The following is a 461,373-nucleotide window of genomic DNA, read 5'->3' as shown; positions in this document are numbered from 1 at the left end:
CTTCCAGCACCGGGCAGGCGTCAGTCCATATACATCAACTTCACGTCTTCGCATGGACCTGTGTTTTTGATAAACAGTCGCTTCCCTCTATTCTCTGCGACCCCACAACCCACCACCAGCGCAAAGACTGGTTTAAGTCGTGTGGTCCCCCTTCTTCCGAAGTTACGGGGGCATTTTGCCGAGTTCCTTAACCACAGTTCACCCGAACGCCTTAGTATTTTCAACCTGACCACCTGTGTCGGTTTAGGGTACGGGCCATACATCCACATCGCTAGAGGCTTTTCTCGACAGTACTAGATCACCAACTTCACCCCAATTGGGCTACGCATCACGCCTCAGGTTATACGGTGTGCGGATTTGCCTACACACCACCTCACACGCTTACACCAACAATCCACTAAGCGGCATGGCTACTACACTGTGTCACCCCATTGCTTGAACCACACTTCAGGCCCCACGACATCAACAACCACCCCACTCAAAGAGTGGGCTAATCGTATCCGCGGTGGTTAGTATCAGTGCTTTATCATGGGCGCGGACATACGGGTACCAGAATATCAACTGGTTGTCCATCGACTACGCCTGTCGGCCTCGCCTTAGGTCCCGACTCACCCTGGGAAGACGAACTTGACCCAGGAACCCTTAGTCATCCGGCGGGAAGGATTCTCACCTTCCAATTCGTTACTCATGCCTGCATTCTCACTCGCACACACTCCACGCCTCCTTACGGTAACGCTTCCACACATGCACGACGCTCCCCTACCCAATACAAAAAAGTATTGCCGCGGCTTCGGCGGTGTGCTTGAGCCCCACTACATTGTCGGCGCAGGACCACTCGACCAGTGAGCTATTACGCACTCTTTCAAGGATGGCTGCTTCTAAGCCAACCTCCTGGCTGTCTTCGCGATCCCACATCCTTTTCCACTTAGCACACCCTTAGGGGCCTTAACCGGCGATCTGGGCTGTTTCCCTCTCGACTATGAAGCTTATCCCCCACAGTCTCACTGCCGCACAACACAATTGATGGCATTCGGAGTTTGGCTGACATTGCTAAGATTGTAGTCCCGCTCAACCAACCAGTAGCTCTACCTCCACCAAGCTAATGCGACGCTGCACCTAAATGCATTTCGGGGAGAACCAGCTATCACGGAGTTTGATTGGCCTTTCACCCCTACCCACAGCTCATCCCCGCAGTTTTCAACCTACGTGGGTTCGCGCCTCCACAACCTCTTACAATTGCTTCACACTGGCCATGGGTAGATCACCCCGCTTCGGGTCCAGGACATGCCACTAAAACACCCCATTAGGATTCGGTTTCCCTACGGCTACCCCACACGGGTTAACCTCGCGACATGCCGCTGACTCGCAGGCTCATTCTTCAAAAGGCACGCCATCACACTATAAAAAGTGCTCTGACGGATTGTAAGCACATGGTTTCAGGAACTATTTCACTCCCCTCCCGGGGTACTTTTCACCATTCCCTCACGGTACTCATACACTATCGGTCACACTAAGTATTTAGGCTTACCGGGTGGTCCCGGCAGATTCACAGCAGATTCCACGAGCCCGCTGCTACTCGGGCAACCCAACAACCTATGCATTGAAGCCTTCAACTACGGGACTATCACCCTCTTTGGCGGGCGTTTCCACACCACTTCACCTAACAACAACACACAAGCAAACCAGTGGTAGCTGATTCACATTGGGGCCCACAACACCGCACACACAACCCCTACCAAGTATCACATGCACACGGTTTAGCCTCATCCACGTTCGTTCGCCACTACTAGCAGAATCATATTTTATTTTCTCCTCCTACGGGTACTGAGATGTTTCACTTCCCCGCGTAAACCCCCACAACAGCTATGAATTCACTGAAGGGTAACACCCCATAACAGGTGCCAGGTTTCCCCATTCGGACATCCTCGGATCAACGCTTTATTGACAACTCCCCGAGGCTTAACGCAGCCTTACACGTCCTTCATCGGCTCAGCATGCCAAGGCATCCACCATGCGCCCTCAATAACGAACACACAACCAACACACAACACAACAAACGCTGCCTGCATGTTGGCGTGAACTACACAAAACACAAAAGAACAGAAATCACACAAACCATGACACCCACCACCAACAAAAAAGATGGCAAGCACATGGTTTAATGCTCGCGTCCACTATACAGTTCTCACACAACACCCCACACCAAACCAACAACCATGCATACTGCATCACGACTGCTAAGCCACGTGTGGGTTACAACCAGGGGATAATGCCCCAGACACCCAACAATGCACCAAGTACCTTTAAAACCGTGTTAGTCAATTAACCATCTGGTCAACAATCATTCTGGTTAAGGTGTATCTCCACCCGATTAAACAATCGGTGGCAGCAAAACTTTTGTTTACTCAACCACCAAGCACATGAGAAATACTCACGTGCTTACAACACCAACTGGTGTCTTATTTTAATGCTCCTTAGAAAGGAGGTGATCCACCCGCACCTTCCGGTACGGGTACCTTGTTACGACTTCGTCCCAATCGCCGATCCCACCTTAGACAGCTCCCTAACAAGTTTGAGCCACTGGCTTCGGGTGTTACCAACTTTCATGACGTGACGGGCGGTGTGTACAAGGCCCGGGAACGTATTCACCGCAGCATTGCTGATCTACGATTACTAGCGACTCCGACTTCATGGGGTCGAGTTGCAGACCCCAATCCGAACTAAGACCGGCTTTCAGCGATTCGCTCCACCTCACAGTGTCGCTGCGCGTTGTACCGACCATTGTAGCATGTGTGAAGCCCTGGACATAAGGGGCATGATGATTTGACGTCATCCCCACCTTCCTCCGAGTTAACCCCGGCAGTCTCTCATGAGTCCCCAACCAAATGCTGGCAACATAAGACAAGGGTTGCGCTCGTTGCGGGACTTAACCCAACATCTCACGACACGAGCTGACGACAACCATGCACCACCTGTACACCAACCACAAGGGAAACTACATCTCTGCAGCGATCTGGTGTATGTCAAGCCCAGGTAAGGTTCTTCGCGTTGCATCGAATTAATCCACATGCTCCGCCGCTTGTGCGGGCCCCCGTCAATTCCTTTGAGTTTTAGCCTTGCGGCCGTACTCCCCAGGCGGGGCGCTTAATGCGTTAGCTACGGCACAGAAGACGTGGAAGCCCCCTACACCTAGCGCCCACCGTTTACAGCATGGACTACCAGGGTATCTAATCCTGTTCGCTACCCATGCTTTCGCTCCTCAGCGTCAGTAACTGCCCAGAGACCTGCCTTCGCCATCGGTGTTCCTCCTGATATCTGCGCATTTCACCGCTACACCAGGAATTCCAGTCTCCCCTACAGCACTCAAGTTATGCCCGTATCGCCTGCACGCCCGGAGTTAAGCCCCGGAATTTCACAGACGACGCGACAAACCACCTACGAGCTCTTTACGCCCAGTAATTCCGGACAACGCTCGCACCCTACGTATTACCGCGGCTGCTGGCACGTAGTTAGCCGGTGCTTCTTATACAGGTACCGTCACTTGCGCTTCGTCCCTGTCGAAAGGAGTTTACAACCCGAAGGCCGTCATCCCCCACGCGGCGTCGCTGCATCAGGCTTCCGCCCATTGTGCAATATTCCCCACTGCTGCCTCCCGTAGGAGTCTGGGCCGTATCTCAGTCCCAATGTGGCCGTACACCCTCTCAGGCCGGCTACCCGTCGACGCCTTGGTAGGCCATTACCCCACCAACAAGCTGATAGGCCGCGAGCTCATCTTGCACCGAAAAAACTTTCCAACCACCACACTAAAGACGGTTCCTATCCGGTATTAGACCCAGTTTCCCAAGCTTATCCCAGAGTGCAAGGCAGATCACCCACGTGTTACTCACCCGTTCGCCACTCGAGTACCCCTGCAAGCAGGGGCCTTTCCGTTCGACTTGCATGTGTTAAGCACGCCGCCAGCGTTCGTCCTGAGCCAGGATCAAACTCTCCACAAAAAGGCCGTGAAAAGCCCAAACCTAACAAACAGACAAACCAACACAAACAACACCACCAAAGCAGCATCGCCTGAACTGGCACATCCAAAAATTACATAAAGAAAAAAACTTCAACCAACCCCCAACCCGACGGGGCACAAAAAAGGAGGCTGGCCGTTAGAAGATTTAAATCAATACGCCCAAACAACTTACTGTTATTTACAATGACGCCGCTTGAAAAAGCGCCATCCGGCATACACCAACCGCAACACACATACAATGCATCACGGCCAAAAAGATAAAATCAACCAACACAAAAAAGTACATTGGCACACTATTGAGTTCTCACACATCATCACCACACAGTCATACGGACCATCGTCAGATGAAACGCAGTACTGCGAGTAAAGAAAATCTTTGTTCGTCAGGGCCTGTTTTCCTACCGCCACTCTCCAAGAACTTCCGTTCCTGTGGGGCGCTGTCGGTCGCGCTGACTCATATAAGGTTACACACGGCCTCAATAAAACACAAATGTGCACTTCACTCAAGGTTTTAGCCCTTCAGGAAGTGCACAAAGACAACCTTTTTACACAGACATTGGATGGCGCTCAGTGTGCCCCAAACCAGCCCATGAGGCCCGGGCTAAACACGTTGGTCTTTTTAGCCATCCGGGGATACACGGCAACCCACACGACGTAGATGATTGCCATTCCTGTGAGCGCCCACCCCATCGCAACGCTGGGATTGATAAGCCACGCTATGAACAGTACGGCGATTGCTCCCGCTAGCGCAGTTGTGTAAAGCCACGTCAGTTTGTCGGTAATGGCGAAAGCTAAAAGTAGTGACGTTGTAGCAAGACACACGATGGTGAAGCCGGCTGGATTGCCGGTCCACATCATCGCTACCAGATCGGCCACGAGCGATAGGAGCACGGGGATTGCCGTGCACAGCACAGTGGCCTTGGCCCAAGCACCGCGCGGCAGCCCAAAGGCCACTGCATCTTTGAGTGAGCTGCGGATTGAATCAGCAACTAGCGGCAGGACAATCAACGTAACAATGACACCCACGATGCCCACGCCGGCATCCCACAGCTTGATCACCACGATGGTTATCGCCATTGCGATGGCTACACCAATCGCAGCCCACATCCACGCGCGAACTTGAGGGCGCAACACAATCTGGGAGACCGGGGACGCTGAGAACCAGCCCGTCGAAGAATCACCATCGCTGCCTACGATGAGGGAGCTCGCGGTCATGCGCGATGGCTCGACGCGCTTGGCCATGCAGAATATCCACGCTGCCGTTGGCGCGATGAGAGTCCACCACGGAAAAACCCACGGTGCACTGGCAACAATGAGCAAAAGCGTCAGGGAAGCATTGATTCGTCGGTGCCCATTCCACACCTGGGTGCTCAACCCAAAGGTCAGATAACGCGTGAAATCAGGCTGCGAAAGGTAAACCATAAGGACCATAAAAAGTGAGTAACCGATGGCCCAACCTTGCCCACGGCCCATTCCCAGCACCGGAAGGATGACAATCCACAAAGCGTAGAAGAAGCTGTTCCAGCTCAGCGCCATATGCCTATAGAGCTTCATCATGCCTCCCCTAATGCCAGAACTGCCTGTTCGAGGGATACCTCGGTGGCACGTAGCCCCATTTCCTGGGCCATGTCGAAGACGTTGGTGGTGTGGTTGGGGCGGGCGTCGACAAGCGCGCGGTCTGCCATGGTGGAGGTTTCGCGCTCGAGTACCGGGAGCTGCAGGCGCCCCAGCGCACGATCGAGGGTTTCGGCAGAGCCAGTGAGCTGGACGACGCCCTCAATGAACTCATCGATGGGACCAGACAGAGGGTTCTCCCCCATCAGCGCCACGGTATCGAGCAAACCAGACAGTTCGTTGAGGTGATGGGTGGAGACAATAATGGTGCGCCCGTGCTCCTCGCGCAGGACGTCATAGAAAACCTCCCGCTTGGCGGCGTCAAGGCCGAGGTAGGGTTCGTCGAGAAGCATGTACGGCACCCCCGAGGCCACCGCAACGATGAAGCTTGCCGCCGACTTCTGACCGCGTGAAAGGCCCGAGTAGTTCTTCATCGGAAGCTCGAAGCGCTCGACCAGTTCCTCAGCGCGCGCTGTGCTCCACGTGGGCCAGCGCAGGCTTGCCACGGTGAAGATCTTCTTCACGTTCCAGCCTTCCGGCAGAGGGTTGTCGATTCCCATGAGGACAACCTTGTTGAGGACTTTTTCATTGTCGTAGGGCTTGTCGCCGTCGACTTTGATGCCAGAGCCACCCAATTGCCCGGCAATTTTGCGCAGCAGGGTGGTCTTGCCAATGCCGTTGGGGCCGACGAGGCCGTGAGTGAGGCCGTCGTCGAAGGTGAAGTGCGGGGTAGAAATCATGAGTAGAGTCCTCGACTTTCTGCAACAAGGTCGATGAGGTCATGGAGTTGCTGGCGGGTATAGCCCAGGTGCACGGCTTCGTCGATAAGCGGGGCTGCGTATTCAGCCGCAAAGTCTTGGCGACGCCGCGCCCGGATAAGGTCTGCGGCACCAGAGGTGACGAACATGCCGATACCTCGGCGTTTTTCGAGGATTCCGAGATCCACGAGGAGGGTCAGGCCCTTGCGGGCGGTGGCGGGGTTGATGCTGTGGAAGGCGGCGAGCTCATTCGTGGACGGTGCCTGGGCGCCCTCGGCGAGAGTGCCCTCAATGATGGCGTCCTCGATGAGTACCGCTATCTGACGAAAGAGTGGCTGCGCGGAGTTATCCATGCAGTCCCCCTAGTTGGTTGGTTACTCATGCAACTAACCATATAACCTGCTCCGTAACCTCCGCAAGACTTGCGGCAAACACGTTTATTACCTGGGAATTTCCCCAAGGTTATCGACGTTTTGTGACTAATGGGGCACACTGGATAACACCAGCCTTAAGCTGGAGACCTCACGAAAGTGACCATAGAAAAATTAGTTAGAAACGATAGAACGGAATTTAGGAGCCATGCTTGAACGAACACTTGTCTTCGTTGACACCTCATACCTACTTGCCAGCTTTTATAACTCTTGGGAGACCGGCGCTCGGGCCCAGCTAGAAATCGATTTACCGGAGGTTGTCAGCTCCCTGGGTTCCATGATTGAAAACCAGGTGGGCAACCGAATTCACCGCCAATACTGGTACGACGGCATTCCTGATACCGGCCCCCACCGCTACCAGCGCGCGCTGCGCGTGTGCGACGGCGTGCAACTGCGCACTGGCCAGCTCATCGAGTGGGGCGAGCGCCGCACACAAAAGGCTGTGGATACCCGCCTCGTCGCAGACATGATCGTCGCCGCAATGAAAGGCCACGTCACCGACTTTGTGCTCGTCTCCGGCGATGCGGACATGATTCCGGGCGTCCAAGAGGCCGTCAATAACGGCGTGCGCGTGCACCTCTACGGATTCGGATGGGATTCCATGTCCTCCGCTCTGCGTCATGCGTGCGACTCCACGACCATCTTGGATCCACGCGAAGACTTCGCCGACGCAATGGAGCTCGAGGTCCTCGAAGGACCCTTGCCACCAACAATCCGCGAGCCGCGTGACGGTGACGAGGATTCCGAATCAGACGCAGTTCTGGGCGCCGAGACCTCTGGCCAGTCCTCTTCCCCCGAAGGCTCTTCCGACGAGTCGCCTGCACAGCCCTCTCCGCAGCTTGCCGAGGACGATGACGACTGCGACGAGCCCACGGAAGCCCAGGCCGCCTTCCCCTCAGCTCCGAAGCCGGGACCGATTACCCCGTCAGCTGTGGCCCCTGCAGCACCGGATGCTGCAACCGCAAAGGCTCCACAGACTTCATCGTCCGACGATGACTCTGCCGACAACACCGCAGCCCCGAAACCGGCCGCGCCGAAGCCGTCAATGATGGCTCCGCGCCGCAAGCTGCGCTCGAAGTACGTTCCGCTCCCCGAAGAAGTATGGAGTTCCGCTGGCTTCCAGTCGCCCTTCGACGTGGGCCAGCAATATGCTTCCTGGTGGTTCGACAATGCCGCCAGCTCCGAACAGCGCGACCAAGCCCACCTGCTATCCGGCGGTGGCCTGCCCCCAGAAATTGATCGACCGCTCCTGCAGTTCGCCTGCGAGACGCTGCACGAATACACGCTGACCGAAACCCAGCGCGTGAACCTGCGAGACGGATTCCATTCCGGCATCCGCGGCGTGCTCATCAACATCCGCCGCCAAGACGGCTAGCGCACGAAGCGACCTCAAACCTCACAAGTAAAGGGACCTTTCACAAGGTCCCTTTACTTCATCTCTGATTCCTCTCGGAGCCTGCGCTACTTGGCGTCGCCGCCTTCAGCGTCCTCGGCGGTCTCGGCCGTCCCAGCTGCGTCGGCATCAGTGGTGCCTGCCTCGAGGGCGTCGGCAGCCGTGTCAGCAGAACCTGACTCCAGCTCCTTGTTCTTAGCCATCTCAGCGCGAATCTCCTCAAGACGAGAGGATGCGGCCATGTCGTGACCTGCGGCCGCAATCTCCTGGATGCGGTCACCACCGGTGGCGCGGTGCAGCTCTTGGGCACCGAGAGCATCAGCGTAGCGCTTCTCAATCTTGGCGCGAACACCATCCAGAGTCGGAGTGGAGCCATCCGGCGTCAGCTCGTTCATGGAGTCGAGCGCCTCGGCATTCTTTTCCTGCATCGCGGCCTGATCAGCCTGAGAGAGAAGCTGGTCTACCTGCGCCAGCTGCTCCTTAAGGCGTGCCTCCGACTGCTGCTGCTGAGCCTTTGCCTGCTCAGCAGCCTTGGTGGCCGCCTCATGCTGGGCCTTGAGGCCTTCAAGCTCCTTCTCCACGGCTACGAGCTGGCTGGCTACAACTTCAGCTGCTTGGTTGTACTCGGAGGCCGTCTGCGGATCCTCAGCCTTCTCCGCCATCTCTAGTGCCCGGCGCGTCTGATCCTGGTAGTCTTTTTGGGACTCCACCAGGCGGTTAAGCTGCATCTCCAGCTGGGACTTGCGCCCAATAATTTCCGCGGCATGCTCAGAAATCTGGCGGTGCTGCTCCTTTGCCCCCTCCACTGCTTGCTGGATCTGGACCTTTGGGTCAGCATTCTCATCAATCTTCTGATCGAAGGATGCCATCACATACTTCCAGCCCTTGCTGAATGGATTAGCCATCGCGCGTACTCCTTCATGCTTCCTGCAGCAGTGCTCCCTGCCGCGGTTATAGTGCGGTTATATTGTCAGTCGATATTGTTTATGTAGCGCCCAATAAAAAGGCGCTTTCCTGCGAGTGTAGCGATACTCACAGAAAAGCGCGCGTTGTGAACGGCGAGATTTTACTCAGCCTGCTCGCCCTGTTCCTTCTCTACCTGGGCGCGAACCTCATCCATGTCGAGGGCCTTCACCTGGGTGATGAGATCCTCCAGGGCTGCTGGCGGCAAGGCGCCCGCTTCACGGAAAACCATGATGCCGTCGCGGAAGACCATGAGGGTCGGGATGGACTGAATCTGCAGCTTAGCTGCAAATTCCTGATTGGCCTCGGTATCAAGCTTGGCGAAGGTAGCGTCTGGGTGCTCCTCGGAGGCCTTTTCAAAGATCGGGCCGAAGCGCTTGCAGGGGCCACACCATTCCGCCCAAGCGTCGACAAGCGTAATGCCCTCACCTTCGATGAGCTGCTTGAAGCTCTCCTCAGTAATATCAATCGTTGCCATTGGTCATTCTCCCTATCAGTTCGGGTTCATTCTTAGGTTCTTTCCCACTCAACGGTACACAACCTAGTTCTATTCCTTGCATATATACCCTAGGGGGGTATATCCTCGGGGATGAACCATCACGAGTAGAAGGGACAACAGCTTATGGCCACCAAGAACTACACCGTTACCGGCATGACCTGCGGACACTGCGAAATGTCCGTCAAGGAAGAGATCGGCGAGATCGCCGGCGTTACTGAGGTCACCGCTGACCACGCGACTGGCGCAGTCAGCGTCAGCGGCGAAGGCTTCACCGATGAGCAGGTTGCTGCCGCTATTGCAGAAGCCGGCTACGAGCTGGCCTAAGCACTATGACTGACGTCCTCCAGCCCCACGGCCCCCTTGCCCACCTCGACCTTGGCGTCACCGGGATGACGTGCACCTCGTGCTCCTCCCGGGTCGAACGCAAGCTCAACAAGGTGGAGGGAGTTGAAGCCACGGTCAATTTCGCCACGGAATCTGCCTCCGTGAGCTATGACCCGACCACGACCACCCCGTCTGATCTCATTGAGATCGTCGAAGGCGCTGGCTATGGTGCCTTCACCGTGGGCGGCGAGGACGAGGAGGAATCCACCTCCATCACAACAGAATCCGCGCGCGATGCCGAAGCTGCCGACCTACTGCAGCGCACGCTCGTCTCCGGCGCGCTTTCGCTTCCGCTCATGGTGCTGTCCATGGTCCCAGCCTTGCAGTTCCAGCATTGGCAGTGGGCGTGTCTAGTCCTGGCGACCATCGTTTATATCTTCGGTGGCGCTCCCTTCCATCGGGCCACGTGGGCGAACCTGAAGCACGGTGCCGCCACGATGGACACGCTCATCACCTTGGGCACCACTGCGGCCTACGCGTGGTCACTCTACGCGCTGTTTTTGGGCAATGCCGGAATGCCCGGCATGACCATGCACATGACGCTGCGCTCCAACGACGCCCAGATGGACCACATCTATCTCGAGTCCGTCGGCATGGTCATCACCTTCCTCCTGCTGGGACGGTGGTTTGAGGTGAAGGCCAAGGGGCGTTCCTCCGAGGCGCTGACCAAGCTCCTCACCATGGGTGCAAAGGACGCGACCGTTCTGCGCGGTGAAACCGAAAGCCGAATCCCTGCGTCCGACCTGCGCGTAGGCGACATCATTGTGGTCCGTCCGGGGGAAAAGATTGCCACCGATGGCGTCGTCACCGCCGGCCACTCCGCTGTGGATGAGTCACTACTCACCGGCGAATCCCTTCCGGTCGAGGTCTCCCCCGGCAGCCGCGTTACCGGTGCAACGATCAACGCCTCCGGCCGCCTCGAGGTGCGCGCTACCCGTGTCGGATCCGACACCGTTCTAGCTCAGATGGGCAAACTCGTCACCGACGCCCAGGCTTCAAAGGCTCCTATCCAGCGCCTTGCAGATCGCATCGCGGGAGTCTTCGTGCCCATCGTCATCGCTATCGCACTGCTTACTCTCATCGCGCACCTCGTCGTCGGTGGCGTGGCTCCAGCGTTCGTCGCCGCCGTTGCGGTCCTCATCATTGCGTGCCCGTGCGCCATGGGCTTGGCGACGCCCACCGCGATCCTCGTCGGCACCGGGCGCGGCGCCGAACTGGGAATCCTGATCAAGGGCCCGGAAATCCTGGAATCCACCCGACAGATCGACACCATCGTCCTCGACAAGACTGGCACCATCACCGAAGGCCAGATGTCCGTGACGACGGTGACGCCCGCTGACTCGCCAACTGCCGGCGCCCACACCAAGGATGAGCTCCTGCGCCTGGCCGCAGCCGTCGAAAAGGGCTCCAAGCACCCGATCGCCCGCGCCATTGTCGCCGCGTACGATGGGGAGCTACCCGCCACGGACGCTTTTGAAGAACTGCCCGGCCAAGGCATTGAAGCGACGATCGACGGCTCCCGGATTCGCGTAGGCCGCCCACCGGCCGGCTACCAGGGCACGGGCACGCAGGTCGGCGTCTACGTCGACGGCACGCTCGCTGGCACCATCGAGCTCCACGATCGCATCAAGGATTCCTCCACGTCCGCCATTACTCGCCTCAAGGAGCTGGGCCTCGAGCCCTACCTCCTCACTGGTGATAACACCAGTGCTGCCCAGGCCGTCGCACGCGAGGTAGGCATCGCAGTATCAGACGTCCAAGCAGAGGTCATGCCTGAGGACAAGGTGGATGCCGTCAAGCGCCTACAGGCCGAAGGGAAGGTCGTGGCCATGGTGGGCGATGGCGTCAACGACGCCGCAGCCCTGGCCCAAGCGGATCTAGGTATCGCCATGGGCGCTGGTGCCGACGTAGCCATCGAGGCCTCCGACATCACCGTGATGAACAACGACTTAGGCTCGGTGGCCGATTCTGTGCGCTTGGCTCGGCAGACACTGCGCATCATCAAGGGCAATCTCTTCTGGGCCTTCGCCTATAATATTATTCTCATTCCGGTCGCCGCCTTTGGCCTGCTCAACCCCTTGCTCGCGGGCCTGGCCATGGCCTTTAGCTCGGTATTCGTCGTCACGAACTCTCTTCGCCTGAGAAGGTTCGCACCTGCGGAGTAATCTAACTATGCATGAATCGTCTTGATCATCATGCAGTCTCTCGCACTGAGCGGCTTGACCGTCTCCCCGTCACTTCCAAACACAAACGCCTTCTTATCGGCTCTGGCATCGGCTGGGCTCTCGATGCCATGGATGTCGGCCTCATTTCCTTCATCATGGCCGCCCTTGCCGTGCACTGGGGTATTACGCCTACTGAGTCCTCATGGCTGGCCTCCGTTGGTTTCATTGGTATGGCGCTGGGCGCGACCTTCGGTGGCCTACTGGCCGACAAGTTTGGCCGCCGCCACATCTTCGCCCTGACGTTGCTTGTCTACGGCCTCGCCACAGGCGCGTCTGCTCTAGCGACGGGGCTAGTAGCGCTCCTTATCCTGCGCTTCTTTATCGGACTCGGCCTCGGCGCCGAACTTCCCGTCGCCTCAACACTCATTTCCGAGTTTGCCCCGCTCAAGGTCCGCGGACGCCTCGTCGTCTTACTCGAGGCCTTCTGGGCAGTAGGTTGGATCCTGGCGGCTGTCATCGGAACGTTCGTCGTGGGGGCGTCGCAAAGCGGCTGGCGCTGGGCACTCGCCCTCGGCATGGTGCCGGCGGCCTACGCCCTCGTCGTCCGCTTGAAACTACCTGAATCTGTGCGCTTCCTTGAAACTCAGGGACGCCACGAAGAAGCCGAGAAGGTCGTCGCCTCCTTCGAGTCGGAGGTTGATGATGCAGATATTGACCGCAGCACCCCTGCGCCTACCTATTCCGAAGAAGACATCACCGCCACCAGCATCTGGTCACAGAGCCTGCGCGGACGCACACTGGCGCTGTGGACTATCTGGTTCTGCGTCAACTTGTCTTACTACGGCGCCTTCATCTGGATTCCATCTCTGCTTGTTGCTGACGGCTTCTCCCTGGTGAAATCCTTCAGCTTCACGCTCATCATCACTCTGGCACAGCTGCCCGGCTACGCCGCGGCTGCCTGGCTCATTGAGGTATGGGGACGCCGCAGCACGCTGGCTACCTTCCTCGTGGGCTCCGCGTTGTCCGCGGGTCTCTACGGCTTTGCCGGCAGCGAGGCCATGATCATTCTGGCCGGCTGCCTGCTGTCCTTCTTCAACTTGGGCGCATGGGGCGCGCTCTACGCAATCGGCCCAGAACTCTACCCCACCGCACTGCGTGGGCGCGGCACCGGTGCGGCCGCCGGTTTCGGCCGGCTCGCCTCTATCCTCGCCCCGCTCATTGTCCCACCTCTTATTGCTACGGCCGGCGCCGGCTGGCTCTTCGTGCTCTTCGCCGCGGCCTTCGCCATAGCGGCACTCGCAGCGCTCAGCCTCCCCGAGTTAAAAGGCACGGCCCTTGCTCAATAAAGTATCCCTTGCCGCATGGATTGCGGTGATGGTCGCGCTCACCACACTCAAGCCCTTTTATCAGATTGGCTACCTGTGGAAGCCGGAGAACCAGCGCGTCCGCGATCTGCGGCTGGTTCCCCTAGATGAATTCTCCGGCGGCACATGGTTTGGCCCGCTCTTTGAGTACGCGGGCAACACCGCCTTCTTCATCCCCTTTGGCATGCTGGTCTTTGCCCTGTGCCGGTCGATATCTAAGACTGCTACGTGGGGCTTCGCGCTGAGCCTGGCGCTTGAAATTACGCAGTACGCCTTCGCGCTCGGGCGCACGGATATTGATGATCTCATCTTTAATACCCTGGGCGCACTCATCGGAGCGACCTGTGCCCGCCTCTGTGGCGAGCGTTTCTTCCCGCTGTGGCGATGGCTAGCACTAGCCGCAGCTGCGGTTTTCTTGGTATTAGTTATTCTCGGCCCACGGTTGGGTGACCCCAACGCGGTGGTGGACCTATAGCCCCGGGGCCGTGCTTTCGTCTCCTCCTTAGCCGTGCGCCATATTGACGAACTTGGAGTAGTGCAGCTGGTGGGCCACCTTGACCGTGTCAATCGGACCACCACGGTGCTTGGCCAAAATAATGTCCGCTTCGCCCGCGCGGGGATCATCGCGGTCCTGCGAGTCCGGACGGTAGAGCAACATAACCATATCGGCATCCTGCTCTAGCGAACCGGACTCACGCAGGTCTGCCAGCTGCGGCTTTTTATCCGTACGGGATTCCGGCCCACGGTTGAGCTGCGAAATGGCAATCAGCGGAACTTCAAGTTCCTTGGCCAATAGCTTGAGCTGACGCGAGAATTCCGACACCTCTTGCTGACGAGACTCCACCTTCTTGCCCGAGGACATCAGCTGCATATAGTCCAGAACAATCAGGTCGAGGCCATGTTGCTGCTTAAGGCGGCGAGCCTTGGAACGAATCTCCATCATGGTGAGGTTCGGGGAATCATCAATGAACAATGGCGCATCCTGGATGCGATTCAGCGTGTCATCGATCTTGGCCCAGTCCTCCGTGGAGACGCGCCCACCGCGCATATCGGAGAGCTTGACCTCCGCCTCCGCTGAGAGAAGGCGCATCACAATCTCAGAGGCAGACATCTCCAGTGAGAACACCACCGAGGTTTTGTTGTGCTGCAAGGATGCCGAGCGCATGAAGTCCATGGCCAACGTGGATTTACCCACGCCCGGACGTGCAGCCACGATGATCATCTGTCCAGCGCGCAATCCGTTGGTGAGGTTATCAAGGTCAATAAACCCTGTGGGAACTCCAGATTCCACGCCATTTTGCTGCAGGGCTGCCAACTCATCAATCGTGGGATCAATGAGGTCCGTCAGCGCACGATAATCCTCTGTTGTCTTCTTCTGCGCTACCGCGAAGACTTCCTGCTGGGCGCGGTCCAGCACCGATTCGATCTCGAGGTCTTCAGAACCCTCGAAGCCCAACTGGACCACACGCGTTCCAGCGTCGACAAGCTTGCGCAGCACTGCCTTCTCCGCAACGATCTCCGCGTAGTAGCGAGCGTTAGCAGCCGTTGGCACCGTGGCCAGCAAGGTATGGAGGTACGGGGCACCGCCGACACGCTCCAAGTTGTTGTAGCGGTCCAGGCGGGAGGCCACAATCACGGCATCGATATCCGTACCTGCGGCATACAGGTCAATCATGGCCTGGTAAATGAGCGTGTGGGCCGGGTAGTAGAAGTCCTCTGGTTCGAGCTCCTCGATGACTTCCATGACCGTGTTGGGGCTCAGGAGCATCGCTCCGAGCACGCCCTGCTCTGCTTCGCGGTCCGCAGGAGGCTGGCGGAATTCTCCGTAGCGCTGTGGCTCCTCCGGGCGTGAGCGATCACGCCGAAAAGAGCGGCGCGGCTCCTCCTCCGACGGCTCCGGCGGAAGCGGTACAGAGTCGTCATCAAAACTAGCGCTAGTCATTGTCATCAGCCCCCGGGGTGCTCGTTAAATCTACAAATTCAGCGCGCTGATTCTCCACTCTTGCTTGCTCAGCACGAGGGATACGCGCGGAGTACACAACAGTCTAGTCGAGGTCCCCGACACTCCCCCTTGGGCATAACTTCCAGATTTATCCACAAACGGCTGTGGAATTACCAGCTCAGCACACCGAACTGTTGCGAAGCCCAAGGTCACGGCTGTGGATAACTTCCCAAGCCCGTGACCTGCACATATAATAACTGCAGGTCAAAGTAGGTTTTCAGCAGTGTGAAAATCTGCACAAAACCAGTGGAAAAGTAAGACTATAAGCCCGAAATCCCCGCTACCAGCAGGTTAACAGACCTGCCTGCACGTAAACTCACCGTAAACAGCCAACCAAGTTATCCACAGGTTTCCGGAGTTATCCACATTTGTCCACAACCCCCTAGCTAAGGTGCGCAGACAGGAAAGCGGACAAGAAAACAGCCCACAGGCCGTGCCTCCTCCACCACCTCACATAGTGGGAGAAGCACGGCCTGTGGGCTTTGCTGTTGTCAGTGGGTCTGACCTGCGTCCACTCGCCACGCCTCACACGTGGGATGGACGGAGGAGACCGTCGTGCGCCTTAAGTCTTAGGCAGCGACGACCGAGAAGTTCACCTTGCCGATGACGTCAGCGTGCAGCTTCAGCTCGACTTGGTAGTTGCCGGTCTTCTTGACCAGGCCCTTAGGAAGCACAACGATGCGCTTGTCCAGCTTCGGGCCGCCAGCGGCGGCAACGGCGTTCACGATGTCCTCAGCGGACACGGAGCCGAAGAGCTTGCCGGACTCGGAGGTCTTCACAGAGACGGTAACGTCCTTGAGCTCCTCCAGCTGGGTACGGATCTCGCGTGCATGATCCAGGTCGCGGATCGCACGAGCATCCTGGGCACGCTTGATGCCCTCGATCTGCTTTTCAGCGCCGCGGGTGGCAACAATAGCCAGGCCACGCGGAAGCAGGTAGTTACGTCCGTAGCCGTCCTTAACCTCTACAATTTCGCCGGGGGCGCCGAGGTTCTCAACGGCAGCGGTGAGGATCAGCTTCATGATCCCTGCCTTTCAATTGAGTTAAATGAATACTTGCGTGACAGTCTTAGAACGGGGGTTCTGCATCCGCACCACCAAAGCTTCCTGCCTGGGGTGCCGAATTCCACGGGTCGTTACTCGGAGAAGATTGCTGCTGGGACTGCTGCGGGGCAGAAGACTGGGACTGGTTTCCGGAGAAACCACCCTGGTTGTTTCCACCGCCGTAGTTGCCGCCACCTTGCTGCTGGCCGCCGCCGTAGTTGCCACCATTTCCGCCGTTAGCGGACTTGCGGGTGACTTGTGCGGAAGCGTAGCGCAGGGACGGTCCCACCTCATCGACCTCAATCTCGAAGACAGTGCGGTTGTCGCCCTCACGGGTCTGGTAGGACCGCTGGCGCAGACGGCCAGTGACAATAACGCGCATGCCCTTGGTCAGGGTCTCCGCAACGTTCTCTGCGGCTTGGCGCCACACGTTGCAGGTGAGGAACATGGCCTCGCCGTCCTCCCACTGAGAAGTCTGCTGGTTATAGCGACGTGGGGTGGAGGCAACGCGGAAGTTTGCTACTGCGGCACCCGACGGGGTGAAGCGCAGTTCCGGGTCAGCAACAATATTGCCGACAACCGTAATGTTGGTATCTCCCTGAGCCATGTCTTTACTCCTTAAATATCGGTTACGCGGATTCGTGTAGAAATGCTCGAAACCCAGTATCCGTTATTTGCTGTCGGTGCGCAGAACCTTGGTACGCAGAATGGAGTCGTTCAGGTTCAGACGACGATCGAGCTCGAGAACCGAGTGGGACTCGCACTCCAGGTTAACGACGGCGTAGATGCCCTCTTCCTTCTTGTTGATCGGGTAGGCAAGACGGCGCTTGCCCCACACGTCAACCTTGTCGACTTTGCCGCCATCCTTGCGGATTGCTTCGAGGAACTTATCCAGGGACGGGGTTACGGTGCGCTCATCCTGATTGGGATCCAGAATGATCATGACTTCGTAGTGACGCACGGACCTCATCACCTCCTATGGTCTAGTAATTGGTATCGGCCATATCACCTTTGCGGATATGGCAGGAGGGTCTGTTGCGTCAAGCAACCCCCACACAGTACCGCACTGACCGGCGGAAAAGAAATCACTCGCTCGGTCTTACATACCGTTGGTCGTTGCCGCAAAGAAAATAGCGGTACTCGCCGGGATGACAGTGAGGAAAAGGAGAGCCAACAACCCGAGGACGAGAGGCCACGTCCGGTTCTCAGATCGCTGGAATAGGTAGTAGGCCGTGGTTACGCACAAGAAGCCCAAAACGATAGACACTATGCCCACGATCGTGATGATCATTTCCTAAATCCTCCAGCGAGGGGATCGCGTCCGCCATGGGCCGCACGGACTTTGTCCTCGGACTTGCCCCACATTTGGCGGATGACCAGCACGCCAATGGCAATGATGAAGGCATCGCGCGTGATAACTGCCAGATCCAGCATCTCGTGCGGCAGGGCCTTGTTTTCTGAGCCGAGCATGTGCCACATGAGGATGGGCCATACGAGGGCGTCGGCAAGCGCCCAGCTCAGAATGAGGCGCCACCGCGGCAAAGCCAACACTGCCGGTACCACGAGCCACAGAGAATACTGCGGCGACCACACCTTGTTGAAGATGAGGAAAGCCATGATGATGAGGTAGACCAGCTCCGCAACGCGCGGCGTACGCGGCGCCTTCAAGCCCAAGAGGGCGATGCCTGCACAGCACAGCAAGAACGCCACCAAGGAGAAAGTGTTGAGGAATTCCGGCGAAAAGCTGAGGTCCGTCGTGCGGTTGATCAGCGCATAGATCGTGGTCCACTCAGCACCGCGCTCCTGGTTAAGGCGGAAAAATTCGCGCCATGCCTCCGGATACATCACCGCCACCGGGAGGTTGACCACGACCCACGTGACAATGGTGGAGAGGAACATTGTGATGAACGGCGCCCACCGCTTGTTGCGGATGGCCAGGACCAAGAAGGCGCCGAGGATGAACAGCGGCCACAACTTGAATGCCGTGCCCAGTCCAATAAGAACACCGGCCAGCAGGTTCTTGCGTTTCGTCACTGCAAGGAGAGCGCCCACCATAAACGCGACGGAGGGGATGTCCCAGTTCGTAAAAGCGTGAATAACAACGAGGGGGCTAGCCGCGACGAGAATAGTGTCCCACGCGCGGTTTCCGGTGAGCTGGAAAACCATAACGATGACGCCCACCCAGATGAGAGCCATCACCAAGGCAGTAAGGCCGAAGTACCAGCTGACCTCCGCCATACCGGTCCACTCCACCGCTGCATAGGTGTTGCGCGCCAGCCACCCGACGGCCCCTTGGAAAAGGCCAGCAAGCACGGGGTACTCCATGTAGCGGGTGAGGTCACCTTCGACCCAGGAGTAGGCGTAGGGAAAGCCCGGCTCGTCAAGACCGCGTCCGCCGTACAGCGGGACGATGTCGTTGTAGCAGAAAGAGGTGTACTGGCGGTTGCCATCCCAGTTAAGGCTGATGGTTCCATCGTCACCCCGGCGGCTGCCAGCACACGTGGCCTTGCTCAGAAAACCGAAAGCCAGGAAGGTCCACGCCAAGGTGATGATGACGCGTAGCGGCGTCCACCACCCAGCATTACCGGAGCGGGCAAAGCGGCCTGTGCGCCCACCCAGGGCGTCGACCGCACTCAGCGCTAGCGGTTCGGAGGAGAGGGGTACAAGCTGTTGAGTTTTCTGCTGACTCACCGGGGGATCTGTCTCCTACTGACCAAGAAGTTGATTAAGTCCGTCGTCGATCAATTCATCAATCGACGGGGAATCCGGTTGGGCGGGTTGTTCCGGCTGAGCAGGCTGTTCAGGCGGTGCTGGGGCATCGCCCCCACCTCCGTCGTGGTTCTCACCGTCGTGGTTCTCACCATCATGGCTTTCGCTGTCTTGGCCTTCATCGCCGTTCTCGGTGGCCTCCTCGGGGGCCGCTGGGGCCTCCTGCCAGGTCTGGGTCTGGCTCGGGTCGTAGGTATAGCCAGAACCCCAGCTGCCGACGCCGTAGTTGATGGGATAAGCCTGCGGGAAGGCCTGCTGCTCGACGTCAGCAAGCGAGGTGTCCAAGATGGACTTCCAGATCTTCGTCGGCGAGTTGGAGCCGTACATGATGCCGCCCCACTGATTAAAGATTGCGGAGGTGTTGTCGGCCGTGCCTACCCACACTGCTGTAGCCAGCTGCGGCGTGGAACCGACCATCCACGCATCCTTGTTCTGGCCCGTATCGCCCAGCTGCGTCGTACCAGTCTTGGAGGCAGATGGGCGTCCGCCAGCTAGCGCACCATTGGACCATGCGGCAATTGGCTGCATCGCGGAGATCACGTTGTTGGCCACGTTGGCGGAGACACGGCGTTCACCGCCGTCGGTCGGGTTCTCGTAGAGGACTTCGCCGGCAGCGTTTTCTACCTTTTCCACGAAGTGCGGCTGATGCCATATGCCTTGGTTGGTCAAGGTGGCCATTGCCGTCGCTATATCGAGCGGACGCGACTGGTACTGGCCCAGCACGATGCCCTCGTACGGGGTTCCACCATTTTCAGTGAGGGTCTTTTCAATCCCCGGAAGACTGCGCGGCACGCCCAACGCATGCGCCATATCCGCGGTGTCCTGCGTCTTGTTTTCCAAGTCATCCTGGAGGCGCAGGAAGGACGTGTTATAAGAATTCTTCATTGCCTCAGCGATGGAGCAGCTACCGCAGCCGGCACCCACGTCGTTGGTCACGAGCTGCGATCCAGGCAGCTGGTAGGGCGCCGAGGAGTAATAAGTATTGAGATCGATGCCCTGCTGGAGCGCTGCGGCCAGGGTCATAATCTTGAAGGTTGAACCTGTCTGCAGCGGGGAATTGGCATAATCCCAGCCGCCAGAATCATCGCCGCCATAGTAGCCGCGCACGGCACCCGTAGCCGGGTCAATGGTGACCGCCGCTGCACGTGCATCTTCCTGCAGCACTCCCAGCTCTGCATGAGCAGCATCCGTCGACGCATTCTGGACGGTCATATCAATGGTTGTCGTCACCTTCAGGCCACCAGTGGCCAGCTGATCCTCAGTGATGCCCACACGGGACAGCTCATCGATGACCTGGTTCTTGATGTGGCCATAAGCGCCTGGCGCTTCGGTGTAGGCGGAATACTCAGACGGATCACGAGTTTCCGGGAAGACCAACTGATCGCGTTCAGCCTGATCCAGGTCACCCATCTCCACGAGGCCATCCATGACGTAGTCCCAACGAGCATGAGAACGTTCCTCATCTACCCACGGATCAAGGACAGACGGTGACTGGATAACGCCCGCGAGCAGCGCGCCTTCTTCCTTCGTGAGGTCCTTAGCGTCCTTATTAAAGTACGCGTTGGACGCTGCCTCAATGCCATAGGCGTTGCGGCCGAAGTAGACGGTATTGAGGTAAGCGTTAAGGATTTCCTCCTTGGACCACTCATTGGTCATCTTCACGGAGTAGATGAGCTCACGAATCTTGCGGACATAAGAGTATTCGTCACCTACCAGCGTGTTCTTCACATACTGCTGAGTAATGGTGGAGCCACCACCGGCGCTGCTATCGCCGGTGAGCTTGCCCAACACGGCACGGCCCAGGCCGGTAAAGGAGAAGCCAGAGTTGGTCCAGAACTCGCGGTCTTCCGCAGCCAGAACCGAGTCCTCAACATAGTCTGGAATCTCTTCCAAGGTGACTTGGCGGCGGTTGCCTTCTGGCGGCACGAGCTTAGCCAACTGCGATTCACCATCGCGGGCAACGATGGTGGAAATCTGGCTGGGCTGCAACTCTTTGGAGTCGGGGACGTCGTACTGCGTATAGGCGTAGCCAAAAAGAGCCGCAGGCACGGCCACGATCACGAGCAGGACAACGAGCACAACCCATGGCCACCTGCGCTTGCGGCGGCGTCCGTCGTCGGAGCTCTTCTTCCTGTGGCCACCTGGCTTTCGCCGAGACGTTTCCTTTTCGGTCACTGATCCGTGTCCTCATCAATCCTGTACAGAAACTGTAAATACATGCAGCTTACCGGCGTGAACTGGGAAGCCAAAACTACCCTAAAGCATAGACCGTGGCGGCCCGAAGAAGATGATTCCAACGGCACGCCGGACATACCTCCACCGCATGGACCGTAAACTCCAGCCCCTCGGCCACCAGATCCGCAATCTCCTGCTCGCTGCGTGCACTTCCTGCACGGCGCCCCAGGGAATCGCCATATACCCAGCGTGTGAGGCGCAAGTCGTGCTCGCAGATGGGGCAGGACTTATGCATATCGACGCCATGGTGCTCCGCCGCGGCGCGAAGGAGGAAATCGGCGTCGCAGAGCTCGTCACGGCTCATCCGGCCCGCACGATAATCGCGCAGATGCTGGGCGCGTTCCCACTCATAGGAGACCTCGTTGCGATAAGCCACTGTTACGGTTGCTTTCGCCGACACCTGAATACCTCCTTACTAAAACTCATCCTTACCAATACTCATCGCTGGCTACGACGCCGCATCTACCCGATACATTTTAGTAGGGGCTGCGACAACAATCTACGGGCCTACTCCCATAGAAGACTGGGAAGGTGTAAGCGATTCACGCTGCAAAACTAAACTTTTCAGCAAGCTAACTACCATTAGGGCACATAACTCGCTAAACTTACTTTCCATGAGTGAAGAAAATATCGAATCCCCCGTACCGTACGAGGACGCCCTTGATGTTGCCCGCCAGATTCAGCCCGCGCTCAACAAACTTATGTTGATTTTCCAGCGCACCACGGAGGGCACCTCCCTGACCACCTCCCAGGTGTCCATCATGAACCAACTCCGCCTGCGCGGCCCTTCCCGCGTGAGCACCATCGCCCAGGCAGAGCTGATCCGTATGCCCACCGCATCTAATGCCCTGTACCAATTGGAACGCCATGGTTTTGTGGAGCGTCACCGTGACGAGAAGGATCGCCGCGGTGTTCTCGTTGCCCTTACCCAGCTGGGCGAGTCCGAGCTGACCATCGTCTCTCGCCAGCGTGCAGCCGCTTTGGCGGAGATTCTGCGATGGCTGGAGCCGGAGGATATCAAGGATGCCGACGCCCTCGTGAACCTGATCTCCAAGCTGGCGGATGTCTACCGCCCCATCATGGAAGGAAAATAGACCTTAGAGGAGGCCTTATGCAGATTTTATTTTAAGGCCGGAGGGGTCGATAATGGAATAAACAACCCCGACACGTGTACTGAATGGTTAAGAAATCTTCACGCCCCTCTCCGGGGCTCGTAGCATCAGAGGACTCGCTCCCTCCGGTCCGCATCCTCGTATCGTGGAGCCCCAATTCCGCCGGCACGGAGGCTATTGACTTTGCCGCGTGGATCGCGCGCACCACGCCTACGCAGATCCGCGTCGTGTCCACCATCTCGCAACCGCTAACGGTCACCTCCTTAAGCAAGCTCAGCGGTTCCTATAAGAAGTGGTTCAAGAAGGAACGCGCTGCCTGCGAAGAGGCTGTCCGTGACGCCTTGAGTGCAGCGGGCGTGCACAAATCCCAGTGGGATAAGGACGTGTCTGTACTCGTCGCCGGCCCCTCCCGCCCACAGCTCTTGGAGGAGATGGCCCAAGAGTTCGATGCCCATGTCATCTTGTTGGGTGCCAATCAGTCCGCGCCGAAGGGCCGATTCTTCTCCGGCTCCACGGCGGATGCCCTCCTGCACTATTCTCCGCTTCCTGTCGGCTTGAGCCCGCGCAGCATTAAGCTCTCCAAGCACGGGGTCACGCGCATCAACTTCGCGTTTACCGACCGCGGCGCCGATGACGACCCAGCACTCCTCCGCGCTGCATACATGGCCCACCGCACCGGGTTACCTCTGCGGGTTCTGGCGTTTTCACCGGAGGGGCTTATCGACGTCCCTCTGGACTACTCCCCTACTTTCCCCAGTGACGCCCCCAATTGGCGCGAGTACTCGCTCTCCCTCTTGGACCGCGCCCACGATTTTATTGCGGACGCCTTCCCGGATCTTGAGGTCACCACGGCCATCGGCAACGGCAATGGCTGGTCCGGCGCAGTGGACTCACTCAAGTGGAAGAAGGGCGACCTTCTCTGCTTGGGCTCAGCGCCCATGGGCCCCTTCGCCCGCGTCTTCATAGGAAGTACCGCGACCGAGCTTCTTCCACACGTGGGTGTGCCTGTACTGGTGTGCCCGACGGGCCCGGGTCCTGAGTCTTAGTTCACGCGTTAAACTGCACATCATGGCAGCTGAGCATCCTGAAAACGACCTGACGTCGGACGCGGACTACGCTAACCTGCGCCGTCCTGAGCCGCAGAGCTTCGACGAGCTTGCCGACGCCCCCGATCCTCTCACCATAGCCAAAGCCAACCGCCGCTCTTCGCGCCAAGCGCTCTGGTTCATGGTGGCTATCCTTCTAGGCTCGGCACTGTACGCACTGCTCCTCGCTGGCATTTTCAAGCTCGCTGGCCCCGACACCAACTGCCACCCGGCGGTCTATGCCTCATGGTTGTGCACGAAGACTCAGCGAACCATTTTCGCGACCACGACGATGATCATCCCCTTCGCGGGCATGATCGGCTGCGCCGTCATCATGGTGCGCAAGCTCAAGGCGTATCTGCGCTGGCGCGGGTGGATGGCCATTTTCTGGGTCATGGCCGGCAACTTCATGCTCTGGGGCATTAACGATATTCAGATTCTCCTAGCCCCGGAACTCTAGCCCCTCCCCGCGCTTTTAGCTCTGCTTCTGGGCAGTCGCTTCCTCCTTGGCGACCTCCGCGCAATCCTCGCGCCCACAATGCTGCGTCTCTGTGTGCTGGATGCAGTCATCACAGATGAGCACCTGTTGACGGCACGTGTCCTCGTTGATGCAGTTGTGGAAGGTATTGGTGCCCTTGCCACAGTGCACGCAGTGGCCCAGCTGGATAAAGCCCGGATCCTCAATCCCCTGGCCAAACTCGTGGTGCATACGCTTATCGAAGACATACATCGAGCCTTCCCACAAGCCATCGTTGCCGTACTTTTCGCCGTAGCGCACGATGCCACCGTCAATTTGGTAGACCTCGTTGAAGCCACGATTCTTCATCAGCGACGACAAGATTTCGCAGCGAATGCCACCGGTGCAGTAGGAAACGACCGGCTTATCCTTCATCCAGTCATACTTACCGGATTCCAGCTCAGCGATGAAATCGTGCGTGGTCTTCACGTCGGGGACAACGGCATTTTTGAACTTGCCGATTTCCGCCTCCATGGCGTTGCGGCCATCAAAAAAGACGACCTCCTCGCCGCGCTCCTCGACGAGCTTGTTGACTTCCTCCGGCTTCAGGTGCACGCCACCGCCGACCACACCATTCTCATCCACCTTGAGCTCACCCGGCGCGCCAAAGGCCACGATCTCATCGCGGACCTTGACTGAGAGACGCGGGAAGTCATCCGCGCCACCCTCCGACCACTTGAACTCCATCTTCTTGAAACCCGGATACTCGCGAGTCTCGCGCACGTAGCGCTTACAGGCATCCATGTCACCGCCGACGGTGCCGTTGATGCCGTGCTCCGAGATGAGGATTCGGCCCTTAAGCCCGAGCTTCTCGCACAGGGAGCGCTGCCACAACATAATCGCGGTGGGGTCCTCGATGGGAGTAAAGCAGTAGTAGAGGAGAATCTTGCCAATAGTCACGCCCGCAAGTCTAGGCCTGCTGCGAAGTAAAACCCCAATTTTCAGGGGCTAACGCGGCAATCACCTTTAGCCCAAAGCCCCAGACCTGGAACCCGAAACTCCCTGGTGGGTGGTGGGGCGTTGCAAAGCGCTAGGCGACGCCCACCTGCACCTTTCGGGTTCCAGGTCTGGGGAATTACCTACCGAGGAGACGCCCCCATCCAATGTTCGTGAGAATTTTAACGCTTCTGGTAGAGAGCACTCTTGCGGGCAAAGACCGGATCGGAGGTCACGAGCACCCCGAGGTTGCGGAAGATACCTTCATCCACAGACCCCAGGATGGTGGTGGTGTGGACGTCGCAGCCCTGCAGTTCCTTCAATGCATCGAGGGCGCGGCGCGCATTCTCGTCTTTAGCAGCAGAAACAGACAGGGCGATGAGCACCTCATCGGTGTGCAGGCGCGGGTTTTTCGAGCCCAAGTGCTTGGTCTTCAAAGTCTGAATCGGCTCGATGGACTCCGGTGAGAGCAAGTGCAGGTCATCGTCGATGCCGGCCAGGTGCTTCAGCGCATTGAGCAGGGTAGCCGCCGAGCACCCCAGCAGAGGGGAGGTGCGGCCGGTGATGATGGTGCCGTCGTGAAGCTGCAGCGCCGATGCGGGACCTTCGGTCTCCTCTGCCTTCGTGCGGGCCGGCTCCACCACGGGGCGGTCGGTGGCCTTGATGCCGGCCTTCGCCATAATCACAGCCGCGCGCTCGGACTGCGTATTGTCGAGTCCGTTGCGGGCCTCCTCCACCAGGGTCTTGAAGTAACGGCGGATGATCTCCTGCCGGGAGGCCTCGCGGCACACCTCGTCATCAGTGATGCAGAAGCCCACCATGTTCACGCCCATGTCCGTCGGGGACTGGTAGGGAACAGTTCCAGTGAGGCGCTCCAACAGGGACTTGAGCAGCGGAAAGGCTTCCACGTCACGGTTGTAGTTCACCGTGGACTCACCGTGGGCAGAGAGGTGGAAGTGGTCAATGACGTTGGCATCGTTGAGGTCCACCGTGGCGGCCTCGTATGCCAGGTTCACCGGGTGATCCAGCGGAAGGTTCCAAATAGGGAAGGTCTCAAACTTGGCGTAACCTGCCTGAACCCCGCGGAGGTTCTCGTGGTACACCTGCGACAATGCCGTGGCCAACTTACCGGATCCCGGGCCCGGCGCGGTCACCACGACGAGGTCACGGGACGTCTCCACATAGTCGTTCTTGCCCAGACCCTCGTCGGAGACAATGAGATCAATGTTGGAAGGGTAGCCGGGGATGATGCGGTGGCGCGCCACCGTCAGGCCTAGGCGCTCCAAGCGCTCGATGAAGGCCTCCGCCTGACTATTTCCTTCCTCCAACTGGGTCATGACGATGTTGTTGACCAGGAAGCCACGGTCCCTGAAAACATCGACAAGCCGCAGCACATCATCTTCATAGAGGATGCCCAGGTCACCGCGCATCTTCTGGCGCTCAATGTCCTTGGCGTTGATGCACACGAGGATCTCTACGTCATCCTTGATGCGCTCCAACATCGCAATCTTGTTATCCGGCGTGAAGCCGGGCAGCACGCGGGAGGCATGCATGTCATCAAAAAGCTTGCCACCCATCTCGAGGTAGAGCTTCCCGCCGATTTCTTTGCGCCGAGCGTTAATGTGCTCCGACTGCAGTTCAATGTATTTTTCACGGTCAAAACCGAGTGCGCGCCCCATAATATTTAGGCCCTTCCGTTCAACGGGTAGTACCCGGAAAGTCTACAGCAGCACAGCCCCCGCGTAGACTTCCTGACATGCCTGAGGGACACGTCATTCACCGTCTTGCCCGCACACTCAATGCGGACTTCCGCGATGCACCACTCGCCGTAAGCAGCCCCCAAGGCAGGTTTGCTACGGAGGCCGCGCTTGTCGACGCCTCCCCACTCACCCTCGCCGAAGCCTTTGGCAAGCACCTCTTCCTCCACTTCGATGCCGAAGATCCACGCCACGTCATCTACATCCATTTGGGTCTCATCGGTTCCCTACGCTTCGAGCCCTCTGCTGATGTGTGGGGCCAGATTCGACTGCGCCTTGACAACGGCACAACGGCCGCCAACCTGCGCGGCCCGCAGTTCTGCACGCTCATCACGGAGGAGGAATACCAGGCCAAGGTGGCGAAGGTGGGCCAGGATCCGCTGCGTGAGGATGCTGACCCCGATGCCCTGTGGGCCCGGGTACATGCCTCACGCCGCAGTATCGGCGCGATGCTCATGGACCAAGGCCTCTTCGCTGGTGTAGGAAATATTTACCGCGCCGAGACCCTCTTCCGCCAGGAACTTTCCCCCTTCATCCCCGGCAACCAGCTCGACCGCGCGGAGTTCGATGCAATCTGGTCTGACTTAGTGGAACTCATGGACTACGGCGTGGAGCACGGTCGCATCGATACGGTCCGCGAAGCCCATACCCCGGAGGCCATGGGCCGCGAGCCGCGCAAGGATGACCACGGCGGCGAGGTCTACGTCTACCGTCGCGCCGGGCAGCCCTGCCATGTCTGCGGCACGGAGATACAGGAGAAGGTCATGCAGGGCCGCAACCTCTTCTGGTGCCCTACCTGCCAGGGCTAGACTCGTAGGGTATGCGCCCTGCTTATACCGTTGCCACTGTTCGTGCTGCTGAAGAGCAGCTTCTAGCCCAGCAATCGGAGCCGGATCAGCTCATGAAACTTGCGGCCGCAGCGGTGGCGGAAGCTGCCACCTCGATGCTGGCTGCTCACCCCGGCGCGGTTGTCATTCTCGCTGGGCCGGGCGGCAATGGCGGCGATGGACTCTTTGCCGGCGCGCTCTTGGCCGAGCGTGGTATCACCGTCCATGCCCTAGTCCCCGAGAAGCACCACGAGGCAGCACTGGAGGCCTTCCTCGCCGCGGGTGGCACGGTCCTTCCTCCTATGTCCGCGCTGCCGACAGGCACCGCACTGCTTATCGACGCTATCGCGGGCCTCGGTTCCGCCCGCGGCCTGACCGGCGCCGCGCTGTCGCTCTACCGCGAGGCCACTGCTACCAGCGTGCCCGTTGTCGCCGTCGATATGCCCACAGGTGTTGATGCCGATACCGGCGTTGTCGCCGCGGATGCTGTCGAGGCCAATGTCACCGTCACGTTTGGCTCACCGCGACTGGGCCACGCGTTGGCCGCTGAATGTGGGCAGGTGGTGGTCTCCGACCTCTTCTTACCCGGCGCGCCTTCCTTCGCTGAGGCCCTCGCTGAGCTGGATAATCCTGCCGCATTCATCGCCCATGAACCCACCGTTCCGACGCCCTGGGAGTGGACCGCTGGCGAGCTCGAGCTCCCGGGTGGTCGCGCCACGCGCCCTTGGCCCGTCGGCTGCACCGGGCCCATTATCGATCCCACACCCGGAGCGCGCTCCGATAAGTATTCCGGTGGCGTCGTAGCCCTGGCCGCCGGCAGCGACACCTATCCCGGCGCGGGCATCCTCTGCGCCACCGCGGCGGTGCGGGCCACGCCGTCGATGGTGCGCTTCATCGGCAATAACACCATCACGTCTCTGCTCCCTGAGCTGGTCTGTCACCCGGATGTTTCCTCCGCTGGCCGCGCCCAAGCCTGGGTCGTGGGTCCCGGCCGCGGTACCGATGCCGCCGCTGCTGCGGAGCTACGCAAGGTGCTTGCACAGAAACTCCCTACCGTCCTCGACGCCGATGCCCTTACCCTCCTAGCCCAGAACACCTCGCTGCGCCAGCTCGTCACCGATCATCCGCTGACCATCCTCACCCCGCACGAAGGCGAATTCACCCGCCTCTACGAGGCCACCTTCGGCTCTGCTCCCGATGCGACTACCGGCTGGAGCCGCGCCCTCCGCGAGCTAGCCGAGGAACTGAACAGCATCATCCTGCTCAAAGGCCGCCTCACCCGCGTCACCGCTCCAGGCCAGCCGCAGTACTCCTTCAATTCCGGCCATTCCTATGCCGCGACTCCCGGCTCCGGCGACGTGCTCTCCGGGATCCTCGGCGCGGTCATCGCCCAGCTTTCCGCCACCGCTTCCTCCCCGTCCCCCACCGAAATCATCACCGAAGTTCTCCACGCCGGGGCCATCCACGCGCACGCGGCAGCCATCGCGGCCGAGACTCCCGACGGCTTCGCCCCCTGTTCTGCCTCCCAGATCGCCGCAGCCATCCCACAGGCCATTGCCCGGCTCCTCAACGCGGAGCGCTAGCTCCGCTACTAAGTACGTTTCGATCAAATAGCACCCCAAAAATCCGAAGATCTGGGGCCTTATTTGATCGATCCGTACCTGGCCGCCGCCGTCTTGGTACGTTTTCGCAACGAAGCCCTAGAATTCCGCGATTTGCGGGCCACTATTTACGAAAACGTACAGTGGCCCGGCGCAGGATCCCGGACGCAGTACCGACGGACTTGCGCATAAGCCCGCGTGGCCCCACGGCCACGGTTCCGCGACGCAGCGAGGTGTTTTCCCACGGCCACGTCATTCCGGCCCAGGCAGCCATGACGGCAAGGGTTTCCACCACGATGTAGCCGGGCCATGGGCCGAATAGATTGATGATGGACGGGCTGCCCGGCGCGTGGTTGAGGAAGCCATAGTTACCGTCTGTCTTGGCGTTGACCGTCATCGCGATGGCCATCCAGATGGGCGTGACCTTCACGGCAAAACGGTAGCCCTTCCACGTCGGCCGATAGCCCAAGCCAAAGGTCAGGCCCAGCGGTACGGCGAGCGCCACGATGTGGAAGAACCAGTAGGTGCTAAAACGCAGCCAGCGCGGGGCAAAGTAGTAGATGACATCCGGGGTGATGATGGCCTGCGGGTTAAGGATGATGCCCCAGAAATACGTCAGGGTGAGGGCATGCTCGTTGCCGGTAATAAGGCCGAGCGCCAAGATGGGACGCAGCACGTCACAAAGGTGCAAGGGGAGGGACTCCCGGATATCGAATTGGGAGGGGTCCAGAGAAATAACTGTCCATGCGGTGCCAAGGACCAAAAGGACCCAGCCGACCATCTGGCGAATGAACTTTTCACGGCTTGTGCCTTTAACGCGGCGAGCGCCGACGATGAAGACACCGCAGGCAGCGATGGTAATCGTCAACATGAGCGCATGCAGCGGGGTCCATTGCTGCATGCGCTCATAGTCGGTAGGGGTTACCCGTGGGCGGCGAGGTCGAAGCATATCGGAGTACTAATGTACTCCGCCTTCAGCACTTGTGGGCACTAAGAAGAAAATTAGTTCCTTGTATCAATTAAGGTCTAGGCCGCCACGTCGGAGTAAGCAGAGACGTGTCCGTCCTTGACTTCCAGGACACGGTCGGCGTAGTCAAGCAGGCTACGGTCGTGGGTGATGAACAGGGTAGCGGTGCGAAAGTCCTCGGTGACACCGCGCAGAAGCTTGGCAATCTCGCGCGAAAGCTTAGAGTCAAGAGCGGAGGTGGGCTCATCCGCCAGCAACACGGAAGGCTGGCCCATAAGAGCGCGGGCAATGTTGACGCGCTGGCGCTGACCACCAGACAGCTGGTTCATACGGCGGTTACCAAAGTCCTCAAGGCCCACGAAGCTCAAGAGCTCATCGGCACGGTCCTGGCGTGGCTTTCGGCCTTCCATGTGGTCGATGATGAGTAGTTGCTCACGCGCGGTCAGAGATGCAATGAGGTTGGCCTGCTGGAAGATGAGGCCGCGGGAGCCGTGCATTTCAACGGTTCCGGAGTCCGGCTCGATGAGGCCGGCGGCGACAGAGAGCAAAGTGGACTTGCCGGAACCAGACTCGCCGATGACGGCGGTGAGCTCACCGGGCTTCACGTCCAGGCTCACGCCATCGAGGGCGGTGACGCGGGACTCGCCGTCGGGGTAGGTCACCACGATGTCGCGAAGGGACAGAGCAGGAGTAGCAGTGGTAGTCATTAGGCGTTGCCTCCTAGGGCGTCGAGCGGGTTGATCTTTGCCACGCGGCGGGTGGCGAGGAAGGCACCAGCGATGCCAAGCAGCCAGATGCCGAGTGCGGGAACGATGACCGTCATTACAGAAACCTCGAAGGGCACGGTGCCCTGTGCGGCGAGGCCCAGCAGCCAGCCAACAAGTGCGCCAATACCCACGCCGGCAGCCAGGATGATGGCCGCCTGGGCAATAGCGTCCTTGAGCAAGTACGTCACGCTGGCACCAAGAGCGCGGAGGATGGACAGGTCACGGGTGCGCTGGATGGTCCAGATGCTCAGGAAGGCGATAGTGACAAGCGCGGAAATGCCGTAGAGGAAAGCCTGCATGGTGAGCAGGGAACCGCGCTCCGAGCTGTAAGCCGGCAGGCCAGACAGGGCCTTAGCCATCGAGACGGAGCTATCAGTCGGTTCCGCGCTCAACAGGGCAACACCCACCATGTCCTCGCGGGCGTGGGAGACCTTCTGCCAGGTGGCGGTGTCTACCCATACGACCGGGGAGTGGGAGTAGTACTCATCCGGCACCGCGCCGCGCACGTCCAGATCCACGCCACCGAGCGTGGCCTGGGAAGGCGCGTTCATCTCCTCGTCGATAGATTCGCTCAGAACCATGCCGCGATCCGGGATGAGGGTGTCCGTACCGGGGATCTCAGTACCAGCCGGCAGACCGAAGACAGCTACGCCGCCCTGTCCGTCAAGCTTGGTCTGGGTAGCGCCCAGCGGGATAGCACCAGCGGTGACGTCTTCAGCGAAGATTTCTGATTCCGTAAAGGACGGGTCCTCGGTAGAAAACGTCACGTTCGGGGTGTTTTCACCGAGCGCCTCCAGGGCGGACGTATTTTGCTTGGACAGGCCTTGGGTCAGGCCGGACAGCATAACGAGCAACAACGTAATTAGAGCCACGACGCCGCCGATCAGGAAGAAACGACCACGGGCGGTGACTATCTCTCTCAATGCAAGGAACATAGTATTCATACTGCTCACGCGCGAAGAGAAAGTAATCGGGTACCTAGTTGAACCTTCACTCAACCAGTTGGTTGATTCGGCCTCAACCGCTGAGGCGATAAGCTGGTTCGGCGTGATGATGCGAAACAGCCTGTGGACCGTTGGCCTCCACGTCATGTTTGGATTCCTGCTGGTCTTCGGCGTACTCCGCGCCTGGGCCGATAACCGGCTCGATGCCCGAGTCCTCGGGCTCTCGATTGCCCTCGCCGTGGTCTACGCCGGCTTCGTGGCCTACGCTGCCCGCAAGCCCGCCAAGCCCGTACCCACCACGCTGTGGCTCGCTGCGCTCTGCCTGCTGTGGATCGGCCTCATGGTGCATGCCCAAGACTTCATGTGGATGGAATTTCCGCTGGTCTTCGTCTTTGTCCATGCCCTCCCCTTCTGGCCTGGCATCCTCGCCAGCGTTGTACTGTGGGCCATCGCCGCCTTCATCCCCGCCTGGCTGCACCCCCAAGCATGGACGGCGGCCGCGGCGATCGGCCCCTTCATCGGCACCTGCTTCGCCGTGGCCGTCTACCACGCTGCCCGCAAGATTCAAGCGGAGGCGGTGCACCACGCGGCTGTGGCCAAGCAACTGCGTGAAACACAGGAGGAACTGGCCGCCACCGAGCACCAAGCAGGCCGCCTCGAAGAACGCGAGCGGCTCTCCCGGGAGATTCATGACACCGTGGCCCAAGGTTTATCCTCCATCGTGCTGCTCAGCCGCGCTGCGAAGAACAGCACGGACCCGGAGGAGACCACCGCACAGCTCGAACTCATTGAGAAGGTGGCCAAGGACAACCTCGCGGAAGCTCGTCGCTTCGTCAAAGAACTCGCCGCCCCAACCTCCTCCATCGATGAAGGTCTGCGCGCCCTCGTGGACGAACTCCAAGCACAGGCGAAGGGTCTGGGGTTACGCACACGCTTTAGTCTCAAGTTAACCGGCCGCGGCGAGGTGCCTACCGAGCTCCACCACGTCATTCTGCGTTCCGCGCGCGAGGGCCTAACCAACGTGATGAAACATGCCGACGCCGACCGCGCAGTGGTCACGCTGGGCGCTTTCACAGATGAGATCACCTTGGACGTGGTCGACGATGGCCACGGCATCGACGGCCCACAAGGCTTCGGCCTGACCGGCTTGGAGCAGCGTGTTCGCAGCGTCGGTGGCTCCGTCCAGGTAGAATCCTCACCGGCCGGCACCGCGCTCGCGGTGCGACTCCCAACAGGAAGCAGCCGCAATGGTTAACGTGATGCTCATCGATGATCACCCCGTGGTCCGCGCCGGGCTGCGCGCCATTCTCAACACGTTCCACGACATTGATGTGGTGCTGGAAGGCTCTGACGGTTCGGCAGTAGAGAAGCTGCTGCTTGACGACGTCCCCCCCGATCGACGTCGTCGTCTGCGACATCCAGATGCCGGATGTCGATGGCATTGCCGCCACCCGGCGCGTGCGTGAACTCAACGGACCGCCGGTCTTGATCCTCACCACGTACGACACGCAAGCCGACATCCTCGCCGCAGTGGAGGCCGGGGCGATGGGCTACCTGTTGAAAGACGCTCCTGAGGAAGCCCTGCACACAGCCGTGCTCGATACCGCCGCCGGAAAGCGCACCCTAGCCCCCGAGGTCACCAACCTCCTGGCGGAGCGCCTAGCCCAGCCGGAGACGGCACTCTCCGCCCGTGAGCTGGAGATTCTTCAGGCACTGTCCACCGGCCAGTCCAATAAGCAGATTGCGCAGGAGCTGTTTATTTCTGAGGCCACTGTGAAGACTCACCTGATCCACGTCTATCAAAAGCTCGGAGTGGAGACCCGTACCGCTGCGGTGTCCGCTGCCCGCGAGCGCAAACTCATTTAAGCCAATGCATACCTACGATTGCATCGTCGTCGGTGGTGGCCAATCCGGCCTCGCCACCGGCTACTACTTGCGCAAAAAGAAGCTCGACTTTCTCATCCTCGACGCCAACCCCTCCCCCGGCGGTGCCTGGCAGCACGTGTGGGACTCACTGACGCTGTTTAGCGATGCCGAGTCCTCCACTCTTCCCGGCTGGCCCATGCCGCACTACCCCGGGTTTCCGCCGGCAACCCATGTGGTCGACTACCTCACTCGTTACGAAGAGCGCTATGACCTGCCCGTTCGGCATGGCGTCGAGGTCACCGCCGTGCTTGACGACGCCCCCTTCTTCCGCCTTTCCACCACCCACGGGGAGTTCCGCGCCCGCACCGTCGTGGCCGCCACCGGCACGTGGTCCGCGCCCTTTATCCCCTTTTATCCCGGCGCATTTGCGGGCTGCCAATGGCACACGGCGAACTACCCCGGCCCCGCGCCGTTTCTCCCCGACGCACAGCACGATGCGGGGCGTGTCGCCGTCGTGGGCGCAGGCAACTCAGGTGCCCAAATCGCCGCCGAGCTTGCCCTGGAAGGCGTGGACACCACGTGGTTTACCACGCATCCGCCGCGGTGGATGCCGGATGACGTGGATGGCCGCGTGCTCTTTAGCCGCAACCGGCAGCGCATGCTCGCCTTAGCAAAAGGGGAGCCTGATCCCGGATCGGAGTCGGAGCTCGGCGATATCGTCATGGTTCCGCCCGTCCTCAAGGCCCGGGATAGCGGGCTGTTGGACGCTACCCCGATGTTCGATTCCCTCGATGAACTCACCGAGCAGGGCTTTAGTGATCTCATCTGGGCCACCGGTTTTAGGCCTGCCCTGCGCCCCTTTACCGGACTCCTAGCAGAAGGAAAACCCACGGTGGAAGGTTTCTTCCCCGTGGGCTACGGCTCGTGGACTGGTCCTGGTTCGGCCACGATTACCGGTGTCTCTCCATATGCTCGGCAGGTCGCGGCTGACGTTACTGAACGCGTTCGGCTCACGCCGAACGCATAAGTTAGGAAATGCCTAGTTCAGCAGCATGGCTCCACTGAGTGCCACCGCCGCCAGAGCTAGGAGAAAGCCAAGGCGTTGCAGGTTCTTCATTCGTGCCTCACGGCTCAGCCGCGCCATAAGAAGTGCCCCCAGAACACTGCCCACGGTGTTGTAAAGGACATCATCAATATCGCTAAAGCCTAGGCAGAAGACGTACTGGGCAGTTTCAATCCCCAGGCTCACCATGAGACCTGCCAGTAGTGCTCCGCCGAGACCCCAGCGAATCCGGCGCAGAGAGCGCCCCACCACGTACACGGCCGCACCGAAGGGCATAAAAAGAAGGATGTTGCCAAAGAGATCGCTCCACGCTCCATACCACACCGAGGCCGTCTCAAAACCGCCAAAGAGGTGCAGGTTCACCTTGCGTACCGCATGCGCAGAGCCATCCACGACTCCCGGGATCTCCATGAAGGGCTTGCCCAGCGTGGCCAGCCCGACGGTGACAAGGGCGAGAAGGGTGACGAGGAGGGCGTCGCGAAGCACATGCCGGTACGGATCCGGCACGGACGCAAGCCGGTTTCGAGTGTGGCGAAGCTCTGTGGTGCTCATGAAGGACACTGTAAGAGGAAAAGCTGACAAGTTCCTAGTGCATTCGCTGCCAAGAGGCTGCTTCACAGTGTCGGTAGGATAGTGCGCATGAGCACACTACTTGTCACCCGCACCGAGTCCGGCGTTTCCCAGACTTTCCAGGACGAGCAGGTTCTGGCAGAAGGGGACACGCTGGTCAATGTTCAGTATTCCTCCCTCAACTACAAAGACGCCATGGCTTTGGAGGGCGATAAGGGCGTCATGCGCATCGACCCACTCGTGCCCGGCATTGACGTCGTAGGCACCGTGGAAGAAACCACGGATGAGCGTTTGAAACCGGGCCAGCTCGTCGCAGCCTTCGGCGACGGCCTGGGCGAGTTCCGCCACGGTGGCTACACCACTCAGCAGCGCGTCAACGGTGAGGCCACCATCCCCGTTCCGGAGCGCTTCAGTGCCCACGATGCTGCTGCCATCGGCACCGCCGGCTACACCGCGGCTATCTGTGTGAACCAGCTGCGCACGCACGGCACCACGGAAGGTCACGTCCTCGTCACCGGTGCTACGGGCGGCGTGGGCTCCATCGCCGTGCAGTTGCTCAAATCTGCCGGCTACGAGGTCACCGCGGTAACTGGCCGCGTGGACTCCCAATCGGAGTACCTCACCCGGCTGGGTGCGGATCACATTCTGGACCGCGCTGCGCTCTCGGAAACTGGGCGCCCGCTGCAGAAAGCACTGTACGACGGCGCCATCGACACCGCCGGCTCTACTGTTCTAGCTAACGTTCTGGCGCAGGTGCGCTGGGGCGGTGTGGTCGCAGCCACCGGCATGGCGGCCGGCCCTGATCTACCGGCTTCGGTGCTGCCGTTCATCCTGCGCGGTATCGTGCTGGCGGGTGGCAACTCCGTCGACGCTCCGCGCGCGGTGCGTGAGGCTGCCTGGCAGCTTCTCGACGATCACCTGGACCTCGATCTGCTGCACTCCATTACGGAAACCGTGCCGCTCGACGCCGTCGCCGCGGCCGCCAAGGAGCTGCGTGCCGGCACCCGCCACGGGCGCACAGTGGTGGAAATTTAACTGCGCTGATGAACGCGATGTGACAGGGCTTCGTCATCCGTACCGGGGGCGGAGCCCAGCTCGCCCGTAGTGTCATCGTCAGTGCGGGCCAGCCAGATGGAGGACACCACCAGTCCACCCCAGATGACGACGACGAAGAGGATAAAGAGCAGGATTGCGCTGGTAGTCATTGTCATTCTCCTTTCCTACTAGGTGTTATTTCTGGCCGGAGACGGGCACGGCATTGTGTCCGGGCGCGGCTGCGGTCTCTGTGCTCACTTCTGCCGCGGTACCGGCTGCCAGCGGGTTCGGGGTGCCTGCGGGGCGGCCGCCAACTGGGACGCCGTAATCCGAGGTCTCCATCCCGTCGAGGTACTTGTCGCCGCGGAAAGCTACGAGTGGCATGAGCAGACTTCCCAACAGGATGAGGCCGAGGGCTGCCCACCCAAAGAGCCCAATCTGGATAGAGGCATAGCCCTCATAACCTTCGCGCGCGATGGTGAGGATTTCGTTGACAAGGAAGTAGACCAGAAGCAGCGGCGTAGCCACGAAAGTGAGAATCTGCCAGAAGCCACCAACCTTGAACTGGGACACGGCGTTGAGGTGCTGCTGGATTTCACGGCGACGGCCGGTAATCCAGCCCACCACAATCAGCGCGCAGATAGAGCCAAAGACGATACCCAGGTTATTGGTGAACTTATCCATGATGTCCAGCGTGACCAGCCCGGAAGACGTGGAGAACAGGAAGCAGGACAGAACCGCCATGACGCTGCCGACGGAAATCGCGGATACCCGGCGTGACACATCGAATTTATCGGCCACTGCGGAAACCACGACCTCCATGATGGAAATCAACGAGGTCACGCCGGCCAAGAACAGTGAGCCAAAGAAGAGGACACCGAAGAATCCGCCCCACGGCATTAGGTTGATGATGGTCGGGAAGGCGATGAACGCCAAGCCGATACCGGAGGAGGCCACCTCATCCACGGCCACGCCCTGCTGCGCTGCCATGTAGCCCAAGGTGGCAAAGACACCAATTCCAGCGAGGACCTCGAAGGAGGAGTTCGCAAAGGCGGTAACCAAGCCGGTGTTCGTGAGGTTGGTACGCGGCTTGAGGTAAGACGCGTAGGTGATCATGATGCCGAAGCCGATGGACAGTGAGAAGAAAATCTGGCCGTAGGCCGCAATCCACACTGAGGGGTTGCTCAGTACGGACCAGTCCGGAGTAAAGAAGGCACTCAGGCCAACCGTGGCGCCTTCCAAGAAGAATGCGCGCACCACGAGGATGATGAACATAACCGCGAGAACCGGCAAGAAGATCGACGTCAGTTTGCCAATTCCCTCGTTAATGCTCGTGGCCAACGTCGCAATGCAGATGATCCACACGAGGATCATGACGATGAGGATGGAGGGAACCACGTCGCCGGAATAAGTGGCCTCTGGGTCTGCTTGGAGGAAATCACTCATGAAGTAGGTGGCAGGATCGTCACCCCACGCCTGCTTTACCGACTTCACGGTGTACAACGCCGCCCAGGCAATGATGGCGGCGTAGTAGATGGCAATGAAGAAGTTCACTCCGACCTTGAACCAGCCAACGCCTTCCCAGCTTTTACCAATGCGGCGGAAGGCCAGCGGTGCTGAACCACGGAAGCGGTGGCCAATGGCTAGGTCAAACCAGAGAATCGGAATACCCGCGGTCAGCAGCGCCACCATGTACGGGATGAGGAAGGCACCACCACCGTTGTCATAAGCAACGTAGGGGAAGCGCCAAATATTACCCAGGCCCACAGCGGAGCCAATAGCAGCCATAAGGAAGACGAAGCGGGTGTTAAACGTATCGCGCGTTGACGTAGTTTTTGTCGTGGTTGTTGAGGACATGAGAGCACCTTCTTGTAGAGCACATCCCGCCCGCATGAGCCTGAAAGAGGAACCTTCAGCATCCACATGCGGACGAGTATTAGCGAGGAGTTTATACTACCTGCCGACCAATAGGTACCGTTTTTTGAGAATTGTGTCTCATTTTTTACCCCCTAGGCTTCACATCACTCACTCACTAAAACCGCCGAAACCCCTCGGCACCCAGCCTTGCCTTTCGGAACAACGAGTCCTGAAAGAAAACCGAGCGATGAGGGGTATCGAGCCTGAGAAGTTCAGAGTGCGACTAGACGTGCAGGTCGCGGTCCTGAATCCCCTTGGGGACAGTGAGCACGCCGATGAGGGAGACGATCGAAATAGCGACACCGTAGGCAGCGATGGCCATGGAGGTCTCAAACTTGGTATAAAGCATCTCCGCAATCATCGGGGCGAAGGCACCACCGATAATGGAGCCGAAGGCATAGCCGATGGACACGCCCGACAGACGCACTTTCACTGGAAACATCTCCGCATACATCGCTGATTGCGGGCCGTAGCTCGCGCCCAAGATGACGCCCAGCAAGAACACAGCTGCGCCGAACAGATGTACGTTGCCTGAATCGACCGCTAGGAATACTGGGGTGATGTACAACGCTAGGACGACATAACCACCAATGAAGGTCGTGCGGCGTCCAACCTTGTCGGACAGGTGGCCGAAGTACAACGTTCCAAAGAACCAGCCAATCGACGCAACGAGGGCTACCGCAAGAGCTTGCGGGCGTGTATAGCCCACCACCTTCGTTCCATAGGCGGTGAAGTAGGCGATAACGAAATAACCAATAGCGTTGTTAGCTGCAAAGATGACCGCGCACTTGATGACGGTTCCTAGGTGCCCCTTGAACAGGACCGCGAGCGGTGCGGTGGACTTTTCCTTAAGCTCCTCCATTTCCGCGAAGGCCGACGACTCCTCTACCGCTCGACGAATGAGGTAGCCGAGGAGAATAAGCACGAGAGAGGACAAGAACGGAATGCGCCAACCCCATGCAAGGAACTGTTCCGGGGTCAAAACGGTGGAGAGCACCAGCATGAAGATGGTGGCAAGGAACATTCCGAGAGGCACGCCTACCTGGGGGAACGCTCCAAATAGTCCGCGCTTCCCTGCGGGTGCATGCTCTACCGACAGCATCGCTGCACCTCCCCATTCACCACCAGCGGAGAGCCCTTGGAGGACACGCAGCACTACCAGCAAGATAGGTGCAGCCATTCCGATGGATGCGTAAGTGGGCAGCACACCCATCAGCATGGTGGCTAGGCCCATGCCAACCAGCGTGACCACGAGGACCGGCTTGCGGCCTAGCCTGTCACCCAAGTGACCGGCCAAGATTGCACCAAGAGGTCGAAACAGGAACGAAATGCCCAGCGAAGCCCAGGAAATGATCTGCGCCAACGAGGCGCTTTCATTGGAGACCGGATCGAAGTACTGGGTGGCAAAGATCAGGCCGGCGGCCTGGGCATAGATGAAGAAGTCGAACCACTCAATAGTGGTACCGACCATCGAGCCAGCGAGCACGCGCTTGTGCTCTGTGGTAATTCCCGGCCCTTGGGCAGGCTGTTGGGTGACTGGTGCAGACATAGTGGGATTCTTTTCTCTATGGGTGCAGAAGCACAGTGGATACGGTTAAGCCAGTGAATGAAGGAGTCATGTGGTGAACTAGGCGTGCCCGAAGAGCCGAGAACGGACTACTTATCGCGGTTGTCGACGATCCTCTTCGCCTTACCTTCACCGCAATCAACATGATCAGTGATTTCCACGCCAACGGTGATGCCGATGCGTTCCTTGATCTGTTTCTTCAGCCACGCGGCAGAAGCGTCGATCTGATCGGGGGTCGCCTCCGAGGAGTGCTCAACCACCAGGGTGAGATGGTCCATGCGGCCGCGCTTGCTCAGCACGCATTGATAGCGCGGGCGAAGCAAGCGGTCCTCGGTGATGATCTCCTCGAACTGCGACGGGAAACAGTTCACGCCGCGCAGGATAATCATGTCGTCGTTACGAGCGGAGATACGGTCGATGCGGCGCATCGAACGCGCGGTACCCGGGAGCAAGCGGGTAATGTCGTGGGTGCGGTAGCGGATGATCGGGAAGGCCTCCTTAGTCAGGGAGGAGATGACCAACTCGCCGTACTCTCCATCCGGAACAGGCTGCATGGTCTCCGAATCAATAATCTCCGGGTAGAAGTGATCCTCCCAGACAGTCAGGCCATCCTTGGTCTCCACACACTCCTGAGCCACACCCGGCCCCATCACTTCAGAGAGGCCGTAAATATCGGTTGCGGTGATACCAAAACCTTCCTCAAGCTCACGGCGCATTCCCTCACTCCACGGCTCGGCGCCAAAGACACCAGCGCGCAGGGAGGACTCACGCGGGTCCAAACCTTCCTTGCGCATTCGGTCAAGAAGGTTAAGCACGTAAGACGGGGTGCCCAAAATCGCGTCCGGCTGGAAATCCTGCATGATCTGAATCTGGCGCTCCGTTTGACCGCCGGAGGTCGGAATTGCGGTGGCCCCTAAGGCCTCGACACCATAGTGGGCACCGAGGCCGCCAGTGAACAAGCCGTAACCAAACGTAATCTGAACCTTGTCGCTCTTACGCAAGTCTCCTGCCCGCAGCGAACGCGCCACGAGCTCTGCCCAAATGCGCACGTCATTTTCGGTATAGCCCACAACTGTCGGACGGCCAGTGGTGCCGGAGGATGCATGGATGCGGGAAACCTGGTTCTGCCCTACAGCAAACATCCCGAAGGGGTACTCCGCACGGAGAGTTTCTTTGTCCATAAACGGGAACAGAGCAAAGTCCGAAAGCTCCTTGAAGTCATCCGGGTGGACGCCCTTTTCATCAAATGCACGGCGGTAGTGAGGGACGTTGTAGTACGCGTGGCGCAACTCGTTCTTCGCGCGCGCAGTTTGCAGCGCGATGATTTCGTCGCGGGAAGCGTACTCGATCCCCATCTGAGGGCCATGGTGGTCAGAGAAAATGTCAAACGTTGCGGTCACGTTATTTGCCTTTCATTTCGGGGAGAGGGGTACCACACCCATTGAGCTCCCTCGAAAGTGCTGCAAGAAGTTGGTTAGCAGGTACAACACGCGCGTCGCGCGTTACTTACTTACCGTTCGGTTGGGTAAGCCTTGTGACGTACACTACAGACTGCAGCGGTGATAGACAACACATTTTGGCCAAGTTTTTGAAGAGCGCCACATTAGCGCAGGTCGTGGCAGTTTCTTAGGCGAAATAAGGCTCCACCCCAGAAAACCACAACGCCGAACCGGTTTATATGGTTAGGGCTACTCCATTGTCATTGCCTGCGGGGCCAAACCGCCAAAAACGACGCTTTCAAAGGTGGCAGCCAATTCATCGGCATCAAGCCGCCCCTCCGGCTCATACCAATCGGACGTCGAGTTAATCATTCCGAAAATCATGCGGGTCAGCAGCGAGGCATCAACGTCGGAACGGATGGCTCCCTCCTCCTGAGCTGCTGCAACCAGCGGAATTACAGAACGCGTCAGAATGCGACGACGCTCGAGAGCGGAACGCTCCACCTCGGAGTTACCCCGCAAGCGGAGCAGAAGTGCTACAGACTTCGGATCGGAACACAACACTTCGATCGAGCCACGCAACAGCCCTCGCACTTTTTCTCCCGCCGACACATCGGCTTCAGCCATCTCTTCTGTAACCGCCTCAAGGCGGCTCAACGCCTGCACCACCGTGAGTTCCAAAATCTCTTCCTTTGAAGAGATGTGGTGGTACAAAGCAGATTTGGAAATCCCTAATTCGCTCGCCACGTTGTCCATCGACGTGGCGTCGTATCCGCGAGCGGTAAAAACGCGAACAGCTGCACGAATGACATCTTCACGGGAGTAGCCGGGGCGGCCACGGGCCGCGCCCCGAGCGATGGATTTCTCTTTATTCACGCAGTCCATTCAAGCAGAGTGCACTTCGTACCGTTAGACTAGTGAGTCACCACACCCCTTGTTTGCTCCCTCGGTGGCATTGCGGAAGGCCCCTCCCAAGGAGAGTTTCCCCATGAGCACCGAACATCCCATCCTTGCCCCCGGCGTCGCCGAAGGCCCCGAATTTACCCACGTGCGAACCATGTTCGATGGTGACCGCGCTACCGCCGAGATTGGTGCGACGATTACCGCGCTAGACGTCGGCACGTGCGAAGGACACTTCACCATCCGCCCAGAAATGTGCAATGGGCACGGCACAGCGCAGGGCGGCTACCTGTATATGTTCGCCGATTCCATTTTCGCCGGCGCCTGCAATTCAGGCGGCGATCTGGCCGTGGCCGCGCACAACTCGATTCACTACATTGCACCAGCCTTCGAAGGGGACGTCGTTGACGGCGTTGGAATTACCCGTCAAACCTGGGGCCGCAACGGCGTCGTCGATGTCACCCTCAGTATCAAGGGAAATCCCATCGCCGAATTCCGCGGCACATTTCGCGTCCTTCCTGCCAAGCCACAAAACCGCAAAAAATAACGCGCAGCCACAGGGCTAGGAGCGAACGCGCAGAAATAGGGCGCAGATCACAAACACGGTTGACATAGCTCACACCTGCGCCATATACTGACCAACCAGTCAGTAAGTATTACCGAGCCGACACTGAGCAGAGAGGCAACGTTTCCTCCCATGACCACATCAGAGAACACACTCGCAGCCGTCCCAGCCGCGGATGAAGCACAAGCACAGCAGTGCTTCGACGAGCTCATCGCCGAAGACTCCCGCATCGAACCCACCGACTGGATGCCGGCTGCCTATCGCAAGACCTTGACGCGCCAGATTTCCCAGCACGCGCACTCCGAGATCATCGGCATGCAGCCGGAGGCCAACTGGATTAGCCGCGCTCCTTCGCTCAAGCGCAAGGCCATCCTCATGGCCAAGGTGCAGGATGAGGCCGGTCACGGTCTCTACCTCTACTCCGCTGCGGAGACCTTGGGAACGCCGCGCGATGAGCTGGTACAACAGCTTCTCGACGGCACCGCCAAGTACTCCTCCATCTTCAACTACCCGGCGCGCACGTGGGCCGACATCGGCGCCATCGGTTGGCTGGTGGATGGCGCCGCCATCTGTAACCAGGTTCCGCTCTGCCGCGCCTCCTATGCTCCGTACGGCCGCGCCATGGTGCGCATCTGTAAGGAAGAATCCTTCCACCAGCGCCAAGGCTGGGAGATCCTCTACGAGCTGTCCCACGGAACACCAGAGCAGAAGCAGATGGCGCAGGAAGCTATCAACCGTTTCTACGGCCCAGCACTGCAGATGTTCGGCCCGCCGGATGATGACTCCCCCAACTCCAAGCAGTCCATGGCATGGAACATCAAGCGCTTCTCCAACGACGAGCTGCGCCAGCGCTTCGTGGACATGATTGTTCCGCAGGCCGAGGTCCTTGGCCTGCACTTCGAGGACCCGGACCTGAAGTGGAACGAAGAGCGCGGCCACTATGACTTTGGCGAGCTCGACTGGTCCGAGTTCAAGGCCGTCATCAAGGGCGAAGGCCCCTGCAACGTGCAGAGGATGCAGCGTCGTCGCCAAGCGCATGCCGACGGCGCGTGGGTGCGTGAGGCTGCCGCAGCCTACGCCGAGAAGCATGACGCAGCTGATACCTCGCTCATCGCTTAACGCCTAAGCACACTGCCCCACCAGCTTCAAGACTTTAAGGAAGATTCCATGTCCAGCTCTAACTGGCCCATGTGGGAGGTCTTTGTACGTTCCTCCCGCGGCCTCTCCCACGTCCACGCCGGCTCGCTGCACGCACCGGATGCCACGATGGCCCTGCGCAACGCCCGCGACCTCTACACCCGCCGCAACGAAGGAACCTCCGTGTGGGTTGTGCCTAGCGAGGCCATTGCCTCCTCCGACCCCGACTCCAAGGGCGGATTCTTCGAATCCCCGCAGGGCAAGAGCTACCGACACGCCACGTACTACGACAAGTCGGAAGGAGTGCCGCACCTGTGACCGGATTTGCAGCCGCCGATTCTGCGACCAAGCAATCGCAAGGCAACGGCATCACCGCAGAAGACATCGCCGCCTCCGGCGCAGTCGCGCCCGAGGACACTGCTCGTTATGCACTCATGTTGGGCGATGATGCTCTCATCTTGGCCCAGCGCCTGGGCTGGTGGATTTCGCGGGCACCAGAGATGGAGGAGGATATCGCCCTAGGCAATATCGCCCTCGACCTCATCGGGCACGCCCGCTTCCTACTGACCTATGCCGGCACCGCGTGGGGCAAAACCGAGGATGACTTGGCCTATTTCCGCAACGAGGAGGAGTTCCGCTCCGCCCGCCTGGTCGAACAGGAAAACGGCGACTTCGGCTACACCATCGCCCGCCAGTTGCTCTTTTCCTATTACCAATACGGGCTCTACACCGCCCTGCTGGAGTCCAAGGATGAGACGCTAGCAGCTATCGCTGCCAAAGCCCTCAAGGAAGTTGAGTACCACGTCGACCACGCCAACCAGTGGATCCTACGTCTCGGCCTCGGCACCGAAGAGTCCCACCACCGAATCACGGAGGGCCTGATGTACATGTGGCCCTACCTCGACGAGCTCTTCGAGGACCTCCCGCTCCACGAGAAGCTGGCGGCAGAAGGCATCGCCGTCTTGCCGTCGAGCCTGCGCGCGCAGTTCGATGAGCGCATCACCTACGTCCTCGACAAGGCAGGTCTGGCCATCCCGGACGTCAAGCAGGCCCGCTCCGGGCAACGCACCGGGCGCTTTTCCGAGCACCGTGGCTTCATCCTCGCGGAGATGCAGTCCCTAGCTCGCCAGCACCCAGGCGCAACCTGGTAAAGAACAGGAAAGGACCAAGGTTTCATCGTGTCCATCACTGATAAATCTCACCCGCTGCGTCCCTCGCAGCCTGACGACGCCCTCGTGTGGGACGTCGCCGCCGAGGTGCCCGATCCGGAAATCCCCGTCATTTCCATCGCCGACCTTGGGATTCTTCGGGATGCACGCCTAGAGGGCGATACTGCGGTGGTCACGATTACCCCGACCTATTCCGGCTGCCCCGCCATGGAGCACATCACGACAGACATCACCACAGCGTTGACCGAGGCCGGTTACGCGAAGGTGCGTGTCGACCTCGTGCTCCACCCTGCGTGGAACACCGACTGGATGACGGAAACCGGCCGACGAAACCTCAAAGACTATGGCATTGCGCCTCCCAGCGGTACAACCCGGGCCACGCCGGAGGGTCCCATCCCTCTCACACTCGAGCCGCCACCTGCCATCGAATGCCCCCACTGCGGCTCGCGCCGCACACGTAAACTTGCCCAATTCGGTTCCACCTCCTGCAAAGCCCTCTACAACTGCCAGGACTGCTTGGAGCCCTTCGATTACTTCAAGGTGCACTAATGACCACGACCCCGTCTGCCCCCGCAAAGAAGAAGGCCACGTTCAACACCCTGACCGTGTCCGAGGTGCGCGCCCTGACTGAGGACTCAGTGGAGGTTTCCTTCGCTATCCCTCCGGAACTCCAAGACGACTATGACTACATCCCCGGCCAGTACGTTGCCCTGCGGGCGATCATCGACGGCCAGGAAGTCCGCCGCTCCTATTCCATTTGCGATGTACCTCGCGACGGCATTCTGCGCGTCGCTATCAAGCGCGACCGCGGTGGCGTGTTCTCCACGTGGGCCAACGACACTCTGCAGCCCGGCGACACCATGGACGTGATGAACCCGCAGGGTGCGTTCACCTCGAAGACCCATCTGACCGGTCTCAACAATCCTGAGGCTGTGCGCGAAGAACTCGAGAAGCTAGAGAATCCCCACCTCGTAGCGATCGCCGCGGGATCCGGAATCACGCCGATCATGGCCATCGCGCAGACCGTGCTCCACACCTCCCCAGACACCACATTCGAGCTCATCTTTGCCAATAAGGGCGGCGGCGACGTCATGTTCGCCGAGGAGATCGGTGACCTCAAGGACAAGTTCCCCACGCGCTTTGCCGTGCACCACGTCCTCTCCCGCGAGCAGCGCGTCAACCCGCTATTTTCCGGGCGCATCGACGCTGAGAAACTTCAGACCCTGCTGGATAACGTGGTGCGCACCGACAACGTCGACGAATGGTTCCTCTGCGGCCCCTTTGAGCTGGTGCAGCTGGTGCGCGACGAGCTGGCCAGCCGCGAGGTAGGTGAGAAGGACGTGCGCTACGAGCTGTTCACCACCGGCAAGCCCTCCGGAGACCAGAACCAGGCTGGACGCCACGTCGAGGTGGATCCGGAAGGCGATAACATCACCATCAATTTCCAGCTCGATGGCCTCTCCGGCTCCGTTGAGTCTCCGGTTTCTGCCAACGAATCCCTGCTCAACGCGGCCCTGCGCGTGCGCTCTGACGTCCCCTTTGCCTGCGCTGGCGGTGTATGCGGCACCTGCCGCGCCAAGCTGGTCGAGGGCGAAGTCGACATGGCAGAGAACTACGCGTTGGAGACCGACGAGGTCAAGGCTGGCTATATCCTCACCTGCCAGTCGCGCCCCACAACACCGAACATCGTCCTCGACTTCGACGCCTAGGAGAAATACCCATGATTGACCTGCACCACGACGCCGAAGCCGGAGTCGTTGAGCTCGTACTCAACAACCCGAAGGCCCTGAACTCTCTTGCGGAGGAAGACCTCGCCGAGCTCTCCCGCTCCCTCGATGAGGCCGCGGCCCTCAGCCCCCGCGCGCTCATCCTGCGCGGCGAAGGCAAGGGTTTCTGCGCCGGCCGCAACATCAAGGGACTCAATCCGCGTGAGGACGATGCCACCGCATACCTCGCGGACGTTGTCACCCCCGTGCTCAAGAAGATCGATACTTTCCCTGCGCCTACCTTCGCCTCCGTGCACGGCCCGTGCCTCGGCGTGGGTCTCGGCCTCGCCTTGGCGTGCGATGTCGTGTACGTCGCCGAGGATGCCAAGTTCGGCTCCCCGTTTGCCAACCTGGGCGCCACCCTCGATTCGGGCGGCCACTCCCTCTTCGTCGAGCGTCTAGGAACGCACCGCGCGATGGACCTCGTCATCACCGGCGAGCTCATCTCTGGAGCGGAGGCGGTACGCGCGGGGCTCTTCTCTCGTGCGGTGCCGGCGAAGGAGCTGCTGGAGTTTACCCGGGGCGTCGCCCAGCGCGCAGCCCACGGCGCTACTCAGGCATTCCTCACCAGCCGCACGCTGGTCCAGGATATCCGCGATAACGGCACCGGACTGTGGGCCAGCGTCGATGCCGAGAACATCGCCCAAGGAAAACTCTGCGATACCGAGGACTATTACGAAGGCTTCGCAGCCTTCAACGAGAAGCGCCCACCGGTCTTCCGCGGACGCTAAAACCTCAAGACCTTCCACAACACACATCAGCTAACCCACCACAGCTAAGGAATCACATGACTGCATACCTGGTATCCGGCTTCCGCACCCCCGTGGGCCGCTACGGCGGCGCACTGTCCTCGGTTCGCCCAGATGATCTCATGGCCACCGCCATCAAGAAGACGGTGGATGAGGCTGGGCTCGACCCCTCCGCGGTGGATGAAGTCATCATCGGCAACGCCAACGGCGCGGGTGAAGAAAACCGCAACGTCGCCCGCATGTCCTGGCTGCTCGCTGGGTTCCCGGACACCGTTCCAGGCATTACGGTCAACCGCCTGTGTGCTTCGGGCATGTCCTCGATTGCCCTGGCCACCGCCTTCGTAGAATCCGGCCAAGCGGATGTTGTCATCGCCGGTGGCGTCGAATCCATGTCCCGTGCCCCCTGGGTCATGGAGAAGCCAAACAAGCCTTTTGCCAAGCCAGGACAGGTTTTTGATACCTCCATTGGCTGGCGCTTTGCCAACCCGAAGTTCGCGGAGCAGGAGAAGATGACCTACTCCATGCCGGAGACCGCCGAGGAAGTGGCCAACGTCTTCGGTATTAGCCGTGAGGACGCCGATGCCTTCGCCGTGCGTTCCCAGGAGCACGCGCTTGCCGCCATCGAAGCCGGAAAGTTTGCCAGGGAAATCGTGCCCGTCGAGGTCACCGACCGCAAGGGCAATGTCACAGTGGTCGACACCGATGAGGGCCCCCGCCCGGGCACCACGATGGAAGTCCTGGCCAAGCTGCGCCCGGTGACCTCTCTGGGTGACGTCACCACGGCGGGCAACGCCTCCTCGCTTAATGACGGCGCCTCCTGCGTCATTGTCGCCTCCGAGGAGGCCCTCAAGAAGCACAACCTGACCGCACGCGCCCGCGTGGTAGCCAACTCTGCGCGCGGTGTGCGCCCAGAGATCATGGGCACCGGCCCTATCCCGGCGACCCGCGATGTGCTGGAGCGCGCCGGCTGGGAGCTGGATAGCGTGGATGCCATCGAACTCAACGAAGCTTTTGCCTCCCAGTCCATCGCTTGCATCCGCGAGCTGGGCTTGGACGAGGACAAGGTCAACACCTGGGGCGGCGCCATTGCGCTGGGTCACCCGCTGGGTTCCTCTGGCTCCCGCATCACCTTGACCCTGCTCAACCGCTTAGAAACGGACGGTCTGAGTCGCGGCATCGCCACCATGTGCGTGGGCGTAGGCCAAGGCACCGCGATTGCGATTGAGAGGGTCTAAATGACGACTGCCATTGAGATTTCAACGCGCGGCGAGAACGACGAGATTGTCGTCGCCAAGCTCAACCGCCCCGCCGTCCGCAATGCCATCGATGAGCAGATGGTGAGAGAGTTCCACGAACTCTGCGCGCAGCTCGAGTCCGCTCCCCGCATCCTCATTATCACCGGCTGCACCGTGGACACCGCGAAGGGCCCCTGCGGGATCTTCGCCTCTGGGGCGGACATCGCGCAGCTTCGTGAGCGCCGCCGCGAGGATGCCCTGCGTGGCATAAACTCTGGCATTTTCCACCGCATCGCTTCTCTTCCTTCCCCCGTCATCGCGGCAGTGGATGGCTACGCTCTCGGTGGCGGATTGGAGTTGGCGCTGGCCGCGGACTTCCGGGTTGCCACTCCTTTTGCCAAATTTGGCCAGCCGGAGGCCGGCCTGGGTATCGCCGCCGCCGCGGGGGCCACGTGGCGCCTCAAGGAGTGCGTGGGTACCCCGTTAGCGAAGGAGATTCTGCTGGCCGGACGCATCCTCAACGGCGAAGAAGCCCTGACCAACCACCTGGTCAGCGAGCTGCACGAACCGGACGCGCTTGTCGACGGTGCCCTCGCCCTCGCCTCCCGGATTGCTCAGCAGGACCCGCTGGCCGTGCGCTTGACCAAGCAGCTCATCTCTATGCCTGATGCGGCGCACCCGGCAGTAGACAACATCGCCCAAGCGGTGCTCTTTGAGTCCCCCGCCAAGTTTGAGCGGATGCAGGCCTTCCTGGACCGCAAGAAATAAACCTTCCACTCACAAGGAGATTCAACTCATGTCCCCAGTACTGCAGGTTCCTGCCAAGGTTGGCGTGCTCGGTGGAGGCCGGATGGGCGCGGGCATCGCCCACGCCTTCCTAGCCTCCGGCGCGTCCGTGACCGTGGTGGATATCAGCGAGGATGCCGTTGCCGCCGCTCGCGAGCGCGTGCACAAGGCCATCCGCGGCTCCCTCGACCGCGGGGCGGAAGGCACCTTCGAATCCTGGGATGAGCGGCTCAGCTTTTCCACCGCCGCCTCCGCCTTTGCTGGTTTCGACCTCGTGGTTGAGGCAGTTCCGGAATCAATGGATCTCAAGGTAGCCGCCTTCCGGGATATCGCCGATGCGGCCCCTCAGGCCGTCGTCGCCACGAATACCTCCTCGCTGTCGGTATCGCAGCTGGCGGAAAGCATCCCCAACGACGTCATTGGCCTGCACTTCTTCAACCCGGTCCCAGCTTCCAAGCTGGTGGAAGTGGTGGTTGCCGAGTCCACGCCGGAGGCGCTCGTAAACACCGCCAAGGGCTGGGTCGAGGGCCTGGGTAAGACCGCAGTGGTGGTCAAGGACGCCCCTGGCTTCGCTTCCTCCCGCCTGGGCGTAGCCATTGCGCTTGAGGCCATCCGCATGGTGGAGGAAGGCGTGGCCTCGCCGCGCGATATCGACAATGCCATGGTGCTGGGCTACAAATTCCCCATCGGCCCGCTGGAGCTGACCGATATCGTGGGTCTGGATGTGCGCCTCGGCATCGCTGAATACCTCGAATCCCAGCTAGGTGAGCGCTTTAGCCCACCGCAGCTCATGCGCGACATGGTCGCCCGCGGGGAGCTGGGCCGCAAGTCCGGCAAAGGCTTCTACGACTATTCCGAGTAACCGTGCTCTTCTCTGCCTGGCTCTGGCGCCACAAAGCGATAACCCAAGCCGGGCTCTGTGAGCAGAAAACGTGGGTGGGCGGGGTCATCCTCCAACTTGCGCCTCAACTGGGAGGTGTAAATGCGGAGGTAGTGCCCCTGCCCCTCAAAGCCGGGACCCCAGATCTCAGAGAGCAGGTCCTCCTTGCGCACCAAGCCACCGTGGGCGCGAAGTAGCGTGGTGAGCACGCCCCACTCGGTGGGTGTCAGATGCAGCGGCTCGCCACCTTTGGTGATGGAATGGTGCGGAACGTCAATCACGATATCCCCGGCGCGAACCACAGCGATCTCAGTGCGCCTCACCGGACTCTGTGGGCTACCATGCCGCAACGCCACTCGCACACGGGCTAGAAGCTCCTCCATAGAGAAGGGCTTGGTCACGTAGTCGTCCGCGCCGCGGTCGAGAGCTGCGGCGCTAAACAGCGGATCGGAGCGCGCCGTCAGGATGATGACCGGTACCGCAGACCACCCGCGGATTCCTTCCAACACGACGGTGCCATCCATATCCGGCAGCCCCATGTCCAAAATCACAACGTCTGGCTGCTGCTGCGACACCACCTGTAGTCCCTCTGCGCCTGTACGCGCCTGGTGAACCTCGTAGCCACGAGCCTTGAAGTTGATACTCAGCGTGTTAAGCAGGCGGGGGTCATCGTCCACAATGGCGATGCTGGTCTTTTTCGTCGTCATTTTTGTTCTCCTCCCGCGACGGGAAACCGCAATATAAAGGTTGCGCCCGGGGTGGCAGCCACCTCGATGCTACCGCCCATGGCCTCTACAAAGCCTTGGACAACAGAAAGGCCAAGGCCTACACCGTTGTCGTTGCTGGTATCACCCAAACGCTGAAACGCTTGGAACAGTTCCTTCTGCTTCTCCGGTGGGATGCCCGGGCCCTCATCGACAACGATCAGTTCTACCTGTTCGGTGGTGGTCTGGGCGCTCAAGGTAACGTCGCCGGTTGGAGCATAGCGCAAGGAGTTATCGAAGAGATTGGCCAAGACGCGCTCCATGAGCGCCGTATCCGCGCAGCACGTAACTCCACGCACGCTAGGGTCAAGGTGAATGCGCCCAATTTGCTCTCGGGAATGCCCGAAGGCACAGGAAGCAATGGCACGATTAGCCACTTCGGCTACGTCGACGATGTCTCGGCGGGCGGTTATGGCGCCGGCTGTGAGCCGGGAGTAATCCAGCAAGTTGGTTACCAATCCGGTAAGCTCCTCGATGCTCGCCGCAGTTTCTGCCAAAAGCATGTCCTGGTCTTCGGGAGTGAATTCAATGTCAGCGTTGCGCAACGAGGACACCGCCAACTTGGCCGTGGCCAGCGGGGTACGCAGGTCGTGGCTCACACTAGACAGCAGCGCTCGGCGCAACTCGTCAGCAGCGGCTATCGCATCTGCGCGCGCGGCCTCAGCAGAGAGCTTTTCGCGGCGAACAATGCCTGCGAGATAGCCCGCTACCACGGTGACCAGACCTCGGTCACGAGCAGACAATGCCGGGCCCTCGAGACGCAGCTGAACCGTGCCATCTGCGCTCGCAACAACGGTGTCCACTTCCTGTTCATGGCGCACTTTTTCGGGAATATGAAGGTGTTTCGAGGTGCGTTCGGGGGTAGCTGCGCGCCACGTGGCAAGAACGTCACCGTTTTCATCCAGCAGCTCTGCTCTACGACAATTAAAAGCCTCCCCCACCTTGCGCATCACGGCATCTTTAGGGGAAGAATCCGCGCGGCGATTCAAGGCGGCGCGGGAAAACACCGTGAGTAGCTCGGCATCGCGCGCAGCAATAGCCGCGTTCGCACGCTCAATCTTGGCGCGGCGCACGAGGATGCCGACGGCCAGCGCAATAGCCACCATGACTACGGCGATCACGGCGTTAGCGGGATCAGCAATATCGAAGGTATGGATCGGTTCGGTGAAGAACCAGTTGACCGCTAGGCCGGAAGCCACTGCCACCACTACGGCCGGCCACAGGCCTCCCAGCAAACTGACAAGCAGGATGAGTGCAAAGTAGAACGCGGAACAAGTACCTGTTCCCAAATCCTGGCCGTCCGCCTGCACCAACAGCGCAGTGAGCCCGACGAAAGCTAACGCTGAGCTAAGCCACGCGATGGCACGCTGCGGGAAGGGGCGGAAAGGATGCAGCATCCGTGTGAGCGGAAGTGGTTTTTCCGGGGGAAGGTTGACTATGTGGCAGTCAATCGAGCCGGATTCACGCAGCACCGTTTCCGCTACCGTACCGTGCCAGTGCACGCCGAAACGACGCCGCGGCGAGACCCCCACTACGAGCTGGGTGGCGTTGACACTCCGGGCAAAATTAAGCAGGGCTTCTGGGACGCTGTCCCCGGTAACCTGGTGCAGTCGTGCGCCCACATCCTGGGCTAAGGACTGCAGCCGGGCGAGCTGTTGCGCTGATCCCCCCACCGAGGAGGAACGAGAGGTGAAGGAATCACCGAAAACAACGTGGACCACGTGCAATTCCGCCGAGGATTTTGTCGCGATGCGCCGTCCGCGGCGGATAAGAGTCTCAGCATGGGCAACGTTTTGGATGGCCACAACCACCCGCTCACGCGCTTCCCACGTTTCGGTGATTTTCTGATCCGAGCGATAAGTGATGAGTGCCTCATCAACCTGATCCGCTAGCCACAGCAGTGCCAACTCGCGCAGCGCGGTGAGATTTCCCACGCGGAAGTAGTTGTTGAGTGCAGGCTCAATGCGTGCCTCGCGGTACACGTGGCCGTCGCTCAGACGGGTGCGCAACAGCTGTGGGGAAACGTCAACAAGCTCGATCTCATCGGCAGCACGTACTACCTCGTCCGGCACCGTTTCCTGCGGCGCGATGCCCGTGATCTGCTTGATAACGTCATTGAGACTCTCCAGATGCTGGATATTGAGAGTCGACATGACGTCAATTCCGGCGTCCAGGATCTGCTCAATGTCTTCCCACCGCTTCTCGTGAACCTCGCCGCGCGGATTAGAGTGCGCGAACTCATCGACGAGAACGATCTCCGGGTGCCGCTGGATAACCGCCGCGGTGTCCATTTCACCCGCGGAAATGCCCTCGACAGCGCGCCTCGGAACAATCTCCAGACCCTCGCACAGGGCCTTGGTGTACGCGCGCCCGTGGTCTTCCACGACCCCAACGACAACGTCGCGGCCTTGGTCGACCAGCGTGTGCGCTTCACTGAGCATGGCGCAGGTTTTGCCCGCGCCGGGAGCGGCGCCCAACAGAATCTTCAGGGTACCGCGTTTGACCCGCGTCGGGGGTGTCGTCGGTTCGGTCAACATTGCTTCATCTTATGAGCTGATCTTTATGAGCAGGGGGTAGGCGTGGGCAATGCAATGTTGAGTGTGGTCACATTTACCGTGTCCTCGCCCAAGAAACCCAGGCTGGCATGCTCAGTATTGTCTGCAATCAGCTTCTTCACGTCTTCGACGCTCATACCCTGTTCTCGGGCCACACGCGGAGCCTGCAGCTCCGCGTACTCAGGACTGATGCCGGAATCCACGCCGGAACCGGAGCCGGTAACGGCATCGGCAGGCACGTGTTCCACTGATACGCCTTCGCGCTGAGCAATCTCCTCTCGGCGTTCCCGGATGGCCTTCTCTAGCTCCGTACTTGATGTGCCGTAGTTACTCATACCTTCCGCGCGGGCGAAGAAGTAGGGGCCATCTTCCAAGCCATCCTGAATCTGAGTGGAACCGACCAGGCATTCACCCTGGTAGATAAGGTTTCCATCGGCAGATTTCGGGGTGATGCGAGATATTCCCCACACCGCGGCCGGATAGATCATGCCCAGCGCGACGACGCATAAGAGCACGGCGACGAATCCGGCGATGAGATTACGCAGATAAACACGCATTATTGCTTCCTTTTTCTTTGCAGGTTTTCTTTATAGGCCTGGAAGGAGGGAGACGACATGGTCGATAACCCAGATGCCGATGAAGGGGGTAATAACACCGCCGAGACCCCAGATGCCGAGGTTTCGACGCAACAGTGAGGACGCAGAGGCGGGCTTGTAGGACACACCCTTGAGCGCCAATGGGATGAGCGCGACGATGATGAGCGCGTTGAAGACAACTGCGGAAACAATGGCGGACTCAGGGGAATGCAGGTGCATGACGTTGAGGCGCTCCAAGTGCGGCAACTGCGTGGAGAAGAGCGCCGGCAGGATGGCAAAGTACTTCGCCAGGTCATTGGCCAAGGAGAAGGTAGTCAACGCGCCGCGGGTGATAAGCAGCTGCTTGCCAATTCGAACGACATCGATGAGCTTTGTCGGGTCAGAATCCAAGTCCACCATGTTGGCAGCTTCCTTCGCCGCGGAGGTACCAGTGTTCATGGCCACGCCCACGTCCGCCTGGGCCAGCGCCGGGGCGTCGTTAGTACCGTCACCGGTCATGGCCACCATGCGGCCTTGTGCTTGCTCCTCACGGATGCGGGCGAGCTTGTCCTCCGGAGTAGCTTCGGCGATGTAATCATCGACGCCGGCTTCCTTGGCAATGGCGGCTGCGGTCAGCGGGTTGTCACCGGTCACCATGATGGTCTTGATACCCATCTGACGCAGTTCAGCGAAGCGCTCGGCCATGCCGGGTTTGACGACGTCACTCAGTTGCACCACCGCAATAACCGTGCGGCTGCCATCGGATTCTTCCACGGCGACAGGCAGCGGGGTGCCACCGTCTTGTGCAATTCGGGTTACGGAATCCTCGATCTCTTGCGGCCAGGTGCCACCTGCTTCAGTAACCCACTTGCGTACGGCATCGCCAGCGCCCTTGCGCAGCTTGCGGTGAGCCAGGTCAAGGCCGGACATCCTCGTCGACGCGCTGAATGGAACGACCTCCGCACTCCGCGCTTCTGCATCTCCTTCGCTGGACAGAGAGTAGTTTTCAGTCAGCCAGGCCACAATGGAACGGCCTTCTGGGGTTTCATCCGCTAGGGAGGAAATGCGAGCAATCGCTGCAGCCTCGCGCTCGTCAACGCCCGAAGCCACAATCAGGCCGGTGGCCTGGCGGTTTCCGTAAGTGATGGTGCCCGTCTTGTCCATGAGGAGCGTGGCGACGTCACCAGCCGCCTCCACCGCACGGCCGGAGGTGGCCAGAACGTTGTGACGAACGAGGCGGTTCATACCGGCGATACCAACTGCCGAAAGTAGGGCGGCAATGGTGGTAGGGATTAGGCAGACCAACAGAGCGATAAGGGATAGTGGCGAAAGCTCCGCGCCGGTGAATAGACCCATCGGGGCAAGCGCAGTGACGGCGACGAGGAAGAGGATGGTCAGCGTGGAGAGCAGGATGCTCAGCGCAATCTCGTTCGGAGTCTTGCGGCGTTCCGCGCCCTCCACCAAGGCGATCATGGTGTCAACGAAGGTGGAGCCCGGTTCGGAGGTGATTTTGACCTTGATGGAATCAGAGAGCACCACGGTGCCGCCGGTCACGGCACAGCGGTCACCGCCGGCCTCGCGTACCACAGGGGCCGACTCACCAGTAATAGCCGATTCATCCACGGTGGCAGCACCTTCGATGACGTCACCGTCACCCGGGATGGTCTCCCCTGCTTCTACACGCACGATGGCACCCTTGGTCAGCTCGGACGCGGGGACCACTTCAATGCCAGAGTCAGTAATGAGATTGGCAGTTGCATCATCGCGCACAGAGCGCAGACTGTCTGCTTGGGCCTTGCCACGGCCTTCGGCATATGCCTCGGCGAAGGCGGCAAAGGCAATGGTGAACCACAGCCATACCGTCACGACCCATCCGTAAAAGCTGGGGTTGAGGATGGACCACACAGTGGTCAGTGCCGCGCCTACCCACACCACGAACATCACGGGGTTGCGTGCTTGGGCGAGCGGGGACATTTTGCTCGGCAGCGTTTTCAGCGCCGCAGCCGCGAGGCCACTGCTCTTCTCCGGAGCGTTGCGGTGAGGAGTCTTATCCGGCTCAGCGGTGATGGTTTGGGTTGTCATGATAGTGCCTCCGAAATGGGACCCAGGGTGAGGACAGGGAAGAAAGTGAGCGCTGCAACCAGCAGGATTACTCCGATAGTCAACAGCGAGAAGGTAATGCCGGAGGTGGGTAAGCTGCCTGCAGTGGTGGCCTGGCGCTTCTGTCCTGCCAGGCTTCCGGCTAGGTAAAGGGCGAAGACGATGGGCAGGAAGCGGCCCAACAGCATGGCCAAGCCCAAAGTGATCTGCCACCAGGGCTCAGTCACCGTCAGTCCAGCAAAAGCAGAACCGTTGTTATTCGCCGCCGAGGTAAAGGCGTAGAGAACTTCCGACAGACTGTGGGCATTATCAGCCGTGCCCGGCGCACCGAAGTTGGTCGCTGAAGCTTCCACGAGTTTGCGCTGCGCCACGGAAGCGCCGACGCCCACGAGGACCAGAACCGGCATGGTGAGGATGTACAAGCTAACCGCTGAAATTTCCTTGCGGCCAATCTTGTTGCCCATAAATTCCGGTGTGCGGCCCACTAGGAGGCCACCGATGAACACAGCGAGGATGGCCACAACCAACAGGCCATAGAGGCCAGTACCCACACCGCCCGGCGCGATTTCACCCAGCAGCATGTTGAGGATGAGCAGACCACCGCCCAGTGGCGAATAGCTATCGTGCATCGAATCCACCGCACCCGTCGAGGTACCCGTGGTAGACACGGCGAACAGTGCTGAGGCATCAATGCCTAGCCGCTGTTCGATACCTTCCATGTTGGCGCCTGCCAACTGAGACGCACCGCCGACAAGGGTGTGCTGTGCCCAAGTCACCAGAACAACCATCACGGTCCACAAACCACCAGCCACGCTGAGCAGCGTCCACGCGTGCTTCTGCGACTTGAGCATCACACCATACGTGCGAATCATGCAGAAAGAGATGACAAGCAGGGAGAAGATCTCCACCAAGTTGGTAAAGCCGGTCGGGTTCTCAAACGGGTGCGCAGAGTTGGCACCGAAGATGCCACCGCCGTTGGTGCCCAGGAGCTTAATGGCTTCCTGGCTGGCCACGGGAGCACGGGAAATATCTACACCGGACTCCGTAACCAGGTTCGAGCCAAAGGTTTGCATGGTTCCGCCGAGGACGAGCACGGTGGAGATGAATAGCGACAGGGGAAGCAGGATGCGGACGAGGCCGCGGGTGAGGTCCACCCAGAAGTTGCCGATGAGGTGCTGACCATTCTCGGTTGCCAACGTATCGCGGCTATAACCCAAGTGACCGATGCCGCGGATCAAGGCGACAGCAACACACATGCCCACTGCGGCTGAGGCGAAGTTTTGCACGGTCAGGCCCAGCATCTGCGAAGCGTTCGTCAGAGTGTCTTCACCGGAATAGGACTGCCAGTTGGTGTTGGAGGTAAAGGAAGCCGCGGTGTTGAAGGCCATCCACGGCTCCACGGCTTCCTCGCGGGGGTTTCCAAAACTTGGCAACACCGCTTGGAGCCGCTGCACTGCGTAAAGGACGAGGACTGAAGCCAGGCTGAAGCCCAGCAGAGCGCGAGCGTAGTTCTTAGCGTTATGGCCCCGGTTAGGGTCAATACGCAAAATTCTGTACACAAGGCGCTCCACGGCCCAGTCTTTTTCAGAGGTATATGTGCGGGCCATCCAATTGCCCAGCGGCACGTACGCCGCCGCTAGAAGTGCAAGGAGGGCAAGATACTGCGGCGCCACCGCCGCAATGCTAGCGATCATGCGAAACGCTCCGGGTCAATAAGGGAAATGATGAGATAAGCCACGAGCGCGACAACAATGATGAGCCCGAAGACTGCTGTGATGGTGTTCATGTTCTACGCGTCTCCGTCCATAAACTCGTTGATGGAGGAAGGACCGCTGAACGCAAGGACCACGATCACAATGACCAGAATGTCCAACATGTGGGAGAGACCCCCTTGGGTGAAAGCGATACTAGGTGTGCCCGGTGCCCCAAAGCACCAAGCGCCGGTGCATAGTGCACCTGCCGAGCAATGACGTTAGGCCCGTTCTCCCTGGGACCTACCGGTTATTTGCGGCTTCTTTACGCCTCTCTACCCCGATTTTTACGCTTTATTTACAGCCACCTTTACCCCCGCCTACTTAGGGTCAACGAGCGCGTTCGTAATGCGCGCCGTACACAGCCTCCTCCCCTCGTCATCTGTAATGACGATCTCGTGGGAGCACAGCGTCTTGCCCAGCTTGATGGCGGTGGCCGTCGCCATCACCAGATCCGAGCGCCCGGAAGCGTGGTGCGTCGCGTTGATGTCCACGCCGACGGCGACCTTGCCCAAAGTTGAAGCGTGAATCACTGCCGCCCAGCTACCGACAGCCTCAGCTAGACACGCCATGGCTCCGCCGTGGAGCAGACCGAAAGACTGGGTATTTCCCTCAACCGGCATGGTGGCAACCACGCGCTGAGCCGACTCTTCGAGGATTTCGACACCCATCTTCTTATCCAGCTCACCCAACTGAATCTTCCATACCTCTGCGGCCATGCAATTCTCCTTACGTGCTCCTAGAAATGTGACGCAGACTATACTAGCCTGTATTTACTGACCAACCGTTCGGCAACTAATGGAAAGGCTAATCTTTTCGCTATGACTGAAGCCCTCGTCCCCAGCTACCTCTCCGGCCAGTGGCTCACCCCGGACAATCCCTCGCGCGTTGCTGACGTGCACGACGCCTCCACCGGTGACGTCGTCGCCAGGGTTAGCGCCGAAGGCCTCGACATCGCCGGCGCCATCGATTACGCACGCAACACCGGGCGCGAAGGGCTGCAAAAGCTCACCTTCCACGAGCGCGCCCTCAAGCTCAAAGAACTGGCTATCTACCTTCAGGATCACCGCGAAGAGCTCTACGAATTGGCCAACAAGGCCGGCGCCAACAAGCGCGATAACTTCGTCGATATCGACGGCGGTATCTCCACCATGTTCACCTTCTCCTCAAAGGGCCGCCGCGAGATGCCCAACTCCACCGTCATGCCGGATGGTGAGGCAGAGGTCTTTTCCAAGGACGGCTCCTTCATTGGCCGCCACATCTACACCTCTATCCCTGGCGTAGCAGTACAGATCAACGCCTTCAACTTCCCCGTCTGGGGCATGCTGGAGAAGTTCGCCCCGGCCTTCATCGCGGGCGTGCCTTCCATTGTGAAGCCCGCTACGCCGACCGGCTACATCACCGCGGCTTGCGTGCGCCTCATGATTGATTCCGGGATCCTGCCGGAAGGCAGCCTGCAGCTCATCTCCGGCTCCGCCCGCGACCTACTGGATCACCTGGACTACCGCGACCACGTGGCCTTTACTGGCTCTGCCGATACTGCGAATACTCTGCGCGCACACCGCAACGTCATCGAGGGCGGTATCCAGTTCAGCGCGGAGGCCGACTCCCTCAATGCCGCCATCTTGGGTACCGATGTCACCGCAGATTCCCCGGAGTTCGACGCATTCGTCAAGGCAGTCTTCGGCGAGATGACCTCGAAGGCGGGCCAGAAGTGTACCGCCATCCGCCGCGCTATCGTTCCGCATGCGCTTGTCGACGCCACCATTGAAGCCCTCAGCGCACGCCTTAGCGACAAGGTCGTGGTGGGCGATCCGCGCGATGCCTCCGCCACCATGGGCCCGCTGGTCTCTGCGGATCAGAAAGCGGACGTCGCAGAGGCCGTTGAAAAGCTTAAGGCAGGCGGCGGCGAGGTAGTCTACGGCGACGAGGAGGCCGAAGGAGCTTTCTTTAACCCCACCATCCTGCGCTTTACCGATAACCGCGCTCCAGCCGTGCACGACACCGAGGCTTTCGGCCCCGTCGTCTCCTTCCTGAGCTATGACTCCCCCGCTGAGGCCGTCGAGCTCGCCGCCCTAGGCTCTGGTTCGCTGGTCGCCTCCGTGATTACCCACGACCCGCAGCTAGCCCGCGAGTACGCTCTGGGCATCGCCGCCCACCACGGCCGCCTGCACTTCCTTGACCGTGACGACGCGAAAACCTCCACCGGTCACGGCTCTCCCCTTCCGCACTTGGTCCACGGCGGCCCAGGTCGTGCCGGTGGCGGCGAAGAGCTGGGTGGCGTGCGCGGCATCCTGCACTACATGCAACGCACCGCCATCCAGGGAACCCCGGACCACCTCACCGCAATCACAGGCCAGTGGCACCGCGGCGCCGCTGTGCAGCGCGTGACCCGCGCCGACGTGGAGAATGGCCAAGGCACCCACCCCTTCCGTAAAGACCTGGCCACGCTGCAGATTGGTGACCAGTTCGCCTCCGATCTGCGCCACGTCTCCCTCGAGGAAATCCTCGAGTTCGCAGAGAAAACCGGCGATACCTTCTACGCCCACACCGACGAGGAAGCCGCCACAGCTAACCCCTTCTTCCCGCGCCGCGTCGCACACGGTTACCTGCTGGTTTCCTGGGCAGCTGGGCTCTTCGCGGAGCCGGCACCGGGCCCGGTCTTGGCCAACTATGGCCTGGAGAACCTGCGCTTCATCACGCCGGTGACCTATGACGATTCCATCCGCGTGGAGCTGACCGCCAAGCGCATCACCCCGCGCGTGACCGATGACTACGGTGAGGTCTGCTGGGACGCCGTCCTCTATAACCAGGAGGATGAGATTGTGGCGACCTACGACGTTCTGACCCTCGTGGAGAAAGTCAACACGACTTACGCCTAGGTCTCGACCTCGATCTCTCGCTAATCATTTGCGAGATAAGTCACACACTCGGGATAAGTTTCTTTTATCATTACTGTCATGAAAGAAACTACCCCAGACACTAACACCGTCATCATCGTGGGCACCGGCCTCGCCGGCATGGTCGCCGGCTACGAGGCCCTCAAAGGTGGCAAGCACGTCATCTTCCTTGAACAAGAAAACCGCAATAACCTCGGCGGCCAGGCCTTTTGGTCGCTGGGCGGCCTGTTTTATGTCAATTCCCCTGAACAATCCATGATGCGGGTCAAGGACTCCGAAGAGTTGGCGTGGCGGGACTGGACCAACTCAGCCGATTATGACCCAGTGACCGAGGAGGACCGTCACGACTATTGGGGTGAGAAATGGGGACGCGAATACGTGCGCTTCGCCGCCAATGAAAAGCGCTCCTATCTCAAAGGCCTAGGCCTCAACGTCCTGCCCACCATCGGATGGGCAGAGCGCGGCTCTGGTGACGCGTCCGGTCACGGTAACTCCGTGCCGCGCTTCCACCTCACCTGGGGCACGGGCCCCGAGGTTGTTCGAGTATTTCGCGAGCCACTCCTACGTGCTGAGGAGAAAGGCCAGGTGGAATTCCATTTCCGTCATCGCGTCGATGAGCTCGTCGTCGAGAACGACGGGGCAGGCAGTCCGCGTGTGGTGGGCGTGCGCGGCAGCGTCCTCTCCCCCACCAATCAGGTACGTGGCGAGGCCAGCCCGAGGGACGTCGTCAAGCACTTTGAACTGCGCGGCTCCGCCGTGGTGATTGCCACCGGCGGCATCGGCGGCAACCTGGAGAAGGTACGCCAGATGTGGCCCACCGAGCGGTGGGGTAAGTGCCCGAAAGAGCTAGTCACGGGTGTGCCGGCGCATGTCGACGGCCGCGGTATCGACATCGCCCAGAACGCTGGCGCCTCCGTGGTCAATACCGACCGTATGTGGGCTTATACCGAGGGCATGACCAACTGGGATCCCATCTGGCCTGGCCACGGTATTCGCATCATCCCGGGTCCGTCGGCGCTGTGGCTCGACGCCGAAGGTAATCGCCTGCCCACCAACCTCTTCCCCGGCACCGATAACCTGGCCGCGCTCGCCCACATCGGCCGGACCGGCCACGGCTATTCCTGGTTCGTGCTCAACAAGGCCATTGTGGACAAGGAATTCATCTTCTCCGGCTCGGAGCAGAACCCAGATCTGACGGATAAGGAGTTCAAGAAGCTCGCCGGCAAGTTGGGCCCCGGCACGCACGTAGCGGTCAAAGCTTTCATGGACAACGGCATTGACTGGGTTGTGGAAGACACCCTAGAGGATCTCGTCGCCGGCATGAACCGCCTTACGCCGAAGGGATCCCCCACCATTGAGGAGGCCCACCTAAGAAAAGTCCTGGAAGACCGCGATTCCCAACTGGATAATCCTTTTAGCAAGGATGCCCAAGTCAACTACATCCGCGTTGCGCGCGGCTTCTTGGGTGACAAGCTCATTCGCGTCGCTCCCCCGCACCGCATCCTCGATGAATCCAAAGGCCCATTCATTGCGGTGCGCCTGACGTTCCTTACCCGCAAGACTCTGGGCGGATTGGAAACCAACCTGGATGGCCAATGCCTCAACGCAGACGGCTCGGTGCTTCCTGGTTTATACGCCTGCGGCGAGGCCTCCGGCTTTGGTGGCGGTGGCATGCACGGAAAGAACGCACTGGAAGGAACCTTCCTCGGCGGGTGCATCCATTCCGGCAAGCGCGTGGGCGAAGCCCTAGCGCAGAGCTAGCTAAGAGCCAACCAAGAGTTCACCCAGCGCCATTGCCCATACTCCCCTACCGTAGAGACCATGAACCTCGCTAGAAACGTCCGCATCGTCGTGGAGAATCCTTACTTCACGGTCACTCGCTTCGTCGCCACGCCCGCTGAACTCACCGTGGGCGAGATGATCATCATCGTGCACGCAGCTCTCGGCCTCGAACCGTCGAGCCCCGGCCAGCTCATGGTGCGCGAGGATGAAGAGCCCATCGATATCTTCCCCATCATCGACTCGGACTTCTACGATTCCTTCGGCGATGACGTCCACTACCACCCCTCTGAGGGCGATTGGTGCATCACCATCAGCATCGCGGACACCTCCCGAGTCGTCATGGGGCTGCCCGCGCTGATCTCCGGCGAAGGCCCCGACCTAGTCACTGAGTTAGGTTCCCCGCAGGCGATGTTCAGCGTCATGCTCGACGTTCAAGCCTCCATGGCTTACATGGGCGTCCCGCCACAGGACATGGAGCGCATCTTCAGGATCTTTCCCAATTACACCCTTGAACAGGTCAATCAACGACTGACAACGTGCTATCACCCGGCAATCGCGCAGCGCTTGGCGACGATGGGCACGGAAGCCGCCAACCTTGAAGGAGGAACCCAATCCTCACTCAGCTCCGAGCTCCCCTTTGATCCGTTCAGCGCTCATCCGTGGGATGACTTCTCAGATGACGTTGATGACTTAGGCTTCCCCACTGAGCTCCTCGAGCAATGGCGCGAGGAAGTTTATGAGGCCTACCCAGAGCTGAGCCCGGATTTTGCGCTTCCGGAGCTATCTGAGGACACCGTCCAAATGATTGGTCAGCGTGTGCGCGAATACTTGGATGTCATCCGCGACTTTCCACGCCTCACCGGCGCTGGATTCCTCAAACAAGCTGCAGTTCAGCGCTTGAAGGACTGGCTGCCGAAGCCTAACGCCCATGAAACCGTCAAGCGTGAGGACTACCACCAGACGCTGTTGAATCTGCGAGAGTTCTTCCTCAGCCTGGATTGGGTTACGTGTACCACCTCGACCATTCGCGTCACTGAGCTTGGTGAAAGGGCTGCCCGCGATCCGGACTTTGCAACGCAGCTCATTCTTGGAGCCATTCCCTATTCCTACTCCCCTCCGAGTGGCGCTCCGCAGCTGGGCTTAGACCTCGTGCATCTGCTGCGCGGCGACATACCGACTCAACTGGACTGGGACCCTATCCTCATCATCTCGCGTGACCTGTTCTTCGCGCTGGGCATTCTTACCCATGACACCCACCTGGCCACTATCAAGCCAGGTCACGAAGGTTTTGTGGCCGCTGTACTCGCGTCTTTGCGCGACGACCTCAACCAAGAACTCGACTAGCACCACCACGCGCTGTGGAGCGCGTGGCTAGGCCTGCGGCCCCTCACCAGGGCCCTGATTCTGGCTGTGACCTTGGGGTGTAGCGCGTTCTTCCTGTGGTTTCGCAGGAGTTGAGCGCACGCGCCGCACCGCAATCACCAGCAAGACAAGACCGCTGAGCAAGAACGCCAGGGCCCGGAAAATACCGGACAATGCAGCCAGGTCGAAGAAGGTCAGCTTCAGCGTTGCCACGATGGCAAGGAGAATACCCAGGCCAGTAAACCCTTCGTGGTGCTTGATGAGCAAGCGCGCGGCGATGAGCATCCAGGCAACGGACACCACCACGTGGCTGGCAAACCACGGGGAGGAACCCCAGGCGTCACCGGTAATGAGTCCGCCCAGGCCGGTAATTGTTCCAACCACTGCAACCATACTGAGGCCCAGCGCAAACACTGTCGCAGACGCAACGTACACGCGATTGTTAGCGAGCCCATGGATCTGAGACCTGCGCAACCACGTTGCAATCAATGCCAGACCCAGCAGCACTGCGGAAGCAAACATTGTCGGTTCTTCACGGAACGCCTGCGGGACGGCAATGCTCGACAAGAACAAGGGAAAGACTAAGATCACCACGCCTACTACCCACGCTGCTTGCAGAGCACCATGCTTTAAGTAGGGCAGCAGAAGCACCAGCGCGATGTAAAACACTGCCGTGAGAACAACCGCAACCCACAAGCGCACATCGGACATGCCACCGCTTGCCCCATGTTCACTATCGGAAAAGTTGGCGAGCTGGGTGGCCTTATACGCGAGCGCAAAGGCAACAGGGAACACTCCAAGCGCAATGCGTCCTTGTAGTTGGCCCCACGCTACCGCAGCGATGGCGGCAAAAGCGGCAACCAGAATCCACGCGGGAATCTCAAAGTTCACTCGCACAAGGCAGAGCCCCAACAGCAGTGCTGGCACAAGCAAGCCAGCTGTGTAGTCACCGAAAGCCCTACGGCTAGTGGGGAAGTGGACTGCAAGGCCTACGAGTAGTACAGCGGATGCACCCAATACCGCGTTGGCCACGATATGCATATCGGAAGCCTTACCCATGATCAGGTTGGCCACGACCAGCAGCAGTGCAATAGCGCCGGTACCACGCAAAGTATCGTTCCTGCGCCACGCTGAGTAACCCAACACCATCAGCGGCATGAGCAGCACGGGCAAAGCACCAACACCGGTATTGGCAATCAGAATGCTGGATACCAGGGCCATACCGATGGCAAACCACATTATGGTCAGCTTATGGAAGCCCTCGGGCTTGTAGTGGACAGAGGCCATGTACGCGGCAAAAAGCATGGTCATGATAATTGCGCCGAGCCACGCTGGCCACCATCCCAGCCAAGTCACCACCAACAAGGAAGTAACGAGTGCTGAGTACAGCGATGTCGCCAGCAGAGCAGTAGTACCTGCTTCTGGCGCCTTGCCACGGAATTTCCACGCTGCACCGCCTAGCGCTAGGGAGACCACATAGGCCAGGATCACTCGTCCAAGCGGACCAAGCAGCCCTGCCTGAATGGCCATGCCCACGAGGAAGGCGACACCAATCAGGGTGATGACCGTTCCGGCGATAGCCACAACCCCAATGAGTGTCTTTTCTTGGTCTTCTGGATTACGTGGCTTTTTAGGAACCCAGGGCTGCGCTGGCGGTCGCTGCGGACCACCGTGCGGGGGCAGGGCACCGTTGGGTCCATGCTGCGGCGGGAACTGCGGCACAGGTTGTCCTTGCGGTCCCCGCGGTGGCTGTGCTCCTTGGTGTGGCCGTGGCATTGCTTGTTGAGGAACGCCTTGAGCCTGTTGCGGCCGCTGCTGCGGAGGCTGTTGAGGTTGCTGTCGCGGGCGCTGCACCTGCTGCGCACTCGGTCCTGCCTGCTGGCGGGGCATAGGCCGCTGAGGGCCAGACTCCGGAGGACGCGGCTGACCGCGATCGGGCGACTGCGGCTGGTGCTGCTGTTGCGGATGCAGCTGCAGCGGGTGCTGCTGCGGTGCGCTGGGGATTCGTGCAGGCGGAGGCTGCAGTGGCGCCTGCGCTGCCGCAGCCTGAGCCCGGGCCTGTTCTTGCTGGGCCAGCCACCGGCGGGATTCACGAAGCCCGCGCTCTAGTGCGTCCAGTCGGCGGCGAAACTCTTCAAATGCTGGATCCTGCTCCATGCCTATTGCTTACCTTTGTTTTCAGTAAGCAGCCACGCAACCGACAGCTTTGTTACCTAGTTGAAACCAAATAGTGCCCCGGCTGCCATACGCATAGCCCTAGACCTGAAACCTGTGACCTGCCGGTCGGCGCCGCCTGGCGGAACGTGGATGCTGGCTTTACTTCACCACGAGGTTGACCATGCGGCCTGGGACGTAAATCTCCTTGACCACGTTCTTGCCTGCGGTGAGCTCGGCGATGCGCTCATCTGCCTTGGCGACGCCCACGACGGTGTCTTGGTCGGCGTCGGCAGGCACCATGACGCGAGCCTTGACCTTGCCGTTGATCTGCACCGGAACCTCGACCTCATCGTCGACGAGGTACTTCTCATCGAACTCTGGGAAGGCTTGGTAGGTGATGGTCTCCTCGTGGCCGAAGCGCTTCCACAGCTCCTCCGCAATGTGCGGAGCAACAGGGGAGACCAGCTGGGCCAAGGGCTCCACCGCGGCGCGCGGAGCGCCCTTCGGGTAGGCCTTGGTCAGGTAGTTCACGTACTCGATGAGTTTGGCCACCACGGTGTTCAGGCGCAGGTTCTCGTAATCGTCACGCACACCAGCGATGGTGCGGTTGAGCTGCTTCAGGTCATCGTCGGAAAGCTCCGCATCCGTCGTGCACAGCTCGCCGGAGTTCTCGTCGATAGCCAGGCGCCACAGACGCTGCAGGAAACGCTGCGCACCGACGACGTCCTTGGTTGCCCACGGGCGCGAGGTATCCAGCGGGCCCATCGACATCTCATAAACACGCAGGGTATCGGCACCATAGTCGCGGCAAATGTCATCCGGGGCCACGGAGTTCTTGAGGGACTTGCCCATCTTGCCGTACTCCTGGTTGACCTTTTCATCCCCGTAGTAGAACGCGCCATCGCGTTCTTCTACCTCGGCGGCCGGGACGTAGACGCCGCGGGAATCCGTGTAGGCATAAGCCTGGATGTAGCCCTGGTTGTACAGGCGGCGGTAGGGCTCCTTGGAGCTCACGTAGCCCAAGTCGAAGAGGACCTTGTGCCAGAAACGGGCGTAGAGCAGGTGCAACACGGCGTGCTCAACACCACCGACGTAGAGGTCAACGCCGCCCGGGTCGTTGGCACCGTGCTCATCTGGGCGGGGGCCCGTCCAGTAGCGCTCGTTCTCGATATCGCAGAAGATTTCATCATTCGTCGGATCGATGTAGCGCAGCTGGTACCAGGAAGAACCTGCCCACTGCGGCATGACGTTGGTGTCGCGGTAATACGTCTTGGGGCCATCCCCGAGACCCAGGTCCAGCTCCACCTCAACCCACTCGCGGGCCTTGGCCAGCGGCGGCTGCGGGGAGGAATCGGCATCATCCGGGTCAAAGGACACCGGCTTGTAGTCTTCTACCTCCGGCAGCTCGATGGGCAGCATCGACTCCGGCAGCGGGTAGGCCTGGCCGGCCTCGTCGTAGACGATAGGGAAGGGCTCGCCCCAGTAGCGCTGACGGGCAAACAGCCAGTCACGCAGCTTGTACTGGATCTTCTCGCGGCCTACTCCCTGCTCCTCCAGCCACGGGATGATCGCGGCGATGGCCTCATCCTTGGACATGCCGTTGATGTCCAGGGAATCGTTGGCGGAGTTCACCGCCTTGCCGGACTCCGTGTACGCCGCTTCGACGATGTCGCCACCAGAAACGACCTCCGTAATGGGCAGGCCGAAGACGGTAGCGAACTCGTAGTCACGCGTATCGTGCGCCGGAACCGCCATGATGGCACCGGTGCCGTAGCCGGTCAGGACGTAATCCGCGATAAAGATCGGAACCTGCTTGCCGTTGACCGGGTTGGTGGCATAGGTGCCCAGGAAGACACCGGTCTTTTCCTTGTTCTCCTGGCGCTCCAGGTCGGACTTCGCGGCAATAGAAGCGCGGTAGGCCTCTACGGCCTCCTTCGGATCATCGTGTCCGAAGGTCCAGCGCTCATCCACATCATCCTCGTACGGGATGGGGGAGAGGAGGGCGTCGACAAGCTCGTGCTCCGGCGCCAGCACCACGTACTCCGCGCCGAAGAGGGTATCCGGGCGAGTGGTGAAGACGTCGATGTCATAGCCCTCGGCGTGGAAGCTGACCTCCGCACCACGGGAGCGGCCAATCCAGTTGCGCTGCATGGACTTGACCTTCTCCGGCCAATCCAGAAGCTCCAGGTCATCAAGCAGACGGTCGGAGTAGGCGGTAATACGCATCATCCACTGCGACAGGTTCTTGCGGAAGACCGGGAAGTTGCCGCGCTCGGACTTACCCTCCGCGGTCACCTCCTCGTTGGCCAGCACGGTGCCTAGGCCCGGGCACCAGTTCACGGTGGAGTTGGACAGGTAAACCAGACGGAACTCGTCGAGCGCCTTACGCTGTTCTTCCTTCGTCAGATCCGCGTAGTAGCGGCCGTCCTTCGTCGTGCGCTTGCCCACCTCGAGCTCCTTGATGAGCTCAGACATTGGGCGCGCCTTCTGCTGCTCCTCATCGAACCAGGAGTTGTAAATCTGCAGGAAGATCCACTGCGTCCACTTATAGAACTCCGGGTCAGTCGAGGCCACCGAGCGGCGTGGATCGTGGCCCAGACCCAGCAAACCCAGCTGGCGGCGCATATTCTCGATATTCGCCTCCGTCGTAGTGCGCGGGTGCGTACCCGTCTGGATAGCGTACTGCTCTGCCGGCAGGCCGAAGGCGTCGTAGCCCAGCGTGTGCAGGACGTTCTTGCCCAGCATGCGGTTATAACGGGCAAAGGTATCAGTAGCGATGTAGCCCAGCGGGTGGCCCACGTGCAGACCCGCACCAGACGGGTAGGGGAACATATCCTGGACGTTCAGTTTCTCCGCGGGAAGTTCCTTACCGTCCTCCGCGAGCGGCCCAACTGGGTTCGGCGCGTTGAACGTACCGTTATCCTTCCAGTACTGCTGCCAGGCACTTTCAATCTGCGCGGCGAGCTCCGGCGTGTAGCGGTGGGTGGTGTTATCGCTCGGGTTAGTCATGGTTAGACAGTGTAGTCACCCCACGGACATCTCCCCAGTTAGACCCAGCTGAGCCGCATTCTGCTCCGGAACGCGGCCACGTGACTGACGACACCCCCTTGTTCCCACTAGGCGGCGCCATTAAAATCACCATTGTTCTACTGTTCTACATTTGGCGAACAGATAATCAGGAAGGGCGATTAGAGCGATGACCAGCATTTCTTTGCGCGAACTCAATCAGCGTTCTGGCCACATAGTGCGCGAAGTCGCCGCTACAGGCCAAAGCGTGGTCATCACTGACCGCAATCGTCCCATTGCTCGCGTTGTTCCTATTTCATCTCTCGATAGCCCTGTGGAGCAGTTAGTAGCTGCCGGAATCTTGAGCCACAACCCGGAGCCATACTCCCAGCCAGGCAGAACAGACTATCTGCCTTCCGGAACAGACGTTGTATCGCTACTGGACAGGGAAGACCGCTTGTGATGATCTATGTCGATACTTCGGCACTAGCGAAATTGGCCTTGCCCGAGCGCGAAAGCTCCGAAGCCGCCGCACTTCTTCAAGGCCAGCAACTGTTTTCTTCTGCACTCATTGACATCGAGCTATCCAAAGTGTGGCAGCGCAGTGGCCTCACCGGTACCGGCTACCGACAGTTCACGGAGGCAGTCTCCAAGGTTGGCATCAGCGATGAGGTCATTCACCGAGCGTGCTCTCTGACCGGAGTTCGCTCCCTAGATGCTATCCACCTTGCGAGCGCCTGCCTCCTCCGTGACGCTGGCCTCGCGCTAGCCTTTTTCACCTATGACAAGCAGCTCCACGCTGCTGCCCGGTCTCAAGGATTTACTGTCCTTCCCTCAGCCAGTGACGGCCACCAATGACGGTCGTAGAGGTTTCTCTAGGCCTTCTTCACCACAGCAGGCTTGAGCTTCATCGCACCGAAGCCGTCAATCTTGCAGTCAATGTTGTGGTCTTCCTGGCCGGTGCCGGCATCAAAGTTCAGGCGAATGCCGCGCACCTTGGTGCCGGACTTCAGTGGCTGCTGCGCGCCTTTGACCTTGAGGGTCTTGGTGATGGTGACCGTGTCGCCGTCGGCAAGCGCGTTGCCCACTGAATCCACGATGGTGAGGGCGGCTGCCTCCGCGGCCGAGTCGCTGGCAACAGTGTTGGCGGAGAACTCATGCGCGCACTCCGGGCAGACGATGAGCGGCGGCATCTCGTAGGTGTACTCGGAGGAGCATTCAGGGCAGGGCGGCAAAGTTGCGGCTGAGGTATCAGGCATAGGAGATAGTTTAGCCTGCACAGTACGACGAGATGATATTGCTCTCATTCTTTTGATTGATACCCGGGTGGGGTATAGGCTTATGGCACGCCCAATCGGATTCATTCGAAAGAACTATGAAACGCTTTATTTCTCTCGCTGCCGCGTGTGCCGCAGCCATCACCCTGTCCTCTTGCTCTACTGACAGCCCCGTACCGAGTGAAGCCTCGAAGAGCGATGCTGCCGCCACCGAGGTCCAGCAAGTTCCGGTCGAGGACATCCTGGCCGAGTTCGACCTCGAGGGCCTGGATGGCCAGGAAATCGTGGACAAGCTGGATCGCCAGTCCAAGGACGAGCGCAATAGCGATCTCCTCGCATCCGTGCGCCCGAACGAGTTGATCCTCGCTACTGAACAGGGCCAGGCCTCCCTGCCGCTGCCGGAGGACAAGTTCTACCTCTCTATTGCGCCGTACCTCTCCCGTACGCACGACTGCTTCAACCACTCCCTGACCACCTGCACTGGTGAGCTCGGCAAGGAAGACATCCACGTCACCATCACGGATGATGAAGGAAACGAGCTGGTCAACGAAGACACCACGACCTTTGACAACGGTTTCATTGGCTACTGGCTGCCCGCCGATAAGAAGGGCACCATCACCATCAAGCAGGACGGCAAGACCGGTGAGGTCCCCCTCGACACCTCCGAGGAGGGCGCAACCTGCATCACCACCCTGCAGATGACCTAATTTGCTCATTCACACGCCACGGTGAATCCCACCTCCTGGGGTTCACCGTTTGTCGTTTTATGGTGTCCACGCAGTGCTTGCCGACGTCAACGGTGTTCTGGGCAAGTCCCCATACGGCCGCTCCCTGAAGAACATCTCTGAGCAGGCTGTCTCCCACGGTAAGCCCGCTGGTGTCGTCAGCTCTGTTCCGTTCAGCCACGCCACCCCGGCTGCATTCGCGGCACACAACAAGAACCGCAATAACTACACCGAGATCGCAGAGGAGATGGTCGGCTCCGATCTCTCCGTCATCATGGGCGCTGGCCACCCAGAGTTCGATAACAATGCCCAGAAGGTCGATGCGCCGAACTACAAGTACATCTCCGAGGAGTCCTTCAACTCCCTGTGCGATGGTTCCGCTGGTTGGGAGTTCGCCGAGAACACCGCTGACTTTGAGAAGTGGGCCGAGGGCAACGTTGAGGCCAACAAGAAGCACTTCGGTCTCGCGCCGGTTGCCTCCACCCTGCAGCAGGGCCGCGACGGCAACCCGGATGCCGCTGAGCCGGGCACCGACCCAAAGAATGACGTCGTTGACCTGCCGACCATGACCAAGGGTGCTCTCAACGCCCTGGGCCAGAACGACAAGGGCTTCTCCGTCATGATTGAGGGCGGCGCCATCGACTGGTCCGGCCACGCCAACCAGACCGGTCGCGATATCGAGGAAACCCAGGACTTCAACAAGGCTGTCGACGCCGCCATCGCCTGGGTTGAGGAGAACTCCAGCTGGGATGAGACCCTACTCATCGTCACCGCTGACCACGAGACCGGCTACCTTTCCGGCAAGGAGGAGACCGAATCCTGGAACCCGCAGACCGGTGAGAAGGAGACCAGCTCCGCCGTCGGCGCCGGCTTCTTGGGCGCAGGCGTCGTGGCTGCCCTACTCGGCGCCATCGCCGCGTTCCTGCAGTCTGTCGGCGTGGTCAAGGTTGACTTCTCCGCTCTGCAGAAGATGTTCCGCTAAGCACTACAGCACTATGCACTAAAGGATGCGCTAAGCATTCAGCCCCCCACGTAGGCCCTCCGCACTCGTAGCGGAGGGCCTTTGCCAATCACACACTACGGGGGCTGATTCTACTGGGAGGACTCCATTAGGCAGTCATACAGAAAATCCATCAAAACTGTGGCATCGTCGGCCCGGAAAAGTTCATCAAGTGCAAGGTTGAACTCCAGCCTCCGCGCGTGGGGGATATTCAATGCGCTGTATCCATGACTCAGCAAGAGGCCTGACGCTACAAGCCGTGCGGTTCGCTTGTTTCCATCGAAATAAAACTGGCTACGCGTGGCAGAGCAGAAATAGGCCAATGCTTGCTCGACGGGGTTCCCACATGCGTGAAGGGAGACCAGTGTCGATAGCCTCATCCCTTACTAGGACAGCATGGAGTACGTCACTGGTGGCTTTATGAACCGGACATTCCTCTCTGATGACTCCTTGGAGTTTAGTTTCAATGAAAGCTAAAGCCGTATACCCAATATTCCAACAACTTCTCATCAACGAGGATACGCTTGAATTTCCGAAAAGAGAGTTGCTGACAAACCCCATTTCGCGGAACTGTGCAGGACTTACAGTCGATGTCTAAAGTGTCTAACTATGTTGTTCCACCCAACATCGAGACAGATTTAGTTAAGGTGAATGCAACAATTTAGCCGACGCTGGAATCCAGCTAGTAACTTCTATCTTTTTCAACTTCGCCAGCAAACTGATGTTCATTCCGCCTGTGGATCGAACAATGGTGGTTAGGTAAAAACTCTTAGCTTAATTAGTGCATTTGCGAATAGAGACAGGATATGACGATGCCCAAAGATTATCTCTCCGAGGAAATTTCAATTTGTCTAGGTAAGTTCTTTTTCGCTGGCATAGGTCCTTCCCATGGAGAGATAACAACTTGTTTCTTAGACTTAGGCCTGCAACATGCAGATCCTTATGACCCTTCCTCTGGCACCCCGAATAAGGAACAGCGAATTCTTCAGCTATGTCGTGAGGTCAGAACAGGAAATTTAGTAGATGCTAAGACGGTTCTAGCGCGCGTTCTCACCATGCTTAGGGCACATGGAGTTTTCCGGCTTCACCAAGAGAAGTATCAGCTTCAGATCTCAAATTTGGCTGCTGCTTTGGAACGGGAAAACCTTGTCCTGACTGACCAAGGCTATGTAAGAAGCGACTTCGAGATTGATTTGGAAACTGGCGGCAGAGAAGCTCTCGAGGAACATCTGCATCGTCTGTCAACAAATAGCGAGGACCCCGGAGTACTTTTAGGAGTCGCAAAAGAGCTACTTGAATCGTCTTGTAAGTTTGTGCTTGAAGAAAGCGGAATGTTGCCTGGCCGTAAGGCCGACTTCGACGAGCTAGTTGCATTGACCTTTGAGCGGTTGAATCTCCTGCCGGTGGATGTAGACATTAGTCAACCTGGCGGAAAGCAGATTCGCGCAATTTATCAATCAGCTAGAACCGCCGCCCTTCAGATAAATGAGCTACGCAATCTACAGGGAACTGGACATGGTCGGACTCTTCCTACTGGCGTTACTGTTCAAGCTGGAAGATTTGTCGTTAGAGAAGCGGCACATGTAACAGAGCTAATCCTGACGAGTCATGACCGTATGCGAGGGCGGATTCAATAAAATCAATACAATACGTCAGATTTTGATACTACGTTCGCGATGGAGAATACAGTGGCACAGCGACCCAGGATGGTCAACCCCGAAGGATTCGGTGGAAGAGCCTGGTTGACAGTTGAAGAATGGGAGACATATCGGCGGCGAGCAGCAGTGCGCTACCCCCAAAAGCTGCGAGCCGAAGTTATTAAGCGAGACGGGGAAACATGCTGCATTTGTGGCTCAGTTAATGGAAAGCCAATACAACTTGCGCACCACGTTCCATTCAAAATGGGCCTAATTGACTTCGGTCTTACCCCTGAATGGCTTGACAGTATCGATAATCTTCGACTCGCTCATCAAGGTTCGTGTAACGATCTCGCGGAATGTAAGTCTGAAGAAGTTCCTCAATTGCTGGTTTCACTAGGATTGAATCTCAAGGATAGTCCGGTGGTGCGCTCTGGGGCCGCCACCCTCGAACAAGTTGATGGTGACAATACCGTGGAGTTCAAGTTCAATGTGTAGCTAGGCCTCGGGGTTACCCACACAGAACTCGTTGCCCTCTGGGTCCTGCATGACAGTCCACACCAATCCCGGTGCTTCGTGGGTGTCTAGTTCGGCAGCGCCCAGGCCCTTGAGGCGCTCTACTAAGTATTCGCGCTCCGACCCGCCAACATCGATATGCATGCGGTTCTTGCCAGGTGTGGGATCCTCAACGCGCTGAAACCCTAGCGCCGGGGCGGAATCAACCATCACGAAATCGCCGTAATCCGCGGCGATTTCACAGCCAGTTGCAGCCGACCAGAACTCGGCGAGCCTAGACGGATCGTGGCAGTCGAAGGTAATTTGGCGGATCGCGAGATTGGCATCATTCATAGTCTCCATTGTGGGGATGGGATCTGACATTTGCAATGCCCTGGCGAGCGTATGAAGTTGCATCCGGTAAAAGCGCCGGGTATTGGAGCTATTCGTGACTAGTCGAGCAGGGCGCGGTACTGCTTGCGCGCCTTCATGGAGTGAATGATCGTTTCTGTGCCGTCATCCCAGATGAGTACGACGATCTCGAGTAGTCTCATGGAGCCGTCGAATCCGAGGCGTAGTTCCCTTCGAGGATGTTCCTCGTCGAGTGGGGTTTGAACACACAGCCTGAAGTCGCGGCAGTAACTAAGTCGTCTGGCTTGATGCCATGTTTCGTGGCGCTCCGGCGTACGTCCATTTCTAAATGGCATTCTTTAACGCTTCGCAGATTGCCTGAGACCGTGACCATCCGTTTGCGCCCGCATACTTGTCGAGGTCTGATATCTCGCTGGGGAAAGCCGAATGGAGATAACCTTCGCAGTATCTTCGTTTCGAGGTTTCCTTCCTCGTCGACAAAGTGTCTCTACGTCGTAGCCTTGCTCGACTTCGGTTACCCACACATCGATTTGCTCTTCGCTGACTGGTTTCCCGTGGCGGCAAACGGTCAGACTTCTTGTTGACCACGCAGTTGCATCAGCATGAGAGGACGGGAGCTATGGTCGCTGGCGTCTACCGCATTCTAGCCCTGACGCGGTTCGTGATCTGCGACTTGGCAAACAACTCATCAGTAGGGCTGTTTATGTCGATGAGAAAAGTCCTTGATAACGAGTTCGGCTACCAAGAATGGAATGCGAAGAGGCGATTGTAACCTTCTATCAATCCTGGGAGTGGCAGTGTGTGATCGACATCGAATGGACACTGAACCGGGTGCCCTCCAATTCTCCAAGTCCACCGCTTCGCATTTTTTGCATTTCGCTCCATTCTGGAGTGGCCAAGCGGAGAGTTTAGCCTTCGAGAAAAAGCTTGCTGACAACACACCGCTAGTGCTGATGTACTGCGGTCAGATTAACATTCAAAAGGCGCCGCCGAACCAGTACGCCTAATGAGCGTTCTATCTCAAAGTGATCATCAACCGAGACGAGGTGATTTACTCCCACAGTAAAGAAATTGCGACGTGAATCGCTCCGCCCTGCGGGTCAGACTGCCCCGCGACGCACGCCAGACTCACGCACGACCACATCCAACACCACGCAAAACTCGCGTCGACCAACTTCGTATGGCCAGAGCACTCCTTCCAAGCGCCAAAAAGCGTTCCCAGTCTATGTCCCTCCGATGTAGTTTTCTGCGCACACATCAATGGCAAGCTGATGCGGTGATACGTAGTGTATTCCTGCTTCATTCGTTGCGCCGGTGAGCTCTTCACCAGCGACAGGCACGAGGGTGATTCCTCCGGATACAGGCTCAGCACTCGAGTGAATCCGAGTGGGCAACGAGGGCACTATGTCTGCCGGATTTGTGCACCAAATCAACGTCGACCGAGGCTTTTCTCCTCCCCTGGCGCTTTGCGCCGGGCTGCGTTGAGCTGCAAAAGCACCCGACATCGCCCATGGTTGCTCATTCGCATCAACCGCTGAGGCAAGCGTTATGGGATTCGCCGGTAGAAAATGAAGAGCCCCGTGGCGGCCATAGGGATTGGACGCCCATGCGCCCCGTTCTATGAGCGTCTGATAGTCACCGTCTTCGCCCGGAGCATCGCCCCATTGCACGAAGCGGTCAATCCACCTTTTAACGTCTGGTTCTTCGCTGCTGAGCTCCCCCAGGAGAACTCGGACGGCTGTCGCGGCGGCGGCGTCACTCATGCGATGCACCGATACGGAAACCTCATACCCAAGCACGCGCATTACCTTGTCCAACCCTGCCAAACTCGGTTGAGCTGCCCCACGCAACCACAGATTGAGCGTATTTCGCGATACTCCCGAGCGCCGCGAGATTTCACTAAGGCTCAGCGGGCTTTTCTTGAGGAGTTGTAGTGGGTCCATAGCCCCCCACTATAGCCATTTGTCCTATGCTTAGGACACCTGTCCTACTTCTAGGACAGTTAAGCCCTCTACCAGCCACATGGCAACCGCACCCCGCTGTGTCCTATGATGAGGAAAATGAGCGCGGAGATTTATTCACTTCCAACTACGCCCCTGGTAGCCAGCGAGTACATCGAGCAGGGCCCCCGGCTGTCCCTGCGTCGCGGCAGCAATATTCTCACGCTTCAGCTGCCCGCCACCTTCCCGGAAGCAGAACTTACCGATCCCCGCTGGGTCGTCCAATCGCATTTCATTGATCGTCCGCACACGCTGCGTGAATTCGCCACCGATGAGCCGCTTGAAGTAGGCATTCCCGGCCCCTTTACTCGCATCATTGTGACTCTGCGCGACGGCGAGGAGGAGCTCATCGAGCCCACCACCTTCACGGGCATTACGGAGGACGCTCCTTTCATCGTCTACGACCGCACGACGCTCATCGCGCCGCAGGGCACGCTCGAGGCCGCTGAGCCGCTCGGCATCTGGGCCGGCTGGGAAGTGGGCTCGCTGCCGGAGCAGGTTAGGGTGCCGCAGAGGGAACCGGTGGACGTCGCCAAGCACAGCGATTTTGAGTGGGACTTTGGCGTGGCCATCCTGCCCAACGCCCGGGGACTTGATAACGAGCCGATTTTTACTCAATCCCCGCGCGTGCACCTCATCGCGGAAGGTGAGTGGCGCCTCGACCTCACCTACGCACCCCTCGGCGGTGAGCAGGAGGAGATTTCGGAGCAGACCTTTGAGCCAGGAATCGCCGAACCTTTCCCCAGTGATCTCTACGAAGACCCCTGGGTAGGGCGCTACAAGGTCTCCTTGTACCGCGACGACGAACTCGTTGATGTCCGCTTTATCTCCCTCGCCGAGGGCCTCCACATGCGCGCGAGCAACGAGGGCCCGCGCGGCATGGATTTCCGCATCATCGATGCTCTCGGCGCGCATTCCGCGTTTAGTTACACGCTGGCCTCTCCGCCGAAGAAGCCCATAGCGCTGGAGAAGGGCCTGCGCACCTTTGAGGAGACCGAGGTCTCGCGCCGCGAGGTCGTGGCCAGTGATGCCGGGTACGAGCTCGAGTTCGACGTCTGGCCCGAGGCCCTGTTTAGCCGCGTCAAGCGCATTGGCTTAGAGCCCACGGAACACTCCGACAAACCGGTTATTTTTGCAGGGCAGCTCGATCAGGACGATATGTTTACCGTCCATTCGCCGCGCCCGTTGCCGCTGGCGAAGTTCGTCACCATTGACGGTCGCCAGAAGATCAAGGAGCTGGCCCGCACCTCGAAGACCACGCAGGCGGTCACGAACCTCGCCGTTCCGAATGCTGCGTTGGCCAATGCCGTGCGCAAGCAGCCTTCTGCGGAGCTTTTCCTCATGTGGTCTACGTTGACCTACGAGGACTACCTGGATTCCCTGCCGGAAGAGGAGCGCACTGCTCACGAGGCCCGCAGCTTGGAGCGCCGCATTGTGGAATACGAAGCTTCGGCTTCGACCAGCCTCATCTATGCTGCCTTGGCCACGGTGCGCAAGACCCCGTTGGTCAGCCGTGGTCTGCTCGGTGATGGGGAAGTGATCATCGAGCAGAACGTGGATCCACAGGTAGATTTGGTGGGCTGGGCATGGCCTTTGGCCAACCCCACTGTTTCCCCTACCCAGCTCACTCCGACAGAGAATGGTTTCGAGCTGTCTGCCGACCTCCTCGAACAGGGCTCGCTGCTTGTCGACGTCCGCGAGCTCAACCCCACCTCGAACCTCACCGCCCCCGCCCGGCCATCGAGTGCATCCATCGTCGTGACCCCGGAGGGTGCCGAACCGGCCCGCGCTTCCAAAGACTGGACACCGGAGGAGCTGTGGGGCGCCTTCCGCGCGCTGCACGTGCTGTCTCAGCGCAGCCCGAACCCGAAGCTGCAGGCGATGTTCGACGACATCATCGACCGCCTGCGCGCCAACCCGGAGGCAGCGCTCCACGCCCTCGCGCGTACCGGCGTCAGCGTGAACCAGCAGGCTCGCTCCATGGCACGCACCCGCCTGTTCCACTCGCCGCTCGAATCCGACATAGAGAAGAGCGCTGACAGCTACTTGGATCTTCTCCTCGATCCTTCCGCCAGCGAGAATGCCGAGCTCACTGCCGTGCGGGACAGCGGCGCGGATGGTCTGACTCGCCCGATGCTGCTCAACGCGGCAACGGTTCACAGCCCAACCCCGAATGTTGATGACCTCATGGGGGAGGCCGCTCGCGTCGCTGCCCTCCGCGAATGCTTTGCCAACAACGGCGCCCTCGATGCGCTGGGCACCATCGAGCACCTGCGCAAGGACGCCACTGCACTCGCGTCGGTGGTGCAGAATGCCGGCGTGGACATGTCGATTAGCCACACCCTCGTGGCCTTGGGCGCCTTTGCCAGCGGAAATACCGCAGACGAGCTCAATGCTGCTGCTTGGATGCCTTATATCTCCTATGCCTTCGCCTTGGCTTCCCGCGCCGCGGCGAACGACATCATCATGGAAAGCCCCCTGCTCAAGGACGATATGCCTATGCTTGCCGACGTCCTCCCCCTCGCCCCCCGCCTCTTCTTCTACGACCTCGTGACCGCGGAGGCCCTTTTCCATAATCGCGACGTGTAACCGCGTGAGGTGTGCCACAATGGGTGAGCATGAAGGTTATCTCCACGAACGTCGCTGTCCGCCGCCCGGAGCCGCACGGGCGGCACGAGTACACGGGCATCGATAAGCAGCCGCGCCCTTTCCTGGATCTAGAGGTTCCCGGGCCCAACTATGGTGACGGCTCCGGCGTGGTGGGGGATTCGATTGGTGACCACGCCCACCACGGCGGTGCCGAGAAGGCCGTCTACGCTTATGCCCGTGAGGAGCTCGATCACTGGGAGGGTGCGCTCAACCGTGTACTGCGTGATGGCTACTTCGGGGAGAACCTCACCACTGAGGGCATCTCCTGGCCGAATATGTTCATCAACCAGCGGATTCAGGTGGGGGAGTGCGTCCTCGAGGTCTCCATCCCGCGCACACCTTGCGCCACCTTCTCCGGCTGGATGGACGAGCCGGGCTGGCTCAAGTCCTTCACAGAGCGCGGCGATTGCGGTGCGTACCTGCGCATTATCGAGCCTGGCCGCATCAATCCAGGCGATGAGATCACGCTTATCGGCTGCCCCGACCATGACATCACCATGGGCATGGCCTTCGCGGCCAAGATGGGGGACAAGGAGCTGGCCCGACGCGTCGTGGACGCCGGCTGCCTCGCTGCCGTCCACCACGAGCAGCTGGTTAAGAGCCTGCAATCCCGCGGTTAGCTAGCCATTCATAGGTTGTCGCTTGTGAGCCGCGCGTACCATCCATACGCACGAATCGTGCCTTCACCAGTGACTTCAGCGCATATCGGACCTGCGCTCGAGTGAGGTTTGTGGCTGTTTCTATTTCACCAATGGACAGGGGTTGTGCCGCCGCACTCAGCGCCTCCGCTACGCGCGGGGCGTTGACTCCTAGGCCATCCACGTTTGCTGGTGCGTCCACTCGTCGTTGCGATTCGATGCGGGATTCCTCCTTGCGTAGTGGCCCCCAGGTACGGGCTTCCCCACGCGTGTCCGGCCGCCACATCTTCACCGTAAATTGCACACCGGAATCTATCAGGTCAGGCTCCGGCAGTCCTTGCTCTCGCGCGGCATCCAACATGAGCTGCACGCCGCCGCCTTCGCCCTCAATGACAAAAGAGCCATCGTCTGCTTTGAGATATCGGCACAGTCTATAGAGACGCTGGTTAATCTCCTGTCGTGCCAGATCTCTCGACTTCAGCTGCTCTACCGTCAGATCCCGCAGGCCACCTGGGCTGGAGATGACCATCTTGTCCGGTAGCAAGCGGACATCAATCGATTTACCCGCACCCAACGTATTTGGCCCAAGATCACGGTGCACCAGTGCATTCGCCACGGCCTCTCGAATGGCCGAAAGGGGAAGTTCAGGAACTTCCACCATTGATCCATCCTCTCGATATCGCCGTACGGCGGCTAAACGTTGCCTTACCCATCCCATTACCGAGTTCAACAGCACCGGAACGGGCCCCTCAAAGGTCTCCAACCCCAACACTCGCCCGTGCTTCGAACCATTCGGTAGCCTTTGCGCCACCGTTACTGCTAAGGAGGGAAAATGTCCTTGAGGATAGAAACCCAGCGCATACAGGCCAGCAAGCGTCAGCTCTCCAGTCGCGGTCGTCACCGCTAGTGCCCGTAAGACGTCCTCATCTTGAGTAAGTCCCGAAAGTCGCCGATTCTTTCTCCGCGCCTGAACCAAGAAATCTTGCACCAAGTCGCTATCTAGGTCTGCAAGGCTCGTGCCCTCCACAATCGTCGTGTCATAGGACACTGCCTCTTCGGCATGCAGCTTCGCTACGTCCATCATGCGTAGCTCGGAGGCACTCATACGATAATCCCCATCAGCCATTCGAAGATACGCTTCTCCCCTGTAGATAGCAGGCTTGTCAATGATCGGAAGACCCGTAACCTCCGCAATCACGACATGCGTGCCATCTATTGCCACACTGTCGGTATGCACTGTGACTGGGGGAGTGATGGCATGACGCGCCTGCGAGGCCAGAGCAGCCTCTATCTCCGAAGGATTCTCAATGCCAGTGACAATGAAGCCTTCTTTCTCATTGACACCGAGAATGATAAGACCGCCACTCGGCATGTTTGCGAACGCGCACAATGTCTGCGGTAGAGAGTCCGGAATGCCCCCTTGAGCGGTTTTGACCTCGACTGTTGTTGAATCACCGCCGCGCAACTCAAGCTCAGCCAATAGCTCTCTCAGCTGATTCTCGGACCAATTGTTCACGATGAATACCCGCCCTCAATATTAACAATGACGGCTCAATGCTAACTTCATTCCCGTTCAATGACAAGATTTCTCATTGATTTTCCCATTGAGGTGTCATTGACGTTCTCGTTGAGGCCGAATTATGACCCTGAAACCCCGCATGTTTAAGAGTTATCTAGCGCCCAAACCCCAATGAGTGGTTGGATAAGAGTTATCCAACCACTCATTTACTGTTTGACGAATGGATAACCTCTAGCAGACGACATCCTCAACCTGCTCGACCTCGCAGACCGCCAGCTCGCCAGCAGCCGCTTCGACACAAGGATCTCACCACCTACCGGGCACGAAGTTCCACGGGCACAGTCTTAGAACTTGCGGATACGCTCAGCGTCAGCCATGAGGTTCTGCGTGAGCTTCTCCGCTTGAAGGCCACTCAAGTCGCAGCTGTCGAAGCGGGCCAGCCAATCAGCGCGAATGGCGGAGGAGTCGAACCAGGTTGCGCGCTCAGCCTCAATATCTTCGATGCCGCTTAAGGTGCGGCCGTCGCGGGTGCGGATCTCGAGGTCGTCGACAAGCGGTGCAATCGCTTGAAGTCCTGGGACGATGGCCTTAAAGCCCGACGTATGGGAAACCTCGTTAGTCCAGCGCGGGTAGCGGCTCACGCGCTGCGCCTCCAGATAGCGCTGGACCACGCCCAGCCTAGAGACCTCCTGCGCTACCGCCAGGCCCACGACCTTCACGCGAAAACCCGCAGACCGAAACTTGGCTATCTCACCCGCGATGAATTCCGGATTGGACAGTGTGTTCTCAATGATGAGGGAGTGCCCGTGCTGCCGGCCATACTCAATGAGCGAAGACATCCAAAAGGGGACCGGACCATTGGTAAGCACGTCCATGCGCAGGGGGTCGCGCTCCATGATCTCGTCGAGGGCCGGGTGCAGCTTCCGAATCTCATCGGAGTCAAGAACTGCATGACCATTCTTTACAGATTCAATAGCCGTTGATTTGCCTGACGCTGGCTGCCCCGCCACATAAATGACTTCTGGAGCAGACGTGCTGTGAGCATTCGATCGGCCGAAGTAGCTGGCTTGCAGAGTCTTTAGCCGTTGCTCCATAACCTGCGGATCAACGGGGAAGTCAGCGGCGGAAAGCATAAGCTATGCCGCTTTATGCTCGGAGGAGAGGGCTTCAAGCCGCTGCGCAAAGAGAGCCGCAGCGGCGCGGATGGCTTCAATGTCGGTTGAATCAACACCACTGACCATGTCCTCTACCAGCCAATTCTGACGAATCCACCATTGTGATTCAACATCGTTGCCTGCTTCAGCGGCCCTAGTGAGGTAGGCAGCTCTCAGCGAGGACGCAACCTCCTTCATGGCGTCGAAGGCTGCGTACTCGATCTCCGGGACTTTGGCGGTGCTCATGGCGCTAAGAATAGCAGCGCCAGGCCGGTTTTAGCCGTTGATGATCTGCGGGTAGGCCAGGCCCTTGAGACCCTCGGTGCCGAACTCCACGCCGTAGCCGGAGGACTTGATACCGCCGAAAGGCACGCGCGGATCCACCGCACCGTGGCTGTTGATCCAGGTGGTGCCAGCCTCCAGCTGTGCGGCAACTTCCAGAGCGCGCTCGCGGTTGGAGGACCACACGGAGGAGCCCAGACCCACATCGAGCTTATTGGCCTGCTCAATGGCCCAGTCGAGGTCCGTGTACTTCACAATCGGCAGTGCGGGACCGAACTGCTCCTCCACGACCAGCGGGTTATCCGGGTCGATGTCCGCCACCAGGGTGGTGGGGTAGAAGTAGCCCGGCGCGTCGTAGTCTGGGTCACCGCCCAGCAGAACACGGGCGCCGGAATCCTTGGCGGCATTGACGAGCTTGTCGACGATGTCGAACTGCTGCTTGTTCTGCAGCGGGCCGAGCACGTTTTCTTCCTCCAGGCCCACGCCCATCGGGGAGGCCTTGGCTACCTCGATGAGGGCTTCACAGACGGCGTCGTACAGCGACTCCGGCACGTACACGCGCTTCATCGCCGCACAGGTCTGGCCGGTGTTGATAAACGCGCCCCAGAAGAGGTCGCCGGCGATCTCCTTCGGGTCGGCGTCATCCAGCACGATGCCCGCGTCATTGCCACCGAGCTCCAGCGTAAGGCGGGTGAGGTTATCGGCGCTAGCCTCCACAATCTTCTTGCCGGTGGCGGTAGAACCGGTGAACATAATCTTGTCGACGCCCTCGTGGGTGGTCAGCGCCGCGCCAACCTCACCGGCACCAGTGACGACCTGCAGGATACCCTCCGGCAGAACGGAGTTGATGACCTCGATCAGCCCCAGTACGGACAACGGGGTGTACTCCGAGGGCTTGACGACGATCGCGTTACCCATTCGCAGCGCCGGTGCAATCTGCCAGACGGTAATCATCATCGGCCAGTTCCACGGACCAATAGCACCGACGACGCCGAGCGGGCGGTAGTTGACGGTGGCGGTGATGTCATCATCCACGGCGGTGTAGTTCGGGTGTTCAAAGGAAGCAGTAGCATTCAGCCAACCGGAGCAGGCACCGACCTCGAAACGGGCGTTCGGCCCGTTGAGCGGCTTGCCCTGCTCACGGGAGAGCAGCTCAACCAGCGCTTCCGCGTTGGCTTCCACAGCCGCAGCTACCTTGGTGAGAAGCTCACAACGTTCTTCGTCGCTAAGCTTGGCAAAGTCCTTCTGCGCTGCACGTGCAGTCTCCACCGCGGCGTTGAGGTCCTCCACAGAGCCTTCCGGCACGCGGCCGACAACCTCACCAGTTGCCGGGTTGAGGATTTCGCGTCCGTTCTCGTCCGTAATCGCGTTGAGCAGGTCAGCATAGGTAGCGAACTGAGTCATGAGATCTCCTTCTAAGGTGGTCAACAGCTTAGAACCCAAAGAAACTAAGCCAAGAGAAACTTCTTTTAGCTATGTTACCTGCGACACACTGAACCAGTTGACTATGCGCGCACACAATTTGTCCAAAAATGTGCCAGCTCTCACGATATGGTTCCACTTATGTCTGCTTCAGCTGTTGAGCATTTCGATATCGCGTCATGGCGCACCGCGTCATCCGGGTCTTTTGGCCAACTCGACGTGGACACCGAAGACCCTGCCACTTTTCACGCCACGCTGCGTTCAACGAAGGTAGGGGATATTTCTCTCTTCGACATGCGCACTTCCCCGCACACCGTGAATCGCTACAAAATAGCCGCCAACGAGGCCCCCTTTTGTAAGCTCAGCTTGCAAATCACCGGTTCCTCAACCATGAGCCAAGACGGGCGGACGTGTGAACTGCACCCAGGGGACCTAGCTCTGTACGTGACCCAGCGGCCCTACACGCTGCGCTATCCGGAAGATCAGAACACACTCATTGTGCACTTCCCGCAGAGCTTTCTCGACATTTCACCAGCGCAGATCCAACGCCTTACCGCGAACCCAATCTCCCGCTCACACGGCCTGGGCGCGGTAGCCGTCCCCCTCTTTGAGCAACTGGCAAAGAACCTCGATCTGCTCAAGGGACCCCACGCCACGGCCTTGGTCCGCTCCGCGCTCACCATGTTGGTGTCGGTTTTAGCCTCCGATGTGGCCGATGAGCCCTCAGCCGGCACGCTACTGTTCAACCAGGCCACCGCCTACATCGAACAGCACTTGAGCGACCCGGACTTAGGCCCCAACACCATCGCCCAAGCACTGTTCGTATCGGTACGCCATCTCCACGCCAAGTTCTCCGAACAGGGCCTCTCCGTGAGCAGCTACATCAGAACGAGGCGCCTAGAGCACATCCGCAGAGAGCTCGTGGACCCGCGGCACTCCGAGGAATCAATCAGCCACATCAGCGCCCGCTATGGCCTGCACGATCCCTCGCATCTCTCACGCATCTTCAAGGCGGAGTACCGCAAGTCACCGAGTGCGTACCGGGCTCACACGCAACCATTCGAAACTCCTTAAAGGACGACCTAATGCTTGATTACCCTCCGTCGATAAATCTCGCAGAATGGCGCCAGTTTTTGAGCGCCAAATTTTCTTCAATAAGAACAGCTGAAACAAAAGACTCCGATTTCCAGGCATCTTTCCTCGAATCAAACATCGGAAGCATACAAATCTACGGAATCCAATCTAACCCACATACTCTAGAAAGATCGCCGCAGCTTATCAGCCCTGAGAGCCCTCACGACGTCAAGTTCTATTTGCAGCTATCTGGCACAACAATTATTGAACAAGGAAAGCGGACTACGGCTTTAAAACCCGGTCAGCTCACTCTCTTTGTGACTTACCTTCCCTATACGATTCGCTTTCCTACCGCACAGCAAGGCCTTCTAGTGAAGGCCCCCGCCAGTATCCTCTCTCACCCGGAAAGCGTGATCGAGTCACTTGCTCTAACAATTTTGGACAGAGAAAAGGGAATTGGTTCAGTACTCTTACCGAGTTTCAGCCTTCTTGGAAATTGTCTTGAAGAAAATCGCAACACCGTACAGGCCGTCGAGTGTCTGCTCGAAGCAGTCATTTATGCCCTAATCGGAGCTCAACAGGCCGATCACCCACTAACCCATGACAGTACGTTTGAGAAAGCTACGGACTTCATAGACCGCCACCTCAGCGATCCTAGTCTCAATGCTGAAAGTGTAGCCAAGGCAATGTACATTTCTTTAAGAAGCCTTCAAAAACACTTTGCAGATCATCAACTCACCGTCACCAAATACGTCAAGTCTAGGCGCGTTCACTTAATCCGCAGAGATTTGGCCAACCCAGCTTTGAGCGATCTCTCAATCAGAGAGATCGCTCAAGCGCATGGATTGGTCCAGCCAAGTCACATATCTAGAGCTTTCAAAGAAGAATTTGGAATCAGCCCTAGAGCCTTCCGCTCTCACGCAGCTGATTAATAACCCGCCGCGCAGTGATGATCCCAGATTGAATTGCTCCATCCACAATCACCCCACGCCAACCGGGTGCAAAATCAGCTCCTGCAAAATGGATATCGGATTCGGAATCAATAAAATGGCTCCATCCATCTATGAACTGCCCCTTGCGTAGAGTTGCCCAAACTTGTTGAGTCCACTTATTGTTGCGCGGGGGTATCTAGTAACACCGTGGTGACTATCCAGTAACGGGATGGTGAGTATCGAGTAACACTTTGGGAGAAGATTCTTCTGACCGCGTGACAAAAGGGCTCGCGGCATAATCAGAGGAGTCCGATCGTGACTGATTACCGGGCCGTGATGGATCTTGTCTTACAAGGCTGGTCCGTCCGTCAAATCTGCTCGACTGTGCGTTGCTCGCATACCACAGTTCAAAAGGCCCGCCAGGCAATGGCGGCACACCAGATCGCAACCGATGAACAACTCGCCGGTATCACCGACGAAGAAATGGCCACATGGTTTGTTGATGGTCGAAGTCTTGCCCAAGGAGATTTCGTGCCCATCGACTTCGACGCGGTGGCTAAAGCACGCACCGGCCGAAACAAAGTCACTCTCCAAGTCTTGTGGGGTCGCTACACCACCCAACCTGCTCGTCCGTCTCAGCGTTACTACAGCTACGAGCGGTTCCGCCAGCTTGTCGCCGAACACGTTGATGCCACAGGACTTACCGCACGCATTACGCATATCCCGGCACACACTATGCAAGTCGACTGGGCCGGTACCACGATGCGGCTGTTTGACCCGATTGATGCCCGGGGTACAAAAGTCAGTATTTTCGTGGCGTCACTGCCATATTCGGGAATGCTGTTTGCCTGTGCTTGCCCGAACCAGCGGCAAGCGGCGTGGCTGTGGGCACATATCCAAGCGTTTGAATACTTCGGTGGCGTTGCTGAAGTCATTGTGCCTGATAATGCTTCGACAGCGTCACACGCAATTGGTGCTGCTGACCGCAACCGGCAGGTTAATTCCACCTACGAGGAATTCCTCGAGCATTACAACACTGCCGCGCTGCCTGCTCGTGCTCGGCGTCCGAAGGACAAGGCGAACGTGGAAGCGGCTGTCAAGATCATCACCCAAAAAGTCATCCATACCCTCCACGGGCATCAATGCGTTGGGCTTGATGAACTCAATGCACGCATCCGCAGCCTAGTTGACGATATCAATGACGCGGTCCCGTTTCGTGGCACCTACACCAGCAGAAGAATGCTCTTTAATGAGTTTGAACGTGATGTGCTTGGCCAACTTCCCACAACACCGTGGCAGCATACCGAATGGAAACGTGCGAAAGTCGCCCCCAACTTCCACATCACCGTCAATACTGCTCACTATTCGGTGCCCTACCAGCTCGTCGGCCGGACTGTCGATGTACGTATCACTGGCAACGAAGTTACTGTCTTTGACGCTGGGCAGCGTGTTGCCACCCACCGGCTTGCCCAAGCCCGGGGGATCTATGTCACTGACGTGGATCATATTCCTGCCAACATGGCTGATACCACAGGGCTGTGGACCAGTGACTACTTCTACCGTGAAGCGGCCAAGATCGGGCCAGCGACCCAGAAAGTCATCGCAGAACTCATCAGCGCAAAGGCAATCCCTGCCCAGGCGTATCAGTCGTGTCGAAACGTACTAAATATGGGCAAGCACGCCAACAAGGCGATTTTGGAACAAGCCTGTGCCCGCTTGATCGCACCTGATGGCGCAAGGAGGGCCGTGTCGTATACCGCGGTGAAAAACATGATGGCTGCGGTACGCAAAGACCAATCCACCCGCCCGACAGGCCATGATCTTGCGCCAACAACACCGCCTGAAACACCACCAGCAGTTCACGCACGTGATACCCGCGGCGCGTATCTGGGTGGGTCTGCCCAGTTCAGCATGGAAAACCTTAGGAAGAAAGGACCTTCGAAGTCATGACACAGCCACAACCAGCATCAGCATCAGCACGCTTTCTAGATGAATCGGTCCTGCCGATCTTTACCGATCTGCGAATGACGGCCTTCGGGCGAACCGTGATTGATATTGCCGCAGATCCTGTCTTCGACTCGTGGAGTTTTTCCGACAAGGTGCTCTACGCACTCGATAAAGAAGTCGCGGCCAAGCGTGAGAGACGAGTCAACAAATTACTCAAAGCATCCCGATCGCCAAATCTCGATGCATGTATCGAAGACATCACCTACGCGCCCAGCCGCAACCTCAACAAAGAGCAAATCACCAGACTCGCTCACTGCCAATGGTGTCAAAAAGCGCAAAGCATTGTCATCCTCGGCAAATCATCCGTCGGCAAAACCTACCTGGCCCAAGCACTGCTTACCGCCGCGTGCAGAAACGACTACTCCGCCCGTTTCTTCCGCACAGACACACTAGCCAACCAGCTAATGGTGCTACGCCATAATGACACAGCACGCATGGAGTTTCTTCAAGACCTGCACCTGGCAGACGTCCTCGTTCTTGACGACTTCCTAACAACCCCGATTGATGCTGCCACAGCACACCAGCTGCTCAATATTCTTGCCGAACGCGAACACCGGGGATCAACGATCGTGACCTCCCAGTTCACGCCCGATGAGTGGTACAAATCCATCCCGGACGCTGTCATCGCCGAGTCAATCCTGAATCGACTCGTCGTTGGCGCTGAGATCATCACACTGGAAGGACCCAACATGCGCCTAGAAGCCAACGCAGAATAGTTGCTCATAGTCAACGCCCGGGTGTTACTCAATACTCACCCGGGCGTTACTGCTTGCTCACCACGGCGTTACTAAATCCGTGGTCCTAACACACTTATCTTTCACCCAATCGTGACCCGTTGAATCGACAACTTCGACGCCTAATTCCCATGTATCCATGATTCGTTGAGCGTCCTCGACGCTATTAAGATCAACCTTGGTGTGGTCAGCACCAAATCCAACGAGAACTGTTGTTCCGTCGTCCATAAAGTACTCAGACCTGATTAACGACATTGGATAGTCTGCCCCAGCATAAGCAATTATTTTGTGATGGCCTTTAATTTTTATCCAAATCTTCGCGCCAGTTGAGTTCCACTTATCGCCGATAACGCGCTGCTGATCTTTACTGAGCGGTGGGTCGAACTCTATGTTTGTAAGCGCACCAAGCGGAACGGTGCTGATCACCTTGCTCGCTTCTTTGACTTCTCCAGTTTCAAGCGTGACTCGCACCCCTGAAGCAGTTTGCTCCACTTTCGCTACCGGAGACCACAGGTGCACTGAGCACCTCAAGTCGTTTCGAATGCTCTCGTAAAGACCTCGCATTCCATTATCGAGCTTAAACCTGAGGTTAATTTCATCGACCAATTTATGGCTATGGTCAGAAAGCGCTGCCCACTGTTTTGCCATTAGCGAAGAGCCCGTTCGCGGATCTCCGATGTATGCAGCCGACCAGAACCCTTCGACCATGTCTTGAATCTCTTGATCTACTCCTTCCTCATTAACGATGTCCATAACTGACTTTTGATCGAATTGCTTAAATGCTTCGACGTCTTGTGGGTCCGCACCATACTCATCTCGCAGGATTGCAAGCGGGTCGTGAGGGTTGGGGAAATACTTATCCGAGCCTTCGTAGATTACGTCTAGTGCAGGCATCATTTTTTCATCGGCTTCCCTTTCTGTAGCCCTGCGAACTTTGCCCTGAGTGACCCAGTAGGCGTCGTTATCGACTGGACTTGTGTGGATTCCTTGGTTATACCTCGTAATCTCTCCCCACATGTACGGCTGAAACCAATGAACCCATGTCGCACCCATTTCCAACGGGAGCCCCATTCGATCGTCCGTCCAAGCTCTTCCACCAATTCGGTCGCGTGCTTCGATAACTTCACAGTTCACACCTGCAGTTTGAAGTTCACGTGCTGCTACCAAGCCAGAGAATCCAGCGCCGATAACAATCACTTTGGAAGAATCCATCATCAATCCTCTCTGTCAGGGGGCACGGTATGTGATCCATACCGCTATGGGTTCTTATGGTGACATAGCTCTCCCGTAAAAACTTGACTAATAACGCCGACAACTTAGCGTTAAACGATCTTCGTCCAAGCCAAATGAGCCTCGCGTTGACAGAGAACAATCCGGTTTAACGCTCAATCCGCCGAATGAGAGCGACGATGGCTGTAAACTTCAAAAGTCCCCTTCCTGTGGGAAAGACCTTTCGTTAACTTGTCTGTTTGTGCCAATTAGGCCTTTACCGAGAAGCTCTCAGGGGAGTATCCCGCTAGCCCCATCGGGAGCAAGCAACGCAGTTGCGCGGTTTTGGCGCTTTCTATAGTTGAAAAGTCACCAAGTCCATCCGGACACAACGTCGAGTGCTCGAGCCCGAAAGCCCTTTAGGTCAAAGTACATAATCCTTCTCTGTCAACCGCGCACTCAGACATCGTCCACGCCGGTCCTATTTACTTGAGATTTCCGCAGCTAAAAGGCAGCCGCCGTGTCGTACGAATCGGCTCTAGTAGCGTTCCTCCACTTAAAACCGCCACGAGGGCTTCACCTCAATAGGAATGTCGCGGCCTTCTCAGCGACCATGATAGAGGGCGCATTAGTATTTCCCGTCGGTACAAGTGGCATTACAGAAGCATCGGCGATTCGAATCCCCTCGAGCCCGTAGACCTTTAGGGTGCGCGGATCTACCACGGCCATAGCGTCAATGCCCATCTTGCATGTGCCAACTTGGTGGTGGTACGTAATAGCGGTGCTACGAACGTAAGCCTCAAGATCATCATCGGATACAACTGGGCCCGGGTAGACCTCCTCAGGGCCCCATTCGGCCAATGCTGGCTGGCGGCCGACTTCACGGCACTGCTTCACCGAAGCTACCAATGCATCGACATCCGCCTGCACCGATAAAGCGCCGAAATCAATAGCAATAGGATCTGATGGATTTGGCCCCGTCAGGGTCAGCTCACCGCGACTGGCGGGCCTAACTATGCCACCCATTAGCGTGAAGCCGTTTTCTGGCCCCTCCATGCCCTCGTTGTACATAGGGATCGAGAAATAAAGCGGTTGAGTATCCGGGACGGCAGCGTCAGGACGCGACCTAGAAAACACGTGTACCTCGGCTGGCAGAACTTCCGGGATCGGTACTTCCTTTTTCGTTGTAGTGAATATAACGGGGGAGAGTAGGTGATCATGGAGATTCTTGCCTACGCCAGGGAGATCATGAGTCGATGGAATCCCCAACGCCTCGAGTTCTTCTGCCGGCCCAATACCGGAGCGCAAGAGGATTTCCGGCGAATTCAACGCTCCTGCGCATAGAATCGTCTCATCAGCACGAAGCTCCTGAAGCTCACCGGAAACTGCGGCAGTAACGCCAAGGATGGCACCGTCTTCGACGACTAGACCGTGGACATGCGCGCTTGTAATGATGGTTAGATTAGGGGCATTCTCGACCGGCTTCAGGTACGCGTGCCAGGTGTTGAAGCGGTTTCCATTGCGAACGTTCGCCTGAATCTTGCCCACACCTTCCACGTCACCGGAGTTGTAGTCCTTGTTGAGTGGAATACCCGCCTCCTGAGCTGCTCGGAAAAGGTCATTTTGAAGCGGGTGACGAGTGTAGTTCTCCATAACATCAAGCAACCCCTCGCTACCACGGAACTCCGAGGCGCCACCGTCAAAGTTTTCAATCGCCTTGAAAATGGGCAGCACGTCATCCCAGGACCAACCATCATTGCCCAAATAGGCCCAGGTGTCGTAGTCCTGCTTAGCACCACGGACCCAAATGGTTGCGTTGAGCGCATGCGAGCCGCCCATCACCTTTCCGCGAGGAATGTGCAGACTCCGGCCCGCCGCCCCCGGTTGAGGAACCGTATGATAATTCCAGTCTTGAGGTGAACCCCATAGGAGTCCCAAGGTGTGCACCTTCTCGATGTCGGGATTAACGTCATAATCGCCAGCTTCTAGAACTGCGACGCTCTTTCCCGCATCGATTAGTCGACGGGCAATAACGCAACCGGCTGACCCAGCTCCTACAACGATGTAATCAAACTGCTTGGTTTCTTCTTGAGACATTTTCAAACCTCCCTGGGTGCAGACGACTCTTCGTGAGCCGCTTACCGGGAGTATATTCTGCGTCACATTCAGTGGCTTTGAGTGATAGCACACATACTTTGGATATGCGCGCAGAATGTCAAGCAAAAAGAGTTTGAAGAAAAAGAAAGCCGCCCCGTAGGGCGGCTTACGCAGTGCACGGAGAAGCTATTGCACTATTTATGCATTCGCATAAGGATCACGCACACCGATGTACTGCAACGACGTGTACTCGTCGATGCCCTCGGCGCCGCCCTCACGGCCCATGCCGGACTGCTTCACGCCACCGAATGGGGCAGCGGCGTTGGAAATGACGCCGGCGTTGAAGCCCATAAGGCCGAATTCGAGGCCGTCACCGACGCGCCACATGCGGTCGGAGTTCTCGGTGAAGACATAGGACGCCAAGCCGTATTCCGTGTCGTTAGCAATCTCAATCGCTTCCTTCTCATCGGAGAAGGTCAGGATCGGAGCGATCGGGCCGAAAATCTCCTCCTGTGCCACGCGGGCATCGCGGGAGACGTTTGTCAGCACGGTCGGGGAGTAGAAGTACCCCTTGCCCTCACCCGGCTTACCACCGATGAGGACCTTGGCGCCCTTCTCCACGGCATCGTCGACAAGCGCGGTGATGTTATCGAGTGCCTTCTGCTCCACGAGCGGGCCACAGGTAACGCCCTCATCGAGGCCGTTGCCCACCTTAAGCTCACCAATGCGCTTGGCGAACTTCTCCGCGAACTCTTCCGCGATGGATTCGTGAACGATGAAGCGGTTAGCAGCGGTGCAAGCCTCACCGATGTTGCGCATCTTGGCACCCATCGCGCCTTCGACGGCCTGGTCAATGTCGGCGTCCTCAAAAACGATGAACGGAGCGTTGCCGCCCAGCTCCATCGAGGTACGCAGGACGTTGTCGACAGCTGCCTTGAGCAGGGTCTTGCCCACCGGGGTAGAGCCGGTGAAGGAAACCTTGCGCAGGCGGGAATCCGCCATGATCGGCTCAGAAATAGCAGAGGCGGACTTGCCGGACACCACGTTGACCACGCCCGCCGGAACGCCGGCATCAATCATGGTCTGCGCGAAGTACTGGGTGGTGAGCGGTGTGAGCTTGGCGGGCTTGACCACCATGGTGCAACCAGCAGCGATGGCCGGGGCAATCTTGCGGGTGGCCATAGCCAGCGGGAAGTTCCACGGCGTAATCAACAAGCAGGGGCCTACCGGCTTGCGGCGGGTCACCATGCGCAGGGTGCCCTCCGGTGCCGGGAGCGTGCGGCCGTAATCGCGGACGGCTTCCTCGCTAAACCAGCGCAGGTACTCAGAACCGTAGGTGACCTCACCGTAGGACTCCGCCAGCGGCTTACCCATCTCCAAGGTCATTAGCGCAGCGAACTCGTCCTTACGCTCCTGCACCAGGTCGAAGGCGCGGCGCAGCAGGTTGGAGCGCTCACGGGTGGACGTGCGTGCCCACTCATCCTGCACGGCACAGGCGGCGTCCATAGCCTTCTTTGCATCCTCAGAGGTAGCGGACGCAAGGGTAGCGATAACCTCACCGGTGGCTGGGTTTTCCACATCGAAGGTGGAGCCATCGGAGGCGTCTACCCATTCGCCGTTAATGAGCAGGCCGGTCGGAACCTTGGCCAGCAGCTCGTCAATATTGACCTTGTTGTTTTCACTCATGATTCTTTTCTACCCTCCTAAAGTGAATTTGTCTGCGAGTTGGCGTGCCGCACCAGAAAGAAGTTGAACATCAGCACCAACCAGCGCAAATGATGCTCCAGAATCAAGATATTTCTGCGCCTGTTCGAGGTTAAAAGCGTTAACGCCTACCTTCTTTCCAGAAGCGCGCACGACCTCAAATGTGTGGTTCACGGCTGCGAGTACCTCCGGATGGGTCTGCTGACCCAACAGCCCCATGGAGGCTGCCAAATCAGACGGGCCCACAAAGATCTGGTCCACACCATCGATAGCCACAATGTCTTCGACATTGTCCACGGCCTTCGCGGATTCAATCTGGACCGTCAGGCTGACCGTCTCGGAAGCGTTGGGGAGATAGTTCTCCACACCATTCCACCGCGAGGACCGCGCCAAGGCAGAACCTACCCCGCGCACTCCACGTGGTGGATAGTGCATTGCCTGCACAGCCGCTTCAGCTTCCTCGGGCGTATCAATCATTGGCACCATCAGATTTTGCGCGCCGAGATCCAGGTACTGTTTAATAAGCGCGGTGTCATTGACGGGGATGCGAACAACGCGCGTGATGCCATAAGCATCGGTCGCGCGCAGCAGGGACAGAACTGTCTCTAGGCCATAGGGGGCATGCTCGCCGTCGATCAGCGTCCAGCTAAATCCAGCCGAGGCGATGATCTCCGCCGCAGCCTCTGACCCGGAACAGATCCAGGCACCCACGAGCGGCTGCTCTGCCTTCGCAAGAACGTCCGCAAACGTCGGCGGCAACTTTACTGGAATCGGCATGTGATGGACCCCAACTTTCCATAGTCAGCGTGGACAGTATCGCCCGGTTCAACCCACATGGGCTTGGTGAAGGAACCGGCCAGAATGATGTCGCCGGCGGCGAGGCTATCGCCATGCGCATGGAGCTTGATGGCAAGCCAGGCCACTCCCATTGCCGGATGGTTGAGCACGGCCGCGGCCACACCAGTATCTTCGATGGATTCGTTGCGGTAGAGAAGTGCGGAGACCCAGCGCAGATCGACGTCTGCGGGATCCACCGGGTTGCCGCCGTAGACCATGGCGCCCAGTGCCGCGTTGTCCGAGATGGTATCGACGATCGTGCGGCCTTCCATCTCGATGCGGGAGGAGAGAATCTCTAGTGCTGGAACAACGTATTCCGTCGCACGAAGGACGTCGAAAATACTGCAATTCGGTCCCTTCAGCTCATCCTTGAGCACGAAAGCCAGCTCGACCTCGATGCGAACGTTGGAGAACTGCGCGTGCTCGATGGTCGAGCCATTCTCATAGACCTGGTCCTCAAAGATCGCACCGTAATCCGGTTCGGTAATTCCCGTGGCTTCCTGCATGACCTTCGAGGTCAGGCCAATCTTACGGCCGACGAGACGGCGCCCGTCTTCGATGCCGCGGCGCACCCACTCGCGCTGTACCGCGTAAGAATCCTCGATGCTCATCTCCGGGAAACGGGCGGTCAGCAGCGGAACCATTGAACGGTCCTTTTCGGCCTGCGCCAGTTCATCTGCAATAGCGATGTGCTGTTTTTCATCCAGCATGTACTTCGCTCCTTACTATGTTGTGGGACATGACTGTGGTGTTGTAGACGGTTGTTGAACGATGTGGTTTCACGTGAAACGACAACGCGGCCCCGCGTTATGTGCGCATTATCGACGCCGCGGGACCACGTTCATCAACCTGAGTACTGTGGGCTTCTAGAGCTGGTTACCCAGCTTGTACTCGCCCTGCTTCCACTCCGGCATCTCTTCCGAGTCTTCCTTACGGGTGTAGGAGAAGCCGTCCGCACCAATGGTGGCCTCCAGCTCGGACTCGTCTTCGCGAGCGACCAGCGGCACCGGGTTGCCATCCAGGTCGAGGACGGTGGAGCCATCGCGGTACCAGGAAGGAACAACTGGGGTTCCCCACCAGTCGCGGCGCTGGTTATCGTGAACGTCCCAGGTCACGACCGGGTTATCCGGGTCACCGGTGTAGTAGTCCTGGGTGTAGATCTCCACGCGGTGACCATCCGGATCGCGTAGGTACAGGTAGTACGCGTTGGAGACTCCGTGGCGGCCAGGGCCGCGCTCGATACGGTCAGACTCGCGCAGGGCACCCAACTTGTCACAAATCGCGATGATGTTGTGCTTCTCGTGGGTAGCAAAGGCGATGTGGTGCATACGCGGGCCATCGCCACCGGTCATGGCGGTGTCATGAACGGTGGGCTTACGGCGCATCCAGGCAGCGTAGACAGTTCCTTCCTCATCACGGATGTCCTCGGTGGTGCGGAATCCGAGCTCCTCCATGTACTTCACGGCGGCAGGAACGTCCGGGGTGATCTGGTTGAAGTGGTCGAGGCGAACGAGTGCACCAGGGATGTGGGCGTCGTATGACCAGGCCAGACGCTCACGGTGCTCAACCTCGTAGAAGAACTCGTACGGGAATCCCAGTGGGTCCTGAACGCGCACGGAGTCACCAATGCCCTTGACGAAGCCATCCTTGTTACGGCGGACCTCGCAGCCACGCGCCTTGTAGAACTCCTCGGCGAGGTCCAGGTCCTCCGGCGAACGAACGCGGAAGGAGAATGCAGCGACGGCAGCGACGGGGCCCTGTCGCAGCACGAGGTTGTGGTGGATGAACTCCTCGTAGGTGCGCAGGTAGATTTCGTTCTCGTTTTCCTCAGTCACGACGAGGCCGAGGGTGTCAACGTAGAACTTACGGGATGCAGCGAGATCGGTAACGATGATCTCCATGTAGGCGCAACGCAGGATGTCGGGGGCCTGAATGTCAGCCATGGTGGCTCCTTAGTGTGAGTTAGTAATGGGGGAGTGGAGAGGGCGCGCAGACGTTACTGGTCCTGCTTGCCAAAGACCGGGTTGTGCACCTTGTCCAGGTTGATGTGGACGGCCTGCTGATCGGTGTAGAAATCGATGGAGCGGTAGCCGCCCTCGTGGCCGAGGCCGGATGCCTTGACGCCGCCGAACGGAGTGCGCAGGTCGCGGACGTTGTTGGAGTTGAGCCACACCATGCCGGCTTCAACGTTCTGGGCAAAATTGTGGGCACGCTTGAGGTCGGAGGTCCACACATAAGCGGCGAGACCGTACTTGGTGTTATTGGCCAGCTCGAGTGCTTCTTCGTCGGTATCGAACGGGGTGATACCAACGACGGGGCCGAAGATCTCTTCCTGGAAGATTCGTGCGTCCGGCTTGACGTCAACGAAGACGGTCGGCTGAACAAAGTTGCCCTCCTCGAAGCCCTCTGGACGCTCGCCGCCGGCGGCCAGGGTGGCCTCCTGCTTGCCAATCTCGATGTAAGAGGTGACCTTCTCGTAGTGCTCCGGGTGGACGAGTGCGCCAACCTCGGTGGTCGGATCGGAAGGCAGGCCGACCTTCACGCGCTTAGCCTGCGCGGCGTAGCGCTCGACGAACTCATCGTAGATATCGCGCTGAACCAGAATGCGGGAACCTGCGGTGCAACGCTCACCATTGAGGGAGAAGACACCGAAGATGCAGGCGTCGATAGCCGTCTCTAGGTCAGCGTCATTAAACACGATGGCCGGGGACTTACCACCCAGCTCCATGGACAGGCCCTTGAGGTGCGGGGCTGCGTTGCCGAAAATGATCTGGCCGGTGCGGGATTCGCCGGTGAAGGAAATCAACGGGACGTCTGGGTGCTTGACCAGCGGGTCGCCGGCGTAACCTTCCTCGCCGAAGCCGTTGACCAGGTTGAAGACACCCTTAGGCAGGCCGGCCTCTTCAAAGATTCCCGCCCATAGCTGAGCAGACAGCGGAGTGAACTCGGCCGGCTTGAGGACGACGGAGTTACCGGTAGCAATAGCCGGGGCCAGCTTCCAGGACTCCAGCATGAACGGGGTGTTCCATGGAGTAATCAGGCCAGCAACACCAATCGGCTTGCGGTTGACGTAGTTGATCTGGCGGCCCGGAACCTTGTAGGCGTCATCGGCCTGGGCCACAATCAGATCGGCGAAGAAGCGGAAGTTTTCCGCGGCGCGCTTGGCCTGACCGTTTGCCTGCGTAATCGGCAGACCGGAGTCAAAGGACTCCCATGCGGCGAGCTTCTCTGCGCGGGTTTCCACAATATCCGCGATTTTGTTCAGGACACGTGCACGTTCACGCGGCAGAGCTTTGGCCCACGGGCCGTTCTCGAAGGCATCCTTGGCAGCCTCAACAGCCTTATCGATATCAGATGGCTTGCCTGAAGCTGCCTTGATGTAAGGCTGGTTCGTCACTGGATCGAGGACATCAAATTCCTCGCCGTCGATAGACGGAACAAATTCACCATTGATGTAGTGCAGGATCTTCTCTGGAAGATCGGTGGGCTTAGCAGCATCGTTGTTGATAGCCATGTTTAGTCCTTCTCCTTAGGTGTTTTTCTCGCGGTAACTGCGCAGTGTGGTTAGTCGGTGTTCGCGGGCCACCTTTTCTATGTAGGCAGGCTCTGCGCCTGCCTCAATCAAGTTGACCAGTCGTTCGTGTTCACGGACGGATTCTTGGGCTCTTTCTGGCACGTACCGAAATGTCGACACGCGGTGGTATTCCAACTGTTTCCATTGGTCCACCACCAAGTTCTTCAATCTCTCATTAGGGCACTTGGCAAAAAGAACGCTGTGAAATTCTTTGTTGAGCTGGGTGAATTCATCGGGGTCATGGTGGATGTCTAGTTCACTCATGCGCCGATTAATTTCCCGTGCTCGGGCTAGGTCTTCGGGTTCAAGCAGGGGCGCGGATTGGGCTGTGGCATTCGCCTCCACGGTGGCCACGATGTCCATGGACTCGTAGTAAGCCTCGCGGTTGTAGGTGGTAACACTTGCTCCTACATTGCGCTCATACGTGACCATCCCCTCCGCCTCCAGCTGGCGTATCGCTTCCCTGACGGGGACCACGCTGATATCCAGCGCTTCGGCGATGGTGGCCAGTACTAGGCGGTAGCCGGGCTCGTACTCACGGGTACGAATCTTTTCACTAATCCAGTTATAGGCTTTTTGGGATTTGCTTTCCCCAGAAGGTGCGGAAGGTGATGTCATTGATCACCTTCCTTGCTCTCATTGGCAGCCCCGTCACGGAAGGCAAGGTAGGCCTCTTTGTTCTTCCCCGTTGGTGGGAAAAGGCCATCGAGACTAGCGCCGGTTTCCACTTGGGTAGCGACCCACTCGTCTTCGTGCTCCTTGGCCAGAGCACCTTCGGCCACCTCCTTTGCCAATGCTCGGGGGATGACGATGACGCCGTCATCATCGCCAACAATGATGTCTCCTGGGAGTACGGTGGCGTTTCCGCAGGAAACAGCAATATCGCTATCCCACGGCACGTGCTTTCGGCCAAGCACGCAGGGGTGTGCCCCCTGGGTAAAGACAGGAAGACCGATCTCTCGCACGGCTTCGAAGTCACGGACACCACCATCGGTCACGACTCCAGCGGCACCGCGCACCTTCGCACGCAGAGCGAGGATGTCACCGAGGGTTCCGGAACCCGACTCTCCGCGGGCTTCGATAACGATGACCTCTCCCTCCTTGACAGTGTCAAAGACTTTCTTCTGCTCGTTCAGTCCGCCACCGTGGGACTTGAAGAGGTCTTCGCGGCCGGCGACAAAGCGCAAGGTGCGAGCCACGCCCACCATCTTGGTTCCCTTGGTTTGCGGATAAACACCTTCAATGACGGACTGGTTAATGCCCCTATTGCGCAACTGTGCCGAAAGTCCCGCCGTTGGCGCCTTTTCAAGCGCCGCCTTCAACTCTGGGTCAAGCCCACCATTATCTAGCGGTTCAAGTCCCGCACTTTCGCGGTCACCATAAGCATCTTCACGTTGCTTGTCATCCACATAGGGCAGGCTTCCCAGCTTCGTGTCGAAGTCCGCTGCTACCTCTTCAACGGTGGTCTTCAACCGGCCGGAGGTCACGCCACCTGGGATGTCTACCTCTACCTCAACGACGTCGCCCGGCTCGATGACGGAGGAGCCAGCCGGGGTTCCGGTAAGAATGATATCTCCCTCTTCGAGCGTCATGTGCTGCGAAAGGTCTGCCACGAACTGGGCGAGCGGGAAAATCAAGTCCTCATCGGACGACGTTCCTTCCTGGACAATCTCACCGTTAACCCATGTACGCAGACGCAGTGCCTTAGGGTCAATGTCCTGGGCCGGGATGAGCTCTGGACCAATAGGGGTGTAGCCATCGCGCGACTTGGAGCGGGTATTGGATCCCTTGTCCTGGACCTTGTAGTCATACAGGCCAATGTCGTTCGAGGCGGTGACATACGCGACGTGCTTCCATGCCTCCTCCAAGGAGACATGTCGTGCAGGCGTGCCGATGATTAGAGCAATTTCGCCCTCAAATGCCAACAGTTCGGTGCCGGCGGGACGTTGAACTACCTGTCCGCTTTCAGCCAGCGTGCTCGTGGCTTTGAGAAAGTAGCTCGGAGCCTTGGGCCAACGGCCTCGCTGCGCTGCGCGGGACTCGAAGGCCACGTGGACGGCGATCATCTTGCCCGGCTTGACCGGCAGAAATTCAGGTACAGCCATGAAGAATCCTTAATTGTGAACAAATCCTTGCCCGAATCGTATACTATCCCTAGCATCGCCGCAAGTGGTTCAACTCACACGACGACTCGTATATATGTCGCACCACATGTCGAAAGGAATCAACATGTCTCACACCACCGTCACGCCGACGATCTCCACGGCCGAGCGCCGTCGAGTAGTCGCCGCGACAACCATCGGTACCGCCATCGAGTGGTACGACTATTTCCTCTACGCTGCCGTCGCCGGTTTGGTGTTCAACCACCTCATGTTTGGCCCACTCGAGGGCGGTTTAGCCACCATCATTTCCTTCCTGACGGTCGGCCTATCCTTCCTCTTCCGCCCTGTCGGTGCCTTCCTTGCTGGCCACTTCGCTGACCGCCTTGGCCGCCGCGTCGTTCTCATGGTGACTCTTTTTGCCATGGGAGGTGCGACCACCCTCATCGGCCTCCTCCCCACCTACGAGACCGCCGGCGTGTGGGCACCAGTCCTGCTCATTCTCCTGCGCATTGTCCAGGGCATTTCGGCTGGTGGCGAATGGGGCTCGGCGGTGCTCATGGCCGTTGAGCACGCCCCTGATAACAAGCGCGGCCTGTACGGTGCGGGCCCACAGGTTGGTGTTCCGGCGGGCCTGCTGCTTTCCTCCGGCGTCCTTTCCATCATGAACACGATTGCGCCTGGCGACGCCTTCATGACCTGGGGTTGGCGCGTTCCTTTCCTCATTTCCATCATCCTTGTCCTCGTGGGCTACCTCATCCGTATGGGTGTAGACGAGTCCCCCGTTTTCGAAGAGATTGCCCAGCGTGAGGAGGAAGAAGCCACCAATCCCATCGGCACGCTGTTCAAGAAGTTCACTCCGCTGGTCTTCGTGGCCGCTCTCGTCTTCGCTGGTAACGGCACGGTGGGATACATGACAACCGGCGGCTACATCCAGCGCTATGCCACCGACCCTGAAGGCCCCGTAGCACTGGCACGTGGCGACGTACTCAATGCCGTCACCATCTCCGCGGCAGCTTGGGCGCTGACGACGCTTTTCGCTGGCTTCATCTCTGATCTCATTGGCCGCCGGAACACCTACCTCATTGGTTTCGTGCTCCAGGCCATTGGTGCAGCAGCCCTCTTCCCGCTGGTCAACACCGGCAGCTTGGGCATGCTGTACGCCGCCCTTCTCTTCCTCACCATTGGCCTTGGCCTGACTTATGGTGCCCAATCCGCGATGTATGCCGAGCTATTCCCCGCCTCCATCCGCGCCACGGGCGTATCCGTTACCTACGCCATTGGTTCGGTGCTAGGCGGTGCTTTCGCGCCCATGATTGCGGCTTCCTTGGTGGAAGCAACCGGTACCACCTTCGCTGTATCGGGCTACCTGGTTACCGCCTCCCTCATTGGCCTTGTGTGCACGTTCCTACTACGCGAGCGAAAGGGAATCGCTCTAGGCCCAGAGCACGAGGCAGAACAGTCCCGTGGCCACTTCATCTTCTCGCCGAAGGTGTAGAACAACCTCACCCGAGCCATTGTGCTGCAGCCGGTCATCATATATGATTCCGGAACTAAGACGCAGCTCACACATCGATGGTCTATTGAACTGAATCACCATCCATGTGCAATCTCTACCATCGCTTTACTAAGGAGTTCATAGTGCAGTTCCATCACAACGGCTACGTGTCCGAAGATCCGCGCGTTCATGAGGCCACCGGTTACGGCGTCGACCGCGCAGTAGAACTTCCCGATGAAATGGATGTACTCATCGTCGGCTCCGGTCCTGCGGGAATGATTGCAGCGGCCCAATTGGCCATGTTCCCGAGTGTCAATACCCGCATCATTGAGCGCCGCCCACAGCGACTTGAACTCGGGCAGGCTGATGGTATTCAGTCCCGTTCGGTTGAAACCTTCCAGGCCTTTGGATTCGCCAAGGAAATCACGGAAGAAGCCTACGAAATTACGGAGATGTCCTTCTGGAACCCAGATCCTGAGGACCGCTCGAAGATTGTCCGCGGCGCTCGCCCCATCGATGATGAGCATGGCATCTCGGAGTTTCCACACCTCATTGTGAACCAAGCACGCGTTCTGGATTATTTTGCCCGCTATGCCCACCGCGCACCGGGGCGCATCACGCCAGATTATGGCTGGACTTTCACTTCTCTCGAGGTAGGGGAGGGCGAGTACCCGGTCACCGTCCACCTCGAGGACGCACACGGCAATCCACGCGATGTCCGCGCGAAGTACGTCGTGGGTTGCGATGGCGCACGTTCCCGCGTGCGTAAGTCCATTGGTCGTTCGTTGAAGGGCGACCAGGCTAACCACGCTTGGGGCGTGATGGACGTTGTGGTTGATACCGACTTCCCGGATTGGCGTACCAAGTGCGCAATTCACTCGAAGGCCGGCTCCATCCTGCACATCCCTCGCGAAGGCGGCTACCTCTGCCGTGTCTACGTTGACCTCGGAGTGGTTCCCGAGGATGACAACCACAAGGTTCGCGATACGCCCATTGAAAAGATCATTGAGAAGGCCAATGAGATTTACTCGCCTTATTTCATTGACGTCAAGATGGTGGCGTGGCACTCCGTCTACGAAGTGGGGCACCGCCTGGTTGATGCCTTCGATGACAACAACGATGACCCGCGTGTCTTCCTCACGGGAGATGCGTGCCATACCCACTCTGCCAAGGCGGGACAGGGCATGAACGTCTCGATGCAGGATGGCTTCAATATTGGCTGGAAGCTCGGGCATGTCCTCGACGGTCGCGCGCCCAAGGAGCTCCTGTCCACTTATCACGGTGAGCGCCAGCCGGCTGCACAGAATCTCATCAATTTTGACCGCGAGTGGTCCACCCTGATGGCTACCCCGACCGAAGAGCTCGATGACCCTCAGGCAGTGGAAAAGTACTACGTCGCTGCGGAAGAGTTCGCCGCTGGCATGATGACGCAATATGACGAGAACCTGATTGTGGGCGATACCAAGCACCAGGCCCTGGCGGTAGGTTTCCCAGTTGGCAGGCGTTTTAAGTCCCTCGAAGTTCTGCGCCGCTGCGATGCCTTTGTGCAGCACCTAGGCCATCAACACACTGCCGACGGCCGCTACCGCATCTACGCCTTTGCTGATTCACCTAAGGCAGGGGAGAGCTCCGCGCTCAGCGCATGGGCAGAAAAGATTCCGGCAATTCTCGCTAAGTTCAATCCAGAGGGAGCCGATGAAAACACCTATTTCGATGTCAAGGTGATTTATCAGCAGACGAATCATCATGACTACGAGATCCTCGATGCGCCAGCCCTCTTCCGCCCGCGTAATGGCAAGTTCAACGTGCCCAATTGGGAGAACGTCTTCAACGCACTTCCAGACAAGGACATCTTCACCATGCGCGGCATCTCCCGCGACGGCGCCGTAGTTATTGTCCGCCCGGACCAGTACGTTGGCGCGGTACTGCCGCTTGATGACGCCAATGCGGTGGAAGAGTATTTCGCCTCCGCACTCATCAAGCGAAGCTAAACCACGTTTCACGTGAAACGACTGTGGCCCGGCTAATTGGCGGGCCCACCCTCACGTTATTGATCCTCATGCTGCCACAACGACGAGATGGGCAGCACGCGCACTGGAAAGCCATCCTGTTCCACCGTAACCGCACGTGACCCGTGATAGAGCACCACGCCCGCGCTACAACGCTCTTGGTGCTCCATACCGAATCTCAGAACGTTCTTCCACGCACGGGCATCAACGCTCAAAGCACTTTTAACCTCAACAGGCACTACACGCCCATCTGCTAGCTCGATGACGATATCAATCTCGATATCGCGTTTACGGTAGTGAGCAATCTTAAAACGCTCACGGGACCACGTTGCTTGTTTGAGCAACTCACCGCAAACAAATGCCTCAACGAGTGCACCGTAATGTTCAAAGCCTCCAGCAACGCGTGATTTCTCGACGCTAAAGCCGGTAAGGAATGCAGCTAACCCTGTATCAGCGATACTGACCTTTGGCCGCTTGAGCGCCCTGTTGCTATAGCCCACACCCCACCCAGGCGTAATGTCGATGAGATACATCATCTCAGCCAACGTGAGATATTCGCCCAGCGAACTTTCGGCGATTCCAAGGCTTCGCGCTACTTTTGACTTCACCAACTCTGCTTGAGGCTGATTGGCTATGACCCGCAATAAGGTCTCAAGATATTGGGAAAAGCGGCTGCCGTTTCCAAGCTCTCGTGAATCATGCGTGGCAAGGCGCTCAACATAGGAGCCATACCATCGTTCCTGCCTTCGACGGTCGGACCTCTTTAATGGTTCTGGGTAGCCACCTGCAATGATTGCAGAACGCAGTTCATCCGGAGCTCCTCCAGCCTCAGTCCAGCGCTCTAGCCCTTGGTAGCCGTCAACGGCCCAGGCAACCCAATCCTCCGGTTGCTTTCGCTCGGCGATTTCCCCTTGGCTGAGGCCATAAACACGGAGGGACTCTGCCCGTCCAGCCAAGGAGTCCGACACTCCGGGCAGGCGAAGCAAATCGGAGGAACCCGTGATCGCAAACCGGCCAGGGCGACGATCACGGTCAATCGACGCTTTTAAGGCCAATGCTAATTCAGGCGCGCGTTGTGCTTCATCAATCACCAATGTGCGGGAGCCGGCTTGCTCGACAAATCCCGCCGGATCGTGCCGAGCGTAGTCTAAAGCTAACGCGTCGTCGAGCGTAACGAAATGCGCCTCTTCCTCATTCAGTGCCTGGCGGAGAAGCGTGGATTTACCAACTTGCCGCGCACCTTGCACCACAAGAAGCGGGGAGTCCTCAAGGATTTCCCGCGCAATTGAAACCCCATGTCGTGGCACCTCATGTGTAAGCGTCATGTCCCGCATTTTAGCAGGTTAAAAGGCTACTCGAAGATTTACCGAAGTTTGCTCGAAGATTCACCAGCTCCTGCTCGAAGATTTTGCCAGCCAGTGTTTCACGTGAAACGCTAGCCTTATTGCAGCAGCGTCCTGTCGGACGTTGCTGCCTTAATCTTTGCGAACTCCGCCATGAGGTCTTCCACCGTCAGCTTGGCCTTCTGCTCCGCATCTGCTGAGTAGATAATCTGACCTTCATGCATCATGATGAGCCGATTGCCCACCTGGAGCGCCTGGGCCATATTGTGCGTCACCATGAGCGTGGTCAACTTGCCTTGCTCCACAATGCGCTTGGTCAAGTCAGTAACCAGCTCCGCACGTTGCGGGTCAAGGGCGGCCGTGTGTTCGTCGAGGAGCATCACATCGGGGTGAGTAAACCCTGCCATAAGCAGTGACAGCGCTTGGCGCTGACCGCCAGACAGGAGGCCCACCTTGGTCCCTAGGCGCTTCTCCAAGCCCAACTCGAGGGTTTCCAATTGCTCGACAAAGATCCTTCGGCGCGAGGCGTTAAGGCCCAAACCGAGGCCGCGCTTCTTGCCGCGCAGGTAAGCGAGCGACAGGTTTTCCTCAATGGTGAGGTTGGGCGCGGTGCCGGCCATAGGATCTTGGAACACGCGGCCGACCTTCTGTGCACGTTTGTGCTCCGGCTGCGTCGTGACATTCTTTCCATGGATGGTAATCGTGCCGGAGTCTGGGATAAGGCGCCCCGAAATGGAATTCAGCAACGTCGATTTGCCTGCACCGTTGGAGCCGATCACGGTGACGAAATCACCGGGAGCGAGTTCCAGGGAGACGTCGCGAAGCGCACGGCGTTCATTAGCGGTGCCCGGGAAGAAGGTCTTCGACATGTTTTCGACGTTAAGCATGGGCCTTGGCCTTCCTTCCACCACGCACGCGCGTCAGGCGCGGAACCAACAGAGCAACGATGACCAATAGCGCGGTGATGAGCTTCATGTCATTCGGGTTGAGGCCCACCTGCAGGGCCGCAAAGATGATGAGGCGGTAAATCACGGAGCCGAGCGCCACAGCAACAACTGCCAACCAGAGGCGGGATTGGGGGAGTACCGCCTGGCCCAGAATGACAGAGGCAAGACCCACCAGGATGAGGCCGATACCCATCGAGATATCCGCGAAGCCCTGGTACTGAGCAATGAGTGCACCGCACAGGCCCACCAGCCCATTGGACAGGGCCAGGGTCAGGATCTTGGTGAAGTCCGTGGACACACCAAAGGAGGTGATCATCTGCTGATTATCACCCGTGGCGCGCAGGGACATGCCCAAATCTGTGGAGAGGAACCACACAATGAGCAGGCACAGCGCCACCGCGCCCACAGCCAGCAAACCGACGCCCGCCCACGTGCCCATCACGGCATCGAGCGGGGTAAAAACTGAATCCTGGGTGAGCAGTGGCACGTTGGCGCTGCCCATGATGCGCAGGTTGATTGACCACAGGCCAATCATGGTGAGAATTCCCGCCAAGAGTCCATCAATACGGCCCTTGGTGTGCAGCACACCTGTAATGCATCCGGCAATGAAACCAGCACAAAAACCTGCCAGCGACGCCAGGAAAGGGTTAACCCCATTCGTAATAAGCACGCCGGCCGTCGCAGCCCCAGTGGTAAAGGAGCCGTCAACGGTCAAGTCGGGGAAGTCAAGTACGCGGAACGTCAGGTAGACGCCCACCGCCATGACTGCGTAAATCAGGCCTAGCTCAAGCGCACCGATCACAGCGTCTCAGCCTTTTCAAGGATCTCCTTCGGCACCTCAATGCCCTGTGCCATTACCGCTTCCTCGTTGATGACGTAGGTGTACTCGGAGGCAGTCTCCACCGGGGTCTTAGCTGGGTCGGCACCGTCCTGGAGGATACGCAAAGCCATCTCGCCGGTCTGGCGACCCAGCTCCTTGTAGTCGATGCCGATGGTGGCAGCGGCACCGCCCTCAACAGCGCCAGAATCTGCAGCGATGACCGGGATGGTCTTGTCGTTGGCCACCTTGATGAGGGAGGAAATGCCGGAAACCACCATGTTGTCGGTAGGGATGTAGATGGCATCCACGTCACCCAGCGCCTCCACTGCTTGCGGAATCTCGGTCACGGAGGTGACAGTCTGAGACTTCACCTCGATTCCCTTGGGCTTGGCAGCCTCAGTGAGCTGTTCCACTTGGACCTTGGAGTTGACCTCGGCTGAGGAATACACCACGCCAACGCTCTTGGCATCCGGGACGAGCTCGGTGATGAGCTCCACCTGCTCCTCAATCGGCGCAGCGTCGGAGGTACCGGTGACATTCTTGCCGGGCTTATCCACGGACTCCACCAGCTCTGCTTCGACGGGGTCCGTGACCGCGGTGAAGAGCAGCGGCTTGTCCTTAATAGACTTGCTCATGGCCTGGCCCGCTGGGGTAGCGATGGCTAGGTAGAGATCGTGTTGCGCACTAGCCATTTGCTGCGAGATAGACACAGCGGTGGCTTGCTCACCATTGGCATTCTGGATGTCGAATTCCACGTCCACGCCAGCGTCTTCGAAGGCCGCTTGGAAACCTTCTGCCGCAGCATCCAGGGAGGGGTGCTGGACCAGCTGGTTGATACCGATGGAGTAGGAATCCCCACCTCCCGAATCGCCGCCGGCGCTGTCCGACGATGACGAGCAGCCCACCAGGGCGGCAGCGCTCAGGGCGATAGCTGAGAGAGCAGCGGCAGTTTTAGAGAACATATCGGTCCTTTTCTACTCAAGAGTGACAGTAGTGACCGTTATTAAATCCTTTCTCTACCTTTCTAACCAGCGGTTTTATGAACATTTTTCTCAGGCGGGGGTGTTCTTAGACCTCCAAAAGCTATAGCGCTACAGTTTTAGAGTCGCACATCACACCCGCTAGCTGCATGTTTCCTACCTCACTGTCCACTCCTTAGGTGCGCACTGCCGTGAGACCACGGGGGTACCCCGATTTCCGTTTACCTGTACGGCGGAAGGTATTGGTGTTAAAGTCAGTGCTGTGAAGAACACATCTAACCTTTGGTGGTGGCGCGCGTAACCCGCGGGCCTCGTTGTTCTCCCATCTTTTAGAAGCCCGCAGCTGCGGGCTTTTCGGCGTTTTTCTCTCCTCAGAGCTCGCGGCAGCACACAAAGCGTTAACGAAAGACACACATTATGCCGTTGAAACATAAGCCGCACAGTGCACAGCGCACACTGGCCTACACCCCTGATGCCGCTGCGCTCTTTGATGCCCTCGCCACGCCACAGGATTCCCTGCTCTTAGAATCCGCGGACATTGAGACCAAGAAGAACCTCACCTGCATCGCCATCACCCAGGCAGCTCTGAAGGTAGTGTGCCGCGGCCAAGAGGTCACCGCCACCGCACTGACGCCCTCCGGACGCATTCTTATCGACGACCTCCGCGAGGACTTCCACTCACGCATCACGAAGGATGCCGACGACAGCATCACCTTCCGCTTTGAGCTCTCCACCGAGCACGATGAGCGCGCCCGCTTGCGTGCCACCTCCACCGCTGATGTACTGCGGACGCTGCAGTTTAGCCGCCTCTACTCGGGGGAGATGCTGCCTTTCCTGGGCGGTGGTTTCGCCTTCGATTATGTCGACACCTTCGAGGAGCTCCCACCGGTTCCGGATGGCCCGAACGAGTACCCGGATTATGAGTTTCTCGTCGCCGAGCACGTCCTCACCGTGGATCATTTAACCCAGACGGCGAAGATTGAGGGGTGGGGCGTCGATAAGCACGTGCTCGAAGAAGAACTCGACCGCGCTGCACGTACCGCACCCCTCACCCCAGCCTCACCCGCACCGCTAGGCACCGTCGCCGCGCGCGCCAACATCGATGACGCTGCTTTCCGACGCCACGTGGAACACCTCCAAGGCAACGTCCATGCTGGCGATATTTACCAGGTCGTGCCTTCCCGCGCGTTCAGTATTGCGTGCCCCGATGCTTTCGCTGCCTACCGCACGCTGCGCGAGACCAACCCCTCGCCGTACATGTTCTACATTCGCGGTACCGACCACGAACTTTTTGGCGCCTCCCCGGAATCCAACCTCAAGTACACGGCCTCCGACCGGCAGGTGCAGCTCTATCCCGTCGCCGGCACCCGGCCGCGCGGAGCCACGCATGAGCTAGACATCCGCAACGAACTGGAGATGCGCACAGACTCGAAGGAGGTGGCCGAACACATCATGCTCGTGGACCTCGCGCGCAACGACCTCGCCCGCGTCGCGGTTCCCGGCACCCGCCACGTCGCCGAGCTGCTCCACGTGGACCGCTATTCCCGCGTCATGCACCTGGTCTCCCGCGTCGTGGCCACGCTGCACGAGGACTTCGACGCCCTCGATGCCTACCGCGCCTGCATGAACATGGGAACTCTTACGGGCGCACCGAAGCTGCGCGCAATGGAACTTATCCGCGAGACTGAAGGGACTCGCCGCGGCTCCTTCGGCGGCGCCATCGGCTACCTGCGCGGTGATGGCTCCATGGATAACTGCATTGTCATCCGTTCCGCCTACGTCAAAGATGGCACGGCCGTCGTCCAGGCGGGCGCCGGTGTCGTCCGCGATTCCGTCCCCCAGTCCGAGGCCGATGAGACGGTCCATAAGGCCTACGCGGTCCTCAGCGCCATCGCCCAGGCACACCACGCATCCTTGGAGGTCATCCGATGAAACCCCACGTAGTCCTCATTGATAACCACGATTCCTTCGTCTACAACCTCGTCGATGCACTCGCCGGCTATGACACCACCGTCTTCCGTAACTCGGTCCCGGTGGAGGAGGTCCTCGCCGCTTCGCCCGACATCATTGTTCTTTCCCCCGGTCCCGGTCATCCCCGTGATGCCGGAACGATGATGCAGCTTATCGAGTCCTCCCTCGGCCGCATCCCCATCCTCGGCATCTGCCTGGGGTTCCAAGCCTTGCTCGATCACTTCGGCGGTACCGTCCAGCCGTGCGGCCCCGTTCACGGCTCTTCCATACCCATGACCTTGACCGATGCTGGTGCGCGCCACCCGGTCTTTCAAGACCTAGCCACCGATAACGAGCCGGATAATCCCAACTACGTGGGCCGCCTCGTTCCCGTGGCGCGCTATCACTCCTTGGGCTGCGCGAACATCCCTGCCCAGATGCGCAACCTGGCCGAGACCGACACAGACATCGGTCCGGTCACCATGGCGGCTGAGACTCTCGACGGCAGCGCCATCGGCCTTCAGTTTCACCCCGAGTCGCTCCTCACGCCCACCGGACCAATCATGATTGAACGCTGTATCGAACAATTTTCATCCCGCCCCACAATGGAGGAGGTCAACTAATGCCACATCATACGTCCCTAGAGACGCTTAAAGCCTATCTTGATATCTCCGAGCCCACCCTCGATGAAGCCATCGAGGTCTTCACTCCGCTGACGATGGGGGAGTATGACGATATCCATATCGCTGCTCTGCTGACTCACATCCGTACCCGCGGCGAAACTTTCGCCGACGTTGCCGGCGCCGCCCGCGCCTTCCTCCATGCCGGGCGCCCCTTCCCGGTCACCGGAAAGGGCCTCATGGATACCGCGGGAACTGGCGGTGATGGTGCCAACACCATCAACGTCACCACCGGTGCCTCCCTCGTAGCCTCCGCCGGGGGAGTGAGGATGGTTAAACACGGTAACCGCTCCGTCTCCTCCAAGTCCGGCTCCGCCGATGTCCTCGAAGCACTGGGCATCCCGCTCGACCTCGACCCCGACCGTGCCGTCCGCCAACTGGAGGCGTCGAACTTCACGTTCCTCTTTGCCCCGGCCTACAACCCGGCCGTTGCCCACGTGCAACCAGTGCGCAAAGGCTTGGGCATTTCCACCATCTTCAATACCCTTGGGCCATTGCTGAGCCCCGGCCGACCTGAAACTCAGATCATGGGCATTGCCAACCCCGCCCAAGGCCAGCTCATCGCAGAAGTGTTGAAGGAGCTCGGCCGCACCCGCGCCCTCGTAGTCCACGGTGCTGGCACCGATGAGATCGCCGTACACGGAACCACCCAGGTGTGGGAGCTTAAACACGGCACGATCAGCCACTACGAGCTAACGCCGGAAGACCTCGGCATTTCCCGCCACGAACTCTCCGATCTCGCGGGCGGCAATGGAGAGGAGAATGCCCAAGCCCTCCGTGATATCTTCGCCGGCACCGGAAAACCTGCCCATCACGATGCCATCGCTGCTGCCGCGGGAGCCATGTTCTACCTCAATGGCACTAGCGACTCGATTTCCGAGGGTGTCTCCCACGCCAACCAGCTCATCAAGGACGGCACCGTTGCCGCATGGCTGAAGAAGCACGAGGAGGCGAATTATGGCTCTGCCGACCGTGCTTGAGGGGATCGTCGCCAAGCGCCGCACCCATCTGCCCGCCATCCGTGAGCGCCTTGCCCACGTGGACCTCGACGCCCTCCCGCGTTCCGAGCGCTCCTTCTATGATGCTCTCAACGGCACCAACCGCTTTATCATGGAATGCAAGTCCGCCTCACCTTCGCTGGGCCTTATCCGCGAACACTACGAGCCGGGCGCCATTGCGCGGGTCTACTCACGCTATGCTTCCGCAATCTCCGTGCTCTGCGAGCCCGAGCGTTTCGGCGGCGACTACGACCACCTCCAAACCGTAGCCCTCTCAACCCACCTGCCGGTGCTGTGCAAGGACTTCATCATCGACCCCATCCAGGTCTATGCTGCGCGGTACTACGGCGCGGATGCCATCCTTCTCATGATGTCCATCGTCGATGACGAGACGTACGGTGAACTCAAGCAGCTTGCCGACGCCCTCGGGCTCGACGTCCTCACCGAAGCCCTCACCGAGGAGGAAGTAGCCCGTGCAGTGGCCTTCGGCGTGGACGTCATCGGCATCAACAACCGAAACCTGCATGACCTCACGATTGACGTGGGCCGCACCGCACAACTGGCGCCCCTGGTTCCGGAAGGCAAGGTTGTTGTGTCCGAGTCCGGAATTCGCAACAACCACACCGTCCGCCAGCACGGCGCCCACGCCAACGCTTTCCTTGTCGGTTCGCAGCTCACCGGGACACCCGACATCGACCGCGCCGCCCGCGAACTCGTCTTTGGCAGCAACAAAGTCTGCGGCCTCACCACCTGGTCCGCTGCGCAAACCGCTCGCGCGGCCGGCACGGTGTACGGCGGGCTTATCTTCGAGGATGCCTCCCCGCGCAATGTTTCACGTGAAACCGCGCTTGACATTATCGCTCATGAACCTGACCTCACCTATGTCGCGGTCTCCCGCCGAACCACCGGTTGGGAAGAGCTCGCCCTTGACGGCATTGACTGCTTCCAAATCCACGCGCCGTACCAAGGAAGCACAAAGGCCGAGCGTGAACTCATCAACTCCGTCCGCGCGGTAGCGGGGGAGAGGCAGGTGTGGCGCGCCATCGACATGACCGCCCCACACGGCCCCAGTCTCGCCGCCGCGCTTGCCGACGCCGCCGATCTCCTCATCCTCGATTCCGGCCCCGGCGGCACGGGCACCCCCTTCGACTGGACGACCATCCCTGACTCCATCAAGGAGAAATCGCTTCTCGCCGGCGGACTCAACCCATCCAACCTCACCGAGGCCCTCCGTGTCGGGACCGTCGGCCTCGACCTCAATTCGGGACTCGAGATCAACGGCCGCAAGGACGCTGGTCTCATTGCCCAAGCCTTCAGCCTTATTCGTCACTTTACGTATTAACCCCCAACCCAAAGGACCATCATGACCACTCCACAAGAATCCCGGGAGACACTTCTTCCCGCCTACTTTGGTGAGTTCGGCGGACAGTTTGTCCCCGAGTCGCTCATCCCTGCCCTCGACCAACTCGAGCAAGCCTTCGTCGATGCACAGAATGACCCCTCCTTCCGTGAGGAGCTTTCTGGCTACCTCCGCGACTACCTCGGCCGCCCCACCCCTCTTACTGAGGCCACCAAACTTGGCGGCAAGGCTCGTATCTTCCTCAAGCGCGAAGACCTGGTTCACGGCGGCGCCCACAAGACCAACCAAGTCATCGGCCAAGCCCTCCTGGCAAAGCGCATGGGCAAGACCCGCATCATTGCCGAAACCGGCGCTGGCCAACACGGAACCGCCACAGCCCTCGCCTGTGCGCTCCTCGATCTCGAGTGCGTGGTGTACATGGGCGCCAAGGACGTCGCCAGGCAGCAGCCCAATGTCTACCGCATGGAACTGATGGGCGCGAAGGTTATCCCCGTCGACTCCGGCTCGGGCACTCTCAAGGACGCGGTTAATGAGGCCCTCCGCGATTGGACTGCCACCTTCCACGAATCTCACTACCTCCTCGGCACCGCCGCGGGACCACATCCATTCCCGACCATCGTGCGCGAGTTCCACAAAGTGATCTCCGAAGAAGCCAAGGCCCAAATGATTGAACGCACCGGCGGGCTTCCCGACGTCGTCGTGGCCTGCGTCGGCGGCGGTTCCAATGCCATCGGCATGTTCGCGGATTTCATCGATGAGGAATCTGTTGAGCTCGTAGGCGCAGAGCCTGGGGGAGAGGGACTCGATTCCGGCCGCCACGGCGCCACGATTAACAATGGCACCATCGGCATCCTCCACGGCGCACGTTCCTACCTCATGCGGAACTCTGAAGGCCAAGTGGAAGAATCCTATTCCATCTCTGCCGGCCTCGACTATCCGGGCGTCGGCCCGCAGCACGCCCACCTTTCTCAGACGGGCCGCGCGACCTACGTCGGCATTACCGACGCCGAAGCGCTCGAAGCCTTCCAACTTCTCAGCCGCCGCGAGGGAATCATCCCGGCCCTCGAGTCCTCCCATGCCCTGGCCTACGCCCTCAAGCGCAAGGAGGAAGACATCACAATCCTCGTTTCCCTGTCCGGCCATGGCGACAAAGACATCGACCACGTCCGACGCACCCTCGACGAACAGCCCGAACTCAAGCTCCCGGAGGATCACTAATGAGCCGCTACGAGAAACTCTTTTCCACACTAGCCTCGCGCAATGAAGGCGCATTTGTCCCCTTCATTATGCTTAGCGACCCTGACCCAGACACCGCCCTGACCATCGTCCGGGCAGCCGTCGCCGGTGGGGCCGACGCTCTCGAGCTCGGAGTACCATTCTCCGACCCGGTAGCCGACGGCCCCACCATCCAGGCCTCACACATTCGCGCCCTCTCGGGAGGTGCCACTGTCGATTCCGCGCTTAGCCAAATCCGCGAGATTCGCGCTGAGTTTCCGGATCTTCCCATCGGCATGCTCATTTACGGCAACGTGCCCTTCACCCGCGGCCTCGATACCTTTTACTCCGAGTTCCAAGAGGCAGGCGCCGACAGCATTTTGATTCCCGACATCCCCGTCCGCGAAGGCGCCCCCTTCGTCGCTGCTGCCGACAAGGCCGGTATTGACCCGATCTTCATCGCACCCGCACAAGCCTCCGAGCAGACCCTCGCCGGCGTAGCCAAATATTCAAAGGGCTATATCTACGCCATCTCGCGCGATGGTGTCACCGGTACTGAGAAGGAGTCTGAGACCCAGGGGCTTGATGAGGTCGTCGCAAACGTCACTCGCTTTGGCGGTGCTCCCATTCTCTTGGGCTTCGGCATTTCCACGCCACAGCACGTCGCCGACGCGATTGCCGCTGGTGCCGCCGGCGCAATTACCGGTTCCGCCCTGACCAAAATCATCGACGCACACCTCGACGACAACCGCAAACCAACGCCAGGGCTTTCCGACGCCGTCACCGCTTTCGTTTCCGACATGAAGGCCGCCACCAAACGCGACGACTAGTAAGCCATTGCCTCCCCAAGGCCTCCTCTCCATCCTCTTGGAGCAGGGGGCCGTTTCACGTGAAACACTGCGCAACTGATACACCGTCATCTGCTTTTACCACTCTCTCGACCAACCCCTTCTCCGATCGTTGCCCCTGACGCCGGTTCTCAGTTAAACAACGTCGATGAATCAGCGTGCCGCCTGCGTCGTCAGCGAGGACGATCCGCATTTTCCTCTCCCCATGGCGCCGCCACCTTTTCGTCGTCTATGGCGACGAAGAAGCTTTGTCCTAGGGCAGACAATCGTCCCGCCGGCGTCGTCGTTTCTAACGACGATAGGAAAAGCACCAACCCCAAGCCTCTGCATTCCGCCGGGATCCTAGCCACTCATCATCGTCGTCTAGTTCGACGAACAAGCCAGCCTCATCTTCGCACTAACCCTCTAGAAGGGAATATCGTCACCGCTGGTGTTGTCGCGGTCTGCCGGGTCGGTCATATCAAAGACTTCCACGATCTCACCGTTATCCAACTCCACCTTCAGCGCTTTGGCATCCTCATGCATCTTTGCCCTATGTGCCATAACATCCTCCGCAACAGTGCGCGCCCACCTGCGCATCGATGGTGCAAGCGGGCCTGTGGCTTGTGTGGTCACCCAACTGCCATCAGCTAGCAACCACACCACATCACCGGTAACGGGGTCCAGAATATAAAAGGCCCTGCCTTCGGTCTTCATATTGTGATGACGCTGGCACAAACACACCAAGTTATCTGGATGTGTTGGCCCACCCTCGGCGTAATTGATCCGATGATCTAGCTGACACATCCACGCTGGGACATCACAGTTGCCAGCCCGACACGTCCCATCACGCCCCTCAACGTACTTACGCACAAAATCAGACGGACGATAAGAATCAGACGCTTCTGGCATCTGGCTTAAATCCCGCTCAACCACCTTGGCTGCTGGTATATCCTCACCACGCCACCCGTGGCCCTGAACAAAGACCGGTGCCCCCTCCACATCAGACGCCTTATAGGTATGCACCACCACTTTTCCCACCTCAGGCTCCACTGTGCCCGATAGCAACAGCACCATGGCATCCGCCATGGATACCTCATGCTTTTTAGCGGTTTCTTTAATCAGCTCATGGATGACCACACCCACAGTGGAATCAACTTCTAACTCAAGAAAGGCACGCTGGCCTCGAGTGAGGATGGAATAGCGGTTCTTTTTACGCGTATCACGAAACGCGACTGAATCATCTAATACTTTGGCGATATCGCGCACCCGGCGCCGAATTTGGCTCGCTGTCGGAAACACCTGATTAGGCCGCTTGGGCACAAACCAGCCGGACAGCTTCTCATCAATTTCTGCCACCACCTTCCGTGTAGGATGCCCCAGCTTTGACATCACCTCATCTATCGCCACCAACGACGCCATATCCAACAAGGCCTGGGCATCCTGCAGCGCTTTAACCTTCGGTAACTCTTCAAGCCGAAGAACCCCCATCACATGCTGAGCTACCTGCCTCTGTGTCTTCGCCGTCTTTACCCCCAGCTTCATCACCTCACTATCAGAATCAGCCTCCAAAGCCGGAAGATTATGTAACCAAAACTCGTACTCCGCGCGCCGCAGAAACATCCCCGCAACACATACCGGATCATCAGGATTCGAATGAGAAAAATACGCCAACGGAACAGAAGCAGAAGTTGTTGTTGTGGTTGCCACCATAAGTGACCCACCCCTTAAATACTAGAAAATACGAACATGCTTTCTAGCCACCACACTACCCAACCACCCCGACACCACACCAGACCCCTAAACACACCGGCGCACCTAGACCAAAACAACACGCCCATTCGAACATACTCTTGCCAACACCACATATAGACGGCAAATTATCAAACACCCCACACCATAATGTGACAAACGACACACAATAGAAACCAGAAATGGAGTTGGGGGAGGCGTCGCTAAGCACTGTGTTGACTACACCATCGAACAAACCCAAAGCACTCGACAGAGCTTCACGGTTAAGCCGGAAAACGACTGAACCCCCAACCCGTCAGGGAAGGGGGCGGGAGTTTCACGTGAAACTTAAGCCGTAGCGACCTCTCCGTCGGCGGCCTTTGCCTCCGGTTCAGAATCGATGCCGTCGATCTTGTCGCGAGCGAAACGATCAACAATCATGGCGATAGCGCCGTCGCCGGTAACATTGGCCGCGGTACCCACGGAGTCGATAGCAATGTATGCAGCAATCATCAGCGCCACCATGGAATCATCAAAGCCCATATTGGACTGCAAGAGACCCACAGCCACCATCACAGCACCACCAGGGACGCCCGGTGCTGCAATCATCATAATGCCCAGCAGAAGGATGAAGCTCAAGGCCTTTCCTAGATCGCCGTCCATGTCAGGTGCCATAAAGACGATAGCGAAGGCATACAGCGTCAGTTTCATCATCGAACCGGACAAGTGAATGGTGGCGCAGAGTGGAATGACGAAGCCGGCAACCGGCTTGGAAATGCCGTTCTTCAGAGCGGAGTCAAGGGAGACCGGAATGGTCGCGGCGGAAGACGAGGTACCCAACGCTGTGAAGTAAGCGGGCGCCATATTCTTCATTGCCGTGAACGGATTCTTCCCTGCAATGGCACCGGCTACTAGGTACTGGAATACCAAGTACACCAGCGTCATCACCACTGAGAGCAAGAGCACCTTGGCAAAGGCAAGGATGACCGTGCCGATGTTGCCATTCATACCCAGGGTCAGGAAGATACCGAAAATGTAGATCGGTAGCAATGGAATGACGAAACCCCAGATAACCTTGATAACGACTCCTTCGAACTCTTTCGAGAGGGTGTAGAGGTTATCGGACTTCACCGTTGTCATCGCCACACCAACACAGAAGGAGAGAAGAAGCGCCGTCATCACCTCGAACGGTGCCGGCATCAAAACCTCGAAGTATGGCTCGAGGGCCCCTTCATCAATATCAGCAACATCGGTATTGAGCGTTTGGCCCTTGAGCATCACGGGATAAAGTACCTGGGTCAGCCCATAGGCCACCAGGCCCGAAACGATGGTGGAACCGTAGGAAATACCTGCGGTAATGCCAAGCCACTTACCTGCGCCGCGGCCAAGACCAGCAATGGCGGGGGCCACGAGGGCAAAAATCAAAACTGGGATAAAGAAGCCCAAGAAATTGGAGAACAGCCCGTTGAAGGTGGCGAAGGTTCTACCGAACCATTCGGGTGCAAACTGGCTTGCAATGATGCCCAAGATAATCGCCACGATGATCTTGAACAACAGAGAGTTGAGAACACTCTTGAATGACATGATTGATTCTTTTCTATGGTTGGAACCACGTGGATTTCCATCGCTCGGTAATGAACGCTTTATTATCTACCGAGCGACACGAAATGTATATTACAGGAGCGACCTCATAATTTGAACCGGCTTTCTCGCTAGGCAGCGGGAGAGATAGACTAGTGCACATGCTCGTAGTCGGAATCCTCTTCTTCATCCTCGCCGCAGTTCTTGTGATCGTGGGCGGTCTCGCATCGCTGCGCAAGCTTCCAGGCAATAGTGTCGTCGGCCTGCGCCTAGCGGAAATTCGCAAAAGTAAGGAAGCATGGGATAATGCACACGCCGTTGCCGGACCTTTTTGGGCACTCGGCGGGGTCGCGCTCATCTTCGGCGGCTTCGTGGCACTGAGAGCCGAAGGCTGGATGTGGCTTATCCCCGCCGCGACGTTCATCGTTGCGGTATTACTGCTTTCCATTGGTTCCAACATGGGTGCCCGCGCAGCCTACTTGTGGGATCAAGCGCACAAAGATGATGAGGGCTGCGCGGATTCCTGCACTTGCGGCGACGATGGTTGTGGGGATGATGCACCGCCGGCAGTCGATGTCTCCGCGGTCCGCGCGGCTGCCAAACACTCCGATGAGCAAAAGAATGTTTAAGGCACAGTGACGTAACGCCATTAGGTTTCTGGACGGACGAGTTTACGTCACAACGAAATGATAATTGGACTTTTCTGATGGTAGGCCCGCGCTATCATCGGGAAGGTCCTTTTGTGTATCTGGTCACGAGCTGTCAAGATGACCAGAGGTAAGTGGGAGACTTGAGCTTGCGCGTGACAATGATGGGGGTTGCAGAGGACGATGGTCTTTATGACTAACAGACAGCGAAACAAGACTCTTCAGATTTTCGCCGCAGCGGCGTTGAGCCTCACGGTCCTGGGCGCCGGCGCCTCCTACGCTATGGCCGTCGATCCACGTGGTGCGAAAACGGCAGCACAGGCTGGAACGATCTACAGCGACGTAGGAACCTCATATGGCTCCTACGATTTTAGCGGCAGCACCGAACGTGAGGTTCCCGTGTGGAAGGGTGAGATCGGATAAGGTAGGGCCCATGACTACGTGTTCTCGCCGCCTGTTCCTCCTCGGCTCCGCCACCACCTTCGCAGGCGCATACCTCGCCGCCTGCGGCAAGCAGCCCTCAGCTGAAATCGCCGCCACTGAGATTCCCGTTGGGTCTGCCATCATCGTGGACAAGGTAATTTTTGCCCAACCGACCGAAGGCGAGTTCAAGGCCTATTCCCAAACCTGTCCGCACCAGCAATCCCTCATTACCAAGATTGAAGGGATGACGGCGACGTGCACGAGCCACTATTCGAGCTTCGACCTGTCTACAGGTGAAGTCACGGGCGGCCCGAGCCCGAAGCCACTCACGGAGTACGGCGTTGAAAACGACGGCGGAACGGTAAGGAACGTCAGCAGCTAACGCCGCGGCAGCGTTTCACGTGAAACATATGAGGGCGTCTACACTCTGATATATGCTTGAGCGTCTTAAAAACCTCGACCCCCTCATTCTCCTCATCCTGTGCGCCGTCGCGATTGCGATCGTGTTCCCCGCCCGTGGCGAATTCGCGGATACCTTCGATGTCCTAACCAATATCGGCATCGCGCTCCTTTTCTTTCTATACGGAGCACGACTCTCTACGCGTGAGGCGATTAATGGCATCAAGCACTGGAAACTGCATCTCACCATCCTCGCTTTTACCTTTGCTGTATATCCCCTTATCGGTCTCGCCCTGAGACCCCTCACAGCCTTCATGCCCAACGACCTCTATTTGGGCATCTTGTACCTCACGCTTGTGCCATCAACCGTGCAGTCCTCTGTGGCATTCACGTCCGTCGCGAAGGGAAATGTCGCCGGCGCGATCGTGTCTGCATCGGCGTCAAACTTGGCGGGCGTCATCCTCACGCCACTTCTCGTTATGGCACTCATGGGTGCAGGAGACGGTATCCACATCGACAGCGCGGTCTTCCTCGAAATCTCAATGCTCTTGCTCCTGCCCTTCGCGCTGGGCCAACTCACTCGGAGGTGGGTCGGCACGATCGCCGCAAGTAAGGCCACGAAGGTGGTGGACCGAGGCTCCATCGCCATGGTTGTCTACGCAGCCTTTTCAAAAGGAATGGTGGATGGCATGTGGTCACAGATTAGCGTCTGGCAAATCCTCTTCCAGATTTTCTTCTCGACGGTTTTCGTGTTTTTCATGCTCTGGCTCACCAAGGCCGTAAGCAAGCAACTCGGGTTTAGCCGTGAAGATACGATTGCTATCCAATTCTGTGGTTCGAAGAAATCACTGGCCACGGGGCTGCCGATGGCCTCGGTTATTTTTGCTTCCGGTAGCACGTCGCTAGGACTGCTCATCCTCCCGCTCATGATTTACCACCAGGTGCAGCTCATGATCTGCGCGTCTGTGGCATCGCGCTATGCGCGGGTAGAGTGAGGCACCATGAAAACCCTCTACGTTCGAACAACCTTGACCATCCCAGGGGCCGGCACAGCTATCCATATTGCAGAAATGCAGGAGATTAGTGACACCGCCTGCTCCATGCAGCGCATCATAGCGCTCGCGCCGGATGACTCCATCGCGGGTGCAGCGACCCCCCATGCGTCGGTAGGCAATGCAGATATCCCACAACAGGTGGTCCCGCACCCCAATACCTACGATGAATTCCCGGATATTGAGGCCGAGTTTGTCAGCACCCTCGAGTTTCACTCCCTGTGGACCGAAGCTACCGCCCTCTACGGCGAGATTTAACAGACCCAATTCACAAGGAGCATGTAGAACGCGGTACCGCTGAAAATGGATAAACCGGAGTTTCGGCGCCACAGATGGAGCCCCGCAGTAAAGGCAGCTCCGGCCAGGGGCGCGATGGGGCTTCCCATGTCACGGGATGCACCAAATAAGGTATAGACCACCAAAACGGTCATTACGCCTATTGGCATTGTGAACCCCAGCATGGAAATGAACTGGCTTCCCTTAAGGGCCTTGACAAAGGCGAAGGGCAACCAGCGCAACAGAACTGTCACGATGCCAACGGGAATAAGCACCGCCAGAATCGCGGAAAGGGTCACTCCGGCTGGCACGATGCCTCCTTACGCAGGACCATCGCGGAATCCAGGCGCGGGGAGAGATAGCGTGCGACGAGCATGAGGAAGTACGCGGTCAGCGCCACCATGAGGAGCTGACCGGGGAAGAGGAATCCGGCAAGGATGCCCAGAGCCGCCGCCGACAACGGCAGCGAGTAGTCCTTGTTGTTCTGGAAGGAATCAATCGCCAGGACAACGAAAAGAGCGACAAGGGCGAAATCGAGGCCCTTTACCGAGGGCGGAATAGCCTGACCCGCCAGAGCACCGATGATGCCGGCACCAACCCACAGGATTTGGCAAAACAACTGCACCGAGAACACGAAGGTGACACTAGGGCGCGAATGTCGGGGGAGGGCGGAGATGACGGCGTAGGATTCGTCGGTAAGCGCATAGGTGGAGTAGGCACGGCCGAGTGGACTGCGGATCGCATCCCGCGGAAAGGTAAGACCATAAAAGAGGTGCCGGAAGTTCACCATGAAACCAGTAAGCGCCGCAACTCCCGGGGTTACTCCGCCGGTGACCATAGAGATCGCCAGAAACTCCATGGAACCGGCGTAAATAACGATGGAGAAGACTGGGGTCCACCACCAGTCAAACCCGGTTTGAACCATGAGCACACCGAAGGCCAGGCCGAGCGGAACCACGCCCACCGCGATGGCCATGCAGGTCTTCACTGCCGCAGCTATCTCCGAACGCATGGAGAAAATGCTAGTTCACGGTGCGTTGCGAGGGCCTAATTATCTTCGTCGATGTAGCGCGGGAAGGTAGAAAAGAGCGGCAACGGCATGGCCTGGCGCTTCATGACGTCCGACCAGGTGTCGGTCGAGCCAGAAGACACCACGTCCTGGGGAAGGGCGGGGGCAACGTACCAATCGCCGCGATCGATTTCCTCATCGAGTTCGCCGGGGCCCCACTCGAAATGACCGGCGAAGAGCCGCATGCCGTCAACCAGTTCGGTCACGGCATCGGGGCCCACGCGCAGATCGACAAGCGCCACACGCGGAGCGAGACGGCTCAGCGAAGGCTGCTTCTCAATGTCCACGCCTTGGCGCGTCATGGCCACACCAATGGCTGCCTGCTGATTATGCGGGCCACCGATGTAGAGGGCCTGAGGTTTGGCCACCGCGGGCAGCCATTCCGGCATGACGTTAAAGACGGCCATCTCGGAGCGCTTGGTCAGGTCCACGCCATACGTGCGACCAGCATGTTGCTCCGTGATGAGGACAACGGAGCGGTTGTAGTGCGGCACGAGGATATCGGGAGCCGCAACAAGGAGTTGGCCAGGGGCTGGGTCGTTGCGCTCAAGGGCGTTGAAGAGTCTATCTGCGTACATCCCTATCTAGAATTCCACCACTCGCGCAGCTTCGCAATAGCAACGTCGCGCTCCAGAGGACCTTCTTCGAGGCGAAGCTCCTTGAGGTAGGACCACGCCTGGCCCACTTCCGGGCCGGGCTGGAGACCGAGGATCTCCATGATCTCGTTGCCATCAAGGTCAGGGCGCACGCGGGCGAGATCTTCCTTCGCCGCGATATCCGCGATGCGTTCCTCCAGCTCATCATAGGTACGCTGGAGGCGGCGGGCCTTTCGTGCGTTGCGGGTGGTGCAGTCTGCGCGCACCAGCTTGTGCAGGCGGGGAAGGAGATCGCCAGCATCGGTGACATAGCGGCGCACAGCGGAGTCAGTCCACTGTCCATCACCGAAACCATGGAAGCGCATGTGCAGGTACACCAGCTGGCCGATGTCCTCCGTTACGGCCTTGGGGAACTTGAGCTTGCGAAGGCGCTTGCGGGTGAGCTTGGCGCCCACGACCTCGTGGTGGTGGAAACTCACCTTGCCATCGGTGGTGTCGCGGGTATCGGGCTTGCCAATGTCGTGCAGCAGGGCGGCCCACCGAAGAATAAGATCGGGGCCTTCTTCTTCCTGCTCCATAGCCTGGCGCAGCACGGTGAGCGAGTGGGCATACACGTCCTTGTGCTGTGCATGCTCGTCGGGAGCCATGCGCAGGGCCGGAATCTCCGGGAAGATGTAATCCGCAATGCCAGTCTCCACGAGCAGGTCAATGCCCTTCCACGGCGCGGTGCCACAGATAAGTTTGTTGAGCTCGACCTGCACGCGCTCCACGGTAATGCGCTGGATTTCGCCAGCCATGTCAGTCATGGCGTCGCGCACGCGCTTGGCGACGTCAAACTCCACCTGCGCCGCGAATCGTGCCGCGCGGAGCATGCGGAGGGGATCGTCGTGGAAAGAAATCTCAGGCGCGTCCGGGGTATCGAGGATGCGGTCCGCCAGGTGCTTGAGGCCTCCCATCGGGTCGTGGAACTCCCGGGTTCCGTCTGGACGCAGCTCAATAGCCATGGCATTGACCGTGAAATCGCGGCGCACGAGATCGCCTTCGAGGGTATCGCCGTACACGACCTCGGGGTTGCGGGAATCGCCATCGTAGCTATCGGAGCGGAAGGTGGTGATCTCGATCTGCTGGCCCTTATACGCAGCGGAGACGGTCCCATAGTCGATGCCGGTGTCCCAGACGGTCTCTGCCCATTCCTCGAGGATGGAGTAGACCACGTCCGGGCGAGCCGGGGTAGTGAAGTCGAGGTCGTTGCCCAGGCGGCCTAGGAGTGCGTCGCGGACGGAGCCGCCGACGAGGTAGAGGGGGGCGTCGTGAAGCGCAAAGCGATCCACCAGCCCCTGGAGGAGGCCACTGAGCTGGTTGAGGGAGGCGTCTGCGCGGGCGAGAACGCCGATTAGCTGAGTGTCCTGAAAATTCACGGATCGAAGTCTACTACGATTAGCAGGGATGACTAAGAACACGCCAGGACCCAAGCGCCGTCGCCGGCGGGGCTCGGGTAACCGGAACCGCCGCTCGGGACGCCCGCAGCGCACGTCCACCAACCGCATGACCACGCGGGATGAGACGTCTGCGGGCGGTCTTGTCGTGTCTGGATTGGCCGAGGCCGTGGGTGAGGACGGCAACGTGGACCTCTCCCAGATTTATGTCGCGCTCATTGGCCGGCTGGATCGTCGCGGCCGTCTGCTGTGGTCCATGCCGAAGGGCCACGTGGAAAATGACGAACCTAAGGAGCTCACCGCCGAACGCGAGGTGTGGGAAGAGACCGGAATCCACGGCAAGGTCTTCGCCGACCTGGGCATGATTGATTATTGGTTCGTCTCCGATGGCGTCCGTATTCACAAAACCGTGCACCATCATCTGCTGCGCTTTGAGGACGGCATCATGAATGATGAGGACCCGGAGGTCACCGAGGTCTCCTGGATCCCCGTCTCTGAGCTCATCGAGCACTTGGCTTACGCGGATGAGCGCAAACTCGCGCGCATTGCCCATGACCTCCTGCCGGATCTCGCGCGAAAGGAAGCCGCCGCAGGAAAGGCGACCCCACGGTGAGCCGGCAAGGGTGGCGCATAGCGCTGGCTGCGGCGCTAGCGCTCGGAGGCCTCGCCCCGGTGGCACAGGCAGAAACCCCCGACGACAGCCTGGCGGATTCGCAGTATTGGCTGGGCTCCCGAGGCCCTGATGAGCTGGAACTCAGCCTCCTCAGCGCCAGTGAAGCGCGGGTAGGGGAGACCGGTGAGGTCACGCTGCGTATCCATAACCCAACCGACAGCGCAGTGGACAACCTGCAGGTGACAACCCGACGCAGCGATGCGGTGGGCTCGACCACGCAGGCCCGCCAAGAGCTGGCTGCGGGTTCCTTTCCTTATTATGGCCCCTCCATCACGGCCGGCGAGCTCAAGCCAGGGGAGAGTCGCGACGTCACCGTTGCCGTACCTACGGCATTGGGGGAGGATTCCACGCTCGCCATTACGGAACCCGGCGCGTACCCGCTGCTCTTTACCCTGACCGGCACTCGTGATGGCCAGGCGGCGAGCTTTGCGGAGGAGCGGACGATCCTGGATTTTCAGGGAGACCGGGAAGCCCCAGAGAAACCTCGCGCCTTTTCCCTTATTTATCCACTCACCGCACAGGTTGACGTGGTGCCGGGTGATACGGGCGGCCAGGATCTCATTCTGGAAAGCGAGCAACTGCCGCAGCAGATGGCACCGGGTGGGCGTTTGGACCAGTTGCTCGACGCCTACCTGGAGCACGATCTGCACGGTTCCGGGTGTGTGGCGGTGGACCCGGCGCTTGTCGACGCCGCCGACCGCATCGCATCCGGCTACACCGTCCACGAGACCCGGCCTTCCATCGCGCAGCGCCCGAAGCGCTTACGTGATTCTTGGTTCTCCGGTTCTGATTCGGACCGCGGTGAACCGGGAACCGGCTCCGAAGACGCTGCCGCTTGGCTGGAAAAGCTCAAGAGCGTGGATTGCCGCATGCTTCTTCCGTGGGCCAATGCCAATACGGATGCCGTGGCCCGGGTGGGCAATGAGTGGCTCACGCATGAGGCCGTGGAGAAGGGCCAGGAGACCGTCGAGCGGGTGCTGGGAGCTCCTCTCAACACGACGCTCACCGCGCCAGCCTCGGGCACGAGTGAGCATAAATTCACCGTGCCGTTTCTTCTTGCGGATAACTCCGCGTGGTCCGGTGAGGCAGTGACATTCGACGCATCCCTCGGCGCCCTGCTCGCCCAAACCGGGTCTTACCCACAGACGACGGGCTATTCCAACCCGGAACTGCGCTATGACTTTGCAGAGGACTCGGAGCAGGCGAGGGCGCTGACGGCGGGGGCGTCGATAAGCGTGGCGGCGCACGAAGCGGAGCAGGCCAGTGAAGGTGAGCGCGACGGTGTGGTGGCCAAGCTGCCGAACTACCAGGATCCTGCCGCCGCACGCGCCGTGGTGGAAGCCGCACAGCGTCTTTTGGACTCAGGGCACATGACGCCGCGGCCCGTCACCGCGCTGCCGATGGAGACCAGCCAGGGCGAGCCTGGTAGCCCGTATACCAACCCTGCGGCCTTCCACGACGCGGAGATTACGCAGGTCAGGCAGCAATCACGCTACACGGATGAGCTCATGTCCATCATGACCAACGATCCAGGTATTGCCATGACGCGCTACCAGTTCACGGTTCCGCTGCGTCGAGACCTCCTCGCCGTGCTGAGTGATACCGGTCGCACCAGCCTGCGCGGCTTCCGTCCAGCGGTGGAGGGCAGCCGCACACGCTTGGAGAAGAACGCAGATACGCTGCGTGAGCTGCGCGCCTCGGTCTCACTGATCCCGCCAGGCAATGTCTACACGCGTGTCTCAGAGTCCTCACCGCTACTCATTGTGGCTGAGAATGGGCTGCCGCTGCCTGTCGACGCCCACCTAGCCTACGACGCCCCCGACGGTTCCACACTCAACACACCAGACTCGGTTCACATCCCGGCCAAGGGATCCATTACCGTGTCCATGACCGCTGACCTGCCCAGCGACGCCGACCGTACCTCGCTTCGGCTGTGGCTGGCAACGCCCAGCCAGCCCGATGAACCCGATGAGCACCTGATTTCGGATCCTATCGATATCACCGTGCAGACGCGGGCCGGTATCGTTAGCGTCTATGGAGCCGGCATCGCCGCCGCGCTCGTTCTCGTCCTAGCCGCACTGTTCCGGCTGGGTAAGCGGAAGAAAAAGAACACTCACGGATAGTTTTCTCTATGACACATGAACCTTTGTCTGGTGCCCGTCGACGTATCGTCACGCCCTCGCCGCCGGCACCGGTCCCGGAAAAACGTGCGCCAAGCAGCGTTGTCGCAGTCGACGACGAGCAGGAAGACCGCTCGGGACTGAAGGGAGAGGCGCAGGCCAACGCCAGCGATACCTCCGGCGAAGCAAACTCCGACAGTGCCGTCGTGCGTGCCACGGGCTCTATGGCCATTGCGACGATGATTTCCCGTATTACGGGTTTCATCCGCATGGTGCTCATCGGCTCTACTCTGGGCCCCGCCATTTCTTCTGCCTTCGGCACGGCGAACCAGCTGCCGAACCTCATCACGGAAATCGTGTTGGGCGCGGTGTTGACCTCGCTCGTGGTGCCCGTGCTGGTACGCGCTGAGAAGGAAGACGCCGACCGCGGCGAGGCCTTTGTCCGGCGCCTCTTCACGCTGGCCTTCTCACTGTTGGCCACGATTACGGTGCTGTCGTGTATCTTTGCACCGCAGATCACGCGCATGATGCTGCCGGAGGACGGCGAGGTCAACGCCATCCAGGCCACGTCGTTTGCCTATCTTTTGCTGCCGCAGATCTTCTTCTACGGGCTCTTCGCGCTCTTCCAAGCAGTGCTCAATACCAAGAACATATTTGGACCGGGCGCGTGGGCGCCGGTGGTCAATAACCTCATTTCCATCTCGGTGCTCGTGGCTTATCAGCTGGTACCGGGCAGTTTGCATCCCGACGCGCCTTCTCCGATTACCGATGGCCACGTGCTCCTTCTATCCCTCGGCACAACCGCCGGCGTGGTGGTGCAATGCCTCATCTTGTTCCCGTATCTCAAGAAGGCGGGCATCAACCTCAAGCCGCTCTGGGGCCTGGATGACAGGCTCAAACAGTTCGGTGGCATGGCGTTAGCCATTGTGGCCTACGTGGCCATCTCCCAATTGGGTTATGTGATTACATCCCGCGTGGCCGCACATGCAGACGACGGTGCGCCTTTTATCTACCAGCAGGCATGGCTGCTTCTGCAGGTTCCCTACGGCGTCATCGGCGTTACCCTGCTCACCGCGATCATGCCGCGGCTCTCCCGCAACGCTGCCGACGGCGACGTCAAAGCCGTGGTCCGTGACCTCACGCTGGGCACCAAACTGACCTTCATCGCGCTTATCCCGATTGTCATCTTCATGACGGGCTTCGGTATCCCGATCGCCCGCGGCCTCTTCCAATACGGTGCCTTCAACGCCAAAGCGGCCGAGGTACTCGGCCTCACGCTGAGCTTCTCTGCCTTTACCCTGATTCCTTATGCCCTCGTGCTGCTACACCTGCGCGTGTTCTATGCCCGCGAGGAAGCCTGGACGCCGACGTTTATCATCGCTGGCATCACGTTGACCAAGGTCGTGCTCTCCCTGCTCGCTCCACAGGTGGCGGACTCCCCGGAGCGCGTCGTCATCCTGCTGGGTACGGCGAACGGCTTCGGCTTTGTGGCCGGTGCTGTCATTGGTGGCTTCCTGCTCAAGCGCAAGCTCGGCAGCTTGGGTGGCCGCGCTGTCATTGCCACCACCATCTGGTCGGTGCTCTCCTCAGTCGTAGGCCTCATCGTGGTCTACGCCCTCAACTGGGCGCTGAACCTTGTGCTGCCGGCCTCGCTGCCTGCCGTGGTGAACCTGATTCGCTTGATTGTGGTCGGCATCGTCTTCGTCATCGTGACCGGCATCGTGCTCTCGCGTTCCGGCCTGCCGGAGGTCATCAACTTGGGCCGCCAACTGCAGCGCATCCCCGGCATGTCTCGCATCATCAAGATCGAGCATGCCGAGGCCATCGAGGTCGAGGAACCGGAGCAGCTGGAGTTCCAGCCCATCTTCAGTGTGGACGCCTTCAACTCCTCTCCTGTTCCGCCGCCCATGTCCGCCGGTATCGTACGCGGCCCGCGCTTAGTGCCAGGCGCACCGGTGTCTGATGGCCGCTTCCGCCTCCTCAAGGACTACGGCTCTGCCCCAGGCACCCGCTTCTGGAAGGCCCGCGAGCAGGCTACCGGCCGCGTTGTATCCCTCACTTTCGTCGACACGACAGGCGAAGCACCCATGGCGCCGGCCACCCCGGCCGTGGCAGCTCGCCGCTCGGCAGAGGTCTCCCGCGCTACCCGCCGCCTAGCGGAAATGGAACTCGACGCCGTAGCCACCAACATCGACATCCTGTCCTACCGCCAGGGCTGCCTTGTCGTCGCGGACTGGGTCAAGGGCACCTCGCTCAAGACGGTCTCCGAAGACGAGGACCTTGATCCCCGCGCCGTGGCCCATGCCTTGGCACCGCTGGTTCGTACAACCGCCGCGGCGCATGCCGCGGGCCACGTGCTGGGCATTGAGAACCGCAACCGCATCCGCATCTCCACCGAGGGCGTGGCCACCTTGGCCTTCCCGGCGGTTCTGCAGAGCAACGATGAAGAGACCGACCGTTCCGCACTGGCCTCTGCCATCTCCCTGCTGGTGGAGTCCACCACGCCCACCCCGGAAGTACTCCAGGACATCGCCAGCGATGCTGAGGCGGGGGAGGATGCCGACTTGGAGGACATCGCCCACCGCCTATCGGCCTTCGCCGGCGATGGCGACGACGGCGAGGAAACCCTGCAGGTCCCCGTGGAAGAATCCCCACGCAAGGAGGATCCGACCCCGGCCCCGGGCTTCGGTGGCCGCGGCTACTCAGGCTCAGGCACCATCGTCCTGGGCGTGCTGGCAACCGTCTTCGTTGTGGCCATGGCAGCACTCAGCGTGTGGATTCTCTCTCAGGTCGCCGATGAACAAACCTCTCCGGTGGTCACCAAAAGCGAAGCCTCTGATGAAACCACATTCCCCAATGTGCCAGCTGTGCTCTTCAAGGACGTAAAGAGCACCTCGGTTCCGGAGGGCAAGAATGTGGACGGTTCCTGGACTACCAAGGACACCGACGCTGGCCTATTGCTTAGCATCGATAAGCCCACGCAGCTGCACGTCCTGCCGCTGGAACAGAAGGATTCCATCGGCGCGAAGTACGTGGTTTATGGCGTCAAGACCGAGGATTTCGATCCGAAGAACCCCAAGTCCAGCACGCTCACCGAACTCGCACACGGCACCCTGACGAGCGCACGCCAAGACATCGAGCTCAAGGAGAAGCCGGTGGCTTTCGACGGCGCCCTCATCATGTTCACTGACCTGCCCAAGTCCGGTTCGGTCACGCTGAAGGAGGCCACCCTGGTAGGTATCCCCACCAACTGACGCACCTCCACAGGAACGGTCTCACGCATATCCCCAGACCTGAAACCCGCAACTCCCTGCTCGCTGACTCAGACGCATCGCGCGCTTGACGACGCCCACCTGCAGGTTTCGGGTTGCAGGTCTGGGGATATGGCTTTCGATGGAAAAGAACCCTTGACAGCTGAGCGAAGGAGCGAATAATTATTGTTGTCACGTCAACCTTATAATGAAATGAGGAAACCATAACCATCACTGCAGGAACGTACGCACTGGACCCGACGCACACCACCATCGGCTTCGTTACCCGCCACGCCATGATCACCAAGGTGCGCGGCAACTTCGCCGCGACCACCTTCGACGTTAACGAGCAGGGCGAGGGCACCGTTACTGGTGACCTCACCAACAAGGACACCACCAAGTCCGTTGACTTCAAGGTAGAGGAGACGGGTGTGGCCGAGGATCCCTTCGGCAATACCCGCCTGGGCTTTGAGGCTAAGACCTCCATTAACCGCACCGACTTCGGCATCGACTTCAACGCTCCGCTGAAGACCGGCGGCGTGCTGGTCTCCGAGGAGATCAAGATTGAGCTCGAGGTTTCTGCCATCAAGCAGTAAGTCATCAAGCGCGATACCTCGCCTTGAGAAGTAGTTTTTAGTTGTTGCCCATAGTGCCCATTTCGGCACTGCGGGCAACAACTTTTTAACAACTAGAGGCACATCAATGGAGTAATAAACAACTCTGAAACAACTCCTAAACAACTTGCACAACGCTTTGTCCTGCATGTTTAAGAATGATTCTGCGTCAGAAGCTGCCATATTAGCCAATAGTTGTTTATTAGTTGTTGCGGAGTTGTTTGAAACAACTCTGCTACACTACGGGGCCATGAGAGAGGACGAACTCGACTTCATCATCCAGGTACTGCGCTCGATTGAAGCCGGCGCAACCGCCGATAGCCTGGAATCCGAAATTCTCGATTTTAAAGAGGATCCCGCCGTCCACCCGCGAAATCGAAACCCAGACGCATCCCTTATTGAATTCCTCATCGATGAAGCCGTGTGCTTTTCCAATGCCGATAACGGGAACGCTTTCATTGTGCTTGGAGTCGCAGACAAGAAGTCTGGACCAGAGGCATTTACAGGCACCCAGCGCGAATTGGACTGGCTCATAAGAAAGATCTTCGAAGGAACACAACCCAACATCCACGTCGAAGCAGATGAGCTGGAGTGGTGTGGAGCCCGGCTGATTGTTTTGCGCGTTCCCCGTGGTATCACGCTGTATCAGCGCCCAAAAGGACAGGCAAGCAAGCGAGTTGGCACTCGCTGCGTACCCCTCACCGAGCATCAACGCCGCGCACTCTTTTTTGAACGCGCCAACCCGGATTACACCGCTCACCCCTCCCGGCGAGGACTTGAGGAACTCGATATGACGGCCGTCGATCAGGCCCGACACCTCCTAGCCCAAGCGAGGGCAATGTCCGGTTCCCAAGAACCTGTTCCCGCAACAGCCCGCGAACTTTTGGGAGAACTAGGGCTGCTCGATGGCTCACAAAACCCCACATACGCGGCCGAAATCCTTTTCATGCCTCCGGTATCCCAGCAGGTTACAGTTCGACACCTCCTCCGTCTTGTACCTGGCGGTGAGCCGAGAACAACGGAAATCTCTGCACCCCTCATCACCACATACTTGCGATTGAAAGAGCTAATTCGAGTCAATGCCCAGCAAGAAGTGGAGCGCATCGCCCTTGCCACGGGTCAAGAAGTATCGATCAAGGCTTTCCCAGACACCGCTGTCGACGAGCTTGTCTCCAATGCCTTAGCCCATCGTGACTGGGTCGCGGCGGCTGCGGTAGTCATCGACCAATCTCCTATAGCCTTCTCTGTATGGTCTCCCGGTGGTCTTCCCACAGGTGTACAACGCGATCGAGTTCTCACAACACAATCAATTCCCCGCAATCCCCGCCTTATGACGGCGTTAAGGATGCTGGGGTTAGCAGAGGAATCCTCCCGTGGATTCGACCGCATGTGGGCATCCATGCTGTCAAGTGGTCGCCATATTCCGGAGCTTCGCGCCGAGGAATCCTTCGTCGAAGTTATTTTGTCCTCTGGGCGCGTTGACACCGCGTTTGTTAAGGCCTTGACCGAACTCAAAGGTGCTTTCGGCGCTGAGCCTTTCGACAGCGTCAATGGTCTCATCATTGCCCGTCACCTTATGGACAACCAGATCCTGCTGTGCCACACTGCTGCCCAACTCATGCAAGTCAGCGAAGATCAGGCTGCGGATACCCTTCGGTGGTATGAGAGCCTCGGTTTCGTAGAACAACTACGGGAAGCGCGAGAGTGGATACTTACCACAAAGGCCCGATCGCTGATGGGGCTTCACATAGAAGGACACATTGCAGCGACCTCCGTTCAGGATTGGATCCTGGCTCAACTCAAAGAAGGAGCTGCACTGACCACGCGCGAAGTCGCCGAAGAACTGGGAGTAGACCGGGCAATTGTCACGGGAATACTGCGCCACCTGCGGACTATAGGCCAAGCGCGCATCGATCCTGATGGCCCACAGCGCGGGCCCAACACGCGGTGGGTTCTTTCCTGACCGCCCTGTGATACGCACCGCAGCGGAGTTTAAGATGTAGCGCATGACTACCGCCAACCTCACCCATGCAGAAGCCACCGGTCGCAGCACCGCGCTGCGTTTGAGCACCTACGAGCTAAACCTCGACGTCACGAGCGCGCCAACCGACGCCGACTCTTACGAGGTCACCTCGCGGATTACGTTGAGCACGACCGAATCCGAGACCTTCGTGGACTACCTGGGTAAGGCCGTCCACTCAGTGCGCGTTAACGGCGAAGAGGTGGAGAACACCTTCGACGGCGGACGGGTCTACCTGCGGGATCTTCCAGTAGGGAAGGAGCTCACCGTAGAGATCACCGGCTCCTCCTATTACTCACGCACCGGCCAAGGCCTGCACCGCATGCACGACCAGGCCGATGACACCACGTACCTCTACTCGCACCTGGAGCCATCTGACGCGCGCCGCATTTTTCCCTGCTTTGACCAGCCGGATCTCAAGGCCAGCTACGAGGTACACCTCACCGGTCCGGAAGGCTGGCAGCTCCTCAGCAACCAGCCGGAGGTTGGCCGCGAGAAGACGGATAGCGGGGACGTAGCGCACTTCGCGCCGACCCCGTTGCTGTCGACGTACTTGACGGCGTTTGCGGCGGGGCCGTACGTCGAGAAGCACAGCACCTGGACCGCACCCGATGGGTCCTTGGAAGTGGAACTGCGCGCCTTCGCCCGCGCCTCCATGGCCGACTACCTGGATGATGAGATCCTGCAGGTCACCGCACAAGGCATGGACTTCTTCCACAACAACTATGGCTACCCGTACCCGTGGGGCAAGTACGATTCCATCTTCGTGCCGGAGTACAACCTGGGCGCGATGGAGAACCCCGGCCTGGTGACGTTCACGGAGCATTACCTCTTCCGTTCCGCCGCCACCCGCGCGCAGCATGCCGGGCGCACGAATACGATCCTGCACGAGATGTCCCACATGTGGTTCGGTGACCTGGTCACCCCGCAGTGGTGGGATGACCTTTGGCTTAAGGAGTCTTTCGCGGAGTTCATGGGCGCGGATTCCTCGGTGCATGCCACCGAGTACACCGAGGCGTGGGTCAACTTCGCCGGCCAGCGAAAGAACTGGGCCTACCTGCAGGATCAATTGCCCACCACGCACCCGATTAAGGCCGAGATCCCGGATGTAGATGCCGCGCGCCAGAATTTCGATGGCATCACTTATGCCAAGGGTGCTGCGGTGCTCAAGCAGCTGGTGCACTACGTGGGACGCGAGAACTTCTACGCCGGCGCGCGCGACTACTTCCAGGAGCAAGCCTTTGGCGCAGCCACCTTTGATGACCTGCTCAAGGCGTTGAAGAAGCACACCGACCGTGACCTCGACGCCTGGTCCACAGCCTGGCTGCGCACGTGGGGCCCGGATACGCTCACCCCGGAGCTGCACACGGACGGCGATAAGATTCACGAGCTCGCCATCACAGTAGAAGCCGAGGACACCACCCGCCCGCACCGCCTTAACGTGACTCTGTTCGATGACTCCCTGCACAAGTACGCCACCCTCGACGTGGACCTGGAAGGCGAGCGCACCATCCTCGACGAGGCTTCTGGGCTTCAGGCACCGGCGTTGCTGCTGCTCAACGACGGCGACCACACCTACGCCAAGGTCCGCTTCGACGAAACCTCCCTGGAGACCATCCGCACGCGCCTGTCTGAAGTTCCGGATGAGCTCTCCCGCGCGGTCATCTGGACTTCCTTGTGGAACCTCACCCGCGATGGCGAGTGGCCGGTGCGCTCCTACCTCGACACCGTGCTGAACCACGCCCCGGCGGAGTCTAATCCGACGCTTCTGACCACGGCCTTTGCCAATGCAGGCTATGCCATCGACCACTTCGTCAGCGAGAAGAACCGCGAGGAGGTCCGCGCTGACTACGCCGATCGCCTCTGGGCCGTGCTGCATGCTGCACCGGCAGGCTCCGACGCGCAGCTCACCTTCGCACGCGCCGCCATCCAGGCGCTCGCGGCCACCCCGGCGGAGTCCGGAACGCAGCGCCTGCGCGCGCTTCTCGACGGCTCCTTGGACGGCCTCGCCCTCGACCCGGATATCCGCTGGGCCATCCTCCGCGCACTCGCCGCCCGCGATGCCGTCAGCGCCGAAGAGCTGGACGCGGAAAAGGAGCGCGATAACACGCTCACCGGCGCCGCCGCATACTTAGGCGCCTCCCACGCCTTCCCATCAGCGGAGGTCAAGCGGGAGGTTTTCGACCTCGTGCGCACGCCAGGTAAGTACTCCAACGCCGAGGTGGATTCCCTCCTCGCTGCCTTTAACGCGCCGCGCTCAGCCCACCTCACCGAGGCCTTTGCCCAGGAGTACTTCGATTCTCTAGCGAAGCTGTGGGAGGAGCACCCCATTGAGATTGCCAACCGCCTGGTGCGCGGGCTCTACCCAGATCTCGCGATGGCCGATGCCGCTACCAGCGAATTCTTGAGCAGCGAACGTCCGCGTGCACTACGCCGCGTACTGCTGGAATGCCAGGACGCCCTGCGCCGCGCGGCCCGCGTGCGGGCCGCGCAGTAAGCATCCTGCTTACTGCATTGCGAAGCGGAAGCTTCGCGTAGCGGACAGAAGAATCTTCCCGTAGACTCGCAGACACATTAACGGGGGGATAATCACACGCCATCGGCTTTAGCTGGGGACTGTGGTGACCCGTTTGTCATCTGTAGTTTCCGGGGGGATTCTTCTTGTCAGCACAGCCGACCGATCGTGAACTCGTCGACGCCTTTATTGGCGGAGATACCAAGGCCTTTTCGGCAATCGTCGAGAAGCACCGCGCGCGCCTGACCGCCATGGCGCGGCGTTACACACGCAACGATGATGATGCGCAGGACATCGTGCAGGAGGCGCTGCTCAAGGCCAGCTGCAATATGAAGTCCTACCGGCACGATGCCGCACTGAGCACGTGGCTGCACCGCCTGGTGATGAACTCCGGCTATGACTTCCTCAACCACCGCTCCAACCGGGAAAACGCCTCGCTGGATGCGGAAATTATTGACGATGACCGCAATTACGCGCTCGCGCACAATCCCAGCGAGCACCTAGCGGAACGTATCACGGTGGCCCAAGCCATGCAGACCTTACGCGAGGACCAGCGCGAAGCGCTATACCTGACTGATGTCGCCGGCTATCCCATCGATACGGTGGCCAAAGTGCAGGGCGTTGCACCAGGCACGGTGAAGTCGCGCCGAGCCCGGGCTCGGCAAGTGCTGCGTGCAGCGATAGACTAGGCCCGAGTACAATCTCAGTGTCCTCCGCCCCTTATGCGCGGACATGATCAGATTCTCTACAGGAATTGTCGTCTCAAGGGAGTTTTTAGTGACTATCCACGATGTTGCCATCGTCGGCTCCGGCCCCGCCGGTTACACCGCAGCCCTTTACGCAGCGCGTGCTGAGCTCAACCCCATCGTCTTCGAAGGTTTTGAATACGGCGGCGAGCTCATGAACACCACCGAGGTGGAGAACTATCCGGGCTTCCAGAAGGGCATCATGGGCCCAGAGCTCATGGAAGAAATGCGCGCCCAGGCTATCCGCTTCGGTGCAGACCTGCGCATGGAAGTTGTGGACTCCGTCGAGCTCGACGGTGACGTGAAGAAGTTGCACGTGGGCGACGAAGTCTTCGAAGCCCGCTCGGTCATCCTGGCCACCGGTGCCGCCCCACGCTACCTGGGCATTCCGGGCGAATCCGAGCTGGCTGGCCGCGGTGTCTCCGCATGTGCCACCTGCGATGGTTTCTTCTTCAAGGGCCACAACATTGCCGTCGTCGGTGGTGGTGATTCCGCCATGGAGGAGGCCACCTTCCTCACCAAGTTCGCCGAAACCGTCACTATTATTCACCGCTCGGAGAACTTCCGCGCCTCCAAGATCATGCTGGAGCGCGCCAAGGACAACGAGCAGATTAAGTGGCTGACCAACACCACAGTAGAGCGCGTCCTGGAGAAGGACGGCAAGGTCGGTGGCCTTGAGGTCAAGAATGTGCTGACCGGTGAGACCAGCGAGCTTGATGTCACCGCCATGTTCGTGGCCATTGGCCACGAACCGCGCTCGAGCTTCCTGGAAGGCCAGGTAGAGACCAACGAGGCTGGCTACGTTGTGGTGGAGCAGCCTTCCACCAAGACCTCGCTGACGGGTGTCTTCGCCTGTGGTGACCTCGTGGATGACCACTACCAGCAGGCCATCACCGCCGCGGGCTCCGGCTGCCGCGCGGCCATCGATGCGGAACATTTCCTCGCCGATAACCGTTAGTAATCACATGAGCAACATTAAGAACGTCACTACTGATTCCTTCCGCGCGGACGTCGTGGAGGCAGGCAAACCCGTCGTCGTTGATTTCTGGGCCGAATGGTGTGGGCCGTGCAAGAAGCTGTCCCCGATCCTCGAAGAAGTCGCCGAAGAGTTGGGCGATGACGTCTCCGTGGTCAAGGTCAACGTGGACGAAGAACGCACCCTGGGTGCCATGTTCCAGATCATGTCCATCCCCTCCGTGCTGATCTTCAACAACGGCGAGAAGGTGGATGAGTTCGTTGGCCTGCGTTCCAAGGCTGACATCGTGGCACAAGTGAAGAAACAGCTCTAACTGGTATTCTTTAACTCGTTGACGGCGCACCAAGGTGCGCCCACCTTGATCACGAAAGGGGTAGGTGTGAACCGCGTTCTACGGGTTGGTGACCAGAGTGTTCGGGTCGCCGAAGCACGCGCAACCCTTGCCCGCCTCGGTCTTATGTCGGACTACCAGGAGACGTTGTCCGACTGGAAGAAGCAGAAGTACTCCGAAGCCGATAAGCACTTCGACGCAGACCTCTCCCAAGTCCTCAAGGCTTTCCAACAGTCACGCGGTATTGTGCCCAGCGGTGATATCGATGAGCTAACGCTGCGCGAACTGCGCCAAGCCTCATATTCCTTGGGTGCCCGCGTTCTGGCCTACGAGCCGGGCAACCTGCAGGTAGGCGATGATGTCTCCCAACTTCAGGAACAACTGCAGGAACTCGGTTTTTACCAGGAACGCATAGATGGTCATTTTGGGCCGGCTACCTACGCCGCTTTAGCGGAATACCAGCTCAACTGTGGCCTGCGTAGTGACGGCATTTGCGGCCCAGCCACCATTAATGCACTAAGCCTCTTGGGCCGCCGCATCACCGGTGGTTCAGCACACAATATCCAGGAGCGTGAGCGCGTGCGCAACGCCGGCCCGAAGCTGGCCGGCAAGCGCGTGGTCATCGACCCAAGCCTCGGCGGCTTCAACACCGGCCGCACGGTCAAAGGCCGCTATGGCGACATCACGGAGGAGGAGATCCTCTGGGATCTCGCTGAGCGCGTCGCCGGCCGCATGATTGCCGCCGGCATGGAGACCATCATCTCCCGCCCGCGTACCGACGATCCTTCCGTGCGCGACCGCGCTGGACTGGCTAACGCCTTCGACGCCGACTTTGTCATTTCCCTCGCGTGCGATGAGTACCCCACGGAGAAAGCCAACGGCGTGGCCACCTTCTACTTCGGCTCGGAGTCTGGCAACTCTTCGCTCATTGGCGAGACACTCTCCGGCTTCATCCAGCGTGAGATCGTTGCACGCACTGAGCTGGGAAATTGCCGCAACCACGGTCGCACGTGGGCGCTGCTGCGCCTGACGCAGATGCCAGTCGTACAGGTGGTGCTGGGATACCTCACCAGCCCCAAGGACGTGGCTATCCTCACCAACCCGGATTGCCGCGATGACATCGCCGAGGCCATCGTCGTGGCCGTCAAGCGCCTGTATCTCCTCGATGACGACACCGCCGTGACCGGCACGTACCGGTTCGACGAACTCCTGCGCGCAGAGCGTTCCTCGTAAGAAGTGGGGCAACGGTACGTGGCTCCACAAAACAAGAATTCCTGCACAATATAGGTCTCTACTGTTCTGGCTCTCCGCCATTCCAAATATCTAACTCGCCCCACTCAGCGGGAACCCCATATCTTTCTCAGGACTTATACCTTCGATGGTTGGAAAGTCCGCCATCAGCAGTGTCAACTTGCGGCGCCAGCTTTCTCCATCTCCGATGGACAACAAAACATATGCGATCAGAGCAAGTGTGGGATAGATTTTATTGAAATTTGCGCTGGATTCACTGGCACGGTCTTTGGCACCTTCTTCTCCTTATACACAGACAACGGCTGTCTAGTTCCCTGGTGGCTGTTTTCTGACCACAGCGATCGTGGCTTGCATCCCGCCATATGGAAGTTGTCTTTGAAGGCTAGGCTACAATTCCAGGGTGGAATCACAGCTAGTCGCCTACATCGATGAGTCCTCCGCCCCTAGACCCCCAGACCGGCAGGAGTACATGGTGTGTGCAGCCATCATCGACACTCAAGACTTGGAAAAAATACGCGAGGAGCTGCGTCCACTACGACTTCCTGGCCAGGTCAAACTTCACTGGACCGACGAACGTAATAGCCGACGCCGAAAAATCGTGGACACCCTTTCTGAGATCGACTCCATGCAAGCGATCATCACCCACCGGAGTGAAGTGAGCAAGAAGACGGAGAGGCACCGCAGGAAATGCTTGGAGCAGATGTACTTCGAGCTCTCCGAGATGCACGTCCACAACGTCACTTTGGAAAGCCGGCAAGAAGCACAAAACAGGCGAGACGTCGCCCATATAGTTGCCCTGCAGGGCCAGGGACAAAGTGCTGGCATCCGACTGCGACACGTACGCGGTGGCGATGATCCCCTGCTCTGGATTCCAGATGCCGTTCTGGGAGCACTGAACTCCGTCCATCTAGGGGAAGAGCAGTACTGGGAGAAGCTGCACGAGAAAGTGGTCCTCAAACGTCCCACCCCGGATTCCCTCTAGAGGCAGGCGAAGACCCTGGGTCCAGTCGTCCGGCTGGGGTCCCAGGGTCTTCTTCCGATCCTGTCGTAACAGGTGGCAATAACACTAGGGTAGCACCATCTGGCACCATTTGGCACCGATAGGCCCCTTCCGTTTCCTTAGCTGGATCGGCGGCCTCATCCTGGTTTCCTGACCAAATCCACATCGACCAAGCCGAACGCAGCGGGTGTTAGGACCACGGATTTAGTAACGCCGTGGTGAGCAAGCAGTAACGCCCGGGTGAGTATTGAGTAACACCCGGGCGTTGATTTTGGGGAACTATTCTGTGTTGGTTTCTAGGCGCATGTTGGGGTTTAATAACATCGTGCAACAGTGAGAATGAACTTCCGGGCCTGTTCATTGAATAGGTCTTTGAAGCCTAGGCCCTACGCCAGGGCGCGGGCGAGGAGATCCTCCACCGCGGCAGCGGTGAGCAAATCAAAAGCAGGGGGCAGCTCAAGGCGCAGGCGTGGCGTAATGGGGTGATCCTGCACCACCATGAAACCGGCGGATTCCAGCGTTTCCACAGGAAGCAGGCCAATGCGACCGGGTTTGTCGCGCAACAAGTCCTCGGCCTGGCGGGCATCGCGGTAACCGAATGCTTCCAGCGCGGTGGCATCGCGGGTGGTGAGGTGCATTATTGTGGCGTCGAGAAGCACGGCTTCCAAGCCCTTCGCCGCGCGCTCCGACTTCACAAACAAAGAAGACACCAACACGGCGTCCTCAGAAACCGGGGAGGTAGGCAGCTTAGCCGCACCGGGGGCAAGCTCCGGTGGGCAAAAGAAGACGGTAGCCTCATCGCCCACGGTAAAACCGCACTCACCGTAGCTCAGCAAGGTAGCGCTCAGCCACGCTTCCTTCTCAAAGGCGGGATCAGCGACCGTGGTCTTCATTTCCCAGAAAATGGATCGGGCCGCCAAGGGGTTGATGGCAACACCTTCCTTGACGGCCTCAATAAGCATGATTGGGAGCTAGCTGCTTTCGTTTCCCTCAATGAGAGCCAAGATACGCTCGAAGTCTTCTTGGTCACCAAACTCGACGACCATCTTGCCCTTGCGCTTGCCCATAGTGACGGTGACCTTGGTGTCGAAACGATCGGCAAGGCGCTCAGCGGAGTCGGTGAAGAACTGCGGCTGCGGGGCGGCCTGCTTCTTCGTAGGCTCGGCCGGCTTGCCTTCACGTTTGTACAGGGTGACGGCTTCCTCCGTGGCGCGCACAGACAGGCCTTCGGCCACGATGCGGTTCGCAATGAGCTCCATGGCTTCTGCATCCGGCAAGCCCAGCAGCGCGCGGGCATGACCGCCGGACAAGGTGCCGGCAGCGACGCGTTTTTGTACGTTGACTGGCAGCTTGAGCAAGCGGATCATGTTGGTGACCTGGGGGCGGGAGCGGCCGATGCGATCAGCCAGCTCGTTCTGGGTCACATCGAATTCTTCCAACAGCTGCTGGTAAGCGTGGGCCTCTTCCAGCGGGTTGAGCTGCACGCGATGGATATTCTCCAGCAGGGCATCACGCAGGAGGTCATCGTCCTTGGTGTCGCGGACGATAGCCGGGATAGTGGCCAGACCTGCCTTAGAGGAAGCACGCCAGCGGCGTTCACCCATAATGAGCTCGAAGCCGCCTTCCTCGGAGGGGCGGACTACGACTGGCTGCAAGAGGCCGAACTCCTTGATGGAGTGCACCAGTTCTGCCAGTTCGTCCTCGTCAAAGACGGTACGCGGCTGCTTCGGGTTGGGGAGGATGTCACCGACGGAAATCTCGCGGTAAGTCGCACCAATGACGGAAGGCTTAGCCTGGCGCTTCTTTGAGCCAGAAGACTGCTGGATGGTCGGAGCGCCCTGGACCTTCTTCGTGCCGGCGTCCTTTGGTGTGCCGGCGGAGGCACCGAGAATGATGTCCGCGGCGGAATCGCCCAAGTGGGGCTTGCGGGATGGAGCACCCGGGCCGGACGGAATGAGCGCAGCCAAGCCCTTGCCCAGACCACCCTGACGCTGTTCCGGCTTCTGGTCTGCCTTCTTGTTTGCCATCCGTTGCTCCTATCCTTCCAGTTCCGCGAAAATCTCCGGGCTCACGCCAATAGCACCTGTGGTGGGGTGCGGCGTGTAATCACCGCGCTTGTCCAGCTCGCGTGCAGCGGCGGCGTACGCGCGGGCGCCTGTCGACGACGGGTCATAAGCGATAACTGTCTTACCATAGCCCGGCGCCTCTGAAACGCGCACGGAACGGGGGATAACGTTGCCCAAGACCACGGCACCGAACTGTTCGCGGACCTCATCTGCCACTTGCTGGGCCAGCTTAGTGCGGGCATCAAACATCGTGAGCAGGACGCCAGAAATGTGGAGATCCTCGTTGAGGTGCTCCCGAATCATGGAAATATTGCCCAACAACTGACCCACGCCCTCCAAGGCGTAGTACTCACACTGGATGGGGATAATGACCTCTTCGGCACACGACATCGCGTTAATGGTGAGCAGGCCCAAAGAAGGCGGGCAGTCAATGAAGACGTACTCGAAGCCGTGCTCCTCCAGAAAGCCGTTGTGGAGGGCATCGTAGAGGCGGAATTCGCGGCGCACGAGGGACACCATTTCGATCTCCGCGCCAGCCAAATCAATGGTGGCAGGGATGCAGTACAGATTCTCATTGTCGGGGGAGTGCTGCATGGCGTCATTGGCCGTGCAGTCTCCCAAGAGGACCTCGTAGCTGGACTGGGTACCGGAGGTATGTTCTGCGCCTACGGCGGTGGAGGCGTTGCCCTGCGGGTCCAGGTCAATCACCAGCACCTTCTTGCCGGCGTCAGCGAGCGCGGCGGCAAGGTTCACGGCGGAGGTGGTTTTACCCACGCCACCTTTCTGGTTCGCAATGGTGATAAGACGAGGATGAGTCATGCCGTCTACTTTAGTTCACGCGCGGGACACGGATAATCGTGGTGCCGTGAATGGTCATGACCTCGGCTTTTCCGCCACCGGCACGCTTAATATCCGCGGCGTCGCGCTCCAGCTCCTCATGCACCGAGGAGCCCTTGAGAGCAATCATTTCGCCGCCCTTGCGCACCAGCGGCAGGGACCACTTGGCCAGCTTGCCCAATGGAGCTACCGCCCGAGAGGTCACGATATCCGCGCCCTTAACGGCTTTCTTCACAGGGCCTTCTTCAGCACGGCCACGGATGACGGTGACGTTATCGAGGCCCAGAAGGTCGACGACCTCATTGAGGTAGGTCGAGCGCTTTAGCAGCGGCTCGATGAGGGTGATCTGCAGGTCGGGGCGTGCAATGGCGAGCGGGATTCCGGGCAGGCCGGCGCCACTGCCGACGTCGATAAGCGTGGCGCCTTGCGGCATGACTTCGGCGACCACAGCACAGTTGATGAGATGGCGCTCCCACAAGCGCGGGACCTCACGGGGGCCAATAAAACCACGAGTGGACCCGTCCGTGGCGAGTGAATCGTGATACTTCTGCGCGAGCGGCAGACGCGATCCAAACACGTCAGACGGGTCCAGTGGCACAGTGTCAGATGCAGTGTCGGTCACTGTGAAAACTCCTGGGTAGTACTAGTTGTTCTTGCGGCGCTGCTTCTTAGAGCGGTTGTCCTTCTTGCGAGCGCCCGGCTTCGGAGCAGAGGTGCGCTTGAGCTCAGCCTTGGCAGCTGCCTCCTCTTCCTCCTCGCGGTCCATCTTGGCGTACACGATACGCGTCTGGAAGAAGGTCCACACGGTGTTAGCCAGCATGTAGAACAACAGACCGATGGGCCAAATGAAGCCGGAGAAAATCAGCATGGCCGGCATAAACCACAGCATCATCTTGTTCATCATGGCCATCTGCTGCTGCATCATTTCCGCATTCTGACCCTGCGGCGTAGCCGTCTTACCAGCAGCGCGACGAGCCTCCTGGCGGTTCAGAGTCATACGCGCGTTGAAGTGCGTGAGCACCGCAATGATGGCAATCAGCGGCACGATAATAAGCGCTGCCTGCGTTGTCGTGGTGCTCTTGACAATCTCCAGCCCAGAGTTAAGACGTAGGTTAGCCACGAGCGGAACGCCGAAGATCTTGGCATCCACGAACTCCTTGACCAATTCCGGCTTGAAGACGTAGTTCGCGATGGAGGCATTCATCTCCTCCGACATGGCACCACCGGCCGGGTGGCCAATGCCACCGGCAACGGCCACGGTGCGGTCAAAGGAGCGCAGCACGTGGAAGAGACCAATGAACATCGGAATCTGAGCAAACATGGGCAAGCAGCCCGCTACCGGGCGCACACCAGATTCCTTGTAGATGCGCTGCATCTCCTGCGCTGCCTTGGTCTGGTCATTGGCGTACTTGGTGCGCAGTTCCTGGATTTGCGGCTGGATCTCCTGCATCTTGCGTGAGGAGCGCAGCTGCGTGATGGTCGGCTTGACCATGAGCGCCTTCAGCGTCCACGTCAGGAGGACGATGGCGATGATCCACGTTCCGCCCCAACCGGAGTCGAGGACGAAGCTCAGAAGCCAATGCCAGAACCACAGAACGGCTGAGATTGGCCAATAGATGAAATTAAGCACGAGTGTTGTTTACCTTCGATGTTGTTTGGTCGGTACCGGATCGAATCCGCCCGGATGCCAGGGCCCACACTTGCAGAGCCTGGCGACGGCCATGCCCACTCCCTTGAGCGCTCCGTACACGGAGATGGCCTCGAGGGCATAGGCACTGCATGTCGGTTCAAAACGACAGGTCGAAACCATCTTAAGGGGTGAGACATGCTTTTGGTAGAAGCGCACCCAGTGAACTAGGACTCGCCCGAAACCGCGGGCAGGGGGAATCTCTTCTCCCTGGGAGTTCAGATATCCCATTTTGCTAGGGCTTTGCGGATATCGCGGGCGAGGCGCTCACTTGTTGCCTCGGCGCTGGCGGGCAGGGCTCGAATGACAATGTCCACATTCGGTGGAAGAGGAGTGCCATGCGCACCGTCTTTCATCACCGCCATGCACACATGACGAAGCCGCCGGGAGGTGCGGTGGCGAACCACGGCATTCCCGACGGCCTTCGAAACGATGAGGCCAAATCGCGGGCCAGTAGCCGCGATGGCGTCCTCACCAGTGTTGATGTGCATATGCACGACAACGGTGCGCGTGCCCGCCCGGCGTCCGCCCTTGATAGTCCGCCGAAATTGCCTCGGGGACGTGAGCTTGTGCTGGGCTGGAAGCATGAATTAAGCGGTGAGCTTAGCGCGACCCTTCTTGCGACGAGCTGCGACGATAGCGCGGCCAGCGCGGGTGCTCATGCGGGTGCGGAAGCCGTGCTTACGAGCACGACGACGGTTGTTCGGCTGGAAGGTACGCTTACCCTTTGCCACGATTAACTCCTTGAAGTTGTACGCAGATAGCTCAAACCCGCCGCGCGGCGCGGCTGGGCCTGAGCATCCACTGATGAATGGTGTTCGCGGGGATGAGGCTTCGCCCGGATAGCGCCATGCGGCGGGGCGAGGCAGTCCCACATGCAACATGTGCGTTATGCACTGCTGCGATAGACCATCACAGGTTACGTGACAGATGGGGCGTAGAACAAATCGACACACTGGGTGTACCCGAAATGACATCGATGTTTTTATCCCCAGCTAGAGCGCCACTTTTGGCCCTCTTGCTGCGAGTCAACCCCAGACACATCGCACCTTCACAGGGTTCGAATCAACCAGACCTACTGCATGCATAAAAAGTGCGTTAGACAGCCTCGGGACAACGCGGTAGAACTAAGGAATCAAATTCCACAGCTACCCACAAGGTGTGGATAACTCTCAACTGAACCTTGAGACTTTTGCCGTATATGCAGGTCAGAGCCATTAAGGTACCGATGGGAAGTTATCCACAGCCATGCGCTAGGCTGTGGATAAACCACCAATTCACACCTGTGGATAACTTTGTGGAAACCAAGGTGACGCACTAAAACATCGTGTGGAATCTTCGGTGGAAACCCGTGGAATTTCTTTTACTCTCTCAACAGTCCATCCGTCCGTCCCCCGATAATTACAAGAATCACTGCGCTACCCGCACAGTGGTCAAGTACGTGGGTCGAGTACCTGCCCCGTGGCCTCTCACCACTGGCAGTGTGAACTCGAACTACATAGAAGGTAGGCGTCTTGTCTGATCCGCAAGCGGCCCTCAGGGCCAGCTGGAAAGCAGTGGTCACTGATCTGCTGGCACAGTCTGAGCAACCCAACTCACATGTGCCGAACTTTACCCACAGCCAGCGGCTCAACTTGCAGCTCGTCGAACCCATCATGATCGGCGACGGATACGCCCTCATCGCCGCCCCACACGAAAACGCCAAGAATGTCATTGAGACCGAGCTAGGGGAGCACATCTCACGTACCTTGTCCCAGCACATGGGCCGCCCCTGTTCCCTGGCCGTGACAATTACCGCTCAGCAGGCAGCGCCCGAGCAACCAGCAGCGTCTGCCCCTGCTGAAGTTGAACCAGACCCCACGCCCCAGCGCCCCATCCAAACTGAGGCACCCCAGTACGGCATGGACCACCAGTCTCAGCCGGCCCAGCCACAGCAACAGCAGCAGGCCACGAGGTGGGATTCCACCTACTCACCGGCCAGCCTGGACGAGCTAGCTCAGCACTACAGCGAACAGCAGGCCGCCGCACCAGCCAGCTACCCGGAGGCAGCCGGTGCACGAATCCCCCGTGAGGAACCCGCGCACAACCCGAATCACGAGAAGTCCCTCAACCCGAAGCACACGTTTGAGAACTTCGTCATCGGTTCCTCCAACCGTTTTGCCAACGGCGCGGCCGTAGCCGTAGCGGAGAACCCCGCCCGCGCATATAACCCACTATTTATTTGGGGCGGTTCTGGTTTGGGCAAGACACACCTGCTCCACGCCGCCGGCAACTATGCCCAGGTGCTGCACCCAGGGCTGCGCGTGAAGTATGTGTCCTCGGAAGAGTTCACCAATGACTACATCAATTCGCTGCGTGATGACCGCCAAGAATCCTTCAAGCGCCGCTACCGCAACTTGGACATCCTCATGGTGGATGACATTCAGTTCCTTGAGGGCAAGGAATCCACGCAGGAGGAGTTCTTCCACACCTTTAACGCGCTTCACCAGGCGAACAAGCAGATCATTTTGTCCTCTGACCGTCCGCCGAAACAGCTGACGACCCTGGAAGACCGCCTACGTACCCGCTTTGAAGGCGGTCTCATCACGGATATCCAGCCGCCAGACTTGGAAACGCGCATTGCCATTCTCATGAAGAAGGCCGCTGCGGACGGCACCGACGTCGACCGCTCAGTCCTGGAGCTCATTGCCTCACGTTTTGAATCTTCCATCCGTGAGTTGGAAGGCGCACTTATCCGCGTGTCTGCCTACTCCTCCCTGGTCAACGAACCGATCAGCATGGAGATGGCAGAGATTGCGCTACAGGATCTGGCACCGGACTCGGCCGACCGCCAGATCACCGCAGCCGCCATCATGGAAGTCACCGCGGAGTACTTCAACATTGACGTTGAGACCCTGCGCGGTTCTGGTAAGAAGCGCGCTGTGGCCCACGCCCGTCAGCTGGCAATGTATCTGTGCCGCGAGCTCACAGAGCTTTCCTTGCCCAAGATTGGTGATCAATTCGGTGGCAAGGACCACACCACCGTCATCTATGCCGACCGGAAGATCCGCAAAGAGATGACGGAGAACAGAAACACGTACGACGAAATCCAGGCGCTGACCCAACGCGTGAAGAATCACCGCTAACGACGCGCGCTTACCGACGCCCCTCCCACCTCACCACTCCACGGTGACGGCCTTGGGAGGGGCGCTTTTCGTTATCCACAGCGTTATCCACACCTGTGTAATTTCACTGTTGTAATTTGTAGATCCTCGTCACGTTTTCGGATTCCACAGCAGATCAGGACCAGATTTTCTCTTGTGAGCAACCCTGTGATCAGCAGCGATAGATCTGGGGATGGATTGTGGATAACTCTGACCCCGGCGGAGTTACTCACATTTTGTGTCATTTAATCACAGGGATCCCACATCCTGGCCCACAGATCGATTCGCCGGAGCAAGCTTGGCTTTTGTAGGGTTCTCCACAGATCCCACAGCGCTTATTACTACTCCTATTTTGTTTTCTCCCTAACTAAGAAGAAAAAGGATGTGTGTGATTCGTCGATGCCCGCCTGGCCACCGGTCTCCAACGAGGGAGCAAGGATGGTGAATGACAAAACTCCTGTGGTGTCTCGCCGATCCTGTAAGTTGGAGTGAGCTTCCAAGAATTTATCCGTCAGGAATTTATCCATCAGCAACTAGAGGAGCGTCTCACCACCATGGACCAGTCCGTGTCATTTCGCGTTGCCAAAGATGACCTCGCCAACGCCGTCGCATGGGTCGCGCGCAGTCTGCCGTCAAAGGTCACGCAGCCGGTGCTGCGCGCCATGCTGATCACCGCGGATGACAATGGTTTGGAATTCACCGGCTTTGACTACGAGGTCTCCACGCGCGTGCGCATCGCCGGCATGGTGGATGAGCCGGGTCGCATTGCCGTCGCTGGCAAGCTGCTTTCTGACATCGTTGCGTCCTTGCCCAACAAGGAAGTGGAGATGACGCAGGAAGATTCCAAGGTTTTGCTCACCTGTGGTTCCTCGCGCTTCGAGCTGCCGCTCATCCCCCTTGATGATTACCCGCAACTGCCAGTCCTCCCGGAGGTCACCGGCACCATTAACCCGCAGCTTTTCGTTGAAGCCATCAGCCAGGTCGTGGCAGCGGCGGGTAAGGATGACACGCTTCCCATGCTCACCGGCGTGCATATTGCGATTAATGGCTCCCACGTGGAGATGACCGCTACCGACCGTTTCCGCCTAGCCATGCGCACCTTCGAGTGGGAGCCGGTTGCAGACAATGTTGAGGCCAAGCTCCTCGTTCCAGCCAAGACGCTCCAGGACACTGGCCGTTCCTTGGATACTCACCTCAACATCCCGGTGGAGATCGCCGTGGGTACCGGTGAGAACATTGCAGCTGAGGGCCTGTTTGGTCTGCATGCAGATAACCGTGAGACCACTACCCGCATGCTGGATGCAGACTTCCCCAACGTGGCACCGCTGCTGCCGAAGAGCCACACGGCGATGGCCAGCATCGAGGTAGCTCCGCTGCAGGAAGCCATTCGCCGTGTCTCCCTGCTGACGGACCGCAATGCCCAGATCCGCATGGAATTCAGCGAAGGCGAGGTCACCCTTGCCGCCGGTGCTGATTCTGGCCGCGCCACGGAAACCCTTCCTTGTGCTTTCAACGGCCGCGATAGCTTCGTAATCGCCTTCAACCCGTCTTACCTCAAGGACGGCCTTGGCGTCGTCCACACGGATCGCGTTGTCTTCGGCTTTACCGAACCTTCCCGCCCGGCCATCATGATTCCGGAGCCGGAGGAGCTACCGGAGGCCAATGAAGACGGCACGTTCCCCACCCCGGAGACGGACTTCACCTACCTGCTGATGCCGGTACGCCTGCCAGGCTAGGCCGTATGTACATCCGCGATCTCGATGTCAGGGACTTCCGCTCCTGGCCCGAGCTCACCCTCGGGCTAAAACCGGGGATTACCCTCTTCGTTGGCCGCAATGGCTTCGGCAAAACCAATATCGTCGAGGCCATCGGCTATACCGCGCACCTGTCCTCGCACCGCGTATCCCACGATGCCCCGCTCGTGCGCCAAGGAGCGAACAACGCCCGCATCTCCGCCACCGCTGTTAACCAGGGCCGCGAGCTTACCGCGCACCTGCTCATCAAACCTCATGCGGCGAACCAGGCGCAGATTAACCGCACACGTCTGAAGTCCCCACGCGAATTGCTCGGCGTGGTGAAAACCGTCTTGTTCTCCCCGGAGGACCTCTCGCTCGTGCGCGGCGAACCTGCAGCACGCCGCCAGTACCTCGATGACATCATTGCCTCACGCACCCCGCGATTAGCCGGTGTCAAAGCGGATTATGACAAGGTCTTAAAGCAGCGTAACGCGTTGCTGAAGTCGGCATCAGCGAGCCTGCGCCGCGGCTACAACGACAGTGACGGCGCTTCGGCTCTGGCCACCCTCGACGCATGGGATACGCAGCTGGCTTCGCTCGGCGCGCAGGTGATTCAGGCACGCTTGGCGCTTGTCGACGATCTCCAGAACCTCATCCCTGCCGCCTACTCTGGTCTAGCCCCGGAATCGCGTCCAGCCAGCATCGAGTACAAGTCCACGGTGGACGTCTCCGACCGTGGGGTTATCGAGGCCATGATGCTTACTGAACTGGCTACTACCCGCCAACGTGAGATTGAGCGCGGCATCTCGCTCGTGGGCCCTCACCGCGATGACCTTGTGCTGAACTTGGGCACCAGCCCTGCGAAGGGCTTTGCCAGCCATGGTGAAACCTGGTCTTATGCCATTTCCCTGCGATTAGCGGAATTCAACCTGCTGCGTCAGGACGGCACCGACCCGATCCTTATCCTCGATGATGTCTTTGCGGAGCTCGATGCTAAGCGCCGTGAGAAGCTCGTCCATCTTGCCGCTGAAGCCGAACAGGTACTCATCACCGCAGCCGTGGACGAGGATCTGCCTGGCAATCTGCAGCCCATCGAGAGATTCACCGTCACCGTGCGTGACACGGACGAGGGCAGAATTTCTGAAATTACACCACATGCTGCCGCAGGGGGAGACCCAGCCGAAGGTACCCCGGGCCTTGACGGTCATGCAGACGGTGATGGTGACGGTGACAAGGATGATCAGCATGACTGAGCAGAACGTCGACCCCGTAAAGGCCTTATTTGAACGCACTCGAAGTAATTCCAAGAATGCGCCGAAGCTGAACAAGCCCGCACCCAAAATGAATCTGGCCTCCACACCTACAGAACACCAGCCCAAGCCATATCGCCGTGGACGTCCCAGTGGGCCGGATGGCCGTCGCCGGCGGCGCAGCCTGGAGATTCCAAGCCTCGGCGCACAGATCCAGCGTGAGATTGGCAAACGCGGCTGGGAGCACGAACTGGCCCACGGTTGGGTCATGGGCAATTGGGAAAACCTCGTGGGCGAGCGCATTGCTGCGCACACACAACCGCTCACCATCAAAGAACAAGTTGTCTATGTAGCCTGTGATTCTTCGAATTGGGCCACGGAACTGCGCTACCTCCAGCGGCCCATCTTGCAGAAGATCGCCGACCGCCTCGGTCCTGATGTTGTGGTGAAGCTGCACATCCAAGGCCCCAAGCAGCATCGCAACTATGAGGGGCGCCAATGGGTCAAGCCGCAAGGCTCACAAGACACATACGGCTGATCCGGCTATTAGGGCCGATCGCGAAATTCACGCAAATTTGGGCTTCTCACTGGCGTGCAGTGTCCCTGCGTGGGGGGACACAGTGTAGAATGGCTAAAGTCTTAGATTTAGCTCTAGCCAAAAGGAGAACACGAATCCGTGGCTGAACAACACGCATATGATGCGGGGTCAATTACGATTCTGGAAGGCCTCGAGGCCGTCCGCAAGCGCCCCGGCATGTACATCGGTTCCACCGGTGCCCGTGGTCTGCACCATCTGATCTGGGAGATTGTTGACAACTCCGTCGATGAGGCAATGGCGGGCTACGCCGACAAGGTCACCGTCACTCTCCTCGAGGACGGTGGCGTCGAGGTCATCGATAACGGCCGTGGTATCCCAGTGGAGATGCACGCCTCTGGCATTCCTACCGTCCAGGTCGTCATGACTCAGCTGCATGCGGGCGGTAAGTTCGACTCTGAGTCGTACGCCGTTTCCGGTGGTCTCCACGGTGTGGGTATTTCCGTGGTCAATGCCCTGTCCACCCGCGTTGAGGCGGACATTAAGCGCGATGGCAAGCACTGGTACCAGAACTTCACCAACGCCATCCCAGATGAGCTCGTTGAGGGTGAGAACGCCCGTGGTACCGGTACCACCGTCCGTTTCTGGCCGGACCCGGAGATTTTCGAAACCGTCGAGTTTAACTACGACACTATTGCGCGTCGCCTACAGGAAATGGCCTTCCTCAACAAGGGCCTGACCATTGTTCTTCGTGATGAACGTGCTATCTCGAAGGAGCAAGCAGAGCTTGAAGAAATCGCCGAAGCTGGTGACGCAGCGGTCAGCCTGAGCTCCCTCGATGAGAAGGACGCTACTGGGGAAGATGGCGAGGCGAAGACTTCCAAGAAAAAGAAGGAAGTCATCTACCACTACCCGAATGGCCTGCAGGACTACGTTGAGTTCCTCAACCGCAACAAGTCTGCCATTCACCCCACCATCGTTGGTTTCGACGTCAAGGGTGAGGACCACGAGGTTGAAATCGCACTGCAGTGGAACCAGGGCTACAAGGAATCCGTCCACACTTTTGCTAACACCATCAATACCCACGAAGGTGGTACGCACGAGGAAGGTTTCCGTGCGGCGCTGACCTCCCTGATGAATCGCTACGCCAAGGAGCACAAGCTTCTCAAGGAAAAGGATGGCAACCTCTCCGGTGATGATTGCCGTGAGGGCCTTGCTGCTGTTATTTCCGTCAAGGTGGGCGATCCTCAGTTCGAAGGCCAGACCAAGACCAAGCTCGGTAACTCTGAAATCAAGGGCTTTGTCCAGCGCGCAGTCAATGAGCACCTTAATGACTGGTTCGATGCCAACCCGGCTGAGGCCAAGGTCATTATCAACAAGGCCGTCTCCTCGGCGCATGCTCGCGTAGCTGCGCGCAAAGCCCGTGAGCTGGTTCGCCGCAAGTCCGCTGGTGATCTGGGTGGTCTTCCGGGCAAGCTGGCGGATTGCCGCTCCAAGGATTCCAAGCTCTCCGAGCTGTACATCGTGGAGGGTGACTCCGCAGGTGGTTCCGCTAAGGGTGGACGTGACTCGATGTTCCAGGCCATCCTTCCGCTGCGAGGCAAGATTCTTAATGTGGAGAAGGCCCGCATGGATAAGGTGCTCAAGAACGCCGAAGTCCAGGCCATCATTACCGCTTTGGGTACTGGTATCCACGAAGAGTTCGATATCTCCAAGCTGCGTTACGACAAGATTGTGCTTATGGCCGATGCCGACGTGGACGGCCAGCACATCGCGACGCTGCTGTTGACGCTGCTCTTCCGCTTCATGCCGCAGCTGGTGGAGGATGGCCACGTCTACTTGGCTAACCCGCCGCTGTACAAGCTGAAGTGGGCCAAGGGCCAGCCGGGATACGCTTTCTCCGATGCTGAGCGCGACAAGCTGCTGGCTGAGGGCTTGGCAGAAAATCGCAAGATTAACAAGGATGACGGTATCCAGCGCTACAAGGGTCTCGGTGAGATGAATGCCTCCGAGCTGTGGGAGACCACCTTGGATCCGAACACCCGCATTCTGCGCCGTGTGGACCTTGAGGATGCCCAGCGTGCCGACGAACTCTTCTCCATCCTTATGGGCGATGACGTTGCGGCCCGCCGTTCCTTCATTACCCGCCGCGCAAAGGACGTGCGCTTCCTCGACGTGTAAACGGTCTTACACGTCTAAGACCATTTACACGTGTAGGACAGAGCTGCACGTACCTTCCGGCAGTATAGGAAAAGACCAGCCCTCACAACGAGGAGCTGGTCTTTTTGTGTGTCTATGAATCCGAAGTGACGCTTCCTAAACGGTACCCATGTGGCGTTGCAGCACACGGCCGATAGTCGGCACGTTCGGCTCCAAGATGGAAGAAGCCTTACCGCGTAGCGACTTGTAGGTACGGGCAATGCCAGGTGCTTTGATGTCCTCAGCGGACTTATCAGCAGTAGCCATAATGGCATCAGTAATTTCAGAACTGCGACCATCAAGGTACGTGCCGAAGTCTGATTGCTCAGAACCTTCGAATTCCTTCCAGTAGGAATCAAGGCTGTTCAAAAGTTCTGGGAGCATCTGGTTGACTCCCTTGGATACAACTTTGGAATCTGCCTTCTTGGCGGCTGCTAATGCACCTTTGAAGGCCATGCCGGAAATTCCGGACAGAGAAGAAACGGCTTCATCGGCGGCCGTGGACAAGTCCGCCACCACGGCATTGCGGGTAGGGGACTGAAGAAGCTGGGTGAGGTTTGCCATATATGTGAGCTTACTGTGCTGGGGCGCTAGAGCCTGCCTTGAGCGCGGCGAGCTGGTCAGCAATCTCCGGGAAACCATTAGTGCGGGCAAGACGCTCGAGGTCAAAGTCGAGGCCACCCTGGTTCAGACGGCTGTCCTCAGACGAACCAGAGGATCCAGCAAGGCCGACCTGTGCGGCAAACTCATCGACCTGAGCGCGCAGGGCTGGCACGTTGTCAACGACTAGCTTAAGCAGCGCCAAGGCACCAGCAATGGAGCCACCGATGATAAAAGTCATGTCCAGGGGAGTGGAACCCGTGAGTGAGGAGCCAGCCTCGCCCTGCTGGAAGTCAGGGTTGACGTTCTTCTTCCAGTCGTCATTAGTGGTCTCAGCGCTTGCTGCTGGTGCAACAGCGGTGGCAAGAGTGGTGGCCACAACGCCGGCGGCGAGAAGCTTCTTCATGGACATAGGGAATTCCTTTCTAGAGGGAGAGTGGGGTGGTTGCGAGCGCCCCACTACTTAAACGCGAGATGGTTTAAGCATCTTTATCATGCTTAACTTACATAACTTCTGCCACAGAAAGATAGACCTGCGCGCAAAAGTGCGCGAATTCTTCATTCTTTGCGTTTAATGCTGGGACCGCGCGCAACACGTTTTCGAGGGCGGCTGCAGACTCTTGCCGAGTCCCGTGGACGGGAATGCCCTCTACTGACGCAGCACTTGCACCTGCCGCAGCGGCCAGTGCCGCAAAGGACACAATCCGTACGCGATATAAACGGCAGAACTCGCGAGCTATGAGAACTAGATGCTCAACACTCATGATTGACCACGAGTCCGGCGAATCTCTGCTTCAAGCTCAGCACGCCTAGGCAAAAGTCGCCGGGCCGTGTCCTGAACGGCAGCATCAGAAAGCGTTCGGGAAGCTGCGGCCACCACAGCGCGGACCACAGCCTCGTGTTTTGATGTTCCCTGCGCTGAGGCCAACAGTGTAAGCGCGTGATCCTGCTCTGGAGTGAGCCTGAGTGTCATTGCCATGTCTCACATGCTAACAGTGCGATACCACCGTGATACCACTATCGTGGCACGAAGAGCTTCACAGCGCCTCAGACGGTACGATAAGGCGTTATGAGTGATAATAACGGCGATCTTTTTGATCGTATTCATCCCATTGACATTAATGAGGAGATGGAGTCGAGCTACATCGACTACGCCATGTCCGTCATTGTCGGCCGTGCTCTCCCTGAGGTCCGCGATGGCCTGAAGCCAGTGCACCGCCGCATCCTGTACGCGATGTTTGACTCCGGCTACCGTCCGGATCGTGGTTATGTGAAGTCGGCTCGTCCGGTTTCGGACACGATGGGTCAGTTCCACCCGCACGGTGACTCCGCTATTTACGACACCCTCGTGCGCTTGGCTCAGCCGTGGAACATGCGCTACCCGCTGGTAGACGGCCAAGGTAACTTCGGCTCCCGCGGTAATGACGGTCCGGCTGCTATGCGTTACACCGAGTGCCGCATGACCCCGCTGGCCATGGAGATGGTGCGCGATATCCGCGAAAACACCGTGGACTTCGCTCCCAACTACGATGGCAAGACCGAAGAGCCGGTCATTCTGCCCTCCCGCGTTCCGAACCTTTTGATGAATGGTTCCGGCGGTATTGCTGTCGGTATGGCTACCAACATCCCGCCCCACAACCTCAACGAACTGGCGGACGCCATTTACTGGCTTTTGGAGAACCCGAATGCCAGCGATGAAGAGGCCCTTGAGGCGTGCATGAAGTACGTCAAGGGTCCGGATTTCCCCACCGCTGGTCTGATTGTTGGTGACCAAGGAATCAAGGACGCCTACACCACTGGCCGCGGCTCCATCCGCATGCGCGGTGTGACCTCCATTGAGGAGGTGGGCAACCGCCAGACCATCGTCATCACCGAGTTGCCGTACCAGGTCAACCCGGACAACATGATCTCCAACATCGCGGAATCCGTGGTCAACGGCAAGATTGCCGGCATTGCCAAGATTGAGGATGAATCCTCTGACCGCGTCGGTATGCGCATCGTCGTCACGCTCAAGCGTGATGCTGTCGCTCGTGTGGTGCTCAACAACCTGTACAAGCACTCCCAGCTGCAGACCTCCTTCGGCGCTAACATGCTTTCCATCGTTGATGGCGTGCCGCGCACGCTGCGTCTGGATCAGATGCTGCGCTACTACGTGGCGCACCAGATCGAGGTCATTGTTCGCCGTACCCAGTACCGCCTCGATGAGGCGGAGAAGCGCGCCCACATCTTGCGCGGTCTGGTCAAGGCGCTCGACATGCTCGATGAGGTCATCGCGCTCATCCGCCGTTCCCCGACGGTGGAGGAGGCACGCGAGGGCTTGATGCAGCTACTCGACGTCGACGAGATCCAAGCCGATGCCATTCTGGCCATGCGTCTGCGCCGCCTGGCAGCCTTGGAGCGCCAGAAGATTATTGACGAGCTGGCGGAGATCGAGGAAATCATCGCAGACCTCAAGGACATCCTGGCTCGTGAGGAACGTCAGCGTCAGATTGTCCACGATGAGCTTGAGGAGATCGTGGAGAATTACGGTGACGAGCGTCGCACCCAAATCGTCGCTGCCTCTGGCGACGTCACCGATGAAGACCTCATCGCTCGTGAGAACGTCGTGGTCACCATCACCGCTACCGGTTACGCCAAGCGCACCAAGGTAGATGCCTACAAGGCACAGAAGCGCGGAGGCAAGGGCGTGCGTGGTGCAGAGCTCAAGCAAGACGATATTGTTAAGAACTTCTTCGTCTGCTCCACGCACGACTGGATCCTGTTCTTTACCAACTTCGGCCGCGTTTACCGCCTTAAGGCCTACGAGCTTCCGGAGGCAGGCCGTACCGCCCGCGGCCAGCACGTAGCTAACCTGCTGGAATTCCAGCCGGAGGAGAAGATCGCACAGGTCATTCAGATTCAGTCCTACGAGGACGCTCCTTACCTGGTCTTGGCCACCGAGCAGGGTCGCGTAAAGAAGTCGCGTCTTACCGACTACGAGTCCGCACGTTCTGCTGGCCTCATCGCCATCAACCTCAACGAAGGCGACGCGCTGATTGGCGCACAGCTAGTTAACGAAGGCGATGACATCTTGCTCACCTCAGAGCAGGGACAGGCAATCCGTTTCACTGCAGATGATGACCAGCTGCGTCCGATGGGCCGTGCTACCGCCGGTGTGAAGGGCATGCGCTTCCGTGGCGATGACCAGTTGCTCTCCATGTCCGTGGTAAATGATGGCCAGTTCCTTCTTGTGGCGACCTCCGGCGGCTACGGAAAGCGCACGGCGATTGAGGAATACACCCCGCAGGGTCGTGGCGGCCTGGGTGTTATGACCTTCAAGTACACCCCGAAGCGCGGCAAGCTCATCTCTGCCATTGCTGTGGACGAGGATGACGAAATCTTCGCCATCACGTCTGCCGGCGGTGTAGTCCGTACCGAGGTCAACCAAATCCGCCCAAGTTCCCGTGCCACGATGGGTGTTCGTCTGGTTAACCTGGCTGACGATGTTGAATTGCTTGCCATCGACCGCAACGTTGAGGATGACGGCGAGGAAGATGCACAGGCAGTAGCTAAGGGTGAGAAGTCCGTTGAGGATGTCAAGCCCGAGCACCTCAAGCTGGGTGAAGACTCCAAGGACAACAAGGACAAGGCCGCTGACGATAAGACTGATGAGGAGTAAGTCATGATCGGACGAGAGATGCACCTAGCGCGGATTTCACCGATGTCGGCTTTCCGCGTGGGTCTCGCCATGTCCCTCGTTGGCTTGGTCGCCTGGATTATCGCAGTGTGTCTGCTGTACCTCGGCCTCGACCAAGCAGGAATCTGGGATTCTCTCAACAGCCTTGTGGGCGGTGTTGGTGGAGGCTTTGAAGTCAGCTTCGGCCTTGTAGTCTCCGCGGCTGCTCTTTTCGGTGCCATTATTGCTGTACTGATGACGCTTCTGGCGCCGATCATGGCTGTTATATATAACGCCATTGTTGATGTCTTTGGCGGCTTCAAGGTGCGACTACAAGACGAGCCGCAGCGTTAGCCAAAAGAATGGCGGTAATAGTGCTCTAAGACTACCTAGGAAATGTCGATTGACCTGGCGATTTGTAATAGATCGCCAGTCCTATGTAGAGTAACTACTCGTTCCGGTAAGGGCCTATAGCTCAGTCGGTTAGAGCGCATCGCTGATAACGATGAGGTCGCTGGTTCGATTCCAGCTAGGCCCACCACGGAACCATGGGGCATTAGCTCAATTGGTAGAGCATCTGCTTTGCAAGCAGAAGGTCAGGAGTTCGATTCTCCTATGCTCCACAGCATAAAAGTGAAGACGCCCAGCGATGGACGCTGGGCGTCTTTCTTTATTTCAACTCCAGGAGTGGATCTGGACCCGAGAGTTAACCGACGTGCCCGGTTGATTCGGAGCCGGGTGGAATTGATTTAGGGGGCCAGAATAGGCGCTTCGTTTCCGCGCCTATCGAATGACATAAATGTAATTATTACCCGTATAGGGGTAAAATCATTCACAGCATTCACAGAGGTTCGAAACAGTTACAATAGCCCCTCGCGTATAAAACACTGTCATCTACCTGCTGGTTAGTCGGCGATAGCCAACAAAGGTTTGGAAAAACTTTGGAAACTTGTTGCGTTTGACTGGAAAGACCGACACAACTCCGATAATCTTGCCTACAGCGACAAAAGCTGCACTACTCGTTGAGAATGTGAAGATCATTCATCAAGAACGATTGCTAGCGTCGCCCTACACGACGGTTATCGTAAGATAATTTTCACAGTCCGACCTCAACTCTCATAGGGGAATTACATGTTCAAGAACCGTGTTCGCACCGCCGCTCTCGCAGGTGCCATCGCAGTAGCCACCGGTGTTTCCGGTGTTGCAGTCCCGGCTTTCGCTGAGGACACCACCACCACCAACATCCAGGGTGGCGGTTTCAACGAGCCGGACGCATCCCTGGGTAAGGATGTAGAAGCTAAGGACGTCACCGAGGCTCAGCTCCGCAAGCTCGTAGAGGCAACCCACCACTACATCGTCAACAACAACCAGTTCGAGGAGCTGTACACCGCAGCTCGTGATGCCAACACCGATGGTCTTGACCGCTCCGAGCAGGCTGACCACAAGGCTTACCAGGCTGCAGCCAACGAGGCTACCAAGCAGCTCGCTCAGGCTGAGAAGAACGTACAGGCTGCACGCGCTTCCGTAGCGTACGCTCTGGAGAACGACAAGGGCGCTGACAAGGCTTGGGCCAACTACGAAGAGAAGGCCTTCGACTACAACAACACCGTTACCAACATTGCCGGTGGCAAGCGCTACGACAAGGATGGCGACGGCAAGCTCGGCCTGCTGGAGAGCGACCTGAACAAGGCTAACGAAAAGTGGGCCAATAAGGTCAACGACGAGGACAAGACCAACCTTCCGCCGCTTGAGGCTCCGAAGCTGAGCCCGGTCGACCCAGAGGATTTCAACTCCGTTCAGAAGACCCCGGCGAAGAACATCAAAATCTTCGAAGACACCATCAAGACCTACAAGGAGCGCCTCGACTACGCTGGCTGGCGTAACGCTGATAAGAACGAGGACAGCTACATCACTCGTGACTACATCCCGCTGCTTGAGCAGCTGATCGCTGACGCTGAGATGCTCTTGGAGCAGCTCAAGGAGGACGGTGCAGCCCTGGAGGAGGCTCGCAAGGCAGCCCTCGAGGCTTCCCGCGGCGCTCAGGGTGCCGACATCCTGGTTCGCCAGGGCTACCTGGACCAGGCACACGCTCAGGTTCGCGTCCTGCGCGCAATGGAGGCTGAGTTCGCTATCGGCGCCCGCGAGCTCGAGCTCCGCGAGGCTGATGACAACGCAACCGTAGTTATCAACGATAAGCAAACTACCCTGCGTCAGGCTTACGCTGACCTTATCAAGCACGGCGAGGGTGCTGTCACTGTCGCTAAGAACAAGAACTACGAGGTCTACAAGACCCAAGTCTTCGATTCTAAGAACAAGTTCAAGGATTGGGCTACCGACAAGGCTAACTTCGACGGCAACCGCATCTGGACCCCGCAGATCCCGGCCGACTTCGTGAACCCGGAGAGCCCGTGGGGCAATACCGAGGTTGCTGTCTGGGACGGTGGCAATGACGAGGAGCGCACCGAATACCTGGCAATGAAGGTTGCTGCACAGCAGCTCTGGTTCGGTCCGAGCAACTACAACATCGAGTACGAAGAGGCTTACCGCCAGGTTGTCAACGCTGACAACGGCGTTCAGAAGGAAATCGCTGACTCCCAGGCAGCTGAGGAGAACGCTAAGGCTGAGCGTGAGCGCGCCGAGCAGGAGGCTAAGGATCGTCAGCGCATCGCTGATGCTCTCGAGAACCTGGCTGGCGGCGACAACGGCAAGGACGGCGACGCTGGCAAGGACGGCGACGCTGGCAAGGACGGCGACGCTGGCAAGGACGGCGACGCTGGCAAGGACGGCGACAACAACAACAAGGGCGACAAGGGCTCCGCTAAGGACAAGCTGTCCAACAACGGCAAGCCGACCCCGCTCGCTATCTTCGGCATCGTCGCTGGTATCCTGGCTGCAGTTGCCGCTGCATACCCGGCAGTTGCTCCGGCAATCTCCAAGGCTCTGAACATCAAGCTCCCGTTCTAGTCCCCCGGTAGCTGATATCACTCCGCCCCTAACGGAGTAAGCCAGTAGTAGGGCCCCGCCATAAGGCGGGGCCCTACTTTTATTACAACCGACGCCGGTAGAATCCGCCTTGCAGGCCAGGTGAAGTAGAAGGCTTTTCCTTCAATCGAAAGAGGAAGGCTCCAACCAAAGTGGCTGGAGCCTTCTTTCTTCTATCGGTATGGCGCGTTGCTGGCAGCGGCCTCTTGGCACACTGAATTTTGTGCCACCTACCGGTTAAGATACTGCTTTCCCGCCTCCGGGTTTGGGATGAGGCGGTCGAGGCTGACTGGTTCGAGGCCCTTGGCGCGGAGGCCGTCGATGACGCAGTCGGTGGCTGCGACGGTGGTGGGGTGGATGTCATGCATGAGTATGATGGCGCCTGGTTGTGCGCCGTCGACGGCAGCACGGCAGACGTGGTCGGTGTTGCGGTCTTTCCAGTCCAGCGTGTCGACTGACCAGAGTGCTTGGGCTTGGCCATTGGCCTGTGCGGCTTTGTAGACGGTGTTGTTGGTTGCGCCATAGGGAGGGCGGAGCCAGCGTGGGCTATCGCCGGTGGCTGCCTTGATGGCGGCTGCCCCTGCTTTGATCTCACCGTCAACCTGGCCCGCCGGTAGCTTGTCCAGTTCGGGATGTGTGGCGGTGTGGTTGCCCACGGTATGGCCTTCGGCCTTCATGCGGCGCAGAAGCTCAGGATGCGCGTAGGCCTTGGGAGCGAGCACCATGAAGCTTGCATGCGCGTCCTTAGCCTTCAGGGTATCGAGCACTTGTGCCGTGAGTTGACCGGGACCGTCATCGTAGGTGACGGCAACGCAGTTAGAACACGTCGCGTCCGCTACGGACTGGGAGTGCTGGTTGCTCTTGTGGTGTTTGTCCGCGCCGTGCTTGTTATCTTTGGCTGCCGGCTTCTTCTTGTCTTTCGATCCGGGCGCTTGGGGGCGTGAGGAGCCGGCGAAGATGGGGTTGTTCTGGAGCTCCTTGGGAAGGGCGTTGTAGGCGTCTTCCTCGATGCGGTCGATTTCCTTCCGGACGTCGGGAGGCACTTGCAGTTGTGGCGCCGGGATTCCCGGTGCGGGGAGCTTGGGGAGCTCAGCTGCGGGGGCAACGCCGGGCAGTGCGGTGGAGACCGCGAGTGTGAGGGCAGCGAGCGAGTGTGTAAGGAATCTAGTGCGACGCATGACAACCTTCTACGGAGACAATTCGACCCCTTATTCTCGCTCGGGTGCCGCTGTAAAAGGCCAAGTGACACGCAACTAGAGTGAAGTTAGTTAAGTTGTGTTGCGTGTGAGGTTTAGACGAAGCGCTTGACCAGGACGATGTGACCGTCACGTTCGCTTACCGGTTCAAAGCCGAGGTGCAGGTACAGGCGGTGGGCACGGTCATTGTCTTTGGCCACAGAGAGGGAGATGCCGGGAGTGTTCATCGCACGGGCGAGGTCCGTGGCGGCGTCGATAAGCACGGTGCCCACACCTTGGCCGCGGAAGCGGGGTTCGACAGCGAGGGCTAGCTCGGGAATGCCCTCAGCCACGTGACCAAAGCCGTGGCGTTCAGCAGTGCCCCAGTTGAGCCACACACCGCCGGCGGGCACGTGGCCTTCCCAGGCGATGAATCCGCCGCGGGAAGGTTCCCAACCGCCGAGGTAGTAGTCAAAGCCCTCCTCAAAACCATCGGGGAGTGCTTTGTGCTCATCACCGAACGTATCGGCAAGGAAGTTGAGGCGGGCAAGGTAGGTGCGGTCGGCTTCAGTCAAGGGGAGAAGATGCATAGTTCCTATGGTAGAGACCGAAAGTATGGTCGTTCGAGACGGTGGCAGAGAGAACTTTTCGTTATACGATAATCCCATGCCTGTGAAAGTTACTGATAAGCAATTGGATGCATGGGTCGCAGAAGCGGAGCATGGTTATGACCCGCAGGAGTTGAAAAAGCGAGGACGCGGACGTCCCGGAAGAGGTTCTGAGCCAGCCAAGGTCGTGGCCGTAAGGTTGACGCAGGAAGAATTAACCAATCTCGACCGAGTTGCGGTGAAGGAGAAGATTAGCCGGTCTGAATTGATCCGACGGGCGATCAAGAAAACCGTCTTCGCTTAGGTGCGCGCCTATTCCCAATCTGGTTCTAGTTGCCGTGCTTTCACTTAGCTGCCGTGCTCCCACTGTGCATAAGCCTTTGCGTAGCGGCCGTTCAGTGCGATGAGCTCGGCGTGGGTGCCGTCTTCCACGATTTGGCCTTGTTCCATGACGATGATGCGGTCGGCCTCACGGGCTTGGTCTAGGCGGTGGGCAACGACGAGTGCAGTGCGGCCTGTGGTGACAGCCTTGGCGGCGTGTTCGAGAACCTCAGCATGTTCGGAGCCGGCTTCGGAGGTGGCCTCGTCCATGATGAGGACAGGAGGCTGACGCAAGATCATACGGGCTAGCGACAGCTGCTGTTCGGCTTCCGCGCCGATCTCCTCGTGACCGGCACCGATGAGGGTGTCGAGGCCCTGGGGGAGCCAGCGGGAGTGCTCGTCCAAACCTACGGTGTGGAGTGCCGCCCAGAGGTCTTCATCGCTGGCACCGGGCTTGGCCAACAGAAGGTCATTGCGCAGCGTGCCGGAGAAGAGGTGGACTTCCTGGGTAATGAGCGCGACGTGTTCGGTGATCCACGTGTTGGGGACAGTGGCAGTATCGATGTCGTCGAGACTGATACTTCCCTGGGTGGGGTACTGCAGTCCGGCGACGAGGGACGCCAGGGTGGATTTACCCGCACCGGAAGTACCCACCAAGGCGGTGGTAGTGCCGGCGGTGAGGGTAAGGGAGACGTCGCGAAGCACAGGCGCGCCACCCGGGTAGTGGTAGGAGAGGTTCTCAATGGTGATGGTCGGGGCGTGGCTCAGCCGAGGAGTGTCCTTGTGATTCGCGTTCTTGCCCTTCTGTTTCGCGCCGGTGCTGGCGGCGTCCTCGAGGGTGGCCAGGGCCACGGCACGGCCGAGGGAGGTCACGGAATGCTGGATCTCGCCGGCGAAGAAGAGGATGTTGAACACGTGGACTTCTAAGCGCATGACGAGCAGCACCGCGGCAGTAGCTTGGCCCTGGGTAAGCCAGCCGGCCATGACCATGGGCACGGACATGGCTACTGAGCCCAGCAGCAGCACGCCGAAGGCGAGGGCGCCTTGGCCGACGATGCGGTTAATGAGCGGGACCTTATTACCCCAAGCCTGCACGGTGTCCCAGGAGTAGCGCTCCATGCGGGTATGCGCCCAGTCCTTAAGCGTGAACTGGCGGAGGGTCTCCAGTGCGCGGATGGTGTCCAGCAGCACGTTGTTGCGGTAGGCCTCCACCGAGGACACTTCGTTGGCAACGGCGGGGATGTCCCGCATGGTGCCGCGGATGAAGGGATAAAGCAGGCAGCCCACCGCGATGAAGAGCAGGGCATAGGCAGGGTGGATGAACACCATCATGACCGCAGTTAGCGGCAGCATAAAGAGGGTGAGCACGAGGCGGTCACCCATCATGGAGATGGTCATCACCACGGTATCGATGTCTTTGGACAGGCGCGTGATGACGTTGCCGGTGCCCAGTTCCATGACGGCGGGCACGGGAGCGCCGAGGGTGGAATCCAGCGCTGAGGTGCGTAGATCCACCGACAAGCGGCGGGTGGTGGAGGTGACCAGGTAGCGGCCCAAGGTGCGGCCGGTGACCTCCACCAGGTAGCCCACGGCAATGATGATGAGCGCGCCCACCATGGCGCTGCGCCCCGTGCCGAGGAAGGGCAGTTCGACGCCCTGGATAATGTCGACGACGCGGCCGAGCACCTGGGAGACCAGGTTCATCATGACAACAGTCACGGTAAACAGCCCAAAGAAGAGGGCGATGCCGAGCCTGCTGGGCGCACTGGGCAGGGTCTTAAGGAAGCGCAGGCATTCCTGCGGGGAGGCAGGGGCCAGGGCATCGGCGCGGTCTAGGGTGGTGGTCTCGTGTGCAGTGCTCATAGTTCCACCACCTCATCGGCGTTGGCGGCCCACGTGGAGGCAGAGGTGATGACCACGGTTACCTTGCCGGCGCGCAGGTCACGCACGCGCTTGGCCACATCCGCCAGGGTCAACGAATCCAGTCCCGTCGTGGGGTTATCCAGCACGAGGATGTCGGGGTCGAGGGCGAGTGCGCGGGCAAGCGCGACGCGCTGGCGTTGGCCGCCGGAGAGCTTGAGTCCGGCCTCACCGATGGGAGCGGAGGGGAGCTCACCGTTGGGGCCGAAGCCACCGAGACGGGTAACGATGTCCTCGCAGGCGGAGGCGTGGAGGGCGTCGTGAAGCTGCGCGATGCTAGCGCTGCGGAGAGGATCGACGTTGTCTTGCAGGGTGCCCTCCAGCACGGAGATGCGGTGCGGTGGGCACAAGGCGCCGTGGTCGTTGAGGTAGCGCACCCAGGAGTCCACGGTGTCGCGACCTTCAGTGGTGGTGGGCATCCACACGTGGAGGCCAGGGGAGAGCTCGATGGGCGTGCTGGTGGTGTCGACGGTGTTGGCAGAGAGGTCACCGAGTAGTTCGCCGACGCGCTCCACGGAGGCCTGTGCCCTGGCCCAGTTCTCAGTAAGTAGGCCTAGGGAGACACCCAACACGGTCAGTGCCGGCGGCACGAGCATGGTAATCGCCATCATGCCGCCGGGGGCGATGCGACCCTCAAAGGTTTCCCAGGAGGTCCACGCGAGAATACCCACGGCGAAGGCGGCGGGAACCATCTGACGAATCCATGCCATGAGGGATGCACGCTTCGCCTCTTTCAGCATGGCGGTCAGCGCGTCCTGGGCGGCATCGGAAAAGCGCTGGCGGGCAATGTCCTTGGCGCCCAAGCCTTTAATGACGCGGGAGCCTTGCGCAAAATCCGTGGCGAGGGAAAGCGCGGTGTTTTCCAGCTGGCGGCGGCGCGCAGCTACCTTAGTCAGCGGTCGTGCCGTGGCCCAGGACGTCACCGCTGTGGCGAGCGCGCCGAGGAGGAGCGCTCCGGAGACCTGCCAGGAAATCGGTGACAGGCTGACCATTGCGCCTAAGAGGTAGCCCACCATGACCAGTGGGAAGTTGAGAATCTGCTTGAGCTGGCCGATGTAGTGCGAATCCTCATCCATCGTGTTGAGCAGCCGGCCCGGATTGATTCCAGCGGTGGAAGCGTCCAACAGCTTGTCGAGCAGGTTAAGGCGCAGCGTGTGGGTGGTGCGTGCCTGGCTCAGATCCGTAAACGCATCCGCCGTGGCTTCGCAGATGTAGGCGATGTAGAGGAGGACCGCCGTGGCCGCAAGCGGTAGGGCTACGGTGCGCCAAGAGGGCTCGGAGAAGGCATACTGCGTGGTCTGGCCGATGATAACGGAGACCAAGGCACCGAGCGGAGCGTTGATAAAGGTGGCAATGAAGATGCCGATAACGCCGGTGCGCTGGGCACCGAGCAGCCGCCACGTGGCTTGAGCAGAGCGGGAGAAGTCGGTGGTGTCGGTGAGAGAAACCTCCCCCGTAGGAGGTTCATCGGGGAGGTACCACGACCACGTCTTCATGCGCGGATAGTGAGTCATAAAGACTCATCTTATAATCCCCGCAGGATGTATGGTGACTTAGATAACAGTTTTTAGGAGAGGTGGTAGTTGTCCACGTCGTAGCCGTTGAACTCGCGTTCCACGCCGTAGTCGTCAACAGAGTTGAATTGGGTGCCATTCTCAATGGCGAAGCGCAGGTTATCTACGCGGGAGGAGGGGTCGCCCGCGACGGCACCTGCGGGGAAGTAAAAGGTGTCGCCACCTTTGAGCTTGACAATGAGTGATTCGAAGCTCATGTCCTAATCTCCTTGGGGGTGCTGCTACCACTAAAACTCCAGCGCGAAAACAACGCGCGGGCACCGATCGTTGGGCGATCGATGCCAGTCATCGATCGATTCAAGCAGGTCGCGCGCGCGGGGGCAAAGCAGTGAGATCAAGACAACGAAACCCTCTCCCCCAAAGTCGGGGGGAGAGGGTTCCTGAGGTGTGAGCTAGGCAGGTATGAACTAACTAGGGTGGCCTAGCTGGCGAAGGGATTAATTCTCATCCTCGGTGCGCAGTCGGTGCTTGCCTTCAGACTCGTGGTCATCGGTAATGCGGGAGGTGTCAACGCCCTCGCTGTCAGCGTTGCTGACCTCGATTTCGGTTTCCACGGCGTCCTGGATAGCGGTTTCTTCCTCGCGGTGCTTGGCCAGCTGCTCATCGAGGGAGCCCAGCAGCTCCTCATCGCGCTCGACGACGCCATCCTCAGCCAAGTCGGAGCCTTGGGCTGGGACCTTAGCGTCATCCTCGGTGGTGGAGGTGTAGACCAAGGTGGAGCCCTGCGGTGCAGAGGTAGACGGGGTGGTGAAGTCCTCCACGCGCGGCGGAACCTTGGATTCTTCCTTCTTCTTCTGGGTGAAGAAGTAGTACACACCACCGGCGATGGCGGCGATAGCGGCCACGAGTGCGGAGATGAGCCATACCTTCGAGCCCTTCTTCTCCTTGCCGGTGGCCTTGCGGGCCTTCTTCTGGACCTGAGCTGCCTTCTTACGGGCCTTCTTGTCTGCCTTGGTGGCCTTCTTTTCAGTCTGCTTGCGCAGCGAGGCGGCCTTCTTTTCGGCCTGCTTCTGTGCCTTGCTCAGGCGCGTGGAGGCCTTATCCTGGGCGTCTTCAGCCGCAGCGGCCAGCTTCTCGGCGGTGTTTTCGCTGCGCTCCTTGAGCTCCTCCAGGGCGCGCTCGAGGCGGGAATGGGCGGCCTTGGTCACGGCACCAGCCTCTCGGCGGGCCTCCGGGAACCAATCTTGGTCGCGCTCGTCCATGCGGGCGGCCGCGGTTTCAAGAACGGAGTAGGCCTCGCGGGACTTTTCCTCGCGGTAGTCCTGGAAACGGTTCCACAGGGAGGAAGCCACCTGGACGGTGGTGGACAAAGCGGTGGAGTTCATCGGGAGTGGTGCTCCTTTTCGTAGCGTGTGTTAAGGGAGGTGCGGTGTTGATTCGCTGGGTACTCCCTTTCAGCGTAGTGGCGCCGGCCATGCCCCGCCACTGTGTGTGGGGAGTGCCAAGCAGTACGCCCAAAATAGACAGCTTTGTACGGAGCGGGAATGTTTTATTCACCTTGGGTTTTACTAACGGTGCAGCTGGCTGGCGTAGAAAGGTATCACCATTCGTCAAATGCTTCCCGTGAAAATGGACAGCTTGGTACGTTTTCATCAACAGCAACGAAGACTTACCCCGATAACCTGCAGAGGAGGTGACCATGTCCCCGCGACTCTCCGCATCCGCGCCACTAGACCAAATCAGCGAAGATACACCTAAGCGCCTTGAGCGCACCGCGCTTTCCTTCGAAGTAATCCCGCCGCGTCACGACGCCGATGCCGCAAAGATCGACCGCCTGCTCGCCACCCTGTCCGCGTATAACCCGGACTACATTGCTGTGACCAGCTCCCAGCGCTCTGGCTGGCTTAAGGGCACCGCGGCGTTCATTGAGAAGATTTCTCGCGATACCTCGATGCGTCCACTGGCTCACCTGGCCTGCACGGCCGGTACTGAGCAGGAGCTCGTGAGCTGGATCGACACGCTTGTCGACGCCGGCGTGCGCGGTTTCCTCGCCCTCCGCGGCGACTTGCCCGAGGGCGGCATGCCCGAGGGCCATCTTCCGCATGCAGACTCCCTTGTCCGGCTTATCCGCCGCTGGGAATCCGCCCGCGTGGCGCGCTTGGCTGCCGGCCGCTTGGCGGTCGGTGTGGCCTGTTACCCCAACGGCCACGCCGAGTCCGCCACGCCGGACGAGGACATCGACGTCCTTTTGGCCAAGCAGCGCCTCGGCGCAGACTTCGCCATTACCCAGCTCTTCTTCGACGCGGAGGACTACGTCCGCTTTGCCCAGCGCGCCCGGCTGGCGGGTGTGCGCATTCCGCTCATCCCCGGGATCATGCCTATGACTAGTCGTGCTCGGGTGGAGCGAATGTGCCAGCTGTCCGGGCTGGATGGGCCGACAAAGGTCCTTGACCGGCTCGCGGCAGCGACCTCACCCGAGGAAGAACAAGAAATAGGCATGCAGATTACAGCCTCATTGGCGCAATCCGTGCTGAACGCCGGTGCCGATGGACTGCACATCTATACGCACAACAATCCTGACATTACGACTGACCTGCTGAATCGAATTGGAGTCACCCCATGACCGCATCCTTCCCTAAGGCCACGATTGAGGGCTACCCGCGCGTTGGCGCTCACCGCGAGCTTAAGCGCGCGCTGGAGTCCTACTGGTCCGGCAAGATTGACGCCGAGACCTTCGAGTCCGCCGCGCACTCCCTGCGCCTTGATACCTACGCTCGCCTCAAGGAGCTGGGTCTCACTGAGGATTACGCCATCCCGGCGGACGTCGCCTACTACGACCACGTCCTCGAGACCGCGCTGACCGTGGGTGCGGTCGAGGGCGAGAGCCTCGATGATGAATTCACCCTGGCCCGTGGCAACAAGGACACCGCGCCGCTGGAGATGACCAAGTGGTTCGACACCAACTACCACTACATCGTTCCCGAAATCACCGATGACCAGCCCTTCACCGCCCGCCCACAGCGCGTACTGAAGATCGTGGAGGAGGCCCGCGCGGCTGGCCACACCGTGCGCCCAGTTCTCGTTGGCCCGGTGACCCTTCTGGCCCTGTCCAAGCAGGCTGAGGGCGCTACGAAGCAGCCGCTCGACCGCCTCGACGAGCTGGTGGAGTCCTACCTCACCGTGCTGGAGCAGCTTGCCGACGCCAACGTGGAGTGGATCCAGTTGGCCGAGCCGGCCCTGGTTGCTGACCTCGCCGCGGCTGACGACGATTCCCTGGCCGCCGCCCTCAAGACCGCCTATGGCCGCATCCTCGCCGCGGAAAAGCGCCCGCAGGTCTACCTGACCACGCCGTATGGTTCCCTCAACGCGGGCCTCGACGCCATTGCTGAGCTTAAGCCGGAAGCCGCCCAGGTCGATCTCTCCGTGGGCACCCTGGCACTGGACAACTCCTACCTCGAGCGCGTAAAGAAACTCACCGAGGCAACCCACCTCGCCGCCGGCCTTATCGACGGCCGCAACGTCTGGGCCGCGAACCTGCGCGACCTGCGCGAGAAGCTCGAGACCCTAGGCGAGGGCGTCTCCGTGACGACCTCCGTCTCCCTGCAACACGTCCCGCACACCGTTGAGGCAGAGACCTCCCTGCCGGTCGACGTGGCGACCTGGTTCGCCTTCGCTGACGAGAAGGTCCGTGAGGTCGTAGCCCTTGCTGCCGGCCCGCTCGATGCACCGGAGGCCTACGCCCAGGCCGACCGCGCCGTGCGCACCCGCGCTGAGTCCGCCCGTACCCACAACCAGGCTGTGCAGGATCGCACCGCGCAGCTGCCGGAGGGCCAGGTCCAGCGCCAGCCGGAGTTCGCCGAACGCAACAAGGCTCAAGAAGCCCTCGGCCTGCCGCAGCTGCCGACTACCACCATCGGTTCCTTCCCACAGACCTCTGAGATCCGTGCCGCCCGCGCCGCGCACCGCAAGGGCGAGCTTTCCGACGCCGACTACACCGAAGCCCTGCGCAACGAAGTCAAGAGCGTCATCGAGCTCCAGGAGCGCCTAGGCCTGGACGTCCTCGTTCACGGCGAGCCGGAGCGCAACGACATGGTGCAATACTTCGCCGAGCTTCTCGACGGCTTCGTCGTCACCGAGAACGGCTGGGTTCAGTCCTACGGCTCCCGTTGCACCCGTCCGCCAATCGTGGTTGGCGACATCTCCCGCCCGAAGGCCATGACTACCGAGTGGGCGAAGTTTGCCCAGTCCCAGTCTGAGAAGCACGTCAAGGGTATGCTCACTGGCCCGGTGACCATCCTGGCTTGGTCCTTCGTGCGCGATGATGTTCACCAGTCCGTCTCCGCCGACCAGCTCGGCGTGGCGCTGGCCGACGAAGTCCGCGACCTCGAAGAGGCCGGCATCGACATCATCCAGATCGACGAACCCGCCCTCCGCGAGCTGCTGCCGCTGCGCGAGCAGGACCGCAAGGCTTACCTGGATTGGGCCGTGCGTTCCTTCCGCCTCGTAGCACTCGAGGCCAAGCCGACCACCCAGATTCATACCCACCTTTGCTACTCGGAGTTCGGCCAGATCATCGACGCCGTCGCTGGTCTCGACGCCGACGTCACCTCCATTGAGGCGGCCCGTTCCCGCATGGAGCTGCTCGAGGACATCGATGAGAAGTTCCACTCCGAAATAGGCCCGGGCATCTACGACATCCACTCGCCGCGCATTCCGTCCGTGGCGGAGATGGCTGAGCTCATCCGCGCCGCTCTGAAGAACGTGCCGGTCGAGCGCCTCTGGGTCAACCCGGACTGCGGCCTGAAGACCCGCGGCTACGAGGAGACCGAGGCCTCCCTGCGCAACCTGGTCCTCGCCCGCGACGAGGTTCTCTCCAGCCTCTAGGTTTAAATCTTCGGATTTAAACCTCTTCGAAGTTCATCGCCGTCAGCTCACTGAGCGCGGCGATGTCTCCGTTTTTGCCCCTATCAAAGTGCAGCGCCTTCAGCCCCGCCGCTCGTGCGCCTTCGACATCGTTGGCTATTGAATCGCCCACCATGAGTGTGGAGCTTGGCTCCACGCTCATACGTTGACAAGCCTCAAGGTAGGCCTCTGGGTGCGGCTTCGGATGGCCCATCTCCACAGTGGGGAAGAGCTCTATCCCAGGCAGGTCGAGCCCGCCTGCGCGCAGCTTGCCTTCCTGCATGTCTCGTGCACCGTTCGTCAGAATGCCGACCTTGAGACCTAAATCCAAGACGTATTCCAGTGCTTCCCGTGCGCCGTCCACCGCGCACCAGTGCTTCTCGTACGCGGCCAGATACGTGCTATATTCCGCCAGAGCTTCCTGTTCCGTCATCTCCGGCCGGCCCAGAAACTCGCGGCAGCGCTCCACTCGTTGGCCTTGATGGGTGACCTCGCCACGCTCGTACGCGGCGAACCACTTCCTTTCAATTTCGGCGAAACGCTCTTGATGCCCGCCCGGAAGCCAGTCCTCCACAGCCGCATGCATGGCAGCGGTGTGGTCCATGAGGGTGTCATCAAGGTCGAAGAGAACAGCGCGGATCATGCTTGTAACCCTACGCAGATCGCTGACAGCGTCGCGCCGGCACGACGCGCTGGGCGAAATTTCCATACAATGGCAGGCATGACTCAGAAGACCGCAACTGCAACGATGCACACCAACTACGGTGACATTGTTATCGACCTGTTCGGTAACCACGCACCGGTAACCGTGGAGAACTTCATTGGCCTGGCTAAGGGCGAGAAGGACTACACTACCCAGAACGCAAAGGGCGAGCAGTCCGGCCCGTTCTACGATGGCGCTATTTTCCACCGCGTCATTGACCAGTTCATGATCCAGGGTGGCGACCCGACTGGCACCGGTCGTGGCGGCCCTGGCTACCAGTTCCAGGACGAGTTCCACCCGGAGCTGCAGTTCGACCGTCCGTTCCTGCTGGCCATGGCTAATGCTGGCCCGGGCACCAACGGCTCCCAGTTCTTCATCACCGTGGCGCCGACCCCGCACCTGAACAACCACCACACCATCTTTGGTGAGGTTACCGATGCTGCCTCCCAGGAGGTCGTGTCCAAGATTGCGAAGGTCTCCACCGACCGCATGGACCGTCCGGCTGAGGACGTTGTCATCGAGTCCATCGAGATCGCCTAAGCGTTCATAGCTTTTCATCCGAGCCCGCTGCCACGACATGTGGTGGCGGGCTTGGTGCGTATAAGGAGCTTGTGTGAAGAACTATCTGAAATCTGCACCGGCCACCCTGGTGCTCATGGTGCTGTGTATCGGTGCCTGGTTGGCCACGGCAATTCAAGCCAAGACCCTCGCCACGCCCTACTATCGCAGCATCTTGGCCCAAGACTGGACGCTGTGGGGCCCTGAGGTGTCTGAGCACCCCGCAACCATCATCACTGCGGGCTTTATGCACCTCGACGCAGGGCACCTCCTGGTCAACATGGTGATGCTGCTCTTTGTGGGAAGGGAAGTAGAACGCGCCCTGGGCAGCGCGCTGTATGTGACGGCCTATCTCATCTCCATTGTGGGTTCTTCCGCTGCAGTGCTGTGGATGGATTTCGGAACGCCCACTGTGGGCGCTTCCGGCGCTCTCTTCGCACTCATGGGCTTGCTGATTGGCGTGTACCGCAGCCGCGGTCTGGATCTGCGGGCACCCATCGTCCTCGTGGTAGCCAACGTCATCTACAGCTTCGTGGCGGAGAACGTCTCCGTGTGGGGGCACTTGGGCGGTTTGCTCACAGGACTGCTGTTGGCACCATTCCTCTTTCGACAACGCACGTGGCTGCGGTGGCTGGGGATATGGCTTATCGCTGTCCTGGTAGCCGTGTTGGCGGCGCTGCGAGCTGGGCTTTGGGGATAACTCGGGCGTGTTATCCACGAAAACCTTTGTGCGAAAGAATTCCACATAAGTTATCCACACTGTGGATAACTACATTTTTGTAATTTACCGAACGTGTGCACCAAGATAACCGCAGATCAGCAGCGTGTTAGGTTGTGTTCGAAGTTTTTGTGCGGGCTGTGGGAAGCGTGAAAACACTTATTCACAGGGTGTGGAGAAAGGTTGTGGAATTCGCTTTTCACAGAGTTATCCCCACCCTGTGGATAACTTTGTACCCACCGTGTTAACAGCTCTCCGGTTGTGGGGTGGTGTTGGGAATTGCGCGCCCAAGTTAGCTCACCACTCCTGCGCGAAAGGCCCAGATCACGAGCTGTACTCGCGAACTAGCTCCCACTTTGGCCATCGCAGATGACAAATGAGTCTTGACCGTAGAGGGCTCCAAATACAGCTCGCGCCCGATTTCGATGTTGGTCAATCCTTTGCCCAGGGCCCGTACGCATTCGAGTTCGCGAGGCGTGAGTAGGGCGGAATCTACCGTTGCCCGCGCTTTCCGCCGACCAAATTCCGCAATCACCCTTTTAGTAACCGCAGCGTCGACCATGCCTTCACCTGAGGCCGCGTGTTTGATGCCTTGAATGAGGTCGGTCATTGGGGAGTCTTTCAGCATGACGCCACAGGCACCGGCTTCGAGGGCACCAAAGACGTATTCGTCCAGGTCAAAGGTGGTGATCACGATGACTGCTGGGGGATTGTCTTGCTTGTTAATCTCCGTGGTTGCGTAGATCCCGTCCCCGTCAGGCATGCGGATATCGAGGCACACCACATCAATGTCGCGAGCCTTTGCAGCCGCTATCGCCTCATTTCCAGAAGCTGCCTCAGCCACAACTTTGATCTCTCCGGTGGCCTCGAAGATTGCCTTTAATCCCTGTCTGATCAGAGGTTGGTCATCAACTAATAAGACTCGAATCATGGCTTCCTCCAGGTAATGAGCACCAGCCAACCATGTTCCGTAGGTTCATTGAAAGCGGTTGCACCGACAGCTCGGGCGCGCTCTTGGATGCTGATGGTGCCACGGCCCGTGGTGCTGTGCGTGAAAGCGCCGTGGGTGATTATCCGCAGTTCATCATCGCTCAGCATGACATCAACAGGCGCGCCTGTTGCATGCTTGCGGGCATTTGTCAGAGCTTCTTGGGTGATGCGGTAAGCCGCAATCAATTCGGCCTCCGACAAGTGGGAAGTGTCCGAAAACGTTACTGCCTGCCCTAGAGCGCGAACTTCCGAAATTAGCGCAGATAAATCTGTCGGCTGAGGGATGCGGTGTATTTCGGCATCGGAAACCGAGAGCTTGCCAACGGTCGCGCGGACATCCTGGAGCGCCTTCGTCGTCGACGAGGTGACGTGTTGGAGATGTTCTTTAGCAGCGGTGGGGTTGACATCGATGCATGCCTGTGCGGCTTGAGCTTGGATGGCGATGGCTGAGAGGTGATGGGCAGTGGTGTCGTGAAGCTCTCGCGCAATGCGGGCGCGCTCCTCGACAATGGCGTTTTCCTCAGCGAGTTCTGCTTGGCGTGCAAGGGATGCGGTGAGCTCACGGTTATTGCGGACAGCGATTCCAATAGCAAAGAGCACTATGAGGGGGAGTATCCAGCCCAGGGCTGTCAGCAAAGTAAAAAGTGGAGGCTCGATTCCTCCCAGCGGTGGCATGGCAATGGCGCGGAGGATGCCGACAATGAGACCCGAGATAATGAGGGTAATAGTGTCGCGGGTTTTTGACTTCGTGTGCAGCGCTAGCGAAAACGCAGCCACCGAAGCAGCGATGCCCTTGTAGCCAAGGCTGTGGTCTGCGGTGACAAGACAGTAGAGGGACCACAGAAGCTCAGTAGCAGAAATCCCGAGTAGGACGCTTAATGGAAATCTACGGCGCCACAGTAGGAGGATGCCTTTGGCAATGATGGCAACAAGAATCAACCAGAACTGAGCTGGAGACAATGCGGTAGTGAAGAGGGTTGGTTCCATCGAGCTAGCCACTAGGAACCCAACGAGGTCAAGGCCTAGAACGATGACAGCGAGAGCGATATCTCTGGCTGAAAGTCGATTCATGTAGTCCATGCTAAAGATTTGCTCGGTGAAAGCGGGTGAGCCCAAGTCCCATACTCACAACCGACCAGCCGGCAAGTACAGCAATACCCACCCATGGATTCATAGTCTGCGTTGGCCCCTGTCCACCAGCAATTGACACAGCAGAAGAAGGAAGCCAACTGTAAAGATACGGTTCCCACCCGGCCATGACGCCGATAGTTCCCAAGATCACTCCTGCCATCAACACTGCGACAATAACGCCGATGGCTGGACCGATCCTCCGTATGGCTAATACGACACCGATGATAGCGAGGGTCAGTAGTAGCACGGCCAAGCTGCCTCGCAGCCACACGACAGCGACATTAGAAGCAGAAGCAACCAGAGAAACATCATTCATCGGAGCCGCAACCAGTGCGATCAGTGAGTTAAGAACGCACGCTGCCACGCATACTAGGAGGACGGTATTCAGCACCGCCACGATCAAAGAACGCACCCATTTCATACGCGAACCAGCGCCAACCACCTTCCACACCACTGCACCGCTGGAAAATGGGTAGCTAGCTGCGGTGATTGTGAGTGCAACAATGGCGATGAGGAAGATTGAAATGCCTGTGGACTGGCCAGAACCTGTGATATCGAGGGCGGCCAATTGGAAACTGGACGTCGTGGGGTCGGAGCCGTCGATAAGCGCCTGTACTTGTTGGCCTGTTGGACTGTCACCGACTTGTGGCGGGTCAATTTTCAAAAGGAACGGAAGTGCCCACTGCAGGACAGCGCTGATGCCCGCCATCATAACTGCGAGTATCGCGACGATCAGCACGTTCGGGAGGTGACGAAGGGTATAAAGCTCGGATTTCATGTCTAGTCTTTCGTAGTGTGGGCGAAGTAGGTGGCTTCAAGGTCAGGGATTTCACTGAGAACGCCTGTGAATGTGGTGTGACCACGAGAAATGATGACTACGTCGTGGGCGACTGCGGCTGCTTCAGCCAGATGATGGGTTGCCATGATAATTGCCTTCCCACGGGAAGCTTCCGCACACAAGACTTCGCCTAACCAACGAATGCCGTCAGGATCAAGACCAGAGGACGGTTCGTCCAAGATGATGATGTCGGGATCTTGTAACAAAGCTCCCGCTAGCGCTATACGCCGCTTCATGCCTAACGAGTAAGTTTTGAGCTGCCGGTCGCAGCGGTGCGACATATCGACCAGCTCTAAAACCTCTTGCACCCGATGCTTATCGACGCCATATAGCCTCGCCATTGCGTGTAGATGCTGACGCCCGGTGAGACTGGTAACGAGGCCGCCATCGTCGAGGAGCAGCCCGATGGTGCCATTGATGTGCTTCGTTCCGGTGGCTTTCACCAACCCGAGGGCAGCCCGGAGCGTGGTGGATTTGCCGGCGCCGTTTGGACCAAGCAAAGCGGTGATCCGTCCGGGAGATGCCGTGAGGTTCGCGCCGTGGACAACCTCATGTCCGGCGAAGGAGACGGTGATGTCTCGAGCAGTGAATACGGTGTTCATACCTCTGACGATATTGATCAGGGGCATGAGGAACATCGCCTAAGCAGGCAATCTTTTGCCTCCGCCATTTGGGGGAGAGGCCCGTTAATCGAGCAGAGCGCGATACTGCTTGCGGGCCTTCATGGAATGAATGATGGTCTTGGTCCCGTCGTCCCAGATAAGAACAACGAGCTCAAGTAATCTCATTGAGCCGTCGAATCCGAGGCGAAGCTCTCGCTGTGGGTTCTCGTCGTCGAGTGGAGCTTTAAAAACACAAGTTGATGTTGCTGCGGTTACGGAATCCTCCGGCTTGATGCCGTGTTTTGTGGCGCTCCGGCGAACCTCCATTTTAAATGGCTTTTCTTAGCGCTTCACGGATTGCCTGTGACCTAGACCATCCATGCGCTGTAGCATACTTATCCAGGTCTGCAATTTCATTGGGCGAAAGGCGAATCGAGACAATCTTTGCGGCCTGGTTGTCGCGGGGTTTCCGCCCCCGAGCACGAAGAGTCTCCACGTCATAACCATTTTCGGCTTCCATTACCCATTCATCAATTTGCTCTTCGCTGATCGGCTGTCCATTGATAGTCTTCATAACCGTAATCGTATTACGAAAAGGGGTTCTGTCGCTAGAGTGAAATTCGGACTAGGAGCCAACGCCGCCCAGAATCTTGGTCACCAGGTTCAGGCGCGTGCTGGCGCCGAAAATGGTGATGAGGCGGGAGACGTGCTTCTTCACGGCGGACTCGGAGTAGCCGGTAGCAGTTGCGATTTCAGAGTTGGAATTGCCGGCGAGGAGGAGTTTGAGGACGGCAATTTCGGCGTCGTGAAGCTCGTGGCCCTCAATGGCGGCAGCAACGGGATCGCGTGGGGTGCTGGGTTCACCGATGTAGTCCACCAAGCGATGCATGGCGGCAGGTGCCACGACGGTGCCACCTTCCACAGCCGAGCGAACAGCCTCGATGATGGAGCGCGGGCGCTGGTTCTTCAAGATGTAGCCAGCACCGCCCGCGCGCAGAATCTTGAGCATTGTGTCATCCGAGTCGAAAGCGGTCACCGCCAAAAATGTGGGCGGGTTCGGCGCGGAATTAAGGTGCTTCAGAAGGGTGATGCCATCCATTTGCGGCATGTGGATATCAGCCAGCACGAGGTCCGGCTCGACATCCTCGATTTGTGCCAAGCAATCTGCACCATTGGTGGCCTCACCGACCACTGAGATGTCGTCGGTGGTCTGGAAGTAGAGGCGGAAAGTCGACCGGACGAGCTCGTCATCGTCGACGAGGAACACCCGAATGCTCATGGGAGATATGTGGTCGAAAGGAACAGGTGGGGCGTGGTCTTAGCCTCCGCACCACCAGCGCTCCGGGCTGGTGGAGCAACGGAAGTGGTCGGCGAATTCGGCGCCATACGACCTGTAGAAGGTGAATCCGGTGGATTCGGAAGCGGTGGAGTTTTCGTTAGTTGCGGTGGGTTCAGATGCACCGGCTACCGGTGCGGAGATAAGGGCCAGCGCTGCAGCGGCCGCGGCGAGGGAAGTGCGCATGTTTTACCTTTAATATTCAATGTTCGGTGATTACCGGGCCACTTTACTATATTTTTCTCAGACAGGCAGCAGGAAGCGATAGGCGTGTGACCCACTGATCAGCCTCTTTCCCGCTGCCGAATGTGCCATGAACCCTCCGCACTCGGCGGGCGATCTCACTCAAACCTAGGCTGGTCGTCATGAACTGACGCGATTGCTGTGCGGCGATCGAAGACGTGATGTGCACATCAATATTCTTAGAAGTGCTGTTGGCTTCGATGCTCACGCGTGACTCGGGTTGGGCATATTTGAGAATATTTACGGCTAGTTCAGAGAATACGAGGGAGAGCTTCTGCGGTAGAGCAAGCTGACCCGTCTTTCCCAGATTGATGTCCGTCTCGCATATAAAGCCGTGGCTCGATAGGAAGCTCACCATGGTATCGAGGTCTTCTTCGACCGACTTGATACCTTGAGTGACGCTTTCATTCTTCATCACACGCAGAAGATCGCGCACCTCACCCATCGCCCGGCGGGCGTCGTCGGCGATAGCTTCCGCGGAGTCAGCTGCGGAAGGATCCGTTTGGGTCAGCGCTAAGGTCTCCGAGCGCATGACCACGGAGGTCAAGGTCGCAGCTACCGAATCGTGAAGGGCAGTCATGAGAGCCTCGCGCTGCTCGGCGGCGCGCTGCTCGGAGGCAAGACGCTGGTCCCGGGTTCTGCGCAGTGCGGCGCCAATGCCGATGGCCACCGCATATAAGAGAAGCGGAAGCGAAAGGTTAAATGGATCGAAGTCAGGGAGGTAGTTGTTCGACGGATCTGTAGTGATGAAGTACGTGTACACCACCGCCAGGGGAACTGCCCACAACCAGCGCTTCTGAAACGCCACAATGCCCACAATGACGGGGCTCCACGCCAGGAATAGGAACGACCGCCAGTCGGGGCACCACATGGCGAACGCAAAAAGCGCACCGTACCCGCAGGCCGCCACGAAGGGACGTCGGATGGCCAGCGGCGTCAAGCTGACGCCGAGGCCTGCGAGTAGGAGTGCGCCGGGAGTAAGGAAGTTTTTGTCCACCGTGACGGTCAGCATCACCAAAATGATGCAGCCGACACCGGCGACGCTATAGAACCGCGAGGAGTTCATCGCTTCCGTGTTTTAAGCGTGTAAAACTAACGCCAACCCATCGTCATGAGCAGACCGATGATGGCTAGGCCGAAGCCGATGCCGTAGTTCCACGGACCCAGCTCCTGCATGAACGGGATGGACTCGCCGGCCAGGTAGTTCACCACGAGCCACAGCAGGCCAATAAGCATGAGGCCGAGCATGATGGCGATGTACCACTTCGGGGTGCCCTCAGAGTTGATCTTGACCGGGGTGCGGTTGGTAGCAGAGCTGGAGGACTGTGGGAGTGCGGAGCCCTCCGTCGTGATCTTGGACTTTGGCATTTCTACACCTTTAGGTAGGGGGTTTTAATCTGTGGGATACCTTAGCAGCTACGGCGAAAAGAGCTATTGCGGAATCAGCGCGGACGGGTCGAATTCCCAGAAGCGGACGTCGATGGTGGCGTCCTTGCGGATGGCATCGCCGCGCTTGACGGATGCCCACCCAATCTTGTCGCTGTCGATGGGATTGGACGTAGGAATGCGCTCGCCTACCTCAAGGGTGCCGGACCAGCCCTTCGCACGCAGCGCGGACTCGGCTTCACCCTGAGTGGAGTGCACCAGGTCCGGTGCCTGAATCAGCATGCCGTTAGAGACCTCAACGGTGACCGTGCTGCCCTTGGGGAGCTTCTGGCCCTTTTCGGAGACCTTGATGACTTGATTCTCCGGCAGCTCAGAATCCACCGAATGCACGTTGACCTCAAAGTCCATGGAGCTGAGCATCTCCACGGCGCGGTCGCGGTCCATGCCGGACACGTCCGGGACGCTGACATCCTTCTGGCCCTTGGACACCGTGATGTGGACCTTTGAGCCCTTGGACAGTTGCGAGCCGCCGGCCGGGTTCTGCGAGATGATTTCGCCCGTAGGTGCATCATCGTTGACCTGCTCGATGTCTTCCTTGAGTTCCAGGGAAGCCTCCTCAAGCGCCTGCGTGGCCTCTTCCACGGTCATACCGGTGAGGTCAGGGACCTCAGTAATCTCCTTACCGGAGGACACTGTCAGCGTGACGGAGGACTTCTTCTGCAGCTCGGAGCCTTCCGCTGGGTTGATACGGATGGCTTTGCCGCGCGGCACGTCAGGACTAGGCTCCTCATTGACTGTGACGAAGAGACCGAGTTTCTCCAGCTCCTCCACGACCTCGTTGCGTGGGCGGTCCTTCACCTGAGGAACGACGACCATGTTGGCGCGCTGTGCGGCTTCGTGCTGCGCCTGCTCACGCTCGCGGGCTTCCTGCTGGGAGCTCTGCCAGAAGTCCCAGGCAAAGTAGCCGACGATGGCGATAAGCGCCGCCGCGAGCAGGGCCGCGAGCCACTTCAAGCCGCCGCCGCCCTCATCGTCTTCGCTCGGCCTTGTCGACGCCACCGGCGCACGGTGCTGCGCTGACACCGGGGCCACCATCGTGGTGGGGTGATCCTCATCGTTGACGTGCGAGCGCGCTGCCTCCGGCAGCTGGCCCTCTGCCAAACGATCCAGGTCATCGCCCATTTCCCAGGCGGACTGGTACCGGTCCGCCGGGTGCTTAGCCATGGCAGTGAGCACCACGGCATCGAGGCCAAGGCGCTGCTTCTCAGACAGATCTTCTTCAATGAACTCCGAGGGAGGGGTTGGATCCTCCTGCACGTGCTGGTAAGCCACCGCGAAGGGAGTCTCGCCCTCAAACGGGGTGCGGCCGGTCACCGTTTCATACATGACGCAGCCGAGGGCGTAGACGTCGGAGCGGGCGTCGGCCGGCTTGCCACGGGCTTGTTCCGGGGAAAGGTATTGCGCGGTGCCAATGACCGCAGAAGTCTGCGTCATCGCGGACGTGGAATCATCGAGGGCCCGGGCGATGCCGAAGTCCATGACCTTCACCTGGCCGGTGTTGGTGAGCATGATGTTCGCCGGCTTGATATCGCGGTGAATAATGCCCGCTTCGTGGGAGGATTGCAGGGCATCTGCCACGGGTTTAAGGACGCGCGCGGCTTCGCCCACCGGCAACGGCCCGTCCTCACGAACGATATCGCGCAGCGTGCGGCCTTGGACGTATTCCATGACGATGTAGGGCACCATCATGCCGTCGACGTCCTTCTCACCGGTGTCGAACACGGCCACGATATTGGGGTGGTTGAGCTTACCGGAATTCTGGGCTTCGCGGCGGAAACGTTCACGGAAGTTGACGTCGCGCGCCATGTCGGGACGCAGCATTTTGACGGCGACGGTGCGTCCCAAGACGGTGTCTTCGGCCTCGTAGACTTCAGACATGCCGCCGGTGCCGATGGACTGGCGGAGGTGGTACCGATCACTGACCATGGTGGGTTACTGGCCTCCCTGTAGCGCGGATTCTTCGGTGGGGTTGCCCTGTGATTCTAGTTCGGCTGTGGCGGTTGGTCCGTCATTGACCTGCGGTTGTGTCTCCTCAGGTAAGAGTTCTTCGTCTGTGGGTTGCTGCGGGGAGACCTCCTGGGTGGGCGGCGGCAGCACTGAGTGTGTCGTCGTGACGGTGACGGGGGCTGGGGGTTCTTCCTCCACCGTGGTGGTTTCCACGGTGTTGAGGGTAGTCGAGGCCTCAGTGGTGGGCTCCTCCGTGGTCTCCGGCGTGACGGTTTCGGTCACGATGATCTCCGTCGGCTGCTCCGTAGTCGTGGGTGCAGGTTCGCTGGAGTTCTCGGTGAAGAATTTATATCCCGCGAGCCCGATGCCCACGAGCGCAGCGATCGCTACTGCAATGAGCAGGCCGGTGCCGAATCCACCTTTCTTCGTCGGCGGTTCCGCTGTCGGCGGCTGTGTTGCCGGGCGCACCGTCGTGGGGTGGGCCATGTTGCCCAGCATCTCCGTCGAGGCGGAGGGGGAAGGTTCGGCGGCTAGCGGAGCGAGTGCGGCAGATTTCGGCTGCGGCGGGCGCTGGCCCTGGCGCACGGCCGAGATGGCGTTGGTGAACTCATTGCCGTCGGCAAAGCGGGTGTTAGGGTCCTTGCGCAGGGCAAGGCCGATCAGTTCACGCGTGGGCGCGCTTATCGACGTCGACAAGGGCTCCGGCGCCTGACTAATATGCGCCAGCGCTACCGATACCGAGGAATCACCGCTGAAGGGGCGATTGCCGGCGAGCATTTCATAGCCCACCACACCAAGCGAGTACACGTCCGAAGCTGGGCCGACCTCGTAACCTTGGGCTTGCTCCGGCGAGACGTACTGGGCGGTGCCGACCACCATGCCGGTGCGCGTGAGAGGCACGGCTGCGGCGGCTTTGGCGATGCCAAAGTCAGTGATCTTGACCTGGCCGTTCTGGGTAATCATGAGGTTGCCCGGCTTAATATCGCGGTGCACGAGCCCCATGTGGTGGATGACGGACAGGCCGTGGGAAGCCTGCTCCATGACGTCGAGCGCCAGCGTTTCTGGCAGTGCGCCTTCGCGGGCCAGCAGGTCCGCCAAGGATTCACCGCGGATGTACTCCAGAGCCATGAAACAGAAGGTGCGGCCGTTGTCCTCAAGCTCGCGGTAGTCGTAGGTGGCCACGACGTTCTCGGAGTCGATGGACTCTGCCGCCTTGGCCTCGTTGCGGAAGCGCGAGAGGAATTCGTTGTTATCGGAGAATTCCGGCCGCAGGACCTTGATGGCTACCTCGCGGTCGTTGTGGACATCATCGGCAAGCCACACGGTGGACATGCCGCCGTGGCCGACGATCCACTGCAGCTGGTAGTCCTCACCGATGAGTGCTTGTAGGTGTTCCTTGTTATCAGCACTATTCACTACTGCTCACCTCCGTATGCGCGCAGAATGGCGCGTCCAATCGGTCCGGAGACCTGTCCACCAGTAGCGCCTTCTCCCAGGTTTCCGCCGTCCTTGACCACGACGCCGACCGCAATGTCCTTCTCTGGATCGAAGGCCACGTACCACACGTGCGGGGCCAGGCCCTCGCCGTGCTCGGCGGTACCCGTCTTGGAGGCAAAGCCATTGCCGTCATAGCCCCAGGTGGAACGCTCAGAAGCGAACATGAGGTCCGTCAAGGTTTTGGCGGTGTCCTCGTCGATGGCCTCAGCGGCCTGACGCGGTTGGGTCGTGCGCAACTCGTTCATCTGCGCATCGGTGATGCGATTGATGAGGTAGGGCTCCATGCGCTTGCCTTTGTTGGCCACGGTGGCGGCCATGACCGCTGCCTGGAGGGCGGACATGGTGACGTCGCGTTGGCCGATGGCCGATTGGGCGACCTGCGCGCCGTCGCTTAGCTCGCCCAGCGCACCCGAAGAGGTCTCCACACCGAGCGAGTACTTCTCACCCACGCCGAAACCTTCGGCGTACTTGCGCAGCTCATCGGCACCGATACCTTCGGACATCTCCACGAATGCCGTGTTGCACGAGAGCGCAAAGGCGGTCTGGAGCGTGACGCTGTCCGCGCCGGCGCAGGCCTGGTTGCCGTAGTTCGTGAGCTCCGTGACCGTATCCGGCAGCGTGATGGACGCCGCGCCGGTCAGCGTGGAGTTCGGGTCATACCCGTTGTTGAGACCGGCAGCCGTAGTGATGATCTTAAAAATCGAACCCGGCGGCAGGGTCTCCTGCGTGGCATGGTTAATGAGCGGATTGCCCTCTTGATTCTGCAGCTGATCCCACGTCTCGGCTGCCTGGCCCCCGACGAGGTCGGCGACGTTAAAGCTGGGGCTCGAGGCCATGGCCAGCACCTTGCCCGTGGAGGGCTGAATGGCTACGGCCGCGCCCTTGTAGCCCGGGCCGGCCAGCTGGTCATAGGCAGCCTGCTGCAGCGCTGGATCGATGGTGACCTCCACGTTGGCGCCCTTCTGCGGTTTGCCGGAGAGCATATCGAGCCAGTTGTGTGCCAGCAGCGAATCATCCTTGCCGTTGAGGATGTCATTCTGCGAGGCTTCCAGCTGGGATGCGCCGAAGCGCTCCGAGAGGTAGCCGGTGACATCAGCGAAGGCCGGGGAATCGGTGGGGTAGGAACGCGAGTAGTTGCCGTTCTCATCCGCGGTGGACTGCGCCAGAACCGTATCGCCGGCGAAGATCTGGCCGCGCGGGGTAGTGCGCATTTCCAGGTAGCCGCGAACGTTCTTGGGATTGTGCGCGTATTTGTCCGTCGAAAACGCCTGCACCACCGTGAGGTTCACGAGGAGTACTGCGGTAAGAAGCAGGGCAAACAGGGAGACGAGGCGAATCGATCTATTCATCGGGTGGCCTCCTGGATGGCGGGGAACATGGACGTATCACTCGGAGCATTTGAGGTGAGCTCTCGCGCTGGGCGACGAGCCGCGTTGGAAATACGCAGCAGCACGGCCAGCAACATGTAGTTGGCCATGAGCGAGGAGCCGCCGGCGGACATGAACGGCGTGGTCAGACCCGTCATGGGCAGCAGGGCAGAAATACCGCCGGTGACGACGAAGACCTGGACCGCCAGCGTGAGCGCCAAGCCCGAGGCCACCAGCTTGCCATAGGTATCACGGCAGGTCAGCGCGGTGCGGAAACCGCGGGAGACGAGCATGGCGAAGAGGATGAGTACCGCAGCCAGGCCCACCAAACCGAATTCCTCGCCGATGCCGGCCAGGATGAAGTCCGAATGCGCCACCGGCACCATGTCCGGATGGCCCTGGCCCAAACCGGAACCAGTAATGCCACCGGAGGACATGCCGAACAGCGCCTGGGACAGCTGGAAGCCGGTGGTGTCATAGTTGGCCAGCGGGTCAATAAAGTTGGAGAAGCGCTGCTGAATCTTGTCCGAGACCTGGTAGATGCCGAAGCCGCCGATGCCCACGAGGATGACACCAATGATGAGCCAGCTCACGCGGTTGGTGGCCATGAAGAGCATGCCGAGCACCGTGCTAAACAGCAGCAGTGCCGGGCCGAAGTCATTGGAGATGCCCATGATGACAATGGCGATGCCCCAAATCACGAGGATGGGGGCAAGGTCACGCAGGCGGGGCAGGGACAGACCCAGGAACGTAAAGCCCGCCACCGTGAACAGGGAGCGCTTCTGGGTGAGCAGCATGGCGAAGAACAAGATCAACAGGATCTTGGAGAACTCGCCCGGCTGGATCGAAAAGGGTCCAAGCCACAACCAAATGCGGGCCTCTACTCCTGGCGGCTGCGGCCATACCAGCGGCAGCGCCAAGAGGATAAGGCCAAGTGCGCCCAAGATATAGGAATAGCGCGTCAGCGAGCGGTGATCCCTCAACAGGACAAGTACCAGCGCAAACAGAATAAGACCGACGACGGTCCACATCACCTGCCGTACCGCGAGCTCACCGCCACTGGCCAGGTCAAGACGCTGCAGCATAATGAGCCCCGTGCCGTTGAGCACCGCGACGATGGGCAGCATGATCTGGTCCGCGTAGGGCGCTAAGAAACACAGGAAGAGATGCGCTACAGCGAAGACTCCGATGAAGCCACCGATGAGGTAGAGCACGTCGAGGGTCAGCACGTTGCCTTGGGATAACTCGAGGCTCACCAAGGTGATGGCGAAAACTACCGTGGCGAAGACAAGCAGGCCGAACTCAGTTCCACGGGAAAAGAGCTTGCTCACCTACTTCACCTCCCGGCAGTTGCCCGTCAAGGGTTTGTCCGCATCCTTCTTGGCGTTTTTATCCTTATCCTTCGCGACGTCGTCAGAGGTCGCGCACGGCTTCAAGGCCTTCTCCGACAGGCGCGTCAGCTGCGTCTGCACGTCGTCATAGGAGCCTGCGGGCAGGTTGCCCACGGCTGCGCGCTCCGACTCGGGAAGGTCCGTGAGCTTAAACGGCGCATACTTGTCCGTGCAGTCACCGGTGCTCAGCTTGAGTGAATTGTCCTTGTTCAAGCACGCATGCTGATAGGTGTGGTGCAGGGAGCGGCCAAAGACCTCAAAATCCGCGCCTTGTTGGATGGTGAGGACCTCCTCCTCATCCGTAGTCACGTAATAGTTGTTGGCCACGTGGTTCTTCATCCACAGCCCACCGCTCACCACAATCACCAAGATAAGGACGAGGGAGGCGATAACCTTCCACCCCACCCGGCTGCGTCGCGGCGGCCGCTGCGGCTCATCCTCGGTGACCTCCCGGGGTTGTACCTCAGCGGCTTGTGCTTTTGGGGGCGAGATCAGCTTCGCCGCACGGCTTGCTGAAGAATCCGGGTGCGTCGGCTCCGGCACGACGCCTTGGATGGCGCCGACGGTGATGGGGGAGACGTCGTCAAGCTCTGCGTCCACGACTTCTGCCACCACGATGGTGACGTTATCCGGACCGCCTGAACGCAATGCGAGATCGCGCAGCATAATAGCGGCCTCATCCACCGAACCTTGGTTCAGCGCCTGCTCGATGGTCGACGCCGTCACCGGATCCGATAGTCCATCCGAGCACAGCAGGATGCGGTCGCCCACCTGGGCATCCAGCGTAAAGAGCGTCGGCTCCACCGGGCGGCCGGTGTAGGCCTTAAGGATCAGAGACTTTTGCGGGTGGGACGAGACATCTGCCGGGTCGAGCTTGCCCTCATCCACAAGTGACTGCACGTAGGTATCATCTTTTGTCACCTGAGAAAGCTTGCCGTCACGCAGGCGGTAGCCGCGGGAATCACCCACGTGGCACACGCCGAACTGAGAGCCATTGAACATCATGGCAGTCAGCGTGGTGCCCATACCTTCGGTTTCCGGGTGCTCGTCCACATGGTCGCGGATTGCCGCGTTGGCATCTTCCGCCGCCGCGCCCAGCAGGGCCAGCATGTCGTTATCGCCCGGATCACGCTCGAGGGGCGCCATGTGCTCCACCATCGTCGTGGACGCGACTTCGCCGGCGGCGTGGCCACCCATGCCGTCGGCAAGCACCAGCAGGTGAGGTCCCGCGTGGGCAGAATCCTCGTTATTGTCGCGGACCAAACCGCGGTCCGTCACTGCAGTAAATTTCAGGCTCAACGTCATGCCATCAACCTCACGGTCGTCCGACCAAGTTTGATATCCGAACCCACGCCAACGCGTTCCGGCTGGTCAATACGGGCACCACCCACGAAGGTGCCGTTGCGGGATTCCAAATCCTCCACAAACCACTCGCTGCCCCGACGGAACAGACGAGCGTGGTGGCCAGAGGAAAAATCATCACCAGTGACAAAATCACAGTCCTGCGCGCGGCCCATCGTACAGTCCTCGAGGGTGCCCAGCTCCATGTGGGAACCGCGCAGGGGACCCTCCACGATGGCGATTTCACGCGGCGCTTCTCGACGCCTCTGTGACCCCTTCACCGGGGCCGATGCCTGGTACACGCCGGCCGCCTTATTGGCGTCGCGGCGCATAGCGTTGAGCGCGACCAGAATAAACAGCCACAACAACACCAGCAGGCCGATGCGCAGCGACAGCAGCACGATCGAGTCCATGGACGGTCCTTACTTTAGATGGGGTGGGGCTTAATAATTCTGGTTCTCAAGGCCCGTAATGCGGACCTCGATGTGGGAGTGGCCGAGGGTAATCACGTCACCATCAGCCAGCAGCCAGTTGTCAATCGGGGTGTCATTGACCGTGGTGCCGTTGGTGGATTGGAGGTCAACGAGCACCGCGTCCTGACCGTTCCACGTGATCTCCGCATGCTGGCGGGAGACACCCGTATCCGGCAGGCGCAGGTCTGCGTCAGTGCTACGGCCGAGGATATTGGAGCCTTCGCGCACGTGGTAGACGCGGGAGGAACCATCCTGCAGCATGAGCGTTACCGCTGGGCCGTGTGGCGTTGGTGCCGGCTCATTCGGGTTCGGCACCATGAAAGCGGTGGTTTTGGCCTCATCGGCGTTGTGCGGCTGGGTCATAGAGTCCTCCTGACCATGGTCGTGGTGGAAAATCGCATCGAATCCGGTTTCTTCTGTGGGCTCGTGGTCCAGGAAGGACGACACGCGCAGCTGGCCTGTACGCAGGCCCGACTCCTCCGCAATCCGCACAATGACCGGCCCCGCGAGGGACCAGCCACTGTTGCGAATAAAACGAGTGAGTTGATCAGATAGATCCGTAGGAATATCCCGATTTTGGGAGAGGTTCTCAATGTCCTTGGAGGACACACCGACGGTCATGACGTTGGGGCTGTACAGCTTGCCGTCATCACCGCGGGACAGGTTGTCCTGCGCCTCCTGCTTGAGCAGCTCTTCAATCTCTGCGGGGACGACCTTGCCGCCAAAGACAAAGGCCATGCCGTTGTCCAATCCGCGCTGCAGGGAAGAATCCAGCTTGGCGAGTTTATCTAGCAATGCCATGGGGGAAGTGCCGCCCTCCTTTCAAGAGTATTCCAGGGAACTATCTCACTGCGATGGTGGAATACAGCGATATAGCAGCGATCAGTATAGGTGTCTTTCCCCCTCTAAACGTAGACGCGCGCGGCAAAGTTCCCTGTGTATTCAGTAAAAAGCTCGGGTTTGCCAGCGGATTTGTCGATTCATTAGGGCGGCGTGCTAAAGTTAGCTGGTCGCCAAGACATCAATACCCTGCCCGGGTGGCGGAATTGGCAGACGCGCTGGCTTCAGGTGCCAGTGTCCTTATAGGACGTGCGGGTTCAAGTCCCGCCCCGGGCACGCTGTGACGGCCCCGCTTTCTCGTTGAGAGTGCGGGGCTGTCGTCGTTTCGGGAAGGCCGACGTTCAGGGTTAAGGGTCAAAATGTGTGTCTGGCTCGGCGTGTCGCTGGGGTTAGATTTGGCCTTTTTGGATGCCGATTGAGTGGGTGTACTCGGTGTCGATACCGTTGTCGTAGAGGGCTGGTCGTCCTGTTTCGTGGTCGGCTTGGTTCTCGGTGTGGGTCAGGATGGATACTTTGGCGAGTTGGTCCTGGCCCCAGTGGGACTGTCTGGCGATGCGTAGTGGATCGTCGGGCAGTTCTGTTTTTAGGTACAGCCACCAGTCCAGCATTTTGCGCTGGTGTTCATTTGTTCTGCCCCGGTGAGCACGCGCAATCTCTTTCAGGCGAGCGTTAATCCCGCCTTCAAGACTGTTGGTCGTAGATTTGATGCGGGCAGGTTCTAAGACGCCTTTAGGTTGATTGATGTAGACAAAGAGCATGCCTTGGCGCCATAGATGGTTCAGACTGTTGTAGGCCTTTCGCACGTTGGAATGTGTCCATACCCATGTCCAATTTCCTGTATCAGGGTCTTTAACCCTGGTCCTCTCGTCCATCCACCTGCGGTAGACAGTGTTGAAGTTATGGAGCAATACACCCCAGTCAGCTACCTCTTCTTTAGTTCGCACTCGGGTGAGTTTCAGCGCTAGCGTGTAGATAGCTTTGCCGGCATCAGTGCGCGGACGTGAGGTTGTATAGCGGCGAACTACACGCTGTGCGTGGACGAGGCAACGCTGCACATGTGTTGTTGACCAGCAGGTTTTTATTGCACTTGCTGTTCCTTGCCCGCCATCTGTCGTTGCGATTAACGGGGCGGGGATGCGTTCGAGCAGGCGTGTGTAATCGGGAGCGGTTTCGTGTTTGCACCAGTGCCAAGCAACAACATGATCGAGGGTGGAAGCTACAATCAAGCATCCGCCAGCGGTGTAGGTACCGTCGAGAAATATCTGGTCATAGACTCGGCCTGTATGTGCCACGGTGGGATCCGGTACGTCAATAAGCCAGCACCATGTAAATCTGCGCTTCATAGTGGAATGGCTTACATTGTTGCGTTTAGCCAGTGCAGTTAGCGAGATTGTGGTGGTGCAATGCTCGATAAAATCCGCAAAAATTCTAGCGTTGGTGACGTCGGGGCGACGTTTGATGCCTGATGCCCCACAGGCTTTACATCGCCATCGTGTGGTTCCTTTGCTGGTAGTTCCGTTGCGTTTCATGTCGCCGCCGCAGTGGCAGCGTGGTCGATTCTTCGGCATCAAGCCACCACACCACCAGGGCCTACCACATCCAGGTAGAAACACCGGGGATTTACCGTCAAGGACAGCGATATACGGTCGTGAAGCCTATACTTTCAACAATCACACTGGACAGTGACTATAAATCGCCGATCCCAGACACACTTTCTGACCCTTAACCCGACGTTCAGGACGTCGTTCACGGTAATTAGGGGCCAGAAATTCGAAATTTTTCGCCCTTATCTACCGTGAACGACAGCGGGTATCCGCAACGTCCCGAGTTCTCCGAGGGACAGGCAGCTGTGCGGGCCAAGATCGTGTCTCGTTTGCGGGCTTTCAACACAATAGCCGGGACCTAGTTCCGGCCTCAGTTGTCGTTAGGTGTTAGCGACACCCACCTAGAACTGCTCCTGAAGGCGCTAGAAGTACCAGCGCTGGGCCTCGCACAGGCATAATTTCAGAGTCCCCCACTTCGGTGCGGAAAGCCGCAGAGGATCGATGTCTCGAGACATCGCTTTTCGTCGTTTCTGGGCAGTTTTAGCTTCCGGGTTTTCTAACGGATCGATGTGGTGAGACATTGGTGCTGGTTGGACCGGAACGATCTCATGAGACATGCGGAACGATGTCTCCGAACCAGACACCGCCCCGGGCACGCTGTGAAGTCTCGAGACATCGTTCCGGTCGGTGTCTCGAGATTTTCTGTTTTTGGTTGCCCCAGAAACTCGCAATTCGACTCTCTGGGGCGTGTCTCGGAAGCTCAAGGCACCACATGATGTCCGCGTCGTTGTGATCGGCGGAGATCTCCCCGTCCGCCTCAGTCGTCGCCGTGGTGGTCTCGGTCGTCTCTGCGGTAGTCGTCGCAGTGCTGGTGGCCGAGGCGGTGGCGTCGGTGTTGCCTGACTCAGTGGCCTCACCGCAGGCGGCCAGCGCCAGGGTGGAGCCTTTCAGGGTCATATGGGGGCAGTGGAGAGAAAGTGGTGGATCAGTGGGCGGCGGTGGATGCCGGAGTAGGCGTGGTGTGTTCCTCCTTCGACTCGGTCGGAGCCAGGTGAGCCGGATCCAGATCAATGCGGCGCAACAGCTGGGCGTTCAGGGCCACCACGATGGTCGAGGCAGACATCAAGATCGCGCCCACGGCCGGGGACAGCACGAACCCGATCGAGGCGAGCACTCCGGCGGCCAGCGGCACGGCGAGGATGTTGTAGCCAGAGGCCCAGATCAGGTTCTGGATCATCTTGCGGTAGCTGGCCTGGGACAGCTCAATCATCGACAGCACTGCCCGCGGGTCATCGCTGGCTAGGACCACTCCGGCAGATTCCATGGCCACATCCGTGCCGGCACCGATGGCGATACCGACGTCCGCGCGGGTCAGAGCGGGGGCGTCATTGACACCGTCACCGACCATGGCCACGCTCAAACCCCGGTCCTGCAGCTGCGTGACCTTGGTGTCTTTGTCCTGGGGCAGGACCTCGGCGAAGACCTCATCAATGCCTAGGTCCTGACCAACCGCCTGGGCCACCTGCTGGGCGTCGCCGGTGATCATCGCGACCTTCACCCCGCGGTCCTGCAGGGCTTTCACGGCGGCGCGGGATTCGGGGCGGATCTTGTCCTCGACGGCCACCGCACCGATGATCTGACCGTCGCGGACAATATGGAGCACACCGGCCCCACGCCCGGTCCAGGCGCTGGTGGTGTCGGTGAGCTCGGCCGGGGTGGTGAGGTTGAACTCGCGCAGCATGTTCGGCCCGCCCACGAGGATCTCAGCGCCATCGACAGTGGCCCGGACCCCCCGGCCGGAGGCGGCGCTGAAACCAGTTGCACGGATTTGCCGACGGGAGGCCTCGGGATGGGCGGCCGCGGCCGCCACGATGGCGCGGGCCACGGGGTGCTCGCTGTCGGCCTCTGCGGCGGCGGCCAGGGCCAGCAGCTCGCCCTCGGTGACGCCGTCAGCTGTCGCGACACCGGTGACCGCGTGCGCACCCTCGGTCAGGGTGCCGGTTTTGTCGAAGAGCACCACGTCGATGGTGCGCATCCGCTCGAGCGCCATCCGGTCCTTGATGAGCACCCCGGATTTCGCGGCCCGCTCGCTGGAGATCGCAATAACTAGCGGAATCGCCAGGCCCAGGGCATGCGGGCAGGCGATGACCAGCACCGTGACCGTGCGCACCACGGCATCGTCCGGGCTGCCGATAATGGTCCACACCACCGCGGTGATCAGAGCGGAGATCAGCGCGAACCAGAACAACAACGCCGCCGCCCGATCCGCCAGGGCCTGGGCCCGGGAGGAGGACTCCTGGGCGTCGGCAACCATGCGTTGGATCCCGGCCAGGGCGGTGTCCCCGCCGGTAGCCTCCACCCGGATGCGGACGGTGTTGTCGGTGGCCACGGTGCCGGCGACCACCTTGTCACCGGTGTCGCGGAAGACGGGACGGGATTCGCCGGTGATCATTGCCTCATCGAATTCGGCGGCTCCGTCGAGGATGGTTCCGTCGGCCGGCACCCGGGCACCGGCCCTCACCAGCACGACGTCGTCGACGACCAGCTCGGAGATGGCCACGGTGCGGGTGGTTCCGTCGATGACTTTCTCGGCCTCATCTGGCAGCAGGGCAGCCAGCGCGTCAAGCGCGGAGGACGCGGCCCCGAGAGCGGACATCTCCAGCCAGTGGCCCAGCAGCATGATGGTCACCAGCAGGGCCAGCTCCCACCAGAAGTCCAGCTCAAAACCGCCCAGCCCCAGAGTGGTGACCCAGGAGGCGACAAACGCCACGGTGATGGCCATGGCGATCAGGAGCATCATCCCGGGTTGGCGGGATTTGAGTTCTTTCCATCCGCCCTTGAGGAAAGGCGTTCCGCCGTAGACGAAGATGATCGTGCCCAGCACCGGGGGGATCCAGGTGGATCCGGGGAATGCCGGGAGGTGGTAGCCAAGCAGGTTGGCGACCATGGGGCTGAAAGTAACGACGGGAATGGACAGAATCAGCGACCACCAGAAGCGGTCCCGAAACATTGCGGTGCTGTGTCCGGCGTGTTCGCCGTGACCATGAACGTGGTGGTCATCGTCCAGGGCGGAGTGCGGGTGATCGTGGGGCATCGCCTGGCCGTGGGTGTCGGCATCTGCGTGGTGTTCGTGGCTGGCATGATCCGGGTGGTAGGTGTGGTCTGTTTCCGGAGCGGGGTGATCACCATGGTGATCGCCGGAATGGTGGGGAGTGCTCATGACGTTCCTTTCCACTCAACCCGGTCGGGGTCGAGATGATGGGTAAAACTGATCAGGATAAGACGGTGTAGCCGGCGTTCTCGATGGCCCGGCGAACCATCTCCGGAGGTGCGACACCGGTGACCGTGACGGTGGAAACTCCACCAGCAGCGAGATCAATCTGGACGTCGTCGACCTGGGGGAGGGCCTGAAGGGCCTGGGTCACGCTTTTCGCGCAGTGCCCGCAGGTCAGGCCGGTGACCTGGTAGCTAGGGGACGACCCTCCGGCTGACGAGTCGCCGGCGGCAGGGATGGAGGCGGTGTCGGAAGGTGAGGCAGGCCCGCAACAGCTGCAGCCGTGGGAGGCCATCGGCAAGAGGCGGGGCGGGGAGGTGATCATGGGAAAGCTCCTTCGGTTCGGTGGGGTGCGGCGATGCCGCTCTCTAGCGTATACCCCCCAGGGGGTATATTTTCAGTATACCCCCTGGGGGTATATTTTCAATGGGTGGAGGGCACGGCCCTCACGAGGGCCGGGTCCTCACCTGCGCCTGTCTCCCGTGTCACTGAAATCTTGTACCAAGGAAGGTTAAATCATGACGAACGCGTTTTCCCGACGACAGTTTCTGCTCGGCGGGCTCGTCCTCGCCGGCACCGGGGCCGTGGCCGCCTGCACCAGCGACCCTGGACCCGCTACCTCGGCACCAGGTCCCTCCCTTCGCACCACTCCCACCCCCACTGCGCTCGGTGAGCCGACGGTGCGCCGGACACTGACCGCCCGGCCCCTCTCTCTGGATATCGGCGGCATCGAAGCCAAGACGTGGGGATACGTCTCTGACACCGGGGATGCGGCCATTGAGGCCACCGCCGGCGACGTCCTCCAGGTCGATATCACCAATGAACTGCCTGAGAGCACCTCCATCCACTGGCATGGCATCGCACTCCACAACGCAGCCGACGGTGTGCCCGGCATGACCCAGGACCCCATTGAACCTGGCGAGTCTTTCTCCTACGTTTTTGAAGTCCCCCACGGTGGCACCTACTTTTACCATTCCCACACCGGCCTGCAGCTTGATCGCGGCCTCCACGCCCCACTGATCATCCGTGACCCGCAAGACGCTGAGGACCAGGACGTCGAGTGGACCATCGTGCTCGACGACTGGGTCGATGGCATTCAGGGCACTCCCGACGATGAGCTCGACAAGCTCACCGGAATGGGTTCGGGCGACCATAACGGGAGGATGAGAACTGGAGGTCACGGCCATATGATGCACGGCACCCCGGACCGGGTACTGGGCGGGGATGCCGGCGATGTGATGTATCCGCACTACCTCATCAACGGACGTATCCCCCGTGCTCACCGGACCTTCGAGGCTCGCCCGGGCGACAAGGCCCGCCTGCGGTTTATCAACTCCGGCGGTGACACCATCTTCAAGGTGGCCCTCGGTGGTCACCGCATGACCGTCACCCACACCGACGGCTTCCCTGTCCAGCCCAGGGAGACCGAGTCGATCTACCTGTCGATGGGCGAGCGTGTCGACGTCGAGGTCATCCTCGGCGACGGCATCTTCCCGCTCACGGCTTTGGCGGTGGGTAAGGACGACCGCGCCTTCGCCGTCATCCGCACCGCCGGCGGCCAGGCCCCCCACCCCGATGTCGACTTCCCCGAGTTGTCGTCCACCGGACTGCTTCTGTCCTCCCTGAAACCAGCAGACCGTGCACTCCTGCCCGAGGGCACATCAGACCGAGAAGTCAGCATCGACCTGGGCGGGCAGATGATGCCGTATGAATGGAGCATTCTCACCGACGGCCAATCCTCCTCCGCGACCGTGCAGGAGGGCCAGCGCCTGCGGATGGTCATGCGCAACAGGACCATGATGCCCCATCCCATGCACATCCACGGCCACACGTGGGCGCTGCCCGGCAGCGGCGGACTACGCAAGGACACCGTCCTTCTCCGCCACGGTGAAACCATGATCGCCGACCTGATCGCTGACAACCCCGGTGAGTGGGCATTTCACTGCCATAACGCCTATCACATGGAAACCGGGATGCTCAGCTCGCTTCGCTACGAGTAACCTCCACAGCAGGGTGGAGTGCCGAGGTGGGCGGGGGTGTCCCCCGAGTAGTGGACACGGCGTTGGTGTCAGGGTTGAGCAGTGTGTGTCAGGAGTCGACGGGATTGAAGTATGCGTCAGCGCGCACGGCAGCAAGTTCAATGATGCGGTCGTAGCGCTTGTTAAAGCCGACGTTTTTGGCGCTATTTACCGTGAGCGTCATTGTTCGTGGGCCGAGTCAGGGAATCGGCACGCTGTGTAGGCGCGCCAGGCCGGTGGTGAGGACCCACACGGAGCCGGTGGCTACGAGTGCGCCGGAGAAGGCGACGGCCGGGGCCACGCCGAGCAGTTGGCCTGCGAAGCCGCCAAGGAGCGCGCCGACCGGCATGATGCCCCATTCCACAAAGCGCATCGTGCCTAGTACGCGACCGCGAATTTCTTCAGGGGCAAAGGCTTGGCGCAGGCCGGCAGCAAGAGCTTGGCTGGTCATGATGCCCCAGCCGCACAAGCCTGCCCCAAGGTAGATGAGCAGCAGCGGGGTCGTGACATGGCCGGCAAGCGCCATGCACACCAGTCCCACGGCTGCCACCACCGGGCCACACAGGAGCACCCGTCCAGCGCCCACAGCCTTGGCCAGGTGGTTTGCTGTCAGCGCGCCGGTGGCGCCGAGAAGAGCGATGGCGAGGAAAACCAGCCCGATGCCGATGGTGCTGACGTGCAGCTCACGCGCGAGGAACACCATGAGAACCGAGAAAGCCGCGTTCATGCCCAGCGAGACGGCGGCGCCCGTGCCGGTGAGGCCGAGCAAGCGGTTATCGCGAACGACGGAGCCCACGCCGGTCTTCACGTCTTCCCACACGGTGGCGTCGGCGGTGGCGGTAGAGGAATCGGGCCCAATCATGCGGAGGCTGGCGGCGGAGATGAGGTAGGAGAAGGCGTCGATAAGCATGGCGAGGGGCGCACCTACCGTGGCGATAAAGACTCCCACGAGGCCCGGGGCGGTGAGTGAGGCGATGCCGGAGGTGGTCTGTAGCGCGCCGTTGGCCTGCACAAGGTCGCCGTCCTCACCGACGATGTCCGGCATCTGCGCCTGGCAGGCCACATCAAAGACGAGGTTGCCCAGGCCAACGACGAAAGCGACAAGGCACAGGTGGGTAAACGTGATGCCACCGACAAGGAATGCCAGCGGAATCGTGAGGACGGCGAGCGCACGGAGGAGGTCGGAGACGATCATGAGCGGGCGGCGCCGGCGGCGGTCCACGAGCGAGCCGACGAACAGGCCGAAGAGCAGGTAGGGCAGGTTGTCCAAGGCGCCGAGGATGCCCATGTGGAGGGGGTTAGAATCAAGGAGGGTGACCGCAATGAGCGGCAGTGCCATGAACGTAACCTGGGAACCGAGTGCGGATATGGCTTGGCCGCCAAGCAGCCAGCGAAATGGGTGCTTCATGCCCCTTCTCCCTTACACCGTAAGTTTCACCTTTTATCGTAGTCCGGCGGCCGTCCAGAAGGAGGTCACGTGTCACAAATCATTACGCGCGATGCCATCGTCGAGGCAGCCATCGCCATTGGTGATGAAAAGGGCCTCGAGGGTGTGTCCATGCGTGCCGTCGCCGGCCGTCTGGGCGTGCAGGCGATGTCCCTCTACCACCACGTGCGCAACAAGGCCGAGCTTCTCGACGCCATCCATGAACACCTCATCCTCGAACTCACCCTCCCCGCGGAGTCCCCAACCTGGGAGGCAGCACTGCGCAGCGCTGCCGGTGCCTACCGCGCCCTCGCCCTGCGCCACCCCAATCTCTTCGTGCTCGTGGCTACCCGTCCGATTTCCACACCGGCGGAAATCGCGCACATCGCGCCGGCGTTGACGGTCTTCGACGAGGCCGGAATCCCTCCCGAGCAGCAGCTCTTTAGCGTCCAGTCATTCTTCTGCGCGCTCAACGGCTACCTCTTGGCGGAGGTTGCCCCCACGCCCGGCCACACCGAGGTTCCCGATTCCCCCATCCCCGTTCCACCAGAAGGTGCCCCTTCCGTCTTGACTCTCCTCGCTTTCCTCGACGGCCAGCAGCCTTCTGGCACTGCGGGCGAGAACTTCCTCGGCGCTTCCTTCGACACCTTCGTCGATGTCTTCCTCACTGGACTGGCCGAACGCCTAGGTGTGCAGTAGCGCGCTGCGCTTCTGTGGTGCCGCTGATAAAGTAACGCCTTGTGTTCTCAGGTTTTCTCGCAGCCATACTTTCCGTCCTTACTGCAGTAGCGTCCATGTTCGGCATTACTCACGCTCCCGGCGTTGACTCCGGCGCGCGTGACGTTCTACAGGCCACGAGCACGGTCGCCGCGAAGGACGACCGAGTTGCCGCACTATGGCAGAACGAGTCGCGGGAATGCTCGGCCGGCTACATCGGCAATGACTGGTGGCTCACCGCTACCCACTGCTTGGGCCGCAACCTGCGCCTTACCCAGGCAGACGGTGATAGCGCCAAAGTTGTCGCCTCCACTCCGGTGGCGGAGAAGTCAGACATTGCCTTGCTCAAGGCGGAACCCATGGAGGCTGAGGCCTTCGAGCTGCCCACCCGCCCTCTGCGTGTGAACGAAAAGCTCCTCCTCGTGGGCTTCGGCGGGTCCCACACGTTTTCCTCGGAGGCCGTGTCCCGCATTGAGGAGACTGGTGTAACGCACGAAATCGAAGGCCACGAATTTGAGAACCTGCTTAGATCGCACTCCTTGTTCTCCTCACGCTCCTGCAGCGGTGACTCCGGCGCCCCGCTCTACCAGGACACCACGATCTTTGCGGTGCATACCGGCGGTGAAGAGAATGAGTCTTGCGCAGACGGCACGCGCCGCCGCATGTGGCATAGCGAAATCTATCCTTACGTGGGGATGCTCACCGCGCTCATGGAGAGCTATGACGAGGAGGCAGTCGCCCACCGTGAGGAGTCGGAAGCCGAGATCGTGCGCCAAGCTCGCGCCCAAGAGCGCCGCCAGGCCCCCGCGGAAAAGCCCTCCGAACAACGTACCGAGCAGCCGAAGAAAGACCGCAGCAGCAGCCTAAGCAACCTCTCTTCCTGGTAATAGCGCCCATACAGCAAGCGCTCAGATTCAGGCGCTAAGCTCGCTCCTTATGAAAAACGGCTTCTTGCAGCGCGCTTTCCTCGCCATCCTCCTCGGCACCGCTGCCCCCATCCCAGCGCACGCTGAGACCATGGAAACCTCAGCTGCAAAGGACCTGGGTATAAATGATCCGGACTGCCAACCCACTGGCCCCGTCACCGAACCCGTAGTCCTCCTCCACGGCACGTCGGCAAACTCGGCCGAATGGAATGATCTCATCCCAAAGCTCACCGAGCAGGGCATGTGCGTGTGGGCCTTCGACTATGGCGCGGATGACCTCACCTTCCAGAACGCCTATCCCTACATGAAGGGCATTGCGGATTTGGAGTCCTCCGGGCGTGAAATCGCCCAGCATATCGAGCACATCCGCGACGTCACTGGGACAGAGAAAGTAAACCTCGTGGGCTTTTCCCAGGGTGGGCTGCACACCAAGTCTTATGCACAGCTTTATGGTTCACCCGATGAGGTGCGCCGCGTGGTCACGATTGGCGCGAACTTTCACGGGACAACATGGGGCGACAGAGCAACGCCCCTAAGCACGGCGGCAAAAATCGCGCCCGATGTGACCAATTTTGTTGGAACCAGTGCCGGCATCCAGCAGCTGCAGGGTTCGGACTTTATGGAGAATCTCAACCAGTTGCCGGACACCGCGCCGGGTATCACCTACACGTCCATTTACTCGCCCGTGGACAACACCGTGACTCCGAATGAGACCTCGCAACTGACTGCAGTGCCGGGCGCGGACGTGGCCAACGTGGAGTCAGTGCCGGTTGAGCATGGAAAACTGCCCCATGATCCGCGCGTACACGAGCAGATCGTGTGGGGCTTGACGCGCTCATGACACAGATTCAAGGAGCCATCGACGCGGAAGGGCGGTGCCGGCACTGGCACACGCTTGTCGACGTCGTCGCCAACAAGTGCAGCACCTGTACCGGTTGGTTCGCGTGTTCCTTGTGTCATGCGGAGCTCACCGATCACGAGTTTGGCGCCATGCCGAAAGACGAGCTGTGCGTCATGTGTGGCGCGTGCGGCCATCAGATGACCTTCGCGGAGTATTCGGCATATAAATGCCCCGCGTGCGGGCATGCCTTCAATATTGGCTGCGCGCTGCACGCGGGGACGTATTTCCGCTAGTTGCTTAAGGCAAAAGTGGTGCCAGCGGGGTGCCCTCGACGAGGGTCTTGAGGTAGGCCACGATGTCTGGGACGTAGATGGTGAAGGAGCCGAAGGTCACCGGAATCGTCGGAAAAGCGTTGTTGGCCGGGGCCTTCGTGCCACCGTTGTTGCCACCGTTTCCATTGTTGTTAGCCGGGGCTGGCTGGTTGTTGTGGGCCGGTGCGCCCTGGTTGTTGCCATTATTATTTGTGGGGGCGGTCTTGTCCCCGCTGCCGTTGTTCGCGGGGGCAGCATTGCCGCCACCGTTGCCACCGTTGAGGCCGCAGCGAGCGATGGCCTCGTCGGCGCGGGCGATGGCGTCACGGATTTCGCCGCCGCGCGGGTGGAAGTTCGCGGCAGCGAGGGCCTGGGACTTCTTGCTGTTGTAGTCGGACGGATTGGTGTAGTACTTCGTGGCCTGCTCGCAGGAGATCTGACCGGCCGGCACCTTGGCCAGGTAGTCATCGACCATATCGGCCGAGGCAGCAGGGCTAGCAAGGCCGACGGCAACGGCTGCAGCAGCGGAACACAGGACAAGCTTGTTTCTCATGCGCCACATTGTGCCACAACTTTTACACTTTTGCGCTAGTGCTAGAGCCCCAGGAAGCGATTTACCAGCGAAGAATACGCCTTCACAGTCAAATCCAAGTCTTCCAGGTAGAGGTGCTCATCGTGGCTGTGCAGCTGCGAGTTGGCGCTGGCCATGTCCCGATCCTCCGCATGCAGCGCAAAGCCATAGGCGTTGCCGCCGCGGCGTCGCGCCACGCGCAGATCCGAGCCACCCGTGGCCAACACCGGCAGCACCTTCTTATCGGGGAAGAACTCGTGCGCGGTGTCCTCAATGCAGCGCCACAGCTCAGTATCGGTAGAAGACTGCGTGGCGTCCTCCGTAATAAGGTGTTCGATTTCTACTTCGTCGGCCATATCGCCCAGCGCCTCACGCAGGAACTCGTCGAGCTCCTCCTGGGCCTGGCCAGGGAAGGGGCGAATGTCCATCTCTAGATAGGCGTGGGAAGGCAGCACGTTGATAGCGCCACCGGCGCGCAGGACGGTTTGGGCAATCGTCGTGTGTGAGAAGGCATGGGCATAGGCGGCCAAGGTGCCAAAATTCTCATAATCGGCCGCCGTAGCGGAGCCGTCGAGAAGCGCTGCTTCCGTTGCGGGGTCAAAACGGAAGGTCTTGACGAATCCCTGCCACACCTCATCCATCGCCACGGGCGGCTCAGCCGCGGCGATGCGGCGGGCAACCTCACCAATCTTGACGATGGCAAAGTCCTTCCCAAACGGCGTCGAGCCATGACCAGCATCGCCATGTACGTGCAGGCGGCGCTGGCCGGCGCCTTTCTCGCCCACGTTGAAACCCAGCGCGCCGGGCAGGTGGCTGCCGCCGGTCTCCGAGAGGCAGTTGCGCACCGAGTAGGCCTCAGGATGGTGCTTATCCATCCAGATGGAACCCAGGCCGCCGCGGGCCTCCTCGTCAGCCATGCCGACAAACGCTAAGGTGCCGCCGGGGTTGCCGCGCTTGGCGACGTCCCTCGTTACCGCGGCCATCGTCGCCGTAATAAAAAGCATGTCCACCGCGCCGCGGCCATACAGCTTGCCATCCTCGATGACGGCGTCGAAAGGCGGCTTGGTCCACTTCGGCTCGTCCACGGGCACGACATCCGTATGACCCATAAGTGTGAGCGGCTCCTTGTCGGGGTCTCCCGGAACGGTCACCACGATGGTCACGCGGCCCGGATGGGACTCGTAGCGCTGAATCTCCACCGCGGTGCCGTCGAAAAACTTCTCCAAGGTGTCGGCGTTGCGGACCTCGTGGCCGGAATCCGGCGTGAGATCGTTAACGCAGGCATTGCGGATGAGTTCCTGAAGAAGGCCGAGGGTGTCGTCGTAGAGAGTCATGGCCATCAAGGGTAGTCCGTGGAAGGAAAAGGCGGAGATTTTCCACAACTTGAACGCCGTTCAAGTAAGGTTTCTGCCATGAGCATCGTAGATATTGCACGCGAGAAGGCCCTCGAGCAGGGTATTGGCCTCAACGAAGAGGAACTCCTTCAGGTCCTCCAGATCCCCGATGAGCAGCTGGAAGAGATCGCTGACATCGCCCACAAGACCCGCCTCAAGTGGTGCGGCCCAGACGTGTCCGTCGAAGGCATCATCTCCATTAAGACTGGCGGCTGCCCGGAAGACTGCCACTTCTGCTCGCAGTCCGGCCTCTTCGAGTCCCCCGTGCGTGCGGCCCGCCTCAACATCCCTGAGTTGGTCGAAGCCGCCAAGAAGACCGCCAAGACCGGCGCGACGGAGTTCTGCATCGTCGCCGCGGTGAAGTCCCCGGACGAGAACCTCTTGAGTCAGGTCGCGGAAGCTATCCCGGCCATCCTCGATGAAGTGGACATCGAGATCTCCTTGTCCCTCGGCACGCTGACCCTGGAGCAGGCGCAGCGTCTCAAGGACATGGGCGCCCAGCGCTACAACCACAACCTGGAGACCTCTAAGTCCTTCTTCCCCAACGTGGTCACGACCCACTCCTGGGAAGAGCGCAAGGAGACTCTCGACAACGTCCGCGCGGTGGGTATGGAAGTTTGCTCCGGCGGCATCATCGGTATGGGTGAATCCCTCGAGGACCGAGCCGAATTCGCCTACCAGCTGGCCCAGATCGAGCCGTGCGAGGTGCCGATGAACTTCCTCGACCCGCGCCCGGGCACCCCGTTCGCGGATCGCCCGCTGGTTCCGCTCGGTGAGGCACTGCGAGCTGTGGCCGCCTTCCGCCTAGCCATGCCGTCGGTAACGCTGCGCTTTGCCGGTGGCCGCGAGCTGTCCCTCGGAGACGACGGTACAGAGAAGGGCCTGCTGGGCGGTATCAACGCCATCATCGCTGGCAACTACCTCACTACGCTGGGCAAGCAGATTGAGAAGGACGTCGACATGCTCGGCCGCATCGACCTGCCCATCAAGGCCCTCTAATGGCCGCTTCGCAGGGCGAATCGACGGAGCTTGTGGCCGCCGTCCTCGCTGGGGAGGAGCCGCAGTTCCACCCCAACACCGGCAAGCCGCTCAGTGAGAACTTTCCCCTCCACCCGGCGGCCGCGGCCGGCCTCGACGTGCCACGCTATTGCCAGCTGTGCGGACGCCGCATGGTGGTCCAGGTCCGCCCGGACGGCTGGAGCGCGCGCTGCTCGCGCCACGGTGAGCTCGACTCGGAGGATATCTACGAGGAAACCTTCGGCTAACTACAGTGGGCGCCATGGATCCCGCCGTCGCCCACGCCCACCAGTCCGCGCTGCGCTCGATTTCGCGCGTCGTCACGGAAATCGCGTCACCCACGCCACCGGAGCAGGCGCTTGCCGACGTCTCCCGCCAACTCCGCAACGGCAACGTCATGGTCCTCACGGGCGCGGGCGTCTCAACGGAATCCGGCGTGCCGGACTACCGCGGGCCGAAAGGCTCGCTCAGCCGCCACCGGCCCATGACGTACCAGGAGTTTCTCCATGATCCTGACGCCTCCCACCGTTATTGGGCCCGCGCCTTCGTTGGCTGGCGCGTCATGCAGGCCGCACGTCCCAACCGCACGCACTACGCGCTGGTGGAACTTGAGCGCGCCGGGCTGCTGACGGGTGTGGTGACCCAGAACGTTGATGGCCTTCACGAGGAGGCAGGTCAGCGCAACCTCATTGCCCTGCACGGCGATATGCAGCACGTGGTGTGCTTGAGCTGCGAGTACGAGGAAAAGCGAGCGGATTATGATGCCCGCGCGGCCGCGGCCAACCCGGGATTTCTCGAGCGCTGGGTGGTGGACACGGCGGATGTGAACCCGGATGGCGACGTGGCGTTGAGCCAGGAAGCGGTCGCGGAGTTCCGCATGCCCGGCTGTGTGCGCTGCGGCTCGCCGCGGCTCAAGCCGGACGTGGTGTACTTCGGCGAACCCGTGCCTACGGCGAAGAAGGACGCAGCGTATGAGATGGTGGCGGCCGCCGAGTCTCTACTGGTTGCTGGGTCCTCACTGGCAGTGATGAGTGGCTTCCGTTTCGTGCTCGAGGCGCAGAAGCAGGGCAAGCGCGTGGCCACCATCAATGGTGGGCCCGGTCGCGCTGACGACCGCGTGGATACCCTGTGGCGCACCCAGGTGGGCCCGGCCTTCGATGCGCTTCTCGACGCCCTCGACCTTTAAACGCTCCGTCTGGCCCGTTAGCTCGCCGAAGCTCTAGCTTCGGCGAGCTGATCGAGGTCATCAGAAATCAACTGGCACACCCGTTTATCCATGGGCATGTCCTCGTGCCGAATGAGGGCGCGGCGGTCGATGTCTTGGATAAAGATGTTGCGCACCTTCTGGCCGTTGAGGAAGCACGTGGTGGGAGGGACGACGACGGCGTCGGATCGCGTGGCGATGCACGTGTAGCTCACATCGTCTTCGACCTCGCTGCCGCGGTTCGTGGCCTCGACAATGTCGCTGCCGGCGACTTGTTGCATGCCGGCGGGGCCAAACCAGCCGTCGATAAGCGAGCGCACCACGTCTTCTTGGCGCTCGCTGCGGAAAAGGGGACTGGCGATTCCTCCCTGCGTCGTCCCGTGATTCGGGGAGCTAATACACACCAGGTGGTGGACGCGATCCGCACGATCGTGCATCCGCATCCAATACCGCGCAAGTAGCCCGCCCTGAGAATGGCCCACGAGGATGGCCTGTTCTGCCCCGGTGACGGTCAGGACGGCGTCGATGTACGCATCCAGCTGACGTGTCGATTCCTGAATCGGGCCGGTGGCGCGGTTGCCATAATCCGGGGCAAAGACCGCCCAGCCGTTCTCACGCAACAGACCGGCGAGGACCTGCCACACGCCTTTGGTGTCACACGTTCCGTGGATGAGGATGACAGGCCAGGGTCGTTCGGCCGTGGGGCGCGCGGACCAGTCGTCTTCACACACGCCGCGGGTACGCAATCGGGCACCGAGGGGAAGCGGGGGAGTGGACATGGCGCCACAGTTTACGCCGTGTGCACTACCGCCAACGGCGGCATCAACGCCGACCGTTTGATTGCCGCGGCCGTCGTGCAAAGAAAAATCATTAGGGTATCCTCGCTGTCATGTCTCTCCATCTTGAAGACCAGCTGTGCTTTTCGCTGTACCGAGCTGCGCGTTCGGTGATCCGTTCTTATGCCCCGTTGCTCGAGGAGCTGGGAATCACCTACCAGCAGTACCTCATGCTTATGATCCTGTGGGACAGCGAGGAGCCGGTGACCCTGGAAGCCATGGAGAAGCGCCTCCAGCCAGAGTCCGGAACCTTTGAGGGCTTGGTGAAGGGATTGGAGGAATCCGGCCTCGCCACCGTCGAGGACGGTAAGGTCACCATCACTCAGAAGGGCATTGACCTGAAGCCACGCGCCGTGTGCATCCCGGAGACTATCCTCAACGAGTACCGCAAGTCCGGAGTGGACCTCGTGGAGTTCCGCGAGTCCTTGGACATCGTGCGCGAAGCCGGTGAGGCCTCCAAGATGGAGTATCCCAACTAGACTGGCCGGCATGACCGACCTGCAGCATGCCCACTCCGTCACCGAGGCGGTCAACCGCCTCTGCGAGCTCTATGAAAGCTCCTGCGAACTGGCGCGCGAAGCGCTGGCCTCCGGGGACCATGACGCCTACCGCCATGTGGTCTACCCCAAGATCATCGTGCAGGTCCGTCAATGGAGCCCCATCGACCGTTCCGAGCCCTTCGGTTACGTGGACCAGGAGGGGCGCTACTCGGCGGTTATTTCCAAACCGTGGCTCATCCGCGGCTACCTACTAGAGCAGCTCACCAGGCTGACCAGCAATTATCCGTGTGATATCTACGTGGGCCAGTCGGATGAGCGCATCCCGCCGGAGTACATCCGGGGTGCCGGCCCCTTGCCTGAGAATCGTGGAGAGATTCCCCGGCCCACTTTGGATGCGGTGCACGATGGCATTGTCGACGGCGCGTGGAAGGCTTTCCACGGCAAGGAGAAGCCGCTTTTCCACTTCGGCCCGCAGCGCTTCGACATTGCATGCGCCCGCATTGAGCACTACACGGGCATCGAGGTGAATTCGGTCCAGAAGTACATACTGTTCACCAACTACGCCATGCACACCACGGAGTTCGTCAAATTTGGCCTGCGGGAGCTGGCGCGGGAGGATTCGCGCTACACGGCGCTGGTGTTGCCGACAGGTGAGACGATTCATCCTAATGACGCCGTGCTTCTCGACGTCGACGAGCTCACCCTCACCTCGCGCTTCCAGATGCCCCGCTTCGACCTCATCACGGCGGGTGGCGATGGCATCACGATGATCAATATCGGCGTAGGCCCCTCGAACGCCAAGACCATTACGGACTGCTTGGCGGTGCTGCGCCCGGAGGCGTGGATCATGATTGGTCATTGCGCGGGCCTCGATGGCCGCATGCGCATTGGTGACCTCATCCTGGGCAACGCCTACCAGCGCGAGGACCATATCCTCGACGGCACCGTTGCGGCCGGCAACCCGATTCCCGCCATCCCGGAGATCCAGCGCATGCTGGAAGCCTCGGTGGAGGAAGTGTACGGCGAAGATAATTCGCTCATGCGCACCGGAACGGTGCTCTCCACCGATGACCGCAACTGGGAATGGCGCACCTCCCGCGATTTGTGGGAGTGGCTGCGCCACTCCACCGCCGTGGCCGTGGACATGGAATCCTGCACGCTGGCTGCTAATGGCTACCGCTACCGCATCCCGTACGGCACGTTGCTATCCGTGTCCGATCTGCCTTTGCATGCAGTACCCAAGCTTCCTGCCCAAGCGCAGGCCTTTTACTCCAATTCCAAGGAGGCGCACGTGATGTGCGCGGTGCGCGCGGTGGAGGCTTTGGCAGAGAATCCGGAACGCCTGCGCACCCGCAAGTTGCGCCGAACGGTAGCGGAGGTTCCGTTCCGCTGAGGTAGATGATTAAACTGAGGGAAATACAAAATCTGGCGAAGGAGACCTAGACAATGAGCACCCCGGAATGGTGGAACCCGGAACGCGAAAACCTAACGTGGGAGGTCTTCGGCGAGGCTAGCCGCTACCTGTCCCAGGAGATTGTGGATTCGGGCTGGTTTCCGGACCTCATCGTTGGCGTTGCCCGTGGTGGCCTCATCCCGGCCGGAGCCATCGGTTACGCCATTGGCGTGAAGGAAATGGGCGCGATCAACGTGGAGTTTTACACCGATATCGGTGAAACCCTCCCAGAGCCCATCCTGCTCAACCCGCAGCTGGATACGGACTCGCTCAAGGACAAGAAGGTTCTCGTCGTCGATGACGTGGCTGACTCCGGCAAGACCCTCGACCTTGTGGTCAACCTCCTGGAGCAAACGGCCTCCGAGGTCAAGTCCGCCGTTATTTACACCAAGCCCACCACCATCTTCGAGCCGGACTTTTCCTGGAAGAAGACCGACCAGTGGATTAACTTCGCCTGGTCCGTCCTTCCGGTCATCACGCGCGATGGCTCTTACAAGGAAGGTCATTAATGCCAGAAGCCTCCGCCGGAACTTTCCGCGCGGCCTTCACCTCGCCCGCCCGCTTCCGCAAGGAAGTGTTTGGCGGGCTTGCTGTTGCGCTAGCCCTGATTCCGGAAGTCTTAAGTTTCTCCATCCTCGCCGGCCTTGACCCCAAGGTGGGCCTATTCGCCTCCGTCATCATGGCGATGTCGATCGCAATCACCGGTGGCCGCCCCGCCATGGTCTCGGCCGCGGCGGGATCCGTCGCCGTGGTCATCGCGCCCCTGGCACATGAGCATGGCCTGCACTACGTCCTCGTCACCATCTGGATGGCGGGAATTCTGCAGGTGGTGATGGCGCTGCTGGGCGTCGCTAAGCTCATGCGTTTCATTCCACGCAGCGTCATGCTGGGATTCGTCAACGCCCTGGGCATCCTCATGTTTACCGCGCAGCTGTCCCACCTGTGGAATGTGCCGTGGCTGGTCTATGTGCTCGTGGCGCTGGGCCTGGTCATCATGGTGCTGTGGCCGCGGGTGACGACGGCCGTGCCCGCCCCGCTCGTGGCGATTCTCGTGGTCAGCGTGCTCACCGTGGCGTTCGGCTGGGACGTGCCCGACGTGGCGGACCAGGGCGAGCTGCCTACGTCGCTGCCTGGGTTCATTATCCCGGACGTGCCGTGGACGATGGACACGCTCATGCTGTGTCTGCCTTACGCCCTCGGCGTGGCGCTGGTGGGACTCATGGAGTCCCTGCTCACCGCCAAGCTTGTCGACGACCTCACGGATACCCACTCCGATAAAACCCGCGAATCCGTGGGCCAGGGCATCGGCAATATGCTGGCGGCCGCGATCGGCGGCATGGGCGTGTGCGCGATGATTGGGCAGACCATGATCAACGTCAAGGAATCCCAGGCACGCACGCGCTTGTCGACGTTCCTCGCCGGCGTCTTTCTCCTCATCCTCATGCTCGTGCTGGGCGATACGGTGGGGCGTATTCCTATGGCCGCGCTCGTGGCGGTCATGTTCATGGTGTCCTTCCACACGGTGGATTGGCACTCGGTGCGCACTCTGCGCCGCATGCCGTTGAGTGAGACCGTCGTCATGCTCGTGACGGTGATCGGGACCTTGGCCACGGATAACTTGGCCGTCGGTGTCATCCTCGGCGTCCTCACCGCCACGGTGGCCTTTGCGCGCCGCGTGGCGCACCTAGTGTCGGTGGAGCTGGAGGGCAACGTCTACACCGTGCGCGGCCAGCTCTTCTTCGCCTCTTCCAACGATCTGGTCTACGCCTTTGATTACACCCTGCCGGTGAAGGAGGTCATCGTGGACTTCAGTCGGGCCGATATTTGGGATGCCTCGACCGTGGCGGTACTCGACTCCGTGGAGAGCAAATACGCTGCGCGCGGGGTCACGGTGTCCTTCCGTGGGCTGGATGTGGCGAATGAGCAACGCTACCGCCGTCTCAGCCAGGGGCTGCGGAAATAGCTGGCGCAGCTTAGGTAAAGCTGTCCCAAAAACTGTTATGACTTGCGAATTTGCTAAAGCTTACCTTGCTGGCGCGGGCGGAGTTTTTCTGTATTGTGGGTAACACAAAACGCACGAAAGGAATGACTCTCATGGATGAGAAACTGCAAACGCTCCTAAACGCCCAGGTCAACAACGAGCACGGCGCGGCCCTGGTTTACACTCAGCTGGCCTACGAGATGGACAATCTGTCCTTCCCGGGCATGCGCGATTGGTTCTTCAAGCAGGCAGAGGAAGAGCGCGAGCACGCGCAGAAGTTTGCTGAGCACCTGCTGGACCGTGGCTACCGCGTCGAGCTGGAGGATATCCAGGTGGGCTCCGTCAAGGCAGCCACCCCGCTCGATGCCTTCGAGGCCTCCCTCGCGCATGAGCAGAAGGTCTCGGAGCAGATCCGGGAGATTGCCCGCACCGCGGATGCCGCTGGCGATCTCGATTCCCGCCCCCTCATCAACTGGTTCCTCGATGAACAGGTGGAGGAAGAGGCCAGCGTGTCTGAGGTTATCGACCAGCTGAAGCTGGTCGGCAACGATGGCTCCGGCCTCCTGCGCATCGATAGCTCGCTGGCAGAACGGTAACGAAGCCATATAGTTTGAACGAATTCTCCCACAGCCCTCGCGGTTGATGGGAGAATTTCTTGTATGACTAACACGCGGCTGATGCTTCTAGGCGGTGCCCTCGCCGGGCTGGCAATGGCACTGGTGGGTGGTATCTGGCTGGCGGCAACGAACGTGGCGCTCGGGACCTTCTTCTTTGCGTTGGCACTGATGTTGGGCCCGTTCCTCGGCGTGGCCCTGTTGGTATGTGCCGCGGCGGCGTCGACCGCGCTGAGCCGCTCTCTGTTTAGCGTCGGAGGATTGTTCTTGGTGGGGGCAATCTCCACCCTCGGCGCGCTGCCGTGGGGCCGCGTGAGTGTCTCGCTGCCGCTCTTCATCGTTGGCACGCTGACTGGTGCGGTGGCGGTGTGGCTACACTGGGCGCATGGCCACTCTGCTCTTCGATCTGTACGGCGTGCTCATGCGCTCAGCCACGCCCGCCGGGCACGCTGAGCTTGAAGAGTACGTCCGCCCGGTCAACCCGGATCACTTTTGGTCCACCTATGAGGAGTTTCGCCCAGCCTATGATGCCGGGCACCTGAGTGATTCGCAGTATTGGGGCCGCATTCGTGCCCTGACGGATCTTGCGCCTTTCGATGTCTCCCAGGCGGTGGAGCTAGATACGGAGCACCTGCTGGAGGCCGACGAAGAGATGGTGAACCTTGTCTTGCGGTTCATCGGGGAGGGCCACAGCGTTGGTATCCTCTCCAACGTTCCCGCGGCGTTGGGGGCGAAGGTCCGCGCGTCGCAGCCTTGGTTGGAAGAGTGTGCCGCCGTGACGTTGAGCTGCGATATCGGCGTGGCGAAGCCCGACCCGGAGGCCTATCACGTGGCTGTCGATGCCCTCGGCGCCCAAGCCAAGGACACCCATTTCTTCGACGACCGCCTCGATTTCGTTGAGGGCGCGCAGCGCGTGGGCCTTCACGCTCAACTATTCACGGGAATCGATTCGGTCCGCTTTTAGTTCTGGGATCGCCAACGCCGCGGAGGCCCGGTGGTGGGCGTCCGCGTGGGCGGTGTGGTGTTGGGGTTTAGCCTGGCCGGGGGAGGTTGTTCTGGGCTTGTTGGTAAGCCGCCTGGGCAGTGATTGGTTCTCCCCAGGGCGGGATGTAGTCCACCTCTCCGCGTAATCGGAAGACGTAGCCGGCCCCGGTGGGTTTCTCCGGGTCGTCATCATTGACGCCGTTGTGATAGGCACACAACATGGTCAGATTCGGCGGGTCGGTAGTCCCGCCTGCTTTCCACCCTGACTTAGGTCATGGGTGGGTGAGTAACGTCACTCTTGACACTGTAACCTGTTGGTTTTCGTCGGTGGGTAGGAATTTTTCCGCACTAAGTGGGTAGTGCCGGGGGTGTTCAGTAGTCTGATTTTTGTGAGTCCTTATATTCGCACTGTCAAGACCGCTTCTGGGGCGATGGCGGTGCAGGTGGTGTTCTCTGAACGCAAAGGTGCGAAAAGGATGAAGCATGTCGGCTCAGCGCATTCAGAGTCTGAGCTTGCACTTTTAAGAGCTGAAGCTCAACGCATCGTCGATGGTGACCAACTGGCATTGGACTTCGGCGAGGTGAAACACATCGCACCGGCAACAGGCAGCGTTTCCAACCCGCTGCCGGTAGTCGGTCAGCGGGCCGGATACTTACTGGACTGTATTGATGCGTGTTTCAACGAGTTAGGTCTTGCTGCAGCAAGCGGTGATGATCCGGTGTTTCGCGATCTGGTGCGTGCCCGGTTGATTAATCCTGGCTCAAAGCTGGATTCCATCGAGACTCTTGCCGAGGTTGGCATCACCAGCGCAAGCTACCGCACCATCCAGAGGCGTCTTTCCTCCTTCGCCACCGAATCGTTCGGAGAGATACTAACCCAAGCGTTGGCCCATCATGCAGGTATCGGGCCAGGTACTTTCATCTTGTACGACGTGACCACCTTGTACTTTGAAACCGATACTCCTGATGAGCTTCGCAAACCCGGGTTTTCCAAAGAGCGCCGTGTAGAGCCACAAATCCTTGTCGGGCTGCTTACTGATGCCACTGGGTTTCCATTGCATGTGGGCGCGTTTGCTGGCAACTCTGCAGAAACCCACACGATGCTGCCGATGATCACACGGTTCCAAGAGGCCTACCAGCTCGACGAGGTCACCGTCGTTGCTGATGCAGGCATGTTCTCCGCGGCGAACAAACAAGCATTGATAGATGCAGGTCTGCACTACATTTTGTCGGTGAAAACCCCCACCGTGCCTGAGGTGATTGAAACCTGGCGGCGGGAAAACCCCGGTGAAGACTACACCCACGGCCAGATCTGGACACAAGCCTCGGCAAGCGATGGGCGCAAACACACAACCCCGAATACGGTGACGCATTACCAGTACTCTCACGATCGGGCTAGGCGCAGCCTGCGCGGAATCAAAGAGCAAGTTGCAAAAGCTAAACGCGCTGTTGACGGCGATATCGCTATCAAGCGTAACCGCTATATCGATCTTTCCGCCCCGAACAAGAAGGTCAACTACGCTCTTGCTGCCAAACACCGAGCCCTAGCCGGAATTAAAGGTTATGAAACCGACCTGACCGCTCTTGACGCTAGTGAGGTTATCGGGCATTACCGCAGGCTATTTAACATTGAGAAATCGTTTCGGATGTCGAAATCAGACCTGAAAGCACGCCCAATCTACGCCAGGAAACAAGACTCGATCACAGCACATCTCAATATTGTGATGGCAGCACTAGCCGTGGCCCACCTGATGGAGACCCGCAGTGGTCAATCCATCAAACGCCTGGTGAGAACACTCAAGAAATACCGCAGCTTTGAACTCAACATTGGTGGCGAAACCATCCACGCCGCCATACCACTCCCGCCCGATATCACCGCCACCATCCAAGCAATCACCGGCCGCGAACTTCCGCACTAAAGTGGCCTAAGTCAGGTTCCACGGCACCAGGTGATGCACGTGGGCATTATCAGCCGGTTTGTTACAGCCTTTCCTGGCGCAGGTCGGGTGCTCGGCACTGGCCATGATGCGCTGCTCGAACCCGGCTAGGCGTTTCATGCGGTGCAGCCATACCGGCCCGATGGTGGGGTGGATGAGGGTGACGTAGCCGATCTCAGCAAACTTATAGTTCAAAAACTGCGTGCCGGTCATACGGGCACCGTTGGTGAGCTCCAGGACGATGTCATCACCGTCGCCGGAGATAATCTTGTCGAGCTTGTCTAAGGTTACGACCACGCTGGTGAATACGGCGGGTTTGGTTCCGCCGTGGGACTTGTTGAAGAAGACGTGCTTGGCTGCCTCCAGCAGGTTGTTCTGGTTGAGAGATTCTAGAACGCCGCGCATTTCGGTGACGGTCATGGGGTCATCGGTAATGGTGAGTGAGTGCGGGCCTTCCGAGCGGTAGGTCATGCGCACCCCAGGTTTCGGCACGCGTTTAGGCTTGAGTTCTTTTAAGCGCTTGGCTGCCACGGCGGGGATGCTGTGGGCGGGCGTGCCGGCAAGTTTTACACGCAAGTTCCACGCGTGCAGCTGATTTTTTAGCTTCTTGGTGTAGGACTCAATGAGGCTGAGTGTGGCCAGATCATGGCCTTGTTCGGCGGCTCGGCTACGGGCTTGGCGTTGTTTACCCGTGAATTTCGTGGTGCCGAAGTAAATGTGGTTCAGGCGTGCTAGTTCGGTGGCATCAGCTAGCGAAGCGCCGAGTGCGCGTAAACGTTTCTCGCCTCCTACCGCTTGCTCCACCAACGTGATCCCCGAGTTGCGGTAGGAGAAATAGGTCTCTAAATCCCCCATGACTCAGAACACTAAAACACCCCAGGAAACCCCGCAACCGGAGAGAAAAAACTTTAGGCGGCCTTTGCCTCGCGGCCCAGCTCAAGCGGTACGCGCAACAACGGGTCGAGGGCCACAGCGCGGGTGCAGGCGCGGACAATCTCGGAGGGCGACGGAACCATACGCAGCTCCAACGCCTGGTCGGTGTTCTGCCGCACGGTAGACGCAAAGAGCTTCGGAGCGGCCGGGTCGTCGGAGAACGCGCCTCCTGCTACGACGAGGGTGTCCGGTGCGTGCTCAGCCACGAGGGAGGCGGCGATGGTGCCGAGGGAGCGGGCGCGGTCGTCGAGAAGCGCACGCGCAGACGGGTCCTGCACTGCATCCGGAAGGGACTCCGCACCTACCGCCGTCAACACGGCCTGTGTGGCCAGGGAATCCGGGGCGGTGAGCTCCAGCGAAGTAATCTCATCGCCCACGGTGAGCGCCGCGCCCACAGAGTCATCCGCGTAGAGCGCCATGACGGGCTTCTCCGCGCCAAGCTCCGTGGACTGAGTCTCCGAGCCGAGGATGGCGGGGATAACGGAGGAGACAACAACCGGAACACCGAACTGGTACTGCAGGCGGCTAGCAATATCCATGCGGTCCCAGCCCAGGTTGTGCGCCGTCACGCGGCCGGATTCGTCCACACTGCCGGACGTGGTCACACCCACGGAGACCAAGCGGCGGTCGAGGCCTGTCATGAGACGGTTCATGCCCGCGATGATGTGCTCGATAACGTCGCCCTCACTCAAACGGAACACGGGCGTTGCCACATCTTCCTCGCAGAGCGTACGGCCCTTGGTGTCGAAGAAAGCGATGCGCGTGAATGCGGTACCCACCGCGATGCCGGCCAGCATCCAGTCATTATCCGCGACCTCCAACGGAACGGTAGGCCTGCCACGGCCGCGGGACTGCGTGAGGTCGGTGCGTTCACGGATCAGTCCGGCACCCAGCAGCGCAGCGGTGGCACGGGTGATGGTGGGCTGGGAAAGCCCGGTGGCTTCCACCAGCTCACTGCGGGTTACAACGGGGTTGAGTCGGATGATGTGGAGGCACTTCGCCGCAGGGGTTCGAGGGCGGGTGAACACGGGGCCAGACTTGATCATGGCGTCAAGTATAAATTCAACAGACCGCATTGTCTAATAGAAATTAGCTTCCAGTAGACATCATGGTCTAGGAGCCGGGCTGCGATAGAGTGAAACCCATGGATTCTGTTGCTGTGTATTGCGGCTCAGCCGCCGGACGTTCTGAGGCTTATGCGCAGGCTGCGCGCCACTTGGGGGAGGAGCTTGCACGTCGCGGACTCACCTTGGTCTACGGCGGCGGTGACGTTGGTCTTATGGGCATCGTCGCGGATGCCTGCCTGGCGGCCGGCGGTCACGTCATTGGGGTCATCCCGCAACAGCTCGTTGATGTCGAGCTCTCTCATCAAAACATCACGCAGCTCGAGGTCGTGGACACTATGGCGCAGCGCAAGTCGCGGATGGAGGAGCTCGCGGATGCCTTCGTGTGCCTGCCGGGTGGGGTGGGCACGCTCGAGGAGCTCACGGAGGTCCTCACCATGCAGCAGCTCGGCAACATCGAGGGGCCTGTGGGCCTGGTGGATGTGCAGGGCTTTTGGCAGCCTTTCGTGCACATGTACTCCGCAATGGTGCAGGAGGGCTTTGTCCAACAGCGTTTCCTTGATGCCCTGGTGGTGGAGTCCACGCCGGTCGCTGTATTGGAGGCTTTCGGGGCCTGGAGCAATCCCGGCAGCAAGTGGGGCAACAATTAGCTAACAACCTGGCACAAAGCCGCCGCTGGGTTGGCCGAACCGGGAGGTTTTTCGTTAGACTTCGCCCTTATGAGTTTTGACCAGAACGCAGAGCGCCAGCCGTCGTTGCTGGACGCGTCGTGCGATAACTTCGTTCACGACCTCGCGCAGCTCACACCTACCAATGCCACCGCGTGGGGCATCCCGGGCTTCGATGGGGAGCTCGAGGATTTCTCACCTGAGTACTACTCTGCCGTAGCGGACCGTACGCGTGAGATGCTGGCGGACCTCGATGCACTCGATGACACCACCGATGAGTCTGATGATGACGATGACTTCGACGAGGTGGATTACGTTACTGCTGAGGTCTTGCGCGATCGTCTCTGCCTGGATCTTGACCTCCACCATGCTGGCGAGGACATCCGCTGCCTCAACAACATTGCCTCCCCAGTGCAGACCATCCGCGACACGCTCATGCTCATGCCGCGCGAAACGCCTGAGCAGCTGGACATGTTGCGCTCGCGTTTGTCGAAGGTGCCGGCGTCGTTAAGCGGCTACAAGGAGTCCCTGATCGAGGCGGCGTCGCGAGGCATGGTGGCTCCGCAGCGTCAGATTTCGGAAGTGTTCGTGCAGAGCGAGCGGCTTGCCGACGCCGGCTCCATGCTCGAGGACCTCGGCCTCGACGCCGATTCTGCTGAGGTCATGAAAGCCAAAGAAGCTTTCGGCGAGTTCGCCGACTGGCTCTCCAACGAGCTGCAGCCGCAGGCCCCGTCGCAGGATGCGGTGGGCCGTGAGCGCTACGAGCGCTTCTCCAAGCTCTTCGTCGGCGATGCGGTGGACCTCGACGAGGCTTATGAGTGGGGCCTGGAACAGGTGCGCTCCATCAAGGCAGAGCAGGAGAAGATTGCCCACCAGCTGTACGGTTCGGACGTGACAGTCCGCGCGGCGATGCGCAAGCTCAACGAAGAGGAGCGCTACCAGCTGCACGGCACCGACGCCCTAGTGGAATGGATGCAGTCCACCGCGGACCGCGTAATCAAGGACCTCAACGGCACTGCCTTCGACATCCCGGAGGCAGTGCGTGAGATCGAGTGCTGCATCGATCCGGCCGGTACCGGCGGCATCTTCTACACCTCGCCCTCCGATGACTTCTCCCGCCCGGGCCGCATGTGGTGGTCCGTGCCCGCGGGTCAGGAGCTGTTCCACACCTGGCAGGAGCTGACGACCGTCCACCATGAAGGTGCGCCGGGCCACCACCTGCAGATTGGTGCCGCGCTGACCCAGCCGGACCTGAACCTGTGGCGCCGTGCAGTGACGTGGAACTCCGGCCACGGCGAAGGCTGGGCTCTGTATGCGGAGGCGCTCATGGCGGAGCTGGGCTACATGGATGATCCGGGTTTCCGCATGGGGCTTCTCGACGCCCAACGCTTCCGCGCCGCCCGTGTCGTCGTGGACATCGGACTCCACCTGGGCAAGGCGCTGCCGGATTGCACCGCGTCCGGCGTCTGGGACAAGTCCCATGTCAAGACCTTTATGCGTGAGAACACCGCGATGGATGATGCCAACCTCTCCTTTGAGGTCACTCGCTACCTGGGCTGGCCGGGCCAAGCCCCGTCTTACGCGCTGGGTCAGCGCCTGTGGCAGCAGACTCGCGACGCTGCCGTGGAGCAGGGCATGGAGGTCCGTGACTTCCACTCCCAGGCCCTAGCGATGGGCTCGGTGCCGATGTCGATCCTGCGCGAGACCATTCTGGATTAAAACCCCAGGTCGAGCACCAGACTCTTGGATTTATCCACACCTGACTCTTGGATTTATCCACTAGTGACTCTGTGATTTGTCCATTTTTCGGGCTAGGGTACTTGGTATGTACCTGCCCCGAATCGTTGATGCAGAAGTCGAACGAGGGCTCCGTGTTTCGGGTGCCCTCTTTCTTAAAGGCCCCCGCGCGAGTGGAAAAACTTCTACGGCACGCCAATTTGCCAAGTCTGTTATCCAACTTGACCGAGACTCCCCAGAGGCAAACCTTGCGCGCATGCAACCGGCATTGGGGCTTGAAGGCGCACGGCCGCGGCTCATTGATGAGTGGCAGGTTGTCCCAGCTATCTGGAATGAGGTGCGCCATGCAGTCGATGACTCGCAGGACAAAGGGCAGTTTCTCCTCACAGGTTCCTCCACGCCCGATGATGATGCTACCCGGCATTCTGGTGCGGGCCGGATTCGTTCCATTCAACTGCGAACATTGAGCTTGGCAGAGCGAGGACTTGGTGCCGAGCACGTCTCACTGGGCTCAATCATTGCGGGCAATCAAGAACCCACCGCTGGGACAGATGCCACCGTGGCTGATTATTCCCGTTGGATCGTTGCTGGTGGTTTCCCGGAGTTCTTTGACCTTGATCCGCTCGACGCGCAGGAAGGGATGGAGTCCTATCTGACAGAAATGAGTGAGCACGACTATCCCGAACTCGGCGGACCACGACGCGATCCGCGCCGTTTTCAGTCGTTCCTTCATGCTTATGCCGGACTGGTTGCCCAACCGGCTACTGCTGCTGCGATTCGCAAACGCATTGGAGAACTCAGTAGCGCTACTTCGACGCCAGCCGCAGAAACTGTGAACGTCATTCACGATTTTGCTACGCGCCTCTTCCTCATTGAGGACCAGCCGGCGTGGTCACCACGTACTCGTTCGAAGACGTCCATGGTTCAAATGCCGAAACGTCACTTAGCCGATCCCGGTTTGGCTGCTGCTTTGTTGGGAACGGGGCCAGACAAACTGCTTGGGGATTTAGAGACTCTAGGCATTCTCTTCGAGGCGCAACTTGTCCACGATCTGCGCGTTTATGCGCAGGCGCTGCGTGCGCGCGGAGTATTCCACTTGAGGGATATGAAGGGGCGCGAAGAAATTGATGCAGTGGTGGAGCTCCGAGACGGTTCGTGGGTAGGGTTTGAAGCGAAGCTTTCTCACAACGAGGTTGATGCTGCGGCGGCACATCTAAAGCGCGTAGCCGCTAAACTCTCTTCGCCACCAGCAGCGCTGATAGTTGTGATTCCGAGTGGGCCGGCTTTCCAACGCCCAGATGGGGTGTGGGTGGTTCCCCTAGCGGCGCTTGCGGAATAGCCCCAGGATCTGGGGCAGGTAGCCGGCGATGACGAGCACGATGATGAGCCGGATGATCTGCACGGCCACGACCGCGGGGCCGGCGCCGCCTTCCGCGGAGAGCGCGAGGACGGTCTCCAGCGCGCCGGGCGAAGTGGCGAGGTAGGCCTCGAAGTAGGTGATGTCCAGCCACGCGGTGAGTGGCAGGGCGGTGAGCGCGCACACGCCGATGACCACGACGATGAAGAGGATGGTGGCGGGCAGCTGCTTGGCAAAGGACGTGAGTGCTGGCACGGACAGTCCGCCGCCGCAGACCCAGCCGATGGACATAAAAGCCATAATTTTGAAGACGTAGAGCGGCTCCAAGGTGTGGCCGGCGGGCAGGAATTGCGCCACGATGACGGTGAGGATGAGCGGGCCCAACACCGCAGCAGCTGGTAAGCGAGCGAGTTTGCCTAGGTGCTCACCCAGAATCGCAATGGCGATGGTCAGCAGCACAATCCACCACGTGGTCTCGCCGTCGATGCTCATGTCGACGCCGTTGCCGGCGGGAGCGTCCAGGAGTGAGACCACTAGCGGCAAGGAGACCGAGACCGCGAGAAGGCGCAGGTATTGGGTCAGCGCCACATAGCGGTAGTCCGCACCCAGCTCGCTGGCCAGTGCCGGCATGAGCGAGGCGCCACCCGGCAGCATGGATAAGATACCCGTCTCCCAGGAAATATCCTTCGGCTGGGCGCGGTGCAGCAGAACGCCACCGCTGATGCCGATGAGCACGGTGATCAACGACATCGTCACCGCAGCCGGCACAAAGCCGATGAGCGTGGAGGCGGGGACCAAAGTGAGTGGAATACCGGCCATCATTCCGATGAAGCCACGGGCCATGGCGTAGAAGCGGTCATTGACGGCGAGTTCCTTGCCCGTCGTCAAGGCCATGGCTCCCGAGACCACGATGGCACCGAGGATCCAGGCTGCGGGTACGTGAAGGTAGCTCAACAGTGCTCCGAGGGCTGCAGACCCCGGGGCCACGATGACCCACCTCGCACGAACTGACATGCAATCGAGTTTAATGGTGGGCATGGACTTTGGATTGAGCGGTTGGGCCGTTCTCACCATTGGCGCTGCTGTGGCCGGGTGGGTTGACGCCGTCATTGGCGGCGGCGGGCTCGTGCTCATTCCGCTTATTCTGGCCGTGGCTCCGCAGCTTGCACCCGCGACGGCGCTGGCAACGAACAAGGTGGCGGCGGTGTCGGGAACGGCGTCGGCGGCCGTTACCCTAGTAAAGAAGGTGCGCCCACCGAAAGGCGAGCTTATTCGCATGGGACTCATCGCGCTCGTGTGCTCCGGCCTCGGCGCGGTGGCAGCCGCACTCATGGACAAGGACGTCATGCGCCCGGTCATCATCGTGCTCATGGTGGCCGTTGGTATCTTCGTGGCCTTTCGCCCGGATTTTGGCAGCGGTGACGGCCAGGGCCTGCGCGGCGGCTGGCGCACGTGGGCAGCACTGGGCGCTGTGGCTGCTATCGCGTTCTACGACGGCATTTTCGGACCCGGCACCGGCATGTTCCTCATCATGGCGTTTACCGCCATCTTCTCCCAGAATTTCCTCACCTCAGCGGCGATGGCGAAGGTGGTCAACACGTGTACCAACGTCGGCGCCCTCGTGGTGTTTATCGCGGGCGGCCACGTGGTGTGGGCGCTGGCCCTCGTCCTCGCGGTGGCCAATATTATCGGCGCGCAGCTTGGGGCGCGGACAGTGCTTGGCGGCGGTGCAAAGCTCATCCGCTATGCGCTTCTCGCACTCGTCGTGGTGATGAGCGTGTACCTGTCTTGGCAGCAGTGGGGCTGATTTCTACATTCGGTTCTTCGTCTTCGCCGTAGCCACCGCGTTCCACGGATCTTCTGGCCACGGGTGCTTGGGATAGCGCCCGCGCATGTCGGCGCGCACGCCGGCATAAGGCCCAGCCCAGAAGCTCGCTAGGTCATCGGTGACGGCGAGCGGGCGGCCGGCTGGGGAGAGCAGGTGAAACTGTACGCGGTGGCCGCAGTATTCGGGGGATTCGGCCAAGCCGAAGCATTCTTGCAACTTGATGGAGACCACGGGGCGCTCGCCGGACCAATCGATGCGCGCGTCGCGTCCGGAAGGCACCGGCAAGCGTTCTGGTGCGAGCTCTTCGAGGCGGCTAGCCTCGGGCCAGGGCAGGAGGCGTTGCAGCGCTGGGTACATGTCCGGCTTGTGGCCTTCTGCTAGCTCACGTAGTTCTGGCTCGAGCCACTCCAGGCTGGCGCTGGCACTTTCGACGTCCGGCCACGGATCGCCGTAGGCTGCCCGCAGGTGGCGCATACGTTCCCGCAGGTTCTGGGCTTTCTCGCTGAAGTGGAACAGGTTCAAACCTTGGCCGGAGTGGCGCAGGGCCTCCACTGCCTCATCGCCGGAGACCTTGACTGGGGTTTCGGAGAGCACGATGGCGCCGGCCGCGCGCACCCGAACGCCGCGGACCTTGGAGCCCTCAAGGAAGGCGCGGGTCTCCTCGGTAACGCCGACGATATCGAGGGCGTCATTCTCCGCGATGGGCTCCGCCGCGCGGATGATGGCGTTGCCGGCATTCGACAGGGATACCTCGGCGACGGCGAGCCACTCGTGGCCTGCGTTCGCGGAATCCAGGACCCGGGCGCGGGTGCCACTCGCGAGCAGGTACTCTTTCTCGTCCACGCGCTTGGCCACGAACTCGGGGAACGCGGTGGCTACGACCACGCCCGGGTCCACCGCGCCCTTGTCGGGCACGAGGCGGGCTAGTCGTTGGGGATCCGAATCATCGAGGCGCGCAATCGTGTCAGCGGCACCGGAGCCATGTTTGAGCAGGGAAGCTCCCCATCGCGGGTGCGTCGGTAGCAGTGCGAGCTCCTCGGTGGCGTTGAGGGAGCGGAGGGTGCGGTGGGCGTCGTCAAGCGCGGCGTGGGGCGGGGGATCCAGGAGCGGGAAATCCGGGCCTGCGCCCCAACAATCCATGAAGAGTGCTGCCTGGGTGAGGTCCGCAGAGAGGATCTCCGGGGTGACGTGCGGGGAAAAGTGCTGGTAGTCATCCTGTGAATAACAGCGGATGACGGCGCCCGGCGCCTCACGGCCGGCGCGGCCGGCTCGTTGATCGGCGCTGCTTTTCGACGTCGACACCGTCACCAACCCACTCATCCCGCGCTGCGCATCGCGCTTGGGCACGCGTGCAAGACCGGCGTCGATGACGGTGCGCACGCCCGGCACGGTGAGCGAGGACTCGGCGATGGACGTAGCCACGACGATGCGCTGCTCGGCGGTGTAGAGCGCGGCGTCCTGCTCGTGGGTGGTCTGGCGGCCGTGGAGGGGGAAAACGTTATGGCCGGCCAGTGCCTCACAGACGAGGTTGACCTCGCGCACGCCGGGCACGAAGACCAGGGTGGACTCGTGCTGTTGGGCCGCGATGTTCGCCACGGCTCGATAGAATTCTCTGTCGCCTGCCGCGCGGCCCGGGAGTGGTTGGTAGGAGATGTCGAGCGGATAGGTCACCGCCTCTGTGGAATGAATCGGCGCGCCTCCCATGAGCTGGGAGAAGCGGGCGGCGTCGACAGTCGCGGACATGGCGATGACGCGGAAATCCTCACGGAGCTGGGCCAATTCGAGGCACATCCCGAGGACCAAGTCGGTATCGAGCTGGCGCTCGTGGACCTCGTCGATAGCCACGGCGGCCACGCCTTCGAGCTCCGGATCACGTAAGAGTCGGCGCAGGAGCACGCCGGGCGTGACGAATTCGACGTCGTGGCCCTTGCGGGAATCACCGCGTACCGCATAGCCGATGCGCTGGCCGGACAGCTCCTGAAGGCGGTTGGCCGCCGCACGTACCGCCACGCGACGCGGCGCGGTGACGAGAACCTTGCCGCAGCCCGCCGCCTGGTTGGCCAGGGCCGGCGGAACGAGCGTGGTCTTACCCGTGCCCGGCGGGGCCTGGACCACAACGTGGCCCTCAGCAGGAAGCGAATCGATGGTCTCCAGGACGGGCAGGCCGCGGCCGACGGTGGCGAGATCAAACATGGAGATCCTGGCGCTCCCACCTATCTTCGTTGTCTTCCAGCTTGCGCACCACGCGCCCTGGTGAGCCCAGGACCAGCGAGTTATCCGGTACGTCGCGGGTCACCAGTGAGCCTGCGCCTACGACGCAGTTCTTGCCCACGGTGACGCCAGGCAGGACCGTGACGTTGCGGCCGTATTCCAGGTTAAGCGGCGTGTGGAGGCCGGGTACTTCGGACTCGGGGGAGAGCAGCGCGCGCAGGATGTCGTGCGCGCGGTCGCGATCGGTGTTCTGCAGCTCGTTGAGTTCTTTGACCAACCGGAATCCGCGATGGTGCTCGACGCTGACCTCCTCGTTGACGCCGGGCATGAACCATGTCCCGCTGGCCATGCGTTCAAAGGAACCTGCATTGGGGTGAGTCATGGCAACAATCCTATTGTCTCGTCTTACTCGCGGGTGAGAACATCAAGGGCGGCGCGGTGAATGAACACCTTCCCGCGACCCTGTTGGATTTCTTCAAGAATGCCTAGCTCAACTAGGTGGGCCAACCATGTGCTCGCGGTTTGGCGTTTAACGACGCCCATCTCTACCACGTCTGAGATACGGACGTAGGGTTTGATGAGAATCAGTTCGGCCATTTCGAGAGGCTGGCCAATCACACCTGCGGCACGTATTTCGCGCGCGGTGTTCTCCTGGATGGCACGGAGTTGGGTAATCATCGAGGAGGCGTCGTCAGCCGCTGCGTGTACGCCACGAATCATGAAGAGAAGCCAGTCTTCCCATGCTCCATCGGCCGTTACGGCGTTGAGGTAGCGGTAGTACGCGGCTTTGTTGCCGACGATATAACCGGACAGATACAAGACTGGAAGCTCAAGGAGTTCCTCTTGGATGAGGTGGAGGACATTGAGGATCCGTCCTGTACGTCCATTGCCATCGTAAAAGGGATGAATCGCCTCAAACTGGTAGTGAAGGAGCGCCATTTTTACTAGCGAATCCACGTCATGATTGGAATAGATATAGTCCTCCCATGCCGCAAGGTGACCTTCGATAATCTCCCTGCCTTCGGGAGGCGTGTAGAGCCGCTGCTGAGTCACGGGGTTGCCAATGAATGTTCCCGGTAGGGAACGCACCTCGGCCGGGGTATCCAAGAGCGTGCTACAGACAATTTTCGCTGTCTTTTCTGATAACGGACGCTGTGATAGCGAAGATAGGCCTGCATGCAACGCGGAGTTGTAGCGAAGAGCCTCCTTAGTCGCAGGAGAAGGTTCGGCATCGACGTGCCATGCCGCACGGAACAGTTCGTCATTAGTGGTGACAATGTTTTCGATTTCAGAAGAGGCACGGGCCTCACGGAGTGGAATCGTTGAGGTAATGATTTCCGGATTGGGGATAAGTTGGCATGCTGTTCTCAGCTCAGCGAGCTTTTCCTTGGCGTCGATGATGGCCTTAAGCACAGGTACGGTTTCGACAACGTCTGCGGGAGGGAGGGGAGGAAGATCGTTGTAGGGAATATCTGGATTATAAGTTGCCATGAGAAAAGAATAGACAAGTTTTTCGGACATGTCGATTTTTTCCGAAGTTTTAAACATGTCACGGTGACGTGTCGATTGCATCGACATATCGGCGTACGCTTGGTTTAGAAAGTTGATACGTCTACAGAGAAGGTTCGTTCCATGGCAAAAATCGGCATCATTCTTGGCTCTACCCGTGACGATCGCGCCGGGCTGGCCATCGCCCAATGGGTCACTGACCTGGCCCAAGGTCGCGACGTTGACTACGAGCTCATTGACCTCAAGGCTTTCGATGTACCGATTCTCACCTCATCTGTTATCCCCATGGCGGCCAATAAAAACTACGAGGACGAGAAGGTGCAGGCCTGGTCCGATGCGGTTGATGCCTGTGACGCGTATATCTTTGTCACCCCGGAGTACAACCATTCTGTGCCGGGAGCATTCAAGAACGCCGTTGATTCCTTGGGGGCCGAGTGGGTAGCCAAGCCGATTGCGTACGTAGGCTACAGCTTCAGCGGAGGAATCCGTGCGGTGGAGGCGTGGCGCCTCATCATGGCGAACTTCTCCATGACGCAGCTGCGCACCCAGCTCGATATTTCCCTCAATACCGACATGACAGATGGCACCTTCACCCCGGCCGATTTTAAAGCAGAGATTGTGACAAATATCTGCGCGGAGCTGGAAGAAGCCCTATCCTAAAGCGCATGGCAGATACAGCACGCGTCGCGGTCGTTACGGGAGCATCGTCAGGAATTGGGGAGGCCTCGGCACGAGCATTGGCTGCCGACGGCTGGCATGTCGTCGTCGGCGCACGCCGCATCGAGCGCCTAGAGGCCCTGGCCAAGGACATCGGTGGCGAGGCTTATGTGCTGGACGTGACCTCGGACGAGTCCGTCGCGGAATTCGCCTCCCACCTGGACCGCGTGGACCTGCTGGTCAACAACGCCGGCGGCGCGAAAGGCTTGGAGCCGCTGGTGGAGACCACTGTTGAGGACTGGCAGTGGATGTACGAGGTCAATGTGCTGGGTACCGTGCGCATGATCCAGGCGCTCCTGCCCAGGCTTCAAGCCGCGCCTGAGAACTCCGGGCTCATCATCAACATGGGTTCCGTGGCCGGCTGGAATGTATACGAAGGCGGGTCCGGTTATAACGCCGCGAAACACGGCGTGCGCGTGATTTCCCGTGCGCTGCGCATCGAGGAACACGGGGTGCGCGTCACCGAGCTCGACCCAGGCCGCGTAGCCACGGAGGAGTTCTCCCTCAACCGTTTCCGCGGTGACCAAGAGCGCGCTGATGCCGTGTACGACGGCGAACTCAACCTCAGCGCGGAGGATATCGCCGAGGCCGTGCGCTGGGTGGCGTCCCTGCCGGAACATGTCAACATTGACACCATGACGATTAAGCCGCGCACACAAAGCTAAAGTACCTGTTTCGCTGCAGGTGAGACGCCTCTTATAGTGGTATGCGTTAGTAGCAATGCATGTGATTTTGGGGGTGTTAGATGGCACTGGGTGCCCTTGCGGCCTTGATGGGAGTGTGGTTCGCGGCGATGGCCTCGCCGGGACCGGATGTGGTGCAGATTATTCGGCTGGGCGCACGGTCCACGCGCGCGGCAGTGTGGGCAGCCATCGGCAGTACCACGGGCTTGGTGGTGTGGACGGTGGCCTCGCTGGCGGGATTGACCGCGCTGATTTCGGCGCATCCTGTCATCCTCGTAGCACTGCAGGTTGCTGGTGGTGGCTATTTGCTGTGGATGGCTTTTTCTGCCATTAGCGGTGGCATTAAGGAGCGTCGGGCGCCCGCGACCGTGGTGGGCACCGACAAGAGCGCTCCACAGCCGCGCGGGTTTACCCCGGACGGGATCATCAAACTCGGAACCGCGTACCGCATGGGCCTGGTCAGTGATCTCTCTAACCCCAAGGTGGTCATTTTCTTCGGCGCTATCTTTGCCAATTTTATTGACCCAGGCATGGGATTTGGCGCCAACGCCCTAGTGGGCTCCGTGCTTATTGTTGAAAGCCTCATGATTTTTGTCGGCGTCGCGCTGTGCACTCGTGCGGTGTCGAAGTGGATGTCGAAGAACTCAGCCAATGTCGACATCTTCAGTGGCGTGGTGTTCGCCCTGCTTGGTGTGATCATTTTGGCAGAGGGCATTCGCGGGGTCCTTGCTCTTTAACCACGGTGGCGGCTAGGTATGCTGGTCAGCATGCTAGACGTCTCAATTAGGGGAGAATCCATCAAGCTCGGCCAGTTCCTCAAGCTGGCCTCCTTGGTCGCCACCGGCGGCGAGGCCAAAGAGCTCATCGAGCAGGGCCAGGTCACTGTCAACGGTGAGGTTGTCACGCAGCGTGGGGCCACGCTCGCGCTGGACGACGTCATCTGCGTCACCGACACCTGCGTCCGCGTTGCCGCCGAGGACGAGGACGATGATTACTTTGATGAAGCCACCGCCGATGATGATTTCGACCCGGAGAAGTGGAGGAATCTCTAATGCCAGCTTTTGAAGCGGAAGTAGGCATGCCCTACGGGATTACCTTGGCCAGCTCTGATGTGAAGGCGTCGGAGAAGTTTTACTCCGCGGTGTTGGGCTGGGAATTTGAGGATGGCATTGCCCGCCTCCAGGGCCTGCCCGTCGCAGAGATAGTCCCGGGCCAAGACACCTGGGCCACCTACTTCCTCTCCCGTGATCTGGAAGCTGATTGCGCCCGAGTGGAGCAGCTCGGTGGAAAGATCTTGGCCTTGGGAGAGCCCTTGGCTCTCGTCCTCGATAACACCGGCGCCGTGTTCGGGCTGGTGCAGCCGGAGCTGGACCGCTTCGTGGCCGGCGGCGAGCCGGGTACCCCAGTGTGGCATGAGCTGGCCGTTTCCGAGAACTTCCGGTCCGCCCTGGACTTCTACGGCGAGCTCTTTGACTGGGAGATCCGCGGCGATGAAGAGTACGCGCTCGCGGAGGAGGAAGGCGCTGCCTTTGCCGGCTTCTGGAAGGCCGAAGGCCTGCCCAGCTTCTGGCAGACCTACCTGGGCGTGCGGGATGTCGACCGGGCGGCCAGGGCCGCCCTTGATAATGGTGGCGAGGTGATTCGTGAGCCCTATGAGTCTCCCTTCGGCCGCCTGTGCCTCATTGCCGATTCAACCGGTGCGACCCTGACCCTGTGCGAAGTCGAGGACGCCCCCGACGAGCCCATCGAGCTCTAACCGGAGAGCACACGTCACCATGACGACACCTGGGCGTATCGAGGACGTGCGGGCCGTCGTGTGCCGAATTCCGCCCGGTAACGTGTCCACCTACGGTGAGATTGCCAAGGTGGTCGGCGTGGGCGCGCGGTACGTGGGCTGGGTGATGTCGAAGGGCGCAGACCTGCCCTGGTGGCGCGTGGTCAACAGTACGGGCCGCGCCCACACCTCTGCCGCCCACGACCACTGGGATGCGGAAAGGATTCCGCACAACGGTGACCGCGTGCTCCTTGCGGAGTGTGGGTTGGATGCGGAGGATCTGAGGGGCGTCGGCAAGCACGCCCCATAAAAGAAAGGACACGTGATGCGCGCCTGGTTGTTTCTTGGCATCGCCATCCTCAGCGAGGTCATCGCCACGCTCTGCCTCAAGGTCGCGCTAGCGCACCCAGCGGTATACGTCGTGGTAGTGCTGGGATACGTTGCAGCCTTTTCCTCGCTGCACCAGGTGCTGCGCTGCGGCATGCACGTGGGCGCGGCCTACGGAATCTGGGGTGCTACGGGCGTGGTCCTTACTGCGGGATTGTCCGCGCTTTTCTTCGGCGAGCAGCTCACACCCCTCATGCTGGTGGGCATGGGCTGCATCATCGCTGGCGTGGCCTGCGTGGAGATGGGCGGCCGTGAGCCGAAGCCCGAGCTCGTGGAGGTTCAGCCGTGACCTGGCTAGCTCTTGCTATCCTCATTGAAGTGGCGGGCACGTTGGGCCTGCGCATGCTGGCTGTGCACGGCCAGAAGGCGTGGATTGTGTGGGTCGTGGTGGCCTACGTGTCCTCGTATGTATTTCTCTCCCTGGCTTTGCGCGACGGTATGCCACTAGGCGTGGCGTATGGAATCTGGACTGCCTGCGGTGTCGCACTCACCGCACTGGCCTCCTTTGCGCTCTTCCGTGAACCGTTTACGTGGCTCAAAGGACTCGGCGTGGCGCTCATCATCGGGGGAGTACTCCTCGTTGACATGGGATAAACCTCACGATGAGGTCTAGACTCAGTTTTCGTGCTGACAAAAACTGGAGCCCTCGCGCTCACCCTCACCGCGACTCTTGCCGCGGCGCCGGCTGCCCAGGCACTTACCTTTGACCCAGGAAAAGTCCCGCCACGCACGCAAATGACCGTCCGCTATGCCGACGGCAACGTGGCGTCCACGCCTAATAGCCACGAGTCCCGTCCCGCTGTGTCCCTAATCAAGCTGTACCTGGGCATGTGGGTGCTGAAATACGGTGCACCGGAGGACAAAGCCCGCGTGGAGAATATGATCCGTTTCTCTGAGGACGGCACCGCAAGCGACCTAGAGCGCGCATACCCCCAGGCTATCCCTGGCATTATTAGCGAATATCAGCTGGGGGAGACCCATCACAATGGATATTGGGGCCAGACTACGACGTCGACGGAGGACCTCGCCCGCTTCCTCGGCGCCATCTCCACGGATCCGGTCGCAGCTCCCATCATGAAGGGCATGTCCACGGCAGCACCCGCTGCATCAGATGGCTACCGCCAAGACTTTGGCACCGCGCAGATTCCCGGCATTCTAGGGACGAAATTTGGGTGGTCAGATGACCGCCAGGTACACGCCACCGCGTCCTTTGGTCCGGGCTACACCGTGGCGGCTAATACCTATGGCTCGCCGGGCGATCTCACCGCGGATGTGCTTGGGGCAGTCGACGTCCCCGCACCGCCGGCCGTACCTGCGCCGCCCGCCCCGCCGACACCGCAGGATGTGCGGGATCGCGCCTGCGAGGAGCTCAAGCGCCTTGCTCCCTCCTCATCGAAGACGTGCAATTGGCAGCGAAACGTTTAATGCTCTGGTGCCGTCTGGATAGTGTGGCTGTTCCAAGCACAATTAGCTAACTTTTCTGTTGTTTCCAGAACAGATCATGGTGTGACTTTGGCAACCCAAGTAGGGGTAGTGGATAAGAATTCTATTCCACCATTTAAACTTTTTATCGAGATACAAACGCTTGGACGCGCATACGGGAGGAATTGATGTGAACCGTAGAAAATTCTACGGGGTGCTCTAGATCAGTGGAAGTGTAAGTCCTTTGTTCCATGTGAAGTAGTGCCGTGTTTTGCGGCACCTTCAGCAACTGAGCAATTCTAGCGTTCGAGTTAACAGCCGATAAGAAACGCTCACCTTTTCCGAGCCTATTTCCGAGTAGATGCTCAATTCTGTCGAATAAAGCAATGTTATCGAAATCAGATTCTGCAATCTGTGGATCTACTCCCGAGGCACCAATGAGTACTGTATTTTCAAGATACGCAATGGGACCCCTTTTATCGCTTCGGACTCGCTGCAACTGTAAAGCAGGGAAAGGCCGTTCGAGATTGAAGCGGTTAAGCCAATCCTGTGAGCTCAGCGTGGTGACTCGATGCGAGATGGTGCTCGTTGTGAATTCGATATTCTGTTCCCTAAGCTCATCGGCGATCGTTCCAAAGGCCGTGGTCATAGAGGTTTCAATGGGAGGGTTCGAGACGAAAGTTCCCCGCCCATGAACTCGCGACAAAATTCCTTCGGATGTTAAATCATCTACTGCACGACGTAGGGTTCCCCGCGCAACACCCAACTCAATCGCAAGAGTTGGCTCTGAGGGCAGCTTTGTCCCAGGGCTCCATTGTCCGGTGGCAATTCTTGTGCGCATAAAGTCGGAAACTTGGGTATGCAGCGGCTCGGCTTCAGTCCTTCTGGGGGAGAACTCTGAGGCATGCAAGGTTCTAATCTTTCGTTTGTTGGCAGTAGCACAACTATAAACTACGTGCGCAAACAGGAAAAGTTATCAAAAGATGTCCATGGATGTCCACTAGATGTTAGGCTAATGGTGATGCAAGACTTGATGGCCATTAAAGGTGACATAAGTCTCATCAAGGTTCCGTTCGCGATGAAAGGATAATCTATGAAACTTCTAGTGGTGGGAGGATATGGTATTGGATTGAGTTTCTTCACCACGCATGCGCCAGCTGACGGTGAAACTGTAAGTGGAGCCCGAATGAGTGAAGAGCATGGTGGTAAGGGGTCCAATCAAGCTGTCGCTGCTTCGCGCTTGGGGTCTTCGGTGGGCTTACTGACAGCAGTAGGCTCCGATAAATTCGCTGAACAAGCAAAAGCAATGTGGGAGCGAGAGGGGATTGAGAGTAGTCACGTAGATCAATTAGAAGGATCGACGATGATGGGCTGCATCGTGACGGACCAATCAGGCGAAAATAGGATCATCATCGCCGATGGAGTGCTGGCTGATTATGGTGCATCCCATGTGCGACAGCATGAAGAGGCTTTTCGAGAAGCTGATTGTGTTCTTGTTTCATGTGAAATTCCTTTAGAAGCAGTTCGAGAAGCCATTTCCCTCGGGCGCGAAAACGGTTGCCTAGTGATTCTAAATCCAGCCCCAGCGCCCAAGCTTTCGGCAGAGGACTGGAAAAACATTGACGTAGTAACGCCAAATAGGACAGAGGCTGCGCAATTACTCTGGGATTTTGAGCCGGATTGCATTTCCGAAAATTCACCGTCGAGCGTAATTGCGGCAAAAGTCAGTGAAGCATTTGATATCGATGTGGTTATGACAAACGGCGGGGAAGGGTGTCTTGTCGCGACATCCGAACTGAAAGGGGAAGCAACGACGATATTTCCCGTGATCCCTGAGCGCGTCGTAGACACTACGGGTGCAGGCGATTCTTTCAATGGTGCTCTGGCTACAGCGATGTTGGCAGGAGTGAGCGCCAAGGATGCAGCTAAATTTGCCGTCCACAATGGTGCTTTTACGGTGGAGAAGGAGGGGGTGATAACGGCGCTTCCCACAAAGGAACAATTGAAACAGCGCTACGGAGTAGTAACTCCGTAGCCTATTCGCTAGCAAGAATGAAGTACGAGGCAATGAGGAGTGAAAATGCCTAACATCATAACCCCAGAAATGATCACGCAACCTAAAGAGATTGCTCCCTATATTCAACACACAAAAATTGGGATTGGCACAACCAGGGAGCAATCTATTCGCCATGCCGAAGAAGCTGCAGAGTTTGGCTTCAATGCTGCGATGGTAGCAGGCTCCTGTGTCCCTATCACGGCCGATGTGCTCCGAGGGACAGGCGTAGAAATCGCCTCCGCTCTAGACTTCCCTACTACCGGAGTGATGACTTCAAGGGGCAAGGCTGCTGAGGCTGAGGAACTTGTACGCCTAGGTGCCACACAAATCGACATTGGTGTGCAAATCGGATGGTTGAAAGATAAAGAATATAAAAAGTTCCGGGATGATATTGCCGGAGTGGTCGAAGCCGGCGTTCCTGTCAAAGTCATGCTCGAGCTTCCATTGCTCTCGATAGAGGAACGTAAAATAGCTGTAGAGCTGGCTATTGAGGCAGGTGCGAAAGTATTGAAAAATGCCTCTTCCGGCGCTGTCGAGAAGGCGAGTGTTGAGTCCATAAAATTCTTGAAAGAACTTGCGCCCGAGGGGATTCAAGTCAAAGGGTCGGGTGGAATTTCGACATTCGAGCATGCGCTTGAACTGCTAAAGGCTGGAGCATCCCTTGTAGGTTCTTCAAATTCGATCGCAATCGTAAGCGGCGCTGACAATGGCGCTAACAGTTACTGAATGGGGTAGCGAGAATGGACAAGAAACCATTTATTCTCGACACTGATACGGCACAAGACGACTGTGTTGCCATACTATTAGGCCTTTTAGATAAGGTTGCTTCGTTGGAAGCCATCACGATGGTTGCAGGGAACGTGGGGTTTGAGCGACAAGTCAAAAATGCTCATCTGACGCTTAATTGTGCCGGAAAAGAAAACGAGGTTCCAGTACATGTCGGGTGTTCCCAGCCCATGCTACAGCCATGGGCATCGGCTGAAAATGTCCATGGTGATGGCACCGGAGGCCTTACGATGGACTTTTCGAATTGCCGAGTAGAGGCTGAGCATGCGGTCGACGCACTTCTGCGAATCACGTCTGAGCGTCCAGGTCAAGTTTCGGTAGTAGCGATTGGTCCTTTGACGAACATTGCTACTGCTGTGGTTAAAGATCGAGATTTCGTAAGAAATGTTAAGTCGCTCTATATTATGGGCGGATCAAATAATGGACGTGGAAACATTACTGCGTCTGCGGAGTTTAACTTCTACGTTGATCCAGAAGCGGCGAGTATAGTTCTCAACGCAGGCTTCGAAGATGTCGTCATACTCCCTTGGGATCCTGTCACATTAAAAGACGCCACAATTTCGCGAGAAATATACAACCAAAAAGCTAATAAAGGTACTGCGGTCGCGAAATTCTTCAAAGCTGTGTGCGACACGACTCTATCCTTTAATGAGTCTGTCGGTATCGACGGGTCCACACACCCAGATTCCATGACTCTGGCTACTTTTTGTACCCGGAAATGGTTAAGGAATCACAGCGTTACCGGGTGGATGTCGAAACGGGTTCACCTTTAACAAGGGGATATGCCGCGATGGCTTGGTCGAAGTTTGACTTGGAACCTAACGCTACTGTCATCGAGAAGGTGGACCATCATGCCTTCTTTAGCCTTCTGGATCAGGTTTTGACGACTGAAACAGAACCAAATCAGGAAATGTGGGTGCAGTGACATGGAGACTCAGAACCTTGTTCGTACAGTGGTTGACGATGTAAGAGGAAAGCCTGCGCGTCCGGTTCTCGTTCTAGTCTCATTGATATTGGTAGTTGCTAGCTTCCAGCTGAATGCAACGATGCTGTCGCCGGCAGTCTCGGATATGGCAGCCGAGCTTGATACAAATGTTGGAGTGATTGGCTGGAGTTCTACCGTATTCCTTGCCGTAGCAGCTGCCCTAGCAATTTTTCTTCCCCCTTTCTCGGACTTGGTGGGTAGGAAAAGGATTCTCGTTGTTTCTGTTTCGGTAATGCTGATCGGAACTCTGATTGTTCTGTTTACGAGTAGTCCGGCGGCACTTATTTTTGGCCGTGCTTTGCAGGGATTTGTCGGTGCTACATTTGCCCTTAGTAATTTAACGTTGCACGCTATGCTAGATCCAAAAAAGTATGGCCTGTACATCGGTATCGTTGCAGCGATGAATGCCGGAGTTGGTGGCGTTGATACGCTAATCGGTGGACTAATCGTCGATACTTGGGGTTATAAAGGTATCGTATGGGTCATACTTACTGTTGCGATTCTCGCGCTCTTATTAGTTCTTGTAACCGTTCCTGATACTCGAGTTGAGGGCGCGGGGGGCATGGATTGGCTGGGTGCTTTGACTCTCACCGGCTCTCTTTGGTGTGCGAATATGGCACTGACTCTCGGATTTTCAGCCACCGGTTGGACTAGTTTCTGGACCATCCTTTTTGTCGCTGCAGCGTTCGTGTTCTCGGTGGGTTTTTATTTCCAAGAGAAGCATGCCGAGGTGCCGCTAGTAAGCATTCAGGAGATGAAATCTCGAACTACATGGGGCCAGCTGGGAACTACGTTCTTTGCTTTAGCATCTGCATTTTCGACGCTTCTTTATATTGTTCCTGCCTTCTCCCAGGATGAATCTGGATTTGCGATGTCGGGCACGAAATCAGCGTTGCTGTACCTAATGCCCTTCTCCTTACTTGGATGGGCACTTTCACCGCTAGTCGGAAAGATAGCTCCTACGGTTGGCTATCGTAGGGTTCTGAGATTGGGATTGTTCGGTTCTGTCATTCTAATTCTCTGCATGTGGCTTTTTGGTTTAGCCAATGAGTGGGCACTTTTCGCCCTTTCTTTCTTAATGGGCGCCACATATGTAGCTGGGACGAATACCACGCTGAATACAACTGGTGTCCTATATGCGTCAGAAGAACGACCGGGAGTCCTTCCGGGGCTCACCTCAGCTGCTTTCAATTTGGGGGCCGGTGTCGGAACTGGAATCATGGCTTCGATGGTTTCGAAGTCATTGTCATCAGGTGAAGTGATTAACGGCTATCGTGCGGCTTTGGTGGTGGGCCTAGTATGCGCTGTGGCTGCTCTAATTTGTTCCTACTTAATGCCCCCGAAGGGAGATGAAGAAATCCGCATCTAAACTCTTCCCTTACTGGTTAAGACTTGACCTTCGGTGAGGTTTATCTACTTTTAGTAGACTCGGACTGGAAATCTGGTGTTCACCTGACCGAGGTCAGGTCTTGGCCTTTGCTGGGGATCATCATACCTGTGATTAGGGCCGAAAAACCGTTAGATTCATCGCCTAAAGGCGGATCAGTACTTGGGCGTAAAAAGGCGTGTCTTCTTTCGTCTTCCTTTCTGTTCCTGAAATTTTTCTTGTTCAAAGCTCATCGCAAGCTTGCGGAGCCCGGCGAGTGTGAATAGGTGTCATCGTTCTTGGCCAGCCGGTGGGCGCGGATGCCCAGGTAGATGACCGTCGGGTACATGATGAGCGCCACGAGGACATACTGCGTAATCAGCTGCCAGGTCTCATCCCACATGTAGTTCCACGCAAAGTGGAGGCAGAAGGAGAAAAACAGCGCGCCCACGCCGATGCCGAGGCGCCACCACCAGGGCTTATGTGCGGCGTAGATGGCCCAGCCAATGCCAAAACCGGCGATGGCCGTGAAGCACATGTGCAGGCATGGCCCGGCCACAAGGCGCAGGCCCCACATCTGGAACATGCCTATCCAGTCCGACGAGTGGTGCATCAAGGCACCCATGGCGGAGTATAGGCAGTTTTCTAGGACCTCGAAACCCCAGCCGACGAGCGCGCCGACGATGAAGCCGTGCCAGGGCCGGTTGAGCTGGCGGAAGCTGAGGAGGACGAAGACCACGCCGAGGGCCTTAGCAAATTCCTCCGGGTAGGCACCACCCCAGGACATCATGGATTCCTCCCAGCCTAGGCCCACGGAGAGGTCGGTCAGTGGGGTCGCTGACAGCAGCGCTAAGGTCACGGCAGCACCAGCGCCCCAGAGCACGCTTGCCGACGCCCACCCTTTCCCCGGTCTTGCCCACATCGGACTGCGACTCCACAGGAACAGGCCCAGCGCCAAGAAGGCGAAGCCGATGATGAGACTTACGAGGCCCGGCAGCGGAGCCACGAAGAAAATGCCGAGCAGGTTAAACAGGGAAATAGGTAGGCACAGACCAATGATGATCCACAGGGTGATTCGGAAAACCTTGCTCATCGGAAAGCCTCCATAAACTGCTGGGCAAGGTCGGTCGGGTCACCATCGGAGAACACGATTTGATAATTGAGATCGCCTTTGGCCACGCTGAAGGCGAAGACCGGAATGAAGCCATCTTTTTCAAGGGTAAGAATGCCCCCGACATCTTTAACGTCCTCTTCCCGCGGCATGCCCTCGAAATTGGTGGCACGCACGGCGCGGCGCAGAGCGAGTTCATCGTCCTCGACGCCTTCGGTGACATAGGCCTCGACCAAGGTATCGCCGCAGTCCCAGGCCTGGTTGGCCATGGAATCATGGTTCACGCTGCATTTCAGACCGTCGATGGGCTGGCGCCAGTCAGGGTCATCGAGCACCACCTCTTCCATCTCAGGTTCGCGCTCGGGCAAGGCCAAGCTCAGTACAGCGGGCGAACCAAGGACAAGGAGGGTTGCCCCGAGCACGGCGAAGAAAGGTCCCGTCATCTTCGCCGGCGGAAAACGATAAGAAGTCATGCGCACCACACTAACGTGTGCTTCTGACATAGAGTGGCGTGCATGAAGGATCTGTACCAATTTGTTAACGGCCCGTGGGTTGAATCCCACGTCATCCCAGATGACCGCGGAGTAGACGGAACATTCCACGCACTACGCGATGAAGCCGAAGAGCTTGTCCATGACATCGTCAAGGAGGATTCTGGCTGCCCAGGAACCCTCTACGCCTCCCATATGGACACGGAGGGAGTCAATGCTGCGGGTACCGATACTCTGGCAGCTGACCTAGACAAGCTAGTCGCCGCTGACCCCGAGGAGCTTGCCCACAACCTCGGTGTGCTTGAGCGCGAAGGCGTGGGTGCGCCGGTGACGTTCTGGGTCGAAAAGGACTCGAACTCTGAAGATGCGGTGGCCTACATCATTCAGTCCGGCCTCGGCCTGCCTGATGAGGCCTATTACCGCGAGGAGGCCCACGCTGAGGTCCTTGCCGCCTATGAAAAGCACATGGCCGCCATGCTGGGTTTCCTCGACCCGGCTCGCCTGTTTGGCCTCGGTGCAGAAACCGCAGCGACCCGTATCGTGGCCCTAGAAAAGGAGCTTGCGGCCGGCCACTGGGACGTGGTGGCCTCGCGCGATGCGGTGAAGACGTATAACCCGGTGGACGTCGCCAAGCTGCCCAGCATCACCCGCGCCATCCTGAAGGGTGGGGGACTGCCGGAGCACCGCGCGGTGGCAATGATGCCTTCTTATTTTGAGCACCTTGAGGGCCTGTTCACCGCTGGCCGCATGGCAGATTGGCAGCTGTGGGCCACGTGGCACATCCTGCTTTCCCGCGCGCCCTACCTCACCGAGGAGATTGGCCGTAAGAACTTCGAGTTCTACGGCACCGCGCTCTCGGGCGCCACAGAGCAGCGCGACCGCTGGAAGCGCGCCGTGGGCCTGGCGGAAAACATGGTGGGACAGGAGATTGGCAAGGTCTTCGTGGACAAGCACTTCCCGCCGTCCTCCAAATCCGAGATGGATGAGCTGGTGGATTACCTCACCGCCGCTTACCGCGAGCGCATCTCTCAGTTGGAGTGGATGACCCCGGCCACTCGCGAGCGCGCGCTGGAGAAGCTCTCCCAGTTCAAGGCCAAGATCGGCTACCCGGACACGTGGCGTGATTATTCCGACTTGGAGTTTTCTCCCAAGGGCGCGGACCTAGTGGCGAATGTGCGCGCGGGTAGCGCGTGGAACCACGACTACGAGCTGGCCAAGATTGGCAAGCCGGCGGACCGCGATGAGTGGTTCTCCACCCCGCAAACCGTCAACGCCTTCTACAACCCGGTGGTCAATGACATCACCTTCCCGGCTGCTATTCTGCGCCCGCCTTTCTACAACCCAGAGGCAGACGCCGCGGAGAATTTCGGCGCGATTGGCGCGGTCATCGGCCACGAGATTGGCCACGGCTTCGACGACCAAGGCTCGCAGTACGACGGCCAGGGCAACCTCAACTCTTGGTGGACCGAGGAGGACCGCGCCGCCTTTGAGAAGCTCACCGCCAAGCTCGTGGACCAGTATCAGGGCAAGGTACCGAAGGTGCTGGAAGGTACCGACTCTGCCGGCGTGAACGGCAGCTTCACCTTGGGTGAGAACATCGGTGACCTGGGTGGACTGGGCATCGCTGTGGTGGCGTACAAGAACTACTGCGCCGATAAGGGCCTCGATATCAATGGCCAGGTGGCACCGTTTGAGGCCGAAGGCGCTGAACCGGAACTGGCGCAGCACGAGTACACCGGCCTGCAGCGCTTCTTCCTGGCCTGGGCGCGCGTATGGCGCACCGCTATCCGCCCGGAGATGGCCGCCCAGTACCTCGCCATCGATCCGCACTCCCCGGCGGAATTCCGCTGCAATATCATCGCGGAGAACATCGATGAGTTCTACCAGGCCTTCGACGTCGAAGGCGGCATCGCACCGGAGGAGCGCGTCACTATCTGGTAGTACCCTGGGGTGCCATGAGTGAGTGGACCATCGGCGGTACTGACCGCCAGCTAACACCGGAAGAACAACTGGAACAGCTCTCCTCCTACATGGAGGTGCACTACCCGCTACCGGATTTCCGCCCACCGTGGGCCGGCGGCGGGTCGCCGGATGCGGATCGCTACTGTGCCCTGCTGCCAGATCGCATCGTGCAGGCCTCGATGATGGTCCTGGGCTCTGCGGTCGATCATTCCTTGCCGGGGACGGCGTTTACGGAAGGCGTCAGCGTCCAAGATTCTGAGGTCGGGGCGATCTTTGAACCGTCAGATGCTGACGGCCGCCGCTGGGCAGTGTCTCTGCACTCTGGTGGCTGGTGGCGCGGAGACGGCAAGGCACTGGAGATGCAGTGGCGCCCCGAAGTGGCCGCGGCAGCGCAGCTATCCGGAACCACCATCATTGACGTCGATTACCCACTCGCGCCTGAGCACACCGTGGCGGACATGGTTGAGTCCGTTCAAGCGGCCGTCGATTATTCCCGCTCCCACGGTGCGGAACACGTCACGGTGTGGGGCTATTCCTCCGGCGGCGCACTAGCGGCGCTCGTGCCTGCCGACGCCCTCCTGCTCACCTTCCCCGACTTCGGCGCGCTGGAAAAGCTACCGGAGGAGATCCGTGGCGACTACGCCCTCGACGAGGAGGCGCTGGCCGCCCAGTATTCGCGCATCCTTGTCCAGACCGCGCTGCAGGATGAGATTGCCGCGCGCGTCGACATCCCCGGAGCCGAGACCACCGAGTACGTGTCGATGCACCGAATTTCCACCCCGACGGTGGCCCGTCAGCGCATTAAAGAAACGGCGGACTTTCTCAAGTCCGCCGCCTCAACTTCTTAGCTAGGCCCGTCTAGCTTTACTTTTCCCACTCGGGGCGAATCTTCATCTCCGAGTTCTTCCACAGCCCGGAGCGCTGGATGACCTCGTGGTTGATATCCGCCTCGATGGGGGCGTCACCCTGGGAGTTCGTGCGCAGCTCGTACTTCTCAATGGAGCCCCAATCGCGCGCCCAATCGTTGTTGAGGTAGCTCGGGATCTCGTAGGAGTAGTTCACTGCCTCCGCCGTGGCCATGGCGCCACCGCCGGAGAAGGACTGGAAGTCCGTCAGGGAGGTCTGTGCGGCGGCGTCGGGAAGAATGCGGAACTGCGGAATCTCCGTCACGCCGGCATAGTGGTCAAAGGTGCGCTGGCACGGGAACTGCAAGGCTACCGACCAGTCCAGGAGAGCCGGGGTACCGGAATCGAACTGCGAGTTAATCGTGGCCAGCTCCGGAACGCGCGGCGGGGTAAAGGCCATCCAATCGTCCTCATCCGTGGAGTCATCGACCGCTACGAGGCGCACCACGTTGGCCTCTTCCGGCAGATCCTGGAGGGCGATGCGGAGGTTGCGCCATTTCGGCGTCGCGCCGACGTCGGAAAGCTCGGCTTCACCCGTGTTCGTGACCTTGCCGTTTCTGAGAGTGCCGTATTCCAAGGTGAGTTCAGTACCTTCTTGCTCCACGCCGTTGACGTCGTGGTGGTAAATCTTGCCTGCGGCAGACACCGCCAGGACCGGGGTGTTCTCGGACTCTTCCGGCAGGTTGTACCACTGCGTCGTGATGGTGGCGGAGGAGCGCTGCGACTCAGAATAGGAACCCATGACCGGGACCTTGGTGTAATCCAGGTTGAAGGGCAGGTGCATCTCCGAACCGTTGACGCCCAAGGTGCCGCGCACACCACCCGCGGAGGAGTCAGTAACTTCGGCGGCCTTCTCCTCGTTCTCCGTGGTCTCAGTGAGCTCTTTCTGCTCGTTGGACGAGGCCGAAGAATCACCGGTGGTGTTTGCAATGGCGCCTACCGACGCCGAGTTGAGGTTCTCCGGCTCGATATCCTCCTTGATCATGTTGGGGCCGAAACCGTAGTTGTCTTCCTTCTTGTTCACGAGCGAGTTCTTGAACTCGCCCTCGACTGGGCTGAGGAAGGCATCGTTGGTGTTGGTCTCCACCAGGGTGGAATCTGCCAAGGAGCACACATTACCGCGCAGAGACGCGAGGTTGCCCTTGCCCACTGAGTAGGAATCCGCCTGGGCTACGTAGCCCTTGGCAAAGGAGGCACAGGAGAAGGCCACGATGAGGATGCAGGCAGCGGCAATCGGAGCGGACATGACGCCGGCCCAGCGCGAAACCTTGGCGGCGGATGCCTTCTCAAACTCCTCGAGGGTGCCGTTGGCCTCGGCCTTGTTCTTGCGGTAATCGTGAACCAGCGACTGGTAGAGGCCAATAGCCAGCACCACCATGCCGATGGCCAGCACCACCGTGTTGGCCTCGATGGCCTTGAACTGCACGGTTCGGTCCCACCACGGGATGCCGAAGGAGGAGACGTACCACCAGGCGTTCCAGCCGCCCAGGGAGATCGCCATGAGGAAAATTACCGCGGCGATAGAGAAGGTGCGGGCGCGCGGCGAGCGCATGGCGATCTGGGAAAGAACCACGGAGCCAAGTGCGGCAATAACACCGGCGATGCCTGCATAAATGCCGAAGTGGTGTGTCCACTTCGTCGGGGTAAACATGAGGAAGAATGCCGACAGTGCCATGATGGCGAGCAGGCGCTGGGTAGGACCGACCTCCGCACCAACCACGCGGTGGTTCTTGATGAAGGCGTAAATAATGAGCGCCAAGCAGAAGAGCATGGTGAACATGGCAAAGCGGCGCGTGAGCGAGCCGTCCACGGAAGGTTCAAAGAGCGTGGAGTAGCGCACGAACTCTGAGTACCACGGCAGCGAGGGGCCCACCTGGGAGCGCACGCGCGTGGACTCGAGAACCGAGGCCAAGGTTTGATCACCAAAGGCCGCCACCATGACAGCGGTGCCGCTGGCGAGGAACGGGGCGATGAGGGCCAGCCATCCCACCTGCTGTGCCCGTTCGCCCATGATGCGGAAGAGCGCGGGCAGGCACACCAGGAAGATGCCTACAGCCGTCAGGCCCGTCGGACCTGCGGCCAGGGTAATGGACGCAACGATGGTGCCCACTGCTGCCGGCAGGAGGCGGCGGGTGGAAATGGCACGCTCAAAGGAAGCCCACGTCACCATAACGCCGAGCGCCACGATGGGCTCAGGGCGGATGCCGTTGTTGTACGGCAACCAGAAGGCCAGGAACATGAACGCGGCGGTCCAGTGTGCCAGGCGCCTCTCGTTGACGCGGGCTCCGAAGCGCGGCAGCATCTCACGTGAAAGGATGAACCAAATGATCAGCGCCGAAATAAGGGAGGGCAGGCGCACGACGATAGAGGCGCTGGAGAGCTGGGAAAGCCACGCCACGAGGTCATAGTAGGGCGCGCCAAACGGCGCCTCGGGGACGCCGTACCAGCGGTAGTAGTTCGCCATATAGGTCGCGTGATCCGAGACACGGCCCATGGTGAGGATGAAGCCATCGTCAGAGGTATTGGAACCGAAGATGTACCACCAACCGAGGATGGCGGCCACGACGCCATCCAGCGGGCGGATCTGCTTCCACGTCTCCGGCATGAAACCATGGCGCTTGCCATCGAGGCGGTCAATGCGCCACAGGCACACCAGGCTGACCACGACCATTGCCAAGCCCAGCCACATGGCGATGAGCTTGAGCACTGTGGGCGAGGACGTGAATCGGGAGTTAACCTCCACGTGGATGTGCAGGTCGTTTCCAAGTTCCTGGAGGTTCTCCGGGGTGTCGTCGATCTCGGTGTAGACACCGGTGACCTGCGGGCGCATGTCCTCGTCAGAGGTGGTTGTGTGCTTGCCCACGGTGACGGTGGTGCCGTCCTCTGTGGCATTGATGCTGAGGGTGGCGTCGTCAGGCAGCTTCGCCACCTGCTCCGGGGTAAGTGAGAACAGCACCTCGTCGAGGCTGGTGACGGAAAGCCCATCCTCGCCGGCGCGGACGAACATGCCGCGGTTGGAGGCCTTCTTCGACTCTGGCGGAATGGTGCCGTAGAGCAGGTCTTGGCCTTCGCGGAGCTTATCGACGGCCGCCAGGGGGATCTCTGCCTCAATCTCCTCCGGTGCCACAGAGATGAGTGGTGCGTTGATGGACTGCAGGGAGTTCTGCTGAGGCCAATCGAAGGAGGACTGGGTCTGGTTCACCGGCAGCAGCGGCGTGGCCACAAAGCACAGAAAGCCGATGAGACCGGCGATGATGGCGGTGAGCCGCAACGACTGCGGGGCTGAGGTTTTCCTATCTGACACGGCGATCAGTGTACGTTACTGCCTCGCCGTATTGAGAAATGCTGTTATGTACGCGCCGCCACAACGAAGGGGCCAATTTGGGTTAATTCCCAACCCTTTTCAAAAACCTCGGGGTTGAAGAACACCGCACGGTAGCGCACGTTGGGCTGGTTCGGGTAGATATCCTCCGCCAAGTGCGTCTTGTATCCGTCCCCGGGTTCTTCCACATCACCGCGGAAGATGAGGACATCGGGTGCGCGCCAGGGCGAGGAATCGAGAGACGCCGCAAACTCATCGGGCGTCTGCTCCCAGGATCCCTTCGCCCAATCCTCAATCTGCAGGTTACGGGTGGTGAACTCACCGAGCGGGTTGGCGTAGTGGCTGGTGAAGGCGTTGAACCCGTAGTAAGGGTTGTAGGCCATGAAGAGTTTTTCGTCGGTGAGTACGACGGTGTCGTTAGCCTCATAGCCCTGAGCGTCGATGAACTCTCGAATCTTGCCATAGTTAGCAGCGGAATCGCTGGTGTAGCGATCCGCGCGCTCGCCGTAACCATCCGTGTCGGTATAGGCATGATCGAGGGCTGATTCGTTGGTGGCAGGGATCTGCTGGGCATAATAGACGCCGCCCATGCCCAAGATAATGGCGAAGGCAAGCGTGACTCGCTTGCTCGTGGTACCGATCATGTGTGCTGGGTAGAGGCTAGGCAGCCCCATCAACCGGACATCCGCGAGCGCGAGGATGCCGGCAGTGGTGAAGAGAAGTACCACGACGATTTCGAGGCGGAAGCCCAACAACGTGTGGCCAGCCAGGGTCATGACCATGGAGGCCACAGTCCACAGGTAAGTACCTACGAGTGCGGTGCTCAGTGAACGCAGGTCCGGCTCATCGATGCGCAACACCAAATACACCAGTCCAATAAGGCTGAGCATGCCGATGACCGATAGTGAGAGGAAAGGCGCAGGGATCTGGGTCCCTTCCTCCGGAAGGTAGTGCTGCGCGGCGGATTCCAAAGGACTGGTGGCCTGCAGGACACCAAGGATATAGGGAGTCCAGGCGATGGCCGCTACGGCCAAGGAACCGACGGCGATGGCGGCGAGATGCACGAGGGGAGTCCAGGTTCGCTCTGATACACAGATGACGAGGGCGATGAGCGTGACGATAGTCAGCGACACCGCGCCGGTGTACAGCGTGTAGAAGCACGCGGAGATACCCAGGTAGAGAGCAATAGCGAGCGTTGCGAACCAGGAGCCGTCGAAAGCGCGGGAACACAGGAGGGCGACCGCAGGCACGCCCATGGCGATGACCGCGGAGTACGGCTCTTCGGCACCTAGAGTGAGCGTCACCGCGGTCGTGGTCAGCGCGATAGCGGTGGCCACGGGAAGGGAACTGACCAAACGCTGCCACAGGGGAACAAGGATGCATCCGGCTACTGCCAGCGAGATGAGTCCCCACGGCTGGTAGACCTCCCAGCCAGGCATATTGAGAAGATTAGCCAAGCGGCCGCCCATCCAGAACCAGCCCAAGGGATAGAACGTGGGCAGCCCCTCGTAGTTCATGTCCGCATAGGAGCTGGCCTCAGCGGCACGGGTCAGGAATTGGGTACGAAAGACTTGGTCCACCTGGACGCCATCAAGCCACAGGCGCGATGCCGAGAGCGGCAGGCCGATGGTGGCGAGGGTCAGCAGGGCAGGCGAGATGTAGCACAGCGCAATCGTGAGCCACGAGCGCCAGCGTGGGCGCTGGGTGCCATTGTGCTCGTCAAAGAGCCACCACACGCACAGCGCGCCGACGAGTCCGACGGTCAGCACCGTTCCCGTCGTGCTGAGAGCACGAGTGACCATAGAGGTGCTAAAAGCGGGCAAGGAGACCGTTTTGAACGCAAAGAAGCCAAGGAGCGTGATGAGGCCGCCGCCGAGAGCGGCGGCGGCGATGCCCACAAGGCTGGCGCGACGCGAGAGACGGTCAGCGTCATATTCCATGGCGGGGGACATGGCAGAGGACTCAGTCATGCTTCAAGTCTCCCACACGCCACGGACTTAGCGGAACTTTAGAACGGCAGCTTTCGGAAGATTGCCTGCGGGATGAACTTGAAGCCCAAGGACACGTACTCGAAGAGCGGGTGCACGTAGATGGACTGCTTGCCATCCAACACTGCCTTGACGGTGGCCTTAGCCACGTCAGAGACGTTGACGGTCAGCGGTGCCTCACCAGCGTCGGCGGACATCTTCGTACGCACCTGGCCCGGGCGGACCACGAGCACCTTGGCACCGGATCCGCGCAGGGCCTCGCCCAGGTTGATGAAGAAGCCATCGACGCCGGCCTTGGAGGCGCCGTAGACAAAGTTGGAGCGGCGCACGCGCATACCTGCGACGGAAGACAGTGCCACGATGGTGCCGTGACCCTGCTCCTTGAACTTCTGCCCCAACAGCACACCGAGGGAGACCGGTGCGGTGTAGTTGGTCTGCGCAGACGCCACGGCCTTGGCCTGGTCCTGCCACAGTTCTTCCTGGTCACCGAGGGTACCGAAGGCGATGATGGCGACGTCCACATCGCCACGCTCAAACGCGCGCTTGACGACGCCCTCGTGGCCCTCGAAGTCAGTCGCGTCAAAGTCAATGACCTCGACGTCGCCACCGCGGGACTCGATGGTTGCGCGGGCATCCGCGATGCGCGGTGAGTCGGCACGAGCCGCCAGAGTGACCTTGGCTGGGCCGCGCTCGAGGAATTCCTCGACGATGCCCAAGCCGATTTCGGAGGTTCCGCCGAGAAGGAGGATGTGTTGTGCTTGGCCTACTGCATTCAGCATGAGGTGGTTCCTTTCTAGTGCAGCTCGAGGCGGCGGGACATATCGGAGGCAAAGACGCCGGTCGGGTCAATCTCGTTGCGGGTCTTGAGCCAGCCTTCCATGCCTGGGTACATCTTATGGAACTTCTCCGCCGAGGTGCGGGACTCCTTGGCCAAGTAGAGGCGGCCGCCAAACTCCATGACGCGGTTATCCAGATCGTCGAGGAAAGCGCCCAGGCCCGGCTTAATGGGGAAGTCCACGCAGACGTTCCAGCCCGGCATCGGGTAAGACAGCGGAGCCTTGTTACCCGGGCCGAAAAGCTTAAACACGTTCAGGGCAGAGTAGTGACCGGACTTCTGCATGTCGCGGATGATGTCCTTGAAGGGCTCGACGGCGTCGGTCGGCACCACAAACTGGTACTGCAGGAAGCCGTTGGATCCGTAGCCACGGTTCCACTCGCCGATGAGATCCAGCGGCTGGTAGAACTGCGTGAGGTTCTTGACCTGGTTACGCGCCGGGGACCCCATGAGGTAGTACGCCTCACCGATGGCCATGAGGGATAGCTTGTTCATGGTGAAGTTCGGGAAGATATCCGGAACAGTCATGAGCTGCGGGGCGTTGAACTTCAGCGGATCCTTCGCCAGCTTCGGGGCGAGCTCTTCCAGCTGTGCCAGCGTGGCCAAGGAGCCACGGGAAATGGTGGAGCGGCCCAGCTTCGGCTCTGGGGAGATGACGTCGAACCACGCGGAGGAGTACGTGTAGTTGTGCTCCGAACCATCGGAGTGGAAGGCTACGGTCTCATCAAGATTGCTTGTGCGGTCGGTATCCGCGATGAAGTAGGCGGTCTCCGTCTTGGTCATCTTGATCTTGGCGCGGAGGATGATGCCGGTCAGGCCCATGCCACCGACGGTGGCCCAGAAGAGCTCGCCTTCCGGATCCTCATCTGAGCCTTCCGGGGTCAGGTGCAGGACGCGGCCATCGGCCACGAGCAGCTCCATGGAGACGACGTGGTTACCGAAGGAACCTGCAGAGTGGTGGTTCTTACCGTGAATATCTGGGCCAATGGCGCCACCGATGGTGACCTGGCGGGTACCCGGCAGGACTGGGACCCACAGGCCGTAGGGAAGGGCGGCCTTCATGAGCTGGTCCAAGGTGACGCCACCGTCAACGTCGACGATGCCCGACTCCGGATCGATGGAGTGGATGTTGTTGAGGGGCTGCATATCGATGACGAGGCCGCCGCCGTTCTGGGCGGGGTCACCGTAGGAGCGGCCCATGCCGCGGGCGATAACACCGCGGCGCAGGTGGGATGGTTTATCGGCGTTGTCTTCAGCAACCTGGGCAACGGCAGTTTTGATGACGTCGACGTCTGGAGTGGACAAGACGTGAGCGGTCGACGGCGCAGTGCGGCCCCAACCGTACAGGGACTTCTCAGTAGTATGCAGTTCCATCTCTTCTTCTTTTGACTCGATGTGATGGGTCGATTATCCACCCTACATAGCAACAGAGGCATATGGCGTGAGGGAAAACGTGAGATTAGGTACACATACAAAACTAACCGGACAGCCGTACTGTCCGGTTGTGTCTGCTTTAGTGCGGGTTAAGGGTACTAAGAGTACGGCCTTAGTACAGATCCATGATGTCTTGGATCTCCTTTGGCAGTTCCTTTTGGCTCGTAATCTCCGGTCCCTCATACTCGCGGAGGATCTCGTATACTCGCGTCCGCGAGGCAGAATCGAGGATTGGCAGCTCTTCGGCGATGAGCCTGGTCATGAAACCGTCGAGAGGCAATGCGGTGTGCTCGGTGGCCAGAAAGTGGCCGTGGCGCTTATCGTCCTCAGCGCGGTCGTCGTGAGCCGCGCGCTGCGCCGGGGTGAGGTGCTCTTTCTTGGAGGAGTACATGCACGGTAGCCTACCGTCCGCCTAAAGTGGGGCGGTATGACTTCACCCAAGACCGATTATTATGCGCTGGATGACACCTTGCCCGGCCGTATCACCCAGGCCGTAGCCGTCGGCATCATGACGGCGTTCCCCGACTGGATCAAGAATAAGACCACCCTGGTCTGCGCCTACGTGTTGTCTTTCCTCGGATTCGGTGCGCTCGTAGCCTACGTCAACGCGGAGAGCCACGAGGACCAGCCGGAGCCGGAGACTCCCGACGTCCCCGTGTGGGCCATCCCAGTTGCCTTCGGCATTCTGGTGCTTGGCGGCTGGCTTTCCATCAAGACTCAGCAGAGCCTCGTGGGCTTCATTCGCCGCCGCGGAGTGTCCAAGCCATGGACTGTGTGGGGCGCCATCGGTGCTGCGCTCGTCTTCGTTCTGAGCGAGCTGGAGGCGCGCGAGAACGCCGCCCGCAACTAAAAATGCGTATGGTGGGGCCCATGAGCTCAAAGGTCACAGATCTGGCGCAGGTCCGCGCCGATCGTGGCGATGCCGCTCGTACCTTGCTCTGCCAGGTCTCCAACGTCCGCGCGGACGCTGAAGTGCACCGCCAGATTGGTTTCTCTGACGCGCTGACGCTCAACGAGCTTCACCACATTCTCGAGGTTTGCTTCGGCCTGCCGGAAGAAGATTCACCGTGGCACTTCTTCGAGCACCACGACGCCCGCGGCGAGCGCATTGATCCGCATCACACCGTGCGCGAATTCCTTCGCCGCGAAGGTGAGCAAATGGATTATGCCTGGGGGTTGTGGGATTTCGAGGTTGTTGTGGTCGAGACCTACCCGCGCGATGGCGGCACCCCTGAGGCGCTCTGCGTGGGCGGCTCTGGTTCTTTCCACACGCCGTTTGATCTCACCGCTGTTAATGCGGAACTCACGGGTCAAGAAACCATCGACGAGGTCCTCGAGTTGGTCGTCGCCCCTGTCCGTGCGCTCATTGAGCGCACCCGGCTCTACGACTTCGTCCCGCTCCTCCAAGCGCTAGACCTGCATCGCGACATAACCGTCGATGCCTCCACACTTAGCCAATTGCGCACGTTGCCACGAGAGGTCACCAACGAGGGCAAGGATGCCTTCTGGTCTATGGCTCTGGCACTGTCCTGTATGGGTGGCCGTGAGCTGACGGATTCCGTTGTGGAAACGTCGATGGCGGCGCTGGGCTGGGTCGATGATGATGGCGAGGAGCTTCGCGGCCCTGAGATCCGTGACTTGTGCTCTGCATCCCTTGACGTCTTGGCGTCCTTAGGAGCCTATGGCGTTAATGCCGCCGCGCCGGTGGATCGCTTGGACATTTACCGTGCCCTGGTACGCGGGTAGAGTATTCCGCCGTGACTAAACCAACCTCGACTGGTGACTCCACTCTGAAGACGCAGCTTTTCCGCTTCGTCTCCGTCGGTGTCTTCACCGCAGCCATTGATTATGGCCTCACCTTATTCCTTACTTATCTCGGCCTGCACCGTTCGCTTGCCAAGGCCATCGGCTGGGTCTTTGGCACCATCGCAGCCTACGTGGCTAATGCTCGGTGGACCTTTGGCGCACAGGTTTCCGGCCGTACCGCCGGTGCAGTGGGCATGCTTTATCTATCCACCTTCGCGGTGCAGAACTTCCTCTACTGGGTGCTCAACGCTCCTCTTATTAGCGTGGGCTTTGAGGGTGCCCTCAAAGACACCATTGCTTTCGTCATCGCGCAGGGCGTGGCAACGGTGACCAACTTCGCTATTCAGCGCGTATTCATTTTCAAGGGCAAGTAAACTCCCTGCTATGCCCACTCGCGCCGAACGCCTCTCCCAGTCGAATTCCCTGCATGCGCAGGGCGCGAAGTTCGCTATTACGGGAGCAATCGCCGCGGTTATCGACGTCTCCATTACCTGGCTCTTCCAAATCGGCTTGGACTTGTTTGGCGATGTGGTGTCTCGCACCATCGGTTTTTCCGTCGGCACCCTCGTGGCGTACTTGCTTAATCGGCGGTGGACCTTCAATGCGAACGCGTCGAAGCGTCGCTTTGCGGCTGTCATCGCTACCTACGCCATGACCTATGCGATCAATATTCTTCTGTATCGCTGGGCATTCCCCTTCTTTGACCACACGCTGGACTGGCCTTCCTCGTGGGCGCTTGCCGTGGCTTTCGTCATTGCGCAGGGAACGGCGACAATTATCAACTTCCTTGTGCAGCGCTGGGTCATTTTCCGCAGCACGCGGAAATCCTTTGAAGTGGACTAAAGCGGGGTTTTAGGGGCGGCGGAAGTCTTCCTTGCGGCCACGGTTGTGCAGGCGCAGCCACTCCATAAAGCCCTTGACATCATGCTGCTGGACAAGGAAGAACCAGCCAAAGCGCGCGAACTCCTGTGGCAGGAGCTTGCGCATGCCGCGCTGCCACAGCAGGTAGCCGCGGTTGCGGTAGGTGAAGAAGCGCTTGAACTCGCCTTCCGGGTACTGAGTGTGCATTTTTCCGCCGAGGATGGGCTTGAACTCATCGGAGCCATCCGGGTGGAGGTAGCTCGTGGTCAGCGCGGTGCCGAAGCTTAAGCCCGAGTTGACCAAGCGGCGGTGGTACTCCACCTCATCGCCGCGGATGAACAGGCGGTAGTCCGGCACACCGATGATCTCCATGGCCTCGGCGGAGATGAGCGCGCCATTGAAGAGGGAGGCGATGCCGGGGAGAAAATCACCTTCGAGCTCGCTCATGTAGCGCCGCCACACTAGACCCTGGCGCAGTGGGAAAGCCAGTTTGGCGGGCTCGTTGATGTTGCACACGGCGGGGGAGACCTCGTGCAGGCTGTTTTCTTCCGCGACGCGGTAGAGCTCCTCCAGCACGTGGTGGTCGGCAGGACGGCCGTCATCATCCGCGCACCACACCGCGTCCGCGCCGAGGGCGAGTGCGGTGAGGAAGCCCAGCGCGAAGCCGCCCGCGCCGCCGAGGTTGGTTTCGGAAGGCACGTAAACGCCACGCTCGCCGGCCAGTTCGTGGAGTAAATCCTCCACGGCTTGTTCCGCGCCGTTATCCACCACGATGACCCACTGCACCGGGTGCGTTTGGTTCACCACCTGCTCAAGCGAGGCGCGCAGCAGCTCTACGCGCTGGTGGGTGACGATCACAGCGGCCGTCGTTCCGGCCTGGGACAAGGTGGCAGTCATGCGTTCCATTGTGCCACCCACAGTGCTCAGTAGGATGTTGCCATGGCTGTGAAAGATATCGAAGAGATGTGGGCTCCGTTCAAACTCACGGTGCAGGTAGGCAAGCTGACGCTGCGGGTTATGCGCGATAGCGATATCGCCGCCATTCACGGCGTTACCGCCGCCGAGATTTTCGGCGAGCCGCTTCCGGATTACACGTTTCCGTGGTTGAAAGAGAAGCCGGACCCGAGCTTTCGGTGGGCGCATCGAGCACAGATGTCCCCGGAAGAATGGTCACTGGACTTCGGTGTCCACCTCGATGGTGAGGTCATTGGTTCGGTAGATCTGCGGGCGAAGAATTTCCCCGACAACCATGAGGTTGAAACCGGGTCGTGGATCTACCACCGCCTTCAGGGACGCGGCATTGGTACGCAGATCCGCCACGCCGTTGCGGTCTTTTGCTTTGAGTATTTGGGCGCGAGCCAGTTGTGCTCCGAGTGGGAGCCAGGAAACGAAGCTTCCCAGGCTGTATCGCGCAAGCTGGGCTACACGATCAACGGCAACAAAGCAGTGTTGCGCAAAGAGGATTATCAGCCGGGGCCGGACGTGACTGTCAGTGGCATGACCGAGGAGCTGGGTGCGATGCTCGGGGTGAGGTGCCCTAAGTGACGAAAGTTTGGTCAGCCATTCGCTGAGGGCCGGCAAGATTGGCAGCTAGGGCAGTAGGAACAGCGAGGATTTCGTGAAAACAAGTGAATAGTTGCCTGTTTTCACGGAAACTTAGGCGTTCTCCTCGTTATCGAAACGCTTGCGCAGATCGCGAACATACTCGCCAACCTCGGGCCCCTCGTACTCGCCCACGACGTCGGAGACCTCGCCCACCGAACGAATCTGACCGTGGTCGATCCATAGGGCGGTATCGCACAGCTGGGCCAGGAAGTCATTGGAGTGGGAAGCAAAAACCAGGATGCCGGAGCGCTTCACCAGGTCCTGGAGGCGCACGCGGGCCTTGGCCATGAAGGCGGCATCGACGGCGCCAATGCCTTCGTCGAGAAGCAGGATCTCCGGCTCGATGGAGGTCACCACGCCCAGCGCCAGGCGCACGCGCATACCGGTGGAGTAGGTGCGCAGCGGCATGGAGAGGTAATCACCCAGCTCAGAAAATTCCGCGATCTCATCCATCTTGGCCTTCATCTGCTTGATGGTCTGGCCCAAGAAGAGGCCGCGGATGATGATGTTGTCGTAGCCGGAGACCTCTGGGTCCATGCCCACGCCCAAGTCGAAGACGGGAGCCACGCGCCCGCGGACGTCGGCAGCGCCACGAGTGGGCTCGTAAATGCCAGAGAGCAGGCGCAGCAGAGTGGTTTTACCCGCGCCGTTGTGGCCGACGAGGCCGACGCGGTCACCTTCGCGAAGGTGCAGGTTGATGTCTTTGAGTGCCTCCACCATGACCACGTTCTGATCATTCTTACCAATGGAGCCACCAGCGGTGGAGAGCATCGCCTTCTTGAGTGAACGGGACTTGGCATCAAAGATGGGAAAGTCCACGCAAGCGTTATACGTATCAATGGAAACCATGGACGATCCTTTCTAGACCCAGTAGGAGACGCGGAAGCGCCACTGGCGCATGGCCAAACCGGCAATGAGCAGGCCGACGACGGTGCAGCCAATGACGATAAACCAGTGATAGGCAGGCACATGCACACCGATGAGCGGGCCGCGGACAATCTCCATGTAGTGATACAGCGGGTTGAGCTCCGCAATACGCGCACGGTTCGCCACGGCTTCGCCCTGTTCTTTGAGCGTGCTCGTCATCCACACGATCGGCGTGACGTAAAAGAGCAGCTGTGTCAGTGCCTCCAGCAGCGGGGCGACGTCACGGAAACGAGTGGCGATGATGCCAAAGAACATGGCGACCCACACGCCGTTGACCAGCAGGAGTGCAAAGGCTGGGATACACAGGAAGAACTCCCAGCCCAGGCTGCGCGGGAAGATAATGATGAGCAGCAGCCAAATGATGAGGTTGTGGCCCAAGAAGAGGGTCTGCCGCCACACTAGGCGGTAGACGTGGACCGAAAGTGGCGCAGGCAGCTGCTTAATCAGACCCTCGTTTTCAATGAAGACGGTGGCGCCTTCCTTGATGGCACCCGAAATGAAGTTCCACATGATCAGGCCCACGGTCACGTGGGGCAGGAATTCTGCAACCGGTATCTGGAAGAGCATGGAGTACAGCAGGCCTAGGGCCGCGGCCATGACACCGGTGGCGATGGTGATCCAGAACGGGCCCAGTACCGAGCGGCGGTAGCGCTGCTTGATGTCTTGGATGCCCAGCTTGAACCACAGCTCGCGCTGGCGCGCGCCTTGCAACAGGTCGGCGTAGGCCGCCGACATGGTCATAGACCGCGAAGCTGGCTCTTCGCCGGGTGCAGTCGGAGTGGTCATGCGGGCGACGTCGTCACGCAGGTTTTTCTTGTCTTGCACGCCCTTCACCCTAGCGCGCGCTTATGCCAAACAGCTACACACACGCCCGCCACCTGCGAAAACATCGACGAGCTGGGAAAATCTCGGGTTAGGAAAGATTTACGTGGGGAGTATAGAGTAGGGAGTCGATCGGACGATATGAGAAAGGGCCGCAGCATGACGCAGCAGTATGACGTCGCCAGTGTGCGAGGTCTTTACACTGGGCTGTCCGATGGCTGGACCTACCTCAACGCGCATGCCGCGCCGCAGATTGCGGAGCGCGTGGCGTCGGGCGTGGCCCGTTCCTTCCGCACGTCCGCCACGGTGAAGCCGCAGGAGGACACCGTGGGCGCGCACTCGGCTCGCCGCGCGCCGGGCGAATTGCTGGCGGATGATATGTATTCCTCCGCGCGCCGAGCCGTGGCTGATCTCACGGGTGCGACGGCAGACCGGGTCATTCTCGGCCCGTCCCTGCCGGTGCTCTACCAGTCCCTGGCGGCAGCGTTGCGTCCGCTTGTACGCCGTCAGTCCTCAGTGGTGCTCTCGCGCCTCGATCCTCCGGAGCTGTCCAGGGCATTCATGCACCTCGATGCTGACATCCGCTGGGCGCAGCCAGACCTGGGCACGGGTGAGCTGCCGGCGTTCCAGTACGCCGAGTTGGTCGATGGTTCCACGCGGTTCGTTGCCTTCCCCGCAGCGCATGAGCTGCTGGGCACGGTCACACCGACGGCGGACATTATTGATGCGGTCCATGAGCGTTCCCGAGCCTGGGCGCTTGTCGACGTCTCCTCGATCACCCCCTACCGCCGCATCGAATTCGATACTGTGGGCGCGGATATCCTCGGCGTGGATCTAGGCACACTGGGCGGGCCGCAGTTGGCGGCTCTGGTCTTCCGTGATACCGCGATGTTCCGCCGCCTTGATGACCTCGTGGTGGGCCCGGTCTCGCCGGGCCTAGCCGGTGGCGTGGGGCCGCTGGCGGATCACCTCGCTGCCCTAGCCGGCGGCGAACGCGGTTCGCGCCGCGTGCGCCTGGGGCGCTCGCTCGATGCACTGTCGTCCTACATGGAGGAGCTCTGCGGTGATCTTTATAGCCTGCTGGGCACCCTGCCGGCAGTCCACATCTTGGGCGTAACAGGCGAGGCGGCTGCCGATGCCTCCGATGACCGCCTCCCGCGGCTTACCTTCGCCGTGCGCGACGTACCCGCGGACGTGATTCACCGCCGCCTCTTCGACAATGGTTTGGTGACTACCATCGCTCCGCACACCCCCTTGCTCACGGAGATGGGTGTGGACGAGGTCGGCGGCGCCGTGACAGTCTCTCTAAGCCCTTTCAGCACGTACCAGGACATCGAGCACCTGACTCGCGTCGTGGCCTCCTTGGCCTAGAACCTCAACGAGGGAGTCTAGACCTCGAGGACGAGTTTGCCCGTGACCTCGCCGGAGTCGAGGGCTTTGTGGGCTTCGGAGGCGTCGGCAAGCGCGTAGGTGGCGTGCAGGTGGTGTTTGACGCTGCCGTCCTCTAGCCACGGCCAGACGTTCTTGACGGTGTCCGCAACGATGCCGGCCTTGCCCTCCAACGAGCGGGAGCGCAGCGTGGTGCCCTGTAGGGTCAGACGTTTGCTCAGCAGGATAGCCATGTTGAGCTCGGCTTTTGTTCCGCCCTGCATGCCGATAGTGACCATGTGGCCGCCCTGCGCCAGCGCAATGAGGTTTTTCTTGAGGTACTTCGCGCCCATGATATCGAGGATGACATCACACTGGTTCTTCAGTTCCTCGGCGAAATCCTGCTCGTTGTAGTTGATGAGGATGTCCGCGCCGAGCTCTTTGCAGGTCTCGAGCTTTTCATCGGAGCCAGCCGTGACGGCGACGGTGGCGCCCAGTTGCTTCGCCACCTGGATAGCGAAGGTGCCGATGCCACCCGCGCCGCCGTGGATGAGGATGGTCTGGCCTTGAGTAAGACCAGCTTCCATAGCGATGTTGGACCAGACCGTGCAGGCCACCTCGATGACGGATGCGGCCTCGTCAAAGGAATAGCCGGTGGGGATGGGCAGTAGCTGGCCTTGGGGCACGGCCACGTACTCGGCATAGCCGCCGCCGGCGAGCAGCGCGCCGACCTTGGAGCCCACCTCGACGTCGGTGGTGCCTGCGTCGACGACCTCGCCGGCAACTTCGAGGCCGATAATCTCCGAAGCGCCTGGCGGCGGTGGGTAGTGCCCGCGGGCCTGGAGCAGGTCGGCGCGATTTACACCGGCGGCTTTGACCTTAATGAGGACTTCGCCGTCGTGGAGCTGAGGTTTGTCGGTGTCCCCCAGCGTCAGCGAGCTCGGGTCTTCCGGATTGGTCTGAATGATGGCTTTCATGTCACACCACCGTACTTAAATCCAATCATCCTCGACGAGGAAGGCGTTGACTGCAATCGCGGCCGCGTTAGCCTCACCCATGGCTACGGCGACCTGTCCGGCGGGATTGGCCACGTTTCCTACCGCCCAGATGCGCGGGTGGCTGGTGGCACCAGATTCGCCGACCTTGATCACGGTGCCGCCCATCGCGGCGGGCGGGCTGTGTCGCTCTAGGTTGAGCTCAGCCAAGAACTCATCGTGTGGGCGGGGGACGGGCATGAGGAAGAGCGCATCAACCTGGTGCTCAGTGCTGCCGGTACCTGTAGAGATGTGGACCGTGTGTTCTTGGAAGGCGGTCACTTCGCCGTCCTGGACGGTGATAGCGCGGCGGGCTAGTTCCTCGCGCATGTCGTCTGCTAGCTCTATCCCATTGCTAAACAACGTGATATCTGCAGACCATTGGCGCACCATCATGGCTTGGAAGGGAGCAAACTCGCCTTGGCTGAGCACGCCGAGTTTCTTATCTGAAACCTCGTAGCCATGGCAGTACGGGCAGTGCAGAACCGTGCGGCCCCAGTTTTCCTGGATGCCTGGAATGCTGGGGAGCTGATCATCGATGCCGCTGGCGACGATAATGGAACGGGCCGCGACGGTGTTCCCGTTGCTCAACGTGGCGGTCAACGTGCGGTCATTATCGGTGATGGAATCTACGGTGGCGTTCACGATCTGCGCACCATAGCTGCGCAGCTGCTCCTTGCCGCGCTCTTGGAACTCAAGCGGAGGTGTGCCCTCGAGGGCAATGACACCGTGGATTTCGTGGGCAAAGCGGTTGCGGGGAGTGGAGGAATCAACAACAAGGACGCTGCGGCGGGCGCGGACCATGACTAGGGCTGCCTGCAGGCCGGCCGCGCCACCGCCGATGATGAGGGTATCTACTGTCTGCATGGGTCCGAGTAAACCAGAGGAGGACGTGTGCGGCAATGGTTTTCAGTAAGTGGTGTCGGGTGCTTTGCTCAACCCTGACTTGGCTCAAATTAGTGCCGAAGGGTTGGGGTGTGGTGGGAATCCGTCAACATGCGGCATCGGGCAGAAAAGCGAATGCGGCCCGTCGAAGGATGGCGCCTTGTGTATCCTTTGGATGTCGTTGAGCCTCTAAGGAGCAAGAAAGTAGCATGACCTACCCCTCCACCGTCTCTAAGGTGGGCATCCGATCGCGTGCCCTGCGTTTCGCACCGCGCCGCTCGGACTGGTCCCGCGCGACGATCGGGCGCGACCTCTCTGCCGGCCTCATGGTGGCCCTCGTCGCACTCCCGCTGGCGCTCGGCTTCGGCGTCGCGTCTGGTGTCGGCGCGGCAGCCGGAATTACGACGGCCATCGTCGCGGGCATCCTGTCCGCAGTCTTCGGCGGTAGCAACGTCCAGGTAAGCGGCCCGACCGGCGCAATGACCGTCGTGTTAATCCCCATCGTGGCCGACCATGGTGCCGATGGGGTGCTCGTCGTTGGCGTGCTGGCGGGGCTCATGCTGCTCTTGCTGGCATTCACCGGCGCTGGCCGCGCGATGAAATACATGCCGTTGCCTGTCGTCGAAGGTTTCACAGCCGGTATTGCGGTGATCATCGCCCTACAACAGCTGCCAGCAGCACTCGGTGTTGACGTGGACGGCGAGAAGGTCCTCGGGTTGGCGTGGGGCGCAATCAAAGCTTGGTTAGATGCCCCGGCATGGCAGGCGCCCGTGATGACGCTGGCGGTGGCAGCCGGCATTGTGGTTGCGGCGCGCGTTCGTAGTGGCTTTCCTGCGGCGTTGGTGTTGGTAGCTGCCGCGACGGCCATCAACATGCTGGCAGACAGTAACCTGAAGACAATCGGCTACATCCCGTCGACGTTGCCTGCTCCGCGCTTGCCGCACATCCCGTGGGAGCACCTGGATTCCTTGCTGTTGGCGGCGGTCGCCGTCGCGGCTCTCGGTGCGTTGGAATCGTTGCTGTCTGCGACGGTTGCGGACGCAATGACTGTCGGCGACCGGCACGATCCTGACCGCGAGCTTTTCGGGCAGGGCGTGGCCAATGTCGTTGCGCCCCTGTTCGGCGGGATCCCCGCAACCGCCGCGATCGCCCGAACTGCCGTTAACGTGCGAGCCGGCGCAGGTACGCGCCTGGCAGCGGTGTTCCATTCGCTGCTTTTGCTCGTCGCCGTGCTCGTCGCGGCCCGGTGGGTGGGCGAGATCCCTCTCGCCGCGCTCGCCGGCGTGCTTATCGCCACTGCGATCCAGATGATCCATCCTCGGAACCTCCGCTCGGTGATGCGCGCCACCAAAGGCGACGGGGTCACCCTGCTTATTACGGCTGCCGCCACCGTCGTGTTCGACCTTGTCGTCGCCGTGCTCATCGGCCTTGTTATCGCGGGCTTCTTTGCACTGCGCGATACCGCCCGCACGGCGGTGTTAGAAGCTGCCCCGCTGGAGACGGGAGATACCCGCGACAAGGAACGCGAGCTTCTCGACGAGCACATCGCCGCCTTCCGCTTGGAAGGCCCACTTTTCTTTGGCGCAGCGCACGATTTCCTCCTGGGGCTCGCTGATGTCTCGTCGGTCAAGGTTGTCGTGCTTCGCATGCGCTACGTCACGACGATCGACGCCACCGGTGCCCAAATGCTCGCCGACACCATCGGGCACCTCGAACGCCGCGATACCACTGTCTTACTCGCAGCCACGAAGCCAGAACATGTTCCGGTGTTGCGCGAACTCGGCGTATTTGACCAGCTTGCGCGCGAGAATCACGTTTTTGACGACACTCTCGACGCCATCGCCCACGCCCGACTGCATGTCTCGCGCATTCAGCATGAGGAGTCGGATGGCGCACCCGCGGCGTCGCAAAGTAATCAGCAGGACGAGTAGCACTGACGAACCTGCGGTTGTGAGGCCATTATCGGTGACGTATTGAGCCGAATTCTTTTCCCGCGGCGGAGTCTAGTACTCTGAACGTGTTGCGCGCGGTGCATGCTGACGCGTGACGAGGAGGCGTGGCAGAGCGGCCGAATGCACTGGTCTTGAAAACCAGCGTGGGGAAACTCACCGCGGGTTCAAATCCCGCCGCCTCCGCCAAATTTTTTTGGGGGGTCATTTGTAGCGGCTTTGCTCCTGTCCCATGCGGCTGTAACGAAGCTCAGAACGCATCCAGCTAGTAGGAACCCGCTGATTTGCAGGTGGGTGGCCGAGTTTCCTCCGCCGCCAGCCATGACGAGGAAAATAGAAAATGCAATCGCGACAAGGCAGTGGATGACCAACCGGCTATGCGCTCCAAGGTGGCATTGCGGCCAAGCTTTCTCGATAGCCCAGCTCACTGCTGCGAGAATGACATAAAAGGTGATTCCCGCTAAGGCTCCTGGGACAAGGTAGAGCATGGATTCATCTCCTCCGAAGGGGCGGGGTGACTGGCCGGTTTTAGTTTCTTTACTCCATCCGGACGAGGGGTAACAGCTAAGTCTTCGATTGCAGCAAGAAGTCGCCTTTGTGTCGGTCTATCGAGCTTGCGTAATTCCTTGGCTGCGGATGCCTTATAGGTGATGCGATAAGTGGAGTTAGCCATAGAAGGCGATTAGGTGAGACCGAGTTCCTTTTTAAGGTCTTCGTGTGAAATCTCTATGGCTTCTCCTCGGGCAATCTCTGCGGCCTGAACGTCCTCACGATCTTCCAGTGCTTCAACTGCGCGGGCGAAAAATGAAGGAGAGACCACAAAAGCGCGAATCCGGCTTCCACGACTAGTGATGGCGACGGGCGTGTGCTGTGCCTCGTCAAGAAATTGGCTTTGGGATAGGCGGAATTGGCTGGATGCCACTGACATCGTTTTCATACTGAAAATGTACATCTTGTACATTTCGGTGGGCAAGGGCTACGGATATCGGGTTGTTACTCGTCTTTGCCATCGATTCGCCCCGCTAGGATACGAGGCAGCGCCTCCGCTGCGGTGGCGGTGACCACCACGCTGGCAAGCGGTGAAAGGTCCGTGGGCTGCGGGGTGACTTCCACGATGGGGATGCCGCGCGCGTGGGCAATCTGCGGCAGGCCGGCGGCGGGGTAGACCACGCCGGAGGTACCCACGATGAGCAGCGCGTCCGCGGTAGACATGCGGTGCTCGGCCTCGGCCCATTCGCCGTCGGGCAGGGCCTCGCCGAACCACACCACGCCCGGGCGCACGAGCCCACCGCACACGGGGCACTCGGGCGGAGTGATGCTTTCGACCGGTTCCTTCGGCAGCGCAATGTCCTCGCCATATGGCGCATCGCAGTCAGTGCAGCGGAAGGCGAACAAGGAGCCGTGCAGGTGGACCACGTCCTGGCTACCGGCGCGCTCGTGCAGGTTATCGATGTTTTGCGTGGTCACCGTCATGTCGCGTGCGGCGGCAATTGCGCGGTGCCCGGCGTTGGGCTCGGCCCGCTGCGCCAGCTGGGCGCGCCACAGGTACCAGGCGAACATCGGCTCAGGATCGTTGCGCCATGCGCTTATCGACGCCATCGCTACCGGATCCACGTTCTCCCAGATGCCCGTCTGCGCATCGCGGTACGTGGCGATGCCGCTATCCGCACTTATACCCGCGCCGGTGAACACCTCAACGTGGGTGGCATCAGAGAGAATCGAGTGTGCGCGCTCAAACAGGTGCTCCATATGCCTAGAGTACGGCGATGAGCACGCAGAATGCCATGGATGCGGCGAGAGCGATGCCCATGCGCCATAGGTAGCGCCGACCAGGTTCGTGCGCGGTGTTGATCTGCAGCTTCGAAGGATTCGTTGAAAAGACTGCCATGCACATGGGGTCTGTGGGTTCGTTATAGATGCCCATGCCACCGGCAAAGCGGAGTGCTTTGTTACGAGTCTGTTCATCATGATCGGTGGGTATGGCTTTCACGGACCTTTGAACCGATAGCGTGAAGCGGATGACCCCGATCATGACGAACAGGAAGAAGCCCACCCATGCGGTGATGAGAAGAAGGCCCGAGAACGGGATGTCCGGTACCACCGTGCAGACCGCGGTGAGGCACACGCAGGTCGTCATGGTGAAGACTGTCTGGGCGATGAACGTGGCGGCTTTTTCGGTGAGAAGCTCCGCGCGCTGTGCGGTGGCCTCGGAGAAAGGAAGCGCTGGCTCCGCCGGAACCTGCGCTGTCTTTCGCGCCAGCGAGATCGGCGGCACGCACAACGGCAGCGCGATGGCGAATACAACGCCGATCCACACCAGGGCCGTTGCGTTGAAGAAAGACTTGGGTTCGAAGCGGTCCGGGTTGCCTGAGCCATCGAAGTGGACAGGGATGGGATCAGGCACCGAATCCCAGCGCAGCAGCATGTACACCAGCGTGAGAGCACACACCACAGCGGTGGCGACGTAATACTGGCGGCTTCTCATGGCCGCGAGTCTACAAAGGGGGTGTCTGGTTGGGGGCGTTGTAGGAGTCGATCCCGTGCATGGTTCGAGGTCCATTCCTATAGCATGGGCTTCATGGAAGAAAAACGACTGTCCTCATTATTTTTTGGCAATGTTGTTCTTGAGTCCCAGGCGTCAGGAACATTCCCAAAAATCTACGCTGATGATATGCACTCGTATTGGATGCGTCCGAGTAATGATGGCATGCTCTCTGTACCGCTAGATGATCTACGCGGAAACATCAGCTCCGATAGGGCTGAGAAACTCTCCAACAAAATATTTGAATCTGTGTCCGCAGAATTGAACGCTAATTATCCAGGAGGAAAAAGCCAAGCAGTAAAAGAACTGACTGCCTGGCTTTTACAGGACTCCTAAACATCGCAGGGGAGATGTACTTCCTTAGAAACGTCATACCCTGTATGTTCCCCTGCTTGAATTTTTCCGTCTATACGGTAGTCATGACCTGATTTAGAGGATCCGCAATCTACTTCCCCTCGAACAAATCCATAGCCGCCCTCAGTGAAATTCTTCTCCATTTCATCAACATTTTGGTAGAAAAATCCGGCATGCTCTTCTTGAAGACGAATCTTAGCGCTTAATGGCAGAAAACCACTTCCACGCATTTGACATGCAAACCATAAGTAAGCTTGTTACCGGCTTCGACTCGCGGACCTGCAAACGTACCTGTGCAAGTTCCTGCCCCGAATGCACCATAAGCTGTGCGGGAACTTATATCCTCGTCACCGAATGTAAAGGTAAAACTATTGTTGGTGGTTCCTTCGTCCATAGGAGAAGAATCGGCTAGAGCGGGCGGGGAAAAAATAAGTGCTATAGAAAGCACGGTTGTTGGGACAGTGAAAGAGAGAACCTTACGCATATTTCCTCCTTGCTTATTGAACTCACTCTGGCTGTATCGCAGATACGATAGTTGCGATCGTCTAAAGCCAAACACCTTCCCCAAGGTGTTGATCACGCCATAACCGCTCTTAGTTTCTCTTACTCAGCCACCGAGTGAGGCGTTGTAGGGGGCTGTGCCTTTCGGGCACTTTGCAGATGGCATCTGTCAAAAGGCATCTTTGGGTTTAAAAACGTCATCTGCGCGGGGTAAAAGGCGTTTTTAGCTCTGAAAACGCCTTCTGATAGATGCCTTCTATCAGATGCCATGTGGGTAGAGGAAAGGGAGCAAGGGTTCGGGCTATGGTTTGGTCTATATGTCGTTGTGCTCGGCCTCTAGGTCATCGAGAGAGATGGTCTCCAGATCGCCACGGCGTGCGGCCTCGGCCTCGGACTCGAGCTCGGAGATGTGCTCCTGCCAGGCATCGATGCCGCCGCGCAGCGAGTAGACGTTGCTGAAGCCGCGGGCGCGCAGGGCCTCGACGGCCTGGGCGGAGCGCAGGCCGCTGGCGCAGTAGAGGACGGCGAGGTCCTCAGAGTTTAGGGGCGGGTTGTGGCCGACGAGGATGTCATCGAGCGGGAGGTGCTGCGAGCCGGGGATAAGGGAGGTAGCGCGCTCGGAGGCGGTGCGGACGTCGATGAGCGTGGCATCCTCTGGAATCTCGCGGATATCCGTGGGATTGTCGGGGCGCGCCGGGATGGCGCCGTTGGCGCGCACGGGGATGTATTCCCAGGTCCCGACGAGGGAATCGTAGTAGCCCAGCGTGCCGATGAGCGGGGTGCCGATGCCGGTGAGGAGCTTGAGGACCTCCACCGCTAGGGCGGAGCCGGCCACACCAACGACCGGACCCAATACGCCTGCCTGCGAGCAAGAAGGCACCTGCGGATCGGTGGGGAAGAGGTCCTCGTAGACCGGGCCGTGGCCGGAGTGGAAGACAGTGAGCTGCGCGTCATAACCCAGGAGTGACGCCCACACGTGCGGAATGCCCAGCTCATGGGCGGCCCAGGAGGCTAGGTGGCGGGAGTAGAAGTTATCGGTGCCGTCGATGATGAGGTCAGCGCCGCGCAGTTGCGCCAGGGCGGTGTCAGGTGTGAGGCGCGAGAACTGCTCGACGGTGCACTCGGGGTTGAGGGCCTTCAAGGCCGCGGCGGCGGATTCGGTTTTGGGCTGGCCTACGGTCGCTGTGCTGTGGATGACTTGGCGGTGCAGGTTGGAGAGGGAGACGAGGTCGTCGTCGAAAAGCAGGATGCGCCCCACGCCCGCGCCTGCCAGGTAGAGCAGGGCAGGCGAGCCGAGGCCGCCGGCGCCGATGACGGCGACTGTGGAAGCGCGAAGCCGTTCCTGTGTGGAGGTGCCCCAGAGGGCTTCCTGTCGTGCGTAGCGTGAACTCATTCCAGGCCCACCCACGTGGTGGTGTCATCGGTATGCAGCTGCTCTTTCCAGATGGGGACTTCCGCCTTGACGCGGTCCGCGCAGGTCGACGCTGCTTCGAAGGCGTCCTTGCGGTGTGCGGAGGTGGCGGCGACGATGAAGGCGGACTCGCCGATTTCTAGTGCTCCAGTGCGGTGCGCGCACCATAGGCGGACGGCCGGGAAGGCGGCGGCGACTTCGCCGGCGACGCGCTCGATTTCTTCTTGGGCAGTGGGATGCGCGGTGTAGGTCAGGAGTTTCACACCCCGGCCGGAGTCGTGGTTACGCACGATGCCGTCGAATAAAACGACAGCACCCGTTTCTGCGGTAGCGATGTCCGGGGCGGAGATGGGCTCAGCGCTGATGTGCGCGCCGAGTAAGCCGAAGTTAGTGCTCATTGATGCCTTCCAGCTGGTTGATGATGTGGTTAAGCACCGGTTCGAGGACCGCGCAGCCGTCTTTGGCAGCGCCCGTGGAGCCGGGCAGGGCCATGGCGAAGGTTTTGTGCGATACGCCAGCAACGGTACGCGAGAGCGCCGCGGTGGGGATGCCGACGGAGTGCGCGTAGAAGGCATGGGCCAGGCCAGGCAGCTCGCGCTCAAGGTGTGGGGTGAGCGCTTCGACGGTGCGGTCATCCGGTGTGATGCCAGTGCCGCCGGAGGTGAGGATAACCGAAGAGGCATCGGCAAAAGCGCGGGAGAGGGCGGCGTCGATGTCGGCGTCCGCGACGACGACAGGCTGCGGGGTATCGAAGCCCTGTTCACGCAGGAAGTTCACCAAGATGGGTCCGGAACGGTCCTCGTACTCGCCGGCGGCGGCGCGGGTCGAGGCAACGATGACGAGTGCGCGGCGGGTCATGAGAGCGGGAACACCTCCACGAGGTCGCCGGCTGAAAGCCGTGTGTTCGCCGGGATGCGGATGAGGGCAGTAGCACCGATGGCCTGGGACATCAGGTGGGAGCTGGTGCCGCCGAGGAAGGAGGCAGTTGCTGTGCCATCGGCGATACTCAAGGTGCCACGGCGGAACTGCTCGCGGTTGTTGAGTCCATCCACGGATTCAACAAGGTGCGCGCGAACCGGCTCCGAGGCATGGCCAAGGACGGGTGCCAAATAGAGGCGGAAGCTCACCAGCGTGGAGATGGGATTGCCGGGGAAGCAGACTACGGGGACGCCGCCAAGGCGGGACAGGCCCTGTGGGCCGCCGGGCTGCTGCGCTACGTGGCCGAACCAGCCATCCTCTTCAAAGATTTGGCGGATGACCTCGAATTTTCCGTGGGAGATGCCGCCGGAAGTAACGATGACATCGGGGCGGTGGGTAATGATTGCTTCGGCGAGGTCCGCGCGCAGGGCAGAAGGATCGTCGTTCGTGCGCACGAAGCCAGCCACGTCGATGCCATACTGCCTGGCCAAAGCTGCGAGCATTGGCGCATTGGAATCGGGGATGGTGGCCTCGCCGTCGCCACTGATTTCAGCACCGCCGGTACAGATGAGGATGCGGGCGGGCGCGAAGGTGAGGACTTCGGTCAGGCCCTGGGAGGCGAGGGTGGCGATGGAGGGGGCGTCGAGAAGCGTGTGCTCATTGATGAGGGTTGCGCCTGCCTTGACATCGGAGCCCGCACGGCGGATGAACTGCTCGGGGGCTGCCGGCACAGTGACCGTGGCGCCTTCCTCCGGGAAGTGTGGGGGCTCGCAGTGCTCGACGGGGACGATGGTGGCGGTGCCCTCAGGGATTTTCGCGCCGGTCATAATCGGCACGGCTACGCCGTCTGTCAGCTCACCCGGAACGTCCCCCGCCGCAATGGTGCGGCCTACGGTGAAGGTTCCACCGTCTGTGGTGGGCAGCGCATAGCCATCCATCTGCGAATTATCGAAAGGCGGAAGGTCCTGCTCCGCACGGTACGTCGCGGCGGCGCGGCGGCCGAAGGCACTGTTCAGGGGTGTGGAGATCGCGCGAGGCTGCGGAAGGGCCGCGCGAACGGCGGCGAGGTGTTCCTCATAGGTGCGCATCAGATTCCTTCCTGTCACGGAGGCTGGCATAGTGGCAACTATGGTTGATATACATTACTTTGCCGCAGCCCGCGCCGCCGCAGGGCGCGCGCAGGACACAGCGCAGGCGGCGACGCTGGGGGAGTTGCTGGAAGTACTGCGTCAGCGCCACACCGGCAGCACCGAGGCCGGCATGAGTTTTGCGGAGGTGCTGGAGCGCTGCACCTTCCTGGTGGATGGTGCGAGCGCTACAGAGGACGCAGTGCTTTCCGACGCCTCCCGAGTCGATGTCCTCCCACCCTTCGCTGGTGGTTAGTTTCGGCTGCGCAGCGGGCTGGTGAAGAAGTTCACCACGCCGGAGACAATCGCGAGAACAATCGCGCCGATGATGGCAGCGCCCCAGCCGTCGATGACGAGTGAGTCCATCAGCGCGCTGACGAGGAGCAGGACCGCGCCGTTAATGACGAGCGCGAACAGGCCCAGTGTCAGGCAGGTCAGCGGGGCGCCGAGGAAGCGGAGCACCGGGGTGACGACCTCGTTGACGATGATGAAAACCGCCGCGATGAGCAGGAAATTCTGGGTGCTAGCGGGGACGATGTCGATACCAGGAACAATCGCCACCACGGCCCAGAAGGCCACCGCGACGGCAATGACGTTGAGCGCAAAATTGATAAATGTCTTCACAACTGCACTCTAGCGCGAAAACTACTCCTCTGCAGCGAAGGCAGCGTCCCACGCCTTAAGCAGGACGTCGGTTTCCTCAGCTGTGGTCACGGTTACGCGCACGCCCTCGGGAAAAGCGCGGACGAGAACGTCATTGTCGGCAAGCTGTGCAGCAACGTCCTGCGGGGAGCCCAGCTTCGCAATGGTGTCTGCCGCGAACCAGATGTGGTTGGCCTGGGATTCCGGTACGCCAAAGTCCGCGAAGTGCTCCACCAGGCGGTCACGCTGCTCCACGGTTTCGTCGGTGCGCTCACGCAGCTCCTTCTGGGCGGCCAACGAAGCCACAGCACCTGCCTGCGCGATGGAGTTCACGGAGAACGGGATGGACACCTTGCTCAGCGCCTCGATGATCTCGGCGTTGCCGAAGGCATAGCCTAAGCGGACACCGGCCAGGCCATAGGCCTTGGAGAAGGTGCGCAGGCCAATGATGTTGTCGTGGGTGTGGACATAGTCGGTGGCCAGCGGGACGGCGTCGTTGCGGTTGTACTCGATGTAAGCCTCATCGAGCGCCACGATGACGTCCTTCGGGACCTTGGCCAGGAAAGCGTCGAACTCCTCCTTGGTGATGATGGAGCCGGTGGGGTTATTCGGGTTGCACACGAAGATCAGGCGGGTCTTGTCCGTGATGGCAGCCGCCATGGCCTCCAAGTCCACGCGGTGATCCGCGGTGAGCGGGACCTTGACCGGGGTAGCGCCCACGACCTGCGCGAAGATGGGATAAGCCTCGAAGGAGCGCCACGGGAAGACAATCTCATCACCGGGCACCGAGGTGATCTGCACCAGCTGCTGGCAGATGGCGGAGGAACCTGCACCGGTAGTGACCTGCTCCGGAGCGACGCCAAGGTTTTCCGCCAGCGCCTTGCGGATTTCCACCGCGCCCATATCCGGGTAGCGGTTGACGTGGGCGGCAGCTACCTCCATGGCCTTCAGCGCGCCGGGCAGCGGCTCCTGAGTTGCCTCATTGGAGGAGAGCTTCAAGGCGTGCTCGGCGTTCTTTCCGGGAACGTAGGCAGGTAGGGAGGAAAGGTCTGGTCGAATCATGTTCTCCACCTTAGGCGTTGCGGGGGCCACGAGGCCCGAAGTCGAAGTCAGCGGTCTGCGGCCCGAAGGCCTGAAGTCCCTTCGGCGCGTCGAAAGGATCGAGGCGCACCTCAAGGAAGGCACCGCGCTCCGGATGAGCGGCGATGTCCTCCAAGGCCTGCGCCAGCTCGCCCTCGGTCGAGGCCACGTAGGACTCCATCGTGGTGTCCTTCATGAAGGCCTTAGGCAGTGCGGTGTAGTCCCACATCTGGATTTCGTTGTACTCGCGCTCCATGCCCAGGATGAAGCGCTCGATGGTGTAGCCATCGTTGTTCACCAGCACGATGATGGGCTTGAGGTCCTGGCGCAGGATGGTGGACAGCTCCTGCGCGGTGAGCTGGAAGGAGCCATCACCGATGAAGAGGACGTGGCGGCGCTCCGGGTTAGCCAACTGCGAGCCGAGCACGCACGGCAGTGTAAAGCCGATGGAACCCCAGATGGTGGAGTTGATGTACTGCACGCCCTCGGGCATGCGCTGCTGGCCCAACCCGATATTGGAGGTGCCGGCTTCGGCGATGACCACATCATCGTCCTGGATGAAGCCGAGCATCTGCGGCCAGATGCGCTCCTGGGTCAGCGGGGCATCCGGGTTCGGCTCGAAGGGCTCGGGCTCGAAGGCCGCGCTTGGCGACGTCTCGGCTTCCGGGATGCGGTCGAGGAGGACGTCGAGAAGCTCCAGCGTATTGATGCCCACGAAGAACTCACCGTCGGCGTTGACGTGCTGGTCGCCGAAGTTGTAGACGCGGGCATCCGCCAGGTTGTGGGTGAAGGAACCGGAGTTGACCTCGATGAAGCGTGGGTTCGTGGTGACCAGGAAGTCGGACTTTTCGATGCGCTCCTGCACACCCGGCGCCGATGCTGCGCCGTTATAGGTGCCGATGAACAGCGGGTGGCGCTCGGACAGGATGGCCTTGCCGGAGGAGAGCTGGGAGTAGGGCAGCTGGGCCTTGTCGATGATGGCGCGGAGCTTCTCCGTAAAACCGTGGCGGTTGGTGTCCTGATCGATGAGGATGATCGGGTCCTTGGCCTTCGCGAGGTGCTCCAGCACGTAGTCCGCAGCGGCGTTAAGGCGCTCCGGATCGGAGGGGGCGAGCTCGGTGGAGAATGGCTCGTCGGGGACCTCGATGGTCAGGTGAGTGATATCGGAAGGAATCTGGATGTGCACCGGGCGCTTTTCGCGCAGGCAGGTGTGCAGGGCGCGGTCGAATTCCTCGACCACGTTCATGGGGGACACACGCGTGGCCACTTCGGTGAAGGGTGCGAAGGAATCCAGCATGTTGGCAAAGTCGCCGTCGGCAAGCGAGTGGTGCAGGTTCCAGCGAAATTCAGTCGCATACTGCGGCGGCGCGCCTGCCAGCGACACCAGCGGGACATGCTCGGCGCGGGCACCAGCGATGCCGTTGAGCGCGGAAAGCTCGCCCACGCCATAGGTGGTGAGCAGGCAGCCTACGCCGCGTTGGCGAGCGTAGCCATCGGCGGCATAGGCGGCGTTGAGCTCGTTGCAGGCGCCGACGAAGCGGATGCCTTCGGAGGCCTCAATCTGCTCGAGGAAGCTTAGGTTGAAGTCACCGGGTACGCCGATGATTTCGGTAATGCCGATGGCCTTGAGGCGGTCCAGGATGAAATCACCAATGGTGGTCTGCATGGCGGGAAATCCTTTTCTTCATTAGTTACTGCGTGCGGGCGTCGTGGCGCTTCTTGCCCAGCCAGATGAGGGCCAAGGTCACAATCCAACAGGGTAGGACAATGGCGCCGGTGCGGTAGTCGGGCAGCATGAACATCAAAACGATGACGAGAGCGAAGAAGGCCAAGCACAGGTAGTTGGCAATGGGGTAGAGCGGTGCGCGGAAAGCAGCATCCGGGCAGCGCTTGCGGAAGTTCAGGTGTGCTACGGCAATGGCGGACCAGGAGATGAGCTCCGCGCCCACGATGATGGCGAGGAGAACTAGCAGGATCTTTCCCTCGAAGAGGAAGTTGAGCAGCACCGCCGAGCCCATGAGTAGGGAGTTGAAGAGCAAGGCGCGAATCGGCACGCCCTTGGCGCTGACGGAATCAAAGAAGGGAGGAGCTTGGCCGCCGCGGGAGAGATCCCGCAGCATACGCGCACCAGAGAAGGTCATGGTGTTGAACACGGAGACGGCCGCGACCAGCACGATGAGGTTGAGGCCCGTGGCGGCGGCCGTAATGCCCAGGGTGCTCAGCGCGCGCACGAAGGGCGAGGTAGACGTATCGAGTTCGTTCCATGGAGCGAGCAGCACGATGATGCCGATGCCGCCGACGTAGAAGATGAGGATGCGCCAGATCACGTTGTTGATGGCCTTGGGCAGGCTCTTGGCGGGATCTTGCGCCTCGCCCGCGGCGGTGCCGATGGAGATGATGCCACCGAAGGAGAAAATCACCGCGACGAGGGAGAAGAGCACACCGGCGATACCATTCGGAAAGAAGCCGCCGTGATCAGTGATATTGCTCAAGCCCAGGGCCGGCTCCGGGGTAAGGCCGAAGACGATGGCCGCACCGACGACGATCATGAGGATGAGCGCGGCGACCTTGATGAGGGAGAGCCAGAACTCCGCCTCGGCGAAGGCGCCGACGTGCACCAAATTGATGGCGGTGACGATGACGAGAGCGACGAGAGCGGTCAGCCAGTGTGGGATTCCGGGGAACCAGAAGTCCATGATGGTTCCGGCAGCGGTGAGCTCCACCATGCCCACGACGATGGTGGTAAACCACCAGTTCCAGCCGGTGACGAAGCCAGCGATGGGGCCGATGTACTCGCGGGCATACGCGCTGAAAGAGCCGGCGACGGGGTGCTCCACGGCCATCTCACCGAGCATGCGCATGATGAGGAAGATGATGAAGCCGCCGATGGCATAGGCGGCGATAACACCTGGGCCAGCCTCCTGGATGGAGGCGCCGGAGCCCAAGAAGAGGCCCGTGCCGATGCACGAGCCGAAGGCGATCATCTGCAGGTGGCGCGACTTCATGCCGCGCTGCAGGCCGTCGTCTGCACTGGTGTTGTCGCTGGCGACAACGTCCTGTGCCTTGACGGAATTGTTGGTTGTGGTCATGTAGACGCCCTTCGTGAACGTATATCTGTGACGTGAGTCATTGAACTGTAGGAGATTATGGCGCACCACAGTTTTGTTTGTCATCAGACAATATTCGTAAGTATCTTTGACATATGTCAAAAGTGACACCCCCGCAGCTGACGAGCATCCAAGATATCGTCGACGAATGCGCCAAGATCCTGCAGCGCTCCGTTGAGGTGACTACCCCCTCCATCGCGGTGATTGCCGCTAGTGCGCAGATTGGTGCCATCGATAAGAACCGCGCGGCTTCCATTCTCAACCGCACCCCGCCCCCGGAGCCCATCCCGTGGATGCTGAGCTTCGGTATTCAGGAGGCGACCCTACCGGTGCGTCTGCCCGCTAATCCGCGCTATGACATGCTGCCTCGCGTGGTCATCCCCCTGCGTCACGAGGACGGGCTGGTGGGTTACCTGTGGATTATTGATGAGCCCGCGCTGGGTGATGCCCCCTTGGCTCGCCTGGATTCATTGCTTGCGCCCCTGGCCAGACTTATCGACGAACGCGATGCTCCCCTCGCCGCCCGCGCCCAACAGCTCGGCGAGTTGGCCCGCGAGGTCCTCACCGGTGACCCGGCTGCGCTGGCGGGTGCGCGGGAGCGCGATCTCCTGCCCAACGATGGTGAGTTGACCGTGCATCGCGTGCTGGTGGAGGGCGATCAGCGCGCGGTAGCCGTGGAGCTTGCCCGCCCGTTGGTGCGCCGTCCTTTCTTGGTCGCGGATTCCCACGATTCCCTCGTGCTTGTCGAGTGCCGCCGCGACGACAAGGACACCGAGGCTCTCATGGAGGAGCTACAGAGTGCTGCGCTCGTCGCCGGCGCTGAGGTAGTGGCGCGTGGCTCGGCGCCGACGGGCCCGCAGGCGCGGCTCATGGCGGATGTGGCCAAGCTCTGTGGCCAGGATTCGTTGCGCTGGGAGGAGGCCGGCGCGTGGCGGCTGCTGCGTGGGTGGGAGCTGACCCCAGCAACGGTGGTGGAAATGAGCCCCGATGCCGCAGTGCTTCTCGACGTCCCCCGCAACTCCTACTGGCACACCCTGCTGACCTATTTTGAGCATTCCCGCAACGTCTCTGCGACCGCTAATGCGCTCTACATTCACCGCGCTACTCTGCATTACCGCCTAGACCGCGTGCGTGAGATTCTCGGGCCCGGCGTGCTGGATGATGGCTGGCGTTGCGCGGCTCTTTACGTTGCCCTCAAGCTGCATGCGGTGCTTCAGGGAAAGAATAGGGAAGCCCCATTTTGTCCATAGGGGAAGCGCTCAGGTAGAGTGATGAGCGATTCATTACGAATCGCTGGAGACGTGCCAGAGCGGCCGAATGGGGCTCCCTGCTAAGGAGTTGACTTACTTGCGTAGGTCCGGAGGTTCAAATCCTCTCGTCTCCGCAAACTACAGAACCCGAGTTATCGTTTCACCGGTGGCTCGGGATTCTACGTTTTCAGTTCCTTCGTATGACGGCAGTCCGTGAGCCGAGAACTTAGAATGAAGGCACTGAGCTTAATCTGTGCTGGCTGGGAGCGTCATGGAGTTACTAAACGGGCCAATTTGGGATGTGGAAAGTAACACGAACATCGATCCCGATGAGAACTTTGTCCGAATTATGCTGCATGAAGAAAGCGTTGTAGCTGAATTTACTATTGCCGAGCTGTGTAGTTTCTTCGGAATTAACGGTTTCGATTGTCTGCAGCGACAATTCAAGGCCTGGCATGACTTGAACGCTTTCGCGTGGGATTCAAAAGGTGAAGTTCACTGTGAACAGATCCCTTTCTCTGAATATTTTGTTCTTTCCAAAATTCATGAGTGCTATTCCCCGCAGCCACTTCCCGAAGCAACGAACGGCATAGTGAGATGGGGGATGAAAAAGAAGTAAATATCGGGCGAATGTGCTTGATAGCGAAATGGGGCAGGGTGGTTCCGAAGAATTATTGGTCTCCTAATTCAGCACTAGCGTCAGGACCAATACACCGGTTGAGAGCGCGAGCATGCCTAAGCAGTTGATCCAGAATGCGCTGCCGAGGAAGTGGGCGCGGACATGGGCTGCTGCGGCCGCGCAGAAATAGGCGATGACGCCAACCATGGCTGCGATTCCTACGCCGGGGAACCAGAGGCCGGCAATGAGTCCTACGGCGGCGAGGCACTTGATGACAATGAGCGCCCACCACCAGTCCTTGGGGAGTTTGACGCCGCTGAGGCAGGCTTCGATGAAGGGGACGGGTTTGAGGGAGAGGGCGGCGTCGCCAAGCAGGATGGCAGCCAGTAGTAGGGAGGGCCAAGCGGGGGAGGATTCTAGGATCATTGGCTTACTCCGAATGCGGTGTTGAGGCGTTCGATGGATGAGGCGGCTTGGGATGTGAGGTGCTCGGTGTCGTAGATTCCGGCGGCCCAGCCGATGAGTAAGCCGAGGTAGACGTTGTACAGCAGGTTGGAGTACTCGGCCGCATCGTCGCTGTTGATTCTGGAGCCAAGGCGCAGGGTGATTTCATCTGTCAGGAGCGTTTTGAGCGCGGTGAGTGCCTGACCTTGGTTGCCTTGTTGGATGAGTGCCGCGCCGAACGCGCGGGAGAGTTCTTCGTGGCCGGTGAACATCTGCAGGAAAGGCCTGAGGACGTCGAGGAGACTATCGGATTGTCCCCGGATGTCGTCGTGGAGTTCTGAAATGTGTTGGCCAATGGTGTGGATGAGCAGCGTTTGTTTGTCGCCGACTCCCATGACGGTTCCCACGCTGACACCAGCTTCGGATGCGATGCTCCGGATGCTGGTGGTGGCGTAGCCCTGAGTGAGGAAGAGCTCATAGGCGGTGGCTAGGACCTTGCTGTCGGTGCCAGCTTTGGCGGCCGAGCGTGATGAGTGAACGTGTTCAGTGAACATGTTCAAAAGGGTAGCTCTTGATGATTTCGGGGTCAATGACGCCGAAGTGTTGACAGGTGGCGCTAGGCCAGCGCGGGGAAGACGCGATCGCGTAACAGGTGCGCAAGCTCGCGGTCGGGGGCTGCTGGGTCGACCCAGGCGGTGTCGCCGATTTCGGCGGCCGCATGGGGTTCGTCGGCGGTGACGGTGCGGGTGTAGGTGAAGATGGTGCCGACGACGACCTCGCCTGGTTCGTTGGCGGCGGGAGCGTCGAAGGTGCCGAGTTTGTTGAGGCTCTCGGCGTCGAGGGTGAGGCCTACTTCTTCGGCGACTTCGCGCAGGGCGGCGTCGACAAGCGCTTCGCCCGCCTCAGGCTTGCCGCCGGGCAGTTGATACTTGGTTGAGGATTTCTTGCGCACGGTGAGCACGCGGCCTTGCGGGTTGCGGATGACGACGGCTGCGACTTCAATCATGGCCGCCGATTGTAGCGCTGGGGTGGATTGAGGTTTTCGGGTGTCGAGAATTTTGTTTGTCAATACAAGTGGGCGGAGTGTGGGGTGGGGTTTGATTCGCCAAACCATATCAATCTTTAATTGTTAATCATGGAAATTACTTTATGACTTTCGGCAGGCTAGAGATTTGGACTTTCAACGGGTATGCTCCCTTCAGTGCGCCAAAGTTGGAAGATTTTTATCAGGGATGTAGCCAGGCTTGGCCGCGTCCCCAGGGCGTGGATCATCCTCATCGGACTCATCATCACCCCCGCGTTGTATTCATGGGTGAACATCGCGGCTTTTCGTGACCCTTATGGCCATACCAACAACATTAAGGTGGCCGTGGTCAACGAGGACAAGGGTGCAAACAACGAGCTCACTGGGGACATTGATGTCGGCAGCGAGGTCATTGAAAAGCTGAAAAAGAATGACCAGCTAGGCTGGCAATTCCTTGAGCGCGACGAAGCCGAGAAAGCCCTTTTAGAGGGGGACGTGTATGCCTCGGTGACGATTCCTGAGGACTTTAGCGAGAACCTCGTGAGCATGCTCGACGGGAAGTTCACGCAGCCGCAACTGGTTTACCGCGTCAACGAGAAGAACAACGCCATCGCCGTGAAGATCACGGATACCGGTGCCAAAGGTCTGGACAAGCAGATTACGGCAGCCTTCAAGGAGCAGGTGGCCACGGTTGCGGCGGAAAATGTTAAGGACACCGGTACCGACTTCGAGCGAAAAATCACGCGCGCGATGAACAACACCAGCTCCGCGTTCGGGGAGACCGCGCAGGAGATTGACGGCAACCGCGAGAACCTTGCGCGGATCCAGGGAAAGCTTGACGCCGCTGCTGATTCCACGTTGGGAGCTAAGTCTACGGTGGCCAATGTGAGTGCTGCGCTGGGCGACGCCCAAACAGCCCTCGCCGAGGTCTCCTCCCTAGTCGAGCAGGCCCAAGGGGGCATCGGTGACTTCACCGACCAGACCACAGGTGCCTTCGTCAGTGGCGCAAGTGCGGTGGCGGACGGTACCGCCCAGGCGCAGGAATCCATTGCGGATGTCACAGCTGGCCTGAACCAGGCCGGTGACCGTTTCGATTACGCCACGCAGCGAGCGAACACTGCCATTGACGCGAGCGCAGAATCGATTGCGCAGCTTAAAGCCCTGCGCGATTCCGCAACGCTCTCACCGCAGGTGGCCAAGGAAATTGATGACGCGATCCAGCGCCTTGATGAGGGTAATGAATCCAACCGCCAGTTGGTGGGAAACCTCAGCGCGCTGAGCAAGGATACTCAGACCGCGGCGGACAATGTGCAGGCTAGTGCGGAGGCCATCAACCAGGCAGCGGCCGATACTAAGGCCACCTCGCAAACGCTGCGCGATACCGTGACGACGGCCGTGCCGGAGATCAACCGCGCCATGAGCAGCCTGAGCTCCACGGCGAGTGCTTTGAGCTCCACCCTGGAAGCCCAGAAGGGCACCATGCAGGAGGCAGACGGTCTCCTAGATGGTGTGGCCCAGCAGCTGCGGGCCACGAAGGACACCTTGTCTGATTTCGATGCCAACCTCCTTGCCCTACAGGACAGTTTGCGCGCTATGCAGGGTGATGTGGGTTCGCTGCGTGCTGCGATGAACTCCAAAGTCGTTCAAGATGTCACCGGGCTGGATGCGGAAGAAATCGGTAAGTTCTTTGCCGAGCCCATCGAGCTGAAGACCGAAACCGTGTACCCGGTGGACAGCTACGGCTCCGCCATGGCGGCGCTGTTTACCAACCTCTCCCTGTGGATCGGCGCCTTTGTCCTCATGGTTATCTTCCGGGTCGAGGTGGATAAGGAAGGATTCCACCGCGTCACGGTGGGCCAGGCCTACCTAGGCCGCTTCCTCCTCATGGCCTTGATGGTCATCATCCAGGCCATCACGGTGACCGTCGGTGACCTGCTCATCGGCGTGCAGACCGTGAACGCGCCTGCCTTCATCCTGACGGGCGTGCTCGTGGGGCTGGCCTACTTGAGCATTATCTATGGGTTGTCGACGTCGCTGGGGCACCTCGGCCGCGGCCTCTGCGCGGTCTTTGTCATTATCCAGATTCCGGGTGCTTCGGGCCTGTACCCGATTGAGCTGTTGCCCAACTTCTTCCACACCATCTACCCACTACTGCCATTCACGTACGGCATCGATGCCATGCGTGAAACCATCGGTGGGTTCTACGGCAACCACTATTTCAAGAACATGGGCGTGCTCGCCTTCATGTTCATTCTGTTCTTCGTCTTCGGCCTGTTGCTGCGTAAGGCTTTGGCGCACTTCAACGTCATCTTTAACCGCGAGCTGCGGGATACCGAGCTCTTTGACTATGAAAATGTGCAGGTTGTCGGCTCCGGCTACCGCATCGCGGACGTCATCCAGGCGTTGGATAGCCGCAGTGGTCTGAAGAAAGATTTGGACCGCCGCGCGCATGACTGGGGCTACTGGCTCAAGCTGGTGGCCATCGCCGGTGTTATCGGAGTGGTGATCCTCATCGTCGTCTCGGGTCTCTTGCCCGACCAGAAGCCGCTGCTTCTGGCTATTTGGACGGCATGGTGCTTCCTCATCATTATCGCCGCGGTCACCCTGGACTACCTACGCATCAGTCTGAAGCAGTCCGCAGAGCTGGTGACGTTGGATGAGGATGACATCAAACATCCGGCTCGCATCGGGGCCGACTCCACGGAGGGGGATAACTAATGCGTGGAACACTCGATCTTTTCGTCAACGACATGCGCACCGCATGCCGCAACGTGATGAGCACGGTGATGCTCGTGGGCCTCGTCGTTATCCCGATGCTGTTCACCTGGTTTAACGTTCTGGCCAGCTGGGATCCCTTCGATAACACCAGCCAGCTCAAGGTGGCGGTGGCTAGCAAGGACACCGGCTATAAAAGCGATCTGTTGCCGGTGCCCATCAACGTCGGCGACCAGGTGCTCAATGAGCTACGTGCAAACGAGCAGCTGGATTGGGTTGTGACGACTTCCGATGAGGCGATTGAAGGTACCAAGTCCGGTGAGTATTACGCAGCCATCGTGCTGCCGGAAGATTTCAGTACCGACATGATGAACTTCTACACGGATGGATCCAAGCCCGCCGACTTGTCCTTCTATACGAATGAGAAGAAGAATGCGCTGGCGCCGAAGATCACTGGTCAGGGTGCAGAAGGCGTGTCGGCTCAGGTGGCCGAGGCCTTCACCACGACGGTCGGTGACGTCTCCTTCGATCTGGTCACCTCACTCTCCGACTTCTTGAGCCAGGGCGATACCAAGGCTGTGTTGGACCGGATGCAGGCGCGCGCGGATGGTGTGCAGACCCAGCTGGACATGGCCGCGCGTACCGCGCGTTCCCTCGCGGGCCTGGTGGATACCGCGGTTCCGCTCATGGAAAGCGCCCAGCGCATTGCGGACTCGGCAGACCTGGAGCTGCCGGAGATCCAGTCTTCCTCACTCAATGTTTCCACCGACGCCCTGCAGCAATCCCTCGATGCCACCAGCGCCAGTTATGACGTGGTACGCCAACGCATTGATGCGCTTTACGACGACGCCTCCGCCTCCCGCGCCGACCGTGTCGCCACGCTCAATACCTTGGCCGGCCAGGTAGAAGGCACGATTGCCCAGTACCAGAACCTGCACGGCCACATTGAGGTCCTCCCGATTCCCGTAGGGGATAAGGAGAAAGCGTTAAGCAGGATCGAGGACGCTATCGACGCCGAGCGTGCCCTGCACGCGCGTCTTACGGCCGCCGCCAACGCTCCCGAACCGACGAAGCCGGATCTCTCCAGCCTCGATGATGCCAAGAAGGCAGTGGAGGGGATCTCCACCTCTGGCCTGCGTGAATCCTTGCGCGCGCTGCAGGATTCCCTGGGCCAGGTCAGCGCGGATCTGGATACCGCGAAGACTCCCGTCACCATTGATTCCTCTTCCTTGACGGATGCTCGGGATGCGGTACAGAAGCTCGCCTCTGGCTTGCAGGACAAGGCGAACAAGTTTGGTGATCTAAAGAAGGACATCGATTCCGCTGCGGAATCCGGGGATCTGAAGAAACTCGCGGACCTTATTGGTTCAGATCCGGACGCCTTGGCGCGTGCGATTGCGGCCCCAGTGGACGTCGACAGGCAAGCGGTCTACCCGGTCAAGAGCTTCGGCGCCGGCATGACGCCCATGTACACCGCCCTGGCGCTGTGGGTGGGTGCGCTGCTGACCGCAGTGAGCGTGCGTACGGATGTTGTGGATAAGGACAAGTATTCGCCGATGCAGCGCTTCTTCGGGCGCTTCGGTATTTTCGCGGCAGTCGGCCTCATGCAGTCGACGATGCTCATTTTGGGCCTCATCTTCTTCGTAGGTATCGAGCCTGCGCACCCGATTCTCATGCTGTTGGCGGGCTGGGTTAGCTCACTTATCTTTATGCTGATTTGCTACACCTTCGTGGTCTCCTTCGCCAACGCCGGTAAAGCCTTAGCAGTGCTCATGTTGGTGATTCAGGTGTCCTCGTCGGGCGGTGCTTACCCATTGCAGGTGCTTCCGGAGTGGTTCCAGAACATCAGCCCCTGGTTGCCAGCGACCTACACCATCCGTGCACTCCGCGCGGCCATCGCGGGTACCTACCACGGTGATTTCTGGCTATCCCTGTTCGCCCTCTTGCTCTTTGCCGTACCGATGCTCGTGTTGGGCGTGGTCTTCCACAAACCGTTGGAGAAGTTTACCAACGGCTGGGTGGAGACCTTGGAAAAGACCAAGCTGATGTAGCGCTTACTTTGCGGTGCCGCTGATGTTATGTACATCAAACTTTCGAGATACTCACAGGTTAGTGGGGTCCCGTGAAACGGCACCCAGCGGTAAGCTGAAACGCTGTGAAACGCGGTCATTTCCTGGGCCCAGCTCGGCTCACCGCCGCGGGCTTTATTCTGCTTATCCTCCTGGGAACGCTGCTGCTGATGCTGCCGATTTCCGCCAACGTTCCGCAGTGGACTCCGTTCTTGCCTGCGTTTTTTACGGCTACCTCGGCGGTTTCTTTGACGGGTCTCGTAGTGGAGGACACCGGTACCTATTGGACGCCCTTCGGCCAAGCGGTTATCATCGCGCTCATCCAGCTGGGCGGCCTCGGCATCATGAGCCTGGCGTCGTTATCGGGCATGCTTCTGACCGGACGCATCAGCTTCAAGGCCCGCAGAACTAGTGCTGCGGAGGGCCGCGCCGAGGTCTCTGGCGGAATTCGACATGCCTTGATGCTCACCTTGGTCATGACTCTGATCTGCGAGGCCATCGTTGCCGTGTTCATCGGCGTGCGTTTAGCCACCAAACACGGAGTAGCACCAGGACGCGCGGTGTGGGAAGGCATCTTCCACGCTATTTCGGCCTTCAACAACGCTGGGTTTAGTACCTATTCCGATAGTGTCGTTTCTTTCGCCGCCGATGCTTGGATCCTGATGCCCCTCGCCTGCGCCCTGATTACGGGTGGCTTGGGCTATCCCATGCTGGCGGAGTTCGTGCGACGGGCCCGCGCACGGCTAACGCGCTGGCGTGGTGGTACACCGCGCATTCACCGCATGTCCATGACCGCCCGGATGACGCTGGGCGCCACCGCGTTTTTGTTGCTTAGTGGCACCGTTGTTTTCTTCCTCTCTGAGGGCTCCGGTGTGCTGAACGGGATGCCGTTGGGCCAGAAGCTCATCAACGCCTTCTTCATGAGCGCTTCGCCCCGAACGGCAGGTTTTAACGCTATCGACTACGGGGAAGCGCAGCCATTGACGCTGATGGTCACGGATATCTTGATGTTCATTGGCGGCGGCTCCGCCGGTACGGCGGGCGGCATCAAGGTCACTACAGCGTGCGTTCTGGGCGCGGCAATGATCTCGGAATTCTTGGGCCGGGAAGACACCTCCATCGGACACCGCCGCCTGCCGTTGTCCACCTTCCGCCAGGCCCTCGCGCTGACCGCCGCCGGAATGATCGTCGTTGCCGTAGGTGTTGCGACGCTGCGCATCTGGGACCCTGAGTTCACCGCGGACCAGGTCACTTTCGAAGTCATGTCCGCCTTCGCCACCGTGGGTTTGTCCACGGGTATTACCGCAAGTTTGTCCGCACCATCACAGCTCATGCTGTGCCTCATCATGTACGTTGGCCGCGTAGGCCCCACCACTTTCGTGGCGGCACTGGCCGCCCGGACCATCAGCCTGCGCTACCGCTTCCCCGAAGAAAGGCCGTTCATTGGCTAACATGTTCAGCGCCCTGCGGCGTGAAAAGTCTTCCATCAATATTCCGCCGGTTGTTGTCATTGGCATGGGGCGGTTCGGTTCTTCCCTGGCCCGCGAGCTGATGGAGCATGGAGTGGAGGTCCTCGGAATCGATGCCGAGGAGAAGCACGTGCGCGAACACGCTGCGTACCTCACCGAGGCCGTGACCGCGGATACGACCGACGCCGAGGCCCTCCGCCAGCTGGGCGTTGATGAAGTAGAGCGCGTGGTCGTGGCCATCGGTTCGGATCTGGAGGATTCCATCCTTACGGCCTCCAACCTCGTGGAACTCGGGGTGAGCGATATCTGGGCCAAGGCCGATTCGGATGCGCACGCCCGTATCCTGCGCCAACTGGGAGTGCACCACGTGATCCGCCCGGAGCGCGATACGGGCCGCCGCGTGGCGCACCTGTTGGGCGGGCGCTTCGAGGATTTTGCGGAGATCGCCACCGACTATGGCGTGACGGCGATGACCCCGCCGGCGTCGATAAGCAAGGGCCCGCTCAACCTGCACCAGGTGTGGGAAGAGCACAACGTTCAGCTCATCTCACGCTGTGAGGGGCCCGGCCAATGGCGCCCGCTTGTCGACGGCACCGAGCTCACCCACCGCGACCTCATCGTCGTCGCCGGTAGCCCCGCGGATCTGGAGGCCTTCTCGCAGTCCTAGGCACGGCGTCTGGGGTGCCTCGCACTGTGGAGCGAGGAGTGGGGCACTACAGTGGCGCGTATGACGAAGGCACGTTTTCCGGGCTCGGTGTATGGAACAGGGGAGGAACCCGACCCGCGCTTCAGCATGGCTAATGAGCGCACCTTTTTGGCGTGGATCCGCACGTCGTTGGCCTTTATCGCGGGTGGTGTGGCTCTGGAGACCTTCGAGCTGCCGCTGAACACCACGCTGACTCGCGTCGTCTCTGTCATCATGCTGCTCGTGGCCATCATCCTGCCGGCGGTGGCGTGGTTTCACTGGGGTGCCTCCGAGCGCGCGATGCGCCATGGGCGTCCGCTCCCGGCCAGTCCGGCGTTGGCGTTGATTGTTGGCGTGGTGATCATCATCGGCCTGATGATTCTGGTGGGCGAGCTGCTAGCGTGAGCGAGCTTTTTGATCCCGGCCTCCAACCCGAGCGCACCCGCTTAGCCTGGCAGCGCACGGGTCTAGCCGGCCTCATCGCGGGTTTGCTGGTCGTTCGTTCCGTTGCGCCATGGGCGGCTCTGATTGTTGGAGTAGTAGTGGGTGTTGTGCTGTGGTTGGCCACCGCCAAGCTTCGCCATGCTGACGAGATCCTGGCTCGAGCCCAATCGCCCGCCCTGCCCGGAGCTCCGGCGCTCGCCGCAGTTGCGCTGGGCACGATGCTCCTCGGGGCAGTTGCCTTCGCCGCCGTCTGGTAGCGCCAAACCCCCAGAGCTCGATCCCGAAACACCCTGGTGGGTGGTGGGGCGTCGGCAAGCGCTTGGCGACGCCCACCTGCAGGTTGCGGGATCGAGGTCTGGGGATCTGCGGAAGAAGGGTATTGTGTGCGGACTGCCCACACATTGGTGAGCATTCTTTGCAGCTAATCTGCAAAAGATTTTGCGAACAGGGGTGAATCTGCGGCCTGAGTGGGGGTAATGACCGGAAAGTGTTTGTTGGCGGTCTGTGACCTCGATAACCTAAACGTGTAGGCCCATTCGGCGATCCCTATAACTCTCTCTCGGCTGAATGGGGGGCTGGTTAACCAGGAAAAGGAGGGGGCAGATGACTACCCCGCATACTCACGTCTCAACATCGCACACGGAGGGCGAAGACGACCACGGCGTTGATACGCGCGAATGGCGTCGCATGGCTATTGGCCTTATCCTCGGACTCGTTTTGGCTGCTCTCGTGTGGTTTATTTTCCCGAGCAACGCCGTCGACACCGTGCTGCAATCGCCCGGTGCTAAGGATGACACGGAATACACCCAGAGCGCGCTGCGCGCCGTAGCGGCCGTGACCATTCTCATGGGCGTGTGGTGGATGACGGAGGCCATCCCTCTGGCCGCCACCGCACTCTTACCGCTGGTCATCTTCCCGCTGGCCGGCGTTGGCACTATTAAGGATGTGGGCGCGCCCTATGCCTCGTCCACCATTTTCTTGTTCATGGGTGGCTTCCTCATCGCGTTGGCCCTGCAGCGCTGGAACCTGCACCGTCGCATGGCGTTGTTTGTGGTGAAGGTCGTTGGTACCTCGCCCAAGCAGTTGATTCTCGGCTTCATGCTGGCTACCGGCTTCTTGTCCATGTGGGTGTCCAACACCGCTACCGCAGTGGTCATGCTGCCGATTGGTATTTCGGTTCTTTCCCTTACTGCTGATGCCGTGGGTGGCATGGCTAACCAGAAGAATTTCGCTACGGCCCTCATGCTGGGTATTGCCTACTCGGCGTCGATTGGCTCGCTGGGCACGCTCATCGGTACCCCACCGAACGCCCTGCTGATGGGCTACATGAAGGAAACCCACGGAATCGTCCTCGGCTTTGGTAAATGGATGTTGGTGGGCATGCCGCTGGCATTCATCTTCCTGTTCATTGCCTGGTTCATGCTGATTACCGTGTTCAAGCCGGAGATGGACAAGATTCCTGGCGGCCGTGAGCTCATCGATTCCGAGATTGAGAAGCTGGGCCCATGGACCGGCCCGCAGGTGATGACGGGCATCATCTTCTTGTGCGCTGCCCTGGCTTGGGTGATTATCCCGTTCTTCACCGGCAAGGAATCGAACTACGACGACGCTATCGTGGGTATCGCCGCTGGCCTGTTGCTCTTTACCATCCCGGCTGATGCAAAGACCGGTGTGCGCCTGCTGGACTGGAAGACCGCGAATGAGATGCCCTGGGACGTGCTCCTGCTCTTCGGTGGTGGTCTGTCCCTGTCCTCGATGTTCAACAAGTCTGGTCTGTCCCTATGGATTGGTGAGATGGCCAAGGGGCTGGGTGGCCTGCCCATCATCCTGCTCATCGGTTCGGTGGCTCTGCTTGTGCTCTTCCTGACGGAGATCACCTCTAACACTGCGACGGCTGCGACCTTCCTGCCGATTATGGGTGGTGTGGCCGTGGGTATCGGACTGACCGAAAATGGCGACATCAACGTTCTACTGCTCACCATTCCGGTGGCGCTGGCCGCAACCTGTGCCTTCATGCTGCCGGTGGCAACCCCGCCGAACGCGATTGCCTACGGCTCTGGCTACGTCAAGATCGGCGACATGATCAAGGGCGGTGTCGGCCTCAACCTGATCGGCTGCGTGCTCATCACCATCACCGTCTATCTGCTTGCTGTTCCGGTCTTTGGGTTGGTTCTGTAGCCCTCAATTAATGAAAAACGTTATCATTACGGGATGGCTACACCCGTTACCGTGCTGTCCGGATTTTTAGGCAGCGGAAAGACCACTGTTCTTAACCACCTGTTGGCCAACCGCGAGGGGCGCAAGCTGGCAGTTGTGGTTAATGACTTCTCCGAGGTCAACATCGATGCCGCCCTCGTCGCCGGCGAGGGCCATTTTGAACGCGGCGAAGACCGCTTCGTTGAGCTCTCCAACGGCTGCATCTGTTGCACGTTGCGCGAGGATCTCATTGAGTCCGTCGGCAAGCTGGCTCGTTCCGGCCGGTTCGACCAGATTGTCATCGAGTCCACCGGCATTTCTGAGCCCATGCCTGTCGCTGCCACTTACGAGTGGGAATTTGAAGATGGGACCACGCTTGCCGACGCCGCCCCCATCGACACCATGGTCTCCCTCGTGGACGCCTCCACGTTCCTGACTAACCTGCGCCGCGGTCGCACGCTCGCTTCGCAGAATATTGAGGCCACGCCTGACGACGACCGCACCATCGCCGACCTCCTCGTGGACCAGGTCGAATTCGCCGATCTCATCCTCATCACCAAGACGGATCTAGTGGAGGCCGCCGAAACGGAACGCGTCATCGCCACCGTGCGTGCCATGAACCCTCGCGCCCGCGTCGTGCCCGTCACCAACGGTGTCATTGACCCCACGCTGATTCTCGACGCCCACCTCTATGACACCGCCACCGCCGCGACTTATCACGGCTACGCGGAAGAACTGGCGAATCCGCACACCCCCGAAACCGAGGAGTATGGCATTTCTTCGGTGGTCTTCCGCGCTGACCGCCCTTTCAACCGCGAGCGTCTGCTCAAGGCCTTGCGTGACAGCACTGGCTTAGTGCGTTCGAAGGGTTATTGCTGGATTGATACCGATCTGCGCGTGGCCCATGCCTGGCAGCAGGCCGGCCCCAACCTGCAGATCATGCCGGCGTCCCTATGGGCAGCTAACGGCGTCACGCCCGGCACCGAACTCGTGCTCATCGGTATCGACTTCGATCATGAATCCACCCTCAGGGCCTTTCGTAACGCCGTGCTGTCCGACGCCGAAGTGGCTGACCTCGTTTAGTCCCTCATAAAGGTGAACACGGGGTGAATTGCTATGCCCATTCGCGCGGGCGAAAACATGCATTGACAAGGGGATTTGTCAGTTTTCTGGCGTGTGGGTATAGTTATTCCTCGTTGCACGGCAGAGCGCACGCACTGCTTGCCAACGGACTGCGCCCGTAGCTCAACGGATAGAGCATCTGACTACGGATCAGAAGGTTGGGGGTTCGAATCCCTCCGGGCGCACCAAATTTTTTTAGCCCCTAGCTGCACAAACAGCTAGGGGCTTCGTCGTCTGTTCCCGAGCGCGGGGCCGGGCATGTCGGAGGCGGCTAACATGGTGTCCATGATCAAAGCGATTCTCTCCGCCATCCTGTTATTCATCTCCTCGCTGTTTTCTAGCGCGGGCTCCTCGGAGCTGGCGGGGAGTTCGGAGGCGTGGGGGGTGAGCGTCGCCCAGCACGGCATGATTGCCCACGCGCCTGCAGGTTTGGTCGAGGCAAGCGATGAACAGATGGAGCACATCACGGCCCTCAGGTGGAAGTCTGAGGCGAAGCCGGAAGATTTCTCCCTGAATTTCCCGAATCAGACGATTTCGCTGCCGTGTAATAGCGGCGAATTCGCCTTGTCTGGTAGCGAGGTGGAGCTCGGCGGCGTGACGGAAAAGGCCTGTTCCGGAGGAAAGGTTGACCTTCCCTTCATTGTGTTCCTATCCGAACCGGCGAAGATAAAGGTGGACCATGATGCCGCCGCGACGCCGCAGCGCATCTACCTTGTGAACGGGGACCAAGCCATCGCACTCACTCGCTGAGACGCACATCACGCGGCGTTGAGTGAAACGCAGAGCTGAAAAGCGGCACAAATGTAAAGACCGGCCAGAGCTATTGGTCGGTCTTTAGACGTTTTCTACTGCAAGGAGATGAATAGGTGTCAGCGCGTGCCCGAATAGTGGGCCTCGATATTGCTCGTTCCTTGGCCATCATCGGGATGATTATTCTGCACATGGCCAACCTGGTGTGGAGCGCCAAAGTGGTGCTCTCCGGGTTGCCGGCGGCGGGCTTTGCCATCATTGCAGGTACCACGATGATGATTCTTGCCCGTGACTACTCGCTGCGGGTCTTCCTCAAGCTGGTTGCCCGCGGCATGATAGTCATGCTCGTCGGCGTGGCCTTGCTGCCCGTGGGCGGTGAGATTCAGGTGGTGCTCGTGGTCATGGGCGCGGCCATGGCGCTGACAGCCTGGGTGCCGCCGCTGGCCACCGGCTGGAAGGTACTGCTATTTGCGCTGGCCACCGCGGGGGCGACGGTTCTCTACGCGCCGTACACCCTCCCGCAGGTCTACCCCCTCGTGGCGTTCCTGGCGTACATGGTGGCGGGCATGCTGCTTTACGACGTCTACCTCACCCGCCCCACCCGCGCCCAAGCCATCACTACCGCGGTGGCTGTCGTCGTTACCGGCATCGGTCTGTGGCAGCGCTTCAACCCGGATATCCCTGGCTGGCTGCGTTTCACCGGGCATACGGGTGTGCTTGGTGAAATCCTTCTCTCCGTGGCGGTCACCGCAGTGGTGCTGCACCTGTGCCTGATCATTGGCCGTCAGCTGCCGCGCTTGACCTTTCCCTTTGCGGCATTGGGCTCGATGTCCTTGACCATCTATATCCTGCACATTCTCACGGCTCGCTACTGGCAGGCTCACATCTCGCTGCACAACACCATTGCAGCCGTGGGCTTTGTGCTCGCTTTCCTGGTGCTGAGCGCGCTGTGGAAAAAGTTCTTCGGAAAAGGCCCGGCTGAGAGGGCCGTGGCTTGGGCAATCAAGGAGGTAGCCGCGTAATGAAGGCACGAAAGATAACTGCTGTTGTGGCCAGCTCTCTGGTCGTGGGGCTAGGCGCTGCGCCGGCCATGGCCTTGGAGTTTGCCCAACCTGCACCTCAGTCGGAGGAAAGCGCTGCCGTAGCTGCGCTGCGTATGGGCAAGATCGGAAACTTCGGCGATTGTACCGGCACACTGGTGGACGAGCAGTGGGTGCTCACCGCCCGCCACTGCTTGGAGTCCGTCAACAACGAAGGCACGCAGGCACGTTTTGGTGACCGCGTCTACGACGCTGACTCGTGGGCGGTATCGCCAACGATCGATGCGGGCCTCGTCCATCTCACCGAACCCGTCAAGGGCATCAAGCCCGCCAAGCTGGCGGACGCGGTCCCCACCGCCGGCGAGAAAGGGCACTTCTACGGTTGGAGTAGTAGCTCCCGGATGGCCCGCAAGGGCCAGCTGCCGATGGCCGAGATGGAAGTCGGCGAGCTCCTGTCGGGTGGTACCCCACCGGCCAGCCCTGACGAGTCGGGCGAGAAAATGACGCCGGTAGCTCCAGGAGGAGAAGCAACCGCGCCGAAGGATTCCGGTGCCATGGCTCCTGGCGGTATGGCCGTTCCTGCACCGAACGGACCTGGCGGAATGGTCGCTCCCGCCCCTGGCTCGTCCGACGCTCCCCAGGTGATGAAGGGCGGCGAGATGCCAGACATCACTTCGGGCCCAGGTGGCGCGGAAAGCATCCCAGCTGGCGAGCTTGGGGGAGTGGGGCCGATGATTGCCGCTGCCATCATGGACGTGAAGTCCCTCAATGGTGAGGGCATGCAGGGCGGCGATTCGGGCGGACCGTTCTTCGTCGATGGCCGCCTCGTCGGCGTGGCCACGGCTGGCACGTCGAATGCGGACCCAGATCTGCCTTCCCCTACCGCGGCGATTACTTCCGTGGTCGAAGTCCGCGACTGGATCGAGGACATCACCAGTGGTCGGGATACCGACGGCGTTCTCAACGCCGATAATTCCCCGGCGCCGCCGACAACGATGCAGGTCAGTGCCCCGGTTGCATGGCCGGCGGGTGTTGCTGCGGTAGTAGGACTTATCGCCATAGCCATCATCTCGCGCCTGCTCAACCGCAAGTCTGTCGCTGAGCGGGGTACCAACTAGGCTGAATCTCCATGAAGGAGAAACTCGTTCCGTGTCTGATCGCTGGTGCCATCCTTGGCCTAGTTCTGTGGCTGGCCTCCGGCATGCTGTGGTTACTGCCGGTGGGCCTAGTAGCGGGTCTCATGGGCTACCCGCTCCTCGGCATTACACGCGATGAGTCCCAAGCTCGCAAGCGCCGTGACGATACCTTCCGCGACTAAACGCCCCGCGCACCGCTGCACCGCTGCACGCCGCCCCGCCGCACGCCGCTCCACTCCACCGCGCACGCCACTTCACAGTCCGGCATCACATGGCATCCTGCAAAAGGCATCCGCTAGAAGGCGTCTTTGGGGCTAAAAACGCCATGTGCACGACCTAAAAGGCGTTTTCAGGCGGGAAAACGCCTTTTGACTAATGCCATCTGCAAGATGCCTTTTGCTAACTGCCCTATGGACAGAACTGCCCTCAGGCCGATGCTCTCCGCCAGATCGAGCGAGGCAAGCTGTTGCAGATGGTCCTTTTATTTTGGTCCCTTTAGTTTGGTCCTTTCGCTGGCTAAAGGGACCATCTGAGTAAGGAAAACTGCCCGCAAGTGGTCCCTTTGTACTGCAAAGGGACCAGAGCAAGGGGACCGTACTAAAGAGACCTTGTGCCGCAGCGGTGTGGGCACGATGAAACCGCCGACCAAGGACAGGAATGTGCTCAGCGGGTCGAAATAACTCCAGAGCAGGGCCCTTCTGGAACTTAGAAGTTGGGCCTGGAAGCCCACCACAAAGCTAGAAGATCTCGATGCGCCCGCCCAAAGACTCGGTCTGGCGTAACTGCGCTACCCAATTCGGTGCACCTGGGTGCAGGCGCAGCACCGGGCGGGAAGAAATCTTGACCGGAGAAACGGATTCCTTACGAGCACCGGATCGGGCTTCGATGCGGGTGCGGGCTCTGTAGCCAGCGTCGGCAAGCTCGGCGATGGAAGGCTCATCTGAAGCCAGCGAGTCACGGGCAGTCTGCATCAGCTCAATCGCCTCATCCAAAGCAGTGACCAGGGCAGTCGCGTTGGTCTCGCACATCTGGCGAACCAGGTCCGGGCGGGTACCGGCCACGCGCGTGCCGTCCTTGAAAGAGCCAGCCGCCAGGGACTGCGCCAGGATGCCGCCATTATCGCCCACTACCGCGAGGGTCTCTGCCAGCACGTGCGGCAGATGAGAAATGCGAGCAACCGCAGCATCGTGGTTAGCCACGCGCACCGGCACGGCTTCTGCATGGACCATCTGCGTCATGCGGACAACATCAGCGAAAATATTCTCCCACTCGGTCGGGATACGTTCGCCGCGCGCGTCGCACTCGGCGGCGTAGTCATAAGTAATAACCCAGGCAGCGCGGTTGAACAGGCCGGTCTGCGAGTTCTCCCAACCGGACTTGGACGTACCCGCCATGGGGTGGCCACCCACGTAGCGTGGGTGCATGTTGCGGTCAACGACGAGCTGGCGGATTTCGGTCTTCACCGAGACGACGTCCGTAAAACCACAGCTCGGGGCGTGTTCCTGAATAGTGTCAAGAACCGAGGCCACTGCATCCATGGGCACCGCGATAACGATGAGCGCCTTGTCTTCCTCCGCGCGGCGAAGAATGGCGGGGAGGTCATCGGTGACGTCAAAGCCCTGCTTCACAGCAATGCGGGCACCGGACGTGGAGTGGTTGTAGCCGTACACCGGATGGTTGCTTGCGGCGAGGTCACGCAGCAGGGAACCACCAATGAGGCCGAGGCCGATAATGCAGACGGGGCGTTGAACATCTTGAGAACTCACGGTGACAATTGTGGCACAACCCGACTAATCTGACGAGGTATGAGCCACGACGATCTCTCTTTTTCCATCACCGTTGCCCGCAGCGAGCACGGATGGGTGATTCGCCCCTTCGAGGATGACTTCACTAACGTCAACACCTCCATTAAGGCGGTGCGCAACCTGCGTTCCGAGGGTGCGGCCTTTGCGCTGTTGTGCGTGGAGGATGACTATTTCGTCGTCGTGCGCCCGGTGCCGGGGGATGTGCGCATGCTGCTTTCCGACGCCACCTATGCCGCCGAAGACGACTTCGCCGCGGATTTCCTCGACCTGCGCGATATTGATATCCCGGATTTGGACGAAGACGAGTGGGAGGAAGCCGATCCCTACGGCGATGGCGACTTCGACATCTTCGCGGACCTCGGCCTCGATGAGGACCAAGTGGGCTACATCATTGACAACGATGAGGACTGGCCTTCCGATATGCTCCTGCGCATCGCCGGCGAGCTGGGCTTTGGTGATGAGCTGGAGGATTTCATCGACGGCCTCGACTCGGATGACTCTTAAGCCGGCGGAAGGGCTGGTGCGCGCGGAGGTCCGCATGCGCCGCGCCATAGAGGTGGCGCGCACCACGCCGGTGGGAGATATCCCGGTGGGCGCCGTGCTGTACGACGCCTCCGGTAAAGAACTCGCCACCGGCGTTAACCGCCGCGAGCAACTCAATGACCCAACAGCGCATGCGGAGGTTGAAGCCATCCGCCAGGCGGTGCGTGTGCACGGTGATGGCTGGCGGCTGGAGGGTTGCGAGCTGGTCGTCACCTTGGAACCCTGCGCGATGTGCGCTGGTGCGATTCAGGCTTCCCGGGTGTCCTCGGTGGTCTTTGGTGCCTTTGAGCCGAAGACGGGGGCATGCGGCTCGCTTGTCGACGTCCTCCGCGCCCCCGGCGCCCTCCACGTGCCCGAGGTACGCGGCGGTGTGCTGGAGGAGGAGTGCGCGGAGCTGCTCACGAGCTTCTTCGGGGGGCTGCGCGGCAGCGGCGAGTAGCCCTGAGTTGGGTAGTGTCCCCGGTTCCTCTTTCCGATTCAGGTGTAGGCTGGGTGGCCCGCATTGAATGGACAAAGATTAAGGAGAAAATCATGGGTGATTTTGAGAACAAGAAGGACGAGTTCGTCGGCAAGGCTAAGGAAGCCGCTGGCAACGTAAGCGACAACGAAAAGCTGGAGAACGAGGGCAAGGCCGACCAGGTCACCTCCGAGGCCAAGCAGAAGGCTTCCGACGCTGTTGAGGGCATCAAGGATAAGGCCAACGAGGTCATCGGTAACCTCAAGGACTAATTCCTAGCCTCAAATAGCTGAATCGCTGTCCGTGCCGCCTGGCGTGGGCAGCGATTTTGTCGCTCGGGATGACTCCCGTAATCTGGAACGCGGTGGCGTGTCCGAGCGGCCGAAGGTGATCGCCTCGAAAGCGATTGTTGGGTAACCCCCAACCGCGGGTTCAAATCCCGCCGCCACCGCCACATCCGGCACTCCAGTTTTAGCTCTGGGGTGCCGGTCTTTTGTGTTTTAGAAGCCAGCTCGCCCTCTATCAACATCTCTTTGGAAATCCAGCGCGGCTTGGCGCGCCTCGGGGTCGTGGTCTTCAGTGCGCTTGTGAATCCGCCGGCTCATCATGCCCGCTGGGATGGCAATGAGAAGGATGGCCGCGACGGCGACAATGGCGAAAGTAGACATGGCGGGTCTCCTAGAGCACTTCAGTAGCTCCACATTGTAGCGCAGGCCATACTCCGCAGGGCTGGTAGAGCTCTTACGGGACCGTTAGGGCTTCACAGTCCAACTGGTTAAACTGGTGCACATTCGTGTCCACCACCAAAGCTTCCGCGAGCAATAATCGCGCATGTGAAGGGGAAATTCCGTGGCAAAGCTGCTCTACCACCTAGGCCGCTGGTCTTACATCAACCGATGGAAGGTCATCATCGCCTGGATCTTCATCGTAGCGGCCGCGGGTGGAGCGACCTTGAGCCTGATGAAGCCGATGACCACGGAGTACTCCATCAGCGGCACGCCCGCTATTGACGCCACCCGCCGCGCGGTGGAGCTCTTCCCGGAGAACGGTAACCCGGCCAATGCGCCGTCGGTCAACCTCGTCTTCAAGGCCCCAGATGGGCAGAAGCTCAGTGACCCGCAGAATGAGGCGGCAATCGGGGACGTGGTGCGCCACATCGCAGAGGGCCTGGATATCCCGGAGGGCAGCCAGCAGCGCTGGGGTAATCCGCTTGAGGTATCGCCGGCACTGCAGCAGCAGGTCATCGAGCAATTCACTTCCATGGGATTGCCAGAGGAGACCGCGCGGGCGGATGCCGACAACCTGGCCATGGTCAATGCCGATGAGACGATTGCTTACACCACCTTCGACTTTGACGCGGAAAGCCCCTACTCGGTAGACCCCGCGGATAAAGATGTGGTGCATGAGGCCATGGATATCGGCCGTGCGGCAGGTCTGGAAGTAGAGGCCGGCGGCGCGGGCTTCGGTGATGAAATCCAGGTCAACTCGATTTCTGAGGTCATCGGCCTAGCTGTAGCGTTTATCGTCCTCATTATTACCTTCGGTTCCTTGGCCTCCGCGGGCATGCCACTTATCTCCGCGGTCGTGGGCGTGGGCCTGGGCGCGATGGGTGTCATGATCGCTACCCACTGGATTGAGCTCAACAACCTCACCCCGGTGCTGGCCGTCATGATTGGCCTGGCCGTGGGCATCGATTATGCGCTGTTCATCATGTCGCGCTACCGGCAGGAGCGCTCCCGCATGGACGGACCAGACGCCGCCGGCATGGCCGTCGGTACGGCGGGTTCCTCCGTGGTCTTTGCCGGCGCGACGGTCTTCATCGCGCTCTTTGCTTTGCTCGTGGCGCGCATCAGCTTCCTCACTGCCATGGGGCTGGCCGCTGCGGGCACGGTCTTCATGGCTGTGCTCGTGGCGCTGACCTTGGTGCCCGCGATGCTGGGCCTGCTCGGCGATAAGGCCTTCGCTGGGCGCATCCCTGGCGTGGCCGGCAACCCCACGAAGCGCCGCCCGCGCCGCACGAAGCCAACGATGGGCAACCGTTGGGTGCGCACGGTGCAGCGTGTCCCTGGCGTGGTCATGGCCCTGGTGGTGCTCGGCCTCGGTGCTTTGACCGCTCCGGTTCTGCACATGGAGCTGGCGCTTCCGGCGGATACCACCTCCAACCCGGATACCACCCAGCGCAAGGCGGCGGATCTTCTGTCCGAAGGCTTTGGCCCCGGCATCAACGGCCCCTTCCTGGTGATCGTGGATGGCGCTAACGCCAACCCGGACTCTGCAGCCTTGCAGCCCTATATCCAGGGCCAGGAGGGTGAAGAGGACGAGCAGAAGAAGGCGGCCCTTTCTTCCTTCATCTATTCCGTGCAGCGCCTGAATCAAGTGGGCGGTGTCAAGCACGCCCAGCTGGTGGGGGTGAGCAAAGACATGAAGTCCGCGCAGATCATGGTCAGCCCTACCACGGCGCCGACGGATGATGCCACGGTTGGCACCGCCTCCGCCCTGCGTACTGCCGGTGCGGAGCTGGAGGATGCCACCGGTGCCGAGATCGGCATGACGGGCCTGACCGCGGTGCAGCTCGACATCACCGAGCGCCTCGAAGAAGCCATGGGGCCATACCTTGCCATCGTGGTGGGCCTGGCCATCTTCCTGCTGCTGGCGGTATTCCGCTCCATCTTGGTCCCGCTGGTGGCCGGCTTAGGCTTCCTGCTCTCCGTCGGCGGTGCCTTCGGTCTGACCGTGCTGGTGTGGCAGGACGGCTTCACCGGACTGGTGCCCGCGCCGGGCCCGCTGATTTCCTTCATGCCCATCTTCCTCATCGGCGTGACCTTCGGCCTAGCCATGGACTATCAGGTCTTCCTGGTCACCCGCATGCGCGAGCACTTCTCCCGCTTCCCGCAGGGCAGCGGTGGCAAGTACAGCAAGTACAACGCCAACGATGAGGCGACTATCGCTGGCTTTACCGCCGGTGCCCGCGTGGTCACCGCCGCGGCCATCATCATGATTTCCGTTTTCGTGGCCTTTATCAGCCAGCCGCTGCCCTTCATCCAGATCTTCGGCTTCGCGCTGGCGGCGGGCGTGCTTTTCGACGCCTTCCTAGTCCGCATGTCCCTCGTTCCCGCCACCATGTTCCTCATGGGGCACACCACCTGGTGGATGCCGAAGTGGCTGGACAAGCTGATCCCACAGCTGGATATCGAGGGCACCGCACTCGAGGAAGAATGGGAGCGCAAACACGCGGCAGCGTCTCGTGAGGCAGAGGATAAGGCAGCGCAGCCCGTAGAATAGTTCCCTATGACCCACCCTAAGCCGCAGCTTGAGACCGACCTGTCCTTCGATGTGAAGAAGGAGCTGGACCTAAGTGGTCCAGCACAACCGGGAAAGCACGGCCGCACCGGCGTTATCCATACGCCGCATGGAGATATCCAAACCCCGGCCTTCATCCCGGTGGCCACCAAGGCCACGGTAAAGACGCTGACCCCGGAACAGATCCGGGCCACCGGCGCGCAGGCCATCTTGTCCAACGCTTATCACCTCTACCTGCAGCCGGGCCACGACATCGTGGATGAGGCCGGTGGCGTGGCTACCTTCGAGAATTGGCATGGGCCGACGTACACCGACTCGGGCGGATTCCAGGTCATGTCGCTCGGCGTGGGTTTCAAGAAGGTCCTCGCCATGGACGTGGCGGACTTGACGGAGTCCGATATCCGTGCGGCCAAGAAAGAGCGCATGGCGCAGGTGGATGAGGACGGCGTGGACTTTAAATCCTTCATCGATGGTTCCACGCATCGCTTCACCCCGGAGGTCTCCATGCAAATCCAGCATGGCCTGGGCGCGGACATTATGTTTGCTTTCGACGAGCTCACCACGCTCGTGGATACCCGCACCTACCAGGAGGAATCCGTCGAGCGCACGCGCCGCTGGGCGCAGCGCTGCCTGGATGAGCATGACCGACTGACGCTCGCCCGCGGTCCGCAGAAGCCGCGCCAATCCCTGTGGGGCGTGGTGCAGGGCGCGCAGTACGAGGACTTGCGCCGCCAGGCCGCGCGTGGGCTGGTGGAGCTCTCCGATCGCGCCGAAGCGAATGGCCGGCGCGGCTTCGGTGGCTTCGGCATCGGTGGTGCGTTGGAGAAGGAAAATCTGGGCACGATTGTGGGCTGGGTATGCGATGAATTGCCCGTCGATAAGCCCCGGCACCTGCTGGGTATCTCTGAACCGGATGATATTTTTACCGCCGTTGAGGCTGGTGCCGATACTTTTGACTGTGTGGCGCCGACCCGCCTGGCGCGCCGCGGTGGCGTCTACACCCTCGATGGGCGGCTCAACCTCACCAATGCGCGTTTCAAGCGGGACTTTGTTGGTGTGGATGAGGAGTTCGGCGGCTACGTCTCGGAGAACTACTCCCGTGCCTACATCCACCACTTGCTCAAGGCCAAGGAATTCCTCGCCGGCACGCTGTGCACCATGCACAACCTGGAATTCATGATCCGCCTGGTGGATAACATTCGGGAGTCCATCGACGGCGGCTATTACGAGGCCTACCGCGATGAATTTATGGGGCGCTATTACGCCAAGTGACCGGTGACGATGACGTTGTACTCCAAATCCGAGGCACCGTCCACCGCACACGCAATGAGCACGATACGCCCGGGAACCTCTGTATTCATGAGGTCGGCGTCGCTGCCGAGCTGATTCTTGGGGATGAGGAAGGCGTTGTCCACGATCCACTCGCGGCCCTCACCACCCTCGGAGGTCATGCGGATGTGGGAGCCGTTCAGGGTGGACGTCGCAAAGCGCTGTACCTGCTCCCCGTCGAGGCCTTCCACCGTCGTGGGCGCGGTGAGGTCCACGTTGGCCGTGACCACTTCGGAGAAGGGGTTGAATACCAGTTTCTGTTGGCCCCACGCATGGCCCAACACGTAAGTAGTGCCCTGTTCTGCCGTGGCGGGTGACTCACCCCAGTCTCGGACCCAGCGCACCATCGTGTCCTGTGGACCGGCCGGGTTGAGGGGGACGACGAAGGGCATCGAGTCATAGGTCGCGCCCGTGATGGTGGCCGGGCCATCCATCTCAAACGCACCGGTCAGGGCTGGTGCTGGGCCCTCATTGAGCGGCGGCGGGGTAGGGGTGGTGCTGGGCGCTGCGCTTGACGACGTCTCACCGCTCACCGTCATCGACTCCGACGCGGCCACGTCGCTCGTCGTTTCGGACGACGTGGTGACTTCCTCGGCGCCCGAGCACGCCACAAGGATTAAGGCCGTGGTCAGGCCAAGGATAGGGAGGAGGGCCGTTCGTAGATGCTTATGCATCGTAGATGTCCTTCCGGTGGCCAATAGCGAATACCTCAATCGTTATTTTCTGTTCGTGGATGTACGCCAGAATGCGGTAAGAACCGACCCGATAGCGCCATTCACCTGAACGGTTTGAAGTCAATCCTTTTCCGAGAGCTCGAGGGTTTTCGCAGCCCTCGAGGTTCTTTTGGATCCACGTCAAGATGATTCGTGCATCGAATCGGTCAAACTTCTTTAGCTGTTTGCGGGCTTTCGAAGTGAATTCGACGTGATATGAAGTGATTCCCTCCGACATCTTTAGAGATCCTCTAGGACCTCATCAAGGCTAAACCGCTCGCCAGAATCCTCTGCCATTGCTGCGCGCAGTTCCTGAAGGTCGTAGTAGTCTTCGACCCGTTCTAGAAGCGCTGCTCGGGCAAAATCAGATATCGTACGTCCTTCAAAGGCAGCTAGATTTCGAACGAGCTCAGCGTCGCTATCATCCATGCGAATCGTCAAAGTAGCCATATTTCCTCCTTAACCATCGTGAATACATTGTATTCAATGGGGAGAGTAAAGGGAAGAGAGAAATAGACCCCCTCAGCACAGTGCGTGCCAAGGGGGTGAAAATTCGGGACAGGTCGCTGCTACTTAGAGGGCGCTGCCGTAGGGGTGTCGGCCTCGTCGATAGGCACGTAGTCCTCGCGGCGCTTGACCCAGGAGATAACCAACGTGGTCAGCGGAAGCATGATGACCTCGCAGGCGGTCTTCCACAAGAAGCCCACGATGACGTAGTTCAGGAAGCCGCTGAAGGAATCGATACCGATGACGGGCGCTGCGATGGCGCAGAACAACAGGGTATCGCCGAATTCGCCGACGACGGTGGAAGCGACCAAGCGAGCAATGAGGCCCTTTTCGCCCGAGCGGGCCTTCATCTTCACCAAGGTGAAGGAGTTGAGCAGCTGGCCCACAACGTAGCCGACCAAGGAGGCGGCAAGAATTTGCGGAACCAGGCCGAGAGTTGCTTGGAAAGCTTCCTGGCCTTCATAGAAGTCCGCGGCAGGCAGCCAGATGGCGATGTAGAAGGAGAGCGCGGCAAGGATAGCCATGGCGAAGCCGATGTAGACAGCGCGGCGGGTGGACTTGAAGCCGTAGCACTCAGAGAGAACGTCGCCCACGATGTAGGCAAGAGGGAAGAGGAAGAAAGCGCCATCGGTAATGAGCGAGCCCAGCTGGACGCCCTTCGTGGCATTGATGTTCGAGATGAGGAAGGTGACGACGAACACCGTGACCAGCCACGGGTACAAAGTGGAATGTACCGGGATGAATCGGATGCTCTCGCCACCGGGTTTGGTGGTTGCGGTTGCCGATTGAGTTGTCATGACACAGCATTTTTCCATGAAGATGGGGGAACTAGAAATGGGGTGGATCTAGCGCTACTACCGGGGAGTAATCCCTGTGGTGTCATTGTGAAACAAAACTGCAGATGAGCAGCTTGTTTTCGGGATCCATTAAGAGGATAGTAGCCAGAAAGTTATCTGAACTGGGCAGAAAAGGTGGCCATACTATGGCATTCTTTTGCTTGCAGTGTTGTCGTGTTCCCTGCACGTTTCTTGTCTGCTGTGCTTGCTGAGCGCTCGAAGAAATTCGGGCGCGTTCGAATTTTTAGGTCAGCACGAGAAGAACGTGTCCGAGACTGCGACTACCTTATATCTCAATGCTCTCAGCACTCCGGCTGATTCTTTGTCTTCTACGCACTTATGCAGGGAGGAGAGGGAGGTCGGTCGGGGCAAACACCGTTATAGAGAAGGTATCGCTATGACATTTGGTTCCCCAGGTTCGTCACCACAGTTTGGCGGGCGCCCTCCACAAGGTGCGCCCACGCCGAACCCCGGCGCAGGACACAACGCCGGCTCTGGGTTCGGTGCGCCCGGTGGATCCGGCGGATTTGGTGTTCCCAATCCGGCGCAGAACCCGACCCCTACCCCTAGTCCAGGACAGAGCGCAGGCACGGGCCCAAGTTCCGGCTTTGGCTCCGGTTCCGGTTCGGGCTTTGGCGCGCCGGGCTCGTCGGATGGCTTTAGCCAGTCCTCCCCAACCCCGGACTTCCGCCGCCAGGTCGCAACGCCGAGCGAGCCGACGAAGGGGCCGTGGTCACTGCTCATCGCAGCAGGTGTGTCTGCAGTTATTGCGCTGATTCTGCTTATCGTGGCGCCCCTCGTTGCCTCCCCGACGCAGGGCCTGTATTTTGGCCTCGCGATTTTTGGCTGGCTGCTGGCGGGCATCGTTACCTTTGTTCTTTTGGGTCTGTACACCTTGAAGAACACGCAGCGGCAAGCAGAGACCTTCTACATTGAGGACACCACACAAACCTTGCTCTACCGCGTCATTATGGGCGGTAGTTTCCTTCTCGTCATCGTCGCTGCGGTCGAAATCGCCTTCTATGTAGGAAAGGCGGTTGGCGCCTAATGAAGAAGTTCACTCGTGCACTAGCTTTGTCCGCAGCAGCGATGATTGCCGGTTTCGGCGGTAGCTTGGGAGCTGTAGCGCAAGAAGCCCCACCGGCTCCGGATGCACCAGCTCCTGAGGCGCCGCCGGCACCGGATGCATCCGCGCCGGATAATCCGGACGACAAACCCGAAGACCACCCAGAGGACAACGGCGACCACAAACCTGACGAGCACCTAGAGGACAAGCCTGCTCCGGAGGAACACCGCGAAGGTATCGGTTCTGAGTCCAAGCTTTCTGAGGTCTCCCAAAAGAACCTGTCTGACTTCGGCTCGTGTATCGCGAGTGAGAAATCTGCGGACCTACTTTTTGTTCTGGACCAATCGGCGTCGCTCGTTGGTTACGAAGGCTCAACGCCTACGGATGCTGACTTTTTCCGCGTAGATGCTACGGCGGACATTGTGAAACAGCTGGCTAACCTCGGCGAGGATAACGGCGCCGACATCAACGTCAAGCTCGCTGGTTTCGGTTCTGAGTACTACAGTGACCCTGCCGAATACGGCGGCTGGACCAACGTCTCCGGTAAGGAAGATGCCCTGGATAGCGAGCTGGAGAAGTTTCGCAAGGAAGACCGAGTCTCTGATCTGGAAACCAATTACGGCGCTGCGTACTCGGGTGTGCTCAAGGAATTCGCTTCTCATGAGAGCAGCAACTGCCGTGCCATCGTGTTCTTTACCGATGGCAAGTACTACACCGATGCCGAAGCACATGATCTGAAGGGCGCACAAGACAAGCTGTGTGAGGTTAATTCTTCAGTAACTGCTTTCCGCAACTCGAACATTCGCCTCTTTAATGTCGGCCTGGTTCCTGCTGCCGAAGCGCAGGACCAGATTAGCCAGCTGACTCGCATGGCAGAAGGCGAGGACTGCGGTCAAGGCGCCCCGAACGGTGCGTTCTTTGATGCTGGTGAGGACCCTGCGGCACTCTTCGCTGCCTTCCGAAATCTCATTCCGACCTCGGGTGGTGTGACTAAAGACGGCAACCTGAAGGACCAATTCGACTTCGTTCTGGATGACTCCGTTTCCCCAGTGCGCCTGTCCGCAGTACCGAAGAACTCGGTGGAGGAAGGCACTCTTATTCCTACGTTGACCGGCCCCAATGGTGAGGTGGTTGAGCTCCACACTGATACCACCAAGGTGGCTGGCGCGAAGGTCTCCGTGACGGAAAACAACAAGCTGCCGGGCATGGTGGACATCGCTATGGAAAAGGATGGCGATGACTGGGCTGGCGCATGGACCTTCGGCTACAAGGTGGCGGAGGGCACTGATGGCGAGTACCTTGCGTCTGTCGTCATGGTCCCCGGTCTCACTCTTGACCTCAAGCGCGAGGATGGCACCAAGGTTGAGGGAGGCATTAACTCCGACCAAATACTTAAGGGCCAACTGGTAGACGGCAAAGGTGAGGCCCGCACGCTAGAGGGCGAGGGCACACTGCACGCAGAGTTCGTACCGGAGGAAGGTTCTCCGGTCACTCTCGTGGACAACGCCCCGATTACTGATGGGCAGCCTGTCGATATTCCACTCGAACAAGTAGAAAACGCTGCCTCTGGTCAGCTGGTCACTCGCGTGGACATCACCACGAAGGGCACGGAGGATCGTCCGGGTTCCAAGCTGGATCCCATCAATGCCGAAACTCCGCTGACTATTACCCCGGTGAACATGCCCACTGTTGGCTCGGCGCAGACAATCACGATGACGGAGAAAGAAATTACCGTCGACGTTCCAGTGACCGGCCCGGGCAAGGTGTGGGTTGCAGACCAGACAGTGAATACCGAGGATGCCATGCTGCCTGCAGGAGTGTCCTCCATCGCTGTGTCTTCCAAGAACAACTCTGAAGACTCCGCACTGGAGCTGTCCAAGGACGAGAAAGCCACCATTCCGGTGACTTTGAGCGTGGAGAATATGGCCGACGGTCCGCTGCGCGTGGAGCCGGTAATTAATCTCCAGTCAGCAGAAGACAACCAGCAGATGGAGTTGCCGTTGACCTTGCAGGGCTCCATGAGTGCTCCTCTGAGCAAGTCTGCATTTGGTTTGGCATTTGTCCTTGCAGTGCTGCTTGCACTGCTCATTCCGCTGGCCATCCTGTACTTCATGAAGTGGTTCTCTGGCCGTATTCCAGAAAAGCCACGCATGTTCGTTAAGACCATCCCGGTCAAGCGCGACGGGGCCAACCTGGTTCGCACCGATAATGGCCGCCCATTTGCAGTGAGCAAGGACGAGTTCCAGGGCGCGGTACCGGTGGAGACCTCGGCACGCTCAGCTCAACTTGGCCGCAATGAAGCCAAGGTGAAGATGGGGCTGAGCCCCTTTACTGCCGCGCACGTAGAGATTCAGCGTGACGGCACAATCTCCGGCAAGGGCAAGAAGTCTGGTTACCGCGCAGTGCTGCCGCTGGCCATTCAGAATGAGTGGTTCTTTGTTGGTAACCAGAAGGACCGTGACTCCGGTGAGATCGTTATGACCGTCGATACGCTGGCGCAGGCCAGCCAGTACGACGAAATGTCGAAGGAAATCAGCCGACAGGCACTGCCGCTCTTTGACCAGGTAGCGTTCCCTGCTGAGAAGGAGCCGACCCCGCCGCCAGCAGGGCAGCGGACCCCACCTCAGCAACCGGGTGGTCTGTCTGACCCCACCGGTCAGCCAGGACCATCTGCTCCACAGGGCCCGTGGGGCCCGCAAGGTGGCCCACAGCCTAGACCACAAGGAGCTCCGCACCAGGGCAGTCAGCCGAATACCCCGCAACGCGGTGGCTTTGGTTCCTCGCAACCTTCAGGACCGTCCCCGCAGACCCCGCCGCAGCACGGCCAGCCGGGCCGCCCGAATCAGCCCGGCCAATCTGGCTTTGGTGGAGGGCCAGGATTCGGTGGTGGACAGGGCTTCGGCCAGCCACAGCGTCCGAATCAGCCAGGCGGTCCAGGACAGCCTGGTGGCTCTGGGTTCGGTCAACCGGGACAGCAACGCCCGAACAATCCTGGTACCCCTGGTAACAACGGCGGCTTTCCCCCGAACCCCGGGTTCGGACCCCGGAACTAAGTCGGTTTAGCACCACACAACAGCACAGAAGCGAAGCCCCTTCGAAAGGTAGTTAAAGATGAAGAAGTTCCTCGTCGTCGGTTGCGGTGGCTCCGGCGCCAAGACCCTGGCGTTCATGATGGACCAGCTCAAAGCAGAGCTGCGCAGCATTGACCCGGACATGACCGAACTGCCCAAGGCGTGGCAGTTCGTCAACATCGACGTGCCTCTTGAGGAGGAAGCCGGCCCGCAGAAGCTGCCCAACGTGACTCAAAACGGCGGACAGTACGTCGGCATTGGTTCGCGTCAGAACTACAACACCTTCGACGAGGGAGTATCCAGCATCCTCGGCCGCTCCGGCAAGCTTGGTGAGATCGCCACCTGGGCTACCCGTAACCCGGCGTCCAATGACGTAAAGCTTGCTGATGGTGCCGGCCAGTACCGCGCAATCGGCCGCATGCTGGCCCTGCCGCACCTTAAGGAGATTCGCCAGTCCCTCAAGGCAGCGGTGGACGAGATGTTCACCCAGGAAGCGATTCAAGAACTCAACCGCTTGAATTACAAGCAGACCAAGTTGGACTCTGACACTGGTGACTCCCAGCCGGTCGTCCTCGTGGTCTCCTCCATGGCGGGCGGTGCCGGTGCCTCGATGTTCCTTGATGTGTGCCGCGTGCTCACCACTATTCCGAATGTGAATCCACAGGGCACCCTCGTCTTCATGTACACCCCGGAGATCTTCTCCGATAACAAGGCCGATGACATGGCTGGCGCCTGGCCGAACTCCCTGGCCATGTTTGGTGAAGTCGTGGCAGCCCAGATGGGTAATTCCAGCAAGCATGACCGCGCCATCTTCGAAGCCTTCGATATGGGTAACCCGCCGGAGGGGCAGACTTTTGGCCGTATCTTCCCGATTGGCTCCAAGATGGGCACCACCAGCGCACGTTTCGGTGATGGTTCTGCCATGTCCATTTATCGTGGTCTGGGCCGCGCATTGGCCGGCCTGATGGCATCCACGAAGGCCAGCGACAACCTTGTTTCTTACGCGTTGACCAACACCCCTGCGGGTGACGGCGGCCGCCGCTTCTTCGGCTGGGATAGCCCTACCGGTGGTACCCCATGGGGCCGCTTGCCCTGGGGTTCTCTTGGTTATGCCCAGGTATCCATGGGCCGTGACCGTTTCGCCGAGTACTCCTCTCAGCGCCTAGCCCGCAGCGCTTTTGAGCGTCTCTTCAACGGTCACCTCGATCCGCAGAACCCCGAAGCCGGTGAGATGCAGATTGCTAAGAAGCTAGAGGAGCGCCTGCCCAACGCTTTTAGCTCCATTACTCTTGATCCGTCCTGGGCGCACGGCGGTCAGATTGATAGCGGCAGCGTCTGGAACTGGCTCAACAGTGTTTTCGGTGGCCAGGCTCAGCAGGCTGCGGATAGCGCAACGAAGTACCTGCAGAACTACATCCCGGTAGGCCAGGGCCGAAACGTCAACGAGTGGCGTGACGAGTTCGAAGGCAACATGGCTGACCCACGCAACGAACAGGCCATCGCTTCCGTACTGAACAACGCTGCGTATGACATTGTCTACCGCTACGCCAACTTCTTCACTGACAGTGTGCTGGCTACCGTCGAGGGCGAGCTTGCGGCCGTCGGCGTGCCTTATGTACGCGAAATGCTCTCGAAGATTACGGATGTGTTGACGAACTCCGACCGACTCATGCCGGTTCTAGGAGAGTACTCCGGTTACTACCAAAACACCCGTGTGCTGACGAAGCCGGAGGGTGCGGATCCCATCCTGAGCCCGCTGACCGGTAAGGGCCAGATGACGGATCCGACGCCGACGGTTAATGCGCTCATGGGCTTGTACTACAACCAGTTCTACAGCTACGCGCTCATGGCCATCGCACACCTGCTCACGGATGTTCTCCAAGATTATGCTGACGAGAACCTTTTCCACCTCAAGCGCGAGCTGGCAGATGCCCACACCGTGCTAGAGAAGGCAGTGTCCAAACGCGCCGAAACCAACAAGCTTGCGGATGTACGCACCGATGAGGTCAACGCATGGCCGACGGAAATTGATGAGGTTGTCGAAACCCGCTTCAAGGGTGCCGAGAACGAAATCATGCTCACGGACGTCAACTCCTTCATCGTCGACTACAAGGATCAGATGCTGCGCACCATCCAGGGCCAGCAATCCACGGCGAACGTCACCAACTACGAGCAGGCGTATCCCTTCGCAGTGCGTTCCGTCATCCGCGGCGAGTGGGAATCCCTCGACGCGGCCCAAGCGCCGAATGACACTTTGGCACCGCAGAAGCGCACGAACGATGCATATTCCAACCGTGCTGGTTGGGTTTCTAAGTACCTGTCGCGTCACCCGCAGACTGGTGAGTCCCGCGAATCCCAGCGTGCGCACTACCACGCCAAGATTCGTCCAACGGATCTGCTCGAGCGCTCCCGCCAGTGGATTAACCGTCGTGATTATGAGTTCCAGAAGTTCAACTCGGTAGACCTCCGCCGCTACCTCACCCTGACCCCGGACATCAACGAGGTTGAGCACGCCGAGCGTCAGCGCCGCTTCGTTGAGGCCTTCCAGTTGGCACTGAGCTATGCCCGCCCGCTGGCGGCTGTCAACGACGACATGGTCCAGCGCATTCATGGCAAGTCAGTGCAGTACACCTACTCCTTCTCCGATATCCCATTTGCCGAGCTCGGCTCCGCAGAGAGCGGTATCGCTGCGCAGTTGGAGTCCGTGCTCAACCGCCCGGAGATTGACGGCCCGTCCTCGGTTGCTCTCCGCAACTCCTTGAACATGTCGGATCATGTTCAGCACATCGAGATTTTCGGCTCCTACCCGAACTACTCGCCGATTGTCTTCTCCTCCATGTTCAACTACATCGCCAAGGACATTGAGAAGCAGGACAACTTCGATGGTTCTTGGTGGTCGGAGCGCCGAACCCGCCCGCTCCCGGCAGCGTTGCCGCTCACGGAGACCGAGCGCCAGGCCATGGTTGCCGGTTGGATCATTGGCCGCATCACCGGGCGCGTGTACATCTCTAACCCAGACACCAGCAACGCCGCGGCCCATATCTTTGATGACACTGATGGTGGCGTGAACAATTGGGTCGACTTCCCGAACCCCATGCTCATCTCGCCGCGCCGCATGATCAAGAAGTCGGACTGGATGTCCTCGGTACTGGAATCCATCTTCATCGCATACGCCAAGGTGCAGGAGAACGGTCCTCACGGCTTCGCATCATCGCTGTATCCGTACCAGTTGCTGCGTGGGCTTTTCGACGACGGACTCGACTTCGCTCACTCCGGCGCATCAACGCACCCGGTTGTCCACCGTTTGGCGCAGTTCCTTTCGTCCGGTGAAGTTCCGAACCGCGGCACGGTGGGCACGTCCATCCAGGATCGCTACGAAACCTTCGTCGCGGAGTTGGACAAGTTCGCACGCGGTGCTGATCACTTCGTTCCGGGCCACACCAACGCCTTGCCAGGCCAAGGCCGCGCGAACAAGCCATTCGCAGAGATTCGCTCCCGCGAGGTGGCGTCCATGACGCCGTACTACCGCGACTTGGCCGAGGACGTTATCGCTATGGTGCCGGTTATCCGCAACTACCTGGACCAAGCCAAGACCGTAGCCGAGAATCCCGTGGCGCAGCCGAGCCCGCAGGCACGCACCTCAGAGTCAGATTTCGGGCAGACCACTTCACCGGAATTCAACCTCAACGATCTGGATGACACCTTCTAATGACGAACGTAATTATCTTCGGGCACGGCGCGACTGCGGATGATATCCGCTCGCGGTTGAGCGATTTGCGTGCCGTCGGCCTCCTGCAAGACTTCGTATGGATCGACTACGCGCACCCCACCAACGGAGCGGTTGTGCGTTCCTTCACGGAGGACGGCACTGTGCGCTTGTCGACGCTTGATGATGCCCTCCGCGGCTTTTCCGGTGACGTCCTCCTCGCCACCATTGATCCGATGGATGCCGAACAACCGCAGGACGCCAACAAGCTCACGGAGTGGGTCAGTGCAGTCGACCAACGCCTGATTCAGGCCTCCAACCTGCGCGTTCGTCTGCTGCTGTCCGCCTTGCCGATGGACAACGTTGAGGTAATGCCGCTGCAGGGCTGGAGCAACCTCGTGCTTTCCCCGGAAGAAGGCGGAACCCCGGCCTCCTCACGGATTCGCCCCATTAAACGGACCAAAGATGGTTTCGAGCTCGCACAGTTTGCCGCCCCTGCCGTGGCCAGCATCTTCGGCCTGTGGCGCGGCATGCCGGAGCCGGCCGTGCTGGACCCCGATACACACCGAGTCATCGAAACCGGTGACCGCCAGCGCTTCCGGCTTGTGCGTGCCTTCCACCGCACGATCGACGCCAGTGACATTGAGGACAAGGTCAAGAAGGCCGTCTTTGACCCCACTCAGCGTCTTCCGCAACCGCAGGTCAACAACATTTCCCGTGCTGTGCACTACGCAAACCCGGAGCAACTCACGGATCAGTGCGCCAAGATGTTCATTGACCAGCAGATCTCCCCATTGGTGAGCGCGCCTACCGCTTATGAGGAACTACAGTCTCACAAGGTCAGTGGTTGGGCAGCACTTAAAGATAATCTGCGTCTGTACTGGTCAACGGTCGTCGGCAAGCCCCAGGATTGGGTCGAAGGACAGCGCGGTGCCATGAACAAGAACGCCGCCACGTTCCTCCAGAAGATGCTGTACGGCGAGAATTCCAGTGTTGAGGTTGTGCTGGCAGGGCACTCTGGCAAGGGGAGCGGTGCCACCAGCGTCGATGAACTGCGCCAAGCCAGCGAACACACGATGCGCGTGGCAAAAGAACAGCACTTTTCGCTGGGCCAAGAGCCGCAGTTGTCCCACACCTGGGAGGCCTATCACGATTACGCGCTCGGATTGGTTGACGGTTCTTGGCGCGAGAGCATTGAAACCCAGGGACTGCGCAACAACCAGGGCAACATGTACATCGTGCAGTATGGCGGCCAGTCGGTACAGGATGTTAGCGCTTCCTTCCACGGCTTCCATCCGCTCATGACCAGTACCTTGGGGTACACGCATGAGTCACAGGCAACGGTGGCTCCCTTCGATCCGGTAGGCGCAGAGCGCTTCGCCGCCGACATCGAGTACACGAGTCAGCAAACCCGTAACGAGGCTGTCAGCCGCAAGAAGCATGAGTTTGCTTCCTGGCGTGCGAAGAACAGCACCACCTTCGCATGGAAGGTGGGCCAGGGACTGTGGGATAAGTTGGGCCATGCTCAGCAGAAATACCGTGAGGCACACGCTATGGCCCGCGAGCTACAGGAGCTGGCCAACAGCTTCCAATCGCGTGACTTCAACGCAGAGAACAAAGCTCTTACCGGCAAGCTACGCACGATGTGGGTTGTCCTCTTCGTGTTCCTTGCGCTTCTGACCTACATGGTGGCTGGCCGCTACAACCAGGATCTGCCGCTTGGTGAGTACCTGCAGTGGTTCGACTGGCCGTGGTACGTAGTGGGCATCATTGTGGCGATTCTGCTTTTCCTCCTGTGTTCGTGGGCGGTGTTCACCAAGGCCCAGCGAGACATTTTTGACTACGTACAGCGTCGCAAGCTACTCGCCCGCAACCAGGAGATTGCAGCGCAGAACCTGGCGACATCCTCGGCGGAAATCGCGCGCATTTCCAATGCCTACAACCAGTTCTTGAGTTGGTCGGCGTTGTTGGGCCGTGCTATCTACGCCCCATTCGGCCGCAAGGAAACCTCGAGCGATCACCTGCGTACCCCGCAGTCGGGTCTGCCGGAGAACGCTCGTATTGCCCAGGCCGTGCTCAACCGTGACGATGCTGTGCGCATGACGGATGAGATTCGTTCCCATATTTTCCAAACGGAGTGGGCGCACCGGTCGCTGAAGTCCATGTTGGATGACATGAATAACACCTTTGAGCGCAACCGTACTGGCCACACGGCCGTGGCGCTTAATGAGATGTGGGGAATGGCCGGTCTGGGTTCGAGTACTGCGTTGGATAACCTCTCGCGCAACCTTGACCACCCTTATATGAAGGACCGAGACTTGAAGCAGCAAGAGTGGCAGAAGGTCATTACGGACCCGCGCATGTCGCGCAGCTTGCAGCAGTACTTGGGCCACGTCACCTTCCGTGAGGAAGGAGGCGCACGGAGCCAAAGCACGAGCGAGTTCCTCGCCGGCATGAATCAGGAAAAGGGCGCTTTGCAGGCCTTCAGCCCCAATGCGTTGACAAGTGCTGGCGGCGCTGAGGGCTACACCGAGATTGATGGCTCCCGCACTCGCATTGTGGAAGTGGATAGTCAAACCGCACTGACCAGTCAGCTTTCCCGTTCGGTCACGGTGGTGCAGTACGGCAAGATCACTGATTTCAAGTACCTCATCCCCGATTCCGTCCCTGGTGCGCATACCTTTGACAACACCGCGGACTTGTCCCTCGATGAGCTGGATGACACCAGCCACATGGGTTTCGGGGTGCCAACACAGACCGATGCGCCAAGCGACTCCCGTGGTACCCAGGAGAGCACCCCGTGGCAGCCGGGCTCGAATGCTAACCCCGTGTTTGGTCAGCCGGGGACTCCGGACTTGTCGGACCTCGATGAAACCTTCTAAGGAACGTTGATGACACACACCCCGAAACCCTCAATCAAGGATGTTCCGTTTAGCGAGCTCACAACGTTGCATGAGCTGAAGCGTGTGAGTGCTGACGATGTCCGTGAGGCTGTCTCCGCCCCGTTTAGACAGTTTGCTGAGCAGATTGCCGCTGCATTTAACGGTGAGGAAGTAGATCACCCAGAGCTGAGTGCGCAGTCCCTCAACGCAGCGGCGGCACAGGCACGCGCTGCCGACCACAAGGCTGCGCAGCAAGCAGCCAACGAATGCGCAGCGGCAGAACGGGCAGCCGCAGAGCAGGCACGGCGTCAGCAGCACGAGCAGCAGGCCGCCGCTGTTCAGCAGACGCAGCCTCACGTGCAGCCAGGGTCGGAAGCGCCGGCTGCCGCGGCGCCGCGCGACTTCTTTGCTGAATGGGCAGAGCTCCAGGCGGAAGAAGAACAGAAGACCCAGGTCAACGAAGAGGACTACATCACCATCCCGGGCTTCGGTATCCGGGCAGAGTACCAATACCGCCAAGACCCCAACTGGGTTGCACCAGGCATTGAGTTTGAGGTTGAAGTACCAGATACCACCTCAGCCGAGGATGAGTCCGGTGATGAGTTGGGCTATGGCGTAGAACCGGAGCCAGAGGAAGAATCCGACCAGCGCCACCCAGTACGCCTGTGGTGGCCGGAGCTTGAGCATGAGCCGAACGAGGTCGTGTTCTATCGCGTGGTGGCTGATGATTCCGAGATGGTTGCCTCCCCCGACGCTGGCGATACCCTTGTGTACACCAAGGGCACTGCCTACCGCGATAACAACCCGGGAGAAGCAGGACTGCGGCACTACGCCGTGTGGGCCTATAAAGGTACGGACCTGCGTGAACTGGTCAATAGCCAGCCAGTCTTCATGGGTGACACCGCTGTGGTATTCCCACCGGTCAACGTGCGAGTCTCAACCATCAAGGGGGCTATTCAAGTCTCCTGGGACCTGCTGCCAGGCCATTCCAGCGCCATGGTTTATGCCTGCCGTGATAGCGAGAAGGAGCTGCTTTCCCCGCGATTTGAGCAGGACGTGGACAGCTCCGGCCGCAAGGCCACCATCCCGGTCCAAGAATCCGGTCAAACCATCGTCATCTCCCTGCTGGGCCAAGCAGAGTTCCACGGTGCTACCGAGCAGAGCCAGGATGAGGTTGCGGTGCAGCGCTCCGTGAAGCTGGCCAGTGAGTTGGAAAAGCTGGAGCTGTCGCGCTGTGAGCGCCGCAGCGAGTACGGCCACGATTCCATTGAGGTGGATTGGTATTCACCGAAGTCAGGTGAGGTGAATATCTACCTCACCCCCACAGCTCCACCAGCAGATCTAACTACCTCAGCGGTACCAAAGACGTACGTCGAAAGTGCGCTATCGAGCGCCTTTACTGAGACTCGCGGCATTTCTGAAGCGGGTTCCTTCCAGACCGTCACTATGACGTGGCCACCGGACTGGTACGAGGTGTACATCACCCCGGTGAACTTCAACGACGCCGATGCCTGGGTAGGCGAATCCAAGGTGTTGCAGCGCGTGCAGTCCATTGAAGATGACCAGTTCCGTCTCATCGAGCGTGTGGAGAGCCAGCTCATCACCTTCGATTGGCCAAAGGGCGCTACCGCGGTCGAATACTTTACAAACCGCGAACATGACCAGATTCGTGAAGAAGACTATGACCTCCAAGGCGGGATCCGCCTGCACCTCGACCAGCACGGCGATACCGTACGCCTCAAGCCTTATGCGGTGTTTGCTGGTAAGCGCACTGAGGGCGAGGAGCGGGTCATTCAGTATGAGGGGCTGCGCCCCGTGACGTATGACTTTGACGTCGATGTCTACCAAGGCCAGGTCAAGGTCTACCTGTGGAGCCTGGGCAATGGCGATAAGCGTCAGTTCTCCTGCCAGGTCGTGTACCGAGCTGACCGCCTGCCACTCTTCCCGGAAGACGGTGAGGCACTCGGCATTGTGGAAACCAACCTGCAGAGCACGACCCACGTGGCACAAGGCTTGGGCCCTTCACGCGGGCAGTACCCAGACTTCACGGTGTCGCTTGGCCAGTACGCACAGCGCGGTGGATTCATTCGTTTGTTTGCTGTGGAAGGGTTCGACACCTACGTTGATTCTTCCTTCGACAGCTTCGGCGGTAACGATGCCTTCAGCGGATTTGCTGAGAGCTATAGCGAGGCATCGCCGACTCTGAGCGCATCAGATAAAGCCGTGGTCGTGGAAGGAGATGTGGCGAACCGCTTGATGTTCTACGCCGCTGGCCCGAATGGTGGCCCGCAGTATTCTGAGCAGTACACCGAGCCGCAGCCCGGGCAGTACTACGACCAGAGCTATGGCCAGAATTATGGTCAGGACCAGTACTTCCAAGGAGGCCAGTAGCTATGGGCGGCGCATTTAGCTATGCATCTTTCTCCCGCGCCAAGGGCCGTGCTGGCGGTTGGGGAGTGGGCCAGAAAGTTGGTGACCTTACTCAAGAGGAGCTCGCGGAGCTGGTGTCTTTCGTGCCCACCTCGCTCAACAACGGCACTGCCATCCCGGATTTTCCTTCCGCGCAGCAGCGAGCTGAGCTTGTTCGCCGTACAGCAGTTTTCGCTCTGACACCGGAAGCGGATAAGTGGGTAACCATGGTGTCAGTCCCGGCTGGTCTCGATGCCACTGGGCGCGGCGGCAATGTTTTCACCTACACCACCGTGACGCGAACTGGCACCCCGCCGGCTCCCTCCACGGTGCTTTATTCCCCCGATGTACCTGCTCCTTTTTCCATCTATGAGGTGGATAAGGTGCAGATTCCGGAGGGAATTTCGGCGCGCGGTCCGCTGCATTCAGATGTTTTGCTCGACGAGTTCCTCGACGGGGAATTCCGCCAGCCGGAGAAGCTTCCGGCACCGTTTAAGTCCGTAACCCCGAACCCAGATTCCACGTTCAACCGTGACTTGGTATCGGCGATGGCCACGGTGCTTAACTCTCGGAACGGCCTGGTCATTCTGGTGGCGCCAGACAACCAAGCGGCATTGTGGATTGCCGCCACTGCCCGCGAGGTGGGGGAGGACGGTTTTGGCTTCTCTACTTTTGAACGAGCCGCAGCCATCAATGAATTTCCACTGAGCACCTCCACCATGATCGTGGTCCCGCCGAGCGAGAAGCAGCGCTTGGCAGACACCACCATTTCCGGAAACCCAGTGGTGTTTGTGCTGGGTGAGACCCTGCCTGATGTCAGCGCGTACGAACAATCTTCTGCTGAAGAGGACACGCGGAGAGCGGAGCCGGAAGCCCCAGCGGCGCAGGAGGAAGCACCGTTTGGCGCACCTTCTTTCGGTTCCTCGCCTTTTGCTGGTGGCGGCGATCCCGCCGCGCCATTCCCGCCGAATCCTCTTGCTGCGTCGCACCCACGGGAGGAGCAGCTTTCGCCGAGCGATGATGGGCTGCCACTGAACGCGGCATCGGATAATCCTTTTGCAGCTGGGGCAGCTGGCGCGCCTATGGCGTCGGCAAGTGCGGGGCTGGAAAAGGAGACGTCGACAAGCGCAGCCCCAAGCTTCAACCCGGCAGAACCAACTCCTGAACCATCCGCAGCAACGGCCACAGATGGCGCGCAGCCGGGGGTGAACGCGACTGTCCCAGCCTTGAGTGCGGAGGAATACCAGAAGCTCACCACCTTTGATGCGCGCTGGTGGATTGAGTACCTCGATACCCATCGCGGCCGCTCAATCCAGTTGGCGTACCTGGACAAATCCACGTTGGGTGACGGGCTGGACAAGCTACTCATGTCAGCGATTATTGCTTCGTGGGTCTTTTATTTCCCTCGGGATTTCACTCTGTTGGCCGAGGACGCACTGCGGCCGTGGGAGAACCGCGACCTTGAACACATCGCGCACCTCACCGCTGATCATTTTGTGAATGCGTTCCACCTTGAAAACTGCGAGCGTTATGCCACTGGTCGCGTCGCCATGGTGCTCGATGCCGTGGCGCAGCTTCTCACAGAGCGCTCCGTGCGGCACCAACAGCACCACCCAGGTTGGCAGAACCGCGGACAGGGGCAGGGCAGAGGCCCGGGGCTGTGAAGCGATGGATGTTAGGCAACACACGACTAGGGAAGATTAAAGAAGGTAAGAAGCGTCATGGCTAAATACACATTGCGGGACGGCGAGTCCCGCCGCATCGGCTCAGACGGCATCCTGCGCGTCGAAGCCTTCGAAATGGGCGCCGGGGGTGCATCGATGGAGTTGGCCATCGTGGGCGAAGGCGTGGATGCTGTCCGCGTGCACGACCTGTCCCTGATGGTGCACTCCCTTCCGGAGCGTGCCACCATCGTGGTGCAGCCCAAGCGCGGCGGCACCTTTGGCCAGCGTAGCGAGGTGCGCCTCACGGTGAGCAACGCGGGCGATTCGGTGACCTTCCCGCGCGTGCTTATCGACGCCGCAGAGGACTCCCGCGAGCGCCTCGCCGAAGTCACACCGGAGTCCGGCAGCTACCGCCTTGACGCCTTCGGTACGACCGAAGGCGCTGGCATTACGGATTCCGCCCGCGAGGTGCGTTCCAAGATGCGGCGCGCCGAGCTCGATGCGTCCGGGCTGGATGATGTCACCGTCGTCGTCGATGGTTCTGCGTCCATGCAAGTGAACGTCACACCAAAGATTGTGGAGGCAGCCGCCAAGTACATCGATGCGCTCTCGGATGCTTTCAAGCGCTTCCGCGCCACCGATGGGCAGGACAGCATTCAGACCCACAAGGTGGATGAGCTGACTCGCTTCATCACGGGGGTCATTGAAAACGGTGCGGAGCGCGTGGGGCAGCGCCCGTGGCACGGGCCGAACATCGTATCCACGTCGTCGTTGGCTATTTACGTTACCGACTCCCCGGTAGCGTCCATGGTGGATACCGGCGTGCCCACTGTCGTACTCATCACGAGCGCTATTGGCCGCCAAGAGCTGGAGCTCGCCCACATCAATGGCACACCCCGCCAGGTGGCGTATGCGGTGATTGATGAGGACGTCGTCAAGCAGCTCGACAGCGGCGCTAATACTGAGCTTTCCGAGCTCACCGACCGAGTCACTGCCATGCTGAAGGAGAGGAACTCATGACCCAGGCACGTTGCCCATGGACGTTCAAGCCACTAGAGGCGGGCGTGACAGTGAGCCCGTACACGAACCGAGAACTGCCGGAAGGGTGGACCGATGCGGTTACGCATTGCGTAGCTATGGCCGGTGCCCGTAACTCCGGCAAGTCGCTGTATACGGCGGTGATGATTAAGCAGCTCAAGCAGTTGGCCCACAAGCACGATAGGTCCGTGCAGCCAGCGGATGAGTCGACGCGAGAGCGCTACGCGGAGGTCTATGAAAAGCCTCTCTTCGAGGAGATGCGCGCCATGGATCCCACGCCGAGCGCTGTGGCGACGGACGCCTACCAGCGTGACCCACTCATTTTCGAGCTGGGCGTATGGCCGGATGAGCAGGGACAACCGCGCATGAACTACCTGGTCTTCCGCGATGTGGCGGGCGAAGACCTGGAAAACCCGCCGGAGAACGAAGCTGATCGCGAGAATCTCGCGTTCTTTTCCCACGCGGACCTGGTAATTTTCCTTTTTGATCCGCTGCGCGTGAAGCAGATTCAGGATTTCATCCACGGTCTTATTCCCAACATCGGTGAGTTGGGCGCGGATTCGCTGCGCGTGCTGGATAACCTTCTTGACCTTCTCGATACGGACACCCCACCGCCGCTGGCTGTGACTATTTCCAAGTTCGATACCGTGCAGAAGCTTGAGCAGGTTGATGATGTGCGGTGGAAGAAGCTCATGTCCAACCGAGGCGCGGCCTTCCGGCGCGATACGGGCTGGAATTTCAACGACTCGGACCGCTACATGGTTCACCTGGAGGCTGAGTCTCTGCTGCGCTTCCTTGGCGCGAATGATCTCATCAACAAGCTGTACTCTGCGGCGCCTCGTGAGGGAAGCTTCTTCGTTGTGTCCGCTCTCGGTGAGGCACCGACGGGGCGTCAATTAGCGCGCAGTGGCATCGCGCCCTACCGCGTGCTCGACCCCATCCGCTGGCAGCTGAACCAGCGAGGCGTGTTTGCGGGGGACGTCTCATGACCTTCGGGACTCCGCAGTCCGGGCCTTCGCAGCCGGGGCACCAGCATCCTGCCCCAGCGCCCATCCCGGCTGGCCCGAATGCCGTGCAGGACTACCGCTATGGTCACGTCACGGATGCTGCCCGGGAATCGCGCCGAGCAGCGGATATGAAAGCCCAGTGGGCGCCATGGCCCTTGAAGATCGCGGCCATCATCGAGCTGCTTATCTGCAGCTACACGGTGTTTAATATCTGCAAGCTCGTGGCCTTTGAGAACAGCCCGGAAGCAGTGACCCGCACGGAACAGTTGTCGACCGAGTTGGGCGTGCTGTTAGGTGTTCTGGTGCTGCTCGTCTGTGTGCTCACCACCTACGTACTGCATGCCCAGCAGCCAGCGCGCATCGCGCTTACCGCCATCAGCGCGGTCTTGGTGTTGCTCATCCCGGTAAGTTCGGTCATGCCGGTGTCCATTGCTTCAGCCGTGGTTATCGTGCTGCTGTGGTTGCCGGTGAACCGGCAGTGGTTCGGTGGCACTAAGACTTAAGCCTTAGGCCTTCTTGCGCAGCTCCTCCAGCGCGCGCGTATTGCCAGCAGCGTCGAAGAGGTTGTAGGCGAAGTGGTACATGTTCCGCGCGCGTTCGGCTACGTTGCCGGCTGCATAGCGGTCACCGAGGAGTTCGGCTACTTCCGCCAGCGCGCTTTGCTCAGTCGGGGTGGTGGCGGCGGATGCGGTGTGCTTCTCCAAGAAATCAAGCAGAACCTGCGTGGACTTGAACATGTCCTCTGCCTGCGTGCGCAAGCTCTCGGAGTAAAGCACCGTCCACTTGGCGGCCACCGGTAGGCTCTTCAGCTTTGTAGAATCCACATAACGGGAGGCCAGAATGTCATAGGCCTCTTGGGGATCATTGGGGAGAACATGCAGGTTTACCCGCTTGAGGATGGCTTGCAGTTCGTTGTCGACATCACCGAGGCGGGCGTACTCCCGCTCGGCTGCCTCCAAACATGCGAGGCGCTGGGCTTTATCACCGCTTGAGTTGGCTGCGGCATCGCTGTAAAAGCGCGCCAGCATCGCCGGTGGCAGCTGCTGGTATTCCTCCTCGCGGCGGGCATTTGACAGGATGGCAAAGGACTGCGCGGCTACACGGGAACAGTCGTCCTGCGAGTCAGATGCCCAGAGAGCACCGACAGCGGATTCAAGGATGACCGTGAGGGCGTCCACAAACGAGGTTTCGGAGCCATCAAAATTCCCGGAGGTCACCGCATCATTGATGGTGACAAACTCAGCGGCGTGAGCTTTCGCATCGCCGTTCTTGGCCGCGTCAAGGCGCGTGCGCAGTTCAGCAAGTGAGGACGGGCTGCTATCCCCACCAGAGGCAGCAGACGCAGCCGAAGAATCGGCAACGGGCTGGGATATTGATGCAGTGACGGCCTCAGAAAAGTCCTTGTGGCTAGCCGCGGTCTGCGCGGCAGCAATCTCATCGAGTACGGAACGGTCCCCCGCAGCAGCGGCCTTGGCGGCGAACTTCTCTGCTTCTTCCTTAAAACCGTTATCCAGCCAGGCGCGTGCCACACGGGCGTAGCCGGTAGCCACCAGATCCGGCTGGCCGGTCAGTACGCCGATGGAGGCAATGGTGAAAGAGTCGTTGGCATCTTCGATGGTGCCGGCGGCCTGGCGGAGAGTCTCGCGGGCTTCCAGGTAGAGAGCAGCGGGATGCGCATCTTCGATGCTGCCCAGGAAAGAATCCTTCGCGATGACCCGGTTAATTTGCTTGTCAATGTGCGCTGACTCCGTAGTGGGCAGCGTCAGACCAGAGCTCTGGGAGCGCGCATAGGCCAGCATGCGCTCGGCGTCGGCGGAATCAAGCAGGGGATAGGTCGCGTCAGAAGCCATGGGGGCGATTCTAGTGGAGGACTCGCCTCCGCGCGGCCCCTAGACTGGACTGCATGGATTCTCTTTCTCCCGCCGGCCGCTATGCCCCGAGCCCGTCTGGTGATTTGCACCTAGGCAACCTTCGTACGGCGCTCCTCGCCTGGCTCTATGCGCGCAGTAGCGGACGGCGTTTCCTCGTTCGCGTGGAAGACATTGATACGCAGCGTTCCTCGCGCGAATCGGCTAGGCGCCAGCTGGAGGATCTCGCGACCTTGGGCCTGGACTGGGACGGGGAGGTTATCTACCAGCAGGATCGCTACGCCGCCTACGAGGAAGCCTTGGCACAGCTGCCCACCTACGAGTGCTACTGCTCGCGCAAGGACATCCAGGAAGCCTCCCGCGCGCCGCATGCAATTCCGGGGCAGTACCCGGGGACGTGCCGCGCGCTTGGCGACGACGAACGGGCCGCCAAACGCGCCGAACTCGCCGCCCAGAACCGCGTGCCAGCCATACGCCTGCGAGCCGACGCCTCCTCCTTCACCATTCACGACGCTCTCGCCGGCGAGTACACCGGCGAGGTGGATGACTTCATCCTGCGTCGCGGCGGCCAGCCGCCAGCTGACCCGAACCAGGGAATGGACTGGGCCTATAACCTGGCGGTTGTCGTTGACGATGCCTTCCAAGGCGTGGATCAGGTTGTGCGCGGTGATGATCTCCTCTCCTCCGCCCCACGCCAGGCCTATCTCGCGCACCTTTTGGGCTTTCCGGACCCAGAGTTCGTCCACGTGCCGCTCGTTCTCAACTCTGAGGGAGTGCGCCTTTCCAAGCGCGATGGGGCAGTGACCCTGCGTCAACTGCTCGCCGAACCAGGGAGAGAGGTGGGTGATATCATCCGCCTGCTCGCGCGCTCGCTGGGCTACGACACCGAAGAACTGTACACGCCTACGGATCTTCTCAAGCGCTTTAAACCCGATAAGCTTTCGCGTGAACCCTATGTCTGGGATGGAACGGTGTAGATCGGAGGAGCATGGACGCCTATGAGTACGCCCAGCTGGAAGACAGCCTGGATTACCTCTATGACTTCTTCGACACGGATCTAGAAGAACGCGTGCGCGCTGGGCGTGAGCTCCTGCCAGAAGGCATGGAAGACATCTTGGGTGACCATACCTTGGAAGACTACGTCTGGCTGTGGATCAAAGAACCTGGTCTTCACGGCTTCCGCCAGTACCTACGTGATGGTGGCTATGACGAGGCCGAGGTGGAAGAGGCTTTTCTGCTTGCCCGCACGGAATGGGGAATGAACACCCCGCCGCACGTGGAGTGGCTCAAGGAAGACGGTTTCGAGGCCCCCAAGTTCGAGTAGGGGCGGTTGACCATGGGCGTTCGATGGAGGCGCCCAGCTCGAGTGCCCAGCAGTAAAGAAACCAAAGGATTGGCACCTTATGCGAAATCTAGCATTCAACCACCTGCGGTTTTACGTGCTCAGCCCCGCAAATGGTGCCTTTACTTTGGTTCCTTTGCCCAAAAGGCTCAAGCCTCGCCCGCCCTCTTACCGGCTAGGCCCGGATTGACGGGCGGTCAACACCGACTCCGGCGCAGGCGCTAGACGCAGAATGCGAAAAATCCCGGTTCACAGCGTGATGCCGGTGAACCGGGATTTCCCAGTGGCGGAGGATAGGGGATTTGAACCCCTGAGGGATGTGACTCCCGCACGCGTTCCAGGCGTGTGACATAGGCCGCTAGTCGAATCCTCCGCTGGAAAACATTACATGAGCCCCCTAATGAAGCAAAATCGCCAGGTCAGCGCGAAAAACTTGGGGACGGGAGGCGGTAGAGAGGAAACCGGGCTGGGAGTCAGGGCGGGAGCTGGGTGGCGAGGTCGTGGTTTGGCGTCGGCAAGCACGGCACGCTAGGCTAGACCCCAGGATTCCGCGTGGCGTCCATCCTCTGAACTCCCCCAGGGCAGGAATGCAGCAAGGGTCAGGAGGCTCTGGCGGGTGCGCGGGGTCCCCTTTTTTATTTATATGTGGCCTTGCACACGGGGGAAGCGTGCGGCAGTTACTATGGGTGCCATCTGTCCGCCACATGTCCCGGAAGGAAGAGGGATGTCGCTTTCCAATCTCGACGCATCCGAGCTCAAGGAGCTTGCTGCTGAAGTACGCAAGGATTACGAGGCTCTCAAGGCCGAGGGTCTCAACCTAGATTTGACTCGCGGTAAGCCGTCCAAGGCTCAGCTGGACCTGTCCAACGATTTGCTCGTGCTGCCAGGCCGCGGCCACTACACCGATGCTGCTGGCAATGACCTGCGCAACTACGGAAACCAGAAGGGCATCAAGGAGCTGCGTGACCTCTGGGGTGAGCTCACCAACATGGAGCCGGAACTGCTCGTTGCTGCGGATTCTTCGTCGCTCAACATTATGTATGACTTGATCCACTTGTCGTACACGTTTGGCAATAACAGTTCTGAACAGCCGTGGAGCAAGGAAGAGACCATCAAGTGGATCTGCCCAACTCCGGGGTATGACCGCCACTTCACCATTACGGAGTCCTTTGGCTTCGAGCTGTTGTCGGTACCGATGGAAGAGGACGGCCCGGATATTGACGCCGTCGAGGAGTTGGCGAAGGACCCGCAGGTCAAGGGCATGTGGGTAGTGCCGATGTTCTCCAACCCGACGGGTGCTGTTATCTCCGAGGAAAAGACCCGCCGCCTTGCTGCGATGGAGACGGGTGCATCAGACTTCCGCATCGTGTGGGACAACGCCTACGCCGTGCACACTCTTACCGAGGACTTCCCAGAGGTTCTGCCGATTCTGGAGATTGCGGAGCAGGAAGGTAACCCGGACCGTTTCTGGGCCATGTCTTCGTCGTCGAAGATCACTTTCGCCGGTTCTGGTGTGAGCTTCTTCGGCTCCTCTGAGGACAACCTTGAGTGGTACCTCGAGCATGCAGGTATTCGCGGCATTGGTCCGAACAAGATCAACCAGTTGGCGCACTACGAGTTCTTCAGTTCCGCTGAGGGCGTGCGCGCGATTATGCGCCGTCACGCTGCACTGTTGGCACCGAAGTTTGAGTCCATCCTGCGTATCCTGGACAAGCGCCTGACTCAGTACGACATCGCGGAGTGGACTCAGCCCAAGGGCGGCTACTTCATTTCCCTGAACGTGCCAGATGGCACTGCTACTCGCGTGTGGGAGCTGGCTCGTGATGCCGGCATCCTCCTCACCCAGGCAGGCTCCGCCTTCCCCTATGGCGAGGACGCCAAAGACCACAACATCCGCCTGGCTCCGTCCCTGCCGCCGCAGGAAGAGGTAGAGGCCGCGATGGATGGCGTGGCTACCTGTGTCCTGCTGGCTGCCGTGGAGAAGCTGGGGGCATAAGGCCATCAACGCTGACGAGACGGCCTATTGGCTCGATGGCGTCATCCCCGTTGACCTCGAGTTCAAAAACATTGAGGGGCACCGCGTGGGCTTAGCCGTGCTTGACGACGATCAATCGCTCGCCGTCACCTGCGACTTCGCCGACGTGGATACGGGGTTGGCCCACGCGGAGCAGGGTATCGATGTTCGTTGCGAGCTTCTCGCCGTTGCTCGCACTGGCCAAGCAGAGGTGGCTGCCGCTGTGAGCGCCGCGTCCAGCCTCCTGACAAAGGCCGCCGGCGTTCTGCCGGCGCAGCCGGGCCTCCTGTTACCGAATCTCTTTGGTGAGAACGATGAGCGCTTCGCGCACCTGTCAGTGCGCCACGGCATGCTCATCGCTCCTTACCTGTGGGGCGGGCAGACCCCACAAGTCGCGGAGGATAAGCGCCTGACGTTGGTGTGTCAGCTGCTCATGCTGACTGATGCCGAATATGCCTTCGCAGTTGATGAAGGTGTACCGGCCCTGCAGAACGCAGTGGCGGAGCATGGCATCGATCTGTTGGACTGGCAGCGCTCAGAGAGCTGAATCATCGCCCCACTCGTGGGGCTTCCATGCGTGATCCGCGTGTCCGGGCAAGGCGCTAGACTGACTAACCGTGGCTCTTTACCGGAAATATCGTCCAGCAACGTTCGCGGAAGTGGTAGGCCAAGAGCAGGTCACCACGCCGTTGTCCGCCGCCCTCGACGCGGGGCGCATTAACCATGCGTACCTCTTTTCCGGCCCGCGTGGCTGCGGAAAGACATCGTCGGCACGCATCATGGCGCGCTCGCTCAACTGCGAGCAGGGCCCCACATCCACGCCGTGTGGTGTGTGCGATTCCTGTGTTTCCCTAGCCCCTGGCGGCCCCGGCAACCTGGACGTGACAGAGCTTGACGCCGCCTCCCACAATGGTGTGGAGGACATGCGTGAACTGCGCGATCGCGCCTACTACGCGCCAGCCGAATCGCGCTATCGCATCTTCATCATCGATGAGGCGCACATGATTTCCGCCTCCGGCGCCAATGCCTTGCTGAAGGTGGTTGAGGAACCACCGGAGCACGTTATCTTTATCTTCGCCACGACGGAGCCGGAAAAGATTATCGGCACCATTCGTTCGCGTACCCACCACTATCCTTTCCGCCTGCTGACCCCGCCGGCTATGAAGGGCCTGTTGGAACGCACCGTAGCTTCAGAAAATGTTCACGTGGATGACACCGTCTACCCCATGGTGATCCAGGCTGGTGGCGGTTCTCCCCGTGATACCTTGTCCATTTTGGATCAGCTCCTTGCGGGTGCTGGCCCCGATGGCCTGACCTACGACGTTGCACGTCCGTTACTTGGCGTGACGGACCTTGGGTTGCTTGATAACACCGTGGAAGCCTTGGCCAACCAGGACAAGGCTGGGTTGTTCAGGCTGGTCGATGATGTCATTGAAGCCGGCCACGAGCCGCGCCGCTTCGCCATTGACCTGCTCGATCGCCTGCGTGACCTCATGATCATCCAGGCCGTGCCTTCCGCCTTGGAGGAGGGCCTTGTGTCCGCGCCGACTGACCGCGGGGAGATCCTTACTGCCCAGGCCCAACGTTTCTCCGGCCCGCAGTTGGCCTACTTGGCAGAGACCGTTAACGAACGCGTGTCCTCACTGCGCGGTGCTACCTCTCCACGCTTGCTTCTGGAGATTCTTTGCGCCCACCTCATTGTGGGCACAGCCCCGGCTGCTGCCGCTGCCGGTCAGGTTCCTGCAGCCACGCAACCAGCTTTGGGCGCATCCTCCGGCGCCCCCGCTACTGGTGGCCAGTCCGGAGCTCAGGGCCAAGGCCCGGGCGCTGCAGCGACCCAGCGCCCGCAGTCTGCAGTATCTAGTGCCCAGGACCCTGCCGCCGCTGCTGCCGCCATCATTGCGCAGCGCCGCAGCCGCCAGGCAGCGAAGCAGAACGCTCAGCAGCAGGAGCAGCAACAGCCACAGCGCGAGCAGTCGACGCCACAGCAAGAACAGCAGCCACAGCGAGGTCCCGCACAGGAGCACCAAGCACACCAAGCACCAGCTCAATCCACCCCCGAGAAGCCGCGTGCTGAGCAGCAGTCCGAGCAGCAATCGGCACAGCAGCCTGAGCGTGAGCCAGTGCAGCCTCAGCAGACGCAGCCGCAGCATGCTCAGCAACAGCAAGAGCAGCGACAGGACACCTCACAGCAGGATCCAGCTAGTGACATCCGCTCTCGCTGGTCTGACCTGCGTGCCACCATTGGCCACCGCAACAAGGTCGCGGAAATTATGCTTGCTGAAGCTCGCGTCCTGGGCGTGCGCGACGACACCCTCGTCCTTGGCCACACCACGGGTGCTCTGGCAGAGCGCATCAATTCGCCGGGTACCAACGAGGTCATCGTCGCGGTCCTCAAGGAGGAGCTCAACCGCGAGCTCAAGGTGGAGTGTGTCATTGGTACTGACCCCAAGGCCCACGGCTTCACTGTGGAGAAACCCGTCCAGCGTACTCAGTGGAACCCCAACCAACCCCAGCGTGAGGCTTCCGAGCCTGAAGAGGAGGCAGAGAGTTCGGAGACGCCTAGCTCCACCGAAACCTCTGATTCTGGCCAAGCGGAAGCGAGTGAGCAGCCGGCCACCACTGACACGTGGGGCGCACCGCGCCGCATCGGGGGACAGGAACCGTCTTCGTCTGACACGGCGGAGCAAACCCAGCCGACGCCGCGGCAGCAAGAGCCGACACCGCAGCGACAGGAGACACCTCAGCGCGGTGCGACAGTGCCCCCAAAGAGGGAGGCCCGTGGCAGCCAATGGCGAACACGCATTGCTCAAGCGAGTCAGGTAGCAGCCCAACGCGATGAGGAGTTTGCCAAGGTTCCGCAGTTCGGAAACGGTGTTCCGTTGCCGCCGGAGCCAGGTCCGGATGAGGGTGAGTACGAGGCGCCACCGGAGGAATACGCGCCGCCGGCGGGAGCGGATGGAGCGCCGGAAAGTGCAGGGCACAGGCCTGAAACGCCGTCGCAGCAAGCTCCGCAGCAGGCTCCTGAACCGCAGCCGGAGTACTCGCGCGCTGACGAGGAACGCGACATGATGGAAGCCGCGCAAAACGCCGGCGAGATGGATCATCGCAACGCCACGGAAGTTGCCATGGAGCTTCTCGCACAAGAGCTAGGGGCGCGGCGACTATAGCGCGGCATCTGTACACTTGTCGCGTAGTGAAAATAACCGTGTGAAAGGACTTTTAGCATGACTGAGAACGACCCGATGCAGCAGGCCAACGACATGAACGACATCCTGGCGCAGGCTGCCCGTGTCCAGGCTGAACTGCAGAAGGCACAGGAAGAAATCCTGGCCGCCACCGTGGAGGGCACCGCAGGTAATGGCCTGGTGAAGGTCACCATGACCGGTGGCGCTGAGCTGCAGGACATCACCATTGATAAGTCCGTGGTGGACCCAGAAGACATTGAGACTCTGCAGGACCTCATCGTGGGTGCCTTCAAGGAGGCTCACGCTGCTGCCGGCCGTCTTGCACAGGAGAAGATCGGCCCGCTGTCTCAGGGCATGGGCCAGTCCCAGCAGAACTACGATGGTCCGTCCATCCAGGATGTCTTCGGCGGCAACCAGTAAGTCGCGCGATACACTAAAAGGCCGTTGTTGCTCTCCTTTGTGGGGAGAGCAAGGCGGCCTTTTGTGTACCCGTGCCCACTCTGGGTTCGGGATTATGAAGTAAGGGGAGCATCGCGTGTTTGAAGGACCACTGCAGGATCTCATTGATGAGTTCTCGCGCCTGCCCGGAATCGGGCCGAAATCAGCACAGCGCATCGCTTTCCACGTGCTGCATCAGGATCCGGAGGACATCGACCGGCTGCAGAAAGCCCTCGGCGCTGTGCGCGATGGCGTGACCTTCTGCCGAATCTGCTGCAATATTTCCCGCGAAGAAGTGTGCCGCATCTGTATCAACTCACAACGCGATGCTTCCACCATCTGTGTGGTGGAAGAACCGAAGGACATTCAGGTTATCGAGCGCACTGGCGAGTATGAGGGTCGCTATCACGTGCTCGGCGGTGCGCTGGACCCGCTGGCGAATGTGGGGCCGAAGGACCTCAATATCTCGCAGTTGCTGCAGCGCCTCGGCGGCGTGCTGCCGGACCGCGAGCTTGCGGATTCCACTCCGGAAGAGCCGCTGTACGACGACACCCCGGAAATCACCGAGGTCATCCTCGCTACTGACCCGAACACTGAGGGCGAGGCTACTGCCGCTTATCTCGTTCGCCTTCTCCGGGATTTCCCCGGGCTGAAGATCACGCGATTGGCTTCAGGTATGCCGTTGGGAGGCGACCTCGAGTTCGTTGATGAGCTGACGCTTTCGCGTGCTTTGAGCGGCCGCCTAACGGTTTAGCGCTGCGAGCGCGGCGGCTCGGAGGCGTTGAAGCGCTCGGTGCGCAGGCGCTCGATGGCGGGGATGTCGAGCGGTACGAGCTCACTGAGGGCAACGCCCATGGCTTTGGCCAGCAGGAGATCTGCCAGCTGTGGATTGCGGGCGAGTACTGGGCCGTGCATGTAGGTGGCGATGACGCTGCCCTGAACGGCGCCCTCGGCGGCGCGCTGGGCAGTAGTGTCGGACAAGTCGTAGGTGGCAGCGGTATCAGCATTGCCGGTGCCGCGAGTCAGGGTGCCCAAAGGCTGGGCGGCCGGGCCCAAGATGGTCGCGCCCATGTGGTTCTCAAAACCGGTGAGTGGCTCGGTGAGCTCGGCGGTGATGCCCGCCTTGGTGGGCTCGGAGGCCACTTCGCCGATGGCGCGCTCGGACAGGGAGGCGGTGGTGGCGTCGAGAAGCCCCACGCCGTCCACGACGCGGCCAGACGCCCGGAAAGATTCGCCGAGTACCTGCAGACCTGCACAGATAGCCATAATTGGACGGCCGTTAGCGGCCGCACGAGTGAGGCCGCCGTCAGAAATAAGGTGCTCAGCCGCGAGGATCTGCGCAGTGTCCTCGCCACCGCCGAGGGTGTAGACGTCGAGCGAATCCGGCACCGGCTCACCCAACTTGATGGGCACAATCTCTGCCTCGTAGCCGCGCATGCGAGCGCGCTGGCGCAATACGAGTGCATTGCCATCATCGCCGTAGGTGCCCAGCACGTCCGGCAGGATGAGGCCAATCTTAAGGCTAGTCATTGGAGTGCTCCTTTACTGCGGCGGTGAGTGCCTTCTTGAGGTCGCGGAAGGCGGTGTAGTTGGCCAGTACCTCGATGTGGCCTTCGGGGCAGGACTGAATGGCGGTCAGGGGGTCGTCGATAAGCTCATGCGAGATGTCCGCATAGACCAGACGCACCGCGAGGTCCGTCCCGCGCTCACCGGAGGCTTTAACCGGGATGTCCTCGAAGTCCTCAAAGCGCACGTCCCACAGCCAGGACATATCGATGCCGTCAGCCACGTGGCCATTGGTGGCGATGACCAGGCCATCGGCGTCACGGTCCACCATGGACAGGGCCTCTTGCCAGCCGGCCGGGTTCTTGGCTAGGAGCAGGCGAATCGTGCGCTTGCCCAGCGTGATGGTGGAGTAGCGCCCGGCCACATCATCCACGCCCTCAGCGGCGGCGATGGCCTTGTGGCGGTCGACGCCGAAGGCTTCTACCGCGGCGGCGACGGCTTGGGCGGCGTTGCCACGGTTGGCACGGCCGGGAAGGGAAAGACGCAGCTTATCGACGCCCTCCGGACTCACCAAGCCTTCCTCCGTGACGGCCCAGGTGGGGGTGGGGCGGCGGAACTCGCGGCCGTCGGCAAGCTGCTTGACCGCGTGCCAGTCCTCGCCATCACGCACAATGTGGCCACCGGTGCGCGGGCACGTTACGGACTCGCCCATCCAGCCGGCACCTGCGGAGACCCAGATGACGTTCGGCGCGTCATAGGCCACCGAGGTCATGAGGACGTCATCGCAGTTGGCGATGACGAGCATGTCCGGGTGGGCCTCCACGGCGCCGCGGAGAGCACGCTCAATCTTGTTGATTTCGCCCACGCGGTCGAGCTGGTCACGGGAGAGGTTGAGCAAGATCAGCGCGGTGGGGTCGAGGTTATCGGCTACGTGCGGGACATGCAGCTCGTCAACCTCAAGGACGAGGTGGGAGGCTTCCTTGCCCGCGAGAAGCGCGGAGATAATGCCGGCGTCCATGTTGTCACCGCCGTCGTTGGTAGCCACGCTGTGCTCAGTGCGCACAGCTGCCGCCACCATGCGGGTAGTGGTGGATTTACCGTTCGTTCCGGTCACCAAGACGGCCGGGCGCTTCTTGGCCAGGTTCTGCATGATGGTGGGGTCGATGGCACCTGCGATGAGGCCGCCAATCATTCCGCCGGCGCCGCGGCCAGTGGCGCGCGAGGCGGTGGTGGCCAGCGAGGCGGCAGTCGTTGCCACCGCGGTACGCGCCGAGCTCAGCGCGTTTCGGAAGTTAAAATTCATGTTCCCCAGGGTAGTCGGGGAGGCTAGTTATCTGTGGTGCGGGAGCGGTTGTGTCCCGAGTTTTGCTGGTTCTGCTGGTGCTGGTTGCCGTTGCCGCGCCGACCGCGTCCACCGCGGCGCCGGCGCCGACGTCCATTGTTGTTACTACCCTTGTTGGAGCCGCCCTTGGCGTTGTTCTTATTCGGGGAACCGTTGTTGCCGGAATCGTCCTGAGTGTTCTTGTGGTTCTGGCCCTGGTTGGCGTTGTTCTTTGAGCCTTGACCGTGGTGGGAGGATTTCCGGCGGGAGCGGCGGCGATTCTTGTTGTGGGAGGAGCGGTTGCGGTTGTTCTGTCCGCCAGAGCCACCCTGGTTGCCGTGGTTGCCGCCGTGAGCAGTGCTGGAGCCGCTGGTTTTGTCTGTTTCTTCCGGCTCCTGAGCGTCCTCAATGCGCTCAAGTGCAGCGAGGAAAGCAGTATCGGACATCAGTGGAATGTCCTTGCGGTGAGCGTGCATAGGCTTGCCCACGAGGTCCGTGGTGATATTGCAGACCACCAGGGAGGTTTCCCGCGTGAGCTTTTCAGAGTAGTTAAGCTCCTCACGGGTAAGTGCCGCGATGATGGTGTCGGGGTCCTCAGTGATTTCTGGGGCAACCACGATTTCCATGCCGCGGATGAGCTCCTTGCCCGGAACGTATGGGCCGGGGTTGTGGTGCTGGCGGGGAGCTTCGGCGGCATCGACACGTACATGAGAGCGCTGCAGCCCGAAGCGGTCTGCGCGCAGATCCTCTGGGGAGGCTGAGCTTAGCGTGCCCGTACGTTGTGCGCGGTAGAGCTCTACGAGGAGGCGGGTGGCCTCACGGGAGGTGTCCTTTTCCGTGCGTTGGGCGCGCTCCACGGTGGCCTTGGGGGAAGGTGCGTTGAGGCCCGTATCGCGAGCGACGGCGGCGAGGCGAATGTCGGTGCCCCACACTCCCTGGCGGCGGGCGGTGGCAAGCGTATCGATAATGCTGACCGGGGCCGGGACGTGGCCTACCTTGACGCGGCGGCGACGTCCTTTGTTGTTGCGGTTCCGATTGCGCGCGCGGTTCTGGCGGGCAGCTGCGGTCATGGCGCGGCGAGCCTCCGCCACGATGAATCCCCAGGTGTAGGTGGTGTCGTGGACAATGAGTGTGCGGCCGTCGATGAGTCTGTCCAGCGGTTTGAGCAAGGAGGAAAAGGCTTGGCCGGCCTTGATCTCCTCTGGGCTTAGGCCATGCAGGTGACGCGGTCCCGGGTCGCCATCGGGATTGATGACTGCGTGGAATTCTTGGCCGACCTCCCCTGCGTCATTGAGCGTTAGCGCATCGACGGTGAGCAATCGGCCCGTCGAGGGATGAATGCCGGTGGTCTGGACGGTGAGCGCCACGTAGGGGAATGCCGCGAGGGCTTCCTCGCGCGCCGTGTCCCTAGAGTGCTTGGAACCAGCATGCTTGGAATCAGTGTGTTTGGAATCCCGCGTGTTCGGGGAGTCGTTTGCCCCGCTGGTGTCCTTCGGGGACGGGGACGTGTCGGTGGATGTGGGGCGTGGGCCGGGCTTGGGGGCGCCAGTGCTTGGCGACGCCACAGCTGCCGCTACCTCAGCGCTCTTGTGCGCTGTGGGCTCGGTGGGGCTGGGTGTCGTCGTCATTGTTCACAGTTTAGTACTCCGTCCCGCGGAACCAGGCAAGGGCACACTCTTAGCGATTGTGCAGGGCCGGTGCCCGTCCGTTTTCCCGTTCCATCTTCTTGAGCTGGCCCGGAGGGATGTGCGAGTTGCGCTTGTTCTTTTCTCGTTCATCCCGTTCTTCAGGGGACGTGGTGGGCTCAGTAGCTTCCGCTTCTGGGAGTGGCTCGACGCTTGGCTCTGCGCTCGGCGTCGTGCTTGGCTCCACGCTCGGCTTGTCTTCTGCTGCGAGTTCGTCCTTTGGTTCGAGCTCTGCCTCCGGTTCAAGCTCTGCCTCGGAAGTCGCGGAAGGTTCTGTCTCCGTCACGGGAGCGGGGTCAGTGGGGTCAGTAGGTTCTTGAGGTTCGGTGCTTTCCGTTTCCGCCTCAGGGGTCGGTTCCTGAGGGATGTCGGGCGTTGTGCCTGGTAGTGGTTCCAACAGCTCAGGCGGAAGGAGCGGAAGGAACGGCAGGAAGGGCACGATAATGAGGTCTTCAATTCGGGGCGAGCGCTCTTGGCCGGCAATTGCGCGGTCTTGGTCCGTTGCGGAGCGATCCTGGCCAATGGGGGAGCGCTCTTCGCCGACGGCTGCACGATCCTGTCCGATAAGGTCGGATGGGGTGGGGTGTGGTGTGCGCGGCTCGTAGGTGGGGTGCGGGTCCGGAAGATAGGGCGGACGTGCTGCCGGGGGCTTCGTAGGAGTAGGTTCAGCCTGGAGCTTAGTTCGCGGCAGTGTGACTGTGTTCTTCGCCGTCGGTGCCGCAGCTGCCGTTGGAGCGGCCTTCGGAGTTGTAGGACGCGGTTTCGGCTTAACCTGGCGCGACGGTGTCGAGCCACTAGCGGCAGTGTCGCGTTCTTCGGAGCGCAGCGGCGAAGAATCAGAATTCGACGTTGAGCGGGTGCGGTTGCTGGGCGAGGGACGGTGCTTTGGTGCTGCGTCGGTGTGTTGTGGTTGCTTGGGAGGTGTGGCGGCCTCGTGGTGTTCGCCGGCGCGGCCAGCACCGCTAGAGCCGCCTAGAGTGTCCGGCTCATCGTCAAGCAGGGGAGAAGGCACATCCCAGACGTGGCCTTGCGTCATGTTCTGGGTGACGTACTTTTCTTGAGACTCCGAGGCGTCCGAACCGTTGCTAGCTTCCGCTTCGTCGGCGTCCTGTGCGTCGGCCGCACGCGGGCTAACAAGAGGGTCTTCGTAGGCCTCCAAGGCAGAGCCGGTGACGATCTCATGGGATGAGCTGAGTGAGACTATTGAGGCGGAAAATTCGCGGTGCCGCCAATGATGATTGCAACGCTGGCGGCGCACGCGAGCTTTAATCCGGTGCTGGCACCAGCGAGCTTGGCGCCAAATCCCGCCTTAGGTGAGGCACCGTCAAGGGAACTGAGCGAAATTGTCGGGGACTCGGAGCCCGCAGAGGTTCCGATGAACGGGGCGGAAGACGTCGCGCCGTGCGCTTCAGAGTGGACAATGGCCGCTGCAGTGCCGGTGGCGGTAGCCGCTGTGATAACTCCCGCGGTGCGCACAGTGGGAACGCTGGTAGGGGCGTCGTGGCCGGCGAAGATAGTGAGCGTTGGTGTGTCACCCTCCATCGAGTAGTACGCGCGCGACACGGCGACAAGACCTTCGTCGTTCACAGTGGCGATGGAATCAGCCAGCCACGTGGCCTCCCCGCGGGGGATGGAAGCAATGTGAACGTTATCGAGGGAGAGCTCAATGTGGCGATGGACAAGGCCGCTCTTGTTATCGACACGCACGAGCAGGTGAGCGGAATGGTCCGGAAGAGCCTCGTGTGCGGCGTCGAAATCGGTGACGTGCAGGGCACTATTACCCTCCAACAATCCCCAGCGCTCAGGCGGAGGGATATTGCTGGGAACGCACAAGCCGGGTTCAGGGAGGAGGACTTCGAAGATGGGGGTCGTATCGTCGTTGCCATCCGTGCTCAGGCCTACCGTTGCCGTAATTTGGGGGCTCAAGCCCGAGCTCATCATCCAATCGAGCTCGCTGTACTCTTCCGATTGCTCGGCGGAGATCATTCCCACCACAGTGTCCTCGTGGCGAACGCGGAAACCTGAGCTCGAGTGGCCGCACAGAGTTACGGTGAGCTGTTGGTTATCGCCTTCTTCCTCCAGAAGGCTGAGGAAGAGGTCTGGGTCAACGTTGCTGACGCTCAGACGGCGGGGATCACCAAAACCCTCGTGGGGGACCAGATAGTTGGTGACCATCATATTGTTCGCCTTTGTGACTGGCTTAGGTCTACAGCCGCGGTTGATGTGGGGTGAGAGAGCACATCAGCGCGGGTAGATAGAACTGAGCCTTAGTCTGAGAGTGTCATTTAAAAATATTAAAAAAGTTTGCAGATTATCGCGCTATGTGGTTAGCCTACAATGCCCGCTGTGCGGCTACAAGCTAGTGTGTCCAGCATAATGTTTCCCCTAGTAACCTAGCAAAAAATCTTGCATTGTTGACATGTGTACAAGTGGTTTTCTTATCTCGGGTGTATATACAATGCGATGACGCCCGGGGATTTCAAAGGGGTAAAGGTGCAATGCCCGTCACGCAATTCGTGAAAAGTGGGGTAGCGTGACGGGCAGTGTGCGTGGAGACTGCAACTAGTGTGTACTAGTTGTAGTTGCGTACGTGGTGCAGCCCTGCGGCTGGTGTGGGGGGACTAGGCGGCGCGGTTGATTGCTGAGGTGATGGCGTTGATGGAAGCGCGAGTGGTGGAGCCAGCGATGCCAGCGCCCCATACCTGGGTACCGTTGACTTCTGCGGCGATGTAGCAGGCAGCCTCAGCATCGTCACCGGACGTGCGGGACTGCTGGGAGTAATCAATGACTTCAAAATCGATGCCAACGTTTTCCAGCGCATTGGCATAAGCAGCGATGGGGCCGTTGCCGCTACCGGAGACGACGTGCTTCTCACCGCTATAGATAATCGAGGCAGTCACCTTGGCGTCCTCCGTTTCCGTCGTTGAGTTATCAACGTGGAAGGTCTCCAGCTCCAGCGGGGTAGTGCGGTCGAGGAACTCGGCGGCAAAGATGTCCCACATGTTCTTGGAGTTGACCTCGCCACCTTCGGCGTCAGTGACGGCTTGGACAACGGAAGAGAACTCTGCCTGCATGGCGCGCGGCATGTTGATGCCGTGGTCGGTCTTCATGATGTAGGCAACGCCACCCTTGCCGGACTGCGAGTTCACGCGGATAACCGCCTGGTAATCGCGGCCCACGTCCTTCGGGTCGATGGGCAGGTACGGAACTTCCCAGGTGGTCTCACGCAGCTCCTCCCACGACACATCGGTGTTGTTTGCGCCGGGGTGCACAACTTGGGCCAGGGCATCCAAGCCCTTGTTGATAGCGTCCTGGTGGGAGCCGGAGAAGGCCGTGAAGACCAGCTCGCCGCCGTAGGGGTGGCGCTCAGGGACACGCAACTGGTTGCAGTACTCCACCGTCTCACGAATCTTGGGCAGGTCGGAGAAATCGATCTGTGGATCCACGCCCTGGGTCAGCATGTTCAGGCCCAAAGTGATGAGGTCGACGTTGCCGGTGCGCTCGCCATTGCCAAACAGGCAGCCCTCAATGCGGTCCGCACCGGCCATGTAGCCTAGCTCCGCAGCGGCGACACCTTCACCGCGGTCATTGTGTGGGTGCAGGGACATGATGATGGAATCACGCTTGGCAAAGTTGCGGTGCATCCATTCGATCTGGTCGGCGTAGACGTTCGGGCTAATCATCTCCACCGTGGACGGCAGGTTGATGATCATGGGGTTTTCCGGAGTTGCCTCCATAATGTCGACGACCGCATCGCAGACCTCGACTGCAAAATCCAACTCGGTGCCGGTAAAGGACTCCGGCGAGTACTCCCATCGCCAGTTGGTGTCCGGGTAGTCCTGAGCGATGGACTTGATGAGCTCTGCAGCATCCGTTGCCAGCTTCTTGATGGCCGGGCGGTCCTTGCGGAAGACCACGCGTCGCTGCAGCTTCGACGTCGAGTTGTAGAAGTGCACAATGACGTTCTTGGCGCCCTCACAGGCCTCAAAAGTGCGGCGGATGAGGTGCTCGCGCGCCTGTACCAAGACCTGAATGGTGACGTCATCGGGGATCTTGTTGCCTTCGATGATTTCGCGTACGAAGTTGAAGTCCGTCTGGGACGCGGAGGGGAAGCCCACCTCAATTTCCTTGTAGCCCATCTTGACCAGCAGGTCGAACATGCGGTGCTTGCGTTCCGGGCTCATCGGATCGATGAGGGCCTGATTGCCGTCACGCAGATCCACCGCGCACCACTGAGGAGCGACGGTGATCGTCTTATCCGGCCAAGTACGGTCGGTCAGTGTGACGGGTTCTACTTCCTGGGCAAAGCTCTGGTAGCGGTTTACTGGCATGGAGGAGCCGCGCTGCTTATTCCAGGCTGGCTGGTTGTCGTTGCGCGGGCCGTTCGGGGTAGTGATGTCACGCGGAGCGGAGATGAAAGAATCGTTGGGGGACATAAGGTGTTCTCTTCCTTGAAAGGTGGTGGCTGTGTGGTGGGGACGGCCAGCTGCAGTGTCAGCATCACTACGCTCCGCGACGGGGCGCTGGCCGTGGAGTCACGAACCTAAATCCCGCCGCGGCTACTAAGGAGAAGGGTGCGCCGCAAAGTCATGTGAGCCACAATACAGGGCTTCCCATACTGTGGCAAGCAATTTCACATGCTGAGATTCGTTCGGGGTGGTTATGATGTCCCACGTGCTTTCAAAGAAAACCGAGCCGATGCCCCCTGAATCTGTCGACACCCCTGCGGGTGGTGTCGCGCTGGACGACGCCTCCCCGCAGCCCCGCAGCGCCTTCATCGTGAGCGCTGTTGCCGTCGCTGTTATTGGGGCAGCGGTGCGTATTGGCGTGCTGAACCTTCTGAGCGCGGTGAATGACAGCGAACTGTGGGACCAACTCTTGGCATGGGATGCCAAGTATTACTTGGAGATTGCGAGTGTTGGCTATTTTGAGGCCGATATCAGTGCTGATGGCCCGGTGTACGAAAAGACGATGGCCTTCTTCCCTGGCTTCCCCATGCTCTTGCGGGCGGTGGGCTGGACAGGGCTTGACCTTGGGATCGCCGCGCTGATCCTCAATACGGTGCTCACTGCGGTCATGGCTGCGGGCGTTATGGTGCTTGCGCGACGGCTCGGCGCTGGTCGCGCCGGGCAGATTGCCGCCGCGGTTGTGGTGACGAGTGCGCCGATGTCCATTGTGTTTTCCATGCCGTATACCGAGGCACTCTTTGGTGCCCTCGTAGTCTGGGGGCTGGTAGCGCTGGATGAGCGTGCGTGGTGGTGGGCCGGTGCCGCGGGCTTCGTGCTGTCGTTGACGCGCTTGACCGCGGTGGATTTCCTTGCCGTATTTGGCCTGTGGGTGCTGCTGTATGGCCGGCGGGAATGGCAGGCCTGGCTAAGCCTTGGTATTGCCGCACTTCCGTTGCCTGCCTATCTCCTGTGGACGCAACGCTACCTAGCGGATGTCGGGGGCTATTTCGGCATTCAGACGAAGCATTGGAACTCGACCTTTGATGGTGGCGCCGCCACTTTGACGTTTGTATGGGACACCCTGACGAAGAATAACGACGTGGGCTACCTGCTGACCGTCCTTGTCATCCTTGGTGCTGTGGTGCTGCTCGTGGCGTCGTGGGGCAAGGCTAACCCAGTGGCGTGGTGGTTTAGTGCCGCGCTCATGGCGAATGTGTTGCTCTCAGACGGAATTTTGCATTCCCGCCCCCGCCTTCTTCTGCCGGCAGCGCTCCTCTTCGTGCCGTGGGTAATCCGTGCGGTCAAGGAACTTCCGGCCCGCATTGCCTGGTCTGGCATTGCAGTGTGGGTGCTGTGGTCGGCATGGTTCTCCGCCTACATGATTGTCGTCTTTGAATGGGCCATTTAGCGCGTTTGAATGGGCCTTTTAGCGCGGCGCTTGGTCTGTACGTTTCGTCGTACCCGTGTTTACCGGGATTCGGGAAAGCACGATGGTGGAGATGATCATGATGACGAGTGAGCCGCCCATAACGCTCCATCCCACGGCGGACTCTACTTGGAATTTCTCGCCCAGCACCCAATAACCCAAGCCAAAGGCCACGATCGGTTCCATGATGGTCATGGCCGGCAAAGAATGCGCCAGAGCGCCGGCATGGAAGGAATACTGCTGGATCACCGTACCGCCGGCTGCCAGCCCGATGAGCGCATAGAGCTCCCAACTCCCCAGCGTTGCCAGGGGACCTTCATTGCCAAAGATGTCTACCACGGCTTTCGCCACGAGTGCCACGTAGCCATACAGAATGCCGCAGGCCGTGCCAAGTGCCAGGGCTGATTCTTCCGGGCGGTTGAAGGCAGCCACGAACAGTGCAACAAGGGCTAGGGCGCCAACGGCGAAGGCGGGCCACCATTGGGACCACGTGGGCGTCGTCAAGCCGGCTGTGGGGCGCCCATACACAACCAGAATGCCCACGGCAATAGTCAATGCCATGCACCACACAACCTCACGGGTAGCCATGGAGCGGCGCGAGTACCAGGCCGCGAGAGGCAGCGTGAACATGAGGGAAAGGACGAGGATGGGCTGCACGATGAGCAACGTGCCGAAGTGAAGCGCAAGGAGCTGCAGGGCGTAGGCGATGACGGCAGCGGCCGTGCCTATCCACCAGAGAGGGGTTCGCAGTGCGGTGCGCATCACGCTGGTGGAGCTGGCGTCCAAAACGATACGGTGGCGTATGACTGTGCCCCAGGCAATGACCAGTGCCGAGGCCAGTGCAAAAGCAACGGCAACCACGTTAGAAAACATCGAGTCCACCCTACCTGGAGTTAATGCGTGCCCAGTGTTTCGGTCGGGCCGGAAGAGCGGTACTCTAAAAAGAGTTGACTGCCGATCTATAGGTATTGGGCGGTGGACAGGTATTGGCCCTCGCGAAAACGAAAGGTGGGACCGTCAGTGGCCCTAGTCGTACAGAAATACGGGGGATCCTCCCTCGAAAGCGCAGAGCGCATTCGCGCGGTGGCGGAGCGCATTGTGGCGACGAAGAAGCAGGGCAACGACGTCGTTGTTGTGTGCTCCGCCATGGGAGATACCACCGATAACCTGCTTGATCTTGCAGCGCAGGTCAACCCCGTCCCGCCGCAGCGTGAGATGGACATGCTGTTGACCGCCGGCGAGCGCATCTCCAACGCACTCGTTGCCATGGCCGTGGAGTCCCTTGGTGCCAAGGCTCAGTCCTTCACTGGTTCCCAGGCCGGCGTGCTCACCACCGAGCGCCACGGAAACGCCCGCATCGTCGACGTCACCCCGGGCCGTCTAACCGAAGCCTTGGAGAAAGGCCGGATCTGCATCGTTGCGGGTTTCCAGGGCGTGAACAAGGAATCGCGTGATGTGACCACCCTCGGCCGCGGCGGCTCGGACACCACCGCGGTGGCGCTGGCGGCAGCGCTCAAGGCCGATGTGTGTGAGATTTACTCCGATGTCGACGGCGTTTATACCGCCGACCCACGCATCGTCCACAACGCCCAGAAACTCGACCAGCTGTCCTTCGAGGAGATGCTGGAGATGGCAGCTGTGGGCTCCAAGATTCTGGTCCTGCGCAGCGTCGAGTACGCCCGCGCGTTCAACGTTCCCCTTCGAGTCCGCTCATCTTATTCAAACGACCCCGGCACGCTCATCGCCGGTTCAATGGAGGATATCCCCGTGGAAGAAGCAGTACTTACTGGTATCGCAACCGACCGTTCCGAGGCTAAGGTCACCGTCCTGGGCATACCGGACCGCCCAGGTGAGGCGGCCAAGTTGTTCCGCGCCATCGCGGACGCCGAGATCAACATCGACATGGTTCTGCAAAACGTCTCCTCGCTGGACTCCGGTACCACCGACATCACCTTCACCTGCCCGCGCTCGGACGGCCCAAAGGCCATGGAGATCCTGGCCAAGCTTAAGGAAGAGGGGCACTGGACCAACGTGCTTTACGACGACCAGGTGGGCAAGGTCTCCCTCGTCGGTGCCGGCATGAAGTCCCACCCAGGTGTCACCGCGGACTTTACCGAGGCGCTGCGTGACGCAGGCGTGAACATGGAACTCATCTCCACCTCTGAAATCCGTATCTCCGTGCTGACGCGCGAAGCAGACCTAGAGAAGGCCGCTGTGGCCCTGCACGAGAAGTTCCAGCTTGGTGGCGATGAAGTAGCCACCGTCTACGCTGGTACGGGACGCTAGCAAGGATTGCTGATAAGGATTAAGGAGTTAAGGTCATGACCACTGTTGCAGTAGTTGGCGCCACCGGACAGGTTGGCCGCGTGATGCGCACCCTCTTGGAGGAGCGCAACTTCCCGGCCGATACGGTCCGCTTCTTTGCCTCCGCACGCTCAGCAGGCCAGGAGCTCACCTTCCGCGAGGACAAGGTCGTCGTGGAAGATTTGGCAGAGCAGACTGTGGAGAGCCTTGCAGGAATCGACATCGCCGTGTTCTCCGCCGGCGGTTCGACGTCCAAGCAGTACGCACCGCTCTTCGCCGAGGCCGGCGCCACCGTGGTGGATAACTCTTCTGCGTGGCGCCGGGATCCGGACGTGCCGCTCATCGTGTCAGAGGTGAACCCGCAGGATAAGGACAACGTCACCAAGGGCATCATCGCCAACCCGAACTGCACAACCATGGCGATCATGCCGGTGACGAAGGCGCTTCACGACGCCGCCGGTCTCACCACCATGCGCGTCGCCTCCTACCAGGCCGTGTCCGGTTCCGGATTGGCCGGCGTGGAGACCCTTGTTAAGCAGGTGGCCTCAATCGGTGACCGCAACGTGGAGCTGACGCACGATGGCTCCGTGCTCGAGGTTGAGCAGGACGAGCTTGGCCCCTACGTTGCCCCGATTGCCTACAACGCGGTGCCCCTGGCCGGCAACCTCGTGGACGATGGCACGGAGGAGACCGATGAGGAGCAGAAGCTGCGCAACGAGTCCCGCAAGATTCTGGGCCTGCCAGAGCTCAAGGTATCCGGCACCTGTGTGCGTATCCCGGTCTTTACTGGCCACACCATGGTGGTGCATGCGGAGTTTGAACAGTCGATTACCCCGGAGCAGGCCCGCGAGGTGCTGTCCAATGCTGCAGGCGTCAAGGTCGTGGACGTTCCCACCCCCCTTGCTGCTGCCGGCATCGACCTGTCTCTGGTCGGCCGCATCCGCCAGGACCAGACCATCGCGGACAACAAGGGCCTCGTGTTCGTTGTTTCCGGCGATAACCTTCGCAAAGGTGCAGCCCTTAACACCATTCAGATTGCGGAGCTGCTGGTCTAACGCGAGTAGCTCGACATGGGTGGCGCCTCAACGCGCCACACGGTGTCCCGCAGAGAAAAAGTCCGCCCCAGATATCACTCTGGCGGCGGACTTTTCCTGTTTCAGCGTCGGGCAGCTGCTCGCTGAGCGGTCTGCTTAATTCGAGAAGCGCTAGTCCTTCGGAACCTCAGGCTTGGTGTGCTCCACGAAGGTTACGGACGGTTCCGGGTCCTCGCGGTCGTATTCAATCTCATCGTCTGCCTCAAGCTCTTCATGGATTTCCTCAGCAACCGTGTCGACGAACTCCTCGGTCTCCATATTGGAGGCTGCAGCAAGCTTGCGCAGCTCGCGCTCATTCTTCTTGGTGAAGTGCTCGCGCGGGTCCAGGCGGCGCTTGACCAAGGTGCGGGCGCGCACACGACGGTCAGACTCGGAGGTGATCTTGTCGCGCTGGGTAATCCAGGTGATGACCATGACGGCAATCATGAGCAGACCAATCCAACCCAGAATCGGGTAGACGCTGGAAACCAGCTGCTTGAAGCCGATGAAGGAGAGGATGAAGCCCACGACACAAGCGCCGGCGTAGACGGGGTAGAAGAGCTTTGGCTTCTTACGGGTCAGGCGCTTACCCATGGCATAGAACATGCCGATCGCGGTGTTAAAGACCATGCCGTAGATGATGAAGGTCATGAAGTAACCCAAGACTGGGTTTACGTTGTTGATCAGCGTGAGGACCGGAAGGTCTTGGCCGTTGACCTCAGGCGCCACCATGTACAGCGAGACCACGAGAAGGGTCAGCAGAATCAAGTAAATGATGCCACCGAAGAAGCCGCCGATGCCCACGGCGCGGTTATCCAAAATATTGCCGCCAATAACGATGGACATGGACACTGCACACATCACGTTGAGGCCGGTGTAGTTCAGCGCAGCGAGCCACCAGCTGTGGATGGGCGTTTCAACGTTGTCCACGGCGTAGGCATTGATCGACGACCAGTCCACGTCCGTAGTGATGATGGTGTAGCCGGTAGCGAGGACGACGAAGATAATAATGAAAGGCGTAATCGCGCCGATGACGGAGGTTACCTTGTCCACGTCGAGCAGGCCGACGAGGAGAACCAGTGTGAGCATCACTGCGCCGCCGACCCAAATCGGTACGCCTTCGAACTGCTGGCTAATGGTGGAGCCGCCGCCGGCGAACATGACGAAGCCGATGGAGAACAGCGTTGCCAGGGTGCCGTAGTCCAGGACGCGGGAAATAATGGGGCCACTGATCTTGTCGTAGACGGCCGTGTGCTCATCGGCCTGGAAGTAGGAGCCCAACTGCAGGATCGAAATACCGGTAATCAGCATGAGGGCGGCAGCAAGCACAACGCCCCACAGACCCCAGTTGCCAAAGGCTACAAAGTACTGCATCGCTTCCTGGCCGGATGCAAAGCCGGCGCCGACGACGACGCCGATAAAGGCCATAGAAATGGCCACTGCGCGTTTCCACATAAAGTTAAGAGGTCTCTCAATCTCACACGCGCCGGGGGTATGCCATCACGACCCAAGGTGTGGTGCGAGCAATTGGGAAAGCTTCGCGGGCCCGGTTCGACTATCGATTTGTCACGTGTGCCTCGTGAAACATTAGGCGTGGTCGACAGGTATTTGCCAGCTGAAACGGTGTTCGCACTGTGTGATGCGTGTGACAGCCCTGAAAAGTTACCGATGTCTGCGCAGGTGCCCATGCTCAGCGCCACAGATTATAACGGGTCGGTAACGATTACCCGCGATGATCAATAAGGTCTTTTCGGGCGCGGGCAACCCTAGAGCGAATGGTGCCTACGCGCACGCCAGCGATCTTGGCGGCTTCCTCATAGGTATAGCCCAGCACTTGGGTAAGGATGAGGGCTTCGCGGCGGTCCTCCGGGAGGGCGTCGATAAGCGAGCGCGCGTCGATCCACTCGCTCCACGTGCTGGCGTTCTCCGGGGCGGGTGCGAGTGCTGCGGCATCCTCATACTCGGTGGCAGACTTGCGGGGCCGGGCCATGTCGTGGCGAATATTATCCACCCACACGCGGCGCGCGAGGGACAGTAACCATGTGCGGGCAGAGGAACGCGCAGCAAAACGGGGAAGCGCGCTGATGACGCGCAGGTAAGTCTCTTGGGTGAGGTCGTCTGCGATATCCGCCCCGCCGAGGTGGGCAAGCAAACGCCAGACGTCATCTTGGGTGGATTTGATGAACTCCGTGAGAGCTGCGCGGTCGCCGCGTCCCGCCTTGAGGGCGAGGTCGGTAACGCGCGCATCATCACGCTCGGAGTGGACTTTCACCTCCCACAACTTACCAGTAGCGGTAGGCCACCTTACCTATCGCTGTGAGCTCCAGCCGGAATTCTAAAAACTGTTGCGGGGGTCATTTTTCGCCGGTAGGCTATGAAACGTCCGAGATTGATAATGAACCCCAAATTATCAGCGAATCCAGGAGGCATTTTCCTAATGACTAACGCTTCGAACGAGTCCGCAGCAGACAAGGTTCTGGACAAGGGCCAGCGTGCCCCGGGTGGCCCGAACACTACCCGCCCGTCCGGTCAGCCGGTTGCTACCGAGAACACCAGCGTCACCGTGGGTCAGAACGGTCCGGTTGTGCTCAACGACATCCACCTTATTGAGAAGCTCGCACACTTCAACCGCGAGCGCGTGCCGGAGCGTACCCCGCACGCCAAGGGCCACGGCGCCTTTGGTGAGCTGCACGTTACTGAAGACGTATCCGCATACACCAAGGCCAAGCTCTTCCAGAAGGGCACCGTGACCCCGATGATGGGCCGATTCTCCACCGTGGCTGGTGAGCAGGGCTCCCCGGATACCTGGCGTGACGTCCACGGCTTTGCACTCCGCTTCTACACCGAAGAGGGCAACTACGACATCGTGGGCAACAACACCCCGGTGTTCTTTATCCGCGACGGCATCAAGTTCCCGGACTTCATCCACTCCCAGAAGCGTCTGGGTACCAACGGCCTGCGTGATGCTGATATGCAGTGGGACTTCTGGACCCGTAACCCGGAGACCACCCACCAGGTGACCTACCTCATGGGTGACCGCGGTACTCCGAAGACCACCCGCCACCAGAACGGCTACGGTTCCCACACCTTCCAGTGGGTCAACGAGCAGGGCGACGCTTTCTGGGTCAAGTACCACTTCAAGACCCGTCAGGGCGTGGAGAACTTCACCGACGCTGAGGCAGGCGAGATCGCCGGCCAGAACGCTGACTACCACCGCGAGGACCTCTACAACGCCATTGAAGAAGGCAACTTCCCGGTCTGGGACGTCAAGGTCCAGATCATGCCGGTGGCAGAGGCCGAGGACTACCGCTTCAACCCGTTCGACCTCACCAAGACCTGGTCCAAGAAGGACTACCCGCTGGTGGATGTCGGCTACTTCGTTCTCAACCGCAACCCGCGCAACTTCTTCGCGCAGATTGAGCAGGTTGCCCTGGATCCGTCCAGCATTGTCCCGGGCATTGGCCTGTCCCCGGACAAGATGCTGCAGGCACGCGTCTTTGCCTACTCCGATCAGCAGCGCTACCGCATCGGCCCGAACTACAAGCAGCTGCCGGTGAACCAACCGCTCAACCAGGTCAACACCTACGAGCACGAGGGCCCGATGCAGTACCTGTTCAACGCCCCGGAGGACCCGGTGTACTCCCCGAACCGCCACGCTAAGGGCGGCGGCTACCTGGATGGCGACGAGAACCTGCGCTTCAAGGAGCAGGAGACCACCACCGCACCGGATCTCTACGTCAACCCGGACCCGGCCGGCATCGACCTGGTCCGTGCGCCGTACATCCACCACGCAGAGGACAACGACACCGTCCAGGCCACCGACCTGTACGAGAATGTCTACGACGATGGCGCCAAGGAGCGCATGGCGGACAACATCACCAACGCTATGGCTGGCGTGTCCCCGGAGACCGAGGAGCGCGTCTACGCCTACTGGGATGCCGTTTCCCCGCAGCTGGGCAAGCGCGTGCGTGAGCTCTTCGCGCAGAAGAAGTAACGCACTAGCGCGAGAGCGCTAAGGCACTGCATTAAGGCCCCGATAGTTACCGAGCAGCACGGTACTAGCGGGGTCTTTCCGCGCGCCTGATGCTTTTTGCCCAGCGTGGGCGATAGTTTCTATATCATGACCTCACGCCTTGCCTCTTCTGCTGATGACGAACGCCCAGTGGGTACCCGCTCGCTGTTGATCGCCGCCCTCCTCCTCGTGCCGCTCATCGTCGGCGCAATCGTTGCCACTGCGTCCCAGTGGCAGCCGGCGCAGGCCTGGTCACAGGAGCAGGCCGGTGCACCCAGTGATGGCACGATTGACCCCGCTGAGCTTTACGACGTCGCTCGTGCCCTCACCGAGGCCAATGCGCAGGCAGGGTTTCTGGCCAACGGTACGCAGCAGCTTGCGGACGGCACGGGGCAGCTCAAGGACGGAGCTGGCGAGCTGGGTGGCGGCGTGGATCAGTTGGCGGGCGGCTCGCAAGAGCTCTACGACGGTCTCGTGCAGCTCCAGTCAGGCACCGCGCAGTTGGGCACTGGTGCCACTGAGCTTGCCGACGGTGTCGGCGGCGCCGTCGATCAAGTCGTCGGCCTCGGCGTAGTCCGCGGCCAAATCCTCGAAGCCATTGACGGCACCGTGAAGGACCTCGACGGCAACAACTCAGACGAGGCGAAGGAGATCCGCTCACAGCTCGGTGATCTGCGCTCCCAGGTGGAGAACTTCCAGTTTGACCAGTCCATCCAAGACCAGCTCATCCAGCTCAAGGATGGTTCGCGTGAGCTGTCCAATCAGCTCTCCGTGAACGGCTACGCCTATCACGATGGTGTGTACCAGGCAGCGGAGGGAGCGAAGCAGCTCAATGCCGGAATTGGTGAGCTCAACGCCAAGGTCGATGAGGCGCTCAAAGGCGTTGACGAGCTGGTGGCCGGTGCCGAAAAGGTTGACGGCATGGCCCAGCAGAATAGGAACAAAGTCCAAGGCGCCCAACGTGCCCTGCCCACCGTAGCTGGACCCGCAGAGGCGCAGGATGGTCCCTCGCAGCTGTTGAGTCCCATCGTGGCGATGCTGCTGGCCGCACTCGCCGTCCTCGGCGGTGGTGTGCTGGGAGCTTTGCTGACCCGCGTGGAGCGCCGCCTTCTTGCCCTCATCGCGGGCGGGGTAGTCATCGGCGTGGTGGTTGGGCTCTTGACCGCCTTGCTGGCCACCGGCGTGACCGTTGCTGCTGTGGCGTGGGCGGCACTTGCGGCGGTGGGGGCCGGGGTGGCGTCGGCAAGCGCGGTTTATGCCCTCGTGCGCGGCCTGGGTCTTCCCGGCTGGGGTCTGGGGATCCTGCTGGGTCTGGTCCAAGTAGGAATCGTAGGCTGGGCATGGAAAGCAGCCTCGACCGGCACGGACCTTAACGCCGCGATGAGCGCGCTCGTGCACCTCTTTCCCATGCAGTGGGCAACCTCTGCCATCACTGTCGCGGGCAACGGGGGCAACTCCCCACAGCTTTTTGCTGCGATGGCGATTTTGGGGGTAATTATCGTCGTGTCCGTCTGGGTTGTGGGGGCACCCGTTCGCCGCCGCAGCGAAGCAAAAGCCTAGCTCAGGGCCTCGCGTTATCGGCGCAGGCTGGGCGGGGCACTAAGATACTACGATTTTGTTGATTTAGGTATCGCTGCGAGGGGAAATAGTGCTAGAGTTGGAATTGCTCACAAAGCCTACTTAGGGGGTAGGCAAACGGTTTCTCCAATCCGTTGTGAGTGATAGGGAATAGGGGCGACGCGGCTGCTGTAGGGGCACCGCGTCGTTTCCCGTTGTGGGGGTAAAATTGGCGGCACTGAATGCTGAAGAATTGGAGAATCACCGTGACTGACTCTCGCGATATCAAACCTTTTGCCGCCAGCCGTGGCCCCAAAGTAACGTCGGTCGACGCCATCGTCGGTGCGGCCATGGTGGGCGGCCTGTTGCTCGGGGGAATCGGCGCGGGTGCGAGCTTGGCGGCCTTCGATGCGCCTGAACGCTCCGACTACGTCATGCAGCCCGCGCAGCGTGAGGTGCAGGCTGACATCATGGACCCGGACGATGTGCTCACTCCGGAGGAAGAAGAGCGCATGCTTCGCGACGTCTCCCGGATCGCCGCCCCCGACGTGGTCCAGGAGCTGCACTACATGGTCTTTGCTAAGAACAAAGAAAACGTCAACGACTCCGTGGAGGAGTACTTGCGTGATAATCACCCGGAGCTCATCGGCAAGGATAAGTTTGCTGATGGCCAGGTCTTCGTCGGCGTAGGACTCGACCCTCGCCGGGCCTTCGTCTTCGCGGGTGAGGACGTGGCCGGGCAGATGAAGCTGCGCAAAGGTGACAGTCATTTGGAGCAGTCCATCGAAGCTATTAAGCCGGGCGTGCGGGATGACAACATTCCTGCTGGTCTCTTTGCGGGTGCGGCGGCTGCTATCGACGTGGACCGTGCTGCGGATGCCCAGTACGAGAGCGCGAAAGATGGGCGCATTGGGGCGGCCATTGGCCTCGGAGCGGCGGGCCTGGGCGTCGGTGGCGCGGGTGCAGGCATCGCGGCCGGCGTACGCCGCAGCCGGCAGAAGAAGACGCAGCAGGCGCGCGAGGATTGGGATTATGTGTCCCAGACCTATACCGACGTGGCACAGCGCCTCGAATCCATTGATATCCGCGCACACTCGCTGCAATCCGGCCTTGTGGATGAACGTTTGCGTGAGGATTGGGAAGGGCTGCGCGATGACTTCCTAGCCCTTGACCGCAACGTCGGCTCCTTCATGTCCATGCCTGCGGATGCTCCCGACGAGCAGTTCCGTGAGCGCGCGGAGGAACTTGCTCACGCGCGTTTGCTGTGTGAGCGCGTTGATACGGCGGAGACCAACATTGAGAAGCTGCACCGCATCGAAAACGCCGATGCTGATGCTCGCCGCTACGAGCTTTATGAGCTAGGCAAGGATTTGGCACAAGCGTCGTACGTCGCGTCCGATATTGACTCGCAGGCTGAGCGCCACGCCAAGGAGCTGGAAGACGCCGCCATGGCGCTGTCCAAGGAACCGAACCACCCGCAGTTTATGGAACACTACCTCGATCTCCTTGACCGCACCGCGCTTCTGTCAGAGCATCTGCAGGGTCTGCTCCAGAAGCGCAACGAAGCAGACGAGCGTCCCGAGCGCACGCACATCTACGATTCCAACTTCTTCGCCGGCGCCGGCTACCACGGCTACGTGCCGTTCTATACCGTGAGCACGTGGGACAGTGACGCTATCTCCGCGCGCGACTCTTCCTCCAGCAGCGGCGGCGTCAACAGCGGGTTTAGCTCGGGCTTTTCCGGTTCGGGTGGTTCCTCTAGTTTCTAAAACCTCGTAGGTTTGTGTGTTGAATGCGCGCCGACTTTGATGATTGCTTCTGCTTCCGGTCGTAGTGTTGCGGTTTGCGGCTACGGTCGCTGTGCACGTATGGCGGGGACTCGCGAATTGTCCTTTATCCATGCCGCGGCTTGAGGATTGATGAAGTCCGCTACCATTTGGATGGCGCTATCAACGGAGTCGAGATGTGCGCCTTCACGGGCTATATCGTGTTGTTGCACGATTGATTCATGATGAGAGCATCTATTTCTCATTGTGTAAACAACGGATACAAGTTCTTCGAATTCCTGTCTGCTGTCAGGAGTCTTCTCTAACGCCCTCTTTACCTGAGGCCAGATGCTTGCTTGGTAGTGGCTACTTAAGAGGAAGCGCCAGAAGTCGAAGCTGAGCTCAGCAATGATTTTTCCTGACGGCGCACCTTCTTCTCCGGCTCGTCTTTTCGCCTTACGGATGTTCTTCCTGGCTACATCGGTGAAGGGTATTCGAACGTCGTCAAACCATCGGTCACCGTATCGTCTGGCCAGGGCATTGTGAATGCAGTTTCGGAGGAGCACCTCAAGATGCTCAATGTCGGCGAGATAAGTCTTCGTGAGGTGAGTATTCCAAAGGTATAGCGCTTCTGGTCGGGGATGCTCGGCGTACCGGCTCATCCGTGCGGATGAAAACCATTGCGATAGCGGTACTGCGGTCGATCTTGGATTACTCATTTGCACATGCTATTCTCTATTTTGAAAGCCTCGGGACGATCCCTGCACTACAAAAGTAGGAGCAAATCGCCGAGGTTATTGATTTTTGGGGAAGTCAACTTCGGGTCAACGGCCGGACGGTCTGCCTAGAATTGGGGATTTATAGGCTCTGAGCGGTTGCGTCAAGAAGACGCGTTGCAAGTATATATCCGGCCATTTGGGCCCTTAATCCGCTCACGATAGCGGGGGTCAAGATGAAAACGACGAAAACCCGCAGTTTCCTGCGGGTGAGTCTTTTGTGAAAACTCCCGCCCACCTGCACCAACACGAACTACAGCGGTGGTTTCCGTCGGTTTCCGTTCCCGGTTCCGTCGGCTAGTGGGGCTGAAGAGGTAGCAGGTGGTGTCACATCAGGAGGTTCGTCCCCTAACCTAGGGGCGAACCGCTCGGCGGCAACCGGATCAGCGCCGAGGCCGACTTCGGAGGCTTCGCAGCAGCCTCGGACGACTTCCTGAACTAAAAGAGCGGAGAAGCATCATGAACGAGTGTTATTCAGCAGCGCTGTCGGCAAACACCACCACCGTCGTGGCACTGCTCGTTGGCGCTGTCCTCGGTCTCATCGTCATCAAGGTCTCCTCTGTGATTGCCGAACGGCGGGCAATCCGCCAGGATCGCAAGCGCATCGCCAAGCTCATGGCTGACACCGAGGCTGAGCTCGAGAAGTACCGCGCTGACCACGACCGCTAACCCCTCACCCTGTGCTGGGAGGACACCACGCCCGCTTCTGGGGTGTGGTCTCCTCCCAGCACCCATTGTGGGTTAGCGGCAGAAATGTGTGTATGGCTGTCGGCGTGTCATGGGTGCCAGCGGCCTGCCCAGCCCTTCTGGATGCCGTTGCCGTCTTCCCATGAGAATGCGGTGCCGGGTTGTGGCCCGTCGGGTTCGTCGATGACGCGCCGTGTGGTCTTGGTTGGTGTCCATTGGTGAGGCTGGGCCAGTGACCATGGGTCGTGGGGGAACTGGCACCAGGTGTTGAGGAGCCATTCGATGCCGCGTCGGGCATGGTCTTCGGGCAGGCCCCGGTGGACGCGCAGAAGGTCCTTGATGGCCTTGTTCGGCCCACCCTCGAGCGGTGAGGTGGTCCTCGGCAGTGGGACATTGCCGAGGGTCAGCCAGGTGAACAGTTCGTTGCGGTGGAGAAGGCCGCGGAACAAGGCACGGCATTTGCGGAGTTCGCGGTGGGTGTACCACCAGTGTTGATGGGCGCCGAGCCAAGCAGGGCGTTCCTTGTGGGTTCCGGGGTAGCTGCGGTGTTTGAGGAACTGATCCCACTGGGCTTCCCAGGCCAGGTACTCCACGATCCAAGCTCTGGCCTGGTCAAGGTCTTCGACCTTCATCAACGCTTTCGTCAGCACGCGTAGTTGCTTGCCAGCATCGAGTCGCGGGTTCATTGTCAGGTGCCGGGTGATGGTTTGGAAGATGTGGAAGTAGCAGCGTTGCACCTGGGTGGTGGGCCAGCATTCCGACAGCGCGGCCGCTACCCCGCGGCCACCATCGACGACCACCATCTCCGGGGCCGGGAGGCGCTCCAGCAGTGCGGTCCAGGCCGGCTTGGACTCCCGATCGCACCACTGCCAGCCCAGCACGTGCTGGCCGGAGAACGCGATCAGCAAGCACCAGCCCTGCAGGTAGGTGCCGTCGAGCATGACCGTCGGCAAGACCTCGCCGGTGACCGTCGGCTGGGGTACCTCGACGTTCCAGCACCACGCCGTCGATGCACGAAACGAGCGTCCCGTCCCCCCGAGGCTGCACTGGGGCGAAGGGTTCAACAACCACCCGACGAAACGGTCGAGCTGGGCACGCCGGGTAACGTCTACGCGGCTGCGTACCGTCGACGCGCCGCATGCTTTGCATCGCCATCTCGTGCGCCCCGCGCTGGTGGTGCCGTTCTTGACCAGCTTGGTGCCACATACACCGCACCGGGGGTGATTCCTCGCAACTTGCACCGAACATGCTCCCAGAGCATGTTCAACCCCGCATCACGCCTAGCCGTCGCACATGAAATCAGTCATTCCATACACACATTCCTGCCTATAACCCCCCATTGTTTTCTAGGAGCTGTCGCGCATGCGTGAACTCTTCATTGACATCGAGACCTTCTCGCCGGTGAACCTGGCGAAATCCGGTGTGTACCCCTACGCCGACCACGACGATTTCGAGCTCCTGCTGCTCGGCTACTCGATCGACGGCGGCCCGGTCGAGGTCGTCGATCTCGCCAACGGACACCAGCTCCCCGAAAAGGTGCTGGCCGCACTCGTCGACCCGCACGTAGTGAAGTGGGCGTTCAACGCCGCATTCGAGCGCATCTGCCTCTCGGCCTGGCTCCACCGCCACCACCCAGAATTCATGACGGGCCGCAGGTTTCTGGATCCTGCCCAGTGGCACTGCACCATGGTCTGGAGCGCGTACCTGGGCTTGCCGATGAGCCTGGAGCAGGTCGCCACCGCCCTTGACCTGCCGGTGCGCAAAGACAGTGCAGGTAAGAAACTCATCCGCCAGTTCTGTACCCCGGCCACACCCAGCGTCTTCAACCTGGGCGGGATGCGTAACCCGCCTGCATCCGACCCGGACGGGTGGGAGCAGTTCATCTCCTACAACCGCCGCGACGTCGAGGTGGAGCTCGCGATCCACGACAGGCTGGCTGACTTCCCGCTTCCAGCGTCCGAGTGGGACACCTACGCCCTGGACCAGAACGTCAACGACACCGGCATCCGGCTCGACCGGGTGCTCGTGGATCACGCGGTGGCGTGCGACCGGCAGCATCGCGCCACCACGCTGGCCCGTGCACAGGAACTCACTGGACTGGAGAACCCGAACTCGCCGATCCAGCTGAAAGAGTGGCTCGCCGCTCACGGCACGCCCCTGCAGTCACTGACGAAAAACGAGGTGGCCGCTGCGCTCGACACCGCTACCGGCGAGGTGCGTGAGATCCTCCTGCTGCGCGGTGAGCTCGCGAAGTCGTCGGTGAAGAAGTACGAGGCCATGCAGCACGTGGCAGGTCGTGATGGGCGCGGACGCGGGTTCCTCCAGTTCTACGGGGCAGGGCGCACCGGGCGTTTCGCTGGCCGCCTCGTCCAAGTCCAAAACCTGCCCCGCAACTACCTACCAGACCTCAGTGAGGTCAGAAGCCTGGTGCGGGCCGGAGACTTTGAAGCCGTCGAGCTGCTCTACGACTCCGTGCCCGACACCCTCTCGCAGCTCATCCGCACCGCATTTATCCCCGCCGACGGTCACCGGTTCGTGGTAGCCGACTTCTCCGCGATCGAGGCTCGGGTCATCGCCTGGCTTGCAGATGAAACCACCACGCTTCAGGCCTTCCGCGACGGGAAGGATTTGTACTGCGAGACCGCGAGCCGCATGTTCGGAGTCCCCGTCGACAAGCACGGCGTGAACAGTGAGCTGCGTCAGAAGGGCAAGATCGCGGTGCTCGCCTGCGGATATCAAGGCGGCGTCGGGGCCCTGAAAGCCATGGGGGCGCTGCGGATGGGGCTCGCCGAGTCCGAGCTCCAGCCGCTGGTCGACGCGCGGCGAGCAGCCAACCCGAACGTTGTACAGCTGTGGGCCGACATCAACGCCGCTGCCATCGAGGCCATCTCTACCCGCCTGCCGACAAGTGTTGGTGCACTTACCTTCACTGTGGAGTCCGGGATCATGTTCATCCGCCTTCCCTCCTGACGTCGCCTGGCCTATGTGAAACCCAAGCTGTGTCGTTGACCCTTTTGACAACATCACTCACCATGCCCGGCTTACCCGCGCCGAATACAACCGGCTGATGGACGAACACGATCCTGAGCGCCGGGAAGAAAAATGGCAGCGCGCCACCTACGTGTTCAACGAGTTGGTTATGGCCAGTGTGAACGACATGCCCGAAGAATACCGAGCCAACTGGCAGGGAGACCGGCTGGTACTACCGCGACGGCGACAATCTCACCCACGGCGAGGTACAAGGCAAGCGTAAAGCTGCTAAACATGTGTGGGGTTGGGAAGCCACCCTGGTCGCAGGGGTTATTCGTGACCAGGGAACTTTTGGCCAACCACACCTGATTATGGGCATTGCTTTTGACAGGCCAAGTCACAGCCCTGCCCTTCGTGCCTTGGAGGCCATGCGTCATCTCATGGACAATGAGGAGTCACCACGTGGCACGGTGGTGGGTGATAGGGCTTACTTTGGTAATGCGAAGCCGGAGTCTTTTCACATTCCTTTACGTAAAGCTGGCTACACGATTGTTGGTGACTACAAAATCAACCAGCTAGGACGAACCAATGCATATGAGTCCATGCAGCTTGTCGAAGGCACTTGGTACTGCCCAGCCATGCCGCAAGACTTAGTTGACATCACCACCCAGTTCCGCCAGGGACTAATTGATGAAGACACCTACCGCGACAAGCTTGGGGCACGCCACCGTTTTGCCATGCGGAGAAAAGGTGCTGATGACACTGGACTGTGGTATGTGAGCATCGCACAGTCGAGCAGATTTGGCGGACGGACCAGCCTTGTAAGACTAGGTCCATCACGGCCCGGTAATCAGTCACGATCGGACTCCTCTGATTATGCCGCGTGCCCTGTTGTCACGCGGTCAGAAGAATCTTCTCCCAAAGCGTTACTCGATACTCACCATCCCGTTACTAGATAGTCACCACGGTGTTACTAGATACCCCCGCGCAACATTCCTAAGACCAACTGAATACTTCTCTTTTTGCTAGCTCGGAAAACCCATGTGAGGTTCCGGGCTATTAGTCGTTTTAGAGGGGACGAACCATGCTGCAATTCTTATCATTTAACGCCTGGATCACGGCTTAAGGGACATTTCGTGTGGATAAATCGATACGGATTCCCGGAGCAGCCTGGGATAATGCCGTGATCTTGATTTTGAATCGGTTCCAACAGCCCGATCGATGAAATCAACACCGGATAGTCCTAGGTCTGTGGTAGGAGGACTGTTGTTGGTGCGGTAAGGCCAATTCCTATGGCTAATAGGAACCGGCCGTCGTGTGACATGTGCGGCCACGGACTGGTTAAGAACGGCAAAACCGCGGCAGGAACCCAACGCTGGCTGTGTCCTCAGTGCAACGTTTCATCGATTAATCCCCGCGCACGCGCCAGCGAGATTCGGCACTTCAAAATCTTTATTGACTGGATTCTTTCCGGTGAATCCGCAGACCATTTAGCTAAACGCCTTGGGGTAACCAGACGAACTTTGACCCGGTGGTTCAAGCTTTTGTGGTTTATCACCGTGCCCACGTCTACTGACCCCTATCGTGTTTACGACCAGGTCTTTATCGACGGCACCTACTTTCACAAGAAATGCCTGCTGGTAGCCTGCACCAATACACACGTCATTGCCTGGCATTGGTGCCTGCGCGAAAGCTCGTATGAGTACCTGAAACTGCTCGACAAAATTGCTCAACCACTCGTTGTCACCACCGACGGGGCAGGCGGAGCGCTCAAGGCACTGCGCATTAAATGGCCCGACGTGAGAATCCAGCGATGTCTTGTTCACGTCCAGCGCAACACTTTCGCCGATATCAGCCGCAACCCGATTCACCCAGCCCATAAAGCAATCCGGAAACTGGGCTACATGCTCGCCCAGGTACACAGCCTTGAAGATGCTGCACGGTTTACTACTGCAGTCCACCACACCCGCATCACCTTTGCTGATTGGCTTAAACAGCGCACCTACCGCAGTGCTATACCGGCAGGCCAAGTACCGAAATGGGTCAGCCCCAACCAGAAATGGTGGTACACCCACCGCAACGCCCGCAGAGCATTAAAGCGTTTGGAAAAACTCATCCACGCCGGACAATTATTTACCTTCCTTGACCCGCCTGAAGGTGTCACACAGGATCTAAAAGCCACCACAAACCTGCTGGAAGGCGGCATCAACAAACAACTCAAAGACTTAGCCGGAAACCATCGTGGCATGTTCGATGAGCATCAGCGCATCACCATGGACTGGTGGCTCTACACCCACACCGAAGACCCGGTAGCGCCGCTGGAGTTAGCCAAGCAACAAGACTTCGGACGCCAAGGAGAAAAAGCAGCACGCGCAGCCTGGACGAAAGAACAACTCAAACGCCGCGGCCACCCAGACGGGCGACCCGCCACATACGACACCGGCATCGACAACGAATGGAACCCCAGCTTAGGCGTAAGAAAAGGCTGGGCCGGACGTTCCTAAATCCACACGAAATGTCCCTTAGCGCGACACGCCGCAAATCCACACGAAATGTCCCTTAAGCCTGGATCACCGCGAAAACGACGAAACCCACCGCCCGAAGGAGGTGGGTTTATCTATCGGAGGCGGTTTCGCAAACGATTTACGTTAGTAATGCAAAACCGTCCGGGTTAGTGGTCGGGATAACAGGATTTGAACCTGCGACCTCTTCGTCCCGAACGAAGCGCGCTACCAAGCTGCGCCATATCCCGGTGTCTCGCTCTAAGCGGTACCGGATTACTGTAACGCACCCCGGGTCGAAAGGACAAAACGGCAGCGTGGCGGGTCTTTCTCAGGTGGCCTTAAAGGTCTTAGGTTGCTGAAGCGTTCTTCTCTGTGATGCGCAGCAGCGTGGCCGATGGGCGGCAGAACACGCGGAAGGGAACGAACTTGGAGGTACCTAGGCCGTTGGACACGTGCATAAACATGGGGCCGAACTGGTGCAAACCTTGCGCGCGGGCACGGTCGATACCGCAGTTGGTCACGATGGACCGGGAGCCGGCGACCTTAAACGGCAGGCACAACTGGCCGCCGTGCGTGTGCCCAGACAGCGACAGCTGGTAGCCGTCAGCGGCGAACTTCTCTAGGACCCGCGGTTCCGGGGAGTGGAGCAGCGCTAGGGAGAGGTCGGCGTCCTCGTTCGGGGCGCCGGCGATCTCCGAGTAATCATCCAAATCATGGTGCGGGTCGTCCACACCGGCGGCAGCCAGGCGGACATCGCCCACCTTGAATTCCACGCGGGCCTGGTTGGCGTCGTGCCAGCCGTGCTCGAGAAACGCTGCGCGCATGCCCTTCCACGGCAGGTTCACATAGGACGGCGTGTTCTTCTTTCCAATCAGGTAGTTGAAAGGATTCGGGATGCGCGGTGCCCAATAGTCGTTGGTGCCAAAACAGAACATTCCCGGGCGGCTCAGCAGGGGGCCCAGGGCACGGAGGACATCGGGAACGCCGCCTTTGTCGGAGAGATTATCGCCGGTGTTGATCACCAGGTGTGGGTCAAGGTCGTCGAGGCCCGAGACCCACTCGATTTTGGCGCGCTGGCCCGGAATCATGTGGAGGTCGGAGACGTGCAGGATGCGGAATTCTGGCTCCTCGCGCAGCGTGCCGGGCTCCAGCAGAGGCAGCGTGTACTCCTTGAGCTCAAACTTGGTGAGCTCCGAGTGCGCCCACGCGGCAGCACCCAGGCCTGCGGCGGCGAGTCCGCCAAGGATGGGGAAAATCTTCACCCTCCCCACCCTACCTGGGAGAGCTAGCGTAGATTGAAGGGCATGAGTGAGTTGAAAGAAACTATCCGCGCCGACCTCAAGACCTCGATGAAGGCCAAGGACAAGGCCCGCACGTCCGCCATCCGTTCCCTCCTGTCTGCCATCCAAGCGGAGGAAACCACCGGTTCTCGCCACGAGATCACGGATGAAGATGTACTCAAGGTCATTGCCCGTGAGATTAAGAAGCGCCGCGAGTCCGCTGAGGTGTATGCGGAGAATGGCCGTCCGGAGTTGGCGGAGGCAGAGCTTGTCGACGTTCCCTTTTTCGAGGCCTACCAGCCCGAGCAGCTTGACGACGACTCCCTGAACGCCCTCGTCGCCGAATCCATCGCCGAGGTGGAAAAAGAGTCCGGCGAGCCGGTCACAATCAAGCAGATGGGCAACGTCATGAAGGTTGCCAACGCGAAAGCCGCTGGCCGCGCCGACGGCAAGCGCCTATCTACCGCAGTCAAGGCTGCTCTGAACTAACGCGCTCATTGCGCTAAAGCCCGAAGAAATCCCGCACATCGTTGGTGAAGCGGTCCACGTCATCTTGATTGATGAGCGGCTCTGGCTGTTCGGGCTGCTGATCGCCCTCACCGCCGCCGTTGTTAGCAGGCGGCTGGTAGTTGGGGGCGCTCGTCGTGGAGCCATCCTCTGAGGTGGTGGCCCCGGAGCCGTCGGAAAGCTGCAGCGTTACTTCCGCACCTTTCTTGGTGCCGGACGCACCCGTGATGACGCGCACCACCTTCCCGTAGCCCACACCAGGGGCGGCAACTTCCGTGGTTTTAACCGTGTAGCCGGCCTTCTCCAATGCGGCGCGGGCTTGGCTTTCGGACTTGCCCTTCAATCCGTCGATAAGCGGCGAGACCGTACCCGAATCATAGGCGCGGTCATAGTCCGGCACCGTGCCTTGTGCTGCCTCCGGCACGCGCACCGCCATGGTGTAGAACGTCGCCGCCGGCTCAAGGCCACCGAAGAGGTTGCCACTCCCGCACTGGCGCACCGGACCGGTACACAGCGGGGTCGTCGTCGTGCCGTCGTTGTAGATATACGGCGCTGCTGCCACCGCCGAGTTAAAGCCCAGGAAAGCCGAGGACTGGTTGGATTCTGTGGTACCCGTCTTGGCCGCTGCTTTGCCTCGGAAGCCCGCCGCGCGTGCCGATGCCGCCGCCGTGCCCTTCTCCGTATCGGCCGTCATGTTGTTCTCCAGCGCCTTGGCCACTTCCTTGCCCACCGCGCGCTCGCACGGCGTGTGCTTGAGGTAGACCTCGTTGCCGTGGGCATCCGTGACTTCCTCGATGGGGTTCGGCTCGCACCACATGCCTTCTGAGGCCACCGTGGCGCCCACATTGGACAGCTCCAGCGCATTAACCGCCGTGGGGCCCAAGGTGAAGGAACCCAGGTTGGACTCCTTGATGTGATCCGCAATGGAGGAGTTTCCGTCATAGCTGCCCGGATCTTCGTAGGAGCGTAGGCCTAGTTTCACGGCCATGTCCACCACCTGCTCCACGCCGAGCTGTTCGATGAGCTCGATGAAGGGGGTGTTGGGAGAGTAGGCCAACGTATCCTGCAGCGTCATCGTGGAGGCATAGTTGCCCGCATTCTCCACGCAATACTTGTTCGGCGGACAGTTCTCCGCGCCGCCGAAACCAAGGCCTTCCGCTTCGTAGCGCTTCGGCACAGCGAGACGGTCCTTGATGCCATAGCCCGATTCGAGCGCGGCTGCGGCTGTAAACAGCTTGAATACGGAACCCGCGCCGTTGCCCACGAGCGAGTTCGGCTGGGGCAGCAGGGTCTCATTGTTCTCCAAATCCAGGCCGTAGGTGCGGGAAGACACCATGGCCAAGACCTTGCGGGAGTCAGTGCCGGGCTTGACGACGTTCATCACTTCCGCCACGCCCGCCGCATCCGGCGCCGTGTGACTACGCACTGCGTTCAGTGCCTGGTCCTGAATATCTGGGTCTAGCGTGGTCTTGACGGTGAGGCCACCGCGAGCCAAGTGCTCACGGTCGATGCCTTTGTCGGCGAGGTAGCTCAAGACATAGTCGCAGAAGAATCCGCGATCACCGGCGCCGATGCAGCCGTTGGGCAAGGTAGCCGGGCTATCAAGCACGCCGAGGGGCTGCTGGGCAAAGCTGTCGGCGTCCTCCTGAGAGAGGGAGCCGCTGTTGACCATAGCCTGCAGGACGACGTTGCGGCGATCTCGTACTCCTTCCTCATTGGTATAAGGATTGAGGTATTCGGAAGACTGCACCATTCCAGCCAGCATGGCGGACTGGGGCACGGTGAGGTGCGCGGCATCGGTGCCGAAGTAGGTACGGGCAGCCGCCTCCACACCGAAGGAGTGGTTGCCAAAAGGCACGAGGTTGAGATAGTTCGTGAGGATCTCATCCTTGGAAAGCTTCGCATCGATATCGGTTGCCATGCGCATCTCGCGCAGCTTACGGGCCACGGACTGTTCGGTGGCGGCCTGGCGCTCCTCGTCGGTGGTGGCGTTGACGAGCAGGAGGTAATTCTTCACGTACTGCTGGTCAATGGTGGATGCGCCCTGGGAGACGCCACCTGCCGCCAAGTTGGTCCACAGCGCGCGGAAGTTACCTTGCAGGTCCACGCCCTCGTGCTCGTAGAAGCGGCGGTCCTCGATGGCCACCATGGCCTTTTTCATGGCATCCGAAATCTCATCGGGCTGCACCGAATGGCGGCGCTGCTCAAAGATATAGGCCAAGGTGTTGCCTTTGGCATCCAGGATGGTGCTCACGCCCGGTGTGTCGCCGTCGGTGAGATCCTGAATATCCGATTGCATCGTCTCGTTGGTCCTGGCTACGGCCACACCGCTCACACCCGCAATGGGGGCTAGTGCGAGGGCGATGAGGAGGCCCACCAGTGCTGTGGAGAAGATGAGCTTTCCCAGGGATTTGATGACAGTCACCCTCCACACACTACGTGCTTTGAGGCTAATCCGGGAGACCCCCCTAAAGTGTGACCTATTAGACAGGCATACCGGTTAGTGAATAGACTAACGGTGAGTACATAATATTCCGTTTTGTTGAGGGTTATTCACTTTGATGGGGCGGGATGGGAGCTTGGAAGGAGTTACCTAGCCATGACAGTCAGTGTAAAAGGTGCAGGACGGTCCGCAATGGTAAAGAATGCCTCTTCGACCACCGAACGTGGTGAGTGGGTTACCCAAGCCAAGTGTCGCAACGGCGACCCAGATGCCCTGTTTGTGCGCGGCGCTGAGCAGCGCAAGGCAGCAGTTATTTGCCGTCACTGCCCGGTGCTCAATGAATGCCGCGCGGACGCCTTGGATAATCGGGTCGAGTTCGGCGTGTGGGGTGGCCTGACGGAACGTCAGCGCCGCGCTCTTTTGCGCAAGAATCCGCACATCACCAGCTGGGCGCACTACCTTGCAGAAGGCGGCGAATTAGTCGGGATTTAAGCGCCGGATTTTAGTAGCATGGGACCCATGACTAAATGGGAATATGCCACCGCGCCGGTCCTTACTCACGCAACCAAGCAAATCCTGGATTCCTGGGGTGAAGACGGCTGGGAGCTCGTCACCATCACCCCGGGTATGAACCCGGAAAACGTGGTTGCTTACTTTAAGCGCCCGCTGGAGGAATCCTAAATGACTGCGCGCGCACGTCTGGAGGAGCTCGGTATCGAGCTCCCGTCCGTTGCCGCTCCGCTCGCGTCGTATGTCCCTGCCACTCGTGTGGGCAGCCAGGTGTGGTCCTCGGGTCAGCTGCCCGTCGTTGACGGCGAGCTGCCCGCCACCGGAAAGGTTGGTGCGGAGGTTTCCGTTGAACGCGCCCAGGAGCTGGCTCGCACTGCGGCCCTCAATGCGCTCGCGGCCATTGATGCTGAAGTGGGGATGGATAACATCACCCGCGTGGTTAAGGTCGTGGGCTTCGTCGCCTCGGATCCTTCCTTCACTGAGCAGGCCGCGGTTATTGACGGTGCCTCGGAATTCTTGGGAGAGCTCTTTGGCGAGGCCGGTGTGCATGCACGGTCTGCCGTGGGAGTGGCGGTGCTGCCGAAGGACTCTCCCGTTGAGATCGAAGTCATCGTAGAAATCGCTGAGTAATCGGATAGGGTTAGAACCATGGAGCATCCTGCATATAGCCAATTGCGTCCCGTGAGCAAGTCCGTCGGTGTCGTGCTGTGTGATAACCCCAGCTACACCGCTCTGGAAGGCACCAACACGTGGATTATTCGTGCGGGGGAGGATTCCCGCGCCATTGTTGTTGATCCGGGTCCCGAGGACGAGGGTCACCTTAACGTCGTCACCGCCAAGGCGGGCGAGGTTGCGCTGATTCTTCTGACCCACCGTCACGATGACCACGCGTCGGGTGCGCAGCGCCTGCGCCAGCTCACCGGCGCTCCGATCCGCTCTTTCGACCCGAACTACTGCAATGGCGGGGACGCGCTTGTCGACGGTGAAGTGATCGACATCGACGGCGTCACCCCCCAACTCGAGGTAGTCCACACCCCGGGCCACACTGCTGATTCCACCTGTTTCTTCGTGTGGTCCGACGAAGCCAAGAACTCCACCCTGGAGGGCATCCTCACCGGTGACACTATGGCCGGCCGTCACACCGTCTTGCTCTCTGAGACCGATGGTGACTTGGGCGATTACCTCAAGACCTTGGACCTCTTGGAGGAGCGCGGCAAGGACGTTCCGCTGTTCCCGGGCCACGGTCCGGACTTGGAGGACACCTCGGCGTTTGCCCGTAAATACATCGACCGCCGTCACCACCGCCTCAACCAGATCAAGGAAGTTCGTTCCCGCTTGGGTGAGGATGTCGACGTCAAGACGTTGGTGGATGAGATGTATGACGACGTCGACCCGGTCCTGCGCCACGCGGCCGAGCAGTCCACGCGGACCGCGTTAAAGTACCTCGACGCTGAGAAGTAAGCCGAAAACCACGAAGTCCCCCGGATTTCCGGGGGACTTTTCATATGCAGTGGTGCGCGTGGAACGCCCTCAGCGTTCCTTATGGTTCCTTATGCGGCGCTTCCAGCGCGCCGCATGTTAACGCGCGCGGCGGGCGAGGTGTTCGGTATCGACGATGAGCACCGACTTGCCCTCGAGGCGAATCCAGCCGCGGTGGGCAAAGGTAGCCAGGGCCTTGTTCACGGTCTCACGGGAAGCACCGACCAGCTGGGCGATCTCTTCCTGGGTGAGGTCGTGGTTGACGCGCAGGGCGCCGCCTTCCTGGGAACCGAAGCGGTTGGCCAGCTGCAGCAGGGTCTTTGCTACGCGGCCAGGCACGTCGGTGAAGATGAGGTCAGCCAGGTTAGCGTTGGTACGGCGCAGGCGACGCGCCAGCACGCGAAGAAGCTGCTGGGCAATCGCCGGGTGGTCACCAACCCACTGCTTGAGCATCTCAGAGTTCATCGTTGCGGCGGTGACCTCGGTGACACACACAGCGGAGGAGGTGCGCGGGCCCGGATCGAAGATGGACAGCTCGCCGAACATATCGGACGGGCCCATCACCGTCAGAAGGTTCTCACGACCGTCCGGGGCGTGGCGAGCAAGCTTAATCTTGCCCGAGGTGATGATGTAGAGACGGTCACCCGGCTCGCCCTCATCGAAGATGGTGGTGCCGCGCGGGAAGCGGACAGTCTCCATCTGCTCAATCAGATTCTGAACTGCCACTGGGTCAACGCCTTGGAAAATTCCAGCGCGAGAGAGGATGTCCTGTACGCCTTCCACTGTTACTCCTTAAAGCCTGCGCAGAGGATGGATTGATGCACACGCAAGCAAGTTGTGTTTGTTGTTGACGCAGCTGCTCTGGCAGTGCGTCAAGAGGCACTGTCCAATATCATACAGTGTAATTTGTCACCTTTTCCAGCGGGCTGAGAAATAATCACACGGCGTGAGATGTTAATTAGTTCTCGAAGGCATTTGCCTCAAGCTTTTCCATCAGAATGGCAAAGAGCGCGAGGCCCAGCGGGACAAGCAGAACAAGCGAAATCATGCGTCCCACCTTACCCGGCCGCCAGTAGAATGAGACGCATGCCTCTAGACAATCACCGCGACTCCACCGCTACCGCTGAGCGCGCCGATCACATCCGCGCTGCCCTCGCGTCGGAATACCCGGACGCTGATTGTGAGCTAAATTTTTCCAACGCGCTCGAGCTTCTCGTCGCCACGGTGCTGTCGGCACAATGCACGGATGAACGCGTCAACCAGGTCACTCCGCACCTTTTCGCGACCTACCCCACCGCCCCAGACTATGCTGCGGCCGACCGAACGGAATTGGAGAGCATCCTGCGCCCGCTGGGCTTCCAGCGAGCAAAAGCCGGCCACCTCATCGGCATCGGGGAGAAACTTGTCGGCGAATTCGATGGCCAGGTTCCGCGCGGCATCGATGAACTCACATCGCTTCCGGGAGTCGGCCGCAAAACCGCTCTCGTCGTTCGCGGCAACGCCTTTGGTCTTCCTGGTATCACCGTGGATACGCACGTCACGCGACTGAGCCAGCGCCTAGGGCTGACCAAGGCGAAGACGCCACGGGCGATTGAGAGGGACGTCGCCAAGCTCGTGCCCGAAGACGAGCAGACCGCGTTCTCTCACCAAGTCATTCTCCACGGCCGGCGCGTCTGCACCGCCCGTTCGCCGCGGTGTGGGGCCTGCGTCCTTGCCCCGTGGTGCCCGTCGCGGGGTTAAGGTGGAGCAATGAGCCAATACTCCGGGTGGCCTCGATACGTGAAGGTCAGCATCATTGCCATCAGCATCCTGGCGGCACTCGCGCTGGTCGGCGTGGTCAACCTCCTTGAGAATGATGAGCCGGAAGTTGCCCTGCCGCAATCTCAAGAAGCGGACGTGGCTTCGCGCCCCAAGTGCCCGGAAGGCCCCATCGCCGGGGTGGAGCTGCCGTGCCTGGGTGCCGCCAGCACGGCCGCAGCGAAGAATATCCAAATCGTCACCGTGTGGGCCTGGTGGTGCGAGCCGTGCCGAACAGAGCTGCCCTTCTTCCAAGACATTGCGCGCTCGCACTCCACGTGGAATGTCGTCGGCGTGCACGCAGACCCGAACGCGGCAAACGGCGCGGCACTCCTGGGTGACCTTGGTGTTGATATTCCCAGTTATCAAGATGAAAAGGGCATTTTTGCCGGCGAGCTCGGTCTGCCGGGGGTCATCCCCATCACGCTGGTGCTGCGCGATGGCCAGGTCGTGGAAAAGTTCGTCAAACCTTTCACCTCTACTAAGGAGTTAGAAGAGGCTATCGATGAGGTGCTCGAGTGAGTTGCCTTCACCCTGCCCGTGCCCCTGAATGGTTGCGTCCGGCACTGGGCGTCGATACGCGCACAGTGCAAGAGCGCCTCATCCACCATGTGAGGCCCGCGAAACGTCGCCGTGAATCGGCGGTGTTAGTGCTGCTCAAAGGCGAGAGCTTCGAGGATGGCGAGGTGTTGCTTACCCACCGTTCGCCGTCGCTGCGCTCGCACTCCGGCCAGATTGCCTTTCCCGGCGGGCGCAGGGATGAGGAGGACGCCTCGCTTGTCGACGTCGCCCTGCGCGAAGCCGAAGAAGAAACCGGCCTCGACCGCTCCACGGTCACGCCTTTGGAGCAGTGGGGAAAGCTGGATATTCGAGCAACCGGTAACACCGTAAGCCCAGTTTTGGCCTACTGGCATACTCCCGGCACTGTGTGGCCGGCCAGCCCTGCCGAGACCGATGATGTCTTCACCGTCCCGCTGCGGGAGCTGGCAGACCCGGCCAACCGCATGATGGTGGGGCACAGCCGCTGGAAGGGGCCAGCCTTTCGATCGCGAGGCTACCTGGTGTGGGGCTTTACTGCGGGGGTGTTATCGGGATTGATGGATCATGCAGGCTGGTCCGTAGAGTGGGATAAAAATAAGGTCCATGATCTGCGTGAATCACTCACTCGCTCACTTAATAATGAGAAGATGGTTTAGTTCTGCTGCCTTTGCGTGAAAGTGTTCTCCGTGTCCCTAGCTGTTGACATCGCCATTGTGATTGCCGTGCTCCTCGCCGTGCGCGTGGGCTGGCGTCAGGGTGCGCTGACCGCAGTGCTTGCAGCGGTAGGTGTCATTGCAGGTCTGGTGCTCGGAACGGTCGCCGCCCCAGCGGCGATGCAACTGGCGGACCAGCCAGCAGTGCGTTTCCTGCTGGCTGTCGGCGTGCTTATTCTGTTGGTGGGGCTGGGGCAGTTGGTGGGGGCGTCGCTAGGCGCGGCGTTGCGGGATCGTATGCGCACGCGCTCGGGGCAGCGCGTGGATTCTTCCATCGGTGCGGTCTTCCAGTCGGTGGCGGCGGTTGTGGTGATTTGGTTGGTGTCCCTGCCGTTGGCCTCCAACCTGGGTGGGCAGCCAGGCCAGGCGCTGCGTGAATCGCGTATTCTCAGCGGCCTTAACGCCGCCGCTCCTGACCGTTTAGCTTCGTTGCCGAATGGTCTGGCGGCCATGCTCAACGATTCCGGCCTTCCGCCTTTGGTGTCGCCGTGGGAACGATCCGGCACGGACGTCGAGGTGGAGGCCCCTGAGCTAGAGATTGGGGACCCGGAGCTGCTGGAGCGCGTCCGGCCTTCTGTCATCCACGTTCTGGGTGACGCTGAGGCTTGTTCGCGGCGCCTTATGGGCTCAGGCTTTGTCACGGAACAGGACTATGTCATCACGAATGCGCATGTTGTGGCCGGTACGGATAAGGTGCGCCTCGATACGGTGCTGGGGCTGAAGGAAGCGGACGTGGTGTATTACAACTCGGACGTGGACATTGCTGTGCTGCACAGCCCGGGCCTAGGTTTGGATCCTCTTCCGTGGGCAGAGGATGTTGCGGTGACTGGCGATGATGCGATTGTTCTGGGTTTCCCGCAGTCTGGTCCGTTCAGCGCGGAGACCGCGCGTATTCGGGACCGCCTCACCATCGCCGGGCCGGACATCTACTCCACCGGCCGCGTGGAGCGCGACGCCTACACCGTGCGCGGCAACATCCGGCAGGGCAATTCCGGTGGCCCGATGATTACCCCGGAGGGCCAGGTGCTGGGCGTGGTGTTTGGTGCGTCCGTGGAGGATTCCGACACGGGCTATGCGCTTACCGCGGACGAGGTGCGCGGCCACGTTGGTGACGTCACTTTGCTTGCCGACGCCACCCCCACCGGCTCCTGCGTCGGCTAACTGTTGCGCGCGTGCCTGAGGTGTTTTAGTCTTTGGCGCATGGGGGTATTAGAAACCTACTTCCACTACCGCAACTCGGGGATCGCGCTAGTGGAACAAGCATCCAGCTCACCCGATGAGCTCCGCACGCTCGGCGCCGACGCCAGTGACGCTACTGAGCTTTCCCACCTTCATCGCATCTACTTCGGGCACACCCGCTTCACCGGCAAACAACGCAAAGCCCGTGCTGCTGCGGTGGCACAGAAACATAGCCTTAGCGTTCTTGCCCTGATTGAGTCCTACACCGCCAAAGTGAAAAAAGACCTTGATGCCTGGAACCTACGCATCAAGCTTGCTGGCACCCCTGCTCACCGTATCCGCCAGGTTGCCACCAAGCGCCTAAAAGAACTTCAGTCCAAGCGCACCGCTAAACCCGGAGTACGCTTCACCTACCGCTCTAAGGGACCGAACTCCATCACCATCACCGACGCCCCGACTGTCATCGCCGATATCCGCGGAACCCTAGAATCCGTTAATAAAACAAACCTGCTTGATGCTGCCCGCACCGTCATTGTCACCGGCGGTATTGGCACCAAACCCGCCGTACATGCCCAAGTCGTTGTCACCCTCAACGAACTCGACCAAATTATTAATGGTGATGGGGAGGAAATCGAACTTAACCTCACCAACGGCGGGCGCATGAGCGGGGCAGACTTTTTGGCCTACAAGTTTGCTGAGATTGGCTACGCCACCCTCATCCACCCTTTGGAAGGACCTGTTAACTCTTATAGGATTCAGCGGCATGCCAGCTGGAAACAACGCATCAGCCTGGCAGCTGAATTCCAAACCTGCTCTAGGCCCGGCTGCAACAAACCCGCTGATTACTGCGAAGTCCACCACCTCATCCCCTGGCAGGCAGGAGGTTTTACCAACCTTAAAAACCTCACCTTCCTGTGCGCCTACCACAACGGTATTAACGATGATGACCCTAAACGCCCCACTGGGCGTGGTTACATGTTCCGGCTGAACACCGGGGTGAGCTACATCCCGCCCTGGGGTGTGCCAATTACCGCCATGCCCGAATACCAAGAAGCCACAGCCCGACTCGCTTCTGAGAAAGCAGCTGAACAAGCCACAGGGCAACCACCCGACCCACCGGGTGCAAGCTGAAGCTTCGCACCCACGCCGAGACGATGAACCCCGCCGACCACACCACGGTCAGCGGGCACATCGGCGATCCCGCAGCTAGTCGAGGCAAGCGCGCAACGATGAAACCCGCCGACCAGAGGAGGTTGGCGGGTAGGGGGCGTCGCTAAGCGCAGGCTAGTGGCCGGTACCGATTTCCAGGTGCATACCCGGAACCGAATTGATGAGGTTGCGGGTGTAGTCCTGCTGGGCGTTCTCGAAGATGTCGTCGGCAGTGCCCTGCTCGACAGCCTGGCCCTTCTTCATGACCACGACGTCGTCGGCCGTCTGGCGGACCACCGCGAGGTCGTGGGTAATGAAGAGGTAGGACAGGCTGAGCTCCGACTGCAGCTCCGCGAGCAGCTGGATGATCTGGTTCTGCACCAGCACGTCCAAGGCAGAGACGGCCTCATCGAGGACGATCACCTCCGGTTTCAGCGCCAGCGCGCGGGCAATGGCGATGCGCTGGCGCTGACCACCAGACAGCTCGTTGGGGTAGCGGCGCATGGCGGAGCGGGGCATGGAGACCATGTCGAGAAGCTCGGCTACGCGGGCCTCGCGTTCCTTGCGGGAACCAACCTTGTGCAGCGCGAGAGGTTCTTCGATGCACTTATAAATCGAGTACATCGGGTCCAGCGAGCCATACGGGTTTTGGAAGACCACCTGCATCTTGCGACGCAGGTTAAACAATTCCTTCTTCGACAGCGTCGAAGTATCGCGACCTTCAAACTCAATGGTGCCGGAGGTCGGTTCCAAAAGGCCCAGCACCATGTTGGCCACCGTGGACTTGCCGGAACCAGACTCGCCCACCAGCGCCAGGGTGGTGCCGCGGCGGATGTCGAAGGAGACATCGTCCACGGCCTTGAGGTGTTTCTTTTCGCCGCGCTGGCCACGGATGTTGAACTCCTTGGTCAGGTTGCGCACCGAAATTACCGGTTCCGCATCGCTTGGCGCTGCGGCATCAGGGGTGGCTGACTGCGCGGAGAGCGGAACAGCGGAACCAGGCTCCGCCGCAGAGGTCCCGGCGCTGCCGTGGGTGCCGTCGGCGGCAGCGGCCTCGCCGGTCTTCAGTTCCTTGGACTCCAGACCAGCTTCCTTAGCGGCGCGGATGCGGGAGGAGGCGAGGGAGGGGGCGGCGTCGACAAGCCGGCGCGTGTACGGGTGCTGCGGGGAACGCAGAATCTCGCGCGAGGGGCCCGACTCGACGATGCGGCCGCGGTGCATCACGATGAGGTGCTCAGCGCGCTCGGCCGCCAGACCCAGGTCGTGGGTAATGAAAAGCACTGCGTTGCCCAGCTCCGCGGTGAGGTGATCCAAGTGGTCAAGGATGGTCTTCTGCACCGTCACGTCAAGGGCGGACGTCGGCTCGTCGGCGATGAGCAGCTTCGGGCGTGCGGCGAGGCCAATAGCGATGAGCGCGCGCTGGCGCATACCGCCGGAGAACTCGTGAGGATACTGCTTGGCGCGGCGTTCGGCGTCGGGAAGCCCGGCCTCTTCCAGCAGCTCGACGACGCGCTTGTGGCGCTCGGAGCCCTCCACGACGTTGTTAGCTTTGAGGGATTCCTCGACCTGCGTGCCGATGCGCCACACCGGGTTGAGGTTGGACATCGGATCCTGCGGGACCAAGCCAATCTTGTCACCGCGCAGCGACTCGAATTGCTTGTTGTTGTAGTGAGTGATGTCCTCGCCCTCGAAGAGGATCTGGCCGCCGGTGACCTTGCCGGTGCCCGGCAGCAGGCCCAAGATGGACATCGCCGTGGTGGACTTGCCGGAGCCGGACTCGCCCACGATGGCCACGGACTGGCCCGGGTAAATGGACATGTTGACGCCACGCACTGCTTCAACCACACCGGTAGATGTGGTGAAGGAGATCTGGACGTCCTTCATTTCAAGAAGTGGGTTAGTCATTAACGCTTCCTCGCCTTCGGATCGAGTGCATCGCGGACGACGTCACCCATCATGATGAAGCTCAACACGGTCAGGCCCAACGCACCCGCCGGGTAGAACAGGACTGCCGGGGCCACGCGCAGGGACGCCTGCGCGTCGGAGATGTCGCCGCCCCAGGACACGAACGTCGGCGGCAAACCGATACCCAGGAAGGACAAGGTAGCCTCCGCCACGATGTAGGTACCCAGCGCCACGGTGGCATAGGAAATGATGGGGGCGGCAGCGTTCGGCAAGATGTGGCTGAACAGAATGTGCCAATTCGATGCACCGATGGAGCGCGCGGACTGGACGAACTCCTCGTTCTTGATGGAGACCACCGCGCCGCGGGTAATGCGGGCGATGGACACCCAGCCGAAGAGACCGAGGACTAAGACCACCGTGATAATGGTGCGGTGCTCCTTGAACATCTGCATGACCACGATGGCGGCCAGCACCAGCGGGATAGCGAAGAAAATATCGGTGATGCGGGAGAGCACGGAGTCGATCCAGCCGCCGAAGTAGCCAGCGACGGCACCGATGAGGGAGCCCAGAACCACCACGAGGAGGGTGGTAAGAACGCCCACGGCTACCGACGCCCGCGCACCGTAAATGACGCGAGAGTAAATGTCGCAGCCTTGGCGGTTAAAGCCGAACGGGTGGCCGGGCTCAGCCGGGGCGAGGGACTTGGACAGCTCGCACAGGCGCGGGTCCGTATTGGTAAACAGGCCCGGGACGACGGCCATAAGGACGGCGACGAGAATCATGACGGCCGCAACCCAAAACAGTGGGCGGCGGCGCAGATAGCGCCAGGCCTCGCCCCACTGGGAGGAGGGTGCAGATTCGTCCTTGACGGCGTCGACTGCGCCGAGGCCCGTCTCGTCGGTCGCGGAAACGAAGTGCTCTTGGCCCGGGTAGGGGGTAGTTTTCTCGAAGTTAGGCATAGCGGATCCTCGGATCAAGTACGGCGTACAGGAGGTCAACGAGCAGGTTGGCGATGATGTAGATGATCACCAGGACCGTCGTAAAGGACACAATCGTGGTCGGCTCGCCGCGCAGGATGGCCTGGTACATGGTGCCGCCGACGCCGTTGATGCCGAAGATGCCCTCGGTGACAATCGCGCCGGTCATGAGCGCACCAATGTCGGCACCGATGAAGGTGGCCACGGGAATCAGCGAGTTGCGCAGCACGTGGCGGCGGGTCACCGCGCCGTTGGAGAGGCCCTTGGCGCGGGCGGTGCGCACGTAATCGGCGCGCAGGTTCTCCGCCACGGACTGGCGGGTCAGGCGGATGACGTAGGCCAGGGACAGCGCGCCGAGCACCATCGCCGGCATGAGGAGTGACTTCACGGTGGCGTTCGCGCCGACGGTCACCGGCAAAACACCCCACTTGATGCCCACGAGGTACTGGAAGACGAAGCCGATGACGAAGGAGGGCACGGCGATGACTAGCAAAGAGATGACCAGTACGGTGGAGTCGAAGAAGCCGCCGCGGCGCATGCCGGCGACAACGCCGAAGAAGATGCCGAAGACAGCCTCGAAGATGATGGCCATGACAGTGAGCTTGACGGTGACCGGGAAGGCGTTTGCCATCACTTGGGTCACGGGCACGCCGGAGAAGGTCGTGCCGAAGTCCAGCATGAAGATGCCCTTGATATAGAGCAGATATTGGATGATGAACGGCTTGTCGAGGTTGTATTCGGCCTCGATGCGGGCGCGGGCAGCCTCAGTAAGGCCGCGGTCACCGCCGAGGGCTTCGACAGGGTCGCCGGGCATCAAGAAGACGAGCGCGTAGATGAGCAGGGTGGCTCCGAAGAACACCGGAATCATCTGGAGCACTCGGCGCCCGATATAGCGCAGCATAGTGTGGTCCTTTACTCGTTTGTGGGCAGGTGCTTGTCGACGCCCCGTTACCAGGCGTCACGTAGCTCATAAGGATTTTAGTGTGTGAACCAAGGCTAAGAGAAATCTATAGAGCGTTTCGAATCACACTTATGGGTAAAAACGTGGGGAGACCCCCGCTCCACCAAGGTTGCGGGGGTCCTAAGAAAAAGCCAGGGGAGGGCCTATTTCTTGGTGATGTTGTAGTACACCGGCTGGGACTTCCAGGAGAAGACGACATTGTCGACGTTCTCGGAGAAGCCACCGGTGGCGTTGGCGTACCACAGTGGGATGGCCGGCAGATCCTTGAACAGGACCTCCTGGGCCTCGATGTACTTCTTGTTGGCCTCGTCGTCGGACTTGGCGGTCAGGGCTTCGTCGAGAGCCTTGTCAAAGTCCGAGTTCGCGTAGTCGCCATCGTTGGAGGAGCCGCCGGTCCTGTAGAGCGGAGCAAGGAAGTTGCCTTGGCTCGGGTAGTCGGCCTGCCAGCCGGTGCGGAAAGCGGTCTTAATAGTGCGGTTGGTGACCTCATCGCGCAGGGACTTGAAGTCTGGGTACGGAGCGCCAACGGCCTCGATGCCGAGGGCGTTCTTGATGGAGTTGGTGGTGGCGTCTACCCAGCTCTTGTGGCCGCCGTCGGAGTTGTAGGCAATCTCCACGCTCGGGTTGTCCCACTTCTTGATCTTGTCTGCCTCTGCCCACAGCTTCTTGGCCTTCTCCGGGTCATATTCCAAGACCTCATTGCCCTTGATGTCCTCGGAGTAGCCCGGCAGAACCGGGGAGGTGAAGTCCTTGGCCGGGGTGCGGGTGCCCTTGAAGATGGTCTCGGTGATCTCCTCGCGGTTGATGGCGTGGGAGATGGCCTGGCGGCGCAGGGCGCCTTCCTCGCCGGAGAAGTGCTCAAGGTTTTCTCCCAGGGTGAAGGACTGGAACACGGCGGTCGGCTGGTTTACAGCGCGCTCACCGAGGTCAGTCTCGTAGACGTCGAAGGCGGCGTCCGGGATGGCGTCGAGGACATCCAGGTTGCCTGCCAGCAGGTCGGAGTAGGCCGCGTCCTGGGAGGCGTAGAAGACGAACTTGATGCCGTCATTCTGCGGGGTCTGGCCGCCCTTGTATTCCTCATTCGGAACGACGGTGGCGTCCTGGTTGTGGTTCCACTCGGACAGCTTGTACGGGCCGTTGGTGATCGGGTTCTGGCCGTACGCATCCATGTCGTCGTACGCAGACTCATGGAGCGGGTAGAACGCGGAGTAGCCCAGCTGTGCTGGGAAGTTCTGCTCCGGGCTGTTCAGGGCGATGGTGAAGGTGAGGTCGTCGACGACCTTGAGGCCCTCCAGCTTCTCGACGCCCTCCTTAAAGCCCTTGATGTTGGAGAAGAAGGAGGCATTGAGCTGGTCGTTAGCCACGGCGTAGTTCCACGCATCGACGAAGTTGTTCGCGGTGACCGGGGAGCCATCGGAGAAGGTGGACTCCTTGAGCTTGACGGTGAACTCGGTGTTGTCATCGTTCGGCTCGATAGACTCAGCGAGCTCGTTCTGCGCTTCACCGTCACCGTCGTAGTAGACGAGGCCGGAGTAGAGAGAGTCAACGATGCGGCCGCCGCCAACTTCATTGGTGTTGGCCGGAATCAGCGGGTTCTGCGGCTCGGAGCCGTTCACAACAATGATTCCGTCGCCGGAACCGGATGCAGCGGTGGAGCCGGAATTATCGCCGCCACAAGCCGCGAGTGTGAGCGGCAAGGTGGCAACGGAAACAACGGCAAGCGTCTTCTTGAGCGTCATGTGGGTCTTAGACCTCCGTGGTGCGAAAGATGTAGAAAACCTGTGGTTTGGTTTGTTATGAAGCTACCGTGTGTCGTGACTTACATACAAGGAATCGAAAAATATGTCCTGTGATAAAAGCTATAGTTTGCTAGGTATTCGCCGCCGACCTGCGTTTTCCTCGAAGAATGAAAATGTGCCCCACCCCCTGTGTGGGGTAGGGCACTGATTATTTATGTATGTTACGTACTTCGCATCCAGTGGATGAGGGTCTGCGCAAAACCAGACGGGTTTTCTAAGTAGGGTAGATTCTTCGTTCCGGGAATCGTCGTGGCGGTAAAACTCCCGCGACAGCGCTTTGCTGCGCGGCGGGCCACCGGTCGCCACAGCAATTGATCGGCATGGATGAACAACACCGGCGCGGCAACCGTAAGGTCGAGCCAACTCAACGGTACGACGGCCGTGCGCAGCCGGTGATTCCACAAAATGCCGCGACGCACATTGCCAATCTGGGAAGCGGCAATGCGCAAGCGCAGAGATTCCTCGCGCGCGTCTTCGCTGAAGGAACCGAGCGCATCGAGATCCATTTCCCGACGGTAGGCGGATTCGCGCATCAGCAACCGCGGCGTGCGCAGCCAACTCATGCGGCACAACGTCGCGCGCAGGAGTACCCACCCAAAGTCCCACGGGCGGGCAGCAATCGCGCGGCGCAGGTCAGCCGGGTGCGCGGCGGAAACAGATACCAGTCCTCGGACACGCTCAGGGCGCTCCGTCGCCAGCGCCCACGCCACCGCACCACCGGTATCAGCACCAACGAGGAAAGCATCGTCATGGCCTAGCGCCCGGATTGCCCCACTGACGTCTCCCACTGCGACACGAATATCTTGCCCAGGTTCCAGTGGAGGCTTATCCGACAGTCCGAAGCCGCGCATGTCGAGGGCGGCGACGTGGAAGCCGGCGTCGGCAAGCACTGCGATGACATCCCGAAAGTCGAACCATCCGCCAAAGGAGCCGTGCAACAGCACCACGAGGGGATTGTCTGGGTTGCCGGCAGTCGCGGCGTGGAGGCGGATGCCGCGCGTGTGGAGGAACTCGTGCTCAAAGGGGCCGTCGAGCTCCACCACGGACGGGGACAGGGACGTCATTGCTGCAGGCCTTTCAATAGACGAAATCCGCCCCTCGGGGGACGAGGGGCGGGGGTAAAGGGGGAAAGCGAAAGGACCCTAAAATTTAGGTGTAGAGGCCGCGCTCGATGGACTTCTCAGCTCGGCCCGGGACCAGCTTCTTGAGTTCCTTCGTGGACTCAATGGTCTTCTCCGGTGCCTTAACCTGCTTAACCTGCTTGAAACCGATAAAGGCCACAACGGCGGCGATGACCACCATGAGCAGGAAGACGATGAGGAACGCAGCCCAGCGGTCGAGCCACTTAGCTAGCAGCTCTGCGAGGAAGAAGAAAAAGAAGAAGGAGCTGTACAGCGCCACGGTGCCGGCGACGCCGAACATACCCGCGCCGATGCCGCCCTTCTTGGCGGAGGCGGCGAGCTCGGTCTTAGCCAGCTCCACCTCGGAGCGCACCAACTGGGACATCTGCTCGGTAGCGTTAGAGACCAGCTGGCCGATGGATGCTTCGCCGCGGCGGGAGGTATCGGCATCACTCAGGGGGATGCTGTCTACCTTCGGGGCGAACTGGTTGGACCCGTCAGTGAATAGTCCGTCGTTGCTCACGGTTAAAAACTCCTACTGTTTTGTCGCAATCTATATCGGCCATAGTAATGAACTTTTCAGAGTCCATGTGGTGCGGCCCGCATTTTTGGGTACGGCGTTATTGTAATGGGTATGCCTAGTTCTGACCTGCTGACCCCGCTGATGGCCCTATCCGGGGTGGAGGAGAACGCGGCGGCGGCAGTCAGTGCTATCGCCCGCGTGCACCGCCGGCCCGCGGGGTTGCGCAAGTTTGAGGTGATTTCCTCGGAGTCCCTGCTGCGCGGGGCACGGGCGTGCGCGGCAATCGATGGCGCGTCGCTCGCGCTTGCCGACGTCCCCCCAACCGTCAGCGCCTACTCCCTCCTTGCCCCCGAAGTGCAAGCCACGACGGTGCGCACCTTTGCGCGGGCTCCGCTGCAGGTCCTGGCTCGAATCGACGTCGCTTCGGGCGGGCCTGGCCGTCCCACCCAAGAACCCGCGGTGGCCCAGGCGTTGGCGCAGCTCATCACGCATGGAGCCGGCGTGGACTATGACCGCTTGCTGCCCGTCGTGCTGCACGCGGAGATTGCCGCGCGCGAGCTTTTTGGGGAGCGCAGCACTGTCGTGGCTCTCGTTGCCGCCCGCACCGCAGCGATTCATACCGGCTTCGATCCGCGCGGCTTCGCCGTGCCGGAAACCTACCTTAACCGCCACCGCGCCGCGTATCGCTCGGCACTGTCCACCTATGACGAGGCCCCTGCTGAGTTGCTCTCGCTGCTACTTCAGGCCTGGACCGCCGGCGCTAAAGAAGCCGACGGCATTGCCCGCGCGGCTTAAGCCTTAGGCCCGCATTTATTTGTTGCGTTGGCGCGCGAGCAGCACGCTACCGACGATGAGTGCCGCAATCCCCGCCAACACCGCCGAGCCAATCCCAAACTCGCGGGCACTCGGCGGGGTGAAAAGCGGCACAGGGTCTTTAAATGTACGGGTCTCCCAGCCGTTATCTGCGGCATGTTTCTTCAGGAGCCGATCCGGGTTGACTGCCACCGGGTGCCCAACCTGCTTGAGCATCGGGATATCTGTGGCCGAATCCGAGTATGCGTAGGAAGCGTCCTTGTCCACGCCAAGCTTCTGTGCCATGCGCCCTGACTTAGGCCACTTTAGTGCGGAAGTTCGCGGCCGGTGATTGCTTGGATGGTGGCGGTGATATCGGGCGGGAGTGGTATGGCGGCGTGGATGGTTTCGCCACCAATGTTGAGTTCAAAGCTGCGGTATTTCTTGAGTGTTCTCACCAGGCGTTTGATGGATTGACCACTGCGGGTCTCCATCAGGTGGGCCACGGCTAGTGCTGCCATCACAATATTGAGATGTGCTGTGATCGAGTCTTGTTTCCTGGCGTAGATTGGGCGTGCTTTCAGGTCTGATTTCGACATCCGAAACGATTTCTCAATGTTAAATAGCCTGCGGTAATGCCCGATAACCTCACTAGCGTCAAGAGCGGTCAGGTCGGTTTCATAACCTTTTATTCCGGCTAGGGCTCGGTGTTTGGCAGCAAGAGCGTAGTTGACCTTCTTGTTCGGGGCGGAAAGATCGATATAGCGGTTACGCTTGATAGCGATATCGCCGTCAACAGCGCGTTTAGCTTTTGCAACTTGCTCTTTGATTCCGCGCAGGCTGCGCCTAGCCCGATCGTGAGAGTACTGGTAATGCGTCACCGTATTCGGGGTTGTGTGTTTGCGCCCATCGCTTGCCGAGGCTTGTGTCCAGATCTGGCCGTGGGTGTAGTCTTCACCGGGGTTTTCCCGCCGCCAGGTTTCAATCACCTCAGGCACGGTGGGGGTTTTCACCGACAAAATGTAGTGCAGACCTGCATCTATCAATGCTTGTTTGTTCGCCGCGGAGAACATGCCTGCATCAGCAACGACGGTGACCTCGTCGAGCTGGTAGGCCTCTTGGAACCGTGTGATCATCGGCAGCATCGTGTGGGTTTCTGCAGAGTTGCCAGCAAACGCGCCCACATGCAATGGAAACCCAGTGGCATCAGTAAGCAGCCCGACAAGGATTTGTGGCTCTACACGGCGCTCTTTGGAAAACCCGGGTTTGCGAAGCTCATCAGGAGTATCGGTTTCAAAGTACAAGGTGGTCACGTCGTACAAGATGAAAGTACCTGGCCCGATACCTGCATGATGGGCCAACGCTTGGGTTAGTATCTCTCCGAACGATTCGGTGGCGAAGGAGGAAAGACGCCTCTGGATGGTGCGGTAGCTTGCGCTGGTGATGCCAACCTCGGCAAGAGTCTCGATGGAATCCAGCTTTGAGCCAGGATTAATCAACCGGGCACGCACCAGATCGCGAAACACCGGATCATCACCGCTTGCTGCAGCAAGACCTAACTCGTTGAAACACGCATCAATACAGTCCAGTAAGTATCCGGCCCGCTGACCGACTACCGGCAGCGGGTTGGAAACGCTGCCTGTTGCCGGTGCGATGTGTTTCACCTCGCCGAAGTCCAATGCCAGTTGGTCACCATCGACGATGCGTTGAGCTTCAGCTCTTAAAAGTGCAAGCTCAGACTCTGAATGCGCTGAGCCGACATGCTTCATCCTTTTCGCACCTTTGCGTTCAGAGAACACCACCTGCACCGCCATCGCCCCAGAAGCGGTCTTGACAGTGCGAATATAAGGACTCACAAAAATCAGACTACTGAACACCCCCGGCACTACCCACTTAGTGCGGAAAAATTCCTACCCACCGACGAAAACCAACAGGTTACAGTGTCAAGAGTGACGTTACTCACCCACCCATGACCTAAGTCAGGTTTAAATGTACGGGTCTCCCAGCCGTTATCTGCGGCATGTTTCTTCAGGAGCCGATCCGGGTTGACTGCCACCGGGTGCCCAACCTGCTTGAGCATCGGGATATCTGTGGCCGAATCCGAGTATGCGTAGGAAGCGTCCTTGTCCACGCCAAGCTTCTGTGCCATGCGCTCTAGCGCCTCGGCCTTCGCGGCGCCTTTGCAGTAGAAAAGAATCTCCCCGGTAAACCGGCCATTCTCTTCCGCCAATTCAGTGGCCACGACGTGTTCAATCCCCAACTCCTCGGCGATGGGCCTGACCAGCACGCTTGCCGACGCCGAAATGATCACCACCTCATGGCCCTTTTCGCGATGCACAGCAATGAGATCGCGTGCCTCGGCATAAATGGTGGGGGTAACCACCGTGTGCATTGTTTCCACCGCGATGTCGTGGACCTTCTGTACCGACCAGCCGGCCACCATGGCGGCAAGCTGATCCCGTGTGGCATCCATATGTTCGCTACTGTGCCCGGCAAGCATATAGCTCGCCTTGGCCAGCGATAACTGCAGTGCTTCAATGTGAGTAATGAGCCCGTTGTGCATGAACTCCCGGCCAAAAGCGTAGGCCGAGGAGGTGGCGATGATGGTCTTGTCCAAGTCGAAGAACGCGGCCACGCGAGCGTTGCCGCTGGGCGTAGAAAAGTGTTCGGTCATGGAGTGCACCTTGCCGGTATCTGTGCGAGCTACTGTGCTCATCGTAGCCTCTCAGCAGCAGAAATCGGGCGCGCAGTGACGTTCTTAAAAGATTCTCAAGGAATGTTGCCTCAAGCTGTTGTCATCTTTTCCAAGCCGTGCCATAATGTGTGATGCAAGGCCCCGATATACAGTGCGGCCTGCCCCGGCGCACCCCCCGATGCCGGGTTACAGATGGCCCGCGCACACCCCCCCGAGGCGCGGGCCATCACCTATTTCTGCCGAAACGGCGGTTGCCCGTTTTCAAAGCCCCAAACTCATAGATCAAAGGGGTTAGGCCATAACACTCGCCGGTCGCAGCCTCAGCGCTTCGTTCGTGCGGCGCGCAGACCGTTCAAGATCACGATGACCTCGGCAACCTCGTGGACCAACACCACGGCCGCCAGGCCCAGCACGCCGGTGATCGCCAGTGGCATCAACACGATGATGATGGCCAGAGACAGCACGATGTTTTGGTTGATGATCCTGCTGCCTCGGCGGGCGTGCTGCAATGCCTTCGGGATCAGCCGGAGGTCGTGGCCGGTGAAGGCGACGTCGGCGGACTCGATCGCGGCGTCAGAGCCGGTCGCTCCCATCGCTATGCCTACCGTCGCGCCCGCCAGTGCCGGCGCGTCGTTGATGCCGTCGCCGATCATCGCCGTCGGCGTCTTGGAGGAGAATTCGGCGACGATGCTTGCCTTGTCCTCCGGGCGCAGCTCGGCGCGCACGTCGTCGATTCCGGCGATTTCAGCCAACGCCCGGGCGGTGCGAGTGTTGTCGCCGGTGAGCATGCTTACTTCCACGTCGTTGGCGTGCAGGGCCTGTACGGCTTCGGGCACCTCGGGGCGCAACTCGTCGCGGACCCCGATCGCCCCGGCGAGAGCGTCATCGACGGTGACAAGGACGCAGGTCTGGCCCTCGGACTCCATGCGCTCAACGTCCGCTTTCAGTGGCCCGGCGTCGATCCACCGGGGGCTGCCCACCAGCACGCGTCGACCTTCGACGGTGCCGCCGATGCCATGCCCAGCTTCCTCGCTGATGTCCAGGGCGGCAGGCGCTTCGGGCTCCGCTGCCGCGATCGCCGCGGCGAGGGGGTGCGTCGATTGCTGCTCAACTGCCGCCGCGAAAGCAAGCACCTGCGCCCGATCGAATCCCTCTGCCGGGACCACTCCGGTAACCTCAGGCTGGTTGCGGGTAAGGGTTCCGGTTTTGTCCACTGCCAGGTGACGGATGCCGCCGAGTCGCTCGAACGCCGCGCCGGACTTGATGACCACTCCGAACTGGCTGGCCGCGCCGATCGCGGCCACGACCGTCAGCGGCACGGAGATTGCCAGCGCGCACGGCGACGCTGCGACCAGGACTACCAGCGCACGGGTGATCCACGTCTCGGGGTCGCCCAGCAGCGAGCCGATCACGCCGACTAGCACCGCCAGGATCATCACCCCGGGCACTAGGGGTTGGGCAATCCGGTCGGCGATCCGGGCGCGGTCGCCCTTTTCCGCCTGCGCTTGCTCGACTAGGTCCACGAGTGTGGTCAGCGAGTTGTCCGTTCCAGCTGCGGTCGTCTCGACCTCCAGCACACCGGCGGAGTTGATCGCTCCCGCGGGCACTTCGTCGCCGGGCGCAACCTCCTCCGGAATGGATTCTCCGGTGATCGCTGAGGTGTCAAGGCTGGAGCGCCCAGACCGAATGATGCCGTCCGTGGCGATCCGCTCTCCGGGGCGCACGAGCATCAGTTCGCCAGCCACGAGGTCCTTCGCTGCGACCTCGACTGACGTGCCGTCGCGCAGCACCGTCGCGGTCTGCGGTACCAACTTCAACAGTGCCCGCAGTCCGCCCTGGGCCCGGTCCATAGCCTTGTCTTCCAGTGCCTCGGCGATCGAGTACAGGAACGCTAGCGCCGCGGCCTCTCCGACGTAACCGAGGATCACTGCACCGACCGCGCTGATTGTCATCAGCAAGCCAATGCCGAGCTTGCGCTTCGTAACAAGGTTCCGGATCGCTCCAGGCGCGAACGTGTAAGCGCCCAACAGCAGGCTAATCCAATACAGTACCGTCGCGGGTGTCTTCAAGTCGGACCAGTCCAGCGCCAGTCCTGTTATGAGGGCTACGCCGGAGAATATCGGCAGCAGCAATTCTGGGTCCTTCCACCATGGCCGATCGAGCTCTTCGGTCTCCGTGGCGGGTTCGTGTTCGCAACCACACGCCGAGGTCATGCGTCCGTTCCTTCCTCGCTGCAGCCGGGCACCGAGCACTCAGGGTCAATGCACGGGGCGTTTTCGTCGACAGCTAGCGTCGCGTCTACCAGAGCGGCGAGTGCCGCCGCGAGGTGCGGATCGGCGATCTCGTAGCGGGTCTTACGGCCTTCTGGCTCGGCGACGACGATGCCACAGTCGCGCAAGCAGGTCAGGTGGTTCGAGACGTTCGGGCGGGTCAGATCCAGGTCGCGCGAGAGCACAGCCGGGTAGCTCGGGCCGTCGAGTAGGGTCATTAGAATTCGGGAACGCGTCGGATCAGCCATGGCCCGGCCGAGCCGGTTCATGACGTCGAGGCGTGAAGCAATAGTCAGCATGTACTGAACTATACAGCGAGTGCTGAACTATATCAAAGTGTGAAGAACCCGCCGCTCGCTCTGTCGATACCGGCGACGGTCGTCAGCAGCCCGCGACAACCGCGGCAACCGGCAGGAACTGCCTACGTTTTGCGCATCGGCTAAGCTGCCTTTCCGCCGTATAAAGCGCAAAAAGGAGCAGTTGACGTGACAGATTCGTTGGGTGCGCAGAAGATCCGTCGCGCCGCGCTGATCCTCATCCCGGCCATCGCCGCGTTCAACCTGTCCGCAGCCAAGGAAGTGTGGGAGGCCTCCCGTGAGGAGTACGACTCCGTCGAGGACGCCTTCGCCGATGAAAGTGCGAAACTGCTAATCATTTCACACTCTAATTCTCACTTTGGAGGTTAATCGGCGAATAAGGGCAGGTAGTGAAAGTGCGAAATGTGATCGGCTTTCATTCGCAGATTGACACTTTGATTCTCAGTTTGGCGCAAAGTGGGAATCTCAGACTGCATCCGGGTAGTGCGCCAGGGCCGGGTGTCGGACGCAGCGTGCGACCCCGAATCTCTTCTTATGCTTCGTTTGGGGCTCTAGGTCGCCACCAGAGCCCCGAGTTTCACAGGGCATTTGTTGAAGAGCTAACTAAAGCAGCCGAAAAGTGCAGTTTCGGCATGAGTTATCCACAGGCAGCAAAGTGACCCTAGCGCCCGTGCGGTGCGCTCGCGCATGCTTCAGGCATGAGCACATTCCACCTTCTTATCGCCGTTGGAGACTCGGCCTTGCGAGCTGAAGCGGCCTCCACCGCTGCGGCCAGTACTGCTGAGGTCAGCACCGTTGAGGACCCGCGTGATTTCCCGCGCTACCTGCCCAAAGTAGATGCGGTCCTCGCGGATTCGCTGACGGCAGGCCTCGTGGAGGGCCACCCGCGGGTCTACTTTTTGACACCCGACCCAGGGCCTATCGACTATGAAGCGGCACTGCGCTGCCATGCTGCTGCGGCATTTATCCTTCCTGCGCAATCGAAGGAACTGTTAGCGGCCCTTGCCGCTGATACCCACCCCGAGACACAGGCGGCTGCCGCGGGGTTGACCATTGCGGTGACCGGATCCGCTGGTGGGGTGGGTGCTTCCACACTGGCGGCAGCGCTGGCGCGCCACGCTAGGGCGGCTTTGCTCGTCGATGCCGCGCCCTTGTCCGGTGGTCTCGACCTCCTGCTGGGAATGGAGAATAAACCCGGCGCGCGCTGGCCGGACCTGGCAGCAGGAACGGGGACGGTGGACCCGGGTGACCTCGCTCGTGCTCTGCCCACCACGCCAGATGGCATCGCGGTGCTTGCAGCAGCACGTACCACCAGCGCCGGTGCCACCAAGCTCAGCGCCACGCGGCGCGCGGCGATACTGCAGGCAGCCTGCGCGCACCCAGGAGTCGTCGTGGTGGATTGCCCGCCGTGGGATGTTCCGGATGCCGCAGACCACGTCGTCGTGGTGACCGCGGCAGAAGTGCGGGCGGCTGCTGCATGCGCGGAGATCGTCGCTGAACTGCGGGCGCGGCCTAAGGACTGCTCCGTGGTGCTGCGGCATAGGCAGTGGTCGGGGATTGATAAGGGGGACGTCGCCAAGCTCACGCACGCTGACCCCGTCGCACAGCTGCCAACAGTGCGCGGCCTAACCCGCGCGGTGGAAACTGGCGGACTTCCGCAGCGTCTGCCGCGCTCGCTCGCCCGTGCCGCGCGGGATATTTGGGAGGCGGTGGCATGAGTCTTATCGATACGATGCGCACCATCGTGGCCACAGAGCCACAGCTTGCGCACGATGCGTCGGCGCTGGCCCGTCGGATTAGGGAAGAAGCCGGCGTCATTAGTGATGTCGACGTGTTCGATCTCTTACAGCGCCTTCGCCACGATTCCTTGGGGTTGGGATTACTGGAGCCGGTGCTGTCCCTGCCGGGGCTTACCGACGTCGTCGTCAACGGCCCCGACTCCTGCTTCGTGGACTGCGGCCACGGATTGCAGCCCAAGGAGGTCGGTTTTAGCGATGACGCAGAGGTACGTCAGCTCGCAACGCGGCTGGCAGCGGTTGCCGGTGTGCGGCTTGATGATGCGCAACCGTTTGCCGATGGCCGCCTAACCCGCCCCGACGGCACCCGCATTCGCCTTCATGCGCTGTTGGCACCGCCCTCAGCAAGCGGGACGTGCATCAGCCTGCGCGTGCTGCGCCAAGCCCAGACGAGCCTGGCGCAGCTCGTGGCTAACGGCAGCATTGACTCGGGGGTGGAGGGGCTGCTGCGGGGGATCGTCGATAAGCGCGCGTCCTTCCTCGTCACCGGCGGTACCGGTTCGGGCAAGACGACGCTGCTTGCGGCACTTTTGGGCTGCGTGCCGGCGACCGAGCGTCTGCTCATTATTGAGGACACCCCGGAGCTTGCCCCGGCACATCCGCATGTGGTGACGCTGGTGTCGCGCCGGGCTAATGCAGAAGGTAGGGGTGAGATTTCGATGTCGCTCTTGTTGCGCCAGGCGCTGCGCATGCGTCCAGACCGCATTGTGGTGGGTGAAATCCGTGGCGCGGAGGTTGTCGAGCTGCTCGCCGCGCTCAACACCGGACACGATGGTGGCGCTGGCACGGTCCATGCCAATTCCGTCGATGAGGTACCTGCACGCATGGAAGCGTTAGCGGCGCTTGGCGGGTTGGACCGGGTGGCTTTGCATTCGCAGCTGGCTGCCGCAGTGCACGTGGTACTGGGGATGGAGCGCGGCCCAGAAGGCCGGCGCTTGGCCCACATCGGTGTACTGGAGGGCAACCCCGTGCGACCCCGGCTGGTGTGGACCGCTGATGGTGGGCCGCGCGCCGGGTTTAACGAGTTGTGTGCGCGGATGGGAGTTCAACCATGATGTGGCTATATCTCGCCGCTGCATGCCTGTTGTCCCCACCTGGGGCGGTGTCGCGCCTGGCAACACCGAAGGCGCGCTCGATGGCACCTGCTGTGCTATTCCTCGGCGTGGGATGCTGCGTCTTCTTCGGCAGGCCCACCGTGGTGATAGCTGCCGGCTGCATCTTGGCCTGTGTGCTGTGGTTCGCTAATGATCTCGCCTCCGCCCGGCGTGAGCGCCGCGGTGCTAAGGCCCTAGCTTCCTATTTCGGCACTATTGCCGCGGAGCTGCGCGCTGGTTCTACTACTGCGAATGCCTTGCGTCGTGGCACGGACTCGTTACCCGACGCCACACCGGAGCACCTCCGCAGCGCGCTAAGCACCGCAGCTGGCCTCGCCGCACAGGGCGGGTCACCGTCGGTCGCTCTCACCACGCCGGAACTGTCCCGTTTCACTGCGCTGTTGAATGTCTCCGGCCACCACGGTGTTGCATTGGCTGACCTAATGGAACAGGCTCAAAGTCAGCTCGACACAGCCCAGCGCCACGCCCGGGAAACCGCCGCCTCCTTGCAGGGACCGCAAGCCACGGCAGTGGTCCTGGCGTGTCTTCCGGTGGCCGGAATCCTTATGGGTGGGGCCATGGGGGCGGATTCCCTGGGGTTCCTCGTGGGCGGTGGAGTGGGCGGCGTGCTTCTCGACGTCGGCGTGGCCCTCGTCTGCGCCGGCTTTTGCTGGTCACGCCTCATCCTGCGAAAGGCTGCGCAATGACTCCGACAACCTATGTTGCCACCGCACTTCTCGCCGCAGCATTGGCTGTTGCTACTGCTGCTCCCGCGGGCCGCGTAGGGGTGGGAGGGACACGCACACCACGGCCGAAAACTCCGCGCGATGGGCCCGACTACGGTCCGCTCGATGCCGCGAGCGACCTGGAGCTTTTTGCCGCCTGCTTGGAGGCTGGCCTGTCTCCACGCACGGCTGTCGTAGCGGTGGCCGAGGCTTCCCCCACGTGGTCAGAGGCAGCTGCACTTATCGGAGTGGGAGTCCCGATGAGTAGCGCCTGGCAGGCCTTAGCCGCACAGAAGAACTTGGAGGAGCTCGTGCGGCTGGCGAAGCTTTCTGGGGACTCCGGTACAGCTATGGCTTCTGGGTGTCACCGCCTGGTGGCACAGTTGCGCGCCGATGCTGCGGCGCAGGCAACCGCGAAGGCGGAGCGCGCTGGCGTGTTCATCGCCGCGCCGCTCGCCGTCTGTTTCTTACCCGCCTTCCTGGTCCTCGGGCTGGTGCCCGTCATCATCAGTCTGGGCCAGCAACTTCTTTAAAAACACACCACACAACACAACACGAAAGATAGGTACAATCATGCAGAAAACACTCGATAACAAGGCAAAACTCCTTAATGAAGACGGGATGTCGACGATTGAGTACGCCATGGGTTCGCTCGCAGCAGCCGCCCTTGCCGCGGTGCTCTACGCCGTGATCAACGGCGGCCAAGTGAGCAGCGCTATCACGTCCATCATCACCGACGCGCTTTCCAATACCCCGGTCTAATGCAGATGCTTGACGACGCCGGCTCCGTCACCATCGAGGCCGCCCTCGCTCTCGCCTCGCTCGTCATCGTGGCCGCGGGAATCGTGGGCGGTATAGCGACGCTGTCTGCCCACCTCGCTGCCGTTGATGCGGCGGGTGCTGCTGCGCGAGCCGCTGCTATCGGGGTGGATTACCAGCGCGAGGGAGTCACGGTCACCATTACTGAATCCTCCGGCCTGGTTACGGCGCATGCAGCCGTCCCAGCGCCTTTGGGAACGATGCGCGCGCAGGCGGTCTTTCCTGCGGAGATCGGAGCGGGTAGAGACCCAGGAGCGCAGCCGTGAGGCGTCGTCAGCGCAGCTGGAAGCGGGCTCTGGCAGGTGACGACGGCTATGCCACCGTCGTCACCGCCGGGATCATCGCCGCTGTCGCCTCGCTGCTGTTGGCGGTTGCAGCAGTCGGTTCTGCCGTTGCTGCACGCCACGCAGCGCAAGTAGCGGCGGACCTCGCAGCGGTGGCCGGTGCGTGGGATCTGGCCAAGGGCAGGGACGCCTGCTCGAAAGCTGAGGAGGTTGCCGCTTTAAATAACGCACGCCTTGACACCTGTGCTGTTGATGACCGCGACGTTGAAGTGACCACGCTGATACGCGGCCGTAGTGCCATCGCCCGCGCTGGCCCAATCTGAGAAGCTGCAGCTCTGCTTATTTCGTCATCGTGACCAACGCGCCGAGGAGTGCGACAGCGCCTGCCTTATCCAGCGGGTTGTTGCCGTTGCCGCACTTGGGGGACTGCACGCAGGACGGGCAGCCGGACTCGCAAGGACAGGAGCGCACGGCCTCAAAGGTGGCCTCGATCCACTCGGGGAAGCGGCGGAATCCTTCCTCAGCGAAGCCGGCACCGCCGGGGTGGCCGTCGTAGACGAAGACCGTGGGCAGGCCCGTATCCGCGTGTTGTGCGGTGGATACTCCGCCAATGTCCCAGCGGTCACACGTGGCAATGAGCGGCAGCAAGCCAATGGCGGCATGCTCGGCTGCATGCAGAGTGCCCGGTGTGCGCCCCGCGGTGACTCCCATCGCTGCGAGTGCCAGCGGATCGATGGTGTAGGCCACCGCGCGGGTCACCAGGCGCTGCTCTGGAAGGTCGAGGGGAACGTCCTCACCCACGGAGCCATCGGGAAGCCTGACCTGGTAGCCGGTTACCTTGTCGGTTACCTCGACCTCTAGGTTTGCTACCCACAGGCCCGGAGCGTAGTTCACTAACTCGTCGGCCTCGCGGAGGATACGGATGTCCGTCGTGGACTTCGGCTGCGTGGTGTAGTCAGGAGTCTTGGGTTCGGCGAGGGCCACGCCCGGTTCGGCGGATGCTGTGCCATCAGCGCCGCCAAGCTGTAGGTCCTCGATGACGAAGCTTTCGCCGCGGTGAAGGTACACCGCGCCGGGATGCACCTGGCTCACGGCGCGGGCGGCATCGATGGTGCCGAGGAGGCGGCCGTCGGAGGCATCGACAATCATGACCTCTTCGCCTGACCCGCCGCGCAGGGAGACAGCCGCATGCGCGGTCTCCGGGGTAAGGTCAGCCGAGCCGGCAGGTAGGGGAGCAGCGAACCAGCCTTGGGGGCGGCGGCGCAGCAAACCTTGCTGGGCTAGGTCCTCGACCACGGCTTCAGCCTGGAAAGCGGCAATGTCGGCGTCAGACAGTGGCTTTTCCACCGCCGCGCAATAGGCGTGCCCGCCCAGGATATAGGGGTTAGCCGGGTTAAACACGCTCGCTTCGACTGGCCGTCCCAACAGCGCTTCCGGGTGATGCACGAGGTAGGTGTCCATCGGCTCATCGCGGGCGACAAGTACGACGAGGGAGCCCTGCCCGCGGCGGCCCGCGCGGCCAGCCTGCTGCCAAAAGCTCGCCACAGTGCCAGGGAAGCCAGCCGTGACTACGGCATCAAGCCCGCCGACGTCGATGCCAAGCTCCAGCGCAGATGTCGTGGCCACACCAAGTAAGGAGCCGTCGTCGAGGGCTTGCTCCAGCGCGCGGCGGTCTTCGGCCAAGTAGCCGGCACGGTAGGCGGCAATGCGCCGAGCGAAATCGGGACGGCCCAACCGGCCAGAAAGCTCCTCCGCTGCCCGTAACGCCGTGGTTTCTGCCGCTCGTCGCGAGCGCACAAACGTCAACGTTCGCGCTCCCTGCGCCACTAACGCGGCCATCATCCAGGCCGCTTCCGTGGTGGCAGCACGACGCACCGGCGCGCCGTTTTGCCCCTCGATGCCCTCCATAAACCCGGGCTCCCACAAGGCCACGGTCCGCGCACCTGTCGGCGCGCCATCCTCAGTGACAGCGAGCATATTCCGTCCCGTCAGCCGCAGCGCGTGGGCGGCGGGATCCCGCATGGTGGCCGAGGCGGCAATAATCACCGGCCGCGAGCCATAATGCGCGCACAGGCGCAAAAGTCGGCGCACGACTAGTGCCACGTTTGCCCCAAACACGCCGCGATACGCGTGTGCTTCATCGATGACGATGAACCTTAAATGCCGCAGCACGCGCGCCCAGCGTTGATGCGCGCCCAACAGGGAGGAATGGATCATGTCCGGGTTAGAGAAAATGAACCGCGCGTGGTCGCGGATGCCGGCGCGTGCTTCGGTGGGGGTATCGCCGTCGTAGGGGGCGGGGTGGACGTCGTGAAGCGCGGCGATACCCTGCGTGAGCTCCAGGACCGCACGCAATTGGTCCGAACCCAGCGCTTTCGTCGGCGTGATATACAGCGCGCAGGCAGTAGGGTCCTGCGCCAGGCGGGTAAGAATGGGCAGGCGATAGCCTAGGGATTTTCCCGAACTCGTCCCCGTTGCCACCACCACGTCCTGACCAGACCACGCGGCCTCCGCCACCGCGACTTGGTGAGCATAGAGCTTGGCGACGCCCTGTTCCTCCAACGCCGCCCGCAACTCCGGCAGGATCCACTCAGGCCACGGCGCATACTGGGCAGGCTGGGCCGGCAGGGTCGTGGAGTGCGTCAGCTCAGATTCGGCGAAGCGCTCGACAAGAAGCTCGACGAGCTCCTCGCCCATAGGGTTTTCACTCACGCTCGCCTCCACATTTCAGCCACGCATTCCCAAAACGTGGCACACTAGTGCAACAGATTGAGCATTGTATATCCGCAAAGGACAACTCTTCATGGCATACGGTACCGTCAAGTTCTTCAACGCCGAAAAAGGTTATGGATTCATCGAGCAGGAAGACGGCTCCGGCGATCTCTTCGTGCACTACACCGAAATCCAGGGCACGGGTTTCCGTACGTTGGAAGATAACCAGCGCGTTTCCTTTGAGGTCAGCGACGGCCCCAAAGGCCCGCAGGCCACTCACGTCGAGACGGTCTAGGGAGTTTCCGCGTAGCCGCGGCGGGTATCCCACCATTCCATGAGCTTGTTCTGTCCTTTTTGCAGGCCGAAGCCAATAATGACCGCGGCGATGATGGAAATAATCATGGCGATGGCCGGCGAGCCCGAAAAAGCTACGCCGCCCAGGTAACCAATGGCTAGTGCTTGAGCTACCCACATCAAAACACCGATGGTGTCGAAGAAGAAAAACAGCGGCCAGGGGTAGCGCATGGAGCCCAGCAGGATCGTCATGAACAGGCGGGCCGAGGGGATAAAACGCGCAATGATGATGGCCGCACCACCGCTGCGCCGAATGTTGCGCTTGACCCACGTTAAGGCGTCGTAGGCCTTGGTGCCTTTTTGGGCTCTATTAATAAGGGTAATAAGCCGCGTGCCCAAAAGGAAACACAAGTTATCGCCCAAGATGGCGGCCACCATGGCGGTGAAAAACATCGTGGGCAGGTGCGGGAAACCTTGCGAGCCAGACCAAGCGCCCACCATGTTGAGGGGGATTTCCGAGGGCAGCACAGGGAAGAAGCAGTCGAAGAAAATCAGGGTGCCCACCAGCGGATAAATCCACTGGGTGGCCATGATGACCTCGAACCATGCGGTAATAGAAGCAATCACGTCTTCTCCCTGCGTCACGCTGTAGGGGCCTTTCTCAGACGGCAAGTATAGACCCCTCACGTGTGGACGCACAGTGGCCTCAATAACTACAGTGAGCCTTTATCTGTGTACGCTAGGGGCAATTGCCCAGCAGAGGGTTAGCCATCGGAAGGGATGAAGCAGAAGTGGCAGAAGGTACCGGCCCGGGGAAGACCCTGGTCATCGTCGAGTCAGCAACCAAGGCGAAGAAGATTCAGCCTTACCTCGGCGATAAGTACATCGTTGAGGCCTCCGTCGGTCACATCCGTGACCTTCCGCGTGGCGCTGCCGACGTCCCCGCTAAGTACAAGAAGGAATCCTGGGCGCGCCTCGGTGTGAACCCGGAGGATAACTTCACCCCGCTGTATGTCATCAGCCAGGACAAAAAGAAGAAGGTTGCTGACCTCAAAGCCAAGCTGAAGCAGTGCGATCAGCTCTACCTCGCAACAGACCCCGACCGCGAAGGCGAAGCCATTGCCTGGCACCTGCTGGAAGTACTCAAGCCTAAGGTGCCGGTGCGCCGCATGGTGTTCAACGAGATCACCAAGTCCGCCATCCTGGAGGCCGCGGAGAACACCCGTGAGCTCGACGCCGATCTTATCGACGCCCAGGAGACCCGCCGCATCCTCGACCGCCTCTACGGCTACGAGGTCTCCCCGGTGCTGTGGAAGAAGGTTATGCCGCGCCTGTCGGCTGGCCGCGTGCAGTCGGTGGCTACCCGCGTCATCGTCGAGCGCGAACGCGAGCGCATGGCGTTCATCCCGGCCGAATACTGGGATCTCACGGCAACGCTGAAATCCACGCCGGATTTCGATGCGCGCTTGAGCGCCCTCGACGGCAAACGTGTCGCTGCTGGCCGTGACTTCAACGATAAGGGTCAGCTGAAGGGCGACGAGGTGGTCGTCGTCAAGCAGGCTCAAGCGGAGCAGCTGGCCAGCGCGCTGGAAGGCTCCACCATGACGGTGGCCAGCGTTGAGCACAAGCCGTATTCGCGCAAACCTTCCGCACCGTTTATGACCTCGACGCTGCAGCAGGAGGCTGGTCGGCGCCTGCACTACACCTCGGAGCGCACCATGCGCATTGCGCAGCGCCTCTACGAGAACGGTCACATTACCTATATGCGTACCGACTCGACCTCCCTGTCCAAGCAGGGCCTGAGAGCTGCGCGTGAGGCGGCAACGTCCATTTTCGGCGCCGAGTTCGTGGCAGATGGCCCGCGTACCTATGACCGCAAGGTGAAGAACTCACAGGAAGCCCACGAGGCCATCCGCCCTGCAGGTGAGCGTTTCGCAACCCCGGGCCAGCTGGCAGGGCAGCTCGACGCCGAGGAGTACAAGCTCTACGAGCTGATTTGGAAGCGCACCGTGGCATCCCAGATGGCCGATGCCAAGGGCACGTCCATGAAGGTCACCGTGCAGGCATCTGCCGATGGCCACGACGTGGACTTCTCCGCCACCGGCCGCACGATTACCTTCCCGGGCTTCCTCAAGGCTTATGAAGACGTTGCGGCGAAGGGCTCGAACGAGGAGTCCCGCCTGCCGCACCTCAACGAGGGCGATACGCTCACGACGTCCGCCGTTACTGCCGACGGCCACTCCACCAACCCGCCGGCGCGCTATACCGAAGCCAGCCTGGTGAAGAAGATGGAAGATTTGGGCATCGGCCGCCCGTCGACGTACGCCTCCATCATCAAGACCATCCAGGACCGCGGCTACGTGCTCTCTCGTGGCAACGCGCTGGTACCCTCGTGGGTCGCCTTCGCCGTGGTGGGCCTGCTGGAGAACAACTTCACCGAGCTGGTGGACTATGACTTCACCTCCTCTATGGAGGACGAGCTGGACTCCATTGCCGCCGGCCGTGAGAACGGCACGGAGTGGCTGAACAACTTCTACTTTGGCAACACTGAAGCAGGTGAGCAGAAGGCTGCGTCTATTGCCCGCCACGGCGGCCTGAAGTCCCTGGTGGACATCAACCTAGAGGCTATCGATGCCCGCCAGGTCAACTCCCTGCGTCTTTATACCGACGCGGAGGGCCGCGATGTCTTCGTGCGCGTGGGCCGTTATGGTCCTTACATTGAGCGCGCCGTGGGCACCAACGAGGACGGCACGGTGGAGTACCAGCGCGCTAACCTCTCCGAAACCGTCACCCCGGATGAACTCAATGAGGCTTTGGCGGAGAAGCTCTTTGCCACCCCGCAGGGCGGGCGCGAGCTGGGGCAGAACCCAGAAAATGGCCGCACCATCGTGGCCAAGGAAGGCCGCTTTGGCCCGTACGTCACCGAGCAGGTACGTGAGGACGAGCGCGAGAAGGCCGAGGCTGAAGCCGAGGAGATCGTTAAGCAGGAACGCGCCGCCGAGGACGCCCAGCGTGCTGCCGAGGGCAAGCGTGCGAAGAACTGGGAGACTAAGACCGCGGCGAAGCAGAAGGAAAAGCGCATTGCTGAGTACATCGAGGAAAAACTCAAGCCGGGTACGGCCTCGCTGTTTAGCTCCATGGAACCGGCCAGCGTCACCCTTGAGGAAGCCCTCAAGCTGCTGAGCCTCCCGCGTGAGGTAGGCGTGGACCCGTCGGATGGCGAGGTCATCACCGCTCAGAACGGCCGCTACGGCCCGTACCTGAAGAAGGGCAAGGACTCGCGGTCTTTGGCCAACGAGGATCAGATCTTCTCCATCACCTTGGATGAGGCGCGCCGCATCTACGCGGAGCCGAAGCGCCGTGGCCGCGCGGCCGCACAGCCGCCGATTAAGCAGCTGGGTGACAATGACGTTTCCGGCAAGCCGATGACGGTCAAGGACGGCCGCTTCGGCCCGTACGTCACTGACGGCACGACGAATGCTTCGCTGCGCCGTGGCGACGATCCGGAGCAGCTTACCGACGCCCGCGCGAACGAACTCCTCTCCGAGCGCCGCGCCAAGGAAGCCGCCAACGGTGGCACGAAGAAGAGCACCAAGAAGTCGACTAAGAAATCGACGAAGAAGGCCACCAAGAAGTCGACGCGCAAGGCGACCAAGAAGTCGACGAAGAAGCCTTCTCCGGGCACGAAGAACGTGGTCAAGGCCGGATCGCGCAGGAAGTAGCTAGGCCATGAAGACCAGCTTCGCGCGCGACATGCTGGACCGTACCCAGGAAGGCACTGCGGCTCTTTTGCGCGCGGTGGGCCCAGCCTTTACTGGTCGCGATCACTTTACCCTCGGTGCGCTCGCCGCGGGGGAGACCGCCGCATGGTCGGGCCTGTTTACCTGGCGCACGCTGGGCACCGCGACGACGGTTGCAGCCCCTGTGGCCTTGGCCTTGCGCCCCGACTGCTCGCCAGAGACCCGTGTGGGACTGGTGGCAGCTGCTCTGGGCCAAGCCTCCAAGCGCGGTAAACCAACGACGTTCGGGGTGACGTGCGTGAGTGTGCAATACGCCTCCTTCGCGTGGGCGCTGCGCGATGCGCGCAATGATGCGACGGGTTGGGCTCTGCGCGCTGGCGCGTGGGCGGCTGGCATCGCGCTACCTCGTACTCGCAGCGAGCGCCTCGCTACGGCTGTCGCTGGAATCCCGACGGCTGCGCTTTCCGCGCTAGCCGGTGACCCAGCCTTGCGTGCTGCCGAATCTGCGCAGGGGATTAGCCACGGCGCCAATCTTCTTCTGGCCTCTGAGGCTGCGACGGTGGCCCGAACGCGTGCGGTGCAGCTCCCTGTTGCGGGAAAGACTGTGGGAAAGCTCCTGGCTGTGGGCCAGTCGGCGGCCCAGACGGTAGGCCTGGTGCTGCTGGTGGATGGCCTGGCGCGGAAGGCACAGGGTTAGACACAGCCCCCAACTCCGGGCGCATCGTCTTGCCATAAGACAAGCGGCGGTGGACCCACTCGAAAGGACCAGGCTTGCCTGCGGCCTCAAGCGCGCAGGCGATGAGAAGCGTTGCTAGCCACACGACGGCGGCCAGCGCTGCCTGACCCGCGGCGCTGAACTCGGGTCCAATGTCGAGCGTGAAGGGGTAGACCAGCGCCAAGAAGAACACGGACTGCAGTACATAGCCGGTCATGGAACGCTTACCCAGCGCAATCAACGGCCATAGGAACCATGGGCGCGCACCACGACGCTGCAGGGGTTCCAAGGCAAGTGTCGCCGCCGCCACGATGCCCGGCCCAGTGAGCATACCGATGAAGCTATTTGCTGCGTTGAGAGGCTCCGCCAGTGCCGGATCAATGAATCCGCTGGCGGCCAAGCCCCACGGCAGACCGATGAAGAGAATGATGGCCGCGGTAATCGCCGTCCAGATCCAAAGCTCGCGGCGGTGTCCGCCCGCCAGCGTGCCGCGGCGCGCCCATACGAAGCCGACGAGCATCACGGGCAGCACAATGAAGCCGGTGAAGGGCATTGAGAGGAGCTGGGCGACCACCATGAAGGCTTGTTCGCCCAGCAACTCCCAGTAGTTTTGTGCGGAGGAGAATGCGCCAACATCAACCGTCGAGGTATCAATGAACGCGGAACCAATCCCCATGCCGATACCGATCAATACTGTGAGCCCGAAGAGCACATAGGCCACGATCATGAGGACTCTATCGGAGAGGGAAAGTACGAGCGCGATGAGAATGCCCATCATTCCGTACAACATCATGATGTCTCCCATAAACAGGAAAAGACAGTGCAGTGCTCCAAACAGCGCTAAGAACCCGTAGCGCTTCACAATCACCGTCCGCGCGCGGCCTAGCGGGAAACCTCGCCGCCACAAGCTCATCGCGATAAGCCCCACACCGAAGCCCAGCAACGTGGAGAACATCGGCAGGCCACGCACGTGGACGAACATGGCGGCAAAGACCACATAGATTTTGTCCGCGAGGGTCTCGACACCGCCAAAGTAGGCGTCAGGCCCCTCACCGCTGGTGGAGATCCACCCAGTGGTGATGTTGGCTAGAGCGATGCCCAGCAGGGCCATGCCGCGAGCGACATCGGGGACAAGGAGGCGAGGACTCGAAGTCTGGCGTGGTGGATGGGGCTGGTGTGGCTGTTGGAGCATGGCCTCGAAGTTACCAGAATCACAAGAGCCTATTTATCCTTGGGCGCGCTCCGCCAGAGTCGGGCGAATCGGGCGTGCCAGCTGCGTCATACGACGGCGCCCGCGCAGCTCAATGGACTTCATGAGTGTCCAGCGCGCTTGCTCCGCCTCATTAGCTCCGCGCAGCGTGGCGGAGTTGGTGAGCACCTGGCCTGGGGTGTCCTTGGCCAGTTCAGTCAGGCGAGCGGCTTCATTGACGGCGTCACCAATCACGGTGTACTCAAAGCGGTCCGCACCACCAATGTGGCCGGCCACCACGTGGCCCGCAGCTACGCCGATGCCTGCCTGCAGCTGCAGACCGCGCAGCTCCTGGCGCAGCTCGCGGGCAGCTTGTAGCGCCATAGAGTTGGCGTCATAGACCGTGAGTGGTGCACCGAAGACGGCGAGGGCGGCATCGCCCTGGAATTTGTTGATGATGCCCTTGTTGCGGTGCACGACCTCCACGACGTGCTCGAAGAACTTGTTAAGTTCCTCCACGACCTCCTCCGGGGTGTGGTTGACCGCGAAGGTGGTGGACCCGATGACGTCGATAAACAGCACCGCAACCTTGCGGTCCTCGCCGCCGAGTTCCGGGCGTTCCTCCAGTGCACGCTGGGCCACCTCAGTGCCGACGTAGCGGCCGAAGATATCGCGCACGCGCTGGCGCTCGCGCAGCCCACGCATCATCTCGTTAAAACCAGCCTGCAGCACGCCGAGCTCGGAACCATCGTAGATATCCACCTGGACATCGGTCTCACCGCGGCGCACGCGGTTAATGGCGTCCTGTAGCTCCAGGATGGGGTCCACCACGCTCATCATGGCGAACATGGTGCCGATAAGCCCCGTACCTAACGCGGTGATGCTCAGCGCGATGATGGCGGGAATAATATCGGAGGTTTCGGTAGTGAACATCCCCATCTTCTGGCCGACGTGGACCAAGATGATGCCGATGAGCGGGATACCGGAAGTCATGAGCCACGTGGACATCAGGCGGTACTTAATCGGCGGCTCCAACGTCGAATCCTCGAAGCGCCGCGCCACGGCCTCCGCCGCGACGGGCCGCACGAGGCGCTCTGCCTGCAGATAGGTAAGCAACACCACGAGCGCACCGGCCAGCGTGGAGGACACTCCTACCACGATTCCCAGACGCGCTGATTGCTGGCCAGCAAGCACCACCGCCAGGATGATGCCGAGGAACCACACCATGGCGGCCACACCAGCCTGGTAAATGGGGATGCGCAGCACCAGGTTGCGCACCATGTTGGGGTCGTGGGCCGTCGGGTTGCGTTGCCAATCCAGTACCGGCCGGAAGATGCGCAGCGTTACCGCAATGCCAATGATGACGGCGAAGATGACAAAGAGTGAACCGTAGGTCCACAGGTGCGGGGTATCGGAGATGAACTCCGAAATCTCCGGCATGGGGAGGAAGAAGACCACAAAGGTCATAATCGCGATGGCGCCGATGATGTTGGCGCCCAAGACGAGCGCGGCGTACATCGGCCATTGGGTGCCCCACAACCAGCGGGCGCCACGCATCAGTCTGTTCATGGTTACACACTTTAGTTATCCCAGTAGGCTTGAGCGAGTGAACACCTCCAGCGTTGCTACAAGGCTTGCCGACGCCCCCTCCGTCGCCCACACCATCCTCAGCGCTGCCCGCGCGGCGCGGGGCGAGGGCGACCCGCGCGCGATGAGCCATTCCTGGCTGTTTACAGGCCCTCCCGGTGCCGGGCGCTCGCTGGCCGCGCAGTGCTTCGCGGCCGCCCTCATGTGTACCTCTGCTGATGAGAACGGTGACCCGGGCTGCGGGCGCTGCCCGTCCTGCCAGAGCGTCCTGGAGAATCACGAGCACACCGACTTGGTCTACGTGGACCCAAAGGAACAGTTCATTACCGTGGGCGAGGCCCGTGATGTCATCGGGCGCGCGGCCAGCCTGCCGAGTGTCGCTCCCTGGCGCGTGGTCATCTTCAACAAGGCAGATCGCCTCCGCAACGAGGCCGCCAACGCTCTGCTGAAGACCGTGGAGGAGCCCCCAGAGCGCACCGTCATCATTATGGTGGCACCCTCAGAGGACCCGGAGGACTTCTCGGTCACTCTGCGCTCCCGCTGCCGGCACCTTTATATCCCGGCGCCGAGTGTGGAGGGCGTCGTTAAGCAGCTCGTTGCCGAAGGCGCCAGCGAGGATGACGCGCGCCTAGCCGCCGTGACCACCCTGCGCCACGTGGGGCGTGCGCGACACCTCGTCAAAGACCCGGCCGCACAAAAGCGCCGTGCCATGGCCATCAACCTGGCTGAGGACGTCTTCCACGGCTCCCAGGCCTTCCAGTCTGTCACCGCGTTGCTGAAATTCATTGAGAAGGACGCTAAGGACTCCCACGCGGAGGCAGAGGAGGCGGAGCGCTCCAAGATTGAGCAATCCTTCGGCGTTGGTGCCAAAGGTAAAGGCGCGGCCAAGGCACAGCGCGACGCCCGCAGTGCCCTGAAGGACCTGGAGGATCTCCACAAGAAGCGCGCTAAGCGCCGCATTGCTGACGGCCTCGACATCGCCCTCGTGGATCTCGCCGGCATTTACCGCGATGCGCTCATGCTCAAAGTTGGCGCTGAAGTGGAGATGACCCACCCGGACTTCGCGGGCCTAGCCGGTGAACTTGCTCAACGCGTGAGCGAAGACGGCCTGCTGGCCGCCCAGTCCGCTATCCGCACCTGCCGCGAGCAGCTGCCGCAGAACGTCACGCCGCAAGTGGCTTTCGACGGCATGGTGGGCCGCCTGCGCCTGGCCTGTGGCGCGCGCTAACCAGCACGTGTGCTGCGTGCACACTACAGGTGATAGCCCGATTTCTTTATCAGCCCAGGCCTAGGCTAAACTCTCAGGCGGTGCATATACACACTGCATCGTGCCGCCTTAGCTCAGTCGGTAGAGCATCTCACTCGTAATGAGAAGGTCGCGAGTTCGATTCTCGCAGGCGGCTCCACTTAGACGTCGGATTTGATAAGTACCCTTTTGCGTTAGCGAGTATCGCTTAGGGGGGGGTGTGAAAAATCGCTTGCGTTAGCGGGTTTGGGTTTTGCGTTAGCGGGTATCTTGTTTGCCCTAGTAAAATGCGTATTCAGGGTTTAACGCGCTAACGAAGCGTTAAACCTAAGGCCGTTTCACGAGGAGGTGTGTGGTGAGATCGTATGCGTCCGGCGATGAACTAGCCGCAGAGATTACTAAGCGTGGCGAACTTTTTATCGGCGAGTTCGTAGGCGTTCCTGGCGATGGTTGGGACCGGCTGGTTGACGGTGTTGACCGCACGCCCCGGCAGATGATCGCCTACCAGCTTGGCTGGATGGAATTACTGCTCGGCTGGGAACGTGACGAACAAGCCGGTCTTGACGTGGTGACTCCGGCACCTGGTTTTAAGTGGAATCAACTGGGCGGATTGTATGAATCGTTCTACCAACGCTGGGAGCAGGTATCTACTGAGGATTTGATCGACAGGTTCAAGATCCTGCTTGGTGAGATAGTCAAAATGGTGGGCGGTCTAACCGAATCAGAATTGTTTAGTTCGGGTCAGCGTGCGTGGGCTTCTTCCACCCCGTCGGCGTGGCCGGTGTGGAAATGGGTGCATATCAACACCGTCGCGCCATTTACGACGTTTCGCACCAAAATCAGGAAGTGGAAGAAACTGGCAGCCTGCTAGCAATAGGCACGGTGATTTCAGTGCCGATTCTGAAGACGAACTGGATCTCGTTGGCTCCGATAACGGCATGGTCGATAAGCGCTGTCCACTGGGATGGTTGAAAATGCTGGATGGGCTTGTCGGCCAACTGGGTGTAGGCGGTTTTGATCGCAGTGGCCTTGGCACTCTTGGCAGCAATCTCGGCCTCGATGGCTTGTTTGCGGCCCAGGGTTTTCTGGTATCGCGCTTCTAGCTGGGTGTAGCGGGCGAGGTATTGGTCCTGGTCTTGCGCTACCCGCTGATTTTCTGCAACCAATGATTCAATCTCGCTGGCAAGAGCGCGGATTTTCTCGTCTAGGCGCTTGGACTCCGCTTCGAGCTGGTCTGTATTAAACATGGCGTCGATGACCTGTGGTAGGTGGCTTTGTCCGCGATATTGTTCAGCCAGCTGGTTTAGCGCGGCGAGGAACGCGGTCTGGATTTGCTCATCACGCAAGGTAGCGGTCTGGCAGGGACGGGGATGGTCGTATTTTTGGTTGCACCGCCAGATCGTGTGCTTGTATTTAGTGTTGGATGCCCAGGTTTTGCGTCCGTACCAGGATCCGCAATCTGCGCATTTGAGTCGGCTGGCAAATAGGCCGATTTTGGAGCTGTTGGTTGCGTGGCGGGTGGCCAACTCGTATTGAACCTGATCCCAGACGGGCGCATCAATAATCGGCTCGTGGTTTCCGGTGACGTAGTATTGCGGGACTTCGCCCTCGTTTACTTCGATTCGTTTGGTTAGGAAGTCAGCGGTGAACGTTTTCTGGAGCAGGGCGTCGCCTTTATATTTCTCATTGGTCAAGATGGAGCGCACGGTTGAGGTGGACCAGTTGGTTTTACCTCGCGGAGTCAAAGGGCTCAAAATGGCTTCAAAGCACTAGATAAACACAGCACAAGAATTTCGGGAAGCACCCTCAGTAGTCCAAGCGTCACTAGCCAGCGTCTGTGGCCAAGTGCAGCTTGTTTCTGCTTGCGCCGGTAATAGACTTGGCGGCGCACATGAGCGACGACATCGCCTTCCTCATCGATGATGTCCACGTCGAACCAATGCAAATACTTCTCACCGTTGGCCGTCTTTTCTTCGATGAGCGCGTAAGTCTCCTCGGGGATACGCATATCGGCGGTGACCGTGCCGCGGCCGGGTTTCAGGTACTTAATCTCACCAGCGGCATCCCAGATGCGGTACTCCTTGCCCAGTCGATGCATGGACGCAAGCATGAAGAACGGGTCCGTCATGGCGGAGAGCGTGCCACCGAAGGCAACACCCATGGCGTTCTTGGTCAGCATGTTTGGCCTGTGGCTGACAACGACGCGAGTGCCGTCATCAGCAAATTCTTGGATCTTGATGCCAGCGCCCAAGAAGGGCGGCCAGAATCCCATGAAGCGCTTGAGCTGGCGTGCAGAAAAGCGGGCCATGAGGAAAGCTCCGTATGAGTTGTGGGGGACAGGTGGGCTAAATGGCGCCAACTCTACCGTTACGGGATAGGGGATAGTTTCGGTCCGTAGCGTGCCGTTTGCCATGGTGACATTTGGCTATATCTCCAGATAACTGGCGAAGTAGATTTACTACAAAATTAATTGCTATTTGCCGTCGTTGCCTTGGTTACCGGAGTCACCGTACATGGTGGTCTTCAGTGTTGGGCCCGTAGTGAGGATAGAGGTGCCAAACCCTGATACGACAAGGGCCGCAGCTGGGCCAATGGCACTTACAACAGGTGCCCCGATGATGTATCCAATAAGCATTGCGGAGCTGTTAATTGAACCCATCGTAGAAAGGGCTTTGGGTTTCACTTCATCAGGTACGGATCCGACAACGACTATTCGTAGTGCGGCTACCTGAGCGGCATTGCAGACTCCGCCCAGGAGGAAGCATGGGATGCAGAGCCATAATGAGGGGAATAGTCCAGGTAAAGCTATGAAACACCCCATAGCGAATCCTGCCCCGGTCAGGACCTTCTCGGCGTTCTGTGAGTGAAGGCGAGCTGAAAGCCGTGCTCCAAAAATGCGGCCCACGATAAATGCTTGGGCAATGATGGCATATAACGTACCGCTGACGTGGAGGGTCTGTGTCGCATAGAAGACAAGCGAAACGTTGAAAATCGAGGTGCAGATAATTGCTCCCCAAATGCTGGTTAACGCGGACCGAGCGCTTCTATTCTTCAACAAAAGGGAAGGTGCTTCGAGGACCTTCTGGAGAAAACTCGGTGAAGAGTCTTTGGTTTCAGGATGCCGCAATGATTTCTGGGGCGAGGATTTATAAAGGAAATAAAAAGCAAGCAGCGAGACCCCAACGGCGCAGGCTTCAACGAAGAGCGCTGTCTGCAGGTTTCTTTGGTCCAGTAGTAATCCACCTAGAGGCGGTCCAAGGAATCCGCCGCCAAGTCGGGCTGTATCTAAGAGGGAGAAGGCTTTCGCCTGCTGACCTTCGCCGACCTGAGAATCAGCGATGGTGAAAATGGATGGAATTGACAGGCCGCTTAAGCATGCGGTGACGAGGTTTCCAAGAATGAGGATCGAAGGCTCTGGATAGGCCGCCATTGATAACAAGCCCAGAAGATCCAAGAAAAGCGCAGCAAGCGCAATGTGATAGCTGTTGAATGTGTTGAAGAGCGGAGTCAGAAAGGGGACTGCAAAAACTTGAGCGCAAGTACCCGAGATGAAGATGCTTGCCACCAACAGTTCGCCTTTGTTGAGTTCGGCGAAGTGGAGTGAAATCGAGAGGCTGGTCATTGACCCGCACACTGACAATAAAAAATATGTGGTGGTCAGGGTGTAGATAGATAAAAACCCTTTGCCACCACTATTTCTTGGAGGATGCATTTAGGCTGACTTTATCCAATGCTCAATTGAAATATCGTCTTGGTGCACTCCCATTGAGCTGAACATATTCGAATGTCGAGCGTCCTGAAATACGCTTTTCTTTTCTTTGAAAAATCCCATGTCGTACCAAGCGACTCCGAAGTGGACAACCGCGCTTCCATCTTCGAGGACTTCCTTGATGACGAACTGCCAATCGTATGGTCCTGGGACTTTTGGACCTCTTTCTGCCAGGCGGGCGTCGGACACCTCGAGCTGATAAAGGCACTTGTCCAAGGATTCTGTGTCAGAGAGTCGGATTGAAACTTTGCTTTCAGCAACCGCTTCTCGGCCTTGAACTCTGGATGGAGTCGAACCTCCTACTGTTACTATTTCTGGAAGTGTTTCAAATATGAACATGATTACTCCTGGGTGTGATAGTTATGACATTAGATAGAATAGTGATGTGCACAACACATTACAAGGGAGTGGGGAAAGAAGCGATCTTTCTGAAGATTTGTGGCGTCACTTTTTTACACCTCTAGACCTGTATGCCCCCGCTTCAAATGGAGGCAGGTCATGCTCTGTGTACAGGAAAAAGTAGCGCTAGCGCTAGTGTCTTTCGCTCTTGTGAACTTCAAAATGTAGAGCATGAAAAAGTTTGTGATTGGCATAATTGCTGTAGTAGCCGTGATTGTCGTGGCGTTTGTCGGGTTTGTGGGATTCATGCAGTGGGTAGACGCAGATAGCGTGACCGGTGATGACGGCGTGGCTGCCGGCTATAGCGCTGAGACAGGTGGCCCGCTGGAAGCATCGTTTGCGGGCGAGGGGCCGCACGAGGTCGACGTGCGGCGCGACGGCGACGTAACCGTTGCAGCACCAACGGGTGCGGGACCGTTTCCAGCGGTGGTCATGGCTAACGGCACGAACACGCCATTGAGCAGCTACCTACCCGTGGCGGAGCATCTGGCTAGTTGGGGCTTCGTGGTTGTCGGCGATGAGACTCCCCAAACCGGAACCGGGGAGAATGTCGTGCACTTAATTGAGCGCTTGCCGGAACTGGAATCCCGTGTGGACCGATCGCGGGTCGGTATTTTCGGACACTCACAAGGTGGTGCTGGTGCGATTAACGCTGCGGCACAAGTGGAGGTAGCAGCTGTGTATGCGGCGAGCCCGGCGTCCCACAAGGTGGCACAGTCCAATGACTGGGACTACACCACCGCGGACGTCAAGGCGCCGCTGTTCTTGATGACGAGTGATGGCCGCTCGGACCGCTGGCTTGTCAGCCCGTGGTCAGACCTACAGGAGAACTTTGACGCCGCCGGTGGGCCGGTGATCGGTGCACGGCGGCTGGGCGCGGACCACAAGGACGTCCTTGAGTTCGGGAATGGTTATGCCACCGCGTGGTTCCGCTACATCCTCACTGATGATTCTGATGCACGAGATGTATTCGTTGGCGCTTCACCGACGGACGCTGGTGAGTTGGCGAACAACGAGCTCTGGGACCGAGTAGATACCCGCGGTTGGTAACTCGCAGCACCCCATGCGGTGCACCCGAAACATTCACAAAAATCGACAGCCCTGATAAATTTCAAATGAATTATCAACCGGGCTGCGCCACGCCAGCCTGTACAAGCAGAATCGAATGAGTCATGCAGGCAGAGGCAACTAAGATTCAAGGCCACGTGGAAGGCCTCTACATCGATGAGAACTTCGAGCTGCGCGCCGGGGCCGTCACGTTCGAGGAGAGTATTGAGGGCATAAAGCTTGGCGACGTCCCCGCAGCCGAGGCCGCCTGGCGCGCCGGGGACCCAGATGTGTTGCTGTGGGTACCCGGTTTCGTGGACCTGCACAACCACGGCGGCAACGGCGGGGGATTCCCCAATGGTGCCTATGAGCAGTGCCTGGCCGCCGCCCGTTTCCACCGCGCGCACGGCACCACGACGTTGCTGGCCAGCTTGGTTTCCGGTACCCAAGAAGAGCTGTGTGCCCGGGCCGAGCTTTTGGCTCAGCTGGCTGAAGAAGACGAAATCGCCGGCATCCACATGGAGGGCCCTTTCATCGCCGCGGCCAAGTGCGGTGCACAAGACCCTTCGCGCATCGTGCCAGGTGACCCGGACTTCTTCCGTGCAGTCATCGCCGCGGCCCGCGGCCACCTGCGTTCGATTACCTTTGCGCCGGAAACGGAAAACGCTGACAAGCTGCTCGAAGTCTGCGCGGAGCAGGGCATCATCGCCAGCTTGGGCCATACCGAGGCCGATTATGACACCACGCTGAAGGTTATCGCTAAGGCCAAGGAGCTCGGCGTCACCGTGACCGGCACGCACCTCTTCAACGCCATGCCACCTATCCACCACCGCGCGCCGGGCCCGGTCGCGGCTTTGCTCACCGCAGCGAAGGCGGGGGATGTGGCCGTCGAGCTCATCGCCGATGGCGTGCATCTTGTTGACGGCGCCGTGGACATGGCTCACAGCCACCGCGCCTTCGCCATCACTGATGCCATGGCGGCCGCTGGAATGGCTGACGGTGACTATGAATTGGGCTCCCTTCCCGTCACGGTGAGCGGGGGAGTAGCGCGCGTGCCCAGCGGCGCTATCGCGGGTGGTACGTCCACCTTGGCCCAGCAATTCGCCAGCTTTGCCGCGCGACATGGTCTGGGCGAGGCAGTGCGCTTTACCTCCACCACGGCCGCCGATGTGTTGGGGTGCAAGGAACTCGGCCGCATCGCGGTTGGTGCACGCGCCAACCTGGTGGGCCTTAATGCCCAGCTGGAACCGGTACGAGTCATTGTCGGTGGTACCGAATTTATAAACTCTTAAAACAACACTCTCGCTCACATCAGGAAGGCAGATCATGGACATCCTTATCCGCTCCACCCCAGCCGAGGTCGCCGTAGCGGCTGCCGATATCCTCGCAAGCTACGCCAACAATTCCGCCACCCTGGGCCTGGCCACGGGGTCCACCCCGGTGGCCACGTACAAGGAGCTCATTGCCCGCCACGAGCGCGGCGAGGTCAGCTTCGCAGGCAGCCGCGCTTTTCTTCTCGACGAATACTTAGGCCTCGCCCCCGAGCATGAGCAGTCCTACTACGCCACCATCCGCCGTGACTTCACCAGCCACGTCGACTTTGACGACGCCCTGGTGAAAAGCCCAGAAGGCAACGCCACCGACCCCGTGGCGGCGACGGCCGCCTATGACCAGTCCATCCGGAATGCCGGAGGCGTCGATGTCCAGTTGCTCGGCATTGGTGCTAATGGCCACATCGGTTTCAACGAGCCGTCGAGCTCCCTGACGTCCCGCACCCACGTGGTGGCGCTGCACCCGCAGACCGTGAAAGATAACTCCCGCTTCTTCGACAACGAGGAAGACGTTCCGCGCCACGCGCTGACGCAGGGCCTCGGCACAATTAGCGAGGCCCGCCACCTGCTCCTCATCGCCACCGGCAGCAATAAAGCCAAGGCCGTGCACGCGATGGTCGAGGGCCCACTTTCAGCGCACTGCCCTGGCTCGGTACTGCAGCTGCACCCGCGCGCGACCGTCATCGTTGATGAAGCCGCTGCCTCCCTCCTGGAGGACCGCGAGTACTACCTCTACGCGGACCAGAACCGTCTGTAGGAAAACTTCAGCCAGACTCTCTTTCTAATTTCATACTTCTCCCTTTCAGAAAGGACTCTCCCTTATGAAATTCAATGTGATGGGGCCGCTGCAGCGGCTCGGAAAAGCCCTCATGGGTGCCGTGGCGGTGCTGCCCGTCGCGGCAATTCTCAGTGGTGTCGGCTACTGGATCTCCAGCGCCGCTGGTGCGGATAATCTCGCCGCCCAGCTGCTCATTAGCTCCGGTGACGCAGTGCTGGCAAACCTGGGCTGGATCTTCGCCATCGCCATTTCCTTCGGTCTGGCTAAAGATTCCAACGGTGCCGCCGCGCTCTCTGGTTTCCTGGCCTTTGCTACCTTCATGAAACTGCTGGGCCCCGACGCCGTGGCCGGCTACCGCGGCATTGAAGACCCCACGGCGCTGACTGGTGATGAGGCCCTGCAGTGGGCCTCGGAAGGCTGGAACGCCGTGGGTGGCGGCAACGTCCTCTTCGGCATCCTTGCCGGCATCATGGCGGCCTGGGTATATAACCGCTTCCACGGCACCAAGCTGCCGGACTTCCTCGCGTTCTTCTCTGGACGGCGCCTCGTGCCGATTCTGACCGCGATCTTCGCCATCGTGGTCTCCGGCATCCTCTACTTCGTGTGGCCGTTCATTTACCACGCGCTATTCAACTTTGGTGCCTCCATCCAGGGCCTTGGTGCGGCGGGCGCTGGTATCTACGGCGTGGCCAACCGCCTGCTCATCCCGACCGGCCTGCACCACGCTCTAAACTCCGTCTTTTGGTTTGATGTCATCGGTATCAATGACATTGGTAATTTCCAGAGCGGCCAGAAGACCATCGAGGCAGCAGCCGCTGCCACCTCCGCCGCTGACTGCCCGGGTATTTGGGCTAACGGCCAGTGCACGGTCGAAGGCGTTGTGGGCCGCTACCAGGCTGGATTCTTCCCCGTCATGATGTTCGGTTTGCCGGGTGCGGCGCTTGCCATGTATCTGCGCGCGGATAAGAGCAAGCGCAAGGTCGTCGGCTCGCTCATGGCCGCTGGTGCTCTGGCCTCCTTCTTCACCGGCGTGACCGAGCCGCTGGAGTTCTCCTTCATGTTCGTCGCCCCGCTGCTCTACGTGGTGCACGCGCTGCTCATGGGCCTCTCGGTCTTCATTGCTGCGGCCATGGAGTGGACCGCCGGCTTCGGTTTCTCCGCGGGCTTTGTGGATATGCTGCTTTCCTCGCAGAACCCGCTGGCGAACAAGTGGTACATGCTGTTGGTGATGGGCATCGCTTTCTTTGCCCTGTACTTTGTCATCTTCTACTTCCTCATCGGCTGGCTCAACCTCAAGACCCCGGGCCGCGGTGAGGACGATGCCGCAGCAGAGTCCACGGAGGATTCTGTCAGCGGCGATGACAAGACCGCTCGCGATGCTGCCCACATCATCGAGGGCCTGGGCGGCAAGGACAACATTGATTCCCTGGACTACTGCACCACGCGCCTGCGCGTTGGCGTGAAGGAGCGTGCGCTTGTCGACGACTCCGTGATCAAACGCGCCGCCGTCTCCGGCGTCATCCACCCCTCCGCGAAGAATGTCCAGGTCATCGTCGGACCGGCAGTCCAGTTCATGTATGACGAGGTCAGCCACCAGCTGCGCCACGGCTCCCCGGCTTTGGCCACTGCTGGCGCTAAGAGTGCCGTGGGTACTGGAGCCAGCGTGCCTGCCAGCGCCGAGGGCGCCAGCAACAGCAGCGCTTCTTCTAGCAATTCCCACGTCGAGGCTGAAAGTATTGACGTGCGTGCCCCGTTCGCCGGAGACGTCGTCGAGCTCTCCCAGGTCCCGGATGCGTCCTTTGCTCAAGGCATGGTCGGTGACGGTTTCGCGGTGATGCCGGATGCCGTCGATGCCTTCGACGTCTGCGCCCCGGTAGACGGCACCATCACAATGGTCTTCAAGACGCGCCACGCCTTCGGCATGAAGACCGCGGATGGGCTGGACCTGCTCATTCACATCGGCATCGACACCGTGGAGCTCAAGGGCGAAGGTTTCACCGCCCTGGTCAAGAAGGGCGATACCGTCACCGCCGGCACGCCGATCATCGCGGTGGAGGCGCAGAAGCTACGCGAGCGCGGCGTCAACCTCATCACCCCGGTAGTGTGCCCGACGGCCAAGCAGGTCGCCGGCATCGACATTGCTCGCGAGGGCCATACCCAGCCAGGCAAGGTCGCAGCAACCGTCAAGCGCAGCAGCTAACCTGATTCGGCTTAACCCAGACATAAAACTGCCCTAGTTGCCAAAACCAGCGGTGTTCCATGCGCTGAGGAGCGAAGGTTTTGGCAACTCGGGCAGTTTTGGCTCGGAGGGTTCTATGTCTTGAGAGGAATAGGTGTGGGCTAGTCGGTGCTCCTTAGCAGGCGCGGCACCACCTTGCCCGTGGCGTTGCGCGGCAGCTTGTCTAGGAAGTGGACGTCGCGCGGCACGGAGTGGTCGGCGAGGTTGTCGCGGACCCAGGTGCGGATGGCGTCGGCAGTCACGGCGTTGCCCAACGCATCGCGGGTCGTCACGGCCCACACGGCGATGCGCTGGAAGGTGGTCTCATCTTCTACGCCGCCGGCATGCACTTCCGCGATGCCCGGCATGGCCTCCAGCACCTCGGTCACCGACTGTGGGTGGACGTTCTCACCGCCCACGATGATCATGTCATCGGCGCGGCCCACCACATGCAGGTAGCCCTCGGGGTCGATATAGCCCAGGTCACCGATGGAAATGAGGCCATCGACCTTGTTGAGCGGAATCTTCGGGTTGGTGTAGCCGATAAGTGCGGTGGAATTGGTCAGGTAAATCTCGCCGACCTCACCGCGAGGAACCTCGTTGCCGTCCTCATCGAGGATGCGCAGTTTCGTGCCGGAGGCAATCTTGCCGCCAATGGTGGGGTCCTTGGCCACCTCCTCCATGCTGGCCGTCGATGCCAGCGCGAGCTCCGTCGAACCATAGACATTGCACAGAATCGGGCCGAAGCGCTCGTGGGTTTCCTTGACAATTTCCGGGGTCAGAGCATGACCGGCTGAGGCGATGAACTGCAGGCTCGAGGTATCGAAGCTGGAATCCGGGTCCGCCTCAACCATTTGGCGGAAGAAAACGGGGGAGGACAGCAGGCCATCGAGCTGGTAGCGCTGGATGTCATCGAGTGCGGCCGCCGGGTCAAAGACGCGCCGCGTCACGATGGTGTTGCGCAGACCTAGCGCAATGTTGATGCAGGCCCAGCCCCACGTGTGGAAAATAGAGGCGGTCATCTGCACCTTCTGGTTCGCGCGCCACGGCACCGAGCCCACGATGGAGGCCACAACCACCGGCATTGTGGGCTCTGGGCGCATGATGCCCTTGGGAATTCCGGTGGTGCCGGAGGACATGAGCACGATATGTCCGTGCTGGGGCCAGGCGGGAAGCTTGTGCTTCTCGACGTCCCGCGGGCGCATCACAATCTGGCGCAGCGTAGGGGCCGAATCCAGCATTGCCGGACGATCTTCGCCGGATTCATGGCCGATGACGACGGACAGGCCTTCGGGGAGATCACCAGCGGGGTAGAGGCGGTCAATGAACTCATCATCGATGACGAGCACGTTGATGCGATTCTCTTCGATGCAGCCGGCCAGCTGCTCCGGGGAGGAACCCACGTTGAGCAAGAAGATGTGCGCGCCTGCATAGCCTTTGGCTGCCAGCGGGGTGATGATGCCGCGGCCGTTGCGGGCCATGACGCCCAGGCGGATCTCGTCGAGGTTGTGCGAGAGCAGCCAGCGCGCGAAGGTCTGGGAGTGCTCGCGAAGCTGGCGGTAGGTGAGGGCCCCGTTGTCGTCGATAAGCGCTAGGCGTTCCGGGCAGGTCAGATAGGCTTGCTCGACTTCGCGGGCGGTGGTGAACCGGTAGCGTGCTAAGACAGGCAGGGTCGCAGCCCAAGCGCGGGGCCCACCGGCGGGGCTGATGAGGCCGGCGTGGAAGAGCGAGGGGATAAACCGCGCGATCGCGGTGGCGTGGAAGGTGATATCAGAAAGCTTCATAAGATTCTCGTGGTGGGGTAGAGGCGATAGGGAGGGATAGAAAGGCCGTCAATCAGAGCAATATGTTAAAGGTGTTGCTATTGTTACATAAGCTTCAATCGTTAGCTTAGTCTATTATGGTTTCGGTCTAGAACATACTCTTTCCCGAAAGGAACTCGTCACGTGAAGTCTACTCAGCGCCTCGCGGCCCTCTGCGCAACCCTCCTCGTGGCAGTTGGTCTTTCTCAGGCTCCCCAGGCAGCAGCAGCGGAACGCAACCTCGTTGCCTTCGGTGACTCCGTCCTGGCAGACCCGCAGTTGGATACCTACCTCTCCTCGCGCTTGGGTTCGTCCGGCCGCAATCCCAGCCTGGATTGCCCATCCGGTAATAACTTTGCCAAGCGTACCGCCGCCAAGCTGGGTATGCCGGTGGCGGATTTCTCCTGCTCTGGTGCAGTATCGATGTCCCAGGGCCCGCAGATGAACGCGCAGGTTGATGATGCAATTCGCCGTGGCAAGCTCACCGCTGAGACTCAGCGCGTGATCTACGCCGGCGGCTTCAATGACACCTACAACAACGCTGGGTTGTCTGATAAGGACATGCGTGCCCGCTTTGTTGGCGCAAATGCGCCCATCATCCACAAGATTCGCGCTGCTGCGCCGAATGCCCGCATTCAGATCGTGGGTTACCCAACCATCGGCTCTGGGGATCGCTACTGCCTCATCCACGTTGGTCCTAAGCCGGCCGATGCCACCGCTTTGCCGATGGTCCAGCGCTATGAGAACGTCACGCAGTGGATGCAGGTGGATTTGGCGCACGCGACCGGCACAGAGTTTGTGGATATGAAGCCGATGACGTGGGACCGCGGCATGTGTGCGGATGCCAATAAGCGCCTGTGGGCAGGCCTTGTGGACTTCTCCGCAGGGCCGGGCAACCTGCCGCTGCACGTCAATGCGCGTGGTCACGAGTTTGTGGCCAACCATCTCGCTAGCTTCTAAAGGCGAACTCGTCTTTTCGTTGGGCCCGGGCGACGTTGCTCGGGCCTTTCGCGTACCCTCGCGGGCATGACTGTTAATGAAAATGTAAATGAAAATAGCTCCCAGCAAGGTGCAGAGGTTGTCCGCGGTGTCATCGCGCGCGCGAAGGGCGAGCCCGTCGAGACCGTCAACATCGTAGTTCCCGCCCCCGGTGAGCACGATGTCATCGTCAAGGTGCAGGCCTGCGGTGTCTGCCATACCGACTTGGCCTACCGCGATGGTGACATCGAGGATGCCTTCCCCTTCCTGCTGGGCCATGAGGCGGCGGGCGTCGTCGAGCGCGTAGGTTCTGCCGTTAGCCACGTTGAGGTCGGCGACTTCGTCATCCTGAACTGGCGCGCGGTGTGCGGTGAATGCCGTGCATGTAAGAAGGGTGAGCCGAAGTACTGCTTCAATACCCACAACGCGTCCGCGAAGATGACGCTCGCGGATGGGGATACAGACGCCGGTACCGAGCTCACCCCGGCGCTTGGCATTGGTTCCTTCGCCGAGAAGACCCTGGTCCACGAGGGCCAGTGCACCAAGGTAGAGGAGACCGACCCGGCCGCCGCCGGTCTGCTCGGCTGCGGCATCATGGCGGGCCTGGGCGCGGCCGTTAACACCGCTGACATCCAGCTTGGCGAGTCCGTGGCTGTCTTCGGCTGCGGTGGTGTGGGCACTGCTGCGATTGCCGGCGCGAAGTTGGCCGGTGCAGCGAAGATTATCGCCGTGGACCTTGATGAAAACAAGCTTGAGACCGCCCGTGAGTTCGGCGCAACTGACACTATTTGCGGCAAGGACCTCTCCGAGGATGAGGTAATCGAGGCCGTGCGTGAGCTTACCGACGGCTTCGGCACCGACGTCACCATTGATGCTGTAGGTATCCAGCCCACCTGGCGCCAGGCTTTCTACTCCCGCGACCACGCCGGCCGCATGGTGATGGTGGGCGTTCCCAACCTCACCGACCACGTCGACATCCCCGCCATCGATCTCTATGGCCGCGGCGGTTCCATCAAACCGGCGTGGTACGGCGACTGCCTGCCGGAGCGTGACTTCCCGGCTTACGTATCCTTGTCCAAGAACGGCCAGTTCCCGCTGGACAAGTTCGTTTCTGAGCGCATTGCGCTAGACGACGTCGAAGAGGCCTTCGGCACCATGAAAGCTGGCAAGGTTCTGCGGTCCGTCGTCGAATTCTAAAGAAAGCCGAATCTTCACAAGCACGAGCTTTACCTCAGCCCGGAAAGGAACCCGAAATGAAGATTGAACAGTTTGTCACCTCTGGCAAGTTCCGCCTTGATGGCGGTGAGTGGGACGTGGACAACAACGTCTACATCGTCTCCGGTGGCCAGGAGCTCTACATCGTGGATCCGGCGCACGATGCCGAGCGCATTTACGACGAGGTGGGCGAGCGCTCCGTGACGGGTGTGCTGCTTACCCACGCGCACAACGATCACTGCGAGCTCGCTCCTGAGATTGCTGAGCACTATGGTGTGCAGCTCTACCTCCATCCGGACGATGAGCAGCTGTGGCGCGAAACCCACGCGGAGTCTAACTACGCCGCGCTGGAGGATAACCAGATCTTCAAGATTGGTGGGGAGGATCTCGTGGTCTTCCACACCCCGGGCCACTCCCCGGGCTGCGTCGTGCTGTACGACGCCGCCGATAACACCCTGCTCTCCGGGGACACCCTCTTCAACGGTGGCCCGGGAGCTACGGGCCGCAAGTACTCCGATTTCGATGTCATCATCGAGTCCCTGCGCAACCGCGTGCTCAACCTCCCGCCGGAGACCCGCGTCCTGCCGGGCCACGGCGATGAGACCACTGTGGGCGCGGAAGCTGCCCGCATCGACGAATACGTCGCCCGCGGCTACTAACTCTTAAACGCCGGCCCTAGGCCGGCGTGCGGGCAGCCTTAATGCCCACCGCCACCGTGGCGGCCAGGGACAGGCCGAACCAGACCCAGGCATCCGCTACGCCTTCGCTGAAGCTGCGAGCCTTTTCCTGCACCGCGAACTGCGCATCCGTGCTCAGTACCGCGGGCAGTGTCGCACTGCCATAACTGACAATGAACAGCGCGCCGATGAGCACGAAGAATGCTCCCGACACAATGGACACGGTATTCGTGTGTACGGGGCCTACAGTGACTTCGCGTCCGCGCAGCCACCGCCACGAACCGACGTCGAGGCGCTCCCACAGCGCAGCCAGCAGGAAGAGTGGCGCGGCCATGCCCGCGGCATACGCCACCATGATGATCCCGCCACAGAGTGCGTTGCCGGATGCAGCCGCCGTGGTGAGAACAGCACCCAACAGCGGGCCCGCGCAAAAACCGGCAAAGCCATACACCGCACCAAGCAGAAACACCCTGCCCCGGGCTTTTCCGGAGAGCGCATCCATGCCGGGGATGCGAAAGCCACCGCCCAGCGCGGTAAAGATTCCCAGGGCGATAATGATCCAGCCCGCCACCGTGATGACCTGGCTGCGATACTGCGCGAGCAGGGCGGCCAACCCCATGCCGATGGGCACGAGCGTGGTGCACAAGCCTAGGAAGAACACCAGGGTCTTAAACAGCAGCTGGCGCTGCGAATCAAAGGCATAGGCAAAGAAGGCCGGCACCAACAGAGCTGAACAGGGGCTGATCAAGGTCAGCACGCCGGCGATGAGGGCACCGAAAATCCCGATGCTCATACGCTCACCCCCACCGCATAACCGCCTAGTAGCCCGGTCAGAAGGACGAGCGCGATGAAGACCCACACAATCAGAGGTGGCTTATTCATTGGCGGCCTTTCCTAGCTGCTCTTGGATGATCTGCTCAAATACCTCGGGCGGCTGTGCGCCACCGATGAACTGGTCTCCCACCACGAATGCCGGGGTGCCCGTGATGCCAATCTGGGAGGCATAGCGAGTGGCCGTCTCGATGACCTCCGTGTAGGTATCGTCCGTGGCCTGCTGGCGGAACTTATCCAAGTCGGCGACCCCGGCCTGCTTGGCAAACTTCATGAAGTCGTCGATGTCGAACTCCGGATGGCCACTGATGTCCTTGCTGGCGGTGTAGAGCTCGTGCTTGAACTCCGCGAACTTACCTTGTGCTGCGGCAGCGCGCCCAGCCTTGGCGGCCTCGATTGCGGCAGGGCCGTTGACGGGGAAGTCATTCCACTCAATACGTACCAAGCCCTTCTCCACGTACTTGGAGAGGATATCCGGCTCGGTCACGTTGGCGTGACGGGAGCAGAATGGGCACTCGAAGTCGGAGAACTCTGAAATCACTACGGGGGCATCCACTGCACCGATGGCGAAAGGATCATTCTCCTTCTTGCGGTGCACCACCGTAATGTCTCCGGACTTGGTGTCACCGCCGGGGCCGAACGTCATCGGGTCCCCCTTCCCGTCGGAGAATTTCGTGCCGGGGGTGGCCTTGTCAGCATCCTTCGCCAGGTCTTCGGCGGGCGCCGCGCTCGTCGCGGTCTTCTGTGCTGCGGAAGTGCTTTCATTGCTGGAAGAGGTGCGCTCTGCCAGCAGGAAGCCAATGATGATGGCCAAAACAACAACGATCACCAACAATCCCCACGCCACGGGGCTGATGGTGGATAGCGCTGACTTCTTCGAATCACTGGTGGGGCGAGAGGATGAACTAGGCATGCGATTACCTTAACGTGTTTAGGCTGGTTTGGGTGAGGCGGCTCCTGACACCGAGCGGGGGGACGCTTAGGCGCGTACGGATCGATCAAATAAGGCCTCAGATTCCGTTGGTTTTCGGTCCTTATTTGATCGATATGTACCTCGGTCTCAGCCCTCTTGGGCGGCGGCGAGAAGATAGCGGCCGTAGCCAGACTTCAGGAGAGGCTGCGCCAGCGCGGTAAGCGCTGCAGCGTCGATGAAACCTTCTGCAAACGCGGCTACTTCCGGCGAGCCAATGACGGTGCCGGTGCGCTTCTGCATGACTTCCACATATGCGGAGGCCTCGCTCATCGAGTCCACCGTTCCGGTATCGAGCCAGACATCACCGCGCTGCATGCGCTTGACGCGCAGCCGTCCGCGGCGCAGGTATTCTTCGTTGACTGCGGTGATTTCTAATTCCCCACGCGCGCTGGGCTTAATGCCTTTCGCAATCTCTACTACGGAATTGTCGTAGAAGTACAACCCCACCACAGCGTGGTTGGATTTCGGTGTGGCGGGCTTTTCCTCAATGGAGAGGGCCTGGCCGGATTCGTCGAAATCGACGACGCCATAGCGCTGCGGGTCGGAGACTTCGTAGGCAAAGATGATGCCGCCATCGGGACGGTGGCACTCATTAAGTGCGGTGGAGAAGCCGTGGCCTTCAAAGATGTTGTCTCCCAAGACGAGTGCCACGTCGTCATCACCGATGAAGTCTTCCGCAATAAGAAAGGCCTGGGCCAAGCCTTCTGGGCGCGGCTGGACCGCATAGTGGAGCATGAGGCCCAGTTGGGAACCATCACCCAACAGGCGCTTGAAGGCTTCCTGGTCCTCCGGGGTGGTGATGATGAGGATCTCCCGGATACCGGCCTGAATCAAGGTGGTCAGTGGGTAGTAGACCATCGGCTTGTCGTAAATGGGCATGAGCTGTTTAGAGATGCCCTTGGTGATGGGGTAGAGGCGGGTCCCAGAACCGCCAGCGAGGATGATGCCCTTCATGAGGTTTAAGCTTAACGGAGGAGGGGCCAGCGCTGGGGCGCGGCGGCGCGGGCTGGGGGAACATAACACTTAACTTCCCACTTAACATAACACGTGGGAAGCTTAGTGTTATGTTGAGTGTTATGCTCTATTTTCGCAGCCTGTAGCGTTGTTTGGGGCTGCGGCCGGGTTCGGTCTTCTCGGCGATATTATAGCGGATGAGCTCGTTCAGTGCTTTCTGGACTGCTGTCCTGCTCAGCTTTGTAGCCTCAATCAGCTCCGTCGTAGACACGGATGGGCTGTTATGGAGAAGGTGCTCCACGTGGTCGCGAGCCGTGCCGTAGCGTTCCTGGGTGGCCACTTTGCGGCGGTGAAAAATGATGGTGAAACTATCGAGCCGGTTGATAATCTCTGGCTTCGGCATGAGCGCATCGGCCAAAGCTTGGTGGATGGTGGCGATGCCGGTGCCGCGGTTTTCTGCAGCAACACCACCTTCCGGCAAGGGGATGTCCTCTAGGAATGTGGCTAGCCGCTGATTGCGAGTAGAGCTGACCCCAGCCTCTCCCAGATTCCGCAGCGTAACCCCTCCATAAAGACCACCCGGGCTGGTGATTTCTAGGCGGTCAACAAACATGTTGATTTGTACTTGGCTGCCGCGAGCGGTGGGGGAATAGTCGCGGTGCATGAGCGCATTCACCAAGGCCTCACGGACAGCGACTATGGGATAGTCCGGAAGTGCGGTACGAGACTTATCGCCTATAAAACCCGCAGTGCGCATGTTCTTTTTCACAATATCGATGCCCTCGCTCACTAGCTCCGGAATAGTGCCGTGAAGAGTAGCGCTGTCGAGTAGGCGAATGCCCGTGGTGACGTCTCCTTTGGATGTTCCCGGAAAGAGGGCGAAGGTCACGGTGAGTCGGGGGAAGAACTCCTGAGGGTAATCTCCCATCACGAGTAGGGAAGCCAGGGTTGGGTGGCCGTCCTTGAGGATGCGCAAACGTCTCAACGCTGTGTCATGCCCATTGGCAAAGGTCTTGGGTCGGCGTTCTCGTTGTACTGCAAGAAATGCATCGAGGGTTGCGCCCTCGATATCGTCTAGGGAGGAGTCAGGGATTGCCTCCTCGTCCCACGTGGGCTGGGTGTGCTCCTCAACGAGCCGGTTCACCTCGTACTGCGAGAGCCGTGTATCGCCATCACCTGTGCGAATATAGCTGCCCTTATACAAGCCGCGTTCGGAAACATAGCAGGGCTTGTCGCGGGCGGGGAGTTCATCAATGGCTGCAACAAGTACTGTGCTGCCTTCGAACTCAATGATGTCGATATTGGGGCGAACCGGAGGGATGAGCTGTTGGCAGCGGGTTTCTAGTTGATCTTGGGCTGTGGACGCGGAGAAGTTCTTCATGGGCGTGAAGCCATCGTCCTCTGATAGGCCAACGATGAGTGTGCCGCCGGTGCCATTGGCGAAGGCGCTCAGGGTAGAGAGCACGTCCTTGCCCACAGCGGACTTCACTTCTACGGACTGTTTATTGCTGCCGATAACGCGCAGCTGCGCAATCAACTCATCGAGCTCCGTTGGGGTCATGAGCAGGCCTTTCTTTCTACATGCCACTCAACATAACACATAACATAACACGTGGGAAGTTAAGTGTTATGTTGAGTGTTATGCTGGGTAAAGTCCCAGGTAGAGGGCCAAAGCGGCCCGCCAATTCATGGGTTTGAAGCCGGTGGCTTCAATCTTGGATAGATCGAAAGTGGACTCCTTCGGGCGGGGAGCCTCGGGCCCGGCGATCTCGCGGTAGCGCTCGGTGCTGACCGGCGTGACATCGGCGGGATCCTGGCCCACGCCGGTGAAGACGGCCATGGCAATCTCATCGCGGCCCACCACGTCGCCGGAGTTGGAGATGTTGTACACCCCGTACTCGGCATGAGTCTTGAGCAGGTGGATGATGCCCTTGGCCAGGTCCTCGGCAAAGGTGGGGCGTCCGCGCTGATCGTGAATGACGGAGGGCTTGACTCCCTTATTCGCCAGCGAGCGCATCGTGGCCATGAAGTTCGCGCCATCGCCAAAGACCCACGAGGTGCGGATGACATAGTGGCGCGGAGCGGTTTGCGCGGCGGTATCGCCCGCGGCTTTCGACGCCCCGTAGGCCGAGAGCGGCGAGGGCATTTCCTCTTCGTCGTGGACCTCAGTGGAGCCATCGAAGATGTAGTCGCTGGAGACGTGCACCAAGGTGAGATTGTTCTCCGCGGCAATGCGCGCGAGATTCGCTGGCGCATCAGCGTTGACTGCCCAGGCCGAGGCGCGATTGTCCTCCGCGCCGTTGACGTCGTTATAAGCTGCGCAGTTGATGATGGCGGAATACTGCTTCCACGGACGGGCAGGCGGGTGGGTGATGTCGAAGTCCGAGTGAGAACAGAACTCCACCTGGCCCAGACCAGCGGAGGGCAGGAACTTCTGCAGTGCGCGGCCCAGCTGCCCGCCTGAGCCGGTGACGAGGATGCGGCGAGGGGGCATGGGGGAGACGTCGCCAAGCGCGGCGTGGTCCCTGTCCTTGTCGGAGATTTCCGTCGGCGCCAGCGGCCAGTCCACCATGTCCAGGTTGACGCAGGTGTATTCCGCATCCGGGGACCAGTGGTCATTGACCAGGTAGGAGTAGGCGCACGGCTCTAGCGCTTGGAATCCGTTGGCCACCCCACGCGGGACGAACACGGCCGTGTCGGGGCCAATCTCGTGGGTCACCAGCTGGCCAAAGGTGGCTGAGCCCTCGCGCAGATCGCACCATGCGCCGAACACCCGGCCAGACGCCACGGAGACGAACTTATCCCAGGGCTCCGCATGTAGGCCGCGCGTGACACCCTTTTCCGCGTTGAAGGAGACGTTATTTTGCACCGGCTGGAAATCCGGCAAGCCGGCCGCCACCATCTTTTCGCGCTGCCAGTTCTCCTTGAACCAGCCGCGGTTATCGCCGTGGACGTCGAGCTCCACAATGAACAGGCCCTCGATGGCCGTTGTCTGCACCTTCATGATTGTTCTTTACTGTCCTTGTTTGGCGTAGTTGGCTTCGACTTCTTCCTTGCCCGCGCGCCACCACTCTTCGTTGGCGCGGTACCACTCGATGGTGGCGGCGAGGCCCTCCCGCAAGTCCGTATAACGCGGGGTCCATCCCAGCTCGCGGCGCAGCTTACTGGCGTCCATGGCGTAGCGCTGGTCATGGCCCGGACGATCCGCAACGTGCTCAAAGCGCGCATGGCCGTTGTCCGTAGCCCCCATGAGCTCGCAAATCATCTCGATAACCTGGCGGTTATTGGTATCCTCCTGGTCGGCGCCGATGTTATAGGTCTCACCAATCTGCCCGCGGTCCAGAATGGCGAGTACGGCCTCGTTGTGGTCATCCACGTGAATCCAATCCCGCACCTGCTCGCCCGTGCCATAAAGCTTGGCCGGTTGGTCCACAAGCAGATTAGTGATCTGCCGCGGGATGAATTTCTCAATGTGCTGGTAGGGGCCGTAATTATTGGAACAGTTCGATATGGTTGCCCGCAGCCCAAAGCTGCGTACCCACGCGCGCACCAGGTGATCCGAGCCGGCCTTTGTGGCCGAATACGGCGACGACGGGCTATACGGAGTCTCCTCCGTGAAGTACGTATCCGCGCCAATCTCTAGGTCCCCGAAGACCTCATCGGTAGAGACGTGGTGGAAGCGCACATCGTGCCGGCGGCAGGCTTCAAGCAACACAAACGTGCCCATGACGTTGGTGTGCAGGAAGGGCGAAGGATCCCGCAAGGAGTTGTCATTGTGGGACTCGGCGGCGAAGTGGACGACGACATCGGCGTGGGCCACGAGCTTATCGACGACCCCCTCATCCGCCACATCACCTACCACCAGCGTGGCATCCACGCCGGCGAGGTTGGCGCGGTTACCCGCGTAGGTGAGCTTATCGAGGACAGTAATCTCCACCTCTGGCCGCTGCTGGGCCACGAGTCTGACGAAGTTTGCCCCAATAAAACCGGCACCACCGGTGACAAGCATTCTGCGCATGGTGCTCAAGTGTAGGGCATGGCAGCACAGTTTTAGGCCGGGAACTTAGGCAGCGCCTCGTGGTTAAGCCACTCATCCAGGAGAGCGTCCACGGCAGCGGGATCAACAGCCACCGCACGCAGACGGCTGATGAGGTCCTCCGGGGTCACCGTGGAATGCTGTGCGGCGGAGAGGTACTCACGAACCGTGAGGAAGAAGATCTCATCACCCAACAGGCGGCGCAGCGCATGGACGGTCAGCGCGCCGCGCTTATAGACACGGTCATCAAACATGTCGCGCGTGCCCGGGTCACTCAGAACAATGTCTTGCCGTTTGCGGGCCAACACCTGGTAATGCGAACGTGCAGAGTCATGCGCCGGGCGGCCATGGGCATGCTCGCGCCACAGCCACTCGCTGTAGCAGGCAAAGCCCTCATTGAGCCAAATATCCTTCCACTCACGCAGACCTACGGAGTTGCCGAACCACTGGTGGGAAAGCTCATGAGCGATGAGGCGCTCGAAGACGTGATCACCTTTGACGTGGTTGGATCCGAAGATGGACAGGCCTTGGGCCTCCAGCGGGATTTCCAGCTCATCATCGGTGATGACAACCTGGTAGTCGGGGAAGGGATACTCGCCAAAGAGACCGGAGAAGAAGTCCAGCATCTCCTGCTGCTGAGCAAACTCATCCAGCACCAGCTGCTTCAGGCGGGCTGGGGCCCAAGCGCGGACGTTGCGGCCGAGGGTGATTTCCATGTACTCGCCTACCTGCACTGTGGCGAGGTACGTCGCCATCGGGTGCGCCACGCGGTAGTGCCAGCGCGTCATGGAACCACCCGAACGGCGGCGGGAGACCAGCGTGCCGTTGGAGATCACGATGAAAGGATCATCCGCGGTGATGCGGATATCGAAGGTGGCCTTCTCGCCAGGGGTGTCATCACACGGGAACCAGCTCGGTGCGCCGTTAGGCTGGCTTGCGACGAGCGAGCCGGAATCAGTCTCCTCCCACCCAATCTCGCCCCACGGCGTGCGCAGCGGGCGCGGGGAGCCACCATAGCGGATATGCAACTCGAATTCTTGGTCTTCCGCGATGGTGTCCGCAAAACTCAAGCGCAGCTTTCCGGCGGACAAGCGGTGACGGGCCACGCGCGGGGCATTTTTCGCGGTAACGCGGCGAGCAACCATGGCTCCACCGAGATCCAACGTGAGCTTATCCAGCTCTTCCAATGCGCGGATATGCAGTACCGCGGTGCCTTGGAGCATGTTGGGCTCCACGCGGTAGGTCAGGTCCAAATCATAATGGGTAACCTCAAACCCGACGTTGAAGTCCACTCCCGTATAGCTATCCCGAGTGTGCGCGGCGGTTCCGTGAGCGGCGGTGATATGCGAAAGGGCGGTGGAGAGCAGCTTCATAATGCCGCTATCCTACCGCCCTTATCCCGCAAGACCGAAAAGCTTAGGGTTCTTCGTGAAGGCCTCCACAGAAAGCTTAGGAGTTGAAGGCCGCCTCAAACGTAGGCCAAGACTTCTCCAGATCGTCGGTCCAGCCCGGCCAGGAGTGGGTACCCACGTTGCGGAAGTTGTAGGTGGCTGGAATGTTCTGCTTATCCAGCTTCGCCTTGAGCATGTGGGTGCAGTGGTTGACGCCGGCCTCAATGACGCCACCCTCCACCTGTAGCTGAGCAGAGCCAACGAAGGCTGCCGCTGGGTTGTAGCCCTTGTTTATCCAGTAGGACGGGGTGTCCTTCTCACCGGCCAGGCCGCTCGCGGAAGAAATGTACAGGTCGGTTCCGCGCAGCTTCTCCGAGTTCATCAGGGCATCGTTGTAGCGGTTGTACGGCGAACCCATCGGGCCCCACATCTGCTCCGGCTGTGCACCGCCACGGTTGACGGTGACGCGCAGGAACTCGTACTCCAACGGGTAAGCGGTAGCGGCACATCCTGCGAAGGAACCCGCAGCGTCATAGAAACCCGGATTGTGCTGCGCCAGCAGCAGTGAGGACGTGGCGGACATGGACATGCCGGCAATGGCGCGCTTGTTGTTCGCGTTGAGGCGCTGCTCCAGTGGTCCCGGAAGCTCCTTGGTTAGGAAGGTTTCCCACTTCTGTGGGCCCTTGAGGTACTTGCCATTCGGGTCTTCCTGCCAGTCGGTGTAGTAGGAGAACGCGCCTGACTGTGGAATAACCACATTGACGTCCTTGTCCGCGTAAAAGTCCACCACATTAGAGTTGGCCAGCCAGTCCGTGTCCTGCTCGGCAGAGCCAGCGCCGTTGAGCAGGTAGATGGTGGGGCGGTCCGGGTTCTTTGCCGGAATAACGGCCAGCGGAATAACGCGGCCGTTCATGGACGGCGACGTGGCCTGCAGCTTCAGCAGGCGCGGATCATCCTTGTAGCGGTCGTACCACTTCTGGCCCTCTACCTCGGGATTAGGCTCTAGGTCCGACACGGTGGACAGTGCGGCATCACCCGCAACCTCCTGCGGCTTCAGGGTGGCGGCACCCGCGACGGGGCTGACCAGCGCGGCTGCGGTGAGCGCGCCGGCGGCGAGAAGAGAGCTAAGACGCTTCATGGGGATCCTTATTCGACAATTGTTATGGCGAGTTGAGCTTACTGCTCAGTGGCTTCGGGGTCGACCTTCGGGGCTGTTTCAGAGTCGACCGGCAAGGAGTCAGCGGGGGCAGCAGGGTCTGCCTCTGCCGCAGCCTTGTCCGTATTTTTCTTATCGGTATCTTCCGCCTTGGCGTTAGCGTCCGACTCAGCGTCAGCATTGTCGACGGTATCTGCCTCAGACTCCGTCTCAGCCTCCGCCTCAGCGTCCTTGGCAGCCGGTGCATTCACCGCGCTGTCCGACGTCCCGCCGCTCACCGGCTCCACCGGAAGATCGAAAGCGCGGGCAAAGGTAGGCCACGAGGAGTTGATGTCATCGAGCCAGCCTGGCCACGAGTGCGTACCGGTCTCGCGGAAGTTGAAGTCTGCGTTGATGCCTTCGCGGTTGAACTTGGACTGCAGGTCGTGGGTACAAGCATTCATGGCTGCCTCAATGACGCCACCTTCAATCACCAGCGTCGAGGAGGACTTGAAGGCCTGGGCAGAGCCCAATCGCTCAATCTTGGACGAACCCATGTCGGTTGCGCCGGCGAGGCCAGAGTTTGCAGAGACATAGACCTGGGAATTGCCCATGTTGTTCTTCGTGGCGTTGATGAGGCCATCGTTGTAGCGGTTGTAGTCCCCGCCCTTCGGGCCCCACATCTGCGTGGTGCTTCCGCCACCGCGGTTCACGGTGAGCTGCGTGTAGAAATTGGGCAGCGGGGTCGAGGTTGCCGCACAGCCAGAGTAGGAGCCGATGGCGTCGTAGAAATTCGGGTTGTGCTGAGCCAGCACCAGAGAGGACGTGGCGGACATGGACATGCCTGCGATGCCGCGCTTGCCGTTAGCGTTGATGTGCTCCTCGAGCGGTCCCGGAAGTTCCTTGGTCAGGAAGGTTTCCCACTTCTGTGGGCCCTTGAAATAGCCGCTATTCGGTGAGCTGAGCCAATCGGTGTAGTAGGAGAAGGCGCCCGCTTGTGGGATAACGACGTTGACGTTGCGGTCGCCGTAGTAATCATCTAGATCCTGGATTCCGTCCTTGTTCGGATCCAGGTCCTGGCCCGCAGTGGACGTCAACCAGTCCATACCCTGTTCAGCGCCACCAGCTCCGTTGAGCAGGTAGAGGGTAGGGCGGGAGGAATCGAACGTTCCGTCCGGAGTAACGACAGCCAGCGGCACCTGGCGGTCCATGGCTGGCGCAGTAGCGTTGAGCGCCTTGACGTTCTGGCGGTAATCGGCGTACTTCAAGATGAAGCCCAGCCACTGCTTTTCGTCTGGAATCTTGTTGATGTTGACGTCCTTGAACATCACATTCTTTCCGATGGAGGCCTCATACTCCTCGCGGGAAGGAAGGCGCTGACCGGCGTCATTCTTAGGGAGGTACTCCTCAATTTCGCCGTAGACATCGAGTTCAGAAATGGTGGACGGCGTTGCCTCGCCGCGAATCTGCTCCGGGGTGACATCGGATGCGCTGGCGATAGGGGAGGTCACGGCGCCGAGGGCAAGGGCGGAGGCCGCTGCTAGCGTCGTGAGAGAGCGCGCGAACTTCATAGGGTCTCGCTTTCTAAGTGATGAGCGGAATGTAGGGCAAGTCTAAAAGATGCTCTGGATATTCCCTTCGAGAATCTGCAACTGTGCAGGCAGAAGGGTAAATCCGCACCCTCAAGATGAGGGTAACGAGTTTAAACTTACCAAGTTATTGGAGTTATTGGTGGTATTGAAGTTAAAACCGTGTCATAATCTTCACGCGCACTGTCACGCGTCATGTAACGCCGCGGGCGTCTCATTCGCTAGTGGTGCTAGATGCTGTGACTACGTCCGCGATGCCGCCGCGCTGCGGAACCTAGCCGCATGAGACTCCCTTAAGCCAATAGAAAGCAGAGCAATGAACTTCTTTGACACCATTCTCGTCGCCATCAACCAGGTGCTGGGCCAGTTTGTCCACTCCGGTTCCTCCACGTCCTCGAAGGCCGCACTGGACTGGGGCCTCTTCTAAAGGGCGCCGCACAACGTCAGCCCTCACCCACATCTCACGTGGGTGAGGGCTTTTCTGATCCGGCTCTTCCCCACGGGTGGGGTTAAAACCGACATAAGGGCTGGGCCCTGCGATGCCTCTTGCCTTTCACTGCCGTGTTGCCGTTCACGTCACCCCACACATCGTGGGGGTGGTGAGACATCAGGCACAAAGTTCCGTATTCTGTAGGGCGTGACTAATGAACATTTTGACGTTGTAGTACTCGGCGCGGGCCCCGGCGGCTACGTGTCCGCCATCCGCGCTGCCCAGCTGGGCAAGAAGGTTGCTGTTATTGAGAAGCAGTACTGGGGCGGTGTCTGCCTCAACGTGGGCTGCATCCCCTCCAAGGCGCTGCTCAAGAACGCAGAGGTTGCGCACACCTTTAACCACGAGGCCAAGGCCTTCGGTATCTCCGGCGATGTCTCCTTCGACTTCGGCGTAGCGCACAAGCGCTCCCGTAAGGTTTCTGAGGGCATCGTCAAGGGCGTGCACTACCTGATGAAGAAGAACAAGATTACGGAGATTAACGGTCTCGGCTCGTTCAAGGACGCTAAGACCATTGAGATCACCGAGGGTGATGACAAGGGTAAGACCGTTACCTTTGATAACTGCATCATCGCCACCGGTTCCGTCGTTCGCTCCCTCCCGGGCGTGGAAATCGGCGGCAACATTGTGTCCTTCGAGGAGCAGATTCTTAACGACGACGCTCCGGACTCCATGGTGATTGTCGGCGCTGGCGCCATTGGCATGGAGTTTGCCTACGTTCTGGCCAACTACGGCGTGGACGTGACCATCGTGGAGTTCATGGACCGCGTTCTGCCGAACGAGGACAAGGATGTTTCCAAGGCCATTGCCAAGGAATACAAGAAGCTCGGCGTGAAGCTCCTGACCGGCTACAAGACCACCGCAATCAAGGACAACGGCGACAACGTCACCGTTGAGGTGGAGTCCAAGGACGGCTCCAAGACCGATACCCTCACCGTAGATCGCTGCATGGTCTCCATCGGCTTCGCCCCGCGCACCGAAGGCTTCGGCCTAGAGAACACCGGCGTTGAGCTCACTGAGCGCGGCGCTATTGCTATCGACGACTACATGCGCACCAACGTTGATGGCATCTATGCCATCGGTGACGTCACCGCGAAGCTGCAGCTCGCCCACGTGGCTGAGGCGCAGGGCGTTGTCGCTGCCGAGGTCATCGCCGGCGCTGAGACCCAGCTGCTTGGTGATTACATGAACATGCCGCGCGCCACCTTCTGCAACCCGCAGGTTGCCTCCTTCGGCTACACCGAAGAGCAGGCCCGTGAGAAGTTCGCTGACCGCGACATCAAGGTTGCGACCTTCCCGTTCTCCGCTAACGGTAAGGCAGCGGGCCTCAACGAGACCGCTGGCTTTGTGAAGCTCATTGCCGATGGTGAGTTCGGTGAGCTCATTGGCGGCCACATGGTTGGCTCCAACGTGTCTGAGCTGCTTCCGGAGCTGACCCTCGCGCAGCGCTTCGACCTCACCGCTGAAGAAATCGGACGCAACGTCCACACCCACCCGACTCTCTCCGAGGCCATGAAGGAAGCTGCCGAGGGCATCGGCGGCTACATGATCAACCTCTAAATGAGCGGTCAATCTTCCGCTCAGCGCGTCTAGCTTGGGCCGGTCCACCCCGGCTCGGACGAGGCGGCGCTGGCGGGGGTCAGGCAACGCACAAACTCCCCCTCATCCCGATAGGAATCGGAGGTGAGGGGGAGTTTGTTGTTATGCCGCTGTGGTGCCGAAGCACCTCAATGTGTCCTTCTTACTTGAAAAGGTTGGAGGACAGTACGAACGGTGCGCTCACGACGGTGATGAGGAGCTGCCAAACCTGACCAAGTGCGCCTTTTCCGAAGCTGCTCATAATAAAAATCCTTTCTGGAAGTGTTTAACGGTTCGCAGACCACTATAGACGCTTTACGGTGTCAAGATCGACGAGTTTTCGCTGTGAAAAGCTTTAAAAACATGTGATCTAGCTGAAATAGGCCGGATAGTGATGGCTATGTGTGCAGGTCACGCGGGTAAGTTGCAGGGCTCGCCTGCCGTTCAATGCGTGTCATCCAAAAACTGTCAAGTGGAGAGTCCTCCCCAGCCCTTTTAATTCTTCCTTGTTTACGGTGTAAAGTATGACCATTTTAATTCGGGGTTGGGGCAGGGAAATATGCGGAATTACGACTTCCTAGCTAATAGGGGGCAATAGCAGAACGGTGAGCGTCAATAACCAGATCCTCGTTGATTGCTGGGAAGGCGCGCTGGGCGCAATTCTGCCGGGGGCAGGTACGGCAGCCGGCGCCAATCGGGGTGGCGGCGGACAGATCTTCTAAGTTGAGGCCCTCGGCATAGACGGTGCGGTCAGCATGACGGGCTTCGCAACCCAAGCCAATGGCAAACAGTTTGTTGGTATCGCCAAAGCGGCCTTGCGGGTAGCTCACCGTCCGAGAAATCCATAGATAACTACGGCCATCCGGCATCTGCGCCAGCTGGCGGGAGATGGTGTTAGGGCGTGAGAAAGATTCGTAAACGTTCCACAGGGGGCACGTGCCGCCGGAGTTGGAAAAGTGTACACCCGTGGCGGACTGCCGCTTGGACATGTTGCCTGCGCGGTCCACGCGTACGAAGGTAAACGGAATTCCACGCTCGTTGGGGCGCTGGAGAGTGGAGAGGCGTGAGGCAACAGTTTCGTAACCCACGCCGAATACATTGCACAGGTACTCCACGTCGTAGCCGGACTGTTCCGCTTCAGTATGAATAAGGCCATATGGCAATAGTGTTGCGGCAGCGAAGTAGTTGGCGATACCGCGCTTGGCCAAGTTAATGGATGCGTCTGAGGTAAACGGTTCTTCATCCACGAGGCTGTCAATGAGTAAACCGGCTTCGAGGAAGCCAAGTTCGGCGGCCATGCGGAAGGCGCGCTGCCCCACACTGAGACGACTAGCTAAGCGGAACGTACCGGTTTCACTATCGAAGCGGTGCAGGGTGCCGTCCATGCGGTCAGTGGTAATGATTTCTACGCCGTGCTGGGAGGCGAGCCTCTCCCCGAGGACTTTCTCAATATCGCGAATATGAAATGGCGCTACGCCAAGTTCGTTGGCCATTACTTCGGCGTGGATGTCGAGCTCGTCTAGGTAATTCTGGCGAGCGTAGAAGAAGTCACGAACCTCGTCGTGGGGCATTGACAGGGCTTGGCTTCCATCGGAGCGGCGGGAATCTGTCGCAAGCGAGAGCTTGTCGCGGATATTGCGGTAACGCCGGTGAATATCCACGAGTGTGCGAGCAACAGTGGGGTGGTTGTACACCAGCTCGGAGAGTTCCTGAAGTTCAACGGGGGAGGGGCAAATCTCCTGATCTTGAACGACATCCTGAATTTCTGCGAGCAGGCGCGAGTCATCATCGCGGGAGAAGAAGGTGGCGTCGACGCCAAATACTTCAGTGATGCGGAGAAGGACCGGCACGGTAAGGGGGCGCACATCGTGCTCGATCTGGTTTACATAGCTAGCGGAAAGTCCCAGCGTAGCGGCGAGGGAGGCTTGGCTGAGGTCGCGTTCGCGGCGCAGCTGGCGAAGGCGTGAACCCACGTATGTCTTACTCATGTGAGCTAGGTTACCTATTGCCTTTCGGTCATAACAATAGTTTTGCAAATAATGTGTGAAGTATTTTAACTCTGCTGCGAAGCGGGGGTATTCGCATGGAGTGGGGGCTTAGGTGTAGGCGTGTACCTCATGCGAAAGTTTGACACCTAAAGGGGTGGGTTCGTCACTCGCGCAACATGCTGTGAGCAATGTCTCACAGGTCAAATGTTTACGCAATGTCAATATTGCGTAAAGGGAAGTGATCAAGGTAAAGCGGCATAACCTCATGCGTAACTTAGGTGATCCATACCTCAGGTAGTTTCTGCGGGTGGAGTGAGTGTGGGTAGGTGTCACCATCTGGTGGGGATTTGAGTAGTGGCCAGCGCGAAGGCCTGCGTAAGGTAAGGACGACTATGGAGGTGTCATGTCTGTAAAAAATCCTGACCGTGAAGCTCTCGCTCACGGCCGCATTACTAATGAAACGATTCGTCCTAAGCCGGGAATTCCGTCCTGGGCTTTGAAACTGACGATGGCTATTACCGGCCTGTTCTTTGCCCTCTTCGTAGTGGGCCACATGGCTGGAAACCTGAAGCTGTACCTGCCGGACGAGAACGGCGTGGTGCACCTTGATGAGTACGGTGCATTCCTGCGCGACCTCGGTGCTCCGCTGATCCCGCACGGTCACATGCTGTGGATTATCCGCATTGTGCTGCTTGCCTGCGTTATCGCTCACATCTACGGCGCCTTCGCCCTGACGGCTCGCTCCAAGGCAGCTCGTGGCAAGTTCAAACGCACCAACCTCATGGGCGGACTGGACTCCTTTGCCACCAAGACCATGCTGGTTACCGGCATCGTGCTGCTTCTCTTCATCATTTTCCACATCCTGGACTTGACCATGGGTGTGCAGCCGGTGGCCCCGGAGGCATTCGTCCACGGCGCGGTGAAGGCCAACATGATTGCTACCTTCTCGCGCTGGCCGGTGACCATCATCTACGTCGTCGCTATGCTCTGCCTCTTCCTGCACCTCACCCACGGCATTCGCCTTGCTGCGTCTGACCTGGGCATCACTGGTGCTAAGTGGCGCGAGGTCTTTGTCATCCTGGCGTACGTCGTTCCGGCCGTTGTGTGCCTGGCAAACATCGTTATGCCGTTGTCCGTCGCCCTGGGCTGGGTCAGCTAAAGGAGTTTTGAACCCATGACTAACGCGAATCCCGTGTCTGCCGCGAACGCAAACGAGAATGCGAACGCGAACACTGATCTGAAGCGCGAGCACCCTAACTTCTCGCACCCGCAGTCCGTCGTCCCGGGCGTCAAGCCGGGCCGCATCCTGGAGTCCCACGAGCCGCACGGCGTCCCGATGAAGGACATGTGGAGCTACCAGAAGGACCACATGGAGCTTGTCTCCCCGCTGAACCGCCGCAAGTTCGAAATCATCGTTGTGGGTACCGGCCTGGCTGCTGGTTCTGCTGCGGCCGCGCTGGGCGAGCTCGGTTACAAGGTAAAGGTCTTCACCTACCACGATTCACCGCGCCGTGCGCACTCCATTGCTGCGCAGGGTGGTGTGAACTCCTCCCGCCACAAGAAGGTGGATAACGACTCCGCTTACCGCCACACCAAGGACACCGTGAAGGGCGGCGACTACCGCTGCCGCGAGTCCGACTGCTGGCGCTTGGCCACCGAGTCCATCCGCGTCATCGACCACATGAACGCCATCGGCGCTCCGTTCGCTCGCGAGTACGGCGGCACCCTGGCTACCCGTTCCTTTGGTGGTGTCCAGGTCTCCCGTACCTACTACACCCGTGGTCAAACAGGTCAGCAGCTGCAGCTGTCCACCACTTCTGCGCTGTACCGCCAGATTGGCCTGGGCAACGTGGAGCTCTTTGCTCACCACGACCTGCAGGACATCATTACCTACAACGATGGCGGCAAGAAGCGTGCCGGCGGTATCGTGACCCGCAACCTCATTACTGGCGAGCTCAAGGCCTTCACCGGCCACGCAGTTATCCTCGGTACCGGTGGTTACGGCAACGTGTACCACATGTCCACGCTGGCCAAGAACTCCAACGCTGGCGCCATGATGCGCGCCTACGAGAACGGTGCTTACCTGGCCTCCCCGGCGTTCATCCAGTTCCACCCGACTGGCCTGCCGGTCAACTCCGAGTGGCAGTCCAAGACCATCCTCATGTCCGAGTCCCTGCGTAACGACGGCCGCATCTGGTCTCCGATTAAGGAGAAGGATGACCGTCCGGCCAATGAGATTCCGGAAGAGGAGCGCGACTACTTCCTGGAGCGCCGCTACCCGGCCTTCGGTAACCTCGTCCCGCGTGACGTGGCATCCCGTGCCATCTCCCAGCAGATCAACAAGGGCCTGGGCGTTGGACCGCTGCACAACTCGGTGTACCTGGACTTCCGCGACGCTATTGAGCGTCTGGGCCAGGACAAGATCCGTGAGCGCTACTCTAACCTCATCGAAATGTACGAAGAGGCCATTGGTGAGTCGGCGTACGAGACGCCGATGCGTATTGCTCCGACCTGCCACTTCACCATGGGTGGCCTGTGGACCGACTTCAACGAGATGACCACCATCGACGGCCTCTTCGCTGCTGGTGAGTGCTCCTGGACCTACCACGGTGCTAACCGCCTGGGCGCCAACTCGCTGCTGTCTGCTTCTGTTGACGGCTGGTTCACCCTGCCGTTTACCATCCCGAACTACCTGGCTGACCACCTCGGCGAGGAGAAGCTGGCAGAGGATTCCGCCGAAGCTGCTGAGACCATTGCTCGTGCACAGGCACGTATCGAGCGCCTCATGACGGTTAGCGGTAATGATCCGCATGGCCCGGCCTACTACCACCGTCAGCTCGGTGACATCCTGTACTGGGGTTGCGGTGTGTCCCGTAACGTTGAGGACCTTAAGGTCGCCATCGAGAAGATCCGCGCCCTGCGCGAGGACTTCTGGGCCAACGTTCGCATCCCGGGTGACGTTAACGACATGAACCAGGTTCTCGAGTACGGCCTCCGCGTCGCTGACTACATCGACCTGGGCGAGCTCATGTGTGTTGACGCCCTCGACCGCGACGAGTCCTGTGGTGCTCACTTCCGCGAGGACCACCTCACCGAGGACGGCGAGGCCGAGCGTGATGATGAGAACTGGTGCTTCGTCTCCGCATGGGAGCCGGGCGCTGCTGAAGGCGAATTCATCCGCCATGCTGAGCCGCTGTACTTTGATTCGATCCCGCTGATGACAAGGAACTACAAGTAATGAAACTGACACTTGAGATCTGGCGTCAAGCCGGACCGACGCAAGAAGGTAAGTTCGAGACCGTACAGGTTGACGACGCTGCCGAGCAGATGTCTGTCCTGGAGTTGCTCGACCACGTCAATGAAGGCCTCATTGAAGCTGGCAAGGAGCCGTTCGCATTCGCATCTGACTGCCGTGAGGGCATCTGTGGCACCTGTGGCCTCTTGGTCAACGGCCGCCCGCACGGCCCGGGCCAGAACACCCCGGCCTGCCAGCAGCGCCTGTTCCAGTTCAAGGACGGCGACACCGTCAAGCTGGAGCCTTTCCGCTCCGCTGCTTACCCGGTGATTAAGGACATGATCGTGGACCGCGCCAAGCTGGACCATGTCATGGAGCAGGGTGGCTACGTCTCCATGGACGCTGGTACCGCACCGGACGCTGATACCCTGCACGTCAACCACCAGACCTCCGAGTACGCACTGGATCACGCCGCCTGCATCGGTTGTGGTGCCTGCGTGGCATCCTGCCCGAACGGTGCTGCCCACCTGTTTACCGGCGCCAAGCTGGTTCACCTCTCCCTCATGCCGCTGGGCAAGGAAGAGCGTGGCCGCCGTGCACGCAACATGGTGGACGATCTGGAGCAGAACTTCGGTCACTGCTCGCTCTACGGCGAGTGCGCCGACGTGTGCCCGGCTGGTGTGCCGCTGACCGCGGTTTCCGCGGTTACCCGCGAACGTGCACGGGCTGCTTTCCGCGGCAAGGACGACTAAGCTATAGTCATTCACAGGATTAACAGGAACGAGAGAAAGTTTCAGCCATGAGCGACCTCAACCCGGCAGTAGCTGATCACCACAGCGAGACCTACCCGGAGTTCTCCGGCAAGATTCAGGACTCCTACATCGAGGGTTACGACCCCGTGTCCTACGGTGCACCGCACTCTTCTCTGCTGCGTACCTCCACGTGGGTAGGCATGGGCCTGATTCTCTCGCTCCTGCCGGCAGCTGGCATCCTCATCTGGGGCCTCGGCACCTGGCAGTACCCGCAGGGCATCGCCGGCGCTGACTACCAGATGAACATCATCGTGGGTGCTATCTCCCTCGTTGTCGTCGCTGTCTTGGCCTTCGGCGCTGTACACTTCGGTCGCCGCTACTACCGCCAGTACCGCAAAGAAACCGGCCGCATCAACTAGGCACCTCCTAGGACGTTGAGCGCCTAAGTTTCTGTACTGCCGCAACAACCCCCACCTCCAAACACATGGGAGACCATGTGAGGAGGTGGGGGTTGCTGGCGTTTCGGGCTAGGTGTGCGGGAGGGGAATTACAAAGAAGAAGGCAGGGAGCTGGGCGCTTGGCGACGTCAAAAGCTGCAATAAGCTTCGATCGATCACACTGTGCTGTTAACTGTACGCACTAACGAGAAGTATCTTCGTGCTGCTTCCTCTTATCATTTTTGGCTCCTACTAATGCAACCATGAAAAGAATGGCAGATGCCGCCACCTGGATTCCCGTTACCCATAGAAAATTCGTTAGGTTGATAACACCGAACGCGAGGAACCCTGCTGCAACTACTACGATTCCGAGGGGAATCAGGGATCGAGACAATGGGACATGCATCTTGTTTGCTTTCACTACGCGTCGGTATTTGGATGTAGGGCCGAATTACCTGCATGGGAAAACGGTCCCACAGTGGACTCGGCAAGCTTTTCAACTGATAACGAGCAAGCCATGGCTTTCTCCTTATTAATCATTTCGCTTTAAGCTTATCGGCCGCTTCCGCAAGGAGCAAGGAGAAATTGCACAGAGTAGACGTTGGTCTATTTCTAGATTGGTTCCGAACCCCCTTGGGGAACAACAAGGGGCCATGTAGAACCGGGGCACAGGGCATTCATAGCTGGCATTTATGCGAGCGCGCTTCGGAGTAGGCGTTCGATGCACGTCGTAAATCTGCATGCAGAGCAAGGCCGGCAGCGATAGCTTATCGAGCGTGTCCGGCAGGCACACTAGTGTTATAGGGCGAAGCTTCACTCCGTCTTCGAAACACTAAGGAGAACCACCCATGACGCACCGCGCAGACGCAGGGCTTGAGCCGGCGCAGGAAACGTCGGCGTCGCAGACGTCGTTTGTGCCGCAGCCAGGAAACCAGGAGGCCCGCCGGGCGGACCTGCGCCGTTGGAAGGCGATTGCGCTGTCCTTCCTGATTGGTGCGGCGGTGATCTTTTTGGGGTGCTCGTGGTGGCAGGCGTCGGCAAGCGGGGCTCCCGTCTGGGTGGGCTACGTACGCGCAGCGGCGGAGGCAGGCATGGTCGGTGGACTGGCGGACTGGTTCGCCGTGACCGCCCTGTTCCGCCGTCCGATGGGCCTACCCATCCCGCACACGGCGCTCATCCCGAACAACAAGGACCGCGTGGGTGATGCGCTCAAGGACTTCGTGGAGGAGAACTTCCTCACCGCGGATGCACTCAGCGCCAAGGTGCGGGAGGCAGAGATACCGCTGTGGCTGGCGCACCAGGGCGTGGAGCCAGGCAAGGCCGAGGAGGTCTCCGCATGGATTGGGCAGCGTGCGGCCAGTGTCGTATCGGATTTGGATGCGGCGGAGGCGGAGCACTTCATTAAGACCCAAGTGATGGACCGTCTGGCAGAACCCGAGTGGGGGCCGCCGCTGGGTAGGCTGCTGGAAGGCTACATTGCGGACGGCAAGGCGCGGCCGCTGGAGGATGACCTCATTGAGTGGGCACACGGCAAGATTCTTGGCATGGAATCCACAGTGGTCACTGCCATTGATGAGCGCATGCCCAGCTGGGCGCCGCGCTTTGCCCGCGAGATGGTGGGGGAGAAGGTCTACGCTGAACTCGTGGAATTCGCCGATGAGGTTCGCCGCAACGGCAACCACGAGGCCCGCCTAGCCATTCGCCGCAACCTGTCCAAGCTGGCTTCGGACCTGCAGTGGGACGAGGACATGCGCGGGCGCATTGAGGGCATTAAGCAGGAGATGCTGGCCTCCGAGCAGGCACAGAAGGCACCGGCTGCGATGCGGGCGACGGTCTCCTCCACGCTCATTGAGCAACTCACCGACCCGGAGTCCTTCCTGCGCCAGAAGATCACCGCCAAGGTGAAGGAACTGGCGCACCGCCTGTTGGAGGATTCCGAGTTCCTAGCCCAAGCCAACGAGCTGGTCGATAAGGCCGCGCGCTACGCAGTGGAGAAATTCGCGCCGGAGATTATCGCGATTATTCCGGAAACCATCAAGCGTTGGGATGCGGAGGAAGCCTCCCAGAATATTGAGCTCATGGTGGGCAAGGACCTGCAGTTTATTCGCCTCAACGGCACGGTTGTGGGTGCGCTTGCTGGACTGGTTATCTACACTGTGAACCATCTGCTTTTTGGTATCTAACAAGGAGTTATGACCATGTCCGTATTTGACTCAATCAAGAAGGCCGGCAGCTCTGCTTTTGATGTGGCCAAAGACTTCGGCGGCCGCTTCAAGGAGGAACGCCAGCGCCAAGCACAAAGCGCGCAGGCAGACCGCATTGCCCGCGCGGCTGATGCCTCAGGCATGGGTGATGGCACTGCGAAGGAAGAATCTTTTATTGACCGCGTGACCTCCACCGCGAAGGACTTGGGTGAATCGGTCTCCTCCGCAGCACGGGGGACCCGCAACTCGGAGTCCTTCGTGAAGGCCCGTGAGGATTTCAACACCGCCTTTAACGAAACCCGTGACGGCGTGCAGGGAGCTATCAACAACGCCAAGGATCAGCGCGCTGAGCGCCCTGGGACGCAAGAGCCGCAGGGCCCACGTAATCCGTACGCCCCGAAGCAGAACGACAACATTATTGACGGCGAAATCGTCGACGAGAACTAATTAATGCACACTTTTCTTGACATCATTGCGTGGATACCGCACTACATTTTCATGGCGGTGTCCATCTTTGCCCTCATCGGTGCCGTCTTGGCGGCCTTGACGCGGGAGGATGCCTTCCGTGCTGGTGACCGCCAGAACAAGTGGGTATGGGTAGCCCTTTTGGGAGGATCGGCGCTGCTCATGAACTTGCCGTTGCCCTTTGTTAGCTGGATTGGCGCGATCATCACCGGCGTGTACTGGTTCGATGTGCGCCCACAGCTCAAGGCCATCATCAACGGCGATTACTCCTACTAATGCGCAGTCTTCTTCAGGCCTCCCTTGAGGAGGTACGTGCACAGTCGCCCGGCCAGCGCGTGGTTGTCTCGCCGCATCATGTCATGGCGGCCGCTGAGGCCGAGCACATCATTTCTGTTGCTGGCTACCCCACCGGGCGCCACCACTCCTTGGTCAAGGCCGCAGAGGCGCGCCTCGCGGTGCAGTCAGGTGCGGCGGAGGTGTGGGTTGCGGTGGATGCTGTGCTTGGTGACGTCACCTCGTTGCTCTCCGAGCTCGTCACCCTTCGCGAGGCTTGCCCGCTGCCCGTGCGCTTGGGCCTGATTCTTTCCGCGGACCCAGCCCTGTCCTATGAGGACCTCGCGCGAACCGCTGAGCAGGCGGGGTATCAGTGCCTCGTCGTGTCAGACGACGACACCTTGCCCAAGCTGGATACCCAGCTTCCCATTGAGCGTCTTTAGCCCGCGGGAGTGGACGCTGGTGCCGGCGCAGTGGCGGCATCGAGCTCGCTCATCGGCACGTCGTGTCCAATCATCGTGAGGGTGACCTCGCCAGCGCCAACGTCGACGGATTCGAAGGTGAGCTGCTGGCCAGCGAGCTGTTCTTCCATGCCTTCTGCCAGGGCATTGGAGATAGCATCTGTGGCCTGACCGGGGAGATCAAAGCCGAAGAGGGATGCATTTTCTGCGTTGATGGCAAGCTTGCCGTCGCGGACCTCCGGCTTAAGGGCGAGCGTGGCCAAGCCGCCGGCGAATTCGACGTTGAGGTCATCCTCGGCGTCGTTGGCGGTGATGGCGGTGACGACGAGATTGCCCACAGCGTCATAGCCGGACTGGTCCGCAATGGCCTTCTGGAAGCTTGCAAGCAGGAATTGATCCGGCACCGTGGTTGAAGCACGCAGCGTGCCCGCCACCGGCTCCTTGGACAAGGTCATGTCCTCCACGTGGATATCGGCGGCCGGCTGGCCAGTGATGGTGGTGCCCTCAATCTTCAACGTGGACGGGGTCTTCATGTCCATCTGCGGAATCTTGCCGTTGAGCATGCCGAAGACCATGGGGCTAGCGCCGAAGCTCACCTCGGGTTCTTCTGAGGTCTCCACGCCCTGCTCCTTGGCGGATTGCACGAACTGGTCTTTCATCTGGGTGCCCAGGAACCAGCGCAGGCCGAGCTCTGCCACCAAGATGATGAGCAGGAGTGCCACGAGCACGCCGATGAAGATTTTCCAGGCCGTTGCGGCGGGAGATTTAGAAGAAGCCATGACTACTAGTGTGGCGCACTGGCTTAAAGTCCGCCAACTACAACGTCCCAATCCACTGTGAGCACGTTATCCCGCAGGCGGCGATGGACCGGGTGGAGAGGAATGGTGCCCTGGAGCTGCTCGCGAGCCATGCGCCAGCGCACCCGCGGGCCGTAGGGAGCCCAGCCAGCGGCGCGGTCCCAGGCGTCATCAGCCGCCTGCAAAAGATCATGGATCGGCTCGCCGGGTACATTCTTGTGAATAAGGATTTTGGGCAGGCGCTCCGCAATATCGCTGGGGCGCTCCACGTCGAACGGATCCCAAGCGAGAGTCAGGGAGAGGGGACCTGAGACGTCGAGAAGCACCCAGGCGGCCCTGCGCCCCAACTCATCGCAGGTTCCCTCCACGAAGAACCCGCCGGGCGCTAGGCGCGAGGTCACCGTATCCCAGGCTTTTTCTACCTGGTCCACGTCATACTGGCGCAGCACGTTGAAGGCGCGCACCAGCTGCGGGCGGTAGCCGGCCAGCTCGAAGCCGCCGAGCTCAAAGGTCACGCCATCGCGCGGCGGCAGCACGCGCTCCGGGGAAATCTCCAGTCCCGTCACGCGCGTGCGGGGATTAACACTGCGCAGCCAGCCGGCCCACTCCACCGTGGTGGTATGTGAGGCACCGTAGCCCACGTCGAGCGCCAGCGGCTCATCCGTGGAGCGCAGCAGGGAAGAAATCTCCGGGTGTGCCACCATCCAGCGGTCACAGCGGCGCAGACGATTGGGGTTGGTAGTACCCCGGGTAACCACGCCAAAAGGCCGACCAGCGCTTTCCTGTGCTCGCAGGTTATGCGCGTGATCGGCCATGACAGTAACGGAAGGGGTTACACGTTTAGAGGTTGTTGGAGATCCACTCTTCGGTGAGCTTGCCCTCGTTGGTGTAGAGCTCCTGCAGAGCCTCAGCGACCTTCGGCTCGATGGCAGCGCCCATCATCGGGATGTTGACGGAAACCTCAGAGACGTAATCCAGAGCGGTGGACTCGCCCTGGCCCTTGTAGGTGATGTCACCCTTGAAGTCGACTGGGGTGCCCTTGACGTCAGCGGTGAAGGAGACGGACATCTGATCATCGACAACCTCGCCGATGGTCACGGTGCGCTTTTCCTTGAGGTCCTGGGAGACCATAGCGCGGACAGCCTCCGGCAGGAGGGACGTCGGCAGAATTTCGTAGAGCACGGCGGTGTTGCCGGTGAACTCGTGCACGGTACCCGGTTCCGGGGACAGCTTGGCCACGATGAAGTCCCAGTACTCCTGAGTGGTCAGTGCCTTGTGCACCTTATCGATGGGCTGGTTGATGATAACGGTGTTTTCGCTACGGGTTGACATGAGTTACAGACTACCTTGGTAGACGTGCTAGATAAATTCATGACTCTCGCTGAACTAGACGGTGTCACTCTCGATTCCGAGACCACCTTCGCCGATCTCACCACTCTGCGCATTGGCGGTGCCCCGCTGGTGACGGTGCGGTGTGCCAGCGCTGAGGCCGCTATCGCGGCATTAGCAGTGCTTGACGACGCCTCCCAGGACTACCTCGTCGTCGGCGGCGGCTCCAACCTCGTCGTTGCCGAAGGTCAGCTCGATGTCGTGGTGGTCATCCTCGACTTTGAGGACATCGATGCCTCCGTGGCGGATGGAATTGTCCGTGCCGATGCCGGTGCAGTGTGGGATGACGTCGTGGCCCTGTCCGCCGAGTGCGGCTTGGGCGGCATTGAGTGCCTTTCCGGGGTCCCGGGCAACGCCGGCGCCGTGCCGGTGCAGAACGTGGGCGCATACGGCGCTGAGACCTCTGACGTCCTCACGCAGGTCTACCTCTACGAGCGCGCTACCCGCACCGCATCGTGGGTACCCGCCGCGGACCTGGACCTGGCCTATCGCTACTCCAACCTCAAGTTCACCGGACGTGGAGTGGTGCTGGCTATTGAGCTCCGGCTGACCACCGATGGACTGTCGAAGCCCCTGCGCTTTGGCCAACTCACCCAGAACCCCGGGGAGCGCCGCCCCGTCGCCGAAGTCCGCGAGGAGGTGCTGGCGCTGCGCCGCGGCAAGGGTATGGTGCTCGATCCAGAAGACCATGACACCTGGTCAGCTGGTTCCTTCTTCACCAACCCCATCGTGGAACCGCAGCTCGCCGATTCCATCCAAGAAGCCGTCCGCGCCGCCCGCGGCGATGAGGATGCTGACCGCATGCCCCGCCACGCGGTGGGTGAAACCACCGCGTCAGGAGAAGGAAAGGAAAAACTCTCCGCTGCCTGGCTCATCGAACGCGCCGGCTTTGCCAAGGGGTACCCGGGCCAACAGTCCGGTGCGCGGGCAACCCTGTCCACCAAGCACACCCTGGCCCTGACCAACCGCGGTGAGGCCACCGCAGAAGACATCGTCGCCCTTGCCCGCGAAATCCGCGCTGGGGTTCAGAAGGCCTTCGGCGTAACGCTGGAGCCAGAACCCATCTGGCTAGGGGTAGAAATATAAGTAAAAAAGATTTAAAATGGCGTTGAATTACTAGCCCGCCGCCGGCAGACACTAGGTGCCCAGAAAGGACAAAACATGTACATCCCCAAAGACGTACTTTTCGCCATCCTCCTCTTTGTCTCGGCCCTTCTCTGCGCGGTGGCGATCCTGTTAGTCCCAGGCCTGTTCGCGGAGTTCAGCGCAGCGCGCTGCACCTTGATGGCGAGTGTCTTGGGGCTCGGCGTCACCGGGCTGTTTGTCGCCCGTACCCAGATCCGACGCCTTGAGCACTAGCGCTTAGGTCATGACGTTGAGCCACTCATCCTTGGCCGCCAGGAAATCGCGCGCAGCCTCCTGTGCGCCCTCGAGCGAGTGGTGGGCGCCCCAGCCGCACTGCACCTCGTTGGCGGCGGGAACCTCGGTGGCGTTAAGGATGTCATTGAGCGCGCCCTCGACCGCGCGGAGTAGCTCATCTTGCTCCATGCCATTGGTGATGGCATAAAAACCGGTACGGCAACCCATCGGGGCAAAGCCAATGAGCTTGTCGGTGTAGTTGCGCATGAAGTTGGCCATCATGTGCTCGACCGAGTGCAGAGCCTCGGTGCCAAGATGTGCCTTGTTGGGCTGGCAGAAGCGCAGGTCATACTTAATAATTTCGACCCCGCCGCCCAGGTCGGTGCGGTCGGCGACGCGGATATAGGGGGCGTCGACAAGCCGGTGGTCGAGCTCGAAGGACTTCACATTGATCTTGTTCTCAGTCATGTCTCCCCAGTGTAACCACGGGCTGGACCGAGGCCCGAGTGTCCTGCCCCTGAACGCGGGCTGTACCGCATACGCTGGACAGATATGAGCGACGAGGAGATTGGGGGCAACGCCATCCCGGTCGAAAGACCAGAGACCATCGTGCCGTGGAAGAGCTCGAGCATCCTCGAGGTTGAGGGGCACGATGATGCCCGCGATCCTTTTGCCAAAGGCAACCGCCTTCGCCGGGAGAGTTGGGGACTAGTTGTGCGCCGCACGTGGAATGACTTCTTCCACGATGCCTTCATGGACCGCGCCGCCGGAATGACGTACTTCACGCTCATGGCGTTTGCGCCCACGGTGCTGGCGGCCTACTCCATCGCTACTCTTATCTTTTCCTCCCGCAGGGAGGAAGTAGAGCAGCTGACCTCGCAGTTCATTGAACAGTACATCCCCAGCTCCTTCTCTGAGGAAGCGAATGTCGTTGTCAGCGCGATTATTGGTTCAAGCGCCCAAGGTACCTTCGCCTTGATCGGGTCGTTGGCCATCTCCCTGTTTTCTGCTTCGGCATATGTGCGGGCCTTCGCACGCACAGCCAATACCGTGTACGGACGGGTAGAAGGTCGCGGCATCATCCGCACGTGGTCGCTGATGTGGGGGCTGACCGCCATCATTGTCATTGGCGCGGTCATCGTGCTCTTTGCCAATTTGCTGCGTGACACCGTCATTAGCGAGGCCATCTACCCCTTAGCCCGCCAGGTCGGCCTTGAAGATGCCGCTACCTACCTGGTGCAGGCCTTCCTCCCCGTGTGGAATTGGCTGCGCTTCCCCGTCACGGTGGTCGTGGTCCTCACGCTGATTGCAGTGCTCTACCACTTCAGCCCTAATGTGCGGCCGAGTCGCTTTCGCTGGATTACTTACGGTTCCGTGGTAGCGCTCGTGGGCACCGTTGGGGTCTGGGGTTTGTTCGGCCTCTACATCATGTATCTTGCTGGAGCAAGTGCTTATGGCGCGTTGAGTACCATCCTGGCTCTCTTCATGGCCATCTGGTTGATGAATACGTCCCTCATTGTGGGCATCAAGATTGATGCCGAGGTGCTGCGTGCAAAGGAGCTGCAACTAGGGATGCACTCGGAACGCTTCATCCAAGCCCCGCCACGCTCAGATGCGTCCTCACGCGCCCAGGCCCGCGCGCAGAAACGCCTTGAGTACAAGGCGCGGGAGATTTCCGATAACGCGCGGCAGGCGCAGGACGAGACGGCAGAAGAGTCAGACGAAGAACGCGCCTAAACGCCAAAACTTTGCCTCCGCGCCGTAGGCGGTTTCAAGTGATGGATGTATCACTTGAATAGTTTTGGATTCTCTCTTCTGGGGCGTATCAGTCGAGGACTCTTCTGGGGTGTCCGTTGCGTAGGTCTTGAATGTGTTGGATGCCCTTGTCGATCAGGGGACTAAAGTCGATTCCTTAAGGGCATGAAGTTTATTCATATCATTCTTATGTTTCGATTTGGGGCGGTTGGTACGTACCGAGGTTCTGTGTATCGGGTAGTGCATTGGGACTTCTTTTATAGTTTAAGCTGGCGGCACCGCAATTCGACGGTGGGGTACTCACGAACATTTTCGATCGTGCCGGTCGGTTCCCATCACTCATCGCCTCGCGAATAGCTGCTGCCTCTTGTGTCGAAACACTGCCAGACAGGGGCGGAGCCGCATTGCACGTAAGCTGTCTCAACGATGGCCACTGAATCAATGTCGGAGACTTCGACATGCGCAAGGTCTCCGGCCCAGAAGGCCCAGATGACTAAAATACTCGGCCGGTTAAGTACCAACTACGCAGAACACAGGTACTAAAATCCGCATCTGGCACTCATGGGGTAGAACGCGGTAACTTGCCGCCGTGCTGACCATTCCTAGACTGACAGCGACACCGTTCTCTAGTAGGAGAACCCTTGCTCCACCTCGCCAACTCTCTTGCCTAAGAAGCGCTGGTGAAGGACCGAGGGGAGCGGTCCGAACTGCTGGCAGAAGCGTAGGGGGCCTACAATTTCGATTCAGTGTAGACAACGTGAGTTTCCACGTATTCTAGGAGGCCATGCTTGCCATCCGCTCCGCCGATTCCGGAATTTCTACGGCCCGCATGAAATCCTTGCATCGCTTCGAAATTCTCGCGGTTAATATACGTTTCTCCGTACTGTAGCTCTCGCGACGCTTTCATTGCGTGATGCAGGTTTTCGGTATAGATCGAGGAAGTTAATCCGTAGTCGGATGTGTTGGCGAATTCCAGTGCTTCATCGAGGTCGTCTACGACGACAATTGGCAGCACCGGGCCGAATACTTCCTGCCGGGTAATCGCACTTCCCTTCTTGACGTTGTCAAGAATCGTTGGTTTGAAGAAGTAGCCTTCGGGGAGCGTCTGATCGCGCTCGCCGCCGCAAAGAACATCGGCGCCTTCCTGAACTGCTTCTTCGACGAATTTTTCGACCCTAGAAAGCGCAGCTGAGTTAATTAATGGGCCCATGTCAAGATCCGCATCTGTACTGGTGTCTCCGTATCTTGTGGAATCGAACTTATCCACCAACTTCGAGACGAATTCCTTGTGCACGTCCTTTTGGACTAGGACGACTTCAGCGCAGTTACACACTTGACCGGTATTGATGACCCGCGAATTCCAGATCGCGTCTGCTGCTAGATCCAAATCAGCGTCCTCGAGAACAATTGCAGGAGCTTTTCCGCCTAACTCGAGGTTTACTCGCGTGAGATTCTCCGCGGCAGCCGCCATGATCTTTTTGCCGGTATTGACAGACCCTGTCATCGAAATCAGATTCACATCTGGAGATGATGTGATCGCAGCGCCTACAGTTGCACCAGTCCCAAAAACCATGTTGAAGACACCAGCTGGTAATCCTGCTTCTTCAACAAGCACGCAGAATGCGGCTGCGTTGAGCGGCGTCTCTTCACTTGGCTTCATCACAACCGTATTTCCGGTGAGCAATGCGGGGGCAAGCTTTCTTACAATCAAAAAGAACGGGAAGTTCCAAGGAAGGATTGCTCCCACTACGCCAACGGGTTTATACGTCAAAGTAATGACTTCGTTGGGACGATCTGATGGCAGTACTTCGCCCTCCAACTGACGCGCGAAGCCCGCCATGTAGTCCAGGTAGTCGGCCGAAAAACCGACCTCGGTAGCTGCAAGGCTCTGTGTCTTACCTTGTTCCTCAACGAGGTACTGGGCAAGTGATTCCGAGTCTCTACGGATCAGTGACGCAAGCTTAACTAGAAATCCGGCACGATCAATCATGGTGCGCTTCGCCCAGTCCGGCTGCGCCTGCTTTGCAGCTTTAATTGCAAGGGAGACTACGTGTTCTTCGGAATCTGGGGCTTCACCGAGTAGCACTCCATTGGAAGGGTTGCGAACAGGGATCTGGTTTTCGGCAGAGGAGAACTCTCCACCGACGTAGTTTTGGATGCTCATTATGGCTCTTTCTGGGTAGCTAGATTTCAGATACGAGAGTTTCAATCAATTGCTTCTCGCTATCTGATAACGGAATGTGGTGGGCTCGGGTACCTACTTCGAAATTGAGCGCAGACTTTGCCCGAGTAGCGTATTGAATTGTGGGGATAAACCAGTTTCCGACTTCGTAGATTGCCATCAGACGAGAAATTGCAGAGGCACAATTCAAAGCAGTGCCGTAATCTTGGTTTTCATAGGAGCGATGCATTTTCACAAAAGTCTCAGGTACTACGTTCGTGAGTCCGCTTAGAACTCCTGCGCCTCCAGCAACGCGGTTCGAGATGTAGTATTCGTCGAAACCAGAAAGCACTGCGAAGTTATCGCCGGTCGCTTTAATCTCTTGTCGATTATGGGCGATAGAGTCAACCGTGTCCTTCAATCCGACAATGTTCGGATTCGCGGAGTTCAGTCGCCTGACCAGTGAGGGGCTCAGGTCGGTTCCCGTGCGGTCAGGAAAGTTGTACAGGATTATTGGTGTATCAGTGGCGCGCGCGAGCTCTGTAAAATACTGTTCGGCCTGCTCTTCCGTGGGGCCAAAGTAGTACGGACTAACCACAACTGCCCCGTCGGCACCAGCAGCTCCTGCTTTTCGCGTCAACTGGGCGGTTTCATCTAGGCTATTGGTTCCAGTCCCGACAAGGAGCTGGGTCCGATCGCCGAGGCACGATTTCGCGAATTTGGTCGCCTCAATTTTTTCTTCGGGGGAGAAGCTATAAAACTCTCCAATACTTCCGAAGATTAGTATTCCATTGACTCCAGCCTGAGCCAGATTGGTAAGGTGTTCTTCCCACGCTGCAAAGTCGAACTCTCCATCTGCAGTTAGCGGTGTGATGGAAGGACAATAGATTCCAGGTTGCAATTCTTATACTCCTAAACGATAAATGGCGGACGCATTGTTCTTAAACACTGCCGGATCATCCCCAAAGACATTCCGCACAAGCTGTACCTGCTGAGCGACGGCTTCCCTCACTGCTCCTACCGGCCAGTTTGACGCAAACAATAAGCGGTCAGTACCGAAAGTATTTTTGACAAACTGAAGAATCTCATGAGCGAGACCAGGTTCATCAACGGGAATGCCGGACAATTTGCAAAAGGTATTTGGCGTATTCGCGAACTCGCGAAGGTTCTGCATGTTTTCTGAGGTGAGGGCAGAGATATTGCCAACATGATTGAGAATTATTGAGGCGTCCGGCACCAGCCTGGAGGCTTGGGCAATGTCAGGGATTTCTTGTGGCCGAATTACAGCATCGAACGGCAAACCGTGATTAGAGAGCAACTCTAATCCTGCAAGGAAGCTTTCCTCGAGGCAGCGCCCTGGTTCTGCTGACGGGGTGTGGAGAACTTCGCGGACACCATTGGAATCAGCGAGTATGTCCATCTCAGCAGAGAGTTTAGCCTGGCTGACTATGCCAAAAGCCGGAATAAATGTCTTTAGTTGACGTACTAATAGGTGCTCCTCGTGAGGATCTTCGCAGTCAGCTTCGATGTGGACTAACCCCACTAGGCGTACGTCGTCTATCTGCTCATATTGGCGCATCAGTTCATGAACAGAGAAAGAGCGCTTAAGTGCTGCGGGTTCAGTTTCTAACCAGGGCAGCGTTTGTTTCTCTAGATTCCACTGGTGAAAGTGACTGTCGATTATGTCAAGGGCGCTCAAATCTCGACCTCCCTATTGCTGTAGAGCACGGTCTAAGTGAACATATCCGCCATCGACATGAATCCATTGGCCGGTTGTGTGCGAAGAACGCGGTGAGAGCACGAAGACTGCAGTGTCAGCAATCTCCTCCACAGAAGTCATCCGCGCTCCGAGCGGAATATTGTGGGTGATCTCGTTGAGTCGCGCTTTTTGGGCGTCTTCGTCGCCAAAGCTAGTGATCCACTTCTCATAGAGAGGCGTCCAGGCTTCAGCGACAATGATCGCATTGCTTCGCACATTATCCTTTGCAAGTGCAGCTGCCCATTCTCGAGTTAAACCCAGGATGGCGCCTTTCGCAGCTGCATATGCGGAAGTGTGGCCCTGTCCGGTTAGCGCAGTCTTGGATCCAATGTTCAGAATCGAGCCTGAAGATTTCTTCAAATGGGGAAGAGCAGCTCGCACCAGCTCGTAATAATGAGTCAAGTTTGCGTGCAACGACTCCTCGAACTGCTCCCATGACGTGTCTTCTAGGCCAAGGTTGTCATTCGCGCCGGCATTATTTACCACTCCATATAGGGAACCGTATTTGCCGATGACTTCATCAACAACACTTTGGATCTTGTCGGTGTCGCGGAGATCAATGGTGAAGTATGAAAAATCTTCGCATACAGCGTGGAGAGCGGACTCGAAGTCCTCATCAATTGGATTCCTGTCTATAACTACGGGAATTGCGCCTTCCTTGGCTAAGGAAAGAACGATGCCTTTGCCAATTCCCTTCTTGCCGCCTGTAACAGCGACCACCTTTCGGTTTAGGTTGAGTTCCATATACTCGTTACCTCCGGTAAACAAAGTTGACTCCACATGGAACACGGTTCCATGTGGAGTCAACTTTAGCGCAGATTTACGTGATGTAAACCCCTTCTGCAAAAACAAGTGATTTACATCCAAGAATAGAGCTAACCTTTGCGGAGAAGGCTATGAAGCGCCGATAGCGTGAGATACCCCGTCTGCAGCCTCCAAGACGAGTGGTGCGTACTCCTCAAGGTCAGGGATGCTTTTTTCCATCGCCAAGGCTGTCATCGAGATTGCGTATTTGACATGTCCGTCCCGTGCTTTAACTGGGGCCCCAATGCAGCGGATTCCAGGGACATTTTCTTCGTTATCGAAGCAGTACCCCGTGCTTTTTATGTACTTGAGCTCTTGCTGCAGCTCTGCGAGCGAGGTAATTGAATTCGGCGTTCTTGCCGGTAAGCCGGCAGCTACTGCTACTTCTGCGACATCGTTCGTGGGTAGAAAAGCAAGGATTGACTTACCGATCGCAGTGGTGTGCAGCATCAAGGATTGCCCAACGCCTGAGGGGATGTGATATGGCGCCACCCCCTCAATCTTGGAAAGGTAGATAGCTTCGGTTTTTACTAACCCGCCAAGGTGTACCGTCAGGCCCGTGTGGTCCACTAGGTGCCGTAGATGTGGTTCGGCAGCTTGGGAGATATCGATACTGTTGAGCGCCGTGCCACCTAGCTTTAGCAGGGTGGGTCCGGGGAAATAATCGCCGACTTCGCTTTGTCCGATGTACTCGTAGTCCAAGAGCGTCTGGATTAGGCGGTGCACGGTGGCCTTCGGGAAGCCGGTGGCCTTTACGATATCAGTGAATCGCGGGTGTGCGATGGCTGCCTCGAGGACTACCAGTGTCTTGTCTGCTGCAGTCAGGGATTTATTCACACCTACAAGTGTACGAACCTCACGGGTAGTGGCGAATCTGGGGGCGGGAAACTAAAGAAAACCATGTGGTGCAAATTACCCCTTGCGCATCTACGTGATGGCTACTACATTTGCCATAACAGCAGAACACGGTTCTACTGTACGGAATAATTGCGTTGTCAATACCACACGGAGGCCTCGTTCGATGAGTCGAATTACTGACCTAAAGACGTATGATTTCAGATTTCCGACTTCGGCAACTTTGTCGGGATCTGACGCCATGAATCCAGATCCGGACTACTCATCCGCATATTTGGAAGTGCACACAGACGCGGGAGAAGTAGGTGTCGGATTTGTCTTTTCCATTGGAAGAGGCAACGACATCATTGTTAAAGCTATTGACACGCTGGCCGAGAGGTTTTTAGGTAAGGAAATCGAGCCGTACCTAGAGAAAATGGGCAGTGCTTGGAAGGAACTTGTTTATGATTCTCAAATCCGTTGGTTAGGGCCGGAGAAAGGTGTCGCTCACATGGCAATTGGTGCGATACTTTCCGCCTTTTGGGACCTCAAGGCAAAAAGAGCGAACAAGCCATTGTGGCTGCTTCTGGCGGAACTGGAGCCAGAAGAGCTGGTGGAAACGCTGGATTTCCGTTACCTCTCCGATGCTCTTACTCCTGAGGAGGCCTTGGAAATCCTGCGGCAAGGCCAAGAAGGTAAGGAGACCCGAATTCAGCAGTTGCTCGAGGAAGGCTATCCAGGGTATTCGACCGCCGCTGGGTGGCTCGGGTACAGCGACGAAATGATGCTCAGTCTTGCTAAGCGGGAAACGGAAGAAATGGGATTCTCGCTAATCAAGCTTAAAGTCGGGCAGAATCTGGATGATGACCTTCGTCGTTTGTCGTTGGTACGTAAGGCCATCGATCCCAACGTAAAACTCGCGGTCGATGCCAACCAGGTTTGGGATGTTCCCGACGCTATTGAGTGGATCAATAAGTTCCACGAGTTTGACTTGGCATGGGTCGAAGAACCTACGAGTCCGGATGACGTGCTAGGTCACGCGACCATTGCTAAGGCTATTGCCCCGATCCCTGTAGCGACGGGGGAACAGATGCAGAGCAGAATTCTCTATAAACAGTTTCTTCAGGCAGAGGCGTTTGGGGTTATGCAAGTTGATGCAGCCCGAGTTGCCGGTCCACAGGAGCTGATTGTCCAGTATCTCTTGGCGAAAAAGTTCGACACGCCCGTTTGTCCTCACGCCGGTGGTGTTGGGCTCTGCGAGTCAGTGCAGCACTTCGCAATGTTTGACTTTGTTGCCATCTCTGGCACAACGGAAAACCGAATGATCGAGTACGTCGATAACCAACATGAGCACTTCATTGATCCGGTGATGATCAGAAACGGCAACTACGTTGCACCACGCTCGCCCGGCAATAGTTGTCAGATGAAGTTGGAAGCAGTCAAACAATATGAGTTCTCTGGATAGAAGGGTGACGGACATGTCTGATGTGAACTTAAACAAAACAGACCAGGATGGAGTGAATAGCAGTTTCGTTTATCCCGGTCTGCTGCTACCGTTTGCCCTGATTGTTGCGTGTTTCGCGGCTTGGGGAATCTCCACTGACCTCACTGCACCGATGGTTAATGTCTTCAGCTCAGTTTTCGACATGAGTGCATTTCAGTCAGCGTTGGTGCAATTTGCCTATTTCGGTGCGTATTTCCTTCTGGCGATTCCTGCTGCAATCATTAACTCCAAGTTTGGTTTCAAAGGTGGCGTGGTTATTGGAATGTCACTAGCTGCTGCCGGAGCCTTCCTGTTTTTTCCTGCAGCGGAACTAATGACATTTGGTACATTCCTGCTTGCTTTGTTTGTCTTAGCAGGCGGTTTATCGATTGTCGAGACCTCAGCGAACCCTTTTGTAATGTCCCTTGGGCCAGAACACAATGCAACGCGTCGATTGAACTTTGCACAGGCATTTAATCCAATCGGTTCGAACATTGGTGTCCTAATGGCAACTCTCTTGGTCGCTCCGCATATCTCCGAGGCTGTGGCGAGGCAGGGGATGAGCGAGGAGGAGTTGCTTGCTCAGACATCTAGCGAACTCGAAAAAGTGATGGTCCCGTACATCATTCTCGGAATTCTGTATTTGAGTCTCGCGGTAGCGATTGCTGTAGTCAAAATCCCTAAAAACCAGCGAATGGAGGAGACCGATTTCTCAGGGGTTGAGCCTGGTGTCTTCGGCCGCTTGATCCGGAATAAGACGTACAGATTTGGCGTTGTCGCACAGTTCTTCAATATCGCAGCACAGACCTGCATTTGGACGTTCTTGCCATTTTACGTGCAATACACGCTGGGGGCTTCAAAATCAGATGCGGGCTGGTGGTTGTTAGGACCACGGATTTAGTAACGCCGTGGTGAGCAAGCAGTAACGCCCGGGTGAGTATTGAGTAACACCCGGGCGTTGACTATGAGCAACTATTCTGCGTTGGCTTCTAGGCGCATGTTGGGTCCTTCCAGTGTGATGATCTCAGCGCCAACGACGAGTCGATTCAGGATTGACTCGGCGATGACAGCGTCCGGGATGGATTTGTACCACTCATCGGGCGTGAACTGGGAGGTCACGATCGTTGATCCCCGGTGTTCGCGTTCGGCAAGAATATTGAGCAGCTGGTGTGCTGTGGCAGCATCAATCGGGGTTGTTAGGAAGTCGTCAAGAACGAGGACGTCTGCCAGGTGCAGGTCTTGAAGAAACTCCATGCGTGCTGTGTCATTATGGCGTAGCACCATTAGCTGGTTGGCTAGTGTGTCTGTGCGGAAGAAACGGGCGGAGTAGTCGTTTCTGCACGCGGCGGTAAGCAGTGCTTGGGCCAGGTAGGTTTTGCCGACGGATGATTTGCCGAGGATGACAATGCTTTGCGCTTTTTGACACCATTGGCAGTGAGCGAGTCTGGTGATTTGCTCTTTGTTGAGGTTGCGGCTGGGCGCGTAGGTGATGTCTTCGATACATGCATCGAGATTTGGCGATCGGGATGCTTTGAGTAATTTGTTGACTCGTCTCTCACGCTTGGCCGCGACTTCTTTATCGAGTGCGTAGAGCACCTTGTCGGAAAAACTCCACGAGTCGAAGACAGGATCTGCGGCAATATCAATCACGGTTCGCCCGAAGGCCGTCATTCGCAGATCGGTAAAGATCGGCAGGACCGATTCATCTAGAAAGCGTGCTGATGCTGATGCTGGTTGTGGCTGTGTCATGACTTCGAAGGTCCTTTCTTCCTAAGGTTTTCCATGCTGAACTGGGCAGACCCACCCAGATACGCGCCGCGGGTATCACGTGCGTGAACTGCTGGTGGTGTTTCAGGCGGTGTTGTTGGCGCAAGATCATGGCCTGTCGGGCGGGTGGATTGGTCTTTGCGTACCGCAGCCATCATGTTTTTCACCGCGGTATACGACACGGCCCTCCTTGCGCCATCAGGTGCGATCAAGCGGGCACAGGCTTGTTCCAAAATCGCCTTGTTGGCGTGCTTGCCCATATTTAGTACGTTTCGACACGACTGATACGCCTGGGCAGGGATTGCCTTTGCGCTGATGAGTTCTGCGATGACTTTCTGGGTCGCTGGCCCGATCTTGGCCGCTTCACGGTAGAAGTAGTCACTGGTCCACAGCCCTGTGGTATCAGCCATGTTGGCAGGAATATGATCCACGTCAGTGACATAGATCCCCCGGGCTTGGGCAAGCCGGTGGGTGGCAACACGCTGCCCAGCGTCAAAGACAGTAACTTCGTTGCCAGTGATACGTACATCGACAGTCCGGCCGACGAGCTGGTAGGGCACCGAATAGTGAGCAGTATTGACGGTGATGTGGAAGTTGGGGGCGACTTTCGCACGTTTCCATTCGGTATGCTGCCACGGTGTTGTGGGAAGTTGGCCAAGCACATCACGTTCAAACTCATTAAAGAGCATTCTTCTGCTGGTGTAGGTGCCACGAAACGGGACCGCGTCATTGATATCGTCAACTAGGCTGCGGATGCGTGCATTGAGTTCATCAAGCCCAACGCATTGATGCCCGTGGAGGGTATGGATGACTTTTTGGGTGATGATCTTGACAGCCGCTTCCACGTTCGCCTTGTCCTTCGGACGCCGAGCACGAGCAGGCAGCGCGGCAGTGTTGTAATGCTCGAGGAATTCCTCGTAGGTGGAATTAACCTGCCGGTTGCGGTCAGCAGCACCAATTGCGTGTGACGCTGTCGAAGCATTATCAGGCACAATGACTTCAGCAACGCCACCGAAGTATTCAAACGCTTGGATATGTGCCCACAGCCACGCCGCTTGCCGCTGGTTCGGGCAAGCACAGGCAAACAGCATTCCCGAATATGGCAGTGACGCCACGAAAATACTGACTTTTGTACCCCGGGCATCAATCGGGTCAAACAGCCGCATCGTGGTACCGGCCCAGTCGACTTGCATAGTGTGTGCCGGGATATGCGTAATGCGTGCGGTAAGTCCTGTGGCATCAACGTGTTCGGCGACAAGCTGGCGGAACCGCTCGTAGCTGTAGTAACGCTGAGACGGACGAGCAGGTTGGGTGGTGTAGCGACCCCACAAGACTTGGAGAGTGACTTTGTTTCGGCCGGTGCGTGCTTTAGCCACCGCGTCGAAGTCGATGGGCACGAAATCTCCTTGGGCAAGACTTCGACCATCAACAAACCATGTGGCCATTTCTTCGTCGGTGATACCGGCGAGTTGTTCATCGGTTGCGATCTGGTGTGCCGCCATTGCCTGGCGGGCCTTTTGAACTGTGGTATGCGAGCAACGCACAGTCGAGCAGATTTGACGGACGGACCAGCCTTGTAAGACAAGATCCATCACGGCCCGGTAATCAGTCACGATCGGACTCCTCTGATTATGCCGCGAGCCCTTTTGTCACGCGGTCAGAAGAATCTTCTCCCAAAGTGTTACTCGATACTCACCATCCCGTTACTGGATAGTCACCACGGTGTTACTAGATACCCCCGCGCAACAGGTGGTTGCAGTTGTCACTGATTTCCTTCTTGCTAATGCGATTTGTGATGGTCTGGCTCATGGGCAAGTTTGACGGCCGATTGCTCTTGACCATTATGTGCGGCGCAGGAGTGGTGTTGTCCCTAGTTGGAGTTCTTCTAGGGAATGTCGTGGGTGCCCTCTGTATTGCAGCACTATCTGGATGCATCTCGCTTCTTTTCCCGACAATTTATGGAGTTGCTCTTACCGGTGTCGGCAAGGACACCAAGTTTGCATCCTCGGGCTTGGTCATGGCTATCGTGGGCGGCGCCATTGCGCCTTTGGTCCATGGAAGCTTGCAGGACGCTACAAACCCGCAGTTTGCTTTCATTTTTGTCTTGGTCTGCTTCTTGATTGTCGGTGCTTTCGGTGTCTATTCCATGCGTCACGGCATCGATCGAAAGGCCCAGGAGAAGGACTCCACCAATGCTTAAAGGGATTCCACCCATCTTGTCTCCTGACCTTTTGAAGGTACTGGCAGAAATGGGACATGGTGACGAGATAACAATTGCAGATGCTCACTACCCACTTTCGGGAGCGGGTGGCCAGATCATTCGCGCTGATGGGCATCGGATATGCGACCTTTTAGAGGCTATTATGAGGTACTTCCCTCTGGATCAATATCACGAATGGCAGTACGCGCTGATGGAGCCCGTTGCGGGAGACACAGCACCAGTTGTTTGGCAGGCATATGGCGAGATAATTGGTAGGCATGATCCTGCAGAAGAAGCCTTGCTAGAGCGATTTGAGTTTTACCGACGAGCTAGTCACTCCCATGCGACGATCATGACCAGTGAGACGGCGCAATATGCAAACATCATTCTGAAAAAAGGGGTAATCGTGAACTCCCCTGAAGGGCCAAAAGGCTGAGTGCGACCTCGTAGGAGAGAATGGAGCCAGACCGATGAAGTAGAGAGGCCGAGTGCTAAGCGCGGAGAGAATCCAGACTAGATGAGCTCCCGGTTGCATAGATGCGTCCGCCACTTGAAACCGTCGGGGAAATCTGCGAAATCTCCGTCAGTTAGGGCCCGGGCCCCGCCTATGTGTGCTCGACCTGTTCCGTCGAGTAGCTCGTGAACGTGTCTTCCCACGAGGCCCCCTCCTCAAACAGCACAAACAAGCCGACGGTTAGTGCAATCCTAATGATGAAACCGAGGACTACTCCCACCCCTGCGGTGCACAGCGCGATGATGGACCAGAAGTTCCTTTGGTCTTTCATGAACAAACCAGTAAGAGCCAGGGTGACGGCGGCGACGGGCACAACCGAGTCTAGGAAGAACATGAAAGGTAGGCAGGTGAGCACGCATCCGAGCAGCGCCGTGATGAAGGCGATGAGCCCCAGAACATTGGATTGCGGCTGCGGCGGCTGCTGCGGGGCGCCGTAGTAGTTCTGCTGGCCATACGGGCCATTCTGTGGAGGCGGGACGTGTGAGGGCTGGAAACCGGAGGGATGCTGGGGAGGTTGTGTCATAGTGTCCTATTTCAAAGCGAGGAAGAAGGGAATCTCAGTGCCAGGCGCGATAATCCCGAAGGCACCGTCTTCAGCGCCGTTCTCCGGCACGCTGACAGCAACTCTGCCGGTGCGCTTCTCCTGCGGCTGGAAAGGCGTGTCTGCGTCCATAAACCCGTCGACGTCCCACTTGATGGGTTGCCCGTTCTCCTCCTCGCCAGGGTCGAAGTAAAGGAACGCCATCTCAGAGCTAGCGTCGGTCTCATTACCGGTGTACGTCAGCGTCAAGTCAAAAACTAAGTACTTTCGACCATCTTCTGGCTTCTCATAAGACGGGTCCGCAGCCATGACCTCGTCAGTGCCGTCAAAGTTGAGGTTGGCTACGTCCACTGCCCATTCAGGTCCGTTCAACGTGGTGTTGAGTGGTAGGGGGGTTGAGCGCGAACCAGGGGTGCCGTCCTCAAGGATCTGGATGCCGTTTTCGTCGGGAACGCTGTTGAAGTACTCCGTCGAGATGGGGGTAGGGGAGCTTGTGCTTTCCGACGTCTCCTCACCCGATGGCTGCACCGTCGTCCCCACGACGGAGCTCCCTGCATTTGGAGTTTGTGTCGTATCCGGCAGAGAACCGATGAACTTCGCAGTAATGAAGAAGAGAAAGACTATCGAGGCAATGAAGCTACCCACCACGGAGATGAGCAGCGCGGCCACACCCCAGAACTTGGATTGGTTGTTGAGGAACAGTGCGACGATGGCAGTAATGAACCCCGCGACGAGCATGATCCAGCCCACGACGTAGATGCCGGGAACGCAGGCGATAATGGTGCCCAAGACAGCGAACACTGTGGCGATGATTCCGACGACGGAACTTTTCTTAGGCGGTTCGGGCTGGGGTGGCGGTGCCCCATACCCGCCGCCTTGGCTGCCAAAGGGAGCGCCCGGCGGCGGGAAGGACTGGTTGGCGTAGGGATTCTGCTGCGGGGCGCCGTGCTGCGGGGCTCCCTGCGGCCTGGGGCCCGGCGGCGGGTTGTGCGGCGGATACGGCGGCTGAGTCATCACGAGGCTCTTTCGGAGGTGGGGGGAGAGGTGAGTGGAACCTCATAATAACCGCAGCATAACCGCCGCGTGCGGGAACAGGGGGTAGGTGGGGAGTGCTCCTAGTTCTCTGGGTAGGTGCCGTCCTCGCTGAGGCGCGCGGAATCGTCGAGAAGCATCGCGATTTCCGCAGCCTTGGCGTTGTGCGCCGGCAGGCGGCGTCCTTCGATGACCTCGAAGAGCGGAGCGCGGCCCAACATGCCGGCCTCAAAGTGCGCACGGCCCGCACGCAAGCGCTGCTCGGCGCGCTCGCGCCACGAGGTGGCGGCATCCGCCCCACGCTGCTGGGCCACTGCCTGCTCGAATACGCCCGGGTGAGCGTAGACGATGAGCGCGCTGACGTGGCCGAAGCCAAGCGAGGTCAGCGCCGCGGCCTTCACGCTGTGGCCCGCAGAGCCGAGGTCCAGCGGGGAGCGCAGCCACACCAGGTTGGGTGCCTTCGGGGCGATGAGTGGGTCGACGCAATCCAGGGAGACGTTCGCCGGGATGCGCTGCGTACGGAAGACATCAATGATGCCGCCGGTTTGGAAAAGTGCAGCACCCGCCTTGGAGTGGCCGGTGAGAGTCTTTTGGGAAATGACGAACATCGGCTGGTCCTTATCGCGGCCAATCGCCGGCCACAGCAGGGAGTGCAGCTCCGACTCGTTGGGGTCATTGGCGTTGGTGGAGGTGTCGTGCTTGGACAAGACGCTGACATCGTTGGGTGTCAGGCCCAGTCCGCGCAGCGAGCGCGCCAGGCGGGAGTTTTCCCGGCCGCGGCCAGCACCCAGCGCACCCAGGCCCGGGGCCGGGATGGAGGTGTGGGCGCCGTCGCCATAGGAGGCCGCATGCGCGACCACCGCGAGCACTGGCAGTCCTAAGTCGGCTGCTAGTGAGGCACGAACGAGCAGGACCGTGCCGCCACCTTCGCCTTCGAGGAAGCCGCCGCGACGGCGGTCGTTGGCGCGGGAGATGAAGCGATCATCGATGCCCTTGGCGGTCATTGTCGCGGTCTCCGCGGTGGCGTTCATATCGCCGAAGCCTTGGAGGGATTCCACCTGGACATCGTCGATACCACCGGCCACGACCACATCTGCCTTGCCCAGCGCAATCTTGTCCACGGCCTCCTCAATGGACACCGCTGCGGTAGCGCAGGCACCGATGGGGTGAATCATGGAACCGTAGCCGCCCACCAGGGATTGCATGGTGTGCGCCGCGATGACGTTGGGCAGGGCCTCCTGCAGGATGTCGGACGGGCGTTCCTCACCGAGGAAGCGGGTGACGAAGACCTTGTGCAGGGACTCCATGCCGCCGATACCGGTGCCCTGCGTAGTGGCCACCTGACCCGGGTGGATGGAGCGCAGCAACTCTGCCGGGGAGAAGCCAGCCTGAGTAAAAGCATCCACTGCAGTAACCAGATTCCACACCGCCATGCGGTCGAGGGAATCCAGCATGTGCTCCGGGATTCCCCACTTCGCAGCGTCGAAGTCATCCGGCATCTGGGCGGCCACGGTGCGGGTCAGCGTGGCCTTGCGTGGCACCTTGACCGTGGCACCTTTGCGGCGGGTGACCTGCCATTCGCCATCCGCCTCTACGATGCTGACGAACTCCGGATCCGCTTCCTGGATATCGCGGGCGGTGGCTTCCGAATCCACCGTGAAGGTGACGTCGCGGTCGAGGAAGACGGTGGTCAGGTCGATGGATCCACGGTCGGTGAGATGGTACTTATCCGTGAGCGTGCGGATACCGCAGCGCGCGACGACCTCATCGCGGAAGCGCTCGAAAATGTCCTCTTCGGCAATCTCTTCGTCGTCGTTCACGACGAACCACCCCGGGTGCGGGTCCTCACGCCATTCCACCAGCCCGGTCATCCAGGCCAGCTCCAGCACGCCGGCAGCGGTGAGCTCTGCGGAACCATCGCGCTGCAGGCCATACTCGGCCTCGAAGCGCGTGCGGCCGGAGCCCCACGAGGAGACCTCGCCGATACCGGCAATGACCACCATGTCCTCCAAGTCCGTGGTGACCTCACCAATCTCCTCTTCCAGGCCTGGCTGTACCGCCTGCACCTGGTTGGGCAGCGCGGTAATGGTGGCAGGGCCCTCATGATCGTCGTGCGGAACGACGCCAGTCGGCTCCGCACCTGCGGCAAGCTCGGTGAGGGAGAAGCCCTCCAGGCCGCCAGTGAGGTCCTTCTCCACCGGCGCGTGAGCTGCCTGCTCGCGAACGTCCGTGCTGGCCAGTGCCATAAGCTCGGAGGAAATCTCCTCCGGGCTCCACACCTTGATGCCGGCCTTCTCGGCGGCGGGCACCAGCGCATCATTGCCGCCCATGAGGTGCGTGCCGGCCACCCAGCCAATCTTGGCCTGGGCCAGGGTAACTCCCTGTGGCCAGCCGGCTTCGACCTTCCACTTGTTGAGGATGGCATCGAGCGCGGCCTTGACCTCGCCGTAAGCGCCGTCGCCACCGAAGGTGCCGCGGTTGGGCGAGCCCGGCAGGACAACATGGCAGCGCTTATCGACGTCCCCCTGACTCAACCTCGCCAGCCCCGCAATGGTGCGCTCGACAGACCACAGCAACAGGCGGGCCTGCGTCTCCGTCGTTCCGGAAGCATCTGCCAGTGAGCCGGACACGCTCGGCGCAGCGAAGGGGAAGGCCAGCGTCGGGGTCAGCGCAGGTTTGAGGATCTTGACCTCGTTGCCCACGGACTCGCGCTGCTCGGTGCCGATCCACTCGATGAGCGCATCGATATCGCGAAAGCTCGACAGGTTCGCCGGGACCAGCCACAGGGCGGAACCAGCAGCGCCGTGCTCAGCGTAGAGCGTGCGCGCGAACTCCTTGCGGGCTTGGCTGACACGCGAGGCAGTCATGATGACCGTCGCGCCGCCTTCCAGCAGGCGCTCCACCAGCGCGGTAGCGATGGAACCGGGCGCAGCACCGGTGACCAGGGCGACCTCGCCGGCATACGCGCCGGGCGTGGTGTCCACGGCAGCCTTGGCGATATCCTCGCGCTTCCACCAGCGCGCTTGACGTGCTAGGTCCTCGCCGGTACCGCGGAAGCTCTCAACTGGATACTCGGCCTGACCCAGGGCGACGCGGGCAAGGCGCTCGCGGGCGATGGCCCAGGAGTCGTCGAACAGCACGGCCTTCGTCGAGTCAAACGACGGAGCCACGGACTTGAGCCACCCAGAGCCGAGTTCTGCCTCGACGGCATCGATGACGGTGGTATCAGGAGCCTCGATGAGCTCTGGTTCGGAGTCCAGTCCCAACTGGGAGAGTACCTGGCGGGCAGCGGTGGCCAGCACGCCGTTCTCACCGGTGACGGTCTCGGCGAAGGCATCCAATGCCGAGGAATCCACCACGGCACCGCCACCGGCACCACCGGCAGCCGCGCCCTTGGACACAGATGCACCGTGAGCAGCGGCGACGCCCTGGACGGCGGTGTCGATAAGCTCGTGCGCTGCGGACTTGGAGGTAGCACTGGCCGGCACGGTGTTCAGCGAGCCACCGCGCACCGAATCTTCCTCGCGGGAGCCGAGCAGGATTTCCGCTTCGACGTGGGCAACCCAGGATTCGGGCAGACCCCAGGATCCGGTGACGTACTCAGCCACGGCGGTGGGCTTGAGGCCAGCGGCACCAAAGAGCTGGCGCAGGCGTGCTCCGACGGCCTCACCGAGCACCGGACCGAAGGCAGCATAGCCCGGAGCCGCAGTGGAAACCTTCTCTCGCAGCGTGGCTACGTCGGCATCGGCGGCACCATCGATGGCGGGCACGCCCAGTTCCGCCGACATATCCATGAGCAGCTGGTTACGGCGCGAGGATACGCCGTTGGTGAGCTCCTCCACGGTGTCGGAGTCCAGGATCTGATCCACGCGAATCTTGTTCTGGAAGGCGAAGAGCACCATGATGGCCTCGGCGGCGCCGAAGCGCAGTTCGGGGGCGTCGCCAGACGCGACGCCCGGGGCTGCAGATGCAGCAGTAGGTGCAGTTGGTGCAGCCGGCGCTGCCTCGGCTGGTGCTTCGTCGGCCTGTGGCGTTGCCTCCTCAGCGACGGATTCCGCAGCGGGTTCTGGGGTGGGGGCCTCGGAGACGTCGGCAAGCATGACCTGGTCCTGGTCGCGCTCCACGTTGAGCACGCGGATGGTGCCCTCCGGGATACCGGCAACTGTGAGCGAGCGTTCAGCCAGGTTGGTCAGCGTTGGGGAAGAAGCCAGGCCGACCTCGATGATCTGCTCGACCTTGCCAAAGAGGAACTCCTGGGTTTCAATCCAGCGCACGGGTGAGGCGAACTGCCAGGACAGTAGCTCAATGAGGAGCAGGCGGGCGAGCTCGTTATCGTCCATGTCCGCAGCATTGAGCCCGTCCAGCTTTCCGGACGGCGCTAGCGGTGCCACAGCATCGACGAAGTCTTGGGTGAGCTCGAAGGGGCGGGCCACCAGGTTAGGGATGTAGCGGCCCACCAGGGCATCGAGGTCCAGCTGTGCCGGAAGCAGCTCGTCGAGCTTCTCCGCAAAGGCCGGCACGCCTTCGCGCAGCACGCGGGAGTGGAAAGGCACGTCGATGCCCGGGACCATGACGGCTGCGCGCGGGGCGATGGCATTGGCCTTGTCTACCAGGGCCTTGAGCCCCTTCTTGGTGCCGGCGATGGAGTATTGCTGGCCACGGATGTTGTAGTTGACAATCTCCAAGAACTCGCCGGTGGCCTCGGCGACCTCAGCCACCCAGGCGTCGACGTTGTCGGCATCAATGCCCGCCATGTTCGGGCGCAGTGCCGCCATGGCGTATTCGGAATTTCCTTCGGCATCGCGCGGAACCAGGCTGCCCATGGCGGAGCCGCGGGAATAGACGATGTCAATGACACCCTCGAGGTCGAAGATGTTCGCCAGCGAGGCAAGGGCGGTGTATTCGCCCAGGGAATGTCCGGCGAAGTAGGAAGTCGGTGCCAGGGCGTCCTCGGCACGCAGGCGCTCAGTTTGGGCATAAGCCACCACAGCCAGGGCCACCTGCGTGAACTGGGTCAGGTGCAGCACGCCCTGCGGGTGGCGGAAGGTAGTGCCGCGCACGGAGAGTTTCGTGGGGTTCTCATCGATGATCTTCTGGATGCTAAAGCCCAGGTTCGCGCGGGTATGCGCATCGGCGCGGCGCCAAGCTTCGCGCGCTGCTGGGGAAGCTTGGCGGTCGCCCTGACCCATGCCCACTGCCTGGATACCCTGGCCGGGGTAGACATACGCCGTGGTCGGCGCGGCGAGCAGGGCCTGGCCGCGGGAGACCACTTCGCCGTCGATGCGGCAGGTGACTTCGAGAGCTTGGTGGATGCCCTTGCGGCCGACGCGCTCAACGGTGATCTCGATGTCATCGCCCAGCTGCACCATGCCGTACATGGAATAGGTCCAGCCCACCACGCGGCCGTGGCGCCCGGCCACTTGCTGCGCCGCAGCGGAGAGCCACATGCCGTGTACGAGAGGCGCTTCCAGGTTGACGAGCTGGGCCGCGTTATAGGAAGTGTGAATCGGGTTATAGTCGCCGGAGACCAGCGCGAATGGCGTCATATCCTGCGGGGCGGTGACGGTGGCGCGGTCGATAAAGGAGCGTGGCGTCGGCACCACCTTGGTGGCGGACTTTCCGCCGCCCCACTCTGGAGCGGGCTTCGGCGCTGCGGTTCCGGTAGCGCGGCCGCGGATGGCAAAGCGGTGCATCTGCGTGGCCACGATGTCACCGGACGCGTGATCCGTGAGCTCGAGCTCCACCGTCACGATGCGCCCAGAAGCAGATTCCTCCACGGCGGTGCAGGAAGAGGTGACGTCGATCTGGCGGCCGTCGGCAAGCTGCTCTAGCGGCACCCGCACGTCGATGACGTGGTCCAGGTGCACCGCGTTGAGCAGGCCCTCAATGACCGGATAGCCGTCCTCCAGACGCCCGGAGCCGAGCGCGGCATAGATGGCCGGCCAGCAGGGGCCGACCAGAACGTCCGGGGTGCCCGCCTTCTCTGCGGAGGAATTGCCGCAGGTCACCGCGCTGTGGGCCGATAGCAGCGAGGCAGGGAAGTGGAAGGAGTAGCCCGACTCCACCGTGGGCATCTCCGTGATCTCATCGCCCTGTTCGGCCGTGGATCCTACACCGGCCAGGCCCTCCAGGAGAGCAAAGACGGAGCCTGGCAGGCGCTCCTCGGAGACCACCGGGGAGCCGCCCGTGGCCACGTCCTCTGGCAGGTCTACGGGAACGGTGACCTCGTGGACGTAGAAGGGACGCTGCTCTTCAGGGAGATCATCCCAGTAAGAATCAGCGGTGATGACGATCTCCCACTTGCCCTCGGCATCCTGGCGCAGGTCGAAGGCATTCTCATCCATCTCGTGTGCCGGGTTCGCCATCAGGTGGCCATGCCACAGCAGGGTAGGCGCGGTGCGCAGGAACGCGGCCTCATCGGCAGCAGAGTTCAGGCGGGAGAAGGCCTTCTGCGGGGTCGAGCCCTGCTCCAGCAACGCATCCGTGGTGGCCTGCTCGAAGCGGGCAAGCAGGTCTGCCACCGGCTCGTTCTTCGCGGTAATACCTGCCACGGCCACTGGACCCGGGATGATGCGCACTTGGTCGGCGGTGTAGCGCTCATCCTGGGCCTGCCAGAGAGTGTCTTTGCCAAACCAGGACTTCAGGTCACCATCGATGGCGGGTACCCACGGCATGGGCTTGACGTGCTTGTAGTGCAGCGAAATCCACCAGGCGGCATCGCGCGCGGAGACCTCCGTAGTGCGCGCGGCGGGGTATTCAGCCAGCAGCTTTGCGATGGCCTGCGGGGCATCGTGGACATCCGCTACGTCAGCGAAGAGCGTTTCAATCTGTCCGTGGTCAGCCGGGTTCAGGCGGGCCTCGACGCGGTGGAGGAGATCCAGGAAGCGGTCATCCCAGCTCGGATCCACGAACGGGTGGGCCAGCTCCACAAAACGCTCGAGCCACGCGGCGTAGGTCATGGATTCCACGTCGCCGAAGTAGGGCTTGCAGGTCTTGGCTAGAGCACCGATGATCTCCTGGCGGTGTGCCGGGTACTCCTCGATACTGAGGGAGGTAATGAGGCGTGAGGCTGCAGCGAAGGAATTGTCCAGGTCGTGGATGTCTGCCAGCAGGTGGGACTGCGATGATGCCACGCCGTGCGCGCCGCGGCCACGGCCTACCCATCCGCCGTTATCCTCCGGGCTAATGCCAGTGGTGTTGACCAGCAGGTCCTTGACGGAATCCGTGGCTTTGGCCTCCTTGGTAGCCATGGCGACGGTGCCGAGGAAGACGGCGTCGACAGGCATAGCAGGCAGTCCATGCGCTTGTGCCCACGCGCCGGTGAGGTACTCCGTGGCGCGCTCCGGTGTGGCGATGCCGCCGCCCACGGCGAGGTGAACATTGCTGTGAGCGCGGATCTCAGCGTAGGTCTCCAGCAGCATGTCATCGAGGTTTACCCACGAGTGGTGGCCGCCGGCATGCCCGTCCTCGACCTGCATGATGATCTGATCATCCGGGTAGGCAGCGGCGATGGCCAGCACGTCCCGGATTTGCTTGGCGGTGCCGGGCTTGAAGGAGATGTAGGGGAAGCCGTCCTCGTGCAGGCGCGCGAGGAGCTCGCCGGCTTCTTCCACCTCGGGGATACCGGCGGAGATGCACACGCCGTTGAAAGGCGCACCGGCCGCACGGGCTTTGGGCACGATGCGTGCCTGGCCAAACTGCAGGTTCCACAGGAAGCGATCGAAGAACATGGTGTTGAACTGGGCGGTTCGGCCCGGGTGCAAGTGCTTTTCCATGACCGCGAGGTGGGCACGGAAGACCTCTTCGGAGTACATACCGCCGCCGGCCATCTCCGTCCAGTGCCCAGCGTTGGCGGCAGCGGCCACGATCTCACCGTCAGCGGAGGTCGGAGTCATGCCGCCCAGCATGATGGGGGACAGGCCAGTGAGATCCGAAAAGCGCGTCTGCGTAACGGTGCGCCCGCCGGGAAGCTCAAGGATGCGTGGTGCAAAGTCGGCGTAGTTCAGTGCAGTGGGCAGTTCGGTGCCGGGCGTGGTGAGAGAGTCGATGGCCTGCGGGGTGCTTGCTTCCACGACGACAACTCCGGTGCCCTCCACCGCGCGGCGCGTGATGGTGGCCAGTGCCCGGTCGAGAACGATGAGATGAGTAGCGTCCAGAGCATCTAGCGTCTGCGGCCAATTGTGCTCAGCCACGAGGATGGCCTCTGCGTGCTGGCGAGCGGCATGTTCATCCAAGCCGCACTTCTGAGCCAACGCCACGGTGCGCTCAGTGGCCATAGCGAGCACCGGGTTATGGAAAGGCAGAGCTACGGGCAGCTCGTCGAAACGCGCTTCGAGCTCATCACCGCCGATAGTGCGCTCCTCTAGAGCGGCATTGTGCTGCGCAGCAGCGCCTTCAATCGCCGCGCGCGTTGCCGCAAGGTCTTCTGGACTGCCTGATAGCACGAGGTGGCGCCGCCCATTCACCACGGCGATGTCCGCTGTGCCGTGCAGGCGCTTGACAAGGAAGTCGCGCTCGAGCCCGCGCACCGACAGCATCTGCGAGCGCGGATCGGTACCGTTTACCGCCGTAGAGGCCGTGCCCATGAGGAGGGCTAGGGCTAGGGCTTCCGCTGGCTTATCGACGGCCATCTCCCCCAAGCTTCCCTGCGAGTGCCCCGCGGTCAGGTCGAGTGAGACACCAAGGTCCCGGAGTTGCTCGATGGCCGCAATTTGTCCCAGCACGATGCCCGGGATGGAGACGGCTGGGAGTACATCGCCGGGCTCGCGTTCTGCCTCCCCGCCGATGAGTTGCTCCACACGTTCCACCGCACCGGGACATGTGGAGGCTACCGAGCGGGCTACCGGGGCGATGAGCAGGCGAGCCTGGGCGAGAACCTCCTGCAGGCGCTGGGCAGTGGCTGGAGTGTGCGTAGCGGCAGCGATGAAGCTTTGCCATTCAGAGCCCTGACCCGCGAAAAGGACGGCTGGGTGGGGCATAGAATGCAGCGGAGTTACAGGCATTTTTCCTCTTTGTGCTGGTCGGGGATAGGTCTCTGACTAGTTGAAGAGCATTAGTTTGCCCAACATAACTAATCATGATGACGCCACCGTAGTCGAAGCTCGACTAATAGAGGGCCTCCCGCGCGCAAAATGTGAGGTTTTTCTCACGTTTGATGTGGAGGTGGGGGTGCTCTCGCGCTTCTCGACGAGCGAAGATGCTCAACCTTTTGTATTCTTGGCGGCACTGCAGCAGCTCGGGGGAGAGTGACGTGTGTGGGGACCTCACGACCAGCTCGCTCAGTATGTAGGTAACACACAAATTTCTAGGGGGGACAATGTCTCAAACCGCATCTCATAAACCAGCCAAAACCCCAGCAGCACTCAGCACTAGGCGCGTAAAGAAGGCCATGGAGAAGCTAGCCGGCACGCTGGAAAACAACTCCATGGGCCTGCCTACCATCCGGATCCCGGGTGGCCGCATGAGTATTGGCGTCAACGACGAGCTGGGAGGCCTCTCCATTCTTGGCTATTGGGGTGGCTCGGTGTGCTTCGATCCAGACCGGCAGCCCTTGCGTATGGACGTCAACGACTTTAACGGTGGAGGTATCTCCGGCAATCTCGTCGCCGAGCCCTGTGGAAGCTCCATAGCGCACTCACATCTGCGCGTTTATGCACCGCCTTACCTGCCGTCGACAGCAACGAATTCGCAGCTCAAGAGCATCATTTCTGGATACGCGAAGTCCCTCTCGGCGGTCTTTGCACGCTTCGATGAGCATTTTCCGGAGGAACCCTCCGAACCTATGCGCGGTGCTGGGCTCAAACCCGTGTCTCCACACTATTTCAGTGAGGTGTACGAGGTATCAGCAGTCGGCATGTGGCGCGTGCACCAACGCGCAACGCGCCTAGTCTCGATGGAGCACCCAGTTCACGTTGTGAACCACGGCAATGGCACGGTGGGCATCACGATTGAAGACCACACGATTACGGTGCAGGCGGCATGCGACGGCTCCGACGATATCGAACTAAGCCTCGTGACCCCGTCAGGGCGGTGCCTCTGTGACCTTGATGCCCTCGTGCGCTGGGCGGAATTCAAGAATGATGTCCAGTATGCGTACTCCGCGCGCATTGAGACTGTACGTCGAGGTGCCGACGAGGACCTAGTCCTTGTCACCACGGCCCGCATCCCCACTGGCTGGGGCTACACGGACGCGCAGCTGGATCACCAGTTGAGCACTCTGGTGAGCCAGCTGATCTGGGCCGGGGAGGAGTTCTACTCAACGTTCAACCCCAGCCGCTTCATGAGCTATGCCGAACGTGCTGCCTAAGCCTATGCGTGCTCTTTGATGAGCTCCAAGAGTTCCTTCTGTACCTCGCGGCGGCGGACCTTGCCCAGCTGGTCCGACGCGAGGTGCTCGAAGTGGTAGAACCTGCGCGGAACCTTGTAGCGGGTAAGGCGCTCACGGCAGTAGTCCTTGAGGCCTTCGGGGTCGAGCACGGCGCCGTCGTTAAGCACAATGCATCCCACGACGTCCTCAGAACCATCGTCACGGGGTAAGCCCACGACAGCCACGTTGGTCACGTCTGGGTGCTGGCGAATGACGTCTTCGACCTCCGCCGGGTAGATGTTGAAGCCGCCGGTAATGATCATCTCCTTGATGCGGGAGACAATCTTGATGAAGCCATCTGACTCCATAATTGCCATGTCACCCGTGCGGTACCAGCCATTGTGGAAGGCGTTCTCGGTGGCCTCCGGCATATTGAAATAACCCTTGAATACCTGGGGGCCGCGCACGAGGAGCTCGCCCGCGGTGCCGTCCGGCTGGGTCTCGTCGAGGTTATCTGGGTTTCCAATGCGTACCTCGGTATCCGGGAAAGGAATACCGATATACCCTGGGCGGCGGTTCTTGTTGAGCGGGTTAACCGTAACGATGGGGGAGGTCTCCGTCAGGCCGTAGCCTTCCACCAGAAGTCCACCGGTAAGGGCCTCCCATTCCTCAACGATTTCCGGCGGCAAGGCGGCCGCGCCGGAAAGACTGTTTTCAATGCCGTGCAGGTCAATGCCTTGTTCCTTGGCTGCCTCCATGACCTTGGCGTAGATAGTGGGCACGCCCGGCATCCAGGTGGGGCGGCGCTTTTTCATGATGTCCAGCAGGAGTGGAATCTTGGGAGCCGGCGTCAGGACGAGCTCGCCACCGATGTGCACGCCGAGCGCCGCGATTAGGGTGAGGCCGTACACGTGGAAGAGGGGTAGGGCTGCGAGCATTCGTTCGGCTTTATCTCCCAGTTCCGGAACCCAGGACTCCGCCATCTTCATGTTGCAGTACAGGTTGGAGTGGGTCAGCTCCGCGCCCTTCGGGGTTCCTGTGGTGCCGGAGGTGTAGAGGATGAGTGCGGTGTCGTTGTGGTCGACCTTCGCGTCTTTCAGCTTGTGACCGTGTCCGCCGATGGCACGGCCAGTGAGAACGCTCCATGGCACGGTGTTGGGTGCTGGGACGGAGAGTTCTTCGCGCTTGTCTTTAATGAAGGGGATGGGCAAGCGTAGAAGGGCTTGCTTGCGGCGCGGCATCGCTTCAATCATGTTGACCGTGACGATGGTCTCCAGTGGGGTAGAGTCGCGCAGTTTTTCGAACGTTGGGCTTGCCTTGTCCCAGACCACCGCCACGCGCGCGGCGTGGTCGTTGAAGAGTGGCTCCAGCTCCGGAGCGGTGTAGAGCGGGTTGTGCTCCACGACGGTCGCTCCCAGCTTCAGGATGGCGTAGAACACCGCCACGTGCTGAGGGCAATTGGGAAGGGCGACTGCTACGCGGTCACCGGGGCGGATTCCGAAGGCCTTTAATCCTGCGGCGGCGGCGCGCACGTGGGTATCGAGCTCGCGGTACGTCATCTGGCTGCCGAAGAACCAGGTGGCTGGCCTATCACCGTAGGCCTCGACGGTTTCTTGGTAGGAGTCCAAGAGGGTCTTGTCGCCGTAGTCCAAGTGGGGTTTGGTCCACTCGGGGTAGTACTGCAGCCATGCCTTGGTCTCGTAGGCAGAGGGCGCTTTCGCAGGGGCTTCGGTCATGAGCGAGAACTCCTTAGGTGGTCAAATATGTTATGTGTGGAACAGTATAACTAATTTGTGACCGTCGTCTCGCAAAACTTTGCAAAGTTGCTACCCGTAACGAAAGGAGCTGCGTGGGGACCCACCGACACGGATGAATAGTCGCTTAAGCTGTGGGTCCTTCGTGCCCGTCGGGAGGGGTGGTAGAAAGTGGTGCCCAGTGCTCGTAGCCGGGTTGCTCCCAGGGTTTTAACGGGGGCGGTTGTGCTCCTTTGTGCCAGTAGCCAACCCATGAGTAATAGCGTTTATCAAAGTCGGGCTCGGCAGCGTGAGTGATCTGGTCGATGACATAGTTGAGATGATGGGCCACACAGTGACCGGTGTAGCGCAAGGTGTACCAGCCTGTGAGGACGGCCTCGTTGTTCTTCCAGTGATCCCGAATCCATTCCTGACCTGCCGAGTGGTATTCAAAGCTGTTGATTTCCACCGCGACCTTCAGGTCAGGCAGCACGATATCCCAGTAGTAGCGGCCAATGCGGACGTTGCACTCCACGTTTAATCCGCGTGTTGTGAGTTCGCGGGCCACCATTATTTCGGCACCGGAGTCCGTGAACAGTGCCGCGGAGCTGAGGATCTTTTGGGTCCGGGTAGGTATCTGTTTGAGTGCGGCTCGATGGGCCTCGAGGCGGCTTCGTCCCTTCTTGGAGGAATAAATGTGCTCGAAAACCTTCTTCGCCAGTTCAACGTCGACCGTACTCAGAGCCACCAAGGGGTTGAGCACCCGGTACGTTGACACGCTGAGTGTGCTGTCAATAGTGGTACGCGTGAAGGAATAGAAGCTGGACGGTGGCAAGGCACCCAACCCAGCGAGATGAAGAGGGAAGGTCAAGGGCTCATTTAAAAGGAGCTGAGCGGCAGTGAGTCCCGATGCGAACAGCCAGGGAAATTCTGCGTGTAGCCCACTCAGGAGCCCGAGGGGAGTAGGTTGTCCCCACACATAGAGGCCTCGGCCTAATCGGGTAATTTCATTGCGTTTGAGTAGAGCTGCGATGGCGGACTTGGTCTGCCCGCGCACGACACGTTGGTTCATACTTATTCCCCCCAGAATGCGTGAACCTTAATGTAACACCGATGAGCCCTAGGTGCGCGACAACCGTCCTAACTCTAAAAAGTTTGGAAGATTCGAGCCTTTTCGGCGCGACTTTTCAGAGTTAGGGCGGTCTGAAGAGTGCAGGGCGGTTGAAACCAGTTACTTCTCAGCCTTGAGGCGCTTGAGCAGATCCTCCTGCACCTCGCGGCGGCGAATCTTGCCCAGCTGGTCCGTGGCGAGCTGCTCGAAGTGGTAGAAGGTGCGCGGAACCTTGTAGCGCGTCAGACGCTCACGGCAGTAATCCTTCAGGCCTTCCGGATCCATGGCGGCGCCGTCGGCCAAAATGACACAAGCCACGACGTCTTCCGAGCCATCCGAGCGCGGGCGACCCACGACCGCGGCCTCGTCGACGTCTGGGTGAGAAGTCAGAACCTCCTCAACCTCACCCGGGTAGACGTTGAAGCCGCCGGTAATGATGATCTCCTTGATGCGGCTGACCAAACGAATGAAGCCGTCTTCTTCCATGACACCCATATCGCCGGTGCGGAACCAGTCACCGTGGAAAGCATTCTGGGTGGCTTCCTCATCGTTGAAGTAGCGCTTGAATACCTGCGGGCCGCGGGCCAGGACCTCGCCTTCTTCGCCATCCGGCATGGTCTCATCGAGGTTGTCCGGGTTGGCGATGCGAATCTCGGTATCCGGGAAGGGGATGCCCACGTAGCCGGGGCGGCGGTCGGAGCTCATGGGGTTACCCACGATGATGGGCGAGCACTCAGTGAGGCCATAGCCCTCAACCAGCATGCCGCCGGTGTACCTCTCCCACTTCTCCACGGTGTTGACCGGCAGGGTAGATGCGCCGGAGAACGCTGCGCGGACGCCATCGAGGGACACACCGTCTTCCTCTGCCTTGGCCACGATGCGCTCGTAGAGAGTCGGCACGCCCGGAATCCAGGTGGGGGTGTGCTTCTTCATGAGATCCATGATGAGCGGCATCTGCGGGCTGGGCAGGAGAACCAATTCGCTAGCGATGAGCGGCGCCAAGGTGGCGTTCATAGTGAGGCCATAGGCATGGAAGAACGGCAGGGCAGCCAACATGCGCTCCGGGGAATCGCCCAGGCCAGGTACCCAGTGCTTACCCATGAGCAGGTTGGAGAAAAGGCTGCCGTGTGTAAGCTCCGCGCCCTTAGGTTTACCCGTCGTACCTGAGGTGTAGAGGATAATGGCGGTGGTGTCCTTGGTGACTTCCTCCGGCGAGAGGACATCGGAACCATCGCCGCCGATGGCATTGCCCACGAGGGACTCCCACGGCACCGTATTAGGTGCAGGAGCGGTGAGCTGATCGCGCTTGGACTTCAGCGGTGGAATCGGCAGGCGCAGAGCCAGGCGCTGCGGAGTGGGCATGGCGTTCACCATGTTGATGGACACGACAGTTTCCAGGTTCGTCGTGGCGCGCAGCTTTTCCAAGGTGGAGGCCGTCTTATCCCACGCGATGGCGATACGTGCGCCGTGGTTCTGGAACAGGCCCTCGAGCTCGTGGGCGGTGTACAGCGGGTTGTGGAGAACAGCGATAGCGCCCAACTTCAGCACGGCCCAGAAAGAAGCGATGAACTGGGGGCAGTTCGGAGCCACGATGGCGACGCGGTCGCCCGGGCGAACGCCGAAGGCACGAAGGCCAGCAGCTGCGCGGCGCACCTGCTTGTCCAGCTCCGCGTAGGTTTGTGTGCGGCCGAAGAAGTAGGTTGCGGACTTGTCGGGGTGCAGGGCGAGGTTGTTGTCGTAGACGTCGAGAAGCGTGGTGTCCCCGTATTCCAAGCTGTGCGGGGTCCATTCTGGATAGTGCTGGAGCCACGCCTTGGACTCGAATGCCGACATCTCTACACCTTTCGGTCACGTCTCTGAAGATGGGAGCCAGTATAACGTGGCTCCTTTCCGGATACACTGGGTGACTATGCGCATCGCGATGATCTCCATGCATACTTCACCCCTTGAGCAGCCCGGTTCCGGTGATGCTGGAGGCATGAATGTGTACGTGCTCAATACCGCCCGCCAGCTCGCGCGCCTAGGCGTCACCGTGGATATTTTTACTCGCGCCACGCGCCCGAGTCAGGGGGAAGTGGTGGACGTCGAGGAGCGCCTGCGCGTCATCAATATCGTTGCTGGCCCGTACGAGGGACTAAGTAAAGAGGAGCTGCCTACGCAGCTCGCGGCGTTTACCGGCGGCATTTTTAACTTCGCGCGCTGCTTCAACGTGGATTATGACGTTATCCATTCCCACTATTGGCTGTCTGGGCAGGTGGGTTGGCTGCTGCGAGACCTGTGGGACGTACCGTTGGTGCATACCGCACACACCTTGGCCGCGGTCAAGAACGTGCACCGCACACTAGATGACACCCCGGAGACCGAAGCACGCCGCATCTGTGAGCAGCAGCTGGTGGACA

The 461,373-nt window shown here is 59.9% G+C and carries 413 protein-coding genes, 10 tRNA genes, 2 rRNA genes, 1 other RNA gene and 4 pseudogenes (2 of these 430 running past the window's edge); 220 read left to right on the top strand and 210 right to left on the bottom strand.

Annotated elements, in window-relative coordinates; genetic code table 11:
- From I6J72_RS12085 to I6J72_RS12065, 5 genes are all read right to left on the bottom strand, one after another.
- Nucleotides 1–2,033: ribosomal RNA gene (locus I6J72_RS12085) — 23S ribosomal RNA — on the bottom strand; it reaches 1,042 nt to the left of the window's first position.
- 445 nt (nt 2,034–2,478) lie between these two features.
- A 16S ribosomal RNA gene (locus I6J72_RS12080) occupies nt 2,479–3,995 on the bottom strand.
- The 16S and 23S rRNA genes sit together here, the layout of an rRNA operon.
- Nucleotides 3,996–4,582: 587 nt before the next feature.
- Nucleotides 4,583–5,572, bottom strand: coding sequence for a hypothetical protein (locus I6J72_RS12075; RefSeq protein WP_239107363.1), 990 nt, complete (start codon nt 5,570–5,572; stop codon nt 4,583–4,585).
- Nucleotides 5,569–6,369: an ATP-binding cassette domain-containing protein gene (locus I6J72_RS12070; RefSeq protein WP_204099358.1), complete on the bottom strand. Its 801-nt coding sequence runs from the start codon at nt 6,367–6,369 to the stop codon at nt 5,569–5,571. The genes I6J72_RS12075 and I6J72_RS12070 overlap by 4 nt, the downstream gene beginning before the upstream one ends.
- Complete coding sequence (locus tag I6J72_RS12065) at nt 6,366–6,740, bottom strand: GntR family transcriptional regulator (protein WP_010187877.1); 375 nt, start codon at nt 6,738–6,740, stop codon at nt 6,366–6,368. The genes I6J72_RS12070 and I6J72_RS12065 overlap by 4 nt, the downstream gene beginning before the upstream one ends.
- Before the next feature lie 226 nt (nt 6,741–6,966).
- Between I6J72_RS12065 and I6J72_RS12060 the strand changes: the two genes are divergently transcribed.
- Nucleotides 6,967–8,193 carry an NYN domain-containing protein gene (locus tag I6J72_RS12060; RefSeq protein WP_204099357.1) on the top strand — a complete coding sequence of 409 codons (1,227 nt, stop codon included), beginning with the start codon at nt 6,967–6,969 and terminating at the stop codon, nt 8,191–8,193.
- 86 nt (nt 8,194–8,279) lie between these two features.
- Here I6J72_RS12060 and I6J72_RS12055 read toward each other — a convergent pair whose 3' ends face one another.
- Entirely contained in the window at nt 8,280–9,116 is an 837-nt protein-coding gene (locus I6J72_RS12055; protein WP_204099356.1) for a PspA/IM30 family protein, read from the bottom strand.
- Nucleotides 9,117–9,277: 161 nt separating this feature from the next.
- Nucleotides 9,278–9,652, bottom strand: coding sequence for a thioredoxin (trxA, locus tag I6J72_RS12050; protein ID WP_039672711.1), 375 nt, complete (start codon nt 9,650–9,652; stop codon nt 9,278–9,280).
- Between the two features lie 144 nt (nt 9,653–9,796).
- On the opposite strand from trxA (I6J72_RS12050), the gene I6J72_RS12045 reads away from it, so the two are divergent.
- The 4 genes from I6J72_RS12045 to I6J72_RS12030 are packed head-to-tail and all read left to right on the top strand — an operon-like array spanning nt 9,797 to nt 14,061.
- Nucleotides 9,797–9,997, top strand: a complete 201-nt coding sequence (locus I6J72_RS12045) for a heavy-metal-associated domain-containing protein (protein ID WP_204099355.1) — start codon at nt 9,797–9,799, stop codon at nt 9,995–9,997.
- Between the two features lie 5 nt (nt 9,998–10,002).
- Nucleotides 10,003–12,222: a cation-translocating P-type ATPase gene (locus I6J72_RS12040; RefSeq protein WP_204099354.1), complete on the top strand. Its 2,220-nt coding sequence runs from the start codon at nt 10,003–10,005 to the stop codon at nt 12,220–12,222.
- Between the two features lie 11 nt (nt 12,223–12,233).
- Nucleotides 12,234–13,568: an MFS transporter gene (locus I6J72_RS12035; protein ID WP_204099353.1), complete on the top strand. Its 1,335-nt coding sequence runs from the start codon at nt 12,234–12,236 to the stop codon at nt 13,566–13,568.
- Nucleotides 13,558–14,061 (top strand): VanZ family protein, encoded by a 504-nt coding sequence (locus tag I6J72_RS12030; RefSeq protein ID WP_370552143.1) that lies wholly within the window; start codon nt 13,558–13,560, stop codon nt 14,059–14,061. Before I6J72_RS12035 ends, I6J72_RS12030 begins: the two co-directional genes overlap by 11 nt.
- A gap of 27 nt (nt 14,062–14,088) precedes the next feature.
- Here the strand turns inward: I6J72_RS12030 and dnaB are convergent, their stop codons facing one another.
- The 8 genes from dnaB to I6J72_RS11990 form a co-directional block, all read right to left on the bottom strand.
- Entirely contained in the window at nt 14,089–15,528 is a 1,440-nt protein-coding gene (gene dnaB, locus I6J72_RS12025; protein WP_204099352.1) for a replicative DNA helicase, read from the bottom strand.
- 629 nt (nt 15,529–16,157) lie between these two features.
- On the bottom strand, nt 16,158–16,610 hold the full coding sequence (gene rplI, locus I6J72_RS12020; protein ID WP_039672721.1) for a 50S ribosomal protein L9: 453 nt from the start codon (nt 16,608–16,610) through the stop codon (nt 16,158–16,160).
- Between the two features lie 46 nt (nt 16,611–16,656).
- Entirely contained in the window at nt 16,657–17,238 is a 582-nt protein-coding gene (locus I6J72_RS12015) for a single-stranded DNA-binding protein (protein ID WP_115024023.1), read from the bottom strand.
- Nucleotides 17,239–17,301: 63 nt separating this feature from the next.
- Entirely contained in the window at nt 17,302–17,592 is a 291-nt protein-coding gene (gene rpsF, locus I6J72_RS12010; protein ID WP_181815413.1) for a 30S ribosomal protein S6, read from the bottom strand.
- A gap of 138 nt (nt 17,593–17,730) precedes the next feature.
- Complete coding sequence (locus I6J72_RS12005; RefSeq protein WP_039672728.1) at nt 17,731–17,922, bottom strand: hypothetical protein; 192 nt, start codon at nt 17,920–17,922, stop codon at nt 17,731–17,733.
- Nucleotides 17,919–19,322, bottom strand: coding sequence for a glycosyltransferase family 87 protein (locus I6J72_RS12000; RefSeq protein WP_204099351.1), 1,404 nt, complete (start codon nt 19,320–19,322; stop codon nt 17,919–17,921). Before I6J72_RS12000 ends, I6J72_RS12005 begins: the two co-directional genes overlap by 4 nt.
- Before the next feature lie 15 nt (nt 19,323–19,337).
- Nucleotides 19,338–21,575 (bottom strand): transglycosylase domain-containing protein, encoded by a 2,238-nt coding sequence (locus I6J72_RS11995; RefSeq protein WP_204099350.1) that lies wholly within the window; start codon nt 21,573–21,575, stop codon nt 19,338–19,340.
- Nucleotides 21,576–21,651: 76 nt separating this feature from the next.
- The gene (locus tag I6J72_RS11990; protein ID WP_239107361.1) at nt 21,652–22,035 is read right to left on the bottom strand and encodes a DUF5318 family protein; all 384 of its coding nucleotides are present in this window, start codon (nt 22,033–22,035) and stop codon (nt 21,652–21,654) included.
- A gap of 214 nt (nt 22,036–22,249) precedes the next feature.
- Between I6J72_RS11990 and I6J72_RS11985 the strand changes: the two genes are divergently transcribed.
- From I6J72_RS11985 to I6J72_RS11975, 3 genes are all read left to right on the top strand, one after another.
- Nucleotides 22,250–22,729, top strand: coding sequence for a MarR family winged helix-turn-helix transcriptional regulator (locus I6J72_RS11985; RefSeq protein ID WP_204099349.1), 480 nt, complete (start codon nt 22,250–22,252; stop codon nt 22,727–22,729).
- Between the two features lie 83 nt (nt 22,730–22,812).
- Nucleotides 22,813–23,793, top strand: a complete 981-nt coding sequence (locus tag I6J72_RS11980; RefSeq protein WP_204099348.1) for a universal stress protein — start codon at nt 22,813–22,815, stop codon at nt 23,791–23,793.
- Between the two features lie 22 nt (nt 23,794–23,815).
- Complete coding sequence (locus I6J72_RS11975; RefSeq protein ID WP_204099347.1) at nt 23,816–24,292, top strand: hypothetical protein; 477 nt, start codon at nt 23,816–23,818, stop codon at nt 24,290–24,292.
- A gap of 15 nt (nt 24,293–24,307) precedes the next feature.
- On the opposite strand, the gene I6J72_RS11970 is transcribed toward I6J72_RS11975, so the two are convergent.
- Both I6J72_RS11970 and I6J72_RS11965 read right to left on the bottom strand, forming a co-directional pair.
- Nucleotides 24,308–25,249, bottom strand: coding sequence for a rhodanese-related sulfurtransferase (locus I6J72_RS11970; RefSeq protein ID WP_204099346.1), 942 nt, complete (start codon nt 25,247–25,249; stop codon nt 24,308–24,310).
- A gap of 218 nt (nt 25,250–25,467) precedes the next feature.
- Nucleotides 25,468–26,964: a DUF1846 domain-containing protein gene (locus tag I6J72_RS11965; RefSeq protein ID WP_204099345.1), complete on the bottom strand. Its 1,497-nt coding sequence runs from the start codon at nt 26,962–26,964 to the stop codon at nt 25,468–25,470.
- A gap of 77 nt (nt 26,965–27,041) precedes the next feature.
- On the opposite strand from I6J72_RS11965, the gene I6J72_RS11960 reads away from it, so the two are divergent.
- Nucleotides 27,042–27,851 (top strand): Fpg/Nei family DNA glycosylase, encoded by an 810-nt coding sequence (locus I6J72_RS11960; RefSeq protein WP_204099344.1) that lies wholly within the window; start codon nt 27,042–27,044, stop codon nt 27,849–27,851.
- Between the two features lie 11 nt (nt 27,852–27,862).
- Nucleotides 27,863–29,452: an NAD(P)H-hydrate epimerase gene (locus I6J72_RS11955; protein ID WP_204099343.1), complete on the top strand. Its 1,590-nt coding sequence runs from the start codon at nt 27,863–27,865 to the stop codon at nt 29,450–29,452.
- A 142-nt stretch (nt 29,453–29,594) separates the two neighbouring features.
- Here the strand turns inward: I6J72_RS11955 and I6J72_RS11950 are convergent, their stop codons facing one another.
- From I6J72_RS11950 to I6J72_RS11940, 3 genes are all read right to left on the bottom strand, one after another.
- Nucleotides 29,595–30,419, bottom strand: coding sequence for a TIGR02206 family membrane protein (locus tag I6J72_RS11950; protein ID WP_204099342.1), 825 nt, complete (start codon nt 30,417–30,419; stop codon nt 29,595–29,597).
- Nucleotides 30,420–30,496: 77 nt separating this feature from the next.
- A complete protein-coding gene (locus I6J72_RS11945; RefSeq protein ID WP_204099341.1) occupies nt 30,497–31,144 on the bottom strand; it encodes an ABC transporter ATP-binding protein in 648 nt (215 codons plus the stop codon).
- Nucleotides 31,144–32,139, bottom strand: a complete 996-nt coding sequence (locus I6J72_RS11940) for an ABC transporter permease (RefSeq protein WP_204099340.1) — start codon at nt 32,137–32,139, stop codon at nt 31,144–31,146. Before I6J72_RS11940 ends, I6J72_RS11945 begins: the two co-directional genes overlap by 1 nt.
- 115 nt (nt 32,140–32,254) lie before the next feature.
- Between I6J72_RS11940 and I6J72_RS11935 the strand changes: the two genes are divergently transcribed.
- The 3 genes and pseudogenes from I6J72_RS11935 to I6J72_RS11925 all read left to right on the top strand — a co-directional run bounded on the left by I6J72_RS11935 (nt 32,255) and on the right by I6J72_RS11925 (nt 35,041).
- On the top strand, nt 32,255–33,403 hold the full coding sequence (locus I6J72_RS11935; RefSeq protein ID WP_204100519.1) for a sensor histidine kinase: 1,149 nt from the start codon (nt 32,255–32,257) through the stop codon (nt 33,401–33,403).
- A pseudogene (locus I6J72_RS11930) lies at nt 33,396–34,014 on the top strand (response regulator). Before I6J72_RS11935 ends, I6J72_RS11930 begins: the two are co-directional and overlap by 8 nt.
- 4 nt (nt 34,015–34,018) lie before the next feature.
- Nucleotides 34,019–35,041, top strand: coding sequence for an NAD(P)-binding domain-containing protein (locus tag I6J72_RS11925; protein ID WP_204099339.1), 1,023 nt, complete (start codon nt 34,019–34,021; stop codon nt 35,039–35,041).
- Nucleotides 35,042–35,053: 12 nt separating this feature from the next.
- Here the strand turns inward: I6J72_RS11925 and I6J72_RS11920 are convergent, their stop codons facing one another.
- The gene (locus I6J72_RS11920; protein ID WP_204099338.1) at nt 35,054–35,629 is read right to left on the bottom strand and encodes a VanZ family protein; all 576 of its coding nucleotides are present in this window, start codon (nt 35,627–35,629) and stop codon (nt 35,054–35,056) included.
- Between the two features lie 87 nt (nt 35,630–35,716).
- On the opposite strand from I6J72_RS11920, the gene I6J72_RS11915 reads away from it, so the two are divergent.
- Nucleotides 35,717–36,682, top strand: a complete 966-nt coding sequence (locus I6J72_RS11915; protein WP_204099337.1) for an acryloyl-CoA reductase — start codon at nt 35,717–35,719, stop codon at nt 36,680–36,682.
- Here I6J72_RS11915 and metS read toward each other — a convergent pair.
- The 5 genes from metS to I6J72_RS11890 form a co-directional block, all read right to left on the bottom strand.
- Nucleotides 36,679–36,852 (bottom strand): methionine/alanine import NSS transporter subunit MetS, encoded by a 174-nt coding sequence (metS, locus tag I6J72_RS11910; protein WP_070533705.1) that lies wholly within the window; start codon nt 36,850–36,852, stop codon nt 36,679–36,681. The two genes, I6J72_RS11915 and metS, sit on opposite strands and share 4 nt — an antisense overlap.
- Nucleotides 36,853–36,877: 25 nt before the next feature.
- Nucleotides 36,878–38,539, bottom strand: a complete 1,662-nt coding sequence (locus tag I6J72_RS11905) for a sodium-dependent transporter (protein ID WP_204099336.1) — start codon at nt 38,537–38,539, stop codon at nt 36,878–36,880.
- Nucleotides 38,540–38,822: 283 nt separating this feature from the next.
- Nucleotides 38,823–40,148: an MFS transporter gene (locus I6J72_RS11900; RefSeq protein ID WP_204099335.1), complete on the bottom strand. Its 1,326-nt coding sequence runs from the start codon at nt 40,146–40,148 to the stop codon at nt 38,823–38,825.
- Between the two features lie 107 nt (nt 40,149–40,255).
- Nucleotides 40,256–41,521 (bottom strand): AMP-binding protein, encoded by a 1,266-nt coding sequence (locus I6J72_RS11895; RefSeq protein ID WP_370552175.1) that lies wholly within the window; start codon nt 41,519–41,521, stop codon nt 40,256–40,258.
- A gap of 333 nt (nt 41,522–41,854) precedes the next feature.
- Nucleotides 41,855–42,490, bottom strand: coding sequence for a TetR/AcrR family transcriptional regulator (locus tag I6J72_RS11890; RefSeq protein ID WP_204099333.1), 636 nt, complete (start codon nt 42,488–42,490; stop codon nt 41,855–41,857).
- Between the two features lie 103 nt (nt 42,491–42,593).
- Here I6J72_RS11890 and I6J72_RS11885 point away from each other — a divergent pair, with 103 nt between their 5' ends.
- The 10 genes from I6J72_RS11885 to I6J72_RS11840 all read left to right on the top strand — a co-directional run bounded on the left by I6J72_RS11885 (nt 42,594) and on the right by I6J72_RS11840 (nt 50,774).
- Nucleotides 42,594–43,052: a hotdog fold thioesterase gene (locus I6J72_RS11885; protein ID WP_115024081.1), complete on the top strand. Its 459-nt coding sequence runs from the start codon at nt 42,594–42,596 to the stop codon at nt 43,050–43,052.
- A 150-nt stretch (nt 43,053–43,202) separates the two neighbouring features.
- On the top strand, nt 43,203–44,189 hold the full coding sequence (gene paaA, locus I6J72_RS11880; RefSeq protein ID WP_204099332.1) for a 1,2-phenylacetyl-CoA epoxidase subunit PaaA: 987 nt from the start codon (nt 43,203–43,205) through the stop codon (nt 44,187–44,189).
- Between the two features lie 48 nt (nt 44,190–44,237).
- Entirely contained in the window at nt 44,238–44,525 is a 288-nt protein-coding gene (gene paaB, locus I6J72_RS11875; protein ID WP_039672784.1) for a 1,2-phenylacetyl-CoA epoxidase subunit PaaB, read from the top strand.
- Entirely contained in the window at nt 44,522–45,358 is an 837-nt protein-coding gene (gene paaC, locus I6J72_RS11870; RefSeq protein ID WP_204099331.1) for a 1,2-phenylacetyl-CoA epoxidase subunit PaaC, read from the top strand. Before paaB ends, paaC begins: the two co-directional genes overlap by 4 nt.
- A 27-nt stretch (nt 45,359–45,385) precedes the next feature.
- Nucleotides 45,386–45,925 (top strand): 1,2-phenylacetyl-CoA epoxidase subunit PaaD, encoded by a 540-nt coding sequence (gene paaD / locus I6J72_RS11865; protein WP_204099330.1) that lies wholly within the window; start codon nt 45,386–45,388, stop codon nt 45,923–45,925.
- Nucleotides 45,925–47,085, top strand: coding sequence for a 1,2-phenylacetyl-CoA epoxidase subunit PaaE (gene paaE / locus I6J72_RS11860; protein WP_204099329.1), 1,161 nt, complete (start codon nt 45,925–45,927; stop codon nt 47,083–47,085). Before paaD ends, paaE begins: the two co-directional genes overlap by 1 nt.
- An 11-nt stretch (nt 47,086–47,096) precedes the next feature.
- Nucleotides 47,097–47,873 carry an enoyl-CoA hydratase/isomerase family protein gene (locus tag I6J72_RS11855; protein WP_204099328.1) on the top strand — a complete coding sequence of 259 codons (777 nt, stop codon included), beginning with the start codon at nt 47,097–47,099 and terminating at the stop codon, nt 47,871–47,873.
- Nucleotides 47,874–47,929: 56 nt separating this feature from the next.
- Nucleotides 47,930–49,126 (top strand): acetyl-CoA C-acyltransferase, encoded by a 1,197-nt coding sequence (locus tag I6J72_RS11850; RefSeq protein ID WP_204099327.1) that lies wholly within the window; start codon nt 47,930–47,932, stop codon nt 49,124–49,126.
- On the top strand, nt 49,127–49,894 hold the full coding sequence (locus I6J72_RS11845) for an enoyl-CoA hydratase/isomerase family protein (RefSeq protein WP_204099326.1): 768 nt from the start codon (nt 49,127–49,129) through the stop codon (nt 49,892–49,894).
- Between the two features lie 28 nt (nt 49,895–49,922).
- Nucleotides 49,923–50,774 (top strand): 3-hydroxyacyl-CoA dehydrogenase family protein, encoded by an 852-nt coding sequence (locus I6J72_RS11840; RefSeq protein WP_204099325.1) that lies wholly within the window; start codon nt 49,923–49,925, stop codon nt 50,772–50,774.
- Here I6J72_RS11840 and I6J72_RS11835 read toward each other — a convergent pair.
- The 7 genes from I6J72_RS11835 to I6J72_RS11805 form a co-directional block, all read right to left on the bottom strand.
- Complete coding sequence (locus I6J72_RS11835; RefSeq protein ID WP_204099324.1) at nt 50,762–51,499, bottom strand: response regulator; 738 nt, start codon at nt 51,497–51,499, stop codon at nt 50,762–50,764. The genes I6J72_RS11840 and I6J72_RS11835 overlap by 13 nt on opposite strands.
- Nucleotides 51,496–54,093, bottom strand: a complete 2,598-nt coding sequence (locus tag I6J72_RS11830) for an ATP-binding protein (RefSeq protein ID WP_204099323.1) — start codon at nt 54,091–54,093, stop codon at nt 51,496–51,498. The genes I6J72_RS11835 and I6J72_RS11830 overlap by 4 nt, the downstream gene beginning before the upstream one ends.
- Nucleotides 54,094–54,116: 23 nt before the next feature.
- Nucleotides 54,117–54,668 carry a potassium-transporting ATPase subunit C gene (locus I6J72_RS11825; protein ID WP_115024107.1) on the bottom strand — a complete coding sequence of 184 codons (552 nt, stop codon included), beginning with the start codon at nt 54,666–54,668 and terminating at the stop codon, nt 54,117–54,119.
- Between the two features lie 30 nt (nt 54,669–54,698).
- Nucleotides 54,699–56,768: a potassium-transporting ATPase subunit KdpB gene (gene kdpB / locus I6J72_RS11820; protein ID WP_070533697.1), complete on the bottom strand. Its 2,070-nt coding sequence runs from the start codon at nt 56,766–56,768 to the stop codon at nt 54,699–54,701.
- Nucleotides 56,765–58,477 carry a potassium-transporting ATPase subunit KdpA gene (kdpA, locus tag I6J72_RS11815; RefSeq protein WP_370552174.1) on the bottom strand — a complete coding sequence of 571 codons (1,713 nt, stop codon included), beginning with the start codon at nt 58,475–58,477 and terminating at the stop codon, nt 56,765–56,767. The genes kdpB and kdpA overlap by 4 nt, the downstream gene beginning before the upstream one ends.
- Nucleotides 58,477–58,572, bottom strand: a complete 96-nt coding sequence (gene kdpF, locus I6J72_RS11810) for a K(+)-transporting ATPase subunit F (protein WP_070669783.1) — start codon at nt 58,570–58,572, stop codon at nt 58,477–58,479. The genes kdpA and kdpF overlap by 1 nt, the downstream gene beginning before the upstream one ends.
- A 285-nt stretch (nt 58,573–58,857) precedes the next feature.
- Nucleotides 58,858–59,256, bottom strand: coding sequence for a PaaI family thioesterase (locus tag I6J72_RS11805; RefSeq protein WP_204099322.1), 399 nt, complete (start codon nt 59,254–59,256; stop codon nt 58,858–58,860).
- 102 nt (nt 59,257–59,358) lie between these two features.
- On the opposite strand from I6J72_RS11805, the gene paaZ reads away from it, so the two are divergent.
- From paaZ to I6J72_RS11790, 3 genes are all read left to right on the top strand, one after another.
- Complete coding sequence (gene paaZ, locus I6J72_RS11800) at nt 59,359–61,419, top strand: phenylacetic acid degradation bifunctional protein PaaZ (RefSeq protein WP_204099321.1); 2,061 nt, start codon at nt 59,359–59,361, stop codon at nt 61,417–61,419.
- A 78-nt stretch (nt 61,420–61,497) separates the two neighbouring features.
- Complete coding sequence (locus tag I6J72_RS11795) at nt 61,498–63,198, top strand: FAD-binding dehydrogenase (protein WP_204099320.1); 1,701 nt, start codon at nt 61,498–61,500, stop codon at nt 63,196–63,198.
- 60 nt (nt 63,199–63,258) lie between these two features.
- Nucleotides 63,259–64,563 (top strand): hypothetical protein, encoded by a 1,305-nt coding sequence (locus tag I6J72_RS11790; protein ID WP_204099319.1) that lies wholly within the window; start codon nt 63,259–63,261, stop codon nt 64,561–64,563.
- A gap of 27 nt (nt 64,564–64,590) precedes the next feature.
- On the opposite strand, the gene I6J72_RS11785 is transcribed toward I6J72_RS11790, so the two are convergent.
- Both I6J72_RS11785 and leuS read right to left on the bottom strand, forming a co-directional pair.
- Nucleotides 64,591–66,738 (bottom strand): hypothetical protein, encoded by a 2,148-nt coding sequence (locus tag I6J72_RS11785; RefSeq protein ID WP_204099318.1) that lies wholly within the window; start codon nt 66,736–66,738, stop codon nt 64,591–64,593.
- 159 nt (nt 66,739–66,897) lie between these two features.
- Nucleotides 66,898–69,747 carry a leucine--tRNA ligase gene (leuS, locus tag I6J72_RS11780; RefSeq protein WP_204099317.1) on the bottom strand — a complete coding sequence of 950 codons (2,850 nt, stop codon included), beginning with the start codon at nt 69,745–69,747 and terminating at the stop codon, nt 66,898–66,900.
- Between the two features lie 187 nt (nt 69,748–69,934).
- Here leuS and I6J72_RS11775 point away from each other — a divergent pair, with 187 nt between their 5' ends.
- The gene (locus I6J72_RS11775) at nt 69,935–70,207 is read left to right on the top strand and encodes a type II toxin-antitoxin system Phd/YefM family antitoxin (protein WP_204099316.1); all 273 of its coding nucleotides are present in this window, start codon (nt 69,935–69,937) and stop codon (nt 70,205–70,207) included.
- A complete protein-coding gene (locus I6J72_RS11770; protein ID WP_239107611.1) occupies nt 70,207–70,602 on the top strand; it encodes a type II toxin-antitoxin system VapC family toxin in 396 nt (131 codons plus the stop codon). The genes I6J72_RS11775 and I6J72_RS11770 overlap by 1 nt, the downstream gene beginning before the upstream one ends.
- A 17-nt stretch (nt 70,603–70,619) precedes the next feature.
- Here the strand turns inward: I6J72_RS11770 and I6J72_RS11765 are convergent, their stop codons facing one another.
- Nucleotides 70,620–71,003: a zinc ribbon domain-containing protein YjdM gene (locus tag I6J72_RS11765; RefSeq protein WP_204099314.1), complete on the bottom strand. Its 384-nt coding sequence runs from the start codon at nt 71,001–71,003 to the stop codon at nt 70,620–70,622.
- A 116-nt stretch (nt 71,004–71,119) separates the two neighbouring features.
- On the opposite strand from I6J72_RS11765, the gene I6J72_RS11760 reads away from it, so the two are divergent.
- The 3 genes from I6J72_RS11760 (at nt 71,120) to I6J72_RS11750 (ending at nt 74,383) form a co-directional block, all read left to right on the top strand.
- Nucleotides 71,120–71,728 (top strand): CueP family metal-binding protein, encoded by a 609-nt coding sequence (locus tag I6J72_RS11760; RefSeq protein WP_204099313.1) that lies wholly within the window; start codon nt 71,120–71,122, stop codon nt 71,726–71,728.
- Between the two features lie 49 nt (nt 71,729–71,777).
- The gene (locus tag I6J72_RS11755) at nt 71,778–72,728 is read left to right on the top strand and encodes an alkaline phosphatase (RefSeq protein WP_239107357.1); all 951 of its coding nucleotides are present in this window, start codon (nt 71,778–71,780) and stop codon (nt 72,726–72,728) included.
- Between the two features lie 824 nt (nt 72,729–73,552).
- Complete coding sequence (locus I6J72_RS11750; RefSeq protein WP_204099312.1) at nt 73,553–74,383, top strand: abortive infection family protein; 831 nt, start codon at nt 73,553–73,555, stop codon at nt 74,381–74,383.
- Between the two features lie 498 nt (nt 74,384–74,881).
- Here I6J72_RS11750 and I6J72_RS11745 read toward each other — a convergent pair whose 3' ends face one another.
- Nucleotides 74,882–75,232, bottom strand: a complete 351-nt coding sequence (locus I6J72_RS11745; protein ID WP_370552142.1) for a VOC family protein — start codon at nt 75,230–75,232, stop codon at nt 74,882–74,884.
- A gap of 1,241 nt (nt 75,233–76,473) precedes the next feature.
- Nucleotides 76,474–77,193: a helix-turn-helix transcriptional regulator gene (locus tag I6J72_RS11735; RefSeq protein WP_204099311.1), complete on the bottom strand. Its 720-nt coding sequence runs from the start codon at nt 77,191–77,193 to the stop codon at nt 76,474–76,476.
- A 117-nt stretch (nt 77,194–77,310) separates the two neighbouring features.
- Between I6J72_RS11735 and I6J72_RS11730 the strand changes: the two genes are divergently transcribed.
- Together I6J72_RS11730 and I6J72_RS11725 are read left to right on the top strand one after the other, a co-directional pair.
- The gene (locus I6J72_RS11730; protein ID WP_239107355.1) at nt 77,311–79,839 is read left to right on the top strand and encodes a hypothetical protein; all 2,529 of its coding nucleotides are present in this window, start codon (nt 77,311–77,313) and stop codon (nt 79,837–79,839) included.
- Between the two features lie 29 nt (nt 79,840–79,868).
- Entirely contained in the window at nt 79,869–80,519 is a 651-nt protein-coding gene (locus I6J72_RS11725) for an MOSC domain-containing protein (protein ID WP_204099309.1), read from the top strand.
- Here the strand turns inward: I6J72_RS11725 and I6J72_RS11720 are convergent.
- The 4 genes from I6J72_RS11720 to I6J72_RS11705 form a co-directional block, all read right to left on the bottom strand.
- Entirely contained in the window at nt 80,494–82,053 is a 1,560-nt protein-coding gene (locus I6J72_RS11720; protein ID WP_204099308.1) for an ATP-binding protein, read from the bottom strand. The two genes, I6J72_RS11725 and I6J72_RS11720, sit on opposite strands and share 26 nt — an antisense overlap.
- 347 nt (nt 82,054–82,400) lie before the next feature.
- Nucleotides 82,401–83,189 carry a zeta toxin family protein gene (locus tag I6J72_RS11715; protein WP_204099307.1) on the bottom strand — a complete coding sequence of 263 codons (789 nt, stop codon included), beginning with the start codon at nt 83,187–83,189 and terminating at the stop codon, nt 82,401–82,403.
- 3 nt (nt 83,190–83,192) lie between these two features.
- Nucleotides 83,193–83,456 (bottom strand): hypothetical protein, encoded by a 264-nt coding sequence (locus I6J72_RS11710; RefSeq protein ID WP_204099306.1) that lies wholly within the window; start codon nt 83,454–83,456, stop codon nt 83,193–83,195.
- A 30-nt stretch (nt 83,457–83,486) separates the two neighbouring features.
- A complete protein-coding gene (locus I6J72_RS11705; protein WP_204099305.1) occupies nt 83,487–84,896 on the bottom strand; it encodes an aldehyde dehydrogenase family protein in 1,410 nt (469 codons plus the stop codon).
- 159 nt (nt 84,897–85,055) lie between these two features.
- Here I6J72_RS11705 and I6J72_RS11700 point away from each other — a divergent pair, with 159 nt between their 5' ends.
- Nucleotides 85,056–85,988, top strand: a complete 933-nt coding sequence (locus I6J72_RS11700) for a helix-turn-helix domain-containing protein (RefSeq protein WP_204099304.1) — start codon at nt 85,056–85,058, stop codon at nt 85,986–85,988.
- Nucleotides 85,989–85,999: 11 nt separating this feature from the next.
- Nucleotides 86,000–86,920: a helix-turn-helix domain-containing protein gene (locus I6J72_RS11695; RefSeq protein ID WP_204099303.1), complete on the top strand. Its 921-nt coding sequence runs from the start codon at nt 86,000–86,002 to the stop codon at nt 86,918–86,920.
- Here the strand turns inward: I6J72_RS11695 and I6J72_RS11690 are convergent.
- On the bottom strand, nt 86,889–87,116 hold the full coding sequence (locus tag I6J72_RS11690; RefSeq protein ID WP_204100516.1) for an FAD-dependent oxidoreductase: 228 nt from the start codon (nt 87,114–87,116) through the stop codon (nt 86,889–86,891). The two genes, I6J72_RS11695 and I6J72_RS11690, sit on opposite strands and share 32 nt — an antisense overlap.
- A gap of 119 nt (nt 87,117–87,235) precedes the next feature.
- On the opposite strand from I6J72_RS11690, the gene istA (I6J72_RS11685) reads away from it, so the two are divergent.
- Nucleotides 87,236–88,870, top strand: coding sequence for an IS21 family transposase (istA, locus tag I6J72_RS11685; RefSeq protein ID WP_204098642.1), 1,635 nt, complete (start codon nt 87,236–87,238; stop codon nt 88,868–88,870).
- The gene (locus tag I6J72_RS11680; RefSeq protein ID WP_204098643.1) at nt 88,867–89,643 is read left to right on the top strand and encodes an ATP-binding protein; all 777 of its coding nucleotides are present in this window, start codon (nt 88,867–88,869) and stop codon (nt 89,641–89,643) included. The genes istA (I6J72_RS11685) and I6J72_RS11680 overlap by 4 nt, the downstream gene beginning before the upstream one ends.
- 57 nt (nt 89,644–89,700) lie before the next feature.
- Here I6J72_RS11680 and I6J72_RS11675 read toward each other — a convergent pair whose 3' ends face one another.
- The 9 genes from I6J72_RS11675 to I6J72_RS11635 form a co-directional block, all read right to left on the bottom strand.
- Nucleotides 89,701–90,876, bottom strand: coding sequence for an NAD(P)/FAD-dependent oxidoreductase (locus tag I6J72_RS11675; protein WP_204099302.1), 1,176 nt, complete (start codon nt 90,874–90,876; stop codon nt 89,701–89,703).
- A gap of 570 nt (nt 90,877–91,446) precedes the next feature.
- Entirely contained in the window at nt 91,447–92,967 is a 1,521-nt protein-coding gene (locus tag I6J72_RS11670) for a GMC family oxidoreductase (protein WP_204099301.1), read from the bottom strand.
- A 198-nt stretch (nt 92,968–93,165) separates the two neighbouring features.
- Nucleotides 93,166–94,653: an NAD-dependent succinate-semialdehyde dehydrogenase gene (locus tag I6J72_RS11665; RefSeq protein ID WP_204099300.1), complete on the bottom strand. Its 1,488-nt coding sequence runs from the start codon at nt 94,651–94,653 to the stop codon at nt 93,166–93,168.
- A 9-nt stretch (nt 94,654–94,662) separates the two neighbouring features.
- Entirely contained in the window at nt 94,663–95,448 is a 786-nt protein-coding gene (locus I6J72_RS11660; RefSeq protein WP_204099299.1) for an HpcH/HpaI aldolase/citrate lyase family protein, read from the bottom strand.
- Nucleotides 95,433–96,218 carry a 2-oxo-hept-4-ene-1,7-dioate hydratase gene (gene hpaH / locus I6J72_RS11655; RefSeq protein ID WP_204099298.1) on the bottom strand — a complete coding sequence of 262 codons (786 nt, stop codon included), beginning with the start codon at nt 96,216–96,218 and terminating at the stop codon, nt 95,433–95,435. Before hpaH ends, I6J72_RS11660 begins: the two co-directional genes overlap by 16 nt.
- A 156-nt stretch (nt 96,219–96,374) precedes the next feature.
- Complete coding sequence (gene hpaD / locus I6J72_RS11650; protein ID WP_204099297.1) at nt 96,375–97,451, bottom strand: 3,4-dihydroxyphenylacetate 2,3-dioxygenase; 1,077 nt, start codon at nt 97,449–97,451, stop codon at nt 96,375–96,377.
- A gap of 53 nt (nt 97,452–97,504) precedes the next feature.
- Nucleotides 97,505–99,022: a 5-carboxymethyl-2-hydroxymuconate semialdehyde dehydrogenase gene (gene hpaE, locus I6J72_RS11645; protein ID WP_204099296.1), complete on the bottom strand. Its 1,518-nt coding sequence runs from the start codon at nt 99,020–99,022 to the stop codon at nt 97,505–97,507.
- 15 nt (nt 99,023–99,037) lie between these two features.
- Entirely contained in the window at nt 99,038–99,700 is a 663-nt protein-coding gene (locus I6J72_RS11640; protein WP_204099295.1) for a GntR family transcriptional regulator, read from the bottom strand.
- Complete coding sequence (locus I6J72_RS11635; RefSeq protein WP_204099294.1) at nt 99,697–101,187, bottom strand: fumarylacetoacetate hydrolase family protein; 1,491 nt, start codon at nt 101,185–101,187, stop codon at nt 99,697–99,699. Before I6J72_RS11635 ends, I6J72_RS11640 begins: the two co-directional genes overlap by 4 nt.
- A 124-nt stretch (nt 101,188–101,311) precedes the next feature.
- Between I6J72_RS11635 and I6J72_RS11630 the strand changes: the two genes are divergently transcribed.
- Together I6J72_RS11630 and I6J72_RS11625 are read left to right on the top strand one after the other, a co-directional pair.
- Nucleotides 101,312–102,679 (top strand): MFS transporter, encoded by a 1,368-nt coding sequence (locus I6J72_RS11630; protein WP_204099293.1) that lies wholly within the window; start codon nt 101,312–101,314, stop codon nt 102,677–102,679.
- Nucleotides 102,680–102,822: 143 nt separating this feature from the next.
- Nucleotides 102,823–104,670, top strand: a complete 1,848-nt coding sequence (locus I6J72_RS11625; RefSeq protein WP_204099292.1) for an FAD-binding monooxygenase — start codon at nt 102,823–102,825, stop codon at nt 104,668–104,670.
- Between the two features lie 56 nt (nt 104,671–104,726).
- Here the strand turns inward: I6J72_RS11625 and I6J72_RS11620 are convergent, their stop codons facing one another.
- The 4 genes from I6J72_RS11620 to I6J72_RS11605 all read right to left on the bottom strand — a co-directional run bounded on the left by I6J72_RS11620 (nt 104,727) and on the right by I6J72_RS11605 (nt 108,760).
- Nucleotides 104,727–106,013: an ATP-binding protein gene (locus I6J72_RS11620; RefSeq protein WP_204099291.1), complete on the bottom strand. Its 1,287-nt coding sequence runs from the start codon at nt 106,011–106,013 to the stop codon at nt 104,727–104,729.
- Between the two features lie 116 nt (nt 106,014–106,129).
- Nucleotides 106,130–106,918, bottom strand: a complete 789-nt coding sequence (locus I6J72_RS11615) for an ABC transporter ATP-binding protein (RefSeq protein WP_204099290.1) — start codon at nt 106,916–106,918, stop codon at nt 106,130–106,132.
- Entirely contained in the window at nt 106,911–107,780 is an 870-nt protein-coding gene (locus I6J72_RS11610) for an ABC transporter permease (protein ID WP_204099289.1), read from the bottom strand. The genes I6J72_RS11615 and I6J72_RS11610 overlap by 8 nt, the downstream gene beginning before the upstream one ends.
- On the bottom strand, nt 107,777–108,760 hold the full coding sequence (locus tag I6J72_RS11605) for an ABC transporter substrate-binding protein (RefSeq protein WP_204099288.1): 984 nt from the start codon (nt 108,758–108,760) through the stop codon (nt 107,777–107,779). Before I6J72_RS11605 ends, I6J72_RS11610 begins: the two co-directional genes overlap by 4 nt.
- A gap of 435 nt (nt 108,761–109,195) precedes the next feature.
- Here I6J72_RS11605 and I6J72_RS11600 point away from each other — a divergent pair, with 435 nt between their 5' ends.
- The 6 genes from I6J72_RS11600 to trpA are packed head-to-tail and all read left to right on the top strand — an operon-like array spanning nt 109,196 to nt 115,811.
- Nucleotides 109,196–110,710 (top strand): anthranilate synthase component 1, encoded by a 1,515-nt coding sequence (locus tag I6J72_RS11600; RefSeq protein WP_115024179.1) that lies wholly within the window; start codon nt 109,196–109,198, stop codon nt 110,708–110,710.
- Nucleotides 110,707–111,351 (top strand): anthranilate synthase component II, encoded by a 645-nt coding sequence (locus I6J72_RS11595; RefSeq protein WP_204099287.1) that lies wholly within the window; start codon nt 110,707–110,709, stop codon nt 111,349–111,351. Before I6J72_RS11600 ends, I6J72_RS11595 begins: the two co-directional genes overlap by 4 nt.
- Nucleotides 111,351–112,388: an anthranilate phosphoribosyltransferase gene (gene trpD / locus I6J72_RS11590; RefSeq protein ID WP_204099286.1), complete on the top strand. Its 1,038-nt coding sequence runs from the start codon at nt 111,351–111,353 to the stop codon at nt 112,386–112,388. The genes I6J72_RS11595 and trpD overlap by 1 nt, the downstream gene beginning before the upstream one ends.
- Nucleotides 112,366–113,748, top strand: a complete 1,383-nt coding sequence (gene trpCF, locus I6J72_RS11585) for a bifunctional indole-3-glycerol-phosphate synthase TrpC/phosphoribosylanthranilate isomerase TrpF (RefSeq protein ID WP_204099285.1) — start codon at nt 112,366–112,368, stop codon at nt 113,746–113,748. Before trpD ends, trpCF begins: the two co-directional genes overlap by 23 nt.
- A gap of 21 nt (nt 113,749–113,769) precedes the next feature.
- Entirely contained in the window at nt 113,770–114,984 is a 1,215-nt protein-coding gene (trpB, locus tag I6J72_RS11580) for a tryptophan synthase subunit beta (RefSeq protein WP_204099284.1), read from the top strand.
- Nucleotides 114,984–115,811, top strand: coding sequence for a tryptophan synthase subunit alpha (gene trpA, locus I6J72_RS11575; RefSeq protein ID WP_204099283.1), 828 nt, complete (start codon nt 114,984–114,986; stop codon nt 115,809–115,811). The genes trpB and trpA overlap by 1 nt, the downstream gene beginning before the upstream one ends.
- A gap of 423 nt (nt 115,812–116,234) precedes the next feature.
- Here the strand turns inward: trpA and I6J72_RS11570 are convergent, their stop codons facing one another.
- Both I6J72_RS11570 and I6J72_RS11565 read right to left on the bottom strand, forming a co-directional pair.
- Nucleotides 116,235–117,521, bottom strand: a complete 1,287-nt coding sequence (locus I6J72_RS11570; RefSeq protein ID WP_239107353.1) for an HNH endonuclease signature motif containing protein — start codon at nt 117,519–117,521, stop codon at nt 116,235–116,237.
- 366 nt (nt 117,522–117,887) lie between these two features.
- Complete coding sequence (locus tag I6J72_RS11565; protein WP_204099282.1) at nt 117,888–119,123, bottom strand: dicarboxylate/amino acid:cation symporter; 1,236 nt, start codon at nt 119,121–119,123, stop codon at nt 117,888–117,890.
- Nucleotides 119,124–119,281: 158 nt separating this feature from the next.
- Here I6J72_RS11565 and I6J72_RS11560 point away from each other — a divergent pair, with 158 nt between their 5' ends.
- The 5 genes from I6J72_RS11560 to I6J72_RS11540 all read left to right on the top strand — a co-directional run bounded on the left by I6J72_RS11560 (nt 119,282) and on the right by I6J72_RS11540 (nt 121,899).
- Nucleotides 119,282–119,749 carry an SdpI family protein gene (locus tag I6J72_RS11560; RefSeq protein WP_204099281.1) on the top strand — a complete coding sequence of 156 codons (468 nt, stop codon included), beginning with the start codon at nt 119,282–119,284 and terminating at the stop codon, nt 119,747–119,749.
- A 210-nt stretch (nt 119,750–119,959) separates the two neighbouring features.
- Nucleotides 119,960–120,190 (top strand): hypothetical protein, encoded by a 231-nt coding sequence (locus I6J72_RS11555; protein ID WP_204099280.1) that lies wholly within the window; start codon nt 119,960–119,962, stop codon nt 120,188–120,190.
- 10 nt (nt 120,191–120,200) lie between these two features.
- Nucleotides 120,201–120,572, top strand: coding sequence for a Rieske 2Fe-2S domain-containing protein (locus tag I6J72_RS11550; RefSeq protein ID WP_115020824.1), 372 nt, complete (start codon nt 120,201–120,203; stop codon nt 120,570–120,572).
- 52 nt (nt 120,573–120,624) lie between these two features.
- Nucleotides 120,625–121,584, top strand: coding sequence for a bile acid:sodium symporter family protein (locus tag I6J72_RS11545; RefSeq protein ID WP_204099279.1), 960 nt, complete (start codon nt 120,625–120,627; stop codon nt 121,582–121,584).
- Nucleotides 121,585–121,590: 6 nt separating this feature from the next.
- Nucleotides 121,591–121,899, top strand: coding sequence for a hypothetical protein (locus I6J72_RS11540; protein WP_204099278.1), 309 nt, complete (start codon nt 121,591–121,593; stop codon nt 121,897–121,899).
- On the opposite strand, the gene I6J72_RS11535 is transcribed toward I6J72_RS11540, so the two are convergent.
- From I6J72_RS11535 to I6J72_RS11520, 4 genes are read right to left on the bottom strand one after another with little or no spacing between them, the layout of a single operon-like run.
- Nucleotides 121,896–122,228, bottom strand: coding sequence for a branched-chain amino acid transporter permease (locus tag I6J72_RS11535; protein ID WP_204099277.1), 333 nt, complete (start codon nt 122,226–122,228; stop codon nt 121,896–121,898). The genes I6J72_RS11540 and I6J72_RS11535 overlap by 4 nt on opposite strands.
- Nucleotides 122,213–122,929: an AzlC family ABC transporter permease gene (locus tag I6J72_RS11530; protein WP_204099276.1), complete on the bottom strand. Its 717-nt coding sequence runs from the start codon at nt 122,927–122,929 to the stop codon at nt 122,213–122,215. The genes I6J72_RS11535 and I6J72_RS11530 overlap by 16 nt, the downstream gene beginning before the upstream one ends.
- 35 nt (nt 122,930–122,964) lie before the next feature.
- Nucleotides 122,965–123,564, bottom strand: coding sequence for a YqgE/AlgH family protein (locus I6J72_RS11525; protein ID WP_204099275.1), 600 nt, complete (start codon nt 123,562–123,564; stop codon nt 122,965–122,967).
- 2 nt (nt 123,565–123,566) lie between these two features.
- Complete coding sequence (locus I6J72_RS11520; RefSeq protein WP_204099274.1) at nt 123,567–125,000, bottom strand: CCA tRNA nucleotidyltransferase; 1,434 nt, start codon at nt 124,998–125,000, stop codon at nt 123,567–123,569.
- Between the two features lie 28 nt (nt 125,001–125,028).
- Here I6J72_RS11520 and I6J72_RS11515 point away from each other — a divergent pair, with 28 nt between their 5' ends.
- The 11 genes from I6J72_RS11515 (at nt 125,029) to I6J72_RS11465 (ending at nt 140,497) form a co-directional block, all read left to right on the top strand.
- On the top strand, nt 125,029–125,631 hold the full coding sequence (locus I6J72_RS11515) for an NUDIX hydrolase (protein WP_115020838.1): 603 nt from the start codon (nt 125,029–125,031) through the stop codon (nt 125,629–125,631).
- Nucleotides 125,628–127,814, top strand: coding sequence for a hypothetical protein (locus tag I6J72_RS11510; RefSeq protein ID WP_239107350.1), 2,187 nt, complete (start codon nt 125,628–125,630; stop codon nt 127,812–127,814). The genes I6J72_RS11515 and I6J72_RS11510 overlap by 4 nt, the downstream gene beginning before the upstream one ends.
- Nucleotides 127,815–127,822: 8 nt before the next feature.
- Nucleotides 127,823–131,065, top strand: a complete 3,243-nt coding sequence (gene murJ / locus I6J72_RS11505; protein WP_204099273.1) for a murein biosynthesis integral membrane protein MurJ — start codon at nt 127,823–127,825, stop codon at nt 131,063–131,065.
- A 221-nt stretch (nt 131,066–131,286) separates the two neighbouring features.
- Entirely contained in the window at nt 131,287–131,658 is a 372-nt protein-coding gene (locus I6J72_RS11500) for a YceI family protein (protein WP_204100513.1), read from the top strand.
- 268 nt (nt 131,659–131,926) lie between these two features.
- Entirely contained in the window at nt 131,927–133,639 is a 1,713-nt protein-coding gene (locus I6J72_RS11495; protein ID WP_204099272.1) for an ATP-binding protein, read from the top strand.
- A gap of 43 nt (nt 133,640–133,682) precedes the next feature.
- On the top strand, nt 133,683–136,193 hold the full coding sequence (pepN, locus tag I6J72_RS11490) for an aminopeptidase N (RefSeq protein WP_204099271.1): 2,511 nt from the start codon (nt 133,683–133,685) through the stop codon (nt 136,191–136,193).
- Between the two features lie 164 nt (nt 136,194–136,357).
- The gene (locus tag I6J72_RS11485) at nt 136,358–136,900 is read left to right on the top strand and encodes a sigma-70 family RNA polymerase sigma factor (RefSeq protein ID WP_115020850.1); all 543 of its coding nucleotides are present in this window, start codon (nt 136,358–136,360) and stop codon (nt 136,898–136,900) included.
- Nucleotides 136,901–136,988: 88 nt separating this feature from the next.
- Nucleotides 136,989–137,915, top strand: a complete 927-nt coding sequence (trxB, locus tag I6J72_RS11480; RefSeq protein ID WP_204099270.1) for a thioredoxin-disulfide reductase — start codon at nt 136,989–136,991, stop codon at nt 137,913–137,915.
- 7 nt (nt 137,916–137,922) lie between these two features.
- A complete protein-coding gene (gene trxA, locus I6J72_RS11475; RefSeq protein WP_070669482.1) occupies nt 137,923–138,246 on the top strand; it encodes a thioredoxin in 324 nt (107 codons plus the stop codon).
- Nucleotides 138,247–138,312: 66 nt separating this feature from the next.
- Nucleotides 138,313–139,497, top strand: coding sequence for an N-acetylmuramoyl-L-alanine amidase (locus I6J72_RS11470; protein ID WP_204099269.1), 1,185 nt, complete (start codon nt 138,313–138,315; stop codon nt 139,495–139,497).
- Between the two features lie 418 nt (nt 139,498–139,915).
- Complete coding sequence (locus I6J72_RS11465) at nt 139,916–140,497, top strand: hypothetical protein (RefSeq protein WP_204099268.1); 582 nt, start codon at nt 139,916–139,918, stop codon at nt 140,495–140,497.
- Between the two features lie 404 nt (nt 140,498–140,901).
- Here the strand turns inward: I6J72_RS11465 and I6J72_RS11460 are convergent, their stop codons facing one another.
- The 8 genes from I6J72_RS11460 to rpmH are packed head-to-tail and all read right to left on the bottom strand — an operon-like array spanning nt 140,902 to nt 145,839.
- Complete coding sequence (locus I6J72_RS11460) at nt 140,902–141,477, bottom strand: hypothetical protein (RefSeq protein ID WP_204099267.1); 576 nt, start codon at nt 141,475–141,477, stop codon at nt 140,902–140,904.
- A 9-nt stretch (nt 141,478–141,486) separates the two neighbouring features.
- The gene (locus I6J72_RS11455) at nt 141,487–142,542 is read right to left on the bottom strand and encodes a ParB/RepB/Spo0J family partition protein (protein WP_204099266.1); all 1,056 of its coding nucleotides are present in this window, start codon (nt 142,540–142,542) and stop codon (nt 141,487–141,489) included.
- Between the two features lie 9 nt (nt 142,543–142,551).
- A complete protein-coding gene (locus tag I6J72_RS11450; RefSeq protein ID WP_070669478.1) occupies nt 142,552–143,400 on the bottom strand; it encodes a ParA family protein in 849 nt (282 codons plus the stop codon).
- 10 nt (nt 143,401–143,410) lie between these two features.
- Entirely contained in the window at nt 143,411–144,040 is a 630-nt protein-coding gene (rsmG, locus tag I6J72_RS11445; RefSeq protein WP_204099265.1) for a 16S rRNA (guanine(527)-N(7))-methyltransferase RsmG, read from the bottom strand.
- 21 nt (nt 144,041–144,061) lie between these two features.
- Nucleotides 144,062–145,048, bottom strand: coding sequence for a membrane protein insertase YidC (gene yidC, locus I6J72_RS11440; RefSeq protein WP_204099264.1), 987 nt, complete (start codon nt 145,046–145,048; stop codon nt 144,062–144,064).
- 9 nt (nt 145,049–145,057) lie between these two features.
- Nucleotides 145,058–145,336 carry a membrane protein insertion efficiency factor YidD gene (gene yidD / locus I6J72_RS11435; RefSeq protein WP_204099263.1) on the bottom strand — a complete coding sequence of 93 codons (279 nt, stop codon included), beginning with the start codon at nt 145,334–145,336 and terminating at the stop codon, nt 145,058–145,060.
- Entirely contained in the window at nt 145,324–145,692 is a 369-nt protein-coding gene (gene rnpA, locus I6J72_RS11430) for a ribonuclease P protein component (protein ID WP_204099262.1), read from the bottom strand. Before rnpA ends, yidD begins: the two co-directional genes overlap by 13 nt.
- A gap of 3 nt (nt 145,693–145,695) precedes the next feature.
- The gene (gene rpmH / locus I6J72_RS11425; RefSeq protein WP_003847033.1) at nt 145,696–145,839 is read right to left on the bottom strand and encodes a 50S ribosomal protein L34; all 144 of its coding nucleotides are present in this window, start codon (nt 145,837–145,839) and stop codon (nt 145,696–145,698) included.
- A gap of 780 nt (nt 145,840–146,619) precedes the next feature.
- On the opposite strand from rpmH, the gene dnaA reads away from it, so the two are divergent.
- The 5 genes from dnaA to gyrB all read left to right on the top strand — a co-directional run bounded on the left by dnaA (nt 146,620) and on the right by gyrB (nt 153,950).
- On the top strand, nt 146,620–148,230 hold the full coding sequence (dnaA, locus tag I6J72_RS11420; protein WP_204099261.1) for a chromosomal replication initiator protein DnaA: 1,611 nt from the start codon (nt 146,620–146,622) through the stop codon (nt 148,228–148,230).
- 572 nt (nt 148,231–148,802) lie between these two features.
- Nucleotides 148,803–149,984, top strand: coding sequence for a DNA polymerase III subunit beta (dnaN, locus tag I6J72_RS11415; RefSeq protein ID WP_039672940.1), 1,182 nt, complete (start codon nt 148,803–148,805; stop codon nt 149,982–149,984).
- Between the two features lie 5 nt (nt 149,985–149,989).
- Nucleotides 149,990–151,237: a DNA replication/repair protein RecF gene (recF, locus tag I6J72_RS11410; RefSeq protein WP_204099260.1), complete on the top strand. Its 1,248-nt coding sequence runs from the start codon at nt 149,990–149,992 to the stop codon at nt 151,235–151,237.
- Complete coding sequence (locus I6J72_RS11405; RefSeq protein ID WP_204099259.1) at nt 151,230–151,772, top strand: DciA family protein; 543 nt, start codon at nt 151,230–151,232, stop codon at nt 151,770–151,772. Before recF ends, I6J72_RS11405 begins: the two co-directional genes overlap by 8 nt.
- Nucleotides 151,773–151,910: 138 nt before the next feature.
- Entirely contained in the window at nt 151,911–153,950 is a 2,040-nt protein-coding gene (gene gyrB / locus I6J72_RS11400) for a DNA topoisomerase (ATP-hydrolyzing) subunit B (protein WP_204099258.1), read from the top strand.
- A gap of 135 nt (nt 153,951–154,085) precedes the next feature.
- Here gyrB and I6J72_RS11395 read toward each other — a convergent pair whose 3' ends face one another.
- From I6J72_RS11395 to I6J72_RS11385, 3 genes are all read right to left on the bottom strand, one after another.
- Nucleotides 154,086–154,532: a hypothetical protein gene (locus I6J72_RS11395; protein WP_115020875.1), complete on the bottom strand. Its 447-nt coding sequence runs from the start codon at nt 154,530–154,532 to the stop codon at nt 154,086–154,088.
- Between the two features lie 10 nt (nt 154,533–154,542).
- Nucleotides 154,543–154,980: a hypothetical protein gene (locus I6J72_RS11390; protein ID WP_204099257.1), complete on the bottom strand. Its 438-nt coding sequence runs from the start codon at nt 154,978–154,980 to the stop codon at nt 154,543–154,545.
- Between the two features lie 348 nt (nt 154,981–155,328).
- Nucleotides 155,329–155,547 (bottom strand): CopG family transcriptional regulator, encoded by a 219-nt coding sequence (locus tag I6J72_RS11385; protein WP_204099256.1) that lies wholly within the window; start codon nt 155,545–155,547, stop codon nt 155,329–155,331.
- 90 nt (nt 155,548–155,637) lie between these two features.
- Between I6J72_RS11385 and gyrA the strand changes: the two genes are divergently transcribed.
- The 5 genes from gyrA (at nt 155,638) to I6J72_RS11360 (ending at nt 161,187) form a co-directional block, all read left to right on the top strand.
- Nucleotides 155,638–158,226: a DNA gyrase subunit A gene (gene gyrA, locus I6J72_RS11380; RefSeq protein ID WP_204099255.1), complete on the top strand. Its 2,589-nt coding sequence runs from the start codon at nt 155,638–155,640 to the stop codon at nt 158,224–158,226.
- A 3-nt stretch (nt 158,227–158,229) separates the two neighbouring features.
- Complete coding sequence (locus I6J72_RS11375) at nt 158,230–158,577, top strand: DUF3566 domain-containing protein (RefSeq protein WP_204099254.1); 348 nt, start codon at nt 158,230–158,232, stop codon at nt 158,575–158,577.
- A 110-nt stretch (nt 158,578–158,687) separates the two neighbouring features.
- Nucleotides 158,688–158,764 (top strand) — tRNA-Ile (locus I6J72_RS11370).
- Between the two features lie 9 nt (nt 158,765–158,773).
- Nucleotides 158,774–158,846, top strand: a tRNA-Ala gene (locus I6J72_RS11365).
- A 508-nt stretch (nt 158,847–159,354) separates the two neighbouring features.
- Nucleotides 159,355–161,187 (top strand): collagen-like protein, encoded by a 1,833-nt coding sequence (locus tag I6J72_RS11360; RefSeq protein ID WP_204099253.1) that lies wholly within the window; start codon nt 159,355–159,357, stop codon nt 161,185–161,187.
- A gap of 248 nt (nt 161,188–161,435) precedes the next feature.
- Here I6J72_RS11360 and I6J72_RS11355 read toward each other — a convergent pair whose 3' ends face one another.
- Together I6J72_RS11355 and I6J72_RS11350 are read right to left on the bottom strand one after the other, a co-directional pair.
- Entirely contained in the window at nt 161,436–162,383 is a 948-nt protein-coding gene (locus tag I6J72_RS11355) for a polysaccharide deacetylase family protein (RefSeq protein ID WP_204099252.1), read from the bottom strand.
- 113 nt (nt 162,384–162,496) lie between these two features.
- The gene (locus tag I6J72_RS11350; RefSeq protein WP_204099251.1) at nt 162,497–162,970 is read right to left on the bottom strand and encodes a GNAT family N-acetyltransferase; all 474 of its coding nucleotides are present in this window, start codon (nt 162,968–162,970) and stop codon (nt 162,497–162,499) included.
- A 76-nt stretch (nt 162,971–163,046) separates the two neighbouring features.
- Here I6J72_RS11350 and I6J72_RS11345 point away from each other — a divergent pair, with 76 nt between their 5' ends.
- Nucleotides 163,047–163,292 (top strand): ribbon-helix-helix protein, CopG family, encoded by a 246-nt coding sequence (locus I6J72_RS11345; protein WP_204099250.1) that lies wholly within the window; start codon nt 163,047–163,049, stop codon nt 163,290–163,292.
- A gap of 44 nt (nt 163,293–163,336) precedes the next feature.
- On the opposite strand, the gene I6J72_RS11340 is transcribed toward I6J72_RS11345, so the two are convergent.
- The 4 genes from I6J72_RS11340 to I6J72_RS11325 all read right to left on the bottom strand — a co-directional run bounded on the left by I6J72_RS11340 (nt 163,337) and on the right by I6J72_RS11325 (nt 168,128).
- Nucleotides 163,337–165,172: an ABC transporter ATP-binding protein gene (locus I6J72_RS11340; protein ID WP_204099249.1), complete on the bottom strand. Its 1,836-nt coding sequence runs from the start codon at nt 165,170–165,172 to the stop codon at nt 163,337–163,339.
- Nucleotides 165,169–166,743, bottom strand: coding sequence for an ABC transporter ATP-binding protein (locus I6J72_RS11335; protein WP_204099248.1), 1,575 nt, complete (start codon nt 166,741–166,743; stop codon nt 165,169–165,171). Before I6J72_RS11335 ends, I6J72_RS11340 begins: the two co-directional genes overlap by 4 nt.
- Nucleotides 166,744–166,796: 53 nt before the next feature.
- Complete coding sequence (locus I6J72_RS11330; protein ID WP_070669459.1) at nt 166,797–167,000, bottom strand: hypothetical protein; 204 nt, start codon at nt 166,998–167,000, stop codon at nt 166,797–166,799.
- 240 nt (nt 167,001–167,240) lie between these two features.
- Nucleotides 167,241–168,128, bottom strand: coding sequence for a hypothetical protein (locus tag I6J72_RS11325; RefSeq protein WP_204099247.1), 888 nt, complete (start codon nt 168,126–168,128; stop codon nt 167,241–167,243).
- 314 nt (nt 168,129–168,442) lie between these two features.
- Between I6J72_RS11325 and I6J72_RS11320 the strand changes: the two genes are divergently transcribed.
- Complete coding sequence (locus I6J72_RS11320) at nt 168,443–169,366, top strand: methylenetetrahydrofolate reductase (RefSeq protein ID WP_204099246.1); 924 nt, start codon at nt 168,443–168,445, stop codon at nt 169,364–169,366.
- On the top strand, nt 169,363–171,627 hold the full coding sequence (metE, locus tag I6J72_RS11315; protein ID WP_204099245.1) for a 5-methyltetrahydropteroyltriglutamate--homocysteine S-methyltransferase: 2,265 nt from the start codon (nt 169,363–169,365) through the stop codon (nt 171,625–171,627). Before I6J72_RS11320 ends, metE begins: the two co-directional genes overlap by 4 nt.
- A 16-nt stretch (nt 171,628–171,643) precedes the next feature.
- Here the strand turns inward: metE and I6J72_RS11310 are convergent, their stop codons facing one another.
- Nucleotides 171,644–172,288: an HAD family hydrolase gene (locus I6J72_RS11310; protein ID WP_204099244.1), complete on the bottom strand. Its 645-nt coding sequence runs from the start codon at nt 172,286–172,288 to the stop codon at nt 171,644–171,646.
- Nucleotides 172,289–172,357: 69 nt separating this feature from the next.
- Here I6J72_RS11310 and I6J72_RS11305 point away from each other — a divergent pair, with 69 nt between their 5' ends.
- Both I6J72_RS11305 and I6J72_RS11300 read left to right on the top strand, forming a co-directional pair.
- A complete protein-coding gene (locus I6J72_RS11305) occupies nt 172,358–172,888 on the top strand; it encodes a peptidylprolyl isomerase (protein ID WP_039672975.1) in 531 nt (176 codons plus the stop codon).
- Nucleotides 172,889–172,961: 73 nt separating this feature from the next.
- Nucleotides 172,962–173,606: a rhomboid family intramembrane serine protease gene (locus I6J72_RS11300; protein WP_204099243.1), complete on the top strand. Its 645-nt coding sequence runs from the start codon at nt 172,962–172,964 to the stop codon at nt 173,604–173,606.
- Nucleotides 173,607–173,916: 310 nt separating this feature from the next.
- Here the strand turns inward: I6J72_RS11300 and I6J72_RS11295 are convergent, their stop codons facing one another.
- From I6J72_RS11295 to I6J72_RS11215, 17 genes are all read right to left on the bottom strand, one after another.
- Nucleotides 173,917–174,555, bottom strand: a complete 639-nt coding sequence (locus I6J72_RS11295) for a response regulator transcription factor (RefSeq protein ID WP_204099242.1) — start codon at nt 174,553–174,555, stop codon at nt 173,917–173,919.
- Nucleotides 174,552–175,685 carry a histidine kinase gene (locus tag I6J72_RS11290; protein WP_204099241.1) on the bottom strand — a complete coding sequence of 378 codons (1,134 nt, stop codon included), beginning with the start codon at nt 175,683–175,685 and terminating at the stop codon, nt 174,552–174,554. Before I6J72_RS11290 ends, I6J72_RS11295 begins: the two co-directional genes overlap by 4 nt.
- Nucleotides 175,686–175,695: 10 nt before the next feature.
- Nucleotides 175,696–176,523, bottom strand: a complete 828-nt coding sequence (locus tag I6J72_RS11285) for a hypothetical protein (RefSeq protein WP_204099240.1) — start codon at nt 176,521–176,523, stop codon at nt 175,696–175,698.
- A gap of 2 nt (nt 176,524–176,525) precedes the next feature.
- Nucleotides 176,526–177,185, bottom strand: coding sequence for an ABC transporter ATP-binding protein (locus I6J72_RS11280; RefSeq protein WP_204099239.1), 660 nt, complete (start codon nt 177,183–177,185; stop codon nt 176,526–176,528).
- An 84-nt stretch (nt 177,186–177,269) separates the two neighbouring features.
- Entirely contained in the window at nt 177,270–177,512 is a 243-nt protein-coding gene (locus I6J72_RS11275) for a toxin (protein ID WP_204099238.1), read from the bottom strand.
- Between the two features lies 1 nt (nt 177,513).
- Nucleotides 177,514–177,759, bottom strand: a complete 246-nt coding sequence (locus I6J72_RS11270; protein WP_204099237.1) for a ribbon-helix-helix domain-containing protein — start codon at nt 177,757–177,759, stop codon at nt 177,514–177,516.
- Between the two features lie 51 nt (nt 177,760–177,810).
- Complete coding sequence (locus I6J72_RS11265; RefSeq protein WP_204099236.1) at nt 177,811–178,464, bottom strand: response regulator transcription factor; 654 nt, start codon at nt 178,462–178,464, stop codon at nt 177,811–177,813.
- Between the two features lie 39 nt (nt 178,465–178,503).
- Nucleotides 178,504–178,707, bottom strand: a complete 204-nt coding sequence (locus tag I6J72_RS11260; protein ID WP_204099235.1) for a hypothetical protein — start codon at nt 178,705–178,707, stop codon at nt 178,504–178,506.
- Nucleotides 178,708–178,753: 46 nt separating this feature from the next.
- Nucleotides 178,754–179,830 (bottom strand): sensor histidine kinase, encoded by a 1,077-nt coding sequence (locus tag I6J72_RS11255; RefSeq protein WP_204099234.1) that lies wholly within the window; start codon nt 179,828–179,830, stop codon nt 178,754–178,756.
- Between the two features lie 26 nt (nt 179,831–179,856).
- Nucleotides 179,857–180,132, bottom strand: a complete 276-nt coding sequence (crgA, locus tag I6J72_RS11250; protein ID WP_070523252.1) for a cell division protein CrgA — start codon at nt 180,130–180,132, stop codon at nt 179,857–179,859.
- Nucleotides 180,133–180,195: 63 nt separating this feature from the next.
- Nucleotides 180,196–182,136, bottom strand: coding sequence for a Stk1 family PASTA domain-containing Ser/Thr kinase (gene pknB, locus I6J72_RS11245; protein ID WP_204099233.1), 1,941 nt, complete (start codon nt 182,134–182,136; stop codon nt 180,196–180,198).
- 6 nt (nt 182,137–182,142) lie between these two features.
- Nucleotides 182,143–183,573: a serine/threonine-protein kinase gene (locus I6J72_RS11240; RefSeq protein WP_204099232.1), complete on the bottom strand. Its 1,431-nt coding sequence runs from the start codon at nt 183,571–183,573 to the stop codon at nt 182,143–182,145.
- Nucleotides 183,573–185,003: a penicillin-binding transpeptidase domain-containing protein gene (locus I6J72_RS11235; RefSeq protein ID WP_204099231.1), complete on the bottom strand. Its 1,431-nt coding sequence runs from the start codon at nt 185,001–185,003 to the stop codon at nt 183,573–183,575. Before I6J72_RS11235 ends, I6J72_RS11240 begins: the two co-directional genes overlap by 1 nt.
- Nucleotides 185,000–186,352, bottom strand: a complete 1,353-nt coding sequence (locus I6J72_RS11230; RefSeq protein ID WP_204099230.1) for an FtsW/RodA/SpoVE family cell cycle protein — start codon at nt 186,350–186,352, stop codon at nt 185,000–185,002. The genes I6J72_RS11235 and I6J72_RS11230 overlap by 4 nt, the downstream gene beginning before the upstream one ends.
- A complete protein-coding gene (locus I6J72_RS11225) occupies nt 186,353–187,717 on the bottom strand; it encodes a protein phosphatase 2C domain-containing protein (RefSeq protein ID WP_204099229.1) in 1,365 nt (454 codons plus the stop codon).
- Nucleotides 187,714–188,166, bottom strand: a complete 453-nt coding sequence (locus tag I6J72_RS11220; protein ID WP_039673007.1) for an FHA domain-containing protein — start codon at nt 188,164–188,166, stop codon at nt 187,714–187,716. The genes I6J72_RS11225 and I6J72_RS11220 overlap by 4 nt, the downstream gene beginning before the upstream one ends.
- A gap of 30 nt (nt 188,167–188,196) precedes the next feature.
- The gene (locus I6J72_RS11215) at nt 188,197–189,027 is read right to left on the bottom strand and encodes a DUF3662 and FHA domain-containing protein (RefSeq protein ID WP_204099228.1); all 831 of its coding nucleotides are present in this window, start codon (nt 189,025–189,027) and stop codon (nt 188,197–188,199) included.
- Nucleotides 189,028–189,257: 230 nt separating this feature from the next.
- Here I6J72_RS11215 and I6J72_RS11210 point away from each other — a divergent pair.
- Nucleotides 189,258–189,342 (top strand) — tRNA-Leu (locus tag I6J72_RS11210).
- A gap of 113 nt (nt 189,343–189,455) precedes the next feature.
- Here the strand turns inward: I6J72_RS11210 and I6J72_RS11205 are convergent.
- The 3 genes from I6J72_RS11205 to I6J72_RS11195 form a co-directional block, all read right to left on the bottom strand.
- Nucleotides 189,456–190,634, bottom strand: a complete 1,179-nt coding sequence (locus I6J72_RS11205; RefSeq protein WP_071566713.1) for an IS1249 family transposase — start codon at nt 190,632–190,634, stop codon at nt 189,456–189,458.
- A gap of 961 nt (nt 190,635–191,595) precedes the next feature.
- Nucleotides 191,596–193,830: a copper-translocating P-type ATPase gene (locus tag I6J72_RS11200; RefSeq protein ID WP_204099227.1), complete on the bottom strand. Its 2,235-nt coding sequence runs from the start codon at nt 193,828–193,830 to the stop codon at nt 191,596–191,598.
- A 52-nt stretch (nt 193,831–193,882) separates the two neighbouring features.
- On the bottom strand, nt 193,883–194,209 hold the full coding sequence (locus I6J72_RS11195; RefSeq protein WP_115020921.1) for a heavy-metal-associated domain-containing protein: 327 nt from the start codon (nt 194,207–194,209) through the stop codon (nt 193,883–193,885).
- A 193-nt stretch (nt 194,210–194,402) separates the two neighbouring features.
- On the opposite strand from I6J72_RS11195, the gene I6J72_RS11190 reads away from it, so the two are divergent.
- Entirely contained in the window at nt 194,403–195,884 is a 1,482-nt protein-coding gene (locus I6J72_RS11190; RefSeq protein WP_204099226.1) for a multicopper oxidase family protein, read from the top strand.
- 217 nt (nt 195,885–196,101) lie between these two features.
- Here the strand turns inward: I6J72_RS11190 and I6J72_RS11180 are convergent, their stop codons facing one another.
- The gene (locus I6J72_RS11180; RefSeq protein WP_204099225.1) at nt 196,102–197,310 is read right to left on the bottom strand and encodes an MFS transporter; all 1,209 of its coding nucleotides are present in this window, start codon (nt 197,308–197,310) and stop codon (nt 196,102–196,104) included.
- Nucleotides 197,311–197,379: 69 nt separating this feature from the next.
- Between I6J72_RS11180 and I6J72_RS11175 the strand changes: the two genes are divergently transcribed.
- The 4 genes from I6J72_RS11175 to I6J72_RS11160 are packed head-to-tail and all read left to right on the top strand — an operon-like array spanning nt 197,380 to nt 200,105.
- Nucleotides 197,380–198,027 (top strand): TetR/AcrR family transcriptional regulator, encoded by a 648-nt coding sequence (locus I6J72_RS11175; RefSeq protein WP_204099224.1) that lies wholly within the window; start codon nt 197,380–197,382, stop codon nt 198,025–198,027.
- Nucleotides 198,028–198,068: 41 nt separating this feature from the next.
- A complete protein-coding gene (locus I6J72_RS11170) occupies nt 198,069–198,932 on the top strand; it encodes a trypsin-like serine protease (RefSeq protein ID WP_204099223.1) in 864 nt (287 codons plus the stop codon).
- A 49-nt stretch (nt 198,933–198,981) separates the two neighbouring features.
- Nucleotides 198,982–199,812 carry an alpha/beta fold hydrolase gene (locus tag I6J72_RS11165; protein ID WP_204099222.1) on the top strand — a complete coding sequence of 277 codons (831 nt, stop codon included), beginning with the start codon at nt 198,982–198,984 and terminating at the stop codon, nt 199,810–199,812.
- Complete coding sequence (locus I6J72_RS11160) at nt 199,809–200,105, top strand: CHY zinc finger protein (RefSeq protein WP_204099221.1); 297 nt, start codon at nt 199,809–199,811, stop codon at nt 200,103–200,105. Before I6J72_RS11165 ends, I6J72_RS11160 begins: the two co-directional genes overlap by 4 nt.
- Nucleotides 200,106–200,109: 4 nt before the next feature.
- Here the strand turns inward: I6J72_RS11160 and I6J72_RS11155 are convergent, their stop codons facing one another.
- Together I6J72_RS11155 and I6J72_RS11150 are read right to left on the bottom strand one after the other, a co-directional pair.
- On the bottom strand, nt 200,110–200,676 hold the full coding sequence (locus I6J72_RS11155) for a hypothetical protein (RefSeq protein WP_370552141.1): 567 nt from the start codon (nt 200,674–200,676) through the stop codon (nt 200,110–200,112).
- 41 nt (nt 200,677–200,717) lie between these two features.
- The gene (locus I6J72_RS11150) at nt 200,718–202,028 is read right to left on the bottom strand and encodes a M20/M25/M40 family metallo-hydrolase (RefSeq protein ID WP_204099219.1); all 1,311 of its coding nucleotides are present in this window, start codon (nt 202,026–202,028) and stop codon (nt 200,718–200,720) included.
- Between the two features lie 78 nt (nt 202,029–202,106).
- Here I6J72_RS11150 and bioB point away from each other — a divergent pair, with 78 nt between their 5' ends.
- The 3 genes from bioB to I6J72_RS11135 are packed head-to-tail and all read left to right on the top strand — an operon-like array spanning nt 202,107 to nt 204,291.
- On the top strand, nt 202,107–203,087 hold the full coding sequence (bioB, locus tag I6J72_RS11145; protein ID WP_039673030.1) for a biotin synthase BioB: 981 nt from the start codon (nt 202,107–202,109) through the stop codon (nt 203,085–203,087).
- On the top strand, nt 203,087–203,353 hold the full coding sequence (locus I6J72_RS11140) for a hypothetical protein (RefSeq protein ID WP_039673032.1): 267 nt from the start codon (nt 203,087–203,089) through the stop codon (nt 203,351–203,353). Before bioB ends, I6J72_RS11140 begins: the two co-directional genes overlap by 1 nt.
- A 14-nt stretch (nt 203,354–203,367) precedes the next feature.
- Complete coding sequence (locus tag I6J72_RS11135) at nt 203,368–204,291, top strand: Sir2 family NAD-dependent protein deacetylase (RefSeq protein ID WP_204099218.1); 924 nt, start codon at nt 203,368–203,370, stop codon at nt 204,289–204,291.
- A 17-nt stretch (nt 204,292–204,308) separates the two neighbouring features.
- On the opposite strand, the gene I6J72_RS11130 is transcribed toward I6J72_RS11135, so the two are convergent.
- Nucleotides 204,309–205,088: a triacylglycerol lipase gene (locus I6J72_RS11130; RefSeq protein ID WP_204099217.1), complete on the bottom strand. Its 780-nt coding sequence runs from the start codon at nt 205,086–205,088 to the stop codon at nt 204,309–204,311.
- 110 nt (nt 205,089–205,198) lie between these two features.
- Here I6J72_RS11130 and I6J72_RS11125 point away from each other — a divergent pair, with 110 nt between their 5' ends.
- The 7 genes from I6J72_RS11125 (at nt 205,199) to I6J72_RS11095 (ending at nt 210,657) form a co-directional block, all read left to right on the top strand.
- Entirely contained in the window at nt 205,199–205,624 is a 426-nt protein-coding gene (locus I6J72_RS11125; protein WP_204099216.1) for a MarR family winged helix-turn-helix transcriptional regulator, read from the top strand.
- Between the two features lie 10 nt (nt 205,625–205,634).
- Entirely contained in the window at nt 205,635–207,038 is a 1,404-nt protein-coding gene (gene amn / locus I6J72_RS11120) for an AMP nucleosidase (protein ID WP_204099215.1), read from the top strand.
- A gap of 53 nt (nt 207,039–207,091) precedes the next feature.
- A complete protein-coding gene (locus tag I6J72_RS11115) occupies nt 207,092–207,607 on the top strand; it encodes a phosphoribosyltransferase (protein ID WP_039673041.1) in 516 nt (171 codons plus the stop codon).
- Nucleotides 207,607–209,061 (top strand): SulP family inorganic anion transporter, encoded by a 1,455-nt coding sequence (locus I6J72_RS11110; protein ID WP_204099214.1) that lies wholly within the window; start codon nt 207,607–207,609, stop codon nt 209,059–209,061. The genes I6J72_RS11115 and I6J72_RS11110 overlap by 1 nt, the downstream gene beginning before the upstream one ends.
- 131 nt (nt 209,062–209,192) lie before the next feature.
- Nucleotides 209,193–209,675 (top strand): ferritin, encoded by a 483-nt coding sequence (locus I6J72_RS11105; protein ID WP_204099213.1) that lies wholly within the window; start codon nt 209,193–209,195, stop codon nt 209,673–209,675.
- A gap of 63 nt (nt 209,676–209,738) precedes the next feature.
- Nucleotides 209,739–210,146 (top strand): hypothetical protein, encoded by a 408-nt coding sequence (locus I6J72_RS11100; protein ID WP_039673047.1) that lies wholly within the window; start codon nt 209,739–209,741, stop codon nt 210,144–210,146.
- Entirely contained in the window at nt 210,079–210,657 is a 579-nt protein-coding gene (locus tag I6J72_RS11095; protein WP_204099212.1) for an HAD-IA family hydrolase, read from the top strand. Before I6J72_RS11100 ends, I6J72_RS11095 begins: the two co-directional genes overlap by 68 nt.
- Before the next feature lie 67 nt (nt 210,658–210,724).
- Here I6J72_RS11095 and I6J72_RS11090 read toward each other — a convergent pair.
- Nucleotides 210,725–210,937, bottom strand: a pseudogene (locus I6J72_RS11090) (HNH endonuclease); the annotation flags it as partial.
- 177 nt (nt 210,938–211,114) lie between these two features.
- On the opposite strand from I6J72_RS11090, the gene I6J72_RS11085 reads away from it, so the two are divergent.
- The gene (locus I6J72_RS11085) at nt 211,115–212,596 is read left to right on the top strand and encodes an IS1634 family transposase (protein WP_204100505.1); all 1,482 of its coding nucleotides are present in this window, start codon (nt 211,115–211,117) and stop codon (nt 212,594–212,596) included.
- Between the two features lie 6 nt (nt 212,597–212,602).
- Here the strand turns inward: I6J72_RS11085 and I6J72_RS11080 are convergent, their stop codons facing one another.
- On the bottom strand, nt 212,603–213,469 hold the full coding sequence (locus I6J72_RS11080) for an HNH endonuclease (protein ID WP_239107348.1): 867 nt from the start codon (nt 213,467–213,469) through the stop codon (nt 212,603–212,605).
- 53 nt (nt 213,470–213,522) lie between these two features.
- Nucleotides 213,523–214,593 (bottom strand): ROK family protein, encoded by a 1,071-nt coding sequence (locus tag I6J72_RS11075; protein WP_204099211.1) that lies wholly within the window; start codon nt 214,591–214,593, stop codon nt 213,523–213,525.
- A 98-nt stretch (nt 214,594–214,691) separates the two neighbouring features.
- On the opposite strand from I6J72_RS11075, the gene I6J72_RS11070 reads away from it, so the two are divergent.
- The 3 genes from I6J72_RS11070 to I6J72_RS11060 all read left to right on the top strand — a co-directional run bounded on the left by I6J72_RS11070 (nt 214,692) and on the right by I6J72_RS11060 (nt 218,355).
- A complete protein-coding gene (locus tag I6J72_RS11070) occupies nt 214,692–215,261 on the top strand; it encodes a TIGR00730 family Rossman fold protein (protein WP_115020936.1) in 570 nt (189 codons plus the stop codon).
- Nucleotides 215,262–215,330: 69 nt separating this feature from the next.
- Nucleotides 215,331–216,998 carry a DUF885 domain-containing protein gene (locus I6J72_RS11065; protein ID WP_204099210.1) on the top strand — a complete coding sequence of 556 codons (1,668 nt, stop codon included), beginning with the start codon at nt 215,331–215,333 and terminating at the stop codon, nt 216,996–216,998.
- Nucleotides 216,999–217,104: 106 nt separating this feature from the next.
- On the top strand, nt 217,105–218,355 hold the full coding sequence (locus I6J72_RS11060; RefSeq protein ID WP_204099209.1) for an ATP-binding protein: 1,251 nt from the start codon (nt 217,105–217,107) through the stop codon (nt 218,353–218,355).
- Here I6J72_RS11060 and I6J72_RS11055 read toward each other — a convergent pair.
- Nucleotides 218,335–219,387 carry an AbrB family transcriptional regulator gene (locus I6J72_RS11055; protein ID WP_239107346.1) on the bottom strand — a complete coding sequence of 351 codons (1,053 nt, stop codon included), beginning with the start codon at nt 219,385–219,387 and terminating at the stop codon, nt 218,335–218,337. The two genes, I6J72_RS11060 and I6J72_RS11055, sit on opposite strands and share 21 nt — an antisense overlap.
- A gap of 22 nt (nt 219,388–219,409) precedes the next feature.
- Between I6J72_RS11055 and I6J72_RS11050 the strand changes: the two genes are divergently transcribed.
- A complete protein-coding gene (locus I6J72_RS11050) occupies nt 219,410–220,180 on the top strand; it encodes a TSUP family transporter (RefSeq protein ID WP_204099207.1) in 771 nt (256 codons plus the stop codon).
- Between the two features lie 3 nt (nt 220,181–220,183).
- Here the strand turns inward: I6J72_RS11050 and I6J72_RS11045 are convergent, their stop codons facing one another.
- Genes I6J72_RS11045 through I6J72_RS11035 form a run of 3 tightly spaced genes read right to left on the bottom strand, consistent with a single transcriptional unit; the run spans nt 220,184 to nt 223,960 of the window.
- Nucleotides 220,184–222,394, bottom strand: a complete 2,211-nt coding sequence (locus I6J72_RS11045) for an ATP-dependent RNA helicase (protein ID WP_204099206.1) — start codon at nt 222,392–222,394, stop codon at nt 220,184–220,186.
- A complete protein-coding gene (locus I6J72_RS11040; protein WP_239107344.1) occupies nt 222,387–222,794 on the bottom strand; it encodes a maltose acetyltransferase domain-containing protein in 408 nt (135 codons plus the stop codon). The genes I6J72_RS11045 and I6J72_RS11040 overlap by 8 nt, the downstream gene beginning before the upstream one ends.
- Nucleotides 222,795–222,817: 23 nt before the next feature.
- A complete protein-coding gene (locus I6J72_RS11035) occupies nt 222,818–223,960 on the bottom strand; it encodes a Fic family protein (protein WP_204100511.1) in 1,143 nt (380 codons plus the stop codon).
- An 84-nt stretch (nt 223,961–224,044) separates the two neighbouring features.
- Between I6J72_RS11035 and I6J72_RS11030 the strand changes: the two genes are divergently transcribed.
- From I6J72_RS11030 to I6J72_RS10990, 9 genes are all read left to right on the top strand, one after another.
- Nucleotides 224,045–224,581 (top strand): NADPH-dependent FMN reductase, encoded by a 537-nt coding sequence (locus I6J72_RS11030; RefSeq protein ID WP_115020943.1) that lies wholly within the window; start codon nt 224,045–224,047, stop codon nt 224,579–224,581.
- A gap of 5 nt (nt 224,582–224,586) precedes the next feature.
- Nucleotides 224,587–225,303 carry an SDR family oxidoreductase gene (locus I6J72_RS11025; protein ID WP_204099205.1) on the top strand — a complete coding sequence of 239 codons (717 nt, stop codon included), beginning with the start codon at nt 224,587–224,589 and terminating at the stop codon, nt 225,301–225,303.
- Between the two features lie 80 nt (nt 225,304–225,383).
- A complete protein-coding gene (locus I6J72_RS11020; protein WP_204099204.1) occupies nt 225,384–226,058 on the top strand; it encodes a LysE family translocator in 675 nt (224 codons plus the stop codon).
- Nucleotides 226,059–226,088: 30 nt separating this feature from the next.
- Nucleotides 226,089–226,373 carry an RNA-binding S4 domain-containing protein gene (locus I6J72_RS11015; protein WP_204099203.1) on the top strand — a complete coding sequence of 95 codons (285 nt, stop codon included), beginning with the start codon at nt 226,089–226,091 and terminating at the stop codon, nt 226,371–226,373.
- The gene (locus I6J72_RS11010) at nt 226,373–227,077 is read left to right on the top strand and encodes a VOC family protein (protein WP_115020946.1); all 705 of its coding nucleotides are present in this window, start codon (nt 226,373–226,375) and stop codon (nt 227,075–227,077) included. The genes I6J72_RS11015 and I6J72_RS11010 overlap by 1 nt, the downstream gene beginning before the upstream one ends.
- Nucleotides 227,078–227,096: 19 nt before the next feature.
- A complete protein-coding gene (locus I6J72_RS11005) occupies nt 227,097–227,405 on the top strand; it encodes an MGMT family protein (RefSeq protein WP_115020947.1) in 309 nt (102 codons plus the stop codon).
- Between the two features lie 15 nt (nt 227,406–227,420).
- Nucleotides 227,421–227,771, top strand: a complete 351-nt coding sequence (locus I6J72_RS11000; RefSeq protein WP_115020948.1) for a multidrug efflux SMR transporter — start codon at nt 227,421–227,423, stop codon at nt 227,769–227,771.
- A 53-nt stretch (nt 227,772–227,824) separates the two neighbouring features.
- Nucleotides 227,825–228,076, top strand: coding sequence for an SMR family transporter (locus tag I6J72_RS10995; protein WP_239107608.1), 252 nt, complete (start codon nt 227,825–227,827; stop codon nt 228,074–228,076).
- Nucleotides 228,077–228,106: 30 nt separating this feature from the next.
- A complete protein-coding gene (locus I6J72_RS10990; protein WP_204099202.1) occupies nt 228,107–228,907 on the top strand; it encodes a hypothetical protein in 801 nt (266 codons plus the stop codon).
- Nucleotides 228,908–229,049: 142 nt separating this feature from the next.
- Here the strand turns inward: I6J72_RS10990 and I6J72_RS10985 are convergent, their stop codons facing one another.
- A complete protein-coding gene (locus I6J72_RS10985) occupies nt 229,050–229,814 on the bottom strand; it encodes a GntR family transcriptional regulator (protein ID WP_255562229.1) in 765 nt (254 codons plus the stop codon).
- Between the two features lie 183 nt (nt 229,815–229,997).
- Here I6J72_RS10985 and I6J72_RS10980 point away from each other — a divergent pair, with 183 nt between their 5' ends.
- The 4 genes from I6J72_RS10980 to I6J72_RS10965 all read left to right on the top strand — a co-directional run bounded on the left by I6J72_RS10980 (nt 229,998) and on the right by I6J72_RS10965 (nt 234,100).
- Complete coding sequence (locus I6J72_RS10980; RefSeq protein WP_204099200.1) at nt 229,998–230,939, top strand: ribokinase; 942 nt, start codon at nt 229,998–230,000, stop codon at nt 230,937–230,939.
- A 45-nt stretch (nt 230,940–230,984) separates the two neighbouring features.
- Nucleotides 230,985–231,686, top strand: coding sequence for a deoxyribose-phosphate aldolase (gene deoC / locus I6J72_RS10975; RefSeq protein WP_204099199.1), 702 nt, complete (start codon nt 230,985–230,987; stop codon nt 231,684–231,686).
- A gap of 14 nt (nt 231,687–231,700) precedes the next feature.
- Nucleotides 231,701–232,519 carry a nucleoside hydrolase gene (locus tag I6J72_RS10970; RefSeq protein ID WP_204099198.1) on the top strand — a complete coding sequence of 273 codons (819 nt, stop codon included), beginning with the start codon at nt 231,701–231,703 and terminating at the stop codon, nt 232,517–232,519.
- Between the two features lie 153 nt (nt 232,520–232,672).
- Entirely contained in the window at nt 232,673–234,100 is a 1,428-nt protein-coding gene (locus I6J72_RS10965; protein WP_204099197.1) for an MFS transporter, read from the top strand.
- A 247-nt stretch (nt 234,101–234,347) separates the two neighbouring features.
- Here I6J72_RS10965 and I6J72_RS10960 read toward each other — a convergent pair whose 3' ends face one another.
- Both I6J72_RS10960 and I6J72_RS10955 read right to left on the bottom strand, forming a co-directional pair.
- Entirely contained in the window at nt 234,348–235,190 is an 843-nt protein-coding gene (locus I6J72_RS10960) for a PrsW family intramembrane metalloprotease (protein ID WP_204099196.1), read from the bottom strand.
- A complete protein-coding gene (locus I6J72_RS10955) occupies nt 235,187–235,681 on the bottom strand; it encodes a hypothetical protein (protein WP_070670954.1) in 495 nt (164 codons plus the stop codon). Before I6J72_RS10955 ends, I6J72_RS10960 begins: the two co-directional genes overlap by 4 nt.
- Nucleotides 235,682–235,723: 42 nt before the next feature.
- Here I6J72_RS10955 and I6J72_RS10950 point away from each other — a divergent pair, with 42 nt between their 5' ends.
- A complete protein-coding gene (locus tag I6J72_RS10950) occupies nt 235,724–237,640 on the top strand; it encodes a M13 family metallopeptidase (protein WP_204099195.1) in 1,917 nt (638 codons plus the stop codon).
- Between the two features lie 14 nt (nt 237,641–237,654).
- Nucleotides 237,655–238,509, top strand: a complete 855-nt coding sequence (locus I6J72_RS10945; protein WP_204099194.1) for an alpha/beta hydrolase — start codon at nt 237,655–237,657, stop codon at nt 238,507–238,509.
- Nucleotides 238,510–238,525: 16 nt separating this feature from the next.
- Here the strand turns inward: I6J72_RS10945 and I6J72_RS10940 are convergent, their stop codons facing one another.
- From I6J72_RS10940 to I6J72_RS10920, 5 genes are all read right to left on the bottom strand, one after another.
- Nucleotides 238,526–241,870 (bottom strand): arabinosyltransferase domain-containing protein, encoded by a 3,345-nt coding sequence (locus tag I6J72_RS10940; protein ID WP_204099193.1) that lies wholly within the window; start codon nt 241,868–241,870, stop codon nt 238,526–238,528.
- Nucleotides 241,871–241,914: 44 nt separating this feature from the next.
- The gene (locus I6J72_RS10935) at nt 241,915–243,858 is read right to left on the bottom strand and encodes a galactan 5-O-arabinofuranosyltransferase (protein WP_204099192.1); all 1,944 of its coding nucleotides are present in this window, start codon (nt 243,856–243,858) and stop codon (nt 241,915–241,917) included.
- Between the two features lie 38 nt (nt 243,859–243,896).
- Nucleotides 243,897–244,655 (bottom strand): decaprenylphospho-beta-D-erythro-pentofuranosid-2-ulose 2-reductase, encoded by a 759-nt coding sequence (locus tag I6J72_RS10930; RefSeq protein ID WP_204099191.1) that lies wholly within the window; start codon nt 244,653–244,655, stop codon nt 243,897–243,899.
- Between the two features lie 14 nt (nt 244,656–244,669).
- The gene (locus I6J72_RS10925) at nt 244,670–246,085 is read right to left on the bottom strand and encodes an FAD-binding oxidoreductase (RefSeq protein ID WP_204099190.1); all 1,416 of its coding nucleotides are present in this window, start codon (nt 246,083–246,085) and stop codon (nt 244,670–244,672) included.
- Between the two features lie 172 nt (nt 246,086–246,257).
- Complete coding sequence (locus I6J72_RS10920) at nt 246,258–246,536, bottom strand: hypothetical protein (protein WP_070670886.1); 279 nt, start codon at nt 246,534–246,536, stop codon at nt 246,258–246,260.
- 36 nt (nt 246,537–246,572) lie between these two features.
- On the opposite strand from I6J72_RS10920, the gene I6J72_RS10915 reads away from it, so the two are divergent.
- From I6J72_RS10915 to I6J72_RS10900, 4 genes are read left to right on the top strand one after another with little or no spacing between them, the layout of a single operon-like run.
- Nucleotides 246,573–246,995, top strand: coding sequence for a hypothetical protein (locus tag I6J72_RS10915; protein ID WP_204099189.1), 423 nt, complete (start codon nt 246,573–246,575; stop codon nt 246,993–246,995).
- A gap of 20 nt (nt 246,996–247,015) precedes the next feature.
- Nucleotides 247,016–247,891, top strand: coding sequence for a plasmid pRiA4b ORF-3 family protein (locus I6J72_RS10910; protein ID WP_239107339.1), 876 nt, complete (start codon nt 247,016–247,018; stop codon nt 247,889–247,891).
- A gap of 44 nt (nt 247,892–247,935) precedes the next feature.
- Nucleotides 247,936–248,325 carry a GtrA family protein gene (locus tag I6J72_RS10905; RefSeq protein ID WP_070670952.1) on the top strand — a complete coding sequence of 130 codons (390 nt, stop codon included), beginning with the start codon at nt 247,936–247,938 and terminating at the stop codon, nt 248,323–248,325.
- A gap of 10 nt (nt 248,326–248,335) precedes the next feature.
- On the top strand, nt 248,336–248,794 hold the full coding sequence (locus tag I6J72_RS10900; RefSeq protein WP_070670880.1) for a GtrA family protein: 459 nt from the start codon (nt 248,336–248,338) through the stop codon (nt 248,792–248,794).
- Nucleotides 248,795–248,803: 9 nt separating this feature from the next.
- Here I6J72_RS10900 and I6J72_RS10895 read toward each other — a convergent pair whose 3' ends face one another.
- Nucleotides 248,804–249,718, bottom strand: a complete 915-nt coding sequence (locus tag I6J72_RS10895; RefSeq protein WP_174519870.1) for a glycosyltransferase — start codon at nt 249,716–249,718, stop codon at nt 248,804–248,806.
- 33 nt (nt 249,719–249,751) lie between these two features.
- Between I6J72_RS10895 and I6J72_RS10890 the strand changes: the two genes are divergently transcribed.
- Nucleotides 249,752–250,357, top strand: a complete 606-nt coding sequence (locus tag I6J72_RS10890) for a GNAT family N-acetyltransferase (RefSeq protein WP_204099187.1) — start codon at nt 249,752–249,754, stop codon at nt 250,355–250,357.
- A 111-nt stretch (nt 250,358–250,468) separates the two neighbouring features.
- Here I6J72_RS10890 and I6J72_RS10885 read toward each other — a convergent pair whose 3' ends face one another.
- Together I6J72_RS10885 and I6J72_RS10880 are read right to left on the bottom strand one after the other, a co-directional pair.
- A complete protein-coding gene (locus I6J72_RS10885; protein WP_115020963.1) occupies nt 250,469–251,266 on the bottom strand; it encodes an ABC transporter ATP-binding protein in 798 nt (265 codons plus the stop codon).
- Between the two features lie 12 nt (nt 251,267–251,278).
- Nucleotides 251,279–252,130: an ABC transporter permease gene (locus tag I6J72_RS10880; protein WP_204100510.1), complete on the bottom strand. Its 852-nt coding sequence runs from the start codon at nt 252,128–252,130 to the stop codon at nt 251,279–251,281.
- A 195-nt stretch (nt 252,131–252,325) separates the two neighbouring features.
- Here I6J72_RS10880 and I6J72_RS10875 point away from each other — a divergent pair, with 195 nt between their 5' ends.
- Nucleotides 252,326–253,537 (top strand): aminotransferase class V-fold PLP-dependent enzyme, encoded by a 1,212-nt coding sequence (locus I6J72_RS10875; RefSeq protein WP_204099186.1) that lies wholly within the window; start codon nt 252,326–252,328, stop codon nt 253,535–253,537.
- A gap of 17 nt (nt 253,538–253,554) precedes the next feature.
- On the opposite strand, the gene I6J72_RS10870 is transcribed toward I6J72_RS10875, so the two are convergent.
- Both I6J72_RS10870 and I6J72_RS10865 read right to left on the bottom strand, forming a co-directional pair.
- A complete protein-coding gene (locus tag I6J72_RS10870; protein ID WP_204099185.1) occupies nt 253,555–254,511 on the bottom strand; it encodes an NAD(P)H-quinone oxidoreductase in 957 nt (318 codons plus the stop codon).
- 15 nt (nt 254,512–254,526) lie between these two features.
- Nucleotides 254,527–255,435: an NAD(P)/FAD-dependent oxidoreductase gene (locus I6J72_RS10865; RefSeq protein WP_204099184.1), complete on the bottom strand. Its 909-nt coding sequence runs from the start codon at nt 255,433–255,435 to the stop codon at nt 254,527–254,529.
- A gap of 227 nt (nt 255,436–255,662) precedes the next feature.
- On the opposite strand from I6J72_RS10865, the gene I6J72_RS10860 reads away from it, so the two are divergent.
- A complete protein-coding gene (locus I6J72_RS10860) occupies nt 255,663–257,384 on the top strand; it encodes a SulP family inorganic anion transporter (RefSeq protein WP_204099183.1) in 1,722 nt (573 codons plus the stop codon).
- A 119-nt stretch (nt 257,385–257,503) separates the two neighbouring features.
- Nucleotides 257,504–257,591, top strand: a tRNA-Ser gene (locus I6J72_RS10855).
- A 493-nt stretch (nt 257,592–258,084) separates the two neighbouring features.
- Here I6J72_RS10855 and I6J72_RS10850 read toward each other — a convergent pair.
- From I6J72_RS10850 to I6J72_RS10840, 3 genes are read right to left on the bottom strand one after another with little or no spacing between them, the layout of a single operon-like run.
- Complete coding sequence (locus I6J72_RS10850; RefSeq protein ID WP_370552140.1) at nt 258,085–258,339, bottom strand: prevent-host-death family protein; 255 nt, start codon at nt 258,337–258,339, stop codon at nt 258,085–258,087.
- Nucleotides 258,340–258,395: 56 nt separating this feature from the next.
- On the bottom strand, nt 258,396–259,151 hold the full coding sequence (locus I6J72_RS10845; RefSeq protein ID WP_204099182.1) for an NAD-dependent deacylase: 756 nt from the start codon (nt 259,149–259,151) through the stop codon (nt 258,396–258,398).
- 4 nt (nt 259,152–259,155) lie between these two features.
- On the bottom strand, nt 259,156–259,887 hold the full coding sequence (locus I6J72_RS10840) for a DUF1648 domain-containing protein (RefSeq protein ID WP_204099181.1): 732 nt from the start codon (nt 259,885–259,887) through the stop codon (nt 259,156–259,158).
- Nucleotides 259,888–259,980: 93 nt separating this feature from the next.
- On the opposite strand from I6J72_RS10840, the gene I6J72_RS10835 reads away from it, so the two are divergent.
- Nucleotides 259,981–260,280, top strand: coding sequence for a hypothetical protein (locus I6J72_RS10835; RefSeq protein WP_082013882.1), 300 nt, complete (start codon nt 259,981–259,983; stop codon nt 260,278–260,280).
- On the opposite strand, the gene I6J72_RS10830 is transcribed toward I6J72_RS10835, so the two are convergent.
- From I6J72_RS10830 to I6J72_RS10810, 5 genes are all read right to left on the bottom strand, one after another.
- Entirely contained in the window at nt 260,277–260,528 is a 252-nt protein-coding gene (locus tag I6J72_RS10830; protein ID WP_204099180.1) for a hypothetical protein, read from the bottom strand. The genes I6J72_RS10835 and I6J72_RS10830 overlap by 4 nt on opposite strands.
- A 584-nt stretch (nt 260,529–261,112) precedes the next feature.
- The gene (locus I6J72_RS10825; RefSeq protein WP_239107337.1) at nt 261,113–262,192 is read right to left on the bottom strand and encodes a ThiF family adenylyltransferase; all 1,080 of its coding nucleotides are present in this window, start codon (nt 262,190–262,192) and stop codon (nt 261,113–261,115) included.
- Entirely contained in the window at nt 262,189–262,608 is a 420-nt protein-coding gene (locus I6J72_RS10820; RefSeq protein WP_204099179.1) for a molybdenum cofactor biosynthesis protein MoaE, read from the bottom strand. The genes I6J72_RS10825 and I6J72_RS10820 overlap by 4 nt, the downstream gene beginning before the upstream one ends.
- The gene (locus tag I6J72_RS10815; protein WP_204099178.1) at nt 262,598–263,068 is read right to left on the bottom strand and encodes a molybdenum cofactor biosynthesis protein B; all 471 of its coding nucleotides are present in this window, start codon (nt 263,066–263,068) and stop codon (nt 262,598–262,600) included. The genes I6J72_RS10820 and I6J72_RS10815 overlap by 11 nt, the downstream gene beginning before the upstream one ends.
- Nucleotides 263,065–264,216, bottom strand: coding sequence for a molybdopterin molybdotransferase MoeA (locus I6J72_RS10810; protein WP_204099177.1), 1,152 nt, complete (start codon nt 264,214–264,216; stop codon nt 263,065–263,067). The genes I6J72_RS10815 and I6J72_RS10810 overlap by 4 nt, the downstream gene beginning before the upstream one ends.
- Nucleotides 264,217–264,256: 40 nt before the next feature.
- On the opposite strand from I6J72_RS10810, the gene I6J72_RS10805 reads away from it, so the two are divergent.
- Nucleotides 264,257–264,511 (top strand): MoaD/ThiS family protein, encoded by a 255-nt coding sequence (locus tag I6J72_RS10805; protein WP_204099176.1) that lies wholly within the window; start codon nt 264,257–264,259, stop codon nt 264,509–264,511.
- Here the strand turns inward: I6J72_RS10805 and I6J72_RS10800 are convergent.
- Genes I6J72_RS10800 through I6J72_RS10785 form a run of 4 tightly spaced genes read right to left on the bottom strand, consistent with a single transcriptional unit; the run spans nt 264,508 to nt 269,066 of the window.
- The gene (locus I6J72_RS10800; RefSeq protein WP_039673133.1) at nt 264,508–264,879 is read right to left on the bottom strand and encodes a phage holin family protein; all 372 of its coding nucleotides are present in this window, start codon (nt 264,877–264,879) and stop codon (nt 264,508–264,510) included. The genes I6J72_RS10805 and I6J72_RS10800 overlap by 4 nt on opposite strands.
- Before the next feature lie 21 nt (nt 264,880–264,900).
- Entirely contained in the window at nt 264,901–265,959 is a 1,059-nt protein-coding gene (gene hisC / locus I6J72_RS10795; protein ID WP_204099175.1) for a histidinol-phosphate transaminase, read from the bottom strand.
- 10 nt (nt 265,960–265,969) lie between these two features.
- The gene (locus I6J72_RS10790) at nt 265,970–267,643 is read right to left on the bottom strand and encodes an alpha-keto acid decarboxylase family protein (protein ID WP_204099174.1); all 1,674 of its coding nucleotides are present in this window, start codon (nt 267,641–267,643) and stop codon (nt 265,970–265,972) included.
- Nucleotides 267,644–267,668: 25 nt separating this feature from the next.
- Nucleotides 267,669–269,066: an amino acid permease gene (locus I6J72_RS10785; RefSeq protein ID WP_204099173.1), complete on the bottom strand. Its 1,398-nt coding sequence runs from the start codon at nt 269,064–269,066 to the stop codon at nt 267,669–267,671.
- A 113-nt stretch (nt 269,067–269,179) separates the two neighbouring features.
- Here I6J72_RS10785 and I6J72_RS10780 point away from each other — a divergent pair, with 113 nt between their 5' ends.
- The 3 genes from I6J72_RS10780 to I6J72_RS10770 all read left to right on the top strand — a co-directional run bounded on the left by I6J72_RS10780 (nt 269,180) and on the right by I6J72_RS10770 (nt 270,953).
- Nucleotides 269,180–270,334, top strand: a complete 1,155-nt coding sequence (locus tag I6J72_RS10780) for a CdaR family transcriptional regulator (RefSeq protein ID WP_204099172.1) — start codon at nt 269,180–269,182, stop codon at nt 270,332–270,334.
- 45 nt (nt 270,335–270,379) lie between these two features.
- A tRNA-Ser gene (locus tag I6J72_RS10775) sits at nt 270,380–270,468 on the top strand.
- Nucleotides 270,469–270,605: 137 nt separating this feature from the next.
- A complete protein-coding gene (locus I6J72_RS10770; protein WP_039673140.1) occupies nt 270,606–270,953 on the top strand; it encodes a hypothetical protein in 348 nt (115 codons plus the stop codon).
- Nucleotides 270,954–271,016: 63 nt separating this feature from the next.
- Here the strand turns inward: I6J72_RS10770 and I6J72_RS10765 are convergent, their stop codons facing one another.
- The 3 genes from I6J72_RS10765 to I6J72_RS10755 form a co-directional block, all read right to left on the bottom strand.
- The gene (locus I6J72_RS10765) at nt 271,017–271,379 is read right to left on the bottom strand and encodes a DoxX family protein (RefSeq protein WP_204099171.1); all 363 of its coding nucleotides are present in this window, start codon (nt 271,377–271,379) and stop codon (nt 271,017–271,019) included.
- Nucleotides 271,376–271,951, bottom strand: coding sequence for a TetR/AcrR family transcriptional regulator (locus I6J72_RS10760; protein WP_204099170.1), 576 nt, complete (start codon nt 271,949–271,951; stop codon nt 271,376–271,378). Before I6J72_RS10760 ends, I6J72_RS10765 begins: the two co-directional genes overlap by 4 nt.
- A 62-nt stretch (nt 271,952–272,013) precedes the next feature.
- On the bottom strand, nt 272,014–272,403 hold the full coding sequence (locus tag I6J72_RS10755) for an NUDIX domain-containing protein (RefSeq protein WP_204099169.1): 390 nt from the start codon (nt 272,401–272,403) through the stop codon (nt 272,014–272,016).
- A gap of 195 nt (nt 272,404–272,598) precedes the next feature.
- Between I6J72_RS10755 and I6J72_RS10750 the strand changes: the two genes are divergently transcribed.
- The 13 genes from I6J72_RS10750 to I6J72_RS10690 all read left to right on the top strand — a co-directional run bounded on the left by I6J72_RS10750 (nt 272,599) and on the right by I6J72_RS10690 (nt 286,229).
- Nucleotides 272,599–275,139, top strand: a complete 2,541-nt coding sequence (locus I6J72_RS10750; protein WP_204099168.1) for a YhgE/Pip domain-containing protein — start codon at nt 272,599–272,601, stop codon at nt 275,137–275,139.
- A complete protein-coding gene (locus tag I6J72_RS10745) occupies nt 275,139–277,187 on the top strand; it encodes a YhgE/Pip domain-containing protein (protein ID WP_204099167.1) in 2,049 nt (682 codons plus the stop codon). The genes I6J72_RS10750 and I6J72_RS10745 overlap by 1 nt, the downstream gene beginning before the upstream one ends.
- 104 nt (nt 277,188–277,291) lie before the next feature.
- A complete protein-coding gene (locus I6J72_RS10740; RefSeq protein ID WP_204099166.1) occupies nt 277,292–278,656 on the top strand; it encodes a TrkH family potassium uptake protein in 1,365 nt (454 codons plus the stop codon).
- A gap of 1 nt (nt 278,657) precedes the next feature.
- The gene (locus I6J72_RS10735) at nt 278,658–279,341 is read left to right on the top strand and encodes a TrkA family potassium uptake protein (RefSeq protein WP_039673153.1); all 684 of its coding nucleotides are present in this window, start codon (nt 278,658–278,660) and stop codon (nt 279,339–279,341) included.
- 60 nt (nt 279,342–279,401) lie between these two features.
- Nucleotides 279,402–279,764, top strand: a complete 363-nt coding sequence (locus I6J72_RS10730; protein WP_070670822.1) for a YidH family protein — start codon at nt 279,402–279,404, stop codon at nt 279,762–279,764.
- On the top strand, nt 279,761–280,060 hold the full coding sequence (locus I6J72_RS10725; RefSeq protein WP_039673157.1) for a DUF202 domain-containing protein: 300 nt from the start codon (nt 279,761–279,763) through the stop codon (nt 280,058–280,060). The genes I6J72_RS10730 and I6J72_RS10725 overlap by 4 nt, the downstream gene beginning before the upstream one ends.
- A 346-nt stretch (nt 280,061–280,406) precedes the next feature.
- Nucleotides 280,407–281,981: a DASS family sodium-coupled anion symporter gene (locus tag I6J72_RS10720; RefSeq protein WP_204099165.1), complete on the top strand. Its 1,575-nt coding sequence runs from the start codon at nt 280,407–280,409 to the stop codon at nt 281,979–281,981.
- A gap of 33 nt (nt 281,982–282,014) precedes the next feature.
- A complete protein-coding gene (locus I6J72_RS10715) occupies nt 282,015–283,082 on the top strand; it encodes a GTP-binding protein (protein ID WP_204099164.1) in 1,068 nt (355 codons plus the stop codon).
- Nucleotides 283,083–283,233: 151 nt separating this feature from the next.
- Nucleotides 283,234–283,309, top strand: a tRNA-Arg gene (locus I6J72_RS10710).
- A gap of 97 nt (nt 283,310–283,406) precedes the next feature.
- On the top strand, nt 283,407–283,871 hold the full coding sequence (locus I6J72_RS10705) for a hypothetical protein (protein ID WP_204099163.1): 465 nt from the start codon (nt 283,407–283,409) through the stop codon (nt 283,869–283,871).
- Nucleotides 283,872–283,987: 116 nt separating this feature from the next.
- Nucleotides 283,988–284,893: a DUF418 domain-containing protein gene (locus I6J72_RS10700; protein WP_204099162.1), complete on the top strand. Its 906-nt coding sequence runs from the start codon at nt 283,988–283,990 to the stop codon at nt 284,891–284,893.
- The gene (locus I6J72_RS10695; RefSeq protein ID WP_204099161.1) at nt 284,893–286,029 is read left to right on the top strand and encodes a trypsin-like serine protease; all 1,137 of its coding nucleotides are present in this window, start codon (nt 284,893–284,895) and stop codon (nt 286,027–286,029) included. Before I6J72_RS10700 ends, I6J72_RS10695 begins: the two co-directional genes overlap by 1 nt.
- Before the next feature lie 11 nt (nt 286,030–286,040).
- The gene (locus I6J72_RS10690) at nt 286,041–286,229 is read left to right on the top strand and encodes a hypothetical protein (RefSeq protein WP_204099160.1); all 189 of its coding nucleotides are present in this window, start codon (nt 286,041–286,043) and stop codon (nt 286,227–286,229) included.
- Between the two features lie 555 nt (nt 286,230–286,784).
- Here the strand turns inward: I6J72_RS10690 and I6J72_RS10685 are convergent.
- Nucleotides 286,785–287,813 (bottom strand): prephenate dehydrogenase, encoded by a 1,029-nt coding sequence (locus tag I6J72_RS10685; RefSeq protein ID WP_204099159.1) that lies wholly within the window; start codon nt 287,811–287,813, stop codon nt 286,785–286,787.
- A 39-nt stretch (nt 287,814–287,852) separates the two neighbouring features.
- Between I6J72_RS10685 and I6J72_RS10680 the strand changes: the two genes are divergently transcribed.
- The 4 genes from I6J72_RS10680 (at nt 287,853) to I6J72_RS10665 (ending at nt 289,306) form a co-directional block, all read left to right on the top strand.
- Nucleotides 287,853–288,356, top strand: a complete 504-nt coding sequence (locus tag I6J72_RS10680; RefSeq protein ID WP_115020994.1) for a tRNA adenosine deaminase-associated protein — start codon at nt 287,853–287,855, stop codon at nt 288,354–288,356.
- A gap of 34 nt (nt 288,357–288,390) precedes the next feature.
- Nucleotides 288,391–288,834, top strand: a complete 444-nt coding sequence (locus tag I6J72_RS10675; RefSeq protein WP_204100508.1) for a nucleoside deaminase — start codon at nt 288,391–288,393, stop codon at nt 288,832–288,834.
- A gap of 92 nt (nt 288,835–288,926) precedes the next feature.
- Entirely contained in the window at nt 288,927–289,124 is a 198-nt protein-coding gene (locus tag I6J72_RS10670) for a CsbD family protein (protein ID WP_070538445.1), read from the top strand.
- A gap of 91 nt (nt 289,125–289,215) precedes the next feature.
- Nucleotides 289,216–289,306: transfer RNA gene (locus I6J72_RS10665), tRNA-Ser, on the top strand.
- Nucleotides 289,307–289,352: 46 nt separating this feature from the next.
- Here I6J72_RS10665 and I6J72_RS10660 read toward each other — a convergent pair.
- Complete coding sequence (locus I6J72_RS10660; RefSeq protein ID WP_204099158.1) at nt 289,353–289,520, bottom strand: hypothetical protein; 168 nt, start codon at nt 289,518–289,520, stop codon at nt 289,353–289,355.
- Between the two features lie 181 nt (nt 289,521–289,701).
- Here I6J72_RS10660 and I6J72_RS10655 point away from each other — a divergent pair, with 181 nt between their 5' ends.
- Nucleotides 289,702–292,134, top strand: coding sequence for an MMPL family transporter (locus tag I6J72_RS10655; protein WP_204099157.1), 2,433 nt, complete (start codon nt 289,702–289,704; stop codon nt 292,132–292,134).
- A gap of 6 nt (nt 292,135–292,140) precedes the next feature.
- Nucleotides 292,141–293,424 carry a tRNA guanosine(34) transglycosylase Tgt gene (gene tgt / locus I6J72_RS10650; protein WP_204099156.1) on the top strand — a complete coding sequence of 428 codons (1,284 nt, stop codon included), beginning with the start codon at nt 292,141–292,143 and terminating at the stop codon, nt 293,422–293,424.
- Here tgt and I6J72_RS10645 read toward each other — a convergent pair.
- From I6J72_RS10645 to I6J72_RS10630, 4 genes are all read right to left on the bottom strand, one after another.
- Nucleotides 293,412–294,155 carry a sortase gene (locus tag I6J72_RS10645; RefSeq protein WP_204099155.1) on the bottom strand — a complete coding sequence of 248 codons (744 nt, stop codon included), beginning with the start codon at nt 294,153–294,155 and terminating at the stop codon, nt 293,412–293,414. The two genes, tgt and I6J72_RS10645, sit on opposite strands and share 13 nt — an antisense overlap.
- Nucleotides 294,148–294,432 (bottom strand): type II toxin-antitoxin system RelE/ParE family toxin, encoded by a 285-nt coding sequence (locus tag I6J72_RS10640; protein ID WP_204099154.1) that lies wholly within the window; start codon nt 294,430–294,432, stop codon nt 294,148–294,150. Before I6J72_RS10640 ends, I6J72_RS10645 begins: the two co-directional genes overlap by 8 nt.
- Before the next feature lie 2 nt (nt 294,433–294,434).
- On the bottom strand, nt 294,435–294,644 hold the full coding sequence (gene relB, locus I6J72_RS10635; protein ID WP_204099153.1) for a type II toxin-antitoxin system RelB family antitoxin: 210 nt from the start codon (nt 294,642–294,644) through the stop codon (nt 294,435–294,437).
- 119 nt (nt 294,645–294,763) lie between these two features.
- Nucleotides 294,764–295,498 (bottom strand): queuosine precursor transporter, encoded by a 735-nt coding sequence (locus I6J72_RS10630; protein WP_204099152.1) that lies wholly within the window; start codon nt 295,496–295,498, stop codon nt 294,764–294,766.
- A 436-nt stretch (nt 295,499–295,934) separates the two neighbouring features.
- On the opposite strand from I6J72_RS10630, the gene I6J72_RS13175 reads away from it, so the two are divergent.
- The 9 genes from I6J72_RS13175 to I6J72_RS10585 are packed head-to-tail and all read left to right on the top strand — an operon-like array spanning nt 295,935 to nt 312,883.
- Nucleotides 295,935–296,585: a hypothetical protein gene (locus I6J72_RS13175; RefSeq protein WP_239107335.1), complete on the top strand. Its 651-nt coding sequence runs from the start codon at nt 295,935–295,937 to the stop codon at nt 296,583–296,585.
- A complete protein-coding gene (locus tag I6J72_RS10620; RefSeq protein ID WP_239107333.1) occupies nt 296,585–299,656 on the top strand; it encodes a VWA domain-containing protein in 3,072 nt (1,023 codons plus the stop codon). Before I6J72_RS13175 ends, I6J72_RS10620 begins: the two co-directional genes overlap by 1 nt.
- 58 nt (nt 299,657–299,714) lie before the next feature.
- On the top strand, nt 299,715–303,383 hold the full coding sequence (locus I6J72_RS10615; protein ID WP_204099151.1) for a tubulin-like doman-containing protein: 3,669 nt from the start codon (nt 299,715–299,717) through the stop codon (nt 303,381–303,383).
- Nucleotides 303,383–306,262: a hypothetical protein gene (locus tag I6J72_RS10610; RefSeq protein WP_115021000.1), complete on the top strand. Its 2,880-nt coding sequence runs from the start codon at nt 303,383–303,385 to the stop codon at nt 306,260–306,262. Before I6J72_RS10615 ends, I6J72_RS10610 begins: the two co-directional genes overlap by 1 nt.
- Before the next feature lie 9 nt (nt 306,263–306,271).
- Nucleotides 306,272–308,653, top strand: a complete 2,382-nt coding sequence (locus tag I6J72_RS10605; RefSeq protein ID WP_115021001.1) for a hypothetical protein — start codon at nt 306,272–306,274, stop codon at nt 308,651–308,653.
- A gap of 2 nt (nt 308,654–308,655) precedes the next feature.
- Nucleotides 308,656–310,335, top strand: coding sequence for a hypothetical protein (locus I6J72_RS10600; RefSeq protein ID WP_239107331.1), 1,680 nt, complete (start codon nt 308,656–308,658; stop codon nt 310,333–310,335).
- Between the two features lie 57 nt (nt 310,336–310,392).
- On the top strand, nt 310,393–311,355 hold the full coding sequence (locus I6J72_RS10595) for a hypothetical protein (RefSeq protein WP_204099150.1): 963 nt from the start codon (nt 310,393–310,395) through the stop codon (nt 311,353–311,355).
- The gene (locus I6J72_RS10590; protein ID WP_204099149.1) at nt 311,352–312,362 is read left to right on the top strand and encodes a hypothetical protein; all 1,011 of its coding nucleotides are present in this window, start codon (nt 311,352–311,354) and stop codon (nt 312,360–312,362) included. Before I6J72_RS10595 ends, I6J72_RS10590 begins: the two co-directional genes overlap by 4 nt.
- On the top strand, nt 312,359–312,883 hold the full coding sequence (locus I6J72_RS10585) for a hypothetical protein (protein WP_239107329.1): 525 nt from the start codon (nt 312,359–312,361) through the stop codon (nt 312,881–312,883). The genes I6J72_RS10590 and I6J72_RS10585 overlap by 4 nt, the downstream gene beginning before the upstream one ends.
- A gap of 3 nt (nt 312,884–312,886) precedes the next feature.
- Here the strand turns inward: I6J72_RS10585 and I6J72_RS10580 are convergent, their stop codons facing one another.
- Entirely contained in the window at nt 312,887–314,230 is a 1,344-nt protein-coding gene (locus I6J72_RS10580; RefSeq protein WP_204099148.1) for a hypothetical protein, read from the bottom strand.
- Between the two features lie 53 nt (nt 314,231–314,283).
- On the opposite strand from I6J72_RS10580, the gene gluQRS reads away from it, so the two are divergent.
- Nucleotides 314,284–315,225 (top strand): tRNA glutamyl-Q(34) synthetase GluQRS, encoded by a 942-nt coding sequence (gluQRS, locus tag I6J72_RS10575; protein ID WP_204099147.1) that lies wholly within the window; start codon nt 314,284–314,286, stop codon nt 315,223–315,225.
- Between the two features lie 11 nt (nt 315,226–315,236).
- Nucleotides 315,237–315,572, top strand: coding sequence for a hypothetical protein (locus I6J72_RS10570; protein ID WP_204099146.1), 336 nt, complete (start codon nt 315,237–315,239; stop codon nt 315,570–315,572).
- 302 nt (nt 315,573–315,874) lie between these two features.
- Here I6J72_RS10570 and I6J72_RS10565 read toward each other — a convergent pair.
- Nucleotides 315,875–315,963: transfer RNA gene (locus I6J72_RS10565), tRNA-Ser, on the bottom strand.
- 166 nt (nt 315,964–316,129) lie between these two features.
- Here I6J72_RS10565 and ffs point away from each other — a divergent pair.
- The 6 genes from ffs to recR all read left to right on the top strand — a co-directional run bounded on the left by ffs (nt 316,130) and on the right by recR (nt 321,984).
- An RNA gene (gene ffs / locus I6J72_RS10560) (signal recognition particle sRNA small type) lies at nt 316,130–316,228 on the top strand.
- A gap of 86 nt (nt 316,229–316,314) precedes the next feature.
- Nucleotides 316,315–317,586, top strand: coding sequence for an aminotransferase class I/II-fold pyridoxal phosphate-dependent enzyme (locus I6J72_RS10555; protein WP_204099145.1), 1,272 nt, complete (start codon nt 316,315–316,317; stop codon nt 317,584–317,586).
- A gap of 4 nt (nt 317,587–317,590) precedes the next feature.
- Complete coding sequence (locus I6J72_RS10550) at nt 317,591–318,151, top strand: suppressor of fused domain protein (RefSeq protein WP_204100506.1); 561 nt, start codon at nt 317,591–317,593, stop codon at nt 318,149–318,151.
- Nucleotides 318,152–318,221: 70 nt separating this feature from the next.
- A complete protein-coding gene (locus tag I6J72_RS10545; RefSeq protein WP_204099144.1) occupies nt 318,222–320,774 on the top strand; it encodes a DNA polymerase III subunit gamma and tau in 2,553 nt (850 codons plus the stop codon).
- Nucleotides 320,775–320,831: 57 nt separating this feature from the next.
- Nucleotides 320,832–321,212 carry a YbaB/EbfC family nucleoid-associated protein gene (locus I6J72_RS10540; RefSeq protein WP_039673213.1) on the top strand — a complete coding sequence of 127 codons (381 nt, stop codon included), beginning with the start codon at nt 320,832–320,834 and terminating at the stop codon, nt 321,210–321,212.
- Between the two features lie 115 nt (nt 321,213–321,327).
- Nucleotides 321,328–321,984, top strand: a complete 657-nt coding sequence (recR, locus tag I6J72_RS10535) for a recombination mediator RecR (RefSeq protein ID WP_039673215.1) — start codon at nt 321,328–321,330, stop codon at nt 321,982–321,984.
- Here the strand turns inward: recR and I6J72_RS10530 are convergent.
- The 6 genes and pseudogenes from I6J72_RS10530 to leuA all read right to left on the bottom strand — a co-directional run bounded on the left by I6J72_RS10530 (nt 321,981) and on the right by leuA (nt 330,178).
- Entirely contained in the window at nt 321,981–322,760 is a 780-nt protein-coding gene (locus I6J72_RS10530) for a type 1 glutamine amidotransferase (protein ID WP_204099143.1), read from the bottom strand. The genes recR and I6J72_RS10530 overlap by 4 nt on opposite strands.
- Nucleotides 322,753–324,039: a MurT ligase domain-containing protein gene (locus tag I6J72_RS10525; RefSeq protein ID WP_204099142.1), complete on the bottom strand. Its 1,287-nt coding sequence runs from the start codon at nt 324,037–324,039 to the stop codon at nt 322,753–322,755. The genes I6J72_RS10530 and I6J72_RS10525 overlap by 8 nt, the downstream gene beginning before the upstream one ends.
- Before the next feature lie 401 nt (nt 324,040–324,440).
- Nucleotides 324,441–325,622: pseudogene (locus I6J72_RS10520) on the bottom strand (DNA polymerase III subunit epsilon); the annotation flags it as partial.
- A 112-nt stretch (nt 325,623–325,734) separates the two neighbouring features.
- Nucleotides 325,735–327,000, bottom strand: a complete 1,266-nt coding sequence (locus I6J72_RS10515) for a hypothetical protein (RefSeq protein WP_204099140.1) — start codon at nt 326,998–327,000, stop codon at nt 325,735–325,737.
- Nucleotides 326,943–327,920 (bottom strand): hypothetical protein, encoded by a 978-nt coding sequence (locus tag I6J72_RS10510; protein WP_204099139.1) that lies wholly within the window; start codon nt 327,918–327,920, stop codon nt 326,943–326,945. The genes I6J72_RS10515 and I6J72_RS10510 overlap by 58 nt, the downstream gene beginning before the upstream one ends.
- Nucleotides 327,921–328,363: 443 nt before the next feature.
- Nucleotides 328,364–330,178 (bottom strand): 2-isopropylmalate synthase, encoded by a 1,815-nt coding sequence (leuA, locus tag I6J72_RS10505; protein WP_204099138.1) that lies wholly within the window; start codon nt 330,176–330,178, stop codon nt 328,364–328,366.
- Nucleotides 330,179–330,416: 238 nt separating this feature from the next.
- On the opposite strand from leuA, the gene I6J72_RS10500 reads away from it, so the two are divergent.
- Complete coding sequence (locus I6J72_RS10500) at nt 330,417–331,598, top strand: mannosyltransferase family protein (protein ID WP_239107327.1); 1,182 nt, start codon at nt 330,417–330,419, stop codon at nt 331,596–331,598.
- Between the two features lie 18 nt (nt 331,599–331,616).
- Here the strand turns inward: I6J72_RS10500 and I6J72_RS10495 are convergent, their stop codons facing one another.
- The gene (locus I6J72_RS10495; RefSeq protein ID WP_204099137.1) at nt 331,617–332,489 is read right to left on the bottom strand and encodes a DMT family transporter; all 873 of its coding nucleotides are present in this window, start codon (nt 332,487–332,489) and stop codon (nt 331,617–331,619) included.
- Nucleotides 332,490–332,636: 147 nt separating this feature from the next.
- Here I6J72_RS10495 and I6J72_RS10490 point away from each other — a divergent pair, with 147 nt between their 5' ends.
- Both I6J72_RS10490 and I6J72_RS10485 read left to right on the top strand, forming a co-directional pair.
- Nucleotides 332,637–333,902, top strand: a complete 1,266-nt coding sequence (locus I6J72_RS10490) for an aspartate kinase (RefSeq protein ID WP_204099136.1) — start codon at nt 332,637–332,639, stop codon at nt 333,900–333,902.
- Nucleotides 333,903–333,937: 35 nt separating this feature from the next.
- Nucleotides 333,938–334,975: an aspartate-semialdehyde dehydrogenase gene (locus tag I6J72_RS10485; protein ID WP_204099135.1), complete on the top strand. Its 1,038-nt coding sequence runs from the start codon at nt 333,938–333,940 to the stop codon at nt 334,973–334,975.
- 150 nt (nt 334,976–335,125) lie between these two features.
- On the opposite strand, the gene I6J72_RS10480 is transcribed toward I6J72_RS10485, so the two are convergent.
- Together I6J72_RS10480 and I6J72_RS10475 are read right to left on the bottom strand one after the other, a co-directional pair.
- Nucleotides 335,126–336,448 carry a hypothetical protein gene (locus tag I6J72_RS10480; protein WP_204099134.1) on the bottom strand — a complete coding sequence of 441 codons (1,323 nt, stop codon included), beginning with the start codon at nt 336,446–336,448 and terminating at the stop codon, nt 335,126–335,128.
- Nucleotides 336,449–336,716: 268 nt separating this feature from the next.
- Complete coding sequence (locus tag I6J72_RS10475; RefSeq protein WP_070671468.1) at nt 336,717–337,265, bottom strand: RNA polymerase sigma factor; 549 nt, start codon at nt 337,263–337,265, stop codon at nt 336,717–336,719.
- A gap of 165 nt (nt 337,266–337,430) precedes the next feature.
- On the opposite strand from I6J72_RS10475, the gene I6J72_RS10470 reads away from it, so the two are divergent.
- The 3 genes from I6J72_RS10470 (at nt 337,431) to I6J72_RS10460 (ending at nt 342,331) form a co-directional block, all read left to right on the top strand.
- Nucleotides 337,431–338,987 carry a catalase gene (locus I6J72_RS10470; protein WP_204099133.1) on the top strand — a complete coding sequence of 519 codons (1,557 nt, stop codon included), beginning with the start codon at nt 337,431–337,433 and terminating at the stop codon, nt 338,985–338,987.
- Between the two features lie 126 nt (nt 338,988–339,113).
- Nucleotides 339,114–340,565: a hypothetical protein gene (locus I6J72_RS10465; RefSeq protein WP_204099132.1), complete on the top strand. Its 1,452-nt coding sequence runs from the start codon at nt 339,114–339,116 to the stop codon at nt 340,563–340,565.
- A 263-nt stretch (nt 340,566–340,828) separates the two neighbouring features.
- A complete protein-coding gene (locus I6J72_RS10460; protein ID WP_204099131.1) occupies nt 340,829–342,331 on the top strand; it encodes a DUF5129 domain-containing protein in 1,503 nt (500 codons plus the stop codon).
- Between the two features lie 80 nt (nt 342,332–342,411).
- Here the strand turns inward: I6J72_RS10460 and I6J72_RS10455 are convergent, their stop codons facing one another.
- The gene (locus I6J72_RS10455) at nt 342,412–342,990 is read right to left on the bottom strand and encodes a hypothetical protein (protein WP_239107326.1); all 579 of its coding nucleotides are present in this window, start codon (nt 342,988–342,990) and stop codon (nt 342,412–342,414) included.
- A gap of 573 nt (nt 342,991–343,563) precedes the next feature.
- Here I6J72_RS10455 and I6J72_RS10450 point away from each other — a divergent pair.
- Complete coding sequence (locus tag I6J72_RS10450) at nt 343,564–343,773, top strand: LapA family protein (protein WP_204099130.1); 210 nt, start codon at nt 343,564–343,566, stop codon at nt 343,771–343,773.
- Between the two features lie 107 nt (nt 343,774–343,880).
- Here the strand turns inward: I6J72_RS10450 and I6J72_RS10445 are convergent, their stop codons facing one another.
- Nucleotides 343,881–345,032 (bottom strand): IS1249 family transposase, encoded by a 1,152-nt coding sequence (locus tag I6J72_RS10445; RefSeq protein ID WP_204099129.1) that lies wholly within the window; start codon nt 345,030–345,032, stop codon nt 343,881–343,883.
- Nucleotides 345,033–345,153: 121 nt separating this feature from the next.
- On the opposite strand from I6J72_RS10445, the gene I6J72_RS10440 reads away from it, so the two are divergent.
- On the top strand, nt 345,154–346,761 hold the full coding sequence (locus tag I6J72_RS10440) for a DNA polymerase (protein ID WP_239107323.1): 1,608 nt from the start codon (nt 345,154–345,156) through the stop codon (nt 346,759–346,761).
- Between the two features lie 660 nt (nt 346,762–347,421).
- On the opposite strand, the gene I6J72_RS13265 is transcribed toward I6J72_RS10440, so the two are convergent.
- Nucleotides 347,422–347,598 carry a helix-turn-helix domain-containing protein gene (locus tag I6J72_RS13265; protein ID WP_370552173.1) on the bottom strand — a complete coding sequence of 59 codons (177 nt, stop codon included), beginning with the start codon at nt 347,596–347,598 and terminating at the stop codon, nt 347,422–347,424.
- 455 nt (nt 347,599–348,053) lie between these two features.
- Here I6J72_RS13265 and I6J72_RS10430 point away from each other — a divergent pair, with 455 nt between their 5' ends.
- A complete protein-coding gene (locus I6J72_RS10430; RefSeq protein ID WP_204099127.1) occupies nt 348,054–349,265 on the top strand; it encodes an IS1249 family transposase in 1,212 nt (403 codons plus the stop codon).
- Between the two features lie 171 nt (nt 349,266–349,436).
- On the opposite strand, the gene I6J72_RS10425 is transcribed toward I6J72_RS10430, so the two are convergent.
- Both I6J72_RS10425 and I6J72_RS10420 read right to left on the bottom strand, forming a co-directional pair.
- Nucleotides 349,437–349,513, bottom strand: a tRNA-Pro gene (locus I6J72_RS10425).
- Between the two features lie 99 nt (nt 349,514–349,612).
- Entirely contained in the window at nt 349,613–350,527 is a 915-nt protein-coding gene (locus I6J72_RS10420; protein WP_204099126.1) for a metallophosphoesterase, read from the bottom strand.
- Nucleotides 350,528–350,569: 42 nt separating this feature from the next.
- Between I6J72_RS10420 and I6J72_RS10415 the strand changes: the two genes are divergently transcribed.
- A complete protein-coding gene (locus I6J72_RS10415) occupies nt 350,570–351,034 on the top strand; it encodes a GatB/YqeY domain-containing protein (protein ID WP_115021024.1) in 465 nt (154 codons plus the stop codon).
- Nucleotides 351,035–351,047: 13 nt separating this feature from the next.
- Here the strand turns inward: I6J72_RS10415 and I6J72_RS10410 are convergent, their stop codons facing one another.
- On the bottom strand, nt 351,048–353,477 hold the full coding sequence (locus I6J72_RS10410) for a transglycosylase domain-containing protein (RefSeq protein ID WP_204099125.1): 2,430 nt from the start codon (nt 353,475–353,477) through the stop codon (nt 351,048–351,050).
- Between the two features lie 174 nt (nt 353,478–353,651).
- Between I6J72_RS10410 and I6J72_RS10405 the strand changes: the two genes are divergently transcribed.
- The 4 genes from I6J72_RS10405 to I6J72_RS10390 are packed head-to-tail and all read left to right on the top strand — an operon-like array spanning nt 353,652 to nt 355,466.
- Nucleotides 353,652–353,987: a WhiB family transcriptional regulator gene (locus I6J72_RS10405; RefSeq protein ID WP_174519871.1), complete on the top strand. Its 336-nt coding sequence runs from the start codon at nt 353,652–353,654 to the stop codon at nt 353,985–353,987.
- Nucleotides 353,988–354,014: 27 nt separating this feature from the next.
- On the top strand, nt 354,015–354,176 hold the full coding sequence (locus tag I6J72_RS10400) for a DUF4177 domain-containing protein (RefSeq protein WP_010189965.1): 162 nt from the start codon (nt 354,015–354,017) through the stop codon (nt 354,174–354,176).
- Entirely contained in the window at nt 354,177–354,635 is a 459-nt protein-coding gene (locus I6J72_RS10395) for a RidA family protein (protein WP_204099124.1), read from the top strand.
- An 18-nt stretch (nt 354,636–354,653) separates the two neighbouring features.
- The gene (locus tag I6J72_RS10390) at nt 354,654–355,466 is read left to right on the top strand and encodes an MBL fold metallo-hydrolase (protein WP_204099123.1); all 813 of its coding nucleotides are present in this window, start codon (nt 354,654–354,656) and stop codon (nt 355,464–355,466) included.
- Nucleotides 355,467–355,583: 117 nt separating this feature from the next.
- Here the strand turns inward: I6J72_RS10390 and glxR are convergent, their stop codons facing one another.
- Complete coding sequence (gene glxR, locus I6J72_RS10385; RefSeq protein ID WP_070671488.1) at nt 355,584–356,267, bottom strand: CRP-like cAMP-activated global transcriptional regulator GlxR; 684 nt, start codon at nt 356,265–356,267, stop codon at nt 355,584–355,586.
- Nucleotides 356,268–356,570: 303 nt separating this feature from the next.
- On the opposite strand from glxR, the gene nth reads away from it, so the two are divergent.
- Genes nth through I6J72_RS10360 form a run of 5 tightly spaced genes read left to right on the top strand, consistent with a single transcriptional unit; the run spans nt 356,571 to nt 360,844 of the window.
- Nucleotides 356,571–357,224 (top strand): endonuclease III, encoded by a 654-nt coding sequence (nth, locus tag I6J72_RS10380; protein ID WP_239107321.1) that lies wholly within the window; start codon nt 356,571–356,573, stop codon nt 357,222–357,224.
- Nucleotides 357,225–357,233: 9 nt separating this feature from the next.
- On the top strand, nt 357,234–357,803 hold the full coding sequence (locus tag I6J72_RS10375; protein ID WP_204099121.1) for a TlpA disulfide reductase family protein: 570 nt from the start codon (nt 357,234–357,236) through the stop codon (nt 357,801–357,803).
- Nucleotides 357,800–358,477: a CoA pyrophosphatase gene (locus tag I6J72_RS10370; RefSeq protein ID WP_204099120.1), complete on the top strand. Its 678-nt coding sequence runs from the start codon at nt 357,800–357,802 to the stop codon at nt 358,475–358,477. Before I6J72_RS10375 ends, I6J72_RS10370 begins: the two co-directional genes overlap by 4 nt.
- Nucleotides 358,478–358,507: 30 nt before the next feature.
- Nucleotides 358,508–359,695 carry a MarP family serine protease gene (locus tag I6J72_RS10365; RefSeq protein ID WP_204099119.1) on the top strand — a complete coding sequence of 396 codons (1,188 nt, stop codon included), beginning with the start codon at nt 358,508–358,510 and terminating at the stop codon, nt 359,693–359,695.
- Between the two features lie 39 nt (nt 359,696–359,734).
- Nucleotides 359,735–360,844: an HNH endonuclease signature motif containing protein gene (locus tag I6J72_RS10360; RefSeq protein ID WP_204099118.1), complete on the top strand. Its 1,110-nt coding sequence runs from the start codon at nt 359,735–359,737 to the stop codon at nt 360,842–360,844.
- Between the two features lie 153 nt (nt 360,845–360,997).
- Here I6J72_RS10360 and I6J72_RS10355 read toward each other — a convergent pair whose 3' ends face one another.
- The 6 genes from I6J72_RS10355 to I6J72_RS10330 form a co-directional block, all read right to left on the bottom strand.
- A complete protein-coding gene (locus I6J72_RS10355; protein ID WP_204099117.1) occupies nt 360,998–362,767 on the bottom strand; it encodes an ABC transporter ATP-binding protein in 1,770 nt (589 codons plus the stop codon).
- Entirely contained in the window at nt 362,767–363,726 is a 960-nt protein-coding gene (locus I6J72_RS10350; protein WP_204099116.1) for an ABC transporter permease, read from the bottom strand. Before I6J72_RS10350 ends, I6J72_RS10355 begins: the two co-directional genes overlap by 1 nt.
- Entirely contained in the window at nt 363,719–364,645 is a 927-nt protein-coding gene (locus tag I6J72_RS10345; protein ID WP_070516350.1) for an ABC transporter permease, read from the bottom strand. Before I6J72_RS10345 ends, I6J72_RS10350 begins: the two co-directional genes overlap by 8 nt.
- A gap of 203 nt (nt 364,646–364,848) precedes the next feature.
- On the bottom strand, nt 364,849–366,444 hold the full coding sequence (locus tag I6J72_RS10340) for an ABC transporter substrate-binding protein (RefSeq protein WP_204099115.1): 1,596 nt from the start codon (nt 366,442–366,444) through the stop codon (nt 364,849–364,851).
- A 221-nt stretch (nt 366,445–366,665) separates the two neighbouring features.
- Nucleotides 366,666–367,568 (bottom strand): alpha/beta fold hydrolase, encoded by a 903-nt coding sequence (locus I6J72_RS10335; protein WP_204099114.1) that lies wholly within the window; start codon nt 367,566–367,568, stop codon nt 366,666–366,668.
- Nucleotides 367,569–367,653: 85 nt separating this feature from the next.
- Nucleotides 367,654–368,148 carry a phage holin family protein gene (locus I6J72_RS10330; RefSeq protein ID WP_070670626.1) on the bottom strand — a complete coding sequence of 165 codons (495 nt, stop codon included), beginning with the start codon at nt 368,146–368,148 and terminating at the stop codon, nt 367,654–367,656.
- A gap of 105 nt (nt 368,149–368,253) precedes the next feature.
- Here I6J72_RS10330 and I6J72_RS10325 point away from each other — a divergent pair, with 105 nt between their 5' ends.
- Nucleotides 368,254–368,943, top strand: coding sequence for an oxidoreductase (locus I6J72_RS10325; protein ID WP_204099113.1), 690 nt, complete (start codon nt 368,254–368,256; stop codon nt 368,941–368,943).
- A gap of 15 nt (nt 368,944–368,958) precedes the next feature.
- Here I6J72_RS10325 and I6J72_RS10320 read toward each other — a convergent pair.
- The 5 genes and pseudogenes from I6J72_RS10320 to I6J72_RS10300 form a co-directional block, all read right to left on the bottom strand.
- Nucleotides 368,959–369,246: pseudogene (locus I6J72_RS10320) on the bottom strand (HAD family hydrolase); the annotation flags it as partial.
- 20 nt (nt 369,247–369,266) lie between these two features.
- The gene (locus tag I6J72_RS10315; protein WP_204100505.1) at nt 369,267–370,748 is read right to left on the bottom strand and encodes an IS1634 family transposase; all 1,482 of its coding nucleotides are present in this window, start codon (nt 370,746–370,748) and stop codon (nt 369,267–369,269) included.
- A gap of 77 nt (nt 370,749–370,825) precedes the next feature.
- A complete protein-coding gene (locus I6J72_RS10310; RefSeq protein ID WP_204099112.1) occupies nt 370,826–371,614 on the bottom strand; it encodes an HAD family phosphatase in 789 nt (262 codons plus the stop codon).
- Nucleotides 371,615–371,955: 341 nt separating this feature from the next.
- Complete coding sequence (locus I6J72_RS10305; RefSeq protein WP_204099111.1) at nt 371,956–373,848, bottom strand: cation-translocating P-type ATPase; 1,893 nt, start codon at nt 373,846–373,848, stop codon at nt 371,956–371,958.
- Nucleotides 373,845–374,204, bottom strand: a complete 360-nt coding sequence (locus tag I6J72_RS10300) for a helix-turn-helix transcriptional regulator (RefSeq protein ID WP_204099110.1) — start codon at nt 374,202–374,204, stop codon at nt 373,845–373,847. Before I6J72_RS10300 ends, I6J72_RS10305 begins: the two co-directional genes overlap by 4 nt.
- Nucleotides 374,205–374,390: 186 nt before the next feature.
- Here I6J72_RS10300 and I6J72_RS10295 point away from each other — a divergent pair, with 186 nt between their 5' ends.
- From I6J72_RS10295 to I6J72_RS10260, 8 genes are all read left to right on the top strand, one after another.
- Nucleotides 374,391–374,591, top strand: coding sequence for a hypothetical protein (locus I6J72_RS10295; protein ID WP_070669691.1), 201 nt, complete (start codon nt 374,391–374,393; stop codon nt 374,589–374,591).
- A gap of 329 nt (nt 374,592–374,920) precedes the next feature.
- Complete coding sequence (gene ssd / locus I6J72_RS10290; protein WP_070669692.1) at nt 374,921–375,940, top strand: septum site-determining protein Ssd; 1,020 nt, start codon at nt 374,921–374,923, stop codon at nt 375,938–375,940.
- On the top strand, nt 375,937–377,073 hold the full coding sequence (locus tag I6J72_RS10285; RefSeq protein ID WP_070669693.1) for a TadA family conjugal transfer-associated ATPase: 1,137 nt from the start codon (nt 375,937–375,939) through the stop codon (nt 377,071–377,073). Before ssd ends, I6J72_RS10285 begins: the two co-directional genes overlap by 4 nt.
- Nucleotides 377,070–377,819 carry a type II secretion system F family protein gene (locus tag I6J72_RS10280; protein ID WP_204099109.1) on the top strand — a complete coding sequence of 250 codons (750 nt, stop codon included), beginning with the start codon at nt 377,070–377,072 and terminating at the stop codon, nt 377,817–377,819. Before I6J72_RS10285 ends, I6J72_RS10280 begins: the two co-directional genes overlap by 4 nt.
- Entirely contained in the window at nt 377,816–378,370 is a 555-nt protein-coding gene (locus tag I6J72_RS10275; RefSeq protein ID WP_204099108.1) for a type II secretion system F family protein, read from the top strand. The genes I6J72_RS10280 and I6J72_RS10275 overlap by 4 nt, the downstream gene beginning before the upstream one ends.
- 40 nt (nt 378,371–378,410) lie before the next feature.
- Nucleotides 378,411–378,599 (top strand): DUF4244 domain-containing protein, encoded by a 189-nt coding sequence (locus I6J72_RS10270; RefSeq protein WP_070669696.1) that lies wholly within the window; start codon nt 378,411–378,413, stop codon nt 378,597–378,599.
- A complete protein-coding gene (locus I6J72_RS10265) occupies nt 378,599–378,922 on the top strand; it encodes a hypothetical protein (RefSeq protein WP_204099107.1) in 324 nt (107 codons plus the stop codon). Before I6J72_RS10270 ends, I6J72_RS10265 begins: the two co-directional genes overlap by 1 nt.
- Nucleotides 378,919–379,263 (top strand): Rv3654c family TadE-like protein, encoded by a 345-nt coding sequence (locus I6J72_RS10260; RefSeq protein WP_204099106.1) that lies wholly within the window; start codon nt 378,919–378,921, stop codon nt 379,261–379,263. Before I6J72_RS10265 ends, I6J72_RS10260 begins: the two co-directional genes overlap by 4 nt.
- A gap of 16 nt (nt 379,264–379,279) precedes the next feature.
- On the opposite strand, the gene I6J72_RS10255 is transcribed toward I6J72_RS10260, so the two are convergent.
- Entirely contained in the window at nt 379,280–381,637 is a 2,358-nt protein-coding gene (locus I6J72_RS10255) for a DEAD/DEAH box helicase (protein WP_204100504.1), read from the bottom strand.
- 106 nt (nt 381,638–381,743) lie between these two features.
- Between I6J72_RS10255 and I6J72_RS10250 the strand changes: the two genes are divergently transcribed.
- Nucleotides 381,744–381,947: a cold-shock protein gene (locus I6J72_RS10250; RefSeq protein ID WP_039673371.1), complete on the top strand. Its 204-nt coding sequence runs from the start codon at nt 381,744–381,746 to the stop codon at nt 381,945–381,947.
- Here the strand turns inward: I6J72_RS10250 and I6J72_RS10245 are convergent.
- The gene (locus I6J72_RS10245) at nt 381,944–382,537 is read right to left on the bottom strand and encodes a DedA family protein (RefSeq protein WP_370552172.1); all 594 of its coding nucleotides are present in this window, start codon (nt 382,535–382,537) and stop codon (nt 381,944–381,946) included. The two genes, I6J72_RS10250 and I6J72_RS10245, sit on opposite strands and share 4 nt — an antisense overlap.
- A gap of 200 nt (nt 382,538–382,737) precedes the next feature.
- On the opposite strand from I6J72_RS10245, the gene topA reads away from it, so the two are divergent.
- On the top strand, nt 382,738–385,668 hold the full coding sequence (gene topA / locus I6J72_RS10240; protein ID WP_204099104.1) for a type I DNA topoisomerase: 2,931 nt from the start codon (nt 382,738–382,740) through the stop codon (nt 385,666–385,668).
- 533 nt (nt 385,669–386,201) lie between these two features.
- Here the strand turns inward: topA and I6J72_RS10235 are convergent.
- Together I6J72_RS10235 and I6J72_RS10230 are read right to left on the bottom strand one after the other, a co-directional pair.
- On the bottom strand, nt 386,202–387,593 hold the full coding sequence (locus tag I6J72_RS10235; RefSeq protein WP_204099103.1) for a DUF418 domain-containing protein: 1,392 nt from the start codon (nt 387,591–387,593) through the stop codon (nt 386,202–386,204).
- 33 nt (nt 387,594–387,626) lie between these two features.
- Nucleotides 387,627–389,159 carry an adenylate/guanylate cyclase domain-containing protein gene (locus tag I6J72_RS10230; protein WP_204099102.1) on the bottom strand — a complete coding sequence of 511 codons (1,533 nt, stop codon included), beginning with the start codon at nt 389,157–389,159 and terminating at the stop codon, nt 387,627–387,629.
- Between I6J72_RS10230 and I6J72_RS10225 the strand changes: the two genes are divergently transcribed.
- From I6J72_RS10225 to I6J72_RS10215, 3 genes are all read left to right on the top strand, one after another.
- Complete coding sequence (locus I6J72_RS10225; RefSeq protein ID WP_083311809.1) at nt 389,158–390,405, top strand: DNA polymerase III subunit delta'; 1,248 nt, start codon at nt 389,158–389,160, stop codon at nt 390,403–390,405. The genes I6J72_RS10230 and I6J72_RS10225 overlap by 2 nt on opposite strands.
- A gap of 102 nt (nt 390,406–390,507) precedes the next feature.
- Nucleotides 390,508–390,583, top strand: a tRNA-Thr gene (locus I6J72_RS10220).
- 195 nt (nt 390,584–390,778) lie between these two features.
- Nucleotides 390,779–391,294, top strand: coding sequence for a ClbS/DfsB family four-helix bundle protein (locus I6J72_RS10215; protein WP_034969882.1), 516 nt, complete (start codon nt 390,779–390,781; stop codon nt 391,292–391,294).
- Here I6J72_RS10215 and I6J72_RS10210 read toward each other — a convergent pair.
- The 4 genes from I6J72_RS10210 to I6J72_RS10195 all read right to left on the bottom strand — a co-directional run bounded on the left by I6J72_RS10210 (nt 391,263) and on the right by I6J72_RS10195 (nt 394,531).
- Nucleotides 391,263–392,168 (bottom strand): recombinase family protein, encoded by a 906-nt coding sequence (locus I6J72_RS10210; protein WP_255562225.1) that lies wholly within the window; start codon nt 392,166–392,168, stop codon nt 391,263–391,265. The two genes, I6J72_RS10215 and I6J72_RS10210, sit on opposite strands and share 32 nt — an antisense overlap.
- A gap of 5 nt (nt 392,169–392,173) precedes the next feature.
- Entirely contained in the window at nt 392,174–392,731 is a 558-nt protein-coding gene (locus I6J72_RS10205; protein WP_232751635.1) for a DUF4442 domain-containing protein, read from the bottom strand.
- A 165-nt stretch (nt 392,732–392,896) separates the two neighbouring features.
- Nucleotides 392,897–394,135, bottom strand: coding sequence for an MFS transporter (locus tag I6J72_RS10200; protein ID WP_070511267.1), 1,239 nt, complete (start codon nt 394,133–394,135; stop codon nt 392,897–392,899).
- Complete coding sequence (locus I6J72_RS10195; RefSeq protein ID WP_070537291.1) at nt 394,136–394,531, bottom strand: hypothetical protein; 396 nt, start codon at nt 394,529–394,531, stop codon at nt 394,136–394,138. It lies immediately after the preceding gene.
- A 231-nt stretch (nt 394,532–394,762) separates the two neighbouring features.
- Here I6J72_RS10195 and I6J72_RS10190 point away from each other — a divergent pair, with 231 nt between their 5' ends.
- The 4 genes from I6J72_RS10190 (at nt 394,763) to nagE (ending at nt 399,947) form a co-directional block, all read left to right on the top strand.
- On the top strand, nt 394,763–395,641 hold the full coding sequence (locus tag I6J72_RS10190; RefSeq protein ID WP_204099101.1) for a hypothetical protein: 879 nt from the start codon (nt 394,763–394,765) through the stop codon (nt 395,639–395,641).
- Nucleotides 395,642–395,763: 122 nt separating this feature from the next.
- Nucleotides 395,764–396,930 carry an N-acetylglucosamine-6-phosphate deacetylase gene (locus I6J72_RS10185; RefSeq protein ID WP_204099100.1) on the top strand — a complete coding sequence of 389 codons (1,167 nt, stop codon included), beginning with the start codon at nt 395,764–395,766 and terminating at the stop codon, nt 396,928–396,930.
- Between the two features lie 34 nt (nt 396,931–396,964).
- Nucleotides 396,965–397,726 carry a glucosamine-6-phosphate deaminase gene (gene nagB / locus I6J72_RS10180; RefSeq protein ID WP_070669680.1) on the top strand — a complete coding sequence of 254 codons (762 nt, stop codon included), beginning with the start codon at nt 396,965–396,967 and terminating at the stop codon, nt 397,724–397,726.
- A 64-nt stretch (nt 397,727–397,790) separates the two neighbouring features.
- Complete coding sequence (gene nagE / locus I6J72_RS10175) at nt 397,791–399,947, top strand: N-acetylglucosamine-specific PTS transporter subunit IIBC (protein WP_204099099.1); 2,157 nt, start codon at nt 397,791–397,793, stop codon at nt 399,945–399,947.
- 140 nt (nt 399,948–400,087) lie between these two features.
- Here nagE and I6J72_RS10170 read toward each other — a convergent pair whose 3' ends face one another.
- On the bottom strand, nt 400,088–401,749 hold the full coding sequence (locus I6J72_RS10170) for an AMP-binding protein (protein ID WP_204099098.1): 1,662 nt from the start codon (nt 401,747–401,749) through the stop codon (nt 400,088–400,090).
- Between the two features lie 162 nt (nt 401,750–401,911).
- Here I6J72_RS10170 and I6J72_RS10165 point away from each other — a divergent pair, with 162 nt between their 5' ends.
- From I6J72_RS10165 to I6J72_RS10155, 3 genes are all read left to right on the top strand, one after another.
- Nucleotides 401,912–402,727, top strand: a complete 816-nt coding sequence (locus I6J72_RS10165) for a GDSL-type esterase/lipase family protein (RefSeq protein WP_204099097.1) — start codon at nt 401,912–401,914, stop codon at nt 402,725–402,727.
- 66 nt (nt 402,728–402,793) lie between these two features.
- Nucleotides 402,794–403,942: an S-(hydroxymethyl)mycothiol dehydrogenase gene (locus I6J72_RS10160; protein ID WP_204099096.1), complete on the top strand. Its 1,149-nt coding sequence runs from the start codon at nt 402,794–402,796 to the stop codon at nt 403,940–403,942.
- A 56-nt stretch (nt 403,943–403,998) separates the two neighbouring features.
- Entirely contained in the window at nt 403,999–404,619 is a 621-nt protein-coding gene (locus tag I6J72_RS10155; RefSeq protein WP_070669669.1) for an MBL fold metallo-hydrolase, read from the top strand.
- A 16-nt stretch (nt 404,620–404,635) separates the two neighbouring features.
- Here the strand turns inward: I6J72_RS10155 and I6J72_RS10150 are convergent, their stop codons facing one another.
- The 9 genes from I6J72_RS10150 to I6J72_RS10110 all read right to left on the bottom strand — a co-directional run bounded on the left by I6J72_RS10150 (nt 404,636) and on the right by I6J72_RS10110 (nt 415,528).
- On the bottom strand, nt 404,636–405,430 hold the full coding sequence (locus I6J72_RS10150) for a cytochrome c biogenesis CcdA family protein (protein ID WP_070669667.1): 795 nt from the start codon (nt 405,428–405,430) through the stop codon (nt 404,636–404,638).
- A gap of 81 nt (nt 405,431–405,511) precedes the next feature.
- The gene (locus I6J72_RS10145; protein ID WP_239107320.1) at nt 405,512–406,381 is read right to left on the bottom strand and encodes a thioredoxin domain-containing protein; all 870 of its coding nucleotides are present in this window, start codon (nt 406,379–406,381) and stop codon (nt 405,512–405,514) included.
- 147 nt (nt 406,382–406,528) lie between these two features.
- Complete coding sequence (rfbA, locus tag I6J72_RS10140; protein ID WP_204099095.1) at nt 406,529–407,395, bottom strand: glucose-1-phosphate thymidylyltransferase RfbA; 867 nt, start codon at nt 407,393–407,395, stop codon at nt 406,529–406,531.
- Nucleotides 407,396–407,522: 127 nt separating this feature from the next.
- Nucleotides 407,523–408,956, bottom strand: coding sequence for an ATP-binding protein (locus I6J72_RS10135; protein WP_204099094.1), 1,434 nt, complete (start codon nt 408,954–408,956; stop codon nt 407,523–407,525).
- A gap of 78 nt (nt 408,957–409,034) precedes the next feature.
- A complete protein-coding gene (locus I6J72_RS10130) occupies nt 409,035–410,399 on the bottom strand; it encodes a bifunctional dTDP-4-dehydrorhamnose 3,5-epimerase family protein/NAD(P)-dependent oxidoreductase (protein WP_204099093.1) in 1,365 nt (454 codons plus the stop codon).
- A gap of 9 nt (nt 410,400–410,408) precedes the next feature.
- Entirely contained in the window at nt 410,409–411,413 is a 1,005-nt protein-coding gene (gene rfbB, locus I6J72_RS10125) for a dTDP-glucose 4,6-dehydratase (protein ID WP_204099092.1), read from the bottom strand.
- Nucleotides 411,414–411,445: 32 nt separating this feature from the next.
- Nucleotides 411,446–412,804, bottom strand: a complete 1,359-nt coding sequence (locus I6J72_RS10120) for a M1 family metallopeptidase (RefSeq protein WP_204099091.1) — start codon at nt 412,802–412,804, stop codon at nt 411,446–411,448.
- Nucleotides 412,805–412,880: 76 nt separating this feature from the next.
- Nucleotides 412,881–413,960, bottom strand: coding sequence for an alpha/beta hydrolase family protein (locus tag I6J72_RS10115; protein ID WP_204099090.1), 1,080 nt, complete (start codon nt 413,958–413,960; stop codon nt 412,881–412,883).
- Nucleotides 413,961–413,998: 38 nt separating this feature from the next.
- On the bottom strand, nt 413,999–415,528 hold the full coding sequence (locus I6J72_RS10110; protein WP_204099089.1) for an alpha/beta hydrolase family protein: 1,530 nt from the start codon (nt 415,526–415,528) through the stop codon (nt 413,999–414,001).
- A 655-nt stretch (nt 415,529–416,183) separates the two neighbouring features.
- Between I6J72_RS10110 and lpdA the strand changes: the two genes are divergently transcribed.
- Nucleotides 416,184–417,596: a dihydrolipoyl dehydrogenase gene (gene lpdA / locus I6J72_RS10105; RefSeq protein ID WP_204099088.1), complete on the top strand. Its 1,413-nt coding sequence runs from the start codon at nt 416,184–416,186 to the stop codon at nt 417,594–417,596.
- A gap of 599 nt (nt 417,597–418,195) precedes the next feature.
- Here lpdA and ramB read toward each other — a convergent pair.
- Nucleotides 418,196–419,602, bottom strand: a complete 1,407-nt coding sequence (gene ramB / locus I6J72_RS10100) for an acetate metabolism transcriptional regulator RamB (RefSeq protein ID WP_204099087.1) — start codon at nt 419,600–419,602, stop codon at nt 418,196–418,198.
- A 403-nt stretch (nt 419,603–420,005) separates the two neighbouring features.
- Between ramB and I6J72_RS10095 the strand changes: the two genes are divergently transcribed.
- The 8 genes from I6J72_RS10095 to I6J72_RS10060 all read left to right on the top strand — a co-directional run bounded on the left by I6J72_RS10095 (nt 420,006) and on the right by I6J72_RS10060 (nt 427,411).
- Nucleotides 420,006–420,761: a succinate dehydrogenase cytochrome b subunit gene (locus I6J72_RS10095; RefSeq protein WP_204099086.1), complete on the top strand. Its 756-nt coding sequence runs from the start codon at nt 420,006–420,008 to the stop codon at nt 420,759–420,761.
- Between the two features lie 15 nt (nt 420,762–420,776).
- On the top strand, nt 420,777–422,840 hold the full coding sequence (locus I6J72_RS10090) for a fumarate reductase/succinate dehydrogenase flavoprotein subunit (protein WP_070669646.1): 2,064 nt from the start codon (nt 420,777–420,779) through the stop codon (nt 422,838–422,840).
- Nucleotides 422,840–423,589: a succinate dehydrogenase/fumarate reductase iron-sulfur subunit gene (locus I6J72_RS10085; protein ID WP_070669643.1), complete on the top strand. Its 750-nt coding sequence runs from the start codon at nt 422,840–422,842 to the stop codon at nt 423,587–423,589. Before I6J72_RS10090 ends, I6J72_RS10085 begins: the two co-directional genes overlap by 1 nt.
- Before the next feature lie 47 nt (nt 423,590–423,636).
- Complete coding sequence (locus tag I6J72_RS10080) at nt 423,637–424,008, top strand: hypothetical protein (protein ID WP_070669640.1); 372 nt, start codon at nt 423,637–423,639, stop codon at nt 424,006–424,008.
- Nucleotides 424,009–424,874: 866 nt separating this feature from the next.
- Entirely contained in the window at nt 424,875–426,209 is a 1,335-nt protein-coding gene (locus I6J72_RS10075; RefSeq protein ID WP_204099085.1) for a DUF445 domain-containing protein, read from the top strand.
- Nucleotides 426,210–426,224: 15 nt separating this feature from the next.
- Nucleotides 426,225–426,677 carry a CGLAU_01105 family protein gene (locus I6J72_RS10070; protein WP_204099084.1) on the top strand — a complete coding sequence of 151 codons (453 nt, stop codon included), beginning with the start codon at nt 426,225–426,227 and terminating at the stop codon, nt 426,675–426,677.
- A gap of 51 nt (nt 426,678–426,728) precedes the next feature.
- On the top strand, nt 426,729–426,971 hold the full coding sequence (locus tag I6J72_RS10065) for a DUF2516 family protein (RefSeq protein WP_370552171.1): 243 nt from the start codon (nt 426,729–426,731) through the stop codon (nt 426,969–426,971).
- Nucleotides 426,971–427,411 (top strand): deoxyribose-phosphate aldolase, encoded by a 441-nt coding sequence (locus tag I6J72_RS10060; RefSeq protein WP_204099082.1) that lies wholly within the window; start codon nt 426,971–426,973, stop codon nt 427,409–427,411. Before I6J72_RS10065 ends, I6J72_RS10060 begins: the two co-directional genes overlap by 1 nt.
- Here I6J72_RS10060 and I6J72_RS10055 read toward each other — a convergent pair.
- The 3 genes from I6J72_RS10055 to I6J72_RS10045 are packed head-to-tail and all read right to left on the bottom strand — an operon-like array spanning nt 427,408 to nt 429,558.
- A complete protein-coding gene (locus I6J72_RS10055) occupies nt 427,408–428,208 on the bottom strand; it encodes a DUF2993 domain-containing protein (RefSeq protein WP_204099081.1) in 801 nt (266 codons plus the stop codon). The genes I6J72_RS10060 and I6J72_RS10055 overlap by 4 nt on opposite strands.
- Nucleotides 428,209–428,231: 23 nt before the next feature.
- A complete protein-coding gene (locus tag I6J72_RS10050) occupies nt 428,232–429,041 on the bottom strand; it encodes a class I SAM-dependent methyltransferase (protein WP_204099080.1) in 810 nt (269 codons plus the stop codon).
- A gap of 25 nt (nt 429,042–429,066) precedes the next feature.
- Nucleotides 429,067–429,558 carry a DUF2505 domain-containing protein gene (locus I6J72_RS10045; protein WP_070669629.1) on the bottom strand — a complete coding sequence of 164 codons (492 nt, stop codon included), beginning with the start codon at nt 429,556–429,558 and terminating at the stop codon, nt 429,067–429,069.
- Between the two features lie 24 nt (nt 429,559–429,582).
- Here I6J72_RS10045 and I6J72_RS10040 point away from each other — a divergent pair, with 24 nt between their 5' ends.
- Both I6J72_RS10040 and I6J72_RS10035 read left to right on the top strand, forming a co-directional pair.
- The gene (locus I6J72_RS10040; protein WP_370552139.1) at nt 429,583–430,701 is read left to right on the top strand and encodes a UDP-N-acetylmuramate dehydrogenase; all 1,119 of its coding nucleotides are present in this window, start codon (nt 429,583–429,585) and stop codon (nt 430,699–430,701) included.
- A 75-nt stretch (nt 430,702–430,776) separates the two neighbouring features.
- On the top strand, nt 430,777–430,974 hold the full coding sequence (locus tag I6J72_RS10035) for a hypothetical protein (protein WP_070669625.1): 198 nt from the start codon (nt 430,777–430,779) through the stop codon (nt 430,972–430,974).
- Between the two features lie 3 nt (nt 430,975–430,977).
- Here I6J72_RS10035 and I6J72_RS10030 read toward each other — a convergent pair whose 3' ends face one another.
- Complete coding sequence (locus I6J72_RS10030) at nt 430,978–431,442, bottom strand: S-ribosylhomocysteine lyase (protein ID WP_204099079.1); 465 nt, start codon at nt 431,440–431,442, stop codon at nt 430,978–430,980.
- An 84-nt stretch (nt 431,443–431,526) separates the two neighbouring features.
- On the opposite strand from I6J72_RS10030, the gene I6J72_RS10025 reads away from it, so the two are divergent.
- Entirely contained in the window at nt 431,527–432,711 is a 1,185-nt protein-coding gene (locus I6J72_RS10025) for a YihY/virulence factor BrkB family protein (protein ID WP_239107317.1), read from the top strand.
- A gap of 748 nt (nt 432,712–433,459) precedes the next feature.
- Here I6J72_RS10025 and aldA read toward each other — a convergent pair.
- The 5 genes from aldA to I6J72_RS10000 form a co-directional block, all read right to left on the bottom strand.
- On the bottom strand, nt 433,460–434,893 hold the full coding sequence (gene aldA, locus I6J72_RS10020; protein ID WP_204099078.1) for an aldehyde dehydrogenase: 1,434 nt from the start codon (nt 434,891–434,893) through the stop codon (nt 433,460–433,462).
- Between the two features lie 19 nt (nt 434,894–434,912).
- A complete protein-coding gene (locus I6J72_RS10015; RefSeq protein ID WP_204099077.1) occupies nt 434,913–435,791 on the bottom strand; it encodes a dihydrodipicolinate synthase family protein in 879 nt (292 codons plus the stop codon).
- A gap of 3 nt (nt 435,792–435,794) precedes the next feature.
- Nucleotides 435,795–436,589, bottom strand: coding sequence for an amidohydrolase (locus I6J72_RS10010; protein ID WP_204099076.1), 795 nt, complete (start codon nt 436,587–436,589; stop codon nt 435,795–435,797).
- 12 nt (nt 436,590–436,601) lie between these two features.
- Nucleotides 436,602–437,393, bottom strand: a complete 792-nt coding sequence (locus tag I6J72_RS10005; RefSeq protein ID WP_204099075.1) for an SDR family oxidoreductase — start codon at nt 437,391–437,393, stop codon at nt 436,602–436,604.
- A 150-nt stretch (nt 437,394–437,543) separates the two neighbouring features.
- Complete coding sequence (locus I6J72_RS10000) at nt 437,544–438,290, bottom strand: IclR family transcriptional regulator (protein WP_204099074.1); 747 nt, start codon at nt 438,288–438,290, stop codon at nt 437,544–437,546.
- 259 nt (nt 438,291–438,549) lie between these two features.
- Here I6J72_RS10000 and I6J72_RS09995 point away from each other — a divergent pair, with 259 nt between their 5' ends.
- Together I6J72_RS09995 and I6J72_RS09990 are read left to right on the top strand one after the other, a co-directional pair.
- Nucleotides 438,550–439,752, top strand: coding sequence for an enolase C-terminal domain-like protein (locus I6J72_RS09995; RefSeq protein WP_204099073.1), 1,203 nt, complete (start codon nt 438,550–438,552; stop codon nt 439,750–439,752).
- A 13-nt stretch (nt 439,753–439,765) separates the two neighbouring features.
- Nucleotides 439,766–440,671 (top strand): MFS transporter, encoded by a 906-nt coding sequence (locus I6J72_RS09990; protein ID WP_239107315.1) that lies wholly within the window; start codon nt 439,766–439,768, stop codon nt 440,669–440,671.
- Nucleotides 440,672–440,742: 71 nt separating this feature from the next.
- Here I6J72_RS09990 and I6J72_RS09985 read toward each other — a convergent pair whose 3' ends face one another.
- Both I6J72_RS09985 and istA (I6J72_RS09980) read right to left on the bottom strand, forming a co-directional pair.
- On the bottom strand, nt 440,743–441,519 hold the full coding sequence (locus I6J72_RS09985; protein WP_204098643.1) for an ATP-binding protein: 777 nt from the start codon (nt 441,517–441,519) through the stop codon (nt 440,743–440,745).
- Nucleotides 441,516–443,150, bottom strand: a complete 1,635-nt coding sequence (gene istA / locus I6J72_RS09980) for an IS21 family transposase (RefSeq protein ID WP_204098642.1) — start codon at nt 443,148–443,150, stop codon at nt 441,516–441,518. Before istA (I6J72_RS09980) ends, I6J72_RS09985 begins: the two co-directional genes overlap by 4 nt.
- 170 nt (nt 443,151–443,320) lie before the next feature.
- Between istA (I6J72_RS09980) and I6J72_RS09975 the strand changes: the two genes are divergently transcribed.
- Together I6J72_RS09975 and I6J72_RS09970 are read left to right on the top strand one after the other, a co-directional pair.
- Complete coding sequence (locus tag I6J72_RS09975; protein ID WP_204099072.1) at nt 443,321–443,737, top strand: hypothetical protein; 417 nt, start codon at nt 443,321–443,323, stop codon at nt 443,735–443,737.
- The gene (locus tag I6J72_RS09970; RefSeq protein WP_204099071.1) at nt 443,730–444,173 is read left to right on the top strand and encodes an RbsD/FucU family protein; all 444 of its coding nucleotides are present in this window, start codon (nt 443,730–443,732) and stop codon (nt 444,171–444,173) included. Before I6J72_RS09975 ends, I6J72_RS09970 begins: the two co-directional genes overlap by 8 nt.
- A gap of 169 nt (nt 444,174–444,342) precedes the next feature.
- Here the strand turns inward: I6J72_RS09970 and I6J72_RS09965 are convergent, their stop codons facing one another.
- From I6J72_RS09965 to I6J72_RS09955, 3 genes are all read right to left on the bottom strand, one after another.
- The gene (locus I6J72_RS09965; RefSeq protein ID WP_204099070.1) at nt 444,343–444,774 is read right to left on the bottom strand and encodes a hypothetical protein; all 432 of its coding nucleotides are present in this window, start codon (nt 444,772–444,774) and stop codon (nt 444,343–444,345) included.
- Nucleotides 444,775–444,780: 6 nt separating this feature from the next.
- Entirely contained in the window at nt 444,781–445,806 is a 1,026-nt protein-coding gene (locus I6J72_RS09960; RefSeq protein ID WP_204099069.1) for a DUF308 domain-containing protein, read from the bottom strand.
- Between the two features lie 101 nt (nt 445,807–445,907).
- Entirely contained in the window at nt 445,908–454,826 is an 8,919-nt protein-coding gene (locus I6J72_RS09955) for a type I polyketide synthase (protein ID WP_204099068.1), read from the bottom strand.
- 314 nt (nt 454,827–455,140) lie between these two features.
- Here I6J72_RS09955 and I6J72_RS09950 point away from each other — a divergent pair, with 314 nt between their 5' ends.
- Nucleotides 455,141–456,130, top strand: a complete 990-nt coding sequence (locus tag I6J72_RS09950; RefSeq protein ID WP_204099067.1) for a hypothetical protein — start codon at nt 455,141–455,143, stop codon at nt 456,128–456,130.
- Between the two features lie 2 nt (nt 456,131–456,132).
- Here I6J72_RS09950 and I6J72_RS09945 read toward each other — a convergent pair whose 3' ends face one another.
- The 3 genes from I6J72_RS09945 to I6J72_RS09935 form a co-directional block, all read right to left on the bottom strand.
- Nucleotides 456,133–457,866, bottom strand: a complete 1,734-nt coding sequence (locus I6J72_RS09945) for a long-chain-fatty-acid--CoA ligase (RefSeq protein WP_204099066.1) — start codon at nt 457,864–457,866, stop codon at nt 456,133–456,135.
- A 145-nt stretch (nt 457,867–458,011) separates the two neighbouring features.
- Complete coding sequence (locus I6J72_RS09940; RefSeq protein ID WP_204099065.1) at nt 458,012–458,641, bottom strand: endonuclease domain-containing protein; 630 nt, start codon at nt 458,639–458,641, stop codon at nt 458,012–458,014.
- Nucleotides 458,642–459,094: 453 nt separating this feature from the next.
- Nucleotides 459,095–460,807: a long-chain-fatty-acid--CoA ligase gene (locus I6J72_RS09935; RefSeq protein ID WP_204099064.1), complete on the bottom strand. Its 1,713-nt coding sequence runs from the start codon at nt 460,805–460,807 to the stop codon at nt 459,095–459,097.
- Between the two features lie 76 nt (nt 460,808–460,883).
- On the opposite strand from I6J72_RS09935, the gene mshA reads away from it, so the two are divergent.
- Nucleotides 460,884–461,373, top strand: the beginning of a protein-coding gene (mshA, locus tag I6J72_RS09930) for a D-inositol-3-phosphate glycosyltransferase (RefSeq protein WP_204099063.1). The gene runs 776 nt beyond the window's last position; the window shows 490 of its 1,266 coding nt (coding positions 1–490); its start codon is at nt 460,884–460,886; its stop codon lies off the right edge, out of view.

The sequence above is a fragment of the Corynebacterium sp. FDAARGOS 1242 genome (genome assembly GCF_016889985.1).
In the GTDB taxonomy this organism is placed as follows: Bacteria; Actinomycetota; Actinomycetes; order Mycobacteriales; family Mycobacteriaceae; genus Corynebacterium; species Corynebacterium minutissimum_B.
This window is presented reverse-complemented; position numbering and strand designations above follow the sequence as displayed.

Bases quoted from the DNA above. Each gene is read 5' to 3' on its own strand.
- murJ (WP_204099273.1), top strand. From the start codon at position 127,823: ATGACACATGAACCTTTGTCTGGTGCCCGTCGACGTATCGTCACGCCC.
- I6J72_RS10980 (WP_204099200.1), top strand. From the start codon at position 229,998: ATGAAACTTCTAGTGGTGGGAGGATATGGTATTGGATTGAGTTTCTTC.
- I6J72_RS10745 (WP_204099167.1), top strand. From the start codon at position 275,139: ATGCGTGGAACACTCGATCTTTTCGTCAACGACATGCGCACCGCATGC.
- I6J72_RS10300 (WP_204099110.1), bottom strand. From the start codon at position 374,204: ATGCTGACTATTGCTTCACGCCTCGACGTCATGAACCGGCTCGGCCGG.
- I6J72_RS12075 (WP_239107363.1), bottom strand. From the start codon at position 5,572: ATGATGAAGCTCTATAGGCATATGGCGCTGAGCTGGAACAGCTTCTTC.
- I6J72_RS11405 (WP_204099259.1), top strand. From the start codon at position 151,230: ATGACTGAGCAGAACGTCGACCCCGTAAAGGCCTTATTTGAACGCACT.
- I6J72_RS11845 (WP_204099326.1), top strand. From the start codon at position 49,127: ATGACGACTGCCATTGAGATTTCAACGCGCGGCGAGAACGACGAGATT.
- pepN (WP_204099271.1), top strand. From the start codon at position 133,683: ATGACTACCGCCAACCTCACCCATGCAGAAGCCACCGGTCGCAGCACC.
- I6J72_RS10585 (WP_239107329.1), top strand. From the start codon at position 312,359: ATGACCTTCGGGACTCCGCAGTCCGGGCCTTCGCAGCCGGGGCACCAG.
- I6J72_RS10480 (WP_204099134.1), bottom strand. From the start codon at position 336,448: ATGTGGAAACGCGCAGTGGCCATTTCTATGGCCTTTATCGGCGTCGTC.
- I6J72_RS10930 (WP_204099191.1), bottom strand. From the start codon at position 244,655: ATGCTGAATGCAGTAGGCCAAGCACAACACATCCTCCTTCTCGGCGGA.
- I6J72_RS11310 (WP_204099244.1), bottom strand. From the start codon at position 172,288: ATGATCCGCGCTGTTCTCTTCGACCTTGATGACACCCTCATGGACCAC.
- I6J72_RS11020 (WP_204099204.1), top strand. From the start codon at position 225,384: ATGGCACTGGGTGCCCTTGCGGCCTTGATGGGAGTGTGGTTCGCGGCG.
- I6J72_RS10790 (WP_204099174.1), bottom strand. From the start codon at position 267,643: ATGCAGACCACCATTGGTGATTTCATCCTGGACCGCCTCAAGGCCATC.
- I6J72_RS11885 (WP_115024081.1), top strand. From the start codon at position 42,594: ATGAGCACCGAACATCCCATCCTTGCCCCCGGCGTCGCCGAAGGCCCC.
- amn (WP_204099215.1), top strand. From the start codon at position 205,635: ATGACCGACCTGCAGCATGCCCACTCCGTCACCGAGGCGGTCAACCGC.
- I6J72_RS11265 (WP_204099236.1), bottom strand. From the start codon at position 178,464: ATGAGCATTCGGGTGTTCCTCGTCGACGATGACGAGCTCGTCCGGTCG.
- I6J72_RS10265 (WP_204099107.1), top strand. From the start codon at position 378,599: ATGCAGATGCTTGACGACGCCGGCTCCGTCACCATCGAGGCCGCCCTC.
- I6J72_RS11395 (WP_115020875.1), bottom strand. From the start codon at position 154,532: ATGGCAAACCTCACCCAGCTTCTTCAGTCCCCTACCCGCAATGCCGTG.
- I6J72_RS11460 (WP_204099267.1), bottom strand. From the start codon at position 141,477: ATGCTTATTGAGGCCGTCAAGGAAGGTGTTGCCATCAACCCCTTGGCG.
- I6J72_RS10835 (WP_082013882.1), top strand. From the start codon at position 259,981: ATGGAAGAAAAACGACTGTCCTCATTATTTTTTGGCAATGTTGTTCTT.
- I6J72_RS10050 (WP_204099080.1), bottom strand. From the start codon at position 429,041: ATGGCCGATCACGCGCATAACCTGCGAGCACAGGAAAGCGCTGGTCGG.
- I6J72_RS11015 (WP_204099203.1), top strand. From the start codon at position 226,089: ATGCTAGACGTCTCAATTAGGGGAGAATCCATCAAGCTCGGCCAGTTC.
- I6J72_RS10415 (WP_115021024.1), top strand. From the start codon at position 350,570: ATGAGTGAGTTGAAAGAAACTATCCGCGCCGACCTCAAGACCTCGATG.
- I6J72_RS10160 (WP_204099096.1), top strand. From the start codon at position 402,794: ATGACTGTTAATGAAAATGTAAATGAAAATAGCTCCCAGCAAGGTGCA.
- I6J72_RS10820 (WP_204099179.1), bottom strand. From the start codon at position 262,608: ATGAGCACTAACTTCGGCTTACTCGGCGCGCACATCAGCGCTGAGCCC.
- I6J72_RS11515 (WP_115020838.1), top strand. From the start codon at position 125,029: ATGACTAAGAACACGCCAGGACCCAAGCGCCGTCGCCGGCGGGGCTCG.
- I6J72_RS11700 (WP_204099304.1), top strand. From the start codon at position 85,056: ATGTCTGCTTCAGCTGTTGAGCATTTCGATATCGCGTCATGGCGCACC.
- I6J72_RS11040 (WP_239107344.1), bottom strand. From the start codon at position 222,794: ATGACTCACCCCAATGCAGGTTCCTTTGAACGCATGGCCAGCGGGACA.
- I6J72_RS11705 (WP_204099305.1), bottom strand. From the start codon at position 84,896: ATGACTCAGTTCGCTACCTATGCTGACCTGCTCAACGCGATTACGGAC.
- I6J72_RS10755 (WP_204099169.1), bottom strand. From the start codon at position 272,403: ATGATTGAAGTCGCAGCCGTCGTCATCCGCAACCCGCAAGGCCGCGTG.
- I6J72_RS11935 (WP_204100519.1), top strand. From the start codon at position 32,255: ATGATGCGAAACAGCCTGTGGACCGTTGGCCTCCACGTCATGTTTGGA.
- I6J72_RS11710 (WP_204099306.1), bottom strand. From the start codon at position 83,456: ATGAGCACCGCCAAAGTCCCGGAGATCGAGTACGCAGCCTTCGACGCC.
- I6J72_RS13175 (WP_239107335.1), top strand. From the start codon at position 295,935: ATGACATTTGGTTCCCCAGGTTCGTCACCACAGTTTGGCGGGCGCCCT.
- I6J72_RS11235 (WP_204099231.1), bottom strand. From the start codon at position 185,003: ATGAATAGATCGATTCGCCTCGTCTCCCTGTTTGCCCTGCTTCTTACC.
- ramB (WP_204099087.1), bottom strand. From the start codon at position 419,602: ATGAGTAAGACATACGTGGGTTCACGCCTTCGCCAGCTGCGCCGCGAA.
- paaA (WP_204099332.1), top strand. From the start codon at position 43,203: ATGACCACATCAGAGAACACACTCGCAGCCGTCCCAGCCGCGGATGAA.
- I6J72_RS10335 (WP_204099114.1), bottom strand. From the start codon at position 367,568: ATGACGTCCCTGTCCCCGTCCGTGGTGGAGCTCGACGGCCCCTTTGAG.
- aldA (WP_204099078.1), bottom strand. From the start codon at position 434,893: ATGAGCATCCAAAACTACGTCGGTGGAGAGTTCTCCTCTGCCGAAAAC.
- I6J72_RS11830 (WP_204099323.1), bottom strand. From the start codon at position 54,093: ATGTTGACCGAACCGACGACACCCCCGACGCGGGTCAAACGCGGTACC.
- I6J72_RS12015 (WP_115024023.1), bottom strand. From the start codon at position 17,238: ATGGCTCAGGGAGATACCAACATTACGGTTGTCGGCAATATTGTTGCT.
- I6J72_RS11295 (WP_204099242.1), bottom strand. From the start codon at position 174,555: ATGATTCGAGTCTTATTAGTTGATGACCAACCTCTGATCAGACAGGGA.
- pknB (WP_204099233.1), bottom strand. From the start codon at position 182,136: ATGGTCAGTGATCGGTACCACCTCCGCCAGTCCATCGGCACCGGCGGC.
- I6J72_RS10885 (WP_115020963.1), bottom strand. From the start codon at position 251,266: ATGGTTTCCATTGATACGTATAACGCTTGCGTGGACTTTCCCATCTTT.
- I6J72_RS10085 (WP_070669643.1), top strand. From the start codon at position 422,840: ATGAAACTGACACTTGAGATCTGGCGTCAAGCCGGACCGACGCAAGAA.
- rplI (WP_039672721.1), bottom strand. From the start codon at position 16,610: ATGAAGCTGATCCTCACCGCTGCCGTTGAGAACCTCGGCGCCCCCGGC.
- I6J72_RS11550 (WP_115020824.1), top strand. From the start codon at position 120,201: ATGACTACGTGTTCTCGCCGCCTGTTCCTCCTCGGCTCCGCCACCACC.
- I6J72_RS11130 (WP_204099217.1), bottom strand. From the start codon at position 205,088: ATGTCCACTCCCCCGCTTCCCCTCGGTGCCCGATTGCGTACCCGCGGC.
- I6J72_RS10555 (WP_204099145.1), top strand. From the start codon at position 316,315: ATGTCGCTTTCCAATCTCGACGCATCCGAGCTCAAGGAGCTTGCTGCT.
- I6J72_RS10095 (WP_204099086.1), top strand. From the start codon at position 420,006: ATGTCTGTAAAAAATCCTGACCGTGAAGCTCTCGCTCACGGCCGCATT.
- I6J72_RS11960 (WP_204099344.1), top strand. From the start codon at position 27,042: ATGCCTGAGGGACACGTCATTCACCGTCTTGCCCGCACACTCAATGCG.
- I6J72_RS11180 (WP_204099225.1), bottom strand. From the start codon at position 197,310: ATGAAGCACCCATTTCGCTGGCTGCTTGGCGGCCAAGCCATATCCGCA.
- I6J72_RS10395 (WP_204099124.1), top strand. From the start codon at position 354,177: ATGACTGCGCGCGCACGTCTGGAGGAGCTCGGTATCGAGCTCCCGTCC.
- I6J72_RS12035 (WP_204099353.1), top strand. From the start codon at position 12,234: ATGAATCGTCTTGATCATCATGCAGTCTCTCGCACTGAGCGGCTTGAC.
- I6J72_RS11770 (WP_239107611.1), top strand. From the start codon at position 70,207: ATGATCTATGTCGATACTTCGGCACTAGCGAAATTGGCCTTGCCCGAG.
- I6J72_RS10485 (WP_204099135.1), top strand. From the start codon at position 333,938: ATGACCACTGTTGCAGTAGTTGGCGCCACCGGACAGGTTGGCCGCGTG.
- I6J72_RS10205 (WP_232751635.1), bottom strand. From the start codon at position 392,731: ATGGCCCGCTTTTCTGCACGCCAGCTCAAGCGCTTCATGGGATTCTGG.
- I6J72_RS11900 (WP_204099335.1), bottom strand. From the start codon at position 40,148: ATGTCTGCACCAGTCACCCAACAGCCTGCCCAAGGGCCGGGAATTACC.
- deoC (WP_204099199.1), top strand. From the start codon at position 230,985: ATGCCTAACATCATAACCCCAGAAATGATCACGCAACCTAAAGAGATT.
- I6J72_RS10145 (WP_239107320.1), bottom strand. From the start codon at position 406,381: ATGCCTAGTTCATCCTCTCGCCCCACCAGTGATTCGAAGAAGTCAGCG.
- I6J72_RS11320 (WP_204099246.1), top strand. From the start codon at position 168,443: ATGTCCCCGCGACTCTCCGCATCCGCGCCACTAGACCAAATCAGCGAA.
- I6J72_RS10695 (WP_204099161.1), top strand. From the start codon at position 284,893: ATGAAGGCACGAAAGATAACTGCTGTTGTGGCCAGCTCTCTGGTCGTG.
- I6J72_RS11495 (WP_204099272.1), top strand. From the start codon at position 131,927: ATGAGAGAGGACGAACTCGACTTCATCATCCAGGTACTGCGCTCGATT.
- I6J72_RS10610 (WP_115021000.1), top strand. From the start codon at position 303,383: ATGACGAACGTAATTATCTTCGGGCACGGCGCGACTGCGGATGATATC.
- I6J72_RS11060 (WP_204099209.1), top strand. From the start codon at position 217,105: ATGTACCTGCCCCGAATCGTTGATGCAGAAGTCGAACGAGGGCTCCGT.
- I6J72_RS11195 (WP_115020921.1), bottom strand. From the start codon at position 194,209: ATGATCACCTCCCCGCCCCGCCTCTTGCCGATGGCCTCCCACGGCTGC.
- I6J72_RS10310 (WP_204099112.1), bottom strand. From the start codon at position 371,614: ATGACCGAACACTTTTCTACGCCCAGCGGCAACGCTCGCGTGGCCGCG.
- leuS (WP_204099317.1), bottom strand. From the start codon at position 69,747: ATGACTAACCCGAGCGATAACACCACCCACCGCTACACGCCGGAGCTC.
- I6J72_RS10600 (WP_239107331.1), top strand. From the start codon at position 308,656: ATGGGCGGCGCATTTAGCTATGCATCTTTCTCCCGCGCCAAGGGCCGT.
- I6J72_RS11630 (WP_204099293.1), top strand. From the start codon at position 101,312: ATGTCTCACACCACCGTCACGCCGACGATCTCCACGGCCGAGCGCCGT.
- yidD (WP_204099263.1), bottom strand. From the start codon at position 145,336: ATGGGATATCTGAACTCCCAGGGAGAAGAGATTCCCCCTGCCCGCGGT.
- I6J72_RS10155 (WP_070669669.1), top strand. From the start codon at position 403,999: ATGAAGATTGAACAGTTTGTCACCTCTGGCAAGTTCCGCCTTGATGGC.
- trxA (WP_070669482.1), top strand. From the start codon at position 137,923: ATGAGCAACATTAAGAACGTCACTACTGATTCCTTCCGCGCGGACGTC.
- I6J72_RS10955 (WP_070670954.1), bottom strand. From the start codon at position 235,681: ATGACTTCTTATCGTTTTCCGCCGGCGAAGATGACGGGACCTTTCTTC.
- trpB (WP_204099284.1), top strand. From the start codon at position 113,770: ATGACCACTCCACAAGAATCCCGGGAGACACTTCTTCCCGCCTACTTT.
- I6J72_RS10760 (WP_204099170.1), bottom strand. From the start codon at position 271,951: ATGTTCACTGAACACGTTCACTCATCACGCTCGGCCGCCAAAGCTGGC.
- dnaB (WP_204099352.1), bottom strand. From the start codon at position 15,528: ATGACTAGCGCTAGTTTTGATGACGACTCTGTACCGCTTCCGCCGGAG.
- I6J72_RS10870 (WP_204099185.1), bottom strand. From the start codon at position 254,511: ATGAAAGCCATCATTCAGACCAATCCGGAAGACCCGAGCTCGCTGACG.
- trpA (WP_204099283.1), top strand. From the start codon at position 114,984: ATGAGCCGCTACGAGAAACTCTTTTCCACACTAGCCTCGCGCAATGAA.
- I6J72_RS10455 (WP_239107326.1), bottom strand. From the start codon at position 342,990: ATGAGCCGGTACGCCGAGCATCCCCGACCAGAAGCGCTATACCTTTGG.
- I6J72_RS10115 (WP_204099090.1), bottom strand. From the start codon at position 413,960: ATGAAGCGTCTTAGCTCTCTTCTCGCCGCCGGCGCGCTCACCGCAGCC.
- I6J72_RS10605 (WP_115021001.1), top strand. From the start codon at position 306,272: ATGACACACACCCCGAAACCCTCAATCAAGGATGTTCCGTTTAGCGAG.
- I6J72_RS11160 (WP_204099221.1), top strand. From the start codon at position 199,809: ATGACACAGATTCAAGGAGCCATCGACGCGGAAGGGCGGTGCCGGCAC.
- I6J72_RS11335 (WP_204099248.1), bottom strand. From the start codon at position 166,743: ATGACTCACTATCCGCGCATGAAGACGTGGTCGTGGTACCTCCCCGAT.
- I6J72_RS11005 (WP_115020947.1), top strand. From the start codon at position 227,097: ATGACGACACCTGGGCGTATCGAGGACGTGCGGGCCGTCGTGTGCCGA.
- I6J72_RS11305 (WP_039672975.1), top strand. From the start codon at position 172,358: ATGGCAGGCATGACTCAGAAGACCGCAACTGCAACGATGCACACCAAC.
- hpaE (WP_204099296.1), bottom strand. From the start codon at position 99,022: ATGGCTATCAACAACGATGCTGCTAAGCCCACCGATCTTCCAGAGAAG.
- I6J72_RS10960 (WP_204099196.1), bottom strand. From the start codon at position 235,190: ATGAGCAAGGTTTTCCGAATCACCCTGTGGATCATCATTGGTCTGTGC.
- kdpF (WP_070669783.1), bottom strand. From the start codon at position 58,572: ATGAACACCATCACAGCAGTCTTCGGGCTCATCATTGTTGTCGCGCTC.
- I6J72_RS11715 (WP_204099307.1), bottom strand. From the start codon at position 83,189: ATGCTTTCCGCCGCTGACTTCCCCGTTGATCCGCAGGTTATGGAGCAA.
- I6J72_RS11840 (WP_204099325.1), top strand. From the start codon at position 49,923: ATGTCCCCAGTACTGCAGGTTCCTGCCAAGGTTGGCGTGCTCGGTGGA.
- I6J72_RS11450 (WP_070669478.1), bottom strand. From the start codon at position 143,400: ATGACTCATCCTCGTCTTATCACCATTGCGAACCAGAAAGGTGGCGTG.
- I6J72_RS11105 (WP_204099213.1), top strand. From the start codon at position 209,193: ATGGATGAGAAACTGCAAACGCTCCTAAACGCCCAGGTCAACAACGAG.
- I6J72_RS12065 (WP_010187877.1), bottom strand. From the start codon at position 6,740: ATGGATAACTCCGCGCAGCCACTCTTTCGTCAGATAGCGGTACTCATC.
- I6J72_RS11345 (WP_204099250.1), top strand. From the start codon at position 163,047: ATGCCTGTGAAAGTTACTGATAAGCAATTGGATGCATGGGTCGCAGAA.
- hpaD (WP_204099297.1), bottom strand. From the start codon at position 97,451: ATGGCTGACATTCAGGCCCCCGACATCCTGCGTTGCGCCTACATGGAG.
- I6J72_RS10630 (WP_204099152.1), bottom strand. From the start codon at position 295,498: ATGACAACTCAATCGGCAACCGCAACCACCAAACCCGGTGGCGAGAGC.
- rnpA (WP_204099262.1), bottom strand. From the start codon at position 145,692: ATGCTTCCAGCCCAGCACAAGCTCACGTCCCCGAGGCAATTTCGGCGG.
- I6J72_RS10970 (WP_204099198.1), top strand. From the start codon at position 231,701: ATGGACAAGAAACCATTTATTCTCGACACTGATACGGCACAAGACGAC.
- trxA (WP_039672711.1), bottom strand. From the start codon at position 9,652: ATGGCAACGATTGATATTACTGAGGAGAGCTTCAAGCAGCTCATCGAA.
- I6J72_RS11805 (WP_204099322.1), bottom strand. From the start codon at position 59,256: ATGGCCGCAGAGGTATGGAAGATTCAGTTGGGTGAGCTGGATAAGAAG.
- I6J72_RS10590 (WP_204099149.1), top strand. From the start codon at position 311,352: ATGACCCAGGCACGTTGCCCATGGACGTTCAAGCCACTAGAGGCGGGC.
- I6J72_RS11255 (WP_204099234.1), bottom strand. From the start codon at position 179,830: ATGAACTCCTCGCGGTTCTATAGCGTCGCCGGTGTCGGCTGCATCATT.
- I6J72_RS10150 (WP_070669667.1), bottom strand. From the start codon at position 405,430: ATGAGCATCGGGATTTTCGGTGCCCTCATCGCCGGCGTGCTGACCTTG.
- I6J72_RS11285 (WP_204099240.1), bottom strand. From the start codon at position 176,523: ATGAAATCCGAGCTTTATACCCTTCGTCACCTCCCGAACGTGCTGATC.
- I6J72_RS11790 (WP_204099319.1), top strand. From the start codon at position 63,259: ATGAACCTCGCTAGAAACGTCCGCATCGTCGTGGAGAATCCTTACTTC.
- I6J72_RS10075 (WP_204099085.1), top strand. From the start codon at position 424,875: ATGACGCACCGCGCAGACGCAGGGCTTGAGCCGGCGCAGGAAACGTCG.
- I6J72_RS10840 (WP_204099181.1), bottom strand. From the start codon at position 259,887: ATGAGAAGCCGCCAGTATTACGTCGCCACCGCTGTGGTGTGTGCTCTC.
- I6J72_RS10525 (WP_204099142.1), bottom strand. From the start codon at position 324,039: ATGAATTTTAACTTCCGAAACGCGCTGAGCTCGGCGCGTACCGCGGTG.
- I6J72_RS10450 (WP_204099130.1), top strand. From the start codon at position 343,564: ATGAACGAGTGTTATTCAGCAGCGCTGTCGGCAAACACCACCACCGTC.
- I6J72_RS11125 (WP_204099216.1), top strand. From the start codon at position 205,199: ATGTCTCTCCATCTTGAAGACCAGCTGTGCTTTTCGCTGTACCGAGCT.
- I6J72_RS09945 (WP_204099066.1), bottom strand. From the start codon at position 457,866: ATGACCGAAGCCCCTGCGAAAGCGCCCTCTGCCTACGAGACCAAGGCA.
- I6J72_RS10350 (WP_204099116.1), bottom strand. From the start codon at position 363,726: ATGCCTAACTTCGAGAAAACTACCCCCTACCCGGGCCAAGAGCACTTC.
- I6J72_RS10640 (WP_204099154.1), bottom strand. From the start codon at position 294,432: ATGTCGGAGGGAATCACTTCATATCACGTCGAATTCACTTCGAAAGCC.
- I6J72_RS10120 (WP_204099091.1), bottom strand. From the start codon at position 412,804: ATGAAGCTGCTCTCCACCGCCCTTTCGCATATCACCGCCGCTCACGGA.
- I6J72_RS11795 (WP_204099320.1), top strand. From the start codon at position 61,498: ATGAAAGAAACTACCCCAGACACTAACACCGTCATCATCGTGGGCACC.
- trpD (WP_204099286.1), top strand. From the start codon at position 111,351: ATGCCACATCATACGTCCCTAGAGACGCTTAAAGCCTATCTTGATATC.
- I6J72_RS10170 (WP_204099098.1), bottom strand. From the start codon at position 401,749: ATGAAGCTTTCTGATATCACCTTCCACGCCACCGCGATCGCGCGGTTT.
- I6J72_RS10845 (WP_204099182.1), bottom strand. From the start codon at position 259,151: ATGGAGCACCTGTTTGAGCGCGCACACTCGATTCTCTCTGATGCCACC.
- I6J72_RS11950 (WP_204099342.1), bottom strand. From the start codon at position 30,419: ATGCTTCGACCTCGCCGCCCACGGGTAACCCCTACCGACTATGAGCGC.
- I6J72_RS11055 (WP_239107346.1), bottom strand. From the start codon at position 219,387: ATGTCAGTTCGTGCGAGGTGGGTCATCGTGGCCCCGGGGTCTGCAGCC.
- I6J72_RS10730 (WP_070670822.1), top strand. From the start codon at position 279,402: ATGACGAAGGCACGTTTTCCGGGCTCGGTGTATGGAACAGGGGAGGAA.
- I6J72_RS11695 (WP_204099303.1), top strand. From the start codon at position 86,000: ATGCTTGATTACCCTCCGTCGATAAATCTCGCAGAATGGCGCCAGTTT.
- I6J72_RS11555 (WP_204099280.1), top strand. From the start codon at position 119,960: ATGACTAACAGACAGCGAAACAAGACTCTTCAGATTTTCGCCGCAGCG.
- I6J72_RS09955 (WP_204099068.1), bottom strand. From the start codon at position 454,826: ATGCCTGTAACTCCGCTGCATTCTATGCCCCACCCAGCCGTCCTTTTC.
- I6J72_RS11350 (WP_204099251.1), bottom strand. From the start codon at position 162,970: ATGCATCTTCTCCCCTTGACTGAAGCCGACCGCACCTACCTTGCCCGC.
- nagB (WP_070669680.1), top strand. From the start codon at position 396,965: ATGGACATCCTTATCCGCTCCACCCCAGCCGAGGTCGCCGTAGCGGCT.
- I6J72_RS11540 (WP_204099278.1), top strand. From the start codon at position 121,591: ATGAAAACCCTCTACGTTCGAACAACCTTGACCATCCCAGGGGCCGGC.
- rfbB (WP_204099092.1), bottom strand. From the start codon at position 411,413: ATGCGCAGAATGCTTGTCACCGGTGGTGCCGGTTTTATTGGGGCAAAC.
- bioB (WP_039673030.1), top strand. From the start codon at position 202,107: ATGAGCATCGTAGATATTGCACGCGAGAAGGCCCTCGAGCAGGGTATT.
- I6J72_RS10405 (WP_174519871.1), top strand. From the start codon at position 353,652: ATGACAGTCAGTGTAAAAGGTGCAGGACGGTCCGCAATGGTAAAGAAT.
- I6J72_RS10645 (WP_204099155.1), bottom strand. From the start codon at position 294,155: ATGCATAAGCATCTACGAACGGCCCTCCTCCCTATCCTTGGCCTGACC.
- I6J72_RS11945 (WP_204099341.1), bottom strand. From the start codon at position 31,144: ATGACTACCACTGCTACTCCTGCTCTGTCCCTTCGCGACATCGTGGTG.
- I6J72_RS10430 (WP_204099127.1), top strand. From the start codon at position 348,054: ATGGCTAATAGGAACCGGCCGTCGTGTGACATGTGCGGCCACGGACTG.
- I6J72_RS10270 (WP_070669696.1), top strand. From the start codon at position 378,411: ATGCAGAAAACACTCGATAACAAGGCAAAACTCCTTAATGAAGACGGG.
- paaE (WP_204099329.1), top strand. From the start codon at position 45,925: ATGACCACGACCCCGTCTGCCCCCGCAAAGAAGAAGGCCACGTTCAAC.
- I6J72_RS10325 (WP_204099113.1), top strand. From the start codon at position 368,254: ATGGGTATGCCTAGTTCTGACCTGCTGACCCCGCTGATGGCCCTATCC.
- I6J72_RS11030 (WP_115020943.1), top strand. From the start codon at position 224,045: ATGGCAAAAATCGGCATCATTCTTGGCTCTACCCGTGACGATCGCGCC.
- I6J72_RS10945 (WP_204099194.1), top strand. From the start codon at position 237,655: ATGAGTGAGTGGACCATCGGCGGTACTGACCGCCAGCTAACACCGGAA.
- I6J72_RS11290 (WP_204099241.1), bottom strand. From the start codon at position 175,685: ATGAATCGACTTTCAGCCAGAGATATCGCTCTCGCTGTCATCGTTCTA.
- I6J72_RS11280 (WP_204099239.1), bottom strand. From the start codon at position 177,185: ATGAACACCGTATTCACTGCTCGAGACATCACCGTCTCCTTCGCCGGA.
- I6J72_RS11725 (WP_204099309.1), top strand. From the start codon at position 79,869: ATGAAGGTTATCTCCACGAACGTCGCTGTCCGCCGCCCGGAGCCGCAC.
- I6J72_RS11570 (WP_239107353.1), bottom strand. From the start codon at position 117,521: ATGGTGGCAACCACAACAACAACTTCTGCTTCTGTTCCGTTGGCGTAT.
- I6J72_RS10200 (WP_070511267.1), bottom strand. From the start codon at position 394,135: ATGCATCCTCCAAGAAATAGTGGTGGCAAAGGGTTTTTATCTATCTAC.
- I6J72_RS09985 (WP_204098643.1), bottom strand. From the start codon at position 441,519: ATGACACAGCCACAACCAGCATCAGCATCAGCACGCTTTCTAGATGAA.
- I6J72_RS11565 (WP_204099282.1), bottom strand. From the start codon at position 119,123: ATGTCATTCAAGAGTGTTCTCAACTCTCTGTTGTTCAAGATCATCGTG.
- I6J72_RS11940 (WP_204099340.1), bottom strand. From the start codon at position 32,139: ATGTTCCTTGCATTGAGAGAGATAGTCACCGCCCGTGGTCGTTTCTTC.
- I6J72_RS11390 (WP_204099257.1), bottom strand. From the start codon at position 154,980: ATGTCCATGAAGAAGCTTCTCGCCGCCGGCGTTGTGGCCACCACTCTT.
- I6J72_RS10225 (WP_083311809.1), top strand. From the start codon at position 389,158: ATGGTTACACACTTTAGTTATCCCAGTAGGCTTGAGCGAGTGAACACC.
- I6J72_RS11850 (WP_204099327.1), top strand. From the start codon at position 47,930: ATGACTGCATACCTGGTATCCGGCTTCCGCACCCCCGTGGGCCGCTAC.
- I6J72_RS10055 (WP_204099081.1), bottom strand. From the start codon at position 428,208: ATGGCTTCTTCTAAATCTCCCGCCGCAACGGCCTGGAAAATCTTCATC.
- I6J72_RS11785 (WP_204099318.1), bottom strand. From the start codon at position 66,738: ATGGAGCAGGATCCAGCATTTGAAGAGTTTCGCCGCCGACTGGACGCA.
- I6J72_RS10390 (WP_204099123.1), top strand. From the start codon at position 354,654: ATGGAGCATCCTGCATATAGCCAATTGCGTCCCGTGAGCAAGTCCGTC.
- I6J72_RS11205 (WP_071566713.1), bottom strand. From the start codon at position 190,634: ATGCCGAAGAATCGACCACGCTGCCACTGCGGCGGCGACATGAAACGC.
- paaZ (WP_204099321.1), top strand. From the start codon at position 59,359: ATGACTGAAGCCCTCGTCCCCAGCTACCTCTCCGGCCAGTGGCTCACC.
- I6J72_RS10185 (WP_204099100.1), top strand. From the start codon at position 395,764: ATGCAGGCAGAGGCAACTAAGATTCAAGGCCACGTGGAAGGCCTCTAC.
- I6J72_RS09970 (WP_204099071.1), top strand. From the start codon at position 443,730: ATGCTTAAAGGGATTCCACCCATCTTGTCTCCTGACCTTTTGAAGGTA.
- I6J72_RS11260 (WP_204099235.1), bottom strand. From the start codon at position 178,707: ATGCGCACTTCCCTCGCCGCGGCCGCTGCAGCGCTGGCCCTTATCTCC.
- I6J72_RS11665 (WP_204099300.1), bottom strand. From the start codon at position 94,653: ATGAGTGAAAACAACAAGGTCAATATTGACGAGCTGCTGGCCAAGGTT.
- I6J72_RS11065 (WP_204099210.1), top strand. From the start codon at position 215,331: ATGAGTTTTGACCAGAACGCAGAGCGCCAGCCGTCGTTGCTGGACGCG.
- I6J72_RS10530 (WP_204099143.1), bottom strand. From the start codon at position 322,760: ATGACTAGCCTTAAGATTGGCCTCATCCTGCCGGACGTGCTGGGCACC.
- I6J72_RS11760 (WP_204099313.1), top strand. From the start codon at position 71,120: ATGAAACGCTTTATTTCTCTCGCTGCCGCGTGTGCCGCAGCCATCACC.
- I6J72_RS10230 (WP_204099102.1), bottom strand. From the start codon at position 389,159: ATGAACAGACTGATGCGTGGCGCCCGCTGGTTGTGGGGCACCCAATGG.
- I6J72_RS11080 (WP_239107348.1), bottom strand. From the start codon at position 213,469: ATGGGGGATTTAGAGACCTATTTCTCCTACCGCAACTCGGGGATCACG.
- I6J72_RS11730 (WP_239107355.1), top strand. From the start codon at position 77,311: ATGAGCGCGGAGATTTATTCACTTCCAACTACGCCCCTGGTAGCCAGC.
- I6J72_RS10680 (WP_115020994.1), top strand. From the start codon at position 287,853: ATGAGCCACGACGATCTCTCTTTTTCCATCACCGTTGCCCGCAGCGAG.
- I6J72_RS11835 (WP_204099324.1), bottom strand. From the start codon at position 51,499: ATGACGACGAAAAAGACCAGCATCGCCATTGTGGACGATGACCCCCGC.
- I6J72_RS10080 (WP_070669640.1), top strand. From the start codon at position 423,637: ATGAGCGACCTCAACCCGGCAGTAGCTGATCACCACAGCGAGACCTAC.
- I6J72_RS11275 (WP_204099238.1), bottom strand. From the start codon at position 177,512: ATGGAGGTTCGCCGGAGCGCCACAAAACACGGCATCAAGCCGGAGGAT.
- I6J72_RS10275 (WP_204099108.1), top strand. From the start codon at position 377,816: ATGACTCCGACAACCTATGTTGCCACCGCACTTCTCGCCGCAGCATTG.
- I6J72_RS09950 (WP_204099067.1), top strand. From the start codon at position 455,141: ATGTCTCAAACCGCATCTCATAAACCAGCCAAAACCCCAGCAGCACTC.
- I6J72_RS09965 (WP_204099070.1), bottom strand. From the start codon at position 444,774: ATGACACAACCTCCCCAGCATCCCTCCGGTTTCCAGCCCTCACACGTC.
- I6J72_RS10995 (WP_239107608.1), top strand. From the start codon at position 227,825: ATGCTGGCTGTGCACGGCCAGAAGGCGTGGATTGTGTGGGTCGTGGTG.
- I6J72_RS11905 (WP_204099336.1), bottom strand. From the start codon at position 38,539: ATGTCCTCAACAACCACGACAAAAACTACGTCAACGCGCGATACGTTT.
- I6J72_RS11925 (WP_204099339.1), top strand. From the start codon at position 34,019: ATGCATACCTACGATTGCATCGTCGTCGGTGGTGGCCAATCCGGCCTC.
- I6J72_RS10090 (WP_070669646.1), top strand. From the start codon at position 420,777: ATGACTAACGCGAATCCCGTGTCTGCCGCGAACGCAAACGAGAATGCG.
- I6J72_RS10195 (WP_070537291.1), bottom strand. From the start codon at position 394,531: ATGTTCATATTTGAAACACTTCCAGAAATAGTAACAGTAGGAGGTTCG.
- I6J72_RS12070 (WP_204099358.1), bottom strand. From the start codon at position 6,369: ATGATTTCTACCCCGCACTTCACCTTCGACGACGGCCTCACTCACGGC.
- I6J72_RS11270 (WP_204099237.1), bottom strand. From the start codon at position 177,759: ATGAAGACTATCAATGGACAGCCGATCAGCGAAGAGCAAATTGATGAA.
- I6J72_RS10770 (WP_039673140.1), top strand. From the start codon at position 270,606: ATGGAGTTACTAAACGGGCCAATTTGGGATGTGGAAAGTAACACGAAC.
- I6J72_RS11150 (WP_204099219.1), bottom strand. From the start codon at position 202,028: ATGACTCTCTACGACGACACCCTCGGCCTTCTTCAGGAACTCATCCGC.
- I6J72_RS11000 (WP_115020948.1), top strand. From the start codon at position 227,421: ATGCGCGCCTGGTTGTTTCTTGGCATCGCCATCCTCAGCGAGGTCATC.
- I6J72_RS11215 (WP_204099228.1), bottom strand. From the start codon at position 189,027: ATGGCATTGCTAGATAAACTCGCCAAGCTGGATTCTTCCCTGCAGCGC.
- I6J72_RS10060 (WP_204099082.1), top strand. From the start codon at position 426,971: ATGCGCAGTCTTCTTCAGGCCTCCCTTGAGGAGGTACGTGCACAGTCG.
- I6J72_RS10130 (WP_204099093.1), bottom strand. From the start codon at position 410,399: ATGAAGGTGCAGACAACGGCCATCGAGGGCCTGTTCATTGTGGAGCTC.
- I6J72_RS11035 (WP_204100511.1), bottom strand. From the start codon at position 223,960: ATGTTTAAAACTTCGGAAAAAATCGACATGTCCGAAAAACTTGTCTAT.
- I6J72_RS10470 (WP_204099133.1), top strand. From the start codon at position 337,431: ATGACTAACGCTTCGAACGAGTCCGCAGCAGACAAGGTTCTGGACAAG.
- I6J72_RS10825 (WP_239107337.1), bottom strand. From the start codon at position 262,192: ATGAGTTCACGCTACGCACGACAGGAAGCCCTCTGGGGCACCTCCACA.
- I6J72_RS11220 (WP_039673007.1), bottom strand. From the start codon at position 188,166: ATGGACTCGATCGTGCTGCTGTCGCTGCGCATCGGCCTGCTGGTGTTG.
- I6J72_RS11025 (WP_204099205.1), top strand. From the start codon at position 224,587: ATGGCAGATACAGCACGCGTCGCGGTCGTTACGGGAGCATCGTCAGGA.
- I6J72_RS10285 (WP_070669693.1), top strand. From the start codon at position 375,937: ATGAGTCTTATCGATACGATGCGCACCATCGTGGCCACAGAGCCACAG.
- nagE (WP_204099099.1), top strand. From the start codon at position 397,791: ATGAAATTCAATGTGATGGGGCCGCTGCAGCGGCTCGGAAAAGCCCTC.
- I6J72_RS09960 (WP_204099069.1), bottom strand. From the start codon at position 445,806: ATGACTCAGCCGCCGTATCCGCCGCACAACCCGCCGCCGGGCCCCAGG.
- I6J72_RS10890 (WP_204099187.1), top strand. From the start codon at position 249,752: ATGGCTGTGAAAGATATCGAAGAGATGTGGGCTCCGTTCAAACTCACG.
- metE (WP_204099245.1), top strand. From the start codon at position 169,363: ATGACCGCATCCTTCCCTAAGGCCACGATTGAGGGCTACCCGCGCGTT.
- gluQRS (WP_204099147.1), top strand. From the start codon at position 314,284: ATGGATTCTCTTTCTCCCGCCGGCCGCTATGCCCCGAGCCCGTCTGGT.
- I6J72_RS10860 (WP_204099183.1), top strand. From the start codon at position 255,663: ATGACCTACCCCTCCACCGTCTCTAAGGTGGGCATCCGATCGCGTGCC.
- I6J72_RS10720 (WP_204099165.1), top strand. From the start codon at position 280,407: ATGACTACCCCGCATACTCACGTCTCAACATCGCACACGGAGGGCGAA.
- leuA (WP_204099138.1), bottom strand. From the start codon at position 330,178: ATGTCCCCCAACGATTCTTTCATCTCCGCTCCGCGTGACATCACTACC.
- I6J72_RS11325 (WP_204099247.1), bottom strand. From the start codon at position 168,128: ATGAACTCCACCGCTTTGTCCACCACCGTCCAGGTGGCTTCCTCCCTG.
- I6J72_RS10025 (WP_239107317.1), top strand. From the start codon at position 431,527: ATGAGCGACGAGGAGATTGGGGGCAACGCCATCCCGGTCGAAAGACCA.
- I6J72_RS11985 (WP_204099349.1), top strand. From the start codon at position 22,250: ATGAGTGAAGAAAATATCGAATCCCCCGTACCGTACGAGGACGCCCTT.
- I6J72_RS10255 (WP_204100504.1), bottom strand. From the start codon at position 381,637: ATGGGCGAGGAGCTCGTCGAGCTTCTTGTCGAGCGCTTCGCCGAATCT.
- I6J72_RS09995 (WP_204099073.1), top strand. From the start codon at position 438,550: ATGAATCCAGATCCGGACTACTCATCCGCATATTTGGAAGTGCACACA.
- I6J72_RS10510 (WP_204099139.1), bottom strand. From the start codon at position 327,920: ATGATGGTCACCAACTATCTGGTCCCCCACGAGGGTTTTGGTGATCCC.
- I6J72_RS10670 (WP_070538445.1), top strand. From the start codon at position 288,927: ATGGGTGATTTTGAGAACAAGAAGGACGAGTTCGTCGGCAAGGCTAAG.
- I6J72_RS11140 (WP_039673032.1), top strand. From the start codon at position 203,087: ATGGCCGCTTCGCAGGGCGAATCGACGGAGCTTGTGGCCGCCGTCCTC.
- I6J72_RS11895 (WP_370552175.1), bottom strand. From the start codon at position 41,521: ATGGGGATCGAGTACGCTTCCCGCGACGAAATCATCGCGCTGCAAACT.
- I6J72_RS11190 (WP_204099226.1), top strand. From the start codon at position 194,403: ATGACGAACGCGTTTTCCCGACGACAGTTTCTGCTCGGCGGGCTCGTC.
- I6J72_RS10135 (WP_204099094.1), bottom strand. From the start codon at position 408,956: ATGACCCCAACGGAGCTCGATGAGTTGATTGCGCAGCTGCGCGTTATC.
- I6J72_RS10540 (WP_039673213.1), top strand. From the start codon at position 320,832: ATGACTGAGAACGACCCGATGCAGCAGGCCAACGACATGAACGACATC.
- I6J72_RS10250 (WP_039673371.1), top strand. From the start codon at position 381,744: ATGGCATACGGTACCGTCAAGTTCTTCAACGCCGAAAAAGGTTATGGA.
- rfbA (WP_204099095.1), bottom strand. From the start codon at position 407,395: ATGAAGGGCATCATCCTCGCTGGCGGTTCTGGGACCCGCCTCTACCCC.
- I6J72_RS10810 (WP_204099177.1), bottom strand. From the start codon at position 264,216: ATGCGCACCTATGAGGAACACCTCGCCGCCGTTCGCGCGGCCCTTCCG.
- I6J72_RS11110 (WP_204099214.1), top strand. From the start codon at position 207,607: ATGCCAGAAGCCTCCGCCGGAACTTTCCGCGCGGCCTTCACCTCGCCC.
- gyrA (WP_204099255.1), top strand. From the start codon at position 155,638: ATGAGTGATAATAACGGCGATCTTTTTGATCGTATTCATCCCATTGAC.
- metS (WP_070533705.1), bottom strand. From the start codon at position 36,852: ATGACTACCAGCGCAATCCTGCTCTTTATCCTCTTCGTCGTCGTCATC.
- I6J72_RS12055 (WP_204099356.1), bottom strand. From the start codon at position 9,116: ATGGCTAATCCATTCAGCAAGGGCTGGAAGTATGTGATGGCATCCTTC.
- I6J72_RS10235 (WP_204099103.1), bottom strand. From the start codon at position 387,593: ATGCTCCAACAGCCACACCAGCCCCATCCACCACGCCAGACTTCGAGT.
- I6J72_RS10340 (WP_204099115.1), bottom strand. From the start codon at position 366,444: ATGACGCTCAAGAAGACGCTTGCCGTTGTTTCCGTTGCCACCTTGCCG.
- I6J72_RS10440 (WP_239107323.1), top strand. From the start codon at position 345,154: ATGCGTGAACTCTTCATTGACATCGAGACCTTCTCGCCGGTGAACCTG.
- ssd (WP_070669692.1), top strand. From the start codon at position 374,921: ATGAGCACATTCCACCTTCTTATCGCCGTTGGAGACTCGGCCTTGCGA.
- I6J72_RS11605 (WP_204099288.1), bottom strand. From the start codon at position 108,760: ATGTTCTCTAAAACTGCCGCTGCTCTCTCAGCTATCGCCCTGAGCGCT.
- I6J72_RS09935 (WP_204099064.1), bottom strand. From the start codon at position 460,807: ATGTCGGCATTCGAGTCCAAGGCGTGGCTCCAGCACTATCCAGAATGG.
- I6J72_RS11920 (WP_204099338.1), bottom strand. From the start codon at position 35,629: ATGAGCACCACAGAGCTTCGCCACACTCGAAACCGGCTTGCGTCCGTG.
- I6J72_RS10715 (WP_204099164.1), top strand. From the start codon at position 282,015: ATGGCTACACCCGTTACCGTGCTGTCCGGATTTTTAGGCAGCGGAAAG.
- I6J72_RS10595 (WP_204099150.1), top strand. From the start codon at position 310,393: ATGGCTAAATACACATTGCGGGACGGCGAGTCCCGCCGCATCGGCTCA.
- I6J72_RS10005 (WP_204099075.1), bottom strand. From the start codon at position 437,393: ATGGAACTCAACCTAAACCGAAAGGTGGTCGCTGTTACAGGCGGCAAG.
- hisC (WP_204099175.1), bottom strand. From the start codon at position 265,959: ATGATTCGACCAGACCTTTCCTCCCTACCTGCCTACGTTCCCGGAAAG.
- I6J72_RS11595 (WP_204099287.1), top strand. From the start codon at position 110,707: ATGAAACCCCACGTAGTCCTCATTGATAACCACGATTCCTTCGTCTAC.
- I6J72_RS11095 (WP_204099212.1), top strand. From the start codon at position 210,079: ATGGCCACTCTGCTCTTCGATCTGTACGGCGTGCTCATGCGCTCAGCC.
- I6J72_RS11530 (WP_204099276.1), bottom strand. From the start codon at position 122,929: ATGCGTTCGGAGATAGCTGCGGCAGTGAAGACCTGCATGGCCATCGCG.
- I6J72_RS11155 (WP_370552141.1), bottom strand. From the start codon at position 200,676: ATGAGAAACAAGCTTGTCCTGTGTTCCGCTGCTGCAGCCGTTGCCGTC.
- I6J72_RS11745 (WP_370552142.1), bottom strand. From the start codon at position 75,232: ATGAATGATGCCAATCTCGCGATCCGCCAAATTACCTTCGACTGCCAC.
- I6J72_RS11980 (WP_204099348.1), top strand. From the start codon at position 22,813: ATGGTTAAGAAATCTTCACGCCCCTCTCCGGGGCTCGTAGCATCAGAG.
- I6J72_RS11355 (WP_204099252.1), bottom strand. From the start codon at position 162,383: ATGCGTCGCACTAGATTCCTTACACACTCGCTCGCTGCCCTCACACTC.
- I6J72_RS10110 (WP_204099089.1), bottom strand. From the start codon at position 415,528: ATGAAGTTCGCGCGCTCTCTCACGACGCTAGCAGCGGCCTCCGCCCTT.
- I6J72_RS11560 (WP_204099281.1), top strand. From the start codon at position 119,282: ATGCTCGTAGTCGGAATCCTCTTCTTCATCCTCGCCGCAGTTCTTGTG.
- I6J72_RS10925 (WP_204099190.1), bottom strand. From the start codon at position 246,085: ATGGAACTGCATACTACTGAGAAGTCCCTGTACGGTTGGGGCCGCACT.
- tgt (WP_204099156.1), top strand. From the start codon at position 292,141: ATGACCCACCCTAAGCCGCAGCTTGAGACCGACCTGTCCTTCGATGTG.
- I6J72_RS11775 (WP_204099316.1), top strand. From the start codon at position 69,935: ATGACCAGCATTTCTTTGCGCGAACTCAATCAGCGTTCTGGCCACATA.
- I6J72_RS10705 (WP_204099163.1), top strand. From the start codon at position 283,407: ATGATCAAAGCGATTCTCTCCGCCATCCTGTTATTCATCTCCTCGCTG.
- I6J72_RS10355 (WP_204099117.1), bottom strand. From the start codon at position 362,767: ATGACTAACCCACTTCTTGAAATGAAGGACGTCCAGATCTCCTTCACC.
- I6J72_RS12045 (WP_204099355.1), top strand. From the start codon at position 9,797: ATGGCCACCAAGAACTACACCGTTACCGGCATGACCTGCGGACACTGC.
- I6J72_RS11135 (WP_204099218.1), top strand. From the start codon at position 203,368: ATGGATCCCGCCGTCGCCCACGCCCACCAGTCCGCGCTGCGCTCGATT.
- I6J72_RS13265 (WP_370552173.1), bottom strand. From the start codon at position 347,598: ATGGACCTAGTCTTACAAGGCTGGTCCGTCCGCCAAATCTGCTCGACT.
- I6J72_RS11670 (WP_204099301.1), bottom strand. From the start codon at position 92,967: ATGTCTCAAGAAGAAACCAAGCAGTTTGATTACATCGTTGTAGGAGCT.
- I6J72_RS09990 (WP_239107315.1), top strand. From the start codon at position 439,766: ATGTCTGATGTGAACTTAAACAAAACAGACCAGGATGGAGTGAATAGC.
- I6J72_RS10045 (WP_070669629.1), bottom strand. From the start codon at position 429,558: ATGTCAACCCGTAGCGAAAACACCGTTATCATCAACCAGCCCATCGAT.
- I6J72_RS10615 (WP_204099151.1), top strand. From the start codon at position 299,715: ATGAAGAAGTTCCTCGTCGTCGGTTGCGGTGGCTCCGGCGCCAAGACC.
- I6J72_RS10035 (WP_070669625.1), top strand. From the start codon at position 430,777: ATGTACATCCCCAAAGACGTACTTTTCGCCATCCTCCTCTTTGTCTCG.
- I6J72_RS11525 (WP_204099275.1), bottom strand. From the start codon at position 123,564: ATGTACGCAGATAGACTCTTCAACGCCCTTGAGCGCAACGACCCAGCC.
- I6J72_RS12005 (WP_039672728.1), bottom strand. From the start codon at position 17,922: ATGATCATCACGATCGTGGGCATAGTGTCTATCGTTTTGGGCTTCTTG.
- I6J72_RS11855 (WP_204099328.1), top strand. From the start codon at position 47,097: ATGATTGACCTGCACCACGACGCCGAAGCCGGAGTCGTTGAGCTCGTA.
- I6J72_RS11455 (WP_204099266.1), bottom strand. From the start codon at position 142,542: ATGGCAAACAAGAAGGCAGACCAGAAGCCGGAACAGCGTCAGGGTGGT.
- I6J72_RS10495 (WP_204099137.1), bottom strand. From the start codon at position 332,489: ATGTTTTCTAACGTGGTTGCCGTTGCTTTTGCACTGGCCTCGGCACTG.
- I6J72_RS11680 (WP_204098643.1), top strand. From the start codon at position 88,867: ATGACACAGCCACAACCAGCATCAGCATCAGCACGCTTTCTAGATGAA.
- kdpB (WP_070533697.1), bottom strand. From the start codon at position 56,768: ATGACAACCCAAACCATCACCGCTGAGCCGGATAAGACTCCTCACCGC.
- trpCF (WP_204099285.1), top strand. From the start codon at position 112,366: ATGGCTCTGCCGACCGTGCTTGAGGGGATCGTCGCCAAGCGCCGCACC.
- I6J72_RS11955 (WP_204099343.1), top strand. From the start codon at position 27,863: ATGCGCCCTGCTTATACCGTTGCCACTGTTCGTGCTGCTGAAGAGCAG.
- I6J72_RS10030 (WP_204099079.1), bottom strand. From the start codon at position 431,442: ATGACTGAGAACAAGATCAATGTGAAGTCCTTCGAGCTCGACCACCGG.
- I6J72_RS10190 (WP_204099101.1), top strand. From the start codon at position 394,763: ATGAAAAAGTTTGTGATTGGCATAATTGCTGTAGTAGCCGTGATTGTC.
- I6J72_RS11045 (WP_204099206.1), bottom strand. From the start codon at position 222,394: ATGTTTGATCTCGCCACCGTCGGCCGCGGCCTGCCCGTCCTGGAGACC.
- I6J72_RS11635 (WP_204099294.1), bottom strand. From the start codon at position 101,187: ATGGCTGTACCTGAATTTCTGCCGGTCAAGCCGGGCAAGATGATCGCC.
- I6J72_RS11075 (WP_204099211.1), bottom strand. From the start codon at position 214,593: ATGATCAAGTCTGGCCCCGTGTTCACCCGCCCTCGAACCCCTGCGGCG.
- I6J72_RS11010 (WP_115020946.1), top strand. From the start codon at position 226,373: ATGCCAGCTTTTGAAGCGGAAGTAGGCATGCCCTACGGGATTACCTTG.
- I6J72_RS11735 (WP_204099311.1), bottom strand. From the start codon at position 77,193: ATGGACCCACTACAACTCCTCAAGAAAAGCCCGCTGAGCCTTAGTGAA.
- I6J72_RS11640 (WP_204099295.1), bottom strand. From the start codon at position 99,700: ATGACATCACCTTCCGCACCTTCTGGGGAAAGCAAATCCCAAAAAGCC.
- I6J72_RS10245 (WP_370552172.1), bottom strand. From the start codon at position 382,537: ATGGCCACCCAGTGGATTTATCCGCTGGTGGGCACCCTGATTTTCTTC.
- I6J72_RS11360 (WP_204099253.1), top strand. From the start codon at position 159,355: ATGTTCAAGAACCGTGTTCGCACCGCCGCTCTCGCAGGTGCCATCGCA.
- I6J72_RS11375 (WP_204099254.1), top strand. From the start codon at position 158,230: ATGATCGGACGAGAGATGCACCTAGCGCGGATTTCACCGATGTCGGCT.
- I6J72_RS12060 (WP_204099357.1), top strand. From the start codon at position 6,967: ATGCTTGAACGAACACTTGTCTTCGTTGACACCTCATACCTACTTGCC.
- I6J72_RS10690 (WP_204099160.1), top strand. From the start codon at position 286,041: ATGAAGGAGAAACTCGTTCCGTGTCTGATCGCTGGTGCCATCCTTGGC.
- I6J72_RS10620 (WP_239107333.1), top strand. From the start codon at position 296,585: ATGAAGAAGTTCACTCGTGCACTAGCTTTGTCCGCAGCAGCGATGATT.
- dnaN (WP_039672940.1), top strand. From the start codon at position 148,803: ATGGACCAGTCCGTGTCATTTCGCGTTGCCAAAGATGACCTCGCCAAC.
- I6J72_RS11070 (WP_115020936.1), top strand. From the start codon at position 214,692: ATGGATTCTGTTGCTGTGTATTGCGGCTCAGCCGCCGGACGTTCTGAG.
- I6J72_RS10065 (WP_370552171.1), top strand. From the start codon at position 426,729: ATGGCGGTGTCCATCTTTGCCCTCATCGGTGCCGTCTTGGCGGCCTTG.
- I6J72_RS10780 (WP_204099172.1), top strand. From the start codon at position 269,180: ATGTCAAAAGTGACACCCCCGCAGCTGACGAGCATCCAAGATATCGTC.
- I6J72_RS10915 (WP_204099189.1), top strand. From the start codon at position 246,573: ATGACTTCACCCAAGACCGATTATTATGCGCTGGATGACACCTTGCCC.
- I6J72_RS11915 (WP_204099337.1), top strand. From the start codon at position 35,717: ATGAGCACACTACTTGTCACCCGCACCGAGTCCGGCGTTTCCCAGACT.
- I6J72_RS10400 (WP_010189965.1), top strand. From the start codon at position 354,015: ATGACTAAATGGGAATATGCCACCGCGCCGGTCCTTACTCACGCAACC.
- I6J72_RS11765 (WP_204099314.1), bottom strand. From the start codon at position 71,003: ATGCCTGATACCTCAGCCGCAACTTTGCCGCCCTGCCCTGAATGCTCC.
- I6J72_RS10735 (WP_039673153.1), top strand. From the start codon at position 278,658: ATGTTCAGCGCCCTGCGGCGTGAAAAGTCTTCCATCAATATTCCGCCG.
- I6J72_RS10880 (WP_204100510.1), bottom strand. From the start codon at position 252,130: ATGACCACTCCGACTGCACCCGGCGAAGAGCCAGCTTCGCGGTCTATG.
- relB (WP_204099153.1), bottom strand. From the start codon at position 294,644: ATGGCTACTTTGACGATTCGCATGGATGATAGCGACGCTGAGCTCGTT.
- crgA (WP_070523252.1), bottom strand. From the start codon at position 180,132: ATGCCAAAGTCCAAGATCACGACGGAGGGCTCCGCACTCCCACAGTCC.
- I6J72_RS10660 (WP_204099158.1), bottom strand. From the start codon at position 289,520: ATGTCTACTTTCGCCATTGTCGCCGTCGCGGCCATCCTTCTCATTGCC.
- I6J72_RS10345 (WP_070516350.1), bottom strand. From the start codon at position 364,645: ATGCTGCGCTATATCGGGCGCCGAGTGCTCCAGATGATTCCGGTGTTC.
- I6J72_RS10830 (WP_204099180.1), bottom strand. From the start codon at position 260,528: ATGCGTGGAAGTGGTTTTCTGCCATTAAGCGCTAAGATTCGTCTTCAA.
- I6J72_RS10280 (WP_204099109.1), top strand. From the start codon at position 377,070: ATGATGTGGCTATATCTCGCCGCTGCATGCCTGTTGTCCCCACCTGGG.
- I6J72_RS10570 (WP_204099146.1), top strand. From the start codon at position 315,237: ATGGACGCCTATGAGTACGCCCAGCTGGAAGACAGCCTGGATTACCTC.
- I6J72_RS10965 (WP_204099197.1), top strand. From the start codon at position 232,673: ATGGAGACTCAGAACCTTGTTCGTACAGTGGTTGACGATGTAAGAGGA.
- I6J72_RS10815 (WP_204099178.1), bottom strand. From the start codon at position 263,068: ATGACCCGCCGCGCACTCGTCATCGTTGCCTCGACCCGCGCCGCCGCC.
- I6J72_RS09975 (WP_204099072.1), top strand. From the start codon at position 443,321: ATGCGATTTGTGATGGTCTGGCTCATGGGCAAGTTTGACGGCCGATTG.
- I6J72_RS11385 (WP_204099256.1), bottom strand. From the start codon at position 155,547: ATGGCAATGACACTCAGGCTCACTCCAGAGCAGGATCACGCGCTTACA.
- I6J72_RS11050 (WP_204099207.1), top strand. From the start codon at position 219,410: ATGGACTTTGGATTGAGCGGTTGGGCCGTTCTCACCATTGGCGCTGCT.
- I6J72_RS12040 (WP_204099354.1), top strand. From the start codon at position 10,003: ATGACTGACGTCCTCCAGCCCCACGGCCCCCTTGCCCACCTCGACCTT.
- recF (WP_204099260.1), top strand. From the start codon at position 149,990: ATGTACATCCGCGATCTCGATGTCAGGGACTTCCGCTCCTGGCCCGAG.
- I6J72_RS11100 (WP_039673047.1), top strand. From the start codon at position 209,739: ATGACTAACACGCGGCTGATGCTTCTAGGCGGTGCCCTCGCCGGGCTG.
- I6J72_RS10875 (WP_204099186.1), top strand. From the start codon at position 252,326: ATGACGCAGCAGTATGACGTCGCCAGTGTGCGAGGTCTTTACACTGGG.
- I6J72_RS11330 (WP_070669459.1), bottom strand. From the start codon at position 167,000: ATGAGCTTCGAATCACTCATTGTCAAGCTCAAAGGTGGCGACACCTTT.
- I6J72_RS10360 (WP_204099118.1), top strand. From the start codon at position 359,735: ATGGGGGTATTAGAAACCTACTTCCACTACCGCAACTCGGGGATCGCG.
- I6J72_RS11975 (WP_204099347.1), top strand. From the start codon at position 23,816: ATGGCAGCTGAGCATCCTGAAAACGACCTGACGTCGGACGCGGACTAC.
- I6J72_RS11890 (WP_204099333.1), bottom strand. From the start codon at position 42,490: ATGGACTGCGTGAATAAAGAGAAATCCATCGCTCGGGGCGCGGCCCGT.
- I6J72_RS11340 (WP_204099249.1), bottom strand. From the start codon at position 165,172: ATGAGCACTGCACACGAGACCACCACCCTAGACCGCGCCGATGCCCTG.
- I6J72_RS10900 (WP_070670880.1), top strand. From the start codon at position 248,336: ATGCCCACTCGCGCCGAACGCCTCTCCCAGTCGAATTCCCTGCATGCG.
- I6J72_RS11545 (WP_204099279.1), top strand. From the start codon at position 120,625: ATGCTTGAGCGTCTTAAAAACCTCGACCCCCTCATTCTCCTCATCCTG.
- I6J72_RS10785 (WP_204099173.1), bottom strand. From the start codon at position 269,066: ATGACCACAACCAACAATTCCGTCAAGGCACAGGACGTTGTCGCCAGC.
- I6J72_RS10675 (WP_204100508.1), top strand. From the start codon at position 288,391: ATGCGCCGCGCCATAGAGGTGGCGCGCACCACGCCGGTGGGAGATATC.
- I6J72_RS11825 (WP_115024107.1), bottom strand. From the start codon at position 54,668: ATGCGTGTTTATCTGCGTAATCTCATCGCCGGATTCGTCGCCGTGCTC.
- I6J72_RS11660 (WP_204099299.1), bottom strand. From the start codon at position 95,448: ATGCCGATTCCAGTAAAGTTGCCGCCGACGTTTGCGGACGTTCTTGCG.
- I6J72_RS11225 (WP_204099229.1), bottom strand. From the start codon at position 187,717: ATGACGTTGAGCCTGAAATTTACTGCAGTGACGGACCGCGGTTTGGTC.
- I6J72_RS10850 (WP_370552140.1), bottom strand. From the start codon at position 258,339: ATGAAAACGATGTCAGTGGCATCCAGCCAATTCCGCCTATCCCAAAGC.
- I6J72_RS10465 (WP_204099132.1), top strand. From the start codon at position 339,114: ATGACCTCACGCCTTGCCTCTTCTGCTGATGACGAACGCCCAGTGGGT.
- I6J72_RS11165 (WP_204099222.1), top strand. From the start codon at position 198,982: ATGAAAAACGGCTTCTTGCAGCGCGCTTTCCTCGCCATCCTCCTCGGC.
- I6J72_RS10950 (WP_204099195.1), top strand. From the start codon at position 235,724: ATGAAGGATCTGTACCAATTTGTTAACGGCCCGTGGGTTGAATCCCAC.
- I6J72_RS10895 (WP_174519870.1), bottom strand. From the start codon at position 249,718: ATGGAACGCATGACTGCCACCTTGTCCCAGGCCGGAACGACGGCCGCT.
- I6J72_RS10935 (WP_204099192.1), bottom strand. From the start codon at position 243,858: ATGACTGAGTCCTCTGCCATGTCCCCCGCCATGGAATATGACGCTGAC.
- I6J72_RS10305 (WP_204099111.1), bottom strand. From the start codon at position 373,848: ATGACCTCGGCGTGTGGTTGCGAACACGAACCCGCCACGGAGACCGAA.
- nth (WP_239107321.1), top strand. From the start codon at position 356,571: ATGCCTCTAGACAATCACCGCGACTCCACCGCTACCGCTGAGCGCGCC.
- I6J72_RS10580 (WP_204099148.1), bottom strand. From the start codon at position 314,230: ATGGCTTCTGACGCGACCTATCCCCTGCTTGATTCCGCCGACGCCGAG.
- I6J72_RS11620 (WP_204099291.1), bottom strand. From the start codon at position 106,013: ATGACGCTTACACATGAGGTGCCACGACATGGGGTTTCAATTGCGCGG.
- I6J72_RS11115 (WP_039673041.1), top strand. From the start codon at position 207,092: ATGAGCACCCCGGAATGGTGGAACCCGGAACGCGAAAACCTAACGTGG.
- I6J72_RS10765 (WP_204099171.1), bottom strand. From the start codon at position 271,379: ATGATCCTAGAATCCTCCCCCGCTTGGCCCTCCCTACTACTGGCTGCC.
- I6J72_RS10375 (WP_204099121.1), top strand. From the start codon at position 357,234: ATGAGCCAATACTCCGGGTGGCCTCGATACGTGAAGGTCAGCATCATT.
- I6J72_RS11675 (WP_204099302.1), bottom strand. From the start codon at position 90,876: ATGATGGATTCTTCCAAAGTGATTGTTATCGGCGCTGGATTCTCTGGC.
- I6J72_RS11615 (WP_204099290.1), bottom strand. From the start codon at position 106,918: ATGCTTAACGTCGAAAACATGTCGAAGACCTTCTTCCCGGGCACCGCT.
- paaB (WP_039672784.1), top strand. From the start codon at position 44,238: ATGTCCAGCTCTAACTGGCCCATGTGGGAGGTCTTTGTACGTTCCTCC.
- I6J72_RS11750 (WP_204099312.1), top strand. From the start codon at position 73,553: ATGACGATGCCCAAAGATTATCTCTCCGAGGAAATTTCAATTTGTCTA.
- hpaH (WP_204099298.1), bottom strand. From the start codon at position 96,218: ATGCTGGATGAAAAACAGCACATCGCTATTGCAGATGAACTGGCGCAG.
- I6J72_RS10865 (WP_204099184.1), bottom strand. From the start codon at position 255,435: ATGCAGACAGTAGATACCCTCATCATCGGCGGTGGCGCGGCCGGCCTG.
- I6J72_RS10910 (WP_239107339.1), top strand. From the start codon at position 247,016: ATGAGCTCAAAGGTCACAGATCTGGCGCAGGTCCGCGCCGATCGTGGC.
- I6J72_RS10805 (WP_204099176.1), top strand. From the start codon at position 264,257: ATGGTTGATATACATTACTTTGCCGCAGCCCGCGCCGCCGCAGGGCGC.
- I6J72_RS11200 (WP_204099227.1), bottom strand. From the start codon at position 193,830: ATGAGCACTCCCCACCATTCCGGCGATCACCATGGTGATCACCCCGCT.
- I6J72_RS10070 (WP_204099084.1), top strand. From the start codon at position 426,225: ATGTCCGTATTTGACTCAATCAAGAAGGCCGGCAGCTCTGCTTTTGAT.
- I6J72_RS11965 (WP_204099345.1), bottom strand. From the start codon at position 26,964: ATGGGGCGCGCACTCGGTTTTGACCGTGAAAAATACATTGAACTGCAG.
- I6J72_RS11600 (WP_115024179.1), top strand. From the start codon at position 109,196: ATGCCGTTGAAACATAAGCCGCACAGTGCACAGCGCACACTGGCCTAC.
- I6J72_RS10920 (WP_070670886.1), bottom strand. From the start codon at position 246,536: ATGTACTCCTCCAAGAAAGAGCACCTCACCCCGGCGCAGCGCGCGGCT.